Here is a 461,373-nt window from a genome sequence, read left to right on the forward strand (position 1 = left end):
TCATTGTGTAGTTATAATTTTCAGACTGCAAAAGTAGTTTTTTTTGATTATATATTTAAAGGAATTCTTGTAACATTATATTAAAAAAATCTACTGATGAGTTAGTTACCTTTTATTAGGTTTTTGATTTAAATTTATTGAATTTTACTTTATCGAAAAAACGAACATATGCTACTTTATCTTAGGTTATTAAAAGAAAGTCTTAGCTTTGCTGTTAATGCTTTACGAAATAATAAATTACGGACTTTATTGTCATTGTTAGGCGTAACTATTGGTATTTTTTCGATAATTGCTGTACTTGCCGCTGTTGATTCACTCGATCGGAAAATTTCAAAAGATCTGAGCAGCTTAGATAAAAATACAATTTATTTAATGAAATATAACTTTGGCCCATCTGAAATTCCACAATGGAAAAGAGAGCAGTTTCCAAATGTAAAATATGATGAATATATTGCCCTGAAAAATTCCCTAAATAATACCGATCAGGTAGGTTATCAGTTATTCGTAAATCGTGAAACTTTAAAATATGATTCGAAAACTGTTGCCGATGTAAATATGATTCCCTCTTCTTTCGAAATGGTTGATATTGACGGATTGAGTTTTGACAAAGGAAGATTTTATACTGAATCCGAATCGAATTCTGGAACTCCCGTAATTGTTTTAGGTTATGATATTGCCAACGGACTTTTTGGAGAAAGCGATCCTATTGGAAAAAATATTCGTTTATACGGACAGCGTTTTACGGTTATCGGAGTAATGACAAAACAAGGGGCAGGGTTTTTCGGGGACAGTAATGATACCTCGGTTTATTTTCCGGCTAATTTCCTGCGTAGAATGTACGGCGACAGCGATTCGATGACACCAGTAATTGTTTTAAAACCGGTAAAAGGTGTAGATATGGATGCTTATAAAGCAGAAGTTGCCCAAAAACTAAGAGCAATTCGCGGAATGAAAGCAGGGGAGATGGATAACTTTTTTATAAATGTACTTTCAGGCTTTACAGATTTTATTGATGGAATTCTCGGTCAGATGAATGTGGTAGGATGGATCATCAGCGGGTTTTCTCTTTTGGTAGGAGGTTTCGGAATCGCCAATATTATGTTTGTATCAGTAAAAGAAAGAACCAATTTAATAGGGATTCAGAAATCGCTGGGGGCTAAAAACCGATTCATATTATTTCAGTTTTTATTCGAGGCCATAATTCTTTCTGTAATCGGTGGGATCATTGGTTTACTTATGGTTTGGGGAATTGCGTTTGTTCTAACAAAAGCGCTTGATTTTGAATTTGTCTTAAGCGTTGGAAATATAATTTTAGGAACAACCCTGGCTGCTCTTATTGGATTAATTTCTGGAATCTTGCCAGCTATTTCGGCGGCAAATTTAGATCCTGTTGAGGCTATTCGGACGGGAATGTAGTTTTTAAGGTTTCGTTTTAATTTGAATTAGTGGTTTTACAAATTTAACTTCCTCAGGGAATTTAATTTTTGTTTTATCCCATTTAATATCATCTGAAGAATAATAAGATTCATCATTTCTCTTATATTTCAAAACAGTATCTTCTTCTTGGGTTGTTCTTCTTACAATACAGAAATCACGATCTCTGATAAAACACTTCAAGGATTTACGTAAATCAAAGAATATCTTCGATGTCAATGTGTCAGATTGTGATGCGATAAAAGTTGCATTTCGAAAGTTATCTTTATAATTCAATTTTATAAATTCATAAAGGTTTTTATTTGAAATTTCAATTAAATCTTTTGGTTGTAAATTTATAAAATAAGGAATAATGTCTGCATTTGGTGTTCCGCATATAAATCCTATTCCTTTATTTTGAAAGTAGTATGCTGTAGAATCAGTGTTTATAATAAAGGTATTTGTTCCATAGACTAGCCAGCCGGGAATAGGAAGGTTTGGAGGAATGGTATCGTTGCCGGTGATTTTTCCCTTACTTTCCTTAGAAATTATATAATGAATATTTTCTTTTTGATTTTCTTTCTTGCTACAATTCGAAAGAAATATACAAATAACGAAACTAATAAAAATTTTAGCCATGAAGAATAAGATTTAAAATTAAATATATAAAAAAATCTCACCTGCAATGAAGCGGATGAGATTTTAATATTTTTAGAAGTTTTAAAAACTATTTTCTAATGTCATTGTTCTGAATCAAATCAATATATAAGTTGATCTTATCTTTCAATTCTTTTCTTGGTGTAATAAAGTCAAGGAAACCGTGCTCTAAAAGAAACTCAGCAGTTTGGAAACCTTCCGGCAAATCTTTTCCTGTGGTATCACGTACAACACGCGGGCCAGCAAAACCAATCAAAGCGCCAGGCTCAGAGATGTTGATGTCTCCCAGCATAGCATATGATGCAGTTGTTCCTCCTGTAGTTGGGTCTGTACATAAAGAAATGTATGGTAAACCGGCTTCGGCAAGCTGAGCCAATTTTACAGACGTTTTAGCCAATTGCATTAAGGAATAAGCCGCTTCCATCATACGGGCTCCACCAGACTTGGAAATCATTACAAAAGGTAATTTGTTTTTGATCGCGTGATCAATACCTCTTGCGATTTTTTCACCTACAACTGCTCCCATAGATCCACCAATAAAGGCAAAATCCATACAGCAGATTACAAGTTCTCTTCCTTTAGATTTTCCTACTCCAGTACGAACAGCGTCTTTAAGGTGCGTTTTTTCCATTACATCTTTCAGTCTCTCAGCGTATTTTTTTGTATCCACAAAATGCAGAGGATCTTTTGATGTCATGTTTTTATCTAACTCAACAAATTCGTTGTTGTCGAATAAAATTTCAAAATAGGTTGCGCTTCCAATTCGAACGTGAAAATCATCTTCAGGGCTTACGAACAGATTTCTCGCTAATTCGTCAGCATCAATAATTTTTCCGGTAGGGGATTTGTACCACAATCCTTTCGGAACGTCCATCTTGTCTTCTGTAGCAGTCGTAATCCCTTTTTCCTGTCTTTTAAACCAAGCCATATTGAATGTTTTATTTGTTTGAGGTTTCAGATTTCAAGTTGCGAAACCTGAAGCCTGAAACTTTAAACTTGAAACTTTTTTATTATAGTGTATTCACGTTATTCAAATCTGCAAAAGCTTGCTCCAATCTTGCGTTGAATGTTACTTCGCTTTCACGAACCCATCTTCTTGGGTCATAATATTTTTTGTTTGGAGCATCCGGACCTTCTGGGTTACCAATTTGAGATTTCAAATAGTCAAGGTTTTTAACCATATAATCACGGATTCCTTCAGTATATGCGAACTGTAAGTCAGTATCAATATTCATTTTGATCACTCCGTAGCTAATTCCTTCTCTGATTTCTTCAAGTGTAGAACCTGAACCTCCGTGGAAAACGAAATCAACTGGATTATGTCCTGTATTGAATTTCTTTTGAACGAAATCCTGAGAATTTTTTAAGATTTTTGGAGTTAATTTTACGTTTCCTGGTTTGTAAACACCGTGAACGTTTCCAAAAGCAGCAGCAATTGTAAACTTAGGACTTACTTTAGATAATTCTTCGTAAGCGTAAGCTACTTCTTCTGGCTGCGTATATAATTTAGAGCTATCAACGTCAGAGTTGTCAACACCATCTTCTTCACCACCTGTAATACCAAGCTCGATTTCTAATGTCATTCCCATTTTGCTCATTCTTGCCAAATATTCTTTACAGATCTCAATGTTTTCTTCGATTGGCTCCTCAGACAAATCGATCATGTGAGAACTGAATAATGGTTTTCCTGTTTCTGCAAAATGTTTTTCAGATGCATCTAACAAACCATCGATCCAAGGCAATAATTTTTTTGCACAGTGGTCAGTATGTAAAATTACAGTTGCACCGTAAGCTTCTGCTAAAGTATGAATGTGTTTTGCTCCTGCAATACCACCTGCGATTGCCGCTTTTTCACCTGCATTCGATAATCCTTTTCCAGCATTGAATTGTGCTCCTCCATTAGAGAACTGAATGATAACCGGAGCGTTTAGTTTTGCTGCAGTTTCAAGAACGCCATTAATTGTGCTTGATCCGGTTACGTTTACTGCCGGAAGTGCAAATCCTTTTTCTTTTGCATAATTAAAGATTTCCTGAACCTGATCTCCTGTAGCTACTCCTGGTTTAATATTGTGTGCCATTGTAATTTTTTTTAGTTGTTTTTAGGTTTTTAGGTTGCAAAAATAAGAATTAATTAGCATTAGAACGGATAATTTATCCCAAAATTTAAAACTGAATGCCCAAAATTGTATTCTCTGAACCAACGTTTGCCCGGTTCATCCGCCGGATTATAAGTCTTAAAGCCTAAATCTAAACGAATAACAAAAAAGCTCAAATCATATCGCAAACCAAATCCGCTTCCTAAAGCAATTTCTTCGAAATCGTTTAAGCCAGAGAATTTTGCCTTTTCATCAGTTACATTATCGAGTACATTCCAGATATTTCCGGCGTCAGCAAAGATTGCACCTTTAACATCTCCGAAGATTTTGAATCGAAATTCCCCACTTAGGGCGAGTTTCATATTGGCTTCATTAAAGTCATTTACTGCATTTGTACTTCCCGGGCCTAACGCATAAGGCTGCCAGGCTCGATTGTCATTTGATCCTCCGGAATAATAACTTCGTGAAAAAGGAATATAATCTGAGTTTCCAAAAGGAATTGCAATACCAAAAAAGCTTCGGACAGCCAGTACTTTTTCTTTGCCAAAATCCCAGTGTTTAATATAATCAAATTCGGTTTTAATATATTCTGAATATTCCAGATTGAATATTTCGTAATTGCCTCTTGAGTTTTTAGGAAGACTTGCTACGCCTGAAATGGCAGATAATAAAGTTCCTGCTGATTCTATTTTAGTTTTAAACTGATAAAAAGTATTATCTGCCAAATCTTTTTTGGTTGTTTTAGTAAATGTATAACTAGTGGCCAAAATAAAGTCATTTTCAGTCAGACGTACCCTTCTTTCTTCTATACCCTGAACGTCTTTGTATTTTGAATCCGATGCTGTCAATGCTGTTCTGTTGTTTATAACATCATTAGTAAAATCAGAGGCTCCTTTAGGTATAGTCAGGTTTTTATTGGCTTGTTCTTCTGGTGTATCTCCCCAGTTGTTGTTATTGACATTGTAATCTTTTCCAATACTATTCAATTCATCATAAGAAGAAGTATATACTTTAAAATAATTATCCGGATTCAGATTACGAACATATTGCGCATTAAGTAGATCTAGTTTTGCAGAATTGTATCTTTTTGGAGACCAAAGGTAAGACAGGCCGCCTGTGAAGTTTTCCTTGTCTAGTCCAATGTTTCTTTGTTTAGAAAAACCGGCGGAAATTGACGTGGACGGGATCATGCTTTTCGGAATAATTTTTTCTGTTCCAAAAGGCATTAAAATTCTTGGGAAATTAAGTTTCATGTCAACTCCATATTCCGAAACATTAAAGAAATTATTATTAGGATTGGCCATGTCTTTTGATGAGCCTATGTTTACACGAGCAGAAATTTCTAAGGTTTCAGCCCTGTTAAATACATTTCGAATTGTTTCTGAAACACTGGCTCCAATTCCAAAATCCTGAATATTGGAATGTGTTAAATCTAAGCTTGCGCCAAAGCTGTATTTTTTTCTTGGTGTCAGATAGACTTTTGCAATTAATGATTGTGCTGTCGAATCTCGTTTATCAACTTCATATTGTATTGATGGGTAATTGAAAATTTTCAGATTGTTTAAGTAACGGGAGGAAAGAGTAGTCCTGAAATCGGCATAAGTACCTCCCTTTGTAATAAAAATAGCATCTGTAATAGCGCGGGGTTTGTATTTTAATTTGTCATAACTATACAAATTAAAGTTGTTGTAAGTGGTGCTGTCCTTAATTTGGCTTTTTGCTCGTGCAGGAGAATAATCAGTATAAATATTTACGTCACTTATTTTATACAGCTTAAAAGGTTCTGTCCTGCTGGAATCTTTTTCCTGAATACTGTTGTCTTTGATGATTAAATTTATGTCTGCCTTATTTTTTTTGCCAATGGTATCAACATCAAAGGTGACATATGTAGGCTGGAAATAGTAGGCTCCGTGATTTCTAAAATAGGTAGTGATACGATTTTTTTCTTCTTCAAAATCACTGGTTTTGAATTGGTTGCCTGATTTTAAAAATGAAGGTTCCGGGTTTGTTTTATATAATGAATCCAAAGCTGGTGTGCTTATGTTTTGTCTAATAGAATCCAAAGTAAAAACATTTCCGCTTGTAATATTGTAGTTGATTTTTGCTTTTTTATAGCCTACCGTGTCAATGTTGTAATTCATGGCTACATTAAAATAGCCATTGTTAAAATAATAGGATTTTAAACGAACTAATGTTTTTTTGGTTTTTGAAGTATCAATAATAACAGGAGGCTCACCGGTTCTTTTTAAGAATTCATGAATTCCTTTGTATAAAAAAGACTGTCCAAGACGGTCTACTTGTTTAGCAGATAATATTTTAGATTGGCGCTCATATTTTCCGGGATTATTTTTAAATTTTGCCTGATAACTAGAATCAGGATTTAATTTTGCCAGATTATATAAATTTAAACGCAGACGAAATCCTAATAAGTTACTGTTTGGTTTCTGATACATCTGATCTGAAGCAGTTTCATCATTGGTAGATTTGCCGTTTACAATAATATCATTTTTTATAAGTAAATTTTTTCCGTCCGGAACTCGTTTCACTGCATTACAAGCACAAATAAGTATTGCTATTAGAATAAATGCTGTTATTTTTGTAAAAATCTTTTTCAAGTGTTTTTAAATATTTAATTCAAAAGTACATTATATTTTATGATTAGTAAAAACCAAATAAAACTTATAACAGGTTTACATCAAAAAAAGCAACGTTTTGCTAATCAATTATTCTTTGCTGAAGGAATAAAGGTAATTCAGGAATTATTACAGTCCAATTTTGAATTAGAGTATTTATTCACAACACAAAATGATTTTGAAACGGTTGGGACTTCAAAACGTATTCCTGTTACTGAACAGGAACTTAAAAAAATAAGTGCTTTATCAACTCCAAATACATGTTTGGCTGTATTCAAGATCCCTGCCGAAAATACAATAATCGACTCGGGCTTAATTTTAGCTTTAGATGATATTCGGGATCCGGGAAATTTAGGAACCATTTTAAGGCTTTGCGATTGGTTTGGAATTCAACAAATTATTTGCTCAAAAGAAACTGTCGATATCTACAATCCAAAGGTAGTGCAGGCCACAATGGGATCTATTGCCAGAGTAAATGTAAATTATGTCGATTTGAAATCTTTTATAACAAACGCAAAATTGCTTGTATTTGGAACTTTTATGAATGGCGAAAATATTTATCAATCAGTACTGCCTCAAAACGGAATCATTATTATGGGTAATGAAGCCAATGGTATTTCAGCAGAAATTGAAAAAACAGTAACAAGCCGACTCACAATTCCCAGATTTGGTAAACTACAAAAAACCGAAAGTTTAAATGTAGCCACCGCTACTGCTATTGTTCTTAGTGAGTTTAAACGAAATAGTTAGGCTTTTGTTTTAATGAAAAGTAAAATTTATTAAAATTGCTCTTGATTTCATCGAATCTATGTTGTCTGTCCATGGACTCGGCTGACCAGGATTATCACGAACTAATTCATCTGTTATTCCAAACATACCTCTGATGGAGGGAGAAAAAATAAAATATTCAGAAAAAATATCGATGCCAAAACCAATTTCATAAGCAGAACTCCATGATTTAGTTCTAAATGTGCCCTCAAAGTTGTCGTCTTTTGACTTTGAATTGCTGGATAAATTTAGAGTGGTAGAAAGCCCTCCTGTTAAATAAGGACGGATATTTCCTGTACGTAATGCCGAAAATTTTAATAGTAACGGAAAATGAATATAGGTACTGTTCACCTCTCTTAAATAATCACTTTCTGAATTTCCTACTCCCGAAAAATGCAAATCTCGTTTTGTGTAGTATAAACCCGGTTCAAAACGCAAATTTACATATTCCTGTAGTCTTAAATCTGCAACAACCCCAACATTAAATCCTGTTGTTTTCTTTACCTGGATATCTTCTGTGACTTCTTTATAATCAAATTTAAAATCAAAGCTGTTAAAGCCTAAATAATAACCAAAGTATAAACGTTGTTTCTGCCAGTTTTCCAGATTAATAATAGGATCTTTGCTAAACATACTTTTAGCAAATTGTGAATATCCCTGTGTGGATAATGTTAATAAAATTAAGACTACTGTTTTTTTCATACTATTTTTTTGAAGCAGAATATATCGTTGCAACTCCAAAAGTCTGAGGCATTGCCACAACTTCTATAAACCCAATTTTTCTTAAAATATTGTTTAGCGCTTCTCCATAAGGAAAAACAGCAGCAGATTCTGACAAATAACCATACGCTGAATTGTCTTTAGAAAATAATTTGCCTATAACTGGAAGTATGTTTTTAGTATAAAAACGATACCCTTGTCTATAAGGTGTTTTATCAGGAACTGAAGTTTCCAGAATTACAAATACACCATTTGGTTTTAAAACCCTTAAAATTTCAGCAAACCCTTTTTCTAAATTCTCAAAGTTTCGCACTCCAAAACTCACTGTGATAGCGTCAAAATAATTGTCTTCAAAAGGCATGTTTTCAGAATCACCTAATACTAATTCAATTCTGTTTGAAAGATTTTTTTCTTCTACTTTTTTTCTTCCAACTTCCAGCATTCCTGCAGAAATATCTAAACCAATAATTTTTTCGGCTTTGCTTTGTGCCATTAAAATTGCCAGGTCCCCGGTTCCGGTAGCAATATCAAGTATAACTTTTGGCTTTGAATCAGAAACTATTTTTAATACTTTTTTACGCCATTTTACATCTATTCCAAATGAAATCACACGATTTAAGTTATCGTAGTTTCCTGATATAGTGTCAAACATTTGTGCAACCTGTTCTTTTTTGCCTAAAGTTGAGTTTTTGTACGGAGTTATTTTTTCAGACATTTTTTTTATTTACGCAAATATAACATAAAGTATTTAACTGCAATTGTGTTTCTTAATTAGGATTGAATGTTTTTAGATATTAATTGTATTTTGTAAAATCACTAAAAGTGGGTATTGTAGGTAAAGTATTTATTGGTGAATTTAGCACTTGTAAAAATGTTAATATTTTTTCAATGATAAATAGAGATACAATGACCCAAATCAAGTGGGTGCTCCTTGCGCTTAGCATCTCATTTGTTCTTGTAAGCTGTTTTGAAAGTACTGTTTTTGAGAGCAGTATTATATTTAAAGTGCAAAATACGTTCTTAGGATTAAATTTGTTTTTGGAAATTTTAATTTTCTTTGCCTTTAGTACCTTCGTGGTATTTGGTATTAAGGGTTTTTTTGAGATGTACTCTCAAAAAATATCAAATGTTATTATATTCCTTTCAGGGGTATTTTTAATATTTGTAATTTTTATTTTATGTTATCAAATATTGTTTCAAGAGTAGGTCATTGCTCTAATCATTTGATTTAAAAAAAACATCCTCAATTTTTGAGGATGTTTTTTTTTATTTTTTAATGTATGTTTCGTAGGTATAATCATAAAGATGGGTTTCGTCTTTATAGTTGGCTTCGGATTCTACCAGTTGCCATTCCCTTTCATTGATTACAGGGAAAAAAGCATCAGCTTCAAAAGTGTGGTGAACACGTGTTATTTCAATTATATCAGCATATTGTAATCCAAGCGTATAAATTTCGCCTCCTCCTATAATGTATGAATCTTCATTTTCGGGGCACATCGCAATTGCTTTTTCAATGCTGTCAACCACTATGCAGCCTCCCGGGTTATAATTTTCTTGTCGGGATATAACAATATGTGTTCTGTTAGGCAGTGGTTTTGGAAAGCTTTCGAAAGTTTTTCTTCCCATTATAATATGGTGATTAGTAGTAAGCGATTTGAATCTTTTAAAATCGTTTGGGAGATGCCAGACTAATTTGTTTTTCTTTCCCAAGGCATTGTTTTCGGCAACAGCCGCTATCATTATAAGCATAGTGTGTTAAAGACTAAATTTTATTTTCAGGATTTTCATTGATAGAAGACTCTAATTGATTAATTCTCTTCTGCTGAAGCGCAACCAATCGGTCAATCTGCTCTCTTTCCCATTTTTTATTCATAAATCGATCTGTAATGTAGATTTTTATGAAGTGCAAAATAAAGATAAAAAACCATAAAGTAATGATCCATGTACACCAATTTTGTTCTGTTCCAATACTAAAACCAAAAAAACGATTAGCTACAAATAAAAATAAGCTTCCTAACAAAAAAAGAACAAAATGAAAATATAAAGCTTTTTTCTGTCTGATTCTTTTACGGGCATACTCATATTGTTCATGTACTTCTTTTTCCATAATTTATTCAAAATAAGATCATAAAGTTATAATTTATTTTGAAAAATCGCTATTTTGAATAAATAATATTTGATTCAAAATGGTCTTAAAATCCGAATTTATAAATTAAAAAGCCTAAAATTATCGATAGTGTAAAAAATATATTTCTGGTTGCTATAATCATAAATCATACAGGGTACGTATTGATTAATCAGATGAATTTGCGAACTTTGAAGGTATAAATCTAAAAATGAAACAGTTATGTCTTTAAAAAAGCAATTTATCAAAACAAAACCGGTGTGTAAGGTTACATTCTCTGTCGAAGCCAAAGATGCGAGCTCAGCAGCTGTAGTTGGAGATTTTAATAATTGGAATCCAGAAGAAGGAAGTTTGAGCAAGTTAAAAAACGGAACATTTAAAGCGACTTATGACTTAGTAAAAGATGCAATTTATGAGTTTAAGTATTTAATCGATGGAGTTTATGTAAACGATCCGGAAGCAGATTCTTATAAATGGAATGATTTTGCCGGAAGTGAAAACAGTGTTTTAGCTGTATAAAAAAATCCGCTTGAATTGAAGCGGATTTTTGTTCTTATACAGCAACACTACCTTTTATAGCAGGGTGTGGATCATAGTCAACAAGAGTGAAATCATTATAATCAAAATCAAAAATGTTTTTGATCTCTGGATTTAAAATCATTTTTGGTAATGGCTTTGGTTCGCGAGTCAATTGTAATTCTAATTGCTCGAAATGATTGTTATAAATGTGTGCATCACCAAATGTATGAATGAATTCACCGCATTCTAAATCACACACCTGAGCAATCATCATGGTCAATAATGCATAAGAAGCAATATTGAAAGGTACTCCTAAAAAGATATCAGCACTTCGCTGGTACAACTGACACGAAAGTTTTCCTTTTGTTTCTCCTTTTTCGGTATTAGGACTTGAAACATAAAATTGAAAAAAAGCATGGCAGGGAGGTAAAGCAGCTTTATTATCAGATACATTTTCTCCAAATGATTTCTTCGTATCCGGTAAAACGGAAGGGTTCCAGGCAGAAACCAGCATTCTGCGGCTATTCGGGTTTGTTTTTAATTCAGTTATTAATTCTGAGATTTGATCAATTTCTTCACTATTCCAATTGCGCCACTGATGTCCGTAAACGGGACCTAAATCGCCATTAGAATCAGCCCATTCATCCCATATTTTTACTCCGTTTTCCTGAAGGTATTTAATATTGGTATCACCCTTTAAAAACCAAAGTAATTCATAAATGATAGATTTAAGATGCAGTTTTTTAGTAGTAACCATTGGAAAACCTTCATTTAAATCAAAACGCATCTGGTATCCAAAAACACTTTTAGTACCTGTTCCGGTTCGGTCTCCTTTTTGATTGCCGTTTTCTAAAACGTGTTTTACTAAATCTAAGTATTGTTTCATTTTATAAAATCTAAATAATTAATTCTGAAATCTAAAGTCAAAAATCTATGAATTTTATCTTCTGGAGATTTCGTCTCTAATTTTAGCGGCTTTTTCATAATCTTCCTGAGAAACTGCCTGATCCAATAATTCATTCAACTCTTGTAAGCTGTGTTTGGCATAAACATCTCCGGACTGATTTGTTTCTTCTTCCTGACCAAACGTTTCAGGATTAGAAAGTACATCATCAATTTCCTGTGTGCCGGGATCGGTTTCTGCAGTACTTGATTTCAGGTAAATTCCGGCTTTATCTAAAATGTTTTTATAAGTAAATATTGGAGCGCTGAATCTTAACGCCAATGCAATAGCATCAGATGTTCTGGCATCAATAATTTCTTCGATTTTGTCTCTTTCGCATATCAAGCTTGAATAAAAAACACCGTCAACAAGTTTATGTATAATGACCTGTTTTACTACTATGTCAAATCTTTCGGCGAAATTTTTAAATAAATCATGCGTTAATGGGCGGGGAGGTTTAATCTCTTTTTCTAAGGCAATAGCAATTGATTGGGCTTCAAAAGCGCCAATAACAATTGGTAATTTTCTTTCGCCATCCACTTCGTTCAAAATTAAGGCATAAGCGCCATTTTGAGTTTGACTGTATGATATTCCCTTTATAGATAATTTTACTAGACTCATATATGTTTGTAAAAAAGGCACTTAGCGCCTCTATTTAATACTTTTTTTGACTGAAAAATAAAGGTGCAATTTTAATCAAAAAATATGGAACAAAAAAGCCACCTAAACAAAGATACGATTATCTTATTTTTAGGCAGCTATATTTTTACAGAGAATTTTTAAATTAAGAATGTTGCGCTTTGAAAGCTTTTAGTTTCTCAATTAATTGTGGTACGATTTTGAAAGCATCTCCTACGACACCATAATCTGCTACTTTAAAAAATGGGGCTTCAGGGTCGCTGTTAATGACTACTTTCACTTTAGATGAGTTGATACCGGCAATATGCTGAATAGCTCCTGAAATACCTATAGCAATATATAAGTTTGTGGCAACTGGTTTCCCTGTTTGTCCAACGTGTTCGCTGTGAGGTCTCCATCCTAAGTCAGAAACGGGTTTTGAACATGCCGTTGCAGCGCCCAATACGGCAGCTAAATCTTCTATCAATCCCCAGTTTTCAGGGCCTTTTAATCCGCGTCCTCCAGAAACTACAATATCTGCATCAGCTATTGATACTTTTCCGCTTACTTTTTCTACAGAATCTACTTTTACACCAAAATCATTATCTCCAATTGAAGGATTAAAATCTTCTTCGGTTGCAGATCCTGCACTTTCAAAAATGCCATAAGAGTTTTTTGCAAGACCCAGAACTTTTATATCTGTACTGATTTCTGTAATGTTGAAAGCTTTGTTTGAAAAAGCATTCCTTTTTACCTGAAATGGAGAAGTGCTAACCGGTAATCCCACTACATTTGAAGCAAATCCAGCTTCTAAGGCTACAGCTACCAATGGCGAAAGGTAAATACTATCTGTAGTTGAAGAAAGCAAAACTAATTTTGTCCCTTCTTTTTCAGCTGCTTGTTTAATAACATCAGCGTAAGCTTTTGCATTAAAACCAGCTAATTTATCATTGTTTACTTTTAAAACCTTGTCAACTCCGTATTTTGCTAATTCGCTAACATCACTTATGTTTACAGTCAAAGCTGTAACCGTAGTTCCTAATGATTCTGCTACTTTTTTAGCGTAAGAAGCTAATTCGAAAGCGACTTTTTTAAATTTTCCTTCTGCAGATTCTGCATATATTAATATTGACATGATATTTTTGTTTAAAGGTTATTAGTTTCAAGTTTCAGGTTTTAAACTGAACACTCAATACTAGATTACTTTCGCTTCGTTGTGTAATAAATTGATTAACTCATCTAAATTATCTGCAGGCACTAATTTTACTGCAGATTTAGGAGCTGGTTTTTCAAATTTTACAGCTTTTGTATTAACAGCTGCATCAACTGGCTCAAAAATGGTAAGCGCTTTTGTTCTTGCTGTCATAATTCCTCTCATGTTTGGAATACGTAAATCTTTTTCCTCGACAAGGCCTTTTTGACCTCCAATAATTAAAGGAAGAGTAGTACTTACTGTTTCTTTTCCTCCGTCAATTTCGCGAACAGCTTTTACATTGTTTCCGTCAACAGTAATAGCTGTACAGGAATTTAAAAAGTTATAACCTAAAATTCCGGAAATCATACCAGGAACCATTCCACCGTTATAATCCAAAGATTCTTTCCCTGCAATTACTAAGTCGTAACCGCCATTTTTAATTACTTCAGCCAATTGTTTAGCAACAAAAAAACCGTCTGTTGGGTTTGTATTTACACGAATTGCTTCATTCGCACCAATTGCCAAAGCCTTGCGTAAAGTTGGCTCTGTATCCGGACCACCAACATTTACAACCGTTACATTTGCTCCTTGTTGTTCCTGAAACCAGATAGCACGGGTTAAACCAAATTCATCATTAGGATTAATTACATATTGTACACCATTGGTATCAAATTCTGAATCACCATTGGAGAAGTTAATTTTTGAAGTAGTATCAGGCACATGGCTGATGCAAACCAATATTTTCATAAGTATATATTTTGAATTTATAATATGCTTTTACAAATTTAGAATTTAATTTGGAATAATTATACTATGCATGCATAATATTTTTTAAAACTATTACGATTTCGGAAATTGCTGGTTTTTGGGATACTTTTCTAAAAAAATAAAATCAAAATTTTATTGATAGTATAGGTTTTTAGAGAATTTTATTTTTTGAGGGTATGTAGAACGCTTAATGATAGTTAATTAATGTTCTTTCTCGAAATAACATAAAAAAAGATTTTTGAATGTTTTAGAATAAATCAGATAAAATGGGGTTTTATGAAATATTTTTTAATGATGAAAAGTGACACTATGTCTATTTTGTAAATATCACAATAAATTTTAAAAAGTTAAAAGTGAAAGAAGAAAGAGAAGTTGCTGTTATTTTAAAGTCAATTTATGCTTTTAAGTTATTTAAAATATTTATTTTTGCTCATCAGAAAAAAGAATATAACATACAACTATGAGAACAATACAATTTAGAGAGGCCATTTGCGAAGCGATGAGCGAAGAAATGCGTCGCGATGAATCCATATATTTAATGGGCGAAGAGGTTGCAGAATACAACGGAGCATACAAAGCTTCAAAAGGAATGCTTGCTGAGTTTGGCGAAAAAAGAGTAATCGATACTCCAATTGCTGAGCTTGGGTTTACAGGAATTGCTGTAGGTTCTGCAATGAACGGAAACCGACCAATTGTAGAATATATGACTTTCAACTTTTGTTTAGTTGGTATTGATCAGATTATAAACAACGCTGCTAAAATGCGTCAGATGACAGGAGGACAGTTTAATGTGCCTATCGTTTTCCGCGGACCAACTGCTTCTGCAGGTCAATTAGGAGCAACTCACTCCCAGGCTTTAGAAAACTGGTTTGCAAACACTCCGGGTCTTAAAGTTATTGTGCCTTCAACTCCTTATGATGCAAAAGGACTCTTGAAATCAGCAATTCGTGATAATGATCCTGTAATTTTTATGGAATCAGAGCAAATGTATGGTGACAAAGGAGAAGTGCCGGACGGAGAATATGTAATTCCAATTGGGGTTGCTGATGTTAAGCGTGAAGGTACTGATGTAACAATCGTTTCTTTCGGAAAAATCATCAAAGAAGCTTTTATCGCTGCTGATGAATTAGCAAAAGAAGGAATCTCTTGTGAAGTTATCGATTTAAGAACAGTTCGCCCTATGGATAATGAAGCAATCTTAAAATCTGTTAAAAAAACAAACCGTTTGGTAATTTTAGAAGAAGCTTGGCCATTCGCCAGTATTTCATCTGAAATCACATATATCGTACAAGAGCAGGCTTTTGATTTTCTTGATGCGCCAATTCAGCGTATTACAACTGCTGATGCTCCTGCACCTTATTCACCTGTTTTACTGAAAGACTGGTTGCCTAATGCAGGTGATGTAGTGAAAGCAGTAAAAAAAGTAATGTACAAATAATAATACATACATACTCATAAAAACTTCATCATTCATTGGTTAATTGATGAAGTTTTTTTTTGCCGGAATATGAAAAGAATAATTTTACTCAGCCTGTTTTTTGTATTTGCTTTAGCAAACCATGTTTTTGCGCAAACTAAAGTGAGTGGAATTGTTTTGGACAAATCCAATCAGCCTGTTCCGTTTGCAAATGTGGTTTTTAAGGGTTCAAATACGGGAATAGTTTCTAATGAAGACGGACGTTTTTATTTAGAATCACCAAATACGTATACCGCTTTGTTAGTGACTTCTGCAGGATTTTCAGATAAGGAAGTTCCTTTGGAAAAAGCAGTAAATTATAATTTTAAAATTGTCTTAAGCGAACCTGAGGCGCTTAATGAAGTTGTTATTTTTACCGGTAAAACTTCAAAAAAGAACAATCCGGCATTGGATATCTTGAGGAAGATTTGGGAAAGAAAACGTAAAAATGGTCTTTATCAATTCAATCAGTATCAAATGCAGAAGTACGAAAAAGTCGAGTTCGATATGAACACGATTGATAGTGCTTTCATGAAAAATAAACTTTTCAAAGGAATGGAGTTTGTTTTCAATCATGTCGATACTTCTGATGTTACAGGTAAAACGTATTTACCAATTTTTATCAACGAATCCGTATATGATGTTTACGGAGATAATAAATTAAAGAAAGTAAAAGAAAATTTATCCGGAAATAAAATGTCAGGATTCAATGGGAATCAGCAGATTTTGTCTTTTGTAAAAGATCTTTATTCGGATTATAATATCTACGACAATCACCTTAAGTTTTTTGATAAAAGTTTTACAAGCCCGCTTTCAAAAACGGGAATTGATGTTTATAATTATGTGTTGAAAGACAGTGCTTTTATTGACAAAAAATGGTGTTATAATATTGTTTTTTATCCAAGACGTAAAAACGAACTGACTTTTAAAGGAGATTTCTGGGTAAACGATTCGACTTTTGCCATCAAAAAAATTAATATGGGCGTTACCAAAAGCGCCAATATTAACTGGGTAAAAGATATTTATATCGAACAGGAATTTGAAGTAGAAAACGATTCGGTTTTCCTTTTAACCCGCGATTATATGATGTCGGATTTTGCTTTGAATAAGAAGGAAAAATCTAAAGGGGTTTATGGAAAACGAACGACTTTATATAGAAATCATAAATTCAATATTCAGAAACCGGAGAAATTTTATAAAGAAGAAGTTAATTTTATAGATAATGCTGTTTATGAACGACCGGATGAATTTTGGGAAGAAAATCGTTTTGAAAAACTAAATAAAGACGAGCAGGGAATATATAAAATGCTCGATACTTTGCAGACAGTCAAGAAATTTAAACAGCTTTATAGTTTAGTTTCTATTTTAGGAAGTGGTTATGTAGAATTCAAGAATTTCGATTATGGGCCTATTTTCTCTACTTTCGGTTATAATGAAGTCGAGGGTTTGAGGCTCAGGGTAGGAGGAAGAACTTATTTTGGACCTAATGATCCATGGCGAATCCAGGCTTATACAGCATACGGATTTGACGATAATAAATTCAAATACGGCGTTTCAGGAAAATGGATGCTGGATAAGAAAAACAGATTGATTATTTCTGGAGGAAACAGACGTGATATCGAACAAATCGGAGCTAGTTTAACCACAACAAATGATGTTTTAGGGCGAAGTTTTGCTTCTTCGGCGTTGTTTACAACAGGAAGCAACGGAAAACTGACCAATATTAATCTGAGTAACGTTTCTATTGAAATGGAAGCTAAGAAAAATTTTATAGTTTCTGCAGGTTTTTCATATCGCACGTTAGAATCAGCATCTCAAACTTTTAGTTTAGACTATTATAAAACTTTGCCATCTGTTTCAAATCCGGCTGGTGTAGTTGAAAGTAAGGTTACGCAATCTGAGGCTAATATTCAGTTTGAGTTTATGCCAAATCGTAAAACAATTGGTTATGGAGTTGAAAGGGATCTTGTTGACAGCCCGTTTAGCCATTTCTTCGTTAACTTCAGTTATGGTCTTAAGGGAGTACTCAATAGTGATTTTGCTTATGAAAAAGTGCAGTTGTTTTACAGACAGCCTATTATTATAGGACCGTTAGGAAGAACAAATATCACACTTGAAACAGGAAAAACTTTTGGTAAAATTCCGTTAGGATTAATGAGTGTAATTCCGGGGAACCAGACGTATTTTACGATTGAGAATACTTTTAGCAACCTGAATTTCTACGAATTTGTTACAGATCAATACACAACATTACAATGGAATCATGATTTTGGAGGAAGAATATTTGCCAGAATCCCATTTATGAGAAAACTGAACTGGAGAGAATTTATAGGAGTGAGAGCCGTTCATGGAACAATTTCTGATGAAAACAGAGCCATAAACGCTTCCGGTCTTCCGTATAATGCGCCCGAAAAAGTGTATTGGGAATACAATGCCGGAATTGGAAATATCTTCAAAGTTTTCAGAATTGATTTTTCATGGAGAGGAAATTATCTGAATATGCCCGATGCAGCTAAATTTGCAGTAAAAGGATCTTTTGGATTTTATTTCTAAGTATATAAGATGCAAAGCATCAAAGTTACAAAGTCGCAAAGGTTAGATTCTTTGCGACTTTTTTGTTGATTATTGTTTCACTCATTATGCTTTATTCACAATTTAAGTGATAAGGTAAAAATAAATCTGCTTCATCTGCAAAATCTGTGGGAAACAAAAACTTTGCGACTCCACATCTTTGCAAGATTATTTTTATTTACTTTTGAAAATACACTTAAAATCAAAATCATGCAGGAAGCAATTGATTTTCTTTCATCTAAAAATCCAATATTCCAGGAAATAATCGAAAAGTACGGATTACCATCAATCCCAAAACGGCCACAGGGATTTGACACTTTGGTATTGTTAATTTTGGAGCAACAGGTTTCAATAGATTCGACGAAAGCCACATTTTTAAAAATCAAATCTTTTACAACCTGCATTCCGGAAAACATGGCTGCTTTGAAGGATGAAGAGTTTAGAAACCTCGGAGTCAGCCGTCAGAAGACAAAATACATCAGGATTTTAGCAGAAGCAGTTTTAAATAAAAAACTGGATATAGAAAGTCTGGCTTCAAAATCAGCGAAACAAGTCCGGGAAGAACTCATTAAGTTAAAAGGTATTGGAAACTGGACCATCGATATCTATCTAATGTTTTGCCTTCAGGAACCAGATTTGATTCCGCTTGGCGATATTGCAGTCGTAAATACGATCAAAGAATTATTGAATATTCAAGATAAGAAAGAAATGCAAATTCATGCCGAACAATGGAGTCCGTATCGGTCTTATCCGACCTATTTGCTATGGCACTATTATTTAAATAAGCGAAATCGTAAGATTACATATTAACTAGCTGTTATATAAAAGGAAAGTATATTAAATAATGAATAAAGTATATAGATTAATGCATTTTTTTCATTGTAAAAAAGGATTCTTTGGGTTACTTTTGCAAGCGAATTATAGAAATAATAAAAAAAGAAAATGACCGCAGACAAACTAACAACTTTCGATGTTTTGATCGAAATACCAAGAGGAAGCAGAAATAAATATGAGTACGATTTTGAAATTAAAAGAATGCGTTTCGACAGAATGTTGTTCTCTTCAATGATGTACCCAGCAGATTACGGATTTATTCCGGAAACTTTAGCTCTTGACGGAGATCCTCTTGATGTATTGGTTTTGATAAACGAACCAACTTTCCCAGGATGTGTTATAGAAGTGAAGCCAATTGGGGTTTTCCACATGGCAGATGATAAAGGACCAGATGAAAAAATCATTTGCGTACCAGTTTCAGATCCGATCTGGAATTCATTAAATGACCTTTCAGATATCAACGGACACTTATTGAAAGAAATCGAGCATTTCTTCCAGGTTTATAAAGATCTTGAAAACAAAAAAGTGGATGTAGAAGGATGGGGAGATGTTAATGAAGCATTCGCAATTATCAAAGAATGTACAGACCGTTTTAATCAAATTGAAAACAAACCAGAAGGATTATTTAGTATTAAATAATTTCAGGCATCATATTTTGTAAAAAAAGCAATACTCCGTTAAGAGTATTGCTTTTTTGTTTAAATTCGTTTAGTTAGTTCGTTGACTATTAACCAAAACCAATAAAATATGAATGCATTTATGATTTACCTGCCTATTGCAATGGCAGTTTTAGGATTACTTTTCATGGGAATAAAAAGGAGTTGGGTTTTAAAACAAGATGCCGGCGACGGTAAGATGAAAGAAATCTCAGATTACATTTATGAAGGGGCGTTAGCCTTCTTAAAAGCCGAGTATAAACTATTGACCATCTTTGTAATTATTGCCAGCTTAGCTTTAGCAGGGATTACTTTTATTCCAGGTGTAAAAACACATTTATTAATCGTAGTAGCATTTATTTTTGGCGCATTATTTTCAGCTTATGCAGGTAATATAGGGATGAAAATAGCAACCAAGACAAACGTTAGAACCACTCAGGCAGCCAGAACCAGTTTACCTCAGGCTTTGAAAGTTTCTTTTGGTGGAGGAACCGTTATGGGACTTGGTGTTGCGGGTTTAGCTGTTTTAGGTTTGACGGCTTTCTTTATAATTTTCTTTAATTTGTTTTCAGACGGTGTTTGGAAAGATACTGAAACAATGACTGTTGTTTTAGAAACTTTAGCTGGATTTTCGCTTGGTGCAGAATCAATTGCACTGTTTGCCAGAGTAGGAGGCGGAATTTATACTAAAGCAGCTGATGTTGGAGCTGATTTAGTAGGTAAAGTTGAAGCGGGAATCCCGGAAGATGATCCTCGTAATCCGGCAACAATTGCGGATAACGTTGGAGATAATGTGGGAGACGTGGCTGGTATGGGAGCCGATTTATTTGGCTCGTATGTAGCAACAGTTTTAGCTGCCATGGTTCTTGGGAACTATGTGATAAAAGATATGGGTGGAAGTATCAATGATGCTTTTGGCGGAATTGGTCCAATTTTACTTCCAATGGCAATTGCCGGTTTCGGAATTTTATTCTCCATTATTGGAACTACAGTGGTAAAAATATCAGACGATAATGCCAAAGAAGCACAAGTGCAGAAAGCATTAAATATAGGAAACTGGATTTCGATTATTTTAACAGCAATAGCCTGTTTCTTTTTGGTGAAATATATGCTGCCTGAAGTAATGACAATGGAATTCTTTGGAGAAGGAGCACAACAGATTTCTTCAATGCGTGTTTTTTATGCTACATTAGTGGGATTAGTGGTTGGTGGAGCCATTTCATCAGTAACAGAATATTACACAGGGTTAGGAACAAAACCAGTATTAGCAATTGTTCAGAAATCTTCAACAGGTGCCGGAACAAACGTAATCGCTGGTTTAGCGACCGGAATGATTTCTACTTTTCCAACTGTATTATTGTTTGCTGTAGCGATTTGGATTTCTTACGCTTTAGCAGGATTTTACGGAGTGGCGCTGGCAGCTTCTGCAATGATGGCAACAACAGCGATGCAATTAGCGATTGATGCCTTTGGACCAATCTCAGACAACGCCGGAGGAATTGCCGAAATGAGCGAATTACCTAAAGAAGTTCGTACCAGAACTGATATTTTAGATTCAGTTGGAAATACAACTGCAGCAACCGGAAAAGGTTTTGCCATTGCTTCTGCAGCTTTAACTTCATTAGCCTTATTTGCAGCTTACGTAACTTTTACCGGAATTGACGGAATCAATATTTTTAAAGCACCCGTTTTAGCGATGCTTTTTGTCGGAGGAATGATTCCGGTTGTTTTCTCCGCTTTAGCAATGAATTCTGTCGGAAAAGCAGCAATGGATATGGTGTACGAAGTTCGTCGTCAGTTTAAGGAAATTCCAGGAATTATGGAAGGAACCGGAAAACCGGAATACGGAAAATGTGTGGAGATTTCAACTAAAGCCGCTTTACGCGAAATGATGCTGCCTGGAATTTTGACCATTGGTTTTCCGATTGCAATTGTTCTTTTAGGAAAATTAGTTTATGCTGATAACAATCAGTTAATTGCTGAAATGCTGGGAGGATATATGGCTGGAGTTACAGTTTCTGGAGTGCTTTGGGCCGTTTTTCAAAACAATGCCGGAGGTGCCTGGGACAATGCTAAAAAATCTTTTGAAGCCGGAGTGATGATCAATGGTGAAATGACTTATAAAGGTTCTGATGCCCATAAAGCAGCCGTAACCGGAGATACCGTTGGAGATCCCTTTAAGGACACTTCTGGACCGTCAATGAATATTTTGATTAAACTGACTTGTTTGATAGGATTGGTTATTGCGCCTATCTTGGGTAATGGTCATTCTTCTCAAACAAATATTCCGCATGGCGGATTGCCTCCTAAAGAAATAAAGTGTTGCATGAAGGCTGAAATGAATGCAGACGGAGTTTCGAAATGCGCAGATATGTCAGGAATGACCAAAGAAGAGTGTGTTAAAATGTGTAAAGAAAAAGGCTGTTCAGCAGAAGAAACAGCAAAATGCCTGGCTCATTTTGACACTGATAAAAACAGAGTGGAAGTGAATCTTTCGACCACAAACGGCGTTACGGTTGGGACAGTAACCAAAACCCAAAACGGAAAAACGACTACAGAAGTTTTTGAAGGAACAGAAGCTGAGGTAAAAGCTAAAGTTGACGCTGCGAAATAAATCTTTGTTAGTATCAAAAAATGCCTCTAATTTTTGGAGGCATTTTTTAGTTTAAAAAACTATATTTGCTAAAATAAATCAATCAATTTTGAAAAGATAAATAGATAATAACAACATATAAAAATTAGCGTTTAGCGAAAATTCCTGTTTACTGAAAGGTCGAAATTTCATAAATCCACAGGAGAGTTTAAGTTAACGTTCATGCCATAGGCGTGGGCGTTGCTTTACTTTGTGGATTAGGTATTCGACCACCTCAGTAGACAAGTAAATGCAATTAGCCTGCGCTTCTTTTTTGTTACTCCAACAAAAACATGAAATTATACGCTACGGTCGAAGCAGTTTTAAAAAATGAACCTAATTATGTTACAGATGATGGTGATTTAAAAAAATGGGTAATCATTAGCAAAGCACAAAATTGCGATACATAATTAATCTCTTTATTATTAGAAAATCCAGAAGTTAAAACTCATTTTTTTATTCCTATAAAAGATGTTTTGGTTTTTAATCAAGCCTTATTCATAGAATTTATGGAGCAAAAAAAATATTTGAACGATAGTTTTACGGCCTACAAAAACAAAATAGGATTAACGATTGATGGTAAATTCCTAACCCAACGAAAACAAATTCAAGCTATCGGAAACTTTCTGACTTACTATCGGCGAATTTATTGTGAAAGTAGACGATGTTGGTACTTTTATAGATGTGCGTTAAAATCTTAAAATAATTATTAATTCATTCCAAAAAAGCAAAATCCTGAAAAACAAAGTTCTTCAGGATTTTTTTAATTATATTTATTTTTTAAAGATTGCTTTTATATTGGTACTTTTATTAAGGAGTGAAACATTATAGATTATATTACTTTATAATAGTTATTAATTGTTGTCCGGTACTACTTTCCCATTTTAATTCTCCGTTTACCCATATTTTTTTGGCAATAATATTATTATTAGAAAGATCAAATTCTGTCTTTATTTCATCCATATCTTCAGATGACCATTCAACGTAAGTGGAAGAGATATTATTATGAATATTTTTAGTATTTAAATGAACCTTAATTCTATAGAAATTTGAGTTACCGACAACAGGCGGGACTATTTCATAACCCTTTGAAGCATCCAGTTCAGAATTGTCTACTTTAACCTTTATACCATCCTCATTAGCGTAAAATATTTTAATTTGATTAATATCTATATAATCAAAGTCTGGGTCTAACAAATCCTCGCCATTTATGTTCTCAATCTTGAAATACATGGTTGCTTCAATTATTTTACAACAATCCTTCTCATCATTATTGCATGAGAAAAATACACCTATCATCAAAATTGCTAGTAACGTTTTAATAATCATCATTATTGTTATTATTTATTATTTTCTAATATTGTAAACCATTCCTGCTTTATAGGTAAATGTATCACTTCCAACTTGCCAACTCGCCGAATACCAACCATTATACATACCGCTCCAGCCCCAATTCATATGATATGTCCAAGCATTATGAAACACTGTAATATATCCATGCAAACCTGCCGATACTCGTACTGGAACGCTATACTGACGGATGCCATCACATATCCAGGCATGTCCGTTCTCATATACATTAAAAATAAGCCATTTAGTTGCTTTTTCCCCCCCTCTTAATATTACAGGATATCCCGCATTTAACTCGCTTTTTGTTGTCGCAATACTAAAATCCATATAATCTGCAGCACTATAACCAAATGTTGATTTTAATGCATTTGGCACTGAACTAGTTTCAGCAGAAGATCCACTACAACCCCAATCCATTCCTACAGAATTTCCTGCATCGAGCATCAACCTTGCAGTCTCATTAGAACCACTTCCATCATACATTTGAGTCCAATTGTAATTGGAAGGATATTGATAATATTTCATTATTTGGGACATTGCAGTTGCTACACAACCAGTAGGTGTCCTACCATTAGAGTAGTTTGAACAACCATTATTAGGTGCTAAGTCATTGTAACCAACTCCTTGTCCCCAACTTGTACTAAGCAATGGTCCATATTGAAATGTAAGAGACCCAGTACCACTTTCATTAACCGATTGAGGTTTATTCGTTGAATTCATATTAGAACTGATATAATTTTCTATGTTCTTAATATTCCATTCATCCTCTGGAACTAAAATTAATTTATCATTTAAGGAATTCTTCCGTATTTCCTTAATATATTTATCTTGCGATTCCAACTATTCTATTAATAAACTTGGATATGAATCTGCACTAGTATCAAAATGATCTTCATTCGAAAAAGCTAAAACTGGCATAGCCCGATTATCACCTGACATTATCAGAAATCCTCCACCGTTGTAGTTTATAATATAATATGATGGTTTATTTACATTTGAACCAATAGGCTTTATTTCGCTGATGCTTTTTTTTAGACCTCCTTTAGAAAATATTTTATTGTTGTTCTTAAATATGGCAGTAGCAATATTTTGAACTTCATTCGGATCAATAAAATTTGCGTCTTGTCCAACTTCAAGATTTTCTTCTAAATATCCCGATGCTTTATCTTCATAATCCTTTTCGGTGCAAGATGTAAGTAGACCAAAAAATATAAACAAATAATAGATACTCTTTTTTATCATGTCTTTTTTTTCATACAAAATTAAGATTTTTTTCTAATTGTTATATGTTTTTTATAAGTATTTTATTTATAAATGCAATTAATTAATATACCGATTACATAATTAAAAATACTTAACGTAGTAAGAACTCTTACTTAAATATTATTTAATGATACCATTTTTAATAAGAAAAGATAATTTTGAGATTTAGAAAAATTAGATTTTGTATATAAATAGGATAGTTAATAAAAGCAAAATTCCTGAATAAAACAGCTAGTGTTGAAATGGTGAATTTTAGAATGAGTTTGACAGTTGTGAACAAACCTTTTTTTAGAAAAAATCTTTAGAATCTGTTTTAGATATTTAATTTTAATAAAAAAATGCCTCAATTACCAGAAAATGTAATCGAGGCATTTTCTATTTAAAACCTATTTTTAATCTACTAATTCAAAACTAGATTTTAGTTTAATATCTGCTGATGAGGTACCAATCATAACTTCAAAATCTCCCGGTTCGGCAACCCATTCTAATTTATTGTTGTAAAAAGAAAGTTTTTCTTTGTCAATTATAAACTCAATAGTTTTTGATTCTCCTGCGTTTAATTTTACTTTTTGGAAATCTCTCAATTCTAAAACCGGTCTCACCACAGAACCAAATTTATCCTGCAAATAAAGCTGAACTACTTCTTCTCCAGTCACCTTTCCGACATTGGATAATTGAAATGATACTTTTATGTTTTCGCTGCTTTTTATTTTTGCTGAAGATAATTTCAAACCTGAATAATCAAATTTTGTGTAACTAAGCCCATATCCAAAAGGGAATTTAGGGGAATTTTTCAAGTCGATATAGGACGAAACATAGCCGGTTGCTTCATCGTTTGGCGCAGGTCTTCCTGTACTGAAATGATTGTAATAAATCGGGATTTGTCCAATTTCTCTAGGGAAAGTCATTGGCAATTTTCCCGACGGATTGTAATCGCCAAACAATACATCGGCGATTGCATTTCCCGCCTCTGTGCCCAGCCACCAGGTATATACAATAGCAGGAGCATTATCTGCAGTCCAGTTAAAAATAAGAGGTCTTCCTGCATTTACTAAAACAACCACAGGTTTTCCTGTGGCCATAATAGCTTTTACAAGATCTTCCTGCACACCGGGTAAATGAATATTGCTTCGGCTTTTGGCTTCTCCACTCATATCGTGTCTTTCGCCAATACTTAAAATTACTACGTCGGCTTGTTTTGCTGTTGCAACCGCTTCTGCAAAACCATCTTTATTGTCTCCCTCTGCCTCACAGCCTTTGGAATAAAGCAATTTGGTGTTTTTACCTACTTTATTCTGCAGTCCATCCCATTGCGAAACAACCCATTTATCATAATTAACTTCCGGTAAATCAACAGCCCAGAATCCCATGTTAGCTTTGTATTCTTTGACCATTGGACCGATAAAAGCGATGGTTTTGAGGGTTTTTGAAAGTGGTAAAGTTTCGTTTTCATTTTTCAGCAAAACAATACTTTTTTTAGCCATTTCAAGTGCTGCTTTTCTGTTTTCGGGATTGTTTAATTCTTTTTCTGCTCTTTTTGCATCTGAATATCGGTAAGGGTTATCAAATAATCCTAATTCGAATTTTTTACGCAGGATTCTCTTTACAGCATCGTCAATTAAATCAACAGAAACTTTTCCTTCTTTAATTAATTCGGCCAAATTATACCGATAAGCATTGCTTTCCATATCCATATCGCTTCCGGCTGTAATAGCTGAAAAAGAAGCAGATTTCAAATCTTTTGAATATCCATGGGCAACCATTTCGCCGATAGATCCCCAGTCTGAAACCACAAATCCCTGAAAGTTCCATTTTCCTTTTAAAATATCTCTTTGCAAATGCGCATTTCCGGTGGCCGGAATTCCGTTTACATCATTAAACGAATTCATAAAAGTAGCTGCACCCGCATCCAAAGCGGCTTTAAAAGGAGGCAGGTAGGTTTCCCATAACATCCTTTCACTCATATCAACGGAGTTGTAATCTCTTCCGCCAATAGCTGCACCATACGCTGCAAAATGCTTTACACAGGCCATAACCGAATTCAGATCGCCTAATTTAGTGCCCTGAAAACCTTTTACTCTGGCATACGCAATTTTAGATCCCAAATAAGTGTCTTCGCCGGCACCTTCCATTACACGTCCCCAACGAGGATCACGGGCAATATCGACCATTGGGGCAAAGGTCCAGTGGATACCACTTGCCGCAGCTTCTGTTGCCGCAACTCTTGCTGCTAATTCAATAGCTGCTAAATCCCAGCTTGCCGCTTCTGCCAGCGGAATTGGAAACGTGGTTTTGTATCCGTGAATAACATCCTGACCAAATAACAACGGAATTTTAAGACGTGATTGCATTGCCAGCTCCTGATATTGTCTGGTATATTTTGTCCCGATAATATTTAGCATCGAACCAATTAAACCTTGCTTAATTTCGTTTTGCTTGTTTGGATTAATTGTAATGGGACCAGTTGCCTGATTATCTCCTGTGTACTGATTAAGCTGACCTATTTTTTCTTCCAGTGTCATTTTTTTCAATAAATCATTTATCTTTTGATCTATTGTCTGTTGCTGGGCCATCGCAAAAATGGAAATCATCAACAGGGTCATTGTTGTTATTTTTTTCATGAAATACTTTGTTTTATTCTTTGTACTGTCTTCTATATAATTGTTTTTTTAGGTTTTAAGATTAATTATTAGTTCTAAATTTTATTATGATGAAGGAAGTAGCAGTTTTTAATTCACTTCAATATAAACAGGCAAATGGTCCGAAGGATATTTTAAATCTTTTGAATCACTTAAAACAGCATGTTTCTGAATTGTTAATCTGCTATTTTTAGAAATAAATATGTAATCTATTAGTAATGTAACAGGTTCATTATGCTTAAAACCATTAAATGTTCCCGAAGGTCCAAAAGGTTTTTCTTTTGAAACGTCTTGGGTATCATCCATTTCTTTTTTTACTTCTGCAATCTGATCTGTATTGGGTTCTGAATTAAAATCACCCATCAAAAATGCCGGATAATTTTTAGAATTGATCTCTTTCATTTTAGAAAGAATCAGCTGCACTCCTTTCACTCTGGCTTCATTGCCCACATGATCCAGATGTGTATTAAAAACCCAAAATGATTTCTTTGTTTTTAAATCTTTGAAGAGTGCATAGGTGCATATCCTGTTGCAGGCGGCATCCCAGCCTTTTGAGACAACATTTGGGGTTTCTGAAAGCCAAAATGTATTCATCTGTTCTACTTTAAAGCGTTCTTTTTTATAATAAATAGTGCAGGCTTCACCCGTTTCATTCTCTTCTCTCCCTATTCCAAACTTACTATATTCCGGCAATGCAGAAGCAATATCAACAACCTGACCGGGGGTAGCTTCCTGAACTCCTAAAATGTCGGGACTGTAAAACCGGATTTGAGAAGTAAAATAATCTTTTCGGTTTGGCCATGCATTTTCTCCGTCTGAAGCAACGTCCAAACGGATATTATAACTCATCATTTTTAAATTCTGAGCATAGAATGAAGAGCTTGCAAAAAGAAGCATTAATAACAGAATAACAATGTGTATCTTTTTCATATTAAAAATTTTTATTCTCCAAAGCTACCATTTTAAGCTCTGCTGAAAAAAATCCATCTTTTAAAAAAACGTTAATCATAATCTTAAAGCTTGTTTGAATCTTGAGCAGTCAGATTTTAGAATTGGGATTAGCCATAATAATTGGAATGTTGTTTCATTGTCTTTTTTATATGGCAAATGGCATAAGGACTAAATAAATTATCAATAAACTAAAGTCTGTATTGCGTGTGCAGGTATTTTTACTACTGTTTTTTCAGTTGCCACAATTAAGTTATACGTGATTTCATTATTGGTATGATTCATTATGATAGTGGCCATTTTTCCATCTTTATTTAAGAATGAGGTACTGGACAAATGACTTCTGCTTACTGATGTACTTACTCTAACAGCATTTGGGCGAATAAACTTAGAAAAATGACCAATATAATAATAAGATGGCGTATAAATTAATTCACCAGTTGTGGTATCAGCATGAATAGGGGCGAAGCAAAAATTACCAACATGGTTTGGTCCGCCAAACTGATCTAATAGAATATTCCAATCGGTCCAGGCAACGGTTCCGTTATTGAAATCATTAATCATAGAAGTTCCATATCTTTCTGCATTTGGCCAAAACTGATATTTTGCAGGATCAAATCTTTCGACACACCCCTCGGTAAATATTAATTTTTTATCCGGATAGGCTTCATGAACCCTCGCTACATTTTCAAACATCGGCTGAGCTCCGGTCCAGGTTTCATACCAGTGAAAACCTATTCCCCAGACATATTTTGAAGCTTCGGGATCTGAAAAAATTACGTTTGCTCTTTGTACCATTAAATCGCGGTTATGGTCCCAGGCAATAATTTTTACATTTCCTAAACCTTCTTTTTTTAATGTTGGTCCTAGGAAATGTTTCAGGAAATCCCTCTCATCTTCAGCGGTATAGAGGCAGGATTCCCAGGTTTGGGTTGCCATAGGCTCATTTTGTACAGAAGTCGCCCAGATTGGAATACCTTCTTTTTCGTATGCTTTTATAAATTTGGCATACATATTAGCCCAGGGCTGATAAAATTCAGGCAATAATTTTCCGCCTTTAAGTACACTTTTATTACTTTTCATGAAAGCGTTAGGCGACCAAGGTGTTGCATAGACAGGGATTTTTCCTCCGGAAGCTTTTATGGCTTGTTTGATTAATGGTATTCTAAATTCTTTATCGTGGTCAATAGAAAAAGTTTTTAATTGGGTATCGCCTTCTTTGATATAAGAATAGCTTCCACTGCTAAAATCAGAACTTTGTATGGTTGTTCTTAGCAATGAATAGCCAATACCTTTTTGAGTATCGTAATAAGCATTTAGGAATTCAGCTTGTTTTTCTTTGGATAGTTTTGCAAATATTTCGGCACTTGCATCCGTAATAGCACCTCCAATTCCCATAAAGGTCTGGAATTTTTTGGAAGGTTCTACAAAAACTGAAATTTCAGTTTCAACAGGCTGTTGAGAAGGTGAGAATTTTAAATTATCTGTTGGGGTTAACCTTAATTTTGTATTATCAGCAGTGGTATACACTGTGATCGTTTTATTATTTGTTGTAAATTCTTCTGTCTGCTTTGGTTTTTTCTGTTGTGGATAAACAGAAAATGATAAACATAAACAAGTAATAATAAAGCCAATTTTTTTCATTGTATTATGTTTTAATAATTTAAGAATCAGGCATAAATGTTTTTGGATTCTTCAAAATGATTTAAAAAATAGCCCATATCAATAAAAAATATGGGCTATTCTAACAACCAAACTTAACTTACTTAACTTCAAATGATTCACGATTCAGTGAATACATTTTTATTGCAATATTTTATTCTCTCGAATATTATTAATTGCCTTTTTGCTTTTAGAACTTTTAACCGAAATAGAAGTGATCAGTGCTTTTTACAGCAATGAAATTTCTTATTAGCCGTTAGTTGCCCCAACCTGGATTAGGTGTCATTTTGCTATTGTTAAGAATTTCTGCAGAAGGAATTGGATATAAGTTATGTTTTTCAGCAAAATTACCATTCTTCTTAAATCCTTGGTTTTTAAGTACTGTTGCTGCATCACCCCAGCGAATTAAGTCAAGGAATCTGAATCCTTCAAACGCTAATTCTAATCTTCTTTCTGTTTTAATTGCATCAAGTGTAACAGTTTTAACAGGTAAGTCTACTCTGTCCCGAACTTTAGTAAAATAGCTTTGTGCAGTTGAAACATTTCCTGCTAAAAGATTCGCTTCTGCTGCCATTAAAAGAACATCTGCATACCTGATCAGTCTAATGTTTGTTCCGTAGTTTAATTCAGCAACACCCGGACTTGGAGCTGTTTCAGATTTTAATGTACCATATTTAAGTCTGAAATAGCCTTCCATTCCCCACACAGGGTCTGGTGCTGTCCAGTCTTCTGTCCAGTCTCCGCCATATTTTGTTCTAAGATCGGCAACTGACAATATTGAAGCATTTTTTCTAATAACATCACCTTCTGCATCAAATGCCTGAGCCATTTTAGCTGTTGGATAGTTAAAGCCCCAGCCTGGCAGAAGTCCTGAAGTTCCTGTAGTATAGTAATCTCCTCTAGGTCCCATTAACTGCCAGTTGATATTGTTTTCCATTGAACGGTTTCCTCCCCATTGAAAATTCCCCCAATCATACCCGGTGATATTATAACCAACTTCAAACAATGATTCTAAACCGTATTCAGATTCTTTTAAAAATAATTTGGAATAATCAGGAGCAAGGTCGTACTCAGTCGAAGTTATTACATCTTCAAATGCAGCAGCTGATTCAGGATATTTTTTTTGATATAAATAAGCTTTACCTTTTATCGCCTGTGCTGTCCCTTTTGACATTCTAAAACGCATTTCGGGAGAATATTCACTTTTTTTAGGCAGGTTTGGAATAGCTTCATCTAAATCTTTGTGTATTTGGGCATAGATTTGTTCAGGAGTCGATTTTTCAAGCGCAAACTCAGATGCACCCGGAAGTGCTAATCGTAATGGAACTCCTCCCCACATTGAAACTAATTCAAAATAAAAAAAGGCTCTTAAGGCTTTGGCTTCGGCTATCATCTGAACTTTGGCAGGTGTATCTCCTACGGCTATATTAATAACAGCATTAGCTCTCATAATACCAAAATACATGGTTTTAAAAGAATGTTCAATTGGTTTGTTTTCAGCTGTATATGAAAAGTCATCAAGTTGCTGGTAAGAGGGCTGGTCACCATCTGAACCTCCGCCTGCGTGTGTTTCGTCTGCCGGAAATGATTTTACAACATACATAGAATTCCAGTCAGTAGTATATGCCCATTGCAGCACATCATAACATGCAAATACGCCTTCCTGAAGTTCTTCTTCGGTTTTGAAATAATCATCAGCAGCCAAAACACCATAAACCGGCTTGTCTAAGAAATCGTCTGCACAGGAAACCAGCATAATAGCTAAGCCTGCAAATAATGATATTTTATATATTAATTTTTTCATCGTTATTAATTTTTTGTATTCGTCTTTGAATTAAAATGATACTGATAATCCTGTCATGATACGGCTTGCATTTGGATACAAACCTCTGTCAATACCTTGTGAGTTATTTGAAAAACTTCCTACTTCAGGGTCAATACCTTTGTATTTTGTAAATGTGAAGTAATCATCCAATGAAACATAAAGTCTTAGATTGCTCACTTTTATCTGGCTTAATAATTCTGATTTAAAATTATATCCGAATTGGATTTGTTTGATTTTTACATAAGAAGCATCCTGAACCATTAAATCACTTGTGTAAATGATTGGATCACTATAAGATGCTTTTGGAAAACTGTTAGTGCTCCCTTCTCCTGTCCATCTATCAGTGTAAAAGAATGACGGACGATTAGAAGCTGGGTTGTCAACTCTCGCTAATGCCAGGAAGTTTTCTCCTCCAAAGGCACCTTGTGCAAAAATCTTAAGATCAAATCCTTTGTATTCAAAATCTATAGTGGTTGAAACTATTACATCATGGTGAGGGTCACCAATGTATGTTTTATCCTGATCTGTGATATCACCGTCACCATTCGTATCAACAACTATAGGCGCACCCGGAGTTGGGTTCCATGTAGAGACATTTCCTAAAGCTGTTTTATAAGCGTCAATTTGCGCCTGATTCTGGAAAATACCATCTGTTTTATATCCTCTGAAAAACCAAACTGGTTTTCCTAATTCGAAAGAAGTTACAGTTCCTAATACTGGCAGGTTTGCTCCGTCAACTCTTGTAAGCAATGGGTTTAAATATGTAACTTCGTTTTTAATTGTAGTCAGGTTTAAGTTGATTCCATAGTTGAATTTACGTCCGGATTCTCTCCATCCTGCTTCAATTTCAAATCCTTTGTTGGTTACATCACCTGCATTAGCATATGGAGCTGCATAACCAGTTGATAAAGGTGGAGATGAAGGAGTTAACAAGTCTTTTGTAACCTTTTTATAATAGTCAAAACCAAATGTTAATCTATTATTAAAAGCTCGTACATCAAATCCTAAATCGGTTTGTTCCGTAGTTTCCCAGGTAATGTCTTCGTTAGGTAATGCTTTAAGTTCACCTACAGTATGATAATTGCCTAATGCATCCGGATATTTTAAACCATCTTTGGTAATGAATGCCTGCCATTGGCCTGCAGCAATATTAGATGTAGAACCATTTTGACCCCATGATGCTCTTAATTTTAAATGATTCACAGTTTCAGTTGCCCAAAATGATTCATTAGAGATGATCCAGCCCGCAGATACTGCAGGGAAATATCCGGCACGTTTGTCCGGCGCAAAAAGCGAAGAGTTATCATTTCTTAAAGAAGCCTGAAATAAATATTTATTATCGAATGAATACGTAAGACGTCCAAAGTAAGAATTCATGGATGATGGTGTTATATTACCGGATATAGTTCCCGTTACAGGAGTTTCACCAACAGGTGCCCATTGATCACCTTCCTTAATCATTCCAGATGCCCGTGTATTCAAATAGCGATATTCAGTGTCCTGAGCAGACATACCTATCATGGCAGAGAATTCATGCTTACCGATTGTTTTGGTGTAAGTTGCAAAGTTTTCAAATAACCATGTTTTAAAAATTCCCTGATTATAAGTTTTAGAGTTTGTAGTGTTTTCTTTAGTAGAATTCCACCATGCTTTTTGAGACCAGTCATCATAATTGTTGAATGCCTGCTCAATTCCGTAACGTGTTGTAAAAACAAATCCTTCAAAAGGCTTGATATTGGCATATACATTACCAATAATTTTGGTTTCCTGGCTTAAGCCATGATCAATTGCAATTTGTCCAATTGGATTTGCTATTTCTCCATCAATATATTCTGAGATACCATAATATTCTCCATTTTTATTCTTGATCAGTACTTTTCCTGACGCCAATGCATCCTGAACGTGTTGTGGCAACGCTGTTCCGTTTGGATAAAATACTGGTGTCAAAGGATCCATTAACATGGCGTGATTCATGATACCGTTGAAACTGTCATCCTCAGTAAAAGCTTTACGTTTGTTTACTGAAAGGGAGAAATTTTCTCCAACTTCTAAATATTTGCTGACTTTGTGATTGGAGTTAGCTCTAACAGTTGTACGTTTAAAATTGGTTTTATCTCCGCCAAAAATCCCATCCTGAGTAAAAAAGTTGCCTGAAATTAAAAAGGTAGAAACTTCATTTCCTCCTGCAAGCTGAAGTGTATGATGCTGCATTGGTGCTGCATCTTCAGCTGCTTCATCAAGCCAGTCTGTTCCTTTTTTGCCTTCCCAGTCTGCTACATTTGGCCTGTTACCCGGAGGTTTTGTTTCGTCAATCCATTTAACGTACTGATCAGCATTCATCATTTCTAATTTTGTTCTCAAAGACTGAAAACCAAATTGATTGCTGTAAGTAACTTTCATAGACCCCGCTTTACCTTTTTTAGTTGTAATCATTACAACTCCATTACCTCCGTCAGCTCCATAAATAGCAGCAGATGCAGCATCTTTTAATATTTCTATTTTTTCGATATCATTAGAGTCTAAGAAATCGATATTACCGGTTCGCATTCCGTCAACCACATAAATAGGGTCTGAGTTACCATTTGATCCTGCTCCACGGATACGAACTTTAGCTCCAGCTCCCGGAGCACCAGATTGTGCCATAACAGTTACTCCCGCAGCTTGCCCTTGTAATACCTGTGTTGATAAACCAACTGATAAAGTGGCAATTTGCTCTGCTTTTATTGAAGAAATAGCACCTGTAACAACACTTTTCTTTTGTGTTCCGTATCCTACCACTACAACTTCATTTAAGTTTTGTGATTCAGGTTTTAATCGGACTTCGATTTTAGTTCTTCCATTTACAACCTCTTCTATTGTATTATATCCCACAAAAGATATTGTCAATGTTCCATTAGAGGGAGCATTAATTTGAAACTTTCCATCAAAATCAGATGCAGTTGCTTTGTTAGTACCTTTAATTAAAATTGTTGCTCCCGGGACGGGCATTCCACTTTCATCGTTAACTATTCCATTTACCGTGATATCCTGAGCGACTGCGATAACTGAAAACAATAAAGACGAAAAACAAAAAAGAAGTAATTTTGTTAATTTCATTTTTCTAAAAATTTTGGTTAATTAATTAGTAATTTGATGCAATGATAAAGCTAAAATCCCAAATTTTTATAATTATTTATTATTACAAAAACACATCAAACTATAAAATTATACTTTACAAAAACACATCATTTTAATTTTAAATAATTGATTTTTAAATATTTAAAAAAGTAATTGAATTGTTATAGTAATGTTAATTATCATAAAAAAACACTACATTTATCAAAAATGAAATAAACCATTAGTATAAAGTTTTTATTGTAATTGCGTATTTAGCATAAATGTAAAAATTACAATTAAATGCATTAATTATAAAAAAAGAGGTCAGAAAATATGAAATCGATAAGTTTTTTTTTGAGTATATTTTTATTTCTTCTTGCTTTCAGCAGTTTTAGTCAGGTAAAAAATATTGGAACTCCTAATCTTAAAAATTATAAACGAACAGAATATAAAGGTGGAACTCAAAACTGGAGTATCGATCAGGATAAAAATGGTAATATGTATTTCGCAAACAATAGCGGATTGATTCAATTTGATGGTTCTACGTGGCGTACATATTCTTTACCAAATAATACTGCAATAAGAAGCTTAAAGATTGATGGATCGGGGAAAATTTTTGTTGGGGGAAATAATGAATTTGGCTATTTTAAAGCAGGGGATAAGGGAGATTTGAAATATTACTCACTTTCAAAGCTAATTAGTCCCAAAGATGCAAAGGATATAAATTTAATCTGGAGAATTCATATTTTTAAAGGAGAAGTAATTTTCCAATCTTTTACTAAAGCACTTTTTTACAAAAACAACAGAATTAAGGTTCTAAATGCACCAAGAAAGTTTCAGTTTTCTTTTGTAATAAAGAATCGTCTTTACTTTCAGGATAAGGAATTGGGAATTTTAGAATATAAAAATCAAAAATTATATTCTTTAAAAGGCACAAAGGTTCTAAATGATAAAGAGATTTGGGCTATGTTTCCGTTGCCTGACAACAAGATTCTTTTGGCTACTCTCGAAAAAGGTCTTTTTGTTTATGATTTTAACAGCATAACAGAATGGAATACGGAAGCAAATAGTTTTATAAAAAAGAATACTTCGCTTGGCGGAGCAATTATAAAAAATAAATTTATCGTTCTAAATTCTGTTTTAAATGGTGTAATAATTTGCGATTTGAAAGGAAATATAATTCAGCATCTTAATCGCCAAAAGGGACTTCAAAACAATACGATACTCACTTCATTTGTTGATAGTAAAAATAATCTTTGGCTGGGGCTTGATAACGGAATAACCTTTATTAATGAAAATTCACCTTTCACGTATTTTGATTATAGTTATAATATAGGTACAGTTTACGCATCTGTATTGCATCAGAATAAATTGTATGTGGCAACCAATCAGGGATTATTTTATCATCCCTGGAATACTTCATTTAGTGATGAACCTTTCACCAGGGTCGAGGGAACAATAGCTCAGGCATGGAATATTCAGGTTATAAATAATGTTTTAGTATGTTCCAGCAATAGCGGTGCTTTAGTTATAGAAAATAATAAGGTGTCAAAAATACTGGATACCAGAGGATATTTTGGTTTGAAACAGATACCCAGACATACTGAATATGCCATCGGAGAGCATTATAATGGTTTTTCAATTTTTAAAATTGGATCAGACAGCGCTGAGTTTATAAATCAGGTTCAAGGCTTTGATGAAACGACCAGTACTTTCGAAGTCGAATTGGACAATGATTATGTATGGTTCAGGAAAAGTCCCTACTTATATCAGATGGAACTTTCTGATGATCTCAAAAAATTTGAATCAATAAAAAAACATACCCGGATATCTGTAGTAAACAAAGGAATTGAAAGTCTGCAATTAATTAATAATAAAATTTATTTTCAGACAAAAAATCATTTTTACAGATTTTCAAAAGATCAGGATGATTTTTTTGAAGACAGAAAAATGAGCAGTCTTTTTAAAGATATCCCGCTAATCAATACCTTAATTCAGGATTCTAAAGGAAATTTATGGTATTCATTCAATCAGTCTCTTGGTGTATTAGAAAAATCAGACAATGAAAAATACATCAGAAAAGAAGCGCCATTTTCTAATTTAACCGGGAATCTGGTCAACAGCTATATATCAATAAACAGAATAGACTCCAAAAATATTTTTATTGGATTAACGGATGGATTAACACACTATGACGCTACAATTCCGAATACATTTATAACCAAACCAACTGCTTTCATAGAAAGTTTTTCTTTTCCAGGAGATACTATTATAACGGGGAATCTAAAAACAATTGACAAACTGTTTAATTTGTCATACACTGACAATCGTGTCAAGTTTACATTTTCTTCGCCTGTTTTTGAAAACCAGGAAAATGTTGCTTATTCCTACAAATTAGAACCTTTTGAGGATACCTGGCGAAGCTGGTCTCCTGTTGCGATTAAAGAATATACGAATTTAAGGGAAGGTAATTATACAATGAAATTAAGAGCCAGAAACAGTTTTGGTGTAGTTTCAGATATTGATCAGGTCAAATTTACGATTTCACCTCCATGGTACAGGCATTTTTTAGCTTACATTTCCTATTTGCTTTTAATTTTTGTTGGTATATATGTGATCTCGGATAGAATTAAACTAAAGATCAGAAAAAATAAATACTATGAAACCATTGAGCAAAGACGTTTATACCTGGAAAAGGAATCTAAAATAAGACAGGAGCAGCATGAGCTCGAAAAAGAAATTGAGAAATTAAAAAATGACAAACTTCAAATTAAGATTCTGGCAAAAGACAAAGAGCTGGTAAATAACTCTTTACAGGTCGTAAAGAAAAATAAAACCCTGAATAGCATAATAAGCAAACTAAAAGATATTGATACAAACATTTTAGATGATGCCACGAAATCTGAATTTAATAAGCTCCATAAAAGCATTGTAAAAGAAGTAAATACGGATAAAAGCTGGAAAGATTTAGAAAAGCATATTAAGAATGTACATTTTGATTTCCTAAAAAGATTAAAAGAAAAATACCCAACAATTTCGCCCAGAGAATTAGACTTATCAACTTATCTGCTCATGAATATGTCCACTAAAGAAATAGCCGAAATCATGAATATATCCAATGGAGGAGTCGAATTGGCCAGATACCGGTTAAGAAAAAAACTTGGGTTAAATAAGAAAGAAAATCTTATTGGGTTTTTAATGAGTATATAGTGTTAGAAATCTTGCCTTCTGCGTTTTTATAAGTAAGTAGAATATTCCAACATCCAAAATGAATTTGATTTTGGATGTTTTTTTATGACTACATATTTAGGATATGTGGTAATTTATTTGTGAAGTAAAATATTTACAAAAATATCGACAGAACATTTGTGAAATTGGTTATAAAGTTTATTTTTGAAAAAAAATTCTTACTTAATATATCAGCGAATAATTTATGGGACATTTTTCAGAACAGGTACATATCAGCATAGGGAGTTTTACCCAAAATGTAGTTTATCATAATTTAGAACTGTCACAAAAGATGGCCGATCACCATCATTTTTCTTTTGTATGGCAATACACAGGCAAGGCGATCATAAACCCGGCAGATCAGGCAAAGGCATTGCGAACCTATCTTGGCGATGAAGTTATCTTTACCTTTAAAAGCCTTACCGGAATCAGGTTGATGAGCAAAGGAATCATTACAGAGCTTTCATCAATAGACCTTCACGGTAGTGCCGAAGGATTGCATGTCAAAGGCATCAGCCACACTATTGTGCTGGACGATATGAAAAAGTCAAGAACCTACCAGCAAAGAGGCATGAATGATATCGTGCTGGATATTTTAGCAGAAGGTCCGGGAGAATTCTATGAAAGGGATGCTATAAAATCGACTTACCTTCAGGAATTCAAATACCTGGCCCAGTATAATGAGACCAATTTTGATTTCTTGAAACGATTGGCAAGCCGATACGGACAATGGTTCTATTTTGACGGAATGCGGATGCAGTTCGGACAAACCAAAACCAGTAAAATAAAACTCATCAACGGGTCTTCGTTGCATGGTTTTAAAATCCAGACCAATATGGCTTCCCATAAAATTTCTTTGGGAGGGTATGATTATAATAATGCATCTAACATTCGTAATGCCTCAGCAAGAACATCTTCGGGAAGCAAAGACAGCTTCTCTGCTGTAGTTGGACATAATCAGGGAACCGTTGCCCAAAACGATTTGAATCATGGAGCTTACACCACCAATGCCCAAAGCAGCGAAGAAATCCAGGAAATGGTCAGACTGCAGACCGCAGGCAGCGACGCCAATAGTGTTTATTACAGCGGAATATCTTATTTTCCGTTAGGACTTGGACAGGTTTTCAGCATCATAAACCAGACTGTAGAACACGAACTGATTGTGACAGAAGTAACACACCTCTCGCAAGTTCATGGAAACTATACCTGTAATTTCAAAGCTATTCCGGCAGATGTTGCAGCTCCACATTACACAGACGTACATGTATTTGCGAAAGCCGAAACTCAGCCAGCAAAAGTAAAAGACAACAACGACCCGGAAGGATTAGGACGTGTAAAAGTACAATTCAACTGGGCAGGCGGAAACAATTCAAGCGAGTGGCTCCGAATGATACAGCCACACTCAGGTTCAGGAAAAGGTTTTTACTTTATTCCCGAAATTGATGAAGAAGTTTTGGTAGGTTTTGAAGGTGACAATGCACAGAATCCCTATATTTTGGGAACACAATATAATGGAAGCGCTACAAGCGGTTATGCAGACGGGCAGAATAATGTAAAAGCGATCCATACACGTTCCGGGACAAAAATAGTTCTAAACGATGCTGAGGGAAGTATTTTGATTGAAGATCCGAGTGGAAACAGCTATTTGATGGATGGAAAAGGAAATATTAAGGTGAGTGCACCGAACAGAATCTCATTTAACTGTACAGATATGGATATTAATGTTTCTAATAATTTATCAACTTCTGTGGGAGTTAATAAAACGGAAAGCGTTGGGGTTGATGCTATAGAAAGTGTTGGAGGTATAAAAACAGAAATTGTTACAGGAAATAAAAATAGTACCATAACAGGAAACTTTATAGAAAGAGTAGAGGGTAATTTAGAATCTCATACAGTCAAAGAACTTATATTTAATGGCGATAAAGATGTAATGATCTCTTCTGTAGAGGAATTTACAAAGCATTCACAAAAGCAGATTATTCACAATAGTTCCGAACCTAGTAATTTTTATTAATATGAAGGAAAGAAATGTAGGCGGTACATCACAAATCACTTCTGATGGGAAAATTACTTTTTATTCTAACGGAAATATTACTACCAATGGAAAAAAAATAAAAACAGTTGGCGATCAGGATGGCGTTAAATTAGATGTAAACCCAGAAAAATTAAAAATAGAGGACACAGCTGATGATGCTGTAAATGTATATATTGGAATGTTTTTTGACGGTACGGGGAATAACCGATACAACTCCGAAAAAACATATTATTCTCAAATCAATTCCAGTGATAAGTTTTATAAAGCAGACACTATTCCTTCCAATTTTAAATTTGTAAAAACGGTTAAGGATAAAAACAATAAAGAAGTTGAAGTAAAAGTAAAAGTAAAAGTGTCAGATAGGGACAGCTACTGGAACCCTTATTCTAATATTGCAAAACTTTTTGATTTGTATAAGCAGGTTACTAAAGAAGCTAAAAGTAATACATTAGGAAAACATTATATCTTAAAACAATATGTAGAAGGTATAGGGACAAAAAAGGATGAAGAAGATGATGTTTTAGGTTCTGCTTTAGGTCGTTCTAGCTGGGGAATACTCGGTCGTGTAGAACAAGGTATAGGAGATGTGGTAAAAGAACAGTTTAGTGTAATTCCGAAAACAAAAAAAATTAATAAAATAGTTTTTGATGTTTTTGGTTTTAGCAGGGGTGCAGCAGCTGCCAGACATTTCTGCAATGAAGTAAAGAAAAAGGAAGTGTATGAAAATGAAATGGTCAATGATCCCTATGATAAGTATCCAATCCCTTCTGGAAAAATAATCTTAAGAAACCATGCGGGCGGTTTGCTGGGACAGAAACTAAAAGATTCAGGATATAAACCAACAGGAAAAACATTCGATATAGAGATTAGGTTTTTAGGCGTATTTGATACAGTGGTAGGAGATATGGTCATCAGGGACAATTTAGGGTATAAACTTTCATTAATTCCAGGAATTGGTATCGTAACAAGTGTAGGACAGGCAATGTTGCAAACTATAAAAACGAGTTTGGTTGGTTTGGGTATAAAAAAAGTATTTCATATTGTAGCACAAAATGAGTGGAGAGAAAATTTTGCACTCACTCCTACAGATGCAGGTTATACGTTGTATATGCTGGGTGCTCATTCTGATATTGGGGGCGGTTATGCAAATCTCGATAAATATAAAGCAGTGGTGGATTATTTTGATGTTCCTGTTAATGATACTGCTATCTTAAAAGAAAAACAAAAAGTAAAGGAGTTTTATACAAGCCGCTATTTTTCCAAGGATAAAGAAGAAATTAACATCGTCAACACCTACGATCATTATCAGGAAGTAACAGCAGAACCGCTGCTATATGATGGATTTCCGGTAATAGAAAGCCATGAGGTACAAAGACCCGGCGATTACGTATCTCCAAAAGAATGGATGTATGATCCGACCAAAAAACATATGCTGAGTGAAAGAAAAATATCAGACCATTACATGATAACCGATGAAAGGGTGATTTCGAATAAGTACAGTTTGGTACCTATGTATGTAATGCTTCAGAAAGCAATTGATAATGGCGTTCCGTTTTATGAAGATTATAAACAAGCAGAAAGTGATGGTAAAACGATACCTAAGACTTTTGAACATGAAATTCCAGAAAATGATACAATATTGAAAGATTATTTAAAAAGGATGTTAGAAATAGCAAAAAAACAAGCTAATGAAACTTATAATCTACCTTTAGAAATGTACAGCCATATATGTAATAAATATGTGCATTTATCAGCTCATTATGGTGGTCTGGATGCACTGTATTCTAAAACCGGAGACCATTATATATTAGGTAATTACGGTTTTATAAACCACCCAGTTAAGTATTCAAAAGATGAAAACGGAAATATCACTTACATAAGAAAACTATATGCGAATCGTTAAAGTTATTTTAATTTTTTTAGTTTTATTAATAAGCTGCCAGTCGCCAAAAGACAAAGCAAAGGACGAAGAAAAGTTTAGCTGGAATGCAGGAATTTCTGCACCTAAATATTATCCTGCAGCACCTTCTGTTGAATTTTCATACCAAGGTAAAGGAGTTGCGGGCGCCTCAACAGGAGCAGGAGATGGTTGGGGTACAACAAGTGGGGGGTTTACAGGAGGAGATGTTTTTAAACCAGTTCCGGATAGTGTTTTTGTAAGTTGGAAATGTGGTGTTGATCATTTTTTCTATAAAGGAGGATTTAAATTGCCCAGAAAAAAAATTTTAGCCTTGTTCAATAAAGGAACTAAGGATCCCTATACAGGCCGACATGAAGAGTATTCTACTATTGTAGCAGGTACTGCGCCAGGAGGTAATGTTACAATCTGGATGAAATCTGGATCTAAAATCACGGAAATTGCTAAGTTTAAAGCTGAAAATAAAGGGATTTATAATGAAGGAAGTAAGGAGCAAAAGAAAATTATGGATGAAATTTATAAATCAAGGGAATTTATTAATTCAGAGACAAATGTATTTCGATATTTTCATGGTGTGCCATATAAAATTTGGGAAACAGGTGAAAGAGAGTATAATTATGATATTGGATTTAGTTCAGAAGATGATTTAATAAAGCCTGAAATCACAACTTTTTATGCTAAAGATGGATCTTGGTATCAAGCAGGTGGTACATCAAATTTTGAAAATATTGATTGGAATATTTTCAAATATAAAGAAAATAACAATTTAGTAAAAAAACAAAAATTGCCCATTCAAATTCTTGCAGAGTGGGAAAAAGATTCGGTTTATTATTCTACAAATATTGTCTTTCCTCAAGAATTTGAAAAAATATTTGTAAAATCTTATGTTTTAAATGATACAAAAGAGTATTTTGATAGAATTGTTATAGGAGTAAAAAGAGGTGGTAGTTATGGAATGATTTGGATTGAAGGAAAAGGAAGAAGAAAAAGTATAATGAATTTCAAAGTTTTTAAAGCTAAAATGAATGAAATGGGAACTTATATTGGAGGAGGGTATTCTCTTCCCAAAGGTTTTGTATTTCCTAAATGGGAAAAAGGCAAAGAACCATTAAATAAGCCAGATGTTGATTATTGGCAAGAGTAATAAAGAAATATATGCGAATCGTTAATGTTGTTTTTTTACTATCAGGTCTATTAATAAGTTGCCAATCTCCGAAAGAAAAAGCAAGAGATGAAGAAAAATTTAGCTGGGATGCAGGGATTTCTGCACCAAAGAATTATCCATCTGCCCCTTTTGTAGAGTATTTTTACCAGAGAAAAAGTATTGCAGGAGCCTCTACTGGAGTTGGCAGTGATCAAGGTTGGGGAATAACAATGGGCGGTTTTACTGGAGGAGATGTTTTTAAACCGGTTCCTGATAGCGTTTTTGTAAAATGGAGATGTGCTTTTGATTTAATAGAATATGAAGGGGGGGTATATTGCCTAGAGAAAAAATGTTGGCATTGTTCAACAAAGGTACAAAGGATCCCTATACTGGTCAAAATGAAGGCTATTCCACTGTAGTTGCAGGTACAGCACCAGGGGGTAACATTACAATCTGGATGAAATCAGGTCCTATCATTACTGAAATTCTCAAGTTTAAAGCAAAGAAAATAGGGCAAGAAGGTAGATATGACCCTCATACTGTAACATTATGGTTATCTACAGGTCAGGAAGCAAAAGATATTTTAAAGTATATTAATTTTCATGGCGTTCCATATAAAGTTTGGGAAATAGGTGAAAAAGAATATAACTATGATATAGTTTTTAGTAATGAGGATGAATTTATTAAATATGATAGAAGAATAACTGGATATTCGAAAGATGGATCTCTTATTTCTAGTAATTCTGACAAAACTAGTTTTGCTACATTAGAATGGGATAAAAAATTTGATGCTCGTGATAATAGTAAAAAATATAAAAATAAGCTTCCAGTTCATATTTTTGTTCAAAGAAGTACGAAAGACAACAAACAATGGTGCGATGCAGAAATTGTTTTGCCTAACAATTTTGAAACACTTTTTAATAAAGCTTATATAGATACAAAAACAAGTAAAAGAGAATATTACAATCGAATTATAATTGGATTAGATAAAGAAGATAAAGATTTACCGTATTTAATGGGGCATATCTGGATTTCCGGACAAAATAGGCTAAAAGAAATTATGCGTTTTCGAGCTGTTAAATTCGATACAATAAGCAGAAAGTTTTTAGTTTCAAAATATTCTATACCAAAAGACTTTATCTTCCCAAAATGGGAGAAAGGCAAAGAACCATTAAATAAGCCAGATGTTGATTATTGGCAAGAGCAGTAGAAATTAAACAGAAATGCCTCCGAAATCTCAGAGGCATTTTTGTATCATTTTTTAAATATTCCTAAAACAATCCATTCAGTTCGGCATCAATCCTGTTGATGATGTTTCCTAAATCTTCAGGATTATCGACAAAATTAATATTGTCCACATCAATAATCAGTAATTTGCCTTTAGAATACGTCTGAATCCAGGCTTCATATCTTTCGTTCAGGCGGCTCAGATAATCAATTGAAATAGAGTTTTCGTATTCGCGTCCGCGTTTGTGGATTTGCCCAACTAAATTCGGAATAGAACTTCTTAAATAAATTAGTAAATCAGGTGGTTTTACCAATAACTCCATTAATTCAAATAAAGAAGTATAATTTTCAAAATCACGGGTAGTCATTAAACCCATCGAATATAGATTGGGAGCAAAAATATGAGCATCTTCATAAATTGTTCTGTCCTGAACGATTTTTTTTCCGCTTTCCCGAATTTGCTGCACCTGGCGAAAACGGCTGTTTAAGAAATAAATCTGCAAATTAAAAGACCAGCGTTCCATCTGATGGTAAAAATCATCCAGATATGGATTATCAACAACATCTTCATAATGGGGCTCCCATTTAAAATGTTTGGCCAGTAATTTAGTCAAAGTTGTTTTTCCTGCGCCTATATTTCCTGCTATTGCTATGTGCATTACGGTATTACGATTTTATAATTGGTAATTTCTTTAGGTGTAAAAATAGATAAAATTTGGTCTTTGCAATAGAATTTATGTAATGATTTTTGCGGTAATTCAATTTCATACACACTTTCAGATCCATCCTTATGAATGTCTTTAAAATACAGTAAATTAGCTTTGCTGAAAATGTATTGTTTTGGGCTTAAAATCAGTATTTTGTCAAAGTCAGAAACTTTTCCTAAAGCAGTTGTCTTACCGAAAATATCACATAAAAACCAATTGTTTTTTTCATCAATCCAGTAGAAAGTATTAAAATCGGTCTGATAAAATTTTATATTTTCTGTTAATGGTGTTGAAACGGTTTTGTACTCGTTTTTTAAATAATCAAAAAGACCAATTTGTTGGTTTAGGGTATTGTAGATCCATAACTGATTTTGTGTTGACATACCCGTAGCAGTTGCTACAATAGGAATGTTATTTTGAGAAAAATTAATCTCCGAAATTTTATTTAATTGGTTGTCAAGCAAAACCACACTGTTGAAATCTTCATAAAACAATACAATTTTAAGAGGATTCAGAATATCTGCTTTTGTGATTTTTCCCAATGAAATATTCTTATATTCAAAAATTTCGTTTCCTTTTATTTTTCTGAAAACATTATTTTTTATCTCATAAGAATATCCAAAAGAGTCATAACCTAAAAAATCATCAGCATCAGTAGTAAAATTGGAAACCGGAGTTGGGATTTTCTTTAAACTCTGACCCAAAACAACCGAAAAAGAACAGGAGAAAAAAAGTAAAAATAAAATTATGCCTGGTGTTTTGCTCATTTGAATTGCATTTCTAAAGAGCCAAATTACAAAAAACTACATCAAAATGCTTTTTTAATTGTATTTGATTTTAAACTTTCAGGTATTCTAATGGTCTAATTAATAAGCTGTTTTGTCTATAGGCTGGCTCAATTGATATATTTAACTTTCGGTATTTTAAAATTAATAATACATTTGAATGTAAGTTTTATCGGATTTACTTAAAATTTAAAAAAGAAACAATGAAAAAATTACCATATTATTTGCTTTTAGTACTTGCCTTCAGTCAGGTACAGGCGCAGAAAGATTTTCAGGGAATGGCTGTTTATGAGTCAAAAACACAGACGCCTAAATTTGATGGAATGCGTGCAGGAAACCGTGATATTACGCCTGAAATGCAAAAAAGCATTGAAGAAAGAATGAAGCAGATGTTGGAAAAAACATTTGTGCTAAACTTCAATAAATCAGCATCTATTTACAAGGAAGAAGAAAAATTAGAAACTCCCGGACAACAAGGTGGTGGAATGAGAATGATGATGAGCTCTATGATGGGCGGGGGCGGCACTTTTTATAAAGATGTTAAAAGTAAAACCTATACCGTCGATAAAGAATTCATGGGTAAAGAATTTTTGGTAAAAGATTCATTGCCAAAGTTAAACTGGAAATTAGAACAGGAAACCAAACAAATTGGTGGGTATAATTGTTACAAGGCAACTGCTGTAAAAGAAGCGAGTCAAACTGATTTTAGAAATTTCAGGCCTAAAAATAATGATGATAAAAAAGACGATGCAAAAAAATCATCCGGTGATACGAAAACCAATTTTGAGGACAGTTTTGAAATCCCAAAGGAAATAATTGTAACAGCCTGGTATACGCCTGAAATCCCAATTAATCAGGGTCCGGAAAATTATTGGGGATTACCGGGTTTGATTTTAGAAATTAATGATGGCAAAACCACTATTTTGTGTTCAAAAATTGTTTTGAATTCCAAAGAAAAAGTAGAAATCAAGGCACCAGCCAAAGGAAAAGAAATTTCGCAGAAAGAATATGACGAAACAGTTGTAAAAAAGATGAAAGAGTTTAGGGAAATGAATCGTGGCCGTGCAGGAGGTCCTCCAATGATGGGGAGATAAATAACTAATAAATTTCAATTAAAAAAAACAAATTCCAATTTCTTATAATGAACAAAATACTTTGTTTCGTAGCTTTTTTATTTGCATCTGTTTCTTTTTCTCAAAGTATCCGCTTTGATGGATTTATTCAGGATGAACAGAAAAATCCCCTGGAAATGGCCAATATAATGGCCATAAATAATGGTACAAAAGCAATGGATTCGTACGGAATTACCAATGATAAAGGGAAATTTCAGCTCACGTTAAAACCAAATACGGCTTACACGATAAAAGTAAGTTATTTGGGAATGAAATCTAAAGAAATAGCGGTTGCAACCAAATCTGAAAATATTTCTCAGAGCATTGTTCTGGATGGTGCCGGAATCGAATTAGAAGGCGTTGAGATTGTTCGTGAAATGCCGGTTTCAATAAAAGGAGATACCATTGTGTATAATGCCGATTCTTTTAAATCCGGAACAGAAAGGAAACTCGAGGATGTTCTTAAAAAATTACCAGGTGTTGAGGTAAATGCAGATGGAGAAATAGAAGTAGAAGGGAAAAAGGTCAGCAAATTAATGGTCGAAGGAAAAGACTTTTTTGATGGTGATACCAAATTAGGAGTCAAAAATATTCCGGCTGATGCCATTGATAAAATTCAGGTTTTACGAAATTACAATGAAATTAGTGCCTTAAAAGGTCTTGAAAATGATCAGGACAACGTAGCAATGAACATTAAGCTGAAAGAAGGTAAAAAGAACTTCTGGTTTGGCGATATAACAGCCGGAACCGGTGTTGGAGAGCTTGACAGCCGTTACGTTATCAATCCGAAATTATTTTATTACAGTCCAAAATACAGTATAAATTTAATTACGAATTTTAATAACATTGGAGAGTTGCCAATGACAGCACAGGATTATTTTAAATTCACAGGCGGATTTAAAAATATGATGAAAAAAGGCGGAAGCAATTTTAATATTTCTTCGAATGACGTAGGAATTTCACTTTTAAGAAATAATCGGGCAAAGGAAATCGAAACGAAATTCGGTGCGACAAACTTTGCTTATTCAGTTAATAAAGCATGGAATATTAGCGGTTTCGGAATTCTTTCGACTTCAAAAACCGATTTAGAAACGAAATCTCAAACCACAATTTTAGCTTCAGGAGATCAGCAAAAAAGAGACGAAGAAACACATCAAAAGAATAATCTGGGACTTTTTAAATTAAGCTCGACTTATAAACCTAATGATAAATTTCAATTTGATTATGATATTTTAACCAAACTGACCAAACAGGAAGAAAATGCCGATTTGCTTCGTGAGCAGGTCGTGAATAACATCACAGGTTCAGAAACTATTTTTACGGCTAAAAAACAAGATCCGACTTCCATAAATCAAAACCTGAGCTTGTATTACACACAAAGCGACAAAAATATTTTTGCTTTTGAAATGCAGCATTTATATCAGGATGAAAATCCTTTTTATAATGCCAATCTACGTACACAGCCTTTTAATTTGTTAGGTTATACTCCAGGTCAGCAAAGAAATGATTTAAATCAGGATCGTTTTGTAAAAACCAATAAAGTGGATGCCAAACTGGATTACTATTACATGGTAACACCTAAAAGCAATATCAATATAACATTAGGAAATACATATTCGTACCAAAATTTCAACTCTCATATTTTTCAGATTCTGGATAACGGAGATAAAAATGACCTCAACGGTTCGACTAATAATAATGATGTAAACTATAATTTTAATGATACTTTTTTAGGATTTCATTATAAGATTCTGGCGGGTAAATTTACGTTGACACCCGGTGTGAGCCTGCATTCGTATACAATGACAAACACACAATCAGGTACAGATTATTCGCAGAACTTCACAAAAGTATTGCCGGATTTCTTTGCTCTGTATCAAATCAAAAAATCAGAAACCCTGACTTATAATTTCTCTTTGACCAATGATTTTACCGATATCAATCAGTTAGCAGAAGGTTATGTTCTGTCAGATTACAGCAGTTTGTTCCGTGGAGTTCGTTCCCTTGAAAATGCGACTTCGCAAGTACATTCGCTTCGTTACTTCAAATATAATATGTTCAATTTTGAGAACATTTTTGCTAATGCAACTTATACCAGAAAAGTAGATGCTATTAAAACCGAAGCAAAATTTATCGGAATCAATCAGGAGTCAAACCCATATAATTCCAATTTGGCCGACGAAACTCTTTCCGGAATGGGAAATTATGGCCGTTCATTTTTAAAAAATTACAAAGCTTCAGCAACTGCAAGTCTTAATTGGTCAAAATTCAATAATAGACAAAATGGGGAGCCGGCTACAACAGAGAGCTTTACTCAAAGCTATACCGTAAAAGCTTCTACGAATTATAAAAATCTGCCCAATATTGAGTTTGGTTATAATATGCTGATCAACAAATATAGCGGCTCGACTTTTTATACCGATAAACCGTTTGCAAAATTAGACTATTATTTTCTGGATAGTTTTTCTTTCGTTTCTGAGTATGAATTCTATCATTACTACAACGGAAACAAATCAGTCAATAACGAATATGATTTTTTAAGCGCCAGTTTAATTTATCAGAAGAAAAACAGCAAATGGGAATATAAAATTGCAGCTACCAACTTGTTAAACACCAAATATCTCAATGATGACAACTTTTCGCAGTTCTCAACAAGAGTTTCTCAATACACAGTCCAGCCGAGATACATTATTTTTTCTATGAAATATAATTTGTAGTTGTATTAGAAGCTAATCCTGCTGTCCACTATATCTTTTCCTCGCTGGCAGCAGCGAGAAAAAGGATGCCGTTCCCATCAGGGCTAGAAACCGTCTCGCAAGAAAATTTAGAATCGTTAGAATTAATGGTTCCTAAAATATTGATTTTAAACGAAATGAGTTTAATTTTTAAATGACTAATTTTGGAATTCTAAATGAATAAATATGAAATATAAATTAATTTTATTTTTAATTGGTTCCTGCAGTGTGATGTTTTCACAAGCAGTTAAAAAGCCTTTGGTTTCAGCTATTACAGACCAAGATCTCAGAAATGATATGTACCAAATGGCGGGCGATCATTTCAATGGTCGTGAAGCAGGAACTTTAGATGAACTTAAAGTATCGATGTGGCTGGCCAATAAAGCCAAAGAAGCCGGAATGGCTCCCGCGGGTGATGACGGAACGTATTTTCAGTTTTTCGATTTATACAGGCATCAGGTTACAGCAAATACAAAGTTTAAAATTGGTCAGAAATCTTATAAATTATGGAGTGAGGTTTTAGTAGCAGAAACTACAAATATAAAAGTTGATGCACCATTAGTGTATTTAGGAGCGGCAACAAAACAAGAAATTGAAAAAACAGATATAAAAGGAAAAGCTGTTGTTATTTTAGCTTCCAAAGAAGGAATTTCAGATGAAATTTCTCTTTTTGACAGACGTTACCCGGGTTTGGTGAAGCAAAAATATTACGATTTATTACTTTCAAAAGGGGCAGCAGCACTAATATTTGTAGCTGATGAATTAGGAGAACAAAGCTGGTCACAAGTCGAACCACAGATGACAAGAGGCGTTTACGGAATTGAAGGTTTCAGGGATAAAATACCGGTGCCGCCAAGAATGCCTGCGTTTTGGGTTCATAATGATCAGTTAGAATATTTAAAAACGACTAAAGATTTATTATCTGCAGAAGTGGTTTCTGAAACGTATAAATATCCATCTGTAAATGTGGTTGGAAAAATTGAAGGAACAGATGCAAAGCTTAAAAAGGAGTATGTGCTTTTTAGCGGTCATCAGGATCATGACGGTGTACGTCAAAAGTACGGTCAGGATTCCATTTACAATGGCGCCGATGATAATGCAAGTACCTGTGTGGCGATGCTGGCCATTGCAAGAGCCTATAAAAAACAACCGGGGAAAAGAACAGCTTTGTTTGTTTTTCATGGTTCTGAAGAAAGAGGTTTGTTAGGTTCGAGCTGGTACGCGTCTCATCCAACCGTTCCTGAAAAAGATATTATTGCTGTTTTAAATGGTGATATGATTGGAAGAAATAATGTAAATCAGGCAGCGTTATTGGGCTCAAGTTCACCTCATGAAAATTCATCCGATTTGGTAGCAATTGCAAAAAAAGCGAATGATGAAGGCCCAAAATTTGAACTTGACAAACTTTGGGACAGACCAGAACACCCCGAGTATTTTTATTTCCGTTCCGATCATCTGCCTTATGCGAGAAAAGGAATTCCAGCTGTGTTCTTTACAAGTGTTTTACATAGCCAATATCATACACCGATGGATGAATCAGAAAATATTGATTACGTAAAATTGCATAAAATGACCGAGTGGATATATCGCACAGGATGGATTTTATCTAACGATCAAGGCCGTCCGAAAACGCTTCCGAATGTAAAATTAGAGAGATAAACTCCCACTTAATAAAACGAAAAGCCCGATTTCAAAAGTAGAAATCGGGCTTTTTTATGTCGAATTATCTTAAGTTGTCTGGCAATCTAAGTAAGTCTAATAATCTAAATTATAATCCAAAAGCAGTTTTTACTTTGTCTACAAAATCAAGTTTTTCCCATGTAAACAATTCAACAGTAACTGTCTTTTCATTTCCTCCTGGAGCAGAGAAAGTTTTAGTAACCGTTTCTGGTTTACGTCCCATGTGTCCATAAGCAGCAGTTTCGCTGTAAATTGGGTTTCTTAATTTTAATCTTTGTTCGATAAAGTAAGGACGCATGTCAAATAACTCTTGTACTTTCTTAGCAATTTCACCATTAGTTAAATTTACTTTAGAAGTTCCGTAAGTTTCAATGAAAATTCCCATTGGTTCAGCAACTCCAATAGCATAAGAAACCTGAACTAAAATTTCGTCAGCAACACCCGCAGCAACTAAGTTTTTAGCGATATGACGTGTTGCATAAGCAGCACTTCTATCTACTTTACTTGGATCTTTTCCAGAGAAAGCACCCCCACCGTGAGCACCTTTTCCACCGTAGGTATCAACGATAATTTTTCTTCCTGTTAAACCAGTATCTCCGTGAGGTCCTCCAATAACGAATTTTCCTGTTGGATTAATATGGTAGTTGATTTTATCGTTGAATAAATGAGCGTGCTCTGGGTTTTTAGCGATAATTCTTGGAATCAGGATTTCGATTACATCTTTTTTGATTTTAGCAAGCATAGTCGCTTCTTCGTCAAAATCGTCATGTTGTGTCGAGATTACAATTGCATCAATGCGAGTTGGTTTGTTATCGTCGCTGTATTCTAAAGTTACCTGAGATTTAGCATCAGGACGTAAATAAGTGATTTCCTTATTTTCACGTCTCAAAATAGCTAATTCCTGTAATAATTTATGAGATAAATCTAGTGCCAATGGCATGTAGTTTTCGGTTTCGTTTGTAGCGTAACCAAACATCATTCCCTGATCTCCTGCACCTTGCTCTTCTGGTTTAGCTCTGTCAACACCTTGGTTGATGTCTGCAGACTGCTCATGAATTGCTGAAAGAATTCCACAAGAATTCGCCTCAAACATATATTCACTTTTAGTATATCCAATTTTACGGATTACTTCACGCGCGATTTGCTGTACATCAAGATACGTATTCGATTTTACTTCTCCGGCCAAAATTACTTGACCAGTTGTAACTAAAGTTTCACATGCAACTTTTGAGTCAGCATCAAATGCTAAGAAGTTATCAATTAATGCATCCGAAATTTGATCTGCAACTTTGTCTGGATGCCCTTCACTAACAGATTCTGACGTAAATAAATAAGCCATAATAATGTATTAAATTAAAATTAAGCGAGGAAAATAATTGCTGAAAATGTCTAAAGAAGAGTTTCTGCTTTAGCATTTTTTACTACCGAAATCTGTCTTTCAGTATTCATAACGAACCATTTCATTATGAAGAGGTTGCAATCAGTTCAAATTTTTCCTCTGTATTCGCGTGCAAAAGTACAAAACCATTTTGATTTGCAAATTAAAGTTCAACTTTTTTTATTTTTTTAGAGATAAATTTAACACTAGTATATTAAATTGATAGGGTAATTGAAATTAATTTGCTTTTTGTTTGGCGGTTTGAAAAAAAGTTCTCAAATTTGCAGTACAAAGAATAAGAGAAATGAATTTAATTACTAAAAAAATGTGTTGCATGATGTCGGAAACTTCCGCGGGGTACACTATTGTTTAGAATTAAAAAACTAAAAATAACAATAAGACCTCTGCGATTTGTAGAGGTTTTTTTTTGAGTTTAACTAGAAATAAAATATAAAATAAAAATGAATAATACAGTAGTAAATAAAATGATGATGTGTTGTATGATGCCAATGTGTATCCCGATTTACTGTTGCCGAAAGTGAAAGATAAAATCTTTGTTATAGTTCCTAACTATAAGCCCTTTTGGTAGCCATCCGAAAGGGCTTTTTTTATTTCATTAATTAAAATTAAAAATCATGAAAATTATATATAGAATCTTAAGATCAATTAAACCCAAAAATATTCCTAGGATAGTTCAAAATCAAAAATCAAATTTCAGTTTGCAAAAAGGCAAGTTGTATTCTAATGAAGCAAATTCACTTCTAGCACATATGTATTCTGCAGAAAATGAAAATCTTTTTATTTAAGGATTCTTAAAAATCAATTACAATAAATAATAATAAAAAATAGTATTAATACTTAAAAACTAAGAAATCATGAGCACACAAAAATTCGCAACAAACGCACTACACGCAGGACATGACGTTACTAAAAACGCTGGAACAAGAGCTGTACCAATTTACCAGTCATCATCGTATGTTTTTAATAATTCGGACCATGCTGCCAATTTATTTGGTTTAGTTGAAGCCGGATTTATTTACACAAGATTAAACAATCCAACTAACGATGTCTTAGAAAAGCGACTAGCTTTACTCGAAGGCGGAATCGGAGCAGTCGTGACAGCTTCAGGAGCAGCTGCAATTTCTACAACTTTATTAACTCTTCTAAAATCCGGAGACCATATTGTAGCTTCAAATAGTTTATACGGAGGTACGTATAATCTTTTAAAAGTTAATTTGCCTCGTTTAGGAATTACAACCACTTTTGTAGATCCTTCAAAAGCAGAAAACTTTACCAAAGCAGCAAAAGAAAATACAAGGGCATTTTTTGTTGAATCACTCGGAAATCCAAAATTAGATGTATTGGACCTAAAAGCAATTTCTGCAGAAGCCAAAAACTTCAAAGTCCCTTTTATTGTAGATAATACAGTTGCCACTCCATATTTACTTAATCCAATTGAACATGGAGCAAACATTGTAATTCATTCCCTGACTAAATATCTTTCAGGTAACGGAACTTCATTGGGTGGTGTTATTATCGACGCCGGAACTTTTGACTGGTCTAACGGAAAATTTCCTGAATTTACAGAACCTTCACTCGGATATCACGGATTGGTTTATCACGAAGCGCTGGGAAATGCAGCCTTTATCGCAAAAGCAAGAATTGAAGGATTACGCGACTTCGGATCAGCTTTGAGTCCGTTTAATGCTTTTCAAATTCTTCAGGGACTGGAAACTTTGCCAATCCGAATTAAAAAACACAGCGAAAATGCGTTGGCTTTAGCGGAATGGTTAGAAAAACAAGATCAGGTGGTCTGGGTAAATTATCCGGGATTAAAATCAAGTAAATATTATGATTTAGCGCAGGAATATTTACCAGAAGGCCAGAGCGGCATCATTACTTTTGGTTTACAGGGAGGTTACGAAGCAGCCAAACAAGTAGTTGATGAAACAAAGTTATTCTCGCTTTTGGCAAACATTGGTGACACGAAATCACTTATTATTCATCCGGCTAGTACTACTCATCAGCAACTAACAGATGAAGAACAGCTGGAAACAGGAGTTTCAAAAGATCTGATCCGCCTTTCAGTAGGTATTGAAGATATAGAAGATTTAATTGGGGATTTGAAAACCGTTTTTGCAAGTGTTGCCAAATCGAATAATTCAGTCTTTAATAAAAATTAAAGTTTTTTTGTTTTTTGTTTGAAAAATTACCTCTGGTATTCATTTACCAAAGGTGATTTTTTTTTGAATTACATTTTTAAACATAATTTAGAAAGGTATTCATGTAAAATGTTCTTTGAAAGACTGATTTATGGAGAAAGCTAATGAGTCAATGCGGTAATTTGTAAGTTTTAACGTGGATTTCAAACGATGTAATTTTTGTAAGATGTTTTTAATGTTAAAAAATTGTTTTTTTATTGAATTTGTGCGTAAATATTTGGTAAATAAAAAAAACTTTCGCATATTTGTTAAACCCAAAAACTACTGAAGATATGTTTAATTCCTATAAAATGTTTTGTGCCATTTCGAAAGAAACCGTTGGGGTGTCTATTGCTTAAAAATTGTAAGAACAATATCAAATATAGCAAAGCCTCCCGAAATATTTTGAGAGGCTTTTTTAATTATACGACAAAATGCTAGAATTTTTTAAAATAACAAATAAATCACAGATGAATAAGTCCCTTAAGATGAACAAGATGTTCAATGTCGCAGCTATTCGCGTATGCGTCTGTTGATTCCAAAAGTATTGTAAGTTAAAATAACTTGACCCTTTTGGCATCTGAAACCAAAAGGGTCTTTTGTTTTAAGGACTTAATAAAAGACAAGAAAATAATTCAATATAAATAAACAAACTAAACACTAATATCATGAGCACTTTGAACTACTTGGCAAAAAAGATTTCTACATTGAAAAACATAAGGACTAAAAAAAATAACCCGCCGCCAAAAAATGAATTGATACATCCAAGATTTGGAGTTACTGAAAACAATACTAAAACTGAAAAGAAAAATCCGGACTCTTTATTGTTTTTAATGTATTCTAAAGAAAATGAAACGCTTTTCATCTAAAATAAAACGTATTTCAAATAGGTAATACCTGCTTAATTTTACTGGGCATTTTTGTTCGGTAATTTTTTGCGTAAAATAGTTTTTGTTTGTAATATATTGAATAAGCGAAAGAATCTGTTGAGATAAATTTGTTTGTTTAAGAAATTAGTAGTTAATTTGCACCGTTAAGTTCAGAAACGTATTGAAATGTTATAAAGAAAGGACGAGGGATTAGACCCGATGAATCCTTAGCAACCCTTCGGTAAAGCGAAGAAGGTGCTGCATTCTACCACGCCCAACGTGGAAAGATAACAATAAGAGTTTTTCTAGTTTCGTTCTAGACTTTCTTTCTAATATTTCCATATACAAATCAAAAAATAAAAGATTTGAAATTGGAAAGTATACCAAACCCTATCATATTAAAAGATTTCACTACTGAAAGTGGTGCTTTATATAATTCATTACCCTTAAGTTTTGCACTTTTTGGTTTGCCATTACACAGTGCTCCCGTTGTTCTGGTCAATCATGCCTTAACAGGAAATGCGCAGGTTACTGGGGAAAATGGCTGGTGGAATGATTTAATTGGAGAAGGAAAAACAATCGACACGACTAAATATTCCGTTTTAGCATTTAATGTTCCGGGTAACGGGAGCGATTCTTTCAGTATTGAAAATTATCAGGATTTTACAGCAAGGGATGTTGCCCGAATTTTTTTGAAAGGAGTTGAAGCTTTACAAATTGAACAGCTTTATGCTATTATCGGAGGGTCAGTTGGTGGCGGAATTGCCTGGGAAATGCTGGCATTGGCTCCGAACATCACCAAAAAATTAATTCCGATTGCAACCGATTGGAAATCCACCGACTGGATGATTGCCAACTGTTTTTTACAGGAACAAATCCTGAACAATTCGTCAAAACCAATTGAAGATGCCCGAATTCATGCGATGTTGTGTTATCGTTCTCCAGAATCATTCAAAGAAAAATTTCAGCGAACGATTAATCAGGATCTTTTGATTTTTAATATTGAAAGCTGGCTGGCACATCATGGCAAAAAGTTGCAGCAACGTTATCAGCTTTCCTCTTATAAACTGATGAACCAATTGCTGAAAACCATAGATATTACAAGGAATAGTGAAGATTTTGAAACGTTGCTTTGTAAAACAACAGCAGCTATTCACATTATTGCAATCGATTCGGATTTGTTTTTTACACCAAAAGAAAATCTGGAAACCTATAATGAATTAAAAAAGTTCAAGGAAAATGTTTTTTACAGCGAAATAAATTCGGTGCACGGCCATGACGCTTTTTTAATCGAGTACAAACAATTAGATAATTTACTTGCTGCTATTTTTTAGCAGAAATAATAAAAAGATACAATGAAAATATTAAAATTTGGAGGTAAATCATTATCCAACGGAGAAGGACTTAACAAGGTTGTCTCAATCATTGAAGAAAAAGTAAACCAGGGAGAAAAAATTGCTGTAGTAGTTTCTGCAAGAGGAAACGCTACAGATGAATTAGAATATATTTTAAAAATTGCCGCTAAAAACGGTGACTACAAACGATTATTAGAAAATTTTAAAACCTACCAAATTTCAGATTATCCTCAGGTTGATTTGTCTGAGGAGTTTACTATTTTGGATAAACTTTATGAAGGGGTAAGTCTGATTGGTGATTATAGTAACAAAATCAAAGATCAGATTTTGTCTAAAGGCGAATTGCTTTCGGCTAAATTATTAACGGCTATTTTGATTGAAAAAGGTATTCCGGCGAATTTTACCGATTCAAGGGATTTGCTTAAAACAGATTCTAAATTTGGTGATGCGCAGCCTTTGGAACAGCTTTCCAAAAAAAATGTGGTTAATTATTTTAAAGAACACGATAAAAAGGTTAATATCATAACTGGTTTTATTGGTTCGAATAATAATAATGACACTACGACTTTAGGAAGAAACGGCAGTAATTACACGGCTTCCCTAATTGCTAATTATTTGAATGCAGAAGAATTACAAAACTTTACGCATGTTGACGGAATTTATACCGCAAATCCGGATTTGGTTGAAGATGCTAAAAAAATCGAATTTTTATCATTCAATGAAGCGAATGAATTAGCGAATTTTGGAGCTACAATTCTACATGCCAAAACGATTATTCCTTTGTTGGAAAAAAATATTCCGCTTCGAATCCTAAACACATTCAATCATGAAAATCGCGGCACTTTAATCACTTCTGATTCTACTAAAGAAGGAATCAAGACACTTTCGGTTCTTGAAAACGTTTCCCTTTTAAATCTTGAAGGTCGCGGACTGCTTGGAAAAGCAGGAGTTGATGCCCGAATTTTTAAAGTAATGGGCGATCACAATATCAGTGTAAGTATCATTTCGCAAGGATCTTCAGAAAGAGGAATCGGATTGGTTGTAGCCACTGATAAAGCGACAACAGCAATGGTTGAACTGGAGAAAGAATTCGAAAATGACTTTTATTCGAAAGATGTAAACCAGATTACAGTAACAGATAATGTTTCAGTTATTTCCATCATTGGCCAGGATTTGAGTACTTTTCATAAACCATATACAGCATTAATCAAGAATAAAATTGTTCCGATATTGTTTAACAACACCGTTACGGGTAAAAACGTGAGTTTGGTGGTTAAAAAATCAGAACTGAATAAAGCGTTAAACGTAATTCACGGAGAGATTTTCGGGGTTTCAAAGAAAATTAATATCGCTGTTTTTGGTCACGGATTAGTAGGCGGGACTTTGATCAACCAAATTTTAGAATCGGCTGATGCCATTGAAAAACGTAAAGGGATTAAACTGAATGTTTTTGCTATAGCAAATTCTAAAAAACTGGTTTTAGATAAAAATGGTGTTACTTCTGACTGGAAAAATGAAATCCACAACAAAGGGCTTGATTACACCATTCAGGATATTATTGATTACGCAGATAAATACCATTTAGAAAACTTAATTGCGATTGACAACACGGCAAGTGCTTCATTTGTAGAAAATTATATCAAGCTTGCAGAGAGCAGTTTCGATTTAATTTCTTCTAACAAAGTGGCTAATACACTGAGTTATGGTTTTTATAAAGAATTAAGAAAAGTTCTGGCTGAAAATCAAAAGAATTACTTATACGAAACCAATGTTGGTGCAGGTTTACCCTTAATTGATACGATAAAATTACTGCATCTTTCTGGTGAGAATATCACTAAGATAAAAGGTGTTTTCTCTGGTACATTGAGCTATTTATTTAATAATTTCTCTGCAAAAGAGGCTCCGTTTAGTGAAATCCTGCAGGAAGCTATTGATAGCGGATATACAGAACCGGATCCGCGTGAGGATTTATGTGGAAATGATGTGGGAAGAAAATTATTGATTCTGGCAAGAGAATTAGATTTGCAGAATGAATTCGAAGAAATATCTATTCAGAATTTAATTCCGGAACATTTACGTGAAGGAAATGTTTCAGATTTCTTAACGAAACTGAAAGAATTTGACCCGATTTACGACAAAATAAAAGCCGACCAAAAACCAAATCACGTTTTAAGATATATTGGTGAATTGTCCGGAGATTTGCAGAATGACAAAGGAAATCTTGAAGTGAAATTGGTTTCAGTTCCCTCAGATACAGCCCTTGGAGGATTAAAAGGCTCTGATTCTTTCTTCGAAATCTATACAGAATCTTACGGAGACCGACCAATTGTAATTCAGGGAGCCGGAGCAGGTTCGGCAGTAACGGCAAGAGGGGTTTTCGGTGATATTTTGAGATTGTCGGATAAAGGGTAATTGATTTTAGATTGCAGATTTTAGAATTGCTAAGCCTAGTTTGTCATTTCGACAAAGGAGAAATCACACAAGAAATTCCGCAAAGAAATTTGTTGATCTTTGTCGATTCACATGTGTGATTTCTCGTTCCTCGAAATGACAAGATTGAGAATAAAAAACAAAAAACAACAACACAATGAAAATAACATTAGACAGAGTAAACGAAAACTTCCATTTTCAATTAAAAAATGAACGTGGACATATAGTAAATGTAGATGCCAGACCAGAATTTGGAGGTAATGATATGGGACCAAGCCCAATGGAATTGGTTTTGATGGGTGTAGCGGGCTGCAGTGGAATCGACATGATCTCAATCCTTAAGAAACAACGTCAGGAAATCACTTCTTTTAAAGCTGAGGTTGAAGGAGAGCGTGTTCAGGTTGGAGAAGCCAAGCCATTTAAAGATATTTATGTAGTTTTTTCTTTGGAAGGAAACATAAAAGAAGACAAAGCAGCAAAAGCAGCACAATTATCTTTCGAAAAATACTGCTCGGTTTCTAAAACAGTTGAGCCTACAGCAACCATTCATTACAAAGTAATTTTGAACGGGGTGGAATTGGAAAAATAAAATAATTAGAAAATTAGTCAATTAGAGAATGAGATAATTTCTTAGACTGATTATTAAAAAATAAAAATTCGCATCATATTTCTTAGTGAATCTCTGAGTTTTTTTGCGAGTCTTTGTGCAATTAAAAAAAACGAATTAGTGCCAATTTGTGCAATTCGTGTTAAATAAAAAAACAAAATGAACGAACAAGAATTTGGTTTTGAAACTCAAGCCATCAGAACACATTTAGAGAAATCGCAATTTCAGGAGCACTCAACTCCTTTATATTTATCTTCAAGTTTTGTCTTTGAAGATGCAGAGGATATGAGAGCATCTTTCACTGAAGAAAAAGTACGTAATATCTACTCACGTTTCAGTAATCCAAACACAACAGAGTTTGTAGATAAGGTTTGTGCTATGGAAGGGGCTGAGGCAGGGTATGCTTTTGCAACTGGTATGGCAGCAATTTATTCGACTTTTGCGGCTTTGTTGGATTCAGGAGATCATATTGTTTCTGCAGGGAGTGTTTTTGGCTCAACTCACGCGTTGTTTATGACTTATTTTCCAAAATGGAATATTGAAACCACTTATTTTGATATCAACAAACCAGAAACCGTAGAAGCTTGTATCAAGCCAAATACTAAAATTTTATACGCTGAAACACCTACAAATCCAGGTGTTGATGTAATTGATTTAGAATTATTAGGACAAATAGCGAAGAAACACAATTTGATTTTGATAATTGACAACTGTTTTGCTACGCCATATATTCAACAGCCAATTAAATACGGAGCACATATAGTAGTTCATTCTGCTACAAAATTAATGGATGGGCAAGGACGTGTTTTAGGAGGTGTTGCGGTTGGTAATGCAGAGTTAATTCGTAAAATATATTTGTTTTCAAGAAATACAGGACCGGCAATGTCGCCATTTAATGCGTGGGTTTTGTCAAAAAGTTTAGAAACTTTGGCTGTTCGTGTTGACAGACATTGTGAAAATGCTTTAAAAGTTGCTGAATTTTTAGAAAGTCACCCAAATGTGAACAGCGTGAAATATCCGTTTTTAAAATCACACCCAAAATATGAAATTGCCAAAAAACAAATGCTTTTAGGAGGTAATATTATTGCATTTGAAATCAAAGGCGGAATCGAAGCTGGGCGTAAATTTTTGGATAAAATTAAATTGTGCTCACTTTCAGCAAATATTGGTGATGTAAAAACGATTGTAACACATCCGGCGTCAACTACACACAGTAAATTGTCTGTAGAAGAAAAGTTGGCTGTTGGAATCACGGAAGGTTTAGTACGTGTTTCTGTAGGTTTGGAAACTGTAAAAGACGTAATTGCTGATTTAGAACAGGCCCTTTCCTGATTTTTGAATTCCTTAGGTTATTATTTCAATGATATAAATGACGATTTTAACGGTGATTTTTACTATTAAATCGTCATTTGATTTTAGTGTTTGTTATTACAAAAAGTATATTTTTGTTTTTTATACGAAGTTTATACTAACAAATAACAAACAACTAACTCATGAGTAACTCTACTTATATTCTTGATGACAAATTATTAGCTTCTAGCGGAAGCCGTTTTCTAAACTATATTTTAGATATTGTTGTCATCATTGCTTTAATCTTTGCTTTATCTTTTATTTTTGCTGTCCTGGCAAGTCTTTTGGATTTAAATGAATTCTTATTGTGGATGGGGAATTTGAGTGATTGGGAAGGGCAATTGATTTTTGTGGTAATTTCTATTTTTTATTATTCACTTACTGAAGGTCTTTTTGGAAGATCTTTGGGTAAATTAATTACAGGAACTGTTGTTGTCGATGAAAATGGAGTAAAACCTTCGTTCGGAGTTATTCTGAAAAGAACATTATGCAGGTTTATTCCTTTTGACGTTTTTTCCTTTTTAGGAAGCCGAGGCTGGCATGACTCAATTTCTGAAACCTATGTTGTAAATAAAAAAGATTTAGAAAATGAAGTAAAGTTATTTCATGAATTTAATTTAATCGGAAACAAAGAAGTAATTTGATAGGTATTGTAGTATTTAACATTTTACCTTCTATTTTTTTCCATTTAAAAAGCTTATTTTTGATGCATAAAAAAGTGGGCTGCTTATTTAGCTAAGCGAGTAATAAAAATTATAAGCAGTTTACAATCTAAATCTTAAAAATGCTTTCAAAGAAAACAAAATACGGAATTAAAGCTTTGACATATTTGGCAAGACGCGAAAATAATGAACCCGTTCAAATTGCTGAGATAGCCAAAAACGAACATATTTCAATTAAATTTCTGGAAAGTATTTTGTTGCTGTTAAGAAACTCTGGTTTTTTGGGTGCCAAAAAAGGAAAAGGCGGCGGTTATTATCTGATTAAAGAACCAAAAGACATCAGCATGGCAAAAGTGTATCGTATTCTGGAAGGTCCAATAGCACTGTTGCCTTGTGCCAGTCATAATTTTTATGAAAAATGTGATGACTGCGATGATGAGACTACTTGCGCTGCAAGACGTCTGATGACTGAAGTTCGTGATAATACACTCAAAATACTGGAAAGTAATTCTTTGGCAGATATTGCATTTTAATATTACAGAATTAATAATAAAAATGACCATTTCTAAAAATTTCAGAAATGGTCATTTTTTATATATAATGTTTTAATCTAAAAAATCAATTTATATCCCGCTAAAAAAAGCATGACTGCAATTGCGTTTCTAAGAAATTGATCCGGAACTTTTCCACTTAGCATACTTCCTATAAAAATTCCTGGCAGCGAACCTAATAATAACTGTCCTAACAATATTAAATCCAGATTACCCATTGAGGCATGTCCAATTCCGGCAACTAATGTTAATGGAACTGCATGCGCAATTTCAGTTCCTACTAATCGAGGTGTTGGCAATAAAGGATAAAGAAAAAATAATGTAACGGTTCCCAATGCACCGGCACCAATAGAGGTCAAAGTTACTGTCGCACCTAGTAAAACGCCAATTCCGATAGTCAGCATATTTTGAGTGGTGCTTTCGCTGTGAAATTTATCGCCGGCATGTTTTTGAGAAAACTTTAATATCCTTTGTTTAAATATAATAGCTACCGATGTAAAAAGTAACGCCCAGCCTAAACTTTTTTTAATAACCTGATTCACAGTTTCAATATCAGTTTTAATATTATTTAGAATCCATAAAGTCAGTAAGGCTGCCGGAACACTTCCTAAGGTTAGCCAGCCTGTAATCGACCAGTTTATATTACTTTTTTTATTGTGCACAAATACCCCCCCCATTTTGGTAAAAGCAGCATAAAGTAAATCGGTACCTACAGCTTTTGTAGGGGGAATACCAAAATATAATAAAATTGGTGTCATTAAAGAGCCACCTCCAACGCCTGTCAGGCCTACTACAAAGCCAACAACTAAACCTGCAATAACTAAACCTATTTGAAAATCCATAAATAAAAGTTTGGCGCAAAAATAGAAACAATTTTATAATTATCCTATGGAAATGGTAGGCTTTAAAAGTATATCTTTGAAACTTTAAATAATTTTGAGTATATGTGTCTTAAAAACAATGATATATGATTTTAGATTTGTTGAATTTATTTATTAGCCTATTAAAATATCCTTAAAATTTGATTTTAAGAAGTTTAGAAGTGTAAAAAGTTAAAGAATTGTTTTGATATTTAGAAATAAGTAGTAATTTTGCTTTTCAATCTACTAACCCGATAGGATAATGGATTTTAGCAAGGAAACCCTGTAATTATGGAGAAAGAATTAAAAATTAATACTGTTGATGTTAAGTTTTATGCATCGATAAAAGAAAAATTATGGATAGGGATACCTGTTGTTTTATTAATAGGTTTGTTAAGTACACTGATTTATAATCATCATGCTGAGTTTTCATGGGAAGGATTTATTGGAGGATTTAATCAGGAGTTTTTAGTTTTTTTTGCTATTGGTGTATTTGCACAATTGGTAGACGGTACTTTAGGAATGGGTTATGGCGCGACTTCAACTTCATTTTTATTGGCTTACGGTGTTCCGCCTGTAATTAGCAGTACAGGAGTTCACGTAGCTGAAATGTTTACGACAGGAGCATCTGCAATATCACATCATAAATTTGGAAATATCAATAAAAAACTGGTAAAAAACTTATTGATACCAGGTGTTTTAGGTTCCGTAACAGGAGCATATTTGTTGTCTGATGTTATTGATGGTGATTTTATAAAGCCGTTTATTGCTGTTTATATGATTGTTCTGGCATTGATAATCATTAGAAAAGCATCAAGAAAAAGTATCGTTAAAAAGAAAACTAAAAAATTAGGAATTCTGGCTACTTTTGGAGGTTTTATGGATTCTGTAGGAGGTGGCGGATGGGGACCAATTGTTACTTCAACTTTATTAGGAAGAGGCAGGAACCCCCGTTATACTATTGGTTCTGTAAATGCAGCAGAATTTGCGGTTTCATTTGCAAGCGGAATTACATTTATGCTTTTCGGAGGAATTGCAGGATGGCAAATTATTATAGGATTGATTTTAGGAGGTGTTATAGCTGCTCCATTGGCTGCTTATTTGGTTAACAAAATCAAAAGAAAACCAATGATGATTGCAGTAGGGATATTAATTATTTTATTGAGTTTAAAAACATTATCTAAATTATTGTAATAGATTTTTAGAAAGGGAAAGAGAATTATGAGTGCGACAATTATACAATCACTATTAGATAAAACGAAAGATTTTTCAATTGAAGAGACTTTTACTTTTCTGGCTGAAGAATATCCGGGAAAAGTAATTTTCTCTACATCTTTTGGTCAGGAAGATCAGGTAATTACGGATTTCATTGCAAAGAGTAATACTGATATTACAGTGTTTACTTTAGATACAGGAAGACTGTTTCAGGAAACTTACGATGTTTTTCATAAAACATTAAAAAAATACAAAAGACCAATTGAAGTGTTTTTTCCAGAAGCAGCATCTGTTGAAAATTTACTTAAAACAAAAGGACCAAACAGCTTTTACGATTCGGTTGAAAACAGAAAAGAATGCTGTTTTATCCGAAAAGTGGTTCCGTTGCGAAAAGCTTTGGCAGGAAATGCAGTATGGATTACAGGTTTGCGAGCAGAACAATCCGAGAACCGACAAGAGTTGAGTCTGTTTGAATATGATGGAGGTTTTGACATTATTAAATTCAATCCGTTATTAAAATGGTCTTTGCAGGAAGTTGAAGATTATTTACAGGAAAACAATGTCCCTCAAAATGCATTACATAAAAAAGGCTTTGTAAGTATCGGTTGTGCACCTTGTACGAGAGCTATTTTTCCTGGAGAAGATATCAGGGCTGGAAGATGGTATTGGGAATCAAGTCACAAAGAATGTGGTTTGCACGGTATTAAAAAGGAGTAGAGAGCTAAGAAGCGAGAGAATAGAATAAAATAAAAGTGGAAAGTATTAGATCTGGTTTAAGAAATTTGAAACCTAAAACTTGAAGCAACATAAAATATCAAATAAAATATCAAAAATGAGTTCAGTATTAAAAACAAATGCTTTAGAAAGTGAAGCGATATACATCTTTAGAGAAGTTGTTTCTCAGTTTGACAAACCGGTTTTACTTTTCTCAGGCGGAAAAGATTCTATTACATTAGTGCGTTTGGCGCAAAAAGCATTTTTCCCAGCTAAGATTCCGTTTCCTCTATTGCACGTTGATACGGGACACAATTTTCCTGAAACAATTGCTTTCAGAGATAAATTGGTTGAAGAATTAGGTTTGGAATTAATCGTTCGTAACGTACAGGACGCTATTGATGAAGGAAAAGTTGTTGAAGAAACCGGAAAATATTCAAGCCGTAACAGCTTGCAGACTACAACACTTTTAGATGCAATCGAAGAATTCAAATTTGATGCTTGTATCGGTGGTGCACGTCGCGATGAGGAAAAAGCAAGAGCAAAAGAGCGTATTTTTTCAGTTCGTGATGATTTCGGTCAGTGGGATGAGAAAAACCAGCGTCCGGAGTTATTTGATATTTTAAATGGTAAAATCGAAAATGGACAAAACGTTCGTGTTTTCCCAATTTCAAACTGGACAGAATTAGACGTTTGGAGTTATATTGAAAAAGAACATATTGAAATTCCGTCAATCTACTTTTCACATAAAAGAAAAGTCTTTTTAAGAGATGGTTTAATCTGGTCACATTCTCCTTTTGTTTATCAGGAAGAAGACGAGCAAATCGAAGAAAGAATCGTTCGTTTCAGAACTGTTGGAGATATGAGTTGTACTGCAGCTGTTGAATCTTATGCAGCAACTATTGCAGAAGTAGTAGGTGAGATCAGAGAGTCTACTATTTCAGAAAGAGGAGCCAGAATCGATGATAAACGTTCTGAAGCCGCAATGGAGAAAAGAAAACAACAAGGATATTTTTAATTGACAATTATCAATTATTAATTAAAAAGTAAAATTCACAAAACATACAGATTATAAGTTTCGAAAGAAAACCTGAAACTTTAAACCTGAAACAAAATAATACAGAATGGACGTTTTAAAAATAGCAACAGCAGGAAGTGTAGATGACGGAAAAAGTACTTTGATCGGAAGATTATTGTATGATACAAAATCATTGACTACAGATAAAATAGAAGCAATCGAAAAAAGCAGCAAACAAAAAGGATACGATTATCTTGATTTTTCTTTGGCAACTGACGGATTAGTAGCAGAAAGAGAACAGGGAATTACGATAGATGTAGCTCATATTTATTTTTCGACTGCAAAGAAAAGTTACATTATTGCCGATACTCCAGGACACGTAGAATATACCAGAAACATGGTTACAGGAGCTTCAACTTCTCAGGTTTCTATTATTTTGATTGATGCCAGAAAAGGGGTAATTGAGCAAACGTACCGTCACTTTTTCATCAATAATTTATTGAGAGTAAAAGAGGTAATTGTGGCGATTAACAAAATGGATTTAGTTGATTATTCAGAAGAAGTTTTCAATAAAATCAAAGCTGATTTTCAGGCATTAAATGCAAAAAGTACTTTCAAAGAACAAAACGTAAGTTATATTCCGTTAAGTGCTTTGACAGGAGATAATGTTGTGGATAAATTAGATGGAATGCCTTGGTATCAGGGACAAACTATTTTAGAGCATTTAGAAGGATTGCACTCTTCAGATGTATTTGAAAGCGGAAAAGCACGTTTTCCGGTTCAGACGGTTATTCGTCCTAAAACAGAAGAATACCATGATTTTAGAGGATATGCAGGTAAATTATATGGGAACTCTATTAAAGTTGGAGATGCCGTTACAGTTTTGCCTTCTTTAACGGAATCAAAAGTTACAAACATTCACTTTTTCGATAAACAATTTGATGAGGCTGTTGCAGGTTCTTCAATTACAATTGAATTAGAAAATGATATCAATGTAACAAGAGGCGATATGATCGTAAAATCATCAGAGCTTCCAAAAATTGAAAAAGATATTGAAACGACTATTTGCTGGATGGACAGTAAAAAATTGGTTCCGGGAACTAAATATTTTGTACAGCACAATACAAACAGAGTTTTGGCAAAAATTGAGAGTGTTAAAAACACCATTGCAACTGATTATTCAGGAACAACTCCGGCTTCACAATTAGCAATCAATGAAATAGGAGAAGTAAATATCAAACTAAGCAAGCCTTTGTATTTTGATTCTTATAATGAAAACAAGTCAAACGGAGCTTTTATTTTAATTGATGCCGTAACCAACACAACAGCAGGAGTAGGATTTATAAAATAGTTGATAGTTGATGGTTTTAGTTGATAGTTTTCTGCCAACAACCAACCATAAACAACCAACCATAAACTATAACTAAAAGAAATGGAAAGTTTTAGAACAGAAATAGAAAATCCGATAGTTCAGAAAGAGATTATCGAATTAGAAAAAAAGATTCACTTATTCCGTGGAGGAAAAATTGATGATGAGCGTTTTCGTAGTCTTCGTTTAGCACGTGGTATTTACGGTCAGCGTCAGGAAGGCGTTCAGATGATTCGTATCAAATTGCCTTATGGAAAAGTGACCAGCGAGCAATTGAGAAGAATTACCGAAGTATCAGACAAATATTCTACAGGACGTCTCCACATTACGACGCGTCAGGATATTCAGATTCACTACGTAAGTCTGGACAGAACGCCTGAACTTTGGTCAGAATTGGCTAAAGATGATATCACTTTGCGTGAAGCTTGTGGTAATACGGTTAGAAATATTACAGGAAGTGAATTAGCAGGTGTAGATGTCAACGAGCCGTTTGATGTGACTCCTTATGCACACGGAATGTTTCAATACTTATTAAGAAATCCAATTTGTCAGGAAATGGGGCGTAAATTCAAAATTTCGTTCTCATCTTCTGATGAAGATACTGCTTTGAGTTACTTGCACGATTTAGGATTTATTCCAAAAATTAAAGACGGACAAAAAGGATTTAAAGTGGTTTTTGGAGGAGGTTTAGGATCTCAGCCAGCACATGCCGAATTACTTTCGGAGTTTATTCCGGTTAATCAAATCATTCCAACGGCAGAAGGAATTATCAGGATTTTCGACAGATACGGTGAACGTGCCAAAAGAATGAAAGCACGTATGAAATTCTTAATCAAAGAAATCGGAAAAGATGTTTTCCTTGATTTGGTTGAAAAAGAGAAAAAAGCAATTGCTTTTGAAACGTACGAAATTGATACAACCGCTTTTGACGGACCAATTCCGGAACCTTTGTTAGCAGTTCCGCAAGTTACAATTGAGGACACAGCAGCTTATGAAGCATGGAAAGCATCCAATGTAATTGCTCAAAAGCAAGCAGGTTATTATGCAATTGGAATTAAAGTTTTATTAGGTGATTTTTACACTGATAAGGCCAGATTATTAGCTGATTTAATTAAAAATTATGGAGCTAATGAATTGCGTTTTTCATTGCGTCAAAACATTGTAATCCGTCACATCAAAGAAGAAAATTTACCTTTCTTCTACCAGGAATTAGCCAAATTAGATATGGTAGCTTTAGGTTACAATACGATTGGGGATATAACTGCGTGTCCGGGTACCGACACTTGTAATTTGGGGATTGCAAGCAGTACCGGAATTGCAGATGAATTAGAAAAAGTAATCAAAGCAGAATATCCACAATATAGCAACAACAGCGAAATTGAAATCAAAATTTCAGGTTGTATGAATGCCTGCGGACAGCACAATATGTCAGCAATTGGTTTTCAGGGAATGTCTATCAACTCAGGGAAATTAGTAGCTCCGGCGTTACAGGTTTTATTAGGTGGAGGAAGATTAGGAAACGGTGAAGGACGTTTTGCTGATAAGGTAATCAAAATTCCAAGCCGTAGAGGACCGGATGCATTGCGTACTATTTTAAATGATTTTGATGCTAATGGTAACGGTGACAAATTCCTTAATTATTATGACGCAAAAGGAGAGAAATATTTCTACGAAATCTTGAAACCTTTCGCTGATGTAACCAATTTAACAGAAGCTGATTTCATTGACTGGGGTAACGCAGATAATTATGTAAAAGCGGTTGGAGTTGGAGAATGTGCAGGTGTTGTAATTGATTTGGTTGCTACCTTATTATTAGAAGCAAAAGACAAATTGACTTTCGCACAGGAATCTTTTGACGAAGGAAAATGGGCTGATGCAATCTATCATACGTATGCGGGATTCGTAAATGGTGCAAAAGCGTTGTTGCTTTCTGAAAATGAAAAAACAAACAACCATGCGGGAATCGTTGATTTATTTGACACTGTTTTTGTGGAAAGCACTAAAATTGTATTGCCGACAACATTCAAAGAACTGGTTTATCAAATCAATAAAAATGAACCAACTGAAGCATTTGCAAAACAATATATTGAAGAAGGAATTGCATTTTTTGCGATTATAGAAAAATACAGAGCTCAGGAATTAGCCAATGCATAATAGTATAAAGCCAAAAGTAACTTTAGTCGGTGCAGGTCCCGGCGATCCGGAATTGCTTACACTGAAAGGTGTTAGGGCACTGGCTGAAGCGAATGTGGTTTTGTACGATGCTTTAGCTAATGATGAAATTTTAAGTCATGCTCCTAAAAATGCCATCAGAATTTTTGTTGGAAAAAAAATAGGAAACCATGCTTACACGCAGGATCAGATCAATCAGCTGATTGTGGATAATGCGTTGACGTATGGAAATGTAGTTCGGTTAAAAGGCGGAGATCCGTTTATTTTTGGAAGAGGAAGCGAAGAAATTGAATTTGCAGAAAGTTTCGGAATTGAGACGGTTATAGTTCCCGGAATTTCATCTGTAGTGGCTGTTCCGGCAAGTCAGGGAATATCCATTACAAAAAGAGGTGTTTCAGAAAGCTTTTGGGCAATTACAGGAACAACTTCCGATAGGAAATTATCAGCTGATGTTGCTTTGGCAGCACAGTCCTCTGCAACAGTTGTAATCGTGATGGGAATGCATAAACTGTCTCAGATTGTAGAATTGTTTCAAAAAGAAAACAAAGGAAATCTGCCAGTTGCTATCATCCAAAACGGAACCACAGCAGAAGAAAAAATGGGTGTAGGTACAGTGAATTCAATTGTTGAAATTGTAAAGCAGCAAAATTTAAGTTCGCCGGCCGTTATAGTTCTTGGAGAAGTTGTAAAAGAAAGTCACAAGCTAAAAGGATTTTACGAAGAATTCCTGTCAAAAGAAATCGCTCAATAAAGTTCCGTAGGAACGAAACATGTTGTAACGTCGGGTTTTAACCCGATGAAATAACGAACAAAATTAAGGACGTTGGATTTTATCCAATTGATAAAATAAAAATTGTAACGTCAGATTTTAGTATTTTCGGCGAAACAAAAAATTAAAATGGAACAAAACGAATTATATCCAATATTTTTAAAACTTCACAATCTGAATGTGCTGATTGTGGGTGGAGGAAATGTCGGCTTAGAAAAACTTTCTTTTTTACTGAAATCAAGTCCGAATGCAAACGTTGAGGTAGTGGCTCCCAACTTCCATGTGGAAATAAAAGTTTTAGCTGAAAACCATCCTTCAGTTAAATTGACGGAAGCGAAGTTCAAAAAGAAAATGCTCAAAAAGCGTCACATGGTTATTGCCTGTACCGATGATTTAGAAGTGAATAAAAGAGTGTACGATTTGGCCAGAAAGCGTTATCTGATTTGTAACATTGCCGATACGCCAAATTTATGTGATTATTATCTCGGCGGAATCGTAACAAAAGGAAATGTAAAAATTGCCATTTCGACCAACGGAAAGTCACCAACAACAGCCAAAAGGCTAAGGGAGTTTTTTGAAGAAGTAATTCCGGAGGACATCAACAAGATGGTTGAAAATCTCAATGAATATAGAAAAACACTGAAAGGTGATTTTGAAGATAAAGTGAAGAAGATGAATGAAATAACAGCTTCTTTGAAAAATAAAGAATAGCAGACAAGTTCCGGAGGAACGGATCATATTGTAGCGTCGCGTTTTAACCCGATGTAAAAGAATGAACGAAATTACGGCTTCGTTAAAAAATAAAGAGTAAAAATTTCACAAAGAAATGAATGATAAAAATCATTGAAATTAGAATAAATTATTCGTTCCTTTGTATTATTAAGAATGATTATAAACAACACCATAATGATTAAAACAGATATACTTATAATTGGAGCAGGACCAACAGGTTTATTTGCCGTTTTTGAGGCAGGATTATTAAAATTAAAATGCCATATTTTAGATGCTTTGCCTCAGCCTGGAGGGCAGCTTTCAGAGTTGTATCCAAAAAAGCCTATTTATGATATTCCTGGTTTTCCGGAAGTTTTGGCAGGTGATTTAGTAGATGGCTTAATGGAGCAGATTAAGCAGTTTGAACCAGGTTTCACTTTAGGTGAGCGTGCAGAAACTATCGAAAAACAAGAAGACGGAAGTTTTATCGTAACGTCAAACAAAGGAAAAAAATTCCACGCACCGGTTATCGCAATTGCGGGAGGTTTGGGAAGTTTCGAACCAAGAAAACCTCTTATTGAAGATATCGAGTTTTATGAAGATAAAGGTGTAAAATACTTCATCAAAAATCCGGAGAAATTCAGGGATAAAAGAGTGGTTATTGCAGGAGGAGGAGATTCAGCATTAGACTGGTCAATTTTCTTGGCAAACGTAGCTTCAGAAGTAACTTTGATTCATCGTAGAAACGAATTTAGAGGCGCTTTAGATTCTGTAGAAAAAGTACAGGAATTAAAATCTGCTGGAAAAATCAAATTAATTACACCTGCAGAGGTGGTTGGAATTCACGGTGCTGAGCATGTAGAAGCTTTGGATATCGAAGAAAACGGAGCACACCGTAAAATCGAAACCGATTATTTTATTCCACTTTTTGGATTGACTCCAAAATTAGGTCCAATTGCTGACTGGGGATTAGAAATCGAAAAAAATGCAATCAAGGTAAACAATGCATTAGATTACCAGACCAACATTCCTGGAATCTTCGCTATTGGAGACGTAAATACATACCCTGGAAAATTAAAATTAATCCTTTGTGGGTTCCACGAAGCGACTTTAATGTGCCAGGCAGCATACCAGATCATCAATCCGGGTAAAAAATACGTTTTAAAATACACCACAGTTTCAGGTGTAGATGGTTTTGACGGAACCCGTAAAGAAGCGCCAAAAGCAGTTGTAAAAGCAATAGTTTAATCAGTTGATGCTGAAGTTCTAATGAAATAAAGCGTTAAGGTTTTAATATCAAAAGCTCAAACTTTTCTAGTTTGGGCTTTTTTGTTGATGTTAATTTAAACTTAGTCTGTAAGAAGAGGGTTAAATTTGCAGTATTAATTTTTTTTCAGATAAGAAATTTTGATTTTAGTATTTTGAATTACCAATATAAAATATTAACTTTAAGAAAGTATTAAACAAATTATCTATTATGAACAATGACGAACAACTACTAGAAGAAAATTCCAAAGTCGGCAGTGAAATGAAAATGACAGATAATGAATTAACAGATCATCAGGAAGTCATGGATACATTTCTAAAATGGGACAGAAGTTTTTAAACAAATCACATTTTGATTTGTTAATAAGCCTGTCTTTAGGCTTATTAGAGAGGAATTTAGAATAAAAAAAGCTCAAACTATAGTAGTTCGGGCTTTTTTTATTCCGGAAAATTTAAGCTTAGAACCTCAGAACTTTAGCGTTTTAGAATCTTAAAAAAAACTTGCAAGTAGAAAGGCTATTTTGTACCTTTGCGCCGTTCCTAATTTTATTGAAAGTTATCACGAAAGGCGGAGGGAAAGACCCAATGAAACCTTAGCAACCCTTTGCCATAAAGAAGGTGCTACATTCTACTTAATACAACAAAATGTATTCAAGATAGATAACGCAAAATACAGTACGTATTTCTCAAAAACTTTTCCTGACAACTTACAATATTCTGAAACAGATTCAGTATTTCGAGCGAATCATTGGCGCATTTTTGCAGTCATAATTCCCGCTGTATGCTATATCTTTTATTCTGAACCCCAGAATAAAAGGATATCGCAACCATCGGGGCTAATGAGCCGGCAATTGTGAACTTTTGGAATTAATAATGAATTAAAAACTTAGCATCTTAGGGCCTTAGAATCTTAACAGCTAAAACAAAATAAATATGTCGATTACAATTCAGGAAGCAATCAAAAAAAATATCCTAATCCTTGATGGGGCAATGGGAACCATGTTACAGCGCTACAACTTTTCAGAAGAAGATTTTCGTGGCGAGCGTTTCAAAGATTTTCCACATCCTTTAAAAGGAAACAACGATTTATTATCCCTGACGCAGCCACAGGCCATTCGTGATGTTCATGCTGCGTATTACGAAGCAGGTGCAGATATCGTAGAAACCAATACATTTTCCGGCACCACAATCGGTATGGCCGATTATTTCATGGAAGATCTGGTTTACGAATTAAACTACGAATCGGCTAAATTGGCGAGGCAAGTTGCGGATGAATTCACAGCTAAAAATCCAGAAAAGCCACGTTTTGTAGCAGGTTCAATCGGACCAACAAACCGTACGGCAAGTATGTCACCAGATGTAAACGATCCGGGTTACAGAGCGGTAACTTTCGACGATTTACGAATTGCTTACAAACAGCAAGTAGAGGCTTTAATAGACGGTGGTTGTGATTTACTTTTAGTAGAAACGATTTTTGATACGCTAAATGCAAAAGCAGCACTTTTTGCAATTGAAGAAGTAAAAGAAGAACGCAATATCGATATTCCAATAATGGTTTCAGGAACCATTACCGATGCTTCAGGAAGAACACTTTCCGGACAAACAGTTGAAGCTTTCCTAATTTCTGTTTCGCATATTCCGTTGTTAAGCGTTGGTTTCAATTGCGCTTTAGGAGCTGATTTGTTGAAACCGTATTTAAAAACGTTAGCACACAACACAAGTTTTAATGTTTCGGCGCATCCAAATGCAGGATTGCCAAACGCTTTCGGACAATATGATGAAACACCGGAGCAGACTCAGGCATTCATCAAAGAATATTTAGAGGATAATTTAATCAATATCATCGGCGGTTGTTGCGGAACAACGCCAGATCATATCCGTTTAATGGCTGAGGTAGCGAAGGATTATAAGCCTAGAGTGGCGCCAAGTTTTGAATAATCTTCTTAATATGAAGAATATTTTGATTCTATTTTATTTAATGTTAATGAGTTGTAATTATACAACAAATACAGTTTTTCAGAAAAGTATTAAATGTGAAGATTGTTTAGTTACAAAAGAAGAAACGGCAGTTGGAATTGCTGAGCCAATTTTGTTTGAATCATACGGAAAAGATCAAATAGAAGATCAAAGACCTTATACCGTAACAATAGAAAATGATTCTATTTGGGACATTAAAGGGACTTTTAATAGTATTGGTTTTGGAGGCGTGTTTGATATTAAAATCTCTGCAAAAAATGGTAAAGTTTTATATATGATGCATGGTAAGTAGAATGGTAATTAAAATTCTCATTGCTAGCGCGAGCGTCACGCTCGTGCCCGCAAAGATTAAAGATTTAAAAATTTATAATTGCAACGTGCACGAGCGTGACGCTCGCGCTAGCAAAAGAAAAATACAGTTAAAAACCTCGGAAAAACGAAAATTTTTTAATGAAACCGAGTCTGCGTGAGGGATAGCAGTGAAAAGCCCACAGACCAATGCAGTGATAACGGAATTGGTCGAGGACTTGCAACGGATAGCCCGGCCCTTGGGACACGTCCAAAATAGTAATATAAATACCTACAAGATTTTGAAAACCTTGCAGGAAAAGAAATAAAGAAGAATAAAACTTAGAACCTAAGCCTCTCAGAAGCTTAGCAACTTTAAAGAAAATGACTGAAAAAAGAAGAAACCTTATATTGTCAGGATTAGAACCTTTGATTATTACGCCAGAAAGCGTTTTTGTAAACGTTGGGGAGCGTACGAATGTAACGGGTTCAAGAAAATTCCTTCGATTAATCAAGGAAGAGAAGTATGACGAGGCACTTGATATAGCAAGACAGCAGGTAGAAGGAGGAGCGCAGATCATCGATATCAATATGGATGAAGGAATGTTGGACGGTGTAACTGCTATGACCAAATTCCTAAACTTAATTGCTGCAGAACCAGATATTTCGAGAGTACCGATTATGATCGACAGTTCGAAGTGGGAAATTATCGAAGCCGGTCTGAAAGTGGTTCAGGGAAAAAGTGTTGTCAACTCGATTTCGTTAAAAGAAGGAGAAGAAGCTTTTATTCATCACGCCAAATTAATCAAGCGTTACGGAGCTGCAGCTATCGTGATGGCTTTTGACGAAGTAGGTCAGGCTGATAATTACGATCGAAGAGTAGAGATTTGTCAGCGTTCGTATGATATTTTGGTAAACAAAGTAGGTTTCCCTCCACAGGATATTATTTTCGATTTGAACATTTTCCCCGTGGCAACAGGAATGGAAGAACACCGCCTGAATGCATTGGACTTTTTTAGAGGAACAAAATGGGTTCGCGAGAACTTGCCACATGCACATATTAGTGGTGGTGTAAGTAACGTTTCGTTCTCTTTTAGAGGAAATGACGTTGTTCGTGAAGCGATGCATTCGGTGTTTTTATACCACGCTATTAAAGAAGGAATGACAATGGGAATCGTGAATCCTGAAATGTTGACGATTTACGATGATATTCCGAAAGACTTATTAGAACACGTTGAAGACGTAATTCTGGACAGACGCGATGATGCTACAGAACGACTTTTAGATTTTGCGGAAAACGTAAAAGGCGAAGTAAAAAGCGACGAAAAAACGATTCAGGAATGGCGTTTAGGTTCGGTTCAGGATCGTATTACACATTCATTGGTAAAAGGAATTGATGCTTTTATTGAAGAAGATGTGGAAGAAGCACGTTTGGCAGCCACAAAACCAATCGAAGTTATCGAAATCAATTTGATGACAGGAATGAATGTGGTTGGAGATTTATTCGGAAGCGGAAAAATGTTCCTGCCTCAGGTAGTTAAATCGGCACGTGTAATGAAAAAAGCGGTTGCTTATTTATTGCCTTTTATTGAAGCCAGTAAACAAGCCGGCGACAAACAAGGAAACGGAAAAATCCTGATGGCGACTGTAAAAGGCGACGTTCACGATATTGGTAAAAACATCGTTTCGGTGGTTCTGGCCTGTAACAATTACGAGATTGTAGATTTGGGTGTAATGGTGCCTCCCGAAAAAATCATTGCAGCGGCAATTGAACATGAAGTTGACATTATCGGACTAAGCGGACTGATCACGCCTTCGCTTGACGAAATGGTGTATCTGGCCAAAGAATTAGACAAGCAAAATATTAAAATCCCGATTATGATTGGCGGGGCAACGACTTCGCGCGCGCATACCGCCGTGAAAATTGCACCTCAGTACAGAGAAACGGTTATTCACGTAAATGATGCTTCGAGAGCTGTTACGGTTGCAGGAAATCTGTTAGATCATAACCGAAAAATATATGCAGCAGATATTCGTGCAGAATACGATGCTTTTAGAGAAACATTCTTAAATCGTTCAAGAGATAAAAATTTCTTAACGATTGAAGAAGCCCGTAAAAATAAATTACAATTAGATTGGTCTGAATATACTCCAGTTAAACCAAAAGTAATTGGAGCACAAATCATCGAAGTTGAATTGGATGTTTTGGTTCCGTATATTGACTGGACGCCATTCTTCCAAACTTGGGAATTGCATGGAAAATATCCGGCAATTCTAACGGATGAAGTTGTGGGCGAACAGGCAACTTCTGTCTTTGCAGATGCTCAGGCAATGCTGAAAGTGATTTTAGCTGAGAAAAAACTGAAAGCTAAAGGTATTTACGGAATTTTCCCTTGCAATCAGGTTGACGATGACGATATCGAATTGCGCGATGAAAACGGAAAAGTGTTAGAGAAATTTTTGACTTTACGTGTACAGGGACAAAAAACAAAAGGCGCACCAAATATTGCTCTGGCTGATTTTATTCTGCCAAAAGAAAGTGGAATAGATGATTATATGGGTGCTTTCTGTGTAACAACTGGTTTTGGAGTTGACGAATGGGCTGCCGAATACGAAAAGAACCTTGATGATTATAATTCGATTATGGTAAAAGCACTTGCAGATCGTTTTGCTGAGGCTTTCGCCGAATATCTTCACGAGCGAGTGCGTAAAGATTTCTGGGGTTATGATTCAGATGAGTCTTTAACTAATGAAGAATTGATTAAAGAAAGTTATAAAGGAATTCGTCCAGCGCCGGGTTATCCTGCTTGTCCGGATCACTTAGAGAAACCAACGATCTGGAAACTTTTAGATGTTGAAAAACAAATTGGAGTAAAACTGACAGAAAGTATGGCGATGTGGCCAGCTTCGTCAGTTTCAGGTTATTATTTCGGAAATCCAAAAAGTAAATATTTCGGACTCGGAAAAATAAAAGAAGATCAGGTGACAGATTACGCAAAACGCCGAAATGTACCGTTGGATTACGCAATGAAATGGTTAAACCCTAATATAGCAGATTAATTTGGTTGATGGTTTTTGGTTGATAGTTGATAGACTGACTATCAAAGCCAACAACTTTTAACGAACTTGAGTTGTGATGATTTTTGGTTGATTGTTGATAGATGACTATTATAGCAAACAACTATCAACCGACAACTAACAACTAAAACAAAAAATGGAATACAGTAAATTGGAGGTTTGGCTTGAAGCTCGGAAATTAGTTAATTTATTATATGATTCTTCTAAATTGTTTCCAAAAGAAGAGTTATTTGGATTAACCAATCAAATGCGAAGAGCTGCAATTTCAATTCCTTCAAATATAGCTGAAGGTTGAGGAAGACAAACATCAAAAGATACTATACATTTTCTCCATATTTCAAGAGGATCACTTTATGAATTAGAAACGCAATATTATCTTGCATTTGATCAAAAATATATTGATGATAATAATTTTAATGTTGCTCTAAAACAAATTGAAACGTGTAAAAAGCTATTAAACGGATTTATTAATTACTATAAAAAAATAATTTAGTTATTGATTGTTAATTATTGTGATGATTAGTTACAGCAAAGAACGAAACTAAAACCATCAACCATCAACCAAAAACTATCAACTAATAAATAATGAAAGTAACAGAACATATAGAAAACGCCAAAGGAAAAACATTATTCTCATTTGAAATCATTCCGCCTCAAAAGGGGAAAAGCATTCAGGAATTATACGATAATATTGATCCGTTGATGGAGTTTAACCCGCCGTTTATTGATGTAACGACTTCTCGCGAAGAGTACATTTATATTGACAAAGGCAACGGACTTCTAGATAAAAAACTAACTCGTATGCGTCCAGGAACGCTTGGAATATGCGCTTCTATAAAACATAAATATAATGTAGATACCGTTCCACATTTACTATGTGGTGGGTTCACACAAGAAGAAACAGAATACATGCTTGTTGATTGTCATTATCTGGGAATTAACAATGTAATGGCACTTCGTGGCGACGCGATGAAACATGAGCAGTCTTTCGTTCCTAAAGATGGCGGTAATCATTATGCTGTTGATTTGGTTAGACAAATAAATGATCTGAATTGTGGTAAATATCTTCATGAAGTGATGGACATAGACAACAGAGCCGATTTTTGTATTGGTGTTGCCGGTTATCCGGAGAAACATCTGGAGTCGCCTTCTTTACAGTCAGATTTACGAAGATTAAAGGAAAAAGTAGATGCCGGGGCAGATTATGTGGTAACGCAAATGTTTTTCGACAATGCTAAATATTTTGCCTTCGTAGAGAAAGCGAGGGAAATGGGAATTACAGTACCTATTATCCCAGGAATTAAGCCAATTGCTGTTCAAAAACACATGCAGATCCTGCCTCAGATTTTCCGCATCGATTTACCGGAAGATTTGATTCGCGAAGTAGATAAATGCAAAAACAACGCTGAAATCAAACAAGTCGGAGTCGAGTGGGCGATTCAGCAGTCAAAAGAACTGAAAGAAGCCGGAGTTCCGTTTTTACATTATTATTCAATGGGTAAATCTGAGAATATCAGACAGATCGCGAGTCAGGTTTTTTAGCTTACGTCCACTATTATCGAGTATTTTTGTCATTTCGACGAAGGAGAAATCACTGAGGGAGAGCAACGCACTGTTGTCGAGTTACTAATGTGATTTCTCCCAAAAGGTCGAAATGACAAACAAGTCGCAAAAATTGGAATTTGGAATTTTTGGAATTTAAAATTTACGTTTATGAAAAATGAAGAATTACAAGAAATTGCATCCCAGTTAAAACATCCAACAGGAGAAAAAGGAATCGAAATGGCAAACATGATGCATGAAACCAACATCAACATGACGCGCCATTCAGTTCAGAATCTCAATATTTCATCAGGAAATAGTATCCTTGAATTAGGACACGGAAATGCAGGCCACGCAGCATTTATTTTCGAACAGGCACAAAACCTGAAATATTACGGACTGGAAATGTCTGATTTAATGTTTCAGGAAGCACGCCGGATCAACCGAAATTTTGTTTCTCAAAAACAAGCTTTCTTTTCAATTTATGATGGAAATATTATTCCGTTTGAAGCAGCATCTTTCGATAAAATATTCACCGTGAATACCATTTATTTTTGGCAGGATCCTCAACAACTGCTTTTAGAAATCTACAGGGTTTTAAAACCAAATGGGAATTTCTGTCTGACATTTGCAGAGGAAAGTTTTATGAAAACGCTTCCTTTTACGCAATTTGAATTTGAACTTTACAGTACAGAAAAAGCATTACAACTAATTGAAAAAACAGATTTTAGAGTTGTTTATACTGAAAGCCATACCGAAAAAGTAAAAAGCAAAACAGGAGAGCTTGTTGACCGGGCTTTTACAACAATTGTTTTAGAGAAGTAATTTTTATCAGCTTCAATAATGGTAATAATTCATTCTGTTTTAGTACCGTTTTAATACGTCAAACTTTTTAAAATTTATATAGTGAATTCAGTACTTCAACACGATTTAAATAATTTTGAAAATATTTTAGAAAAAACAAAAAAGCAGGGAATCGACTTTTTGAATAATCTTGAAAATATTCCAACTTCTAACAAAAATTCAATTGATTATTCCAGAGAATTAAACGAATTAGGTTTAGGTTCGCTGGCAGCTTTAGAAGAATTTAATGCAAGACTGGCACCTTTAATGGTTGCTTCTTCCGGACCACGTTACTGGGGTTTTGTCACAGGAGGTTCAACCCCGGCATCTATTGTTGGTGACTGGCTGACTTCAATTTACGATCAGAACACACAAGCTGTAAAAGCGCAGGGAGGTGTTTCTGCACTGATCGAATTTGAAACGATTAATCTGCTTTTGCAATTATTAGGGCTTCCAAAATCATTTTTAGGAGGATTTGTGACCGGTGCAACAATGTCGAATTTTACCTGTTTGGGGGTTGCGAGACAATGGTTTGGAAAACAATTCGGTAAGGATTTTGCCAAAAACGGAATTTCAGAAATCATACATGTTTTTTCCGCTACACCTCATTCTTCTTCGATAAAAGCATTATCAATGTTAGGAATTGGAAGCCAGAATTATACCGCGATTCAAACCATTGAAGGAAATCGAGAAGCAATTGATATCGTTGATTTAGAACAAAATATTAAAAATTTAAATGGAAAACCCTTTATTCTCATTTCAAGTGCCGGAACAGTTAATACGGCTGATTATGATGATTTTGAAGCTATTTCAAAACTAAAAGAAAAATACAATTTCTGGTGGCATATTGATGCTGCTTTTGGAGGTTTTGCCGCCGTTTCAGAGAAATACAAACATTATGTTCAAGGTTGGGAAAATGCAGACAGTATTACAATTGATTGTCATAAATGGTTGAATGTGCCTTATGAAAGCGCCTTTTATTTGATAAAAGAGCAGCACACAGCCTTGCAAATTGAAACTTTTCAGAATTCAAATGCGCCCTACTTAGGAAATCCATTAGAAAATTTTAATTACTTTAATGTAGTACCTGAAAACTCAAGACGTTTAAGAGCGCTGCCGGTTTGGTTTTCTTTAGTTGCATACGGAAGAGAAGGTTTTTGTGATATTATCGAAAAAAGCACTTCATTGGCACTTCATTTTGGAAATGCTCTTATTGAAGACGGCAGTTTTGAACTTCTTGCTCCAATTCGATTAAACAATGTTTGCTTCACTTTAAAAGGAGGTGAAAATCAAGATAAAGTGAGTGATTTTTTAACAAAATTAAATGATACGGGAATAGTTTTTATGACGCCGACTGTCTATCAAAACAAAAAAGGAATCCGAGCTTCATTTGTAAATTGGCGAACAACTGAAAATGATATTAAAATTGTAATAGAGCAAATGAAAGAAACGCTAAATGCCTTATATTTATAAATCAATTTTAAATAATTGGAATGAAATCAAATATTAAATTTTGCCTTTATTTATTTGTTTTGGTTTTTTGTAATAAGGGATTTTCACAACAAAATGGGACTACAATTCACCTGTGGAAAGATGGCGCTCCCGGTTTTGAAAATCTTAAAAATGAACCTGAGCAGGCACAGGACTGGTGGGTCAGAAATATTCATAACCCATCCATAACAGCTTATTTTCCTGAGAAGCCAAATGGATTGGCAGTACTTATTTGTCCCGGAGGCGGGCATGAAAAGCTGGTTTTTAATTCGGAAGGAAAAGATGCTGCTGCGTTTTTAAACAGTATAGGAATTACAGCTTTTGTCCTGAAATACCGTTTAGCCAGAACAAAAGATTCTCCATATAAATTAGAAACCCACATTAAGCAGGACGCCGAAAGAGCGATGAGACTCATAAGAAGCAAGGCAGCAGAATATAAAATTGATGTCAACCGAATTGGTGCGATGGGATTTTCTGCTGGCGGGGAAGTGGTTGCGCTGATTGCCTATAATTCTAATAATGTTGTGAAAAACACTTCAGATGCAATAGATAAATTAGACGCACAACCCAATTTTCAAATATTAGTGTATCCCGGACCATTGTTTATTCCGAAAGAAATTAAGACCGATGCGCCACCCGCTTTTTTAGTGGCGGCAAATGATGATTCCTGTTGTTCAGGACCAATAGTGGAATTGCTCAACGGATACCGAAAAGCGAATGTTCCGGTAGAAATGCATTTATACTCTAAAGGCGGACATGCTTTTAATATGGGCAAAAGATCCAAAACAAACTCACTCAAAACCTGGTCACAGCGACTAGCAGATTGGTTTGAGGATAATAATTATTTTTTGAAATAAGGATTTTGAATTTTATTTGGAAGTTACAGTCAATTATCATCAGTTATAGAATAAAACAATTAACCCGGAATTACTCCAGGCTAATTTTTTAGATACATTTTAGTATTTGGTTGGGATATTAAAATTTAAAATGAGTACCCAAGTGTCAAGAGCCAATTTGATGGTGCTCCGGGGAACAACCGAATATAGTCATAACCGCCAACCCAATACGTTTTATTGGTTATATTGTTGGCATTCAACTGTATTTTAAACTTATTAATATTATAATACAAAGCAGCATTAAATAATGTGTAGCCTGGAATTGTTTGTGTTATGGTCTGACTTAAATTTCGGGTTGTTACAAAGTTAGATCCCATTGCGATTCCAAAATCTTTAAGTACACCATTGGTAAAATTGTAACGCGTCCAGATATTGCCCTGCTGAACGGGTGTGTTAGGCTTTTGTCTTCCAATTTCGGTTGCTTCCGGACTTTCTGTTATATACGCTTCATTATAAGAATAGGCTGCCGAGATGCTCCAGTTTCTTGTTATACTTCCGTTTACATCAATCTCAATACCTTTAGATTCTTCTTCTCCAATAGCCCGCATTAAATCCGGATTTGTAGTATCATTCGCCGGATACAAGGTGTTTTTCTGCTGAATTTTAAATAAAGCTACAGTTACGAAAAGCCTTTCCTTAAACCAGGAAGATTTTCCTCCAAATTCAACCATATTACTTTCTAAAGGATCAAAAGGACCTCCTGCATTTGGATTTGATAGCGAAGAAGCTAATTGCGGATTATATCCTTTAACATAAGTCCCATAAAGATTAATGTTTGGATTAAGTGTATAGGTCAAACCAAAACGCGGTAAAAAAGAATGCTGTTTTACTTTTTTCTCTGAATCTTTTTTATAATTCTCTTTATCGGTATACTCATCGTAACGAACTCCGATTAATGCCTGAAAAGCTCCAAATTTTACATGATCCTGAAAATATACCCCATACAAAGAGTAATAAGTAGGATCATAGGCGCGAACGGTATAAAAATATTTGCTCATGTCTTTTAATTGCTGAGATCCTGATGGATTTGTTAAGTCAAAATGTGCTACGTTTGGTACAGGATTTCCTTTAGAGTCTAATAAATAAGCACTTTTGTTATTAGGATTATATGTTGCGATAAATCCTGTGTTGGCAGCATTTCTGTATCCGGAAGCCTGCAGTTGAGAACCTCCCGGAGGAACATTTTCCTGTGCATAATCGTAACCGGCAATCAGATTATGATCGAAAATTCCGGTTTTAGCCTGATACTTTAAAAAAGCAGAAAGGTTATCGATATAACGTTTACGCTTACGTTGAAAAACCTGCATTTCAATTGCTGTTGAAATTGTGCTTCCATCACCTGCAGAGGCATATTTATTAGCACCTCGGTGTTCAAGCAGATCTTCGTTATAACCTGTGCGTATGTAGGAAGCTGAAAAAGATAAACGATCTGTAAATTGATGGTTTAGTGAAGTTGTTACGATGTAGGTTTCCTCATTTAAATAATCGTTTGTCGAATTCAAAGAGTTGGAAATCTTTGTCGAATACAAATTATCTTCATAGGTAGACTGACCACGATCAAGAATACTTTTTGATGACGTATAAATCAAATCAAAATTGACGCTTGTTTTATCATTAGGCAAAAAAGACAAAGATGGGGCTAACACGATATTTTTATCAAATTGTAAATCTCTAAAGGAATTAGCATTCTCATACCCAAGATTCAGACGGTATAAAAGAGACTTGTCTTCAGTAAGCGGACCAGTAAAATCGGCAAGGGCTCTTAACGTATTAAAACTACCTGTAGAGAAACTAACGCTGTTGGCCGCCTGATCTAAAGGTTTCTTTGTGACACGGTTTATAACTCCTCCCGGAGAAGCATTTCCAAATAAAGCTGAAGACGGACCTTTTAAAACTTCAACACGTTCTAAGTAATTGGCAAGCGGCTGTTTCCAAAAACCTGTTGAGGTTCGCATTCCGTTTAATAATTGTGTATTACTTCCTCCATTGATACGAAATCCTCTAATCGAAATATCATCGTAAAAAGTAAACTGGCTTACCCCGCTGAAATTTTTCACAATCTCGCCTACGCGAATGGTACCCTGATCTGCAATTAACTCTTTTGTAGCATAAGAAACTGCCTGAGGTAAATCTTTTAAGGCAATTTCAGTTTTGGCTCCAATAAAAGATTTGGTGTTTTTATAAGATTTCTCTTTTCGTCCTGTAATTTCCACTGCCTGCAATGTATTAATGTTTTTCTGTAATAATATAGAAACTTCTGCATTTTCATTTTCATGCAGCTCGATTGTTTTTTCTAAAGCAGAAAATCCCATTGCCGAAAAATAAACAGTATAAAATCCAGGGGATAGATTAGTAATTTCAAAATTACCTTTATCATCAGAAATGGCATTTTTTTTAGGACTTTTAATCGATATAGAAGCATAGGAAACAACTTCATTATTTTCGGAAATTATCTTTCCTGTAATTTTTGCATTTTGTGCCTGACTAATACCAAAAAAGGTAAGCAGCACTATTAAATAAGTAAACTTCATGGTGGTTATTTAAATTTTAGGCTGCAAAAATATAATAATTTAGACTAAATAAAAATAAAAAACAAATGATTTTTGAAATGTTGTTCTCCTAAGTTTAAATATTATTTTTATTAACAAAAACACGAGTGGCCTTGTAAAGACACTTTTGTTTTTAATTGACAGCGTTGCAAAAGTTGCCTCTTTCCTGTTAATTTAAGCTGGTACTAGTTACAAGCTAGTACTGGAAAGATGGGTAAAAGATAGCCAACTCCACTGAGGCTGTCCGAAAAGTAAGGACAGCCTCTTTTTATGTGTTAAATATTCAGATACCTATTGGAAACAATTTTCATATAAACGATTCTCAGAAAGGTAGCTCGACTTTTCGGACACTCTCTACTTACTTTTGTAAACTGAATAGAGCGTTTGTAACGCGGTTTTTTTAACAGATTTACGTTAAAGAAATTTTTACATAGCTCTTAAGTTCTAATATCCTTTTATCAAATATATTGATTTCAAGAATAGTATAAAAAAAACAGGAGTAACCTTGTTTCAAGACACTCCTGTTTTTAGTTAACCGCGTTGCAAACGCTACTTTTTTCTATTAATTTAAGTAGGTACTCGTTGAAAACGAGCACCAGAAACCGTTGGGTAAACGAGTGCCAGTTGGAATATATAAACCGAATACTTTAATAAAATGGTATATTAACTCTTTTACTTTTTTCCAGGATAATTTGTTCTGCCTAAATTTCCAATTATTTGCTCACTAAAATAGGCTTCCTTTTCAGGAGTCCAATTTATTTCTTTGTTTAATTTATCAAGATCTTTTTTATTTAAAGCTGGATTCCATTCTATAATAAGATTAACAGGGATTTCTCCTTTATTTAATTTATTTTTTATTTGAAAACCATCGTATATAAGAAAAGCGGTGCTACTAACTTTTGTAATGTTATTATCATCACCTGAATAAACAACAAACTTTATTGGTATATTAAAATCGTCAATTAAGACCTTAAATTTTTTACCAATATAGTATTCCTTTCTATCTATAATTTTGGTTTGCACGTATGCTAAAGTATCTCCATTAAAATCATTTAATGTTAGCTTTGAGATATTTTTATCATATTTTATCTCTTTGTTTTTTGTCTCTTTTTTACATGTACATGCTGTTAAGATTATTGCACATAAAATTAGTGTTATTTTTTTCATTTTTTTATATAAATTAATTTTTATAAGCAATCTACTCAACTGGTGCTCGTTTACAACGAGCGCCTACTTACTTTTGTAAACTAAATAGAGCGTTTGTAACGCGGTTTTTTTAACAGATTTACGTTAAAGAAATTTTTACATAGCTCTTAAGTTCTAATATCCTTTTATCAAATATATTGATTTCAAGAATAGTATAAAAAAAACAGGAGTGACCTTGTTTAAAGACACTCCTTTTTTAGTTAACCGCGTTGCAAACGCTACGTTTTGTATTTTCTAATTTAAGTAGGTACTCGTCACAGACGAGAACCAGTTGGATTTGTTTAATACAAAAAAGTTACACCTTTTTAAAGATGTAACTTTTCTTAAAAAAATTATTATTTCATTTCCTCAAACAGTAAACCTGTCAAACCATTGTCATGATAGATATGATAAAATTCGTCTTCCCTGTCTTTTGTATTGGCAAAACAGAATATATCAATATTAACAGTTTCGGGAATTTTAAAAATAGTAGATTCGTTAATTATTCTTTCTTTATGAAAAGCATATTCAAGTATTCGTCCTTTTGTACCATCTCCGTAATAATCCCAAACTGTATTTTCGTAGTCAAGCCCGTTCATGCATTCCAGAATATTCAAGATATATAGTTCAGGACCACGCTCAATCTGAATAGGGATAATCTCACCACTCATTTCAAAAACAGAACGGCAAAGTTCCAAGGTTTTTTGATCAAAAACTAAACAGCTACTATCTAAAAGATAAAAATTTTTAGGTTTTGTTTTGGGATTATGCACATAAAATAAAATGTCTTCCCAAATGTCTTTTTTTTGCTCACAATTAAAATTAAATCTATTTAAATCTATTTAAATCTATTTTTGAATGGTCAGTAGGTGTAATTAATTGGATATTATTACTATCGTGTCTCGCTTTAAATAATCTCATAGTTTTTTAATAAGGGAATGAATGTTCCGTTTAATAATTCGTCTGCAATTTTTTTTAATTCTGTTCTTACTTGCCCTGGAGGCTCCTTCGATTATATAACGTGCACCTACTTTTAAAGAAGTAATGACGTAAAAAATAACCAATACTTAATTTCAATCATTATAAAAAAAACTGTCCAAGTTTTATCTTGAACAGTAAAATAAAATTCAGTTAAATAATTAGAATATTTTATATTAGAAATTATTTCATCTCTTCAAACAGTAAACCTGTCAAACCATTGTCATGATAGATATGGTAAAATTCATCTTCTCTATCCTTAGTATCTGCAAAACAAAAAATATCAGTTTTGGCTGTCTCAGGAATTTTGAAAATAGTAGATTCATTGATAACTCTTTCTTTATGGAAAGCATATTGAAGTATTCTTCCTTTAGTGCCATCACTATAATAATCCCAAACTGTATTTTCATAATCTAATCCGTTCATACATTCTAAAATATTCAGGATATAGAGTTCAGGACCACGTTCGATTTGGATAGGGATAATCTCACCACTCATTTCAAAAACTGTGCGACAAAGTTCCAAGGTTTTTTCATCGAAAACTAAACAGCCTCCGGAAGTACTGTAGAAGTTTTTAGGTTTTGTTTTAGGATTATGTATATAGAATAAAATATCTTCCCATGTGTTTTTTTTTGGTTCACAGTCAAATCTAAATCTTTCAAGAGATATTTTTGAATGGTCAACAGGTTGCACGAGTTGGATGTTATTACTGTCTTTTTGTACTTTAAATAATTTCATAATTCTTTAATAAGGAAATGTCCCGTTTAATAATTCATCTGCAATTTTTTGTAATTCTTCTCTAACTTTTCCTGGTTGTGCAGCTTCCAGTCTTTCGAATACTTTTTCATAATAAAGGTTAGTATGTACATTAGCATGTGGTACTGCTTCATCAATAGCATATTTAGAACTGGATGGCAAAAATACCCCATTTGCCGCTTCATTAATGTCAATACCTTCTCTTTGTAATATTGCTCTGGCACTTGCAGCGTTAACGTTACTTGCTCCACCTGCCGTGATATGATGCGCATGACTATTAATAGGCCTGTTTTTTCCAAATGAAATTAAGTTTTCGCCCAACGTTGTTCCTGATGGCACTCTTCCAAGTTTTTGAGCACTTAGTTTCCAGACTGCCTCGGTTTCTGCTGCTATTCTGGCGGCTAATGCCGCAACCTCATCAGCTCCTTTGGCTATTGGTACTGCAACACCATCTACGATTTTTATAACCAGTCTACTTCCCGTTGCCGCTTGTCCACCAATAGGGATGATAGCTAATGCGCTTATTGAGGCGTTCAATAAATCTCCTCTAACAAGGTAAATTCCTCCGTTTACCAAATCGGGAATTTCGCCTATTACTGGTATAAGCCCAATAACATCTAATCCCGTTTGAAATAAATTAAGGGCTGCAGTAGATTTTAACTTAAATTCACTCCAGCCGGGGTTTTCTAGTCTTAACCTCTCTAGTTCGTAATAATAATATTGTATAATTCGGGGAATAATAATTGCAGCTGCGGTTACTGAGATATCAGCATTTCCTGCTATCAATGCCAAAGCAATATTATTTATAAAAGCATCTTCTTTATTGACTGAAGCAGTATAAGCTTTTAGTATTTTTAAACCAACTACAGGGTTTAACTGAACAAATTTATAAAACTCAAAATGATACTTTTCATCAGCAGCTGACATAAGATAAGCTAAATCCCGGACTTCTTTAATTGGAACACGAAGAGCGATTTTGCCATTAATTCCATACAGTATGCAAATATCTGCGTAACCACTACCATAGCCTTCGCTTCCACAAAAATCAATTATATAACCATAGTGCCCTGGCCTATGATATTCTACATATGCAGACCCACCACGAAGAGGAGGCAAGTAATTTACACCGACACCTATATAATTGTTGTTTTCATCACAATACCAACATCCAGGGGTTACTATCGGTGCAGGTACTGGAGTAGTTATAGGCGTTTGTACGTCAATAGGATCATCATCATCAGTACACAGCAAACAATAATTACCTGTATTGCTAATTAAGTGACTGTATTGCAGGTAAATATCAGGAGTATTGTCTACGTCTGTATAGCTATTTGTAATAGGAAGTTCGGGTAAAAAAACGGTATCATTAACGATAGGATTACCGTAGGAATCTTCATTATAATCCTGACCATAACTTTGGTGCCCAATGAGCATGTATAAGAACGTAAGGACCAATATAATATATTTATTTTTCATATTTCTTATTTTTTGATTAGAATAGAAGTCTTTACCTCGTTTCCGTAATTAATACGCAGTATATAATTACCTGATGGTGCGTTAAGAACTATTTGTTTAATTTGCGGTCCTTTTTCTAAATTATTCCATTGTGTGGTATAGAGCAAACGACCTGTCAAACTGTGAATGCTGGCAGTGACATCTGCATTTTTAGCCAAATTAAAGCCCAATTCAAAACTGTTGGTAAATGGGTTTGGATACACAACAACTTTAGAGACTATTTCCAATTCTTCAGTAGTGTTTTTGGCTTGTTTTCTCTCTAAAATGAGGAAAATAGGTTTTTCGTTCTCCTTTTCTTTTACATTATATAAATTCAGATTGCCCACCAAAAAAAGTGATTCCGGGGTTTCAAGAAGCTGCAATTTGGCTTCTTTAAATTCATACGTCGTCGGAATATTTTTGTGAAAATGATCAATACGATCAATCTTAGAATCCTGAAAAGTAATAGCGTTTTCCTGAATTAATGCGGTAAAAGAAGTGTTATCCCCGTCTTCTTCTTTCCATTCTCCAGAAATTTTATTACCTGTTTGTTTTAAATCTATTTGTAGTGATGTTTTACTAATGATATTTTGACCACTCCAGTCATATCGTAATAATTGTCCAGTATAATTCCCTGATATGTTTGTCTCAATTGGTGTTTGTTTTACTTTTTTAAAGCTTTCAGGAACCTCAGATTCAGTAATAGTAATTACTTCCGAAATAGGTATAGAAATAGTTTTTGACTTGCTTGGATTGATGTTTTCAGCCTCTGGATTAGCAAGTTCAATATCTGCAGGTTTAAAGCCTCTTGCTGCAGATTTGTTAAGCCAGTATGTAGCCTTATCAGAGTCTATACTTGTCCCATAACCGTTTCGATAACATAGTCCGAGCATATACATAGCAGCTGGATTATTTTTTTGCGATCCTAACTCAAATTGCTTAATAGCTTTGTCATAATCTTGTGTACAACCTAATCCTTTGTAGTACATATAGCCTAATGAATAATTACAACCAGAATTTCCTTTTTCTGCTCCTTCTTTAAAAATGTTCAAAGCCTGAAGATAGTCCTGAGGAACATTCTCCCCTTTCATTAAAATTGTTCCCAATTTTTGCCAGGCGTAGTCATATCCTGATGTTGCAGCTTTCTTAAAACAGTCTATAGCTTTAGTAATATCTCCTTTAACACTGACTCCTTCTTTGTACAGAAGACCTAAGTTGAACCAGGCTTGAGCATAGCCTGCCTCGGCAGCTTTTTCAAGCCAGAGAATACCTTTTTCTTCGTTGGCAACTAATGTAATGCCTTTAATATAAATTAATCCCAGGGCATTCATAGCTTCTGGGTTGCCCTTCTCAGCAAGAAGGTTGTAGCTTTTTAAAGCCTCCTCAGGATTATAATAAGGACTACCTTTCTGCAGTTGTAAGTTAGCAGTTAAAAGGATCTTTTTTTCGGCGGGAATTTGCTGCGCATGGCACAAAGAATTCCCTAGCAGCAATAGTATTATTGCTGCTCTCTGGATGGTTTTACTCATTTTTATTATGTATTGGGTTGATTAATTACAAACAGGGAGTGTTTACTTATAAAAAATGCAATTTGGTATTAACAGCACTGGCTGAAATAAAAACTACCATGCCAATGCATTTTTGGCATTTTCACTTTTAGCTTTGCTTCTTTTGATGTTATCCATTTGCACTAGTAATTCAGGTTTTTTTTGTTCGGCATCACGTACCAGAAAACGGGTTTCAGAAGTTTTCCAGCTCTTGTTTTTTTCTAATGCAATTAATAAATTCAGGTGATAAATTGTAAGTTCAGGCATTACTTTTTGTTTGTCTGCATTTTTAGTCAGTCCTTCTGATTCTAATGCTACCCAGCTTTGATTTGCTTTGTTAAACGCTTCGTTTTTATGTTTCAAAGAGAACCATTTAGCAAATTGTTCAGGGGTTATAATTTTGGTTATATTGTCCAATTCTGAAGGTAATGGTTTGGAAGCCGCAAAATTTCCATTTAAATCATTTTCCTTATTCTCAATTATAATGTTTTCAAATGCCAGATACTTTAAAAGCAGGAGGTCTATTTGTTCCTGGCTGAGGTTGAGTTCTTTTTCAAATTTAACCACAGATGCGTATTTGTTATTGGCATGTTTTTGGTCAGAAAGGATTTTGGAACGGATTAGCAATGGGGGTTCCATCATTGTTGCTTTCAGGCTCAGGAAATCCTGCTTCTTTTTTTCATATAGTTCTGCTTTTTTATCCAGAAAGGCATTTTTAGCAAAATGAAAATTAAGGAGTTGCTGATATTCTTCTTTTTCTTTTCCCGGAGTATTTATTTTTAAGCTTAAAATTATCTCCCAATCTGCTTTAGCTTCAGAAATCGACAGGTCTTTGTAGGTGAATTTTATTAGTTCTGAATACTGTTTTTGATCTAAAATTTTTGATAGCTTAAGATTATAAAACTGAATTGTTTCTTTTGTTGATTTTTGAGAAGTAGTGCTGAGAGAATCCTTAATTTGACGGATTTTACTTAGCTGACCCATTTGTAATTTTAGATTTGGAGCTACTATTAAAGCCGCCAAAAAACGATTGTCCTTATCCATTTCATATGCATACTGTTCCATCTCTTCGACAGACAATAAGCTTTTTAAAAAGGTCTCGTCAATACTGTAATAACTTTTCAGCTGATTTGAAGGTGTTCCAGAAGCCAAAGCCAAATTAACGATGCTGTCTGTCTTCATGAAATTTTGTGCAATTTTAATTTGCTTTTCTTCGCTCAGATTGAATTTAGAGACCACGTCATCTATTTTATAAACAATATGGGCAGGATAGCGTTTGCTAACGTTTAGGCTAACCTGTGACTGGCCGAAAGCAGGCAGGAATAGCAGGCTTAAGAGTAGTTTTCTCATGAATGTTTTCATTTTTAATTATTTAAAATTGATATTGTAATTGATATTGTAATTGATATTGTAATTGATATTGTAATTGATATTGTAATTGATATTGTAATTGATATTTTTTAAAACCAAAAGCGTTCTCCATTCTCTTGTATAATAAAAGGACGTTCCAGTCCTCTGGAATCACTGGCGAGAAAGAGAAACAAAGCATTTTTAGGAGCTTTTTCAAATTTCATTTCGGTTATAGGGCTGGTTATTGTTTGTTTTCCCAGTGTTTTCCAGCTGTTGTCCCAATACATGAGCTGGTAGGTAATCCCCAATTTAAATTTCAGGCATTTTTCTTTTTCTGCTATTACAACCTCGCTGGTTTGTGTAAGGTCAGGCTGCAGTACCTTTGTGGTAGTATTGCCTATAACAACCGGAGCACCCGCAGGTGTTAATTTGCCGTTGTTATAATATTGAGGGATAATGACTGTTTGTTTACACAGTTTTGTAAAAACAGTTGCATTTTTATCTGTTTTTCCCCACCAGAAAGGTCTCCATGCCAATCCATTGAAAGTGGTTGCGTATACAATTTTAGGTTGGGTTGCTGTCGGATACAAAGGACATTTTACAGTAGTGGTTTCCCAGAAATCATTGGTTACATCAATGTAATTTTGCTGTTGCAGGAAGCCTTTTGGGATATTGTTTATATCTTCGAAACTGGCTAATGTTTCCGGATTTTTAGAATAAGTCAGGCGTATTACTTTAGCAGGTTCCCTTGCCAGATTCTGGCGAAAATCTTTTGTTCCGTAATCACAATTAAGCATTTGTTTGTTTTCATCAAAAAATGTATTGGTATAGTGGCCTTCTGTTGCTGTTGCCCAAAACGGAATCATATTGACAGCTGCTGCGATGCCTTGTGAGCGCATGGTAAACACATTCATACTGGCAATATCGGAGCAGGGACCCTGTTTACGGAAAAGTAATTGAAGGCTGCCGAGTCTTGGCAAAGGTTCGCTGCGTTTTTCTTTCCAGTTGTTAACAAACCAACTGTCCTGATCATCTTTGACGTACGGTAAGGCAGCTTGAAAACCTTTTCCATTGATTTGATCATTTATCCAATTAAATTTGTCAGCATAAGTACTGCGCCAGTCTTGCACTGGTTCAACGCTTACTCTGTATGGCAATATGTACTCGCAAAAATCATCAAATGAAGTTGTTTTTATAGATGATGTACGCCATGAAGCAAAAGCCTTCTCTAAATTCTGAATGAGGTAATCGCCTTTGATGGTTTCCATATCTTTGTAAATAACAGGTTTGGTTTTTAGTCCCGGGTTCTGCTGCTTAATAGTTTCGAAAGCTGCTTTTGCCTGTTCAAGGTCAGGATAGTCCAGTTCATGATAGGCTATTTTTTTATTGGCAGCATCTTCCCAGTAATAATCAGCAGAAGAATGGATATCCATATTGGCAATCAAAAACTGCATGGCTTTTATCTTTAGGGAATCTCCGGTTTTGCTACAATACAGCAATGCTTTTTCAAGTTCGGGTCTGTTGATTCCGGCTTTTTTCAGGTTCGTTTCTACAGCTGTAGGATATTGTGCCTGGGTGAAAAAAGGGATCAGAAAGAATACCGTTTTTAGGATATGGGCATACCATAAAGCCATACTGTGGTATTTATCTGTTTCTCCGGATTTTAGATTATGCATAATATTAAATTTGGATTTTGTAGTTTTTTCAGTTTTCTGTGTGGTTGAGTTGATAATTTTGCTTTTCCACATTCTGTAGTAAAATCAGACATATTTTTTTGTATTGATTTACTTTTTCAGAAGGTATTTTGGGTTGGAGCTGAATGATCTCATGGGCTAAAGCAATTGCTTTATCAGTTTCCTTGTTTTTTAAATAGGCTTTTAGGAGTCTCATTCGATATGAGAATTTTATGGGGTACAAGGCAGTAAGTATTTCGTATTGCTGAACGGCCTGTGGATATTGCTTTAATTTTTCATGGCAAATACCGGTTCCCAGATAAATATCCGGCAGCGAGCTTAATGCCTGTGCTTTTTGAAAACAGTTTAAAGCTTTTCGATATGACTGTTTCTCAAAATAAATAGCACCATAGTTTTTCCAATAATTAGGATCTTTTTTTAGCCATTTTTCTAAATAAGGCATGGTTTTTAAAGCTCTTTCGTTTTGACCAGTTTCCTTCAATATTCTGGATTTTTTATTTTGCATGTCTGCCTGGGCCATTCCAAAAATGAGATACGAGAGATAAAAACTGATGATAAGAATTCCGATTATTGAAAGGTTAGAAAATGTCTTGCTTTTTTCAATGACAGAAAGAATCCTGAAAAATTGCGATCTGTCCAGAGCGCTGCAAATAATTGCGGAATATAGTATACACAAACACATTACAGGCACAATCTGCATGGTCGAATTGACCATTGACATTACTGTAAATGATGCTATTCCGGCAAAGGCTAAATTGAAAATACGGTTGCTCTGCAAATCAATTTCAGGATTCAGATCATTTAGATTTGTATTATTTTTTTGTTTTATGCTAAAAAACAGTGAACCAAAAAACAGGGAAATTATTACCAGACCAATGCTTCCCCCTTCAACAGCATTTTGAAGTATTTCATTATGAGGCATGATAACAGGTCCTGCATTAGATAGTTCTTCAGTAGTTGCTTTTCCTTTTTGAATGTAGCTCGCCTGATATAAATTGTATTCTTTCTCAAAATAACCGTAGCCATAACCCGTTAATGGTTTTTCTGCTGCCATCATTGCCGCTATTTTCCATATTAATTTTCGCCCATCGGCAGAATCTTTCTTTGCATTATACAATCGGGAACTCAAAGCAAAACCTATCATCAAGGCAATAATAAATACGGCTTTTACTGTTGTGCTGTTTTTTTTGTTTTTTATCCAGTCTGTTAGTTTGTATTCTAAACTATAGAAAACAAGTACAGATAAAATAGTTCCAATAAAAGCTGTTCGACATTTAAGAAGCAACATTGCAGTAAGTATTGATAAAAAACCTGCTACGATTAATTTTCTGTATCTGGTTTGAAACAAATGCAGAAAAACCGGTACTGTAAGTGCTAAAAATATAGCCGTAACATTTGGGTTATTCCAGCTGCCTGTAACAGTAAAAAATTTGTTTTCGCTTTTAGATAAACCAAAGAACTGCAAAATACAAATCAAAGATTCTATTGTAGCAATTCCGGCGACTCCTGCTAAAAATGGCCTGAATTTGAAGCCACGACTTTTAAAAATAGCCATTGCCCTGATAAGTAAAAAATAAAGTGAAATGCTGTAAATAGTAAAAACCAATGTCGCCCGATGCATTAGATAATTGCTTAAGACATACAGGCACCATACGCCAAATAAAATTACAGGGAGGTTCGATTTAAATTCTTTGCTATGGGGTAACAGAAAAAACGAGATAACTGTAAAGAGAAAAACAGTTATGCAAAACCCGTAATAAGTAGCAGCTGTTGTAGTATAAAAAGCAATCGCTGTTTAAAAGCGTTACAATAATAATGGTAACAAGTAACAGAATCTTTAACAGATTGCTGAAATAGTAGTTTAATTTCAATTTTTTTAACTTTATAAATGATGGGGGTGTAAAAATATAGTTAAAAAAATTAACAGGTAATACCTGAATTTGGTGATATTTTTGTTTTTAATTAGTTATGTTAATACTTAAACTATTATGTCACGAATTTTTATTGTTTATTAAAATAATGTATAAGTGAAGCAGATATTATTACTGATTTTTATAATATAAATTCCTACTGAAATTTGGTACTATAAAAAAGAGGAAACCATACATCTGTACAGTTTCCTCTTTTTGGATTATATTCAAAAACTTATTTAGTAATTTCCCTAAAAACAGCTTCCAGATTTTTGTTTTTCTGATTCAATTGTAAAGTTTTTAATCCGTTATCGTGTGCAAAATCGAAAACAGCCGGGCGCATGTCTTTATCAGCCAGAAAGGTTAATTCCCACAAACAATCATGTATGTTAGCGTATGATTTTAAATGCGGGATTGCAGCAATTAACTGTTCTTCAATTTTATAATCAAATTCAACTTCGATTACCTGCTCTTTGTCTGCAGAAATTAAATTGTCCAGTTTTTTATCTGCTACAATTTTTCCTTTGTCAATAATGATCACGCGGTCACAAATTGCTTCTACTTCCTGCATGATGTGAGTTGACAGAAATACGGTTTTGTCCTTGCCTACATTTTTGATGACATTTCGAATTTCAATCAATTGATTCGGATCTAAACCTGTAGTGGGTTCGTCCAGAATCAACACATCAGGATTGTGTAATAGGGCATTAGCAAGTCCTACACGCTGGCGGTATCCTTTTGATAATTGACTGATTTTTTTATGGCTCTCCGGTGATAGTCCTGTGAGTTGAATCACTTCTTCGATTCTGGATTTACTCACTTTATAGACATCGGCATTAAAAGCCAAATATTCACGAACATATAAATCTAAATATAGAGGATTATGTTCTGGTAAATAGCCAATAGAACGCTGAACCTCTTTTGTGTTTGCCAAAACATCCTGGCCATTTACTAAAGCTGAGCCATCATCTGCAAGTAAATAAGTGGTCAAAATCTTCATTAAAGTAGATTTTCCGGCACCATTTGGACCAAGAAATCCAACTATTTCCCCTTTTTGAATCGAGAATGAAATAGCATCTAATGCTTTTTGAGTTCCGTAACTTTTTGATATGTTGTTTACTTCTATCGACATGACTTTTTATTTACTGCAAAAATAAACAGAAATAGTATCGGTTGCTAAATTTTGTTCTGTATTGAACTTAATTAAATTGAAAATTTCAAAGGTTGTCCTTAAAAGAGCAGATAAAATAATGGAAACGAAAGCCTGTGATTTAGCCCCGATAGGAACGGCATCCTTTTTCTGGCTCCTTTAGCCGGGAAAAGATATAGTGAATAGCGGGACAGGTTTTGTAGTAATGAAGATGTCTCTGCTTCAAAAAAATGCCAACAAAGTGAAGCCGGAACGAATCATAACTACAAGAGTCCGACTTCAGCTGTTGATAATAAAAAACAAGAAATTATTTAAAAGGCATTATAAACTTACAGGATATTCGATTGCGGCTCTCATTTCCTGAGCGGCAGAGACTATTTCGATTAAGGCTTTTTTGGTTTCATCCCGATGGCGTGTTTTCAAACCGCAATCCGGATTACCCCATAACTAATCTACGGGAATTACCGCTGAAGCTTTCTCTAGCAATTTCACCATTTCTTCGCTTTTTAAAAGAACACGCAAAAAATGTGGGAAGTAATTTTGTAAAACATATTGTAGCGCTTCCTGAAATTATAGAATGTTATAATATTGCCAGTGATTATGATTTTATGCTGAAGATTATGGTACAGGATATGGCTAGTTATCAGTGTTTTGTCATGAATAAATTGTCGACGATAGAAAATATCGGAAATACGAGTAGGATTTTTGTAATGGGCGAAATCAAACATAGCACGGCATTAGAATTTTAATCATAATAAGTCCTAAAATAAAATGTATTTTTGAAGTTTAGATCAGCAATCTAAAATCATTAATCTACAATCTGAAATCATAATGAACTGGGAACAACTTTTATCTCTTAAAAAACAAGGTGACACAAATAAAAGATTACGTATAGAACAAGATGATACGCGCTTAGGTTTTGAGGTCGATTATGACCGAATCATCTTTTCGTCTGCATTTCGGTCTCTGCAGGATAAAACACAGGTAATTCCGCTTTCTAAAACAGATTTTGTGCATACTCGTTTAACGCATAGTCTCGAAGTTTCGGTTGTTGGACGTTCGCTTGGACGTTTGGTGGGTAAGAAAATCATCGAAAAATATCCTTATTTAAAAGAAGTTCACGGTTATCATATGAATGATTTTGGTGCGATTGTGGCAGCCGCTTCGTTGGCCCATGATATTGGGAATCCGCCATTTGGACATTCTGGTGAAAAAGCTATTGGAGAATATTTCTCAAGTGGAAAAGGATTAAAATATAAGGATAAACTTACTGCAAAACAGTGGCAGGACCTGATTGATTTTGAGGGAAATGCCAATGGATTTTCAGTGCTTACGGCGAGCCGTCCCGGAATAGAAGGAGGACTAAGAATTTCGTATGCTACTTTAGGCGCTTTTATGAAATATCCAAAAGAAAGCCTTCCAAAAAAACCGACTAATAATATTGCCGATAAAAAATACGGTTTCTTTCAGGCGGATAAGTTATTCTTTCAGGAAGTTGCGGAAGATATGGGTTTGATTTCGAACAAAGAAGAGGGAGATATTGGTTTTGAAAGACATCCTTTAGCCTATCTGGTTGAAGCGGCAGACGATATCTGTTATACCATAATCGATTTTGAAGACGGCATAAATTTAGGTTTGGTTTCTGAAGATTATGCTTTAGAATACCTCATCAAACTGGTAAAGGATAATATTGGCGTTGATAAATACAATTTATTAGAAACTAAAGAAGACCGAATCAGTTATCTTCGTGCTTTGGCAATTGGAGCTTTGATTAATGATGCTGTAGAAGTTTTTATTGAAAACGAAGAAGCAATTCTGGCCGGAAATTTCCCTTTTGCCTTAACAGATAAAAGCAAATATAAGGCACAGATGAATGATATTATCAAACTAAGTATCGATAAAATCTACCAAAGCCGTGAAGTAATTGAAAAAGAAATTGTCGGTTATCAAATAATCCAGACTTTGCTGGATAAATTTATCACCGCTTTTAATAACAAATATGAAGGAACTGCTTCAAATTACGATAAATTAATCCTGAAGATGCTTCCTGAAAAACATCATTTGGAAAAAGGTAATTTGTATGAGCGTCTGCTTCATATTTGTCATTACGTTTCCCTTTTAACGGATGGAAATGCGTTAGAATTATATGAAATGATTAATGGCAGAAAAAAAAGTTAATCCAATTAAAAAGCATATACAAGGCCAACACCCAGAACTTGTCTTAATTGCATTCTTGGTCCATCATCAATTTGTGATTTTGAACCTGATACAGGATCAACAACATCTTTTTTAGTTTTAATATCGTCATCATAAACGAGATGAACGCCGATATTGGCTTTTACATAAGCATTAACCACAAGGTCTAAACGTGTATCATAATCGATATCGACATTTCCAAAGCGGTTTAAATAATCAGTATATAAAGTCAGTCTGTTTTCGTAAAAAACATTTTTGTAAATCTCGCTTTTCATGTAGCCTGTAAATAAGATACCGAACTCAGCTTTTACTTTCTGGCCTTCTTCAATTAAAATTTGGTTATTAGGGTCAAGAGGGTCGGTAGCATAAACCGCTTTTTTAACACCAAAAGCTCCCTGATCTGCTAAATCCTGATCTAATACTAAAGTGGTTTTTAACGTGATTGGAGAGAAATAAAAGGTCCTGTTCTTTTTCTTGTCTGAATTTTCTGCTCCGGCCCCCAGAAAGATATAAGCGGGAGCAAAAGGTTTAGAGATTGCTACATCCCTGTTTGGATATCGGTAACCGTTGGTAAACTGAGTATTGAAATTGAATTTTGCAGAATAAAACCAATTAGAGAGAGTATCTTTTCTAAAACCATAAGTGGAGTTAAACTGGATAGCATCATCTGTTTTTCTTAGTTCGGTACCATCTTGTTTATTCATTCCGTATTTCACTATGAGTTCATTAAACCATTTATGATTGTCTTTAGTGTAGGTTCTGGTAAATTCGCCTTTAAACAATCCTGAAATCGAACTGGTTCCCCCTGCACTCCAGTTAACAAAGGCAATTTCTGAAATATCAAAACCAAGTTTGTTTTTTTTAGCCCAGTTAGAAGGAGGTGGGGCTATCTGCCCAGGATCTAATGTCGTTCTGATAATTTGAGAAAAACTGTTTGTTGTAAATAAAATAATGAATAAAAAAAGGGTAGAGCGGAGTAATTTCATTAGGTTTAACTTTTGATTTCTTTTCGGCTGTGCAAAATACTTATTTTATAATTTTTTAAAAAGATTTACAAGACTTTTAACGTCAATTTTGCAAAAATGTTGTTGCTCAATTACTGTGCCATGTTCAATAAAAATATCCGGAATACCCAAAATTTCTATTTTTTTCACAAAATTATTTGCTGTTGCATATTCTAAAACCCCATTTCCAAAACCACCAATTTTTGTTCCGTCTTCAATGGTAATGATACAATCAAAAGAGGTTAATATTTTGTCTAGCAAATCATTGTCCAGAGGTTTTACAAATGGGAAATCGTAATGGGCAATGGTTTCAGGATCATCTAATTCTTTTAAAGCATTGATTACATTATTTCCAATAGCACCGGTAGATAAAACAGCTGTTTTTGTTCCGGCTTTTAAACAATTTGCTTTTCCAATCGGGACAGTATTGTAATGTCCGAAGTTTTCTGTTGCCCAATTTGGCAAAACACCACGACCACGCGGATATCGTATTGCTATTGGATGATTTAATCCCAGTTGTGCAGTATATAGAATATTTTGCAGGGCAATTTCATTGATTGGTGCATAAATAATCATATTTGGGATTGCTCTCAAATATGCAATATCAAAAACACCATGATGCGTTGCGCCGTCTTCGCCAACCAGACCTGCCCTGTCTAAACAAAAAATAACGGGTAAATTTTGTAAAGCTACATCATGAATCAGCTGATCATAAGCACGTTGTAAAAAAGTAGAATAAATATTGCAGTACACAATCATCCCCTGAGTCACCATTCCGGCGGCCAATGTAACGGCATGCTGTTCTGCAATTCCAACGTCAAAAGCCCGATCCGGAATTTCATCCATCATGAATTTTAAAGAACTTCCAGATGGCATTGCAGGGGTAATTCCGATGATTTTTTCGTTCTTTTTGGCTAAATCTAAAATTGTTAAGCCAAAGACATCCTGATATTTTGGAGGAAGATTTTCTTCAGACTTTAAATGAATTTCTCCGGTAGAAGCATCAAATTTTCCCGGCGCATGATATTTTACCTGATTTTCTTCCGCCTGCTGCAGGCCTTTTCCTTTTGTAGTAACAATGTGAAGGAACTTTGGGCCTTTTATCTTTTTTAAGCGATTTAATTCTTTGATTAATAACGGAATATCATGTCCGTCAATTGGACCTGAATAATCAAAATTCAAAGATTTTATGATGTTATTCTGCTTCGGGTTTTTTCCGTTTTTAACTGCTGTCAGATACTTTTTTAAAGCACCTACGCTTGGATCGATTCCGATTGCATTATCGTTCAGAATAACCAGAATATTTGCATCCGTAACCCCGGCATGGTTTAAACCTTCAAATGCCATTCCGCTTGCAATTGAAGCATCGCCAATTATTGCAATGTGTTCTTTGTCAAAATCTCCTTTTAATTTAGAAGCAATCGCCATCCCAAGGACCGCAGAAATTGAAGTCGAGGAGTGTCCTACACCAAAAGCATCATAAATACTTTCGTCTCTTTTTGGAAATCCCGAAATGCCGCCAAGCTGTCTGTTGGTATGAAAATTTTCTCTTCTTTCCGTCAAAATTTTATGTCCGTAAGCCTGATGGCCAACATCCCAGACTAATAAATCATCAGGAGTGTTAAAGACGTAATGCAATGCAATTGTAAGTTCTACCACTCCTAAACTGGCGCCTAAATGTCCTTCTTTTACCGAAACCACCTCAATAATGAACTGACGTAATTCCTGGGCGACTTGTGCAAGCTGCTCTTCTTTTAAGAGGCGTAAATCGGCTGGATTGTAGATACCTGAAAGTAAATTGCTTTTCATTGTAAGGATAAAAAGCAAATTTACGGTTTTAAATTTAATTTTTTTGAATGAGTCTTATTTCAAAAAAAGAGGAACAGAATATTGCAGTCTGATTTTTTTTCCGTTGAGTTCCCCTGGTTTCCATTTAGGGCATAAGCTGAGAACTCTTATTATTTCTTTTTCAACAGGTTCTTCCATTGCCGGTGAACATTCAAGAAATGAAACTGTACCATTTTTTTCTACAGCAAAAGCGAGATTAATATTGATTTTCCAATAACTTGCACCTTCTGGTTTTTTATATTCTTTCATAAAAAAAATATGAAACTGTTCTATTCCACCGGGAAATTCAGCATTTATTTGAGATGGGGCTTCTACGGCAGGAGTAGTTTTACTAGTTACTTTTACAGAGCTGTTTTTGTCATTATTTGTTTTTTCAGACTGAATTTTTTTGTTTTCTTTATGTATTGCAGATTTTACAAGAATTTCTTTTACTAGTGGTGAAACGGAATGATTAGGATTGTTTTTGAAAGAAGGTTTTTTAGAAGGAATAATTTCTTCATTATTAATTTCAATGTTTTTTTTAGGAAGTTTCAGGTTATCTTCTTTTGATAGTTGAGAGGTGTCAGGAATCTGTTCAGATTTGTTGGTATTATAGTTTTTTTTATCTAAAACTTCAATTTCAACTTCGTTATTTTGTTTTTTGTTTTCTTTATCGGTACAGCTAAATAAAGTTGTTCCAATGAAAAAAATAAGAAACATTAAAAATATTTTATGATTGTATGCATGCATGTTACGTTCAGATATGGTTGTTTTGGACCTCATGTTTTACATTTGTAATCGTATTTATGAAATATAAAAAAAACTCTTGTTTTTAATATTTGTTTTCAGAATCGTCTCCGGTTTTAGTCACTTTGACGGAAGTGATTTTTGAAAATTTCCGTTTTCTTTTCTTAATATTAAGAGTGTCTAAATCAAATTTTATAAAAAAGTCATAATAAGTCCTGACTTTTCTGCCGTTTGTTTCACCTGGATACCATTTCACTGATTTTTGTAAAATTCTTATAGCTTCTTTTTGGGGAGCATCACCAGGGCTTTCAATAGTTTTTATTTCATTTAAAGTTCCATCCTTTTCAATTATAAAAGACATTTTAATTTTTCCGGTTGTTTTTTTTAAATCTTTAGGTATTTTATATCCATTCCTGAAAAGATCATAGAAAACTTCAATTCCTCCTGGATAGTCAGGAACAACTTCAATACCAACACCTCCATAGATAGTATTGTCTTCGTAAATATCATTTAAAGGAATTGCAGCTCCGCATTTTGTTTTTTCAAATGAAAACGTTTTTTCGGTTTTACTAAATGAATGCGTAGTTAATTTAGATTTCCGATTTTTTACTATTTCTTTTTTATGCTTTGAAGTAGAATCTATTTGAGTATTTTTTATACTTGTTGGATCTTCAACAACTTCTACTTTGTTAATTTTTTTCTTATTTCCATCTTTATCAGAGCAGCTAAACAAGGTTGTTCCCATCGCAATAAACAATGCCAGCAAAAATATTTTATGATAATACGTTTGAGAATATAATGTGCGATCCGGAATTTGAATAGTAACGGAATCTAATTGCGAATTTTTAAATCTGCCGCAAATACTTCCATTTTGATTTTGAATGAAATAATGCTGAATTTCAGCCGGAAGCATCACAGTAAAATCAACCACCGTTTTAGAACAGCTCATACAGAAACGGCCATTATCTTTTGGCGTCATCTTATCCCAGTTTTCCTGGCAGGGTTCCGGTATGGTGATTTTGTAATTTCTTTCCATGCTTGAATTTCAGGATTTAAAAGTAATAAAAATAAAGTGTAAAGTTCTATTTTTGCAATTATGATAAATCCCTTCACCGACGAATATTTTATGAAGAAAGCTTTGCAGGAAGCTGAAATGGCTTTTAATAAAGGCGAGATTCCTGTTGGAGCTGTTATTGTTGTGGCCGATAAAGTAATTGCAAGCAGTCATAATTTAACGGAATTGTTAAATGATGTTACAGCACATGCCGAAATGCAGTCGATAACCGCAGCAGCAAATTTTCTCGGAGGGAAATATTTAAAGGACTGTACGTTGTATGTTACACTGGAACCCTGTCAGATGTGTGCCGGTGCTTTGTACTGGAGCCAGATTTCTAAAATTGTTTTTGGTGCACGTGATGAACAACGGGGATTTATGAATATGGGAACAAAACTGCATCCTAAAACTACTGTTGTTTCAGGAATAATGGCGAATGAAGCTGCCGATTTAATGAAGCGTTTTTTTCTCGAAAGGAGGAAATAGTCTTTAAAAACCTGATCCTTAGCCCAGATGCAAGCGGCATCTCCCAATTTAGAAAAACAAGGTTTTATTAGCCGTAGTTTTTGTTAGCGGGAATATAGCGTACAGATGGAAACAGCTCCTCATTACTCATATAACACTTATAAACTTCAACAAAAGTTAAAAAAACATCTTACGGAAATTTCTTCTAAAAATATTTTACTTTTAACATAATTTAAATTACTTTTTACTGTTATGCAATTAATAGTAAATTCTGTTAATTTTATAGTTTTCTAACCCATTAACTCTAAATCAAGTGAAAAAAGGATTATTTCTAGTACTTTATGTTTTTTTTATTTTTCAATCCTGCGGAAGAAAATCAGCTGCAGATTTTAATTCCGATTTTTCACTATTTAAAGACTATATAGTCAGTTTTACCGGAGGAATTGTTTCTTCAGATTCTGATATTCGTGTGGTTTTGGCTTTTGATAAAAACGACTGGAAACCGAATCAGGAACTGGATGACGATTTGTTTGATATTTCACCAAGTGTTAGCGGGAAAGTGGTAGCGCTTTCTACAAGTACTTTAGCTTTTATTCCGGAGAAAAAACTAAAGCCGGGAACAGAATATCAGGTTACTTTAAATTTAGATAAGCTGACGGCAATTCCGAAAGAGAAAGAAGAGCAACTTTCAAAATTCAACTTTACAGTTAAGACTGTTAAACAGGATTTTACTATAAATACGGCTGATATCCAGTCCTATAGCAAAGAATATCAATACTTAAACTGTGTTTTAAAAACGGCTGACAATATTGATCTGGAAACGGCGAAAAAACTAGTTGAAGCTAAACAGAAAGGAAATGATCTTAAAATTAAATTTGATAGAAATCCGGCTTCTGGCAAAGAGTTTCATTTTATAATTGACAGTATCCAGCGTTATTCTGAAGCTACAAATCTGGAAATTATTTATGACGGGGATGATTTTGATATCGATCAAAAAGGACAAATCGATTTTCCGATTACCGGTATTAATGAGTTTAAAGTTATAAAGGTTGAAGTTCCTGATGGTAATAACCAGTCGGTTGTAATCAATTTTTCTGAACCTTTAGAAAAAGGACAGGATTTTGCAGGATTGGTTTCGATTCAAAATACTAATAATCTGAAGTTTTCTACTCAGGGAAATTTACTGAAAGTTTATTTTACGAATCAAAATGCCCCTAAAAAAGAGGAGGCAATTCCGGTGGTAGTTGAAGAACCGGTTTATGCTGCTGCTGATACTGCTGCCGTTGCAGTAGATTCAGCGTCAGTTGTAGTTGATTCAGCTGCCGCTGCTGTTGAAGAAGTAGAAGTTGTTGAAGAAGTTGCAGAGCCCGAACCCGAGCAAGTTATTACTGGGGAATTATTGTTAGAGGTTTTTCAGGGAATTGAAAGCCAGTACGGTAAAAAACTGGAAGCAAATTACTCAGAGAAAATTTCTTTTGATCAGATAAAACCAAATGTCCGCTTTATTAAAAACGGAACGATTCTGCCAAGTTCAAATAATTTAAAATTGAATTTTGAAGCTGTAAATCTTAGTGCGGTTGATGTAAAGGTTTATAAAATTTATAAAAATAATATTCTGCAGTTTCTTCAGTATAATGAATTAAACGGAGCTCAGAATCTCAAGAAGGTGGCACAACCGATCGCCAAAACAACACTAAACTTAAAAGAAAGTACGCTTGTAAATTTAACCAAATGGAATACGTACGCTTTAGACTTGTCTAAAATTATAAAACCGGAACCGGGTGCAATTTACAGAGTGGAATTTGAGTACAAAAGAAAATATTCGTTATACAAATGTAATAGTTCAGACGAAGATTCAAATCAGGAAGAGGAAGAAGAGGTTGATGAAAATGATGTAAACTACAGCGGTAACTCCTACGACGATTATTACTATGATGATTATGACTGGAGAGAAAGCCAGGATCCATGTTCTGGTTCGTATTATTATAATGCTAAAATTGCAACCAATATTCTCGCGACAGATTTAGGTGTAATTGCAAAGAGAGGCGAAAATAAATCGTATTTATTTGCAGTAAATAATATTGTAACAACAGAGCCGGTTTCGAATGCAAAAGTGGATTTGTATAATTTCCAACAGCAGAAAATTACTAGTGGAAGTACAGATAGTGATGGAATTGCATCTTTTCAACTCGATAAATTCGCTTATTTTGCTATAGTTACTTTAGGAGATCAATCGACTTATGTGAAGCTGGATGACGGACTTTCGTTGTCTGTCAGTAATTTTGATGTTGCCGGTGAGACTTTACAGAAAGGTTTAAAAGGTTTTATTTACGGAGAAAGAGGCGTTTGGCGTCCGGGTGATAATTTGTATTTGTCTTTTATTTTAAATGATGTTTCAAATAAACTTCCGAAATCACATCCAATTAAATTCAGACTGAATGATCCAAACGGAAAAACCGTTTATCAGACCGTTCAAAAAACAAATGAATTAAATCATTATGCGTTTATAGTTCCAACTAATTCAGAAGCACCAACAGGAAACTGGGAAGCTATGGTAAGCGTTGGAGGAGCAAAATTCTATAAGAGTATTAAGATTGAAACGATCAAGCCAAATCGTTTGAAAATCAAAAATACGTTTAGCAGAAAAACACTTTCTTCATCCTATCCAAATACAGATAATCTGGAAGTTACCTGGCTGCACGGAGCCATTGCGAAAAATTTGAATGTAGAAATGCAGGCAAAATTCTCTCAGCAAGCCACAACTTTCAAAGGATATGAAAAATATACTTTTGATGATTTAGCACGTCAGTTTAGTACAGAAGAAATCAATGTTTTCTCAGGAAAATTAAATGAAAGTGGAAAAGCATCAGTTAATATCCAGCCAAGATTACAAGGTCAGGCGCCTGGAATGCTTCGTGCATCCTTCATTACAAAAGTGTATGAAGAAGGAGGTGATTTTAGTACTGATGTAATGTCAACAACTTATTCGCCGTATAAAACCTATGTCGGAATTAAATCGCCGGAGCCTAATAAATATGGCATGCTGGAAACCAGAACCAATAATCGTTTTGAAGTGGTAACGGTTGATGAAAGCGGAAGACCAAAATCGGTTCGTAATCTTGAAGTGAGAATCTATAAAGTAGAATGGAGATGGTGGTGGGATTCTTCGAGTGATAATTTATCAAATTACAATTCGTCGAATGCTACAACATCCTATAAATCCACTATAATAAATACTGATTCCAGCGGAAAAGGAAGCTTCCAGTTTGCTTTATCAGATGAAGAATGGGGACGTTATTTAATTCGTGTGGAAGATCAGCAAGATGGTCATGCTACTTCGTTAACTGTAAATATAGACTGGCCAATCTGGTCTGGGAAAACGCGAAACAGAGATGCTTCTACGGCCAATATGCTGGTTTTTTCTACAGATAAAAAGAATTATGCTGTTGGAGAAAAAGCACAGATTTCTTTCCCTTCAAGTGAAGGCGGACGCGCTTTAATTTCAATCGAAAACGGATCAAGAGTCGTACAGACTATCTGGGCAGAAACTAAAAAAGGAGAAACTAAAGTTGAAGTTCCAATTACCGGAGAAATGGCACCAAATGTATATTTCAATATTACGTTGTTACAGCCTCACGCTTCGACGAAAAACGATTCGCCAATTCGTATGTATGGCATTGTGCCAATTGAAGTGGTAGATAAAAATACCATTTTGGCACCAACGATTAATATGCCGGACGTTTTAAGACCTGAACAGCCATTTACGGTTAAAGTAGGCGAAAAAACAGGTAAAGCAATGACCTATACCATTGCTGTTGTCGATGAAGGACTTTTAGATTTAACCCGTTTTAAAACGCCAAATGCCTGGGATAGTTTCTATGTTCGTGAAGCTTTAGGTGTAAAAACCTGGGACATTTATGATGATGTAATTGGAGCTTACGGCGGAAAAATAAACCAAATTTTCAGTATTGGTGGTGATCAGGATTTAGGCGGCGGAAAAGCGAAGAAAGCCAACCGTTTTAAACCAGTTGTATTGTACTACGGACCATTTAAATTAGGAAAAGGAGAAACCAAATCACATCAGTTAAAACTGCCGAAATACATTGGTTCTGTAAGAACAATGGTTGTGGCGGGAGATGCGAATACAAGTGCTTACGGAAGCGTAGAAAAAGCAACTCCTGTTAAGAGTCCGCTGATGGTATTAGCTTCACTGCCAAGAAAGATTTCACCATCAGAAAAAGTAACGCTTCCGGTAACGGTATTTGCAACTGAAAACAAAATTAAAAATGTTTCCGTTCAGGTAAAAACCAGTAACGGATTAAAAGTTGTTGGAAGCGCTGTTCAGAGACTGAACTTCAAACAGCCGGATGAAAAAATGGCTTATTTTAATCTGGTGGTAGGATCTGCAACCGGAATTGCAAAAGTTCAGGTAATCGCGACATCTGGAAGTGAGAAATCAGTTTACGATGTTGAAATAGATATGACAAATCCGAATCCGGTTACGAGTACTTTTACAGATGTTGTTTTAACACCAAACAGTACTAAGACAATTTCATGGAAAACTTTTGGAATCGCGGGAAGCAATAAAGCAAGATTAGAAGTTTCATCAATGCCATCTATGAACCTGAATGGAAGATTGCAATTTCTGATTCAGTATCCTCATGGTTGTGTAGAGCAGACCACTTCATCAGTTTTTCCACAATTGTATTTGGGAGATGTGGCTGATATCGATGCGAAACGTAAAGATCTGATTCAGAAAAATATTGCTGCAGGAATTGCCAGATTGGGTAATTTCCAATTATCAAACGGAGGTCTGCCGTATTGGCAAGGAAATGCTATTGCAGACGATTGGGGAACTTCTTACGCCGGACATTTCTTAATTGAAGCTGAGAAAAAGGGATATATACTGCCAATAAACTTCAAATCAAAATGGCTTTCATATCAGCAGCGTGAAGCAAAACAATGGCGTTTTGAACCGAAATACGGAAATGATTTAGCTCAGGCGTATCGTCTATATACTTTGGCTTTAGCCGGAAATGCCGATTTATCAGCAATGAACAGATTGAGAGAGACAAAAGGAATTTCGAATGAAAGTATGCTTCGTTTAGCAGCAGCTTATGTTTTGGCTGGACAAAAATCGGCTGGACAAAGTTTGTTTTTACGCACAAGTATCGACGGAAGTTCAGATGGTTATAGCTACTACTATTATGGATCAAGCGAAAGAAACAGAGCGATGGCGCTGGAAACAATGATTCTTTTAGGACAGAAGCAAAAAGCATTTACAACAGCAGCAAAACTGGCAAAAGAAATGTCGGCTAACCAATGGATGAGTACACAAACAACGGCTTATTGCTTGTATGCAATGTCGAAATTTGCGGTGAGCAACGGTCCAAAAGGAATCCATATTCAGTTTAGTAAAAACGGAAAAGGCGAAACAATAAATACAGGTAAATCGGTTGCTGATCGCAGTTTGTCTGTTGCTTCTGGTGCAAATAGTATTACGTTGAAAAACAACAAAGCGAATACAGTTTATGTTCGTGTATTGAATACCGGAATTCTGCCAATCGGAAAAGAAAATGCAGTTCAAAGCGATGTTACGGCTTCTATTGTTTTCAAAAACAGAAAAGGAAGCGTGATCAATGTTTCGAAAATTAATCAGGGAACTGAATTTGTTGCTGAGGTTACGATTAAAAACCAAAGGGGAGAAAGCGTTCAAAATGTAGCGTTATCACAAATTCTGCCTTCTGGATTCGAAATTGTAAATACCCGTTTCACCGATTATGGAGATGCCGTAAATAATATTGCAGATTATATTGATATCCGCGATGACAGAACTAATTTCTATTTCGGAATGAAAGCTCGAGAAACCAAAGTTTTCCGTATTCTGCTAAATGCATCATATTTAGGGAATTATTATCTGCCAGGTTTACAATGTGAAGCGATGTATGATAATACATTTTTGGCAAGAACAAAAGGATTTTGGGTTGAGGTTGTGAAATAAGATTATTGGGCACAGATTATAAAGATTAAAAGGATTTTAAAAATCTATGGCAAAAAATGTGATTAAAAAGTTTCCCGCAGATTTTGCAGATCAAGTAGATAAAATAAAATCTGCGGAATCTGCGGAATCTGCGAGAGAAAAACTTTGCGTCCCGATAGCTATCGGGATTGCGGTTTAAAAAGAAACAAGTATTGAAAAATAAATTAAAAGCGTTCTTTCAACGCATTATAAGCTGGATTAAAAAGAATAAGATAAAATCAGCACTAGCATTTCTGCTTTTGCTGATTTACTATTTTTCTATACCCCGAACTTTATTCAAAGAACCGTATTCAACCGTAATAGAGAGTCAAGAAGGAGAATTGCTCGGGGCTAAAATCGCCAGAGACGGGCAATGGCGTTTTCCTGCGCAGGATAGCGTTCCGGACAAATTCAAGAAATGCATTGTTTACTTTGAAGACGAATATTTCTATAAACATCCCGGTTTCAATCCCGGTGCAATGATCAATGCTTTTAAACAAAATAGAAAAGCAGGAAAAGTAGTTAGGGGGGGAAGTACGCTGACGCAACAAGTTATCAGGCTTTCGCGAAAAGGAAAAAACAGAACTTATTTCGAAAAAATAATAGAAATTATTTTTGCTACGAGATTAGAATTAGGCTATTCTAAAAACGAAATTCTAGAAATGTATGCGGCACATGCGCCATTTGGAGGAAATGTTGTGGGACTGGAAATGGCTTCATGGCGTTATTTTGGCGTTCAGTCCAATCAATTATCATGGGCAGAAAATGCGGTTTTGGCTGTTTTGCCAAATGCTCCAAGTTTGATTTATCCAGGGAAAAACCAAATAAAGCTATTAAATAAAAGAAACCGACTTTTATTAAAACTCCACCAAGAAGGCATAATCGACAAGCAGACGTACGAACTTTCTATTGAAGAACCATTGCCTCAAAAGCCCTATGATTTGCCACAAATTGCGCCACATTTATTGCAAAGAGTCGCTAAAAATGAAGAAGGAACGAGAGTCAAAACTACAATTGATTATGCTTTACAAAACAGGGTCAATCAAATTGCGCGATATTATTACAATGAATACAAACAGAATGAAGTTCACAATCTGGCGATTTTGGTAATTGATGTTCAGAGTAGAAATGTAATGAGTTATGTTGGAAATTCTCCGGCAGATGCAGATCATCAAAAAGATGTCGATATTATCGATGCGCCAAGAAGTACGGGAAGTATTCTGAAGCCACTTTTATACGGAGCTATGCTGGATGATGGCGAATTATTGCCCAATACTCTAATTGCCGATATTCCAACACAGATTTCGGGTTATACACCTCAAAACTTCAATCTCACTTTTGACGGAGCTGTTCCGGCGCATCGCGCATTGTCTCGTTCGCTAAATATTCCTGCGGTTTTAATGCTTCAGGATTTTGGGGTAAATAAATTTTATGAAGAACTGCAGAAGTTCAAATTAAAGAATATTAATAAAACACCAGATCATTACGGTTTATCGCTAATTTTGGGAGGAGCAGAAAGTAATTTGTGGGATTTGTGTAGAACATATGCGAATCTTTCTTCTACTGTTAATTATTTCAATAAAAATAACGGGCAATATCGAACAAATGAATTTACAGAGCTCAATTATAAAAATGATTTTAAGCCCGACTTTGGTTCACAAACGAATCAAAAGAATATTTTGGGAGCAGGATCAATCTGGCTGACTTACAATGCAATGGAAGAAGTTAACAGGCCAGAAGGGGACGAGGCTTGGAAGTTTTATGACAGTTCGCTTAAAATTGCCTGGAAAACCGGAACCAGTTTCGGAAATCGTGATGCATGGGCAATTGGAACTAATTCAAGATATGTAGTGGGAGTTTGGGTTGGAAATGCAACAGGAGAAGGAAGACCAACTTTGACTGGCGTTACAAGTTCAGCGCCAATTTTGTTTGATGTTTTTAATTTACTGCCAAGACAAAGATGGTTTGATACACCGTACAGTGATTTAGCAGAAGTGGAGGTATGCCGATTAAGTGGTTATCTGGCAAAAGATAATTGCCCGAAAATCAAACAATGGGTTTCTAAGAAAGGGAAATCGACCAAAGTTTGTCCGTATCATAAAACCGTTCATTTAGATAAAACAGAACAGTTTCAGGTAAACAGCAGCTGTGAAAGTATAGATAATGTCGTAACTAAAAACTGGTTCGTTCTGCCTCCGGTTATGGCCTGGTATTATAAAAGTCAGCACATTGAATATTTGCCTTTACCACCTTTTAAAGAAGGCTGCGAAGGAACTCAAACCACAACAATGGATTTTATTTATCCAAAAGCTAATAGCAAAATTTACCTCACTAAGGATTTCAACAGTAATGTACAGCCAGTAATTTTGAAAGTAGCGTATTCGGAAAGAGATAAAGAATTGTTTTGGTATGTCGATGATGTGTATAAAGCAACTACTAAAACATTTCATGAACTGCCCATTACACCAACATCAGGAATACATTATGTGACGGTTGTTGATGCTTCCGGAAATGAAATTAGAAGGAGAATTGAAATTGTGAGGGAATAAATTAAAATAATTATAAGTTTTCTGAAATTGCCTTTTTCGCTCTCGTTCAAGTCTAAAATCCAAAAGAGGCAATGATATCGTGAAAAATAATGGTTCGTATGAAAACGAATGTCTAGCCCAGATAGTAGCGGTATCCTTTTTCTTGCTTCTTTAGCAAGGAAAAGATACAAGCGGATAGCTGGAATTGCTTCTGAAACTATAAAACGAGAAAGCTTCTATTTCACTCAAAGACATAAAAAAACCGCCAGTCTCACGAAAGGCGGTTTTTGATTTTTATTCTGAAATAACATTTCCTTTTTTATCGTAGAAATGATATTCTAAGTACGTGTAAGCGTCACGAGGTATGATTTTCACCCATTTCTTATGTTCAAAAAACCATTTTGAACGTAATGATGGAAAACCTTTACTGAGGTATGCAGCCACAAATGGATGTACATTCAGCACAACATTTTTGTGGGTTTTTAGAAGTCGGTCTAAATCCAGTGCGATTTTATCAATGATTAAAATTGGCGCTTCAATTTCGCCATTTTCATTGTTTGGATCTTCTTCTCTGGTTTTAATGTTAACTTCTGGTCTTACGCGCTGTCTTGTAATCTGGACTAAACCAAATTTACTTGGCGGTAATATTTTATGTTTTGCTTTATCGTCGCTCATTTCTTCTCGCAAGAAGTCGAACAGGACTTTCCTGTTTTCAGGATTAGACATATCGATAAAATCAACAACTATGATTCCGCCCATATCCCGCAGACGTAATTGTCTGGCGATTTCTGCAGCTGCAATCATATTTACTTCCATGGCAGTGTCTTCCTGATTAGTTGCCTTATTCGAACGGTTTCCGCTGTTCACGTCTATAACGTGCAAAGCTTCAGTGTGTTCAATAATAAGATAAGCGCCTTTACTCATCGAAACTGTTCTTCCAAAAGAAGTCTTGATTTGTCTCTCTATATTGTATTTCTCAAAAATTGGAGTGTCGTTTGATTGATAAAACTTCACAATTGATTGTTTTGAAGGTGCAATTTCCTGCAGATAATCCTTCGTTTGATGATACAACTCTTCATCATCTATCTGAATACCGCTAAAGGTATCATTGAAAACATCCCTCAATATTGAAGAAGCCCTGTTAAGCTCTCCTAATACTTTGGATGGATGATGAGCAGTTGGTAATTTTTTACACATTGCAGTCCATCTGCCAAGCAGGTTCTGCAAATCTTTTTCTAATTCGGCTGTATTTTTGCCTTCGGCTACTGTACGAACAATAACACCAAATCCTTTAGGTTTGATCGATAGAACAAGTTTTTTTAAGCGGTCCTTTTCTTTTTTGTCTTCTATTTTTTGCGAAATAGAAACACGATCAGAAAACGGAACCAGAACAATAAATCTTCCTGCCAGAGAAAGCTCAGCGCTTATTCTTGGGCCTTTGGTCGATATAGGTTCTTTTACAACTTGAACTAAGACAGATTGATTGGCACTTAAAATATCAGTAATGATGCCATCTTTGTCAATCTCTTTTTCAAACTGAAAGGTTTTTAGGGAGAAATCTTTTAATTTACCTGCGCTTACAAGTTTTATGAATTTCAGCTGGGAAGCTAAGTTTGGACCCAAATCGTGATAATGTAAAAAGGCATCTTTTTCGAAGCCAACATTTACAAAAGCAGCATTAAGTCCGGCAACTGGTTTTCGTATTTTGGCAATAAAAATATCACCAACCTGAAAGTTGCTTGTTTCTTGTTCCTTGTGTAATTCAATTAGTTTTCCATCTTTTAATAAGGCAAAATCTACGGCTTCAGAACTAGATCTAATGATCAATTCTTTATTCACTCTGTAAATTTTTATCCGTGAATTGGTTGTTAGTTATTTGTTGATAGTTGATGGTAAAAAACCAAAAACCAAAAACCAAAAACCATCAACTTCTACAAGGATGGATTAAACAATATTTTTAACAGGTATTAACCCGGAGGGAAAATTTTAATCTCCAAATTTTAAATTCCAAATTCCAATTGAAATCTATATTGATTTCTTAATTTTTGAATTTTGGATTTTATTTTTTGGAATTTTTGAAATTTCCCAAATTTCAATGAACGTTTAAAAAGAAAAAAGTAGTTTAAAACTACTTTTTCTTTTTGTGACGGTTAGCTCTCGCTCTTTTTTTTCTTTTGTGAGTAGCTACCTTATGTCTCTTTCTTTTTTTACCACTTGGCATATCGTATCGATTTTATGATTAATTAATAGTGTTATTTTGCTTCGTTGTTTGTTTTTACTCCCTCTACAAAAACTTTTGCAGGTTTAAAAGCAGGAATATTGTGTGCAGGAATTTTGATTGTGGTATTTTTAGAGATGTTTCTTCCTGTTTTCTCAGCTCTGGTCTTTACGATGAAACTTCCGAAACCTCTTAGGTAAACGTTGTCACCAGTTTCTAATGAAGTCTTAACTTCTTCCATAAAAGTTTCAACTGTTGCCTGAACGTCTCCTTTTTCAAGACCTAGTTTCTCTGAAATCTTCGCTACGATATCTGCTTTCGTCATTTTCTTTCCTGTTTTTATTTTATAAATGATGTACTATTTTTTTGAGGATGCAAATATAGGAATTAAAAAAATAATTAATCAAGCTAATTCGTTAAATTTTAATTACATAAAGATTTACTTTTGTTTTCTAAGTATTTTAAAATGAATTTTCATAACACACTGATAAATTGGTATTTACAAAACAAACGCGATTTGCCTTGGCGTAATACGGTAAATCCGTATCATATTTGGCTCTCAGAAATTATGCTCCAGCAGACAAGAGTGGCGCAGGGAATGCCATATTTTTTTTCGTTTACAAAGGAATTTCCTACTGTTTTTGATTTAGCTAATGCTGATGAAGAAAAAGTTCTAAAACTCTGGCAGGGATTAGGATATTATTCACGCGCCAGAAATCTGCACAAAACCGCTCAATACATAGCCAATGATCTAAAAGGGGTCTTTCCGGCTACTTATAATGATTTATTAAAGTTAAAAGGAGTAGGTGAATATACAGCTGCTGCAATTGCGTCCTTTTCTTATAATGAGGCTGTCCCGGTTGTTGATGGTAATGTATTTAGGGTTCTTTCACGCTATTTTGATATCGAATCTGATATAGCACTGCCTGTAACTAAAAAAGAATTTACTTTACTTGCCCGGGAACTGATGCCAAAAGAAAATCCAGCCATTTTTAATCAGGCAATAATGGAATTTGGTGCTTTGCAATGCGTGCCTAAAAGTCCAAATTGTTCTGTATGTGTTTTTAATGACAGTTGTCTGGCCCTGCAAAAGAAAAAGGTTGACACTCTGCCTGTAAAATCTAAAAAACTAAAAATCACAAACCGTTTCTTTAATTATCTGGTATTAGAAGATGTTTTGGGGAATACTTTAATTCAAAAGCGTACTACAAAAGGAATTTGGCACAACCTATATGAATTTCCTTTACTGGAAACGAATGAAATTGTCGATTTTGATTTTGTTTCAAGAATAATTAAAGAAGAGATTTTATCTTCTTATACAATTACCGTGGTAGAAGAATGTTCACATGCGACGGTGATTCATAAACTTTCACACCAGCATTTACATATACAGTTCTGGAAAGTAAAAATCAGTGATATTTTATCTAATGGTTTGAATTGTAATGAATTAAAAGAGTTTCCTTTTCCGATTGTGATTTATAATTTTATTGAAAAGGAAGAAATTTGTCGTTAAAAAAAAGTATCTTTGATTCACACAAATGCTATACCATGAACGGAACATTAAACAAGGTAATGTTGATAGGCTATTTAGGCGACGATGTTAAAATGCATTATTTTGACGGAGGTAATTGCATCGGACGCTTTCAGCTGGCAACAAACGAAGTGTATATCAATAAAACTACCAATGAAAAAATTACCTCGACAGAGTGGCATAACTTAGTTGTACGCAATAAAGCTGCTGAAATCTGTGAAAAATATTTGTCCAAAGGAGACAAGATATATGTTGAAGGCCGTATAAAATCAAGGCAATGGCAGGCTGAAGACGGAACTACAAAATATACCAATGAAATTCAGGTAACCGAATTTACCTTTTTGACAACTAAAAAAGAAACAGAGCACAAACACCATCAGGCTTCTGAATCGCCAAAAAACACTAACTTTGAAAATCCTAATGAAGGCTTGCCGGTCAACGATTTGCCTTTTTGATTGTTTAACTAATCTTTTTTAATTTGGACCCGGAGCCCAGTTTATTTTTTGTATACACAGAGACCAATCTAATTGTTGGTTTTGTCGGAATATTTATTTTACTTTTTTTATCAGCAATTGTTTCTGGTGCTGAAGTTGCCTTTTTTTCCTTGTCTCAAAAAGAAATCGAAGATGTACTGCAGGAAAATAACCCGAAGGGAAAAATAATTTCCAATCTTTTGGATAGACCCAAAAAACTCTTAGCTACATTATTGGTTGCGAATAATTTTTTGAATATTGGGGTCGTTGTCCTTTTTTCTTTTATCGGCAGAAATATTTTTAAGGATGTCGTTTCTGATTCATTAAAATTTCTTTTAGAGGTTATTTTGGTTACTTTCCTGATTTTGTTGTTCGGAGAGATTTTGCCAAAGGTTTATGCGAGCCGTAATAATATAAAATTTGCCAAACGTGTCGTTTACCCAATTGCATTTTTAGATAAATTACTTTCTCCTGTAAGTTTGCCAATGCGTGCCGTTACGCTATATTTGCACAATAAATTAGGAAAACAAAAAACAAATTTCTCAGTAGATCAGCTTTCGCAGGCATTAGAGCTTACCGATTCGGAAGGGACATCAAGTGAAGAACAGAAAATTCTGGAAGGAATTGTTTCTTTTGGAAATACAGATACCAAACAGGTAATGAGTCCCAGGATTGATATTTTTGCACTGGAAATATCAGAAACGTTTGCGGAAATTTATCCCAAAATAATTGAAACTGGTTTTTCAAGAATTCCGGTTTATCGTGACAATATTGACCAGATTGAGGGCGTTTTGTTTGTTAAGGATTTACTGCCTCATATTGATAAGACCGAATTTGACTGGACCACCTTAATCAGAGAAGCCTTTTTTGTTCCTGAGAATAAAAAATTAGATAATCTGCTTAAAGATTTCCAGAGCCTTAAAAGTCATTTGGCGATTGTGGTTGATGAATACGGAGGAACCTCAGGTTTAGTTTCTTTAGAGGATGTAATTGAGGAAATAGTTGGCGATATCAGTGACGAATTTGATGATGAGCATTTAAATTTCTCCCAAATTGACGAAAATAATTTTCTTTTTGAAGGAAAGATTAATCTAAAGGATTTTTACAGAATTATTGATGTTGATGAAGACCTTTTTGAATCACGTAAAGGAGAGGCAGAAACATTAGCAGGATTTATTCTTGAAATTCTGGGCAATTTCCCTAAAAAGAATCAAAAAATAGCGTTTGAAAACTGTGTATTTACTATAGAGACTGTTGATAATAAACGCATAAAACAAATAAAAGTAACAATAGAATAAGATGTTGAAAAAAACAATTTGGATAGCAGTAATTTTACTGAGCCTCACTGTTATAAGCTGTAAAGATGATGTTTTGCCAAAGCCGGCTGCTTTTTTGCGTCTGGATTATCCGATGGCTAAATATGTAAACTTTGAAAACACATGTCCTTTTTCGTTTGAAATGAATGAGGATGCTGTAATTAAGGGTGAAAAAGAATGTGGATTTGCGATTACATATCCAAAAATGAAAGCAACTATTTACCTGACCTATAAACCAGTAAATAACAATATCGATAAACTGCTTAGAGATGCTCAGAAACTTACCTACGAACATGTTATCAAAGCAGATGATATATTAGAACAACCTTATTTAAATCCTCAGAAAAAAGTTTACGGCATGTTCTATCAGGTAAACGGAAATGCGGCAACGAACTCACAGTTTTATGCAACGGACAGTACAAAGCATTTCATCACTGGATCGGTTTATTTTTACAGTAAACCCAATTTCGATTCCGTAATGCCCGCAGCAAGTTATATCAAAAATGATATGCAGAGGCTTATGGAGACTTTGAAGTGGAAGTAAATAAAAAACAAACAAAAGGCGTTCCGATTGAGAGCGCCTTTTGTTTGTTTAAAATATCTGATATAATTTAGGATTCTGAAAAAGCTTCTTTTATGAATTGCTGAAGTCCTGTCTCTTCAAGTATTTCAATTGAGAATTCTCCAAAACGTTTCGGAAGCCAAATAATTCTGACTCCGCTGGGAGAATTTAGGCTTTCTTTTGATAAAGGATTTCCGTTTTCGTCTTCTGGTTGAACGCCTGAAGCTATTAATTCATCAAAAACAGCTTCAATGTCAGGAGTCGAATAGCAATGACGATATATTGTTCCTTCACCTTTGGTATCGAGCAGATTTTTTAAATTTCCCTTAAAAGGCTCTACAAGCATAAAATGTTCCTGGCCAATTTTTACAACAGCGTATTTGACATGAAGTTTATCTCTTTCCCAGGTGAACTTTTTTGAAATTTCAGCACCAAGTATTTTTGTGTAATAATTACAGGCTGATTCAAGGTCATTAACTAAAATATCGATATGACTAAATTTAAGGTTCATTTTTTATGTATATGTTATGGCAAATCGATTTTGTTTTTTACTGCAATTTCGAAGATTATAGGCAAATTATAAGAGGGAATATAATTTTTAAAATAATCAGAAAAAAAGACAGTAGTAAACCTGAGTTTATTACTGTCTAAAAATTATTTTTTTTATCAGAATTAGATAGTCGTGCCTTAGTTACGATTTCATATTCGAAACTTTATATGTTTTTCCATCTCCTGTTTCCTGGACAACCTTTGTCAAAGATTCAGGATTTTGAATGGTTTTATCGAAAGTTACAGTTGCAGTTTTTTTATCAAAATCAACAGAAGCTTTTTCTACCCCGTCAAGATTAGCTAATTCTTCTTCGATAGTTTTAGCGCATCCAACCGCACAGGTCATCCCGTCGATTGTAAAACTGGCAGTCTGTACATTTTCTGCAGAGATTGGTTTATGTTCTTTTGGAGCTTCAGTTTTTTCGCCTTTTGCAACTGCTAAACTTTTGTCTTCCTCTTTTTTGCAGCTTACCAATACCAGGCCTGCAATGGCTAATGATGTTATTATTTTTGTAAATTTCATTATATATAATTTTAGTTGTCAATATGTTTGTTGCAAAATTAATAAAAAAGCAAAGGTCAGTTCCTAAAATTATTACAAATTTGCATTAAAATATGATTTTATGGGTGCAAAACAATTAAAGTGGTTTTATTTATTACTGCTTTCGCTAATTTGGGGAAGTTCATTTATTCTGATAAAAAGAGGATTGGTTGGATTAACGGCAATTCAGGTAGGCTCACTCCGAATTATTTTTGCTGGTTTGTTTTTGCTTATAGTCGGATTTTCAAGTTTAAAGAAAATATCAGTTCGTCAGTGGAAATTTGTTGCTCTGACTTCTTTCTTTGGAACTTTTATTCCGGCTTTCTTTTTTGCAATCGCAGAAACTCAGGTGGATAGCTCGATTGTGGCTATTTTGAATTCGCTGACACCTTTAAATACATTGGTTTTAGGAATTATATTTTTTGGAATTCAGTTTCAGAAACGTCAGGTTTTAGGCGTTTTTATTGGATTAGTTGGATGTTTGTTATTGGTTTTGAACGGTGCTTCAGGTCATACAGGGCAAAATTATTATTATCTGATTTTAGTTGTAATTGCAACGCTGTGTTATGCTATTAACGTTAATCTGATCAAGAAATATCTATCTGATTTGAATTCGCTGAGTATTACCACAGGAAATTTTGCGGTTTTATTTATACCTGCTTTAATAATTTTAAGTACTACAGATTTTGCACAAAAAATCCATATTGAAACAACGCAATATTCTGTTCTGTTTGTAATGATTTTGGGGATTTTAGGAACCGGAATAGCAAATGTTTTGTTCTTTAAATTAATACAAATGTCCTCGCCGGTATTTGCAACTTCTGTAACCTATTTGATTCCGATAGTGGCTTTCTTTTGGGGATTGCTGGATAATGAGATGCTGACGCCAATTCAGTTTTTTGGTGCTTTTGTGATTTTAATTGGGGTTTATTTGTCGGCGAAAAAATAAAAGGTTGGAAAGATTTGAATATTAGTTTGTCGAAATGACACAAACTAAAAACAGAAAGGCTGTCGTAACTGACAGCCTTTCGTTTTTAACAATGTTAGATTTTAAAGAAAATCTTTTTCAGTAACCCCTTCATTGATTTTGACATCAGACATTTTAATATCTAATTCAAAACCTGCATTTTGTATTAAGTTAAAAGGAACTTTTACACCTTTTACTTCTTTATAATCATTAAAATAGGTTGTTTGTGTAGTCGATTGCCCGCTTTGTTCTTTTACTTTAGTTTCGGCTACTTTTAACCCTGATTTTACATCGTAAAAGTATATTGTTTTGCCGTCTTTTATAGAATAAGCATCATTGCCGTTTATTTGTTCAATTCCGCTTACGGTTAAATCTGTTCTTTTGCTTAACTGCAATTCTTCAAAGGGGGCTGCATTCGCTTTCATTTCAGCTAAATCTGCACCTTCTAAATTTTTGCGTTGTCCTTGCTGCTCTAAATAAGCGCCTTTTTCGTTTACAACCTGTTTCATCAAAGCCATACTTCCCATAGAAAGAGAAACCATCATTTTTCCTTTCGAATCTAATTTTGAAACAAAAGTCAATGGAGCTGGTGCCTGCGGAATTGTTGTAGTTCCGTTCATGAATAATGTTTTTACTACAGAAACGGCTTTTTCTCCTCCGATTGCTTTAATATAATTGTCAAAAATGCTTTTTGCAGTAATTCCTGCCGGAGCTTCTTTTTTGGTAGCTGGCTTTTCAACAGGGGTTCCGTATTTGTCATAATAAGAAATCGGAATCTGTAGTTTTTCCAGACCAGGAAGTACTTCAGATCCTTTTCCCACAATTACAATTCGCATATTGTCGATTTGAAAATATTTATTCGATACCCGATTAATATCATCAATTGTAACGTTGTTAATGGTCTGAATGTATTTTTCGTAGAAATCAGCCGGAAGCTTTTCGGTTTCAATATTAAGAGCATAACGCGCAACAGTCTGAGGTTTTTCAACCTGCATCACAAACCTTCCGATGTAACCTGCTTTTACATTTTTTAATACATCTTCAGAAACTTTCTCAGTTCGGATTCTTTTAATTTCTTTGATAAATTGTACAACAGCACTATCTGTAACCGCATTTCGAACAGCAGACGAAGCTTTGAATTTGGTTACGTATTTCCCGCTTCCAATATTCGAACTTGCTCCGTATGTCCAGGCGTGCTGTTCGCGTAAATTCATATTAAGGTAACTATTGAAATCACCTCCTAAAATTTGATTTGCAATTACAGCAGGAAAAAAATCAGGATCGCTCATTTTTAGATTTACTGTATTGACTAAAGAAATCTCAGATTGAACCGCATTTGGAACATCTACAAAAGCTATCTGAAGTTTAGAAACATTTTCCGGATTTGGATATGTGTTTTTTGGAGCAGTTTGTTTTTTCCACCCTCCAAAAAGCTTTTCTACAGCTGCTTTTGTTTCTTTAAATTTAATGTCACCAACTATAACTAAATAAGCATTTTCAGGGACGAAATAAGTGTTATAATTAGCTTTAACATCATCAAGAGTAACATTTTTAAGTGTTTCTTCTGAAACGAATTCTCCCGAAGGATGGTTTTTTCCAAAAGTTAAAACATCTACAATACGGTTGGCTATGGCAGGAACGCTTTTTTCATCAGCTTTAAGCCCTTCCAGCATTTTTGCTTTTTCTTTATCAAATTCATCCTGAGTGAAATTTGGCTGTAAAGCACCTTCTGCCAAAAGTTCTAAGACACGTCCTGAGTATTTTGAAAGAGCACTTGCAGAAGCTCCCTGTGATGAAAAATTGATGTTTGCTCCGTAAAAGTCAATTTCTTCGTTAAACGCTTCTTTGGTTGTTTTTTTGGTTCCGTTTCCAATTAAACTGCTGGTCAATTCATCAACACCTTTTTTATTTCCTTCGGTAAAAGGGGCATTGTCCAGTGTAAGATTAAAACTTACCCTTGGTAATTTATGATTTTCAACGACCAAAACTTTCATGCCGTTTGCCAAAACAAAAGTTTGCGGTTTTTTGATGTTAACTACTGGTGCGTTTCCTGGTTTGGGTTGTGGACGATCTTGTGCTTGCATAATTCCGGTAAGGAATAAAAGGATTAAAACTGTATGTATTTTTTTCATGATTCGGGGCTTAGTTTTGAACTTTTTTTGAAGGAACATAATCTAAAATTAAACGCTGATTAGGGTTTAAATACTTTTTAGCGATTTCCCTGATTTCTTCTCTGGTAATAGAGTGGTAGATATCGATTTCGGTATTAATAAGGTTTACGTCTCCGTAAAGCAAATAATAAGAAGCCAGATTTTCTGCAATTCCTTCAACACTTGCATTGGCATTGACGAAATTATTATCAAATTTATTTTGTAATTTTTGATAGTCTTTCTCAGAAATCAAATCCGTTTGGATTTTTACGATTTCTTCGTCCATTTCTTTTAAGATGTCAGCTGTAGTATATTTACCCATTGGCAAACCATATAATATATACATTCCGTAATCTTCCTGACTAAAACCAACAGCACCAATTTGAAGTGCCATTTTTTTGTCATCCACTATTTTTTTGTATAGTTTAGAGCTTTTTCCGTCACTTAAATAGGAAGAAATTAAATCTAAAACCCTTGCGTCCCTTGTTTTCATTGATGGGGTTCTGTATGAAGCAACTACCATCGGAATCTGAATATTTGGATCTTCATAAGATGCTTTTATGGTTTGTGTAATCGGTTCTTCATTATAAGTTTGTTTTTTTAAAACTTCCCCTTTTGGAATTGGTCCAAAATACTTCTGAATCCATTCTTTGGTTTTGGTTTTGTCGAAATCTCCCGCAACAACCAAAACCGCATTGTTTGGGGTGTAGAATTTTTTGTTGAAAGCCTGAAATTCTTCAAGAGTGGCAGCGTCAAGATCTTGCATCGAGCCAATAGTCGTCCAGCGGTATGGATGATTTTTGAACATGTATTTTTTAACCTCAGGTAAAATATTTCCGTAAGGCTGATTGTCGTAACGCATTCTTTTTTCTTCTTTTACAACTTCATTTTGAGTGTCAACGCCAATTTTATTAATAATTGGGTGCATCAAACGTTCAGATTCCATCCATAACCCTAATTCTAAACTATTTGATGGAAAAACTTCATAATAATAGGTTCTGTCATCAGAGGTGTTGGCATTGTTTACACCTCCATTTGCGGTAACGATTTTCATCCATTCACCGCGTTTTATATTTTGGGTTCCTTCAAATAATAGATGTTCAAAGAAATGTGCAAAACCCGTTCGGTCAGGTCGTTCGTCTTTTGAACCTACATGATACATTACAGAAGTAACAACCACAGGGGCAGAGGGATCGTTGTGCAGAATAACATGCATACCATTGTCTAAATTGTATTCTTCGAAAGCTACTTTTTGGGCATGAGCTACTCCGCCAAGCATTATTGCAGCACTTAACATCATTATTGATTTTTTCATAAAGATTAATAATTTATTTTACCTATTAATAAGTGTAGGTATTCAAGAGTTGGTTTATGTTACATCAAAAATAAGTTTTTTTAGCCATCATTTAAGAATAGGTCTTTATTTAGGTGTATTTTAACAATCTTCTACTTTTGAATCTATCTGAAGATATAGTACAAAGTCCTGAAAAGCAGACTTGAAAGTCTTAAAAATATTTTTGAAATAAGGGATTGCATAGTAAATTTTTAATTGTATATTTGCAACCTTAAAAATCAATAAATCAATTTGGTATGTATGCAATCGTAGAGATAGCAGGGCAACAATTTAAAGTAAGCAAAGACTTAAAGGTTTATGTTCACCGTTTGGCTAATGAAGAAGGTTCAAAAGTTTCTTTTGACAAAGTTCTTTTATTAGATGATAACGGAAGCGTAACTTTAGGCGCCCCAGCTATAGAAGGTGCTTCAGTAGAAGCTAAAGTGTTACAACACTTAAAAGGTGATAAAGTTATCGTTTTCAAAAAGAAAAGAAGAAAAGGATACAAAAAGAGAAATGGTCACAGACAATATCTTACACAAATTGTAATTGAAGGTATTACTGCAGCAGGCGGAACTAAAAAAGCAGCAGCTAAAAAAGCAGTTGTAGCAGAAGAAGCTCCGGCTACTGAAGTTGAAGCAGCTCCAAAAGCAAAAAAAGCAGCAGCTCCAAAAGCAAAAAAAGAAGCTAAAGAAGAATAATAACAATATTTAAACTCATACGTCATGGCTCACAAGAAAGGTGTCGGTAGTTCGAAGAATGGTAGAGAATCAGAATCAAAACGTCTAGGCGTTAAGATTTTTGGTGGACAGGCTGCTATTGCTGGGAACATCATCGTTAGACAAAGAGGTTCAAAACACAATCCAGGTGAAAACGTTTACATCAGTAAAGATCACACACTACACGCAAGAGTAGCTGGTGTTGTTAAGTTCCAAAAGAAAAAAGATAACAAATCTTATGTATCTATCCTTCCATTCGAAGCATAATCATTAGATAAATTATTATAGAAAACCCGGTCTTAAAAGATCGGGTTTTTTGTTTAGTATAAAAAAAGCAAAGTTTATTTTGACCATGTTAAGTGATATAAGTTCATTTAATAATTACGCTCCCATTTTCTTTTATGTTTGTCATTTATAACAAACATTATAATCAATCATTATTTGTAAAAGAAAAAACCTTTGTCTCAGTTTTACACTTTGACAAAGGCTGTTTGATGATTGGAATTTAGAATTTACAAAATTGAATTTTGATATTGCTATTGAATTTTGATATTATTATTACTCAGTATCCTGAGTTTCTTCCAGGTCTTCAGTATGTCGGCCAACTTTTACTTTTGGGTTATTCTGTGTTCCTGTAACAGTCAATGGAATTCCAAATATGCCTAACGGAGGCAGTCCTAAACGCATTTTTAAATTCAGTTTCCCGTCCAGGCTTGTTGTGCCTTCAATTCTTGGTCTGAATCCGGCAAATTTAAATTTAAAACGTTCAACAGTCATGATGTTGTTTTTGATTGTGCTTTTTATATCAACTCTGGAAACATCAGGATTTTTTATGGCTTCAGAACTTGTTTTGTTGCTTACTGCATTAAACATTTTCAATCCTCTTATTTTTACATCTTTTACAGAAAGTGTTCCTCCGCCTGCTAAAGACGAATAAACAGGCTCCATATTTCCGTTTAAGCGACCTTTTAGTTTATAATCTAAAGAAACAATTCCCTGCGCTTTTTCAGCAGCACTGGCCATTTTTCTGAACACTTCAATTTCATTATACGCCCTTTTAATATCAAAGTCTGACGCAGTAATGGCATAATCAAAATTTGCTTTTTGAGGAGTGACAGATTCATAACTACCATTCATGCTGACATTGCAGCCAATTAAATTAAATCCTGTATTTCGCATGTTGAGTTTGCCATTTTTCATGCTTAAGTTTCCTCTTGCATTTTGAAGGTTAAGCTTGTCAAAATATACTTTTTGTGCATTTGTCATCAACTGCAGGTTTAGATTCGACGGAATTATGATAACTCCGGTCTGATGCGTTGTCTCTGGTTTTGTTTCCGTTTGATGAGCAGGTTTTTTTGCTTCAGCTGTGTTGGTTTTCGTAGTCGTCATAAATTCATCTACGTTAATATATCGCGCAGAAACTGTAAAAGAACCTTTTAGAATTCCGGTTTTAGTGATGGCATAATTAAAAACATTTTGCAGGTAGCCATTCATTTTAAAATCAGATTGTCCGTAAGCAGCCAAAAAGTTATTGAAGGACATTTTGTCCTGATTGATTTTAAATATTCCTTCTTTAATGATGAATTTTTTAGGAAGATATTCTGATGCAATTCCGATGTTTCGTAATTCAAGCGTTCCCTTATTGTTAAGTTTGCTGTAATTTCCTTTTGTAGCATCACTTTGTTTTCCTTTTAAAGCCAGATCAGCTTTTATAAATCCATCCAAATCAAGACCTTTTGTAGAAAAGACTTTGTATATTTTATTAACATCAAGCTCTCCTTTAGCTCTTATATCATAATGTAAATCATCAAAATTGTTCAGGTCTGCTGATACAAAAACAGGTTTTCCTTCAAAAGTAAACTGAGCAGGTTTTAGTTTCACTTTTAAATCATCAAAAGTACCTTTTTGATTGTCAATTGTAGTTTTTACAACAATATTTGTAATTGGATTTGGGTAATATTTGGTTTTGACATATCCATTATTTAAATCAATAAAACCTTTTGTAGTTGGAAAAAGTCTGTTTTTTTGATCAAATTTACCATTGGTTTTAATGTCTCCGGTCAATGTGCCTTTTAGGGTAATTCCTGGAATTCCTAAAGCGTGGCTTAATTTGTCAAGATCAATTTTGGCTTTAAAATCACCATTGATATCAGGTGTGTTTGCTCCTTTTATATAAAATTTTGATTTTAGATAATCTTTATTAATATTTAAAGATAAATTTTTGGCATCAACAATTAAAAGGTCTGGATTTAATGAAGGAACTGTTGTTTTAACTTCCAGATTTAAATTTGAAACCGGAAAAGCACTTTTATCATAATTTACAAATCCGTTATCGATTTTTACATCTAAATTTAAATCCGGGGCAATGTTTTGGGAAGCGATATAATTTCCTTTCAGGGTAAAAAGCAAATTGGTTTTTCCTTTTAATTCGGTTTTAGAAAGCCAGGTAATATATTTTGGTGGAAATGCAGTGAAAATATCATACAAATCGCTATTGTCAGATTTAATAACAAAGTCCATATTGTAACCATCTTTCAAAAAGTCAAATTTCCCTTTGAAATCAACCAAAAGCTGATTGATTTTTAAGTTATTTTGCTGTAAATAAAAAGACAAAGAGTTTACATTTACTTTCGTAATCAAATCAGCATCTATCTTTTTGTTCATCAGATAGGGTTCATCTTCATAAACAATATTTAGTTTTTCAATTTTGGCTTTTGAGTATAAGTCGAAAACAGCCTTGTTTAAATCCCCTTTTCCCAGATAGTTAAATCCCAAAGCGTCAAAATGCACTTTGGTTGACTGGTCATCGTAAATGATTTTGCTGTTCAATATTTCAATTCTCTCCAGCTTTAAAGCAGTATCTGAACTGTCTTTTGATTTTTCCTGTTGTGAAGAAGATTTATAAACGTTGTAATTTGCCTCTCCTTTTGGATTCACTTTTATATTAATAAAGGAATCCGATAAATAAATCTGATCGATTTTTACTTCTTTGCTAAATAGCAGACTAGCGACATTAATTCCAAAAGATACTTCTTTAGCTGTAATGAATTTTTCATTTGTGTAAGGAGCAGAGCCATTCAGATGCAAATCATTTAAAGTCAAAGTTAACGAAGGAAAATGATGAAAAAAAGAAAGTGAAACATCAGAATAATTCAGTTCTGCGCTCAGTTTTTCATTTGCAGTCTTTTTAATCTGTTCCTTGATTTTATCGGCAAAAACAATAGGTGTCAAAAAAAGTAATCCCAAAACAACCACAAACGTTATTCCGGAATATTTGGCAATTTTTAATAAGATAGATTTAGTTTTGTTTTTTGACATAAATAATATTAGAAGTTGTTTATACAATGATTAAAGCGATGATTATCCGTGAACAGTTTCGCTTTTTCCATAATTGGTAATAATGGAAGCTTCATACTCAATCCATGCTGCCCATCGTTTATCTACATCTACATTATCAGCATATTTTCTGGCAAACCCTAAAAAGGTGGTGTAATGCCCTGCCTCCGAAATCATCAAATCGCGGTAAAATTTGGCCAATTCCTGGTCTTTTATATTTTCAGAAAGCACTTTAAAACGTTCGCAGCTTCTGGCTTCTATCATTGCTGAAAATAATAAGCGATCGCAAAGAGCATCTTTACGGCTGCCATCTTTTTTCATGAATTTAAAAAGCTCATTTACATAATGATCCTTTCTCTCACGCCCCAGAGTCAGGCCTCTTTTCTTGATTAAATTGTGAACCATTTGCAGGTGTTCCAGTTCTTCTCTGGCAATAACAAGCATTTCGGTTACCAATTCCTCTAATTCAGAGTTATACGTAACTAAGCTTATCGCGTTTGAAGCTGCTTTTTGCTCACACCATGCATGATCCGTTAAAATTTCTTCGATATTAGATTCAACGATATTTACCCAACGAGGATCTGTGGCTAATTTTAATCCTAACATAATTACTGCAGATTTATATTTTGCAAAATTAGTTCTTTTTTATCAGCTTAAATCAGGAAACATCATGTAAATACGCTTAAAAATGCATTATTTTGTAGTTCAAAGAATTAAAATGAATCCAACAAAAAAACTTTTAATCATTGGCTTTGTATGGCCTGAACCAAATTCTTCTGCTGCTGGCGGAAGAATGATGCAGCTAATTTCAATTTTTGGTGAAAATGGATTCAAAATTACTTTTGCAAGTGCTGCACAGGACAGTGATTTTATGGTTGATTTGTCTGAATTTGATGTTGAAAGAAAATCAATTGAGCTGAATAATTCGAGTTTTGATAATTTCATAATAGAACTTGATCCGGATGTTGTTTTATTTGATCGTTTCATGATTGAAGAACAATTTGGATGGCGTGTTGCAGAAAATTGCCCAAAAGCCCTTCGGCTATTAGATACAGAAGATTTACATTGCTTAAGAACAGCAAGGCAAAAAGCTTTTAAGGAAAACCGGACTTTTGAGTTGACGGATTTACTTTCTGAGGAAGTAGCTAAACGAGAAATTGCCAGTATTTTAAGATGTGACTTGAGTTATATAATTTCTGAATTTGAAATGAAGGTTTTAAAAGATGTTTTTAAAATCGATTCAGGTTTATTGCAATATTTACCTTTTTTAGTTGAAGAAATGTCAGCAGAAGATTTGCAACAATTGCCTTCTTTTGAAGAACGGCAGCATTTTGTTTTCATCGGAAATTTTCTGCATGAACCCAATTGGAATACGGTTCAATATTTAAAAGAAGCTATTTGGCCTTTAATTAAAAAAGATTGGCCAGAAGCTGTCCTGGAAATCTATGGAGCTTATCCTTCGCAAAAAGTATTACAATTGCATCAGCCTAAAAACGGGTTTTTTATCATGGGAAGAGCAGAAGATGCAAATGAAATTATAAAAAAATCAAGAGTTCTCCTGGCACCAATACGTTTTGGAGCAGGTTTAAAAGGCAAATTATTAGAAGCGATGCAATGCGGAACGCCAAGTGTTACCACAAGTATAGGTTCTGAAGCTATGCATGAAAATTTGCCTTGGGATGGTTTTATTGAAGATAATCCAGATGAGTTTGCTAAAAAAGCAATTTCACTTTATCAGGATGAAAATCTTTGGAAGCAATCTCAAAAAAACGGAATTGCAATTATAAACGAATGTTATTCAAAAAATAAATATTCGGAAAAATTAATAAACAGAGTCAATTCATTATTGAATAATTCTGAAACTCATCGTCTTCATAATTTTATGGGAAGCCTCCTGCAGTATCATACACTAAAAAGCACAAAATATATGGCAAAATGGATAGAGGCAAAGAATAAGAATCTTTAATTTTTTTGTTGATTCGAATCGTTTGGTTTGTAGGTTTTAATTAAGGTTTAATTAGTTCGTTATTAATTATTTGTGTTTTTTATAAAGAAGGATTGCACAGGATAGTTTATGAGATAAATAGTAATAATTTACTTGCTTATTAACTATCAAACCAAAAAAGTATTATGAAAAAACAAATTTTTAAGGGATTTTTTATAGTCTCAGTGTTATTCGTTGGTCTGAACTTATTTGTAGGCTGTGAAAGCGAAAGTTTAGAAACAAACAAACAAGTTGCAGTACAAAATGAAAATGGGACTAAACCTTCGACAGCAAAAGGCGGTAATCTTTCAGGTGAAGTAACCGGTTCAACAGGAGCTTATATTGCTAAAGTAAACGGTGTAGCCAAATACACAGGTTCTGATTATGTGGCTGCTATACAGGCTGCGATTAACAATCTTACTTCTGGGAGAGATACAAAAGAGTGGGTAACTATTCGGGTTTCAGGAGCTTCCGGTTCAACTGGTGGATCTCTGAAATATGTAAATATGGCCAGTTATACCGGTTTAGATTTTGCAAACAATACTTTCAATGCGAATAGCGGCGATGCTTTGGTTATTCCAGTTTGGGCCGACAGAAAAACGAATATTGAAGTAAAAAATCTCAAGGTTACAGGGAAACCACGATATGGGATTTGGTTCAAAGGATGTACGGTTATGAATATTAGTAATATTACCATGAACATAGGTGTGCCTCAGGCTGATTTAGGATTGGGAATCAGGGTCGATAACAGTACAGCCGCAACCAGCAATCTGACAATTAGTGGTACTATTAATATTACTGGCGGAGATAATTCTATTGAAACTTATGGTGTTGACGGGTTTTCTATTGGAAACGTAACTTCCAGCAATAATGCGGCTTGCGGAGTATTACTCAATCAATCCAAAAATGGAACAGTGGGTACGGTTACAGGAACGAATAACAGTACAACGGGTTCAGTTACAGGTTATGCGACTTTTCGCTGTGCCAATAATAACGGACCAAATGTAGTTTGTTCTAAAGTATATTCCCGAGGCAGTGGACGCGGATTCTTTAGCGTTACGGGCAGCAACGGTTGTACAGTAAATACTGTAGATATTGCCAATACAGCTATTCAGGGTATTTTGTTGCAAAATGCGAGTAATACAAAAGTGCTGGGAGGCACCGTAACTAACGGACATCCTAATGTTCAGCATCAAAATGCAACTAATTGCAGTACTAAAGTAAATGGACAAACCTATACTGCTGCAAACGGTATCTGGTAATTTATTGTAATATAGAAACCAAAAGCGATGTGATTTTTTCCATCGCTTTTATTATAACTTTTTCTATGAATGAATTAATAAGCCGATTAGTTTTTTTTGTATTTGTGTTATGCCTTACCGGATGTAATGATTCGTCTAAAGAAAGCATTGTAGATTTTGAAAGAACTATTTCGGAGCAAAACAATGTTTTTATAATTCCTGAGAAGATAAAAGATAATGTACTTCGTCAATTTCGATCAGTTGAAATAATAAAAAAAGAAGAATATTCTAAGCTGTTTTGGGATTTTTATGATTCCGGGACAATTCCAAATGAATGTTTTACGGATATAAACAATGATCAGCTTCTTGATTATGCATTATTAGTCAAGGATGAAAACAAATTGAAGTTGGTAATTATCTTGTCTGCTGATAAGGATTATTCCTATTGGATTTCGCCTTTTTCAATTGAAAATATAACTGCTGAGGGAGTGAATTTTTGTATATCAATAAAACCTGCAGGAAGGACAGATGTTGTGAAAAAAGTACCTGAATCATTGGTTATAAAGAAAAATGGGTTTCTTCTGCGGAATTTAGAACAAGATCATTTCGTGTTTTATGAAGAAAATGGACATATAAAGAATTTTAAAATGCTTTAGAATAATTGAATATGAAAAAACTTAGATCTATTTATAATTATACAGCTCTTTTTATTTTCTTATGTTTTGCATTTTCCTGTAAAAATGCAGAAACAGTCGAAGACATAGACGGGAACATATACCATACAATCAAAATCGGAAAGCAAACCTGGATGGTAGAAAATCTAAAGGTTACCCGGTTTAATAATGGAGATTCGATTAAAAAAATCACAAGTAACAAAGATTGGAAAAAGAAAGAACAAGCAGGTTATTCTTTCTATAATAATGATACTGTTTTTATAAAAGAGTATGGATTTTTATACAATTACAATTGTTTACAGGATAGCCGTCGTATTGCACCACAAGGCTGGAGGATTCCCGCAGAAGAAGATTTGAGAGAATTAGAATCATTTATAAATTCTAATGCAATAGGGCTTTTTTTGAAAGAGAAAGGTAACTCACATTGGCTGCCATCTAATACGGTTGGCAACAATGCGACAGGTTTTACTGCTTTACCGGGAGGATACAGAGACGAAGAAGGTTCTTTTTATATGCTGAAATCGAACGGATATTATTGGACTACAACTGGAAGTTTTGAATTCTATCATTGGAGCTCCAGAATGTTTCAGGCTTTCGCCGATGTAAGAAGAGATAATGTTTTTAAGAAATATGGTTTTTCGGTTAAATGTATTAAAAAGGAATAGTTGTATAGGACGTTCGCTTGCAGCATCATACACTAAAAAGCACAAAATATATGGCAAAATGGATAGAGGCTAAAAATAAAAATTAGGCGTCCATTTTTCCAAAACCAACTGTCTCACGATACATTTGAGGTGAAACATCGGCATTGGTTTTAAAGAAACGGCTGAAGTAATGCTCGTCATCATAGCCCAATTCGTATGCAATTTCTTTGACGGTTTTACTGGTCAGGTATAATTCTCTTTTAGCTTCAATAATAATTCTTTCCGAAATTAAATCGGTTAACGTTTTATTGAAATAATTCTTGGATAGTTTTGCGAGGGCTTTGGGAGAAATATTCAACAAGTCAGCATAATTTCCTGCAGAATGTTTGGTTTTGAAATTCAATTCAATCGCATCTTTTAAGTTTTGAAGAATAACAGGCTCTTTTGCATCTGGAACCGAATTCATTTCTTCCAATTGTTCTGTCTTTAATCTTGATGCTGTGATCAAGAATATTTTCAAATACGAAATCAGTAGTTCGTATTGCGCCAATTCAGCATTTTGAATCTCGGCTTTCATTTGGTCGATAACCATATTAAAAGTCAATTCAGCTTGCTCCGTAACTTTTACATAAGGCGGCTGATAAATGTTATTAAATAGAACACCATTGCATGAAACTTCTTTTTGATGCATATGGATACAATAAAAATCAGGATGAAAGTGAATCGCGATTCCTTCAATTGGCTCGCTTACACAAAGCATAAAAGGCTGATAAGGAGAAAAGGCGAGGAGTGAGTTTTCTTCAAAATGATGTTCTGCAAAATCGGCTTTGACTTTCCCTTTTCCTTTGGTTACCCAAATTAAGGAGTAATAATTATTGCGCTGTAAATGATCAAAATGAATGTTATCTTCAAATGGAAGAATTTTAAAGGCCAAATTTCCGGTTTTCGGATTTATTAAAGTGTAAACATTTTGAGAAATCATAAAGGGCGGTTTTAAAAATATAAAGATAGCCATGAAAATAATTCAGAACTATCTTTATAAATTGATTTTTGTTATTCTGAAATTAAATTGCAGGAAAGTCAATTTCAGTATTTGCGACATTGTTGAAATAATTTGTCAGCACATTCAAAGCGACGTGAGCAATAGTTTCAGCGATTTCAGCATCTGCAACTCCTGCATTTTTAGCTTTGTTTACATCTTCATCATTTACTAAGCCATTTTTGCTGATTAAAGTTTTGGCCAATTGTAAAATAGCTTCTGTTTTAGCATCAGCAGAGTTTCCTGTTCTTGCTGCTTTTAAAACTTCCGGATCTGCTTTAATTAATTTTTCTCCAATAAAAGTGTGAGCTGCTAAACAGTAATCACAAGAGTTGCTTTCTGAAACGGCCAAGGCGATTAGTTCTCCTGTTTTCGCGCTTAATTTTCCGTGGCTCAAAGCACCGCTTAGGTTTAAATATCCTTCAAGAACTGCAGGGGAATTTCCCATTGTTCTCATCATGTTCGGAACAACGCCTAGTTTTGCCTGTACAGCGTTGAACAAATCTTTAGTTTTTCCTGTTACTTCTTCCGGGTTTAATGCTGTTAATCGTGTCATTTTATTTAATTTTTAATTGTTATTATTTGTTGTTGTCTTTTGACATTACAAAGGTGCGACGATTACAGATTTTAGAACATGGAGGATTGACGCTATGTGATGGACAATTTTTCCTGCATGTTTTTTTAGAAGCTAATCCAGCTTTTCGCTTCAAGTCCTCACACAAAAAACTATTTTTCTAAGCCATAAAACGAGCTTCCGTTGGTCGCTGTTTTCTGGCAAGAAAAATTAATTTTTTGTGTTCCGGGCTTTCCACTTCAATCTGGGCTAGGGAACTCGTTTTCATAACATGGTTTTAGTTTATTTTGTCATTTTCGGTTAAGTTTTTCGTCTAGTTTGTCATCCTGACGAAGGAAGGATCTCCGCAATTAGCTCTACAAAGATTGCCGATTCTGATTGCGGAATTTCTTGCGGAGATTCCTCTTTCCTCGGAATGACAAATATTACGCATAAAAAAAGCTGTCTAAAAAGACAGCCTTTTTTGAAAATTATGTTTTAAGAAAAAACTATTTCAAAATCCCTTCAATAGCCTGAATTGTAGTAGCATGATAACCCGATTTTGCTTTCCCAAAAACCTCTTTCGCCCAAACTTTTCCTTCAGGAGTTTTAACCATTTCTTTGTAAAGCATCATTACAGATCCGGTTCTGCTTATTCCGATTAAGAATTGCTCAATTGCAGGATAAGCTGGTTTATATTGGTGAATTAATGCCTGAACAAACCATTGACGTTTGATAATGAAATTTCCGCCTTTTGTAAAGTTGAATTCTTTATCAATAGCTTCCATTTCTGCAACTGTAATATCCGCTGGAAGATGATCTATAAAATGCTGTTTTTCTGCAGTTGTCGTAATTTTTTTATTTAATCCTGCAATGCCAGTTTCTCTCCAGCTTTTTTGAATCGCGTCAATTGCATCAAAATCAGGAGAACTTACAGGAAGTACGTTTGATGGAATTCCCGGTTTGTAAATCCAGTCTTCTAATTTAATTTTATCAGCTAAAGCTTTATCGCCTTTGATAAGATTTTCATTGATGTATTTTACAAAATCTTCTGTTGTAATAGATTTGAAAGCGTGAGAATCAAAGTAATTTTTAATAAACGGATCGAATTTTTCTCTTCCAACAGCATTTTCAATCACTCTTAAAAAAGCATATCCTTTTACATAAGGAATCATACTGATTCCGTCGTCTGGATTTCTGCCAGTCAAACTAACTTTTAATCTTGTATCTGGATTTGTATCGCCATATTCAGCTACGTTATCCGTTAATTCTTTGTTGGTGATAACGTTTTGCATTTCAAATTCTTTCTTTCCAAAAATGGCTTCTCCAATTCTGTGTTCTACATAAGTGGTGAAGCCTTCGTTTAACCAAATATCATCCCATGTAGCGTTTGTAACTAAGTTGCCGCTCCAGCTATGACCTAATTCGTGTGCTAAAAGACTAGTTAAAGAACGATCTCCTGCAATTACACCTGGAGTTAAGAAAGTTAAGTTCGGGTTTTCCATTCCGCCATAAGGAAAACTTGGAGGTAAAACCAATACATCATAACGTCCCCATCTGTAAGGTCCGTACAATTTTTCTGCAGCATTTACCATGTTTCCAAGCTCTGCAAATTCCCAAGCCGATTTTTTCAACATTGAAGGTTCTGCATAAACTCCAGTTCTTTTGTCAATTGCCTGAAATTCTATATCTCCAACTGCAATTGCCATTAAATAAGATGGAATCGCTTTATCTTGTTTGAAAGTATAAACGCCAGTATCGTTTTTCTTTTGCGGATTTACGGCGCTCATTACTGCCAGTAAATCTTTAGGAACCGTAACTTTTGCATTATAGGTAAAACGAACTCCCGGTGTATCCTGACACGGAATCCAGGTACGTGACCAGACACTTTCTCCTTGAGAGAATAAAAAAGGTTTCTTTTTATCTGCAGTTTGTTCCGGTGTAAGCCATTGTAATGCAATAGCATCTTTGGTTGTGCTGTAGTAAATGTTTACTTTAGTTGTGTTGGGTTCAATGGTAATATGAAGCGGTTTTCCGTGAAATTCGGTATCTTCTCCTAATTCGAATTTCGTTTCTTTCTCTTCTTCGCCTAAAGTAACTTTCGAAATATTTAAAGTGTTTTCATCGAAAATAATTTCGTTTCCTTTGCTAATATTGTCAATCAGCCAGGAAGCTTTTCCTGAGATAGTCTGGGTTTCAAAATCAACTTTAATATCAAGATCTAAATGTTTAACAACTGCAAGTTCTGGTTTAGAATAGCTGTGTTCATCGATAATAATTGCTTGTTTTTCGGTTTGCTCTTTTTTCTGGCAGGCAATGGCTGTCAGAAACAAAGTTAAATAGATTAGCTTTTTCATATGGTGAAGAATTGAATTTTGAAGATGAAAATTAAATAAAAAATCCCGTCCCGAAAAACTTCGGGACGGGATTTAATTATAAAATTCACAAAGAATTACGCCAGCATAGTAACCGGGCTTTCAATGTATTGTTTTAATGTTTGTAAGAACTGAGCTCCAGTTGCACCATCAATTGTTCTGTGGTCACAAGCTAATGATAGCATCATCGTGTTTCCAACTACAATCTGACCGTTTTTAACTACTGGTTTCTCAACGATTGCACCTACAGAAAGGATTGCAGAGTTTGGTTGATTAATGATTGAATTAAATTCAGTAATACCAAACATTCCAAGGTTAGAAACTGTAAAAGTACTTCCTTCCATTTCTTGTGGTCCAAGTTTTTTGTTTTTAGCCCTTCCTGCAAGGTCTCTTACAGCAGAACCAATTTGAGATAAACTCATAGCATCTGTAAATTTCAATACAGGAACTACTAATCCGTCTTCAACAGCAACAGCAACACCAATATTAACGTGGTGGTTGATGATAATTGCATCTTCTTTCCACTGAGAGTTGATTTTTGGATGTTTTTTCAAGGCTAAAGCACAAGCTTTAATTACCATGTCGTTGAAAGATACTTTTGTATCAGGAACAGTATTGATTGTTGCTCTAGCACCCATTGCTTCGTCCATGCTTACTTCGATCACTAAGTTGTAGTGAGGTGCTGTAAATAAAGATTCTGCCAAACGTTTTGCAATGATTTTACGCATTTGAGAATTTTTGATCTCTTCTGTGTAAACTTCTCCCGCAGGAACGAATACTTTTGGAGCAGCAGGAGCAGACGCTTCTTGTTTAGCAGCTGGCGCAGAAGTAGTAGCTTGCCCTTGTGCAGATGGAGTAAAGTTTTCGATATCGCTTTTTACGATACGTCCGTTTTCTCCGGAACCTTTAACCTGTGATAATTGGATTCCTTTGTCAGAAGCAATTTTCTTAGCCAATGGTGAAGCTAAAACTCTTCCATTTGAATTGTCAGCTACAGCTTCTGGTGCTTTTTCAGCAGCAGGGGCAGTTTTTGTTTCTTCGGCAGGAGCACTTGCAGGTGCAGCACCTCCGGCAGTATAGTTTTCAGCAATTCCGGAAATATCAGTTCCTGCAGGTCCGATGATCGCTAATAAGCTGTCAACAGGCGCAGTACTTCCTTCCTGAATTCCGATGTATAATAAAGTACCAGCATTGAAAGACTCAAACTCCATTGTTGCTTTGTCTGTTTCAATTTCTGCTAAAATATCGCCTTCAGCAACAGCATCACCTACTTTTTTCAACCAGGTTGCAACTGTTCCTTCAGTCATGGTATCGCTCAAACGTGGCATAGTTACCACTACAACACCTTTTGGTAATTCAGCTGCAGCTTTGGAAGGAGCAGCTTCTGTTTTTGCCTCAGCAGAAGGAGCATCCGCTTTTGGAGCTTCTGCAACAGGAGCGTCACCAGCAAGAAGAGCAGAAATATCTTCTCCTTCTTTACCAATGATAGCTAATAATGAATCAACCGGAGCAGTTTCTCCAGCCTGAATTCCAATATGTAAAAGAGTTCCTTCGTTAAAAGATTCGAACTCCATTGTTGCTTTGTCTGTTTCAATTTCAGCAAGGATATCTCCTTCGCTAATTTTATCGCCTACTTTTTTTAACCAAGTCGCTACCGTTCCTTCCGTCATAGTATCGCTCAAGCGAGGCATTGTTACTTTTATAGCCATAATATAATGTTATAGTTTATGAGGTGTAAATGGATAGTCTTCTTGTGCGTATACTACATCGTATAATTGTTGTAAGTCTGGGTATGGAGATTCTTCAGCAAATTTCTGACACTCTTCAACCAAGTCTTTAACTCTTTGGTCAATTATGTCGATTTCTTCTTGAGTAGCATATTTTTGATCCATAATTACATCAAGAACCTGAGTAATTGGGTCAATTTTTCTGTACTCTTCTACTTCTTCTTTAGAACGGTATAATTGAGCATCAGACATTGAATGTCCTCTGTAACGGTACGTTTTCATTTCAAGGAATGTTGGTCCGTCTCCACGACGCGCTCTTTCGATGGCTTCGTGCATTGCTTCAGCAACTTTTACAGGATTCATTCCATCAACAGGTCCGCAAGGCATTTCATAACCTAAACCTAATTTCCAGATGTCAGTGTGGTTTGCAGTTCTTTCTACAGAAGTTCCCATTGCGTAACCATTGTTTTCAACTATAAATACAACTGGTAATTTCCATAACATCGCCATGTTGAAAGCTTCGTGTAAAGAACCTTGTCTTGCAGCTCCGTCACCAAAATAAGTCATAGTTACACCGCCAGTTTCAAAATATTTATCAGCGAAAGCTAAACCAGCTCCTACCGGAATTTGTCCTCCAACGATTCCGTGACCTCCGTAAAAACGGTGTTCTTTTGAGAAAATATGCATAGAACCTCCCATACCTTTAGATGTTCCTGTTGCTTTTCCTAAAAGCTCGGCCATAACACGTCTTGGGTCAACTCCCATACCAATTGGCTGAACGTGATTTCTGTATGCAGTAATCATTTTGTCTTTAGTCAAATCCATAGCATGCAAAGCTCCTGCTAATACTGCTTCCTGACCATTGTAGAGGTGAAGAAATCCTCTGACTTTTTGTTGGATGTATAATGCTGCAAGTTTGTCTTCAAACTTTCTCCAAAGCAGCATGTCTTCATACCACTTTAAGTAAACCTCTTTTGTAACTTCTTTCATCTGAATTCTTTCTTTTGCTAAAGTTGTTTTTTTGTGTTATCAATATCACCTATAACGCAAAAATAGTTTCCTCCCACAAATTTGCGCCCGAAGGGTCGGGATGCAAAAATAAGACATTACATTTAAGAACTAAAATTTAAAAGCTGTTTTTTGGCTTTTTTTACAAGAACTTTTTATCAAACATGAAAGGAAGCAGGTTTTTGAGGGATGCGGATTGATAAATTACACCAATTTCTCCCATAAAATAGATTTCTATAGGGGTGTTTTGTTTAATTTCATATTCTGCAATCGATTGACGGCAAGAACCACAGGGCGGAATAGGAGCCTGGGTCTGATTCAGGTCTGATGCAGCTGTAATTGCCATTTTTAAAATTTTAGCTTCGGGATAAACACTTCCTGCATGAAAAATAGCGACGCGTTCTGCACATAATCCGGATGGATAGGCAGCATTTTCCTGATTTGATCCTAAAATAATTTTGCCGTTATCTAATAATAAAGCTGCACCAACTCTGAACTTAGAATATGGAGCATAGGCTTTCTTTCGGATTTCAGCAGCCTGACTCATTAAATCCTGAATGTCATTTGGTAATTCTTCTAAAGTATCGAAAACCAAAAATGAGGTTGTTATATTTATTTCTTTCATTTGTTTTTAAGGGAAAAAAAATCCAAATTCCTTTGTAGAATTTGGATTTGATATTGTTTTATTTCTAGTCTGATTAATACTCTTCGTATTTTTCCCCAAAATTAAAAGTTAATGAGAAACGAAGAGTATTTTCTAACGGATTTTTAACTTTTGATGCTGAGAATAAGTAGGAAACATCTACTTTAACAATGTTGTATTTAAAACCTGCTCCTAATGAGAAAAATTTTACTGCACCTTTCTCTGGGCTTTGGTGATAATATCCTGCACGCATCGAAAAAGAATCCTGATAAGTGTATTCTCCAGAAAGACTGTAAGTAATTTCTTTTAGCTCTTCGCTAAAGCCACCCGGTGCATCACCAAATGATTTAAAAATTCCAGGTACCCAGCCGATAGAGTTATATTTATTGTTAGCTTCCTGAACACCATTAGTTTCACCAGCATCGGTAGTATCTCCATCATTATTTAAATCAACTGGTACGGGTATTTGCGGTGTTGGAACAAGTAATTTCGTAAATTCAAGGCCAACGGCTACTTTATTATAATCATCTAATATAAAATCGAAACCTCCTCCTAATCTTAAATTGGCAGGAAGGAAGTTTGAGCCATTATCAGAATCACTTAAATCGTAATTGATTTTTGGCCCCAGATTCTGAAAATTAAAACCGGCTCTCCATCTTCCGTTGAAATCTCTGTAGGCAACTTCTTCAGACTGATAAAATCCGGCAACATCAAATGCAAATGATCTGGCCGCAGATAAACTTTGTCCTTCAGTTGTGATTCCTAAATTGGAGCTAATAAATCTCGCTCCTACTGCCATAGAGAACATTTCGCTTAATTTTAAGGAGTATGATCCGTCGATTGCATATTCAGAAGGTTTAACCGTATTTGGCTGATCTGTTTGATTCTGTCTTAACTCAATATCACCTATACTAAAATAACGCACGCTTCCGGCAAAAGCACTTCGTTCATTGATTTTGTTGTAATAAGTTACCTGGCTTAATGAAATGTCATTAACCAAATCAGTCAAATAAGGAGTGTAGCTGACAGAAAATCCTTGTTTGTCAATAGAAAATGCATATTTTGCAGGATTCCATTGTTGGGAAAATACATCTGCAGATGTAGCAACTCCCTGGTCACCAAGTCCGGCTGCTCTTGCGTCAGCTGCAACTTGTAAAAAAGGAACTCCTGTTGTAATTGGTCTTTCTTGTGCTTTGGCAAGTGATATGATAATAAAATAAAATAATAAAGAGGATATTTTTTTCATTTATTTTAAATAAGGTGTTAGTTTATGTTGTTGGTTTTGCAAATATATATTATAGAATAACAAGTTTTTCATACTTTTCTGCTTTTTTGTTTGTTAAACTAGATTTGACAGTAAGTTTGTAAATATAAACTCCTTTGCCTATTCTGTCTCCAAAATCATCTTTGCCGTCCCATGTGATTTCTCTTGATAAAAAACCTTCAGTGGTAATGATCTGATTTTTTGTCCAGACTACCTTTCCTGTTATTGTCATCACCTGTACCTGAACATCTAAAGGTTCATAAGGCTTGTTGTGGGAAAACCAAAACTGTGTGTAGGTAGAAAACGGGTTAGGATAATTAAGAACGTGAGTCAACGTAAGCGATTCATCGCCAATGACTATAAATTGTATTTCACTTGTTACCGGATTGTTGTAAACATCCCAAGCGGTAAAATTTATAGTGTGCATTCCTGCGCTTAAATTACGCAATGGGAAGCGCAAATTTCCATTAGTGTAATCATCTAATTTTGTTTGATAGTAGTCATTTAAAATATAAGGATTACTAACATCTCCATCTAAAATTGCTACTATATCATGACCGATTCCGCTTGCTGTATTAATTCCATTTTCGTCCTCAAGAAACGCTAAAAGAAAAGGGGAGTCATTTGTGATTCCTCCTGATACAAAAGTTTCATCGTTCATATATAACTTCACTTTTGGGCTAATATTGTCCTGAGGGGCATTTTCGTTAATTCCTCCAATTTTTATGAGGTCGTTATAGCCGGATTGGTTTTCTAAAACTTCATTCTTTTTTGAATAAAAACTGATTCTGCCGTTATTAACAGGTATTCGAATGTCTCTTGGAACTACAAAGCTAAATTCAAATTGGCCATTAGTCACAGAGGCGTTTCCTCTAAAAATAGTTTCACCTAGTGTTTTAAATTGTATTGGCGGACTGTTACCGTCATTATTTAATGTGGTATTTGTAACCAGTTTATCGAAAATAGCAGTTGAAAGCTGTCCGTTATAATTGTTTAACCGGTTGTTGTTTTCATCGGTGATTTCTCCTGATATTTTAATTTTAGCTAAAGATTTAAAGTCCTCAATTGTTCCTGAAACCGGTACGTCATTTACTTTTGTTAAGTTAATTCGGGGTTTGGGAATTGCAAGCATTATCGCTGGGTCACCTAAATAAAAAACAACATTACTGGATGAACTCGGGTTTTCATTTTTTGAAATCCGAAGTGCCTCTGCAATAGTTATGTATTGATTAGAACCGAAAGACAGCAGGTTTTTAGTTAGAACATCATTAAAATTTTCAGCATTATATTGTCCGATTGAACGTATAGTAGTTAGCATTGCTATAGCTCCTCCTTTTGGGTTCCAAAAAGTATATTCGCCGGCTGTAGGGTGGGTTGGGTCATCAAAACGCGAAAACTCGCAGGTTATGGTTATAAATAAGGGGTATTTATATTGATTGTTTAAGTTTTGGCCATCTGATTTTCCCCAAACTCTCTCACTGGATAAGCCATCTTCTCCTCCGTGACCTAAGTAATTAAAGACTAACGCGCCTTTTTCAAAGGCATCAAAAAGATCTGTTTTTGCTTTTGGGTATCTTGAGCCTCCTGCCGATGCCTCTTGCGTATAAGAATCCATAAGGATTTTTTCAACATTTAAGAATGGTTTTTCAGTGGCAATTTTATCAGCCAAAGTGTTTTGACGTGACTGCAGTGTAGTATCAGAAGCTTTGTCAGAATCGTCACTAATTAAAACGACATTGTTTCGCCAGTTTCCGTAAGATTTAATATTGTGATATTCTATCACTTTATTAACCATTTCTTCTGCCTGTGCATGGTCTGCAACTAGCATCCTGCCGGTTGCAATATCTATTCCTCCATAAAAAGAAGTTATGTTTCCTTCATTATCATCCATTAATCCGTAAAAATCATCAGATGCAAAACAAGATTCTCCAATTGTGTTACTATTTAAAGAATGATATATTGGTACAATATTGGTATTGTTGGAAATGCGATTTTTATAATCAAATGAAGCATCACCAAACAGGTTTACGTACTTTACCTTTTTATTAGATGAAGAAGCATTTTGGTATACATACCTGATGCAATTCCTGATTGCTGCTATGTCTTGTTTTCCTGAAGAGAACTCCTCATAGATATTTTCAAGGATGACAACTTTTACATTTAAACTTGAATAAGACCTGTGGAAGGTTGCCAGTTTTTCAGCTTGTGAAAGAAAAGACTTTGGAGTAATAATTAAATAATCAATATCCTGAAAATTATTTTGGGCATTTTTAAAAAGTGCCCCCTTTAAGTTTTGATTTGCAATTTTAGACTGGGTTTCTTTTAAAGGACTGTAGTAATCGGATGGGTCAACGGCAATATATTTTCGAATTTCACCTAGAGAAGCTTTGAAGCTTAAATTGTTTAAATTGGTGTTTTCAATTTTCGATACATTATATAGGTCTGTAATATCCCAAATTTGTGAAATGCCTGAAGCGTTCGAAATATTATAATTAACAATACCGGTTGTTGAGCCAGCCTGATCATATTGAAACTGGAATTGCTTGCTGTAGCCAGTTAGTTTTCTTTTTGCTGTTAAGTTAATATAATCAAGGTACCCTTTAGAACCTGGTACTCCGTTGTTGTTATAAATGAGTTTTATTTTTACGTTTTCAGATCCTGTAAAAGTAGTATTAGCAGGCAGGTTTCCTGTGTAAAATTTCTCATCAGAACTATTGTTAATTTGGCTAAAAAATAGGTTTCCAATATTTTGTCCGTTGCCAGAAACGTTAAATGAAGTGCTGGTGAATGCTGCAGCCGCTGCGACAATTTCTATTTTTATTGGTGAACCGGACTCAAAATTTGGAAAATTAAACTCAAACTCCTGTTCGTTTTTGATTTCAAAAGATTCTCCAAACCATTGACGTCCCGTATGTGCAATATTAATTAAGTCTACTTCATGAAACTGATGGTCGTCGAAGGTAGTTAATTCTAAAGTGCTGTTTCCGGAAGGCTGTATTATATTAGGAATCCTTTTTCCATCGCTTCCCTGTGCAGTAATATAATAATATGACCTGTTGGCGTATAAGTTAATATTGGTTTTGCTTTCTGAACTCCAATTGTTGATTCCCTCAGCGTAAAAAAGAATATAGTCTTCATTATTGAAAGTCCCGTCATTTTCACCAATGACCTCAATCGCATTTTCCGTTAAATCTTCAGGATAATAACTGTTGTTAGATAATGGAAGCATTCTTCCTCCGTTTCCGTAGATTTTTATTTTTCGCGGATCACTTTTGCTTACATCAAAACCCAGGCTTTGTAAAAAAGACCTTGAGATTTTATATACACCTGATTTTTCTACATAAAAGCGGTACCAGTCTCCGGAGGATAAAACCGAATTTGAAATAACATTTGATTTCAAAGTAGAAGTAGAGCTACTGTTTTTTGATGAATTGCTGTTTATTGAATAAGAAAATGATCTGATTCTTTTAAAACTGCTTCCTTCCGATACAATTGGAGACAAAGAGATAAAACCTTGTTTTTGATCTCTTGAAATGGTTATTTGAAGTGTTTCGTTAGGTTGTTTGGATATGTTTGCTAATGATAAATCGCCTAAATCATCAGCCGAAACAGTTTCATAAATAACATTCGTAATCTGAACTTCATTGCCGCTTGAATAATCCGAATATTTTGGACTAAACAATAATGTTATGGTTTTTTTTGTAATGTCAAATCGGAAATTATCACCTGTAAAGTAAGGTATATTTACTTTTAATTCACCAAAACTCATTTCTTTTTTATTTTGCCAATCTATCGTGAGGCTCCCATTTTTCTGGGAAAAAAGCAAAAAAGGTACAAGAAAAAGATATAAAAAAATGGCTTGTTTCATAGTGAAAGAAAACGAAATTAATTTAAAAATATTTTAATAAGTAAAAATATAGTATTTAATGTAATAGTAATAATAAAAAGTATATTTTTGCGTTTCGAAACTATAGGTTATTTTCTGGTAAAAAACAGCTAAATAAAATTATTAGAACAGATGTTGCTAATTAAATGTTAATTATTATATTGCAGCACCTAAATTTATCACCTAAGAATGAGTATGAAAGTAAACAAAATTGTAGCCTTGCAAGTAATGATGTCAATAGTATTGATGTTGGGCACGGCTAGTTGTAGCAAAAAATCAAGTTCTAGCCGCGGTTCAAGAGCAACAGGTTGGGATGTTGATAGTCAGAACGGAACAGCTGCTAGAAATGCAGGAAAAAAACAACAGGCAGGTCCTGGATTAGTTTTCGTTGAAGGAGGTACATTTACTATGGGTAAAGTACAGGATGATGTTATGCACGATTGGAATAACACACCAACTCAACAACACGTTCAGTCATTTTACATGGATGAAACGGAAGTTACGAATGGTATGTATTTAGAATACCTTGAATGGCTTAAAAAAGTTTTCCCACCTACAGAAGAAAGTTACAAAAACATCTACGCCGGTGCATCTCCTGATACTTTAGTTTGGAGAAATCGTTTAGGATACAACGAAACGATGACAAATAACTATTTAAGACATCCTGCCTATGCTGACTATCCTGTAGTTGGTGTTAATTGGATTCAGGCAGTTGAATTTAGCAAATGGAGAACAGACCGTGTTAACGAAGCTGTTTTAGAAAAAGAAAGATATATTAAAAGAGGTGCTAAAACACAAGATGTTAGTGCTGAAAGTTTGTTCAATACTGAAGCATATCTTGCATCCCCATCTACTTCTTATGGAGGTAGTGAAGAGATTGTTTTAAAGAAAAGCCCAAATGGCAGAAGACCTAAAAAAGGTAAAGATGGTACTGTAGAAGAGCAGAAAAATGTTTATGCACAGCGTTCTTCAGGTATTATTTTGCCTGAATACAGACTTCCAACAGAAGCTGAATGGGAATATGCAGCTGCAGCTGATGTTGGACAGAGAGAATACAACATCTATAAAGGTCAAAAGAAATACCCTTGGTCTGGAGATTATACTCGTTCTGCGAAACGTAAAAACAGAGGTGATCAATTGGCTAACTTTAAGCAAGGTAATGGTGATTATGGCGGAATTGCTGGATGGTCTGATGATGGTGCAGATATTACAAATAAGATAAAAAGCTATCCTGCTAATGATTTTGGATTATACGATATGGCAGGTAACGTAGCAGAATGGGTTGCTGACGTGTACAGACCAATAATCGATAACGAAGCAAATGATTTTAACTATTACAGAGGAAATCAATATGCTAAAAATAAAATTGGTAAAGACGGTAAATTAGAAATTATTACAAAAGATAATATCAAATATACCACTTTAAGTAATGGTAAATTAGTTGCTACAAATTTACCTGGAGAAATAGCTCAGGTTCCGGTTGATGAAAATGAAACGTATTTGAGACAGAATTTTAGCAAAAGTGATAACATAAATTATAGAGATGGAGATAAACAATCTTCAAGATACTATGATTTTGGAGACTCTGAATCAGCTGATGATGCTAAAAAAGAAACAATGTATAATTCTCCAGTACATAATGTTACAACAGATAGTTTAGGTAACATGGTAAGAAAATACGATAACTCAAGCAAAAGAACAACTTTAATAAACGATAATGCAAGAGTTTATAAAGGGGGTTCATGGAGAGACAGAGCTTACTGGTTAGATCCTGCACAAAGAAGATATTTTCCTCAGGATATGGCTACTGACTACATCGGTTTTAGATGTGCGATGTCTAGAGTAGGTGCTAAAACTGAAAGAAGAAAATCACCAAGGAATTAAATTTTAAAAATTCCAATAAAAAAAATCCAAATTCCAAAACTGACTTCAGTAAGGGATTTGGATTTTTTTATTGTTTTTTTTCTATTTTTATAATATAAATAAATGCTTATAAAATGAATATTAAAGAAATTCATAACTTATTTTTAAAATGTAAATCTCTTTCAATTGATACGCGCAAAATTGAAAAAGACTCGATGTTTTTTGCTATCAAGGGAGAAAATTTTGATGCTAATACTTTTGCTCAGGAAGCTTTAGAACGAGGGGCTTTATTTGTAATAATTGATAATCCGTCTTATTTAATTGACGAAAGAACAATTCTGGTAAAAAATAGTTTAGAAACATTACAGGAGTTGGCAAAATTTCACAGACAATATTTAAAAATTCCGATTGTTGCATTAACCGGGAGCAATGGTAAAACAACAACAAAAGAACTAATAAATGTTGTTTTGGCACAGAAATATAAAACTATGGCAACTGTTGGGAACTTAAATAACCATATTGGTGTTCCGTTAACATTATTGTCTTTTGGCAGAGAAACCGAAATTGGAATTGTAGAAATGGGTGCTAATCATAAAAAGGAAATTGAGTTTTTATGTTCAATAGCCCAGCCTGATTATGGCTATATTACAAATTTTGGTAAAGCGCATTTAGAAGGTTTTGGAGGTGTCGAAGGTGTAATTGAAGGAAAAAGCGAGATGTATAAATACTTGCTTGAAAACGATAAATTGGCCTTTGTTAATTTAGATGACGCTATTCAGATTGAAAAATCTAAAAAAATTAAATCTTTTACATTTGGATTAAATAATAGTCATGCTGATATTAATATTCTCTCAATAGAAGCAAATCCGTTTGTTTTGATTCATTATGATGATTTTTTTGTAAAATCTAATTTGATCGGTCTTTATAATGCCAACAATATTAATGCTGCCGTTGCTATTGGAAAACATTTCAAAGTTGAAAAAAATGATATTAAATCAGCAATTGAAAACTATACTCCAACCAATAATAGATCTCAGTTATTAAAAAAGGAATCATTTGAAATTATTCTGGATGCGTATAATGCTAACCCAAGCAGTATGGCTGTAGCAATAACTAATTTTTTACAATTAGATAATCCTGATAAAATAATGGTTTTAGGTGACATGTTTGAGCTTGGAAGTGAAAGCATGCAAGAGCATAAAATTATTGTTGATTCTTTAGCAAAGCAACAGAAATCTATTTGTTATTTGATTGGAAAATCGTTTTATGAAAATCGTATTTCTAAAGAAAATCTTCATTTTTTTGAAACCTTTGATAATTTTTCTGAATATTTAAAAATTAATAAACCCAAAGAATCAAGTATTATCCTGATTAAGGGATCACGTGGTATGGCATTAGAAAGAACTTTGGAATTTCTATAATATTTGGGCTTTTAATGATTCTATTAAGACCTTTAATTTGAATTTAAACTAGAATTATGGTCTTAATTGAAACATTTAGAAAATTAGCTTTATCTCTTCATGATGTTGCAGAAGAGCCTCATTTTGAAAAAAAATCTTTTCGTATAAACAAAAAAATAGTTGCGACTTTTGATGAAAAGAACAATACGGCTGTTTTAAAATTAAATGAAATTGATCAATCCGTTTTTGTGCATCAAGTGAAATTATTTTTTATCCAGTTCCGAATAAATGGGGAAAGCAAGGATGGACAATTGTAGAACTTTCAAAGGTAAGACCTGAAATGTTTGAAGGTGCTTTAATACGTTCGTATGAAAATGTCGCTTCAAAAAAGAAATAACAATCTATCTCACAATAGTTCTGAAAGTCAAATTTACTCTAGGTTTTTGTGTTGTTTTTGTTGGAGGAAGACGATGTAACCAATGCGTTTGAGTTTCATCTTTCATAACCAATAAACTTCCGTGTTCCAAAATCATAGAAACCGTTTCTTTTGTCTCTTTATGTTTGAAAGCAAATTTGCGTTCGGCACCAAAACTTACTGATCCAATTGCTCCATTTTTCTTCAAATCTTTTTCGGCATCGCTGTGCCACGCCATTCCTTCTTCGCCTGAATGATATAAATTCAGCAGGCAAGAATTAAAAGTTTCACCTGTTTTTTTTTCAATGATTTTCTTTAATTCTAAAAGTTCTGGCGTCCAGGGCAATGCTTTTTTGGTTGTATTCGAATATGTGTATTCAAATTCCTGATCGCCGTACCAGGCTACTTTTCGTTTGGTTAAAATTAATTTCCCAAAGATGATGGCTTTGTCATTTTTCCATTCGATTGTATTCAATAAAATATCACGGTAGAAATCGGCTTCTTGTCTGGAGAAGCATTTTCCATAATAATTCACCGTTCCTTCTTTTGGAAGCAGATTAGTGGTTTCGTTTATTTCAGGATTAAATAAGTCCATTTTTCCATTTTTGATATTCCAATTTCATACAATGTCCGCAAGGTCTGAAACCATTTTCTCTGGCTTCATTTTCAGATAAAAAGAAAACACGATTTTCACGTTTCATCCTTTTTCCGGAAGAGCATTTTAGAGTCCCGTAGATTTTTAGTTTTTGGTTGCCACCGAAGCAAATTTCGTCTTTTTTAATCTTATTCCGAAGATCGGAATCGGAAATTTTGTTGTGTTGAAGCATATTGTTGTGTGTTGTTTTCTGCCACGAATTCCACGAATTAAAATAATTCTATCCACATTAATTTTAGAAATAATTTGTGAATTCGTGGCGAAAAAAAATATTTACGATAAAGCATCATGAAAAATAATTCCAAGTGTGTATCGCTCCCCCGAATGAATTTCACTCACACCATGTTTAATATTCACACGATAATAGCCTTTTGTGCCTTTTACAGGCCTGAAATTGGTTGTGAAAACCAATATATCTCCTTTTTTAGGTTTTAAAACAATGGCTTTCGATTGTGCTCTTGGCGTTTGTTGCGTTAAAATAAATTCTCCTCCTGTAAATTCTTCATCAGGCTCATTTAAAAAAAGTACAATTTGAATTGGAAAATAAACATCTCCATACAAATCTTGATGCAAAGTATTGAATCCGCCTTTGCCATATTTTAAAATTAAAGCTGTTGCTTTCAGTTGGTTATTATCATGGCATTGTTTTAGTAACTCTGTGTGAGTTTTTGGAAAAACAGTATCTATATTCAAAGCTTTCATCCATGTATTGGCAATTGGGACCAGTTTTGGATAAATCGAAAAACGAAGATTCTGAATTAAATCAGGCAATGGATAATTGTAATATTTATATTCGCCCAGACCAAATCGATGACGTTCCATTACAACTGTTTTCCGATATAAATTTGGATTGTCATAATCGAATTTTAAATCTTCGCATTGTTCATTATTTAGGATATTAGGAATAATAGCAAAACCATTTTGGTGCATAGATTCGGTAATGTTTTCCCAATTTTGAGAAGCAATTTTTGATTGTATATTTTGCATGAGTAAGTTTTAAATATGTAAATTCACAATGATGATCAGTCATTGGAATTTGGAGTTTTATTTTTTTGAATTTTTAAAGATTTATCTGTGCGCCTTCCCAACCAATTATGGCTGTTTTTCGGGTATTTCCCCACATATAACCGCCAAATGTTCCAGAAGATTGAATAACGCGGTGACACGGAATCAAAAACGCAACTGGATTACTTCCAATTGCTGTACCAACGGCGCGAGATGCATTTGGTTTTTGAATTTGATGTGCAATAGAACCATACGTACAAAGTTGTCCCATTGGGATTTTAAGTAAAGCTTCCCAAACTTTCAATTGAAAATCTGTTCCTTTTAAATGCAGTTTGATTTCATGTAATTTACTCCAGTCATTTTGGAAAATAAATAAGGCATTTTGTTGTGCTAAATCAAGTTTTTTTGAAAATTGAGCATTCGGGAATTTGTCTTTCAACGCTATAAATCCGTTCGTTTCATCTTCGGCGAAAGCCATAAAACAAACACCTTTTTGAGTTGAAGCCACAATAATATTTCCAAACGGACTTTCGGCAAAACTGTAATTGATTTCCAGATTTTTTCCTCCGTTTTTATATTCTGCCGGAGTCATTCCTTCAATATTTACAAATAAATCATGAAGTCGGCTAGTTCCCGAAAGTCCAGTTTCATAAGCAGTTTCAGAAACAGTTGCCTGATTTTCTTTGAGTAACTTTTTGGCGTGTTCGATACTTGTATATTGTAAAAACTTTTTCGGACTTGTGCCTGCCCATTCACTAAAAAGCCGCTGAAAGTGAAACGGACTCAAATGTACTTTTTCCGCGACTTCATCCAGATTGGGCTGATCTTTAAAATTAGCTTTAATATAATCTATAGCTTCGGCGATACGATTATAATTGATGGTTTCCTGTGTGTTCATCTTCCTTCCATTTTATAATACAAATATCGATTGGTCTTAGAAGCTATAAAATCCGAAACTTGCTTTGTTTTTTAAACGTTAAGATTTGCAAAGTTCAAAAGTCTTTTCTGCTCGCAAACTCGCTAAGCCGCAAAGTTTTTCCACAATCTTGGCATCCTGACAAAGGAAGGATCTCTGCAAGTATCTCTAAAAAGATTTATAAAACTTAATTAACCTCCTGAACCAGGAATTTAATCAAATTACGCTTTAAACCGATTGTTATTTCAAATCATTTTTTGCGGTCGATATACTTATCAATTTATAACCATTTCCGGTTCTTAAAAATTCAAAATGATCTTGTTTGAAATCGGCTTTATTTTTTGGATTGATTATAACATCCATAGTAGGAAACATCCAGTCTTTTGATTCGTTGCAATTATTAAAATAAATTTCATATTCACTCGATTCAAAAATAAATTGATTTAATCCGTCAGTCGATACAAAATAATCGGTTTTTGGATTTTTTAGTTCTTGTAGTTTTAATTTTAAATAAGTAAAATTCTGATTGATAAACTTAGTTTTCGGTTCGCTGATCCAGCCATTAGGTTCTTTCCAATAGGTGATTTTATCAAAAGAATGTTTTTCTAAATTGGTTTTCGATAAATTAGAAAGCAAAGTGTTTTTCATCCAATATTTAAATTCTTTATCATAATTAATAAATGAATAATATTGTCCGTCAACCCCAAGAAAATTGTCTCTGGTTTCGTCCTTAGTGGGTTCTTTTGATTTTTTTAAAGAATAAAAATTCAAATCGTCATTGAATGAGAAATTTTCAATAAGGACTTTGTTGTTGATATCGATTAAAAATTCTTTTCCGCCTTTCCAGAAGAAATGTTCACCGTCTTGTTCTTTAACAGCATCTTTTAAAGCAATGATCATTCCATTCCTGACTTTGGTCAGATTGCTATAATCAGCAGGAATTACAATTTTTCCTTCGCCATCGAATACCCCCATTTTGTCGGTTTTGGGGTCTCTAAAACGGATAAAACCTTCATTTTCGCAATCTGGACTATTGTCAAATACATATAAACTGTCGCGACCAACTATTTTCCGGGTTTTGGTTAAATAATAACTTTTCCAGCCGTTGTTAAATTCCTCGGTAACAGCAATTATGTTTTCAAATTTACGGGCAGTTGTAAAACCTGTAAATTTTGGTTCTATTTTGATTAATCCATTTTTGTCTTTAAAACCAATAAGGGTTGTGTCTTTATTTGGAAATGAAGTCCAGATGTCATTGTTTTGAGCAAATGCAAAACAATGTATAAATGCAAATAAGTATAGCAAATGACAATTTTTCATAAAAGGATATTTATAATAAATATATAAAAACGTTTTTGAAAACTAAATATTCTAATCAGATTCAAAAACAAAACCCGACAGGTTTTTAAAACCTGTCGGGTTATAAATGTTTAAGAACCGTATTTTTTAAGTCTTGCGTCTTTTAAAGCTATTTCATATTCATTTAATGCTTTGGTACTTAATTCAACTTTGGTTTTGGCTTTATTTAATTTTTCTTCTGTTTTTACAATTTTGGCCCTTATTTTTTCTATGTTTTTTTGAAGATCAGGATCATTTCTTTTTACCTGTAAATTTTCAAGCTGCTTTAAATTTTCACGTTTTGCTTTTAAGTCCAATTCTATTTCCCATTCTTTTTGTCCAAGTTTTATTAAATTTTCTTCTTCTTGTTTAATTCTTTTTTTTGCTCTTTCTACGTTGCCTTTGGTAAGACGTTTTGTAGGCTCCATTTTTGAAAGTTTAGGTTCCATCCATGGATAAAGTGTATGTTGCAATTCAGGTTCATTAGAATTTTGTGCAATTGTAAAAAGAGGTAGTATGATGATTAATAATAAAGTCAGACGTGCTTTCATAATTTAGTTTTGGTTTTCAAAAATATACTTATATTTTGAAATAGGGACACATCAAAAAGAAAAACCCTCACATTTCTGTAAGGGTTCTGTCTTAATTTTTAGTACTAAAAACGTAATACTAATATCTGTAGTATTCTGGTTTAAATGGTCCCTGAACTTCAACACCAATATAAGCAGCCTGATCTTCACGTAAAGTTTCCAATTCAACGCCTAATTTAGCTAAGTGCAAAGCAGCCACTTTTTCATCTAAATGTTTTGGCAACATATAAACTTCGTTTTTGTAAGCAGCACTGTTGTTCCATAATTCGATTTGAGCTAAAGTCTGGTTGGTGAATGAGTTACTCATTACAAAACTTGGGTGACCTGTAGCACAACCAAGGTTTACTAAACGACCTTCTGCCAAGATAATGATATCTTTTCCGTTGATAGTATATTTGTCAACCTGAGGTTTGATTTCGATTTTAGACGCACCGTGGTTTTTGTTTAACCAGGCCATGTCGATTTCGTTATCAAAGTGTCCGATGTTACAAACAACAGTTTTGTCTTTCATTTTTTCGAAGTGGCTTCCCACAACGATATCTTTGTTTCCTGTAGTTGTAATAATGATATCCGCATTAGCAATTACAGTATCTAATTTTTTAACTTCATAACCGTCCATTGCAGCTTGTAAAGCACAAATTGGATCGATTTCAGTAACTGTCACGATAGAACCTGCACCTCTAAAAGAAGCAGCAGTTCCTTTTCCTACGTCACCGTATCCGCAAACAATAACTCTTTTTCCAGCCAACATTAAGTCAGTTGCACGACGAATAGCATCTACAGCAGATTCTTTACATCCGTATTTGTTGTCAAATTTAGATTTAGTAACAGAATCGTTAATGTTGATTGCAGGCATTGGTAAAGTTCCGGCTTTTACTCTTTCGTAAAGTCTGTGAACACCAGTTGTAGTTTCTTCAGAAAGACCTTTGATTCCAGGAACCAATTCCGGGAAACGATCGATAACCATGTTTGTTAAATCTCCACCATCATCAAGGATCATGTTCAATGGTTTTCTGTCTTCACCAAAAAATAAAGTCTGCTCAATACACCAGTCAAATTCTTCTTCGTTAAGACCTTTCCAAGCATAAACAGAAATTCCGGCAGCAGCAATTGCAGCAGCAGCCTGATCCTGAGTAGAGAAAATGTTACAAGAAGACCAGGTAACTTCTGCACCAAGAGCGATTAAAGTTTCGATTAATACAGCAGTCTGAATCGTCATGTGAAGACATCCAGCGATACGAGCTCCTTTAAGGGGCTGCTCATCTTTATATTCAGCACGAAGTGCCATTAAACCTGGCATTTCAGCTTCAGCTAGTTCAATTTCTTTTCTTCCCCAGGCAGCCAGAGAAATGTCTTTTACTTTGAAAGCCACATATGGCGTAGTTGTAGTACTCATTTATAGTATATTTGTATATGTATAATTTTTTGCAAATTTACATAATAGCTTTTGAATTTTGCTACTTTCTATCAGATTTATGAAATGTTTAATTTATTAATCTTTAGAATGTTAGAAATAATGGCTTTTAGAAGCTAATCCTGCTGTCCACTGTATCTTTTGCGGCGAACCCCGCCACAAAAGGATGCCGCTCCCATCAGGGCTAGAAACCAACAACGTTAAATTACAAATTCAGTTTTCAGACAAAGTGAATAATTAATAATTTACCATTCATAAATTTAGAATTAAAAGAAATGCCTTTATTTAAGACCATACAATGCAATGAAAATACCCGAATTTTGATTTGGGAAATCACCGAATCTTTTGATGAATTGTACAGCAGGGTAACCTTAAAAGAAAAAACGCAAAAAAGACTGGACGGAATGAAATCTCAAATGCATCAGCGTGCATTTCTCAGCGTGCGAATGCTGATTCAGGAGATGGGTTTTACAGATAAAGATCTGCATTATGACGAATTCGGAAAACCGTATTTCGATTGTCATAATCATATATCCATCACACATTCTTATCATTTTGCTGCGATAATAATCAGCCACGAAACCGTTGGAATCGACATGGAGTTACAGCGTGAAAAAATTCAGAGAATCGCAGATAAATTTACTGATTACGAATGCGATTATTTAAATCCTGATCTTACAGAAGAATACGTAAAGAAATTAACGGTAATCTGGGGAGCCAAAGAAGCCATTTTTAAAATCAGAAACGAAAAAGGAATCAGTTTTAAAGATCATATTTTAGTTGAGGATTTTTCTTTAGACGAACCCCAAACCAGTGCAAGTCTGCATTTTGATGACTTAATAAAAGATTTTGATGTGCATTACAAGGAAATTCAATCCGATAATTTTGAAGGGAATTTTACTTTGGTCTATGCTTTTGAAAAGTAAAATTCAAAATTTTCAAATTCAAAATTCCAATTTTCCACAATCTTGTCATTTCGACGGAGGAGAAATCACACAAGAAACTCCGCAAAGAAATCAGCTAATTTGTGTCGGTCAACTTGCCATTTCTCCCTTCGGTCGAAATGACAAACTAATATATATTATTTAAACTTCACTTTCTTTTTGGCGATGTTGAAACATGCTCATGTATAGAAAAGTACTCATTTTTCTGGCACGTCTTTTTAAAGTGTCGGCATTTTCGCCTTCAAAGTGCTCATCAATGGTCTGAAACCAATGATTCAGCCAGATTCCGAATTCATTTGAAGTAATTTTACCATCAAAATGTGCATCAACTTCATTGTGGACCGTCAGCGGATTCCCGTTGTATTTTTTTACGCCAAATAAATTCATCTCCCAAAAATCAGTCAGTTTTTCCAGATGCGCATCCCAGTCTTTTATAATAGCATTAAAATAAAAGCCGATTTCCTGATCGGCTCTTATTTTATCGTAAAACTGATGGACTAAAAATGATATATCAGCTCTGTTCTCTATTTGTTTTCTCACAGAAAAATAGTGTTTAAAAGAATAAATACTATACTTAAAATTGAACTCAGAATTAAAAGATTAAAAACCACCTTGTGTTTCATCTGTGCCAAAATTGAAGTATTTACAAAGATACAGGCTAATACAATTATTGCCAACTGTATCATTTGACCAATTGATGTTCCGTTAGCCAAAACATACATTGCGGCAGCGCCTCCTAAACAGCTTTGACCAATTACAGCCATTGCAGCTGATCCCATGTAATTTTTATTGAAAATGTCGAATGTTGTTTGATATAGTGTCATGATATTCAGATTTTTATAGGACAAAGATACATCCACTATACCACTGCGTTTTATGATTTAAATCATAAAACAGGAACTATTTTATCTGTATACTTTTCGGTTTATAATCTTCAGTTCGCGTTTTTTTTCCAGCGTTTTTATGGCTCTGATTACAGTTTCTACACGCAGACCGGTCAAATCTCCAATTTGTTGTCTGGTAAAATTAATAAGATAACCATTGTTGTCTTTTTTAAAATTAAAATAGGCAATTCCGTGATCGATTAATTTCAAAACCCGATGTTCAGGCTCCTGAGTCGAGATTTCAGCAGCCATAACAGATTTGTAATAAAGACGCTGTGCCAGGTTTTGAATTATTTGAATGCTGATTTTTGGGTTTTCTTCCAGCAGTTTCATGAAGTTTGCTTTTAGAAGAAGAATAATTTCACTGTTTTCAACTGCAATAGCATTAGCAGGATATTTTTGATTCAGAAATAGCGGCGGTTCGCCAAAAGATTGTCCCTTATAAAATATTCCCTGAATAAACTCTCGTCCGTCGTCATTATAATTGCTCATTTTTACTTCTCCTGAAATAATCTGGAAGTAGTTTGAAGGAAAAATCCCTTCTTCAAAAATAATCTCATTTTTATTGAAAGATTTCTTTACAGCACCATATTTTTCTAATAATTCAAGGGCAATCATAGTGTTTGTTTCTTTGGTTGTTGAGATCAGTTGTACAAATATAATGCATTCAAAGTAGTTCTTATACATGAAAACTTTTACTTTTACAGCCGTTATGCAGCAAAAAACATTAAATATACACCAGGAAATTTTAGACGCTAAAAGTAAAGGTCAGAAACTGCTTGCTATACTTTTGGACCCGGATAAAATTGCGTTGGAAAATCTGGACAGCTTAATCCAAAAAATGAATCAGTCTCCTGCAACCCATATTTTTGTAGGAGGAAGTATTGTTCGGGCAATTATTTTAGAAGAATTAATTACGCAGTTAAAACAAAAAACAAACTTACCCGTTGTTATATTTCCGGGTGATCCTTCGCAGATTTCACCTCAGGCAGATGCTATTTTGTTTCTTTCATTATTATCTGGACGAAATCCGGATTATTTGATCGAATATCAGGTTCAGGCAGCGCCAATTCTTAAAAAAACAAATCTGGAAGTGATTTCGACAGGTTATATTTTAATCGAAAGCGGTAATGAAACTGCTGTTGCACGTGTCAGTAAAACACAGCCGCTCAGCCGTCAGGATTTTGATTTGGTTTTAGCAACTGCACAGGCAGGAGAAATGCTGGGAAATAAATTAATGTATTTAGAAGCCGGAAGTGGTGCTAAAAATCCAGTACCTCTAAAAATGATTGAGCTGATTGCGCAGAATATTCAAATCCCAATAATTGTTGGAGGAGGAATTACAGATTTGCAGGGAATTAAAAAAGCCTATGAAGCCGGGGCCGATTTAGTAGTAATTGGGACTGCTTTTGAGAATGACAGTCATTTTTTTGAGCCAAAACAAATCAAAGAACAACACAATGATTGATTTTTTTTTAGATAGCTATAAAAATACTCCTCTTTGGCACATCGCTTTAGAGTTTTTAGTATTTGTGTGTGGGATACTAAGCGTCTGGTTTGCAAAAAAAGAAAATATCTGGGTCTATCCAACAGGTTTAGTGGCAACTGTAATTTCAGTATATCTTTTATACGTGGCAGGTTATATAGGAGATATGATTATCAATGGTTATTTTTCGGTCATGAGTATTTACGGCTGGTATATTTGGGCAAAAGGAGGGACAACTGAAGATAATTTACCTATTACAAGGACAAATTTAAATGAAAAAATAACAGGAATTTTATTGTTTATTGTTACCTTTTTTGTAGTTTTCGGTATTTATAAATATTTCGATTATACGATCAATCCGGATAATTATGTTGATATGATTTCATCAGGGATATTTTTTGCGGGAATGTGGTATATGGCAAGGAAAAAAATAGAAAACTGGACACTCTGGATCATAGGTGATATTATTGTTGTACCGCTTTATGCGTATCGCGGTTTAGGAATGTTGTCACTTCAGTATTTAATTTTTACAATTTTGGCAATTTCAGCTTATATAGAATGGAGAAAAATCTTAGACAGCAAAAAACAAACATTATAAAAATTGCCTTATTCGGACCTGAAAGTACAGGTAAGACAACATTGGCAAAACAGCTTGCAGAATACTACGAAACCGAGTGGGTTCAGGAGTTTGCACGCGATTATCTGCAGCAAAAATGGGAAGAAGAGAAACAGGTATGTACTGAGGCAGACATGATGCCGATTGCTTATGGGCAAGTTGCATTAGAAAATGAAAAACTGGACAACGCAAAAGAATATTTGTTTTGTGATACTAATTTAATGGTGACCAAAGTTTTTTCTGAAGTATATTATGGTTTTTGTAACCCAAATTTAAATGAAGCAGCTTTAGCCCATGAATATGATTTGTTTTTCCTGACTGATATTGATGTCCCATGGGAAAAAGATGATATCCGTGATAATCCAAATAAAAGGGAAACTGTTTTCTCTGTTTTTAAACAAGCTTTAATAGATAGCAATAAACCATTTATTACAATTTCAGGCGATAAGGAAAGCCGTTTGGAAAAAGCTACTGCTATTGTTGATAACCTCACTATTGCTAAAAGAAAAGGTTTTACGTCAGCAGATTTTGTAGAAATCTATAATCACGGAATTCCTTTCGAGAATATACTGGAACAGCTTAAAATCTTTAAAAAAGGAATTTCTAAATGTAACTTAATAAGTCCGGCAACTGTTAATAACGGAATTTTAAGTTTAACAACTCATGATTTCGAAGAAAAAGCTGCCTTTTTTGATGCGAACAAAGGATGTTTTAAAATATGTAAATTTATTCCGGCGTCTGGTGCAGCCACAAGAATGTTTAAATTTTTAATTGCTTTTTTAAATAATTATGATATTGAAAAAGAGACAATCAATTCTTATATTAATAGGAATAAAGACAATGATTTGTCGATTTTTATTGTAGGGATGGATCAATTTCCTTTTTTTAAAGCGGTATATGAAAAACTGAAAGAAATATATCCTGACTTTGATAGTTTAGAAAGGGATTATAAAAATTATTACTTTATAAAAGTATTGCTATCTCCGGAATACTTTGATTTTGCTAATAAACCAAAAGCAGTTTTGCCTTTTCATAAATATAAAACTCATATTGCAACTCCAATAGAAGAACATCTGAACGAATGTGTACACTATGCTGAGACAAATAAAACTTCGAATTTGCATTTCACAGTTTCAGAAGTACATCAGCAATTGTTTGAAAAAGCAATTGAAGAAGTCAAAGAAAAAGTCGAATCAGAAACGGGGACACAAATCAATATTAGTTTCTCCTATCAAAATAAGCAAACAGATTCTATCGCAGTCGATATTAAAGATAATGTTTTCAGGAGCCAGAAAGGATCTTTTATTTTCAGGCCCGGAGGACACGGAGCATTGATTCAAAATTTGAATGATATTGATGCCGACATTATTTTTATAAAGAATATTGATAATGTAATTCAAAATAATATTAAGAAAACTACTTTATACAAAAAAGGATTGGCGGGAATTTTAATAGAAGCACAGCGAAAAGTTTTCGGTTATTTGAATGCCATAGAAAAGGGTGAAATTAAAGAAGAGGATGTCGAGGAAATAGTAAAGTTTTTAATGCAAAAGCTTAATATAGAAATGGCGCGCGATTTCAATAAATTTACTTTTGAAAACAAAATCAATAAAATAAAAGAATTGCTCGACAGACCAATCCGCGTTTGTGGAATGGTTAAAAATGAAGGCGAAGCAGGAGGTGGGCCTTTCTGGATTCGAAACGAAAAAGGGGAAATTTCACTGCAGATTGTAGAAAGCTCGCAGGTCGATTTAACCAGTAAAAAACAAAAGTCAATTTTAGAAAGTTCGACACATTTTAATCCGGTTGATTTGGTTTGTGGAACCAAAAACTATAAGGGAGAATCCTTTAATCTGGAAGAATTTGTAGATCATAATACTGGATTTATTGTTGAGAAAAGCGCTGAAGGTAAAATTGTTAAAAATTATGAATTACCGGGATTATGGAATGGTGGAATGTCAAACTGGCTAACCGTTTTTGTCGCAGTGCCATTAATAACATTTAATCCGGTAAAAACCGTAAATGATTTATTAAAACCGGCACATCAGCCTCACAAATAATGGATATTGAAAAAATTATATCAGAATTAAGTTTTAAAGCAGTAAGAAGCAGTGGTGCAGGAGGGCAAAACGTAAATAAAGTGTCCTCAAAAGTGGTGCTGGCTTTCGATTTAAATGCTTCTCAGGCTTTATCCGATGAAGAAAAAACACTCTTAAGAGAAAATATACCGACGAGATTAACTTCTGAAAATATTCTGATTTTAAATTGTGATGAAGACAGAAGCCAGCTTAAAAATAAAGATATTGTTATAAAGCGGTTTTTGGAACTTATTAAAAAGGGATTATATGTTCCGAAAATTAGAAAAGCTACAAAAGTTCCGAAATCGGTAATAAAGAAAAGAATTAAGGATAAAAAGAGTATTTCTGAAATAAAGCAATCGAGGAGGAAACCTAATTTGGATTAGAGTTTTTAGGTATATTTTTTAGCAAAAAAAGTGTTAGCTTAGAAAAATCTAAAAGCAAAAAAAAGATTCGATATGAGAAAAATAATAATGTTATTTATTTTAGTATTTACATCTTGCCAAAATAAAAATGGATATGACGGAAAAAGTTTTATTGGATTTGAAGAAGATATATATTTTGATTCCCCAACGCGAACATTTCAGACAATATTAACTTTTGAAGATGATAGTGTATTAGTCGTAAAAAATTTAATTTCCATAATTAACAAAGATACTTTGAATTTTAAAAAAGAAGTATCTAGTTATCAATATAAAGGAGTTGTTAAAAAAGAAAAATCCAATCTGGAATTTGTTGCATATGCATATAATTGTAAAGGTTGTGAGGTTATCTACGCAGTAGATAAAAAAGGAAATAGGAAAAAGTTTTTGGACAAAAAAGTTTATAAAGGTTTTGTCACTAAGAATGGTTTAAATTTAAACGGAATTAATTTCAAACCAGAATAAATATTGATTTTTCTCTTGTCATTTGATTTTTGACTTTTTAACATTACCTTTGCACTGTCTCAAAGGGGTGCTCTAAATAACGAGCTGAGATCATACCCAAAGAACCTGAGCGAGTAATGTTGCTAAGGGAAAAACGACAATTATTTAGTAAAGCTATATTTTGTTGGGAAACACATTTATTAATTTAACAAAAGAATAATTCCCCCTTTTATTCGTAATTCTTTACGGATGAAAACTCTTTTTTCATGCACGGAGGTGCTAGGTTACAAAGGTTCTGAAATGAGCCAAAAGTCTGTTTTTTTTACTCTTTCTTTTATTTTTTTTACGCTATTCTCTTTTTCACAGCAACAGGATTCAACCAAAGTAAATCAGTTAGATAATGTATTGGTTTCTGCTGTACGTGTTACAACAAAAACACCCGTAAGTTTTAGTAATCTGGACAAAAAAGACATTAAGACCAGAAATTTAGGTCAGGATATTCCAATACTAATGAATTATCTGCCATCAGTCGTAACTACTTCTGATGCCGGAAACGGAATGGGGTACACTGGAATCCGTGTGCGTGGAAGTGATGCGACAAGGGTAAACATCACCATAAACGGAATTCCGTATAATGATGCTGAAAGTCAGGGAACATTCTGGGTAAATATGCCCGATTTTGCTTCTTCAGTAGAAAGTCTGCAATTGCAGCGTGGTGTTGGAACATCAACCAATGGTTCAGGAGCTTTCGGCGCGAGTTTAAATATGCTGACTGATAATTATGCAACAAAAGCAAATGGAGAAATCTCAAATTCCTTTGGTAGTTTCAATTCGCATAAACATACCGTGAAATTCAGTACAGGTTTGTTAAATGATCATTTTGAATTGGCAGGACGTCTATCTACAATTAAATCTGATGGGTATGTTGATAGGGCCAGTTCTGATTTGAAATCCTATTTTTTACAGGGAACGTATGTGGGGAAAACAACTTTGATTAAAGCATTGGTCTTTGGAGGAACAGAAAAAACATATCAGTCCTGGAACGGAATTGATGCTGAGACTTTACATAAGAACCGAAGATATAATTCTGCAGGAGCATACAAAGATGAGGCCGGTAATGATCGTTTTTATGATAATGAAACAGATAATTACAATCAGGATCATTATCAACTGCATTGGAGCGAATCGTTTACAGATAAGTGGAGTACTAATTTAGCGTTTCATTACACGAAAGGAAAAGGCTACTACGAAAATTATAAGGAAGATGCCACTATGGGCGATTATGGTTTAATACCAGTCGGAACCGTAACAACTACAGATTTAGTACGTCAAAAATGGCTTGATAATGATTTCTATGGGGCAACATTTTCATTAAAATATAAAGATGAAAAACTGGATGTTATTTTAGGAGAAGGCTGGAATAAATATGAAGGGAGCCACTTCGGAAAAGTAATCTGGGCAAGATATGCATCACAATCAGAGTTGGGAGATCACTATTACGATGATTTTTCGACAAAAGTTGACGGAAATATTTTTTTAAAAGCCAATTATCAATTATTTGAAAAGTTGAGTTTATACGGTGACTTTCAATACAGAACAGTTCAATATAAAGCCAATAGCTGGGAAACAGGCCTGGTAGATGATAATTTTAGTTTCCTTAACCCAAAAGCGGGTTTAAATTTTGAAATCAATCAAAAAAATACGCTGTATTTCTCCTATGCCAGAGCCAATCGTGAGCCCAACAGAACCGATTATGAAGGGGGAAATGTAAAACCTGAAAAATTAAATGATTATGAGTTAGGCTGGAGATTTAATTCAGAGAACTTTCAGTTGAATACCAATTTATATTTTATGGGTTACAAGGACCAGTTGGTCTTGACGGGCGAATTGAATGATGTTGGTTCGCCAATCCGTACTAACAGCGGAGATAGTTATAGGGCAGGTATTGAGATAGATGCAACGGTTAAACTTTCAGATAAATGGTTTTTACAGCCTAATATTACTTTGAGCCAAAACAAAAACAAAGATTTTTATTTTAAAAGGGATGGTGTTTTAGAAAATCTGGGTGAAACCAATATTGCCTTTTCTCCTGACATTATAGCATCGAATCGTTTGACATTTATGCCGGTTAAAAATTTGCAGCTGTCTTTACTTTCAAAATATGTAGGCGAACAATATATGGGAAATATTGATTCAGATCTTTCGAAACTGGACAGCTATTTTGTAAATGATTTTAATGCATCGTTTGAATTCAAAACCAATAAAGTTTTCAAATCGATAATGATCTCGGCTTTAGTCAATAATATTTTTAATTTAAAGTACGAAAGCAATGGATTTTTCTACACTTTTGACGATGATTATTCTAACCCACCAGCTGTTAAGACTATTGAAGGTGTGGGCTATTATCCTCAGGCAGGAACTAATTTCTTAATCGGACTGACATTGAAATTCTAAAACGAAATCAAAAACAAAAGCCTGAATTAATAACTTTCAGGCTTTTGTTTTAATTATATACTCGAATTGTTGACCCATTTACTTCGGTACGATATTGCTTCATAGGATATTCCTTATCTCCTAGTCCAGTAAAAAGGCTGTAGGTGCTTTTATCACAGGAACATACAGCATTTATTCCGTCAAGGCTCATAGCTGCACAGGAGTTTGCAGGCTGATTTGGGCAGGCAGCATCAAAAGCAGTGTACATTCCTTCACCAACTTTCATAACAATAACTCCCTGTGCCCCTTCATTGGGAATTAATATCGGATTGCTTATGTAAAGTAGTTTATTGTATAACGGTAAACTCGTATTAAGCGATAAACTAACGCGGTAATTTGCGATATTTGGATTTTTATTACTGTTGCTACTATCACTGCATGAAAAAAGAACAGAAATAAAGACGGCTATAAACAAGATCTTTTTCATTGTTTTAAAAGGGGATTTATTGAAACAAAAATAATTTATTTGCTTTTGAATTCTATATGATTAACATATAATTATGTACTATAAAAAATAATACTATATTTGTAATAAGAAAAATCCCGTCGCGATGGGATTTTTTGTATTTATATAAACGATGAAGTTATGAGTAAAGTATCTTATTATACCGCAGACGGGTTAAAAAAATTAAAAGATGAACTGGAGCATTTAAAAAGTGTAATGCGTCCAAAGGCATCTCAGGATATAGCAGAAGCAAGAGATAAAGGTGATTTGTCTGAAAACGCCGAATATGATGCTGCAAAAGAAGCGCAGGGTTTATTAGAAATGAGAATTGCCAAACTTGAAGAAGTTTACGCAAATGCAAGATTAATTGATGAATCTCAATTGGATGTTTCTAAAGTTTTGGTTCTTTCGAACGTGAAAATCAAAAACCAAAGCAACGGAATGGAAATGAAATATACACTTGTTGCTGAAAGTGAAGCAGATTTAAAAACCGGAAAAATTTCGGTAACTTCTCCTATTGGAAAAGGATTGTTAGGAAAATCAGTTGGCGAAGTAGCAGAAATAACAGTGCCAAACGGTGTTTTGAAATTTGAAATCCTTGAAATTTCAAGAGACTAAATCATTGTGATAAACGAAGTAATTTCACTATCAAGAAAAAAATAAACAATGGCATCAATATTTACCAAAATAGTAAACGGAGAAATTCCGGCATACAAAATTGCAGAAGACGATAATTTTTTAGCCTTTTTAGATGTAAATCCAAATGCTAAAGGACACACACTTTGTATTCCGAAGCAGGAAATAGATAAAATTTTTGATATTGAAGATGAGATGTATTTAGGTCTGATGAAATTTTCTAAAAAGATTGCAATTGCTTTAGAAAAAACCGTTCCCTGCAAAAGAGTCGGTATGGCAGTTGTTGGATTAGAAGTTCCTCACGCTCACGTACATCTGATCCCGTTAAACGAAATGGATGAAATGCGCTTTATCAACAAAGTATCGCTTACTAAAGATGAGTTTGAGGCTTTAGCGAAAAGTATCCAGGCGAATCTCTAATACAGCAGGTAATAAAAAATTAGAGAAGTGCAGTAAATTAGTTTTACTGCACTTTTTTATTTAGTGAAATTTGAAATGTAGTTCCTTTACCAATTTCAGAGTGCAAAACCTTGATTTTTCCGCTGTGATACTCTTCAACAATTCTTTTGGTTAAAGAAAGGCCAAGCCCCCAGCCGCGTTTTTTAGTCGTAAAACCAGGTTCAAAAATAGTTTTAAATTGGTTTTTCGAAATTCCGGTCCCGGAATCTTTTATGTTTATTTTTACATGATGATTGTCCTGTTCAATTTGGAGGTCTAAAGTGCCTTTTCCTTTCATGGCGTCGATAGCATTTTTAACCAGGTTTTCAATAGTCCAGCTATGAAGCGTTGGATTGATCAGTGCAAAAATAGGTTTGTCCGGAATTTGATAAGAAAAGGTTACCTGTTTCGAAAAACGCAATTGTAAATACTCAAAAGTACTTAAGGTTTCTGCAACCACATCATGATTTTCCAGAACGGGAACTGAACCAATTTTAGAGAATCGGTCGGTGATTGTCTGCAGACGTTCTACATCTTTTTCAATTTCAGATGTAATGGTCTGATCGATTTCTTCCGTTTTTAATATTTCGACCCAGCCTATTAAAGAAGAAAGAGGGGTTCCAATTTGATGGGCCGTTTCCTTAGCCATACCAGCCCAAAGTTTATTTTGTGTAGCTATTTTAGTGCTTTTGTAGAAATTGTAAATTAAGGCTGCAAATAGAAAAATAATCAGTAACAGAGCAATGGGGTAATATTTAAGTTTGTTTAGTAATGCCGAATTTCCGTAATACAGCTGTTGGTGTTTCCCGGGCGCATATTCAAAAACAATAGGTTCATTTTCATTTTTTAATTTTTTCAAAAGTTCTTTAAATTTCGTTTTGTCGTTAAGAATTTCCTCAGGGACATTTTTAGAATTAATTACTTTATCGTACATCACTAAAATTACCGGAACAGAAGAATTACTATTTGTTATTTCCAGAGGTAAATCAAGATCGGTATATTCGTCAGCATTGATGATTGTTTTTTGTGCATTCGCAAGAATATTCATTTTTAACCGTTCTTCATTTTTGAATATTTGAAAAAAAGTATAAGTATTCCAGAGTATCAGTGAAATGATTGAAAAGGAAATAAAAATGATGGTCCAACGGGTTGTATTTCTGCTTTCAGAAAAATGCATAGAGTGATTTTTTTGAGTATAAATATAACGAAATAAACACATTTTATATTTTGTGAGTCTTTAAAGATTTTTGTTTTTAAGCAGGAAACTATTTCCTTGACTTAAACCATTTCTATACTTTTGTATATACTGAAAACAGATCGGCTAAAAAGAAAATATGATGACCATTAACCCAAAAGAGATACCGACAGCAAAGTTACAAGGCTATCTTCAAAGCGCTGTAGGACCAAGACCAATTGCTTTGGCGAGTACAATTAGTGCAAAAGGTATTCCCAATTTGTCACCTTTTAGTTTCTTTAATGTGTTTAGTGCGAATCCTCCAATTTTAGTTTTTTCACCTTCAAGACGCGTGCGGGACAATACTATTAAGCACACTTTGATAAATGCTGAAGCAACACGTGAAGTTGTGATTAATGTGGTCAATTATGATTTGGTTCAGCAGACTTCTTTGGCAAGTACTGAATATGCCGACGGTGTGAACGAATTTATAAAAGCCGGTTTGACACAGATTCCTTCGGATATAGTAAAACCTTATCGTGTTAAAGAATCTCCCGTACAATTTGAATGTAAAGTTACTCAGATTATTCCTTTAGGAACAGAAGGCGGAGCGGGAAACCTGATTCTTTGTGAAGTGCTAAAAATTCATATCCACGAATCTGTTTTAGATGAAAACGGGGCAATTGATCAGCATAAAATTGACTTGGTTTCAAGATTAGGAAATAACTGGTATTCAAGGTCGAATCAGGGACTTTTTGAAGTAGAAAAACCATTGACAACATTAGGGGTTGGAGTAGATGCAATTCCAAATTTTATTAAAGAAAGCCCTGTTTTTAACGGGAATGATTTTGGAAAATTAGGCAACATAGAAGCCTTGCCCACAACAGAAGAAGTTAGTATATTTGTGAAAGAAAATTTTTCGGTAAAAGGGGTTTTGAGCTCTGATGACCAGGAAAAAATTCATTTAGAGGCCAAAAAATACCTCGATAAGGGTGATGTTTTATCAGCATGGAAAGTACTTTTGGCAAAGAAATAAAGAAAAGATACAATAATTAATATAGACAGAAGATGGAAGTTACAGGAAAAGTAAAAGTGGTTAACCCAGAGCAGCAAGTTAGTGCCTCATTCAAAAAAAGAGAATTAGTTGTTACTACTGATGAGCAGTACCCACAGCATATTTTAATCGAATTTACACAAGATAAATGTGATTTATTAAGCAGCTACAAACAAGGTGAGGCTGTAAAAGTTTCTATCAATTTAAGAGGAAGAGAATGGGTTAATCCACAGGGAGAAACCAGATATTTCAATAGTATTCAGGGATGGAGAATCGAAAGATTAGCTCCTGAAGGGCCGGTGCAAACGCCAGCTATGCCGACTGCAGAAACTTTTGCTCCGGCAACAAATTTAAACGAAGACGAACCGGACGATTTGCCATTCTAAAAGTTTAAAATCCAAAATTTTAAAATTCCAAATTCCAAAATTCATAACGTATTGGGATTTGGAATTTTGTTTTTTGAAAGTAATTTTACAACGGAGAATTCCAAAAGATACAAACGGGAAGATTGTGTTTAGTTGGAATTTGGAGTTTAATTTTTGGAATTTTTATAGATGTATTATTTATTCAAAGATTTATTTTTTCCGCCGGTCACAGAAGCTGATGAAGAAGGCGTTTTGGCAATAGGAGGAGATTTGAGTTCAGAACGTTTGCAATTGGCTTACAAAAGCGGAATTTTCCCATGGTTTAATGAAGGTGAACCAATTCTGTGGTGGTCTCCTGATCCAAGAATGGTTTTGTTTTTAAATGAATTGATTGTTACCAAAAGTATGCGGAATATTTTGAACCGAAATCAATTTAGAATAACTTTTAATCAGAACTTTGCAGCCGTAATTTCCAATTGCCAAAAGATAAAACGTGATGGTCAAAACGGCACGTGGATTTCAAACGAAATGATTGATGCCTATTGCAAATTAAACGAGGAAGGATTTGCAAAGTCGGTTGAGGTATGGCAGGATGATATTTTAGTTGGTGGCTTATACGGAATTGATTTAGGACATGTTTTTTGTGGTGAAAGTATGTTTTCTAAAGTTTCAAATGCTTCCAAAGTTGCTTTTATAGCTTTGGTAAATTATTTAAAAGAAGAAAATTATAAACTATTAGATTGTCAGGTTTATAATCCGCATTTGGAGAGTTTAGGCTGCCGAGAAATTGACCGTGATGACTTTATGTCTATTTTAAAAAGTGAATAAAATGAGTGCTGTTTACATTGTAAAAGAAATTTATATTTATCCGATAAAAAGCCTGGCTGGAATTAGCTGCCAACAGGCTTTTGCTGAAGAAATGGGTTTTGAAAACGACCGCAGATGGATGTTGCTCGATTCAGATAACCAACACATCACACAGCGGGAATATCCAGAAATGAGCCAGTTTTATCCTAAGATTTCAGAAGGCAAAATTTCGGTTACTTTTCAGGATCAAAAACATGAATTTTTAATCAGTGAGCACTTAAATGATCCGATTTATACCAAAGTATGGGATGATAAAAGTTTTGTTTTCGAAGTAAATAAAGCGACTTCAAAATGGTTTAGCGATCATTTAGGGTTTGAATGCAGATTGGTAAAAATCATTAAGACCGGAGATCGCAAGCACGAAAGTTCAAAATCTAAGGAAACGTATAATGTCAGTCTCGCAGATGGATACCCATACTTACTAATTGGAACAAAAAGTCTTGATTCTTTGAATGAAAAGCTAAAGGAAAAAATTACTGTAAAAAGATTTCGTCCCAATATTGTTGTAAGCACTCAGAACGCTCATGAGGAAGATGATTTTGAGCATTTTAAGATTGGTGAAGTTCATTTTAAAAATGTAAAACCCTGTGGAAGATGTATTATGGTTAACAATGATCCGCAAAATGGGATTGTGAAAAAAGAACCTCTAAAAACATTGAGTAAGTACAGGAATTTCAACAATTCTGTTTTATTCGGAACCAATATTGTGGGTTTGAATCCGGGAATAATTCAGGTTGGTGATGAAGTTGTTTTTTAGAAATTCAATTTCGTAAAATTATAATTCAAAGTATTAAAAAGCACTAATTCATTTTTTAATGTTGGTAATTCCAGAATTAATTTTAGTGTTTCGTGCGCCATCATTGTACCGATAATTCCTGGTAAACTTCCCAGGACTCCATTTACACTACAATTCGGGACATACTTTGGGTCAGGCATTTCAGGAAATAAATCACGCAGGTTTTTACTTCCTTTATGATTAAAAACAGCTACTTGTCCTTCGAATTTTAAAATACTGCCATATACCAGAGGTTTGTTTAAATAAACACAGGTATCGTTTACCAGATAGCGGGTTGTAAAATTATCCGAACCATCCACAACAATATCATATTGCTGGATTATTTTTGATGCATTTTCAATTGTTAATTTTTCAGAAATGGCTTCAGCCTGAATTAAAGGGTTTAGTTTCGAAACCATATTTTGAGCTACAATAGCTTTCTGCTGACCAATTTCGTTTTCAGTATATAAAATCTGCCGGTGAAGATTATGAATTTCGATAGTATCAAAATCAATTATTCCAATAAAACCTACGCCAGCGGTGGCAATATATTGTAAAACAGGACAGCCTAAACCTCCGGCTCCAATAACCAGAACCCTTGCCTTTTTAAGTTTTTCCTGGCCATCGTCACCAATTTCAGGTAAGATGGTTTGTCTGCTGTAACGTAAAAATTCTTTTATAATGCTCATCTTATTTTAGTCTTAGAGTTGAAAAGTAAAAGGTATAAAGTCTTTGAATATGGTAAAAGTTAGATTTTAAGATAAAGTTTTGAACTTTATGACTTTAGGCTTTCAGGCTTTCGGCTATATGCTTTATCCCAGTCTTTCAAAACGGGTTCATAGCCAGCTTTTTTTATAACTTGTTTAATTTCTTCTGCAGATCTTTCATCACTGATTTCAAATTGTTCCAACGATTGCGGATCAACGATATAACCACCCGGATTAGTTTTAGAACCCGCACTCATACTTGTAACGCCAATCGGAATAATATTGTTTCTGAATTTTTCGTTTTCACGTGTTGAAATGGAGATTTCCAGATCTTCATTCCACAAACGGTAAGCACAGATTAACTGAGTCAGATCTTTATCGTCCATAATAAAATTGGGCTCGATAATGCCTTCAGCCGGACGTAATCTCGGAAAAGAAACGGAGTATTTCGTTTGCCAGTATTTCTTCTGTAGATAATCCAAATGCAGGGCATTAAAGAAGCTGTCTGTTCGCCAGTCTTCCAAACCTAATAAAACGCCCAAACCTATTTTATGAATTCCGGCAGTTCCAATTCGGTCCGGAGTTTCCAGCCTAAAATCAAAGTTTGATTTTTTGCCTTTAGTATGGTATTTTTTATATACTTCCTGATGGTACGTTTCCTGATAAACCAAAACTGAATATACACCTGCTTCGTGCAAACGTTGATATTCTTCAGTTGAAAGTGGCTGAACTTCAATAGAAATAATCGAAAATTGTTCTCGAATCAAATCAATTGCATTCAGAAAATAATTAATATTTACGGTGTAATTAGCCTCGCCGGTAACCAATAAAACGTGATCGAAACCAGTTTTTTTTAGTGCTTCAGCTTCCAATTTTATTTCTGAATCAGAAAGTGTTTTTCGTTTGATTTTATTATCCAGACTGAATCCACAATACGTACAGATGTTTTGGCATTCATTGCTCAGGTAAAGTGGAGCATACATTTGAATAGTTTTACCGAAACGTTTTTTGGTGATTTCATGGCATTTTTGTGCCATTTCTTCCAGATAATTTTGAGCTGCTGGGGAAATCAAAGCCAAAAAATCATCGAGGCTTCGTTTAGTTTTGGACAAAGAATACTCAACATCTTTTGATGTGGTCTGATATATTTTGGTTTGAATGGAATCCCAGTCGTATTGCTCAAAAATGGATTTGAATGTTTTCATTTGTTTTTTGTTTCCCGCAGATTTTGCAGATCTTGCAGATTATATTTTATTCACTACACGGTGAATATTTTCTAAGATATTGTTACAATTAAAATTAACCAATATGCCCAATTTCTTGTTTGTTAATTTTAAATATGTATTTACTTGTTTAAAGTGAATAGGTTTTATTTCTTCTACAGATTTTAATTCTATTATTACTTTATCTTCAACAACTAAGTCCAATCGAAAAGTGATGTCTAAATATGTATCATCATAATGAACAGGAATCTCAATTTGTTTCATTACATTCAAGCCATCTTTTTTTAATTGATAATGAAGAGCACTCTCATAAACTGATTCTAATAAGCCAGGTCCCATAGTATTGTAAACATTGAAAATTGCGCCTCTTATTTTATACGAAATTTCATTTTCTAACATTGTCTATATATTTTAAAAGTAAAAATAATGAAATTTCTTACTTTTAAATGTGTTCATAGAATTAATCCCCTTAATCTGCAAAATCTGCGGGAGAAAAAACTATTCGTATAAGAAAGAAGTCAAAGGACTAGAAGCGCTAGCATAATTCTGTTGAGTTCCAACCTTGGCCTCAAACGCTTTTCTTCCTGCGATTACGGCTTCTTTAAAAGCTTCAGCCATTAATTTTGGATTTCCGGCAACAGCAATTGCCGTATTGACTAAAACCGCATCAGCACCTATTTCCATTGCTTTTGCTGCATCAGAGGGAGCTCCTATTCCGGCATCGACAATTACAGGAACATTGCTTTGTTCGATGATAATTTCTAAAAAATCAATTGTTTTTAAACCCTTGTTACTTCCAATTGGAGACCCTAAAGGCATTACAGCAGCAGTTCCGGCATTTTCCAGATGTTTGCATAAAACAGGATCAGCGTGAATGTATGGAAGTACAATAAAACCAAGTTTCGAAAGTTCTTCGGTAGCTTTTAAAGTTTCAATTGGATCCGGCATAAGATATTTTGGGTCCGGATGAATCTCAAGTTTAATCCAGTTCGTCTCTAAAGCTTCACGGGCTAATTGAGATGCAAAAACAGCTTCTTTAGCATTTCTGGCACCTGATGTATTAGGCAATAAATTGATGTTAGGATGATTTAGATGTGATAAAATCGCATCCGTATCTGTTTCGAGGTCTATTCGTTTTAATGCAACAGTAACCAATTCACTTTCTGAGGCTAAAATAGCTTCTTCCATTTGCAGGTTAGAACCAAATTTTCCTGTTCCCAGAAATAAGCGGGAGTTGAAAGTTTTATTTCCAATATTAAATAATGACTTCTGCATATAATTTGTCGTTAAGTTGTTGAACCAGTTTTTCTTTTTGAAGGCTTTTTGTAATCATTCCGGAAACCGCAATGCCATGAACGCCTGTTTTTATCAGGCTTTCTATATTTTCTAAAGTGATTCCACCTATAGCGTAAACTGGAATTGAAATGTTTTCTATTTTCATTTTACTAAGAATTGAAGCATAACCTTCAGTTCCTAAAATTGGACTTAGTTTTTCTTTTGTTTCAGTAAATTGAAAAGGGCCTAATCCAATATAATCACAGCTATTTTTCGTCTGTAGAAGAATGTCTTCAAAAGTATTTGCGGTTGCACCAATAATTTTTTTCTCTCCCAAAATAGCTCTTGCTCCCGGAATGCTCATATCGGTTAAGCCTAAATGAACACCATCTGCAGCAATTTTCTGAGCGAGTAAAACATCATCATTTACGATGAAAGTTGCCTGATATTCTTCGCATAATTTTTTTACAGCTTCGGCAAGAATTATTCTGTTTTCAAAAGTTTGATTTTTAAACCGCATTTGTATCCAATTACATCCGGCATCAAGAGCCTGATGAATATTGTGCAATTGCTTTTCTGCAGTTTCACCTTGTGAGATATATTGTAATTTGTTAAACATAATGATGTCCAATTAATGTTGATGTAGAGTTTAAATACTTTTCGATATATATTTTAGCTTCTAAGCAAGCGGTTTTTAAGTCATAACCCAAAGCTAAATTTGCAGTAATTGCAGAGGATAACACACAGCCTGATCCATGTTTTGGACGAAAATTAATTTTTGTAGGCAAGAGTTCTATAATATTACTTTTTAGAAATAAATAATCAGTGCCTAAAGCAGTATGATTATGACCGCCTTTCAATAAAATAGCAGTTGGAAGTTCATTTTTGACCCAAAGTTTTTCAGCAATAAAATTGGGGTAAAGCTGCATTATTTCTTCATAGTTAGGTGTTATCAAATCAATTTTTGATAATGTTTGTTGTAAATCTGATTGGTTTTCGATGGCTAAAAACTCAAATCCTGTAGAGGATTTCAATACTGTATCCCAAACAATAAGAGTATTTGGGCTTAATTTCTTAATTAACGAAACCACTTCATTCAGATAAAAAAATGAAGGAACAATACCAATTTTAACCGATTTTACTGGATAATTTTTGAATAGTTTTTTTATGGAACGCAATACAAAATCAAGTGATGTCCATTCTATTTCGTAGAATTTACAATCGGTTTGAATTGTATTTGCAGTGCTGATAGCCAATCCCTGCACCTGATGCTGCTCAAAAGTTTTAGTATCGGCTAAAATTCCGGCACCTCCTGAAGGGTCTAAACCCGCTATGCTGAGAGCGAAAGGACGATTTTTTGACATAATTTAAAATTTTTAATTGCATCTTGACTATTCCAGATGGTACCTAAAAGAGCAACATCATCAAAGCCGTTTTGAAGTATTTTTTCAATATTGTCTGAATAAATTCCACCTAAAGCGACCATTTTTGTATTGAAATTTTTTCTTTGTTTTATATCTTCAAAAAGATTGGTTTTTGGATTGTAATTTTCTTTCGAAATGCTGGGAAATACCGGACTCAAAAAAGCATATTCAAAAATGTTTTCCAAAGCATTGAAATCCTGAATCGAATGTGTTGATGTTGATAAAGCAAAATCAGATAACCCAGTAAAATTCATTTTTTTTCTTTCTGTTTCTGAAAAATGAATTCTGTTGATTCCAAAGTCAGCTGCTATTTCATGATGGTTATGCAAAACCAGATTTTTTCGATGTTTATGATTTATCTGATGGATAAATTTTGCTGTTTCTACTTCTGAAAAACCCAGTTTCCGAATATGAAGTAAGGACAATCCTTCTTCAAATAAGGAATCAATAATACTGATTTCATTAGCAATTGCAGAAGGATTTGTAATTACGATCATAATAGAAAATATTAAGTATTAAGATGGAAGTATTAAGATATAGACTGTAAAAAATCTTAATACTCAATACTCTCATCTTAATACTTCATTAAACATAAATCTCTTTTCCCTGTTCAATAAACTCTTCTGATTTCTCCTGCATTCCCTTTTCAGCAGCAGCCACATCCCGAATTTCCTGAGATATTTTCATGGAGCAGAATTTTGGTCCGCACATCGAGCAGAAATGAGCCACTTTTGCACCATCAGCCGGAAGGGTTTCATCATGAAATTCTCTTGCTGTATCTGGATCCAAAGCCAGATTGAACTGGTCTTCCCAACGGAATTCGAAACGGGCTTTACTCAAAGCATTGTCACGATATTGCGCTCCGGGATGCCCTTTTGCCAAATCGGCTGCGTGTGCAGAAATTTTATAAGTGATCACTCCGTCTTTTACATCTTTTTTATTGGGTAAACCAAGATGTTCTTTCGGTGTTACATAACACAACATCGCACAGCCGTACCAGCCAATCATGGCAGCACCAATTGCTGAGGTAATATGGTCATAACCTGGCGCAATATCAGTAGTTAATGGCCCTAAAGTATAAAATGGAGCTTCATGGCAATGTTCCAATTGTTTATCCATGTTTTCTTTGATCATGTGCATCGGAACGTGTCCCGGACCTTCAATAAATACCTGAACATCATGTTTCCAGGCAATTTTGGTCAGTTCTCCTAATGTTTCCAGTTCGGCAAACTGTGCAGCGTCGTTCGCGTCTGCAATGGAACCCGGACGCAATCCGTCACCAAGAGAAAAAGCGACATCGTATTGTTTCATGATTTCGCAGATTTCTTCAAAATGGGTGTACAAGAAGTTTTCTTTATGATGAAATAAACACCATTTTGCCATAATAGAACCGCCACGGGAAACAATTCCGGTAACACGATTGGCTGTTAAATGAATGTAACGAAGTAAAACTCCGGCGTGAATCGTAAAGTATGAAACCCCTTGTTCTGCCTGTTCAATTAAAGTATCACGGAAAATTTCCCAAGTTAAATCTTCGGCAATTCCTTTTACTTTTTCTAATGCCTGATAAATCGGAACTGTACCAATTGGTACGGGGGAATTACGGATAATCCATTCCCTTGTTTCGTGAATATTTTTTCCGGTAGACAAATCCATAATGGTATCAGCTCCCCAGCGGCAAGCCCAGACTGCTTTTTCAACTTCTTCTTCGATGCTTGAAGTCACGGCACTGTTTCCGATATTGGCATTGATTTTTACCAAAAAGTTACGACCAACGATCATCGGTTCACTTTCCGGGTGATTGATGTTATTTGGAATAATAGCTCTTCCGCAGGCGACTTCAGAGCGGACAAATTCTGGCGTTATTTTGCTTTTTGGAGTGTTTGCGCCAAAACTATGCCCGCTGTGCTGACACTGCATCGCTTTAGTTTGTTCGTTTAAAAGTTCGATGCGTTGGTTTTCACGAATGGCAATATATTCCATTTCAGGCGTGATGATTCCTTGTTTGGCATAATACAATTGCGTTACGTTTGCGCCTTTTTTCGCTCGTTTTGGCTGATGTAAATATTCAAAACGAAGGTGGTTTAAACTTTCGTCTTTCAATCTTGTTTGTCCGTAATTTGAGGTGATTTCGCTGAGGATTTCAACATCATTTCGGTCTAAAATCCATTGTTCTCTTAAACGTGGCAAACCTTTTCTAATGTTGATTTCGATATTTGGATCAGTGTAAGCTCCTGAGGTGTCATAAACAGTTACGGGTGGATTTTTTTCGATTCCGCCATTTGAAAGTTTGGTGTCGCTTAACTGAATTTCGCGCATGGCCACTTTAATGGGATGGATTTCACCCTCTATATATACTTTTTTGGAATTTGGAAACGGGGTTCTTGATATTTGTTCTTCGTTTGTCATTGCTGATTGAGATTAAGTTGTATTGTTGTTATAAAAATTAAATTTCTTGTAACCCAGTTCCTGCCAGGGATAGCAGTGGAAAGCCCGTAAAGGAGAAAACCGTAGGAAACAAGGAATAAAAAAGCGACCAGCGGAAGCTTTGTTATGACTATGTTTTTGTGGTTGGCGACTGCGGACTTGAAACGGATAGCCCGTTTGTGCAGCCAGATTATCCTCCTTGTGTGGCAGAAATAATTAAAATTTCGTCTGTTTCGGATACTAAATGCTGGCTCCAGTTTATTTTTGGAACAACGGTATTGTTGATGGCAACAGCGATTCCGTTTTGTTTGTTTGGAATTTCGAGATCGAGCAATGACTGAACGCTAAGCGAATCGGCATTGAATTGTTTGATTTGTTGGTTGATTTTTAGTTCCATTCCTTTTTGATTTAGTTACTGTAGAGATGCACAGTAGTGCGTCTAAACCTTAGGAATGGCTACACTTACGCACAAAAATGCGGAAGAAGTCATCTTACTTTTCCCTACGCTAGTATGAACTAGATCAGGTTCAGAGGGTAAAATCTCAGCCTGCGCGATGCAGACACCCCTAAAGTGTGAAGCAAATATAGATAATTTTTTGTTTAAAGTTTTAGATTTCAAGTTAAGTTTTTTGCAGTTTTTATACGATCAGCATAGCAACTTGAAACCTGAAACCTGAAACAAAAGAACTTTTTATTTAGTTCTCGTCCAGCAATCTTCGGCGTGATCATTGACCATTCCGGTGGCCTGCATGTGTGCGTAAACTACGGTTGAGCCTACAAATTTAAATCCTCTTTTTTTTAAATCTTTACTAATTTCGTCTGAAAGCGGAGTCGTGGCGGGAACGTCTTTTGAAGTTTTTGGATGGTTTATAATTGGTTTTCCATTGGTGAATTTCCAGATATAATCTGAAAAACTTCCAAATTCTTCCTGGATTTTAATGAAGGCCTTTGCATTTGAAACGGCTGCTTTGATCTTGAGCTTGTTGCGGATGATTCCGGTATTTTGCATCAATTCTTCGATTTTATCTTCAGAATAACGGGCTACTTTTTTATAATCAAAATGATCAAAAGCATTTCTGAAATTCTCTCTTTTGTTTAATATCGTAATCCAGCTTAATCCGGCCTGAAAAGTTTCAAGAATTAAAAATTCGAATAGTGTAGGGTCATCATAAACCGGAACACCCCATTCTTCGTCATGGTATTTTTTATATAAATCGCTGGAAGTACACCAGCTGCAGCGAATTAGTTCCAAAATTTTTATTTTAAAGGTATAAAAAAACCTCAAACTTATTAGTTTGAGGTTTTTAAAAATTATTTTTTTGAAAATTATTTTTTTACATATACATACACATAAGTATAAGATTGACCACCTTCTGTGTAAGTTTCTTTCAATTTAATTTTATTACTTGATACTTCAATTTCATAAGAGTCTCCTTGAGTATCTCCAGTAAATTTAACTGTTAATGTATTTCCGTTTTTTGTCCATGTCCCATTGTCAGTTTCAGCTTCACACTTTCCATCGTTAGAATAATAAGTTGTTTCTTTTACCTTACCATCGTTTGTGAATTCATATGTATCTTTACCACAAGATCCATTCTCAGCGTCTACTAATATCTCCTTACCACCGACAATTGCTCCTTCTTGACTAAGTTCCCACTTTCCTTCAACAGAAGCTGAAGCACCGTCATTGTCGTCATCACTACTACAAGATGCTACTGATAAGCCTAATGTCAATACTGACAAAAAAAGAATTGTAATTTTTTTCATTTTGTTTGATTTTATTTGTTAAATTAAGATGGCAAAATTAGATGTTTTTAAAAGAAAAGCAAGTCTTAACAAGTTTTTATTGTGTTTTATTTTGTTAAATTTCATAAAACACTGATTGTTAGGTTCTTTATTTGCCAATTTGCCAGCTGTATCCTTTTACACCCGGAATATAAGCTGAACTGCCCACTATCACCAGATTATTGTAGATTCTTTTTTCGTATTTTATTCCGATTGCAGTTCCGGAAGTATATAACTTATTGGCTTTGAAAATAATTTTCATAATGCCGTCTTCGAATTTTGCATCGGAAACTTTTTCCAGAAGCCATGTCGATTTCCATTTCACAGCTATTTCGTCATCAGCGGTTTTTGTAATGCTTTTAACTATTTTGACAGCTTCTTTTGGAATCTCGAAATTATCAATTAGTTCTTTTTGGGTAAAAGTTTCTCCGATTTCGCTATTCGACAATATTTTTTTTAAATTATCAAATGTCATTAAACTCTTGTTTGGTTCCTTTCTGTTGACTTCGATGTTCTCTGTATCAGTGTATAAGTTTGGTATTACGGATTTGTCTTCGGAATCTTTGCCTTGTGAAAGAATATTTTTTTTATGGGAATTGTAATTTTTAATGAAATAGTTTATATCCGGCTTTTCTAAAGAACTTGTTTTGGTCTTTTTTTCAGGAGCAGGATTTAATTTATTTACAGAAACAATCACTTCTTTTTTAGGCTGTTTATTTGCGTCATTGCCACAGCTTAAAAAAAAATAAGATAGTGAGATTAGTATGATTATCCCTGTATTTTTCATACGGTGAAGATAATCCTAATCGACTAAAGATGTGTGCTCATTTAAATATTTTTTGATCAAATAATGACCCAAATAAATTAAAGGTGTTAAAATAATTGCAATAGAAAGTTTAAAGGTATAGCCTATTAACGCAGATGAAAGGAAAGTATCAAAATCTATTTTTCCGGGCAGCCAAAAAGCGATTCCGAGTACAATAAAAGAATCAAATAATTGTGAAATTATGGTTGAGCCTGTTGTTCTGAGCCATATTTTTTTGTCGCCGGTACGATTTTTAAAGAACCAAAAGACACTAACATCAATAAGCTGAGATACCATAAAAGCGATAATACTTCCAACGATAATCCACATACTTTGTCCAAAAACTGCCTGAAACTGTTCATCATTAACCGGACTAATTCCTTTTGCTGCCGGAATTGCTATTGCCATAAACAATATCAAAAATGCATACGCTATTAAACAAGCTGTAATAAATGATAATTTTTTTACACCTTTTTCTCCAAAATATTCATTGATTAAATCTGTAGTAAGAAATACAATTGGCCAGGGTAAAATCCCGATACTCATCACAAATGGGCCAACCTGAATCAGTTTTCCACCAATCAATTCGGCTACTACAGCATTGGTAATGAATATTCCCGCCAGAATAACATAAACGAGGTCTTTTTTAGTTTGAAACATACTTTAGGTTTTGATGCAACCAAATTTACTTCTTTATTTTTATAAACTGCTTTTTTAGGATAGCTGTAATATAGATTTAAAGAAAAAGTTCCATTTTTATTTACTAAAAATGGAACTTAATCATGTTCAATTTAGGGATTGTGCTATAATGATAGCAAGGTCTAAATTCTTTCTAATTGTATGTTATTTGGCAATTGACCTAGATGCTGTATTTTGATACTAGCCAGTTTTTGGGCATTATCAATGCATTCCATAGGCTCTTTTTCTTTTAGTTTACTGTATAAAAAGCCGGTCCAAAATGCATCTCCAGCTCCCGTAGTGTCTTTTACGTTGACCACTAGATTGGCTTTTTTTTGAATGACCCCTAGTTTTGGATCAAATAAAATTACTCCGTCTTTTCCTTTTGTTAAACAAATCGTTGAGGCTCCTAACTGATGAAAATAATCAAAAATATAGTCGTCACTTTTGGTTTCATCGAATAATCTGAAACAATCATCATCACTCAGCTTAACTATTGGGTTTGTAGATAAATATTCTGCAATTACAGCTTTGGCTTCTTTTCTGTCGGGCCATATTTTTTCAGAAAAATTAAGGTCAATACTCGTTTGTAAACCCAATTGTTGTGCTTTTTTAGCTTTTTCTAAGATGGTTTTACGTGCCGGGTTTTTACTCAATGCAAAACAAGTTGTATGAAAAATTTTAGCGCTCTGAAGTAATTCGTCTGTAATTTGAGTGTTCTGTATGTGATAATCGGCTTTTCTGTACGGAATGAACTCGGGTGTTTCGCTGGATTTCGATACAAATATTACAGATGAAGGCTCGTCTTCGGTTTGTTGAATATAAGAAGTAATAACCTTGTTTTTGTTTAATTCTTTTATCATGAAGTCGCCTAAACCGTCTTTGCCGCAAGTTGCCACTAAAGCTGTTTTAAGTCCTATTTTTGCTCCGTTTATAGCCACATTTGTTGGTGAACCACCTAAAAAACGATGGTAATTTTCTATTTTAGAAATGGGCATATTGATTTCATTGCCAATAAAGTCAATGAGTAATTCCCCGATGCATATAATGTCGATTGTCTTTTTCATTTTAAATCAGTAATTTAAAATTGGCAGTAATTCCCTGGTGTAACAAAATAGTTGCTGCTGCACTCCAGGTACAAAACGGGACTCCGTTTGGCATTTCTGTTTCGGTATTAAAGTTTTCGTAGAAACTAAAATCCTCTTTTTGATTGGCGTTATTTATCGCTTCTAAAAGGGCTTTGGCTTCTTTATTTTGATTTTGAGTCAGTAAGGCCAATCCATAAAAACCATTTACCATTGGCCAGCTTCCGCCATTGTGAAACTCGTTTGGATAATTTCTAAATTCGTATTTGAAATTGTTTTTCAATAAGTGCCAGTCAGTATCCGTTTCCTTAATTGGCGGCCAAAAAGCAGGGATTAATTGTAGTGGTTTTTGATTTCTGATTTCTTCTGCGTGTTCAATTATTTTCTTTCTAAAGTCTTTCGAACCAATATTTAGCAGTATCGCTAATGAATTTGCAAAAGCATCAAATTGCGTTTTGTACCCGGCAGGTGAAAAGGAACAGGGCATGAAATCGTCAAATTGCATCTCGTTGTAGGTTCTTTCATGGTATTTTTCACCATCTGAATTGGGAGTAAAATTAATCTCTATTTGCTCAGTGATGTTTGTAATTTTAGAGGCAATAGTATCATTTTTTACAAAATGATGGTAGCTTTTTAATGCCCAGACACGCAACAATTGATCGTATAAAACATAACCGTCTGTAATGTATTCATCGGCCCAGTTTCCTGATAAAGGAACATACATCAGGTGTTTGTTATTGAATTCCCAAGCTTCCATTAAGGTCAGACATTTTTCAATATTTAATTGGTGTTTTTCTACGAATGAAGCGTCATTTTTATAAAAAGCATATTGGCAAATTCCAATAATAAACCAGGTTAAAGCATCAACTCTCCCGGCTAATCCGCCGTAACTCACTTCGGTCTCAGTTCCGTTTGTCATAACGTTAGAAGGTATGGTACCAATAGGATGCTGGTTTTTAGCTAAAGTTTCTAATGTTTTTTTAAAAGTGTCGATCAAATCGTCCTGTCCTGATGCTAAAGCTGCGAGTCCGCATATTACACCATCACGCGCCCAAACCCTTTTGTAGTTTGAGATGTTTTGCGCACTTGCTAAAAAACCTTCGGCAGAGGATGATTTTTGGAGCAATGCAATTGCTTTTATATAATTGATATCAATATCCATAAGACTACAATGTTGTTTTTTTTACTTTGATTAATAAGGTACTCATGGAACCGAGTAGTAATAAGATTCCGGCAAATGTTATGGCCAGGCGCGGGTCGTTATTTAAAAAGTTTTTCAGGATGAATCCAAAAGATACATTTTGAAGAATCATTGGAATTACAATCATCATGTTAATGATTCCCATATAAACTCCGTAGCGTTCTTTTGGGACAGTGGAAACCACCATGAGATATGGAATTCCCATCATGCTCGCCCAGGCAATCCCGTAACCAATTATTACTGCAAAGAACAGGTACTGATTTTGAATGACCGGAAAGAATAAAAAAGAAACAGCACCAAAAAGAAGACAAAAAAAATGCACCATTTTAGGACTGTGCTTTTTCGCCAGTTTTGCCAGATAAAAAGCTACCGAAAAGGTAACTATGAATCCAAATGCGCCAATCAATCCCATCCATTCTACCGCTTTTTCATAACCTGTTTTATCAAAGGGGGTGGTATTCCAAACAGATAAAGCGATACTTTTGGAATTGTTTTGCCAAAAACACATTAAAGCATACCATTGAAATAGATACACCAGAAAGAGCTGCCACATTACTTTTGGCATTTCTAATACAGCATGATAAATATCCACAAATGGAGAAAAAACATTCAACGGCTCTGATTTCATCTTTTCGATCTCTGCTGCTGTTGGCGGAATCTCTTTTGTTTTCTTCATGCTCCACCAAATTGATGTTACCGAAAGTATGGCTCCAAGAAAGAAAGAGGCATAAATCCAATTGGGCAATTGTCCTGTGTAGCCAATAAAAACGATAGGAAAGAGAAACAATGAAATGTAGGATAAGAATTGCCCAAACCCGGTAAAAAAACTTTGTGCCTGAAAACCGATGGGTTGCTGATCTTCACTAAGTGTATCGGCAATAAAAGCGCGATACGGTTCCATTGCGGTATTGTTTCCAACATCTAAAATCCAAAGTAAACCAGCTGCCATCCATAGAGAACTGCTAAAAGGAAAAAGAAATAAGGCAATGCTGCAAATAATGGCTCCAATGAAAAAATACGGTTTTCTGCGTCCCCATCTTGGATGCCAGGTTTTGTCGCTCATGGCTCCAATTATAGGTTGAATCAATAGTCCTGTTAGTGGCCCGGCTAAGTTTAATATCGGAATTTGATCCGGACTGGCGTGCAGAAAATCATAAATAGGATTTACGGCGCTTTGTTGTAACCCAAAACTATATTGGATGCCAAAAAAGCCAACATTCATATTGATAATTTGCCAGAAACTTAGTTTGGGTTTGGAGAATGCCATAATTGCGTTTTTTTAAATTTTAAAATCAATTCCTGTACTATAAAAATACAGGAATTGGTAACCAACTCACATTTATGAACTAACTGTAATTAAAATTTATAAGATAAAGCCATCGAAAGTGATCTTCCGGTCATTGATCTGGCTCTGACAAAATTTACGGTGTTTTCTGTGATGCTTCCTTCTTCGGCTTCTGTAATTGCCAAGGTGTTAAAAAGGTTGTTTCCAGAAACATTAACAGATAATCCTTTGGCAATGCCTACTTCAACAAATCCATTTACAATTACAAACCCATTCATTACTAATTGATTCGAATCTTGAGCATACGCCTTTGTCTGACCAATGAAGCTCAAACCAAGTGTATTTTTATTATTCATGAATTTATAAGCAGGTAAAAAACTGTACATTAATTTAGGTTGTCTTCTGGGTTGATTACCATTGTTGTCTCCAGAAGTGATTTCGGCTTTTGTATAAGTTAAGGAACCTCTTAAATCTAAATTATCGGTAAGATTATAAGCAGTTTCTAACTCTAAACCTATAGATTTGTAATTGTTTTTAATGATACTGTTTGAAGTAGCTTCAAATCCGCCCTGTTCATCTGTTTTAGAGTGAAACGCTGTAGCATATAGGTATCCCTTGTCGAATTTTTGTTTGAATCCAATTTCTGCCTGAGTTAAAAAGTCTAAAGCATTGATTTTATTTCCGTCTAAATAATCTAATCCGCTAAATAAAATTCTATCGGCCTTGGCAGAAGCACCTCTGCTTATTCTTGCAAATACAGACTGTCTGCTTGCTAAAAGCAGGTTTGCCCCTAAAGTATAAGAATAATAATCGTAATCATAGTTTACAGCTGTTGGATTAGCATTGTCAATTGCAAATACATTTTGTTCCGGTGCAGAAATTTCACCATCATTATTAATATCATAAGTAGTAGAGACACCTCCTGCAAATGAACCTGTTACTTTTCCTTTGTCATAACGTAAACCTCCTTCAAATGATAAGTTATCTGTTGCATCTACTGAGATATTTAGGTATGGAGCAGAAACATTGTACTGGGTGTCATAATTTCTCGCTAAATTTCCCCAGGCTGGTGTTCCGTACGCATACAATCCATTTTCAGATAAAGCATTTCCGCCAGCATCATTAACATTAATTAAACGGGGGTTATCATCTGAGACTTCCTGAAGATAGGAATTCCACAACCATGACATAGATACATTTTGCATAGATTTAAAAAGACCGGCCGTAATGCCTATTTTGTCGAATTTTTTCGTCAAACGAAGATCGTTCATGAAGTTACCCATATTGTTTAATTGCGTGTCAAACATGTGGATTCTTGCCACTAAACCATTTGGGTTATTAAAAGCAGCTCCGTTATCTGCGTAGCTTAAAGTTGATCCGGCTCCAAAAGAGTTTGCAATTGTTGAAGCAGTTGCTAATTCAGCAGGAAACGGCGAGATAAAACCACCTGAATTAGATGAAAATCTAATATTATCGGTAATTTTCCAATTGTTTTCTAAATTAAAGGAAGCATTTGCTCCAATTGATTTTGAGACAGGATGCATTCCGTTGGACACAGCTTCTCTGCGCACATTTCCGTCAGGTCCCAATCCAACACTATGCGTCAGATAAATAGATTGCAAAGCACCAGTTGTAGCATCATAACCATCTACGCTTTTCCAATTTGGATTTGCATTTGTACCTGAAACAGCTACAGGCATTGGCATGTAAGCTGCAGCTCTGTCATTTAAGAATTTTGCATAAACAGTAATCGAACCATTTTCGAATTCTTTTGTAATGTTGAATTTAAATTGTCCACCATTATTGCTGTTAAATCCTGTTTTTCTAACCCCTTCGCCAGTTCTGTAAAAACCACCTACGTGAAAATACAATCCATCACCGATTTTTGATCCATAATCCAAATCAGTTCTGAAATTTCCGTAGTCCAATCCAAATGATGTGCTGATGTTACCTCCTTCAGTTTTACCGGTTTTACTGATAAAGTTGATAATTCCACCCGGTGAATTAGATGATAAAGTCGATGCTGATCCACCACGAATGGCTTCAATTTTAGCGATGTTTCCGTCAAATCTTGTAAAAATATCTGCTGTTGCAAATGCAATATCGCCAAATAATAATACAGGAAGTCCGTCTTCTTGAAGTTGCAGATATTTAGAGCCACCAGAAGAAATTGGTACACCACGCACAGAAATATTCGAATTTCCTTCACCTCCTGAAGATTCTGAACGAATACCAGGAATGGTTCTGAAGATTTCAGCAGTCGATCTTGGTGCTGATTGTGTAACCTGCTCAGTTCCCAGAGTAGTGATTGAAACGCTGGATTTGATTTTGGTTTTAGGGTTTACCACTCCGGTAACGACTACATCGTCTAAAACATTTGCATCTTCAACTAATGAAATGTTTTGAATAGTATTGCCATTTATCGGAATGTTCATTTCAGTTGTTTTGTATCCGATATAAGTAGCAATAATAGTTACTGTTTCGTTTCTTAGATTTGTAAAAGTATATTTTCCATCAAAGTCTGTAGCGGTTGCTTTGTCAGAATTTTTTATTGTAATATTTACTCCTGGAATTCCTGCTCCAGTTGCATCAGTAACAGTTCCTGATAAAGTTGAATTTTGAGAAAAACTGATGTTAAATAGTAATAATGCTATAATTATCCCTATTTTTTTAAATAATGAATTATTTGTTTTCATAGTGGTTATTTACTTAGTTAATAATTTATTTAGTTATTTTTTATCAAATGTATATATTGTCGTGTAAATTAAATTCTTTTTTTGTACGAAAACGTTTTCGATTTTTCCGAAAACGTTTTCGATTATAATCAGTTTTTTTTATGATATTTGTTTAATGAGAGAAACTACTTTAAAAGAAATAGCTTCCGCTTTAGGTATATCTATTACCACTGTTTCGAAAGCATTGAAAAATTATCCGGATGTTAGTGATAAAACTAAGAAAGCTGTTATTGCTTTGGCTCAGCAGCTCGATTATACACCCAATAGTTTTGCCGTGAATTTGAGGACTAAAGAATCAAAAACAATTGGTCTTATTATTCCAGAAGTAGTGCATCATTTTTTTTCAGGTGTTGTAAATGGTATTATTGCCGAAGCAGAGAAAAATGGGTATTTGGTCATCATCCTTCAGTCTAATGAATCTTTAGAGTTAGAAAAAAAGCAAATAGCACTTTTGATTAATAAAAGAGTGGATGGAATTATCATGTCACTTTCTAATGAATCAAATGATGATGTTCATATTAAGGATATCCTTAAAAAAGAAATTCCATTTGTGCAGTTTGATAAAATCTCTAAGTTAATTCCAAGCTCCAAAGTTGTCATCAATGATCAAAAAGCGGCCATGGAAGCCGTTCAGCATTTAATTGATATGGGATGCAGGAAAATAGCTCATATCCGGGGGCTTGAAAATCCACAAAATGCTATTGATCGTTTTTTGGGATACAAAAAAGCACTGGAAAAAAACGGAATTCCTTTTGATTCTAAGCTGGTATATTCTTGTAAAGCAATCACCTTTGAGCAGGGAGTAGAATTTGCAAAGCAAATTTTGGAGGAAGATAAAGGTATTGATGGGATTTTTGTAATTACAGACCTTGTAGCGGTTGGGGTTTTGGCACATTTTAATGAAAAAGGAATCCAAGTACCCAATCAGATTGCTGTTATAGGTTTTAGTAATTGGTTAGTTTCTCAGGTAATTACACCCAAGTTGAGTACGGTCAATCAGCCAAGTTATGATATGGGCGTAGCAGCATTTAATTTATTGCTGGAAGAAATCCTTTGCCGTAAGGAAGGAAATGTGTTTAAACCTAAAATAATTGAATTAGAAACAGAGGTGATTGTTCGCGAGTCTACTTTGAAAAAAAGCAAATAAGAACGATTTTCAATTTAAAGCGCTTTTATATAACACTGCAAATATAACCTTTTTGATTTTAAGGTATTTTAGGGTTGAATAATAGATTATATTTAAGCTTTTTTCATATAATTTTACCAAATGATGAATTAAATTTAAAATTCATCATAAGGATGCCGATGTTAAATTTTCATTACGTTAAGTGATTTTTGGTTATTTTTGAAACAATAAGTTTTGTTTCTTAAATTACAAATTAAAATAATGAAAAAATTAATAGCAGTTTTTATCATGAGTACAGCCTCTTTTGCAGCTACTGCACAAAACAATTCGGACAATCCGTTATTACAGCCTTGGAAAGAACCTTACGGGGGAGTTCCTGCTTTTGATTCATATCAAGTTTCAGATTTTAAACCTGCAATTCAGTTTGCAATTCAGGAAAAACTAAATGAAATTGATGTAATTGCGAATAATCCAAAAGCGCCAACGTTTGATAATACAATTGCAGCTTTGGAACGTTCTGGTAAAACTATAGATCGAATTTCTGCCGTTTACGGAATTTACAGGTCAAACTTAAGTAGTCCTGAATTTAATGTTATTGACAGAGAAATGTCGCCTAAATTTTCTGAATTTAGTGATAAAATCAATCAGAATAAAAAACTTTTTACAAGAATTGAAACCTTATATAATTCTAAGGAAAGTAAAAAATTAACCAGCGAACAGCAGCGTTTGATTTGGTTGTATTATACAAATTTTGTTCGTCAGGGAGCAAAGTTAAATGAAGCGGATAAAGAGAAAGTAGCTGCTGTAAATAAAGAATTAGCGTCTCTTTTTACTCTTTTCAGTCAAAATTTATTGGCCGAAGAGCAGAATCAATATGTAGAATTAAAAACAGAAAATGACTTTGATGGTCTGCCTGAAGAGGTAAAAAAAGCTGCTATTGCTGAGGCTAAAGAAAGAAAGCTGAATGTTATGGGATGTATTGCTAATACACGTTCTTCCATTGAGCCGTTTTTGACTTTTTCGACACGCAGGGATTTAAGGGAAAAAGCATTTGATATTTTTGTAAAACGAGGAGATAATGGAAATGCAAATGATAATAATGCGACTTTAGTTTCTATTTTAGAATTACGAACTAAAAAAGCGAAATTACTTGGTTATCCAACTTTTGCTCATTGGAGTTTGTCAAACAAAATGGCAAAAGATCCGCAAAAAACTTTAGACTTAATGCTTTCTGTTTGGGAACCTGCAGTTGAAAAAGTACACGAGGATGTAGCAGAAATGCAAAAAATCGTAGATGGAGAAGGGGGTAAGTTTAAAATCCAGCCATGGGATTATCGTTATTATGCTGAAAAAGTTAGAAAAGTTAAGTATGATTTAGATCAAAACGAAGTCAAACCATACTTACAATTAGAAAAATTGAGAGAAGGAATGTTTTGGGTGGCAGGAGAATTATTTAATTTGAATTTCAAGCAGGTTACCAATGTGCCGGTTTATCATCCTGATGTCCGTGTTTGGGAAGTAAGTAATAAATTAACGGGTAAAGCAGTTGGGTTATGGTATTTTGATCCCTATGCACGTGCAGGGAAACGTTCAGGAGCCTGGATGAATGCTTATCGTAACCAGCAGAGATTAGATGGAGAGGTTCTGACAATCGTGTCTAATAATTGTAACTTCGTAAAAGGTGCTCCAAATGAAGCTATTTTAATCTCATGGGACGATGCTTCGACTTTATTTCATGAGTTTGGACATGCGCTTCACGGATTATGTTCAAATGTTACCTATCCAAGTTTGGCAGGAACTTCTGTAGCTCGTGATTATGTTGAATTTCCATCTCAATTGTTAGAGCATTGGTTAGCAACTCCAGAAGTATTAAATAAATTTGCGCTGCATTATAAAACGGGAGAGCCATTGCCTAAATCTTTGGTGGACAGAATTGAAAGAGCAGCAAATTTTGGAGAAGGATTTTCAACAGTGGAAACTATTTCAAGTTCATTGGTTGATATGAAACTGCATTTGGCTACAGAAAAAATCGATCCGAAGAAATTTGAGAAGGAAACTTTAGATGCGCTTCATATGCCTTCAGAAATTGTAATGCGTCACCGAATTCCACAGTTTGGGCATATCTTTTCAGGCGATGGTTATTCAGCAGGATATTACAGTTATTTATGGGCTGACGTTATTAATGCAGATGCCTGGGAAGCTTTTACAGAAGGAAAAGGGCCTTATGATAAAGCAGTGGCAAAACGTCTGTATGAAACTGTTTTCAGTGTTGGAAATACAATTGATCAGGAGAAAGCGTATGAAAATTTTAGAGGCAGAGCCCCAAAGTCTGACGCTTTAATGCGTGCCAGAAATTTTCCGGTTGCCGGAACTAAAAAATAAATGACCAGATAGACGTGTAATCGATGCGTTATATTCATAAAAGACAAAAGCCCGAATAACTAAATATTCGGGCTTTTTGTATTGAAAAAATAATATATTAACCTAAAGTAACTCTTTTGAAACCAGTGATTTCAACGTTGAATCCTTTAACGTAATCACCAACTTTTTTACTGTCATCTTTGATGAAGTTTTGATCTAATAAAGCTTTTTCCTGATCTAAAGTAGTGTTGTCAGAGATAAAACGTTGTACTTTTCCTGGAAGAATTTTATCCCAGATTTGCTCTGGTTTACCTTCAGCTTTTAATTCAGCTTTAGCATCTTCTTCAGCTTGTTTGATAACTTCAGGAGTTAATTGAGAGTAAGAGATGTATTTAGGAACATTTTTTAAAGTTTTTCCTAAACGTGCAGCTTCTTCGTTATCTTTTTCGATTACAGCAATACGGGCAGCAAGTTCAGATTCAACGAAAGCAGGATCAAAATCTTTGTAAGATAATGTGTCAGCTCCCATAGAAGCAACTTGCATAGAAACATCTTTTGTTAAAGTTTCAGCATTAGCAATTGGAGCAGAAATAGCTGTTAAAGCAGCAATTTTGTTTACGTGAACATAAGATCCAACGAAAGCACCTTCTAAAATTTCAAAACCACCGATTTCGATTTTCTCACCGATAACTCCAGTTTGCTCAATTAATTTTTCAGCAACAGTAATTCCGTTGAAATCAGAAGCTAAAAATTCTTCTTTAGAAGAGAAGTTGATAGCTCTTTCCACTAAATCTTTAGCTAAAGTTACGAAAGCCTCATTTTTACCTACGAAGTCAGTTTCACAGTTTAAAGTAAGGATAGCTCCTTTAGTGTTGTCAGCATTGATAAAAGAAACAGCAGCTCCTTCAGAAGACTCACGGTCAGAACGGTTAGCAGCAACTTTTTGTCCTTTTTCTCTAAGGATTTGTATTGCTTTATCGAAATCTCCTTCAGCTTCAACTAAAGCTTTTTTACAGTCCATCATTCCGGCACCTGTAGATTGTCTTAATTTATTTACGTCTGCAGCAGTAATTGTTGCCATAATATTTTGAATTTTAATGTTAAAAGTAAAAATTCCATATTCTAAATCCCAAAGTCCAATTTTATTAAATTATCAACATAACGTTTTTAATTTTTTATTTGGAATCTGGAATTTAAAATTTGGAATTTAAAATTTGATTTATTCTTCAGTTGCAGGAGCAGCTTCAGCTTCAACAGCAGGAGCAGCTTCTTCTTCAGCAGCAGCAACTTCAGTTTCTTTTTCTGCACCTCTGTCAGATAGACCTTCGATTACAGCAGTAGTTACTAAAGATAAAATTTTGTCAATTGATTTAGAAGCATCATCATTTGCAGGAATCACGTAATCAACCTCTCTTGGGTCAGAATTCGTATCAACCATTGCGAAAACTGGAATGTTTAATTTTTGAGCTTCTTTTATTGCGATGTGTTCGGCTTTGATATCTACTACGAACAATGCTGCAGGTAGTCTGGACATATCAGCAATTGAACCTAAGTTTTTCTCTAATTTAGCACGTAGACGATCAACTTGCAAACGCTCTTTTTTAGATAGAGTGTTGAAAGTACCATCTTTCTTCATTTTATCGATAGAAGACATTTTTTTAACTGCCTTTCTGATAGTTACGAAGTTAGTTAGCATTCCACCTGGCCATCTTTCAGTAATGTAAGGCATGTTTGCAGCTTTTGCTTTTTCAGCAACGATGTCTTTTGCTTGTTTTTTGGTAGCTACGAATAAGATTTTTCTACCTGATGCAGCGATTTTTTTCAAAGCTTCATTAGCTTCTTCAATTTTAGCTGCAGTTTTATATAGATTGATAATGTGAATACCATTACGCTCCATATAAATGTAAGGAGCCATGTTTGGATCCCATTTTCTAGTCATGTGTCCGAAGTGAACACCTGCTTCTAGTAATTCTTTTACTTCTATTTTGTTTGCCATTTTTGTACTAGTTTACGTTCTGTTGATTAGCAATGTATAAATGGCGGTTTCCCAGGCTTTATACATTTAGATGCTAAACTATATCCTACCTCGGTAGGAGAGCAACAATAACTGTGTTTTTTAATTTCAATAAATAATTGATAATGTCTTGTACCATCTGAACAAGACAGGTAATATTAACGTTTAGAGAACTGGAATCTCTTACGAGCTTTCTTCTGACCGAATTTCTTACGTTCAACCATTCTTGGGTCTCTTGTTAATAAACCTTCTGGTTTAAGGATTCCTCTGTTTTCAGCGTTAACTTCGCACATTACGCGTGCTAATGCCATTCTTACAGCTTCTGCCTGACCAGTTGTACCACCTCCGTAAACGTTTACTTTTACGTCAAAGTTACCAGCGTTTTCTGTCATAGAAAGCGGTTGTAATACTTTGTATTGTAAAGTTGCAGTTGGAAAGTAAGTTGCGAATTCTTTTTTGTTTACAGTGATGTTTCCAGTTCCTTCAGAAACATAAACACGTGCAACAGCGGTTTTTCTTCTACCGATTTTGTGAATAACTCCCATTACTTAAGATCATTTAGGTTAACAGTTCTAGGTTTTTGAGCTCCGTGAGTGTGCTCAGATCCTACAACAACATTTAGATTTCTGAAAAGTTCTGCTCCTAATTTGTTTTTAGGTAACATACCTTTTACCGCTTTTTCTACTAATAATGCAGGATTTTTTGCTTGCAATACTTTAGCAGTTAAAGTTCTTTGTCCTCCTGGGTAACCTGTATGACGCATGTAAATTTTGTCATTCATTTTTGTACCTGTAAGGTTAATTTTTTCTGAGTTGATAACAATTACGTTATCTCCACAGTCAACGTGCGGTGTGTAACTTGGCTTGTACTTACCTCTTAAGATCATCGCAACCTTTGAAGCAAGACGTCCTAAGTTATGACCTTCAGCGTCAACAACAATCCACTCTTTAGTTATAGTGGTTTTGTTTGCTGAAACTGTTTTGTAGCTTAATGCGTCCATAATATTATTTTAATTAAACATTCCATCCCCAATAAAGGGGATGCAAAAGTACAATTAATTATTTTAAAACCAAATACCTTAAAAGAATATTTTAAATACTGAAAATCAGGCTGTCAGTTAGGGAATTAAATCCCTGAAAATTTAGTTTACATTATTATGGAAGGAAAACTAAAGATATTTTACAGGATTTTTATAAAATTATAGTCTGATATGGTTTTGTTTTGAAATGAATCCGCCAGTTTAAATACTGGCATGCGTTTTTTTGTTTTATTTTAGGTAATTCTGTTATATTTGTATCAATTACATAAAAAATTCAATTGGATGAAAGCTAAAGCAACTCTAAAACAAATTGCGAAAGAACTTGGTGTGTCTGTTTCTACTGTGTCTAAGGCATTAAATGATAGTCCTGAAATTAGTGAACAAACCAAGGTGAAGATAAAGGAGTATGCAAAACTCAAAAATTATAAGCCAAATGTTATAGGCCTGAATTTAAAGAATAGAAAAACCAAAACAATTGGTGTAATTATACCTAATATATTAAATTCTTTTTTTGCAAAAGTTTTTAGTGGAATTGAGAAAGTAGCCGATAAAAAAGGGTACAATGTAATTACTTGTATCTCGAATGAGTCTTTAGAAAAAGAAATTCATACACTCGAAATGCTGAGTAATGGAACTATAGATGGTTTTATTCTTTCGGTTTCGCAGGAGGCTCAAAAACTAGAAGACTATGCTCATTTTACAGAAATTATAAATGATGGAACTCCAATTGTAATGTTTGACAGAATTGCTTATGGAGTTGAATGTGATAAAGTTGTTGTTGATGATTTTGATTCGGCTTTGAATTCAATCCAGCATTTAATAAATTTAGGATGTAAAAATATCGCCCTGATTTCTTCGGTAGATAATTTGAGTGTAGGAAAACTTAGAGCTGATGGATATTTGAAAGCATTAAAGGATAATAATATTCCTGTAAATGAAAAAATAATTCTTCGTACCAATTCAGAAGAAGATATGAAAAGTAAAATCGAAGCGATTTTTGATCATGAAATTGATGGGATTTTTGCTTTAGATGAAAATGATTCAGTTGCAGCTTTAAGGGTAAGTCTGAAAAAAGGATTTAAGGTACCTGAAGATATTTCTATTATAGGTTTTGCTGATGGGATTTTAGCATCAAGACGTTTGTCTCCAAGTTTAACGACTGTAAGTCAGCACGGAATTGAAATAGGTGAGGTTGCTGCTAAACGATTAATTTCAAGGCTGGAGGAAGAAGAAGGTGAAACTTCTGATTATGAAACGATTGTTATTAAAACGAAACTAAAAGAAAGAGAGTCAACCAAAAAATCGAAATAAAAAAGAAAATCCATTTTAGTTTTAAAGTGGATTTTCTTTTTTTTTATCTGTTTCTTAAGTTTTATAAAAGATTTTGGGTGTGGTTTGTCAGTTCTTGGTTAATACTGTCATTGAAGAGTGGTTAAGACCTGTTCTGTCGTGAGTATATATTCCAAAATATCAGTTTAATGTTGTTTGAAGAATTAATAATTCCTTTCTATATAAATTAATGTCATTACAATTGAGTTGAATAATTTTTATGTTAAATTGGAGATAAGTAATATTATTAGAGCAATCTAATTATTTGATTTATAAAAAAAACACTATATTTGCACCGTTATTTATTAAAATCTAAATAATGAGGGGACTAATTGTCCCCTCTTTTTATAAAATTATGACATTTAAAGAAAAAGTAAACGCATTAATTACTGAGGCTCTTTTGGAAAGACCTTCAATCTTTTTGATTGATTTGAGTATTTCTGATTCTTTTAAAATTAGTGTGGGTTTAGATGGGGATAATGGAGTAGCGCTTCAGGACTGTATTGATATTAGTCGTGCAATTGAGAATAATCTGGATCGTGAAGAACAGGATTTCTCTCTTGAAGTAGCTTCTGTTGGAGTAGGTTCGCCGCTGAAATTTACAAGACAATACAAGAAAAATATTGGTAGAACATTGATTGTTACTACAAATAGTGAAAAAATTGAAGCAGAATTGGTAGAAGCTAATGATGTTTTTATAATTTTGTCTTGGGAAGCAAGAGAACCGAAGAAAGTAGGAAAAGGAAAGGAAACAGTTCAAAAAACGCAACAAATACCTTATACAGAAATTAAAGAGGCAATTGTTACAGTAACATTTTAATTTAAAGAATTCGCATGGAAAATTTAGCATTAATCGATTCATTCTCAGAGTTTAAAGATAATAAACTTATTGATCGTGTAACGCTTATGGCAATTTTAGAGGACGTGTTTAGAAATGCATTGAAGAAAAAATACGGTTCAGATGATAACTTCGACATTATTATAAATCCTGATAAAGGAGATATGGAGATATGGAGAAGAAGAGTAATTGTTGCTGATGAGGATCTTGATTTTGAAAATGAAGAAATTACGCTTACTGAAGCAAGAAAAATTGAAGCGGATTTTGAAATTGGAGAAGAGGTTTCTGAGGAGGTAAAATTGATTGATTTGGGAAGAAGAGCTATCTTAGCGCTTCGCCAGAACTTGATTTCTAAAATACACGAACACGATAATACTAATCTTTATAAACAATTTAAAGATATTATTGGTGATATTTATACTGCTGAAGTACATCACGTAAGACCAAGAGTTGTAATTTTGGTAGATGATGAAGGAAATGAAATTGTGCTTCCAAAAGAGAAACAAATTCCATCTGACTTTTTTCGAAAAGGAGATAATGTTAGGGGAATTATTGAAAGCGTTGAATTAAAAGGAAATAAACCTCAGATCATCATGTCAAGAACTTCTGAGAAGTTTTTAGAAAAATTATTTGAACAGGAAATTCCTGAAGTATTCGATGGTTTAATTACAGTTAAAAATGTAGTCCGTATTCCTGGTGAAAAAGCAAAAGTAGCTGTGGATTCATACGATGACAGAATCGATCCTGTTGGAGCTTGTGTTGGTATGAAAGGGTCTCGTATTCATGGAATTGTTCGTGAATTAGGGAATGAAAATATCGACGTAATCAATTATACAAATAATATTCAATTGTTTATTACAAGAGCCTTAAGTCCTGCCAAGGTTTCATCAGTTAAAATTGATGAGGAAAATAAAAGAGCTGAAGTTTTCTTGAAATTAGAAGAAGTTTCTAAAGCAATTGGTAGAGGAGGTCATAATATTAAATTAGCAGGCCAGTTAACAGGTTATGAATTAGATGTAATTAGAGAAGGTGATGTAGCCGGTGCGATTGCAGATGATGACGATGTTGAATTATCAGAGTTTTCAGATGAAATTGAAGACTGGGTAATTGAAGAGTTTGCTAAAATAGGTCTGGATACAGCAAAAAGTATCCTGAGTCAGGAAGTAGAAGATTTAGTAAGAAGAACCGATTTAGAAGAGGAAACTATTCTGGATGTTATGAAAATACTAAAAGAAGAGTTTGATAACTAGTTGTATCTGCTCTAACAACACAACGAAAAAGGTAATAATAAAAAGGTTATATGTCTGAAGAGAGAGTAATAAGAATAAACAAGGTTTTAAGGGAATTAAATATTTCGTTAGAAAGAGCTGTTGATTATCTAAAAGATAAGGGGATTGCTATTGATGCAAATCCGAACGCTAAAATTTCTGACAGTGAATTTAATATCCTTCAAAGACAATTTGCGGGCGATAAGGGGAATAAGGAAGCTTCCAAAGAAGTAGGGGAAGAGAAAAGAAAGGAAAAAGAAGCATTGCGTGTTGAGCGCGAAAAGGAAATCGAAGATAAACGCAGACTAGACGAAGAACGTCAAAAACAACAGGAGATTATAAAAGCAAAGGCTGTTTTAACAGGACCTGTTCAAGTGGGTAAGATTGATTTAAACCCTAAAAAGACAGTTGTTGCTGCTCCTTCAGAAGAACCGGCTAAAGCTGAGGAGTCAAAAGTTGTTGCTCAGAAGGAAGTTGAAAAACCAATTCAAAAAGAAGATGGTAAGACTGATGCTCTGGCAGCTCCAGACAAATTAGATTCTATTATTACTGAGAAAAAAGAAATAAAAGCTGAAACTTCTAAAACAGCAAAAGATCCAGTTGTTTCAACTGATCCTGAAACTGCAGAAGAAACGATCACTACACAATATCAAAAATTATCGGGAACGACTCTTACAGGTCAGACAATTGATTTATCTCAATTTAATAAACCTAAGAAAAAGAAAGAGGATCCAAAGATAACGCCGAATAAACCGGGTACTCCGGGTGCAAACAATAACGCTAATAAAAATAAGCGTAAAAGAATTGCTCCTAAACCAGGTGCTCCTGGGGTGCAAAAAACAGGTACAGGTAATGTTTCGGGAACACCAAATCCTAATAAAATTACGCCAAACACAGGAGGGGGTGGTTTTAATGCTAATAGAAGCGCAAGACCTGGTTTTGTAAAAGGGAACCGTCCGGCTATAGTTGCTAAAGTTGAGCCTACTGAGGAGGAAGTAAAAAACCAAATTAGAGAAACTCTTGAAAAGCTACAAGGCAAAGGCGGAAAATCAAAAGCTGCTAAATACAGAAGAGATAAAAGAGATACGCATCGTCAGAAATCTGATGAGGAGCAAAGAGCGCTTGACGAAGGAAGTAAGACTATTAAAGTGACTGAGTTTGTTACTGTAGGTGAAATTGCAATCATGATGGATGTGCCAATTACTAAAGTTATCGGAACTTGTATGTCGCTTGGTATCATGGTTACCATGAACCAACGTCTAGATGCGGAAACTTTAACTATCGTAGCTGACGAGTTTGGTTATGAAGTTGAGTTTATCACAGTTGATATCGAAGAAGCGATCGAGGTAGTTGAAGATAAGGAAGAAGATTTAGTGGTTAGAGCGCCGATTGTTACTGTAATGGGGCACGTTGACCACGGTAAAACATCTTTACTGGATTATATCCGTAAAGAAAATGTTATCGCTGGGGAGTCCGGAGGTATTACGCAGCACATTGGAGCTTATGGGGTAACTCTTGATAATGGTCAGAAAATTGCATTTTTAGATACTCCTGGTCACGAGGCGTTTACTGCGATGCGTGCACGTGGAGCTCAGGTTACCGATATCGCAATTATTGTGGTAGCTGCCGATGATGATATCATGCCGCAAACAAAAGAGGCAATCTCTCATGCACAAGCTGCGGGAGTTCCAATTATATTCGCTATCAACAAAATTGATAAACCGAACGCAAATGTTGAGAAAATCAAAGAACGTTTGGCTGGTATGAATTTACTTGTTGAAGACTGGGGTGGAAAAATTCAATCACATGATATTTCTGCTAAAGTAGGAACAGGAGTAAAGGAATTGCTGGAAAAAGTATTGTTAGAAGCTGAAATCCTTGATTTAAAAGCTAATCCAAATAAGGCTGCTCAGGGAACTGTTGTGGAGGCTTTTCTGGATAAAGGAAAAGGATATGTTTCTACAATATTAGTGCAACAGGGAACTCTTAAAATTGGAGATTACATGTTGGCAGGTAAACATCATGGTAAAATTAAAGCCATGCATGATGAACGTGGGCATAATGTAAAAGAAGCTGGTCCGTCGACTCCGGTATCTGTTTTAGGTCTTGATGGAGCTGCTACAGCTGGAGATAAATTCAATGTGTTTGAAGACGAAAAAGAAGCAAAACAAATTGCATCTAAACGTTCTCAGTTAATGAGAGAGCAATCAGTGCGTACACAAAGACATATTACGCTTGATGAAATCGGACGTCGTATTGCTCTTGGTCAGTTTAAAGAATTAAATGTTATCCTTAAAGGTGACGTTGATGGATCTGTTGAGGCATTATCTGACTCATTCTCTAAACTTTCTACAGAAGAAGTCCAGATTAATATTATACACAAAGGGGTTGGGGCAATTACGGAAACGGATGTTAACTTAGCTTCTGCTTCAGATGCTATTATTATCGGATTTAATGTTCGACCTGCTGGAAATGCAAGACAACTTGCAGATAAAGAAGAAATAGATATCCGTTATTATTCTATTATTTATGCCGCTATCGATGACTTGAAAGATGCTATGGAAGGAATGTTAGCTCCTGAAATGAAAGAAGAGATTCTTGGTACAGCAGAAATTCGTGAGATTTTCAAAATTTCTAAAGTAGGTTCTATTGCTGGTTGTATGGTAACTGACGGCAAAATTTTAAGATCGTCTAAAATTAGGGTTATCAGAGAAGGTGTCGTGGTGCATACAGGAGAACTTGTAGCATTGAAACGTTTCAAAGATGATGTTAAAGAAGTTACAAAAGGATATGATTGCGGTATTCAGATTAAAGGTTTTAATGATATCGAAGAAAGAGATGTTATTGAAGCATATCACGAGGTTGCAATTAAAAAGAAATTGAAATAATATTTAAAATCAAAAAAGTCCCGATTTAATCGGGACTTTTTTGATTTTAAAATGACTGTAAAATTTAAAGTGGTGTGTGTTTGGTTGTTTTGATATTTTAATGCTTAAAACTGCTTAAAATTGATCAAAACAAGAGTCTTTTTTAATCTTGTAGATTTTTTAAAGATAAAAACAAATAATAATTGACTTTGTATTGGGTTTGCTTAAAATTTATTTGCTTGGTTTAATAAGGAATACGCTTTTATATTTCTTTCTAATTTCTTCCAAATTTCGTTCTGCTTCAATTCTTGTTTTAAAATTTCCAACGACTACTTTATAGTTTGGAGTATTAAAAATTATAGTTCCGTCAATGTTGTTAAATTCCCTTTTGAAATTAGATAAAGTCTTTTTTGCTTCGTCACTTTTGCCACTGAAAACTTGAATTTTGTAAGTGTCATTGGTACTAATTGACGTGTTAATTTTACGCTTATCATTCAGTAATTGTTCAAATTTAGGATCTTGATTCAAAGTAATGTTTTGGTCCTGAGCATTAATATTGTGTGTTAAAGCGAGCATAGGGAATAGTAATAAAATCTTTTTTGATGGAGTTAAAATTCTCATAATGTGATGGTTTTTATACAAAAATAATGTTTAAAATTTATATGTGGAATGTTTGTGCTATTTAGAATTGATATAAATTGATATTTAAGACTATTTTAAGGTTTTGAGAATAGTACTTAAATTGTATTTTTGTGCAGGTTTTAAAAAAGCGGTATTAGATTTAACTGATTAATTACAGAAAAAATCATACCAAAAAATTAGTAGATAATTTTATACTATATGAAAAAGGTGGGTAACCATAATTCGATCTCAAGAAAATTGATGCTTAGCTTGTCGCTATCGCTGATTTTCTCCCTAACTTCATTTGCTCAAGATCCTGCTGCAGCTCCTGCGGCGACTGAAGATGCTGCTGCTCCGGCTGCGGCATCTGGAGGTGATCCGGTAAAAGGGAAAGAACTTTTTAATGCAAATTGCGCTGCATGTCACAAATTAGATGCTAAATCAACTGGTCCTGCTTTACGTGGGGTTGCTGCTAAGCATGATATGGCTTGGATTTACAAGTGGGTGCATAACAGTTCTGACATGATTAAGTCAGGTGATCCTGTTGCAGTTAAACTTTTTGAAGAGAATAATAAGTCAGTAATGACTTCTTTTCCTCAATTGTCTGAAGGAGATATTGATAATATTATCGCATATACTTCTGAACCTAAAGTTGAGTCTGCTCCTCCTGGAGGTGGTGCTGCAACTCCTCCTGGTACAGTTGTTGAAGGTGGTGGAATTTCCAACAATATTATTTTAGGAGCTCTTGCTCTTGTAATGGCTATTTTAGTTGTGATGTTGTTTATGGTGAACAAGGTTTTAACTAAAGTCGCAAATAAAAATGGTATTGAGGTTGCTCCTAAAGAAGCAAGGCTTCCAATCTGGAAAGCTTTCGCTAGAAACCAATTCTTGGTTTTAGTAACTGCAATTTTCTTGCTTTTGGCTAGTGGTTATTTTGTTTACGGTTACTTAATGCAGGTAGGTGTAGATCAGAATTATGAGCCAATTCAGCCAATTCACTATTCTCATAAAATTCACGCTGGTGATAACGAGATTAATTGTAAATATTGTCACTCTGCTGCTCGTGTAAGTAAAAATGCTGGTATTCCTTCGTTAAATGTTTGTATGAACTGTCATAAAAACATTTCGGAGGTTGCTGAAACAACGGCTACTGCTGAGTACAGCAAAGCATTCTACGATGCTCAGATTCAAAAATTATATGATGCTGTTGGTTGGGATAAAGCTAAACAAGCTTATACTGGAAAAACACAGCCTGTTAAATGGGTTCGTATCCATAACTTGCCTGACTTTGTTTACTTCAATCACTCTCAACACGTTTCTGTTGCAGGTATTGAATGTCAAACTTGTCACGGACCAGTACAGGAATTTGAAATCATGAAGCAATACTCTAAATTAACAATGGGATGGTGTATTGATTGCCATAGAAAAACTGATGTTAAGATGGAGGGTAATGCTTATTATGACAAAATTCATGCTGAGCTTTCTAAAAAATACGGTGTAGAGAAATTAACTGCAGCGCAAATGGGAGGTTTAGAGTGTGGTAAATGCCACTATTAATCGATTTATTAAGATTTTAATATATATATACAATGTCATCAAACAAAAAATACTGGAAAAGTGTTGAGGAGCTAGAAAATAGCTCTATTGTTGAGGCGCTTAGAAATAACGAGTTTGTTGAAGAGATTCCTACTGATGAGTTTTTGGGTAACGCTGATGCTTTATCTACATCTGGAACTTCACGTCGTGACTTTTTAAAGTACGTAGGGTTTAGTACTGCAGCTGTTACATTAGCTGCCTGCGAAGGTCCTGTTCACAAGTCTATCCCTTATGTATTACAACCGGAACAAATCATTCCTGGTGTTGCAGATTATTATGCAACTACCGTTTTTGATGGTTTTGATTTTGCTAATCTTTTGGTTAAAACTCGTGAGGGTCGTCCAATTAAAATTGAAAACAATACAATTGCTGGTGCTAAATTTGCAGCTAACGCAAGAATTCATGCTTCTATTTTAGGATTATATGATAGTACGCGTTTAAAAGAGCCTAAAGTAGATGGTAAAGATTCTACCTGGTCAGCAGTTGATTTAAAAATTAAATCAAGTTTAGCAGATGCTAAAGCAAAAGGTGGACAAGTAGTATTGTTGACTAATACTTTAGCAAGTCCTTCCACAGAGAAATTAATTGCTGAGTTTATTGCAAAAAATCCAAACGCTAAGCACGTTGTATATGATGCAGTTTCATCATCTGAAGCTTTAGATGCTTTTGAAGCTGTTTATGGTCAAAGAGCTTTAGTTGATTACGATTTTTCAAAAGCTTCATTAATCGTATCTGTTGGTGCTGATTTCTTAGGAGACTGGCAAGGTGGTGCATATGATACAGGATATGCACAAGGACGTATTCCTCAAAATGGAAAAATGTCTCGTCACTTCCAGTTTGAATCAAATATGACATTATCTGGAGCTGCTGCTGATAAGCGAGTTCCAATGACTGTAGCTGCTCAAAAGCAAGCTTTAGTTCAAATTTATAATATTGTTGCAGGTGCTTCTGTTCCTGTTTCTTTAGATGAGAAATTTAAAGTAGAAGTAGTTAAAGCTGCTCAGCAACTTAAAGCTGCTGGTTCAAAAGGAGTTTTAGTATCTGGAATTGAAGATAAAAATGCTCAATTATTAGTTTTAGCTATTAATCAGGTATTAGCTAGTGAAGCTTTTACTACTGCTGGAGCAAGACAAATTAGAAAAGGTTCTAACGCAGCTGTTGCACAGTTAATTAAAGATTTGAATGCTGGAAGTATTCATACTTTAATTATGAGTGGAGTTAATCCTGTTTATACTTTAGCTGATTCAGCTGCTTTTGTATCTGGATTGAAAAAAGTTAAAACGTCTGTTTCTTTTTCGTTAAAAGAAGATGAAACTGCATCAATTGTTTCAATTGCTGCGCCAACTCCTCACTATTTAGAGTCTTGGGGCGATCTTGAGTTAACAAGTGGAACTTACAGCTTAACTCAGCCTACTATCCGTCCAATCTTTAATACAAAACAATTTCAAGATGTTTTATTGTCTGTAAATGGTACTCCTGGTACTTTTTATGACTATTTAAAAGTAAATTCTGGAGCTTATACTGCAGGTGCTTCTTGGAATAAAGTATTACATGATGGGGTAGCAATAGTTGGGGCTACAACATTATCAGGAGGTGCTATTGATGCTGCTTCTGCTGCAAATGCTGTTGCAAAATCTAAAGCTGCTGGTGATTTTGAATTAGTACTATATACTAAAACAGGATTAGGGGATGGACAACATGCTAACAATCCTTGGTTACAAGAGTTTCCTGATCCAATTACAAGAGTTTCTTGGGATAACTACGTTACAGTTTCTAATGCTGATGCTAAAAAACTTGGTTTGTCAAACGAAATTGTTGCAAACGGAGGTTTAAATGGTAGTTATGCTACTATTACTGTTGATGGGATTAAATTAGAAAATGTTCCAGTAATCGTCCAGCCAGGACAAGCAGTTGGGACTGTAGGTCTAGCTCTTGGGTACGGACGTAAAGCAGCTCTAAAAGAAGAAATGCAAGTAGGTTTAAATGCTTACGCTTTATATAAAAGTTTCAATAATGTTCAATCAGTTTCTATCGCTAAAGCTGGAGGAGTACATGAGTTTGCTTGTGTTCAAGGCCAGAAAACTTTAATGGGTAGAGGTGATATTATTAAAGAAACTACTTTAGAAATATTCAATACTAAAGATGCTGAGCATTGGAATGAAAAGCCAATGGTATCTTTAGATCACCAGGAAGTAGAGGCTACAACTGTAGATCTTTGGGAATCATTTGATCGTACAACTGGGCATCACTTCAATCTTTCAATCGACTTAAATGCTTGTACTGGATGTGGAGCTTGCGTTATCGCTTGTCACGCAGAAAACAACGTTCCTGTTGTAGGTAAAGCAGAGGTAAGAAGAAGCCGTGATATGCACTGGTTACGTATCGATAGATATTATTCTTCTGAAAGTACTTTTGAAGGTGACAACGAAAGAAAAGAAGGAATTGCTGGTTTATCTAGTTCATTATCTACATTTAATGAAATGGAAAAAGCAGGAGATAATCCTCAAGTTGCTTTCCAGCCTGTAATGTGTCAACACTGTAACCACGCACCTTGTGAAACAGTTTGTCCGGTTGCAGCAACTTCTCACGGACGTGAAGGTCAAAACCATATGGCTTACAACAGATGTGTTGGTACTCGTTACTGTGCAAACAACTGTCCATATAAAGTACGTCGTTTTAACTGGTTCTTATACAACAAAAACACTGAGTTCGATTATCATATGAACGATGATTTAGGCCGTATGGTATTAAATCCTGACGTTAACGTACGTTCTCGTGGTGTTATGGAAAAATGTTCTATGTGTATTCAAATGACACAAGCTACTAAATTAAAAGCTAAAAACGAAGGCCGTCCGGTTAGAGATGGAGAATTCCAAACAGCTTGTTCTAGTGCTTGTTCTTCTGGAGCGATGATATTTGGTGATGTAAATGATAAAGAAAGTAAAGTTGCTAAATTAGCTGCTGACGAAAGATCATACCACTTATTAGAGCATGTAGGTACAAAACCTAATGTGGTTTACCATGTTAAAGTTAGAAATACTTAGTAAATTATTAATTAAGAAACAATATAAAGGATTATGTCGTCTCACTACGAAGCACCCATTAGAAAACCTTTAGTTATAGGTGATAAATCATATCACGATGTAACTGTAGATGTGGCAGCACCTGTTGAAGGTCCTGCAAATAAGCAATGGTGGATTGTATTTTCAATCGCATTAATAGCCTTCCTTTGGGGGTTGGGTTGTATAATTTACACCGTATCTACCGGTATCGGAACATGGGGATTAAATAAAACAGTTGGTTGGGCCTGGGATATCACTAACTTCGTTTGGTGGGTAGGTATTGGTCACGCTGGAACATTAATTTCTGCAGTATTATTACTTTTCCGTCAACGTTGGAGAATGGCTATTAACCGTTCTGCAGAAGCAATGACTATCTTCTCAGTAGTTCAAGCAGGTTTATTCCCAATTATTCACATGGGACGTCCATGGTTAGCATACTGGGTATTGCCTATTCCAAACCAATTTGGATCTTTATGGGTAAATTTTAACTCACCTTTACTTTGGGACGTATTTGCGATTTCAACGTATCTTTCAGTATCATTAGTTTTCTGGTGGACTGGTTTGTTACCTGACTTTGCAATGCTTCGTGATAGAGCTATTACTCCATTTAACAAAAGAGTTTATTCTATCTTAAGTTTTGGATGGAGCGGTAGAGCAAAAGACTGGCAACGTTTTGAGGAAGTATCTTTGGTATTAGCTGGTTTAGCTACTCCTCTTGTACTTTCTGTACACACAATTGTATCTATGGACTTTGCTACTTCTGTAATTCCGGGATGGCATACAACAATTTTCCCTCCATACTTCGTTGCTGGAGCTGTTTTCTCGGGATTTGCAATGGTAAATACGTTGCTAATCGTTATGAGAAAAGTTTCTAGTCTTGAAGCATACATCACATTACAGCATATTGAGTTAATGAACATCATTATCATGATTACTGGTTCTATCGTAGGTGTGGCTTATATTACTGAGTTATTTGTGGCTTGGTATTCAGGTGTGGAATACGAGCAATATGCATTCTTAAACAGAGCTACCGGACCTTACTGGTGGGCATATTGGGCGATGATGACTTGTAACGTTTTCTCTCCTCAGTTTATGTGGTTCAAAAAACTAAGAACAAGTATAATGTTTTCATTTGTAATTTCGATTGTAGTAAATATCGGAATGTGGTTTGAAAGATTTGTAATTATTGTTACTTCTCTGCATAGGGATTACCTTCCATCTTCCTGGACAATGTTTTCGCCAACATTTGTTGATATTGGAATTTTCATTGGAACAATTGGTTTCTTCTTCGTATTGTTTTTATTATATTCAAGAACTTTCCCTGTAATTGCTCAGGCAGAGGTTAAGACAATTTTGAAAGGAACAGGAGATAATTACATTAGAGAAAGAGCAAATAGTAAAGATTCACATCATGAGTAATAAAGTAATATACGCCATTTATAATGACGATGATATTTTGATGGACGCAGTAAAGAAAACCAGAGCTGCACACCATCATATAGAAGAAGTTTTTACTCCATTCCCAGTTCACGGATTGGATAAAGCTATGGGGTTAGCACCAACAAGATTAGCAATTTGTGCGTTCCTTTATGGATGTGTTGGAATTTCTGTTGCAACAACAATGATGAGTTATATCATGATTCATGACTGGCCACAAGATATTGGTGGTAAACCAAGTTTTAGTTTCATACAAAATATGCCATCTTTCGTGCCAATTATGTTTGAAATGACTGTATTTTTTGCAGCTCACTTAATGGTTATTACTTTTTACATGAGAAGTAGATTATGGCCATTTAAACAAGCAGAGAATCCTGATGTAAGAACAACAGATGACCATTTCTTAATGGAAGTGGCTGTAAACGATAATGAAGCTGAATTAGTTTCTTTCTTTGAAGGTACAGGAGCTGTTGAAGTTAAAGTAATTGAAAAGAATTAATTGTAGCTATGAAAAGGATATATAAAATAACACTTTTAGTTGGTATAACTATTTTAGTTTCATCTTGCCACAATAATTCGGCACCAAACTATCAGTATTTCCCAAATATGTATGAGTCTGTAGCATATGAGACTTATGGAGAGTCAAAAGTATTTAAGGGAGGAAAAGAAGGACAGCTTCCTGTAGAAGGAACTATTAACAGAGGTTTTGAACCTTATGAGTACGAAAATTCAACGGCAGGGTATGAATTGGCTAAAGCTAATTTAAAATCACCTTTGACGGAAGAAGAAAAAAGTTCTGAAAAAGGAAAACAGCTTTTCGAGATTTATTGTATCAGCTGCCATGGCGCAACTGGAAATGGTAAAGGTAAATTGGTTGAAAGAGAAAAATTTCTTGGGGTACCTAGCTATAAAGACAGAGAAATTACTGAAGGTAGTATTTTTCACGTTGAAACTTATGGTTTAAATGCAATGGGTTCACATGCAAATCAATTAAGTGCCCATGAACGTTGGTTAGTTGCTGACTATGTTCTAAAACTAAAAAGCCAATTATAATTGTTGAACAAACTGATCGTAATAGATATGTACACATTTTCAAGTAAATTAAAAACTTTTTCTATCATTCTAATGGCCGTTGGTATATTAGGGATTGGATATGGTTTTTTAAACGCTCCTAAAAATATTGAAGAGGTAGAAACTCTTCTTAAAAAAGAAGCATCAGAGCACGGTGGTGGGCATCATGAAGCTGCTCAAGCACATCATGAAGAAAAAACACAAGAAGCTACTCACCATGCAGAGGCTGAAGAAACACATCCACAGGTTGTTGTAAATAAAGATTCTATTGTTGCAAATGCAGATACAGTTCACGAAGAAAAAACTGAAGTAGTTCACGAAACTGCGGTTGCTAATCATGAAGTAAAAGCAGACAAGCACGAAGAAGTTTCTCATGAACAAGATCATAAAGCGCATGCTGAACATGTTTTACACCAATTGCAAAACAAACCTTGGTCAGCTTTGTATGTTGCTTGTATTTTCTTCTTATTGCTTACTATGGGAGTTTTAGCATTTTATGCTATTCAACAAGTAGCTCAGGCTGGTTGGTCTCCTGTTTTATTTAGAGTTATGCAGGGTATTACAGCTTATTTACCGGCTGGTTCTATTATTTTCTTTATTATTTTGGTTCTTTGTGGTTTACACTTTAATCATATATTTGTTTGGTTAGGTGAAGCTGTTACTGATCCTAAAAGCCCTAATTATGACGCTATCATTGCTGGAAAATCTGGTTATTTAAATTTTCCTTTTTGGATCATCAGAGCATTTATCTTTTTGTTAGGCTGGAACTTATATCGTATTTATTCTAGAAAAAACTGTCTGGCTCAGGATGAAGCTAATGATGATTTATATTACAAAAAGAATTTTAAATTATCTGCTGGTTTCTTAGTATTCTTTATAGTTTCTGAGTCTATTATGTCTTGGGACTGGATAATGTCTTTTGATCCTCACTGGTTTAGTACATTATTTGGATGGTATGTATTTGCTTCTTTCTTTGTAAGCGGTATTACAACTATTGCATTAGTTACAGTTTATTTAAAATCTAAAGGATATTTAGAGTATGTAAATACAAGCCATATTCATGATTTAGCTAAATTTATGTTTGGTATTAGTGTATTCTGGACGTATTTATGGTTCTCTCAATTTATGTTGATTTGGTACGCAAATATTCCTGAAGAGGTAACTTATTTCGTAACAAGAATTCAATTGTATAACCTGCCTTTCTTTGGTGCTGTAGTTATGAATTTTGTTTTCCCGTTATTGATATTAATCAATACAGATTTCAAACGTCTTAACTGGGTTATTGTAATGGCTGGAATTGTGATCTTGTTAGGACACTATGTTGACTTCTTTAATATGATTATGCCTGGAACAGTTGGTGACAGATGGTTTATTGGAGTTTCTGAAATTGCATCTATTCTTTTCTTCTTAGGTTTATTTATTTTCGTAGTGTTTACTGCTTTGAGTAAATCTCCTCTGTTAGCAAAAAGAAATCCTTTCATAGAAGAAAGTAAACATTTTCATTATTAATATTTAAAGAAGTAAACAGATGACAAGTTTGTTGGTAATTATAGTTTTAGTTTTATTAGCAGTTGCATTATGGCAATTGACCAAGATTTTCGATCTTACTCAGGTTGGGGCTTCTTCGGACGATTCTCAGGTAGCGTCTGATAATGATAACAATGTTCAGGGATATATCATGTTTGGCTTTTTGGCTTTCATTTATATCTTCACAATTTACGGTCTACTAAAATGGGGTAATTTGGCACTTCATACACCTGCTTCTGAGCATGGTCTTTTGGTAGATAATTTAATGAATATTACTTGGGTGTTAATTTTTACTGTTCAGGTTATTACTCAGGGTTTATTATATTGGTTTTCTTTTAAATATAAAGGGAATAAAGATAAAAAAGCTTTGTTTTTTGCTGATAGTAATAAATTGGAAGCAATTTGGAGTATAATTCCTTCTGTTGTTTTGGCAATCTTAATACTTTACGGATTGTATGCATGGAATAATATCATGTTTGTTGACAAAGACGAAGATGTAGTAGAAATTGAATTATATGCTCAGCAATTTAAATGGACTGCCAGATATGCAGGGCAGGATAATGTTTTAGGTAAGGCAAATGTTCGTTTAATTGAAGGTATCAATACTTTGGGTGTTGATATGTCTGATCCTAATTCTCAGGATGATATTGTAGTAACTGAATTACATATTCCAAAAGGGAAAAAAGTTCATTTTAAAATGCGTTCTCAGGATGTTTTACACTCTGCTTATTTTCCACACTTTAGAGCACAAATGAACTGTGTTCCGGGAATGGTTACTGAATTTGCTTTTATTCCAACTTATACTACTGCTGAATATAGAGAGCTGCCTTTTATGATTGAGAAAGTAGCTAATATCAATAAACTTAGAAATGAAAAAAGTGCTGAATTAGTAGCAAAAGGAGGTACAGCTTTAGACCCATATACATTTGATTACTTATTGTTGTGTAATAAAATTTGTGGAGCTTCTCACTACAATATGCAAATGAAAGTTGTTGTGGATTCTCCTGAAGATTATAAAAAATGGTTAAGTGAAAAAACAACTTTAGCTCAGGATATTAAAGCTGCAGCTGCGGCTGAAAAGCCAGTTGAAGGAGATGAACCTACTACAGATACAACTACAAAGGTAAAAGATACTGTAAAGGCAGTTATTGATACTGTTAAAGCAGCTGTAGCAAAAGTTGCGGTTAAATAATATTATTAAGAAAATTTAAAGTACAATTATATGTCAGCAGAAGCGCACGGTCACGATCACGGACACGATCACGAGCACGAACATCATCATAAAGACACATTCATTACTAAATATATTTTTAGTATTGATCACAAAATGATTGCTAAACAATACTTGATTACAGGTATTATTATGGGAATTATTGGTATTGTAATGTCTTTACTTTTCAGAATGCAATTAGCTTGGCCTGAAGAGTCTTTTAAAATATTTAATGTTTTATTAGGAGATAAATTCGCACCTGATGGTGTAATGGCTAATGATATTTATTTGGCCTTAGTCACGATTCATGGTACCATCATGGTATTCTTCGTATTGACGGCGGGTTTGAGTGGAACTTTCAGTAATTTACTTATTCCACTTCAAATTGGTGCAAGAGATATGGCTTCAGGATTTATGAATATGATTTCATACTGGCTCTTTTTCTTATCTGCTGTAGTAATGTTGTGTTCTTTATTTGTTGAAGCTGGACCAGCTTCTGCAGGTTGGACAATCTATCCTCCATTAAGTGCTTTGCCACAAGCAATTCCTGGATCTGGTACGGGTATGACTTTATGGTTAGTTTCAATGGCGATATTTATTGCATCTTCATTGATGGGATCTTTAAATTATATTGTAACTGTAATTAACTTAAGAACAAAAGGAATGTCTATGACCAGACTTCCTCTTACTATCTGGACATTTTTTGTAACTGCTATTATTGGAGTTATTTCATTCCCGGTATTATTATCTGCGGCTTTATTATTGATTTTTGATAGAAGTTTTGGTACTTCATTCTTTTTATCTGATATCTATATCGCTGGTGAAGTTTTACATTACCAAGGAGGTTCTCCAGTTTTGTTTGAACACTTATTCTGGTTCTTAGGTCACCCTGAAGTTTATATTGTAATCTTACCAGCAATGGGTCTTGTATCTGAAATTATGGCTACGAATTCACGTAAACCAATCTTTGGATACAGAGCGATGATTATGTCTGTTCTTGCAATCGCATTCTTGTCAACTATTGTTTGGGGGCACCATATGTTCCTTTCAGGTATGAATCCTTTCTTAGGATCTGTATTTACATTTACAACATTATTGATTGCAATTCCATCTGCTGTAAAAGCATTTAACTGGATAACAACTTTATGGAAAGGTAACTTACAATTCAATCCTGCAATGTTATTCTCTATTGGAATGGTTTCTACTTTCATCACAGGAGGTTTAACCGGAATCATTTTAGGGGATAGTACTTTAGATATTAACGTTCATGATACTTATTTTGTAATTGCTCACTTTCACTTAGTAATGGGTATCTCTGCACTTTACGGAATGTTTGCTGGTATTTACCACTGGTTCCCTAAAATGTACGGAAGAATGTTAAACAAAAACTTAGGTTATATCCATTTCTGGGTAACTGCAGTTTGTGCTTATGGAGTTTTCTTTCCAATGCACTTTATTGGATTGGCTGGTCTTCCAAGACGTTATTATACAAATACAAACTTCCCATTATTTGATGATTTACAAAATGTAAATGTTTTGATTACAACATTTGCTCTTGTAGGAGGTGCGTTCCAATTAGTATTCTTATACAATTTCTTTAGTAGTATTTTTTATGGTAAGAAAGCGGTTCAGAATCCATGGAAATCTACAACATTAGAATGGACAACTCCGGTTGAACATATTCACGGTAACTGGCCAGGTGAAATTCCTCATGTATATCGTTGGCCGTATGATTACAGTAACCCAAATCATGATGTAGATTTTGTTCCTCAAAATGTACCAATGAAAGAAGGTGAAGAAGTTTTACACCACTAAAAATATTTCAAAAGACCATCAGAAATGATGGTCTTTTTGTTTTTATAAAAATTTTATCTCTGAACTTTTACTGTTTTACAAACTGATTACTTTGTCTATCTTTGTAAAATGAATGAGAATCTAGATCCTACCACAAAAGGATACAACCCAGAAGAGTTAGATCTTGAAAAAAGATTGCGTCCGCTGTCATTTGATGATTTTGCCGGACAAGACCAGGTTTTAGAAAATTTAAAGGTTTTTGTCGCAGCTGCTAATCAGCGCGGAGAAGCACTTGATCATGCACTTTTTCATGGGCCTCCCGGACTAGGAAAAACTACTTTAGCTAATATTTTAGCGAACGAACTTGAAGTCGGAATCAAAATTACTTCTGGTCCTGTTTTGGATAAGCCAGGTGATTTAGCAGGTCTGTTGACAAATCTAGATGAAAGAGATGTATTATTCATTGATGAAATTCATCGTTTGAGTCCTATTGTTGAAGAATATTTATATTCTGCTATGGAGGACTTTAAGATTGATATCATGATTGAATCCGGTCCTAATGCCAGAACGGTTCAAATTAATTTAAATCCTTTTACCTTAATAGGGGCTACTACGCGTTCAGGATTATTGACTGCTCCTATGCGTGCCCGTTTTGGAATATCTTCCCGTCTTCAATATTATACGACCGAACTTTTAACTACAATTGTAGAAAGAAGTGCTTCTATTTTGAAAATGCCTATCGATCTTGAAGCAGCAATAGAAATTGCAGGCCGCAGCCGTGGTACACCTCGTATTGCAAACGCATTATTGCGCCGTGTACGTGATTTTGCGCAGATAAAGGGGAATGGTATTATTGATTTAGAGATATCAAGATATGCTCTTAAAGCACTAAATGTTGATGCGCATGGGCTTGATGAAATGGATAATAAAATTTTATTAACGATTATCAATAAATTTAAAGGAGGCCCTGTTGGTCTTTCTACTCTGGCAACAGCAGTCTCTGAAAGCAGTGAGACAATTGAAGAGGTTTACGAGCCATTTTTGATTCAGGAAGGTTTCATTATGCGTACTCCCCGTGGTCGTGAAGTTACAGATAAAGCCTACAAACACTTAGGAAAAATAAACACGAATATTCAAGGAGGATTATTTTAATTTACTATCCAATGTCCCTAAGTAAAATATATAATTATCCAAATAAGCTTTCAATTTTAAGATTTTTTCTGGATGCTGAAGGGATACGTAAAAATCCTATTCCGTTTCATAATAGGTACTTTAATGTTTTAGGGGATTCATTTTCTATTAGAATTGGAAAATCCAAATATATCATTTTGTCCAGGGACAATGATGTTGCCGAATATATTTTGCAGAAAAATCACAAGAACTATCATAAATCAAAGTTTCAGTCTGTATATCTTTCGAAATATTTAGGTAAAGGACTTTTAACAGTTGATGGTGAATTTTGGCTAAAACAAAGAAGACTTATTCAGCCAGCTTTTCATAAGCAAAAAATGAATGAGCTGGTTGAAAACATGGAAAAGATAATTGCTTCAGAACTAAATGATATAGTGGCAGAAAAACCTATTGATCTTTTTCCTATTATGAGTGAACTGGCCTTTAATGTGGTGGCTAAATCATTATTTCAGCTTTCTACCTCTGATGAAAAATTAAATCGTATAAAATTTATTATCGAAGAAGTTCAGAATTTCTTAATCAAAGAAATTAGACTTCCACATAAAGCGTGGTGGTTTTCAATTAGTGGTCAGGTAAAAAAACATCTTGAGTTGGCTTATGAAAATAATAAAATTATTAGGGAAATTGTAGAGGAAAGGATTGCTTCAAAAAAAGAAATTAATGATTTGCTGAATATGCTTCTTGAAACACGTTATGAGGATAGTGGTGAAGGAATGTCTGTAGAACAATTAATAGATGAGATAAAAATTCTTTTTATTGCCGGGCATGAAACAACCGCTAATGCTTTAACTTTTACCTTACATCTTTTAGGAAATAATCCTGATGTACAGGAGAAGATATTCGACGAAATCTTCAAAATTGAATCGGAGACTGATAATGTAGTGGAGCAGCTGCAAAGAATGACTTATACAAATGCAGTTTTAAATGAGTCAATGCGATTGTATCCGCCTGCCTGGATTACAGACAGGGAAAATGTCGATGATGATACTCTGGGAGATTTTAATATTAAAAAAGGAACCCTGATTGGTGTTTCTTTTTATGAACTGCATCGTAATCCTAAATATTGGGAAAACCCTAATGCGTTTATTCCTGAACGTTTTCTTGGTGAACAAAAAAAGAAATCGCTGCAATATTTTTATCCTTTTGGAGCCGGGCCAAGAATGTGTATTGGGGCAGGATTTGCTATTTATGAAATGTGTCTTACACTTTCTTATATTGTAAAAAGATACTTGATTAAATCAACTAAAAATGAAATACGGTTTAATCCGTTAATCACTTTAAAACCAGTTGGAGCTGAAGTAACATTCTCTAAAAGATGACCATTAATGCTAAAGGGACATATTCGAAATTTATTAAATCTGAAGCAAAACGACTTGGTTTCATTTCATGTGGGATATCCAAAGCAGGATTTCTTGAACAAGAAGCTCCACGTTTGGAAAAATGGTTAAAAAATAATTATAATGGGCAAATGGCCTATATGGAAAATCATTTTGATAAACGTTTAGATCCAACATTATTGGTTGATGATGCCAAAAGTGTAATTTCGCTTTTACTAAATTATTACCCTGCAGAGGTTCAGAATAATGAAAGTTTCAAAATCTCAAAATATGCTTATGGGCAGGACTATCATTTTGTAATTAAAGAAAAACTCAAAGAATTTCTTCATTCAATCCAGGAAAATATAGGTGATGTTTCGGGACGTGCTTTTGTAGATTCGGCTCCTGTTTTAGATAAGGCCTGGGCAGCAAAAAGCGGTTTGGGATGGATTGGTAAAAACAGCAATTTATTAACTCAGAAAGTAGGTTCGTTTTATTTTATTGCTGAACTTATTCTGGACTTAGATCTAGAATACGATCATACGGTAACGGATCATTGTGGTTCATGTACAGCCTGTATTGATGCCTGCCCAACACAGGCAATAGTCGCTCCTTATGTAGTAGACGGAAGCAAATGCATCTCTTATTATACCATTGAACTTAAAGAAAATATTCCATACGAAATGAAAGGCAAATTTGATGAATGGATGTTTGGCTGCGATACCTGTCAGGATGTTTGTCCCTGGAATCGTTTTTCTAAGCCTCATGCTGAACCTTTATTTAATCCTAATCCTGAGTTGCTTTCTTTTTCCAAAAAAGACTGGATTGAAATAACGGAGGAAACTTTTCGCTCAGTTTTTAAAAATTCCCCTATTAAGAGAACTAAATTCGATGGTCTGAAGAGAAACATTAAGTTTTTGGAGTAGTAGTTGAAAAAAATAAAAACTTTACAGTAAGGTCTTTCTGGGTTAAGGAAAGACTTTTTGCTTTAATTTAATATTGAAACGTTGCATTTTTCACAAAAAAAAGGTTGTGAACGATTCTTTTCTTTCGGAGAATATTTCTAAATAGTTAAATGTCTTATAATGATTTAAAAATGAATTTGTTAGATGTTAAAAAACATAGTGGCTTATCTTTTTATGTTTAATTTTTTTTAACTTTATAATCCTAAAATTTTTCAGATATGACTGTAAATCAAATACTAAACGCGAAAGGAAAAAATGTTTATTCCGTACGTTCAACAACAACTGTTTATGATGCATTGAAAGTAATGGGTGAAAAAAATATAGGGGCTATTCTGATTATCGATGGTTCTGAGTTAAAAGGAATATTGTCTGAAAGGGATTATGCACGAAAAATTGTTTTAAAGGATAAATCATCAAAAGAAACTTTAGTTGATGAAATCATGGAAAGCACTGTTTTTACAGTTAAACTTTCGGATAATTTAGAAAATTGTATGGAACTTATGAGTACAAAAAGAATACGACACCTTCCGGTTTTAGAAAATGAAATTGTTGTAGGTATAATTTCGATTAGTGATGTTGTAAAAGCTATTATCGAATTGCAGAAGGATACGATAAATCATCTTAACTCTTATATTTCTCAATAAGAATTTAAATAATAAAAATTTATAAATAGTCCGAAATGTATCGGGCTATTTTTTTATCCAAAATTTAAACATTTTTAGTAAAAGTATGCTCAAAAACAAACAGTTTTATTTCAAGTCTTATATCTTTGTGAGAATATAATTAAATTGAAAACGAATGAATAAAGAGACAAAAAGAAGAGAAGCATTAGTATATCATGCAGAACCAACTCCAGGGAAAATTCAGGTAGTTCCAACTAAAAAATATGCAACTCAGAGAGACTTGTCTCTGGCTTATTCGCCTGGAGTTGCAGAACCATGTTTAGAAATCGCAGCAAATCCTGAAGATGTTTATAAATACACAGCAAAAGGAAATTTAGTAGCTGTAATTTCAAACGGGACAGCCGTTTTAGGTTTGGGAGATATAGGTCCTGAAGCAGGAAAACCGGTAATGGAAGGAAAAGGTTTGCTTTTTAAAATTTTCTCTGATATTGATGTTTTCGATATTGAAATCGGAACAAAAGATGTTGAAGAGTTTATTCAGACTGTAAAGAATATTGCCCCAACTTTTGGAGGAATTAATCTAGAAGATATAAAAGCCCCTGAATCTTTCGAAATAGAAAGAAGACTGATCGAGGAGTTAGATATTCCGGTAATGCATGACGATCAGCATGGAACCGCTATTATTTCTTCTGCTGCCTTAATTAATGCACTTGAACTCGCAGGAAAAAAAGCTGAAGATATAAAAGTTGTAGTTTCAGGAGCCGGATCTGCTGCTATAGCCTGTACGGATTTATATGTTTTGCTTGGTGTAAAAGTTGAGAATGTTTTAATGTTCAACAGTAAAGGACTTTTAACAAAAGATAATCCTTCGCTTTCAGAGTTGCAGTTGAAATATGCTGTGGATGGTGCTAAAATTGATTTAGCAGAAGCTGTAAAAGATGCAGACGTTTTCATAGGATTATCTTCAGGAAATATTTTATCGGCTGAGATGTTATTGTCAATGGCCGAAAGTCCAATTGTTTTTGCGATGGCAAATCCAAATCCTGAAATTGATTATAATTTAGCTGTCGAAACCCGCAAGGATGTAATTATGGCTACGGGCCGTTCAGATTTTCCTAATCAGGTAAATAATGTTTTAGGTTTTCCTTATATCTTTAGAGGAGCTTTGGATGTTAGGGCAACGAAAATTAATGAAGCTATGAAAATGGCAGCCGTAAAAGCACTGGCTTCATTAGCGAAACAATCTGTACCAGAACAGGTTAATGTGGCTTACGGTGCAACAAAATTAGGTTTTGGCCGTGAATATATTATTCCGAAGCCATTTGACCCAAGATTGATTGCAGTAGTTGCGCCCGCTGTTGCAAAAGCAGCTATAGAATCAGGCGTTGCCAAAAATCCGATTACAGACTGGGCAGCTTATGAAGAAAAGCTTTTGGAACGTTTGGGCAATGATAATAAGATGGTTCGTTTGATTACAAACCGTGCAAAAATGGATCCGAAACGAGTGGTTTTTGCTGAGGCAGAACATTTGAATGTGTTAAAAGCAGCTCAGATTGTTTACGAAGAAGGTATTGGTTTTCCAATTCTATTAGGGAATAAAGAAATTATTTTAGAACTTAAAAAGGAATTAGGTTTTGATGCCGATGTTGAAATAATCGATCCTAAGACAAATGAAGAAGAAGAAAGGCGCAACAGATTTGCAAATTCATATTGGGAGACAAGAGAAAGGAGAGGGGTTTCTTTGCTGGATGCTCAGAGATTTATGCGCGAAAGAAATTATTTTGCAGCAATGTTGGTTAACGAAGGTGAAGCAGACGGTTTGGTTACAGGATATTCAAGAAGTTATCCAAGTGTTGTAAAACCAATGATGCAGTTAATTGAAAAAGCACAAGGTGCATCTCTTGTTGCTACTACAAATATGATGCTTACAGCACGTGGTCCAATGTTTTTGGCTGATACAGCAATAAACATTAATCCATCTGCGGATGATTTGGTTAATATTGCGATTATGACTGCTAAAACGGCTAAAATGTTTGGTATAGAGCCTGTTATTGCAATGGTCTCTTATTCAAATTTTGGATCATCGATTCATGAAAATGCTTCAAAAGTAAGGGAAGCTGTTGCATATTTGCATAAAAATCATCCGGATATGATTGTTGATGGCGAAATTCAGGCCGACTTTGCTTTGAATCCGGAAATGCTTAAGGAGAAATTTCCTTTCTCTAAATTAGCAGGAAAAAAAGTCAATACCTTGGTTTTTCCTAATCTGGAATCAGCAAACATTACATATAAAATGCTAAAAGAGCTGTATAAGGTAAATTCTATCGGACCAATCATGATGGGAATGGGAAAACCGGTTCATATTTTTCAACTAGGTGCAAGTGTTGAAGAGATGGTAAATATGGCAGCAATTGCAGTTATTGATGCTCAGGGAAAAGAATTGAAGAAAATCAAACTAGGGAAATAACAGGGTTTATACGGTTGTTAATGTTGTCTTAAATTTAGTATATTTGACCCCACAAATAATATTATGATAGCACATTTGCAGGGTAAATTGGTGGAGAAAAATCCAACAGAGGTAATTATTGATTGTGCAGGGGTTGGATATCAGGTTAATATCTCGCTGCATACTTTTTCATTACTTCCAAATACTGATTTTATAAAATTATATACGCATCTTCTAATCAAAGAAGATGCGCATACTTTATATGGTTTTGTAGAAAAGTCTGAAAGAGAAATATTTAGAATGCTTATATCTGTTTCCGGAATTGGGGCTAATATTGCCAGGACGATGCTTTCATCTATAGATCCGAAGCAAATTATCAATGCAATTGCTTCAGGAGATGTTGGTGTTATTCAGTCTATTAAGGGCATTGGTAATAAAACGGCTCAAAGAGTCATATTGGATTTGAAAGAAAAAGTCTTAAAATTATATGATTTGGATGAAGTTTCTGTTGTTCAAAACAATACAAACCGAGATGAAGCGTTATCTGCTTTAGAAGTTTTAGGTTTTGTTAGAAAGGCATCTGAAAAAGTTGTTGAGAAAATTGTAAAAGAAGATCCGGACGCTACTGTAGAAACCATTATCAAAAAAGCTTTAAAAGCTTTATAAATTACTATTAAGACACTTGAATTGTATGCGTAAAATTTTACTTTTTTTACTGGTTTTATTTTGTGGCAATGCTTTGCATGCACAGGTAAATCCAACAATTCAGGATACTACTAAAACAGGATTTTCTGTTGGAAAACTAGAATTAGAAAATCCCCCAAGCGTACTTTCCGGGTACAAATACGATCCTGCCACAGACCGTTATATTTATACGAGTTCTGTTGATGGTTTTTCTATTGATTATCCACTGGTTTTAACCCCAAAACAATACGAAGATTTACTGCTTAAGGAATCCAGAAGAAATTATTTCAGGCAAAAAATGATCGCTGTTGACGGGAAAAAAGCAGGTAGTGAAAACGCAAAAAAAGATTTATTGCCAAGATATTATATTAATTCGAGCCTTTTTGAATCTATTTTTGGAAGTAATACAATTGATGTAAAGCCCACAGGATCAGTTGAAATGGACTTGGGATTACGATATAGCAAACAGGATAATCCTTCATTTTCGCCAAGAAACAGATCAAGTCTTACTTTTGATTTTGACCAAAGAATAAGTATGAGCTTAATGGGGAAGGTAGGTACCAGATTAGAAGTAAATGCTAATTATGATACCCAATCTACATTTGCTTTTCAAAATCTTTTCAAACTTGCTTATACTCCAACAGAGGATGATATTATTCAGAAAGTAGAAGTAGGTAACGTGAGTATGCCTTTAAACAGTACTTTAATTCGTGGGGCACAGAGTTTATTTGGTGTTAAGACACAGCTTCAATTTGGAAAAACAACTGTTACAGGAGTTTTCTCTGAGCAGAAATCGCAAACAAAAAGTATAGTTGCTGAAGGTGGCGGAACAATTCAGAACTTTGATTTATACGCACTGGATTACGACAATGACAGGCACTTCTTCTTATCACAATATTTTAGAAATAAATACGATGCTTCACTTAGAAATTACCCTTTTATTGACAGTCGTGTGCAAATTACCAGACTGGAAGTTTGGGTGACAAACAAACAAAATCGTGTAAGTACAACAAGTAATAATTTGCGAAACATTATTGCACTTCAGGATTTGGGAGAAGCACAGCTTACAGGATTGCCTGATTCTGAAGTCGTTGTTATAAATCCTTCAACGGGTTTTTTTAATACTAATAAGCCTGTTGATTCACCTACAGATAATGAAAACAATAAATATGATCCGGCTGCAATTGGTCAGCCTGGATCATATTTAAATTCAAACATTAGAGAAATTGTTACTGCAAAAAATGGTTTTAATAATGCCGACCCTAACAGAAGTGAAGGAAGGGATTATTCAGTCCTTGAAAATGCCAGAAAATTAACCCCAAACGAATATACTTTTAATCCTCAGTTAGGTTATATTTCATTACAGCAGCGTTTGGCGAATGATGAGATTTTAGCAGTAGCCTATGAATATACTGTTGGAGGAGTAGTATATCAGGTAGGGGAGTTTGGTAGCGATGGAGTTGATGGTACAGTAGTGACAGGAAGTTCTCAAAATAACAATCAGGCCGTTATCACACAAAGTCTCATTTTGAAAATGCTGAAAAGCAGTTTAACGAATGTTAATAATCCTGTCTGGAACCTGATGATGAAAAACATCTATCAGATACCCGGGGCTTATCAGATAAAACAAGACGATTTTAGATTTAATATCCTTTATACTGATCCGTCACCAATCAATTATATTTCACCGGTTGATACTGCAAATCCTTTTCCTTCTAATCCAACCGCAGGTAATGAAGTAAAAGATACACCATTATTGAAAGTTTTCAATCTGGATAGATTAAATTACAATAATGATCCGCAGGCAGGTGGAGATGGTTTCTTTGATTATCTGCAAGGCATTACTTTTGATGCGCAAAACGGACGAATTATTTTTACTACCAAAGAACCATTTGGAAAGTTATTATTTGATAAATTAAACACAGGTGCTGCTGGAGAAAATTATAATGATCCTTCTACTTATAATCCGAACCAGAGGAAATATGTGTTTAGGAATATGTATCGGACTACACAGTCTGGGGCTTTACAGGACAGTGATAAAAATAAGTTTTTATTAAGAGGAAAATATAAATCATCCGGAAGTGATGGAATTCCAATTGGCGCCTTTAATGTTCCGCAAGGTTCTGTGGTAGTTACTGCCGGTGGAAGAGTTTTGGTTGAAGGGATTGATTATAGCGTCGATTATCAGTTGGGAAGAGTGCAGATTCTGGATGCGTCTTTGCAGGCTTCAAATACACCAATAGAAGTTTCCTTAGAGAATAATTCTGTTTTTGGTCAACAGACAAGAAGGTTTATGGGATTCAATGTTGAGCATAAAATTTCAGATAAATTTCTTATTGGTGGAACCTATTTGAAGATGACAGAAAGACCATTTACTCAAAAATCGAGTTATGGGCAGGAATCTGTAAATAATACAATTTTCGGATTTAATGGAAATTATTCTACAGAAATTCCATTTTTCACCAGATTAGTAAATAAACTGCCAAATATTGATACAGATGTGCCTTCAACCCTTTCGATAAGAGGAGAAGTTGCTTTTTTAAAACCGGATGCCCCAAAAGCAAGTGATTTTGAGGGAGAAGCTACTATATATGTAGATGATTTTGAGGGGTCACAATCTACTGTGGATATGCGATCTGCTTACGCCTGGAGCCTTGCCTCTACGCCATTTATTAATTCTGATACAGATACTACTTTTGGTGCAGACTCCAATACTCTTAGTTATGGGCATAAAAGAGCTAAACTCGCATGGTATTCTATAGATCCTATTTTTTACACACAAAAACCATCCGGAATATCAAATGACGATTTGTCTTTAAATACTACAAGGAGAATTTACAGCAAAGAATTATATCCAAACACAGATATTGCGCAAGGTCAATTACAGGTAATTAATACGCTTGATTTGAGTTATTATCCTTCAGAAAGAGGACCTTATAATAACAATCCAACTTTTGGTTCAGATCCTGTAAATGGTAATTTTGGAGGGATTATGCGTTCTTTAAATTCAACCAATTTTGAACAAAGCAATGTCGAGTATATTCAATTTTGGATACTCGATCCTTATGTAGGAAATGCATCAGCACAGCCTTCTAATGTCGGAAAAATATATTTTAATTTAGGAGAAGTATCAGAAGATATTTTAAAAGACGGAAGAAAACAATATGAAAACGGACTTGGACCGGATCAGTTAGTAGTTAAGCCAATTTGGGGAGATGTTCCGGCTTCGCAATCCTTAATTTATGCTTTTGATAATAATACCGGAAACAGAACCAATCAGGACGTAGGTTTAGATGGTCTTCCTAATGGAAGGGAAGGTGCCATTTATACTAATTATGCTGCAGAATCAGATCCAGCAGCTGACGATTACACCTATTTCTTAAACACAACCGGAGGTGTTCAGGATCGATATAAAAAGTATAATGGCGTTGAAGGAAACTCTCCTGTAGATATAAATGATGCAAATCGAGGATCAACAACTTTGCCTGATGTCGAAGATATTAATCGTGACAATACTATGAATACAATCAATGCATATTATGAATATAGTATTGATGTTAAACCTGGTATGGCTATTGGGCAAAATTATATTACTGATATTAAAGTGGTAAATAATGTTGAATTACCTAATGGAGGCAGTACGACAGCAAGATGGATCCAGTTTAAAATACCGGTTGCACAACCTCAAAATACTATTGGAAATATCTCTGATTTCAGGTCTATACGGTTTATGAGAATGTTTATGACGGGCTTTAATGATCAGGTTACAGTACGTTTTGGAGCATTAGATTTAGTCAGAGGAGAGTGGAGGAGATATGAAGGAACTATGGATAAAGCTGATACCGATCCAACTAATGACGGAACTGATTTTGATGTACAGGCAGTAAATATTCAGGAAAACAGTACGAAATGCCCCGTAAATTATGTTATGCCGCCAAATGTTCAAAGAGAACAATTGTACAATAATAATACGGTTATCAATCAAAATGAACAATCATTAGCATTACGTGTTTCTGGTAACGGATTAGAAGCGCAGGATTCAAGAGCTGCATTTAAAAATGTCAGTATTGATATGCGTCAGTATAAAAAACTGAAAATGTTTCTTCATGCTGAATCTCTCGAGGGTGAAGCAAGTGTTGCAGACAATGAAATGGTAGCCTTTATTCGATTTGGAAATGATTTTACAGAAAACTTCTATCAGGTAGAAATTCCGTTAAAAGTAACTGTCACTGGAGGTGGCTGTAGTATAAATCCTGACTTGGTTTGGCCACAAGCAAATGAAATGAACCTGGCACTTGATTTACTCACCAGGATGAAAATTAAAGGGATGAGTGTCAATATTAATTCTCCTAAGCGTGATATAAACGGGATTTATTATCCAGATGAAGATGGAGATATCAATGGTGATGTAAATTCAAGAGATGGGGACAGTAGGTTGAGATTAGGTATTAAAGGAAATCCTAATTTTGGTTTGGTCCGAAATTTAATGGTGGGGATCAAAAATGGTAATACCGTTGATAAAAGAATAAAAGGGGAAGTGTGGTTCAATGAGCTTCGTTTGTCTGATATGGAAAACAAAGGTGGTATGGCGGCCATATTGAACGTGGATACGAATATGGCCGATTTTGCTACAGTTTCAGCAACCGGTCGTAAAAGCACAATTGGTTTTGGATCTATTGAAGAAGGTGCAAATGAAAGAGACCGTGAAGATATCCAGCAATATAATATTGTTACGAATTTGAATTTAGGAAAATTACTTCCTCCAAAATGGGGTATAAACCTTCCGTTTAATTATGCAATTGGAGAAGAAGTGATTACGCCTGAATATGATCCCTTTAATCAAGATATTAGGTTGAAACAATTGCTTGATGAAACCACAGATCAGGCTCAAAAAGATAATATTAAAAACAGGGCTATAGATTATACCAAACGCAAAAGTATAAATTTTATAGGTGTTAGAAAGGACAGGGCACCTGAACAAAAGTCACATGTTTATGATGTTGAGAATTTTACTTTCTCTCAATCTTACAATCAGGTTGAACGTCATGATTATGAAATCGAGGATTATGAGGATGAACAGTCAAATTCATCTGTAAATTATGCTTATACATTTCAGCCAAAAGAAATAACTCCTTTCAAGCAGACCAAATTCATGAAAAAAAGTGAATATTGGAAACTGTTAAGCGATTTCAATTTTAATTATTTACCATCTAATATTTCTTTTAATAGTAATATTATCAGACAAAGTAATCGCCAGCAATTCAGACAGGTTGAAGATGTCCAGGGAATTGGCCTTGATGCGCTTTACAGAAGAAATTTTGCACATAATTATCAATATGGATTCGGTTTCAATCTGACTAAATCTTTAAAATTAAATTATACGGCATCCTCAAATAACATTGTTAAAAACTTTCTGAATGATGACAATACTCCGAAAGAAGATTTTAGCATTTGGGATGATTATTTTGATCTTGGAACACCAAATCAGCATACACAACAGCTGGTTTTAAATTATGATATTCCAATTAACAAAGTGCCTGTCCTTAGTTTTATAAAAGCCAATTATTCTTACACTGCAGATTACAACTGGCAGCGTTCTTCAACTGCGTTATCACAATACGAAGAAGAAAATCCAGATGGGTCTTTTACAACATATGATTTAGGTAATACGATTCAGAATGCGAATTCAAATACTTTAAGTACCACTTTTAATATGACTACTTTGTATAAGTATTTAGGTTTGACGACACCCGGATCTAAAAAAGCAGCAAAAACAAAACCTGCAGGACCACCAAAACCAGGGGAAAAAGTAGTGAATACCAATAAAGCACAGACAACGAGAAGTCCGTTTTATGATGGTTTAATTGGGGTTTTGACCAGCGTTAAAAATATTCAGATAAATTATACAGAAAACAGCGGAACAGTCTTGCCAGGTTACACTCCCGGGATAGGGTTTTTAGGGACCTCTAAACCAACGTTAGGATTTATTTTTGGTAGTCAGGATGATATACGATATGAATCGGCTAAAAATGGCTGGCTGACAACTTATGATAATTTCAATCAAAATTATACTCAGGTTAATAACAAGCTTTTGAAGGCAACAGCAAATATTGATTTGTTTCCGGATTTTAAAATAGACTTGACGATGGACAGGTCTTATTCTGAAAATTCTTCAGAGCAGTATAGTGTTGTCAATGGTGAATATACGCCTTTGTCTCCTTATACTTATGGAATGTTTTCTATTTCCACGGTATTAATTAAAACCGCGTTTTCTGCAAGTGATGAAAATGTATCAGCAGCTTTTGATGATTTTAGGGAAAACCGTCTTATAATAGCAAATCGTTTGGCTGAAGAACATTATGGAGCAGGAAATGTTCCGAGATATGGAGATGCTGCTAACCCTATTCCAGCTCCGCCAACTGATCTTAATAATGATCCTGAAAAAAGCAAAAGAGATATTTATACAGCAAATGCAGGATACCCAATTGGATTCGGAAAAAGCAATCAGGCTGTTTTATTACCAGCCTTTTTAGCCGCTTATTCAGGTAGTGATGCCTCTAAGACCTCTACAGGGATTTTTAGAAATTTTCCTATTCCGAACTGGAGTATAAAATACAATGGATTGATGCGTTATAAATATTTTAAAGACAGGTTTAAACGTTTTTCTTTACAGCATAATTACAGAGCTTCTTATACGATTAATCAGTTTAGATCGAATTTTGATTATGATAAAGCCATAGCAAATCCAGATAATATAGAAAATCCTATGCAGGATCCAAATACTTCTAATTTTTACAACAAAACTATTATGTCAAATGTCAATTTGGTAGAACAGTTTAGTCCTTTAATTCGTGTTGATTTCGAATTGAAAGGATCATTGAGGGTGCTTACAGAAGTAAAGAAAGACAGAGCTTTATCTATGAGTTTTGATAATAATTTATTGACAGAAGTTAAAGGTCTTGAATATGTGGTAGGTTTAGGATATCGTTTCAAAGATGTAATTTTTTCATCAACTCTGGCGGATAATCCAACAGGAATTATAAAAAGCGATATTAATATCAAGGCAGATTTTTCATATAGAAACAACCAGACTCTGGTTCGTTATTTAGATTATGATAATAATCAATTGGCAGCCGGACAAAATATCTGGTCATTAAAACTTACTGCAGATTATGCCTTCAGCAAGAACCTTACGGCTATTTTCTATTACGATCATTCGTTTTCGAAAGCAGTTATTTCCACATCATTTCCACTAACAAACATTCGTTCAGGATTTACACTTCGATATAATTTTGGAAATTAATTTTGTTATTATAAACTAATTTTAATTAGAAGATTGTTACATTTGTTGCTTTAAAATTAAATATCAATTTCAAACATAATAATATGAGCATACCGGCAAATTTAAAGTACACAAAAGATCACGAATGGGTTAGCATCGATGGGGATGTTGCAACAGTAGGAATCACTCATTTTGCTCAAAAAGAGTTAGGGGATATCGTGTATGTTGAAGTAGAAACTTTGGATCAGACACTTGAAAAAGACGAAGTTTTCGGAACTGTAGAAGCCGTAAAAACGGTATCAGATTTATTCTTGCCTTTATCGGGAGAAATCATTGCTTTTAATGAAGATTTGGAAAGCGCTCCTGAAGCAGTAAATTCTGATCCTTATGGAGCCGGATGGATGATTAAAGTAAAAATTGCTAACGCTTCAGAAATAGATTCATTATTATCAGATGAAGCATACAAACAACTTATAGGTGCCTAAACAACTGCTTTTATTGTGGGCAATAATTTGCACAGGGATAATTACCTATCTTTGCCTGACAGACTCAAGTAATATTCCTGCAGTCAGTTTTCCCAGCATTGATAAAATAGTACATTTCTGTTTTCATTTTGGCTTTACAATTTCATGGATTTTGTTTTTCAAAAAAGAATTAAAAGGAAAGACTACGGATGATTTTAAAGCCTACTTAATATCCTTTATATTTTCAGTTTTTTTTGGAATAACTATCGAAATATTACAAGGTATTTTTACCAAAACCAGAGCAGCAGATGTTGCGGATATCTTAGGTAATGCCATTGGAGCTACAGCTGCAGTTTTTACGGCAATAGCTTTTAAAAAGCAAATTGACAAAATATAATAATTCCCACTTCGGTGGGTTTTTTATTTTCTAAATTTTAAATGTATTTTTGCGCTATCTCAGAATCTTAATGATATGAATATCAGGCAATATTTAGACTCCACTTACTTGAAGACTGCTTCACAGGCTGGTATTTCAGAAATAGAAAACGATATTGTGGTTCAACATGCAATCACTGAAGCTATTAATGAAGAGTTTAAAGTCATTATGATTCGGCCGGAATATGTAGCTTTGGCCAAAGAAATGATTTTAGAGGCTAATTCAAATTTGAGTGTAGGTACTGTTATTGATTTTCCGGAAGGCAAATCAGATTTGGAAACAAAGATCAAAGAAGCGAATCAGGCAATAGCAAATGGTGCAGATGATCTTGATTTTGTTTGTAATTATGAAGCCTTCAAAAACGGTGACACAGACCTAATAAAACAAGAGATTTTAATAGCAACACAAATAGGACTGGCCAACAATAAAACTGTAAAATGGATTATTGAAACAGCAGCCTTGAACGAAAAACAAATCATTCAGTTTTCATCCCTTATAAAAAACGTTGTTATTTCGAATTTTAATGAAGAGGATTATGCTTCAGTTTTTGTTAAATCATCAACCGGATTTTATAAAACAGAGGACGGTTCTCCAAATGGCGCAAATATCCCGGAAATTATTATGATGTTAGAAAATGCATCGCCATTGTCGATAAAAGCTTCGGGAGGTGTTAAGACTTACAAAGAGGCAATGGAAATGATTGAATTAGGAGTTAAACGAATCGGCACTTCATCTGCAAAAGCAATTGCAAACGGAGAAAATACCCCAAATGAATATTAATGAAAATCAAAAATATTTTGAATAAAAGTTTTTTAACGTTCTGTCTGACGTTATTATGCATGTCTGTTTTTTCTCAGGAAACAATCAAATCTTCTGTTAAGCCAGGTTTTTCTGCTGAACGTTTCCCTGTTTTTCCAAATTGTGAAAATTTAGAGTCTAAAAATCTGGAAAACTGCTTTTATAAAGAAGTTTATGATTTTGTATATAACAATTTTGAAGTTCCGGAAAATTTGAAACAGTCAAATTATAAAGGTGAAGTTAAAGTGCTGTTTGAAGTAGATGCAAATGGAGTCTTTAAAGTAATTTATGTGAATGCGACAAATGACGATCTTGCGAAAGAAGCCAAACGTGTTTTTGATATATTTCCAAATATAAAGCCTTCAACTTATAATGGTACTGCAACTTATTCTAAATACACCATTTCAATTGATGTGCCCTTAAAAAGCTCAGAGCAGATTGCTGCCGAGAATCTTGCTGCCGCAGAAATTTTAAAACCAATAGAAAAACCAATGACTGAACTGGATAGTATTGTGTATAAAAAATACAATAATCCTGAATTCGAAAGTCATTTGAATATTCCTTTTTCACACAGTTATTATGCACAGTTTGATGCAGCTATGAATCAGGTGGGGAGTAACAACCATACGGCATCCAAACCTTACACTTATGCAGAAGTTTCAAAATATTATAATTTAAAAGCAGTAAACGAGTCGCTTCAAAAAAAGACTTCTACCTGGTTAGGAAGAAAATGGTGGAATGAAAATATGGTTCAGATTCAGGGAGAAGATTACTGGTTGTCTTTAAATCCAATTGTTGATCTGCAAATGGGTAAAGCTTCAGATCTGGATGCGTCCTATACTTATGTAAACACACGTGCAATCAATTTTAGAGGAGGTTTAGGAAAACAAATCAACTTCACCACCACAATTTTTGAAAGTCAGGGAAGATTTGCAGGATATTTTAATGATTATGCTAATTCTTTAAAGCCTTCAGGAGGAAATCCTGCGATTATTCCAGGTATGGGAATTGCAAAACAATTTAAAACCGATTCGTATGATTTTCCATTAGCGGAAGCAAATATTTCGTATTCGCCAAGTAAATTTTTCGATTTTCATTTAGGCTATGGAAGAAATTTTATCGGAGACGGATATCGTTCATTATTGGAAAGCGATGGAGCGAGTCCTTATCCTTACTTTAAAATTAATACGACTTTTTGGAAAATAAAATACACCAATACCTATATGTGGCTAAAAGATGTTCGTCCTGAGGCTACAGTTGACAAAACGTATGCATCAAAATACATGGCAAATCATTATCTGAGCTGGAATGTTTCAAATAAACTGAATTTAGGTTTCTTTGAATCGGTAGTGTGGACAGATACCAATAAAAGAGGTTTTGATGTAAATTTTGTTAATCCGATTATATTTTATCGTTCTGTTGAGTTTGCATCATCTTCTAAAAGCGGTAATGCACTTTTGGGAATTACATCTAAATACAAATGGAATAATAATGTCAATTTGTATGGGCAGTTATTGATTGATGAGTTTTCATTTGGAGATATAAAAGCAGCAGATAACAGCTGGAAGAATAAAATTGGGTATCAGTTAGGTGCTAAATATTTTAACGCCTTTAAAATTAAGGATCTGCTTCTTCAGTTAGAATATAATCATGTTCGCCCTTACGTATATTCTCATAGCGCTGTAATTACTAATTATGCACACAATAATCAAAGTCTTGGTCATCAATGGGGCGGTAATTTTGAAGAACTCGTTGCGATTGGCCGTTATCATAAAGGACGTCTTTTTGCTGATGCGAAATTTACTGTGGGAAAAAGAGGTTTTGATTTTGATACCGCAGAAGATTCTTTTAACTATGGAGGTAATATTTATAAAAGTTATGAAGAAAAACGACCTTATGACAATGGCGTAAAGATAGGTCAGGGTAATAAAACCAATATTTTTATTGCCGATATTCAGGGAGGATATCTCATAAATCCAATGACGAATCTGAAACTTTTTGGAAGTTTTATCTATAGAAATTTCGACCCAATGCAGAATACAGCAACTACTTTTAAACAAAGTACGACCTGGTTTACAATAGGACTGCGTTCTGATCTTTTCAACTGGTATTTTGATTATTAATATTAATAAGACTTTTCGATATAATTGTGTTAAAGATTGGCAAGTCCTTATTTTGCAAAGGTTTTTATTTGAAAATTCTAATTTTATAGTTCAGAATTCTATAATCTAATTTGTACATTTGCACCACTCAAAAAAATAGACAAATAATTACAGGTTGAACGCTACTAAAAATACAATTTCACTTAAATCGATATTTCTGGATTTCAAAGAGATTACGAAAGCTGGTTTAGCTATCAGTGTTTTGTTTTCTTCAATTGCAGGATATTTATTAGGTGTAAATAATGAAAATCCTTTTCAATGGAGTGTTTTAGCTGTTTTAATGGTTGGAGGCTACTGTATGGTTGGTGCTTCTAATGCTTTTAATCAGGTAATCGAAAAAGATATTGATTCTTTAATGGATCGTACCAAAAACCGTCCGGTTCCTTCAGGGCGAATGTCCCCAAAAGTGGCTTTGCTGGTAGCAAGTTTACTAACGATTACAGGAATTGTTTTGTTATATACGATCAATGCAAAGTCTGCAATGTTTGCAGCAGTCTCAATATTTTTATATACGAGTGTTTATACGCCTTTAAAAACGGTAACCTCATTGTCTGTTTTTGTTGGGGCTTTTCCCGGGGCAATTCCATTTATGTTAGGATGGGTTGCGGCAACAGGTGAATTCGGGATAGAGGCAGGTACTTTGTTTTTGATTCAGTTTTTCTGGCAATTCCCTCATTTTTGGGCTATTGGATGGTTTTTGTATGAAGATTATGAAAAGGCGGGTATTTTTATGCTTCCAACAGGGAAAAAAGACAAAGGAACCGCTTTGCAGGTTATTTTATATACGATTTGGCTGATAATTGCGTCGCTATTACCAATGTTAGGATATACAGGACAATTATTTCTTACGCGAACTGCTGCAATCGTAGTTTTTTTATTAGGACTTTGGATGTTGTTTTATGCTGTGCGTTTGTATCAGTTAAGAACTGCAAAATCGGCCAGAACATTAATGCTGGTAAGTGTTTCGTATATTTCGTTACTGCAAATAGTGTTTATAGTAGATAAATTTTTAAGATAGTTATGGAAATGACAATGAAAATAAGTGAAGAACAAGTAAGAAAATCAAAATCGGCAAAACTGATTTTGTTATTCGCAATGGTAAGCATGACTATGATGTTTGCCGGACTTACCAGTGCATTTGTAGTAAGTAAATCAAGGGCAGACTGGTTGAAGAATTTTGAACTGCCATCTGCGTTTTATTATAGTACAGCTGTAATTATTGGTTGTAGTATAGCTTTTCATTTGGCAAAAAAAGCCATTCAAAAAGATAACAGAAGCGCTACTACAGGGTTTCTTTTTGCTACATTATTATTAGGCATTGCATTTGTGGTTTTGCAGTTTGAAGGTTTTGGCCAGATTGTAAAAAGCGGATATTATTTTACCGGTAAAGGGAGTTCTATAACGACTACTTTTCTTTATGTGGTCACTGTTACACATTTATTGCACCTTGCAGGGGGATTAATTTCTCTTTTAATTGTAATTTATAATCATTTTAAACAAAAATACAATTCAACTCAAACTCTTGGTATAGAACTAGGTGCGATGTATTGGCACTTTCTGGACTTATTGTGGGTTTATTTATTTTTATTTTTATATTTCTTTAAATAAGAAAAAAACGTAAATTTGGGAACTTTTTAACGAATATCTTTTATGGAAGCGACAGTTACTACTGCAAATAACGACGAAAAAACTTGGGGAGGCGGAGAGCATATCCAGCCATTAGGAGCAAGTTATGGTAAAATGATGATGTGGTTTTTTATCGTATCAGATGCCTTGACATTCTCTGGATTTCTTGCTGCTTATGGTTTTTCTAGGTTTAAATTTATTGAAACATGGCCATTGGCTGACGAAGTGTTTACTCACTTTCCATTTATGCATGGTGTTTCGGCTCCAATGTATTATGTGGCCTTAATGACTTTTATTTTGATTTTCTCATCTGTAACAATGGTTTTGGCGGTTGACGCAGGTCATCAGTTGAAAAAGACAAAAGTTGCAGTTTATATGTTCCTTACTATTATTGGAGGTTTTATTTTCGTAGGTTCTCAGGCATGGGAGTGGAAAAACTTCATAAAAGGTGAATATGGAGCAATTGAAACAGCAGGTGGAAGTTTGTTGCAGTTTGTTGATGCAAATGGTGAAAGAGTTGCTCTTGAAAAATTTGCTGTAAAGTTGCCAGAACAAAGAGAAGCTTTAACAAGAAGCCATTCGACCTGGTTTATGGAGGATGCTGAAACGCAGCCGACCTTTACAGTTGCTGAAGTGCAGGCAGGTTTTAAAGCGCATCCAGAGTTGTTAATAAGAACAGAACAGCTTACGGATAAAAAGAAAAAAACAATTTTGACAAGGGCAGAATCTGAGTCTCGTTTAAGTACTGCAAAATATGTTGTAGAAGGTGCAAACTTAACAAGAAATGAATACGGAAGCAAGTTATTTGCTGATTTCTTCTTCTTTATCACAGGATTCCACGGATTCCACGTATTTTCCGGGGTTATCATTAATATCATTATATTCTTTAATGTATTATTAGGTACTTACGAAAAGAGAAGAAGCTACGAAATGGTAGAGAAAGTTGGTTTATACTGGCACTTTGTAGATTTAGTTTGGGTATTTGTATTTACAGTTTTCTACTTAGTTTAATTTTAGATTTTAATTATTATGTCACACGAGCACGTATCAAATACAAAAAGAATCTGGTCTGTTTTCTTTTTACTTTCAGCAGTAACTATTGTAGAGGTTATTTTAGGTATCTACAAACCGGGCGTTTTAGAATTTAATCATTTTGTAGGTTTGAACTTGTTGAACTGGATTTTTTATATCCTGACGATTTTCAAAGCATATTTTATTGTATGGGCATTTATGCACATGGAAGGTGAAAAAAGCAGTCTTAGATGGTCTGTTGTATCGCCTGTTATTTTCCTTGTTCTGTATTTATTGTTCATTCTCTTAACTGAAGGACATTATATTTATGGGGTTTTTAAAGATTCTACTATTAAATGGAATTTTTAACATGATATTAATTCGAAAAGAAGCTCCGTTTAACGGAGCTTTTTTTATTTTTGTACTCAATAATTTCCGCACTTACAATGAAAAAAAATATAGTTCTCTTTGTGCTTTTTGTTTTGCCAATTGTCGCCTATTTGTTTTTTGCCTCCGGCGTAAATAGTTTTACAACACTTCCTGTAATTACACCAAAGATTAGTGATTTTGGCAATTGGAAATCTTTAAATGGCAAAAAAATTTCACTTGATAAAAAGATAACGATTTTAGGTTTTGCAGGTTCCGATATTTTAAGTAATCGTGGTAATTATTTTAACTTAAACGAAAAAATTTACAAGCGTTATAACGGATTTGAAGATCTTCAGTTTGTAGTTTTATGCCCGCTTGGAACTGAAAAGCAAGCTCAGAAAATTGTAGATGCTTTATCTCCTTTTACAGATGTGAAAAATTGGAACTTTGTTTTTGCATCAAACGAAGATATTCAGAAGTTTTATGATCAGTTGCATTTAAAAGCGAAGCTGGACGAAAATCTGGGTACTCCTAATGTTTTTATCGTTGATAAAGAAAGAAATTTAAGGGGGAGAAAAGATGATAAAGAGTATAAAGAAGGCTATAATGCCTTTCATCCTTCTGAACTGAGCAACGAGATGCTGGACGACTTTAAAATTATTCTTTATGAATACCGCGCAGCTCTCAAAAAGAATCATAATGCTACTAAACAACTCTAAATTTCAATCATAATGTTTAAAAATAAATCATATATCGGAATTTCGTTTATCATTTTAATCTTCGGAATTTATGCTGTGCCTAAAATTGTTGACAGAATCAAAAATGGTGATGTTGTTAAAGGAAATCGGTTAGACAACGTAGGTGAAAAAAGTTCTGGTGGAGACGCAAAATTACTGACGATAGGAAAGGCTCCAAAATTTGAGCTAATTAATCAGGATAATGTTAAGGTTTCAAATGAAACTTACAAAGGAAAAGTTTATGTTTTAGAATTTTTCTTTACAACCTGTCCATCTATTTGTCCAAAGATGAATGTGAGTATGTTAGAGATTGAAAAGACTTTTTTTGGAAATCCTAATTTTGGAATTGTTTCTATTACTATTGATCCAGCTCATGACACGCCGCAGGTATTAAAAGAGCATAGAAAATTGCTAGGTGTGAAATCTTCTACATGGAATTTTCTAACAGGAGATAAAAAAGCAATCATGGATTTGTCAAACAAAGGGTTTAATCTTTATGCAGGTGAAAATGCAAAAGTGAACGGAGGATTTGAGCATTCAGGATTATTTGCCTTAATTGATAAAGAAGGAAACATCCGTTGCAGAAAAGATGACTTTGGGAATCCAATTTTATATTATGACGGATTAGATAAAAAAGGAGTAAGAGACATTCAACAGGATATTAAAATATTATTAGAAGAATAAAATGGAAGATCATTCATTAGAAAAAAAATACAATAAATTTATCATTGCAGTTTCAATCGTAATTCCGGTTGTGGTAGCCATTTTATTTGGTGTAAAACTTAAAGATTTTGGATATAATGTAGAACCACTTTCGTTTTTGCCTCCAATATATGCAGCTATAAATGGTATTACGGCTGTTGTTTTGGTTTTGGCTGTTATTGCAATTAAAAAAGGGAATCAGAAAACCCATGAGCGTTTAATGACAACAGCAATCGGATTATCTGTAGCATTTTTAGTAATGTATGTAGCCTATCACATGACGGCTGATTCAACAAAATTTGGAGGAGAAGGAGTTATTAAATTAATCTATTTCTTTATTTTGATCACTCACATATTATTGTCGATTGCTATTATTCCTTTGGTTTTGATCACTTATGTTAGAGCTTTTGCAAAACGATTTGATAAGCATAGAAAAATTGCTAAAATTACGTTTCCGCTTTGGTTATATGTTGCTGTTACAGGTGTAATAGTTTATTTAATGATTTCTCCTTATTATGTACACTAATAAAAAAATAAAAAGTTTTAAAATTCCAAATTCCAAACTTCGAGCGATTCTCTTTGTAATTTGTTTCTTCTTTATTGGAATTTCTACGAATGCTCAATGTGCGATGTGTCGAGCTGCTCTTTCAGGTGAATCCAATATAAAAAAGGCAGAAGCTGTTAATGACGGAATTGTTTATCTAATGGTAATTCCTTATTTACTGGTTGCTATAATTGGAGTTTTGATTTACAGAATGTATCAATCAAAGAAAGGTAAAGTTTAATTTATATTATCTTCGGTTTCATCACAATAGTCATTATAGTAATAAACTATTTCAGGAATGTTATTTTTGGTAAACTTTCCTTTATTAATCTTTTGAATTATTTTTTCGCAATCTGAAAAATATATTTTTGAACGGAATTTAAAACTAAAAGAAATATCGGTCGCTAACTCTTCATTTTTTCTTTTTACATAATAGGTTTCTTTTAAACCTTCAGTTAAAAAACTGTTCATTAAGCCATTTTGAGATGTAAATCCATTATTTCTGTAGACTGATTTTGAAAACCTGTATAAAGTTAGTCTCCCTTCTTCCATAACTTCCATTATTTTAGGATTTGTATTTTTCTCAAATTTGACGTATTCGTATTTTTCAGAATAACCATATCCCGAAAAAAGTAATCCTTTAGTTATATCAAAACTCCATTTACTTGGTTTGTCCTTTTGTTGGACCTTAAAATAAATAGCGTTATTTCTAATTTCTCCATAACCTTTTACGGAACTACTGTCATTAAAGAGTATGGTGGCTTCTCTGTAATCCTGGCTAACTGTAAAGTTGAAAAAAAATAAAAATAAAAGTTGGATTATTAATTTCATTTGAAGAATAATAGATAGGTTTGTTTTTTGCTTTTAACTTTATTTCAATCCGTTAACAGAAACATTTACTGTTCCGTTTATTTTGATAAAAGCAATAATAGCCTGATTCGTTAATTGAATTTTATCAAACTGAATGTCTTCCATTTTTCCATTAATAAAAACACCAGGCATTGGGGAATAATTTTTGAGATAAGCGGCCATGGTTTTTTTACCTTCTTCTAAATTAGACTGTATGGAATATCGGCAGTTTTCTTCCATTTTTTTTAGGATATAACCCTGAGCAAGCCAGTTTGCAGTTCTCATCAATTTGCTTTTGGTATCTAAAACATAGTCAAGTTTATCAAAATAAATTTCTTTGGTCTGAGGTTTATATTGAGGAAATCCGTTTAAATATATGGTTCCGTTGACAGATCCTATAACATCCAGTGCAATTACCATTTTTGCATCTTTGTGCCAAATTTCAACATTTTTCACAGTTACCTTTTTGCTTCCTGAACCGAATTCCTGTCCTGCAAAATTTTTAGTCATGATTTTTGAGGCATCGACATAACTTGATATAGCAGCAATATTGGTCGTAATTTGATTTGGAATTTTAGCAACTGGTTTCAAAACAATCTTTGAAGCATTAAATTTAGATTCGGGTTGTTTGCCAATAACAGTTTCCATATTACATTTTATTCCCATATCCAGTAAAAATGAATCGTTTTTAAGTTTCGCATTGGTAGAGTATATTTCTACCGGCGCAATTCTGAGCCAGCTCTCATAAGTTTCATTCATTTGAAAGGGAGTGCAGATTTTTTCTAAAGCAGATAAAACATTTGGTTTAAAATCCATTGATTTTTCAATTGCATCATCTATGCTCTTTTCAATTTTGGATTTGAACATTGAAATTGCCGGATTTGCTAAATAAGTGATGGGCATGTTTTTTCCAAAAACAGTCATCGTTGGACTTTCACTCCAGTCAAGGGATTTGAACTCCGTTTTTGTATTGAGTTTCCAGTTTGTCAAAGTGACCTCGCTTGATAAAGTAATGATGCCGTTTAAATTGAATTCACGTGTGTCATAAAGTTCAACGCCCATTTTTTTAGTGCCAATTCTGTATTTGATATTTGCTTTTAAGGGTAAAATAGTTTTTATCTTTTTATCTGCATTTGCAGGATCATTTTGAATTTTGATTGGCGCCTGTTTCCAGATTTTTATTTCGATATCATCATCCTCAATGTCATTATCTTCGTAAATTAATCCGTTTAAAAGAGCATTGGTTTGATTTTCTATGTCTTTTAATTTTACCGTGATTGGTAAATTAATAAAAGACGGATTACTGTCATAAATCAAAGGACTTGCATCATCTGGTTCAGGTTTTAAAGTGGCTAGCTTTTGAGAAGTCGAACAGCTGATGAATAATGTTAAGATTATGAAAAGAACTGAAGAAAAAAGAAATTTCATTTGAAGGTTTTTTTAATGAAGCAAAATTAAGAAAACAATTATATTCTTTGAAAAAAGTGTAACAATTAGTCAATAATGTAGTCTTATTCTAAAAGTCATACGAAATTTATTAACTTTTTCTTACCATAAAATACGTAATTAAAATGTTATTATTGTCTTAAAATTCAGCGGTATTATGATTGAAATCAAAGATTTACATAAGTCCTATAAAATGGGGAGTTCAGAATTGCATGTGCTAAAAGGAATAAATTTTAATATAGAAGAAGGCGAGCTGGTTGCCATAATGGGATCTTCGGGTTCCGGAAAATCGACCCTTCTGAATATTTTAGGGATTCTGGATGAAGCAGATTCTGGCAGTTATATCCTGGATAAAACTCCTATAAAAAAACTTAATGAAACAATTGCTTCCAGATATCGAAACAAATTTTTAGGATTTGTTTTTCAGTCTTTCAATTTAATAAATTATAAAACCGCACTGGATAATGTTGCAATGCCCTTGTATTATCAGGGTGTTAAGAGAAAAGAACGTTATGATATTGCGATGAAATATTTGGAGAAAGTTGGTCTGGGGTCGCATTCACATCATTTGCCAAATGAACTTTCAGGAGGGCAAAAACAACGTGTTGCAATTGCAAGGGCTCTGGCGTCAAACCCAAAAGTTTTACTGGCAGATGAGCCTACTGGTGCTTTAGATACAAAAACTTCTTATGAGGTTATGGAACTTATTCAGGGGATTAATGATGAGGGAAAAACCATTTTGATTGTTACCCACGAACCTGATATTGCTGCAATGTGCAAAAGAAATGTAGTCCTGAAAGACGGATTAATCATTGATGACAAGAAAGTAGAACAAGTTAGAGCTTCAGCGTATGTTTAATATTGAGCGTTGGCAGGAAATATTTGAAGCAATCTCCAAAAACAAGTTAAGAACTTTTTTGACAGGAGTTTCTGTTGCTTCGGGAATTTTTATTTTGGTGATTTTACTGGGTGCGGGAAAGGGACTTCAGAACGGAATTGAAAAGCAGTTCGAGAATGATGCCAAAGGGATAATTGAAGTTTGGTCCGAAACAACAACCAAACAATATAAAGGACTTAACCCAGGAAGGCAAATTCAGTTAAGAAATAGTGATTATGATCTTCCGGTTAAAAAGTTTGGTGATGAGATTGATAAAAAATCTTCTGTACGCAATACCTGGGGAGGGATTGTAAGTTATGGAAAAGAGTCGGGGAACTACCAATTTAGAGGAATTAGTCCGGATTATTTGTCTCTTGAAAATGCGACTATTATTAATGGACGGTTCATTAATAATAGCGATATGATAAATAATGAGAAAGTAGTAGCTATAGGTTTGAAGGTAAAGCAGGACCTGTTTAAAGAAGAAGATCCGATAGGGAAAGAGATTTTAGTCAATAATATTAATTTTAAAGTAATAGGGGTTTTTACAGATCCTTCAGGAGAACGCGAAGAATCAAGGGTTTATATGCCCATGTCTACCAATCAGCGGGCTTTTGGTGCAGGAGATAAAATAAACGGTATGCAGTTTGTTTTAAATAAAAAAATGAATTATGATGAAGCTTTAGCACAATCAAAAAAATTTACAGAAGAAGTAAAGGCACTATTAAAAAGCAAAAATGTCGTTGCACCTGATGATGATAGTGGAATACGTGCTTATAATTCGGTAGAAGAAGCTAAACAATTTTATGATTTAAATCTTTTTATCAGACTGTTTTTTTGGTGGGTGGGTATTTGTACCATCATCGCCGGAGTAGTTGGAGTAAGTAACATTATGCTTATTGTTGTAAAAGAAAGAACAAAAGAGATTGGAATTAGAAAAGCGCTGGGAGCATCACCGTTTTCTATTATTTCTATGATTCTTCATGAGTCTATTTTTATAACTACTATAGCAGGTTTTACAGGTTTATTGGCAAGTCTTTTATTATTAGAATTTGTTGGGCCAATGGTTCAGAGTGAATATTTCAGAAATCCTGAAGTAGATTTTGGAGTGGCTTTAACAACGCTAGTTTTGCTTGTATTTGCAGGAGCGATGGCTGGTTTTTTTCCAGCATACAGAGCCGCTAAAATAAAACCTATTGTAGCACTTAGAGACGAATAAATATGTTTAGTAAAGATAATTGGGATGAGATTTTACAGGCTTTAACCGCCAACGTTTTCAGAACGGTTCTAACTGCATTTGGGGTGTTTTGGGGCATATTTATTTTAGTAATATTACTTGCTGCAGGGAACGGACTTGAAAATGGTGTAAAAAAAGGGTTTGACGGAATAGCGACAAATACCATGTTTATGTGGAGCCAGACAACATCAAAAGCCTACAAAGGCTTGCCAAAGGTGCGTCGTTATGATTTTAGAAACAGTGACGTTGCTTCTTTAAGAGAGGCTTTTCCGGATTTATTATATGTTTCCCCACGAAATCAATTAGGTGATTTTAACGGAACAAATAATGTGGTTAGGGGAACAAAAACTTCGGCATTTACCATTTATGGGGATTATCCCGAACTGATTAAGCAACAGCCAATGGATATCATAAAAGGACGTTTTATCAATCAGCAGGATATTCTTGAAAGAAGAAAAATAGCAGTGATTGGAAAAGGTGTTATTGCGGAGCTTTATGGAAAAGAAGAAGAAGCTGTTGGCACTTATGTGAAAATTAACGGAATAAATTTTATGGTTGTTGGGGTTTATAAATCGAAACAGCAGGGAGGGAATGCAGAGCAGGAGCAAAAAAACATTTTTATTCCTTTTACTACTTTTCAGCAGTCTTTTAATTATGGGGATAAAGTAGGCTGGATGGCACTTACTGCAAAAGATGAAACCTCTATTACAGATTTAAAGCCAAAGATTTTGAACAAAATAAAAGCACTTCATTCTATAAATCCTAAAGATGATCGTGCCGTAGGAAACTTCGATTTGTACGAACAATTTAACAAGGTACAAAGTCTTTTTACTATTTTAAAAATCATTGCCTATTTTGTAGGGACTTTGGTTTTGATTTCAGGCGTAATTGGTATATCCAATATTATGCTTATTGTGGTAAAAGAAAGAACTAAAGAAATTGGAATTCGAAGGGCGTTAGGAGCAACTCCAGCAGCTATAAGAGGACAAATTTTGTCAGAATCAATATTTTTAACCATCATTTCAGGTATGCTAGGAATTGCTGTAGCAACAGGGCTTATTGCACTTTTGAATATGTTTTTAGATTCAATGCCTCCAAACAGCAATACCATGTTTGCAAATCCTAGTGTAGATTTAAGGGTAGTATTTGTAGCCTTATTAATTCTTGTGGGTTCAGGATTACTCGCAGGATTTATACCGGCGCAGACCGCAATCAATGTAAAACCGGTAGATGCTTTACGAACAGAATAAATTATCAATCAAAATATAATCGAATTAACAACTAACAAAATGAAAAAAGGAGTAACCGTAACCATTTTAATTTTTATTGCTATAGTTTTCTTTGGCGCACTTTATTATCTGTATGCTAAAAATCAGGAGTCGCCAGTTGTTTTTAAAACTGAAAAAGCTGAAATTAAAACGATTGTAAAAAATACGATTGCAACAGGAAATATCCAGCCAGATGAAGAGGTTCTGATCAAACCTAATATTTCAGGTATTATTGAATCTGTTTACATTAAGGCGGGTGAAAAAATCAAAGCCGGGGATATGATTGCAAAAATCAGGGTTGTTGCTAATGTTTCTAATGTAAGCAGTACTCAAAATCAGGTTCAGACCGCTAAAATTGCATTAGACAATCAGGAGAAAATCTATCAGAGACAAAAAACATTATTTGATAAAGATGTAATTTCTGCAAATGATTTTGATGCAGCCCAGCTAGCTTATAAACAGGCAAAACAAAATTATCTGTCAGCAAAACAAAGTCTGGATATCGTAAAAACAGGAACTACATCTTCATTAGGAAGCTATGCTAATACACTGATTCGTTCTACTGTAAACGGAATGGTTTTAGACGTGCCTGTAAAAGTTGGGAATCAGGTTATTGAAAGTAATAATTTTAATGAAGGAACTACAATAGCAAGCGTGGCAGATGTTGGAAGAATGATTTTCGTTGGAAAAATTGATGAATCAGAAGTAGGTAAAATAAAAGAAAAAATGCCTATTGAAATTACAATTGGAGCAATTGAAAACAAAAAATTCACGGCTGTTTTAACCTATATAGCTCCTAAGGGAGTAGTTGAAAACGGAGCTATCCAGTTTGAGATCAAAGCTTCTTTAGAAAACAATGATGCCACTTTTATCAGAGCTGGCTTAAGTGCAAATGCTTCTATTATTTTAGAGAAAGCAGACAAAGTTTTGGCTATTAAAGAATCATTGGTTCAGTTTGACAAAAAAACTCAAAAACCTTATGTTGAAATCGAAACAGCACCTCAAAAGTTCCAAAGAAAAGATGTAGTTCTGGGTGTAAGTGACGGGATTTATGTTCAGATTAAAAGCGGTGTTAAGGCATCTGATAAAATTAAAATATGGAATCAGGGACTCATCAATGAGGGAGAAGGCGAAAAAAAATAATTTGATTATTTAAAGCGATTTTTGGACTTATAAAACGTTAAATTTGCATGGTATCTGCTGTGCTTTCATTTCAAAATATATGAAAATAAATAAATGTAATAGTTTTGTTTTTGCTCTCCTGTTTGGATTAGCATTATCTACACAGGCTCAAACAAAACAATGGACACTGGAAGAATGTGTACGTTATGCGCTGGATAATAATATCACAATCAAACTATCTGAATTAGATGTTAAGAATTCTGTCATAGATAAAAGAGGAGCTCTAGGAAATTATCTGCCTGCTGTAAATGCAAATGCTTCACATTCATGGAATATTGGATTAAATCAAAATATTACAACAGGATTGCTTGAAAATCAAACTACACAATATTCATCAATTGGGGCGAGTGTTGGTGTTGATATTTACAAGGGTTTACAAAATCAGAATACTTATAGAAGAGCTAAACTTTCTATAGTTGCTTCAAAATATCAATTGTTAAAGATGCAAGAAGATATTTCATTAAATGTCGCCAATGCATTTTTAGAAATTCTTTTCAATAAGGAAAATTTAAAAGTAAAAAAGGAACAGCTCGCTATTGATGAAAAACGATTTAAGCGTTCAGAAGAAATGGTAAATGCGGGTACAATTCCTCGTGGAGATTTATTCGATTTAAAAGCTACTGTGGCAACAGATCAACAAGCTATTATTGTAGCTGAGAATAGTTTGTTAATTTCTAAATTAAGTTTGGCTCAGTTATTACAACTTAAAGAATTTGCTGATTTTGATGTTATCGATAATACAAATGTACAGGATGAAAATAACATCATGGCTCAAAATCCAACTGATATTTATAATAAGGCAAAGGAAACAAGAACAGAATTAAAGCTTGCACAAACTAATCTGGAAATTGCGCAAAAAAATGTATCCATTGCCAAAGGAGCTTATCAGCCAACTTTGAGTGCTTTTTATAACTTTAATACCAGAGCAAGTTATTCAGAAATTATTACAGGATCTACTTTAAATACGGCAAATCCAACCAACCAAATAGGCTTTGTTGAAGGAACTAATCAGTCTGTGTTACAGAATAATTACTCCCCTGTTTTAGGAAATGCGGCGCCTATTCTGGATCAGTTTGATAATAATAAAGGACAGTCTTTTGGAGTTCAGTTATCTATTCCGATTTTCAACGGATTCTCTGCAAGAAATAATGTAGAGCGTAACAAAGTAAGCCTGGAAAAATCTAAAATTGATCTTGAACAAAAAAGTTTAGATTTGCAGCGTAATGTTTATACGGCTTTTACGGATGCAAAAGGAGCGTTAAATGCTTATGAATCAGCAACGATAACTTTAGAAGCAAGACAACAGTCTTATAATTATGCAAAAGAAAAGTATGATGTTGGCTTGATGAACTCTTTCGATTTTACTCAGGCACAAACCTTGTTAACGAACGCACAATCAGATGTAATTAGAGCAAAATACGATTACATGTTTAAAATAAAGATACTTGAATTCTACTTCGGAATTCCAATTGTCCCAATTATCAAAAACTAATTATCATGTCAAAAAAAACAATTTATTTCTTAATTGGCGGTGCAATAATTATAATTGCTGCTTTAATAGGACTTTCGAAATCGGGAGTGATAGGAAATAAGGACGAAGGAAAAGAAGTAGAGATATCAAAAGTAGTAGCTTCCACAATTATTGAAACCGTTTCGGCTACAGGTAAAATTCAACCAGAAATAGAAGTCAAGATTTCCCCGGAAGTTTCGGGCGAAATTATTTTATTAAATGTAAAAGAGGGGCAGGTTGTTAAAAAGGGAGATTTATTAGTGAAAATAAATCCGGATTTATATACTTCAAGTTACAATCGTTCAGTTTCAAATTTATCAGGTACCAAGGCGGGATTAACGCAGTCCGAAGCTAGTTTCAAAGAAGCAAAAGCGAACTATGAACGTAATAAAACTTTGTATGACAAAGGTGTTATTTCAAAGTCTGACTGGGATAAAGCTATCGCTTCTTTTGAAGTTGCAAAAGCTACAAGACAAAGTTCTTACTATAATGTTCAGAGTGCTTCTGCATCGGTAAATGAAGCAAAAGATAATTTAGGACGTACTACAATATATTCTCCTGCAGACGGAACCATTTCTGTACTAAATGTAGAATTAGGGGAACGTGTTTTAGGAACACAGCAAATGGCAGGAACTGAACTTTTAAGAGTGGCCAACCTTAATAATATGGAGGTTGAAGTTGATGTTAATGAGAATGATATTGTGAAAATAAAAATTGGAGATGAAGCGAATGTTGAAGTGGATGCCTACTTAAAAAAGAAATTTAAAGGTGTTGTAACCAGTATTTCTAATTCGGCTAGTACGACTTTAACATCAGATCAGGTAACTAATTTTAAGGTTAAGGTTAGAATTTTAAAAGAATCTTATCAGGATTTGCTTGAAGGAAAACCAGCTTCATATTCTCCATTTAGACCAGGTATGACTGCAACTGTTGATATTATCACTACAACAAAAACAAATGTTTTGGCAGTGCCTATTAGTTCTGTTGTTGTAAAATCGGATACAACTGCTGTTAAAGATTTTAAAGTTGAGGATCCGAATGAGAAAAAAACAGTGCCAAAAAGTGATAAAAAATTTGAATGTGTTTTTGTAAAAGTGGGTGATAAAGCAAAAATCAGAATTATCAAAACCGGTATTCAGGACGACACAAATATCGAAGTAATGTCTGGATTAAAACCTGGAGATGTTGTTATTACCGGACCTTATACAACTGTTTCCAAAGAGTTAAATTCCGGTGATAAAGTCAAGGTTAAAAAGACTGAAATCCCGAAGAAATAAATCGATACAATTAACTTTAAATAAAAAATTTTGTCTTTTATTCTTAATATCGAAACCGCTACCAAAAATTGTTCGGTAGCAATTGCTAAAGATGGCGAAACAATTATTTGCAAAGAAATTGCAGAAGAAGGTTATTCGCATGCCGAAAAGCTACATGTTTTTATTGAAGAAATAATAGCTGAATCAGGGATTTCTGTTCATGATTTAGTCGCAGTTGCTGTAAGCCAGGGACCAGGTTCTTATACCGGACTTAGGATTGGGGTATCAGCAGCAAAGGGATTGTGTTTTGCTTTAAATATTCCGTTGATTGCAGTAGATACTTTACAAACCTTGGCATCTCAGGCTAAAATTTCTGAAGGAAAAATAATTCCAATGCTGGACGCGCGGAGAATGGAAGTTTACAGTGCAATTTTTAGTGCTGAATTAAAAACTGAAAGAGCAATTCTTGCAGAAGTTATTGACGAAAATTCATTTAAAGATTTTACAGAAAAGCTGTATTTTGTTGGTGACTGTACAGAAAAATGCAAGACAGTATTAACTAAAGAGAATTTTGTGTTTTTAGAAGATATCAAATATCCTTCAGCTGCCGCAATGAGTAAAATTAGTTACGATAAATATCAAAAAAGCGACACTGTAGATGTCGCTTACTTTGAACCTTATTATTTGAAAGATTTTATGGTTGCTGCACCAAAAAAGCAATAAATGTTTTATTTCTGTACGGTATATGGCTGAATGGCAATACCTGCTTCATCTAATGCTATTTTGCAATTCTCTAAAGTTTCAGAAAAAACGGCTCCATAATTTTCATTTTTTGCCCAGGGACGAACAGCAAAATCAATAGAACTTGCCGATAAATTTTTTACAAATACTTCAGGTGCAGGAGATTTGAGGACCTTAGGATTCTTAATTAAAACATCTAGTAATATGTCTTTAGCTTTTTTGATATCTGAATCATAAGAAACAGAAAAGGTCAAATCAGCTTTTCGCTCACCCTGCATTGAATAATTGATTATATTTCCATTAGATAAAGCCCCATTTGGTACAAAAACCGTTTGGTTATTACCCGTAACTAATTTTGTAACAAAAATTTGAATTTCGACTACGGTTGCAATCACTCCTTGTGCCTCAATTGTGTCTCCTACTTTAAAAGGCTTAAAAACAATAATTAGCATTCCGCCCGCAAAATTTGAAAGTGAACCCTGTAGTGATAAGCCAACCGCAAGTCCCATGGCTCCTAAAATGGCTACAAATGATGAAGTTTCAATTCCGAGTTTTGAAATAAAGGTTACAAATAACAATATTCTTAATGCCCAAAGCAAAATATCAGCAAGAAACTTAGTTAATGTAGGGTCTAAATGTCTTTTGACCATTATTTTTCTAATAATTCTGTTTATCAGTCTTATAGCATATAAGCCTACAAATAAAATTAGAAATGCCGAGATCAACTTCGGTGAATAATCAATTAAGATGTCAATAAATTTCGTTGCGTAACTTGAAAGCTGGTTGGGGTTTACATCCATATTTTAGATAAAAAAACCTTCTAAAAGAGAAGGTATATTAATTGTGCAAATATAAAAATTTGCTGTGAAAAAAAGTCTTATCATTACAAGATATAACTTTTATCATTCGGTTTCTGTTATTGGCTTTTCGCTAATATCTACAACGGTATCATAAACAATTGGCTGCTTATCATCACTTTCTATACTTTCTTTTACAGCATCAACGATGTCGTTTATAGAGTCAGCGGCTTTTTCTGCATATTCACTTAGAATTTCTTTGGCATGATTAGTAAACTCAGCAGCATCTTCCAGTATTGGTTCAGAAACTTCTTTGAGTTTATTTAAAGTTTCTTCAACTAAGTTTTCTGTTTTTTCAATGTATGCTTTTTCGCCAGTATGTTGATCCGGGTTTTCTATTTGAGTTGACGTTTCCTCATTTTTGCTAAATAAATTTTTTAAAAACGATGATAATCCCATGTTACAAAGTTGATTAAGTTACAATACAATATTAAGTATTTTGAATTTAGTATGGTGTTATATTTTAGTAAAATCTTCAATGAAGTGTGATTAGGAATAAAAAAAAACGCCTTGATTAGGCGTTTTTATGGGTAATTCAATTGATTTGTTTTTTATGCGTTTAGCGCTTCAACAGTGATCTGCTCATCATTTAGCATGCTTTTCAGCATGTTTTCTATACCACTTTTTAAAGTAAATGTAGAAGACGGACAGCCGCTGCATGCTCCCTGTAAAATAACTTTTACAACTTTGTTGTCTTCATTATAAGAATCAAAAGCAATGTTTCCTCCATCTGCAGCAACCGCTGGTTTTACATATTCTTCCAGTATGTTAATGATTTGTTGGGAAGTAACATCTAATTTGTCAAAAGCTTCATCTTTGGTTACATCATTTTTTGTAGCAGTTTCAATTAAACTTTCATCTAAAACGGTTCCTCCGTTTTCAATAAATTGTTTGATGAAAGTTCTAAGTTCAAGTGTAATTTCTTCCCAGTTATTGATTTCGTATTTGGTTACCGAAATGTAATTTTCATCAATAAAAACTTCTTTTACATAAGGAAATTTGAATAATTCCTGGGCCAACGGAGAAGAAGCTGTCTGGTCAATGTTTTTGTATTCAACAGCATTTCGGGTTAGCATTCTGCTTACCACAAATTTTAATGCAGCAGGATTTGGAGTTGTTTCCCCGTAAACTGTAATTGGCTGTTTTTTAGGTTTATTTTCGTCTATATTTACAATAGTACCGCCTTTATTTACAAAAGCTTCAATCTGCTCGGCTACTGCATCCTGGACATCTTCCCATTCTACGATACTGAATCTTTCAACAGCAATAAAATTCCCTGAAATATAAACAGTCTTCACAAACGGAAGATAAAATAACTGCTGGGCTAATGGTGAAGATTGTGCTTCATCAATGTTTTTAAATTCAAAATTTTGATTTTGTGTGATGAAATCATCAAATTCAAACTTTATAATGGTAGGATTTTGAGTTTCTTTTATAGTGATTTTTGCCATGTCTTTATATTTTTTGTAAATTTAATAAAGTTATCTTCTACTAATAGCTATATTTGGTTTTTTAATAAAACAATTAAGATTCTTTTTGTAATCAATCTTGTTAAAATTTAAAATGCGGCTAATAAGTTTATTTTGCATGGAATTGAAAATCAGAATCTTATTTGTTTTCATAATTACTTCATTCTATTCTTATTCACAAGAAGGGATTCCGGTATATTCTGATTATTTATCAGATAATTATTATTTAATTCATCCTTCTATGGCCGGTGCTGCAAATTGTGCAAAAATAAGGCTTACGGCCAGAAAGCAGTGGTTTGGTCAGGATGATGCGCCCTCTTTACAAACGTTAAGTTTTAATGGAAGAATTGGAGAAAGATCCGGTGCGGGGATTATTGTTTTTAACGATAAAAATGGATATCATTCACAAAAAGGAGTAAAGCTTACTTATGCACATCATATTATGTTTTCAAGAAGTGAGCTGGATTTGAATCAGCTTTCTTTTGGGATCAGTGGAGGTTTGATTCAGAGTCAGCTTGATGAAACTTCATTTGGAGGAACTTTTGACCCAATTGTTTTTGGATCAATACAAAACAATTCTTATTTTAATGTTGATGTAGGGGCATCTTATAATTTTTTGGATTTTTATGCCCATTTAACTGTTCAGGGACTTATTGAAACCAGAAGGCAATTGTATACAGATTATGAAAGTGATAATTTAAGAAAATTTCTTTTGAGCGCGGGATATGTTTTTGGAAAAAGTGAAAATATCACGTGGGAGCCTTCTATTTTATTTCAATATTTTGATCAGACAAAAGAAAAATCTATCGACCTTAATTTAAAAGCGTATAAAAATATGGACTTTGGGAGTATATGGGCTGCACTGTCTTACAGAAGAAGTTTTGATGGAGCGAGATACAGCGGAGGAAGCGGATCAGGTGACCAAAAATTACAATATATAACTCCTATTATTGGTCTTAATTATAAAAAATTCATGTTTGCTTATACCTATTCAAACGTAACGGGTGATGTGAAATTTGATACAGGAGGATATCACCAGATAACTCTTGGTATTAACTTATTTTGTAAAAGAGAACGCTACGATTGTAAATGTCCAGCGGTTAATTAAATTTAGATATCATGTTGATAAAAGCTGTAAACGGAAAATCTCCTGTAATTCCTGATGATTGTTATATTGCCGAAAATGCTACTATTGTTGGCGATGTAACTTTTGGTGATTCCTGTAGTGTTTGGTTTAATGCTGTTATTCGGGGAGACGTAAATTTTATTAAAATTGGGAATAAAGTAAATATTCAGGACGGGGCGATTATACATTGTACGTATCAAAAGCATCCCACAATTATTGGCAATAATGTTTCAATTGGACACAATGCTATTGTACATGGCTGTACTATTCAGGATAATGTTTTGATTGGAATGGGAGCTATTGTAATGGACAATTGCGTGGTAGAAAGTAATTCGATTATTGCAGCCGGAGCGGTTTTAACACAAAATACAGTTGTAGCCTCAGGAAGTATTTATGCTGGTGTCCCTGCCAAAAAAGTGAAAGATATTGATCAGTCAAATTTCGCGGGTGAAATTGAGCGCATCTCTAATAATTATGTGATGTATTCGGGCTGGTTTAAAGAATAATTTCAAAATATAAAAAGCAATATTTTAAGTTCTAATGAAATTCGAACAATATTGGAATTTGGAATTTTTTGTTTGTAAATTTTAAAAAAGTTATAAATTGATTCTTTCGAAAAAGGCATTTTTATAGCTTTCGCTAATCGGAATTCGTTTATCACTAATCAAAACCTTATTTTTTTGTATTGATTTTACATGTTTGATGTTGATAATATAAGACCTGTGTATTCTCGAAAATCCTTTGCTGAAAAGCAAATTTTCTAATTTTATCAGACTAATCAGAGTGAGTGTGAATTTATTGTCTGTTGTATAAATTTTCACATAATCTTTTAAACCTTCGATAAATAAAATATCAGCGAAATTCATTTTAACATTTTCATATTCAGCTCTTACAAACATAAAATCCTGTTCTAATTCAGGAATTGTAGTGTTTTCAGAAATAGCCTGAACGGTTGGAGGATTTAAAACTTGCTGTGCCCGGACTACAGCTTTCAGGAATCGGTGAAACGGAATTGGTTTTACTAAATAATCTACTGCACCAAGATTAAAACCTTCAACAGCATAATCAGAATAAGCTGTTGTGAAAATAATTAAAGGCTTTTTTTCGATAGTATTTAAGAATTCAATACCTGAAAAATGAGGCATCTGAATATCAAGGAAAATTAAATCTACATTGTTTTGATTAATAAAAGACACTGCATCAATAGCATTATTAAAAGTGCTTATTAATTCTAATGAATCTACTTTGCTAACAAAATCTTTTAGCAAATCTACTGCTAAAGGTTCATCATCTATAATTACACATTTCATCTTTTTAGATTTAAATTTTAATAAATTAATCGGGTAAAAGTAGCTTTAAACAAACGACTTACATTTTAAAATTTAGTTAAATATTCAGTAAGCTTATTTCGTTTATTGTTGATTTATTGAATGTCAGTTTGTATTTTATCTAATTTTAAATTCAGATGTACACGATAATATTGGCTGTCTTGTTTTATTGTCAACTCATGTGCATTAGGATATAGCAAATCCAGCCTGTTTTGAATATTTGCTAAACCAATACCTGAATTTTCAGGGTCTTTTTCATAATTCTCAATTGTATTTTCTGTCCAAAAATCGAGATCATTTTCAATAATGATAATCTTGATTTTTACATGAGCAGCTCCTTTATAATCAGTACCGTATTTAAAGGCATTTTCAATAAATGAAATTAACAATAAAGGCTCGATGAATTTATTTTTAGGATCTCCGTGAATATTTATAACTATGTCTTCAATATTGTTGAGCCTTAACTTTTGTAATTCAATATAATTCTGAATATAATTGATTTCTTTTTCTAAAGCCACCGTTTTATTATCTGTTTCATACAGCATATACCGCATTAATTCTGATAATGTTACGATGGCATCAGGAACCAAATCAGATTTTTTATGAGCCAAAGAATAGATGCTGTTGAGAGAATTAAATAAAAAATGTGGATTAGTCTGTTTTCGTAAATAATTTAATTCAGTATTAGTCCTGTGTGTTTCGGCAATTAATTTGTTTTGTTGGTTTTGATAAAATTCCGTTAAGGTCCTAATGATGGTACTAATGGTCGTAATTAAAAGATAGAAAAATGAAGGTCCAATTTTAAAAAAAAGTGGCTGTTTATGCAGACGGAATTTCATTCTGCCTTCTTTCAAAAACATCTTTGCTTCCTCAGGCATCATTTTAGGAGGCATCATATTTTGCATACGTAAATGATTGAATTCAGGAATAAAATAATTAATCCTGATAACCATAAAAAGTAAAATCAGTGCCAGGACAAAAATAAAATACAGCCAATATTTTTTTTCCAGAAGCAATATGGGTACCAGATAAAAATAGTTGAGATAAAATAAAATAATTCCGGTTCCCCATTGTACATAGAAATCATTATTAATTCTAAAAGGACTTTCGTAAAACTGAATCAATGATGTCAATATAAAGAATGTCCATATAGTAATATGGAATAAAACTTTATTTGAATTTGTATTTTTAAGGGTACCGATATTCATTTACATTTTTATTTTTAATAAAATTAAATCATTTTTGGTTACCGATGGCGATCTGTTTTGATTGAGTTTTTTTACTACTAATCCGGCGACTTTTAAGGCGTCATCTTCTGAGCGAAAACTTTTAGTTTCACTGATAACCGGAATAATGGTTTGCTTGATTATAATTTTATCTTGATACGAAATTGTATATCCCCAGCCCGAGGCAGTTTTTATAGATTCAGCATGTAGTGTTTTCTTTTGTGTACAAGCTGTCAACTGCAGGAAAAATACAATAAAAAGCAAATTCTTCCAGAAGAATCTCCGGAAGAATTTTAAATTTTTGGGATTAATTATCATCATCATTTTGTGCTTCAAGTGGCTTAAATTCCCAGGCATCATCGAAGTACGTTGAACCAATTCGTCCTAACATTAAAAAACCTCTGTTGTTAATGGCAAAACCTACGGCATCAGTTCTGGCTGCTCCTTCAAGAGCTGTTCTCTCTATCCAAAGATCAGTTGTTGGGTTATATTCCCATACGGTTTTAATACCTTCACCTCCAACCACATAACCTAATCCATTTAGGCTGAAACTAGATGCGTTTGAACGGGTTATCGCATAGTCATCATTCCAGCTGTAATCATCATCATCGTCCTGATCAATGTCTCGCAGCCTTGTCCAAACTTCAGTTTCAGGATTAAATTCCCAAAAATCTGCCTGATTTACACTGTTATTTACGCCAGTTCCCAAGTAAGCTTTATCGTTTATAATAAACACTGTAGCATTTCGTCTTTTATTTCCACTAAATCCACTAACAAGTGTCCATGTATTGTCAGTGTCGTTATACTGATAGAAATCTTTTAGATAATTTCCGTCATACCCAGTTCCGAAATACGCTTTTCCGCCTACCTGAAAACCAACGGCTCCATAACGTGCTGTTCCTCCAAAATCGGCTTTTGCTTCCCAGCTATTGCTCACAGGATCGTATTGGTAAAAGTCTTTCAGCTTATTAGTTCCATCATATCCAAGACCAATATAGCCTTTACCATTAAGTTCAAAAGCAGATGCAGAACTTCTTCCTATCCCAACAAAATCAGCTTTTTGCTCCCAATAATCACCATTTGAGTTGTAAGCCCATAAATCTTTTAAATATTCGTCTCCTGTGTAGCCTGTCGTAACATAAGCATAATCCCCAATTACAAAACTGGCAGCACTAGATCTGGCAGGTCCGTCAAAAGCAGATTTTTTAATCCAGTTCCCTATTAATTCATCATCTTCATCATCGTTGCTGCAGCCTGTAAAAAAAAGGCCTGATAATAAAGTTGCAAATAATATCCCTTTTTTAAAATTATTCATAGTTTGAAATTTATTTATTGTTTGTATTTGATCCCAATGCTTAAAATGTAACCATCGCCACTGTTAAAATCATATAGTTTATGATTGTTTTCGTCTACTAAATCGTATTGTTTGTTAAAATCGTAACCTGCTTTAAAATTTACAAACCAGTTTTTATCCATATTCCTTTCATACTCAAAAGCTGTTGTAATTTGAGAAGTGCTGATTTTGGTTCCATTACTATATGATTCAAGAGACTTATCCAGATGGTAAAAGTTCCCGTTGAAGTTATTGCTTACACTAAATTTGTTTCGCTCATTGTTGGAATAAGATATTGCCGAATCTGGAAAACCTATTAAAATATTGGTTTGATTTATTTTTCCGTAAAAAGACAGCGTCGGAATAAATTTAGGAGTACCAAAAATTGTTGATCTTTCGACACCAATATTTAATCCTATTTTTGAAGTCAGCTGCTGCTTCAATTGGAAGCTCCCTAAAAGGCTTACATCAGAAATGCCTAAATTTTGTTGAAAATTGATTGTTGGTTTAACTGAAAAATTCAATTTCGTAACCTCAGAAATTTTATGTGATATTTCGAATTTGTTTTGAATCTGATTAAACTGATTCAGGTTCTCAAAATCATAATAAGCTTGTGCGTCGTATTTTATTTTCAGATTTGTGTACTCTAATTTATTTGTAATCTCATTTTTATCATCTATTTTTTTATAAATAGCGATACCGGTATTCGTTTCATTAAAATTTATTTTTTCTGTTGGCTCCGTCTTTAAATTAAAATCAACAATAAGCTTTTCCTGCGCTTTCATATTAAGGAAGCTAATCCAAAACAGCACCAAGACCAAATCCTTTTTTTTCATTATTTAATTAATTGATTCAAAAGTAGGAGGGAGTCTGTTTTAAAAAAAAGAATATATATGTATGGGGCATTTTGGTAGACCAAATGGCAATTTTTTGGGCTTAAAGAGTTATTTGTCTGCCAGTGTATTTTGTAGATGTTTTTGGGCTTTCTATAGTATAAAAATGAAGGCTTGTATATGTTATAGTGTTGCCCAGAAATGTGCCTTTTATATTTGTTCAAAAATTCGGATTATGTATAAGTTTATATTGATGTTGTTTTTTGGATTTGCTGTGGTTTCATGTGGTACAGATACAGATGCTGGCGAATTTGTTGTTGGCTCTGATTATCTGTCGGTAAACAACAAAGTGATTTTAATTGATACGGTTACAGTTGAAATGTCTACCATCAATTTCGATTCCCTTATTACTTCTAATAAGAGTAGGATTTTGATAGGGAATTATGACGACCCTTTATTTGGTAAAGTAAAATCAAGCAGTTATTTTCAACTGGCATCAGATTCATATTCTTTAATTAGTACCAGTGATACAGAATCAGCAAATTATGTTTTTGATTCTATTTCGATGATTTTAAAATATGATAATTACTATTATGGAGATACAACCAGGGTACAGACTTTCAATATCCATAGACTCATTCAAAAGGTCAAACCTAATACTGATGATGATTCATTTTATAATAATTCCGCTTTGAATTACAGCTCAGAAAGTTTGGGGACCATTTCGTATAAACCCAGGCCAATAGAAAAAGATTCTATAAATGTAAAAATGGATGCTGCATTTGGAGAAGCACTTTTTTTAAAACTTAAGAAAAGAGAAATTACGGACTTCGATAGTTTTGCTGAATATCTGAAAGGACTTGTAATTATTCCTCAAACCGCTAATTCTTCAAGTATAATTGGTTTTAATCTGACAAGTAAAGTACGATTGTATTATTCAAAATATCTTGGTGACGACATAGACTCTTATGTAAAAGATTTTACTATAGTAGATGCTGCCAAACAGTTTAATGCTATCTCTTTAGATAAGACAGGAACTTTGATTCAAAATTTACCTGCCTCAAATAGCAGATTGTCAAGTTTGTTAACCAATAATCAGGGATATATTCAGTCTGGAACAGGACTTGCCTGCAGAGTAGATTTTCCAAATATAAGACAGCTCAAATATATTGCTGATAAAGGTGCAATTGTTGATGCCGAATTGATTTTAAAACCTGTCAATAACACATATTCCAAAGGATTTCCCTTATCGGATTCTCTACAGGTATATGTTGCAGATAAATTAAACAGGATTAGTGGCGTATTAAACGATGCATCCGGTGCCTCATTATATGCTAAACTAAACAAACAAAGTGATGAATTTAATGAAAATGTGGGTTATTCATTATCTGTAGGTAATTTTCTTCAGAAAGAAATGCTAAAACAATCAGACTCTAAATCTTCATTAGTTTTTGCTCTGCCTAATATTAATAAAGCTGTTAACAGAATTGTTTTGGGTGACCAGAAGCATCAGAATAATAAAATTCAATTGAAAATTTACTACCTCTCTTATTAAATGAAAAATAGAATAATCTTTTTAAGTTGCTTCATTTTGATGTATGCAACTTCTTTTTCGCAAAGTATTTCCAGTTCTCCTTATTCATTGTACGGTTTAGGAAGTTTGTATGATGCAGATTATGGTGCAATTCCGTCTATTGGTTCCTCAGGGATTGCATTGCCATCAGATGCTTTTATTAATAACTTAAATCCGGCTTCATTAGGTTATTTGCCACTCAATCATTTTATGTTTGAAATAGGAGGAAAGGCAATTGGAACCACTTTTAAGAGCAGTTCTAAAACTGAGAACCGCAACAATTTTCAGTTTTCACATATTGCTTTTGCTTTTGCAGTAAATAAAAAATCTGCTTTTAGTATTAGTCTGCGACCTTATTCGAGCGCATCATTCAAAATATCAGAATTTAAATTGCCTGTAGAAAACAGTTCAGAGTATTACATTTTAAACGCAGAAGGATCCGGGGGATTAAATAATTTTGATATTTCATACGGATATCGCATCAGTAAAAAATTATCAGCCGGGTTTACAGGAAATGTTCTTTTCGGAAATACTACAGATGAAAGAAGTTATACGATTTCAAACTCAGTAACGTCGGTTAATAAAAAAACTGATTATAGCGGTGTACGTGCAACTTTAGGAGTTCAGTATAAAATTGATTCAACTCTTACCATTGCTTCTACTTTTAAGGCACCTTCCAAAATCAAAGCATCAAAGGTACAGTCTTTAGGAACTATTAACAGTTCGGGTGAAAGTACCATAGAATCAGATGCGGTATCAGATACAGATGATTTTTATATGCCTTTGGAAATAGGTTTTGGAGTCAGTAAACGTTTCAGGAATAATCTTAATATGACCCTTGATTATGAAAAAAGCTTATGGAGTGATACCAATCAATCAGAGTTATATGGTGATTTTGTAAATCAGGACCGCTTTGCTTTAGGTTTTACTTATCGAAGAAATAAAAATTTACGAAGCTATTGGGATGGGGTTCAGTATGGGGCAGGAGTAAATTTTGATACTGGTTATCTGGAGGTTGATGGAAAGAGAGTTAATAATGCTGCAATTTCTATTGGAGTTTCTTTACCCGTAGACAACACTTTTTCTGCTCTTCATATTTCTTACTCTTACGGTCAGAAAGGCAAAATTGGAGATGGTCTGATAAAGGAAAACTACCATAAACTATCACTTAATTTATCATTGGACGGAATATGGTTCGTCAAGCGAAAAATTGAATAACAAACTAAAAATCTTTTTCGATGACGTTGTATTTATGATCTAAAATTGATTTAAGAACAGCAGGATTTGAATTGACATAAAAGATAGGTTCGCTTGGTTCCGCATCTGAAAAACCTACTTTTTCACGCAGTACGTTTTTGGTTTGTCTGGCCACTGCTTCTCCGGAATCTATGATTTGAATATGTTCTGGCAGTATTTTTTTAATCTGCGGAATCAAATACGGATAATGGCTGCAGCCCAAAACCAGATAATCAATATTAGCCTCAATCATAGGCTGTAAATAAGATTCTAATAACAAAGTCATTTCCGGTGAATTCAGATTGCCTTCTTCAATAAGCTGAACCAGTCCGTAACCTACCTGTTCGATGATTTTTGTATCATGAAACATCTCGGCAGTCTTATTAAATAACTCACTATTCAGGGTGCCTTTAGTAGCTAATATGCCTATTACCTGGGTTTTTGAATTATGTGCAGCTGGTTTTATTGCCGGTTCGATTCCTATAAACGGAATGTCATAATCTGCACGAAGTTCCTGTATTGCATTTGTAGTAGCAGTATTACAGGCAACTACAATTAATTTGCAGTTGTTTTCAATTAAAAAGTCGACATTTTTTTTACTTAAAGCAACAATTTCTTCTTTAGTTTTTTGACCATAAGGAGCATTTTTACTATCTGCTAAATAAATTGTTTTTTCATTTGGAAGTAATTTGTGAATGGCACTCCATATTGAAGTCCCTCCAATTCCGGAATCAAAAACACCTATAGGATTGTTGTTTGTCATAAAACAGAAATATATTTTTTTGAGAATCTAAATTCGTACTTTTTATTGGAAATTAAGTTAAATAAATTAGAAATTTATTCCAAAGGAAATCTCTTTTTGTAAAACAAAGATTAAAACATTTCTTATATTAGATAGTAGATTAATCTTGGTTTTTTACACAAGTATTAGTAAAAACAATGTATTGAAAAATCAATTATTGAAAACAAAAAATGGCTCAATTTAAATTGAGCCATTTTTGTAATAAGAAATTTGTTTCTTAGAATCCTAAATCTTTTTTCACATCAGCAGTAATGTTTGGTCCATCAGCTAATAAAAGAGTTGAACCGTCTAGTACGTATTGGAAACCTTTAGCTTTTCCAATTTTTTGGATAGAAGCTTTTACTTTTTCCATTAAAGGTTTTACTAAATCAGTTTCTTTTTGCTGCAGCTCTTTTTGAGCATTATCTCTGTAGTCCCCAATTCTTTTTTGCATATCCTGAACTTCTTTAGCACGCTCAGTATTTACTGCTTCGGTTGCTGTTGTAGATTCAGCGTCATACTTTTTGATTTTTGTTTGATATTCCTCAATCATTTTTTTGTATTCCGCATCATATGTTCCGCTTAATTTTTGTAATTGAGTTTGGGCATCAAGCATAGCAGGCATCTTCGACATAATCTCGCTAACATCAACATGAGCTGTTTTAGCCTGCGCATTCATTGTATTGTTTGCAGTCAAAATAAGCACTGCAGCAATTACTAAAGTTTTGATTTGTTTCATCATTTTAAAATATTAATTAATTATTGGTCGTATTTGATTTTTCTGTTTCGGCTTCCTTAGCTTTTTTAGCCGCTTCTCTTTCTTCTAAAATTTTCTTCTTTTTTTCTTCTAACTCTTTTTTACGCTGTTCATAAAGTTTTTGTCTTTCTTCGGCTTTATTAACAGTAGGTTCAGTTGTTATTGGAGTTGCCGAAGGTGGAACTGTTGTCTCTGTTTTTGTAGCTTCCGCTGGTTTTGCAGTTTCAGAAACCGTGCCATTTTTTTTGGCTGCTTTTTCAGTGGCTATAGCATTCCTTTTATCTTCGTATTCTTTTCGTTTCGCTTCCTGTTCTAATTTTCTATCGGCAACTAATTTTTCTCTTGCTGCCTTTCTTGCATCCAATGCTTTTTGCCTGTCTGCCATAGCCGGATTTTCGTCAATCTCGTTTTCAATATTTTCCTTGGCCTCTTGTTCTTTTAATTGCTTTTTATTGAGTTGCTGTCTCTTTTCTGTTCTGTTTAGGATACGAATAACCTGATCACTTATGTCAAATCTTTTAGCCGAAAAAAGCATGGTCAAATCAGATGATTTATCAAAAATAAAATCATAGTTTTTGGCTTCTGCTATATCTTGTACAGCAGTAAAAACCTGATCTTGTATCGGTTTTGCCAAAGCTGCTTTTTGATGCATCAAATTCCCATCAACTCCAAATTGTTTCTGCTGGTATTCCAACATCTCATTTTCAAGGAACTTAATTTCTGTTTCTCTTTCCTCAATAAGCTCTTTTGTAAGCAGAGCCTTTTCAGTTTTAAGGTTGTCCTTTAATTTATTTATTTCTAACTTTTTGGTTTCGATTTCCTGCTTCCATTTAGTAGCTTTTAAATCTAACTGAGATTTGGCCTCTTTGTAATCAGAAACATTTTCTAAAATATATTCCATGTCGATGTAGCCAATTCTGGTCGACCTTGTTTGTGCCTCACTTGTATTTGCTACAATCAAGGCTAAAAATATAAATAAAAATTGTTTTCTCATACATTAACTTTATTTCAGATTTTTAACCAAATATATCTTTTAAAATTGCTGTCCAATAATAAAGTGTATTTCCTGACCATGTGCTTTCGTTTCGCCTCGCTGAGGATCAAATCCATAACCAAAATCAATACCTAATAATCCAAATGCAGGCATGAATACACGTAAACCAAAACCAGCAGAACGATACAAATCGAAAGGGTTATAATTTTTAAACCCGTCATAAGATGCACCCGCTTCTAAAAACGTAAGAGCATAAATAGATGCTGATGGTTTCAGTGTAATAGGATAACGCAATTCCATAGAAAATTTATTATAAATTGTTGCTCCAACCTGCTGCCCTACACTATTTACAGGTGTCAAAGAGTTATTTTCATATCCTCTTAATCCAATGGTTTCTCTTCCGTCCATAGAATAGTTCGCCATACCATCTCCACCTAAATAAAAACGTTCAAAAGGAACGATCCCTCTTGCCTGATTGTAAGCACCCATGAAACCAAATTCGGTTAATGTTCTTAAAACTAATTTTCCATATATTTTATTATACCAGTCTGCTCTAAATTTGATTTTATAGTATTCTAACCAATTGTATTTTTCCTGATCTACTTTTGCCGGATCAGCAGCAGCTTCCTGAGGAGTACTTACTTTGTTTCCAGATGAATCAAGATAGTCACCCTTTTCAATCATTTGTCCATTTGCATCTGGTACTGTTGAATCAGCACTTGCTCTTAATTTATATTCTTCTTTTTCACCTAAGGTTGCATAATCTACATTATTAAATAAAGAATAAGGAGGTGTTACTTTTGCCGAAACACTGAACTCAGAACCGTAAGTTGGGAATATAGGATTCAACCCTTTATTACTTCTCGTAAGACCAATTGTATAGGCTAAATTTCTTGAAGTTCCATTACCAAAAGTAAAAAGACCCGTAAAATAATTATTCAAATCATAATGCTGGTAACTTACAGACTGAGATAACACGAAATAATCATCCGGAACAGTTAATCTTTTAGCAAGTCCAACTTGTACTGTAAAAATATTGAAGCTTTGACTTTTATCTACATTACGTCCATAACTATAATTGAACTGCTTACTGTAAGATATAGAGGAACTAAATTGTACCGGTTTTTTACCTCCAAACCAAGGCTCAGAGAATGACACGCTATACGTTTGGAAATAGGTACTTCCTTGTAAACGAAGGGATACTTTTTGACCATCACCCATAGGTAGTGGCTTATAAGCTTCTTTTTTAAACATATTTCGTGCCGAAAAGTTATTAAAAGATAAACCTAAAGTTCCTATGAAGCCTCCGCCGCCATATCCACCTTGTAATTCTACCTGGCTGGAACCTTTTTCAACTAAATTGTATTCGATATCTACTGTTCCGGCTGCAGCATCTACGTTTTTAAATTTAGGATCAATCGCTTCAGGATCGAAAAAACCTAATTGCCCTATCTCACGAATAGTTCTCACCAATAATTCTTTGCTATATTTTTCACCCGGTTTAGTCCTTAATTCACGATAGATAACATGATCATTGGTTTTGTCGTTTCCTACTACCGATATTTTATTAAAATAAGCAATTGGACCTTCAGTTATTCTGATTTCAAAGTCAATCGTATCATTTACGGTTCTTGTTTCTACGGCATTAATATTAGAAAATAGATAACCGTTATTCTGATAAAGGTTTGTAATATCTTCCCCGTCAGGTTTAGTTTTGTCAGCAATACGTTTTTCAAGCATTACACCATTATAAGTTTCTCCCTTTTTTATTCCTAAATAACGATTTAACTGTTGATCTGAATAAACCGTATTCCCTAAAAATTTAATATTTCCAAAGTAATATTTGTTTCCTTCTTCCAGATTAATTTTGATAGCAAGCATGTTTTTTTGCTTATTATAAGTGACAGAATCATATATAATACGGGCATCACGATAACCTTTTTCTTTATAAGCCGCAATAACTTTTTCTAAGTCAGTTTTGTACTTTTCAGGAATAAATTTTGAAGCTTTCAGGACACGCAATACGTTTTTTTGCTTGGTGTCTTTCATAGCTCTTCTCAATTGGGTGTCAGTTAGTTGTTTGTTCCCTATAAAGTCAATGCTGCTTATTTTTACTTTATCACCCTTATCTACACGAACCAGCATGTTTACATTATTTCCTGCAGTAGTATCTGGAGTGGTTGTAATGGTAACTTTGGTGTTGTAAAAGCCTTCTTTTTTGTATTTGTTTTCGATGTAGTTTTTTGTTGTAGTGATTAGATTTTCGTTTACGATCTTGCTTTTCGTCAGGTTGTTATCTTTTATTAACCCTTCAACTTTACTTTTCTTAATGCCAACAAATTTTACTTCGTTTAATTTAGGAAGTTCTACTATATTTAAGTCTAAATAAATGCTGTCATTTTCAACTTTATTTACATAAAAAGCAATTTCATCAAAAAGCCCAAGCTTTCCTAATTTCTTAATTGCCCCGCTAATTTCTTCGCCCGGAACAGTAATTTCCTGACCTTTTTGTAAGCCTGAAAATGTTACAACAGTTTGTTCATTGAAGCTTATTTTACCAACAACAGAAACTTTTGCAAGAATGTATTTTTTTCCCTGATCAAAAGGAATTCTTTCTTGTGCTTTGATTTGAGAAAAACTACCCAAAAGAAGTAGGGTAAGTATTATTTGTATTCTATTTTGCAACACTAAAATATTATTTAATTTGTTCACTGGTTTTTCCAAATCTACGTTCTCTTTTTTGATAACTAATGATAGCCTCATATAAATTTTGTTCTTTAAAGTCAGGCCAGAGCACATCAGTAAAATATAATTCTGAATAGGCTATTTGCCAGAGCAGGAAATTACTTATTCTGTGTTCTCCACTTGTTCGTATTAATAAATCTACGTCAGGTAAATTTTGCGTGTAAAGATGCTCATTTATAATTGAATCGTCAATACTGTCTAATGAAATTATATTATTTTTAACTTTATCACTGATGAGCCTGACAGCGTTCACCAATTCTTCTCTGGATCCGTAACTTAAGGCCAGTGTCAGCGTTAAATGAGTGTTGTTTTTTGTTTTTTCGATAACATCCAACAACTCTTTTTGAGCCGATTTTGGCAGCCTGTCAAGATTTCCAATTGCATTCAGTCTTATGTTGTTTTCCTGTAAAGTCACAAGTTCTTTTCTTAATGAATTTATAAGAATTTTCATTAATGCCTGAACCTCTAATTTTGGACGATTCCAGTTTTCTGTAGAAAAAGCATATAACGTTAAGTACTCAATGCCAAGTTTAGCACAAATTTTAATGGTTTCTTTAACTGATTTGGTGCCATTTTCATGTCCAAAAGCACGAAGAAAGCCCTGTTGTTTTGCCCAACGCCCATTCCCGTCCATAATAATGGCAAGATGTTTAGGTAAATTTGTCTTATCTATAGATTCTAATAAATTCATTTTATTCTGCACAATAGCAAGGTTTTTGTCCAAAGGTATATGTTAAGGTTACTCCGGTAAAAACATACCAATCGTTGTTATTTAAATTCCCAAAACGATTATTCGCAAATGAATCATCTTTAGGGTTGCTTCCATCTATATTATCTGTAAAGGTATATCTTGCCCCTATTTCCGCAGCTAAGACAAAATCACGACTAATATTTGATTTTATTCCTAATATTATAGGTATGGCAAATGAATTTGCTCCTTTGTCTTTTTTTGTCACTCCGTTTACTATATGTAATTCATCATATCGAAAATAACTTAAACCGGAAAATATATAGGGAGTTATTTTTAGATCTTCATCATGCAAATTAAAATCAAAGAAGTTAAATTCTAAACCGGCAGAAAGTTCTCTTACGTTATTTTTAAAACTAAATCCTCTTTTATATCTTGATGGTTCTTCTGATTGTCGGTCATTTCCTGTGATTCTGGATTGTGTGTATGAAAAACGATAAGAATGGCGTGGACTTTTATTCCATTTATACAAAATACCAATAGCAGGCTTTTCAGGAGCAATATATGTAGTGCTCCCAACATCTCCTATAAAGTTACTTCCGCCAAGAAAAACACCAATCTCGTTTATTTGAGCATTAAGTGTGATAAAGGGAAAAAAACATAACAATAAATTAAAAATTTTCTTCATTTAATTCAAAATTGCGTGCAAATATAATAATTATCGATACGAATCAACGTTCCTTTAGATAAATGTGTCTTTTTTTAAATTTACCGTATGATTTTGAAACATTTAATGAAGATTCGATATATGCAAAACGAGAAAGAGTATAAATATCGTATAGTTTAATCTGTAAAAAAAATTAATTCCTTTTATCTTCTCCCCAAAGCAATTTTTTTCTAAGTGTTTTTAAGAAAGTTTCGCCTGGAATTTCAACCATTTTAATTTTAAAATCTGTTTTTTTTATAGTTAAGACCGATTCATTTTTAATAGAAGCAATTCGTGAATCAAGCGATACTAAATATTGGTCTTCTCTTCCGGATACACGAAGTTTTATTTCAGTATCGTCAGGTATAACCAATGGTCTGGCGTTTAAGTTATGAGGAGCAATAGGGGTAACTACCAAACTTTTTACATCCGGAGTCAATATTGGTCCGCCACAGCTTAATGAATATCCTGTAGAGCCTGTTGGGGTCGAAAGAATAAGCCCGTCAGCCCAATATGAGTTCAGGTATTCATTATTCAAATAAGTTTCAACAGTAATCATCGACGTTGTATCTTTTCTGCTAACAGTAACTTCGTTCATTGCAAAATTTAAATCGTCTTCGATAGCATCATTTTTTGGTTCACAGGTCAGGCTCAGCAATGTTCTTTCAGAAATGGTGTAGTTTTTATCAATTACAAACTGTAAAAAACCATCAATGCCTTCTTTTGGGACAGTTGCCAGAAAACCTAATCTCCCGGCATTGATTCCTAAAATGGGTACACCTGAATTACGAACTAAACTGGCAGCTCTTAAAATAGTTCCGTCGCCTCCAATACTTAGCAACATTTCAAAACTATTGTCAAGTTTTGTTTTTCCTGAGAAAGTTTTATATTCTTTTTTAATTAATTGTTTCTCGTAAAGCATTTTCAGAAAGTTTTCTTCAATGACCATTTCGACATTATTGTTGTTGAAAAATACAAAAATATCTTTGATAATGGGTTCGGTACTGTTTTGGTAATACTGTCCGTAAATGGCTACTTTCATTTTATTAAGTTAGATAATGAGAAAATTTGATAATGTGCCAATGTGAAATCATCTTATTGACTCATTTTCTAATTGCCCTATTATAATTATATATTAAGGTATTTGTCTAAATAATCAGAACGTTCTTTTAGGCTGTTAATGTAAGTGTCTTCCTGATGCTCTGAGATAATGTCATAATTGTATCTTCTGAAGGTTTGGATGATTTCATTCATTGGTCCAACACCAATTTTTACTGTAATATTAACATTTTCTAAATCGGCTTCAGATATAAAACAGCCCAGAATTTTACCATTATTGCTCTCTACGATTTGTGCTACCTGTGCCATAGAATAATCTAAAAGTCCTTTTTGAACGATAATAATACCGCCCTGTTCTTTTAAAAATGGAGTTTCCTGAAAAAATTTCATTATATCTTCCATTTCATAATATCCAATATAGGAATTGTTTTCGTCAAGAACCGGAATTACATTCGTATGGTTTTTAGCAAAAATTTCCAGAACGTCGAGCCAAATCATTGATTTTCTGGCAAAAAAACGTTCTAATGTGTATTTGTAATCAATTATTTTTTTATTAGTATCAAATGTTTCAATATCATCAGAAGCAATGCTTCCAATGAAAATTTCGTTTTCCACAACAGGAAAATGAGAAAAACTTAAATCAGCAAAAAAGTCCTGAACAGATGCTATCGTTTCCTGACTGTTGATTGCTCTAAAATCGTTGGTGATATAGTTAGTGATTTCTGTCATAAGTAGTTTGAAGATATTTGATGCAAAATAATCAAAAAATAGCAAAAAATGCTACGTTTTACTTTGTATTTTTGCCTTTACAAATATAATGCTACAGAATTAATAATCTATTTTTATGACGAAATTAAGTGTAAATATCAATAAAATAGCAACTTTACGTAATGCCCGTGGAGGAAATGTTCCTGATTTATTAAAAGTAGCCGCCGATATTGAAAAATTTGGAGGCCAAGGGATTACAATTCACCCGCGTCCGGATGAACGCCATATCCGTTATCAGGATGCCCGCGATTTAAAAGCGATTGTTACTACCGAATATAATATTGAAGGAAATCCTCAGCATAATTTTATTGATTTGGTTTTAGAATGTAAACCTGATCAGGTTACACTGGTTCCGGATGCAATTGGTGCAATTACTTCTTCTGCAGGTTGGGATACTATAAATAATCAGTCTTATTTGGCTGAGGTTATTCAGGAATTTCAAAGAAACGGAATCAGGACTTCAATTTTTGTTGATCCCGTTTTAGAAATGATCGAAGGGGCAAAAAAAACAGGGACTGACAGAATTGAATTATATACCGAATCTTTTGCCCACCAATACGATTTAGGAAATAAAAAAGGAATCGATCCTTACGTTAAAGCTGCAGAATTGGCAAATGAATTAGGTTTGGGAATCAACGCAGGACATGATTTGAGTCTGGATAACATTCAGTTTTTCAAACAAAATATTCCGGGATTATTAGAAGTTTCTATTGGTCACGCTTTAATTTCAGAAGCGCTTTATCTTGGTTTGGATAACGTAGTGAATATGTATTTAAATAAGTTGAAATAATTCTTCCGAATAAAAAATAATATAAATATGCTTTACTCAAAAATAGAAGGCAATGGAAAACCATTCGTCATCATGCACGGATTTCTTGGAATGTCTGATAACTGGAAAACCCTTGCGGGACAATATGTAGAAGCAGGATTTCAGGTTCATATTTTAGATTTGCGAAATCACGGACGTAGTTTTCATTCGGATGAATGGAGTTATGAAGCCATGGTTCAGGATGTTTTTGAATACTGTCAGGCAAATGATTTAGATAAAATCGATTTGCTTGGGCATTCGATGGGCGGAAAGGTAGCAATGCTCTTCGCTGCAACACATCCCGAAATTGTAGAAAAATTAATTGTAGCAGATATAGGCCCGAAATTCTATAAACAGCATCATCAGGATATTTTGGCTGGTTTGAATGCAGTCGATTTTTCAGTGAAACCAAGCCGTGCGGATGTTGAGGAAATTGTATCGCAATATGTGCCTGATTTTGGAACGCGCCAGTTTCTATTAAAAAATTTATATTGGAAAGAGCCGGGACAATTAGCTTTTAGATTCAATCTGGAAGTTTTTAATAATAATCTGGATGCTATCGGAAAACCTTTGACAGAAGGTTTGACTTTTGACAAACCTACATTATTTATACGTGGCGGAAATTCAAATTATATTTTGGATTCGGATGTCGATGCAATAAAACAGCATTTTCCGGATTTAAAATTAGAAACTATTCCAAATGCAGGACACTGGCTTCATGCTGAAAATCCGAAAATGTTTTTTGATCTCACAACTGCTTTTTTGAAATCGTAATTAAAAAAAATAGTACTTTTAACTGAAATTTAAATCAGAAAACCATGAATTTATTACTTAGACTTCTTGTTACCGCTGCTTTGGTTTTGTTGTTGTCGAATCTTTTGTCCGGTGTGCATGTTGCCAGCTTTGGTACAGCCGTAATTGTTGCAGTAGTTTTAGGATTGTTAAACCTGTTTATCAAACCTATTTTAGTAGTGCTGACCTTGCCGGTTACAGTTATTACGCTGGGCTTGTTTTTACTGGTTATTAATGCCATTATTATTTTATTGTGTACAAAAATCGTTGGTGGTTTTGCAGTCGATTCGTTTTTGACGGCATTAATTTTTAGTGTGATTTTGTCTATACTACAATCGATCACCTATAAAATAGTAGGAGACGATAAAAAATAAAATACGAAGTTGTTCTGAAGCACTTCAAATACAATAGATTAAAAACTTGGCTGGGTTGCAAAAATTTTATAATTTTGCAACCCAATTTTATTATGTAAATTAAAGAAGAAGATGGATATCAAAAGAGTAGCAAAAGACGCTGTGAATGAAACAATTGTAATGAATGTTGTTCACATGGATTATAAAGGGCAGATAGCAAAAAGAATTAACGAAAAAATGCCTTTAGCACAAGTAAAAGGTTTTAGAAAAGGGCAAGTACCTAAAGATCTTGTTGAAAAACAATACGGAAAAGCTATTAAGCAGGAAGAAGTTAAAAAAGTTGTTGATTTGGCTTTAGAGCGTTATATTCAATCTGAAAGGTTAAACCTTTTAGGTACTCCTATTGCTAAAGTAAACGAAAACTTTGACTGGGATGCTGAAGAACTAACTTTTGAATACGAAATTGGTTTAGTGCCAAACTTCGAAATTGATCTTGAAGCTAAAAATGATATCGTAAAATATGTAGTTACTGCGGACGATAAATTAATTGACGGACAAGTGGAGCGTATCCAAAAACAATTCGGAAAAGCAAATCCGGTTGAAAAAGTTACGGCTGATTCTGATGTTACCGGAACTTTTGCAAACGCAGAAAACGGAATCGAAAACAAAACAACTTTTTCATTGTCAGTTTTCAAAGATAAAAAGACAGCTGATTTATTTATCGGTAAAGAAGTGGGTGATGTAGTTACTGTAAACACAAAAGGTTTATTCGAAGACGATCACCAGTTAATGGATTACTTAAAAGTGCCTCACGATAATGTACACGATTTAGCAGTTGATGTAGCTTTTACAATCGAAGCAATCAATGTATCTGAGCCTGCTGAATTAAATCAGGAATTGTTTGATAAACTTTTTGGTGAAGGAAAAGTAGCTTCATTAGAAGATTTGAAAGCTAAAATTAAAGAAGATGCTGAAGCACAATTCGCACAGCAGGCTGACCAAAAATTATTATTGGATGTTCAGGATTTCTTAATCGAAAATACAAAATTCGATTTACCAGCTGAATTCCTTAAAAAATGGTTGCAGACTGTAGGAGAGAAAAAACTCTCTGCTGAAGAAGCTGAAGTAGAATACGCAAGATCTGAAAAAGGTTTACGTTTTCAATTGATCGAAGGAAAAGCAATGGCTCAAAGCAATATCCAAATTACATTTGAAGATTTGAAAGCTTTTACATCAAACGCAATCAGACAGCAAATGGCTCAGTTTGGACAAACTAATCCAACTAACGAAGAAGTAGAAGGAATTGTGGCAAGAGTTCTATCTAACCAGGAAGAAGTAAAAAGACTTTCTGAGCAGGTTGTAGCGGCTAAATTGTTAGATTTGTTCAAAGAAAAAGCAAATCCAACAACAAAAGAAGTAACTTATGATGAATTTATTGCTGCGTCTTACGGAGAATAATTTCTAAAAAATTAAGCATATAAAAGGAGCGTCACGGATATTTTTCCCTGACGCTCTTCTGTTTTTTTATTTCAGTTAAAGAAAATATTTTTTTGATGTGGGTTTCAATTTATTTTTTATTACTTTTCAGAAGCTAATCCAGCTATCCGTTACAAGTTTTTTCATTGCTGCCTTTTTTGTAAGGCAAAAAAAGAGCTTCCGCTGGTCGCTTTTTTTTACCAACAAAAAATAGTTGCCATTTCAAAAAGCTTTTCACTGCTATCTGGGCTAAATAAGACAAATTGACACATAAGTAATAAAGGTACAACCTTTGATGGAAGGAATAATATATAGGTATAACATAAACTTAGAACACTTAAAATATGAACTACGGTAAAGAATTCAAAAAATTTGCTACAAAGCACCAGGGAGTAAACGCCATGTACTATGACAAAATCGTAGCGGCAATGAACCCAACCAATATGACTCCATATATTATTGAAGAACGTCAGTTGAATGTTTCTCAATTGGATGTTTTCTCAAGATTAATGATGGACAGAATTATCTTTTTAGGAACAGGTATCGATGATCAGATCGCTAATATTGTTCAGGCACAGTTACTTTTCTTAGAAAGTGCCGATGCATCAAAAGACATTCAGATTTATCTAAATTCTCCTGGAGGAAGTGTTTATGCAGGATTAGGAATTTATGACACCATGCAATACATCAAACCAGACGTGGCAACAATTTGTACAGGAATGGCAGCTTCTATGGGGGCAGTTTTATTATGTGCAGGAGCAGCAGGAAAACGTTCGGCTCTGCCACATTCAAGAGTAATGATTCACCAGCCATCCGGAGGAGCTCAGGGAGTTGCTACAGATATGGAAATCAACTTACGCGAAATGCTGAAATTAAAAGAAGAATTGTATAACATCATTTCGCAGCATTCAGGACAATCTTTTGAAAGAGTTCATAAAGACAGTGAGCGCGATTACTGGATGAAAGCTGACGAAGCAAAAGAATACGGAATGATTGATGAAGTATTAAGAAGAGGATAATTTTAAAGTTAAATTTTAGTTTAGGTTTCAGGTTTAAAGTTACAGCTGTTAACTTGAAACCTGAAACTTTAAACTTTAAAAGAAGAATAAAGGTTAATAGGTTGCTAAGTTTTTGAGGTTTAAATATTAAAATCTCAGAAACTTAGTATCTTTGCAGCTTAGTAACTTAAATAAAGAATGGCAAAAGTAGTATTAGAATGTTCGTTTTGTGGAAGAAAAAAGCCAGAAACTAATTTATTAATCGCCGGAATCAATGCGCACATTTGTGATAAATGTATTGAGCAGGCACACGGAATTGTATTAGAAGAATTAAAATCCAGCGGAAGTTCAAAACTGGTTGGTGACTTAATCTTAAAGAAACCAAAAGAAATCAGGGCTTTCCTTGATCAATATGTTATTGGACAGGATCAGACAAAGAAAGTAATGTCGGTTGCGGTTTACAATCACTACAAGCGTTTAATGCAACAGCAGTTAGACGATGAAGTAGAGATTGAAAAAAGCAACATCATTATGGTCGGGCAGACCGGAACCGGAAAAACATTGGTAGCAAAAACGATTGCAAAAATGTTAGACGTTCCTTTGGCTATTGTTGATGCAACAGTATTGACAGAAGCCGGTTATGTTGGTGAAGACGTTGAAAGTATTTTGACTCGCCTTTTACAAGCTGCTGATTATGATGTAACCAAAGCAGAAAGAGGAATTGTTTTTATTGATGAAATTGATAAAATCGCCCGTAAGAGTGATAATCCATCCATAACACGTGACGTTTCAGGCGAAGGAGTGCAGCAGGCTTTATTGAAATTATTAGAAGGAACAGTTGTAAACGTGCCACCAAAAGGAGGACGTAAACATCCGGACCAGAAATTTGTTGAGGTAAATACACAAAACATTCTTTTCATTGCCGGAGGTGCTTTTGATGGCGTTGAACGTATTATTTCTAAACGTTTAAACCGTCAGGCAGTTGGATATTCTACTTCTAAAAATGCAGATAATATCGATAAAGACAATTTGTTGCAATATATTATTCCTAAAGATATTAAAGATTTTGGTTTGATTCCTGAAATTATTGGTCGTTTGCCAGTTTTGACACATATGGATCCGTTAGACAGGGAAACGTTGCGTGCCATTTTGACTCAGCCTAAAAATGCACTGGTAAAACAATATCAAAAGCTGTTTTTAATGGATGAAGTGGAATTCAGTATTACCGATGAAGCTTTAGATTTTATTGTAGACAAAGCTTTAGAATACAAATTAGGTGCCCGTGGATTACGCTCGTTATGCGAAGCAATTTTAACAGACGCTATGTACGAATTGCCAAGTTCTGATGATAAAGTTTTATCAATTGATAAAGATTATGCAGAGCATACACTAAGTAAAAATTTATTGAAGCGTATGGAAATTGCTTCGTAATTTTTCAAATAATATTTTTCAAAAACCTGTTCAAATGAGCAGGTTTTTTTATGTCAACATTTTGAGTAATACTTTTCTTTCTTTATTTTAAAAGAATATATTTGATGTTTTAATTTTGTACTATAAAGTATGATAACAGAAGTTTTAAAAAATTTAGCATATTTATATTATCCTAAAAATATATGTCCATGGACTCAAAAGGAATTGTATTTAGAAACTGTAGAGTATAAAAGACTGAAATCATTAATAGAATATTTTGATTCTGATGACAATCAGAAAATTCGAAATAACATTAGGAGAGAATTTGATAAGGATTCTGTTTTAAAGAATTTTGAGGATTTTTCGAGATTGGATTGTCAAGATCGGTGTTACAACTTTTTTTTAAACGTCTTTGAGGGAGGAGAAATGTATATGATTAATTTATATATGAGTTTTCTGATTCCTTATTATGCAATTCATGTTTCAATTCTTAAAGGCCGAATGATTTTTTCACAATCTAAAATTGACGAAATGGAAAGAGAAAATTTAGATACTAGAAAACTTAAAGATTTAGTTTTAGAGATAGAAAATATAGTGGAAAAGAAACTGCTATATTCAAAATTTCCCGAAGAGTTATTAAATCATAAATTTGAGGATATTAGTTTTCAGGATTCATATTTAGGCGAATTTAAGATGTTTAATGCTTTTTTTAATAATCAATCTGTTCCGAAAGATGAAAATAAGGAGTAAGAATTTTGTAATCTTTTCGATGGTTTTTATGGTTCTTATTTTTTCTTGCAACAAAAAAAATAAAGAAGTAAATATTTCAAAAAATCAATCTGAAAGGGCAATTATTGGAGAAGAAAAACCTCCTGCAGAAATTGATTACAGCAATTATTACAAAAAAGCTCAACAATATTGTAAAAACAATAATCTGAATCAAAATCAATTTATGTTGATTGATTTAGGTGTACATTCAGGTTTAAAAAGATTTTTTGTGTATGATTTTAAGAATAAAAAAAAATCAAAATCATATATAGTAAGTCATGGTTGTGGCGCCAATGAATGGGGCAGAACGAATTCAAAACTCGATGCGCCAATTAGCAATGAATTTGATTCGCATTGTTCGTCGCTGGGCAAATATGTAATTTTAGATCGCGGTGTGAGTCAATGGGGAATCAAAGTCAATTATATTTTAAAGGGAAAAGATAAATCGAACTCGAATGCCGCAAGCCGTGCCATAGTTTTGCATTCCTGGGAAGCGATTCCGACTGATGAAGTTTATCCCGAAGGAACACCGGAAGGCTGGGGATGTCCGGCAGTTTCAAACGAAAGTATGAGAGAAATTGATGAACTTTTGAAAACAAATAAGAAGGTTTTGATGTGGATTATTAAGTCATAATTGTCTTCTTATTATGAAAACAAAATTTCCGGTTTAGCCCTGATCGAAGCGGCATCCTCTGGCTGCGGGGTTCGCAGGCAGAGATATAGCGGAGAGCAGGACTATTGGTGATGAAAAAACTAATTTTCTGCTCCTGAAAAAAATTACTGAACCCTAAATTTCTCCCGATATTCAATAGGCTTCATACCGACCATTTTATAAAATACTTTTCTAAACGCTTTTGGATCGTTGTAACCCGTTTTTTCGATAATTTCTGAAATCGAAAGCTGGGTCTGTTCCAGATATTTCTTTGAACTTTCCACTCTTATGTTTTGCAGATATTCGATAGGTGGAATTCCTGTCACTTGTTTGAAACGACGTGTCATATTGCGGGCACTTGTCGGAATATCTTTGGTGATTTCTTCGAGTTTTTCGATACTGTGATACTGACTTTCGATTTTTTGCTGGAGCATGGCAACCAAAGCATCATTGTGCAAATGATTAGGTCTGAAAGTACTGAAATAGCTTTGTTTGTATCGGTTTAAATCGATCGAGAAAATTTTGGCAATTTGAACAGCAATTTCGTTTCCACAATATTTTTGTACTAAAAGAATCAGTAAATGAAAAGTTGAGGTTGATCCGCCGCTGGTGTACAGACTTCCGTCTGCAGTCAGGGTTTCCTCGGGTTTTAACTTCACTAGCGGAAAAGCTTTGGTAAATGCACTGCAGGCATCAACGTGGGTAGTGGCCAGTTTTTCGTTGAGCAATCCGGAAGCAGCAAACAAAAATGCCCCAGTGCAAAAGCTTGCCAGTTCAGCACCTTCCTGATGGTGTTTTTGCAGCCACGGAATAAATTTTCGATTCCTGGTAATCATTTCACTCATGTTATCGGTGGTAAAAGCTGGAATCAGAATGAGTTCTAAATTTTTATCAGAATCCTCAATTGAATTCACTTCATAACCAAATAATTTTTTCTCATTGATTTGCTCAGTCGATTGAAACACCATAATCTCAAAAGGTTTTTCAATTTCCTTATGTAATTTATTCGCTGTTTCAAAAACTTCTAAAATTGCCGCTACGCTTAGTAATTTGTAGTCATGCCCCAAAATTAAACCTACTTTCCTGCTCATAATTTTAGTTTTATCGATAATACGAAGATATACATTTTGTCTTAAATGACCCTAAAGTTGACTTTTATTGTAGCCAAAAACTGATTTTGATAATTTAAATTTGTTTATATCTAATTTGAAATTTTATAAAGATGATCACAAAAATTTTTCTGAATCTTCCTGTAAAAGATTTAAATCGTTCCATTGAATTCTTTACACAGCTTGGTTTTTCATTTAATCCACAATTTACTAATGAAAAAGGCACTTGTTTAATCATTGCCGAAAACATAAATGTGATGCTTTTAGCTGAAGAGTTTTATAAAACATTTACCAATAAACAAGTTTGTGATGCCAATACGACCAGCGAAGTGATTATTGCAATATCTGTTGAAACTCGTGAAAAGGTTAATGAAATAATTGAAAATGTGGTTAAGGTCGGAGGTGCAGAATACATGGATACAAAAGATTACGGCTGGATGTATCAGAAGATGTTTCTGGATCCTGACGGACATCATTGGGAGGTTTTCTTTATGGATGAAAGTCAGATTCCAACAGGAAATTAATTTGTGAATTAAATAATTAAATATGATAACTGTACAAACTATTGTTAATGCTCCAATCGATAAAGTTTGGGAATTCTGGACGACACCAAAAAATATTAGGAAATGGAATAACCCCACGGATGACTGGCATACGCCATATGTAGAAAATGATGTGAAAGTAGGTGGTGAATTTAAATATACAATGGCGAGGAAAGATGAAAGTATCTGCTTTGATTATGAAGGAATTTACACTAAATTGGATAAATTTTCAGTTATTGAATATAAGCTGGTAGATAACAGGACAGGAAGTGTTCGTTTTGAAATTCAGTATGATAAGGTTAAAATCACAGAAATATTTGAACCCAATTCCGAAAATCCTGAAAATGAGCAAAAGGAATTTTGTCAGCGGGTGATTGATAATTTTAAAAAATATACTGAAGCAAACTAATGAAAGGAGAAACAATTAATAACAGCGAAGTAACCGATTTTCTGGACAAACTAAATCATCCGCTCACAAAGGAAATCGATGCATTGCGGGTTTATATTTTGTCATCCAATCAAAATCTTACTGAAAATATTAAGTGGAACGCTCCTAATTATTGTTTTGAAAATGAAGACAGAATTACAATGAAAGTTTTGCCAGTAACTGCAAAAGTCCAGCTGATTTTTCACAGGGGAGCAAAAAAGAAAGAGCAGCCAAAAGAAAAAATAATTTCCAATAAAAGTAAAATGCTGGTCTGGAAAGAAAATGACAGAGCTATCATAACATTTACTGGTTTGCAAGAAATTGAAACAGGAAAAATAGAACTACAAACCATTATAAACGAATGGTTAAATGCAGAGAAATAATAAACAAAAAATAATATGATTACGATCAAAACTACAGTAAATGCATCAATAAGTACAGTTTGGGAATTTTGGAATACACCTGAACACATTACCAAATGGAGTTTCGCGTCTCCGGACTGGCACACACCTTATGCAGAATCCGATTTAAGAGAAGGAGGAAAATTTAAATCGACCATGGCTGCAAAAGACGGCAGTATGAGTTTTGATTTTGAAGGTGAGTTTACGCTTGTAAAACCAAACGAAGCTTTGCAATATGTCATAGCAGACGGAAGAAAAGTTGAAATCACTTTTACCGAAACACAAAACGGAGTAGAAATAATTGAAAGTTTTGATCCTGAAACACAAAATCCGGAAGAAATGCAGCGTGGAGGCTGGCAGGCAATTCTGGATAATTTTAAAAATTATGTAGAAACAAATTAGTTTTTTAGAGGTTCAAAGTAACAAAAACACAAAGTCTGAAATTCTAAAATAATTTAGTATTTGTGAGAGAATAAACCCCCAACTTAAATTAGCTTATATCACTTATATGGTTTAAAAAAGTTTAACAAATAAAATATCAAAAATGACAAAACAAATTTGGTTGAATCTTCCTGTAAAGGATGTAGCAAAAGCAAAAGAATTTTTCTGGAAAATAGGTTTTTCGTTCAATGAACAGCATGATACCCCAACTTCGACTTGTATGCTGGTAGGAGAAGGGCATTTTGTGGTAATGCTTTTTGAAGAATCCATTTTTGCAGGTTTTTCACAAAACGGTATTACAGATACTAATTCGGGTTCTGAGGTTTTGATTTCGATTGATGCTGAGAACAAGGATGAAGTTGATGAACTGGCTCAAAAAGTGAAAGATGCCGGAGGAACTGTTTTTTCGGAGCCGGCGGAAAGTCAGGGCTGGATGTACGGTTTTGGTTTTGCAGATTTGGATGGCCATCGTTGGAATGTCTTATTTATGGATTTTAGTAAATTATCATGATTATGGAAACATTAGAATTTAAAATCAGAATCAAAGCTACACCGGAAAAAATCTGGTCAGTTTTATGGGATGATGAAACCTATAGAAAATGGACAGCCCCTTTTTGTGAAGGCTCCTATGCCGTAAGTGACTGGAATGAAGGCGATAAAATACACTTCATGGCTCCAAACGGAGAAGGAATGAACAGTATTATAGAAAAGAAAGTCCCAAATGAATACATGGCTTTTAAGCACATAGGCGAAATCAAGGATTTTGAAGAATTACCTGTAGATAAAGATGCTGAGAATGGGAGTGGTTATATGGAAACGTATCGTTTAATTCCCGACGACGAGTTTACAGATCTGGTTTCGCAGGTTGATGTAATCGAAAAACACATGGACTATTTTAAAGAAGCCTTTCCAAAAAGTTTAGAAGCGATTAAGGAGCTTTCGGAAGAATAAAATTCAATATCAATTTCAAAAATCAATTTCAATAACAATAAAGAATATTAATAAAAAATAAAAAAATATCATGGCAACATCGGTAAACCCTTATTTAATGTTTAATGGAAAGTGTGAGGAAGCATTTCTATTTTATAAATCTGTTTTTGGAGGTGAATTTCCGTATATCGGAAAATATAAAGATGCTCCGGCAGAAGATGGTGGAGAAGCACTTTCGGAAGAACAATCGAATCATATTATGCACGTTTCACTTCCAATTGGAAACACCATTTTAATGGGAAGTGATAGTCATCCCAAATATGGAGATGTAGGTTTTGGAGATAATTTTTCAATTTCTATTAATACTGAAAGTACAGAAGAAGCAGATAGGATTTTTAACGGACTTTCGGCTGGAGGTCATGTTGGAATGCCAATGAACAAGACGTTTTGGGGAGCTTATTTTGGAATGTTTAAAGATAAATTCGGTATCAACTGGATGGTGAATTTTGATGAAAACCAGCCAATTGAATAAGTGAAAAAGTTAGGTTATTATAATACCTGAACATAATTGTTAAATAACCTGAAAAAGCACATTGATTTGTGCTTTTTCGTTATAAAAAAACAAACAATATACTTTTATATCAACAATAGATTGCCGATTTTTGTCGCTTCTTAAATCAACAAGGATAAAATGGCAAAAGAAGATAAGGAAATTATTTTATTAAAAGTTTCAGGACACGACAAACCGGGTGTTACCGCAGGTTTAACCACAGTATTAGCAGCTTATGATGCTGTTATTTTAGACATAGGTCAGGCTGATATTCACGATACATTATCTTTAGGAATTTTATTCGAAATCGAAGCCGGATCCAGTTCAGGACCTGTTTTAAAAGACCTTTTGTTTAAAGCTTACGAACTCGAAGTAAAGGTTAAATTTATTCCGATTTCTGTTGAAGATTATGAAACCTGGGTAAAATCGCAATCCAATCAGCGTTACATTATCAATATTTTAGGAGAAAAATTAACGGCTGTACAACTGGCTGCCGTGACCAAAATAATGACAGACCAGAATCTGAACATTAATTCTATTATCAGATTAACTGGAAGGACTTCTGTTGTTGAAAAAGAAGAATATCCACGTTCCTGCATCCAGTTATCTGTTACCGGAGAAATTGTAAACAAGATTGAAATGACAGCCAATTTTATGGCTATTTCCAGAACGCTTGATGTTGATATTTCGTTCCAGGAAGACAATATTTACAGACGAAACAGACGTTTGGTTTGCTTCGATATGGATTCAACTTTAATCCAGACAGAAGTTATCGATGAACTGGCAGAATTAAATGGAGTAGGAGAACAGGTAAGAGCCATTACTGAATCTGCCATGAACGGCGAGATTGATTTCAACGAAAGTTTCAAAAAACGTATGGCTTTGCTGGAAGGTCTGAGCGAAGACGTTTTGCAAAAAGTAGCCGAAAACCTGCCTATCACAAAAGGAGCACACCGCTTGATGAAAGCGTTGAAATACTACGGTTATAAAACAGCTATTTTATCCGGAGGATTTACCTATTTTGGAGAATATCTTCAAAAAGAGCTGGGAATCGATTATGTTCATGCTAATCAGCTGGAAATTAAAGACGGAAAATTAACCGGTAAATATATAGGCGATATCGTAGATGGTTTAAAGAAAGCAGAATATCTGACCGCCATCGCAGAGAAAGAAGGGATTCACATCAACCAGACCATTGCCGTTGGTGACGGGGCAAACGATTTACCAATGATCAACCTTGCCGGTCTCGGAATCGCTTTCCACGCCAAACCAAAAGTAAAAGAAAGCGCTTCAAACTCTATCTCAAGTTTAGGACTTGACGGAGTTTTATACTTGTTAGGCTATCACGACAGATATATTGATATGATGTAATCAATTCAGGTCTATTCTAGCCATTTTTGTCATTCCGAAGAATGAGGAATCTCCGCAAGTAACTCGACAATCAAAATAAAAAAACCTTAGTTCGTATTGAATTAAGGTTTTTTTATGGGCATGCCCCGCAGAAAAAGCGGGTCGGGCTATTCGTTGCAATCTTTTTGTTTTTAAAGAAAAAACAAAAAGGATTTTCACTGCTATCCCTCATGTTCCATAAGTCTTTGAGAAAAATTGTCAGAACAATTGCTGATGATTTGGCAAGTTTTCAATTCTTCAACGTTCGTCTGAATTTTTATTTCGCAATTTTTATGTTTATCAAAATATCTATACTCGTCAATTACTTTGTCTTTTACTATATAAGATTTGCTCCAAACTGCAGTTCCAGTCATCCGTGAGGTTTTTCCAGTGGTCAATTTTTTTGTTATTAAATGAAAGTAAAGTCCATTATGGGCAGTTAATTCCCCAATGAGAGTTTGTTCGGTTTCGTTTTCGATTAAAGTAAATGTTGCAGGACCAAACTTGTAATTTCGATCTGACGGTTTCATTATTTGGGGTTTGGGCTTCTCGCATCGAACGAAAAGTAAAATTGCAAATAAAAATGTAATACAAATTCTCATAGGATAATGTTAATTTCGTTTGCAGCTAACTTAGAAATTTGTGGTAAACTTTAATCTACATCCCCTTCAACTGCTCCAAATAATCCCTCTGATTCGAAAGCCTCGGAATCTTATGCTGCCCGCCTAATTTATCACGTTCCTTCAGCCAGTCATAAAATAAATTTTCTCTTGCAACATTAATCACCAAAGGATTTAACGTCATATTGTTGTAGCGTTTCGCTTCGTAATCAGAGTTTAAAGTCTGTAAAGTTTCATCCAGAACTTTTTGGAAGAGACCAACATCAGCCGGTTTTTGTTTGAATTCGATCATCCATTCGTGGGCGCCTTTTTCTTTGTCCTGCATAAAAATTGGGGCAACAGTGTAATCAATGACTTCGGTTTTGGTGATTTCGCAGGCTTTGGCAATCGCCTGATCCGTATTTTCGACCATCAGTTCTTCACCAAAAACATTGATATGATGTTTGGTTCTTCCTGTAACCCTTATTCTGTATGGATTTAAAGAAGTAAAACGAACCGTATCGCCAATCAAATAACGCCATAATCCGGAATTGGTGGTAATAACGATAGCGTAGTTTTTATTCAGTTCGACATCGGCCAAACGGATTACTTTTTGATCCGGCGTTCCGTAAGTGTCCATCGGAATAAATTCGTAGAAAATGCCGTAATCCAGCATTAGCAATAGATCACTGGAATTGTTCAGATCCTGAATGGCAAAAAAGCCTTCGGAGGCGTTGTATATTTCGTAGTATTTAAAATCCTTGCTCGGCAGGATTTTCTTGTATTGTTCTTTATAAGGAGAAAAACTTACCCCACCGTGAAAATACACTTCAAGATTCGGCCAAAGCTCCAATAAGTTTCCTTTTCCAGTGTTTTCTAAAACCCTGTTCATCAGAACCAGCATCCACGACGGAACTCCGGCAAAACTGGTTACATTTTCATTTTTGGTTTCATTGATGATAGCTGTAATTTTACTTTCCCATTCGGTCATTAGCGAAGTCTTGCTGCTTGGTGTACTGCTGAATTCGGCCCAAATAGGCATATTTTCAATCAATATTGCTGATAAATCGCCAAAAAAAGTATTGTTGTTTTCGTAAATCTGGGAACTTCCTCCTAAGCGAAGACTCTTTCCTACAAACAGCTGTGAATCTTCGTTGTTATTCAGATACATACAAAGTAGATCCTTACTTCCTTTGTAGTGACAGTCTTCAAGGGCTTCACTGCTTACCGGAATAAATTTACTTTTAGCATTGGTAGTTCCGCTCGATTTGGCAAACCATTTTATAGGACTTTCCCAAAAAACACCCTGTTCTCCCTGTCGTGTACGCTCAATTAGAGGCTGTAATTCTTCGTAACCAGAAACCGGAACTCTTTCAGCAAAGGTTTTATAAGAGCTTATTGAAGCAAAATCATATTGTTTTCCAATAATCGTATTTTCTGAAGCGGTCAATAAATTATGCAGCAGCTCTTCCTGAACCTCATTTGGATATTTTAAAAAAAGTTCAATTTGATGTATTCTTTGTTTGAGAACCCAGGATGCAAAAGAATTTATTATGGATAGAGGCATGAAGAATGTATTTAGATTTTAGATTTTAAGTTACTAATATTTACTATAAATGCAAATACCGGAAATTTAAAATTTGAATATCGGCAGACAAAAATGTAACTTTGTTGCTATTCAAAAATAGTGTTTTTTTGCAAAAAACAATTTATTTAGGAATAAAGATTCGACACAAAAAGAATGAAATTTAACTGTTAAATTATTTATTCTGAAAAGTAATTTATCTCTAAAATCAGCAATAAAAATCTTATGACCTACGAAGGAGTACTTACAAAAATGCAAACCGAATTCGGTGCCCCAATTCAATATTATCTGGTTTTCGAAGATAGTTTTTTAAACATGAATCAGTTATTGAATAAGGAAATCGAAATTAATTTTGCAGGTTACCAGTGTTTGAATTGCTGTAAAAAGAAAAAAATATTCCGTCAGGGATTTTGTTATGATTGTTTTTATTCAAGTCCAGCAGTGGGTGACTGGATTATGAGACCAGAACTCAGCACGGCACATTTAGGAATCGCAGACCGTGATTTAGAATATGAACAAAAAGTTCAATTGCAGCCTCATGTGGTTTATCTGGCTGTAGCAAGCGAAATAAAAGTGGGCGTCACCCGTAAAACACAAATACCGACCAGATGGATAGATCAGGGGGCAAGTCAGGCAATTGCTATAGTTGAGGTTCCGAATCGATATCTGGCAGGAATTACAGAGGTTGCTTTAAAAAATCATTATACTGACAAAACAAATTGGAGAAAAATGCTCCAAAATCCAACAGAGACTTTCGACTTAATTGCTGAGAAAGTTAAAGTCCAAAATCTGATTCCGAATGAAGCTAAGGAATACTTTTACAGCCAAAAAGAAGATGTGTACAATTTGCATTATCCGGTTTTACATTATCCGGCAAAAGTTGCAAGTTTAAATTTGGACAAAACACCTTCTTTTCAGGGAAAATTAATGGGTATAAAGGGACAATACTTAATTTTTGAAAATGGTACTGTTTTTAATATCCGCGGTTCCGAAGGTTATTTGGTTACAATAAACGTCTAGCATACTACCTCATTCGTCTATTCTTATTAACGGCTTGTATAATAATTAGTTGAACAATTAATTACAGTTGTATTTTTGACTTTAGGGTAGGTCATGTGAATTTTGATAAATTTTGTTACAATTTTATAATAATTTGATATTGATCGATTTATATTTTTAAAAGCTTTGGTGAATTAATTTTGTAAAGATTACAATGAAGCTTTTTTTTTAATAATGCAAATCAAAATAAATTAATTATAAAATGGGAATTTTAGGTAAAATAAATGTTTTGAGACGTGCATTAATGCGAACTCTGACAAAGAATATTGGAAAATCAAATGCAGAACAAAGCATCACTCTGGTCAACAAAAACGAAATTAAAAGAATTTTAATTTGCAGACCCAATGCCAGATTAGGAAATCTTTTACTGATTACACCTTTTGTTCAGGAATTAGAGGAAATGTTTCCAAATTGTAAAATTGATTTGTTTGTAAAAGGTTTTTTGGCTCCGATTATTTTTGAGAATTATGATTGTGTAGACAGGATAATAAAATTGCCTAAAAAGCCTTTCAGTAATCTTTTTCAATATTTTAAAGTCTGGGTTTCTTTGAAAAAGTATAAATACGATATTGCTATAAATGTAGATCAGGGTTCTTCCTCTGGGCGTCTTGGAGTCAAATTCTCTAATTCTAAATTTAAGTTTTTTGGTGATTTGCCTTTTTCGGCTAATTTATATCATGGTGATTATACCCACATTGCTAAATACCCTATTTATCATTTACGGGATTATTTAACCAAATTAGGATTTGAGAAAAGAGAAGATCCTATTGCACCTTTAGATCTTAAATTAACGCCTGTTGAAATTGTTGAAGGAAAGAAAAAATTGAATACTCTGGTGAAGAATTATAAAAAAACGATCTGCATATTTACTTACGCTACAGGTCCAAAATGCTTATCAGAAGCCTGGTGGGAAAATTTTTATACCAGTTTAAAATCCGAATATAAAAATTGTAATATTATCGAAATCCTCCCAATAGAAAACGTTTCTCAGATTGGTTTTAAAGTGCCAACATTTTATAGTAAAGATATTCGCGAAATTGGATCTGTAATTTCAAATGCTGATTTGTTCATAGGGGCTGACAGCGGAATCATGCATCTTTCGAGCGCTGTCCATACTCCGACAGTAGGGCTTTTTTCAGTTTCAAACTTAAAGAAATATGAACCTTATGACAATAATAGTTTTGGAATAGATGTAAATAGCTTTTCTGAAAAAGAATATTTTAAAATTTTCAGCACTATTTTAGACAATGGAAAATCAGGAATCTATTCTAAAGCAATTTAAAAGATAAAAAAAAGGTCAATCTAATCTGATTGACCTTTCCTTTCTCTAGTTGATTATTTTTTCTTTTTAAACAAACCATTCAATAAATCACTGGCTTTAGCTTTAACTTCTTCATTCGTCTTTGCCTTATTTTCAGCATCGGTTTTTGTAGTGTCTTTTGACTTACTGTTCTTATTGAGTAAATCGTTAAGTGCAGCAGCACCTTTTTGGGTTAATTTTTCTTTTTGTTGGCTTACCACCTGACTGGTAAGATTATTAACCGCTGTTTTAGTATCAATAGCCACTTTTGGGTTTGAAAAATTACCCGTTATCAAACCTGAAATTGGAATATTTTCCAGTTTTGCGGCATCAGCAGGCGATAATTTAGAAAGAAAAGCATTTGCCTCCTTACCTAAATATTTGGCAGGAACATCTAATTTTAAATTATAATTCATGGTTTGGTCAAAACCGTGAGTTCCGTCAACAGTAACTTTAATATCCTGATATTTAATATCAAATGGTTTTACTTTTACTTTACCGTCTTCAAAAGATAAAGCCATTTTCAGGTCATTCAAATTCAGTTTATTGACATCAATAAAATTTACTTTCGAACTCAAAGAATTCAATAAAGTCGAATTTTTGGCATTTACAGTTGTTGAAAGTAGTTGTCCTAATAAATCACCAGAAATGGAAGCTAAGTTTGGAGTCAGTTCCTTCGCATCTAAATTTCCGTTTAATTTAATTGTCGAATTCAGCTTACCATTAATAATTCCTGCAATTGGCGCAATTTTTTTCATCATATCCAGCTGCGTAAAAGTCTGAGCAATATCAACCTGATTAAAACCTAAATTCATGTCAAAGGTTGGTACTTTAGTTTTTGTAGAAACAGCACCGCTTAAGCCAATTGTGCCACCAAAAATAGAAGTTTTGAAATTTTCTAAAGTGGCTTTTTCATCTTTAATGATTAATTTTCCTGAAACCGCAGTCAGTTTTAAATTATCATATAAAACAGTATTTGCTTTTGCATTTAAAGTACAATTTAAAAACGCAGGAATTTTCATTGCGTCTGCAGGTTTTGCAGCCGTTTTTGTTTCAGTTTTTGCTTCACCACCTGCAGTTGTAGCTTTTGCAGGTTCTCCGGAAGTCATAAAATCATCAACAGCTAATTGGTTTGAACTCATATTGAAGTTTCCTTTCAGTTCTTGTTTCTTAAACATAAAACCATAGAAGTTTTCCAAAATCCCATTAATAGCAATATCACTTCTTCCGGTAGTGGCATTAAACTGTTTTAAATTGATTTTACTTGGGTTGAACTCCACCATTGCTGTGCTTATGTTCATCGATTTGTTATTCTCATCTGTATATTTAAATCCGGACAGACTCATTGTTCCGGCATTTTTGATGTTTTGATACTGGCTTTTTTCTACGGATGCCATATCAAAGTTCGTCGTTACATCCGCTTTTAAAATACCTGCCAAAGGTTTGTCCAGTTTAATTGGATATGCTTTTGAAAGATTTGCCAGATTGATCGTTCCTTTTAAAGCCGCATCAACAATAGGATTTACGGTTACGTTTTTTACATTCGCTTTTGCGCTGAAAATATCCTGGTCAATTCTAAACGAAAGTTTGTCCAGATTTACATAAGTGTCATTTAGGATACCGGTTTCATTGATGATTTTGGTATCAATTACGATATTCTGAACTGATTTTGGTAAGTTAGGATATTGGAATGAAGCATTGTTTGATGCAATCGCAATATTGAATTTTGGAACCGTTGTGTCAGTCAGTTCTCCTTTTGCAAAACCAACAACGGTAAAATCCCCGGTTGTTTTAACGCCATCAAGACTTGCAGCATAAGCTGAAGGAATTAATCCCAGGAAATTGGTAAACGATGATGTTGGGGTTTTGAATTTCAAATCATAAATCTGTGCTTTTTCAGCCATTTGAATAAAACCGTCAAATTCTAAAGGTAACTGATTGATTAAAGCTTTGTTTTCTTTAAAAGTGTATTTGCTTTGCTCTAAATCAATTCCTAAAACAGCATCCAGAGTCAGTTTTACATTTTTAAGATAATTCATTTTATCCATGTCCAAAGAAACGTTGGCTGTAGATTTTGTAGTCAGATCAAGTTTTGAATTGGTAAAATCTCCTGTCCCTTCATGATTCAGGCTGTCGATTACCATTTTTATTTTTGAGCCCTGATCGATATATCTGAAAGTGAAATTTTCAATTTTATAATTCTGTATTTTTAAAGAAAGAGGATCGCTTTTGCCATCTGATTTGGTTTCTTTTTCGTCTTTCAAAGCAATATCAAAATTTCCAACTCCATCTTTGTTGAAAATAATATTAATTAAACCATTTTGAGAACTGATTCCCTCAATGTTTAACGGTTCTTCTTTTCCTTTAAAAAGTTCTTTAATGCTCATTTTTAAATCCAGCTCCCCTAGTGAAACCAAAGTATCTCCTTCAAAAGGGGCTTTGTTGATGATCAATAGCTTTTCAATCGAAACACTGGCGTTTGGAAAGTTTTTAAACAAACTTAAATCTGCGTCAGCAAAACTTACTTTTGCATCGACGCTTTTGTTGATGGCTTCAGCAATTTTAGCTTTAATCTGATCTTTGAAAAGATACGGAACAGCAAATAGTGCAGCAACCAGAACTACAAGTACAATTCCTGTGATTTTTAAAATTTTCTTTAACATAACTATTTAATATTTGGGGTTTGAATAGACAAAAATGATAAATGATTGTAGCAAAAATAGCTTTTTATAGCGGAGCTTTTTTGTAATTTTTTGATAAATTCAATAAAAAAATCCGTTTGAGTTTATTATTTCAAACGGATTTAATTTAATTTTTATTGTCATTTCTGAATAAATGAAACTATTTTGGAAGTCAGGGTTTCAGAAATCGGGAGTGTTTCATTATTATAACTTTCAAAATTGGCCTGCTGGTCGCCTTCAATAACTTTCAGGATATGATTCATTTTGTCAATGATTAGCAATTCAGAATTTGGATTGGCTTTGGATAAATTTTCAGCATCCTGCACGGTTACCTGCAGATCTTTGTTTCCCTGCAGAATTAAAACCGGGATCGAAAGTTTCTTTATTTCGGTCTGCGGATTGTATTTGAACCACGAAATTAAGTAAGGCTGGATAGCGGGTCTGAAAAGCGAATTAAGCATTGGGTCGACATTCTTTACTATTTTGCCGTTTTTCAGGCTGTCGATAATAGGGAAAGTCATATCTTCAATCTGCTTCATTCCTTTGGAAGAAATTTGTGTCTTTAAAATTTTATCGGCTGCATCACCTGCCCCGGCAATTGAGATAAATTTGTCTGCTTTTGTCCCGGCAATCATTCCAATTAATGATCCTTCACTATGACCAATTACAATTATTTTAGAAAAACGTTTGTCTTGTTTTAGTAAATTAATCCAGCTTTTTGCATCTTCAGTATAATTTTCAAAAACCAGACCTGCTTCTGAAGGTGCCGCAGCTTTGCTTTCAGCAATTCCTCTTTTATCATAACGTAATGATGCAATTCCGTTTTTTGCTAAAACTTCGGCTAGCATTTTTAATGAATTGTTTTTCATCATAGGATTGTTTCCGTTTCTGTCTGTTGGTCCTGAACCGGCAATTATTAAGGCGACCGGGCATTTTTTGGATACATCCGGAACAGTCAGGGTGCCGTACAACTGATCAATATTTATTTTTAAGACAATCGGAGATTCCTTAAATGTGATTTCTTTTTTATCCTGTGCACTAACAAAACTTAGAATAAAAACGGTAAGAAGAAGAATTATTTTATTCATTTGCTTAAATTATTTGATGTTGATGCTGTAAGGCATTATGGCCTGGGCGCCTTTTAATTTTTGAAGTCTTTTGATGTGCTCAATAAGTAAATAATTCTCTTCGCCAATTTCTTCTTTTATGAAAGTTTCTTTAGACTGAGCAAATGGAAGACCTGAAAGGAGATCATTTAAATTCTTCTCATATTCAGGATAATTTTGCGTACTGTAGGATTTTATTTTGGCAATTTTGGCAGCTTCTGCAATAGCATCATTTAGACCGCCAATTTTATCCACTAAACCAATTTTTAAAGCTTCAGAACCTGACCACACCCTTCCCTGTGCAATTGCATCTACTTGTGCAAAAGTCATTTTTCGGCCTTCAGCAACGTGCGTTACGAAAGTATTGTAAATGTTCTCAACACTTTCTAATGTAAAGGCTTTGAAATTTTCATCCACAGGTACAAACGGGCTGTAATTAGCCGAATTTTCATGTGTTTTTACCTGCTCGGTATTGATTCCTAATTTGTTTGCCAACGGACTGAAATTCGGTAAAACTCCAAAAACGCCAATTGAACCTGTGATTGTATTTTTTTCAGCAAAAATTTTATTCGCATTGCAGGCAATGTAATAACCACCCGATGCAGCATAATTACCCATAGAAACCACTACAGGTTTTACTTTTTTTGTAATCTCAATTTCTCTCCAGATCAAATCAGATGTCAGCGCACTTCCGCCTGGGCTGTCAACTCTTAAAACAATAGCTTTTACATCTTCATTTTCTCTTGCTTCCTTTAATGAACGGCGCATCGACCCTTCACCAATTTGATTGACATCACCTTCACCGCTTCCAATTTCGCCCTGAGCGTATATAATTGCAATCTCATCGGTTGCAGTATTGGTCAAAGCTGTAGTGATGTAATTTTGTGTGTAATCTGAAATTGATATTTTGTTATACTCCTCATCGCCGGTTACTTTTAAAGCTTTTTTAATGGCATTATGATACACGTCTTCATAGGCTACAATGTCAACCAAATGTTGGGCTTTTGCCATTTCAGGGGTCCTTGCTAATAATCCGTTTGCAATTTCGTTTAATTTAGAAACAGGGATATTGCGGCTTTTTGAAATATCAGTTACAACAGTTGACCAAATCGAATTTAAAAGAGCGGTAATCTGCTCTCTGTTGGCATCGCTCATTTTGTTTTCAAGGAACGGCTCAACAGCGCTTTTGTATTTACCATGGCGAATGACTTCCATATGGATACCTGTTTTTTCCTGAAAATCCTTAAAGAACATTACTTCAGAAGAAAGTCCTTTAAAGTCAAGGTCACCAACAGGATTCAAATAAACGGTATTGGCCACGGAGTTCAGATAGTATTCTTTTTGAGAATACGTATTAGCATAAGCCCAGACAAATTTCCCTGATTTTTTGAAACTTTCCAGCGCATCTCTCAAAGCTTTATATTGCGCCAGTCCTAAGGAAGATTCATCGTTTAGTATCGAGATTCCTTTAATTTTATCATCGGTTTTTGCCGCTTCAATAGCATTGACTACATCTGTTAAACCAATTTTTCCATCTTTTGAGAATTGCGTTACCCAGGGGTCTGTAAATTTTCCGGTGTAGTCATTATTGATTCCCTTTAAATCTAATTCAATAACCGAATCAGCCTTTACTGTTACGCTGTCGTCACCTCCAAAAATAGTTCCGATAAGTATTACTCCAAAAAAGAATAACATGATAAAAACAAAAATACCAATTACAGTGGCAACTACATTTCCTAAGAATTTCATAAATATATTTTTTTAATAAGTAGCTAAAACAGACGTTTCGTTACATATTTTTTTTACAAACAAATCGAATTCACTTTTGAACCCGTCACACAAATATATTGCTAATTCTAAAATAGTTTTAGTTAATTTGCATTAATTATGAAATCACAGCACCAGGTCGTTTTATCTATAGGCAGCAATCAGGGAAACCGGTTGGAGAATATCCAAAGTTGTATTAATTTGATACATCAGGACATTGGGGCTGTAATTCAGGTTTCAAAATTATATGAAACACCTGCGTGGGGGTTTGAAAGTGATGCTTTTTATAATTGTGCATTGCTTTTGCACAGTAATTCTTCAGCACAAAAGATACTCAGTCAGGTGCTGAAAGTAGAAAAACAGTTAGGCCGCATACGTACTGATCAGCAGGGGTATCAATCCCGGATTATTGATATTGATCTGATTGTTTTTGATGATCAGATAATTGAAACAGAAAAGTTACAGATTCCGCATCCGCTGATGCAAAACCGGAAGTTTGTTTTATTGCCGATGCAGGATTTGGAATTGAACTGGAGACACCCGGTTCTTCAAAAAACAGTTTCTGAATTAGTTGTCATTACACCAGATGATAGCGTTTGTACAGTCGTTCAGGACTTAAAAAATCCATTGGAAGAAATTCCGCTGGAAAAGTTTAATTATATCGCTTTTGAGGGAAATATTGGCGCAGGAAAAACCACTTTGGTGCAAAAAATCGCTGAAGATTTTAATGCAAAAACCGTTTTGGAACGATTTGCAGATAATCCGTTTTTACCGAAATTTTATAAAGACCAGAACCGATATGCTTTTCCGTTGGAAATGTCTTTTCTGGCGGATCGTTATCAGCAATTGTCTGATGATTTGGCGCAGTTTGATTTATTTAAAGATTTTGTAATTGCCGATTATCATATTTTTAAGTCGCTGATTTTTGCAAAGATTACACTTGCTGAAGATGAATATCGCCTGTACCGAAACTTGTTTGATATCATTTATAAAGAAATGCCAAAGCCGGATTTGTACGTTTATTTGTATCAGAATACAGCCAGATTGCTTCAAAACATTAAAAAACGTGGTCGAAGTTATGAACAAAATATTTCAGCTGAATATTTGGATAAAATCAATAACGGCTATTTAGAATATATTAAATCCCAAACCGATCTGAATGTTTTGATCATTGATGTTTCAGATCATGATTTTGTAAAGAAACATGAAGATTATCTTTTTATATTGAATGAAATTCAGAAAGTAATTAAATAATTAGAAAATTGGTCAATCAGATTATCTGCAAATATTTAAATAAAGCTAATTTTTTTAAATAAATCCCAAACAACGATTCCTGCACTTACGGCTATATTTAAAGAATGTTTTGTGCCTAATTGCGGAATTTCAATGCATCCATCGCAAATTGCTACAGCTTCCTGGGCAACTCCATATACTTCATTTCCGAAAACTAAAGCATATTTCTGTTTTTTCTCTACTTTAAAATCCTGAAGAAAAATAGCACTTTCTACTTGTTCAATAGCAAGAGTTAATATTTTTTCTTTTTTTAGGTTTTCAATCACTTCCAAAACATTTTCATGATGTTCCCATGCAACAGTTTCAGTAGCGCCAAGAGCTGTTTTGTGAATTTCTTTATTTGGAGGTGTAGCTGTAATGCCGCACAAAATTATTTTCTCTACCAGAAAGGCATCAGCGGTTCTAAATACTGATCCGATGTTGTGTAAACTCCGAATATCGTCTAACACTAAAATCAGGGGTGTTTTCTCTGATTTTTTAAAATCATCAATCGATTTTCTGTCTAGTTCACTATTTTCAAGTTTTCTCATTGAGTTCAATTATGGTCATAAAAAAAGCTTCCAAAGATAAGGAAGCTTTTTCGATTATTTTATTGTTTTCAGATTAGCTTTTTACAGGATCTGGTAAAACTGTACCTTTAATAGTTAAAGTTTTTGTTGGCTGCCCTTCAGCATTAGAAGTAACAGTTACAGTTTTTGTAAAAGCACCAACTCTGTCAGTAGCATATTTTACACCAATTACACCTTTAGCTCCCGGAGCAATTGGTTCTTTTGGTGTAGTAGGTACTGTACACCCACAAGATCCCTGAGTATTAGTAATAATCAATGGTTTTGTTCCGTTGTTTACAAATACAAATTGACGGTTACCATCAGCATTGTGAGCGATAGTTCCGTAATCAATAGTTTCGTTTTCAAAAACCATTCCGGCTCCCTGGACTTTAGCAGTTTTTGCTGTAGCAGCCTTTTTAGTAGTTTGAGCATTAGAAGCTGTAATACCAGCTACAGCTAACATAGCGAATAAAATTATTTTTTTCATCTTTAAAGTGTCTTTGTTTTTAATGATGAAACAAATCTATGTAAAAATCTGATATCTGTGCTTAAAAATTTCTTAAAATATTTTAATTTTTGAAGCCTTCTATATTCCTTCAAAAAATCATAAATTCGCTGTCTTAATTTTCCATTTAAAATACAAATAATTTGGCAGCGAAAGAGAAAGTGGTTAAAGAGACACCTTTGATGAAACAGTACAATGAAATCAAGAGAAAATATCCTGATGCATGTCTGCTTTTCAGAGTAGGGGATTTTTATGAAACGTTTGGTGAAGACGCTATCAGGGCATCTAAAATACTCGGAATAACATTAACAAAAAGAGGTGCTGGTTCTGATACTGAAACTGCTCTGGCGGGTTTTCCGCATCACTCTATTAATACGTATCTGCCTAAATTAGTAAAAGCCGGACTTCGTGTTGCGATCTGTGATCAGCTTGAAGATCCTAAAATGACAAAAACAATCGTGAAACGCGGGGTTACAGAATTGGTAACGCCGGGAGTTTCTTTGAACGATGAGGTTTTACAGTCTAAAACAAATAACTTTCTGGCATCTGTTTATTTTGCCAATAAAAATATCGGGGTTTCATTTTTGGATGTTTCAACAGGCGAGTTTTTAACCGCTCAGGGAAATGCCGAATATATTGATAAATTACTGCAGAATTTTAATCCAAGTGAAGTCCTTGTTCCTAAAACCTGTAAAACCGAATTTAAGGATGCTTTTGGGGATGATTTTCACAGTTTTTATCTGGAAGACTGGATTTATAAGGAAGATTATGCCCTAGAGACGCTGACAAAACATTTTCAGACCGTTTCTTTAAAAGGTTTTGGGGTTGAAGAATTAAAAGAAGGAATTATTGCTTCCGGAGCGATTTTATATTATTTGTCGGAAACGCAGCATAATCGCGTACAGCATATCACGGCGATTCAGCGTATTGCTGAAGATGCTTACGTTTGGATGGATCGTTTTACCATCAGAAATTTAGAATTGTATCACAGTTATAATCCAAACGCAGTAACACTTTTGGATGTGATAGACCGCACGCTTTCACCAATGGGGGGGCGACTCTTGAAACGCTGGCTGGCACTTCCGTTAAAAGATGCCAATAAAATAAAAGGTCGTCATGATGTGGTTGCATATTTGAAATCAAATCCTGAAATTCTCTATAATATTCAATATCAAATCAAACAAATTTCAGATCTGGAACGTTTGATTTCTAAAATCGCTGCCGGAAAAGTTTCGCCTCGCGAAATTGTCTATTTAAGAGAATCCCTTGATGCTATTATTCCAATTAAAACTCTGGCACTCGAAAGTCCACAGGAAGCTGTAAAGGTTATTGGGGATAGTCTGCATGCCTGTGATTTGCTGAGGGAAAAAATCAAAGTCACTTTAAATCAGGATGCGCCTGTTGCGATTGCAAAAGGAAATGCAATTGCAAAAGGGATTAGTGAAGAATTAGACGAGCTGCGTGCTATTTCAACTTCCGGAAAAGAATTTTTAGAAGGTATTGAAAGAAGAGAGTCGGAGAGAACCGGAATCTCCTCTTTGAAAATTTCTTTTAATAATGTTTTTGGTTATTATATTGAAGTGCGAAATACACATAAAGATAAAGTGCCTGAAGAATGGATTCGTAAACAGACTTTGGTAAATGCCGAACGCTATATTACAGAAGAACTAAAGGAATACGAAACAAAAATTTTAGGTGCTGAAGAAAGAATTCATAAAATTGAAACTGACCTTTTTGAACATTTGGTAGCCTGGATTGCAACTTACATTAAACCCGTTCAAATGAATGCTTTTCTGATAGCGCAATTGGATTGTTTATGTTCTTTTACTCAGCTGGCCGTAGAAAATAACTATGTATGTCCTGAAATTGATGAGACGTTCGAATTGGATATCAAAAACGGAAGACATCCAGTTATCGAGAAACAATTGCCAGTTGGTACTCCTTATATTGCGAATGATGTTTATCTGGATAGGGATGTACAGCAGGTTATTATGATTACAGGTCCAAATATGTCCGGTAAATCGGCCATTTTGAGGCAAACGGCGCTAATTGTGCTTCTGGCTCAAATGGGGAGTTTTGTGCCTGCAGACAGCGTGAGAATGGGAATTGTAGATAAAATTTTTACCAGAGTTGGAGCTTCGGATAATATTTCAATGGGTGAATCTACTTTTATGGTAGAGATGAATGAAACTGCTTCGATCCTGAACAATATCTCAGACAGAAGTTTGGTTTTATTGGATGAAATCGGGCGCGGAACGAGTACTTATGACGGAATTTCGATTGCCTGGGCTATTGCCGAATTTTTACACGAGCACCCGGGCAGGGCTAAGACATTGTTTGCTACGCATTATCATGAGTTAAATGAAATGACAGAATCGCTGCCAAGGATTCAGAATTACAATGTTGCAGTGAAAGAATTAAAAGATACGGTTCTTTTTATTCGTAAACTCGTAAAAGGAGGTAGCGCACATAGTTTTGGTATTCATGTAGCAAAAATGGCCGGGATGCCGCAACTGGTTATTTCGAAGGCACAAAAACTTCTGAAAAAACTGGAGAAAAACCACTCCAGCGATGCCTTAAACGGAATCAAATCTGCAAATGATGAAATGCAGATGAGTTTCTTTAATCTGGATGATCCTTTATTGGAAGAGATAAAAGAAGAGATTATGAGTCTTGATATAAATGCGATTACTCCGGTTGAAGCATTAATGAAGCTGAATGAGATTAAGCGAATGCTGGTTAAGAAATAATTTCAGATTTAAAGTTTAGGTTATCAGAAAGTTATAAAATAAGTGTGATTTTTTTTGAAAAAAGGCTTGTTTAATTGAATAAATGTCCTAAATTTGCACTCGCAATACAGAACAAGTGTTGCTGTTCTTAATAAAATTTGAAACGCGAAAATAGCTCAGTTGGTAGAGCGCGACCTTGCCAAGGTCGAGGTCGCGGGTTCGAGCCCCGTTTTTCGCTCAAAACCATACAATGACCGGATGGTGTTATGTTTAATTAATTTTTCTAAAAAATTAGCTAAAAAACATTAAAAAAGTATTGCTCGGATGGTGAAATTGGTAGACACGCTGGACTTAAAATCCAGTGAACAGCAATGTTCGTGCGGGTTCAAGTCCCGCTCTGAGTACTAAAGCCTCTTCTTTTGAAGGGGCTTTTTTTATGCTGCAAACTTGCAGGTAATAAATTTACGAAGTAAATTTATGTAAGAGAGTTTTAAAATCTGAAATCAATAATCTAAATTTTATAAATGGGTGCTTTTGTAATTAGCAGGCGGTTTAATGATGAATATAAATTTGTGTTTACTTCCAGAAAAGGAAAGGTGATATTTACAAGTTTGAGTTATGAGTTAAAGTTTGAATGTGAAGAGGATATTGAGAAGTTCAAACTAAATACTGAGCAGGCTAAGTTTTTAAAATTTAAGGGCTCTGGAGGTAAGTATTTCTTTAAATTGATGTTAGGGGATGTTCATTTTGCAACAAGCCGAAAATACACCACAGAATTGCTTTTGCAGAAAGGGATAAAAGAGATTGTTTTGTATGCTTCAAAAGCAGAGATTTTAGATTTTTCTTCGAATGAATCTATTTTTGAAGACGAGGTAGTAATGGAGGTTATGGAAGAGGAATAAAAAAAGCGTTTGTTAAACAAACGCTTTTTTTATATCAAATATTTAGGATTTGATCAAAAAAAAACCATCTCTTGGATGGTTTTAAAATTTTTAGAACTTAGTTCTAATTATTTTTTTACTTCTTTAGCAGCTTCTTCAACTTTTGCAGCAGCAGAATCAACAGTTGCAGCAGCAGAATCAACAGTTGCAGCAGCAGAATCAACTACAGCAGCAGCAGAATCAACAGCTACAGCTGAAGAATCAGTAGCAGTAGCATCAGCAGCAGCGTCAGCTTTTTTACAAGATACAACAGTTAAAACAGCAACAACAGCTAAACTTAAAAATACTTTTTTCATCTTACTTTATTATAAAAGGTTAATTATTAATTCGAGGCAAAGATATAAATTTTTTAATACGTAAAATATTTTTTTATTTTTTTTTTAAAATATTTTCCTTTGTCACTCGATGGTTTTATTTATCAAATAATATGCCACAAGTGTTGTTTTTTGATTATTTGTTGAATTTTTTGTAAATTTTGTTTTTTAATGAAGATTATGAAACCTTTTCTGCGTTTTGGATGTTAGTCATTGCAATTTGTTTGGTATTTGCTAATTATTTTTTATTGTTTAAAATCATCTGTAATGCTTTTAAATAGTATAATCGAACAGTAAATTTACTCTAAATGTTAGGAGATGGTATTTATAATTGTACTTGTTGCTCCTTTATTGTTCTGTATGTAGGATCTGCAAATTTTACCTTTTTCGCTTAGGAAATTTTGATCAGAAAGTAAACCGTCAAAGATTTGTTTTAATTCTTCTTTATCTGAAACAACCATACATCCGCCAAGGTTCACCAATTCAATAGCTTCAGCAAATTTCGAATAATTGGGTCCAATAACAATTGGAATTCCAAATGTTGCCGGTTCTAAGATATTGTGGATACCAGGATTTCCAAAACCGCCACCCACATAAGCGATAGTTCCATAGCTGTAAATTTTAGTTAATAAACCAACTGTGTCAATTATGAAAACATTGTAATCAGCTAAATTTTTGTTTTCCTTTTCAGAAAATAAAACGGTTTGTTTTGTAATGGCTTTTTTTAGATTTTCAATTTGTTCTGCTTTTATATTGTGAGGGGCTATGATGAATTTTACACTTGTAGCTGCCTTGTTGATATATTCAATTAATATTGTCTCATCTTTTGCCCAGGAACTTCCAATAATTATTGTTGGCTGATTGTTTTTGAATGCCTCAACAAATTCAAGTGAATTGTCTCTTTCTAAAATAGCATTTACCCTGTCAAATCGGGTGTCACCTGAAACAATTACGTTTTGAAACCCAATCGTCTCAATTTTTACTTTAGAATTTTCGTTCTGAACGAAAAAGTAAGTAAAAGTTTCCAGCGCTTTTCTGTAAAACCCGCCATACCATTTAAAGAACATTTGATTGTCTCTAAAGATTCCTGAAATCAGATAAGTAGGTGTTTTTAATTTTTTTAGTTCGTTTAAGTAATTAAGCCAGAATTCGTACTTTATAAAGAATGCGAATTCTGGATGAACTAATTTTAAAAACTGTTTTGCGTTACTCTTTGTGTCCAGAGGAAGGTATATGGTTATATCAGCGACATTATTGTTTTTTCGGACTTCATAACCTGAAGGTGAAAAAAAGGTAACAATGATTTTATGTGCCGGATATTTCTCTTTGATTTTTTCAATAACAGGAAGGCCTTGCTCGTATTCACCTAATGAAGCCGAATGAAACCAGATTGTTTTGTCTTCAGGATTTATTTTTTCTTTTAAAAGTGCAAAAACATTTTTTCGGCCATCAACAAACAGTTTCATTTTAGGGCTGAAAAGTGCTGCTATTTTAAGGAAAAAGCCAGTAATTATAATGATTAAATTGTATAGAAAAAGCATCTGTTTAATTTTGGTGCTAAAATACGTTTCTTTCAACTATTTTCATTGTTTGAAGGTATAAATAACTATTTTTGCGGTTCGTTTTAAAGATTTTGGTGTAAATCCGAATCTTCAGATTTAAATAAGAAGATAAATGAAAAAAATTCAAATGGTTGACTTGAAAGGTCAATACGAAAAGATAAAATCTACTGTTGATGCTTCGATTCAGGAAGTTTTAGATACGAATACTTATATAAATGGCCCTTTGGTTCATCAGTTTCAGAAAAATCTTGAAGATTACTTAGGGGTAAAACATGTTATTCCCTGTGCCAATGGAACCGATGCTTTGCAAATTGCGATGATGGGACTCGATCTAAAACCAGGCGACGAAGTAATTACTGCCGATTTTACATTTGCAGCGACTGTTGAGGTTATTGCGTTACTGCAATTGACTCCGGTTTTGGTGGATGTTGATTTGCATAATATGAATATTGATATTGATGCTGTTAAAAAAGCCATCACACCAAAAACAAAAGCAATTGTTCCGGTTCATTTATTCGGACGTGCCGCTAATATGGATGCGATTATGGAAATTGCGGCAGAACATAATTTGTATGTGATTGAAGATAATGCACAGGCAATAGGGGCTGATTATATTTCGAAATCAGGCGCAAAAAGCAAAGTAGGAGCTATTGGTCATGTTGCAGCAACATCATTTTTTCCGTCTAAAAACTTAGGCTGCTACGGAGACGGAGGAGCAATTTTTACAAATGACGATAAATTAGCGCACATTATCCGTGGAATTGTAAATCACGGAATGTACGAACGCTACCATCATGATGTCGTGGGGGTTAATTCACGTTTGGATAGTATTCAGGCGGGGGTTTTAAATGCAAAACTGCCTCTTTTGGATGAATACAATGCGGCACGACGTTTAGCAGCAAGTAAATATAATGCAGCGTTTGCCGGAAATGAGAAGATTGTTGCACCTGAATTTGATGCAAACGAAAATAATCACGTTTTTCATCAATATGTGTTAAGAATTTTAAATGCAGACCGAAATGCACTGATGCAGCATTTGTTGGACAAAGGGATTCCATGCGCAATCTATTATCCGATTCCATTACATTCTCAGAAAGCTTATGCTGATTCACGTTATAAAGAAGAACAATTTCCAGTAACGAATCAATTGGTAAAAGAGGTAATCGCATTACCAATGCACACTGAACTTGATGATGAGCAAATTAAATTTATTACGGATTCTGTTTTAGAATTTCTGGCTAAATAATTTTAATTTTTTAAAATAAGTGAAACCCAAATCGGCTTTTTAGATGATTTGGGTTTTTTGCTTTTAATCTACTTTCTTAAATACCAAAAGTTTTCCTGAAGGGCTGGAAAGTGAAAGCCGGTTGTTTTTAATCGAATAACTGGTAGTACTTTGGAGTGCTTTAATAAACTTGTCTTCTTTGTTGTTTTTTTCCGGACACGCCATTAAAGTTGAAACGATGTTGTTGAATCTGAGTAAGTCTTTTTCAAAAAACAAACTTCCGCTAATTGAGTTACAACCGCTAAATCCAATAAATCTGTTTTCTTCTGCATAAATCTCAAGTCGGGGTAATTCTTTTTGAAAATCTGCTGCAAAAACTTTATTTCCTTTTAACTCTTCTAAAACCCAAATGTCATGTAGGCGATAATCCGTAATGTATTTTCCACATCCTTCTATTTTTTGAAACGTGGTTTCTGTACTATTCTTGATTTCAATAGAAACTTTATAAGGAGAAATTATAGCAGACATAGAATTCTGACATTCAATTTGCTGTATAGAAACTATAATACTTGATTCTCCATTGCTGGCTTTGTATGTTTTAATATTAGCATCCATAGTTTTTATTGGCTTAACCGATGAAAAACTTAGGTTTTCTTTTCCCTGTATTAATGACGTGAATAAAATTTTTTCTCTGCCAATTTTTAATTCCCAAAAAGGTTCGTTACCGTTTGTTTTAAAATAATTTGTAAAATCTTCTTCTAATGAGTTTGCATAAGCGGTATCTGAATTTGAATCTTTAGGGAGTGCGGATTTACAGCTATATAAGAAACAGAATGCGATAAATATATTGAAGTACTTTTTCATAAGACGTGATTTAGATTCATAAAGGTTTTGCTAAACTATGCTAAGTACTAAATATTTGTATGACGGCATATACTCAAATTTAATAAAAATGATATAGATAAACATTTATTAAATGTTTATAAGCTGATAAATCCGTTTACTTATGTGATGTACGGTAAACTACGTATTTAGAAAAATTCTATTTAATAAAAAAATACGTAAATAAGTATTTATATATAAGTATTTATACTTATATTTGCGTAGTAATACTTAATTAAAGAAATCATGATTAAAGTAATAGTAGTTGGAAACGGGATGGTAGGTTATAAATTCTGTGAAAAATTTATAGCAAAATCGGGACAGGAGAATTATCAGATTACCGTATTTGGGGAAGAGCCAAGACGTGCTTATGATCGTGTTCACTTAAGTGAATACTTTGGAGGTAAGACGGCTGATGATTTGTCGTTGTCAACAAGTGAATGGTACGCAGATAATAATATTACTTTAAATACTTCTGAATTAGTTACTGATATTAACAGAGAAGAAAAAACAATTCATACGCATTTAGAAAAAACGCATAAGTACGACTACTTAGTCCTTGCAACCGGATCGTCAGCTTTTGTTCCTCCAATTGACGGAGTAGAAAAAGAAGGTGTTTTTGTATACCGTACCATTGAGGATCTTGATGCAATTATGTCGTATGCTAAAAAAATAAAACAAAAAGGTGCTACTGAAGCTGCTGTTTTAGGGGGAGGTTTGTTAGGTCTGGAAGCTGCAAAAGCGGTTCGTGATTTAGGACTGAATCCTCATGTTGTGGAATTTGCTCCGCGTTTGATGCCAAGACAATTGGACAAAGGTGCCAGTGATATGCTGCAGTCAAAAATTGAAGAACTAAATATTGGAATTCATCTTAATAAAGCTACTCAGTATATTGATGGAAAAGAACGCATAACGGGAATGATGTTTGCCGATGATGAGTTGTTAAAAGTGGATATGTTGGTTATTTCTGCCGGAATCAAACCGCGTGATGAGCTGGCAAGAGTTTCGGGACTTGAAGTTGGTTTGCGTGGCGGAGTTGTGGTAAACAATCAAATGCAGACATCAGATCCTTCTATTTTTGCTATCGGAGAGGTGGCGCTTTATAATCAAAATATTTATGGTCTTGTTGCTCCTGGTTATGAAATGGCCGATGTTGCTGCAGAACAAATCTTAAATGGTTCTGGTTCTAAAACCATGAGAGAAACCATCGATATGTCGACACAATTGAAATTAATTGGTGTTGAAGTGGCGAGTTTTGGTGATCCTTTTATTGAAAATGATGAGGTAACCGCTATTATTTATGAAAATAAATTATCAGGAATTTATAAAAGAATCAATGTAACTAAAGATTCTAAAACCTTATTAGGCGGAATTTTAGTGGGTGATTCAAGTGATTATAATTCGCTTTTCCAGATTTATAACAATGCAATGGCGCTGCCTAAAAACCCTGAAGATTTGATTTTAGGATCAAGAGATGGTTCTGAAAGCTCAGCCGTAGGTGCAATGGATTTACCTGATACTGCTGTAATTTGTTCTTGTGAAAATGTAACTAAAGGCGCCATCTGCTGTTCTATTTTAGATGAAACCTGTTCCAGTTTTTCAGATGTTGTAAAACTGACCAAAGCGACTTCAGGTTGTGGAGGATGTAAGCCAATGGTTTCTGATTTGGTAAAAGCAGCTCAGAAATCTATGGGTAAAGAAGTAAAAGATGTGATCTGCGAACACTTCAACTATACACGTCAGGAGTTGTTTGATTTAGTTAAAATAAATAAATACAATAATTTTTATGATGTAATCGATCATCACGGAAAAGGTGATGGGTGTGAGGTTTGTAAGCCTGTAATTGCTTCGATTTTCTCAAGTATTTACAACGATACGGCAAATAAACACGTTACGACTCAGGATACAAACGACAGATTTTTGGCTAACATTCAAAGAAACGGAACTTATTCTGTGGTGCCAAGAGTTGCCGGAGGAGAAATTACGGCTGAGAAATTAATCGTAATTGGAGAGGTTGCTAAACAATTTGATTTGTATACCAAAATTACTGGAGCACAGCGTGTCGATTTATTTGGGGCACATTTAGATGATCTTCCTAAAATATGGAAAGTATTAATCGACAATGGTTTTGAAAGTGGCCACGCTTATGGAAAATCATTAAGAGCTGTAAAAAGCTGTGTCGGAAACGCATGGTGTCGTTACGGAATGGACGATAGTGCCGGTTTTGCCATCGAATTAGAAAACAGATACAAAGGAATTCGTTCTCCGCATAAATTAAAAGGAGGTGTATCTGCTTGTATTCGTGAATGTGCCGAGGCCCGTGGAAAAGATTTTGGTTTAATTGCTGTAGAAGGTGGCTGGAACCTGTATATTGCCGGAAACGGTGGAGCCAATCCAAAACATGCAGTTTTACTGGCTGAGCAAATTGACAAAGAAACAGTTATTAAATATATGGACCGCTTTTTAATGTACTATATCCGTACTGCCGGTCCGCTAATCAGAACATCAACCTGGCTGGAGAAACTGGACGGAGGTTTGGATTACTTAAAAGAAGTAATTATCGAAGACAGTTTAGGTATATGCGAAACTTTAGAAGCTGAAATGCAGACTTTGGTGAATACATTTGAATGTGAGTGGAAACAGGTTCTTGAAAAACCAAGATTGCTGAAACGCTTCAGTCACTTTGTAAACTCAGATGAAAAAGATGATAATATTGCTTTTGTTCCTTTAAGAGATCAAAAAATGCCAAAAGCATGGTCATAATATTTAACGCATAGAAACATAGATTTTATAAACTCAAAAAGACATTTATTATACAAATAGCTATTATCAGAAACCACTTTCTTTTGAGTTCTTTTCCAATAATTAAAATCTATGTTTCTGTGTGTTTAAAAAAGTTTAAAAAACAGAATTAACGATTGCTGTCCTCTTACCCTCTTTTTTACTGCACCATCAAACTCTCTTGATTGTAAAGGGAGGGATAAGAACACAGACTATAAATACAACCAAAATGGAAGAAATTTTAAACCAATACGAAACTGTGCATCCAAGTGATGCCAAAATATGGTTCAAAGCCGGCAATGTGAGCGATTTTCCAACTAACCGTGGCGGTTGCATCAAATACAAAAACAAACAAATTGCCGTTTTTAATTTTGCACGCCGAAATGAATGGTATGCTTGTCAAAACGCTTGTCCGCATAAAATGGAAATGGTATTGTCAAGAGGGATGACTGGATCTGCTGATGATATTCCTAAAATTGCCTGTCCAATGCATAAAAAAACGTTTTCATTAGTTGATGGTTCCAACCTGAATGGCGATGATTTAAAAATTGCAACCTATCCGGTTAAAATTGTTGAAGACGAAGTATTCGTTGGCTTTTTAGATTAATTATGTATATTTGAAAATATATTTTCAATAAAAATGAATACACCTTTTCAGAAAGCAAGTGAGTGGATTGATGCCGAAAATGCCCAGGACCCAAATATAGAAGTTGATCACAATACTGAATATCCAAAAGAGCTTTTATACTCAAACAGGATGTACGAAAAACTGATGCAGTTTTGTCCTGAAGCTTCAGAAGAGGTTCAGATTGCTTCAAAAGCGCAGCACATCTGCCGATGGAAAGTTGCCCGCGAATCCTATCCAATGGATCGTGTAGGGTATTTGAGATGGAGAGAAGACCTGAAAAAATTTCATGCCAAAACTACTGCTGAAATTCTCGAAAGAGCGGGATATGAGCAAACTTTTATTGATCGTGTTTCCTTTTTAATTGAAAAAAAATTACTTAAAAAAGATGCTGAAACCCAATTGCTGGAAGATGTAATTTGTCTGGTATTCTTAGATTATTACTTAGAGCCGTTTGTTGAAAAGCATGATGATGAAAAACTAAAAAATATCATCAAAAAAACCTGGGATAAAATGTCTGAAAGAGGACATCAGGAAGCCTTAAAAATCAACTACTCCGAAGAGAACTTAAAATTGATAAAAGCATCTTTGGGATTATAATCTGATTTTATAAAATGAGCGGAAGCAAATTCCATTTCCGCTATAACAAACAGAAGCTTCGAATGAAAAAAGGCAGTCAGGAAGTAGCGGAAAAAATTACTTTCAAAAATCTACGACGTTTGTATTTTTTTGCACTCTGGACTATTGCTATAACCATTATTTTAAGTCAGCTTTTAATTCAGTACAACTTAAAACAGCAGCTCAGCGATTCTAAAATCATCAATATTTCAGGAAAGCAAAGAATGCTGAGCCAGCGGATTACCAAAGAAATTTTAATTTTAAATTTTGTTTCGGATACTTCTCCAAAGAAAGAAATTGCACATGTACGAAATGTTTTAGCACTTTGGAAAACCAATCAGAGTGCATTAGAAAATGGCAGTGACAGCCTTGCTTTTCCGAAAGAAAAAAGTGAAGCCCTTTCTAAGTTATATGCAGAAATAAAACCGAGCTTCAATACTATAGTAGAGTCGGTGAATCTGTTTCTTTTAAATCTGGAACAAAAAAAGAACAGCTACGATAATCAAAAACTGGTACAGGAAATTCTAAAAAACGAAGGAATCTTTCTTTCGAAAATGAATGAAATTGTAACCCAATACGATAAAGAAGCACATGAAAAAGTAACAGAACAGCGCAAAACGGAATATTGGATTTTCGGATTTACATTGCTGGTCCTGATTCTGGAATTCTTTTTTATCTTTAAGCCTACCAACAAAAAAATTGAAAAACTTATAGCTAAACTTTTATCTTCTGAAAAGAAGGCCTTAAAGCTTGCTTATGATACTGAAATCATCAGCGAGATAAAGGAAAACTCTGTAAAAGAGCTGAAATCGCTGAATTATGCGATGGAAAACACCCTTCTTTATTGCCGTATTGCACCCGACGGCTCTATCATTCACGTAGGTGAAAAATTTGCCAAACTTTTAAATTATACCAAATTTTCTTCGAATAAAACTTTTTCACAGGTTTTAACGACTGATGAAAAAGAACAGCGCAATATCGACCGTATTATTTTTGAAAAACAAAGAAGCGGCTGGCAGGGCGAAATCAAAATTCACAGCCGGGAAGATCAGACGATTTGGCTGGATTTATCCATGGTTCCGGTAATGATTAAAAAGGACGAACTAGAACTTTTAATTGTCTGTTTTAATATTACCGAACGTAAAAAAGCACAACGGGAAGTTGAACGGCTAAACATTGAAAACAGTACAGAAAAAATCAATCAGCAAAAGATTATTTCGAGTAAAATTGTAGAAAATCAGGAAAACGAACAAAACCGTATTGCCAAAGAAATTCATGACGGGATAGGGCAGATGCTGACCGGATTAAAATTTAGCCTGGAGAGTATTAACCTGGATGATAAAGAGAAATCTGCTCAGAAAATTGAATATCTGAAGAAACTTTCACTCGATATTATAAAAGGTGTCCGAACTGCAACTTTTAATTTGATGCCACCCGAATTAAGTGACCACGGAATCGTTTCTTCAATCGCAAAACTCACGCAGGAACTTTCCAAGTTGACAGGAAAAGAAATTCTTTTTTACAATAAAACCGACTTTGACCAGCGCTTAGATTCTTTGATTGAAATAAATATTTACCGCCTGACTCAGGAAGCGATCAATAATGCGATAAAATATGCAGAATCAACACACATTATTGTCCAGCTTTCCCACAGTGAAACTTTATTAAGCATTATCATTGACGATAACGGAAAAGGCTTTGACAAGACAGCGGTTGAAAAAAAGCGAAACAGTGAATCCGGAATGGGATTATTGTTTATGAACGAGAGAATTCAGTATATCAACGGGCGTGTATTTATAAATTCGATTCCGGGAGAAGGAACCAGGATTACGTTTAATATTCCGATTTCTAAATTATAAAATTAGATAATTTGGAAATTTAGAAATGTGTCAATTAGACAATTTAATTCAGAATAAACTTTTATAAAAAATGAAGTTTGTATTCTTAGTTTAATTCTTAGCAAACTTTGCGGTTAAAATTAAATCCGCTAATCTTCAAAATCTGTCTTAGAATAAAATCCATTTTATTTATCTTTACTTTTTAAAATTAATATCAATGGAATCCAAAGGCTGCCTTCTAAAATATTCTATTATTGCAGGATTTTTGGTGTCACTTATTTTTCCGGTATTAATTTTTTCGAAAAGCCTTTTTATCGATTTATGTATTCAGATATGTGATTTCGGCTTATTTTGGAATCCAATCTTTTCGGGAATTCTTTTTCCTTTATTTATAGCTTTTCTTTTCTGGCATTCAGCAAATAAACTGAGCTTTTCATTAAATCAAATCTCCTATTTTAAAGCTTGCTCCCAATTTTCTTTTGGGATTAGTTCAAAACTTATTATAGCTCTTTTTACACTTTATATAATTGGACAATTCGTTAATGGATTATCAGTTGTATTAAAATCACAGATTCCATATATTGTTGCATTTTCGTTACTAATGATTCTTTTTTTATCATTTATATTAATGATGCTGACTTTTTTAAGCAGCTTAGTAATTGTGAAAATCAGCCAAAACTCCCAACCTTTAAACGAAACAAAATGAAAATACTACTCCTAGGTTCAGGCGAATTAGGCAAAGAATTTACTATTGCCGCACAACGAATCGGACAAACCATAATCGCAGTTGACAGTTACGAAAATGCCCCGGCAATGCAGGTTGCTCATGACTTTGAAGTCATCAACATGCTTGACGGCGAAGCCTTGGACCAAATTGTAGCCAAACACAATCCAGACTTTATAGTACCCGAAATAGAAGCCATTCGCACCGAACGCTTTTACGATTATGAAAAACAAGGCATTACAGTTGTTCCTTCAGCGAAAGCGGCAAACTTTACTATGAACCGTAAAGCCATTCGTGATTTAGCAGCAAAAGAATTAGGTTTAAAAACTGCCAGATATCAATATGCAACATCTGCAGAAGAATTGCAAAAAGCCGTTGCAGAAGTTGGAATTCCTTGTGTGGTAAAACCATTAATGTCTTCATCAGGAAAAGGCCAATCGACAATTAAAACTCAGGAAGATATTTTAAAAGCCTGGGAATACGCTGTTGCAGGTTCTCGTGGCGATGTCATTGAAGTTATTGTAGAAGCTTTTGTAGATTTCAATTCTGAAATCACACTTTTAACCATTACTCAAAATAATAATCCAACGCTGTTTTGTGCTCCAATCGGACACCGACAGGAAAGAGGCGATTATCAGGAAAGCTGGCAGCCTGCTTTGGTTTCAGAAAAGGATTTGTACGAAGCGCAGGATATGGCCGAAAAGATTACCGAAGCGCTTGGTGGTGCCGGACTTTTTGGTGTTGAATTTTTCCTGACTAACGAAGGCGTTTATTTCTCTGAACTTTCACCGCGTCCGCACGATACCGGAATGGTAACTTTAGCAGGAACGCAGAATTTCAACGAATTCGAATTGCATTTACGTGCCATTTTAAGCCTTCCTATCTTCGAAATTACATTGGAAAAAGCCGGAGCAAGTGCCGTGATTTTGGCTTCAGAAAATTCTGCGAGTCCAACATTTACCGGAATCGAAAAAGTAGCCGCATTACCTAAAACGGATTTCAGGATTTTTGGGAAACCAACTTCAAGACCTTACCGAAGAATGGGAGTGGTTTTAAGTCATGATTCGCTTTCGACTCCAATCAATGAAGTAACAGAACGCGCCAAAGAGACGGCGAAATTAATAACTGTAAATTCTTAATTATGAAAAATATTTTATTAGCAACTTTCCTTTTCATTGGAATTGCTGTTCAGGCACAAAGCAAAAAGAAATTTGATAAACCAACCATCGTAGAAGCTTCCTGCGGAGAATGCCAATTTGGAATGAAAGGTAAAAGCTGTGATTTAGCCGTTCGCATTGACGGCAAAAGCTATTTTGTAGACGGAACAACCATTCATGATCACGGAGATGCTCACGCTGAAAAAGGCTTTTGCAATGCCATTAGCAAAGCTTTAGTTACCGGAGAAATCGTGAACAATAGATTCAAAGCAACTTCATTTAAACTAATAGAGGAAAAAAAATAATGACATTGATTCTTGAAAATATTGACAAACATGTTTCGCTGACTCCGGAAGAACAGGCACTTTTTCTGTCCAAATTAGAAACGAACACTTACAAAGCCAAAACAATTTTATTAAACGCAGGCGAGGTCTGCAAACATTCGTATTTTGTCAATTCGGGAATTTTAAGAAGTTTCAATATCAACGATAATATTGTAGAACACGTTCTTTCTTTCGCCTGCGAAGGCTGGTGGATGAGCGATATGTACAGTTATTTTTCGCAAAAGCCCGGACAGCTTTTTATTGAAGTTCTGGAGGAATCCGAGGTTGTTTCGTTATCCAAAGAAAATCAGGAACAATTGTATCTTGAAATTCCGAAGCTGGAACGTTATTTCAGGATTTTAATTGAAAACTCATTAGTTGCTAATCAGCAAAGATTAATGGATAACCTGAGTTTACCTGCTGAAGAACGTTTTGAAAAATTTTGTACCAAATACGGTACTCTGGTTCATAAAGTGCCACAAAAACAAATCGCTTCTTTTATTGGTGTTACGCCGGAATTTTTTAGTAAAATGAAAGCAAGGCTTTTGAAGAAGTAAGCTTTATGTTATTGATAAAATTGATTTCAGGGATTTAAAATTAATTACAAATAGAAGCAATTTTTAATAATTCATTCCAGGGTTGTTTATTGATTTTTATATACAAAAAAAGACTTCTTAAATATGAAGAAGTCTTTTTTAGTTAAACCCGTTTTATGTTATTTTTTTATCAATTTGATGGTTTCAACCTGATTGTTATCATGAGTTATTTTCAATAAATAAATTCCATTAGGAGAGCTATTTAAATTCAAATTGGTATTTCCTGTATTAATATTTTCCGATTTAATGATTTTTCCATTCAAATCATATACTATAATAGCGGCACGTGTATCAGTATTTAAAGAAAATACGCCACTTGACGGGTTAGGATAGACCGCTGTTTTTGATGAAAATTCAAAATGATCGTTATTTAAATTAGTCGAACAGGTATTTCCTGTTGTCACAATACTGGTTGCAGTCCAGTTTGAGACAGTTCCCGTAAGTGCAAAGCCATCCAATGTTCCTGTATAAGCATTGCTGCTGGAATCTACTAATGTATTTACAGTTGAATTATTGGTATTATCAAGACCTTGATTAAATTGGTAATAAGCTAATAAACCTGTTTGTCCTGGACCTAATTCGCAATTCTTATTATTTTGGATTTCAGTTTGAGTCAAAGCTTTGTTCCAAATACGAACTTCATCCATTTGTCCCTTAAAAATTTCTCCATAGCCATTATATCCTAATATCATGGGTGCCACGCTTGCTGGCAAAGTATAATTGGCCTGAGTAGGTGTGCTACCAACATTTACTCCATCAACATATAGCGTTACAGAAGTGCCATCAAACACCATCGCTACATGTTGCCATGTGTCTGGAATAACTGTTCCTCCTGTAACTACGTAACTACCAAAACCAATGAAACAATTAAATTCACCATTAGCGGTACGTAAATCGAATTGAGTTGAAGATCCGTTACCATGATTGGAAACAATAGTTTCTATTTTTGAATCCCTGGTTGTTTTGATCCATGCCTCAACGGTTAATTTGTTGGTATTACTCAATACTGTAGAAATATCGGTGTCGCAGTTTACTTTGTCATCTATTCCATCAAAATCCAATGCCGATGCATTAAGGTTTACCTGAACAGCTGTTCTTAAGCTTTCGCACCCTGAAACCGTTTGAGAAACATAATAAGTGCCGCCCGTTATTGGAGTTGAATTTGCCAAAGGTGTTCCTCCTGTAGGATCTGCATACCATTTTAAGTCGGTCCCTGTTGCTGTAAGGTTGGCAATAGTAGCATTTTTACTAAATGTTTGGGTACTAATTGCTGTTGGTGCCGAAGTTGTATTTATCGTTACGACAACCGCTCTTTTTGGACTTTCGCAGCTACCAATAGTTTGCGAAACATAATAAGTTGTTCCTGATGTCAATGCAGTTGTGACATCCAATTCGTTTACTGATGCCAAGGAAGAATACCATTTTATATTGGTTCCTGTAGCCGTTAAATCAGCAACTGTAGCTGCCGTACAAAAAACTTGCGGACTTGTAACCGATAATTGTTCCGGACTCATTGTTCCTGTAACAACACCACCTGGCGAAACCCAGTTCGAGTTAGATCCGCTTAAGGCAAATCCGTTTAATGTACCGGTATTATTATTTCCACTAGCATCTGTCAGGGTAGTAATTGCGGTATTATCTGCAGCGTCAACACCTTGATTGCATTTGTAATAAGCTACCAATCCTACTTGGTCTGCAGAAAGTTCGCCGTTCATATTGTTTTGAATTTCACATTCAGGCAAAACTCTGTTCCAGATACGTACTTCGTCTAATTTACCTCCAAGTAAATTTGCAGTATCAAATGTACCAAGTCGTACAGCGCTTCCGCCAGTAAAAGGAGCTACAGAGGTATTGCTTGCTACTAAAACACCATTTTTATACATTTTCATTGTGGTGGTTGCCGCATCATAAGTCAAAGCAACGTGATACCATGTATTGGCTGCAATTGGAGTCGGGTCCTGCACTGCATTCCAGATTCCATTGTGTCCCGCCGACAATCTGTTTCCATAATTTGCAGAGGGATATAGTGCGTGTTGCCCATCTGAGCCACCCGAAATAAGATTGTTTTGGAGACTTAAATTTGACACATAAAACCAGGCTTCTTTTGTATATGTTGCAGGCATTATATCCCCCAGTTCCACATAATCATCGAAACCATCAAAAGACAATGCACTTGCTGAAACCTGTCCTCTCGAAAAATTTGTAGCCAGGACAATGGCAAACAAAAGTATTTGATTTCTTAATAGAGTAATTTTTCTCATAGTTTTTCTTTAAAATGTTAGATTACAAAATTGCGGTAAATTCAAACGAATTTATACAAGGGGTAACCCTTGATTAATTACTCCGGATCTGAAATTCATTTGAAATAGATACATTTGTCGAAAATATATCTGAAAATGAATAAACCATTTGCATGTATTCTGTTACTTGTAATAATAATGCTATTTGTAAACTGTAGGGAAAAGAAAGAAAATGCAGTTATTTTTGTAAAAGAAGAACCAGTTAAGGAAGATGCTGTTAAAGCATGGCTGCATAAAGCAGAAAACTACAAAAAGAGTGATAAATATCTAATGGTTTTTTATAACTATTACGATCAAAAAATAAAAGCAAAGAAATATCTGAATGCAGCAGAGATTTTAGATATCGCTTGTGTATATCTTGCAGATTCTTATGATTTTAATGATCGCTTTTTAGCAAAAGTAAAAGAATTTGATTCCAAATACAGGGAAAAAGTCCCTGCATTAAAAACAACTTTTGTAGATGCTTATCTGGCTAATTATTATTTCGATAAGTATAATTTAAAAAAGGCATGTCAGTACTTTAAAAAGATTACTACATTAGAACCTTACGATTATAACAGCTGTTATAATATTGCCAGAGCTTACTATGACTTGTCTTATATTTATTATATTATGGGGAAGCAAAATTTAAGCCTCCTTGCCAATCAGAAATCTTTCGAATATTTTACTAAAATAAATAACCCTAAAGGACTGGCTTTTGTTTATTCTAATTATGCCAATATCTATACGGCTATTGGTGATAAAAAAAGGGCGATTGAAAACGCAGACAAAGCCATTCAAGCCTATAAAAAAATTGACAATACTTATAATGTGTATATCGGTTTGATTAATAAAATTTCGATATATGAATATTTAAAAGATGAACGCGAAAGACCCCTGATAGATTCGGTTTATCAGGCTTTTACAGAAAGCAAAGACGAAAGTAAAATTTTAAAAATAAAGTTGTTTGATTTTAAGATTGAAAATTTAATTCATGAGAACAAATTATCAGAAGCAAAAAAAATAATTGATGATTTAAAACCAATTGTAGAAGATATAGATTCTGATGATCTGACACAGGAATATAAATTAACATCTGCATTGTATGAGATAAAAAAGAATCCTAATTATTCCAATTTTGAAGATTTCAAAAAAGCATTGCCCACTTTAATAAGCAACCAGCAATACGAAAAAGTAAATATGGTTTATGGGCTATTACAAAAAAATGCCATTCAAAATAAAGATTATAAAGATGCATTAAATTATGAATCCAAAAAGAAAATTATTGCGGATAGTATTGGAAATATAATTACCCGAATAAAGACAGTTGAGCTTGAAAAAAAATACCAAACTGAAAAAAAAGTCCAGCAACTAAAAATTAAAGAACAGACTATCACTAATAAAAACACAACGATTGCACTTTTAGGTGCCACTCTTATTGGGATACTTTTTATAAGTTTTGCTTTCAACCTAATACAAAAACAAAAAAAGTTACGTCTTGAAAAACAAAACGCACAATTATACACCAAGCAACTCCTGGAAAAAACAGAAGAAGAACGCAAACGTATTGCAAGCGATTTACATGACAGTGTAAGTCATGAATTATTGAGTTTAAAAAACTCCCTTGAGCAAAAAGCAGAAATTACCAATCAAAAAATTGATGCCATTATCAATGATATTCGTAGTATCAGCAGAAATTTACACCCTGTAATGTTTGATAAAATAGGATTAAAAGAAAGTATCAATCAAATGGTAGAAAGGGCAGAATCTGTTAATGATTTCATGGTTACGGCCGAGATTGATTATCACAGTGTTTTATCTTCTTCCGATGAATTACAAATTTACCGTATTGTGCAGGAAGCCCTTTCCAATATCATAAAATATGCTGATGCAATTGCTGCTAAAATTTCTATAACTGAAAACGAAAACAGTATTATCATTGAAATTAAAGACAATGGAAAAGGATTTAATGTAGAAGAAACTTTAAACAGTAAATCTTCCTTTGGCCTGCATAATATTATAGAACGAAGCAGAGCTATTGGCGGACACGCTAATATCACATCGAATACAAACGGCACAATAATTACCATAGAAATAAAGAAGGCCTAATGAGAATATTAATTGCAGACGACCATCCTTTTACCCTCTCGGGGACAAAAAGTTTTGTAGAATCTTATGGTTATGTTGTTGAGGATACGTGTTCGAATGGTATTTCGGCATTAAACCTGATTAAACTCCATTTACCGGATATTGCTATTCTAGACATCAATATGCCGGGTTTGGATGGTCTTGATGTAGCCAAAGCAATACAGGAAAGTAAACTGAAAACCAAAATCATTTTGCTAACCATGCATAAAGAAATGACCATATATAAAAAAGCAAAAGAATACGGAATTTATGGCTATATATTGAAGGAACATGCGCAAACCGAATTACAAAAATGCCTTAAGGAAGTAAAAAAAGGAAATGAATATATGAGCATTTCCTTAAAAAACGACCTGATAACAGATATTCCTAATGATGATAATGAACTGGCCAATCTTACCTTATCCGAAAGAAAAATCATTGAACTGATCACGCAGCAAAAAACTACAAAACAAATTGCCGAGTTGTTATTTTTATCTGAAAAAACAGTTGAAGGCCACCGAAGCAAAATAATCGATAAATTAGGTTTGCCTAAAGAAAAAAATGCATTACTGATTTGGGCCATACAGAATAGTAAAAAGTAGAAAAATTAATTTTATATTTTCTTTGTTTCAGATTGCAACAACAACTTCTGAAAATAAAACTTCTAATCTAGCCCTGATAGCAGCGGCATCCTGTTGTTGCGGGGTTCGCAACAACAGATACAGCGGATAGCAGGACTGAAGGTCTTGTGAAAACTAAAATTACTGCTCCTGAAACCATTACAATTTAACTTAAAAACACTTCTTAATCTACATTAAGTACGTTTTGCTTCCTACCATCGTAAATTTGTATTATAAAAATAACAAATACACAAAATCATGGAAAATATAGTATTGCACAAAGCAGAAACAAGAGGAAATGCAAATCACGGATGGTTGAACGCTTATCATAGCTTTAGTTTTGCAAGCTGGTACAATCCGGAAAGAATTCAGTTTGGAGCTCTTCGCGTTTTGAACGATGACACGATTGCAGGCGGAATGGGTTTTGGTACACATCCTCACGATAATATGGAAATCATTACCATTCCGTTAGAAGGTGATTTGGCGCACAAAGACAGCATGGGAAACACTGAAGTAATCAAAAACGGAGACATTCAGGTAATGAGTGCCGGAACCGGAATTCAGCATAGTGAGTTTAACCCGAATGCAGACCAGCAGACAAAATTATTGCAAATCTGGCTGTTTCCAAACAAAAGAAACGTTACGCCGCGCTATCAGCAAATCACTTTAAATGTGGCTGACAGGCACAATAAACTGGCACAGGTTTTATCTCCAAATGCTGATGACGACGGTGTTTGGATTCATCAGGATGCCTGGTTCAATATGGGTAATTTTGATGCGGGAACTGCAACCGAATATAAAATCAAAAAAGAAGGGAATGGAGTGTATGCTTTCATCTTAAAAGGAAATGTTACCATTAATGGTCAGGAATTAAATACCCGTGATGCTGTTGGAATTTCAGGAACTGACACTTTGAGCATTAAAGCAGATACTGATGCAGAATTTTTATTGATGGATATTCCGATGAATTATTAATTTAAAATTAAACACATAGATGCATAGGTTTTTCTCCTTTTGAAAGAGATATAAAAGAGAAACATATTTCTCAACACATAGCTATGTGTTTTTAGAATAAGTGCAACGCCTTTTTTCATTTACAAAAACTATGATTCTATGTGTTGAAATAATTACACATTACAAAACGACAGACAAGTTCTCAATAACTTCTTTGTCGTTTTTTTTAGATTAAAATTTATAATTTAAATGGAAGGTAAGTCTCCCGCAGATTTTGCAGATTAAGCTGATTTTTTTGATCTGCAGAATCTGCAAAATCTGCGGGAAAAATAAATATTTGGACTTAATTTCATGAAAGACATTACGATTTTTATTTCTTAATCTAGGTTAAGTGCTTTACGCTTACTGTCGCCGTAACTTTGTCTTATCAAAATGAAAAATTAATTATTTAAAAAATAAAATTATGGCAACTACAAAATGGTCAATTGACCCAACTCACTCAGAAATTGGTTTTAAAGTTAAACACATGATGTTTACAAATATTTCAGGAAAATTTGGAACTTACGATGCAACAATCACTACAGATGGTGATAACTTCGAAAATGCTGAAATTGAATTTTCTGGCGATATCGCTTCAATCGATACTGCGAATGCTGATAGAGATAGCCATTTAAAAAGTGCTGACTTTTTTGATGCTGAAAATCATCCAAAACTGACTTTCAAAGCTTCTTCTTTCAAAAAAATTAATGACGGAAAGTATGAAATCACAGGAGATTTAAACATCAGAGGTGTTGCAAAAACAGTAACTTTTCCGGTAGAATTTAGCGGAATCCTGACTGATCCATGGGGAAATACAAAAGTTGGTTTGAGCATAGAAGGAAAAATCAACCGTAAAGACTGGGGGCTAAACTGGAACTCTGCTCTTGAAACCGGTGGTGTTTTGGTTGGCGAAGAAGTAAAACTGAATATTGAATTGCAATTTGCTAAACAGGCTTAATTATTATTTATTCTTTTGATTGTTTGTTTTTTATTAATTGATCAACAGAATATTTATACATTAAAAATCCTTCTTAAACTTTTGTCTAAGAAGGATTTTATTATTTTATACTTAATTGAATAAAATTAAGCGTTTGCCGTAGCAGCTTCTTTATCAATTTTATTAATTAAACCGGCTAATACTTTTCCTGGGCCAACTTCAGTGAATAAAGTAGCGCCGTCTGCAATCATTTGTTGTACTGATTGTGTCCATTTTACCGGAGCAGTCAATTGGATGATTAAGTTCTTTTTGATTTCGCTTGCATCAGAAACTGCATTTGCCGTTACGTTTTGGTACACCGGACAAATTGGAGTAGAGAAGGAAGTCGCTTCGATAGCAGCCGCTAATTCTTCTCTTGCAGGTTCCATCATTGGTGAGTGAAATGCTCCACCGACAGGTAAAATTAAGGCTCTTTTTGCTCCTGCTGCTTTCATTGCTTCGCATGCTTTTTCAACAGCTGTTGTTTCTCCTGAAATTACTAATTGTCCAGGACAGTTGTAATTTGCAGCAACCACAACCCCGTCGATGGAAGCGCAAACTTCTTCGACAATATTATCTGCCAATCCTAAAACGGCAGCCATTGTAGAGGGTGTGATTTCACAAGCTTTTTGCATCGCTAAAGCGCGTTGTGAAACTAATTTTAATCCGTCTTCAAAAGATAAAGTTCCGTTGGCAACCAAAGCTGAAAATTCTCCTAAAGAATGTCCTGCTACCATTTCCGGTTTAAAATCTTCTCCTAACGTTTTGGCTAAAATAACCGAATGTAAAAAAACGGCAGGCTGTGTTACTTTAGTTTCTTTTAGTTCTTCGGCAGTGCCTTCAAACATGATATCTGTAATTCTGAAACCTAAAATTTCATTCGCTTTTTCGAATAATTCTTTGGCTAAAGCCGATGTTTCATATAAGTCTTTACCCATTCCTGTGAATTGAGCACCCTGACCCGGAAATACGTATGCTTTCATTTGTCTAATTTGTTTTTTATTTTTTTGGAATTGAAATTAGCTTCAATTGAAAGGCAAAAATAGCATTTTTTTAGCTCGTATAATCCTTAAACATGTAAATCCATGCTAATCTTGAGAATCGGAGATTGAATGATGTAAATAAGATAATGACAACAGCAATAATCGGGATGATTCTTAAATCGAATGTGTTTTCAAAGAAAAACTGAGCAATACAATATGTCGCAATTCCCTGAGCTACTGTTAATCCGTAATTTACATACATGGCACCAAAGAAAAAACCCGGTTCTTTCTGGAACTTATAGTGACAATGGCTGCAACTCTCATTCATTTTTGGAAAGCCAAAATTCAGGAAAATATTTTTGTCTTTAAAAACTTTTCCTTTATGACAATGTGGACATTCGTTTTTTAAAATATGGATTAATGTATTTGACATGACTTTGTTGTTTTTATTTATACAAAGGTAAATCAGATTCTATTGAAACCTTTTTTATATCTTCGCTACTTATAGCACAATAAAGACATTTTTATGAAAAAGTATCCGGTTTATAGTGTGGAAAATTTTAGCTGTAATGATATTCATCGTGAATTTTATGTGAATACTTTTAAGGAGCATTTAAAAAGCCATAGTTTTATAGAAGAACCGCATCGGCATGATTCGTATTTGATGGTGTTTTTTACGAATGGTTCCGGAATACATGAAATTGATTTTGACCGTTTTGAAATTAAAAAGGGAAGTTTGTTTGTCCTTCAGCCCGGACAAATGCACCATTGGAGTTTGTCTGATGATATTGAGGGTTTTGTGATTATATTTTCGCAGGAACTTTATAATTTATATTTCGGGCAGAAAAAAATCAACGATTACAATTTTTATCATTCGATTCACAATCGACCCGAAATGCTTTTCGAAACTGCAGAACTACCTAAAATTTTGCCTTATTTTAATCTTTTGATTGAAGAAAACAGCCGGCAGAGAAATCTCCAACTGGATAAAATGCTGAATTTACTGGATTGTATTCATATCGAAATTTCGCGAAAATATGGGGAAACGTATTCACACAAAACGCATTCTTATAATATTAAAATAAGTGCTTTCGAAAAGCTTTTGGAAGAATATTTTAAAGAAGAGAAATCTCCCTCTTTTTATGCGGACAAACTTAATATCACGCTGAAACACCTCAATCGGATTTGTAATGAAATATTGCAAAAAACGGCTACTGATGTGATTATGGATAGGGTAATTTTGGAAATCAAACGAATGCTGACAGATAAACAATTAGCGGTTAATGAAATCGCTTCAGCTGTTGGGTATGATGATTACTCTTATTTTTCAAGGGTTTTCAAAAAACAAACCGGAATTTCTCCAACGGCTTTTCGGGAATTGAAAAATTAAATTTTCAAACCATATAAGTAATGTAAGTTCATTGAAGCTCTGAGACTAATTCATTCAAAAGCAAAACTTACATTTCTTATATCACTTATATGGTTTAGAATCTATGCAGTAACCGTTTCTAAAATTTTGAAATTGCTTTTTGGTGCTTCGCATAAAGAGCAGCAATAGGTTTCGGCTAAATCTGTGAATAAAATGCCTTTTGGAATATTCTGGCCGGCATCGCCATATTCAGGATTATAGAGAGAAAGACATTCCTGACATTGGTAAATATCCATTTTAGGTTTTTCTTTTTTCTGATTGTTTTCAACTGTTTCGGGAACTAAATTTCCTAATTCCTCAAAGTATTTTCGGCTTAATTCTATCAAAATGGTTGGCAGTTCCAACTTGTCAATATCCTGTGAATGCACAATATATTCTCGTGTATTAGGATCAAAATTCTTCGCATACAAAACATTGTAAGTATCACGAATCTTGATTGATTCCAAATCTTTGGGTAAATCATTTTTCTCCACTACAATAGAAGTAAAATAATGCCCATCGCGATTGTATTCAGAGATTCCGAAATTTAATCCGTAGGTACTGATGTCAAACTGATCAAGCGTACGAACCAAAAATGTTTTCAGGTTCAGCGCCCATTCCATTGCAACAGGCAAATGCCAGTTTAGTTCCAGAAGTGAATGGCGTACATTGATTCCTTTTTTGCCTAAAAACTTCTCCCATTCCAGTTTTCGGTCTTTCGGGATTCCTTTGACGATAAATGATTTCCATGGCGTGATACAGATTTTCCCAATTTTGCAATCGAAACATAAATCACACATTTCTTTTAGGAACTCCAAATCGTAAAGATTGTTTCTCCAATACAAGCCAAGCCAATATTGGTCAATCCCCATTCGATTCATTCCTTCATAATACGGAAAAGGATAAAATGGAACATTCAGCGGTTTGTCAATTGTTCTGTTGTTGGTATCCAAAGCTTCGGTAACCAAACTAAAAATCAGGTCAATTCCGCAGGATTCTTCAGTGGTAACGATGCGCTCAATTTCATAGTAAAATGTCGCAATATCCCAGCTGTAAATCAATACCGGATAGACTTCCATACGCTGCCACTTCGGCAAACGAATATAGAGATACCAGTAATCTTCATGCTCGGAAGCAATAAAATTAAGATGTCCTGTAAACAATGGAACCAGTTGCTGCTTAGGGTCGTTGATGTTTACCTTGAGTTTAGGCTGATCTTTAAATTGTTCTAAAATATATAAAAACTTATTTCCGGTAAGCCAGTTGGTATTCCTGAAAATATCGGTAGAAACATAAGAGGAAACGATATTGTTACCGCTTTTTTCATCCGGAAAAACAAAATGATGTTTCCCCATTTTTTCTTTCTCCAAAGCTTTAAAACCTTTTGGAAAAATAATATCCTGTCTTGAACCAAATGAAATCGAATCCAAACCCTGATCCATTGCCATATTGACAACTTCTCTAAGTTCTCCCGGCGAAATAACGCCTCCTTTTACTATTAATCTCGTTAATTCCATGTCTTTAATTTTGTTTGCTTCGCCAATTCGGCTTCCAGCCTCGAGTCAAGTTTCAAGTTTTTTTAGTTTCAAGTTTTATGTGCAGTTCCAGAAACCTGAAACTTTAAACCTGAAACTTTAAACCTGAAACCTGAAACAAAAGAAACTAAAATACTATACTTTACACTTTGCTAAAATCTCTTTAACCTCTGTTTTACAGCTTCCACAGCCTAATCCTGCTCCGGTGTTTTTACATAAATCGGTAAAATTATTTACACCGCTTTTAATGGTTTCTTCGATGTTTCCGGCACCAACCTGACTGCAGGAACATACTAATTTTCCGAGAACAGGCTTGGCATTTGAACTTCCTCTAAGCAATAAATTTCGTTTTTCAGACAATTCTATTTTGCTCTCAATCATGGTTTTGAATTCGGCAAATTCGTTTTTGTCCCCCATTAAAATAGCGCCTACCAATAAATCATTCTTAACGATACATTTTTTGTAATAACGCTGTTTCAGATCAGAGAAAACAATTTCTTCGTATGAATCGTCGTTTTCCGGAATTTCTACTTCTCCAATACTACATAAGCTAATATCTTCCAGTTTCAGGATGTTCATTAAAATCGAGCCTTTGTAATAACTGCTGATGTCTCCCGCTAAAAAGTTAGCCAGAATATCTGCCTGCTCTTCTGCTGCTGATGTGATTCCGAATAGTCTGTTATTAAATTCGGCAATTTCTCCAATGGCATAAATATCAGGGTTTGAGGATTGTAAATACTGGTTTACTTTTACCCCCCGACCACATGCAATACCGGTTTCCCTTGCAATTTCAATGTTAGGAATCGTTCCAATCGTATATACAATAGCATTTGCGGTAAGGATTCGTCCACTTTTTAAAGCGATTTCAAGCTCGTTTTCGTTATCGGTTTCAAAAACAGTACTTACCTCGTTATCAAAATAAATCTGGATATCACGAAGTTGTACTTCCTCGGCCAGTAATTTGCTCGAAATTCGGTCCAGCTGGCGTTCCATCAATCTGGAAGCCCTTTGTATGATAGTTGTTTTTACTTTTTTATGTTTTAAAGCCGCTGCTAATTCTAATCCTAATAAACCTCCGCCAACGATCACTACATGCTGTTCTTCCGGAGGTAAATTGGTATTGTCAAGGTGTGCTTTTAAACGATCGGCATCCTCTTTTCGTCTCACAGTAAAGCGTCCCGGCAAATGTAATTGTGCATTTTCAGGTACAAAAGGACGGCTTCCGGTAGCCAGAATCAATGAATCATAAGAATGTCTGTCTCCGTTACTGTCGATAATTGTTTTTTCTGCAGCATTTATTTTACCAACGGCAACACCGGCATTCATGGTAATTTTCAATTTGTTTAATGCTTCTCCATCTTTTACCTTTAATAATTGCTGCCACGTAAATTCGCCTGTCATATATTCAGGAAGCAATACACGATTGTAAAACGGATTTATTTCATTTGAAAAAACAATAATTTCATCAGTAGAATTGAATTCTCGATAATTTTGAATGAAACGGAAAGCAGCTGCTCCCGCCCCCACAATTGCAATTTTCTGAAACGGTTTTACGTATTTCGCAATAGAAACCGTGGTGTATTTAAAATCCGGTTCTTTTGAAATTGGATCAACAAGTGTAATGGTTAAATTATTAGTCCGGTTCAAATCATTTTCAAGTTGTTTTCCCCAGTGCATTGGCAGAAAAACTACTTTTTCCCTGATCGAATCGGTAACTTTTGCTTTTACGCGAACCTCTCCGTTTTTGCTGCTTACGACAACAATATCCCCATCTTTAATATCCGATTTAAAAGCATCAATCGGGTTAATTTCAAGAACAGGACTTGGTGTATGCGTCATTAAACGTGATACTTTTCCGGTTTTAGTCATCGTATGCCATTGGTCACGAACCCTGCCTGTGGTAAGGATAAAAGGAAATTGAGGTGTTGGCTGCTCTGAAGTATTTTCAATAGCTACGGGTAAATTAAAAATGGCTTTTTGAGAAGGCGTATAGAATTTTTTATCCGTAAAAAGACGAGGTGTTCCCGGATGTCCGTAATCAGGAACCGGCCATTGAAAAGTCCCTTCGTTTTTTAATCGGTTATAATTTAAGAATGAAATATCAATATTGGTGTTTTTGGTCAGTGCGCAATGCTCTTTGTAGATTTCTTCGGCATTATTAAAATTGAAGCCGTTGAAATTCATTTTTTTAGCAAAGCGAATTAAAATTTCAATATCCGGAAGTGCTTCTCCGGGAGGATTGATTCCTTTTGGTAAATACGCAATTCTGCGTTCAGAATTGGTCATTGTGCCTTCTTTTTCAAGCCATCCTGCTGCAGGCAATAATAAATCGGCATATTTAGCGGTATCCGCATTATGTGAAATATCCTGAACGACAACAAATTTAGCATTTTGTAATGCTTTTTCGATACGACGGGAATCAGGTAAGCTTACTAACGGATTGGTACAGATAATCCAAACGGCTTTCATTTTGCCTGATTCCAGTGCTTCGAACATTTCGGTTGCGGTTAAACCCGGTTTTTCTGAAATTGCATCGACTCCCCAAAAATCTGCTACTTCTTTTCGGTGTTCCGGATTAGCAAGATCTTTATGAGCAGCCAGTAAACTTGCCATTCCACCAACTTCACGACCTCCCATTGCATTAGGCTGACCTGTTAGTGAAAAAGGCCCTGAACCCGGCTTGCCTATCTGACCTGTTAAAAGCGAAAGGTTAAGTAAAGCGGTGTTTTTATCTACTCCAACGGCACTCTGGTTTAATCCCATTGCCCATAGTGAGATAAAACCTTTTGCTTTTCCAATGGTATCCGCAGCCAGTTTAATATCGTTAACTGAAATTCCGCATAATTTTGAGGCTTTTTCCAGTGAAGTTCCTAAAACTAAATCTTTATATTGTTTGAAATTTTCAGCATGGTTTTTTACAAAATCGTGATCTACATATCCTTTTTCGATGATGCGTTTGGCCATCGCATGATATAAAATAATATCAGAGCCCGGAATAATCTGCAAATGTAAATCGGCGAAAGCAGCTGTATCGGTTCTCCTTGGATCGATTACAATAATTTTTACTTTCGGATTATTTTCTTTGTGTTTTTCCAGTCTTCTAAATAAAATAGGATGACACCAGGCAGGATTTGCGCCTGTGATTAAAAAAGTATCAGCCAGCTCAATATCATCGTATGCAATTGGAACTGAGTCTTCACCAAATGTTTTTTTATACCCAACTACGGCAGAACTCATACAAAGTCTGGAATTGGTATCTATATTATTGGTCTTTAAAAAACCTTTTACTAACTTGTTTACTAAATAATATTCTTCAGTTAAACATTGTCCCGAAATATAAAAACCAACGCTATCGGGTCCGTGTTTTTTTATAATTGAAGAAAAAACTGCTGCAGCACGATCAATCGCAGTATCCCAGCTTACACGCTCCAAAGGATACGATTTGCTTCCGCGCATTTGCGGATACAAAATCCTGTCTGAAGTATCATTTACAACATAATGCAAGTTTCTTCCTTTAGAACATAACATTCCTTTATTTACCGGATGATCTTTGTCTCCTTCAACCATTACACCACTTTTCGGATCATTTGTAACGATGATTCCGCAGCCAACGCCACAATAGGAACAGGTAGTTTTGATTTTTGTGTTTTGCATCCTGGTTATTTTAAATACTACAATTGTTGTCTTTGATAAGTCTTCAGATAAAGCACTTATATAAAGTTATACAAAAATAAGTATTTTTACGTATAAATACTTATTTTGTGAATTTATTTTTTTATTTTTGAATCAAAATAAATAATGAACAGAATCGTACTGCAAAACAGTAACTAGTGAATAGTCATTAGTAATTAGTCTGAAGGCACAGATTTAGCAAGTTAAACTAATCACTATGGACTTAAGGAAACAATAAAAAACTATCCCATGAAAGAAGAAATGGCCATTTGTGATACCTGTGCAAACGAGAACTGTTTTATAAAAAAGCACCTGCATCTGGAGCAGATGAAGGAGTATATCTCAAAAAAACACAGTTTTGTCTGCAAAAAATCGCATCAGTTTATTATTGAAGGTGCTCCTCTTCAGGGACTTTATTTTATCTGTAAAGGTAAAGTAAAAACAGTAAAAACCGGGATTAACGGTCGTGAGCAGATTGTTCGGCTAACTAAAAACGGCGATACCATCGGATTTCGTGGTTTTGGAACCAGTAAACGATATCTTATTGGTGCTTATGCCCTGGAAGATACAGTTTTATGTAATTTCAGTAATGAAACTATGATGGATATCCTTAAAAATGTTCCGGAGTTTACGTATGCCCTGATGTTGTTTTATGCAGATGAATTAAACAAAAGTGAGAATAACATTCGAAAAATCGCCCACATGAATGTACGTGAACGTGTAATTGATTTGCTGTTGTACATTCACAAAAAATTTGGCCAGAATAATAATGGTTTGATTGAAATTGAATTATCCCGTAAGGAAATCGCCGACTTTGCCGGAACTACAGAGGAACAAGCTATACGCATACTTTCAAGCCTAAAAAAAGAAATCCTTATCAAAACTGTCGGTAAAAGAATCGGTCTATTATCTCCTTCTAAACTGCAATCCGAAATAATGGAACATAAGTATTTTTAAAAGAATACAGATTTCTGTTATTATTCATCATTTCTTCTTTATCACAAGCATATTTAAGCATTTCGGGTAAACACTTAGAAACAATTCTAAGTATATTTTTAAGTTATTTGGCTTTATAGGCTAAAAAAAACATGTCTCCAGATCTTTATTTTCATTTTCTCCAAACTATATTTTCTTTAAAATGCCATTCTTATCTCCAATGTAAGTAAATGCAATCCCTTATTTCACCTACATTGATTTGAAATTTATGCGATAACGCAGTAAATAAATTGACTTTAAAACGTTTTTTTTAGCTAAAAAAAGATGTTTCTATATGGTAAAAACATAATACTTAAGTATTAATACGTATGTAAGTTTGCTTCATACTAATCAAAAACAAATTATTATGTTTCAATTAACCAACTTTAAACCAATCACGCAGATTTCAAAAAAAGAGCGTTTTTTTAATAGAAAATTTTCAAAATCTATTTTATTAGCATTTGTCATTACATGCTTTTCTCAATATGAAGCTCAGGCACAGTTTACACTTACGGGTCAGGTAAGACCTCGTGTAGAAGTACGTGCAGGACAAGGGACTTTACAACAAGATGGCGACAAAGCAGCTATTTTTACAAGCCAAAGAACAAGATTATCTGCCGGATATTCAGGATATCGTTTTAAAATTTTTACCAGTTTACAAGATGTTCGCGTTTGGGGGCAGGATGCTTCATCAATCAACAGAACAACTACTGAGGCCAATAACGGAATTCTACTTCACGAGGCCTGGGCTGAAATTTCTTTAGTAGATACACTAAGTACTATTCAGAATTTATCTGTAAAAGCAGGGCGTCAGGAAATTTCTTATGATGATCAAAAAGTATTAGGAGGTTTGGATTGGTTACAGCAGGCGAGACGACACGATGCAATCATCCTGAAATATGCCAACAAAGGCTGGATTGCAGATATAGGGGCTGCCTTCAACCAAAATAAAGAATTAAATACCGGAACAATTTACAACGGAACAAACCCGGCTTATGGAGCAGGTACAAACGGAATCGGAACTATGTATAAATCATTTCAGTATGCTTACATCGGTAAAAAATTCTTTTTTGGTGATTTGTCTTTTCTCTTTTTTAAAGATGATTTTAATAAATACACCAACGTCACAGCAGGAACACCTCCTGTGACTACTAAAGTAAATAGCGAAGGCGTGTGGAGCAGAAACACGACCGGAGTTTACTATAACGTAAATGCAACCCGAAAATTAAATTTCATGGGAAGCTACTACTACCAAGGGGGGCATGATAAAGACGGAAGATCTTTAAATGCTAATTTATTTTCTATTACTTCAACGTATCAGATTGGAAGAAAATTATTTGTAGGTCCCGGAGTTGATTACTTATCCGGTGATGATGGTTCTAAAGCCGTTACTGCTGATTCTAAAAATAACCGCTTTGACCCATTGTACGGAACGCCGCATAAATTCTGGGGAAGCATGGATTACTTTTATGCTGCTAATGGATTCGGAAAGCAGGGCTTGCTGAATTACTTCTTTAAAATAAAATACAATGCCAAAGACAATCTGACTTTAGCTTTAGATGTACACGGATTTGAATCGGCAAATACATTATCTAATGGCGCAGGAGGAGAATTAGACTCTTATCTGGGAACCGAATTAGACTTAACAGTAAAATACAATTTAACCAAAATGATCAATATTGAAGGCGGGTATTCTATTATGAAAGCTACCAATTCAATGGCTTCTGCAGCAGTTAAAAATGTTGCCAATGCCGATTTGAATCCACAATTTGCTTATGTAATGCTAAACATCAAACCAAATTTTTTAGCCAAAAAATAAATTCTAAATAACTTTTAAATCTATTTAAAATGAAAAAAATAAACACACTCACAAAAACTATATTGACTTTGCTAGTAGTCGTATCAGCTTCTTTTTCGGAGATAACAGCACAAAATGACCCGGTAAAACTAGGATTTATTCCGCTGACAGATTGTTCGCCGATTGTAATGGCAAAAGAATTGGGATTATTTAAAAAATACGGTGTTGAAGTCGTAGTAACGAAAGAATCATCATGGGCAAATGTTCGTGATAAAATTTTAACCGGAGAATTAGACGGAGCGCACTGTCTGTATTCAATGCCATTTTCGGTTTACACAGGGGTAGGAGGAAAAGCAGGTTCTGAAATGAAGATCGCGATGATGCTAAATGTAAATGGTCAGGCGATTTCACTTTCAAAAGATTTTTGCGGAAAAGTAGGCTTCAAGCAAATGAATAAAGTTGCACCGGTTGTGGCAGCAAAACTAAAAGCCGAAAAAGAAGTGACTTTTGCGATGACTTTCCCCGGAGGGACACACGATTTATGGTTGCGTAACTGGATGGCAATTGCGGGGATCAATCAAAAGACATCAAAAATTATTACTATTCCGCCTCCGCAAATGGTGGCCAATATGAAGGTAGGCAACATGGATGGTTTTTGTGTGGGAGAGCCATGGGGCGGAGTTGCCGTAAAGCAGGGAATTGGTTTTACACAGGTGGCCTCTCAGGACATTTGGAAAGACCATCCTGAAAAAGCTTTGGTTGTCAACAAAGAATTCAGCGAAAAACGCAGAACTGATCTTGTAAAAGTGATGAAAGCTGTTTTAGAAGCCTGCATCTGGTTAGATAATCCTGCTAACCGTAAAAAAGCAGCCGGAATTATCGGGAAAGCACCTTATGTAAATGCTCCTGCAGATGTTATCGAAAACCGATTAATGGGTAATTACGATTTAGGATGTAATCAGGGAACGCAGGTTTATGCTAAAGATTATATGCTTTTTTACAAAGGCGGAATGGTAAATTATCCTCGTAAATCATATGCTATTTGGGCAATGGCACAATTTGTACGATTCGGTTATTTGAAAGAAGCTCCTAATTATAAAGCGATTGCAGATAAATTAATATTACAGGATTTATATGAAGAAGTAGCTAAAAGCATGAAAGTAAAAGTGCCAAATGATGATATGAAGCCATTCTCTTTAACTATGGACAAAACTGTTTTTGACCCTTCAAACCCAGCAGGATATTTAAAAGTAGTAAAAAAATAAAGTGCTTACTAAGCTTATTTGAGCCACAGATTTTATGATCGTAAAGATTATTCTTTACACCTACTTGAAGCTCTTTAATCCTTGAGGATCATATTAATCTGTGGCAAAAAAAATCAATTTTCAAAAAATAATTTCAACTTAAACTATAAAGTCATGTCAGATAAAGATACATTAACACTAAGTGATATTAGCGGTCAGGCTGAGGTTCTGACGGCTGAAAACATCAATGATTCAGTAAAAAACGAGAAGTTAAATTTACTCATCAGCCAATTGGCAGTGAAATTAAAATCGACAGCATTAGCAGGAATTGGAATCCTGTTTTTTATAGGCTTCTGGACTTTGTTAAGCATTTATACCAAAGATGCGCTTCCGGGACCTTTGGCTACTTTTACTGTTTTGAAAGAAATGCTGAGCGATCCGTTTTACGATTACGGTCCGAATGACAAAGGAATCGGATTACAGTTATTCAATTCCATAAAAACTGTTTTGTCCGGATTTTTATTAGGCTCTTTAATAGCGATTCCGATTGGGATTTTGATGGGAGCAAGCGCCATCTGCAAACAAATTTTCTATCCGATTGTACAGCTTTTAAAACCGGTTTCGCCTTTAGCCTGGTTCCCAATCGGACTGGTGGTTTTTAAAGATACCGGACTGGCGACTATTTTTATCGTTTTCATCACATCGTTGTGGTCTACTTTAATCAATACTTCTTTCGGGATAGCTTCAATTCCACAGGATCACAAAAACGTGGCAAAAGCTTTTGGCTTTTCAAAAATGCGTTATTTAACCAAAATTTTAATTCCGTACAGCCTGCCTCACATCATTACAGGGTTGCGTTTGAGTATCAGTGTTGCCTGGCTGGTAATTGTTGCAGGGGAAATGCTTTCTGGAGGAGCAGGAATTGGATTTTTTGTCTGGGACAGTTGGAATGCCCTTAGCCTGGAAAAAGTAATTTCTGCTATTATCATCATCGGAATCGTAGGACTTCTGTTTGATAAATTATTCACTTTCATTGAAACTAAAGTGGCTTATAAAGCTTAAAATAAGTGACAAAGGTTAAAAGAAACAAAGTTGCAAAGGTTCTAACTTGAAACCTGAAACCTGAAACTTTTCAAAAATTTAAAACTAAAACATCATGAGCTACTTAGAAATAAAAAATTTAGAAATATCATTCCCAACCCCAAAAGGAAAATATATAGCCGTTCGGGATATTAATTTATCAATTCAAAAAGGAGAAATTATCTCTATCATTGGACATTCGGGCTGTGGGAAATCAACGATTATGAATGCGATTGGCGGAATGCTGACCCCAACCGGAGGATCTGTTGAACTGGCCAATCAAAAAATAAAAGGCCCGGGACCGGATCGTGGTATTGTTTTTCAAAACTACTCACTTCTGCCATGGCTGACTGTAGAAGAAAATATTTTTCAGGCAGTTGATTCTGTAATGAGTGTTTCTAAAAAAGAAAAACATGAAATCGTGATTCAGAACCTAAAGATGGTGAATTTATTTGAACACAAGGACAAATTGCCGGGACAGCTTTCGGGTGGAATGAAACAGCGTGTTGCCATTGCAAGGGCATTTGCTATTAATCCTGGCGTTTTGCTTCTCGATGAACCGTTTGGTGCTTTGGATGCTTTGACGAAAGGCTCTATGCAACTGGAAGTTTTAAAATTATGGAATCTGAACAACCGTGAAAAAACAATCGTGATGATTACCCATGATATCGAAGAAGCTCTGTTTTTATCTGATAGAATCGTAGTTTTGAATAATGGTCCGGCTTCAACAATCCGCGAAATTGTTGAAGTGAACCTGCCAAGACCAAGAAACAAAATTGAAATTGTAAAAATGCCTGAATACATCGCCTTAAGAGACCGATTGTTACATTTATTGACCGATAAATTCTCTATTGAAGATATGGGGATGAAATATCAGAATTAATTTTTAAGTTTAGTTATTTGTATTGTAGAGACGTACAGCAGTGCGTCTCTGTTTGTATGTATTGTTTATAAATTGGTGTACCAATTCAAAATATAATCTGCCACTTCTTCCCAGCCTTTTTCGCCACATATAAAATGGCTTTTTTCATCAAAAATCTTTACATCCACCGTACTGTGAGGATCTTTGTATTTACCAGCAATCTTTTTAGTCAAATCAGGCGGAAATATATTGTCTTTTCCCCCTCCGATAAACAAAATTGGCTGATGAGGTTTTTTAAAATCTACATTTGCAAAAGATTTCAGGAGCGCTTCCCTTCCAATTTTCCTGCTTTCCGGTACAGCTATTAATTCATAGGCTTTATTTTGTTCTGATTTTTGAAGTGTATTGAAAAATGCCCTATTATACCAATCTCTGTTTCCTAAATAATACTTTCTTCTGGAAAAGAAATTTACTGCAGGCCATACCATTTTTATAGTTGAAAATGGGGGAATAACATTTTTTGGAGGTGCTCCGTTGATACTTACCGCGGCATCTGCTTTGCCCAGGTCAAGCAGTTTTTGTACTACCAGACCCGCCATCGAATGTCCGATAACAAGTGGTTTTTCCGGCAATCTGTCAATAAATCTTGCCATTTTGTTTACGACATCAACAAAACCTGTTTCAACAAGTTCAGGATGAAGAGTTTTTCTAAGTCTGTAGGGATCTCCCTCATGACCTGAGATGGGCGGTGCATAAACATTGAACCCCTTTTGCTGAAAATAAGTTTCCCATTCAGACCAGCTGTTATTATTCACGAACATACCGTGTAACAATACGATCGTTTTTGATTTTGCCATTATATGATTTGTTTAAGTTTGATACTTTTTAATTCAAATATGGTTAATGCAAAATGAGAAACATCCTTCATAATTCTTCGGGGAATGTTGGTGATAGATAGTATTATTTTTACGAAAGTACAAATTAAAAAATTATGATTTATATTTGAAATCACTGTTTTTTAACCAATTAATATTTTTTATTAACATTTTTATTACAGGCGCTGATTGAGATATCTGGAAGCGTGTTTCTGACAAATTTATTTTGTTTTATAAATTATTTTTTCCCTACAAAACGAATCACAGAACCTTTTCCATTATGAAACAAGCCTTCGTTCAGTTCGATTTCTTTTTCCACTAATTCAATAATTTCGTAATCAGGAAAGTCAGTTTTGATTTCTTCGATTGAAAACAAAGACTCAACATCTTTAGGACCTCCAACTTTATCATTCTTAGCCAGATATTCAAGATGTTTTTTACTGAATGCTTCAAAAATGATTATTCCGCCCTTGCGTAAATATTTATCAAGTTGTTTATGAGTGGCCGATTTTATTTCTGCCGGAAAGTGTGCATATATCAGCGCAATCGCATCAAATTCTTCCGTCTGATAATTAAGGGATTCTAATTCTCCTACCTGATAACGAATCGTAACATTATTGGTCTCAGCCAGTTTTAATGCTTTGTTTTTTCCTTCGGTACTAATGTCAAAAGCATCAACAATCCACCCTGATCGGGCTGCAAAAACGGCATTTCGACCTTCTCCTTCAGCAGGGAAAAGTATGGTTCCGGAGTTTAATTTTTCAAGCTGTTCTTTTAGGTAATTGTTAGGTTCTTCGCCATAAGCAAATTCTTCGTTACTGTAGCGATCGTCCCATCTTTGGGTCCAAGGGCTTGTCATTTTATTAGTTTATTTTTAAAATTTAATTTCAAACTCAAAATATATAAACCTTCATAAAAAAGAGCTTCTGAAATCAATCAAAAGCTCTTTTTTTATGTGTTATTTATATTTAGGTATGGTTTTAATCTTAACCAATAAATTTTGTTGTACCGTTATGTATGTCAATTTCTGCAAAATTGTGTTTTCCCATAACGATAAGCAGTTTGTTTGCATTATAGCCAACATATCGAATTTCGGGATTTCCATTTTTAGGTTTTCCACAAACAGAAATTACATTTGTCTGCCATTTAAGCTTACTTCTTTTATAAGCAGATATCGTTTGCAGATCATTTTCAACATAATAAACAATGTTGTTTTTTTTAATTCCTCTTTTTTGTGTTTTGGAAAAATTAATTTCTGAATTTTTTGAAATTAAAGCGTCATTAAATTTTTCAGCAATACCTGTTTGAGTTACAAAAAAGGTTAACATGGATAATTTTAAAAATGGTATCATTTGGATAGAATTTGGGGTTCATAATCGCTTCAAATATAACTAATTATAGTATATAATTGTGTTTTTGAAAGAAAAAAAATACCTGATTTAGAAATTATGAAAAAGGTAAAAATATGTAAGTTAATTTCGAAGAAAGATTTATTTTATTAGGAAAAAATATCATATTCTCTATTTTTTGTTTTTTACAAATAAAAAATAGAAGTCTGTAATATTTCTTTGATGGAATATTCGCTGTAAATCAATACCATTCATCAATTAATTGGTAAAACCCCATTAATGTCCAGCATGCAAAACATACTGTAAATGCCAATATATTTAACAATAAAATCTTGTGATTGCGATAGTGAATTTATATGTATTTTTTTGGCAAAAACAAATACTATAACGTAGTTAAAACTGCTAAGGCAGTTTTTTTTAAAATTACGTATTTATACGCATGTAATCTATAGTAAAGAATATTCAGCTGCTTTATTAGATAATTCCATTAAGTTTTTAACCTTTAGTTTTTTCATTAAATTAAAACGGTGTACTTCAGCAGTACGTTTACTGATATCTAATGCTTCAGCAATTTCTTTATTTCCTTTTCCTGATAATAAGAGAGTCAAAATTTCTTTTTCTCTTTTGGTGATCATCATTTCTTCACCCAAATTTTGTTTTGGTTCTGCTGAAAGTGAAGAATTAGTTAACTGGCCAATTAAAATAGAAGAGATATCTCCGCTGAAATATTTGCCGCCATTGGCTACTGTATGCAATGCTTTCATGAATTCATCTTTGCTGGAACCTTTCAGCAAATAACCGTCAGCACCAGCTTTTATAGATTTTAATACATATTCCTCAGATTCATGCATCGAAAGCATAATAATTTTTACAGTGTTATTATCGTTTCTAAGTTTTTCTACTACTTCAATACCGGTTAAGTTGGGCATACGGATATCTACTATAAGTAAATCGGGTTTGCTGGCAGTAACAACTTCAAGCGCATCGGCACCATCAATTGCCTCCCCAACAACTTCTATGTTTGCTTCATTTTCAAGTAAAGATTTGATTCCGTCTCTTACAAAAACATGGTCGTCTGCTAGTACAACCCGAATAATATCCCCCATATTCTACTTAATTTTGATTCTAAATTTTTACGTATATTCATCTAAAACGAACTGCTAAGATACGTAATTTTTAAATTAAGAAATTAGTTAATTGAAAAATGATGTGTATAAAAAAACCGATACTTAAAGCATCGGTTTGTATTTTAGTGAAAATGATCTTCTTCAATCTCAAATTCCGCATCTTTTTCCCAGATTTCCATTTCGCAGGGCTTGCAATTGAATTTTAGTTTGTATTCTAATTCGCCCTGTTTTAATACTAATGGTTCTTTAACTTTGGTACCTACAATGTCCTTTTGGTGTATCGGACATTTTTTTAATTCGTATTTAATGCAATATTTTGTGGTCATTACACGAGATTTTCCTGGGTCCCATTGTAATTCGAATGCTTTTTCGATTTCGGTAACACCGTGGCGTTCGTAAAATTTACGAGCTGTTTTGTTGGAAACGTTGTACATAAAATCCAGTTTCGTTTCCGGATAAGGATGCGACGTTTTCACCAATTGATGTTCTTCACGTTTGTAATTTGCCAAACGAATTTCTGATAATTGTTCGAAAACATTTCTTCGCATTTCGTTGATTTTCGAAATAGGAAGGAACCAGTTTTGAGAAAACACAACATCAATTTCATCGGCGCTGTAAGGTGTGAAACCTGTTTTTGCCAATTGCACTTTGAAGTTTTCTGCAATTGATTCACCGTTTTTTGTTTGTTCTTTTGGATGCTCTAATTTTACGGTGCTTACGTTTCCGTCTTCATCGGTTGCGATTAATTCGAAACCATTTTCGTTTTCGGTAAGCAGTAAAGTTGTTCCGATTTTACGGATGGCGCTGTCTTCTCTTTCAACAATTTTGATAAAAGCAGTATCGTTGTTGCGATAAATGAAAGTTCCGTCTTTGATTTCTTTTAAAACGTTTGGATACACTTTTCCGTTTTCGGCTTTGTTTACATAAATTCCGTCTGCTTCATTGTTTTCGTTGATGAAGCAAAGTCCGTCACCGTTGTTTAGTAATTCGCCGTTTTCGATTTCGTAAGCACCTCCGATAGTTCGGATTAGTTTACCAATATACTGTCCTTTTGATTTTGGACTTTCCCAGGAACCAATACTAGCGTGTCTTTCGTTTACGAAATAATCAGTATAACCACGGTTGAAAGTTCTGTTTAAAGAGGAGTCGAAAGTATACGTACATTTTCCGGAAGAAGCTTTAGTGTATTTGTCGCTTCCTTCTAAATAACTGTCTAATTTCTGACGTAAATAGGATACGTTGTTTTTAACATAAGCCACATCTTTAAGACGGCCTTCAATTTTAAAAGAAACAATTCCGGCTTCAATTAAATTCGGAATCTGATCTGAAACGTCTAAATCTTTTATAGAAAGCAAGTGACTGTTTTTGATTAAAGTCTCTCCGTTTCCGTCAATTAAGTTATACGGTAAACGACAATTTTGGGCGCAGGAACCACGATTGGCGCTGCGTTCCCCGTTTGCCACACTCATGTAACAGTTTCCGCTAAATGACACACATAATGCTCCGGTTACGAAGAATTCCAGTTCAACATCAGCATGATCGTATATTTCTTTAATTTGATGCAAATTCAGTTCACGTGCTAAAACCACACGTTTGATTCCCGCATCTTTAAGGAATTTTATTTTGTCTTTGTCACGATTATTGGCCTGAGTACTGGCGTGAAGTACAATAGGAGGCAAGTCCATTTCCATAATCGCCATATCCTGAATAATCAGGGCATCAACACCAATGTCGTATAATTCCCAAATCATTGAACGACACGTTTCAAGTTCGTTGTCGTACAAAATGGTGTTCATTACCACAAAAACCTGAGCGTAAAATAAGTGTGCATATTTTACCAATGCCGCAACATCTTCAATAGAGTTGTTGGCATTAGATCGGGCTCCGAATTGTGGCGCTCCAATATATACTGCATCTGCACCGCTGTTAATAGCTGCCATTCCGCCAATTAAATCCCTGGCCGGAGCTAATATTTCTATTTTCTTCTTCATTTCTAAAACTTTAGCTTTTGTGGTATTCACGAAAAAAAGTGTGCAAAGGTCTTATAAAATATTTGAGATTGCTAATGCTGAAGCGATTTTTTTGAAATTGTTAACTTGAATGAGATGATAATGTGTGAAATTATGTTTACTGGTGTAACTTATTATATTCGTTTCTTTCTTCATTAGAGAAATAAAATTTAAATCCTGTTTGTTTTAATTCTATATCAAAATCTCTTTTTATTAAAAAATCATCTTCTAGTGCAATAACCACAAAAAGTTCGAGACAAAATAATAGTATTGCAATCGATTGTATAACCCATAAAAAAGGTTTTTGAAATTTGATTTCAATAATGTATCTGTTTACGAAATATAATGTACCTAATACAGCTATAAAATAAATTATCAAGTCAAAAATTAACTCCACTACGAAAAATTGCTCCGTTATAGAAGTATAAAATACCGGAGATTTATAAATTAATGGAAATCCGTACATAACTCCATCCGCACCATCGATAACATCAACAATCCACCATTTTGTAAAAAGTATAAAACAGATAAATGTTAGTGGTAAAGCTAAAGATAAAAGTCTTTTTTTGCTCCTCATTTTTATTTTTTGAATTAATCTAAAGGAAAACTGTATCCGAAAGCAAATACTCCAGTTGATTGTTTTGCAGCTGGATGAAAGTAACCAGAAATTCCAATTTCAAAACTATGATTTCTACCTACGGCTAATCCTATGCCAAATGGAATGTGTAATAAAAAATCACTTTTGTTGAAATTAACATTTGGTGTAAACGTTTCAAATTTACCAGCCGAAGCTCCAATACCACTTTCAATAAATGGCGCAACCCATGGTATTGGTGCACAAAGACGAATTTTTCCTCCCATTAAAAAAGCATTAGTTGTTACTTTATACTGAGGTTGATTTTGAACGTTTTGATCTTGATCAACAGATTCAAAAATAGCACCAGCGTAGGGTCTTATACTAAACCATGATTTAATTCCTATAATATATTCACCCTGCAGATAAAGTCCGCCGCCCATAACATCTACTTCATCCTGACTTCCATAGTCTTCGTTATAATAAGAACTGCTTGCTCCATAACCTATAGAAGCTTTTATGGATTTACCTGTTGTCTGTGCTTTTATCTGATTTGAAAATAATGTTATGAAAATAATAAAAATAAAACTGCGTAAAGTTGATTTCATAAAGATTTTGTTTTGAAATAATGGCGCGAAAGTAAGATTATTTTTAATTTTAGCAAATAAAAAACCGCCCAATCCGAAGACCAGGCGGTTCTCAAAAAAAAGCATGAATCGATCGATCGATTAATTGGCTTTCATTTTAATTAATGACAAAGTATTTTGAATACTGTTCAATTGTTTTGAAACGATGTTAACCTGATTGTATTCAAGATGGTTTTCTTCCAGTGCTTTTTTGTATTTTTCGATAGCAGCTTCTTCTCCGGTAACGCAGGCATTGATAATTGCTTCTGTATCTCCGCCTGTAAAAGAAGATTTAATGTCAATCCAGGTTCTGTGAAGTGCTCCTAATGGTCCTCCGCCAGAAGTGTCTGTTGATTTTCCAAGTTTGTTGATTTCATCTTGCAATTCAACAATAAATAAGGCTCTTTCACGTGCGAATTCAAGAAATTCAGTTTTCATTGCAGCATTTTCTACATGCTCGGCTGCGTTGGTATAACCTAGTTTTCCGTCTTCAAGAATTGAAATTAATCCTTCTAAAGTTTTAACTGCTTCTTTTGTAGTTTCATCTGTATGTATCATGATGTTGATTTTTTAAAAATTATATATTACAAAGATTAAAACTTATAACGTATTCTTTTTTACAGGATTAAATAAGTTATTTATAGAATTGTGGAATGGGAATTTTGAAACTATGCATTAGTTTTTTCAGAATACAGAAAAATGCTTTGTGGGAAATATTGGAATTTCTTAATATACCGTAAGGAATAGAAGTCAAAAGCCGGAGCCGGACGAAGGAAAGTGAGAACTTGTAACGTATTATAGCCCGTCTGGAGGGGATACGCCCATAAAAAAAACAGCTCAAAGTATAAAGTGATGAAACTTTAAACCTTAAGCCGTTTTAATAAAAAAGATTATACTGTTATGCAGTCAAAGCTTCTTTGATTCTGCGTAATGCTTCTGTTAAAATATCGTTGCTTGTTGCATAAGAGAAACGGATACAGTTTGGATTTCCGAAAGCGTCTCCTGTTACAGTTGCTACGTTTGCTTCTGCTAAAAGGTACATAGAAACATCGTTTGCATCTTTAATTTCGTGCCCTTTTAATGTTTTTCCGAAGAAAGAAGAAACGTCTGGGAATACGTAGAACGCTCCTTCCGGAACGTTGATTTTTACACCCGGAATTTCTTTTAATAAACCAACCACTAAATCCCTACGTCCGTGGAAAGCCTGAACCATTTCGTTTAATACACTTGGATCAGCATCTACAGCTGTAATTGTAGCTCTTTGTGCAACAGAATTTGCACCAGAAGTTACTTGTCCCTGAATTTTTGTACATGCTTTTGCGATAAACTCCGGAGCTCCGATGTAACCAATTCTGTATCCTGTCATGGCGAATGCTTTTGCAACTCCGTTTACAGTAATTGTTTTTTCTAACATTCCCGGGATAGAACCGATACTGCAGAACGTTCCTGAGAAATTGATGTGTTCATAGATTTCGTCCGCAACTACGTAAATATTTGGGTGTTTTTCTAACACTTTAGCTAAAGCTGTTAATTCTTCTCTGCTGTAAACAGATCCTGAAGGATTACATGGAGAAGAGAACCACATCATTTTTGTTTTTGGTGTGATGGCAGCTTCTAATTGCTCAGGAGTGATTTTGAAATCTGTTTCTACTGAAGTTGGAACTTCAACAGGAACTCCGCCTGAAAGTTTTACGATTTCGAAATAAGAAACCCAGTATGGTGCTGGTAAAATTACCTCGTCACCATCGTTTAACATTACTTGTGCAATGTTGTATAATGATTGTTTTGCTCCTGTAGAAACTACAATCTGAGATGGTTTGTATTCTAAACCATTGTCTCTTTTGAATTTTCTGCAGATAGCTTCTTTTAAATCCTGGTATCCGTCAACAGGAGAATATGTACTGTAATTGTCGTCGATTGCTTTTTTTGCAGCTTCTTTGATGAAGTCAGGCGTATTGAAATCAGGCTCACCTAAACTTAAACTGATAATGTCTTTTCCTTGTGCTTTTAGCTCACGGGCTAATGCAGCCATCGCTAAAGTCTGCGAAGTAGCTAAATTGTTAATTCTGTCTGAAAGAATATGGTTCATTATAAAAAATTTAATTGCTCTTAATTGCTGTTTTTTAAGAGAGGTTATTAATAGATTTTAGTGTTGTTATGCAAACTCAGGTTTTGCTCCGAGATCTTTTAAATGCTTGTAATGAGCCCAGATTGCGCCTCTCATGGTCTTGAATTCATAATAAGGCAAATTGCATTCTTTGGCTGTTTGTTTTACGATTTCAGCAATTTTTCCGTAGTGGATATGGCTGATATTTGGAAAAATATGATGCTCGATCTGATGATTTAATCCGCCGGTAAACCAGTTTACGATTTTGTTTTTTGGAGCAAAGTTAGCTGTAGTGTACAATTGGTGAATTGCCCAGGTATTTTCAATTTCCCCTTCTTCATTTGGAACTGGATTTGAAGTTTCCTCAACAACGTGTGCCAATTGAAAAACGATACTCAAAATTAATCCGGCAGTATAATGCATCACAAAAAAACCAACTACTACTTTCCACCATGTTACACCTAAAACCATTGGTAAAACCATCCAGATCATTGCGTAGATAATTTTTGTAATGACCAAAACGGTCCATAGTTTGGTTGGACTTTGTGGAGCTCCGTATGATAATTTTCTTTTTATATAATCTTTCATTTGCTTAAAATCGGTTGTTAAAGCCCAATTAAAAGTCAGTAATCCGTATAAAAAGAAAGAATAATAATGTTGGAATTTATGAAAACGACGCCATTCTGCATTTTGCGTAAAGCGAATAATTCTGCCGGCATCCAAATCTTCATCATGACCGTGAATATTGGTATAAGTATGGTGCAGTACATTATGCTGAACCTGCCAGTTATGAACATTTCCGGCCAGAATATAAATGCTTCCGCCCATGATTTTATTGATCCATGATTTAGAAGAATAAGAGCCGTGATTTCCATCATGCATTACATTCATTCCAATTCCTGCCATAGCGATTCCCATGACAATGTTTAATAATAGTTGAGCCCAGAAAGGCATATCAATTGCCAGAATTAAAAAATAAGGCGTAAGAAAAACAGAAAAAAGAATAATCGCCTTTAAGTGTAACTTCCAGTTTCCGGTTTTTTGGATATTGTTTTCCTTGAAGTAATTGTTTACCCGTGAGTTAAGTGTTCTGAAAAACTTAAGATTATCCTGCTTTGAAAATGTTGGTGCGGTATTATTCATATTAATTTTAAATAGTTGTCAAAGGTAATTATTATAAATTTTCAATTTGCAAAATTGAGTTAAATATTTCAATCGTAAAGTAGTACTTTTGTTAAAAAATTACAACAATGGATGAGATTCTGAAATATTTTCCTGATTTGACAGACATTCAAATCGAACAATTTCAAAAATTAGACTTTTTATATCACGACTGGAACGAAAAAATTAATGTTATCTCAAGAAAAGACATTGATTCATTATATATAAAACACATCCTGCATTCTCTTGGAATTGCAAAAATCATGAAATTCGAACCCGGAGCAACTGTTTTGGATGTTGGAACCGGAGGTGGTTTTCCAGGAATTCCGCTGGCAATTCTTTTTCCTGAAACCCGTTTTTATTTAATTGATGTGATTGCCAAAAAAATAAGGGTAGTACAGGGTGTTGTAGATGCCTTGGAATTAAAAAATGTAAAAGCAGAACAAAAACGTGCCGAACTTGTAAAAGGTGATTTCGATTTCATAGTAAGCCGGGCCGTAACCAATATGCCGGATTTCGTGTCATGGATTCATGATAAGATCAAAAAACAGCACAAGCATACCTTAAAAAACGGGATCTTGTATTTAAAAGGCGGGGATTTAACTGAGGAATTAAAAGACTTTCCGAAAGCTACTTTACATGACTTATCTACAATTTTTGAAGATGAATTTTTTGAAACCAAAAAAGTGGTTCATTTGCCATTGAAATTTCAGCCTTAATTTATTTCTATGATAATTATAAAGCCGATAACATTTATAAAAGTGTTGTCGGCTTTTTTATGCCTTGAAAGCAATCATAACTGAATGATAATTTGTAACTGAACCAATTTGCTTACCTTTGAAAACGCTTAAATAAAGTTATAATGAATAGAAGGAAGTTCTTTAAAAATGGCTCATTGTTTACGATAGGAGCCGCAGTTATCAATCCGTTTGAGGGTGCTGCAAATGTTTTAGATTTAGAGTCTGCTAATAAAAACAAAAAGGCAAAAAATATCATTTTACTAGTTAGTGACGGAATGAGTACTGGTACGCTTAATATGACCGATTTGTTTCTGAACAGAAAAAATGGCAAGGGTTCTAACTGGATACAATTATATAAAGACAACAGGGTTTCCAGAGCTTTAATGGATACTGCTTCAGCAAGTTCCATAGTAACTGATTCTTCTGCCGCGAGTTCTTCATGGGGTGGAGGTTTTCGTGTCAATAATGGTGTTTTGAACGTGAGTCCACAAGGAGAACCACATTTACCAATCTGGCAAAAATTTAAAAAAGCAGGGAAAATGGCGGGTTGTGTGACTACAGTTCCTATTACACATGCAACTCCGGCTGGTTTTTGCGTCAACAGCAAAAGCAGAAATGCCCAGGAAGATATTGCTGAACAATATTTAGAGCTTGGTTTTGATATCATGATGGGAGGCGGAGCGAATTATTTCAGTCCGGAATTGAGAAAGGACAAAAAAGATATGTATGCTGCTTATACAGCAAAAGGATATCAGGTTGTAAAAACAAAATCTGAAATGGAGGCTGCATCAAATTCTAAACCCGTTCTGGGTGTGTTTGCAGATGACGGACTTCCGTATTATGTGGACAGAAACAGTGATGAAAAATTAAAAAACACTATTCCGAGTCTGGCTGAAATGTCTCAAAAAGCAATCGACAGAATGAAGTATCATAAAAATGGTTTTGTTCTGCAGATTGAAAGTGGAAAGGTCGATTGGGCAGCACATGGAAATGATATTGCAGGTTTAATTCACGACCAGATTGAATTTGATGAAGCCGTAAAGGTGGCGATAGAATTTGCTGAAAAAGACAAAGAAACATTGGTAATCATTACAACAGATCACGGAAATGCAAATCCCGGCATTATTTACGGAAAAAATGCCAATGATAATTTTGACAGCATCCAAAAATATACACAGACCAACGAATGGATCCTGAATGAGATAAAACCGCAATCTTCCGTTGCGCAGGTAAAAGAAATTATTGAAAAAGCAAATGGACATTCTGTTTCAGATGAAGATGCCAAATATGTATTAGGCTACTACGACGGATTGCACAAAGAAGATGGATTGTACAATTATAAAAAGCTGCCTTATAAAGCTTTCGCAGAAATGCAGGGAAAAATAAATTCAGTAGGCTGGATCAGCATGGACCACTCGGGAGATTATGTTGAACTGGCGATGTTAGGTCCGGGAAGCGAACTTTTGAAGCCATTCGTAAAAAATACCGATTTGCATTATTTAATGCTTCAGGCTGCAGAAGTGGAGAATAAGTTTTAAGATTTACATAAACTAAAAACAAGCAAAAGCCGAATCTTCATGAAAAGATTCGGCTTTTTATTTAGACAAAGTTTCTAAACTTGAAACTTTAAACCTGAAACAAATAATTAACCTAAAAACGGATATCTGTAATCCTCCGGAGTTACAAAAGTTTCTTTAATAGTTCTTGGAGAAGCCCAACGCAATAAGTTCAAAGCAGAACCTGCTTTATCATTAGTTCCTGAAGCTCTTGCGCCACCAAATGGCTGCATTCCAACAACGGCTCCGGTTGGTTTGTCGTTGATATAGAAGTTACCTGCTGAGTTTTGTAATTTAGTTGTAGCAACTTCAATCGCATAACGATCCTGACTGAAAACAGCACCGGTCAAAGCATACTCAGAAGTAGTATCCACTAGTTCTAAAGTCTCTTCCCATTTGGCATCTTCATAAATGTAAAGTGTTACAACAGGGCCGAACAATTCGGTTTCCATCGTAGTGTATTTTGGATTTGTAGTTACAATAACCGTTGGCTCTACAAAGTATCCAACTGATTTATCATAATTTCCACCCACAATAATTTCAGCATCCGTATCTTTTTTAGCCTGATCGATATAACTCGCTAATTTGTCAAAAGAACCTTCGTGGATAACCGCTGTAATAAAGTTACCGAAATCTTCCGGAGAACCCATTTTCATTGATTTTACATCAGTAATCAATTGTTCTTTAACAGCTGGCCATAAACTTTGAGGAATATAAACTCTTGAAGCTGCAGAGCATTTTTGTCCCTGGAATTCAAATGCACCACGAGTGATACCCGTAACCACTTGTTTTACGTTAGCACTTGGGTGTGCAATGATAAAATCTTTACCACCAGTTTCCCCAACGATTCTTGGATAGGTTTTATAGTTGTGGATATTGGCACCAATTTTTGCCCAGATATCTTTAAATACATGAGTTGATCCTGTAAAGTGAATTCCGGCGAAATCGCGGCTTGCCAAAACAGTGTCGGTAATCATTAAAGCATCTCCAAAAACTACGTTGATTACGCCGTCCGGAACTCCTGCTTCTTTGAAAACATCAAGAATGATTTTTGTTGAGAATACCTGACTATCGCTTGGTTTCCAAACCACAACATTACCCATCATTGCAGCACTTGCCGGAAGATTGGCAGCAATAGCTGTAAAGTTAAACGGAGTTATCGCGTAAACAAAACCTTCAAGAGGTCGGTACTCTAAACGGTTCCATGTAGTAGAATCCGATTTTGGCTGATCTCCGTAAATTTGAGTCATGAATTCTACGTTGTAACGTAAAAAGTCAATCAATTCACAAGAAGCATCAATTTCTGCCTGATGAATATTTTTTGATTGCCCAATCATAGTAGCAGCGTTAATACGTGCCCTGTATGGACCTGCTATTAATTCAGCCGCTTTTAAGAAAATAGCGGCACGTTGTTCCCATGCCATATTGGCCCATGCTTTTCTTGATTCAAGAGCATTAGCAATCGCTTTTTCTATATGTTGTTTTTCAGCCAGATGATATTTTCCAACAACATGCTGGTGATCATGAGGTGCTGTTATATTTTTTGTGTTTCCGGTTCTGATTTCTTCGCTTCCAATATGTAAAGGAACATCAATCTGAGAATTCCACATTGTAGTGTAAGCTGCCTGAACAGCGGCTCTTTCCGGTGAGTTGGGTGCGTATCCTTTTACCGGCTCATTTACCGCCTTAGGTACATTAAAAAATCCTTTTAACATGGGATAAAATATTTTAAAATTACGAATTGTTTAATTTTAGGCAAAAGTACAAAGGTTATTTTGATTATATCACAATACAATATTAAAATGTTGTAATTTAATAAACTAATGATGTCAGGCTGTAAAACATATGTTTGTATAAAAGTTTAAATTTGAGGTACTTCAATTTATAGGACTATGAAAATTCCACTTCTGGCTTTTAACGATAAAGGAATTTACTGCCAGCAGGCCGATGTGTATCTTGATCCCTGGCGGCCGGTAAAGAATGCTATTATTACACACGGTCATGCTGATCACTCTCGTTGGGGAAATCAAAATTATATTACGCATCATACCAATGTGCCGATTATTCGGCATCGTTTGGGCGAAATAAATGTTACCGGAAAAGATTGGGGAGAAACGTTTGTCATTAACAATGTAAAATTCTCATTACATCCCGCCGGACATATTATTGGAAGCTCACAAATTCGAGTAGAACACAAAGGAGAAGTCTGGGTTTTTACCGGAGATTATAAAACGGAAGACGATGGAATTTCAACGCCTTACGAAGTCGTAAAATGCCATACTTTTATCACGGAATGCACTTTTGGTTTGCCGGCCTTTAATTGGACTCCACAAGCAGAAGTAATTACGGATATCAATAATTGGTGGGCAGAGAATAAGGCCGAAGGAAAAACATCAATTCTTTTTGGCTATTCTCTAGGGAAAGCACAAAGGCTTTTAAAATATTTAGACACTGACATTGGTAAAATCTACACGCACGGAGCGATTGAAAACATGACAAATGTCTTGCGTCCTATAGTTGATTTTCCGGCAACAACCTTAGTGACCAGGGAAACCAAAAAAGAAGATTTATTGGGAAATATTGTTCTCGCTCCGCCAAGTGCCCACGGAAGTATCTGGATCAGAAAAATGGCACCTTTTGTAACAGGTGCAGCAAGCGGCTGGATGGCTTTTCGCGGAGCCAGACGAAGACGTGCTATTGATAAAGGTTTTGTATTAAGCGATCATTGCGACTGGTATTCGCTTTTAGATAGCATCAAATCTACAGGAGCAGAAAAAGTAATCTGTACGCACGGTTATACTGATATTTTCTCTAAATATTTAAGGGAATTAGGTTACGACGCCAGAACTGAAAAAACACAATATGAAGGAGAATCGGCAGAAATGGAAAAAGATGAAAAGGAAGTTGTATTGGATCAAAATGAAACTTCGATTAGTACTGAAAATAAGGAATTGTAGATGAAAAATTTCGCCCAACTCATAAAGACACTGGACAGTTCGAATAAAACGAATGTAAAAGTCGATGCACTGACGACGTATTTTAAAAATGCATCGCCGGAAGATAAAGTATGGACGATTGCGATTTTGTCACATCGTCGTCCGCCAAGACCAGTGAATACAACTTTATTACGTATTTGGGCGAATGAACTGGCGAATATTCCCTTATGGCTTTTTGAGGAAAGTTATCATATAGTAGGTGATTTAGCCGAAACAATTGCATTGATTATTCCGACTACCAAAGAACATTCGGATAAAAGTTTAACTGAATACCTTCAGGAGATTATTGCCTTGAGAAAGAAATCAGATATTGAGAAAAAAGAATATTTACACGAGAACTGGCTGGCTTTAAATTATTACGAACGCTTTGTTTTTACTAAATTAATTACCGGAAGTTTGCGTATCGGCGTAAGCCAGAAATTAATGACCAGAGCCTTGTCAAAAGCAGAAGATGTCGATGAAGATGCTTTGGCGTATAAGTTAATGGGAAATTGGGATCCCAATACCATTACATTTCAGGAATTAATTCTGGATGAAAAAAGCAATGATTATCTGTCAAAACCGTATCCGTTTTATCTGGCGTATCCAATAGAAGGGGAAGTTGATGCTCTTGGAAATCCTGAAGACTGGTCAATTGAACATAAATGGGACGGTATCCGTTCGCAGACTATTATCCGTGAAAATGAAATGTATATCTGGTCAAGAGGCGAGGAGCTGGTTACTGATAAATATCCGGAGTTTAAATCTTTTGTCGGTATTATTCCAAACGGAACTGTAATTGACGCTGAAATTTTAGCTTTTACAGAAGGAGAAATCGGAACCTTTAATGATCTGCAAACCCGAATCGGAAGAAAAACCATTTCCGCCAGTTTACTTGAAAAAGTGCCTGTGATTTTAAAAGCATACGATATTTTAGAATGGGAAGGTCAGGATATTCGAAATTTACCTTATTCAGAAAGAAGATTATTACTGGAACAATTATACGATTCCATAAAAGATAAAACACCTCATTTTCAGTTGTCAGAAAGGGTTTTGCTCCATTCCTGGGAAGAGGTAACAACTGAGAGAATGCGTGCCCGTGAAATGAAAAGTGAGGGACTAATGCTAAAAAGAAACAATTCGCCTTATCTGGTAGGAAGAAAAAAAGGCGACTGGTGGAAATGGAAAATAGAACCCTTGGTAATTGATGCAGTTCTGACTTATGCAATGCGCGGACACGGAAGAAGATCTAATTTATTTACAGATTATACTTTCGCACTTTGGCAGAACAACGACAAGGGCGAAAAAGAACTGGTCACATTTGCAAAAGCCTATTCCGGTTTAACCGATGCTGAGTTCAGAAAAGTGGATGATTTTATAAAGAAAAACACACTGGAACGATTTGGTCCGGTTAGAAGCGTAACGCCACAATTGGTTTTTGAAATTGGCTTTGAAGGGATTGCACTTTCCAAAAGACATAAAAGCGGAGTAGCTACCAGATTTCCACGTATTCTGAGATGGCGGCACGATAAAAAAATTGAAGAAGCTAATTCAATTGAAGATTTAAAAAGTATGATTTCATAAAAAAGGCTCAAAAGGATAAAATAACAAAGTTTCAAAGTAAAACTTTAGAAAACAGTTGAACTTTGTCCCTTTGTCCCTTTGCAACTTTGAACCTGTATAAAAAAATGAACAGAGACGAACTATACGCAATTGCAGAAAACTGGTTTCACGTTCAGGGATGGAAAGCTTTTCCTTTTCAGACCCAAACGTGGACAGCTTTTTTACAGGGAAAAAATGGTTTATTAAACGCTCCAACCGGAAGCGGAAAAACCTATGCCTTGTGGTTTCCAATAGTTCTCGATTATATGAAGAAAAATCCGGATTATAAAACCAAACATAAACCCGGATTAAAAGCCATCTGGATTACGCCTCTACGGGCACTTTCTGTAGAAATCAAACAGGCTGCGGACAGAATTGTTCAGGATTTAGATACACAAATGACAGTTGGGATTCGCTCAGGAGATACAACACAAAGCGAAAGAACAAAGCAAAGTAAAAAAATGCCCGATTTGCTCGTTACCACTCCGGAAAGTTTACAATTGCTTTTAGCCTCCAAAGAATTCGCGAAAACTTTTGCCAATTGTTCAGCGATTGTGGTGGATGAATGGCACGAATTACTAGGTACAAAACGCGGTGTTCAAATGGAGCTGGCTTTATCCCGATTGAAAACGGTTGCTCCTAAAATGCGTATTTGGGGAATTTCAGCCACAATAGGCAATTTGGAATTGGCGCAGCAGGTATTATTGGGTGTAGATTCTGAAGCGTATAATAATTCGGTTTTGATTAAAGCCCACATCAATAAAAAAATAAAAGTGCTTTCGATACTGCCGGAAAAAATGGACAGTTATCCGTGGCGTGGTCACATGGGATTACATTTAATCGATGAGGTGGCAAAAATAGTCCGGAAAAGCAAAACCACTTTAATTTTCACAAACGTTCGTTCCGCCTGCGAAATGTGGTTTCAGGCAATCTTAGAAAAATATCCTGAATTTGCAGGGGATATGGCAATGCATCACGGAAGCATCAGCAGGGAAACCCGTTTATGGGTTGAAAATGCAATCAGAAATGAAGAATTAAAAGTAGTAGTTTGTACCTCGAGTCTGGATTTAGGAGTTGATTTTGCTCCTGTTGAAACCATTATTCAGGTGGGCGGACCAAAAGGTGTTGCGCGTTTTCTACAAAGAGCAGGAAGAAGCGGACATCAGCCTGGGAAAGAAAGTGTAATTTATTTTCTTGCCACTCACGCAATCGAATTGATTGAAGCTTCGGCACTGAAAAAAGCGGTTGCCAAAACGATTGTAGAAGACCGTATTCCGTATCTGAACAGTTGGGATGTTTTGGTGCAATACCTGAATACATTGGCGGTTTCAGACGGTTTTTTTCCGGATATTATTTTTGAGGAAGTCAGACAAACTTTCTGTTATCAAAATATAACCAAAGAAAACTGGAACTGGATTCTCAACTTTATTACCAACGGAAGTCAGAGCCTTCAGGCGTATGATGAGTTCAAAAAAGTAGAAATTGAAGAAGACGGAAAATTTAAAATCAATAGCCGGTTAATTGCCATGCATCACAGAATGCAAATTGGAACCATAGTTGGCGATGCATCGCTTAATGTTAAATTTTTAAGCGGAGGTTATATCGGAAATATTGAAGAATGGTTTGCCTCAAAACTCCAGCCAGGTGATGTTTTTACCTTTGCAGGAAAAAGATTAGAGCTATTTCGTGTAAAAAATATGCAGGTTTTGGTTCGAAAGGCTGATCCCAAAAAAGAATCCCGAACAGTGAGCTGGATGGGAGGGCGTATGGCATTATCTGTTCAGATGAGTGAGTTGCTTCGGGAAGAATTGTATGCTGCAAATAGCGAAAATCTGACTCCCGAATTAAAAGCTTTGCAGCCTATTTTTGCAAGACAGCGAAAAGAAAGTATTGTTCCGGATGCGGATGAATTCCTTATAGAAACTTTTAAAACCAGAGAAGGGTATCATGCCGTCTTTTATCTTTTTGAAGGTCGGTTTGTGCATGAAGCTTTAGCCAGTATTTTGTCTTACCGGATTAGTTTATTGTCTCCAATTACTTTTTCTTTAGCTTATAACGATTACGGGTTTGAATTGCTTTCGGATCAGGAAATTGATATGCAGTCGGTTTTTGATAACAATTTGTTTTCTACTGAATATGTGCATCATGATTTGCAAAAAAGCCTTAATTTGACAGAAATGGCCCGAAGAAAATTCAGGGATATTGCGGTAATTGCTGGTTTGGTTTTTACAGGAATGCCCGGTAAACCAGTTAAAACAAAACATTTGCAGAGTGGGTCACAATTGTTGTTTGAAGTTTTCAGGGATTATGAGCCGGATAATTTATTGCTTCAGCAGGCGTATTCAGAAACGTTTGAACATCAACTGGAAGAAGGGCGTTTGATTCAGGCTCTGGAAAGAGTAAATAAACAAACGATAGTATGGAAACAATGCAAAAAGCCAACACCTTTTAGTTTTCCTATTATTACAGATCGACTGAGAGAAAAGTTATCCAGTGAAACATTAGCGGAAAGAATTAAAAAAATGACAGCAAGTTACATGAAATAATGAACATGAAGATTACAATTAACAATCAAAATTTTGTTTTGCATCCGTGTGGCGCGGCTTTCTGGGAAGAAAAAAAAATACTCTTAATATCGGATTTGCATTTAGGCAAAGTATCACATTTCAGAAAACACGGAATGGCGATTCCGGAGAAAGCGGTGCAGGAGAATTTTAACCGGTTAAACAATATTCTGGAATTATTTGATGCCGAAACTATAATTTTTCTTGGCGATTTATTTCACAGCAAAATGAATAACGAATGGAATTTATTTTCAGACTGGACCAAAACAATTACTCAAAAAATCATTTTAGTGGAAGGCAATCACGACATTATTTCGAAAAAAAATTATACGGATTTAAATATCGAAATTTATTCAGAACTCATAATTGATCATTTTCTTTTGACGCATCATCCAACAGACAGAGAAAATTTATTCAATTTTTGCGGACATATTCATCCCGGAATAAAACTAACAGGTTTAGGAAAACAATTTTTGCGTTTGCCTTGCTTTTTCAGAAAACCGAATCAATTAATTTTTCCTTCTTTTGGAGAATTTACAGGAAATTTTTATTTAGTTCCTGATGAAAATGATAGGGTATACGCCCTTGCAAAGGGAGAAGTAATAGAAATAAAAAACAGGGTTTAATTTAAAGCAAATGGAGCACACATTCTGAATGTAGGAACTATCACTTTAAATATTTTTGTTGTAGTAAAATTAATCATATTAAAATGACCTTTCATTGCACCATAAGGAGATGATAACAAACAACCGGAACTGTAAGTATGATTTTCACCTGGTTTTAAAACTGGTTTTTTTCCTATAACGCCTTCTCCATCAACAACTTCAAGGTCGTTAAGAGAATCGAAAATTTCCCAGTGACGTGAGGTTAACTGTACTGAATCTTTACTATGATTTTCTATGGTAACAACATAGCTAAAGGCAAAATGAATCTTGTAGTTCTTGAAGTAAGTACCTTCAAAACTAGTCAAAACAGATATTTTTATGCCTCTTGTTATTTGAGAAACCATAACTAACGTAGTATATATGTGTGTGTTATATGTGCAAACTTACAAAAAAAAATGATTGGATTGAAATCCTTTTTTAGAATGTTTAGTTAATAATATTCAATGAATTAGCATTACCCTTGCCGATAACTCTTTCGTAGCGGTCCGTACTTTCACGGTAATAAACCAAAATAGTGTATTCGTTTTCAGTCTGGTAAAAATTTCCGTCAACGGCATTCTCAAAATCAATTACACCTTTTTTGTCAGCAACCCTGTACTGAAAATTGGTAAAACCCTGCTTGATCATTACTGCTTTTTCATAAATCCCTTTGTCAGCATTATAATCCATTTTGTATTCTGGAGATAAGCTATAATTATTGAACATACCTGTAATATAAATGTCTTTATTTAATCGAAATGCCGGAGCAGACAATGAAAAGTATACCCAGGCATAATCGGCTTCAATTTCCTGATTAGAACCATTGATGTTTTTGACGACAAAATTTCCGTTTATATCCTGATAAACGGTATAAATTTGATTGGCTCTTGCCGGACTTGTATATAAAAACGAACTGTAAATATCACTGGTTGAACTCACTTTTGCAACATTATTATTGGCCGCTCTTATATCCTTGTTTTCAAAATATAAAAATTCATTTCCGCCCCAGAACTGTGTTTCCGCGTCATATTTATAAACCAATTGATTGCTAATTGTATATTGTGGGCGAATATTTTTTATACTAGTGTTAAAATCTCCGTTTTGCAGTAAAAGTACTTTTACGTTTTGTAAAGGTGTCTGAAAAACAATATCATTTGAGGAAATCGAAAAATCAATATTCTGCTTTTCATTAATATTGGCTAAGTTTCGGCTACGTTTTATCTGAGCAGCTACTGTACAGTGGTTTTCATATAAAATAAATTTTCTGGAGAAAACAACTTCCCTGTCTTCGTTAAGGATTTTCAGCATATAATTTCCTGAAATTTTCAACTGTGTAGCAAATTGATTAGGAAAACTAAGGCGGTAATGTGAATAAATCTGAAGCGTATTAAAAGAGTTGGTATAATCCATAATTCTTTGATTGTCAAAACCAAGAATGTAATCTGTTTTTGGGATTTCAGAAGGTTTCCAGTTGTAATCGCAATGTACAATTTCAAAATAATAATTGGCTTCGTTACCAAATAAATCATCAAACTGAAATTGAAATGTAGAGCCTAATTCGAATATCGGAACCACATTACTGCCGTTCTGTACAAAAGAAACAGTTTTGATATTGTAAGGAGGATCTATTTCTTTTTCCTGAGCTTTCGCTAAAGTAAAAATAAAAAGAAAAACAAAGCTTATATATAAAAATTTCGGCATCTTATATAGATTGTAAGATTGTAAATATAACAATTTTATATAATGAAAAATATGCCCTTGTATTGGATTTAACTATTAGGAGCCTAAAATATAAGCTAGATTGCCTTCAAGTTCATCATTAATGTAGCTTTCTTCTAAAAGAGAATCAGCCAACAGTTTTTTGTTTTCCTGAAGGGTAATAATTTTTTCTTCGACTGTGTTTTTCGAAATAAAACGAATCACATTGACTTTATTTAACTGGCCAATTCGATGTGCCCGCGCAACTCCTTGCTTTTCTGCAAAAGGATTCCACCATGGATCTAAAAATAAAACATAAGAAGCTTTAGTAATATTCAATCCGACACCTCCGGCTTTTAGCGAAATAAAGAACAATAATCGATTTTCATTTTCCTGGAACAATTTAACTTGCTGTTCTCTTCTGTTTGCTGGGGTTTCTCCTGTAATTTCACAAAACTCTATTTTATTTTGTTTGCACCAGTCGGTATAGAAATTCAGGTTCGTAACAAACGAACTGAAAATAATGGCTTTTTGTTTTGCTTTGACTAAATTTTCAAGATAATTCGTCACAGCAATAAATTTTCCGGAGTCAATTTCTGAATCGGCATCAACCATTTTAGGATGGTTGCTCAATTGTCGCAATTTCATCAAAGTGTTAATGATGCTGATCTTATCCGGACTTGAACCGTCGGTTTTAAGCAGGAAATTACGCGCTTTAGATTTTTCTTTTTCGTATAATTTTTCCTGTTCCGGATCCATATCGCAGTAATAAATCTGCTCGGTTAATTCTGGCAGATCTTTTAAAACCTGTTCTTTCGTTCGTCGCAAAATATAAGGCTGGATGAGGTTTTTTAATTCGGTTAAAACTTCTTCATTCTGTTTTTTCTCAATCGGAATTTTAAAATTTTCTGCGAAAAAATTATAAGTTCCCAGAATATCCGGATTTATGAACTGCATCTGCGACCATAAATCGTCAAGCGAGTTTTCGATCGGTGTACCGCTCAGCGCTATTTTATGACTTGTACTGATTTTATTGATGGCTTTAAAAATCTTGGAATTTTTGTTTTTGATGTATTGACTTTCATCCAAAATCAGATAACGAAAATCGTATTTTTCTAAAATGGAAATATCACGATGAACGATGCTGTAACTTGTAAAAATTAAATCGGTAGCATCTAATCTGCTTACTAAAAATTTTCGGTCATTCCCCACATATTGCATTTTAGAAAAGTGTGGTGTAAACTTTCCGGCCTCATTAAACCAGTTAAAAACTAATGAAGAAGGAAGAACAATCAAAGCTTTAAGCGGTTCTCTTTCGACAGTTGTTTCATTTGCGAACAAATCAAAATTGGTAGTTTTGGTTGTAAAGCCTAATTGTTCCTGAACGGAAACCAAAACGGCTAAAGTCTGAAGCGTTTTCCCAAGTCCCATATCATCGGCGAGACAAGCTCCAAGATTAGAATTGAAATGACCTAAAAGCCATTTTACTCCATCAATTTGATAGGGTCTCAAAGTTGCTTTTAGCAAATCTGAAGATGTAAATTCAGCCTTATGAATCTGGTCCAAATCATTGTCGATTTCTGAAATTCCGTCTAAAGCTGTAAAATTACTTTTGCGTAAAAGCAGTTCTCCATTTTCTGTTTTGGCCAGTTTTGCCAAAGAGCCATATTTACTGAACCATTCTAACGGAATTAAAAAATAGTTTCCATCAGGCAGCATAAAAAGCCTTTCCTTGCTTTTTATATTCGGAATTATTTCGTTGAAATTGATTTTATAATTGCCAATCGTAATTATAATTTTGATATCAAACCAATCGGCTTTTGTTTCTTTTGCAATCGAAACCGTGTTGCTTTCTGTAATAATTTCTTTGCTTTCGAGTTTTAGGTTTTGAATCGTAAAACCTAAACTTTCAAGTTTTTCTTTGTTGTCAATAATCAATTGAATATTGATATAAGGGTCATTCGATTCTGTTTCAAGTCCAAACAGTTCGTTTTTGACTTTAACTAAACCAATTTCAAGTAATTTTTTCGTGTATAAAATTTCTACGGCACTCCTTTTAAATTGAATTATTTTAGGTTCATTAGCAATACTGAAATCCACAAAAGAATGTGTTTTTTTGCTTTTGCCGGCATCAAAAACATAGCCGTTGTAATCGAAATAAAGATTGAGGTAATAACAGTTTTTAAAGAAATCATAAACAGGCTGAATTGTACTGGAAATGATCTGATCGCGAACCTCCATTTCAAAACCTGTTGCTTCAATATCGATTTTTTTGGCTATTTCGGGTATAAATCCTTTAAAATAATCATCCACTAATTTGGATGGAATTTCGATTGATTTTTTCTTTAAAAATGGGGTAATTTTTTTAGCATTCAGTTCTTTTAATTGTCCTAATTTTTTATCAATAACCAACCATGCCGGCTCATCCAAAAGAATGGTAACACTAGTATTCATCGGTAAAAAAGTAGTTTTGTTTTCTTTTAAAGAAAGGGTATAAGTAATACCTTCGGAATGTTTGTTAAATTGAATATGAGGTTCAAAATCAAGAGGTTCGATAGCAATTCTTGATCGATAAAAGTCTTTTTCAGGTCCCAGATTCAAAGATAGTGGGAATTGTTCTTTCACAATTAAATCGTAAAAAGAACTTAAATTGAAATTTAAATACTGACGGATTGCAAACTCAATTTTAGAATCTTTTTGCAGATCAGCAATTGTTTTTGCCGATTTGATTTTGGCTCCAAACTTCCTGAAAATAAATTCTGGTTTTAAGGATTCACAGGCTGTCAGGATTTTTTTGGTATTGGAATCTAAATTGTCAAAATCAATTCCGAAACTTTCAATGATTTCTTTAGTTGCCTTTTTGTCAAGGTATTTTATTTCACTCGAATTCTCAACAATATAAGCTGTTGGGATATACGTATTCAGATTTTTTTCAAAACTGATGTCAAAACAAAACTGAAATAATTTAGTAGGTTCCAAGTTTTAGGGATTTGGTTTAGGCTTGTAATTTGGGAGTTAGCATAAAAAAAGCGTTTTCAAATTATTTCTATTTTGAAAACGCTTTTTAAAAGAACTTATAACTTATAGGGTAAAAAATTAATTTTCCTGTTTAAAGCAAAGCGGAATAATTTCGCCTTTTGCCAGACAGTATTTTTCGACCAATTCGGGTGCAATTTTATTAGTGTAATCTTCTTCGATAACAATAAAACCGATGCTTCTCAATTTATCAAAATAATCGCGACCATATACACGAACGTGATCGTATTGTCCGAAGATTTTTGCACGTTCCTTTTGATCTGTAATAGAATCATCTGCAAAAGTAACTTCGCGGGATAAATCCTGTGGAATTTGCAAAACTGCCATTCCGCCTGGTTTTAAAACCCGGAATAATTCCTGCATTGCTTTGGTATCGTCCGGAATATGTTCTAAAACATGATTACACAAAATAACATCATATTCATTGTCCTTAAAAGGCAAATTACAAATGTCTGCTTTTACATCTGCCAAAGGAGAAAGTAAGTCGGTTGTAGTGTAATCAAGGTTTTTCTGCTTGCGGAATCTTTTGTAAAAAGCCTGTTCCGGAGCAAAATGCAATACTTTTTTAGGAGCTGTAAAAAAATCGGTCTGATCGTTTAAATACAGCCAAAGTAAACGGTGTCTCTCTAGCGAAAGTGTGCTTGGCGAAAGCACATTATTACGCTGTTTTCCGTATCCGTAAGGCAAAAATGACTTAAAGCTTTTTCCGTCAATAGGATCGGTAAATTTGCTTCCTCTTAATGATAAAGCTAAAATAGGGCGTGCCACATAACTCAAACGAATTAATAGGGGGCGGGGTATTGTATTAAGTACTAATTTAAAAAGTTTTTTCATGAGTGTTGTTTCGCAGAGTTACACAAAGGAGGCGCGGAGGTTCACAGAGTGTTTATAAATCTTTTGATATTATTTTTTAAAATTTTTGAATCAAAGTTAATAAGTAATCCTAACAGATAATTTCCTAGTTTTAAATAAGTCAATATTTGTGCAAAATGAAGATCTGTAAATGCTTCGACAGTTTTTAATTCAATGACAATCATGTTTTCGATTAATAAATCAATTCGATATCCATGATCAAGTTTTATGTCTTTATAAATAATTGCTAAAACTTTTTGTCTTTCAATAGCCAAGCCAGCATTTACTATTTCGTAATACAAACATTCCTGAAAGCTGATTCTAATAATCCAAGGCCTAATTGTTTGTGAACTTCAATTGCAAGACCAATAATCTTATATGTAATTGCATCTAATCTATTACGAGATTCGTTGTTTTCTTCAAACATTTAGGGTTTGTAAATAAATAATTTTGTGAATCTTGGTGTTTATCTTTGCGAATCTCTGTGAAATAACTCTTATAAAACCAATGGCACTCTTCTAAATTCATCTTCTTCAGTACTTTCAATTCCTAAAGCTTTGTAGATATAATAGAAAGTCGATAAAATTTCTGGTTTTCCGTCGATTAAAGCAACGTCGTGTTCGAAATGTGCGCTTGGTTTTCCGTCAGCAGTCAGGATTGTCCAGCCGTCTTTTAGTTGTTTGATGTTTTTTGTTCCCATGTTGATCATTGGTTCAATGGCAACCACCATTCCTTCAACAAAAAGTTTTCCACGGCCTTTTTTACCATAGTTTGGCATTTCAGGAGCTTCGTGCATTTTCTGGCCTAATCCGTGTCCAACTAATTCACGTACTACTCCGTATCCGTGAGACTCCGTATATTTTTGAATAGCATTTCCAACATCTTCTATGCGGTTTCCGGCTTTAAATTCCCTGATTCCTACGTACAGAGATTCTTTGGTTACCTGCAACAGTTTTTTGGTTTCCGGAGCAACCTCTCCAATTTCAAAACTATAGGCATGGTCTCCATGATATCCGTTTTTGAAAGCGCCGCAATCCACAGAGATAACATCACCATTCTGCAAAGGCGTATTATTCGGGATTCCATGTACTACCTGAGCATTCGGACTCATACAAAGTGAATTCGGGAAATCGTACAAGCCAAGAAAACTTGGAACTGCGCCATGATCACGAATGAATTCCTCGGCTAATTTGTCAAGATATAATGTAGTAACTCCTTCTTTGATTTCAGAAGCAATCATTCCTAATGTTTTCGATACGATCAAGGCACTTTCGCGCATTAATTCTATTTCCTCACGGGTTTTTTGGATAATCATATTTTTCAGATTTTCAGTTCGCAAAAGTACAATTTTAATCTTATTTTTTTAAGGTTGATTTTGAAATTAATTAGTGTTAAAATTTCCAATAAATTATTTGAAAATCAATCCAGCTATTGAATTCTAACATTTTTTTAAAAGAACATTTCAGAAAAAAGGCATAAATTAGTAATAAAACCTTGTTCATCATGAAAACCATTGTAGATCAGGATATTGATAAAGTACGAGCTCTTCGAAAAATGAAGCGAAACGCTTTGGCACTTTTGGGTGTAGCTGTTCTGTTATTTATAATTGCCATTTATTTTAAAATTCCGATGCTGCAGGCTTTCAGTGAAGCGGCGATGGTAGGTGGCATTGCCGACTGGTTTGCAGTTGTGGCTTTATTTCGTCATCCCATGGGAATTCCCATTTGGCATACAGCAATTATCCCGACCAAAAAAAATGAGATTGGTGAGAATCTCGGCAATTTTGTTTCTGAAGAATTTCTGAACCGTGAAAAGCTGGAAATGAAGTTAGACGAATTTAATTTTGCCACTAAAGCTTCTGACTGGCTTTCGCAGGAAGAAAATGCCAATAAAGTTGCAGATGCTATAGCGTTAAATCTTATTCCGGGTGTTTTAAAAACAATAAAAGATGAAGATATAAAGCGATTTATTCAGGTTCAGTTTAAAGAAAAACTCGAAGCAATCAATTTCGGAGATTGGGTGGCATTGGCATTGGAACCGCTGCAAAAGGGGAATGTAAAAGACCAATTATTGACCAATCTTCTTGAAGTGATGAGTGGTGAACTAAGTGATAATAAAGATTTGATTAGAAAGAAAGTAAAACAATCTACACCTTTTTTAAGTTTTGGCCTTGCTGATAAAAGCATTTCGGAAGGTATCTTTAATGGGTTGCAGGAGTTTCTTGATGAAGCCAAAAATCCCGACAGTGCTGTAAGAATAAAAATTGATGAATATATTTCTGATTTCCTTCATAAAGTAAAAAACTCAGAAGAAACCCGAATTAAAATCAACAATCTGATTGTTGATTTTGCCGGGAAGAAAGAAGTTCAGGATTACATCAATGGAATCTGGGATGAAATAAAATTATCCATTACAAATGATCTGGAGAAAGGAGAGAAGTCTTCAATCAGAGAAAATATTACGGGTCTGATTCAGAAGTTTGGAAACGGACTCAAAGAAGATGCGATAATGGTAGACAAAATCAATAATTTTATTAAAAACGATTTGCTTTCTGTTCTTCTGAATAATAAAAAGGTGATAGGAGATTTAATTTCTTCAACTGTAAAAAGCTGGGATGGTAAAGAGGTTTCAGAAAAATTAGAGCTCGAAATCGGAAAAGACCTTCAGTACATCCGTATCAACGGAACTTTAGTAGGCGGATTTATCGGTCTTATAATTTATGGCGTAGAATGGATTTACCATTATTTTGTAATGTAAATAAAAGCGAAGAGAGACAAATTTTAGAACTTGTCTCTCTTCTATTAAATAAAATAAGTGGTTTTCTATAGTAATGAATGACAAGTCATTGCTTCAGGCTGTGGAACGCCCATTAATTCTAAAATAGTAGGCGCAATATCCCCTAAAACACCATTTTGAATATTTTTTAATTCTTTGTCAACCAGAATAATCGGCACTGGGTTTGTTGTGTGTGCTGTATTTGGGCTTCCATCAGGATTAATCATTGTTTCGCAGTTACCGTGATCAGCAATTACAATGGTTGTATAATTGTTTGCAAGAGCAGCTTCAATTACTTGTTTTGCGCAGGCATCAACAGCCTCACAAGCTTTAATAGCGGCTTCCATGATTCCGGTGTGTCCAACCATATCGCCGTTCGCAAAGTTTAAACAAACAAAATCTACTTCGCCTTTGTTTAATTCAGGAACAAGGGCATCAGTTAATTCATAAGCACTCATTTCTGGCTGTAAATCGTAAGTGGCAACTTTTGGGGAGTTTCTTAAAATACGTGATTCTCCTTCAAATGGCACTTCTCTTCCTCCTGAAAAGAAAAAGGTTACGTGTGGATATTTCTCCGTTTCGGCGATACGAATTTGTTTTTTGCCGGCTTTTTCTAAAACTTCACCAAGCGTTTCAGTAATGTTATCTTTATTGTAAACAACTTTTACGTTTAAATATGTTTCATCGTAGTTGGTAAGCGTTACAAAATATAAGTTTAATTTGTGCATGTTTTGCTCGTGGAAGTCCTGCTGAGAAAGTGCTTCAGTAAGTTCACGGCCTCTGTCGGTTCTGAAATTGAAGAATATTACGACATCACCTTCCACAATTGTAGCTAATGGTTTTTCGTTTTCATCAACCATTACGATTGGTTCAATAAATTCATCAGTAATATCTTTTGAATAGCTTTCAAGAATACTTGCAACAGCATTTCTTGACGGAGTTCCTACTGCATTTACAACCAGATCATAAGCCAGTTTTACACGCTCCCAGCGTTTGTCACGATCCATTGCATAATAACGACCCACAATTGAGGCGATTTTTACAGGAGTATCTTTAATATGGTTTTCTAAATCCTGAATGTATTTAGCTCCTGATTTTGGATCAACATCACGTCCGTCTGTAAAGGCGTGAACAAATACATTTTCTAAACCATATTCCTGAGAAGCATCAATAAGTCCGCGTAAATGTGAGGTATGAGAGTGAACACCTCCATCAGATACTAATCCTAAAAAGTGTACTTTTTTATTGTTTTCTTTAGCATAAGTAAAAGCATCGACCAAAACTTGTTCTTTTGCAAGTGTCTGATGTGCTACTGCTAAATTTATTTTAGCCAGATCCTGGTAAACAATTCTTCCGGCACCTAGATTCATGTGGCCTACTTCGCTATTTCCCATTTGGCCTTCCGGTAAACCTACGTTTAATCCGTCGGTACGAAGCTGAGCGCTAGGGTAATGTTGATAAAGGCTGTTTATGAAAGGAACATTTGCATTGTCTATTGCAGATACTTTAGGGTCAGGAGATTTTCCCCAACCATCTAAAATCATAAGTATTACTTTTTTGTTCATTGGTTTTTAGTTTTTGGCAAAGATAAACCATTTATAAAACACGCAAGTAGTGATTGCTACAATTATGCTTTATAAAATGAACATGATAAAAAAATAATAATTTAATTGAAGAAGCCTTTGTTTTTTAAAATTAATGCATAACCCAATTTGGTTTTAAACTATATAATGTACAATTAAATTATGTCAAAGTTGTTTTTAAAGCTCTTCATTGATTTAAAATGCGTTTGAAAACCTTTTTCTGTAGATTGTTACTTGACACAATTGAAAGATATTTTAAAAGCAAGGTAAATTCCTGCAAAAAACAATCAAATGTTTAAGTTTCCTTAACTTCTATTGCGATTAATTGTTAAATTTTGAATAAATATCACCTAATTTAGTGATATAGTGTTACATAATTATAAATAAGTTTTACATTTGCCCTACCTCAAGTTATGTATAACCTAAACGAAATCAATGATTTATAAGATTTATCCCGCAATTCTGTTTTTGTTTTTGTCATTTGGTACAGATTCTAAAAATACTGCTGAGACTAAAACTGTAACAGCAATGAGTATCGCAAAAGTTGAAAAACGTTCTGTAATTGATACTAAAATTGAGAATATTTATAACACATTAAATACAAATAGTTTTGTTCTTCCTGAACTAAAAACATTTACTGAAGCCTTAAAAGGGTTTTACTTATTGAAAGAAAAAGGAGTTATCCAAAAAGATATCTTGACTTTAATTGATTTTAGTTTGTCATCAAATCTAAAACGCCTTTGGGTAATCGATTTGTCCTCTAATACAATTTTGTTCCAGTCTCTTGTGGCTCACGGAATGAATACCGGAGAAGAGTTTGCTTCTGCATTTTCAAATGTAAATTCTTCATTTAAAAGCAGTCTCGGCTTTTATGCTACGGGTGAAATTTATCAGGGTAAACATGGTGCTTCATTGCGATTAGATGGTTTAGAAAGAGGTATAAATGATCAGGCCCGTAAAAGAGGTGTTGTAATGCATGGTGCCGATTATGTTTCTGAATCTTTTATCAGAGCCCATAAAAGACTAGGCAGAAGCCAGGGTTGCCCTGCTGTTCCTGTTGAATTGACAGACGATATTATTCAGACCATAAAAGGGAAGTCATGCCTGTATATCTATCACCCGTCAAGAAGTTTTATGATGGAACAAGAGCTAATTTCTTAATTTGGAATATAAGTCTTCATCAAGATCATAGACATCGTATCTAAAAATTAACTGGTCTTTTTCGGTCCAGGCAGTCCAGTACCATTGGTATAATTTGTATTTCTTGGTAATTCTAATGCTAGTTGTCTTTTTACGTGCAATAATAGTGTCTATTTTTTCTTTAGACCAGTTTTTAGAATCATCTAAAATATGCTGTGCTAATTCTAAAGGGTTTTCAACACGCACACAGCCAGAACTTAAGGAACGGTTGCTTCTTTCAAAGTAATTTCTGTGATTGGTGTCGTGCAAATACACGCTATAATTATTAGGAAACATAATTTTTATTAACCCAAGGGAGTTGTAATAACCCGGTTTTTGGATATATCGATAGCTTCTGGGTTTGTTGATGTTCCAGTTTGCAGGGTCGACTTCGTGTCCGGCTCTGTCATAAATCGTGATATTCTTGTTTTTTAAATAATTTCGATTGCGCTTCATTGCAGGAACCACATCTTCTTTTAAAATGGTGGGAGGGACTGTCCAGGTTGGGTTAAAAACAATACTTTTAAGAGTAGAAGTTAAAACCGGAGTTTTTCTTTTGCTAGTTCCGACAACTACATTTCTCACCGCTGTAGTATCATTATTTTCTACAACATGCAATTTAAAATCAGGAATGTTTACTATAAAGTAATTTTCTGCTAATTCGTTTGGGTACCATCTCCAACGCTCCAGATTCGCAATAATTTGATGCTTTCTTTTTTCTTTAGAAAAATTTAGGTGATGGATAGTACTCGCTCCAATGACACCATCGGCAACTAAACCATGTCTGGCTTGGAATTTTTTTACCGCTTCAAATGTTTTGTTGTCATAGATTCTTGTCAAACTGTCGTTTTCTGACATGTCATTCCAGTAAAGAAGTCTCTTTTTAATGTTTATTAAAGCAATATTAGTATCATTTGGTTTTATTTTTTCTGCTGATTCAATCAATTTTACATTATCAGAAGGAAAAGCATTGACAAGTTTCAAGGCTTTTAGTAATTGTTTATAAGTTTCAGTTTTCGGCTGAATGTTTTCAACTAAACTATCTAAAGTATTACGGTTGAAACTTTTTACTAAAACAGCATTGATGTCTAAATCCTTGTCTTCAAGTGCCCAGTCACGATATAAATACTTAGGATTTAATTTTCCTTCATATAAATGGGTCACATATTTTTCAAAATTATGTGTAAGCAACAGATCATATTCAGCGAGCTGTTTATTATTTAATTTGTCAATTTGTTTTTCATACACATCCATCTTTTTTACCCGATAATCATTTGGATTCAGGCCTAATTCATCTGATTTTTTCAGTTGTGACAAGATGTAGGTTCTTTTTTTAAGATTTCCCCAAATCGTTTTGTTAGCAGATGAAAGATAAAATTGTTTTAATGTTTCGCTTTTATACGAATTTATAAGTGCAGTATCAATGTCAACTGTCCTTGCATCTGTAATTACAATGGCAGGCAAGGCTTTTTTTATTTTAGGGGTATTTTTTTGTTCTTTTTTACAGCTTACAACAACAAACAATAATAATAGAAAGTAAAATTTATTCATTTTATATTTTTTTGTACATTAAATAATGTTCTCCAACACCTGGGATCTCAAAAGAATTTCCCTTGACTTCGTATCCCATTTTTTTATAGAAACCAACAGCAGCCACTCTGGCATTAAACCATATTAAATGGAATCCGTTTGAAATACAGTATGCTTCACAATGTTTAACAAGAGCTTCTCCATGACCTTTTTTCTGATGTGCTTCTGCAATAGCCATGCCGCGAATCTGTGCTTGTAAATTTTCTGCAAATATAGGATTGGTTTTAAGGAATAACGAAATTATTCCTGTTAAATCTGAATTATCAAATAATCCGAAGTGATGTGTTGTTTGTAAATCATCGCCGTCAAAAATGCAGGTTTCGATGGGTTTTCCTTTTCTGAGGACAGGATGTCGTAAAATAAAAGTTTCCTGAGAGGATATTTCTTTAATTAATGTCATGTTTGGAATAAAAAAACAAAGCTATAACATTTTAATTTTAAATAGATTACTAAAAATAGTGATTTTTAATTTATTTTTTTTCAAAAAAAGCTTGTTTTAAAGCTTACTTATTTTTTATATTTGCACCACAGTAATGCGAAAGTAGCTCAGTTGGTAGAGCTCCAGCCTTCCAAGCTGGTTGTCGCGAGTTCGAGCCTCGTCTTTCGCTCTAATCGAAACTTAGGTTTAGATTTTAAATTTAAATAATTTAGTTTTTTATTTTTTTAAATAATTTAATTATTTATATTTGCACCCTGTTAATGCGAAAGTAGCTCAGTTGGTAGAGCTCCAGCCTTCCAAGCTGGTTGTCGCGAGTTCGAGCCTCGTCTTTCGCTCTTCAAAATCCTCAAACAATTTGTTTGAGGATTTTTTGTTTTATATCCTATTTTAAACCACTCAGGTCACTTTCAGGTCCTAATTCTGCCGGAAGCTGATTTTGCCTAAATAATCTGGCTGATAAATTTCCTTTCAGAGTAATTTTTTCTCCTTTTACTTTAAGCCAGCTTCCTTCTCTCAGTCCTAAAACCGGAATTGTATTAAATGCATGATATTCTTGGATGCGTTCTTCCCTCGTTTCTCCCATATGGGTAGAATTATCTTCAGGGTCTAAATAATGCGGATTCAGGTTAAAAGAAATCAAACCTAAAGTTTGAAAACTTGGAGGGTAAACGATAGGCATATCATTGGTTGTCTGCATCGAAAGTCCGCAAATATTACTTCCGGCACTCGTTCCCAGATATGGTGTTCCGTTTTTCACTGTTTCAGAAAGAAGCTGCATGATATTGTTTTTGTATAATTGCGTAACCAATAAAAAGGTGTTTCCTCCGCCAGTAAATATTCCTTCGGCATTTTTTATAGCTGTTTCGGGATTTTCAAATTCATGAATCCCTTTTACTGAAATAGTAATGGTTTGAAATACTGCAGCCACTTTTTGTGTGTATTCTTCATGAGAAATTCCTCCTGGGCGAGCATAAGGTATGAATAAAATAGTTTTACAGTTTGCAAAATGCGATTGCAGGGTAGGTAATAAATATTCTAAATAACTGCTTCCGTGTAAAGTAGAAGTGCTGGCAATAATAACATTTTTCATAAAATTCTAAATGATTTTAGGTTTAAAGATATTAAAAATGAAAGTTGCCACTGTTAAAAAGCTGATTTTAATTAACATATTTTTATAAAGCCGTTAATAGTAATTTGGAACATATTAGGATATTTTTACATTTTTAAGAATAATTCTAAATTTTTTATTTTGATTGGCAAGATTATTTGTTTTTTAGTATTGTTTTTGTTTCAGAATGGCTGGTCTCAGCATGGCGAGCGTACTATTTTAAAAGGAAGAATTATTTCATATACAAATGATCTGGAAGGTGTCTATGTTATTAATACGCAGACTGAGGCAATGGTAAATACTACTCCTGATGGATATTTTTCTATAATGGCTAAAAGTGGTGATACGCTTGTTTTTTCATCGATTCAGTTTAAAGAAAACAGAGTTTTATTAACACCGGAGAATTTTTCAGATCTTGATTTTACAGTGAAATTAAATCTTCTGATGCATCAGTTGCAGGAAGTGATCATTAAGCGATACGATAACATCAATGCCGTGGCTCTGGGAATTGTTCCTTCCGGGCAAAAAAGTTATACAGAAGCTGAAAGGAAATTGCATACAGCCACAGCTTTAAATCCTACTGCAAATACCGAAAATATGATGGCCGGAGGCTCTATTTCTGCGGATCCGATCTTCAATTTTTTTTCAGGACGTACTGCAATGTTGAAAAAAGAAGTGGCTGTTGAGAAAAAAGAATTTTTCATGAAACTTTTAGAAAAAATGTTCACGGTGGATCATTTTGTAGACAGGTTAAAAATTCCTCTTGAATATGTAAAAGGTTTTGAATATTATGCTGTTGAAAATGAAAATTTTACAAAAATTTTGGATTCGAAAAATAGAACTTCGACTGAGTTTTTACTGGGAGAATTAGCAGTTAAATATAAAGAAATAATTGCCGGTGAAGCTAAATAATATACTATATATCATTGTAATTTTTATTGTTCAGATTTCTTTTGGGCAAACTTCTGGTGCTAAAGAAATCCAGGGTCAGATTCTTAAGCAGTCTACTCCTGTTGATGGTGTAAACATTATTAATAATAATACACAGGTTACGGCGGTTTCAGATGTAAACGGATTGTTTTCTATTGTGGCAAAAGAAGGAGATGTTTTAGTTTTTTCTTCAGTAAATTTAGAACCGTTAAAACGTCGGATTGGTGCTGAAGATTTACAAGAAAAGCTACTTCGGATAAAAATGGCAGCAAAAGAAATTGAGTTAAAAGAAGTGATTGTAAATGAGAATGCTAATATTACAGCAGAAAACCTCGGAATTATTCCGCATGGGCAAAAAAAATATACTCCGGCTGAAAGAAAAATTTATACCGCAACATCAACCTCAGTGGATAAAATACTAAATTCTATTTCAGGAAGAACTGCCATGCTGAAAAAAGAGGCTAAAATTGAGAAGAAAGAGGTTCTTTTTAGAAAATTAGAATATCTCTTTGAGGAAAATTATTATACAGATCGACTTAAAATTCCGTTAGAACATATTAAAGGATTTCAGCTTTATTGCGTGGAAAGTCCTGAATTTGCTGTATCTTTGAATACTAAGAACAAAACAATGAGTATGTTTTTAATAACAGGTCTTGCTCAGGAATATCTAAAAATCATAGAAAATGAAAAATAAATTAGGAATATTTGTAGTCTGTTTATTTTGTCAATTTATAACAGGTCAGACGAATTCAAGAAAACCTTTACATGGTCAGGTAATTAACAGTTCTATCCCCATCGAAACAGGTAATGTGATGAATATAAATGCGAATAAAAGAACATTTATAGGGCCACAAGGATTGTTTGATATTATGGCAAGACCTAAAGATACCTTGTTGTTCACAGGCATGTCTTTTCAGTCTAAAAAAATAGTGCTTACAGAAAAAGACTGTGCAGAAGTACTTTTTTCAGTGCCTTTGGATTTAGTAAATGTTGAATTAAAAGAAGTTTTGGTTCATAAAGAATTAAAAGTAAAATCCCTGCAGGGCGGTTCTCAGGGCATTGTCGATACGCAGTTTGAAGATGATAGCCAGTCAACCCCTGAAAATAAAGCAATGTATTCTGATCAGACAATTAAATACGGAACTGACTTTGTGAGAATTTTTAAAGATTTGAAAAAGCTGCTTAGTAAAGATAAAGAGGTTCAAGAGGAAGTTATAACTGATATAGCTTTTGTTGCATATGCGAAAGATAATTTTACTAAGGATTTTTATACCAAAACATTAGGTTTGAAAGAAGATGAGATTGATTTGTTTTTAATGTACTGCTCTAATGACTCTGAATCTAAAAGGCATTTAAAAGAAGATCAAAAATTTGAATTAATGGATTTTATGATCAATAAAAACAAAGACTTCAAAAAAGCTGAGGTAAATAAGAAATGAAAAAGAATGCCATTTATTTCTTAATCGGAATACTATTTTTATCGCTGTCTTCTTTTGTATTTCATAAATTCTACATGGGCATTTTTCAGGTGAATTATGTAGCTGAAAAAAAAATGGTCCAGATTACGTCAAGGATATTTGTGGATGACCTGAATAACGGAATCGAAAAAAAGTACCATAAAAAAACATTTATTGGAACTGAAAAAGAAACCCAGGCAGATCTTGATTTGCTAAAAAGATACCTCTCAGAAAATTTCAGTATTAAAATAAACGGTCAGCCAAAAACCATTGTTTTTTTGTCTAAAGAGCTGGAAGCAGATGATGTCTTAGTTTGCTATTCGAAAATTACGGGAGTTGAAAAACTCAAGACATTAGAAATTACAAACACTATTTTAACAGACTGGAATGCTGAACAGCAAAATATTACACATATTTCAGCATTTGCGACCAAAAGAAGTGTTCTTTTTACAGAATCTTCAAGGAAAGAAGTGTTAAAGTATTAATGAACTTAGTAAGATTGTTGTTTTAATTGCTATTTTCACGGCTTCAAAAAATTCCAAAAATATTTATGAAATGAGCATCATTCAGAAGTGGGTTTCAATTGCCAATCATGATATGCGAATTACATATGGACCAATAAAAATAATAAATTCTGCACATGAAAAGACTTTCATTACTATTGCTTTTTCCTGCTATGCTATTTGCTCAGGAAAAAAATACGACTGTTGCTCCAAAACAACAGGGAAAGTATGATACGAACAAATTTAGCCAAATGTATGATTTGATGGCTACACCCAATATGTTCCGCACGGCATCTGGTGCCCCAGGTCCTGCTTATTATCAACAACAGGCAGATTACAAGATTGATATCGAATTAGACGATAAAAATTCAAAATTAAGCGGATCTGAAACGATTACGTATTCTAATAATTCACCAGACAGTCTGGAATATTTATGGATCCAGCTGGATCAGAATCAGGCTAAAGCGAATACGCAGTCAACTTTGGCAGAAGGAGAAAAAATTAATCAGGTATTTCCATTAGGAAGTTTTTCTGATAAGTATCTGAAGAAAAACCTGGAACGCGGTTTTAATATTGAATATGTGAAGGATTCGAAAGGAAATCCTATGTCCTATACAATCAACGAAACCATGATGCGAATCGACCTGGATAAACCTTTAAAACCAGGGGAAAAGATTTCGTTTGCTATAAAATGGTGGTACAACATTAATAATTATCAAAAAGAAGGAGGACGTTCTGGTTACGAATTCTTTGAGAAAGACGGCAATAAATTATATGTGATCGCTCAATTCTATCCAAGAATGGCAGTTTACAATGATGTTGAAGGATGGCAGAATATGCAGTTTTGGGGAAGCGGAGAATTCGCATTGCCATTTGGAAATTTTGATGTGAATATTACAGTTCCTGCAGATCACGTAATTAATGCTACCGGAGAACTGACAAACAGGTCAGAAGTATTTACGGCAGAACAGGTAAAACGTTATGAACAGGCTCAAAAGTCATTTGATAAACCGGTTGTAATTGTTACTCAGGCTGAAGCCGAAGCAGCTGAAAAAGGATTTTCTGAAAAGAAAAAAACATGGAAATTCAGTGCGAAAAACGTAAGGGATTTTGGAATTGCTTCTTCAAGAAAATTCATTTACGATGCAATGGCGGTAAAAATTGGAAACAGAACAGTAATGGCTGAATCAGTTTATCCAAAAGAGGCAAATCCGCTTTGGGGAGAAACTTCCACAATGACTGTGGCACATACTTTAAAAAGTTATTCTTCGCATACGTTTGATTACCCGTACCCAAAAGCAGTTTCGGTTTCAGCTGAAGATCAGGGTATGGAATATCCAATGATTTGCTGGAATTTTGGTCGTCCTGACGAAAATGGTAAAACAAGCAGGGAAGTTAAAAACGGAATGATTGGTGTAATAATTCACGAAGTAGGACACACTTTCTTCCCAATGATTGTAAACTCAGATGAGCGTCAATGGACCTGGATGGATGAAGGCTTAAATTCGTTTCTGGAATATTTAGCAGAACAAGAACTGGATTCAAAATTCCCTTCAAGACGTGGACCGGCCAGAAATATTGTTCCGTACATGAGTGGGGACCAGAAATTTTTGGAGCCAATCATGTCAAACTCTGAAACCATTCATCAATTCGGAAATAACGCTTACGGAAAACCGGCTACAGGACTTAATATCCTGAGAGAAGTTGTGATGGGGAGAGAATTGTTTGATTATGGTTTTAAAACCTATGCCAACAGATGGAAGTTCAAACATCCAACGCCTGAAGATTTCTTCAGAACAATGGAAGATGCATCTGCAGTAGATTTAGACTGGTTTTGGAGAGGATGGTTTTATTCAACAGATTTTGTAGATATTGGGATTAAAGATGTAAAACAATATTATGTTTCTGATACCCCAACTGCAGATATAAAAGAGGTCAAAGTTAGAAAAGGACGCTTCGGTTATGAAAAAGGACCTTTTGTTTATTTGGTTTCTGGTGATAATGCTGAAGTAGATGTCTCAAAGAAAAAAGCTTTAAAAGTAGAAGATTTTAAGCCTTTGGCTGATTATGTAAATGAGACTTTTACAGCAGAGGAAAAAGCAAACATCAAATCACCTAAATATTTCTACGAAGTAGAATTCAATAAACCGGGCGGAATGATTATGCCTATTCTGGTTGAAATCACCTATGAAGACGGTTCAAAAAGCAATTATCAGTATCCGGCACAAATCTGGCGAAAAGGAAATGAGTCAGCCAAGAAAGTATACGCAACTGAAAAACGAATTAAGAGCATTCAGATAGATCCAAAATTACTAACGGCAGACATAGATGTAACTAACAATTCATGGCCAAAAGTAGAGGAAAAATCAAAGTTTGACTAAATATAAAATTAAGAAGGCTCTGTAAAGAGTCTTTTTTTTTAAGTAAATTTTAAAACACGTGCCTGCAAAATTTAATATCTTTGTGACACAAAAAAATAAAAGTTATGTTTGGTATAGGAGGAGGAGAATTAGTTTTTATAATGTTTATAGTGCTAATGCTTTTTGGTTCAGACAAAGTGCCTGAAATTGCCCGTACAATGGGTAAAGCCATGGCGCAGTTAAAAAATGCAACGAACGATATTAAAAACGAGATTCAAAAAGGGGCCGAGGAAAATGGTCTTGATACTAAATCCCTGACCGGTATAACAGGCGATATCAACGCTCATATCAATGATGCGAAAGCTAATTTGCTGGGCGATTCCGGAAGCTTTCTGGGAGATACTGCGACAGAAATTAATAAAGTAAAAGAAGATATCGACTCCATCTCAGGACCTATAAAACGCCAAATGTAATATGCTTGAAAAAATACAGGAAATAGATACCAGGTTACTTGTGTATCTTAACAGTTTAGGTTCAGAAGCATTCGATCCACTTTGGCTGATTATTACCAAACAAGTATATTGGACGCCTTTTTTTCTCTTTTTATTTTTTCTTATTTATAAAAAAATAGGCATTAAGCAAACTTTGTATGTCTTGCTTTTTATAGCTGCTTTAATTGCTTTTACAGATCAGACAACGAATCTTTTCAAAAATACTTTTCAACGTTTACGTCCTTGTAACAATCCTGAAATCAATACCATCATCAGGATAGTACAATCCCGTAGTTCATACAGTTTTTTCTCTGGACACGCTGCTAATACTATGGCTGTGGCTACCTTTTTATTTTTGGTTTTAAAACGCCATTTCAAATACCTTGGATTTTTGTTTTTATGGCCGTTAATCTTTGCTTATAGCCGTATTTATTTAGGTTTGCATTATCCGGGAGATATTCTTACCGGATATTTCTTTGGAGCCCTTTTCGGATTTTTGATGTTCAAGCTATATCAAAATTTAAAGCCAAAATATTTTCCGGGATAATTTTCAGGAGCTTTTTCCGGCTCTACGCTATATCTTTTGCGCCGAACCCCGGCACAAAAGGATGTCGCTTCCATCCGGGCTAGTGCAGTTGTTTTCAAAAGACGTTAATGCTGTAAAACCATTTTCTCGCTCCATTGCAATCCTTCAGGAAGTTCCTGTTTACTGAATTCGATATGAATAACCCTTCTTCGTTCGTTGTTGGTAGTTTTGTTTGAAGCATGAAACAATAAAGGTTTCATGATCATAATACCGCCTTTTTGAACTTCGCAGTTGGTTTCTTTTTCTTTTCCGAAATCAAGTTTCTCAATTCTTAGAATTCCTTTAGAATGGGAATTATTAATCACTTTCAAAGCACCATTATCTTTCGTGGTCTTATCAATATGAATCCTGATGGTAAAATTATTTTCCAGAATTGCAGCAGGAGGCTGAACCGCAAATTGGTTTTGTTTTACAGTCCAGTTTTCAAAATTCTCAACCTCAATTTTTTTATTGACAGAAATAGTCAGATCCTGATGATACGCCACAAACCAATTCGACTTTTCAGGTTTGTCAAAATAAATGGATTTGGTTATAAAATAGTCTTCCCCAAAATTAGTTTTTATAATATCCCGTAATTTCTGGTTGAATATAAGAGGTAAAGTTTCAGGTACTTGTTTGTGAAATTGTCTTATTGCAAACAAATCCTGAGATTTTCTGAAAGTACCGTTTTCAGGATTATTTTCAGTTGTGTCTTCAATTAAAGATATTAATTTTTGAATCTCATCTTCGTTATAGACATTATCAATAATTGCAAAACCTTCAGTATCTAACTGACTTAAATTCTTCATTTTTAAATTTTGTAGTAAGACTATTAAAAAACTTAGAAGCTTAGCATCTCAGCATCTTAGTAGCTGCAGTTTATAAAACCCTGCTCACTGTCAATCCATCGCGAATTGGCAATAAAACAGTTTCTACTCTTGGATCATTTTTCAAAAGTAAATTGTATTCTAAAAGTATTTTGGTACTTACATCATTTGGGTGAACCGGTTCCAAGACTTTCCCGCTCCATAAAACATTATCTGACAAAATGATTCCACCTTTATTCATTTTCGGAACAATCATTTCCCAGTAATTAATATAATTTTCTTTGTCAGCATCAATAAAAACCAAATCAAATTTTACATCCAGCGTCGGAATAATAGCAACGGCTTCACCTAAATGCTGAAAAATTTGCGCTCCCCATGGCGATGCATCAAAATATTTACGCTGAAAATCAACAAGCTCTTCTTTGATATCAATCGTGTGAAGCTGTCCGTTTTCCTGTATTCCTTCACACAAACACAAAGCGGCATAGCCGGTATAAGTCCCGATTTCCAAAATATTTATTGGCCGGATCAATTTAGAGAGCATACTTAAAACACGCCCCTGAAAATGCCCGCTTAACATTCTTGGCAAGAGGATTTTCTGGTAGGTTTCTTTATTGAGTTTTGCTAATAATTCCGGTTCGTTTTCAGAATGCTGTTCAATATAATCTTCTAAGTCTTGTGAAATAAAATGCATCTTGTAGTATATTCAGATTTTGTTGTAAAAATACAAAATATAGGCTCACCATCGGGCATAAAAAAACCATCCGAAAATGGATGGCTTATATTTGAAATTTTGATGAAATTATTTTTTCAGGGCTTCATTTACATCTTTTGCAGTTTTCACTGTTCCGTCTTTTGCTGCTTTTGCTGCAGCTTCTACTTTTTCAGCCCCTTTTTTAGTAGCATCTTTTACATCTTCAATCGTCTCTTTTGTTTTTTCTTTTGCCTCTTCGGTAGCTGCTTTCGCTTTTTCTGCAGCGTTTTCTGCTTTCACAACAGCACTGTCTTTTACTTCTTCAATATCTGTTGTCAATGAATCTACTTTGTTTCCAAGTGTTAATTCATCTTCAGGTTTATTTGCTTTTTTGTCTTCACAAGACTGAACACCGAATGACAATAAAGCGATAACTGCTAAACTTAAAATTTGTTTTTTCATGATTAATTAATTTTTTAAAATTGATAAAATATAAAGGTTATAAAGCTGATAAAATAAAAGTACAAATTTTTAAATTAAGCGCTCTTTGTAAGATTATTTTCCGTTTGAGTGCAAGACAATTCTTGTGCCAAAATTTATTTTTTTTTTGGAATGATGCTGAAATTTTTTCAGAAAAAAAATTGATGAATTGGATTCAGTTTTTAAAGTGCAGAAAATCAGAACGGAGCCGAAGCTCTTTTGAATAAAAAGCTTTCGACTCCGTTCAATTGAAAGTAGTAGATTAAGTTTTACTTAAGATCAAAGGTTATTTAATTACTAAAATATTTTCACTTTGGGTGTAATCATTTAAAGTAATATTAAAAAGAATAGTCAGGTCTTTTCCGGTTCTTACCACTCCAAGGGCTGCTGTTGGAGGAGATATTCCAAAATCAGCAAAAGTGATCTGGTTAGACCCTCTTAAAACAAAGTTTCCATTAACGCCTGTTATGCTAACCTGCGTTTTTAACTCTTTACTGACACCAGAAATCGTATATACCCCGGTTAGGTTCCATACAGTTTCATTTACTTTATCAGCAGATTTTAAAACATATTTAATGTTTTTGTATGTTTTTGTATCTAAAGCTTCGTAAGCCACATCGTCCATGCTAGATTTTCCGCTTTTAAGGCTTTCTGCAGGCAAGATAACTGTCAGGCTGTTTATGTCAGTCAGTTTAGAATCTTTAACTGTTAAATTAGCTGTGCCAGTTCCGTCTGTTGATTTCATTACCCAATCGTGAATAGTAGAAGTTCCGGCAACTTCAAATTTAGATTTTGTACTAACTGTATAATTTTTTTGAGCATTGGTGTAAAAAGTAATTCCTAAACAGATAACTGTTAAAAAAATAGATTTGAGAGTTTTCATTTTTTATCGATTTATTCGTTAATCATTTAATTAAGAACTGATTTTTTCTGATGCCTGATGAAATCCTGTATCAAAAATTATCCCCTTAATTCTTATTCAAATGTATTGTGAATACACAGCAGATTAAATGATAAAAATCATAGCCAGAATTGTTTTAAAGAACGATATAATATGACCTCGGAATGTTTATAAATCAAATCAGGATGACAAAACCATTTGTGTTTTGCATTTAAATGCTTGTGCGTATTGTGATTATAATATTAGAATTTCTTTTGCGTTTTTAGAATACTTATGTGGTTAGAGAAGTGAGATTGTCCTAAAATAACCTTAAAAAATGGAGCTTTTAAGGAAGAATGACTTTAAAAAACATCAAAAAACAACAAAAGTGATTAAATTTGCACCATGCAAATCGAGAAAAAAGACATAAGAGCCTTATCAAAAGATCAGTTACGGGAGTTTTTTGTAGCAAATAATGACAAGGCGTTTCGTGGAAATCAGGTTTACGAATGGTTGTGGAGTAAAGGTGCACATAGCTTTGATGACATGACCAATGTGGCAAAACCTACCAGGGCGATGCTTGAAAATAACTTTGTAATCAATCATATTAAGGTTGATACCATGCAGCGCAGCAGTGACGGAACTGTAAAGAATGCTGTTCGGCTACATGACGGCCTTGTAGTCGAATCGGTTTTAATTCCTACTGAAACCAGAACAACAGCATGTGTATCCAGTCAGGTAGGATGCAGTCTGGATTGTAATTTTTGTGCCACTGCCCGATTAAAGCGTATGCGAAATCTGGAACCGGGTGAAATTTACGATCAGGTACTGGCAATTGATAAAGAAAGCCGTTTGTATCATAATCATCCACTTTCGAATATCGTTTTCATGGGTATGGGAGAGCCTTTGATGAATTATAACAATGTCATCAAAGCAATCGACATGATTACTTCTCCGGAAGGTTTAGGAATGTCGCCAAAAAGGATCATGGTTTCCACTTCCGGAATTCCTAAAATGATCAAAAAAATGGCCGACGATGATGTTAAATTCAAATTAGCAGTTTCCCTTCACTCTGCAATTGATGAAGTTCGTGCGCGAATTATGCCTTTCAGTCAAAATTTTCCATTAAAAGATTTGCGCGAAGCCTTAGAATACTGGTACAGGAAAACCAAAAGCAAAATCTCGTATGAATATGTAGTCTGGAAAGGAATCAATGACGACAAAGCCTCAGTAGATGCTTTGGTTAAGTTTTGTAAATATGTTCCCTGCAAAGTAAATTTAATAGAATACAATCCAATTGATGATGGCGAGTTTCAGCAGGCTTCAGAAGAATCTATTATGGCGTATATAAAAGCATTGGAAAATATTGGAGTAGTAGTAAAAGTACGCCGAAGCCGCGGAAAAGATATTGATGCTGCCTGTGGACAATTAGCGAATAAAGAAGCATAGATAAGATAATAATCCTAAAAATAAAAAAGCATTAAAGACAAGATTTGTACTTGTTTTTAATGCTTTTCTTTTGGGCAAAAAAGGTTGTTTTTTTATCTATTTATGAAATTACACCGTCTTTGATGATATTTATAGGAGTATGAGATTGCTGTTTGAATAATCAGCAATGAGATTTACGGCATTTTTCTAATAGAAAATGTGTCTTTAAACGAAATGGTTGTATTTGTGTATGTTCTGCAGTATAAATTTTGTATCCATAATAAATAATTTAAGTTCCTTTTAATAATAGGCTTCAAATTAGGGATTAGAATCAGATGTTTTTTGGTGATCTTTTAGAATTAGCACATAAAAAAATGTTATACTAACCTAAATAAAGAACGTTTTTTTATTTAAAATAGTATATTTGAAAGCGAAATGAATATTACTTCTCAAATAAAACAGCCTATTTTTAGCGAAATGGAACTTTTCGAAAAAAAGTTCCATGAATCCATGACTTCAAAGGTTGCATTGTTAAATCGTATTACCTATTATATTGTAAACCGAAAAGGAAAGCAAATGCGTCCAATGTTTGTTTTTCTCACTGCAAAAATGGTTTCAGGAGGTACTGTAAATGAGAGAACGTATCGTGGAGCTTCTGTAATTGAGCTGATTCATACCGCAACTTTAGTACACGACGATGTGGTTGATGACAGTAATCGTCGACGCGGATTTTTCTCTATCAACGCACTCTGGAAAAATAAAATTGCGGTTTTGGTAGGTGACTATTTACTTTCAAAAGGACTGTTGTTATCGATTGATAATGGTGATTTTGATCTTTTGAAAATTATTTCTGTCGCTGTCCGCGAAATGAGCGAAGGTGAATTGCTTCAAATCGAAAAAGCACGCCGACTCGATATTACAGAAGAGGTTTACTACGAAATTATCCGAAAAAAAACGGCTACTCTTATAGCTGCCTGTTGTGCGCTTGGTGCCAGATCAGTAATCGAAGAGGATGATATACAGGTCGAAAATATGCGTAAATTCGGAGAGCTTATCGGAATGGCTTTTCAAATCAAAGACGATTTATTTGATTACAGCGAAGAAGCTATTGGAAAACCAACCGGAATCGATATTAAAGAGCAAAAAATGACTTTGCCTTTAATTCATGTTTTAAATACCTGCTCCCCGCAGGAAAAAAAGTGGCTGATCAACTCCATTAAAAACCACAACAAAGACAAAAAACGCGTAAAAGAAGTGATTGCCTTTGTAAAAAACAACAATGGTCTGGCTTACGCCGAAAATAAAATGATCCAGTTTCAGCAGGAAGCACTTTCTCTTTTAGAAAATTACCCGGATTCTGAATTTAAAGATGCACTTACCTTGATGGTGAATTACGTTATTGAAAGAAAGAAATAGTTTCCTTAATTAAATAATTAGAAAATTTCTCAATTAGATAATTAATTTTATTTCGTTGTAAATCAGTGTGTAATGTTTTAATTGTTGGAATTTGGAATTTATTTTTTGAATTTTTTTCTACTACATGCAACCATTTTAAAACTTATCTCGTCTATGCTAATAGAAGTCTGTTAGTAAAACAAAATCTGAACGCTTATTAATGAAAATTATTCAGTTACATCAAGAAGAAGCTAAAATCATAAAGCTGGCTGTCGAAAACAACCGACAGGCACAGCAACAGATTTATAGTAAGTTTTCTTCGAAAATGCTAAGCGTGTGCCGTCAATATATAAAAGACATTCAGCTGGCAGAAGATGTAATGATAACCGCTTTCATGAAAGTATTTACGAATCTGAAAAATTTTGAGCATAAAGGAAGTTTTGAAGGCTGGATCCGCCGCATTATGGTTAACGAATGCATTTCATATCTAAGAGTTCAGAAAAAAGTAAAATTTGCCGAAGATGAATTTTTTACTGAGGAGAGTTTTAATGAAATCGACAGTCAGTTTACAGTAGAACAGATTCAGTTTTTAATTGATGCTTTGCCCGACGGCTATAGAATGGTTTTCAATTTATATGCGATTGAAGGCTACAAGCACAATGAAATTGCAAAGATGTTAGGAATTAATGAAGGAACATCAAAATCGCAATTATCGCACGCAAGGAAAATGCTGCAAACACAAATTACTATTTTAAAAAAACAAGAAAATGGAACCGAATAATTTTGAAAAGGATTTCCGTAATAAACTCAAACAGCGCAAAATTGAACCGAGTGAAAAAGGATGGGATCGATTAGATGCGATGCTGAGTATTGCTGAAGAAAAAAAACAGCCTAAAAAGAAAAATAAATGGCTGTATATAGCAGCGAGTGTTGCAGGCTTTTTATTTGTTGGTACGTTCTTTTTTAATAACCAGAAAAATCCAGTCGAGAATTTAAAAAATCCTGTTGTAATTGAGGAAAGTACAAAGAAAGATACCGTAACAAAACCGGTTTTAAAAGTAACAAATACAGTTAAAACAGAAGTGGCAATTTCACAAAAAGAATCAATTCAAAATTCAAATAAAAAACAACATAAACTTAATCCAGAAACTAATACAAACCTTAAAAATGAGAACAATCAAATAGCGGAGTCTTCAGTCATCATCAAAAACAATCACGAAAAACAATCCATAAACAATCAGGTTTCAGTTGTTGAAAATTCAAAAAAAGAAACTGTAGATCAATTATTAAACTCAGCTGAAAAAACAATTGTTGCAGAGAATTCATCGAAGAAAAAATCAAAAGTAAAAATCAATGCAGATGATTTATTAAATCAGGTAGATGACGAACTGGAACTTTCGTTTAGAGAGAGGGTAATCACAGCAGTCAATAAAAATTACCAAACGGTAAAAGTAGCTGTAGCAAATAGAAATCAACAGGAATAAAAACAGCTTTTTTTGATTTTATTAAATAGCAAATGCAGCGTTAACATATTAATAATTAGAATAAAAAATCATCAATCATCAATCAAATTTTAAAAAAAAAATCAATCATGAAAAATTTTACCATTTACCTCGTTATTTTAGTTTTTTTATTTGTCAGTAAAGTGCTTGGACAAGAAACTTTTGAATCCAGAGCTAAAAAAATTGCTAATAAAATTGAAAAAATAACTAAGGAAGAAAAAGAGACTTTAAAAGTAGAAGTTGAAGCTGTAAATGTACAGTTGTCAGAAGGAAAAATTACGAGAGAACAAGCCGATAAGCGAAAAAAGGAACTTGCGGAAGCCAGAGCCGTAATTATTGAAGAAAAAGTAAGTCTTGCTCAAAATGAACTGAATGATTTGGTTCAGCAGAAAGTAGACGGAAAAATCAAAGAGGATTCGATCAAAAAACACAGATTAGTTATTCATTGGAATGATAAAGACTGGAGTCAGAAGCATAAGTCGGATAAAGATTCTATTCGTGGTGAAAAAAGAACCACTTCACAATTCGTATTTGCTTTAGGATTAAACAATACAATGATAGATGGAGATCTTCAGGATTCAAAATATAAATTTACAGGCTCTCATTTTTATGAGTGGGGTTTGACTTACAATAGCAGATTACTGAAAAATAACAACTTATTGCATGCGAAATACGGACTTTCTGTAATGTATAATAATATTAGGCCAGCAGATAATCGTAGCTTTGTTGTAGATGGTGACCAGACAGATTTAGTGACAAATCCAATACACTTAAAAGAATCTCGTTTTAGAAATGTGTATTTAGTAGCACCAGTTCATTTAGAATTTGACTTTTCGAAAGAAGGGCAGAATGGTGACAAAAAGTATTTTAGAACACACAAAGGATTTAGAATGGGATTTGGAGGTTATGCAGGAATAAATGTAAAATCGAAACAGATTTTAAAGTTTGAAGATAACGACTATAAAACAACACAAAAAACAAAAGGCGATTTTAATGTCAATAATTTCATTTACGGACTGAGTACTTACATAGGTTATAAAGAAACAAGTTTGTATTTAAAATATGATCTGAATCCTCTTTTTCAGGATAATCTAATAAAAGAAAACAATATTTCTTTAGGAATTAGATTTGATTTGAATTAAGAATAAGTTTTGAATTTAGTTAATTGAAAGTACTTCGAATGAGGTACTTTTTTTTATTTTAAACCATCAAATTTCAAGATTGATTTGTGTATTTTTACAGGCTTTAAAAATTTAAAAAATAGTTCACGTTTTGATATCACAAAGTACAATTGATGCTGTTTTCGAAACTGCTCGCGTAGAGGAGGTTATTGGCGATTTTGTCAATTTAAAGCGTGCAGGAAGTAATTTCAAAGGATTGAGCCCTTTCTCAGATGAACGCTCTCCTTCATTCATGGTTTCGCCAGCAAAAGGGATCTGGAAGGATTTTAGTTCAGGCAAAGGCGGTAATTCTGTTGCTTTTTTGATGGAGCACTCTCATTTTACGTATCCCGAAGCCATTCGCTATCTAGCCAGAAAATACAATATTGAAATTGAGGAAACAGAACAATCTGAAGCAGAAAAAGCCATAACGGATGTTCGCGAAAGTATGTATCTGGTTTCTGAATTCGCAGCAAAATATTTTCATGATACGCTTTTAAATTCTGAAGAAGGAAAAGCAATAGGTTTGTCTTACTTCAAAGAAAGGGGTTTTACCAATGAAACCATCAAAAAGTTTAATTTAGGATATTCGCCTGAAACCTGGGATGCTTTAACCAAAGAAGCATTAGGAAAAGGTTATAAATTAGAATTTTTAGAAAGTACCGGTTTAACTATTGCCAGAGAAGATCGGCCTTTTGACCGTTTTAAAGGGCGTGTAATGTTCCCTATTCAAAGCATGTCGGGGCGTGTTTTAGGTTTTGGAGGGCGTATTTTAACGAATGATAAAAAAGCGGCAAAGTATTTAAACTCGCCGGAAAGCGATATTTACCATAAGAGTAAAGTACTTTACGGAATTTTTCAGGCCAAACAGTCAATTGCCAAACAAAATAATTGTTATCTGGTTGAAGGTTATACAGATGTGATTCAGTTTAACCAGGCAGGAATAGAGAATGTAGTTGCTTCTTCAGGAACTGCCTTAACTCCGGATCAGATTCGTTTAGTCAATCGTCTGACACGAAATATTACTGTACTTTTTGATGGCGACGCTGCAGGGCTTCGCGCTTCGATCCGTGGAATCGATTTGATACTCGAAGAAGGTATGAATGTAAGGGTTTGTGCTTTTCCAGACGGCGAAGATCCGGATAGTTTTGCCCGAAAAAATTCTTATGAAGACCTGGTTGCTTATTTAGAAAATAATAGCAAAGATTTTATACAGTTCAAAGCTTCAATTTTGATGAACGAAGCCAAGAATGATCCGATAAAAAAAGCAGATTTGATTCGGGACATGGTAACAAGTATTTCTAAAATACCAGACCGTATTCAGCGTGAGGTATATATTCAGGAATGTGCCCGAATAATGGATATTTCTGAGCAGGTTTTGGTTAGTACTTTGGCGCAGCTGATTCAAAAAGATATTACAGAGGCTAATAAAAAACAAAAACAGGAACAAAAACCTTTTCAGGTTTATAAAAATCAAAACCCAAATACGGGATATTCCGGCGGAGATCCGGAAGATCCAAGAAATGGTCCGCCAGAGGATTATTATCCAGGAGAGTCAGGATATCCTGCACAGCAACAAGCTGATAAGGTTGATGTTTTATACCGTTTAGAACGAAAGGTAATTGAAATTCTATTGCTTTATGGCGATAAAACAGAAGAATTTGAAGATGTACTTCTGAAAAATAATGAAGAGGGAGAGGTTGTAATGGTTACAGAAAAGAAGGAATACAAAGTTTTTCAACGGATTTATTTGAGTCTGCAAGAAGATGAAGTTGAGCTTTCTAATACTTTATTCCGTGATATTTTTAAAGATTTAATTGATTTTTATCTTCAAAATGAGAAATTTAGCCTGGAACAATATTTAATGCGTTTGCAGCCGGAATTCGCTCAGGAAGTTACAGATATTTTAATGGAAGATGAAAGGTTAACGCTGCACAATTGGGAAGGACAGAATATTTTCACTAAAGCCAAACACGAAACGATAGCGCAATACGTTACAGAAACAGTGATGTCTATGCGCTGGTTTTTAGTTGGGAAAATAATTGAAGAATTAAAAAGCTCTATAAAACCTGATAGTTCAGATAATACAGAGCTTTTGTCAATGGTAATGGATTACTCAGGTTTAGTTAATTCGTTTTCAAAAAAACTGGGAAGGGTAATGTCCAGATATCATTAAATAATTTCTAAAGTTTTAGCTTTATTAACTAAGTCAACTAAATTAGTTACATTCAATTTAGTCAATAGTCTTAGTTTGTAAGTACTAATTGTTTTTTCGTTCAGGTTTAAAATTTTAGAAATTTCATTGTTTTTCTTACCGTCACTTAAGTAACGTAAAACTTCGATTTCACGGTTAGAAAGTTTTCTGTACAAACGTTCACTTTTGCTTTGTTTTGCAATAAGCGCCATGTTTTTACGTACAGTCTCATTAATAATAACTTTTCCTTCGTGTACCTTAATAATTGAAACACCTAATGTTTCAAGTTTTTCTGTTTTGTGCACGTACCCGGAAACACCCGCTTTGATTGCGTTAGGAGCATACATTTGCTCAGCCAGATCACTGAAAATAACAATTTTCGTTTTTGGGAAATTTTTTAGGATTGACTTTACTTCAAAGATGCTTGAAAGACCTTCTAATTCCAGATCGAGAATTAGGATGTCAATCTCCTTCGTTTGAAGAATGTCTCTTACCATTGAAAAATTACCTACATTGGCGACAATTGAAATTTGGTCATGGTCTTTAAAATACGACTTAACGCCAAAGTGAGTCACAGGGTGGTTGTCTGCTAGACATACTTTAATCATAATTTTACCTTTTTAGAATTGTTCATTGTTTTTGGAGCTGTAAAATTAATAAATAAATTCTGTAGTTTATAACAGGCAAATGTTAAAAATATTATTTTAACGTTTTTGGTATCTCACAAACTGGTATTGCTTCCATTTTATGTTTGTTGCTGGTGTTTAAACGTTTATAAATTTCAAATACAATTTTTTCACGTCCACTGAACTCAGCTCCTGTATTTCCTGCTTCTTCGGCAAGCATGGCCCATTCGAGTTCATCATAACTGGCTCCTAACTGATCTTCATCAGTTCTGTTATCACCAAACAACCCATCTGTAGGTGCAGCTGTTAAAATTGAATTTGGAATTCTTAAAAATTCACCTAAAGCATATACATCTGATTTCATTAAATCTGCAATCGGACTCAAATCGACTCCTCCGTCTCCATATTTTGTATAAAAGCCAACACCAAAATCTTCTACTTTGTTTCCTGTTCCGGCAACTAAGAGTCCGTGGATCCCTGCCAGGTAATATAAAGAAGTCATACGTAAACGGGCGCGTGTATTCGCAAGAGAGAGATTTAGTTTTGCTTCATCGTCAGATTTTGGAACTGCTGTTTTAAATGCTTCAAATGTAGCTGTTAAATCAGTAGTGGTACTGGAGACATTTGGAAAACGCTTCTTTAATTGTTCAATATGTTCTCTTCCTCTTGAAACCTGGCTTTCTGCCTGATGAATAGGCATTTCAACACATAAAACCTTTAAGCCGGTCTGGGCACATAAAGTAGAGGTAACAGCAGAGTCAACTCCGCCGGAAATTCCAATTACAAAACCATTAACTTTTGCGTTATTAGCATAAGTTTTCAGCCACTCTACAATGTGGGTATTTACTTTTTCTGTTTGAATAGTGCTTTTTTTAGCCATAATAATTCAGGTTTTAAAATGTAGGGATGTATATTTGCACAAATATTTTTAAGTATATTTTTACTTAAGATAAGTAACACAAATCTAATTAAAATAAAATGAAAATATATCGCTTTGTAGTGGTTCTGTCATTGTTTTTTTTGTCGTGTGATCAAAAAAATAAAGTAGAAAAAGCTGTAGAAGAAATTCCGGTTGATATTAAGGTAGAACGTTTTGATAAAGTTTTTTTTGAAAGTAAACCTGAAGATTTACCAAAAGTAAAAAAGCAGTTTCCTTTCTTTTTTCCTCCCGGGAACGATGATAATGTTTGGTTGAGTAAAATGCAGGAACCAATCTGGAGGGAGGTTTATACAGAAGTTCAAAAAAAATACTCAAATTTTGAACCTGTTCGCCAGGAGTTCAATGCGCTTTTTCAACATTTGAAGTATTATTTTCCAAAAACCAAAACACCTAAAATTATTACAGTAATAGGAGAGATGGACTATAATGCTAAAGCTATTTATGCAGATAGTCTGGTTATTGTTGCTTTAGAATTGTATTTGGGTAAGGATCATAAATTTTATCAGTTTCCAAACTATCTGAAGCAAAACTTTGAAGAAAAGCAAATTATGCCGGATGTAGTTTCGAGTTTTACTTACAGAAATATCCCACCATATGAAGATAAAAATCTGGTTTCCCAAATGATTTTTGAAGGCAAGCAGTTGTATGCGAAGGATTTACTTTTGCCTGATTATACTGATGCTGAAAAAATAGGTTATACCCCAGAACAGATAAAATGGTGCGAAGAAAATGAGGCCTACATGTGGCGCTACTTTATAGAAAAAGAAATGTTGTACAGTGTAGATCCTAAGCTTACAACACGCTTTATTGCTCCGGCTCCTTTTTCTAAATTTTATCTCGAAATTGATAACGAATCCCCAGGAAGAGTGGGTGCCTGGATTGGCTGGCAAATAGTTCGTTCGTATATGAAAAATAATACTGTAACTTTGCCTGAATTATTAAAAATAAATGCAAAAGAAATTTTCGAGAACTCAAAATACAAACCTAAGAAATAATGTCAGATACAATAAAATCAGAAATTAAATTCAATATAGAATTAGATGAAAACCGTGTGCCGGAAAAATTATATTGGACCGCTAACGATGGAGGTGTAGAGGGTGAAGAAGCAAAAGCAATTATGCTTTCTATCTGGGACAGCAAAGCCAAAGAAAGCATGCGAATTGACTTATGGACGAAAGATATGCCGGTAGATGAAATGAAAATTTTCTTTCATCAGACATTAGTTGCCATGTCAGATACTTTTAAGCGAGCTACAAACGACGAAAAAATGGCGGACACAATGAAAGATTTCTGTGATTATTTTGCAGAAAAATTAGAACTAACCAGATAGGCAGTCAAATTTCAGGAGAAAAAAAACCTCAAATCATATTGTAAGTCATGATTTGAGATTTTTTTTCTCCTGGTAGGTTGGTAGGCGATTTACAGGTTTGATAGAAATCTTTTTAATGTCATTTATGATTTTCCTGTAACATCCCATTATCACTACTGAGGTCGGATAGTTTGTAATACTAAGTTCTTCTTCTAAACATCCTCCCGACGCTCGTGAATAAATTATTTCGCCTCGGTTAAGATCGTATACTTCTAAAATAACTTCTGCGTAAGTCATTTGTTTTTTATAGTAAAAATGATTTTGAAATTCAAAATTACTAAAGTCGTTTTTCGCATTTTTACATTTAATATTGACATAGTAATCGGCATCAGCTGCTTTTTTGAGATCTAAAATTGCTGCTTTATCTAATTTCAATGGTACTTGTTTTGTAGCAAAGTATTTTCGTTCGTCCATTGAATATTTCACTCTTCTTCCTAAATATTTAGAAAAATCGGCCATTACAGCACGTGTTAGTTTTGTTTTAGTATTTTGATCGACTTCTATATCTCCAATAAGCCAGGTACCTTTAGAAAAATCCAGTGTATTGACCTTGTCTGTACTGTGTAAAAAGTAGTGAGTGACATTGCAGGAAGATAAAAATAACAGAAGTAAATAATAAAGGGTTTTCTTCATAAAAGAATCAAGTTAATTTGGGTCAAATATAATTTAAAAAAGATAATGCTTTACGGTTGAGTTTAAAATAAAAAAATCAGATCCAAATAATTGCAATAAATAAAAAATCTCAAACCCTATAATTAATCGGAATTTGAGATTTTATATTTAGCCATCTTCTTTTTTAAAATTTAAAACCCGGAGTTGTTTTTAAAAACTTCCTGATTTACTTCGTCAATATAAGAAAGCAGTTCCTCTTTTCCAATTGATTCTGTAGAGGATGTTACAAAATACTGTGGCATTTCCGCCCAGTTGTTTGCGAACATTTGTTTTTTGTATGCGGCAATATGAGAGTCAATTTTCACTTTACTGATTTTATCGGCTTTTGTAAAAATAATACAAAATGGAATCTCGCTTTCACCCATGTAAGACATAAATTCAATGTCAATATTCTGAGCCTCGTGACGTATGTCGATTAATACAAAAGCACAAACTAATTGTTCTCTGGTTTCAAAATAATCGGTTATGAATTGTTGAAAAACAGATTTTGTTTTTTTTGAAACTTTAGCGTATCCGTACCCTGGCAAATCGACCAAAAACCAATTATTGTTAATTTTGAAATGATTTATTAGCTGCGTTTTTCCAGGCCGTCCAGAAGTCTTTGCCAGATTTTTATGATTGGTAAGCATGTTAATCAAAGATGACTTGCCTACGTTCGATCTCCCTATAAATGCATATTCAGGTAAAAATTCCTGAGGACATTTTCCAACTTCGGAATTGCTGACGATGAATTCGGCACTATTGATTTTCATGATTTTTATTTTAGCTTTTTAGGAATAAAAAGTTTATTAGATGCTATAAATTCTTTTTAGTGAGCCATTCTTCCAGAATTTCATTAAATTCCTGAGGATGCTCCATCATTGCTGCATGTCCGCATTTGTCTATCCAGTATAAGGATGAATTTGGCAATAATTTATCAAATTCTTCAGCAACATTTGGAGGTGTAACAGTATCGTTTTTACCCCAGATGATACAGGTTTCAACTGTCATTTTTGGTAAATCTTTTGCCATATTATGACGAATCGCACTCTTTGCAATTGTTAATGTCTTTATTAATTTAATGCGGTCATTTGCGGTTGCATATACTTCATCAATAAGTTCAGGAGTTGCAATTTTTGGATCGTAAAATACATCTTCTGCTTTCTTTTTAATGTATTCATAGTCGCCCCTTCTTGGGTAACTGTCTCCCATGGCGCTTTCATAAAGTCCTGAGCTTCCTGTTATTACGAGTCCTGCTACTTTTTCAGGGTATAATTTTGTGTGGTAAAGGGCTATATGTCCTCCTAATGAATTTCCTAGCAAAATGACCTTTTCAAACCCCTTAAAAGTGATAAAATCCTTAACGTATTTAGCAAAGCTTTTTACATTGGTTTTTAAAATGCTTTGGGTATATATTGGCAAATCAGGAATTACAACTTTGTATCCTTTCGATGGGAAATATTGTGCTACACCATCAAAGTTACTAAGTCCTCCCATTAATCCGTGTAAAATTACGATAGGGGTTCCTTCTCCAGCTTCAAAATAGCTGTATTTACCTTCTTTTTTGTAGTGTTTATCCATTTAATTTAATGCCAATTTCAATTTCGACAAATATAGGGTTTAATAAATTAAAATGAATTTTTGCTGCTGTTTTTTAACTACATAATTTTTGTCGAATTTATAAAGGTCTTAAATATCAGTTTTCTTAATGGTTTTTAAGAACATTGTGCAATGTTAAGAAATTAGGATAAAAAACATTTTTTTAAGAAAAACGCCTCTTATTTTTTTGAATTAATTAGAGATATTATTAATTCGATAATAATTGCTTAAGGTATTGATAATCTATTAATTAAGCTGATTAGGGAAGAAGTGGGTAAACTTATTAACAAAGTGGGGTATTGTGGTAAAATGTGGTAAAATTTTTTATATTTTTGCTGTATAACATGTTAATGAGTTTTTTTGAACACAATTGTAGGCACATATGAGTGTAAAGTCGATGCTAAAGGGAGGTTAATGATACCTGCACCTTTAAAAAAGCAATTGGCTTCCTCTCTTCAGGATGGTTTTGTCCTGAAGCGCTCCGTTTTTCAGCAGTGTTTAGAATTATATCCAATGGATGAGTGGAACTTGATGATGCAAAAAATTAATAAACTGAATCGTTTTGTAAAAAAAAACAATGATTTTATCCGAAGATTTACTGCCGGAGTTAAAATAGTAGAGATTGATGCATTGGGCAGATTGTTGGTTCCAAAAGATTTGGTTTCTTTTTCAAGTATTTCAAAAGATGTAGTTTTTTCATCAGCAGTTAATATTGTAGAGATTTGGGATAAGGATTTATATGAAAAATCAATAAGCGGCGAAGATATGGATTTTGCAGATTTAGCCGAAGAAGTAATGGGAAATATTAATGACGACGACAATGGAATATCATAATCCGGTTTTGCTTCATCCAACGGTTGATGGTTTAAATATTAAGCCTGACGGAATATATGTAGATGTTACGTTTGGCGGCGGCGGTCATTCAAAAGAAATTTTAAGAAGATTAGGCCCGAACGGAAAATTGTTTGCTTTTGATCAGGATGAAGACGCATTGGCAAATGCCTTGCCGGACGAAAGGTTTACCTTAATTAATGAGAATTTCAGATTTATAAAAAGATTTCTTCGTTTTCACGGAGTAAGAAGCGTAGATGGAATTTTGGCAGATTTGGGCGTTTCGTCGCATCAGTTTGATGTTCCTGAAAGAGGTTTTTCAACACGTTTTGATGCAGGACTCGATATGCGAATGAGTCAGAAAAATGATTTAAATGCTTACAGAGTTGTAAATGAATATGATGATGCAAATTTGAGAAGAGTATTTCTTGATTATGGAGAGTTGAAAAATGCTCCTGCCTTGTCAAGAACTATTATTGAGGCGAGAGAGCATAGTCCAATTAGAACGACTGACGAATTAAAAGATGTTCTGGCGAAATATTTGCCTGAAAGACTTCGGAATAAAATATTAGCTCAGATTTATCAGGCTATACGCATTGAAGTAAATCAGGAAATGGACGTTTTGAAAGAATTTATTGAGCAGTCGCTTGAAATATTGAAACCAGGAGGAAGGTTTTCTGTAATCTCGTATCATTCATTAGAAGACAGGCTTGTAAAAAGATTTATTAAAAACGGAATGTTTGAAGGAGAGCCGGAACGCGATTTTTACGGTAATTTTTCAGTTCCATTTAAAACCATTGGAAAATTAATTGTTCCTGATGAGGCCGAAATTAAACAGAATAACAGGGCAAGAAGTGCAAAATTAAGAATAGCAGAAAAGATATAATATAATAGGTAGAATGAAAAGTGGTGTGTTTAACATATTAAAAGCAAGGTTTCTGATACATGATGATGCTGTAAAAAACTGGCGATTCATTGTTTTTATCATTCTGCTTGCCATAATAATGATAGCAAATACACAACGATATGAACAAAAAGTATTTGAAATTGCAAAACTAAGTAATGAAGTTAAAGAATTAAGATCTGAATTTGTAGATCGGCGTTCAGAATTGATGAAGTTAAAAATGGAGTCAACAATATCGAATAAAATGCTTGAAAAGCAAATTTATCCATCTACTGTTCCTCCTGTAAAAATAGAAGTTAAAAGAGAAGAAGAAAAAAGTTTCTTTCAAAGAATATGGCAGTAGAAGATAAACATATATCCTACAGAATTTACCTTGTAGCAGTTTTCATCTTTTTGATGGCAATTGCTATTGTTGTTAAATTGACCAATATTCAGTGGGTTGAGGGGGATTATTACAGAAAATTGGCAAAACAGCGTACAGTAAGGAATTTTGTAATTCCGGCGAATAAAGGAAATATTTATTCAGCAGATGGAAGTTTACTGGCTACATCAATACCTAATTACGAAATACGGTTTGATTCAAGAGCACCCAAAGAAGAAAATTTCGAGAAATATATTAAACCTCTTTCAGATTCTTTGTCTTCTATTTTTGGAAGACCGAGCGGTTATTATCAGAATGAATTAAGAAAAGCAAGGACAAATAAAAATCGTTATTATTTAATTGCCAGAAACCTTAGTTATACTGAATATGTGAGGATTAAAGGTTTTCCATTGTTTAATTTGGGGGCTTTTAAAGGAGGGATAATTGTTGAGCAGGAAACTGTCAGAAAGCACCCGATTGGTAAAATTGCAGAAAGAACAATAGGTTATGACAGAATTGATCCGGCTACTGGTGTTGAAGTAGGAAAAGGAATTGAATGGGCATTCAAAAGTTATCTGAACGGCAAAGACGGTAAGATTTTGAAGCAGAAAATTGCTAAAGGGCAGTGGAAACCAATTAGGGATGTGAACGAGGTTGATCCAATTGATGGTTACGATGTGATTTCGACCATTGATGTTTTTATTCAGGATATTGCACATCATGCACTTTTGAAGCAATTAGAAGATTACGAGGCTGATCACGGTTGCGTAGTAGTTATGGAAACCCAAACCGGACATGTAAAAGCTATTTCTAATTTAGGAAGATCGGAAGACGGATCTTATTATGAAACTACTAATTATGCAGTAGCAGAATCTCATGAGCCGGGATCGACTTTTAAATTGGTTGATTTAATGGCTATTTTAGAAGATAAAGTGGCAGATACAAGTACGGTTTATGATAGTCATGGGGGAGTGGTGAAATATTACGGGCGTAGCGTTCGTGATTCGCACACAGGCGGATACGGAAAAATTTCATTAGCACGCGGATTTGAACTTTCTTCAAATACAGTGATGGTTCAGGCAGTTTATGATAATTACAAAAGCAATCCGTCAAAGTTTGTAAATCATATTAAAAATTTTGGTTTGGATAAAACTTTGGGACTGCATTTTAAAGGAGAAGGAAGACCTATTATTCCACATCCGGGAGATAAAAGCTGGTCAGGGATTTCGCTACCGTGGATGGCTTTTGGATATGAAGTTTCGGTTACACCAATGCAGACATTGGCTTTTTATAATTCTGTTGCCAATAATGGTATTATGGTAAGGCCACAATTTGTATCGGAAATTAAAGAATGGAATAAAACGATTAAAAAGTTTGATGTAGAAGTAATAAATCCAAGAGTGTGTTCGCCAGAGACCATTAAAAAACTAAAAGCAGTTTTACTTAATGTGGTTAAAAAAGGAACAGGTTCTAAGTTGTATTCAAAAGATTTTTCGATGGCTGGAAAAACTGGAACGGCACAGATGAATTATGGAGGAAAAGAAGGCAAGTCAGCATTGTATTACGCATCTTCTTTTGTTGGATATTTTCCGGCAGATCATCCTAAGTATTCCTGTATTGTAGTGGTTCATAAGCCTAATACATCTAAAAATAATTATTACGGAGCAGATGTTGCAGGGCCGGTTTTTAAAAGAATTGCCCAAAAAATATTTACAGATGCGCCCTCAACAAATAAAATTAAGTATTTAGACTCTAAAATTGCAAAACAGGAATACAGTTATGACAAGTTTAATGTCGAATCTAATAAAAAATCAAAACTGATTCCGAATTTAAAAGGTATGCCGGGTATGGATGCGGTTGCTCTGCTTGAAAATTTAGGCTTAAAGGTAAGAGTAAACGGAGTGGGAAAAGTAAAGAATCAATCGATTCAGGCTGGTCAGAATATTAATAAAAACACAATTATAGTATTAGAATTATCGTGAAAATACTAAAAGACATATTATATAAAGTAGCTATTGAATCTGTAACAGGTTCAACAGACATAGCTATTCATAAAATAGATTTTGATTCAAGAAAAATTGAAGAAAATGACGTTTTTATAGCTATCCGCGGAACACTTTCTGATGGTCACGATTATATTGAAAAAGCAATTCAGTTAGGGGCGACAGCAATTATATGTGATACATTGCCGGGAAATATTGAAAAAGGAGTTACATACATACAGGTAAAAGATACCAATACGGCTCTTGCTTTTATGGCGGCTAATTATTTTGATAATCCTTCCGGAAAATTAAAACTGGTTGGAGTAACCGGTACCAATGGAAAAACAACCATTGCGTCTTTGTTATTTCAGTTGTTTCAAAAAGCAGGCTTTAAAGTTGGTCTGTTATCAACAGTTAAAATCATGGTTGATGAAACAGAATATAAGGCAACGCATACAACTCCGGATTCAATTACAATTAATCATTATCTAAATGAAATGATTGAAGCTGGCGTAACGCACTGCTTTATGGAAGTGAGTTCTCATGGAATTCATCAAAAAAGAACAGAGGCATTGGATTTTGTTGGTGGAATTTTTACAAATCTTTCACACGATCATTTAGATTATCATCCAACATTTGCTGAATACAGAGACGTAAAAAAATCGTTTTTTGATTCATTGCCTAAAACAGCTTTCGCTTTATCAAATATTGATGATAAAAACGGAACTGTTATGCTTCAGAATACCGTGGCAAGAAAACTTACATATGCTTTAAAAACGTATGCAGATTTTAAAGCACAGATTTTAGAAAGCCAGTTGTCAGGATTATTATTGAAAATAAATGATAATGAAGTTTGGGTAAAGTTAATAGGTACTTTTAATGCCTATAATATATTGGCTATTTATGGAACTGCGATTGAATTGGGTCTGGATAGCTTAGAAGCGTTACGTTTGTTGTCTGATTTAGAGAGTGTTTCAGGTCGTTTTCAATATATTGTTTCAGCAGGTAATGTGACAGCAATTGTTGATTATGCCCATACACCTGATGCTTTGGAAAACGTTTTAAAAACAATTGATGATATCCGGACTAAAAATGAACAACTGATTACAGTTGTAGGCTGTGGCGGAAACAGAGACAAGGCAAAAAGACCTATTATGGCAAAAATTGCTTCAGATTTAAGTGATAAGGCAATTTTAACATCAGATAATCCAAGAAACGAAAATCCTGAGGTGATTTTAGATGAAATGGAACAAGGTGTAGAAGCTCATAATTACAAAAAGATATTGAGAATTACGGATAGAAAACAAGCCATAAAAACAGCTTGTCAATTGGCTCAGCCAAATGATATTATCCTAATTGCAGGGAAAGGACATGAAACCTATCAGGAAATAAATGGTGTACGTCATCATTTTGACGATATGGAAACAGTAAAAGAAATTTTAGAACAGCTAAATAAATAACAAAATTGAAATTCAAATCCCGTAGCCTCGGGACAAAACCCAATATAACGTTGGAATTTGGGATTTAAAATGAAATTTAATTTGAATTGGAATTTAAAAAATAGAAAATATGCTATACTATTTATTTGAATATTTTGACAAAACACTTGATGTGCCTGGAACAGGGGTTTTTCAGTACATTACTTTCAGATCGGCTTTGGCATTTATGCTTTCACTGCTTTTGTCAACTATTTATGGTAAAAGAGTGATCAATTTTTTACGCCGCCAGCAGGTTGGGGAAACAGTGCGTGAATTGGGTCTTGCAGGTCAAAACGAAAAAGCAGGTACACCTACAATGGGAGGTTTGATTATTATTTTCGCAACCTTGATTCCGGTTTTGCTGTTTGCTCGTCTGCATAACATTTATATTGTATTGCTTATTGTAACTACGTTATGGATGGGAACTATTGGTTTTGTTGACGATTATATCAAAATATTCAAAAAAGATAAGCAAGGGTTAAAAGGAATTTTTAAAGTTATTGGTCAGGTTGGTCTTGGTATTATTGTAGGAGCGGTTTTATATTTTAATCCTGCTGTTACAGTAAGAACAGATACAGGAAAGACAGATGTTTTTAGAACAGCATCAAATACAACCGTTGTACTTCCTGCGCCTGTTGAAGAAAAATCTACAGCAACAACAATACCTTTCGTGAAAAACAACGAATTTGATTATGCTGAAGTTTTATCGTTTATGGGAGATGGATACGAAAAATGGGCTTGGTTAGTGTTTATTCCGGTTGTAATTTTCATCATTACAGCAGTTTCAAACGGAGCCAATTTAACAGATGGAATTGATGGCCTCGCTGCCGGAACCTCTGCAATTTCTGTACTCGCCCTCGGAATATTTACATTCGTTTCAGGAAATATCATTTTTTCCAATTATCTGAATATAATGTATATACCTAATTCAGGAGAAATGACCGTTTTTATATCTGCGTTTGTTGGGGCTTTAATTGGTTTTCTCTGGTACAATTCATTTCCTGCGTCAGTATTTATGGGAGATACAGGAAGTTTAACAATTGGAGGGATTATTGCAGTTTTAGCCATTGCGGTTCGTAAAGAAATATTAATTGTTTTATTCTGCGGAATTTTCCTTGCCGAAAGTGCTTCAGTAATTATACAGGTAACTTATTTTAAATACACCAAAAAGCGTTTCGGAGAAGGCCGAAGAATATTCCTGATGTCACCGCTGCATCATCATTATCAGAAAAAAGGATACCACGAAAGTAAAATCGTAACCCGTTTCTGGATTGTTGCTGTAATGTTAGCCATATTATCAATCGTTACTTTAAAATTAAGATAGATGAGATTGGTTGTTTTAGGAGGAGGAGAAAGTGGTGTTGGAACTGCGATCCTCGGTAAGAAAAAAGGATACGAGGTTTTTGTATCTGATTTTGGAAAGATTAAAGAGAGTTATAAAGAAGTTCTTATCATTAATAAAATTGCATGGGAAGAGGAACAGCATACTGAAGATTTAATTCTGAATGCAGACGTGGTGATGAAAAGCCCGGGAATTCCGGATAAATCCCCGATAGTAAAAAAGCTTATTGCTGCAGGGGTTAAGGTGATTTCTGAAATTGAGTTTGCGAAACCTTTTACTGAAGCTCTCACTATTGGAATTACCGGTAGCAATGGTAAAACAACAACAACAATGCTCACCCATCATTTATTAAAATCGGCAGGTTTGAATGTAGGTTTAGGAGGAAATATCGGGAAGAGTTTCGCCTGGCAGGTTGCCGAAAATAAATTTGATGCATACGTTCTTGAATTAAGCAGTTTTCAGTTAGACGGAATAATAGATTACAGACCTGATATCGCCATCATAACCAATATTAGTCCGGATCATTTAGACAGGTATGAATATAAATATGAGAATTATATCAATTCAAAGTTCCGGATAACAATGAACCAGACTGAAACTGATTATCTGATTTACGATGCAGATGATGAAGCAAGTACAGAATGGTTAAAGAATAATAAAACAAAAGCAAAATTAATTCCTTTTTCATTGACTAAATCATTCGATGAAGGGGCTTCTATAAATAACAACAAAATGGAAATAAAGATTAACCAGGAAGAGTTTACAATGGAAACAGAATACATTGCGTTAGAAGGAAAACATAATATGAAAAATGCAATGGCAGCAAGCTCTGTAGCAAAATTGATGCAAATTAGAAATGCAACAATTCGCGAAAGTTTATCAAATTTTCAAGGTGTTGAACATCGTTTAGAAAAAGTATTAAAAATCCAGAATGTACAGTACATCAATGATTCTAAAGCAACAAATGTAAACGCCACTTTTTTTGCCTTAGACAGTATGAATGTTCCAACTGTTTGGATTGTAGGAGGTGTTGATAAAGGCAATGACTACAATGAATTGATGTCATTAGTACGCGAAAAAGTAAAAGCAATTATCTGCCTGGGAATCGATAATCGTAAAATTATAGAATCTTTTGGAAATGTTGTGGACATAATGGTGGAAGTAAATAATATGAATGATGCTGTGAAAACGGCACAAAGATTAACAGAAAAAGGTGATGCTGTTTTATTATCTCCGGCTTGTGCTAGTTTCGACTTATTTGAAAACTACGAAGACAGAGGGAAACAATTTAAGCAAGCGGTACATAACTTGTAATATAGTTTAAAGTTTAAAGTTTCTCGTTATGTGGAAACTTGAAATCTAAAACAAGAAAACCTGAAACAAAAGAATTATGAAAGAGCTGGTAAACAAATTAAAAGGAGACAGGGTAATATGGTCATTCGTGGCTTTATTAGCACTGTTTTCGTTTATGCCTGTTTTTAGTGCAAGTAGTAATCTGGCTTATATCGGGCACGGTACAGGAAATACACTGGGTTATTTGATTAAACATTTGGCTCATATTTGTATTGGATTTTTAATTATTTACTGGGTGCATAAAGTGCCATATCATTATTTCAGGGCTATATCAAAAATAGCGTTGCCTGTTGTTTGGTTTTTACTCGTTTATACATTGTTAAAGGGAACAGTAATCGCGGGAGCTAATGCAAGTCGTTGGATTCAGGTTCCTTTTATTGGAATCACATTTCAAACGTCAACTTTAGCATCTATCGTTCTTTTTATTTTTGTAGCACGTTATTTATCTAAAACTAAAGAAGAAAATGAACCTTTTCAGGTTTCATTAGTACAGCTTTGGATTCCGGTCTTTATTACCCTGGCACTTATTTTACCAGCAAACTTCTCTACAACAGCGTTGATTTTTTGTATGGTAATAATGCTAACTTTTATTGGTAAATATCCATTAAAATATATTGGTTTTATTATTGGTTCTGGTATTGCAATGCTGATGTTTTTTTTATTAGTAGCAAAAGCATTCCCGGATTCAAGATTTTTTAGCAGAGTTGGAACTTGGGGAAGCCGTATTGAAAACTTCACCACAGACAAACCTGACGAAGATGATTATCAGATTGAAAAGGCAAAAATAGCTATTGCATCAGGAAGATTAGGTGGTTTGGGGCCAGGTAAAAGTGTGCAGAAAAACTTTTTGCCACAATCATCTTCTGATTTTATTTATGCAATTGTAGTAGAAGAATATGGATTGGTAGGAGGAGTTTCTATCCTGCTTTTATATTTATTATTGCTGTTTAGATTTGTAATTGCATCACATAAAGCAAATACACTTTTTGGGAAATTGGTTGTAGTTGGACTCGGTTTTCCAATGATATTTCAGGCAATGATTAATATGGCTGTTGCAGTTGAATTATTGCCGGTAACAGGACAAACCCTTCCACTTATAAGTAGCGGAGGTAGTTCAATCTGGATGACTTGTTTTTCTTTGGGAATCATTATTAGTGTAACTAAGAAAGAAGAAGAAATCGCTGAAGAGAAAGAAGAGAAAGAAAGAAGAAAAGAAGCGCTTCAAAGGTTAATTGATAAAGAATTGGCAGAAGAAGATTTGGCTGCTAATGAAATATATGAAGAAGAAGAAATGTATTCAATTCTGGATAATTCTAAAAATCCGATGAATGCAGTATTGAACAAATAAAATTAGAAAAGAATAGTTTAAGAACTATAACTTTTAAAAATATGACAAAGTATAGATTCATACTAAGTGGTGGTGGAACAGGAGGACATATTTATCCTGCAATTGCGATTGCAAACGAATTAAAATTACAATTTCCTGATGCTGAATTTCTTTTTGTAGGTGCCAAAGATAAAATGGAGATGCAAAAAGTCCCTCAGTCAGGATACGAGATAAAAGGGCTTTGGATTGCTGGTTTACAGCGAAAACTGACTTTGCAAAATCTGATCTTTCCATTAAAGTTAGCATCAAGTTTGTTAGAGTCAAAAAGAATTATCAGGCAATTTAAACCCAATGTAGTTATTGGTACAGGTGGTTTTGCAAGCGGACCTTTATTGCAGGCAGCAGGCTCGGCCGGAATACCTACAGTAATTCAGGAACAAAATTCATTTCCCGGGATAACAAATAAGCTGCTGAGCAAAAAAGCAAATGCAATTTGTGTAGCTTATGAGAATTTAGAACGTTTTTTTCCAAAAGAAAAAATTGTTTTAACAGGAAATCCGGTTCGTCAGGATTTGATTGATATTGATACAAAACGTAATGATGCTATTGCTTTTTATGGTTTAGATCCGAATAAAAAAACGCTGTTGGTTTTAGGTGGAAGTTTAGGTGCCAGGAGAGTTAATCAGCTAATCGAAAAAGAACTGGATAATTTTCTTTCGCAAAATGTACAGGTAATTTGGCAATGCGGAAAATTATATTTTGAGGATTATAAAAAATACAATCAGCAGGATGTAAAAGTAGTCGATTTCATTGAAAGAATGGATTTTGTTTATGCTGCTGCAGATGTGATTATTTCCCGGGCAGGGGCATCATCAGTTTCAGAATTATGTATTGTTGGAAAGCCGGTTATTTTTATACCGTCGCCAAATGTAGCAGAAGATCATCAGACCAAAAATGCTCAGGCAATAGTAGATGCAAAAGGCGCAATCTTATTAAGGGAATCAGAATTAGACAGTCAGTTTAGTATTGTTTTTGAAGCACTTTTAAAGGATGAGGGAAAACAAAATCAATTAAGCGATAATATTAAAAAACTCGCCAGACCAAATGCTACAAAAGTAATTGTAGATGAAATTAGAAAGTTGTTATAATATAACTTTTTAGCTTAATTATAGAACAAAATAAAAAAATCATAACGTTATTTTTAAGCGTTTTGAGTTGTTAAATAATAAAAAATATAAAGGCTTAATTACTAGTTTTTTATAAACGTAAAATAGCTCAAAATAAAAATCAAATGAATTTAAATCAAATACAAAACGTTTATTTTATTGGTATCGGAGGAATCGGAATGAGTGCCCTGGCCCGTTATTTTAAATATATCGGGAAAAAAGTTTCGGGTTATGATAAAACTCCCTCAATGCTTACAAATGAATTGATTGAAAGTGGTATTGATATTCATTTTGAAGATAATATTAGTTTGATTCCATCTGATTATTATGTAGAAAATACGCTGGTGATTTTTACACCGGCAGTTCCTATGACGCATTCAGAGTGGAATTACTTTATTGAAAGACAGTATCAGGTTAAAAAACGTGCAGAAGTTTTAGGTATTATTACTAAAGGAACGTTTAGTTTTGCAGTGGCAGGAACACACGGAAAAACGACTACTTCTAGTATCTTGGGTCATATTTTGTATGAAAGTGGGGCAGATGTTACGGCATTTGTTGGCGGAATTGTTGAGAATTATAATTCAAATCTAATTGGAAACGGAAAAACAGTAACAGTTGTCGAAGCAGATGAATTTGACAGATCGTTTTTACATTTACACCCCAATATTGCTTGCATAACATCGATGGATGCAGATCATTTGGATATTTACGGGACCAGTGATGCTATAGAAGCTTCTTTTGTAGAATTTGCCTCCAAAGTTGAAGATAAAAATAATCTCTTTATTACTAAAGAATTGCCTTTGGATGGAGTTCAGTGTGCGATTAATGAGGAAGCTGTTTACAAGGCCTTTAATGTTAGGATAGAAGATGGAAGTTACGTTTTTGATGTGCAAACACCATCAGAAATTATAAAGGATTTGCGTTTTGGACTGCCAGGGAAGCATAATTTGATGAATGCATTGATGGCTATCGCAATGTCAAAAACTTTTGGAACATCAACAGATGCAATTGTAAAAGCGCTGGCTTCTTTTAACGGAATCAGAAGACGTTTTTCATATCAGATCAAATCTGAAAATTTAGTTTATATAGATGATTATGCGCATCATCCAACAGAGATAAATGCTGTAAATCAAGCGGTTAGGGAGCTGTATCCAGATCGAAAAGTGCTGGCGGTTTTTCAGCCGCATTTATTCAGCAGGACGAAAGATTTTGTTGATGGATTTGCAGAAAGTTTGTCGCAGTTTGACGAAGTCTTTTTAATGGATATATATCCGGCAAGAGAGCTTCCGATGGAAGGGGTTACCTCTGAATGGCTGTTGGCTAAGATGACTAATTCGAATAAAAAAATTGTTGCAAAAGAAGATTTATTAGCCGAAATTAAATCGAATGATGCGTCGGTAATTGTAACAATCGGAGCTGGTGATATTGGAGAGATGGTACCATCAATTAAAGCAATTTTAAATGAAAATATTTAATTGGACAAATATAAGATTAGTATTCATTTTAGGGCTTGTTGTCTTTCTGTATTCGTTTGCCCAACACCGAAACGGAGACAGAAAATTGAAGAAATCTGAGGTTATTTTTGTAGGAGAGAACAAGCTTTTTGTGAAGCCTGAAACGGTTAATAAATTGTTGATAGAAAATAAAAGAGACGCTTCCAGTATCCGAAAAGATGAGTTAGATTTGAATAAAATAGAGAAAAGCATCGATACACAAGAGATGGTTGAGAAATCAGATGTTTTTGTAAGTATTGATGGAGTGCTTAAAGCGCGGGTAAAACAGAGAACACCAATAGCAAGAATTTATGATGGTGGAAGCTCTTTCTATATTGACTATGAAGGAAATAAAATGCCTTTGTCAGACAATTTTACGGCGCGTGTTCCTCTTGTTTCGGGAACAATAAATAAAAAAAATAACGAAGATTTAGCTGCCCTATTTCGCACAATTTATGACGATGCGTTTTTGAAAAAAAACATCATTGCAATAGAAATTATGCCTAATGGTAGCTTAAAAATGTTTAATAGAAATTATAATTACTTCATTGATTTTGGAAGAACAATGAATGTGGATCAAAAATTCAGGAATTATAAAGCTTTTTTTCAAAAGGCTGTTTTAGATAGTTCGTTATCTAAATACAATAAAATTGATCTGAGGTTTACGGAACAAGTAGTTTGCACAAAATAATAGAAAATGGAAAAAGATAACATTGCAGTAGGTCTAGATATTGGAACAACCAAGATAGTTGCCATGATAGGCAAGAAAAATGAATATGGCAAATTAGAAATCCTGGGCATTGGTAAATCCAAAAGTCTGGGTGTTGCAAGAGGCGTTGTAAATAACATCACCCAAACTATTCAATCGATTCAGCAAGCTATTCTTGAAGCCGAAACTAATTCAGGTTACAAAATTAAAGATGTGGTTGTGGGCATTGCAGGACAGCACATCAGAAGTATTCAGCATACCGATTACATAAGCCGAAATAATCCGGAAGAAGTTATTGGCGAAAAAGATATTCAGCTTTTGATTGACCAGGTAAATAAACTGGCTATGTTGCCTGGAGAGGAAATTATTCATGTTTTGCCGCAGGAATTTAAAATCGATGGACAATCTGAAATAAAGGAACCAATAGGAATGTACGGCGGAAGACTGGAATCTAGTTTTCACGTTGTAGTGGGGCAGGCATCATCAATCCGAAATGTTGGCAGATGTATTCAAAGCTCAGGAATTGAATTATCAGGATTAACATTAGAACCGTTAGCTTCTGCTGATGCTGTTTTAAGCCAGGAAGAAAAAGAAGCTGGTGTTGCGCTTATCGATATCGGTGGGGGAACAACAGATTTAGCTATTTTTAAAGATGGAATCATTCGTCATACTGCTGTAATTCCTTTTGGAGGGAATGTAATTACAGAAGATATCAAGGAGGGATGTTCTATTATTGAAAAGCAGGCTGAGCTTTTAAAAATAAAATTCGGATCTGCCTGGCCGGGAGAAAATAAAGATAACGAAATTGTTTCTATTCCGGGATTAAGAGGAAGAGAACCAAAAGAGATTTCACTTAAAAATCTATCCAAAATTATTCACGCTCGTGTGGTAGAAATAATTGAACAGGTTTTCTCTGAAATTAAAGCTTATGGACATGAAGATCCACGTAAAAAATTAATCGCCGGAATTGTTCTTACTGGTGGCGGTGCGCAGTTAAAACACATTAAGCAATTAGTAGAATATATCACAGGTATGGATACCAGAATTGGATATCCAAACGAGCATTTAGCTGGTAACTCCAGCGAGGAAATTTCAAGTCCATTGTTTGCAACTGCAGTTGGGTTGGTAATGAACAGTATTGAAAATAGTACACAAAGTGCTGTCAGAATGGAAGTTGTAAATGAGCAGCCAAAAGTGGTTTACAGAAATGTTCCTCCAGTGACGCAACAGCGATACGAAGTTGAAGAAAACTACGTTGAAAGAATGGAAACGGTTGAACAATCAAGAGAAGTTAGAAGTAATGTTGCTGTTGAGGAATCTACAGAAACTAAAATAAGAAAATCGTTTTTTGACAGATATGTCGATAAAATCAAAGATTTTTTAGATAACGCAGAATAAAAAGAATAAGAGAAAAGGAATTACTATTGGCCCCAAGTCAAGAGTAAAAAATGTATTAAATAAGAATTTCAAAACCAAAAAGATGATGAGCAACTCAGAATTTGGAAGCATTTCATTTGATTTACCAAAAAACCAATCAAATGTCATCAAAGTAATAGGTGTAGGAGGGGGCGGAAGTAACGCAATTAATCACATGTTCCAGCAAGGAATAAAAGGTGTAGATTTTATCGTTTGTAATACTGATTCGCAAGCATTACAAAATAGTTCTGTTCCAAACAAAATTCAATTAGGGGTGAATTTGACAGAAGGTCTTGGAGCAGGAGCTAATCCTGATGTAGGGCAACAGTCTGCTATTGAAAGTATCGCTGATATCGAAAAAATGCTGGATCGTAATACCAAAATGGTATTTATTACCGCTGGTATGGGCGGCGGAACTGGTACAGGGGCTGCTCCGGTAATTGCGCAATTGGCAAAAGAGAGAGAAATTTTAACAGTTGGTATTGTAACAATTCCTTTTCAGTTTGAAGGGAAAGTGCGTCAGGAACAAGCACTTTTAGGAATCGAAAAGCTGCGTAAACAAGTAGACTCGTTAATTGTAATCAATAATAATAAATTAAGGGAAGTATACGGAAATCTTGGTTTTAAAGCCGGATTCTCGAAAGCTGATGAAGTATTGGCAACGGCCTCAAGAGGTATTGCAGAAGTAATTACGCATCACTATACTCAAAATATCGATTTACGTGATGCTAAAACTGTTTTGTCAAATAGTGGAACAGCTATCATGGGATCTTCTGTAGCTACTGGCGAAAACAGGGCTAAAGAAGCTATTGTTTCAGCATTGGATTCTCCATTATTAAATGACAACAAAATCACAGGAGCCAAAAACGTATTGTTGCTTATCGTTTCTGGATCAGACGAAATTACGCTGGATGAAATTGGAGAAATCAATGATCATATTCAGGCAGAAGCAGGTTATAATGCCAATATTATCATGGGAGTTGGTGAAGACGAATCTCTGGGTGAAGCTATTGCTGTAACTATTATCGCAACTGGTTTTGATGTTGAACAACAAAACGAGATTGTAAATACTGAGCCTAAAAAAATCATTCATACATTAGAAGATGAGCAAAGAAGTGTTCATAATCTAACAAACAGACCGCTTGCTTCTTTTGATTTAAATGCTGAAACACCTATTGCAAAACCAGAAGAGAAAGTTGTTTTTGATTTGATGGAAGATACAAATGCTCCGGTAATACCTACTCCAACAACTCCAGTTGCTGTTGCTCCAACTATGAATCAGGAAGAGTTAGTGGTAATGTCAGAGTTTATAAAAAATCTTGATGTAACTTTTGAAATTGTTTCGCCAATTACAGATATAGATTTTACAATTTCAACCCCGGAGGTAAAGACTTTTCAGGAAACACAAGCCCCGCAAAGAATTTTCGAGAAGCAGGAACAAACTACATTTTCATTTGATTTGCCTCTTTTCAGAGCTGAACCAGAAGTAAAGAAAGAGCCAGTTGTAGAGGATAATAAAATTTTATTCGAACTGACAAATGAAACCCGTAACATAAAAGTTAATGAACCAGTTTCTTTTGTGCCGGTTACAGAACTTTCCGAAAATGGGATTATAAAGTATTCCTTAGAAGAATATATGGAGGTGGAGAACGATTTAATCGCATCAAAACCGGTTGAAAAAGTGATAGAAGATGTAATTCCTGAAGAATTAAATATCACATTGAAACCAAAAACTGAATTTGCAAGCGAACCTGACTTTTCAGCAGTTTCAAATGTTTCTCCAATGGAATTGACAATTGAGGAAACGTTGCGTCTAAGAGCTGAGGAGAGAAGAAGAAAACTAAAGGAATTCAATTATAAATTTCATAACAATGTTTCCAGAATTGATGAACTTGAAAAAGAACCGGCATATAAAAGATTAGGAATCGATTTGTCGAATTCTCAATCAAATAATACCAATTCAAGAATTTCAGTTGGTACAGACAGTAATAATGATTTGCAGTTGCGTTCAAATAATTCGTTTTTGCACGACAACGTAGATTAGTTTTAAAAATCTAAATATTTGGATAGCCCGAAAATTGGATTTAATTTTCGGGTTATTTTTTTTATCTTCGCACAGAATTTAAAATTTGACTTTTTTAAATAGACATTCAGACGTCTGTTATTTTCACAAACAAAGTCAAAATAATCCAATTAATATAGCAATGATAAGCAGCTTGCTTATTTAAATAAAATATAAGATGAGTTTACAAGCACAAATCATGGATGAGATTAAAACCGCCATGAAAGCAAAAGATACGGTAGCTTTAGAAGCTTTAAGGGCAGTTAAGTCGGAATTATTATTGGCCTCAACATCATCAGGGTCTAAAGAAGAATTAACTGAGGATGAAGAGATAAAACTACTTCAGCGATTGGTAAAAACGCGTAAAGAAAGTGCCAGGATTTTTACTGAACAAAACCGTCCTGATTTAGCTGAACCTGAATTGGCTCAGGTTGCCGTAATTGAGAAGTTTTTGCCTGCTCAGTTAAGTGAAGAAGAAGTGGAAGCTGTGATAGCAAAAATTATTGCCGAAACAGGAGCTTCAGGAATTGCTTCAATGGGTAAAGTAATGGGATTAGCATCTGCTCAACTAGGTGGAACTGCTGAAGGCAAAACCATTTCTACGATTGTTAAAAAATTACTTTCGTAATAATAAAAATTATAAATATCTCAGATTCTTAATTTCAATCTCTAAAATGGATTTTGAATTTGATTATTTAATATTGATCGCGTAGTTCAACTGGATAGAATATCAGATTTCGGCTCTGAGGGTTGGGGGTTCGAACCCCTCCGCGATCACTTTGAAAGGACAAAGGAGAGAAATTTTTCTTCTTTGTCTTTTTTTTAGGAGCTGTTTCCAGCCATCCGCTATATCTTTCCCTGCCTAAAGAAGTCAGGCAAAGGATGCCACTTCTGTCTGGGCTACTGTGTTGGATCTTGATAAAGTATTATTCCTCAAAAACTTTCTCTGTATCAACCGGATTATTTTCCTGATATATTTTTTTCCCAATTATACCTTTGTCACCCAATGCACGTCCTTTAATTAGCCATGCAATACCAAAAGCAAAAAGAGAAAGAGATTCAAAAATCAAAGTTGAATAGGTATAAAGTTTCAGAATTTCTGAAACCGGTACCATAATTACAAATGCAATAATCGAATAACCACAGAATCTGTAAATGTTATTTTCGTTTAAAATACTTTTAGGACTTCGGGTTTCATTATGTTGCCCAACGGTAAAAACGTTGATAGCCAATAAAGCCATTATTAGGAATAATATAGCAGCACAACCATAATGAAGCCAGCCAAGATATTTTTCTTGGTATGGAATTAAAGTGTAAATTTTATTAGCAAAATCATTTGGGTTTGTCGGAAATAATGCCACACCCGCAGCCATAATTCCGGCAATATTAGTTAGTAAGTTATCGTTTTTCCAGATGGATGCATTTCCAGAGCCTCTGTAACAAATTAAAAATAATCCAACAGCAAATAAAGTTCCTGTAAAAATTTCTCTAAGATTTGTATAATAATAATGGCTTATTGAAGGCTGAAGTTGAGTTTTGAAAAAAGGAAAAAATGATAAGCTAATTAGAAATATCGGAAGACTTATTCCTAAATATCCAATAGTGCGTCTGATTCTTCTATAAGTAAAAAGATGATATTTTTCAACTTTAACACCGTCCTGATCAATTTTCATAATGCGGAATCATTAGGAAGTGATAAACTTTAAGAATTTTGTTTTCTTGTAAACAAATTTTCCACAACCCAGGCCGGGCCAATTAGTAAAAACTGAAGGTCTTTTAAGAAAGAAGGTTTTTTTCCTTCAATATTATGTCCGTAAAATTGACCAATCCAGGCAATTATAAAAACGCCAATTGAAAATATCCACAAAGGAACGAATTGTGAGACGTAATGATTTACAATCAGGCAAATAGCTGAAAAAACGGCAATTTTTAAAGCCATAGCAACAGACAGCCGAATATAGAAAACCAGTACAAAAAGTAATACTGCTACAGCCCAGTTTTCGATTATTGGCGTTTTGAGTCGTAAAGTATTAGCAATTAAATTGCTTGGGATACTCATGAGTAAACCTACGATAGAAAAGTAGATGGCCGGTACACACACATAATGTATGGCTTTATTTTTGGGATTCTGATGACTAACAGCGTATTCTTCAAACCATTGTTCTAATGTTTTCATTTTTTGAGGTTTAGGAATTCTATCAAATCTATTAAATATTTTTGAGTTAGCCACAAATTTTGTACTGATTCTATTTTTTCAAATTTGTGAATATCTATTTTGTAAAAAAGTGAGTTTTATTTCTGCTAAAATCTATCTTTGGCATCCTTAAAAAAATAAATATGAGTGCAATTTGGTATGAATGCAAGGTAAAATATAGAAAAACTGATGATATTGGATCGCAAAAGGTCACAACAGAACCTTATTTAGTGGATGCAATATCTTATACGGAAGCTGAAAGCAGAATCAATGAAGAAATGAAAGCTTATGTGAGCGAAGAATTTAAAATCACAAACATAAAAGTCGCAAATTATGCAGAAATTCATCCGTTCGAAAATGCAGACCGTTGGTTTAAATCAAAAGTTTCTTTAATAGCTTTTGATGAAGAGAGCGGAAAAGAACGCAAAACCAACATGTATATACTGGTACAGGCTAATGATGTAAAAGAAGCTTATGATAATACTGTTGCGGTTATGAAAAATACTATGGGAGATTATACTATTCCCGCAATTTCAGAGTCACCAATTATGGATGTTTTCCCTTATTTCAGTGGAGAAGAGGAAGATTTAGAACTATTAGAAAGATTCAATACGCTCAAGGCCTCAAAACCCGAATTAGTAGCTGCGGGAGAATCACAAGAAGATTATTTTGAAACTGAGAATGAATAAATCATGATAATTAAAAAAGGAAGAAAACAAAGCAGTTTTCTTCCTTTTTTAATTAGTAAGCACAGATTAGAATATTTTGCTGACCAGTTAAAATGACCTCAATAGCCAGATTGTATCCATTTTTGTAAAATCAGAAAAAAGATAGCAACGATAAGAAATACAATCCAAATTCCAAGTAGCATTTTTTTGGTCATTTTTAATTTTTTCTTTAATTGAGATTATTTTATAATTCAGTTTTATCATTTATTTTAACTGTTTTCGCGTTTATTTTAGCTTAAAAGCACATTAAAAAATAAGTATTATTGGTTAAAACAGTTTTTTATGTAAAATTTTATATTTTTTTAACTGTTCAATATTACAAAATTAAATCGATTAAGTGTAAAATAAATCGGTAAAAAACGTATTATTTCTTATTTGACAATATAAAGAATGCTTTGGTGTCTATAATTTGATTTCTGTAGTCTATTTTTATAATATCATTAATTTATTTGAAAAGGGGAAATAATAATGATTAATGTGTAAATTACTTACAGGGAGATGAGGATTTACTTTTGGTTATAATTAAAAGCATTGTCCCATAATTCGTCAATTTTGATAAGTGCATCTTCAAGGGCAATGACTTTCCACTTACCATTAGTTTCAATTCCAAGTCCAATGTTTTTTAATTTTAGTAAGGCTTCTTTTGTGTTAAAATCAAGATTCGTATTTAATTTATTTTTAAACCAGGTCTCTATTTGATCATCAATTTCTTTGGCGGTTAACGGATTTTTACTTCTGTGTAAAAAAGAATATGCCAAAATAGTTTCTTTGAGTACTTCTTCTTCGGATGAATTTAAAAGTGAATAAAATGCACCGCTATTATTTCCAATATTTTTAAAATACAGGCTGTCAGAAAGCATTTTAGAGTACCTGATTTTCTTATTCACAAAATTATTATATTGGCGAAAACAATATGCAGATAAAATTCCCAATGCAATTAATCCCTGATTTAGAGAGGTTTTACTATTTAATAAATCAATAGCTTCTCCTGTTCTGTAAGCTTCGTACATATTAATCAAGGCAGGGATCACTTTTGCACTTAGTAATGAAATTCCACCAAATATTCCAGGCACCCAAAGTAAAAGTTTGTCTGTAGTAGACATTTTTGGAATGGCATTTGGGAAAATCGTTTCAAGATCATTTTTAGGAACGCGCTTAAAAATTTTCAGAACAATTGATCCGGGATCAACAGGCATTTTTCCCAGCTTTACTTTTTTTGTAGTAAGATAATCAGCATCGTTATAATTTAGGTAAATCATGACGCGCTCATAGTATTCGATCTCAATTTCTTTTTTCCAGAAAATATATTTTTTTACTTTTTCTTTGATTTTATGTTGCCCGCGAACATAAAGTTCATAGTCTTTGAAGGCATTAAGATCTATTGAAAGTTTTAAGCCAATTAAATCAGATTCCTTAAATGCTTTATCTAAGGTTTCTTGCCCGACACGCCTGTAGTTGCCGTTTTTTAAAACTTTTAGAAGTGTCTCCTTAAAAATTAAATAGTTGCTTTTTCCAATATATATTTCACGTTCTTTCTCACTTAAATCAGGATCGAATAAGCCATAGTTTTGTTTTAGGTTCCGATTAAGGTTAAAAGTTTCATAATGATAATAGTGTTCGATGATGTCGAATAACTTTTTAAAATCTTCTACTTTTTTCTGATCTTCTGCAAAAGCAGCTATTTGTTGATCGAGTAAAAATTCCTTATTGAAAGGAATGTAATTTTCTCGTCTCATAAGAGTATTGGGCTTTAATTTTTTCAGGGTATTTTAAACACAAAAATACCACCCTAAATTTGATTTTTGAGTGGTATTTGTATAAAGTTTATTTTATGATTTTAATATTCTAAAACGTCCCGGATACTTATCCCATAAGCTTTTTTTATTGCCGTAATAGTCCATAAAATCTTCACAGACGAAAACGGCATGTGCATTTGACCACGCCACAACTCCGCAAAATTCACCTCCTGTAAGACGTTTTAGTTCCTGAACCTGCTTGCCTTTTTGAAATCCTAAATATTTATAAATAGTTGGAGTGTGTATTTCACCCGCTTCTAAATCTTCGAGAGCCTTATCAAAAGTCTTTTCTTTATCTAAAATTTGCTTGTATTTTGCCATTACCGCATAAGCCAATACCGCATAATCGGTTATTTTTTTACTGTCTTCATTCGGTTTAATAAATACAAATCCGGCAGAAAATTCGGCTTTATTTAATTCATCTGTTTTTAATTGAAACGTGGCATTATTTTTTAAAGTTATTTGATATAAATTATCATTTAATTTTTCAGTAATGAAAAGATTGTCCAATCCATAAATATTTAGTGAAGCTTTGATAAGAGCAATTGAAGAGCAGTTGGGACGTTCTCCCTGCTTGAAACTTTCAAATATTTTATCAGAACTGAGTTGAGCGTGAGAATTTGAACAGAAAAATATTAAAAATAAAAATGTCGAAATAATAGATCGCATTAGGATTAGGTATTATAATTTGTTTTTTAAAAAGATTGGAAAATGTGGCTTTGCAAAGCTATAAAAATCAGCTCACAATTGATGCTTTTAATAATTAATTTTCAGTACCACAGTTATTGCGAAATATTGCATAATGATTTAACAGGATTCTGTATACAGGGCAGAAAGATAGATCGTTACGGTATTTTTTCTGTTTAGGTAGGATTGCAAATAGCTATAGCGAATTCTGGATTTGTTAATAGAAGCCAATGCAAAAGAGGTCGTTGCCGGAGAGTAATCTATTACAATAGTTAAGTATGATAATGGAATAAGAGAGTCTATTCACATTATTTTTTATTATTGATTAAGAAGTAATTTAGATAAGAGTTAAATAAAAAATGAGATTCAAATCTTTTTACAGATTCAAATCTCACTAATTATTCCAAAAAAAGTTCTTCATTTACAATTCCTTGCGGATTAACTAAAAATGATGGTTAAAATTATTCTTTGCAAGGATATAACTATTTTTGATTCTGGCTATACGTATAAATACCTGTTTTTTGTTTAGAATGTATATTTTTTAAATTTATTTATGATTAATCTTCCCATTTTTTAGTATCGCTTTTATTGATTCCCCAACGTATTCCTAAAAGTGAAACTAGGTCTTTTGATGAATCTGAAGTGAAATTTTTACCAAATCCTCCTGTTATATAATAATTTGCGTTGATTTTGTATTGTATTAATCCCACAGACCGATAATCTTTGCCATTTCCATTTCTTCTTATATACTCATAGCCAAATGAAAAAGAATTGATATCAATTTGTATTTTACTTCCATAATCAAAATATTCAAACTGATCTGAAAAGTTTTTAGTGTCTTCATTATAAACAGAACTATCTTTTATATATCTGATAAAGCCATAAATATTAAGATAAGATTTATCAATTTTAGGAGACCAGGTTACAGTACTCCACACTCCAGTTCTGTCTTTTTGATTGCTATTGTGATTATTACCATCATATAAAGTGCTATATGCCGCAGCGAGATCAAGAGTCAATAGAGGTCTTTTTAAAAGCTCTGCAAAATCGCTTGCTTCAACAGTTGGCAATGATTCCAGTATTTTAGCATACTGTTCATTATATTCTATAAGGTTAGTGACTTTATTTAGATTAGGGAAATCTCTTGCCATAATCAGGTCAGCTTTAGTAATCATTTCGTCCGTAGTGTTTCTAATAGCTTCGTAAGCTTTTTGCATATCTTCTTTCTTTTTGCGAAAAAGTGTAAATACATTTACGCTAAATCCTGCTCCTATATTAGTAGTGCTGTCAGTTCGATGGACTACTGCTGAAATATTAGGCCTTAAAAGTTTATCACTTGTAAATTGTTTAAAATCATCCACAGTTTTACCAATTCCATAATATTCAAGACCATTTAGTTTTCCTTTATTTAAGCTGAAATCAAAAGATAAATTCGATAGATTTTCAGTGTTTATATTAAAATCTTTGTAGTCAGGATTTGAAGTAACGATTGCTGCTGAATTATCCAGTAATGCTAAAGCTGTTGAATTAAGAATTTGCACTTCTTTTAAATCAACAGAATTTGCAGAATTTTGCGCCACGCTAATCTGTATCAGCAGTAAAAATAAGTAAGTAGTTAATTTTTTCATATCAAATCAATTAGTGCGACAAAATAAATCAGTTCTTTACTTTTAATATCTACCGGTCCTAAATCATAAGTTGAAAATTCCTCACTTGTACCATTGCAATCCTGTATTTTATAATTAAAAATTAATTTTTTTGCGTTTGCAATAATCTGTACTTTTGATGAAGCATTTAATGATTTATAACTAATATAAGTTTCAAAATAGAGTAGTCCTTTGTTGTGTGTAAATGATTGGGTTAGAGGAATTGAAGCATCCGTTAAATGCATTGGAGTAACAAACATCGGCTTTTGAACATTCACTCCATTTTGAAGATCTAAAAAAACTCTTGTGTACAATGGGATAAACCCCAGATTGTTTGATAGTTCAAAACTAAGTTTAATTTCGTCACAATTGGATGTGTTGTAAACTTTACTCATAATTAATTATTTTTAAGTTGCTATTTAGTCTTAACATTTATCTGGTAATATTACTACATTTTAAGAAAAATAACATGAGTATTTATACTGCATTTTATTACAAAAAGTCACGATTATTATAGTTTAAGTAATCAGGTTTGCTATAGATATGGAAATTACATAATCAGTTTAAATAAACTTTGCAAAATATATTGAAGAGCTTATGATTAAATTTGAGTAAAATTTTCAAACCTTAATTAAAATATAAACAGAACAATTTATTTATATATGAAAACTACAGAAACATCGAAACTTCAGAATTTCATTAGAATATTCCTCGGATTATTTATGATAACAGCCGCAATAGGTCATTTTACTTTTCAAAGAGATGATTTTCAGGCACAGGTTCCCAATTGGATTCCTCTTGATAAAGATTTGGTGGTAATACTTTCTGGGTTAGTAGAGATACTATTAGGCTTGGCGATGCTGTTTTTAACGAAGTATAAAGCTAAGGTCGGAATTGCACTTGCCTTATTTTACATTTTAATTTTCCCTGGAAATATTGCACAATATGTAAACGGCACTCCTGCTTTTGGTCTTGATACTGATCAGGCTCGCTTGATCCGGTTATTTTTTCAGCCTGTTTTGATTTTTTTAGCGTTATGGTCTACCGGAGCCTTATTCGGGAATAAAAAGGTATAATTAAAGTTTTAAGTTGAATAATTATAATTTTTAGATTTAAAAAGACCAGTTCTCTTAAGGCATTATTTTCTACATTTGTGCCTTATGAAAAAAGCTTTCCAATTCTTCGATTTTACCCAAAAGGTTAATTATAAAAATGAAATTTTAGCTGGTTTAACGGTTGCTATGACGATGATTCCAGAATCGTTGTCATTTGCTATTTTGGCAGGATTTCCACCTTTGGTAGGTTTGTATGCAGCTTTTATAGCTGGTTTGGTTACGGCAATTTTTGGCGGAAGACCCGGAATGATTTCGGGTGGGGCCGGAGCAACCGTAATCGTTTTGATTGCTCTTATGAAATCGCACGGAATAGAATATGTTTTTGCTGCCGTTGCTCTTGGAGGGGTAGTACAGATTTGTATTGGGCTTTTTAAACTCGGAAAATTTATCAGGCTGGTTCCGCAGCCTGTTATGTTTGGTTTTGTAAACGGATTGGCAGTTGTAATTTTCATGTCGCAATTGGAGCAGTTTAAAACAATGGTTAATGGTCAGGTCTCATGGCTTCAGGGAACTCCTTTGTATATAATGCTTGGTTTAGTTGCTTTGACAATCGCAATTGTTCTTATTTTTCCGAAGATTACTAAAACAGTTCCGGCATCTTTGGTTGCTATCATGGTAGTTTTCGCATTGGTAATTGTTTTTAATATTGAAACTAAGACTGTAGCAGATATTGCTTCGGTTGAGGGCGGATTTCCTCCATTTCATATTCCGAATATTCCATTTTCTTTTGAGACTTTAAAAGTTATATTTCCATATTCAGTAATTGTGGCGGCAGTAGGTTTAACTGAAGGTTTGCTGACACTGAATTTGGTGGATGAAATTACCGGAACAAGAGGAAACAGTAATCGCGAATGTATTGCTCAGGGAAGTTCAAATATTCTTAATGGTTTTTTCTACGGAATGGGAGGCTGTCCAATGATTGCACAGACTTTGGTAAATCTTGGCGCAGGTTCAAGAGCAAGACTTTCAGGAATTATTGGTGCTTTAACGATTTTAATAATCATACTTTTTGGTGCGCCTGTAATCGGGAAATTACCAATGGCGGCCTTAGTTGGCGTAATGATGATGGTGGCAATTACTACTTTTGAATGGGCAAGTTTCAAGATTATCAATAAAATGCCAAAACACGATATTTTCGTTGGAATTTTAGTAGCATTAATAACTATTGTATTGCATAATCTGGCTTTGGCTGTATTGATTGGTGTGATTATTTCGGCTTTGGTTTTTGCATGGGAAAGCGCTAAAAGAATTCGTGCCAAACATTTTATAGATGAAAACGGAATCAAAAATTACGAAATTTATGGACCTTTATTTTTTGGTTCAACAGCAGCTTTTCTGGAGAAATTCGATATTTTGAACGATCCGGATCATATTATTATAGATTTTAAAGAAAGCCGAGTTTCAGATATGTCAGCAATTGAAGCTTTAAATAATCTGACTAAAAAATACAATCAGCTAAATAAAGTTGTCGAATTAAAGCATTTAAGCGAAGATTGTCGTCAATTGCTGAAAAATGCGGATGCGGTTATTAATGTAAATATAGTTGAAGATCCCACTTATAAAGTGGTTTCTTGATAATTATAGAATGGGGTAATTTGCCAATTAAATAATTCAACAACCCGATAAGTTGCCACATTTTATAATTGTCACATTTTCAAATGATCTAATTGTATAAAGATTGATTTTTGTAACTTTGCAAAATGAAGTTGACAGAAACCTTAGAAGATTTTTACACAATCAAAGTAAACGGAATGCCCGAGAATCTTAAAAAAGAAATCGGACATTTTAATGTTTTTAAATTAGATGACTTTGTTGGAAGTATCTGCAAACCATTTCCATATACTAGAAAAGACTTTTATAAAATAAGTTTGATTATTGGAAAGAACAAAGTTCACTATGCTGATAAAGTAGTTGAAATTGAAGATCAGGCTTTGTTTTTTGCCAATCCGCAGATTCCCTATAATTGGGAACAGATTGATGAAAATCAAACTGGATTCTTCTGCATTTTTACCGATGCTTTTTTTAGCCAATACGGAAATTTAAAAGAATATCCATTATTCCAGCCAGGTGGAAATCCGATTGTTCCCATTTCAATGGAATTAGCCGAATCTCTAAAATTGGTTTACTTAAGAATGTTTGATGAAATCAATTCTGATTACGCTTTTAAATATGATATGCTTCGAAATCTGGTTTTCGAAATTATTCACCTTGCGCTTAAAACACAAACGGTAACTACTTCATTGTATAGTAAATCAAATGCGACAATTCGTATTTCTTCCTTGTTTTTAGAATTGTTAGAACGCCAGTTTCCGATAGAATCGATCACACAGCAGATTAATTTCCGCGCACCTTCAGAATATGCGAGTCAGTTAAATGTACATGTTAATCATCTCAATAAAGCTTTAAAAGAAACTACAGGAAAAACGACTTCGCAGATTATTTCCGAAAGAATTGTTCAGGAAGCGATGATTCTTTTAAAACAAACCAATTGGAATATTAATGAAATTGCCTGGTGTTTAGGATTCGAAGAATTGTCTCATTTTATCAATTTCTTCAAAAAAAATGTTCAGGTTTCGCCTAAAAATTATCGTTTAGCTGAAATTGTTTGATTTTTGCAACTTCTTACTTGATTGCTTTAATTTTTGAGAAGCACTTCGCTAATACCTTTGTCCTGTAATTATAAACGTAAAATTTAAAATCATGGGAAATAATGAAGTTTGGTTTGTCACAGGTGCTTCAAAAGGACTTGGATTAGAATTAGTTAAAAAGCTTTTAGCAGAAGGTTTTAAAGTAGCCGCAACTTCAAGAAGTGAATCTTCATTAATAAAAGAATTAGGGAATACATCTGAAAATTTCCTTCCTCTTGAAATGGATTTAGTAGATGAAAAAAGCGTGAAAAATGCTATAGACAAAACCGTAAATCATTTTAAAACAATTGATGTATTGGTAAATAATGCTGGTTACGGATTGTTAGGAGCTTTAGAAGAATTAACCGATGCTGAGGCCAGAAAAAATTACGAAGTAAATGTTTTCGGGTTATTAAACGTAATCAGACACACAGCACCAATTCTTCGTGCCAATCAATCAGGACATATTTTTAATATTTCTTCAATTGGAGGATATTACGGAGAATTTCCGGGGTGGGGAATTTACTGTTCTACAAAGTTTGCAGTTGCTGGTTTAACAGAATCTTTAGCAGCAGAAATAAAACCGTTTGGGGTTCATGCTACAATCGTTTATCCAGGTTATTTTAGAACCGATTTCTTAAAAGACAGTTCTTTATTACTGCCAGAAAACCCAATTGAGGAATATAAAGAAGTTAGACAATCTGAAAACGTACACAAAGAAGGAATCAACGGAAATCAGCCGGGAGATCCTGTAAAATTAGCGGAAGCTTTAATTAAAGTTAGTCAAGATGAAAATCCACCATTGCATTTATTTTTAGGTGAAGATGCTTTTAATATGGCAAACCAAAAAATAGTAAGTGTTCAGGGTGAATTAAGCCAATGGAAAACAGTTTCAGTTTCAACAGGATTTTAAATTATCATGATGGTGAAATTATAATATAAGTTTGAAGTAAAAAAAGACGCCAGATAGAAATTTCTATCTGGCGTTTTAACTCATAAAGAAGGTAAGAATAATTACATCATTCCCGGCATTCCGCCTCCCATTGGCATTCCGCCTCCGGCATTTTCTTCTTTAATATCAATTAATGCGCACTCTGTAGTTAAGATCATTCCAGAAACAGATGCAGCATTTTCTAATGCAACACGAGTTACTTTCTTAGGATCGATAATTCCGGCAGCTAACATATCTACATATTCGTCAGTTTTTGCGTTGTATCCAAAATCACCAGAACCTTCAGAAACTTTAGCTACAACAACAGAGCCTTCAAGACCTGCGTTTTCAACGATAGTTCTTAATGGAGATTCAACTGCGCGGGAAACGATTTGGATTCCTGTTGCTTCATCAGCGTTGTCAGCTTTTAATTCAGCCAAAGCAGCTTTAGCTCTTAATAATGCAACACCACCTCCGGCAACGATTCCTTCTTCAACAGCTGCACGAGTTGCGTGTAATGCATCATCAACTCTGTCTTTTTTCTCTTTCATTTCAACTTCAGAAGCTGCACCAACATAAAGAACTGCAACACCTCCGGCTAATTTAGCCAAACGCTCCTGTAATTTTTCTTTATCGTAATCAGATGTAGTCGTTTCCATCTGACCTTTAATTTGGTTCACGCGATTTTTGATAATATCAGCTTCACCTGCACCGCTTACAATTGTAGTATTGTCTTTATCGATAGAAACCTTTTTTGCAGTTCCTAACATTTCGATAGTTGTGTTTTCTAAAGTATAACCTCTTTCTTCAGAAATTACAGTTCCGCCAGTTAAGATTGCGATATCTTCTAACATTGCTTTTCTTCTGTCTCCAAAGCCTGGAGCTTTAACAGCAGCAATTTTAAGAGCTCCTCTTAATTTGTTTACTACTAAAGTAGAAAGCGCTTCGCCATCAACATCTTCAGCAATAATCAATAATGGTTTTCCTGATTGAGCAACTGGTTCTAAAACAGGTAGTAATTCTTTTAAAGAAGATACTTTTTTGTCGTATAATAAGATGTATGGAGAGTCTAATTCAACTTCCATTTTTTCCGGGTTTGTAACAAAGTAAGGAGAAAGATATCCTCTGTCAAACTGCATTCCTTCAACAACATCAACAAAAGTATCAGTTCCTTTAGCTTCTTCAACAGTAATAACACCTTCTTTTCCAACTTTAGCGAAAGCTGTAGCGATTAATTCACCAATAACTTCATCATTGTTTGCAGAGATAGCAGCAATTTGTTTGATTTTATCAGAATCACTTCCAACCACTTTAGCTTGTTTTGCTAAGTCAGCTACGATAGATTCGACAGCTTTATCTATACCACGTTTCAAATCCATTGGGTTTGCACCAGCAGCAACGTTTTTCAAACCTTCTTTTACGATAGCCTGAGCTAAAACAGTAGCAGTTGTCGTTCCGTCACCAGCTAAATCATTAGTTTTAGAAGCCACTTCTTTCACCATTTGTGCCCCCATGTTTTCTAGTGGGTCTTTTAATTCAATTTCTTTAGCAACAGAAACACCGTCTTTAGTAACATTTGGGCCACCAAATGATTTTCCGATAATTACGTTACGACCTTTTGGTCCCAGAGTCACTTTTACAGCGTTTGCTAATGCATCAACACCGCGTTTTAAACCGTCACGTGCTTCAATATCAAATTTTATATCTTTTGCCATTTTAATTTTTTGTTTAAAGTTTTAATTTGTTTAAAGTTACTTTAGTCTTAATTTTTAATACCGAGTACTTAATCTTATTTTTTTAGATGATTGCTAAAATATCATCCTCACGCATCATCAAATAATCAGTTCCTTCCAGTTTTAATTCTGTTCCGGCATATTTACCATAAAGAACAGTGTCACCAACTTTAACGGTCATAGTGTGATCTTTAGATCCGTTTCCAACTGCAACTACAGTTCCTTTTTGTGGTTTTTCTTTCGCAGTATCCGGAATAAAGATTCCTGATGCAGTTTTAGTTTCTGCAGCTACTGGCTCGATAAGTACGCGATCTGAAAGCGGTTTAATGTTTAAGGCCATGATTTTATATTATTATAGTTATACGTTTTTTAATGTTCAATAAGCTTTCAGAAATTGTGCCATGCTCATAAAACTGACATTTTTTCCTAAAAAAAATGCCAGCTTTGACAGGCTGGCATTTTATCTTTATTTTGTAAATTATTATTTAGCTGCAGGAGTTGCAGGAGCTGGAGTTCCCTGAGCCGGAGCAGCTGGTGTAGTTGCAGCAGGCGCTTCTGTTTTTTCAATAATTTTAGAATCAGTATCACTAAGTGATCCTGTAAAACTTAAACTTGAAAGCAAAATTAAAGCAATCAAAATAGTCGCTAATGTCCAGGTGCTTTTGTCTAAAAAGTCTGTTGTTTTTTGTACTCCACCTAACATTTGAGTTCCGCTAATTGTAGATGATAATCCTCCACCTTTAGGATTTTGGACCATAATTACTATAATCAATAGAAAACAAACTATTGTGATTAAAACTAAAAAAATTGAAAATGTGCTCATTACTTAATTATTGTTATTGTTATTTTGTTGTAAAATCTTTATGTCTGATATGCGGTCTGCAAAGAAAGTAATTTTTTCCGGATATTTCAAAATTAATATTTCATATGCTTGTATTGCTTTTGTGTATTTTTTTTGCTCCAAATATACTCTCGCTAAGGTTTCTGTCATTAAATAAGAATTATCTTCTTTATTTGAGTCAAGTTGTACCGCAGGATTTATTGCTGTTTGTTTTATAGGTGAAATTTTCGGATTTGTTTCGATGAACTTATCGATTATTTCTGCTTTTTTCTTTTTTTCTTCGTCAATCATTTCGTTTTCGACTATGTTTTCAACGTTTGTTTCTGTCTTTGCAGCTTCTATCGGACCTTCATTTGTCCTGTCAATTGGTTCTGGTCTTGCTAATTGCAGCCATTCCTGGAAAGAATGTTTTTCATTAACTGAAAAATCCAATGGTTTTCCTATTTCCAGATTTTCCTCGGCCGTTTTTACTGTTTCAGATACTTCAGTTTCTTTTGGTTCTTCAGCAGGAACTTCTTCAAAAATAACTGTTGTAGCTTCTTGTAATGAATTATATATTGACTCTTCAATGGGTTCAACTCTTACTTCAGGAAGTTCTTCTGAAATTTCCTCCTCTACAATTTCCTCAAAAAAAGTTCTTATTCCTTCCTTTTTAACTGTTATAGGTTCAATAACTGGTGTTTCTTCAATAGTTGGAGATACTTCTTTAAAAGACTCTAATGTTGACTGCTCAATCATGGAATCAATTGGATTGTCTTCAATTTTTACAGCCTCTTCAAAAGTAGTGTCTGTTATTTCTTTAAAAGAATCTAAAATGGCTTGCTCAGAAACGGGTTCAATTGATTTTTGTTCTATTTCTTCAGGTTCCGAATCTACGTTTGTGACTTCTTCAAAAGAATCTAAAATTGATTGTTCAGAAACCGGTTCAATTGTTTTTTCTTCAACTTTTACAGGTGATTCAAATGTTGTTATAGCTGTAGCTTCCTTAATAGAATCTAATATAGACTTTTCAACAGGATCGATGCGAAGTTCTGCCAGTTTCTTTTTTTCTTCTGCTAATACAATTTCACTGTCAAAAACAGTTATGTTTAAAAGATCTCTAAGTTTACGATCGTAATATTCTCCCTGTATGGAAGTGAAAGTCTCAGAAGTAATGAAGTCAAACAGAACCGAACGGTCTGCTGTATGCGCAGCTGTAACTTTTAAAGCATAATTATACTTAAAGCTGTTTTGATTATAAAGTCCTTTTAATCGCAATGCGCGGGCGCTTTGAAAATAGGGAAATTCAATTAAAACACTTCCTAATGCTTCTGTCTGCTTTTCTGTTATAGCATCAGGTTTGTTGATTAGGTAAGTATAATTTGTTACGTTCATTATTGATTATTTTAATTTTTAATTGGTGAGTTGATTTAAACGATTAAAGATTTTTTTACCATTTTGCCAATGACTCATTAAAAATGTCTTGCGTAATTCTTTCAAATATATCTTTTAGAGCTTCATTTAAAACGGCTCCTACAAGCTGCGACTGGGCAGGATAATCATGATAAAACTCAAATGTTTTTTCAAAATCATCTGTTTCTTTCTTTTTATTTGAAAAACGAACATTTACACGAATTGTTAAGCGGTTTTGAGAAGCCTGCTGGTCTGCTGTTGCTGTCATTGGGGTAATCCTGTAATCTATGATTTCTCCCTCATAAAGCAAATCCCCATTCACATTAACCAGATTTAAATTGGTTTGATTCATGATCAAATCCTGTAAAGCCAATGTAAACTGTCTGTCGATTCCAGGTTCAATCAAATCAGCATTATTCTGAAAAAAATTTACCTGAAATGTTTTTCCATCGATCTGTCCGGTACCTGTGAAATTATATATCGAGCAGCTGCTAAAAGTTGTAGCGATTAACAGGATTAAAATATATTTTAAGTTTTTCATTTTTTGTTTAAGAGTTGTTTTACCAGTTCGCTGACGTCCGGCTCAAAGATATTCATTTTCGTTTAAAAATATTTTACGTCTCTGAGGTTATTATAAATCGAATTGTTTAATTTTTCGATACAAAGTTCTTTCAGAAATGCCTAATTCATCTGCAGCGGCTTTGCGTTTTCCTTTATTTTTCTCTAATGACTTTTTAATCATTTCGATTTCTTTTTGCTCCAAACGTAAAATTTCTTCTTCTTCAATCGTTTCAGCGTCTAAATAATTATTGTGATTTTGTATGTGATAACTATCTTCATGTGTTGCCGGTGCCATTACAGCAGTTCTTGGTTCTTCTTCAAAATCAATTTCGCTATCGTTCTGCTGATTGCCATATATTTTTTGAATCAAATTTGGATTAATATCCTGAACTTTTGAAGAGCCGTTTTTCATGAGTTCCAAAGTGAGCTTTTTCAAATCATTCAGGTCGCTTTTCATATCAAAAAGCACCTTATATAATATGTCTCTTTCAGTACTGAAGTCACTTTCTTTTTTGCTGTCATTTATTACAGAAGGCAGGTTGCTTCCTTCAGCAGGAAGATAAGATTGTAAAGTTGCAAGATTAATATCACGATTGGTTTCTAAAACAGAAATCTGTTCTGCTACATTTCGAAGCTGACGAATATTTCCGCTCCATCTGAATTTTTGTAAAAGCTGTATAGCGCTATCATCCAGTCGCAAAGGCGGCATTTTGTATTTATGGGCAAAATCGGCTACAAACTTTCTGAATAATAAATGGATGTCTTCATTTCTTTCGCGTAAAGGCGGTAACGTAATGTCGACTGTACTGAGACGATAATACAAATCCTCACGGAATTTTCCTTTTTCAATTGCATTAAAAAGGTTGACATTTGTTGCCGCAACGATACGAACATTGGTTTTTTGAACCTGAGACGAACCTACTTTTATAAATTCACCATTTTCTAAAACACGTAACAGTCTTACCTGAGTGGTTAATGGAAGTTCTCCAACTTCATCGAGAAAAATTGTTCCGCCATCAGCCACTTCAAAATAACCTTCACGAGTGCTTGTTGCACCTGTAAAAGCACCTTTTTCGTGTCCAAAAAGTTCACTGTCAATTGTTCCTTCAGGGATTGCACCGCAGTTTACGGCAATATATTTACCATGCTTTCTGTGCGAAAGCGAATGGATTATTCTTGGAATGTTTTCTTTACCAACACCACTTTCCCCAGTCACCATAACCGAAATATCAGTTGGAGCAACCTGAATGGCTTTTTCGATAGCACGATTTAATTTCGGATCGTTACCAATAATCTCAAATCGTTGTTTTATTGCCTGAACTGTTTCCATATGTTTTGTTTCAAGTTTTTGATTGTTTCAGGTTTCAAGTTTTGCTTTTACCTCAAACTTGGCTTGTATGTTTTGTTTGCCACGAATTAAAATGAGTAACACAGGTTTTTAATCTGGACAAATAGTATTTAAAAATTAAATTAACCACAAATTACACAAATTAGCGCAAATTTTTTTTATGAATTTATTAATCGTTTATGTGTTAATGATTTATTTTGAAAGTTTGCAATTATTCCAACAGGAGTATCAGCTAGTTTCATATAATTTAAAACCTGTGCAAGATGATCATTACATACTTCTTTTACAGATTTCACTTCTAATATGATGTCATCATAAACTAGGAAATCGGCATAAAATCTGTGAGGCAAAATAACTCCTTTATATTCAATTGCAAATTCCTTCTCTCGTTGATAAGGAATTCTATGATTTTGGAATTCAACTTCTAATGCGTCTTTATATACAATTTCAAGTAAGCCTGGACCTAGTAATCTATGCACTTCCATACAGATGCCTATTATTTGGTAGTTTTCCTCTTTTTTATAATAATATTCAGTTGTATCAGTCATGCAAAATTAATTTGTGGAAATTTGCGAAATTTGCGGTTAAAAAAATCAATTCATAGAACTCAATCCAACAGCTTCACCTTTTAAAGTTCCACTAGTACAGCTTGTGATTTTTACATTTACGAAATCTCCAATTTTATAATCCTCTTTCGGGAACACAACCGTAATACTCTGAGAGTTTCTTCCAGAAAACTCAGCTGCCGATTTTTTAGAAACTTTTTCAACTAAAACTTCAACTGTTTTACCCACAAATTCCTCGCTCCTAAACCACGCGTGTTTTTGCTGTAAATCCACAATTTCCTGCAATCTTCTGGCTTTGGTTTCTTCCTCAACATCATCTTTCATTTTTCTTCCGGCCAGAGTTCCAGGACGTTCAGAATACGAATACATATAACCGAAGTTATATTTTACATATTCCATTAAACTCAAAGTATCCTGGTGGTCTTCTTCGGTTTCTGTTGGGAACCCGGCAATCATATCTTGCGAAATCGAAGCATCTGGAACAATTGCTCTGATTTTATCAATCAAAGCCATATATTCTTCACGGGAATGCAGACGATTCATTTCTTTTAAAATTCTATTGCTTCCAGATTGAACTGGCAAGTGAATGTGTTTGCAGATATTTGGATATTTCGCCATAACGTGCAAGATGCTCTCATGCATATCCTGCGGATTTGAAGTTGAAAAACGAATACGCATTTTAGGAAAACCAACAGCAACCATTTCCAGCAATTGATCAAAATCTACAGCTGTTGCTTTTTGCATCTCAGAAGCGTTTACAAAATCCTTTTTCAAACCGCCGCCGTACCAAAGGTAACTGTCAACGTTTTGTCCAAGAAGTGTGATTTCTTTAAAACCTTTGTTCCATAAATCCTGAATTTCGGCCATGATACTTTGCGGTTCACGGCTACGCTCACGTCCGCGAGTAAAAGGTACTACGCAAAACGTACACATATTATCGCAACCACGAGTGATTGAAACCAATGCTGTGATTCCGTTACTCATCAAACGAACAGGCGAAATATCTCCGTACGTTTCTTCTTTTGATAAAATTACATTAATTGCATCGCGTCCTTCTTCAACTTCAGCCAATAAATTTGGAAGATCTTTATAAGCATCAGGACCTACAACAAGATCTACTATTTTTTCTTCTTCCAAAAACTGACTTTTCAGACGTTCTGCCATACAGCCCAAAACACCAACTTTCATTTTCGGGTTTGTGCGCTTTACAGCGTTGTATTTTTCAAGACGTTTACGAATCGTTTGTTCTGCCTTGTCTCGAATTGAGCAAGTGTTTACCAAAACCAAATCGGCTTCTTCTAAAACCGAGGTTGTATTATAACCGCCGTCAGATAAAATGGAAGCTACCACTTCACTGTCCGAAAAATTCATCGCACAGCCGTAACTTTCTATAAAGAGCTTTTTAGTATTTTCAGGTTTGTTTTCCAGAACAAGACTTTCGCCCTGTTTGCTTTCTTCAATAATCTTTTCCATTGTAAAATTTCAAAGTGCAAAGATAGCGTAAATACGGTTAATATGACAAGATGTCAGATAAAGAATTAACAATGTTTTCAGAATTATGAATAATCTACATTTATAACTTTTGAAGGAGCTTATTCCAGTTTTCTTTTTTAATCCTCATAAAAAAAGTTATTTTCTGTACCACGAAAGGAGCTTCCGCTGCTCGCTGTTTTTCTGGCAATAAAATTAATTTTTTACTCAGGGCTTTTCACTTCAAATGAAATTCACTGAACTCAAATTGAAATAAAAGTATAGTGAAGTAATCCGGGCTATACTATCCGGTTAACTGAATGCATTTTTCGGTTATAAACTTTTAAAAACTATACCTATATATATAATCTATCGGTTTACAGATAAATCTGCAATTTTTAGAAACATAATATCAAAATACTTCAAAAATGAATTATCAGGGTTGATATTTAAAAAAAACATCTACTTTTGTTGCAGAAAAAAAGAGAAATGGCAAAGAATTTAGTAATAGTGGAGTCACCTGCAAAGGCAAAAACGATCGAGAAATTTCTCGGGAGCGATTTTCAGGTGGAGTCAAGTTATGGTCACATAGCCGACTTACCATCAAAGGAAATAGGGGTAGATGTTGAGAATGGTTTTAAACCTAAATATGAGGTTTCCCCTGATAAAAAAGCCTTGGTAACGAAACTAAAATCACTTTCTAAGAATGCCGAAACGGTTTGGTTAGCAAGCGATGAGGACCGCGAGGGAGAGGCTATTTCATGGCACTTAGCGGAAGAATTAAAGCTGGATACAAAAAAGACCAAAAGAATTGTTTTTCATGAGATTACAAAATCTGCGATTCTTAAAGCAATTGACAATCCAAGAGAAATTGATTATAATTTAGTTAATGCACAACAAGCGAGAAGAGTCTTAGACCGTTTGGTAGGGTATGAATTGTCTCCGGTTTTATGGAGAAAAATCAAAGGCGGACTTTCTGCTGGTCGTGTACAATCGGTTTCTGTACGTTTGATTGTAGAAAGAGAACGCGAAATCCAGAATTTTAATGCTGTTGCAACGTATTCAATTGTTGCAGAATTTGTAAATGAAGGCGGAAAAGCTTTTAAGGCAAAACTTCCAAAAAACTTTAATACAAAAAAAGAAGCTGAAGATTTTTTAAATCAAAATATCGGTTCTAAATATAAGGTAGCAGATTTAGAAACTAAACCTACCAAAAAATCTCCAACAGCACCTTTTACAACTTCTACTTTGCAACAGGAGGCTGCAAGAAAATTATACTTGCCAGTTGGAATAACTATGCAGTTAGCACAGCGTTTATACGAAGCAGGACTTATTACTTATATGAGAACGGATTCGGTAAATCTTTCTAAAGAAGCGATGGATGCTGCTGAAGCTGAAATCATAAAATCGTATGGGAAGGAATTTTCTAAACCGAGAACTTTCGCCAACAAAAATAAAGGGGCTCAGGAAGCGCACGAAGCAATTCGTCCTACTGATATGTCTCTTCATTCCGTGAATATTGATCGTGACCAGGCTCGTTTATACGATCTGATCTGGAAAAGAACTTTGGCTTCGCAGATGAGTGATGCGCAGCTTGAAAGGACCAATGTGAAAATCGAAGCTGATAATCACAGTGAAATTTTTACAGCTTCAGGAGAAGTATTGCTTTTTGAAGGTTTCCTTAAAGTTTATTTAGAAGGTCATGATGACGATGAAGAAGAACAAGAGGGAATGCTTCCGGCTTTAAAAGTAAACGAGAAATTAGCAAATAACTATATTACGGCTACAGAACGATATTCAAGACCGCCCGCACGTTACACTGAGGCTTCATTAGTTAAAAAATTAGAGGAACTTGGAATTGGACGTCCATCGACATACGCGCCAACTATTTCAACAATTATCAATAGAAATTATGTTGAAAAAGGCACTCTTGAAGGCGTTGAGCGTAATTATACACAGCTTACTTTGCAAAATAGTAAAGTAGGTGAGAAGTTGCTGAAAGAAAATACTGGTTCAGATAAAGGAAAATTAGTTCCAACAGATATAGGAACTATTGTTACGGACTTCTTAGTTAAGAATTTCGGAAACATTCTTGATTATAATTTTACAGCCAAAGTAGAGCAGGATTTTGATGAAATTGCTGAAGGAAATATTGACTGGGCAAGTATGATGCAGGAGTTCTATGATAAATTTCACCCAAATGTGAAGGATGTTGAGGCAAATGCGGAAAGAGAAAGTGGTGAAAGGATTCTGGGTAAAGATGCAGATGGAAGGCAGGTATCTGTTCGTTTAGGGAAATTTGGCCCTATGGCGCAGATTGGGGAAGCTGATGATGAAGATAAGAAGTTTGCCAGTTTAATGGCGGATCAGAATATTGGAAATATTACATTAGAAGAAGCTTTGAATTTATTTTTACTGCCTAAAAATTTAGGCGAATATAAAGGAGAAGAAGTCGAAGTAAGTAACGGGCGTTATGGACCTTATGTGCGTCATGGTAGTGTTTTTATTTCTCTCCCAAGAGGAGAGGATCCGCTTGCTGTTACAAAGGAAAGAGCAAAGGAACTAATTGACGAAAAAGCTCTTGCTGATGCACCAATTGCAGTTTACAAAGGTGAAGCAGTTCAAAAGGGTGTGGGGCGTTTTGGCCCGTTTATAAAGTGGAATGGTCTTTTTGTGAATGTGAGCAAAAAATACAATTTTGATAATTTATCTCAGGCTGATGTTGAAGAGCTAATCGAAGATAAATTGCAAAAAAATATTGATAAGGTTCTTCATAATTGGGAAGAAGAAGGAATTGTAGTTGAAAAAGCACGTTGGGGACGCTCGGTTATTTTAAAAGGCAAAATCAAAATTGAGTTGAGTAAAGATGTTGATGCCACAAAATTAACACTGGCTCAGGTTCAGGAGATGATTGCTGCAAAAACGCCGGCAAAGAAAACAACTGCAAAAAAGGCAACAACTGCTAAAAAAGCACCAGCAAAAAAAACAGCTGCTAAAAAGAAATAAGAAATGGAATTTGATTTTCTGGAACCAGTTAGCGAAGGAGTTATAAAATTTATTAGTTCTCTGTCTTCTCAAGAATTGGGAAGTAAAATTGTTTTCCATACTCAGGATCAGTTTCCTGATATAGATAAAATAAACATTGCTATTATCGGTGTTTTAGAAGATCGTAGAAATATAGATATTGTTAATGAAGTAAACCTGACCGCTGTTCGTAAAAAACTTTATGGTATGTTTCCCGGTAATTGGGATGCTTCAATTGCTGATTTAGGGGATATTTTGGCTGGAGAGTCAGTTGAGGATACTTATTTTGCGCTTAAAAAAGTAATCTCATCATTAATTAAAAATAAAGTAATTCCTATAGTTATAGGAGGTTCACAAGATTTGACCTATGCTTTGTATCGTGCTTATGATGATCTGGAGCAAATGGTGAATATGGTTTCTGTAGATAACAGATTTGATTTTGGTAAAGAAAATGAAATAGTTTCGTCTAATTCGTATTTGACAAAAATCATAATTGATGAGCCTAATAATCTATTTAACTATTGTAATATTGGTTATCAAACTTATTATAATTCTCAGGAAGAAATTGATTTGATTGAAAAACTGTTTTTCGACGCTTATCGCTTAGGCGAAATTTCAAACAATATAGCTTTGGCAGAACCTGTTTTCAGGGATGCTGATTTAGTTAGTATTGATTTAAATTCTGTAAAATCTTCGGATTCAGGAAATACAATATCTTTTGAGCCGAACGGTTTTAATGGAAAAGAGATTTGCTCTTTAGCACGTTATGCAGGAATTAGTGATAAAGTTTCATCATTTGGAATCTTTAATCACAATAGTAGTATACCTGAGTCAGCTTTAATTGCGCAAATAATTTGGTATTTTGTTGAAGGTTATCATTATCGTTCAAAGGAATATCCTTTCGGAAGCAGGACAAATTATTTAAAGTATATAGTGCCGCTTGAAGATGAAGAATTAATTTTTTACAAAAGCGACAAAACTGATCGTTGGTGGATTGAGATTCCATTTCTGTCAAATGGAAATAATAAATTGAAAAGAAATACGTTATTGCCTTGTTCTTACGATGAATATTTATGTGCTTGTAATCAGGAATTGCCTGAAAGATGGTGGAAAGCGCAACGAAAAAATGCTTTGTAAATGATATATTTTAGTTGAAAATGTTAATTTTTAATTTTTATAAAGATTTATTTTATTTTGAAATACAGCAATAAAAACATTAATCATAAAAAATGGCATTTTACGACTATTATTTTTAACTCTTTCTTGATAAAATATTTTTTTTTTATTTTTTTTAACATTAATTTTGACCGCTGAAATAAATATAGATATAGTATTGTTTATTTAAAAAATAATAAATACGTTTACGACTTATAATAATGAATAGAAATCCCAAATTTATATGAAGAAGTTTATTGCATTTGCGACAATGTTAACACTAGTAATTGGCTGTGGTAAATCCGGTGATAAAGGCGAATTAGTTGGTGTGCAAGGAGGAAAATGGCATCCTGAAAAGCCTTATGGAATGACTTTGATTCCAGGCGGATCTTTTATCATGGGTAAATCCGATGGTGATTTAGCAGCGGTAGAAGATGCACCTACTAAAACTGTAACAGTTCGTTCTTTTTATATGGATGAAACAGAAATTACAAATTCTGAATATCGTCAGTTTGTAGAGTGGGTAAAAGACTCAACAATGAGGGTTCGTTTGGCTATTTTGGCTGATGAAACCGGACAAAAATCAGCTGGAGGAACAGGTAAAAAAGCGGGTAGTATTGCCGATTATGCATTTAATGATTCTGAACCTGAGAAAATGACTGCATATGATAAATATATGTATGATAATTATTACAGTGTAGGAACAAAAGATGATCCTTATGCTGGAAGAAAATTAAACAAAAAAGTTAAATTAATTAAAGATACAAAAGCTTATCCAGACGAATATTATGCTGAGGTAATGGATTCAATGTATTTGCCAATTGAAGAATCTTATAATGGGTTGAGAACAATTGATGTAAATAAATTAAAATTCCGTTATTCATGGATGGATATTCAGGCTGCTGCTAAAGCTAAAGTTGGTAAAAGAAAAGACTTCGTGAAAACAGAAGAAGTGCCGATTTATCCTGATACCGCTGTTTGGATTAAAGATTTCGCTTATTCTTATAATGAGCCAATGCATAATGATTATTTTTGGCATAAAGCATACGGAGACTATCCTGTAGTAGGGGTAACCTGGAAACAAGCTAAGGCTTTCTGTGCATGGAGAACTTTAAATAAAAATAGTTATATAAAATCAAAGAAAAAAGGGCGTGACTTAGTTAATGCTTTCAGATTGCCAACTGAAGCTGAATGGGAGTATGCTGCAAGGGGAGGTCTGGAATCTGCAACATATCCTTGGGGTGGTCCATACACAAGAAGTGACAGAGGGTGTTTTATGGCAAACTTTAAACCTAGCAGAGGAGATTATGCAGCAGATGAAGCTTTGTATACTGTAGAGGCAAAATCTTATGAAATGAATGGATATGGATTGTATAATATGGCAGGAAACGTTTCAGAATGGACTGATTCGGCTTATAATCCAAATGCGTATGAATATGTTTCAACCATGAATCCAAACGTGATTGATGGAAATAATCAAAGAAAAGTTGTTCGTGGTGGTTCATGGAAAGATGTGGCTTACTTTTTACAAGTAGGAACACGTGATCATGAATATGCGGATTCTGCAAGAAGTTATATTGGGTTCAGAACCGTACAGGATTATATGGGTACTCAGGCTACAGGAAGTAAAAAATAAATTAAATTCAATTCAATAACCAAATCTAAATCTAAATTAAAACCTAAAAAAGTATTATTATGGCATTATTAAGTAAAAAAGCAATGAATTTCGCTTATGGTATGGGAGCGGCAGTAGTAATTATTGGAGCTTTATTCAAAATTACTCACTTCGAAATTGGACCTTTAACAGGTACCTTAATGCTTTCAGTCGGATTAGTTACAGAAGCGTTAATTTTTGCACTATCAGCTTTTGAACCTGTAGAAGATGAACTAGACTGGACTCTTGTGTATCCTGAATTAGCAAATGGTCAGCCAAAAAAGAAAGCTGATAAAGTTGAGGCTCCATCTGACGCTCAGGGATTATTATCTCAAAAATTAGATGTAATGCTTAAAGAGGCTAAAATCGACGGAGAGTTAATGTCAAGCTTAGGAAACAGTATTAAAAATTTCGAATCAGCTGCTAAAGGAATTGCTCCAACTGTAGATTCTATCGCATCTACTAAAAAATACAGCGAAGAATTGTCAATGGCTGCTGCTCAAATGGAGTCATTAAACAGCTTATATAAAGTTCAGTTAGAAAGTGCAGCAAGAAATGCTGACGCTAATAAAGAAATCGCTGAAAATGCATCTAAATTGAAAGAGCAAATGCAATCTATGACTGCTAATATTGCTTCTTTAAACAATGTTTATGGTGGTATGCTTTCTGCAATGAGTAACAAAGGATAATTAGTTTTTAACTATATATTAAATTTATTAATAAAAACTAATTAGAAAAAAATGGCAGGAGGAAAATTAACCCCTAGACAGAAGATGATTAACCTGATGTATCTGGTTTTCATCGCAATGTTAGCAATGAATATGTCCAAAGAAGTATTGTCTGCTTTTGGATTAATGAATGAAAAATTTGAAAGTGCAAATACATCGTCTGAGCAAACGAATGCAGGACTATTGTCTTCACTTGATCAAAAAGCTGCTGAAGCAAAAGGAGAATTTGCCGCTGCTGCAGTTACAGCTCATAAAGTTGAATCAGCTTCAAAAGAATTTTATGCATACATCGGTGGATTAAAAGGCGATGTTTTGAAAGGTTTTGAAACTGATAAAGAGACTGGGAAATTGCCTTATGAGGCAATGGACAAAGGAGATAATATCGACAACTGGTTTACAGGTGAAGGATATACTGCAAAAGGAAATGAAATCATTTCTAAAATCGAGAAATACAAGGCTGACATGAAAGTCGCTTTATCTGATAAAAAGTATGCAGCTATAGTTGCAGAAATTGAAAAGAAATTTGATGTTTCTGATGTTAAAAATAAAGAAGGCTTGAAAGATAAGTACTTGGCTTATCACTTTAAAGGTTTTCCAGCCGTAGCTTCGTTAGCTAAACTTTCAGCTTGGCAAAATGATGTTCAAAAAGCTGAATCAGATGTTTATAGTGCTGCATTAGGAAAAGCTGCAGTTGCTGCTGCTTCTTACAGCAACTATCAGGCAATTGTAGTTTTAGATAAGAATGCATATTTCCAAGGTGAAAAAGTAACCGGTAAAGTAGTTTTAGGTCGTTATGATGAAAATACTAAGCCAACTTCATTCCAAGGACCTGGTCAAATCGTTAATGGTCAAGCTGTTATCTCATTAACCGCAGGTGGTGTAGGAGAGCAAGACATTAATGGTCAATTTACATTCTTGGAAGATGGTAAAAATATTCCGCTTAAATTTTCAGGAAAATATGTTGTAGTTCCAAGACCAAATTCTGCTACAATTTCTGCCGATAAAATGAATGTTGTTTATAGAGGTGTTGTTAATCCAATCTCTGTTTCTTTTGCTGGTGTTGATGCTAATAAAATTGTTGCAAGTGCACCAGGATTAAATTCTGCAGGTAAACCAGGTAAATACAATATGAGCCCAGGTTCAGGTACAGAGGCTACTATTTCTGTTACAGGTACATTACCAAACGGAGATAAAGTTACAGACAAGAAAACATTCAGAATTAAAGGTATTCCTGGTCCAACAGGTACAATTAGAGGTGAGATGGGTGTTGTTAAAGGACCTAAATCTAACTTAGAAATTGCTACAATAGGTGCTAAATTGCTTGATTTCGATTTTGAAGTTGGTTTAGATGTAGTTGGATTCAATTTAAAAATTGCTGGTCAGCCTACAGTTGTAGTGAATGGTAACAAAATGAATGCACAATGTAAATCAGTTCTTGCTAAAGCAGGCAGAGGAGATCAGGTTACTATTTCTGAAATTAAAACTAAACTTGTTGGAGCTGGAAGTTATTTATTGCCAAGAACCGCTCCGGTAATTTACGAAATACAATAATAAAGTAGGTAAAACTACGTTCAATATCTTATAATGATATCATGATGAAAGTAAGAAATTTTTTAATAGCTATTGTTTCTATCGCCGGAAGTTATACTTCTACTGCGCAATCTAACTTGCTTAATGCGAAGACACCTGCACAAATTGGACTTAAAACTCCTGCACAGCTTATCTCAGATAATGACAAGCCTTTGGCTTATGGTTATGTAGATGATAGAGATGTATTAATGGGGAAAACTACCTGGGAAATTATTGATTTAAATGAGAAGATCAACTTTCCCTTATATTTTCCGGTAGATACAGCTAATATTGGTTCTGATAGACGTTCGCTTTATGATGTTTTGACGAAAGCTATGAAAAATGGCAAAATAACTGAGGTATATGCTGATAGTTATTTCAATACTAAAAAATCTTTGAAAGACATCGAAGGATCATTGTCACGTATTGATACAACAGATGCAGGTAGGGAACTTATTAACCAATATCCAGATGATTACAAATCTCGTGTTGTTAAGAAAAAGGTTGTTACTGGTACCGGTAAGAAGAAAGTAGTTACTTATGTAGATGAAGTTGTTGGTCCTACAAGAACAGTTCCTTCAGAATATATTTTAAAACAAGATCTAACTGCTGCAGATGTTTCTCAGTATAAAATTAAAGGATATTGGTATTTTGACAAACGTCAAAGTGAGTTGAAATATCGTTTACTTGGAATTTGTCCGGTAACTCCTGATGTTTATACTATGAACAGCGATGAAAAGGATTATATTGAGTTATTCTGGATTTTTTATCCAAATTCAAGAGAAGTTTTGCATGAAGCAAAAGCTTTTAACGATAATAACTCAGCTCTTCCTATTTCATTTGATCAAATCTTAAATTCTAGACGTTTTAATGCTGTTGTGTATAAAGAAGAAAATATGTATGGAGATCGTGAGATTAAAGAATACATGAAAGACAATGCACAAAACCAATTGTTAGAGTCTGAAAGAGTAAAAGAAAAGATTCGTAATTTCGAACAAGATATGTGGAATTACTAAGTTCCAAAATCACATTATAACAAAAACTCTTACTACTTTTGTAGTAAGAGTTTTTTATTTACCATTAATACATGTTTGACTATTTAATCATCGGATCTGGATTGGCCGGAATTTCTTTTTCTGAAATTGCACTTAAAAACAATAAGACAATTTTAGTTATTGATAATACATCTCAGAATTCTTCTGAAGTTGCAGGCGGCTTATATAATCCGGTAATTTTGAAACGATTTAGTGAGGTTTGGGACGCTAAAAGACAATTGGCTTTAATGAATGATTTCTATAGTCAGATGGAAGATAAACTGAAGGAGAAATTTAATTTTAAAATGCCTGTTTTAAGAAAGTTTTTCTCAATAGAAGAACAGAACAATTGGTTTGCTGCTTCAGACAAAATAAATCTGGAACCATTTTTATCTACTAAATTAATCTCTAAAAAGTTTAACGGTATAGATTCTCCTTATGGCTATGGAGAAGTTTTGCATACCGGATATGTAAATACATCATTGTTGGTAGAAAAGTACAAGCAATTTTTGATTGCAAATAATTTATTGCTTCAAGAAACTTTTGACAGTAGTCTTGTTGAGTTTTTAGACGTAGGAATTCAATATAAAAATATACAGGCTAAACATGTTATTTTTGCGGAAGGTTATGGATTACATAAAAATCCATTCTTTAATTATCTTCCACTAGATGGGACAAAAGGGGAATTATTCATAATAAAAGCTCCGGATCTAAACCTTGATGTTATCGTAAACACAAGTGTTTTTATTCTGCCATTAGGAGGAAATCTTTTCAAAGTTGGTGCTACTTACAATTGGCATGACAAGACAGCGGGACCAACAGAAGAAGGAAAAAAAGAACTTTTAGAACGCATTAAAGAAATTATTACATGTGATTTTGAAATCGTAAAACATTTTGGCGGTATTCGGCCAACAGTTGCTGATAGAAGGCCTCTTATAGGAACTCATGAGTTACATAAATCCCTTCATATTTTAAATGGATTAGGCACCCGGGGAGTAATGCTTGGTCCTTCATTAGCGCTACTATTGTTTAATCATATCGAAAAAGGAAATCCGATTGATCCTCAGGCAGATATTAAACGTTTCCATAAAAGATATTTAAAGTCTACTATTTTTCGCCGGCCTTAGGATTATAAGAAACAAACATATTAATGTATAAATTTCTGGCTAGCCTTAAAACAAAGGGAAATAAAACGATTAAGGTAATAACAATTGCTAAAAATGACTGCTCAATTGTGGCACCGAAAAACACAAACGAAACTATAAATGCAGCTATCCCTACAGCAACATTTAATCCGTAACTCACATACATTGCGCCGTAAAAAAACGACGGTTCAAGTTGATACTTTAACCCACAATGGCTACAGTTTTCATTCATTTTGAGAGTGTTAGTCAAATGAAGCGGATTTTTATCCACATACATGCTCTCTTTTTGACATTTAGGACAACTCCCTGTTAAAATACTATTTAGTTTGGATCCTTTTTTAAACATTTTTTAGGTTTTAATTTTTTAAAAACGACATATGAATATATCCGTTTTTTAATTTTATTTGGTATTAGTAATAATGTATGTAAAGATAGAAATATTGATTTTACTTGGCATATTTATTTGTATTTAACTCTTCTGAATTGTTTTGTATATGATATTTCTGTTACAGAAATGGTTGTGATAACATACAATCAACCTTTTAAATTAGTAGGATATTTTTTTATTTTGTTGATAAATATTTAGCTTTTAACAGATGGCTATATTTTTAATGATTTGCTTTTTTGTATTATTGTATAGTATAAAATTATAATTAGATATTGTAATGGCTATAAATTTACAGAAAGGTCAAAAAATTGATATTGGGCTATCGAAGATTACTATTGGGTTAGGATGGGACCCAAATGAGGGTACGGGGCATGATTTTGATTTAGATGCTTCTGCTATCATGATAAATGCAAATAGAAAACTTTTGGGAGAAAATTATTTTGTTTTTTACAATAACCTTTCTTCTCCTGATGGTGCATTAGAACATACAGGTGATGATCCAACAGGTGGAAATAGTGACGGTGATGATGATGAAGCGATAAAAGTAGATCTTACTAAAATTGACAATGATGTAGAGGAAATTCTTTTTGTAGTTACAATTGAAGATTTTGAAAGAAGAAAACAAAATTTTGGACAAGTTAGAAATTCATATATCAGAATTGTTGATGATGGTAACGGTCAGGAAATTGCCAAATATGAATTAGATGAAGATTTTTCTATAGAAACAGGTGTAGAGTTTGGAAGGTTGTACAAACGAAATAATAACTGGAGATTTGAAGCGTCAGGTATTGGTTACAGAGCAGACTTAAGCTTTTTTCTTGAGAAGTATTATTCCGGGGAAATAATCAAATAAAATAAGCTTTCAGGAGAGATTTACTCAAAGGAATTAATTGCCTCTAAAATACATACAATTGAAAATAAATTATGATAATTACAGTCACCTTTCTTTTGATCTGTGGCTTACATTAATAAAATCGAATCCAGAATTCAAGCAAAAAAGAAATCTGTTGTTCAGGGATTTTTTCGAAATTGAACAACCTATTGAAAAAGTAAATGAAGTAGTACGATATTATGATGTTCTTTGCAATAATATTAACGAAAACACAGGATTAAATATAGAAACATACGAAATATATTATTTAATTTTAGGAGCTTTTAATGTAGATCTTAGTAAATATGGAACTGATAAGCTATCTCAGTTTTATAATCATACTGAGGAATTGTTTTTAGAATATAAACCGGTTTTAATTTTTACTAATATTCAAAAAATGTTTGATGATGTTACTAATGAAGGCAAAACAATCAGTGTTTTGAGTAATACAGGTTTCATTAAAGGTTTTACATTACGAAAACTATTGAAATATTACGATTTGCTGGATTATTTTAAGTTCCAGATTTATTCTGACGAAGTTGGATTTTCTAAGCCTAATACTGAGATTTATCAATTAGTGTTTGATGAAATTAATAAATATAAAAAAATAGAGAAAAAAGATGTTTTACATATTGGCGACAATAGTGTTGCCGATTACAGCGGAGCTTTGAAATTTGGTTTTAACGCTCATCTCTTAAAAATATAAAAGTGAATAAAAGTTACAGTTTACACAAAATAACAGAAAAAGACAACTGCTCTTTTAAGGAAGCAGAATACAGTCGGTTTAAATTTGGAGATAAATTCTATGCAGAGAAATTTGCAGAAGAACTCTTTGATGGATTTGTTGCGGAATTTAAAGATATAATCTTGTCTGAAAAAGATATTGTAATCCTGCCGAGTCCTTATTTATCAATTCCAACGGCTTCTAATTTTTTATGCTACTATTTTAAAAAAGAGCTTAATAGCTTCTTGTTTAAAAATGGTAAAAAGGCTTGCATTGAGTCTAAAATTTACAGAAATCAAACTTATGTAACAGATTATGGAAATCTGGATTTTGAACAGCGTGTTAAATTAATTTCGAATGATACCTATTACATAGACCGTAATTTTATTGAAGGTAAGTTTTGCATCTTTGTTGATGATATCAAAATAACCGGAAGTCATGAACATACTGTAAATAAGATCCTGGATCAATATGATGTTAAGGGAGATTTCGTATTTGTTTATTTTGCAGAATTAATAAACAAAGAGATTCATCCGAAAATAGAAAATCATTACAATTATTTTGCTGTAAAAAATGTAGAAGATATTGTTTCTATAGTAAATAGCGAAGATTTTCAATACAATACGCGAATCGTAAAATTTATTTTAAGCCTTGATGATAAACAATTTGCGTTTTTGATATCTAATATTTCAAGAAAGAAAAGCAACGAATTATTTCATCTTGCTATAAGTAATAATTACCATCAGATTTTAGAATATAAAAAGAATATTAACGTAATAAAAATAGATTAAACTATGGCTATAAATTTGCAGAAAGGACAAAGAGAAAATATAAATGCACCAAAATTTACTATTGGTTTAGGATGGGATACTAACAACAGCAATACAGGTTCGAGTTTTGATCTTGACGCCTCTGTTTTTATTCTGGGAGATAATGGTAAAATATTATCTGATTCCCATTTTATATTTTATAACAATTTGAAATCTCCGGATGAGTCTGTTATTCACACAGGAGATAACTTAACAGGAGATGGAGATGGAGATGATGAGCAAGTAAAAATTGATCTGACTAAAATTAATCCTTCTGTGAAAGAAATTTGTGTTGTAGTTACCATTCATGATGCCGTAAACAGAAAACAAAATTTTGGACAGGTTAGAAATTCATTCATTAGAATTGTAGACGACAGCAATAATTCTGAAATGGTAAAATACGAATTAGAAGAAGATTTCTCTATAGAAACTGCTGTTGAATTCGGTAGAATTTACAATAAAGACGGTCAATGGAAATTTGAAGCAATGGGCGTTGGAATGAAAGGCGGATTAGAAGATTACTTAAATAAATATAACTAAAATATGGCAATTAATTTAGAAAAAGGACAACGTATAAATCTTGAAAAAAGTAACGGTACAAAATTACAAAACATTTGTGTTGGCGTAAATTGGGGTGCAATTGAAAAAAAGGGATTCTTTGGAACAAAAAAAGAAGCCGTAGATTTAGATGCAAGCTGTGCGGTTTATGATGATAAAAAAAATCATATTGATTCAGTAAACTTTAGAAAATTAATTTCGAATGATCGCGCTATTAAACACAGTGGAGATGATTTAACAGGAGATTTAAACGGAGATGATGGATTAGACAATGAAGTTATCACTTTAGATTTTACTCAATTAACTCCTGCTGCAAATCACGTTGCATTTTTTATAAACAGTTTTAGAGGTCAGGATTTTAAAGATATTCCATTTGCTTCTATTCGTATTTATGAAGGAACCCCAACAAAAGTAACTCAGGAATTTGCACGTTTTGATATTGCAAATGATGCTACTTTTGCCGGAAATGTTTCTATGGTTTTAGGTGTTTTCTATAAGAGAAATGACGAATGGAAATTTAGCGCAGTTGGAGTACCTACAAACGATAAAAAACTAGAGCAGACAATCGTTACAATTCAACAGAATCATTTATAGTCATGTCAGAAAATCAATTGATTACTCAGGAAAATAATGCATTGATTGACAAAGATGGAAATGTAAATTTAGCTTCGATTACCGAAGCTGATGTAAACAATTACAAATCTATTTCTAATCAGTTAAACGAGAATGATGCCAATTCAATTCTGAATTATGGTGCCGAAATTCAAAACTCTATTGCAAAACAGAGTGATACTTTCTTAACGAATGTAAGAACTTATAACTCAGGAGAAGTAGGAACTTTAATCAACGATCTGCTTACAGAATTGAATTATGTAGATGTTGATCAGTTAGATCAAGGTCCATTTAAGAGATTTATTTCTAAAATTCCATTACTAAATAAGTTAATTACTGATGTAAAAAAATTATTCCAGGAATATGACCGAATTACTGTAAATATTGAAAAAATCAGTAATAAAGTTAAAGCCGGAATGATTAATTCTGTGAAAGATAACAGTGCGCTTCAGACTATGTTTGACGGGAATGTGAATCTGATCAAAGAAATGGAAAAACACATTATTGCAGGACAGATTCGTTTTAAAGAATTAAACGAAGAACTTGCTGTAATGGAAGGAAACAGTGCACAATATCAGGATTATCAGATTTCTGATAAAAGAACTTTCATTAATCGTTTAGACAAACGTCTTGCTGATATGAAAATTGTACGTTTTATTATGCTGCAGTCTTTAGCGCAGATTAGAGTTGTTCAGAACAATAATACTTCTATTGCAGAAAAAGCACAGTCTATTTTGACTACTACGATGCCGGTTTGGAAAAACCAGCTTACATTGGCAGTTGCTTTACAAAGGCAAAAACAGAATATTGAAGTTCAAAGAAGAGTTTCTGAAACAACCAATACGATTTTGCAGAAAAACGCAGAAATGCTGAAACAAAACAGTATTGAAGTTGCGAGAGAAAACGAAAATACCATTGTTTCTCTTGAAACCTTGAAAATGACAACAAAATCTTTGATCGATACTTTGACAGAAGTAAAACAAATACACGAGCAGGGTACAAAAACAAGAAGACAGCTTGATGCCGGTTTACAAAGTCTGGAACAAGAACTGAAAAAAGGCGTTGTAAGCTAGAAATTTACACAAATTGAATATTGGAAATTAGATAAATGCAGGAGGAAGAAGAAGAAAGATATCTTCAAATAATAAAAGACAGTAACAGAAAACTTGTGGTTTTAGAATTGTTATCCAATTTCTTTAACCACAAGGATCTTGTCGGAATTTTGGTAAGGACAAAAATCATTCATACTCTTTTTGAAAAGAACCGAATATTAGATATTAATAAATTAGAGCTCTTTCATATTCAGTTTACAAGCAGTCTTATTGATCTGTTTCAAAAAATCAAAAAATCAAAAGAACAGCAGTATGTTTTAATCAGCGATGAAATATATATTAATGAAGATATTTTATCAAAATTAAAACTGGAAATAGGAGAAAGTAAGTTTGCCAGACAAATGCAGCTGCATGCTCAAAATATGTCCAGAAAGATAGAAGAACTCTATCAGCTGTTTGTTTCTGAAAAAGATGTTTTTTTTAATTGGAATGATATAATCACTTTTTCTCAAAGTATTCAGGCCGAATATTACAGGGAAATTACAATTGAACAGTACGAAAAACTGTCGCAGCTGAATAAAAGTGTGTATGAAAATCCATATGCGAGATTTGAAAAAAAACTTCTTGGGCGTTTGAATATCCTGAATTTCAAAATTAAGTTTTCCTGCGGACTGGTTTGTAATAATGAAATAATTGAGGTTTATGAGTTTAGGGATTCTAACGATAAATTTGTTTTTGTAGCCAATGAAAAATCATTTTATTTTTTGAACGAAGAAGTTGCAAAAGATATTGATATTTCGAAAAACGGATCCGCAAAAGAAGAAATTATAAGAGGTCTGAAAAATAAAAATGCAGAATTGAAGCGCGAACTAAGTGTCATAAAAACAACGCTGCCCGAAAATGTTTTAGAAGTATTAAAGGAATATCATGAAAAAATTTCATCGGTAGATTTTCTGGAAGAACTCCAAAATGTTGATGAACAAACCAATATTTTAAAAACAATGTTGAATATAAATATTAATTAAAGATATAAAATGGCAATTAACTTAGAAAAAGGACAAAGACAAAGTATTGATGCACCAAAGTTTACGGTAGGTCTTGGATGGGATAGTAATTCAAGTAACACGGGTTCAAGTTTTGATGTGGATGCTTCAGTATTTTTAGTTGGTGCAAACGGAAAAATTCCGAATGACAACCATTTTGTTTATTATAATAATTTAAAATCACCTGATGGGGCAGTAGTTCATACAGGAGATAATTTAACCGGAGATGGTGATGGAGATGATGAAAAAATCCAGATAGATTTATCGGTAATCTCTCCAGATGTTCAGGAAATTTCTTTTGTCGTAACGATTCATCAGGCAGATACAAAAAGACAGAATTTTGGGCAGATCAGAAATTCATTCATCAGAATTCTGGATCAGACAAATACTGAATTGGTTAAGTATGAATTGGATGAAGATTTTTCTATTGAAACTGCAGTAGAATTTGGAAGAATTTATAAAAGAAACAATGAGTGGAAATTTGAAGCAGTTGGTATAGGAATGAAAGGTGGTTTACAAGATTATTTGAATAAATATAACTAATTTAAAACCAATTAAAAAGTATGGCAATTAACTTAACCAAAGGACAAAAAATTGATTTGCGAAAATCAAGCGGTGAAACCTTAACCAATTTTTGCGTTGGTGTAAACTGGGGTGCAATTGAAACAAAAGGTTTTTTAGGATTATCAAAAAATGTAACAGAAGTAGACTTAGATTTAAGCTGTGTACTTATTGATGACCAAAACAAACTTTGTGACCACTTATATTCTCCATTGTACAGAGCCGAAGTTTTACAGCAATTTGGTCTGCCAAAAGGTAAATTGATAACTGTTGACAATGCTCTAAAGCATACCGGAGATGATCTTGCCGGGGATACCGGTGGAGACGATGGTTTGGATAATGAAATTATTACCGTAGACCTTTCTAAAGTTGATGCCAAAGTAAGCCAGATATTTTTCTTTTTAAACAATGCAGGAAAAGAAGATTTCTCTCAAATCCCGTATGCAAAAATCAGAATGTATGAAGGTACTCCAACAAGAGTAACTTCAGAATTTGCTTCTTACAATGTTTCGGCTGAAGCGCAGTATGTAAACAAACGTTCTATTATTATGGGTAAATTATACAAACGTAATGGAGAATGGAAGTTCAGTGCAATTGGAGATCCTACAGATGATACTTTCTTAGGGCAGACTATTCACAAAATTGTAGAATCCTACCTATAATATACATTTACATTATTACCGTTTTAAATTTTTGTAATTCTATTATCAATCATTTTTGCAAGGTTATATGAGAAGACTACCCGTATATTTTTTATTAGACACGTCTGGTTCCATGTACGGCGAACCTATTCAGGCACTTAATAACGCTTTGAGCGGCATGATCAATACATTACGCTCAGATGCACAAGCCTTAGATTCGCTGTGGATCAGTATTATAACTTTTGACAGAGAAGTAAAAGAAATTGTGCCTTTGACAGAATTGGTTCATTTTCAACTTCCAGAAATAACCTGTCCACAAAGTGGTCCAACCAATACTGGCGCAGGATTAGAATTTGTACTTCAAAAAGTTAAAACTGAAGTAATAAAAAGTTCTCCAACCCAAAAAGGAGACTGGAAACCTTTACTTTTTGTATTTACTGACGGAAAACCTTCGGATATTCAGTTATATAGAGAAAAAATTACAGAAATAAAAGCACAGGATTTTGCTGCTGTCGTAGGCTGTGCTGCCGGTCATATGGCAAACGACAGCATTCTTAAAGAACTTACAGATAATGTAGTACATCTGGATTCTGCTGATAGTTCTACATTGAAGCAATTTTTTAAATGGGTTTCTGAAACAATTGAGCAAGGAAACAAAAGCCAGGGAACAGGAGAAAACGTAACACTGCCTCCGCCGCCGAGCGAAATTACCGTTGTGATTTAATCTAAAAAAACAACGTAATCTCATAAAAACCTTTTTGTTATTATTTCTAAGCTCTTTAAAACTCCTTTAAAATGAGAAGACTACCTATATATTTTTTAATTGATATTTCAGAATCAATGGTTGGCGAACCTATCCAGCAAGTTGAAGAAGGTTTAGCGACAATTATTCAGGCATTAAAAACAGATCCGCATGCATTAGAGACTGTTTATGTGTCGATTATAGTTTTTGCAGGCCAGCCCAAAACATTGGTTCCGTTACAAGAAATAGTTAGTTTTTATCCTCCGAAGTTTCCAATCGGGAGCGGTACATCTTTGAGTAAAGGTTTAGGACATTTGATGTTCGAATTAAGAAGTAATATTGTAAAAACGACTTATGAAGTAAAAGGAGATTGGAAACCAATTGTATTTTTATTTACAGACGGCGTTCCGACAGACGATACAAAAGCAGCAATCAATGAATGGAAAACAAATTGGCAGCGAACTGCAAACCTAATTGCAGTGTCTTTTGGAGACGAAACAGATAATCAATTACTTGGAGAGCTGACAGAAAACGTACTTCATTTTAAAAATACAAATGCACAGTCTTATAAAGAGTTTTTTAGATGGGTTACAGATTCTATAAAAACCAGCAGTATTAGTGTAGAAAATAATGCATCTGGTTTTGAATTGGCAAAATTAGACGGCGAAACACTTTCTAAAATAGATTTGACCAAAGCAGAGCCAATCAAACAATATGTTGATGACAATTTTGTGGTATTAAACGGAAAATGTCAAAATACAAAAAGGCCTTATTTAATGAAGTACCGTAAAACACTTGCACCGTCAATTTATGCAGGTATTGAATTGGCTTCAAAAAATTATAAAATGGTTGGAGCGTATCAGGTTGATAATTCTTATTTTGAATTGGCCGATAGCACAACATTTAACACTAAAGTTAATACCGAAGAACTGATTGGAAATCCGACTTGTCCGTGCTGTGGTAATCAAATTGCATTTGCTGTTTGTATTTGCGAAAAAATACATTGTATTGGAGACGAACAAATTAGTACTTGTCCATGGTGTAATAATCAAGGTTCTTACGGATATGGAGAAGGCGGTTTTGATGTTAATAGAACGCAAGGATAATAGTTAAGGATAATATTTATGGAAGAGACCAAAAGATATCTTTATTCCTTTTTATCTCAAAATAAAATAGACATTCCAGAAAGTAAACAGCAGCTTTTTGAGGATTTTATTCATAATGAATCAAACATTAATGCTGTAAAAATAATTAAAGAAAAACAGCAGATGATTATGAGCAATTGGATGTTGAAAAATCGAATTGATGATATTATAAATCAGTCTGTTTTTTTGCCAAACGGAACTGTCAATAAAGTTTATGAAGCAAAAATTGATTTTGACCAATTACAATGGCATGATGTTGTTTTTTATGAAATTAAAAACTTAGAAGATACCGGACTTTCTTTTGATAATGATAAAAAAATCATTCACGGAACTCCCAAAATAAATGGTGATTTTAAAATAAAATTCCATTTTAAAGTAAAGATAAGCGAAGAGGATGAAGAATCGGTTTTAAACGAAAAAAACATCACCCTTATCATCAATCCAGATCCAAAATCATTGTGGAAAAATATTGAAAGCGATCAAAATGCACCTTTCAATAAAAAAGATATTGATACAATTTCGGATAGATTTTTAGATAAAAAAATTGTTGCCGTTTCTAAAAGAGGCAGAAGCCACGCCAATGCTGGTTCTTTTAGAGAAGACGATTTTGCGTTAAGAAATTTTTCGAACGGATGGAGTATTTTAGCGGTTTCTGACGGAGCTGGTTCTGCTTCTTTATCCAGAAAAGGATCAAAATTAGCTTGTGAAACTGTTGTTCAATATTTTGAAGAAAATTTAGATCGAGAAAATCTAAGCGAATTAGACCAGATATTTTTCAATTATAAAAATAAAATAGACGAAGAATCAATAAATAAAATAGATCATTTTGTTTATGAAAGCTTATCAAAAGCGGCTCATTTCGTCAATCAAAAAATAGAAGAGTTTGCCAAAAATATTGACGAAGAAATAAATAAATTTCACTCGACATTAATTTTTGCGTTGGTAAAAAAATATGAATTTGGTTATGCTGTTTTGACCTTTGGAGTCGGCGACTGTCCGATTGTTTTAGTGAATAAAAATTGTACAGAAATAACTTTGATGAATGTTATAGATGTTGGAGAATTTGGAGGAGGAACACGATTTATTACAATGCCGGAAATTTTTCAAAACGAAAATTATCCATCACGTTTCGGTTTTAAATTAGTTGATGATTTTTCATATTTGATGTTAATGACAGACGGAATTTACGATCCGAAATTTGTTGTAGAAGCGAATCTTGAAAAAATTGAAAAATGGCAAGAGTTTCTCTCCGATTTAAATGGAAATAATGAAGACAATGCCAAAGTTGATTTTAAAAATGATTCAGATATTGAAGCGCAGCTTTCTACTTGGATGGATTTCTGGAGTCCTGGAAATCATGATGACAGGACTTTGGTTATAATTTATTAATAATGAATATAGTTACAGTACAATCCATAAACGATACCAGCAAGTCTTATCAATTTGAAGATAATGGCGAACCGATGCGCGGCGGTGTAAAAGACGTTTATTTTAGTCCAGACAAAAGATACGTTGTTGCTATTTTTAGAGAACAGCTGGATGATAACCAAAAAGAAAGACTGCAGCGAATAACCAATAAATATTTTGATCAGATTCAAAAAGGAGAAGCCAGCGATTATTATATAAATGATATCTTCAGATGGCCGACAGATGTTATCACTTATAAAGGCTTAACTGGAGTTATTGTACCGCTTTATAAACCTAAATTTTTCTTTAGAAAAGGATATCAAACCAGCGATTTAATTCAAGGAAAAGAAAAACACGGATTATGGTTTTCGAGTTCAAAATTTAGAAATCCGCATTATCCTTTGCGTATTGCAAATTCAGAATTAGGAGACTGGCTGAGTTATTTTCAGATTTGTGTAAACCTTACGCGCGGCGTTAAAAAAATGCACGCAATGGGTCTATCACATTCCGATTTGTCACATAATAATGTTTTAGTAGATCCAATCGAAAAATCGGCGTGTATAATTGATATTGACGGTTTGGTTGTTCCCGGATTATTTCCTGCCGAAGTAATCGGAACACCTGGTTTTATAGCGCCAGAAGTACTTGCCACAAAACATTTACATAAAACAGATCCTGAAAGAAAACTGCCAAACAGATTAACCGATCTGCATTCGCTTCCTATTCTGATTTATATGTTTTTATTGCACAGACATCCTTTAAAAGGAGGAAAGGTTCATGATCTTGATACCGAAAAAGATGATTTGTTGTCAATGGGAGAAAAGGCAATTTTTATAGAACACCCGACAGATGCGACTAACAGACCAAAAATCAATCAGGTTTCAAAATGGGATTTACCTTGGGCAGATATCAGCAAATTACCGTATACCATTACAGGGCCGTATTTAAAAGCATTATTTGATAAAGTTTTCATAGACGGACTTCACGATCCGAAGCAGAGACCAACTGCAGAAGAGTGGGAAACAGCGCTTTTGAAAACGACAGATTTAATGCAGAAATGCCATAATACCTATTGCGAGCAAAAATGGTATGTTTTTGATAATACAAACAGACCAAAATGCCCTTTTTGCAGTACGGCTCATGAAGGAACATTACCCGTTTTAGACCTGTATTATCAGTTTCAGGAAACAACCTGGAAGCCCGAGAATCACAGATTGATGGTTTATAATGATCAATATTTGTTTCAATGGCATGTTAATCGTAATATTGCCAGAAATGAGAAATTAACCCTGCTGCAAAAAGTGCCAGTAGGTTATTTTACGTTCTTTAAGGACAAATGGGTAATGGTAAATCAAAAACTCACATCTTTAAAAGATTTAACAGAAAACAAAGAAATTCCGATAGGAACAATGGTCGAACTTACACACGGGAAAAAAATATTGCTTTCGAATGAAGAAGGAGGAAGAGTAATCGTAGTAACAATGGCTAATACATAACTTTAAAAATTAACTTAATTAATATCTAAAAAATGAATCAACACCCAATTTTTTCGGAACATCCCGGTTTAATTGTCGTTTTCGCGATCGCAGTAGTCATTATGCTTTTACTGGATTTAGGAATCTTCAACAAAAAAAGCCACGTCGTAACCAATAAAGAAGCGATCACGTGGTCATTAGTATGGATCAGTTTAGCCATGATTTTTAGTGGTTTGGTATATCACTATGCCGGAGCAGCGAAGTTCTATGAGTTTCAATCAGCTTATTGGATAGAAAAAGCGCTTTCTGTTGATAACCTTTTCGTATTCATATTAGTATTTAAGTTTTTTGATGTTGCAAATAATAACAAGCATAAAGTCTTATTTTGGGGAATTATTGGAGCATTAGTTCTAAGAGCGATTTTCATTTTCTCTGGAGCATTCTTAATCGAATTAACGTATCTAAACAAACTTTTAAGCCTTGCAGGAATAGAAGGATTTAAGTATGATATTAATCTAATTATGACTGCTTTTGGTTTATTCTTGGTGTATGCAGGAATCAAATCATGGTCTTCTGGAGATGATGACGACGATGAAGATTATAACAACACAAGAGGAGCAAGATTGATTAGAAAGTTTTTTAGCGTAAGTGATAAATACGACGGCGATAAATTCTTTACATTCGAAAACGGAAAAAAATTAGCAACGCCGCTTTTAGTAGTTGTGGCAGTAATCGAGTTTACCGATTTATTGTTTGCAGTAGATTCTATCCCGGCCATTTTTGCCATTTCAAACGATCCGTTTATTCTTTATACTTCTAACATCTTCGCAATTTTAGGACTTAGAGCATTGTTTTTCTTACTAGATAACTTCATTCACTTATTCAGTAAATTACAATACGGATTGGCCATTATCTTATCTTTCATTGGTATCAAGATGATCATTTCTCCATTCTACCACATCGATTCAATCTATTCTTTATTGGTAATCGGAGGCGTATTGATTATTTCAGTAGTAGCATCTATTATGTTCCCTGAACCAAAAGAAGCTTAATTCAAAAAATAACGCAAACAAATTCCCGCGTTTATATAAACGGATTGATTTTAGTATCAATCCGTTTTTTTGTGTTTAAGAAATACAAAAGCGATTGGTTTTGAGGAGCGAAACTTCAATTAAAAGTTATACTTTTGCACTTTCAAAATCGTAATTCAAAAAAGCACATTCAAAAAGCTTTTTCAGACGGTAATTTAATAAACAACAATGGTTTCGTAAACCATTCTATTTTACAGCAATCAAGTTATGCTTAACATACACAATCTTTCCGTTTCTTTTGGAGGAACATATTTATTTGAAGAAGTTACTTTTCGTTTAGGAGCCGGTGACCGCGTAGGTCTTGTGGGTAAAAACGGAGCAGGTAAATCTACAATGTTAAAAATGTTGGCAGGAGATTTTAAACCAGATTCTGGAGTAATTTCTCAGGAGAAAGATATCAGAATGGGATTTCTTCGTCAGGATATTGATTTTGAGCAGGGAAGAACCGTTTTGGAAGAAGCATATGAGGCATTTACAGAAATCAAAGTTGTAGAAAAAAAATTAGAACAAATCAATCATCAATTGGTTACCAGAACCGATTATGAAAGTGAAGAATACGGACAGATCATAGAAGATCTTTCTGATTACACACACCGTTTTGAACTTCTTGGTGGTTATAACTATGTTGGAGATACAGAAAAAATTCTTCTTGGTTTAGGTTTTAAAAGAGAAGTTTTTAACAACCAAACTGAAACTTTTTCTGGAGGATGGAGAATGCGTATCGAATTGGCGAAACTTTTATTACAGTCAAATGATGTATTGCTTCTGGATGAGCCAACCAACCACTTAGATATCGAAAGTATTATTTGGTTAGAAAACTTCCTTCGCAATTATCCTGGTGTTGTTGTAATCGTTTCGCACGATAAAATGTTTTTGGATAATGTTACCAACCGAACTATCGAAATTTCTTTAGGAAAAGCATACGATTTCAATAAACCTTATTCTCAATATTTAGAATTGCGTCATGAAATTCGCGAAAAGCAATTGGCGACTCAAAAAAATCAGCAGAAAAAGATTGAAGAAACAGAAAAATTAATCGAGAAATTCCGTGCCAAAGCATCAAAAGCTTCAATGGCGCAGTCGTTGATTAAAAAATTAGATAAAGTAGAAAGAATCGAAGTTGACGAAGACGACAATTCTGTAATGAATATCTCTTTCCCAGTTTCTAAAGAGCCGGGAAAAGTAGTAATCGAAGCAGAACATGTTACAAAAGCTTACGGCGACAAAACGATTCTTAAAGACATCAGTTTATTAGTAGAAAGAGGAAGTAAAATTGCCTTTGTCGGCCAAAACGGACAAGGAAAATCGACTTTCATTAAAGCATTGGTAAACGAATTTGAATACCAGGGAAATATCAAATTGGGTCATAATGTACAATTAGGATATTTTGCTCAAAATCAAGCCGAATATTTAGACGGAGAAATAACATTACTTCAAACAATGGAAGATGCAGCAACCGACACCAATCGTATGAAAGTACGTGATATGTTAGGGTCATTTTTATTTCGTGGAGACGATGTAGAGAAAAAAGTAAAAGTACTTTCTGGAGGTGAGCGTAACCGTCTGGCACTTTGTAAATTATTGTTACAGCCAATCAACGTATTGCTGATGGATGAGCCGACGAACCACTTAGACATTAAATCTAAAAACGTTCTGAAAGCCGCACTTCAAAAATTCGGAGGAACGTTATTACTGGTTTCTCACGACAGGGATTTTCTTCAGGGAATGTCGAATATCGTTTACGAATTCAAAGACCAGAAGATCAAAGAATATTTGGGCGATATCAACTTTTTCTTAGAACAGCGCAATCTTGAAAACATGCGCGAAGTAGAGAAAAAAGATGTTGTAAAAACAGCAGCTCCAACAAAGGAAAATGCTAAAGTTTCGTACGAAGACCAGAAAAAAGGAAAAGCGCTTCAAAATAGATTAAGTAAAATTGAAAGTCAAATCAAGCAATTGGAAAAAGACATTCAGCACGATGATAAAATGCTGGCTTCAAATTATGATAAACATATCGAAGATGCTTCATTTTTCACAGCATATAACAAAAAGAAAGCAGATTTAGATCAATTGCTTCTGGATTGGGAAATCGTTCAGGAAGAGATTGATAATTTCAATGCTTAGTTTTTTTGTTTCAAGTTTCAGGTTTCACGTTTCAACAAGAACCTGAAACCTGAAACCTACTTAATAATCCCAATAGATTTAGAATGCATAATCGCTTCACTGCTCTCTTTAAAATAACAGGCAGCAACGTCAAGCGATTCCAAATTTTTCATAATTTTTTTGACTTCCGATTTTTGGGTTTTACCAGTTTGCCTGATATAAACCGCAATTACGGTAACCGGAAATATTTTGCATATTTGCTCGTACAGAAATGGATCGTGTTGCGAATCGTCTCCCAATAACACATATTTAAGATTCGGATAGAATTCCAAAACATGTTTTATTTTGTCGAATTTATGATTGTGGTCACCGCGTCCGCTCATGAAAAAATCAGTAATGCCCCTTTTGATGTTTTTCAGTAAAATAACAGCTCTGGGCAACTTATGGATTTTGGTGAATTTTACAATAAACCGATACAAATTCCACTCACTGCTTGAGATGTAAAAGAACGCATTCTGTTCATCCTTATTATTTCTTCCCGCTGAACTCAAAGCCTGATAATGTGGGACAACACCTTTAAAAACTTTTCGGTCATTTACATTTTTAAATAACAAGATGTATATTTTCTTAAAGATGTTTTTTGTGTGCGAAATTAAAAAAGTATCGTCGATATCAGATATAATTCCCAGGTTCCCTTCGTGCGGTCTTATAAAACTGCCTCTGGAAACAATGATTTCGGATTTATATCTAATACTAACTTCATATTCCATCCATCCAAAATGAAATTCCTTTTCAAGCGGAATGCAAAACTTAAAATAGCCATCATCTAAAGTTTTAGTATGGATTTCTTTTTCTCCAAATTTCAGGTAAATGTCAAAATTTCGAATCGTTTTTATTCTGAACTGATTGATAATCGAACGTGCATTTTTGAAGTTTTTCTTCTGAAAATCATAGTTGTACGTTCGTTTAAACACATGTCCCATTACAATTAATTCCTGCTCATTGGCATAACCTCGATATAATTGTAAAATTGGTTTCATTAATTGTGTATATTTATGTAACTGTAATTTAATTATTTTAATTGGTTTTTAAATAGAAAATTTTGAAAAAGAATATCATATTCGTTGTAAATCCCATTTCCGGAGACTTGGATAAATCTGATTTGATTGAGTCAGTGCAGGAGTTTGCAGACATAAATAACGTTGATTTGGTGGTGTACGAAACCACCGGAAAAAATGATGTTAAAAAAATAAAAGACCTATACAATAAGTACAATCCGGAACGAATTGTCGTAGCCGGAGGTGATGGTACAATTAAAATGGTAGCCGAAGCGATGGAAGAGCACGATGTTATCATTGGTATTTTACCTGCCGGTTCTGCAAATGGGCTATCCGTTGATTTAAACCTGCCATCAACAATCGAAGAAAACCTAAAAATTGCTTTTTTAAATCATTATATCGAAATGGATATGATTTGTATCAATGGTAAAAAAAGTATTCATTTAAGCGATTTAGGTCTCAATGCCGATCTGGTTAAAAATTATGAAGAAAGTGACGTTCGCGGATTTTGGGGATACGCTTTGCAGGCATTTACAACCCTAACAGAATCCAATGAACCTTTTGTTGCGACAATTACCGCAAACAAAGAAACAGTTGAACATACAGCAAGAATGATTGTTATTGCCAATTCTCAAAAATATGGAACAGGCGTAACCATTAATCCAAATGGTGCCATGAACGATGGTAAATTCGAATTGGTAATTCTGAAAAACCTGGATTTATTGTTAATCGGAAAAATTATTACCGGCAATATGCCAATTGATACAGAAGATGTTGTTATTATTTCTACAGATAAAGCGACAATTCAAACCGATTATCCGGTGAGTTTTCAGATTGACGGTGAATATTGCGGTGCACAGAAGTTGTTGGAAATCCATATTCTGCACAAGCAAATGAAAATTGCGATTCCTTAAAATTATTTAAACGGATTGCGTTCCTGCCAGTCGGTTTTGGGTTCCAGATAATTAAAAAATCGCGCAATATTATGATTGATTAAAGCATTGCTGTGGGTGATCAAACCATACATTTTTACAGGTTTGGCACCTACAGAACTTTTAATCTCAAGAGCAGTTCTGGCGAAAACAATAGTTTTAAAACCTTTTTTAATGGAATACCCGATCATATCGTAAAGCATGTTCAGATACAACATTTTTTCGCGTTGCACACTTTCATCATAACCTAAAAAATAGGTATCCATTACATTTCCGTTTTTTATCAATGTATTGAAACCAATTAATTTTTCGTTTAAAAAATAACCATAAAGGAGAAAGTCATCTTCCATGATTTCTTTAAAAAAGCTAAAATGATTCCTGGCGAGAAAAAAGGTATTGAAAGGGGCATTTTTTGCCACATGAAAGTAGAGTTCGTAAATAACATCTTCATATTTTCGAATGTCAGATAAGGACATTTTTTGCTTTACGATTCCTTCAGCTTTTTTTCTGGCGCGTTTGTACTGGTCCCGGTATTTTTTGGATAAAGCATCAATATAATCCTGTTCTGATTTCCAGTTTTTATTGATTTCAAAAACCATGTTAGGCTGGGTGGAGAATGTATAATTATTTTTGAATTCGGCCTGCAGTGGTTCAATTTCTTTGGCAGTAAAATCTTTTATACTGGTAATATGAACTTTTTTTCCACTTGCTTTTAAATCTTTTTTAAGCTGAGTGATGGCTTTATGAAGTGTTTTTATTGCTTTAGACTCTTTTATAGTTTGAGCAAAGGCAAAAGCATTTTGTCCGGTGAGCATGTTGTTGCCCACAAACAATACATGCGAAGCGAAATTTTTAAGGGCAAAATTCCGAACAGAAGTTTTTAAACATTTATCACGTTCTCCAAAGGATTCCAGTTTTTCTGCAAATAAAAATTGGGTCAGGACGATTCCGATAAGCTTCTCTTCTTCAAAGATTCCGATGAAATGGCAAGTCATATTTACTGGACAGGAATTTTCCAGTACTTCGAGATATTCGCGTGACAAAAAAATGTTTTCTGAAGCCAGCAAGTTCCATTCTAAAGGTAGCAGGGACGTGCTTTTATATATTTGGAAAGAATAGTTTGTATTCAAGAGTGTGAGCTAATTTCTTCAAAATTAGATAATATTTGCAATAACTAGTTTGCTTTAAGTTATTATTAAGAAAAATCCGTTTGATTTCAGTTTCAAACGGATTTAATTTATGTTTTTGTTATGCATATGCACAGACAATTCCACCTATAATAGTAAGCGTAAGCATCCAGTACCCGGCGTGGATAAAGATATATTTCCATGATTTCCTTTCAAATAAACCATTGATTCCAATAACCGGGAAAGCAAAAAACAGACCCGCCATAAAACCATGAAGAGCACCATGTTTAAAAGTGCGGTAAGCTGTCCCATAATCTGCCATAAAAGCATGAAAAGATGGTTTGGCACTTGCTATCATAGGAGGTCCGCCAATCATTCCTAAAGCCCCGGACTGATGGATTGTAAAAGACATTAAAGCCATTGAAATCATTACAGAGAAAATATAAGTAAATCCAAATATTTTGAGCATATTGCCTTTTCTGAGATCTTCTTGAGTAAAATTATTTTCTCTCATCCAGATGGTTCCAAATACTTTTGGATTGTACCAGATAAAACCGGTTACAAGTGTAACAACAGCAGCAGCCAGAAATGTAATAAAGTTAATTTCCATAAAATAAGGTTTTTATAATTAGTTGATCAAATTTAATTAAAAATTCAGCGTGAAGGATATTTTATTTTTTGAGTATTAAACGTATTATTTTACTTATTAACACTTTATCGACATAGCTTGTGCTGAAGTTTTAAATCACATAATTTTGCAGCAAACATTGATGCCCCAAATCTATTTTTACTGGATGTACATGAAGAAAAAGATATTACCAATATTACCGTTAATTAATCGTGCTTATGAATGAATTTTACTCGTGAAAAAAGTTGATTAATCTATTTAGTTAATTGTGAAAAAACCGTAATTCGTTACGGTTTTTTTATGCTAAAAAAAGTATAATTTAATATAGGAACAGTAGCATTTTGCTTTTTTTTTATAACTTTAAATGTTGAATTAAAAAGCAATTTAAGCTAACTGTAAAATAAATTCTAACCTTTAATAATATAAGTCATGGTAATACATTATCAGGGAAAACAACATGGAAAAAGTACTAAATTCACTATTAGGATAATTGGTAATAACCTTTCAAAAAGCAGTTCAAACTACCAGATTGATTTGTTGGTAGGAGATAATCAATTGCCATTGTTTACTTCTGAAATTCATCAGAGTTTGTCTAATTGCTTGAGAGAGATTTATTTGTTCAGAAAACACAACGGAATTACTTTTGAAGAATCGTCTGAAAAAATTGAAACATTATTGGTTCCTTACGATAAGGTTTTGTACGATTATAATAAGTTTGCCTTGTTTAGAGCTTAATTTATTTAGAAATTAAAAAAGAAAGGGGCTGTCTCAAAAGTCGAGACAGCCCCTTTTTTAGTATGTATAAAGAGATAGATTAGATATTATTCAAATACATAATCGTACAATATGTTTTTATCTAAACTAATATCTTTTTTAAGAGGTGTCATAATAAAAATGTATCCTTCATTTTCAATCTTATAGAATAACACATTTGCATTCAGACTTTTTAATCCATAGTATTCTATTTTGCTATATATTACTTTTGCGTTTTCACTATTGATTTTTATAGCATACTTATTAAAATTAATGCTAAAACTCTTGACAGAGTCATTATCTATTTGATTTTGTATTGCACTGTCACAGAAAAAATCAATTGTGTTGACCCTGTAATTGTTTTCAAATACGCCAGGGCTTACATTAGTTTCATATAAACCTTCATTAACAATATTAAAATAACCGGTTGTTGGATAATTAGCGGATAGATGATTATTAAATTTACAGTTATTCGAAACATTTTTAAATTTAATCAACAGTAAAGAATATTTGGATTCAATTTCAAATTGTGAAATTACAGAATCTTTTCCTGCTGTATAGCTTCCAATACTAACATACTTCTTTTTAAAAAACGATAAATTTTTTATTTCTATGCTTTTATGCGGAACAAAATTTATTCCGTTCTCACTAATAGTCATCATATGCTTTTTGCAGCTCACAAAAAGGATTAATAATAGTATAATATAGAAAAATTTCATAGTTATTATAATGTGTGAGTTTAATATTCTAAATTAATAGGCAAGAATAGGAAGTATCATTGATTCTCCTACTGATTCTTCCATAATAATAGGTGTTGTTTCAGGTTGAACAAACATAACAATAATTTTAGTTAATAATATAAGTGTATGTCCACCAGGTCTAAAAGCAGCATCAAAACCTGCACTTCTTCCATTTTTACCTCTAAAGTTGTAATGATAACCTATTCCATCTTTACCAAAACTGACTCCTTGTGAAACATGATCATCTGAAGGTCCCATAACTCTTAGCCTATAATCCTTTGGTCTGTAATTTAAATTATATCTTCCAAAATTAATTTGATAATTCCTTCCCTCATCTTTACCATTAAAAAAAGTATCATTTATATCAAACATCTTTTGATTACCAATTCTTAAAGACACATAAGTCTTTAACTTAAATTGATCACCTAAGTTGGAGTTCCATTGTCCCTTTTTACCTGTTTGATGGGTTGATGTATAAGACACATATTGACTCAAATCTACATAACTACTCAAATTAGGTGGTGGCACGTCTCCTCGTCCAAAACCGAAAAACTTACCTATATCTCTCCCAAGGGACTCTATATTACGTCCTACAAAATTAGCTGCATCCTGAACATTTCTGCCTACAAATCTGCCAGCCTCTCCTGCATTTCTTCTAAACCATTCTGCGTTTTCACCATCTTTAAAGAAATTGGCGATAGACTTAAAAGCACCTCCACCAATTTGGTCTTAGTTTCATCCCAGCAATTAACACAATCCTTATCATTCTATATTTATTCCCACTAGGATCACTATACAGCAGCGGAGTTATTGTAAAAGAAATACTTTGTGTTCACGAGCAAGATGCTCGCCAGGTGGAGTTTGTGCAGTCGGATTACTTAATACTGTTTATTAAACTGTCTGCTATTTTTTTGTTTTTTGTAATGCCAAATCCTTTTTCATAGTGTTTTGCTAGAAACACTTTGCAATCAACATCGTTTAGTTCACTTCCTCTTTTTAAAAAGGATAAAGCGTAATCAGCTTCTTGCTTACGCAAATTAACAATTAACGAATCTTTATATATTCCATTATTATTTAATTTTATTAAATTTTGATATAATTCTAAAAAAGCATCAGGATTATTATACTTATTTGCCATAATAAATGTATAAGGTAGTAATGTATAAATACTGTCTTGATTATTTCGATAATATAGCATTAATTGTAAGTATGCATCTTTATTCCCGGTGCGTATGATTTCATTTTGATAATTTGATATTTCGTTTTTTGATAAATTTCCATTATCTTTTACGCAACTAACAAGACTTAGGAATAATAAGAAAAGATTTTTTTTCATTATTTTGTACCTTTAAATTTATTAATTAATTTATTGTTATAATAAACATTCCATGTGCCATACTCTACTCCTAATTCCCAACTTCCAATGAATCCAAGGAAGCTTTCAGCATAATATTTATTGCTTGCTCCAATCACAGTTAGTCCTTCAAAAGCATCAGACATTTTTTGCGCAAAACCGTTAGCTCTTCCTGCATTACATGCCTTTAAAACTAAAGTTAATTTTCCACCATATAATCTAAAATTTCTCCATTCCGGACTTGCTTTCTTGAGAGCAAGATCTAATCCGTTGGCTGTGCTTATAGCTCCATTATTTGCCAAAATATAATCTTCAGTAGCGTGTGCATATACAATGACAACACCTTTAATCTTTGTGTTATCCTTATTAGCATAATGATATAGTGGACCGCCTTGATCCTTGGGATACCAATTTATAGGTTTACCCTTATTGCTATTCTTTAATGAAATTTGAGCGCCAGAGGGTTGTTTAGAAAATATATTATTTATTCCCGAAAAGCTAGCTGTATTTAGATTAATATAACTACTCAAATTTGGTGGTGGCCCGTCTCCGCCACCAAACCATTTAGAAATACTTTTTCCCCAGTTTTTTAAATTTAAATTTTTATCTCCCCATTCTGAGACTCCCCATTTTCTAAAACTTATATTTTCATTCGCCCAGTCTTTAATTCCCCAGCTATCCCAATTATTTACTATCGTAGAAAATACGCCACCTATGATACCTTGTTGAGTATCACTTGGACCATTACCATTATTCTCCTGAATTTTAGGAGGATTGTTATTTGGACAAAAATCACAATTTGCAAAATTCCCGCTAGGATCCGTATACAACAACGGATTATTTAAAACATACCCATACTGGTTGTAATTCTGGGTATTGGCAGGATCCTGTATATAATTGTCAACCTGTAAGAACCTGTGAATTAAAGGATCATACAACCTGGCGTTCATATTAATCAGTCCAACACTTTGCAGATGCTCATGACCAGTATAGCCTCTGTCCAGAACAGTTAATCCGTTAAGAGTATTACCCGCTCCGTCCTGTACTTTTATAAGGTCGCCCCAGGCATCAAATAATCTTTTTTCTACAACCGTACCGGCATCATTGGTGATGGCCAAAATGGTTCCCTGATAATCACGGTGTAAATATAAATAATTTGCAGGGTTTATACCATCACTTTTTACGGCAATAGGAGCAGTGTAGCCATCACCTCCAATATAGGTTACAAATTCTATAGCACCAGTGGTGATGTTTTGTTTAACTTCCATACTGCCGTCAGCAGCATAATGTTTACGTAATGGTCTTAATTCTTTGTCTTCCAAACCGCCGTAATACATGGTACTACGCTGGTTGTCGTCATTGTAAGTAAAACTAATTTTCTCAATTCCAGTTTCCTCAATCTGGATAGGGCTTTTAAAGGCGTTATACGTAATATTCAATTTGCGTTCAGTTGTAGGGGCATTGCTGGTTTTACGGATTTGCACATCATCAAACCAGACATTGCCTTGTGCATTATTGTCTAAACGTAAGCGTATTCTTTTTACACCGGCGGGTACCAGAAAGGTTTTGGTTATTTGGGTCCATGCACCGGTAACATTGCTGACTACGTTATCATGTGTAATAGTATTGAGCCCGTCCTCCATAAACAAAAACAGCTGTGTCTCTGGACCGTCACTATACACCCACGCCGAATACGTATACTCTGTTGGAACCGCATTATCAATTGCAATCCATTTATCTGAAAAAACGTACTGTTCGGTAGTAGTGGTATTGGATAATTTTAAAGTGTTTTTTCCTTCTCCATGTGGCGTTTTGGTATCGTCATAACTAAAAAAGTTGGTATTAGGATGTTTTTCTGTTCCCCATCCGGTTCGGCTTTCCATACTGTCATGATAGATGCCTTCTCTGTTGGCATAATAGCCTGTCGCTTCCGGGTTTAGTGTGATGGCTGTATTCTGGTATTTTTTGTTCGGATCATAATCGTAAGTGCCCAGATTATTGCTAGTTATTTTTCCTGAAGCATCATAAGTTTGAGTTTCCTGAACGCCGTATTTGTTCGTAAATTCTTTTAATCGGCCCAGTTCGTCATAGTCAAAATCCTCTGTATAATTGCCAAATGCGCTATTAATACGCTGGTCCAGATTGTCTGTATTTTTATCAAATTTAGTGGTAAGCGTGAGGATATTGCCTATTGGTTGTGTGGTTTTATCATGCTGTATTTTAGATAAATAACCGTCTGTATCATAAGTGTTGGTCATTTTAATGCCATTTCCTGTGATGCTCTCAAGTAGCTGTCCCTTAGCGCTAACGGTATTGACCTGCCATAATACTTTGTTGTTTATATCAAGAATCTGATACAAAGCACCATTTTTATAAACGTTTTTAGTAACGACAGTACTGCTTTTTCCACCGGCCTCGGCAGTTTTTGTTTCGGTAATAACCCTTCCCAAGCCATCATAATCAAGATCTCGGGTAAATTTATAAGAACCGGTTTTTTGTTCTGTAATAGAGGTTGGACGTTTAAATGTAGGATCGTAAATGATAGAAGTCAAAATATCATTTGCCCCGGAAGGCTCATTTAAATCTTTGTAACTTATAGTCAACGGTAATTTTGTACCATCATAGGTATATGTGGTTTCACTGTTGGTATCCGCTCCTGTCACTGTTTTTTTAGTGGGTCTTCCGCTTGGATCACGGGTAATGGTCGTTTTTACATTGCCATTTTGGGAGGTTTCTTCTTCAAGTTCTCCCCAGTCATTGTGTTTATATTTGAATGTACCTGCCGAAGGGTCAATTAGGGCTGTTTTTTGACCCCAGCCATCCTGCTCCATATCAATACTAATGCCATTGTAACGGGTTTGTTTTAAATTCCCGTTGGCGAAGTAGGAATAATTGATTGTCCCGCCCAGTGTTTCGTCAGTAGAAATTACATTACCCACTGCGTTTTTAGTGATGGTTTTGGTTTTTAAGCCATCGGTAACAGTAGAGACAAGTCCTGGTGGATAATTGGCAGTTGTTGTTCTTTGATTAAACAGTTTTGTTTCTGTTGGCCTGCCGTACATATCAAACTTGGTTTCATTCCATTGGGTAGGAGTGGATCCAAAGTAGGGTTCACTGGTTTTATAAATGCGATCATAGATATCATATAAATAGGATACATAAGAAAAAACGCCATTGATATCTTTTACTCCGGATTTTGTTTTTCGTCCAAGATCGTCAAATATTTGTACGGAAGCGCTGCCATCTGTTGCATTTGTTGTAACTGTGGTTGTTGATCTGATTTGAGGATTAAAGGATTGGGTATAAGATGTCGTGATTGTTAAGTTTAACTGATCGTCTTTTACGGTTAAAGGTTTAAACCACGAATCATAGGTATAAGAGGTGGAAAATCCGTTGGTATCCGTCTCTTTTTTTAGTAACCCGTTATTGATATCATATTCAAAAGTAGAAAACAACAAATCATTATCCGTTATTTTGGTTACAAAGCGTCCGGATGCATCATATTCGTATTGGGTAGTTCTGGGCTGTAAAGGAAGTGGTGCCGTAAGGGTCTTTTTGATAACATTTCCAAAGGAATCATAATCATTATGCTCCTTTATGGTAGCTGTTCCTGTTCCGCTTTTATCAATGTCCGAAAGTAACTGGTTAGAATTGTAAGTATAAACTTCAGTACTGCTCATATCAGGAGCACCGGTAACGCTGACGCTCTGAGTTTTTTGAGAAAGCCTTCCTAATATATAAAGCGGACTTGTAATCGGCTCCTGATAATCTATCGTGGTGGTAGAATTCTGGGTATCTGCTGATCCCTGAGTAACACTGGTAATGCTTTTGATATTATTATAAGAATCAAAAGTATTAGTAGTAATAACACTTGTGTTATCTAAACCATTATATTGTATAATACCTGTGTTTTGTAATTTAAAAACTTTATTTTCCTGCAATGCATTCTCCGCGGTTGAGGGTGTATAGGATAAATTGGTTTTAGAAGTAAAGCTAGATGGTGAAAAATTACTATAGGGATAAGTTAAATATGGCACTACATAACTTTCAGTTGTTGCACCTCTCAATTTTACATCTTTAACGATAACAGAGCTCATAATGCTGCTGCTGTCATCATGCCAGTTAGTTTCCATAATAGATCGGAACCCCATAAAACCTAAGCCTTCCAGATGAGTTACAGGGCCATAATAACCATATAGTTTCTTTTTAGAAACAGTCCCGCTCTTTTTTTCTAATTTGGTGACAATATGAGAATTCGGTGAAGTTACTAAATCAAAATAAGGATAACTTTCGGTTGCTTTACTAGATTTATAAATAGAATAATAATCATTTTCATAAATTTCATCTAATGGCTGATATGTGATAAATTCCTGTACACCATTGCCGGTTGTAATTGTGCTTAATAATTCTTTTGAAGTATCTTTTGTAGAACTAAAAAAATGTAATTTATTTTTATTTATAAACGCAATTTCAAATCGTGGAAGTTGTTGCTCGCTGGAGGGCAAATAAATAGGCAACGCATAGATGTCAATGTTCGGTTGTTCTGAACTAATTGCAGTTTTTGTAATATAGGTATTGGGTGCAATTTCCGTATAGGTGCTGACTTGAATAGTTCCACTAAGGGGAAAAGTTTTTCTTGTGTTTTTTACTATTGTTAAATCACTTTTTCCATCATTATCATAATCAGTTGCAAAATAATTGTAGCTGTTATTGGAGTTATTAGCTGTAAATGGTGCATAATTAGATAAGTTTTCTATGGTATAACCATTCCCTTTTTCATCTGCAATTCCTTTTGATGGAAATCGATACCACCAGTTAGCAGTACCTGGACTTGGTATGATAAAATCAGATTTTCCGTCTCCATTAAAATCTCCTATTACAATTTTTACGTCCAGTCTAATAGCTGAATTAATGGTTTCGGATATTTTAATCAGACTATTATTTTCATTCAGGGTATATACTTTCAGTACTCCGGTCTCGAATATGAAAATATCCGATTTTCCATCCCCATTAAAATCCGCAACATAACATTGAGATTGTGCAGTAATGGGTAGTGTGCCTGATTCATTTGCATAATTTGAAACGAGTCTTCTGTCTAAATTGACAAAATACGATTTTCCACCATTATATGTACCTGTAGTTTTGGTACCAAAACTACAATTTCTTGTATAATAAGTAAATGTTTTTTCTACAATTACAACATCAGTTATTCCATCTCCATTAAAATCCCCGTTCATATAAAGTTTGGGAATATCTTCTGTCATTGTACCGGTACTGTTGCAATCAGTAAATGAATGCGAAAATGTAGGAAAAACATATGACTTAGAACCTTGAGGATAAATAAGTGTGGAACCGGTAGTAGCATAGGTATCAAAAGTTGTTGCCATTACCAGTTTCTTTACAACTGTCCAGCCCTTACTGTACCAGTATTTGTTATTTTGCGTTAAAAAAGAAACCGGGAAAATTTCATCAAAACCGTATTCCTCTAGTATTGGCTGTCCAAAGTTTGGATATGTCTGGGCACTCGTATTAGGGCTAATACCTGTAAAAAGCCAATATTTCTTTTTAGCATCAGATCCTGTAGTAGGATATAAAATAAAATCCATAGCCCCGTCCCCGTCAAAATCACCGGATACTGTAGAAGCATTTATTGAAGAAACATTATTGACATCTATAGTATTTGGATACGGAATATAATTTATGGTACTTTCAGTAGTATTATATTGGAAAACAGTGGGATTATAACTTTTGGATTTATCACCGTTTTTTTCTGTAACCTTACTTAATTGATCATAATTTTGTGTAGTTTGAGTGTATTCAAGCAAATAACTTCGAAAACCTATATTGTTACTTATAGATTGGATTTCTTTTAAGAGGTATTCCTGATCGTATTTTGCTAATCCTATGTAGGCACTTTCTTTACGGGATCTATTTTGATAAACAAACTTGATTTCATTAATAGGAGTTGAAGATGTAAGAGTCCCGTATTTAATAGAACTGATATTTTGCCAGCCATTAAAACCAGACGGAAAGTATTCATATTTAATATTAACACCTTGGGCATTTTCCCAAGAGCTAATAGTCCACTCCAGATGTGAGCCTGTGCCATTTTGATATCCGTAATACGCTTTTGATCCGTCAGGATATTCTACCAGAAAATAAATAGGCCCTGAGTTGGGATAGCTTGGATTCGTATACGAGGTTATTTTTACATTAGAGAAATTTTCAGTTTCATATTGGGTATTATTCGCTCCGTAAATCCCGCTTGTACCTTTTTTTACAAGTAAACGCTGACCGTCCAAGGCAAAACGATCATCAAAACGATCTACAGCCTTTATTTTGCCATCATGGAATTTAGTTTTAGGAATTCGGGTAATCTTAGATATTCCGGAGATTTCCCATCCATAACCTGCAAGGCCGTGACCTCCCTGACTATTGTAGGATAAACTAATTTGCGGTTCTACTCCGTTAATTCCTGGAGGTACTGCAATCGGAATATTATAAGAGGCTCCACCTGTTAAGGTTACAGACAGGTCTCCCGCTGTAACACCTGTTTCTTGAGAGGAACCTGTAGGGTTGGTCTGAGCGGATAAAAAAAAGGTAAAACTTAGAAATAAAATCGAAAAGTAAAATTGCTTCATGCTGCTATTTTTTAATAATTTTTATTGTTTTTTGTTCCCCGTTTTTATAGGTCAGCGAAACAATATAAACGCCGTCCGGATAACTTTGAAAAGGAATATTTTGAGAATTGATATTTCCGTTGGTATTGTATTTTTTTAACACCTGACCAGAAATTCCAACTATTTGTATGGAAATAACAGAGTTGTCATTAGTAAGTTCCCATTTTAGGTATAACTCTTCTTTTACTGGGTTCGGATAATAAGAAATAACATCTTCAGATGAAAATTTAATTAAGTCTTCGTCTGTTATTGCTTCAATTTCTTTCGCCGGTTTTGCTGTCTGGCAGTTTAGGCAAAGAGATCTGACAATTTGATTTCCTGTCAGGGAGTCATAACTAAAGGTGATTTTATTCTGGGCATTAGAACAAAAAAAAGTTCCAAACCATAAAATGGCTAATATGTTTTTCATTATTTATGATGTTTATTCGTATTCTAAAAATGTTAAAAAGTGCAAATGAAGGGTAAATAAATTCACAGTACAATACCTGTAGTTATTTTTAATAAAAATCTACCTAATTGTAGTTTTTTATCTATAAAATAGCCTTTTTTGCTGTTTAAAAATAAAATATTCGAAAAATTTTCTTATAAAATGGATTTAATAATTAATTTCCTTAACTATAAATAGCTATTTTAAATAAGTTTTTTCTTTATTTAGTATGCAAAAAAGAGGTGATTTATATTGATTTAATGTTTAAAATCATTTTTTGTGTAATAAAATATGATTTTTTTAAATCTTAATTGATATAGTAAATTTATAAATTGGCGTGATTTTCTTTCCATATAAAAAGCCCCCGAAGTGAATCTCACTTTTTGAGGGCATTGAAATAAATAACATTTTTTGCTATGGTTTTAGCCGGTAATTTATACAATTTGTTTTTCTTTCCTGAAATTCCTCCATCCAAAACCAATCAACAGTAAATTGAATAATACCAAAGGTAAAAATGTTGTTGTTAAATTTATTTTAGAAGTATCTTCAAAAGTTTCGACTTTAAATTTAGACCAGTTTTCTTTGGCTACTGGGGCATTATCAAAGATTTTAGGGTAAAAATACAGCCTCATTTTTTCATGGAATTCTTTTGTCTTTTCCATAAACAAAAGCTGGTTTTCCAAATCTGATTTTGCAATTGCATTTAGTTGGATTTGGGTGTGCAACGTGGGAATAAATTGTGCCATCGTCTGGCTCGTCTGATTACGCTGTTTTAATTTGATCTGTAATTCCTGAGACTGTTTGGCCGATTCGTCATCACCCATTTGCTGCATCGCATAATACCATAGCCAGCTGAATTCGGTATCTGGTAAAGTATAACTTTTGAACTGCGGATAATGACTGTAGAATTTATCCATCGTCGTTTTTTTATCCATATCCCATTTTTCGTGGTAGGCATTTCGTTGTTTCAGTGTCAGTTCTAATGCTTCGGGAACCGGGTATTTGTTTACAATATAAGTGTTAATGGTTGCCGGAAGAATAATA

399 protein-coding genes, 5 tRNA genes, 3 pseudogenes and 3 riboswitches (2 of these 410 cut by a window edge) are annotated in these 461,373 nt (G+C 34.2%); of the genes and pseudogenes, 229 read left to right on the top strand and 178 right to left on the bottom strand.

Annotated elements, in window-relative coordinates; genetic code table 11:
- Positions 1-4, bottom strand: the 5' portion of a protein-coding gene (gene purH / locus OZP09_RS14820) for a bifunctional phosphoribosylaminoimidazolecarboxamide formyltransferase/IMP cyclohydrolase (protein WP_269234507.1). It extends 1,523 nt beyond the left edge of the window; the window shows 4 of its 1,527 coding nt (coding positions 1-4); it begins with the start codon at positions 2-4; its stop codon lies beyond the left edge, outside the window.
- Between the two features lie 164 nt (positions 5-168).
- On the opposite strand from purH, the gene OZP09_RS14825 reads away from it, so the two are divergent.
- Positions 169-1,416: an ABC transporter permease gene (locus tag OZP09_RS14825; protein WP_269234508.1), complete on the top strand. Its 1,248-nt coding sequence runs from the start codon at positions 169-171 to the stop codon at positions 1,414-1,416.
- 3 nt (positions 1,417-1,419) lie between these two features.
- Here the strand turns inward: OZP09_RS14825 and OZP09_RS14830 are convergent, their stop codons facing one another.
- The 4 genes from OZP09_RS14830 to tamL form a co-directional block, all read right to left on the bottom strand.
- Positions 1,420-2,052 carry a hypothetical protein gene (locus OZP09_RS14830; RefSeq protein WP_269234509.1) on the bottom strand — a complete coding sequence of 211 codons (633 nt, stop codon included), beginning with the start codon at positions 2,050-2,052 and terminating at the stop codon, positions 1,420-1,422.
- Positions 2,053-2,140: 88 nt separating this feature from the next.
- Positions 2,141-2,998 carry an acetyl-CoA carboxylase, carboxyltransferase subunit beta gene (gene accD, locus OZP09_RS14835; RefSeq protein ID WP_163392113.1) on the bottom strand — a complete coding sequence of 286 codons (858 nt, stop codon included), beginning with the start codon at positions 2,996-2,998 and terminating at the stop codon, positions 2,141-2,143.
- 82 nt (positions 2,999-3,080) lie between these two features.
- Positions 3,081-4,148 (bottom strand): class II fructose-bisphosphate aldolase, encoded by a 1,068-nt coding sequence (gene fbaA, locus OZP09_RS14840; protein ID WP_207297995.1) that lies wholly within the window; start codon positions 4,146-4,148, stop codon positions 3,081-3,083.
- A gap of 59 nt (positions 4,149-4,207) precedes the next feature.
- Positions 4,208-6,781, bottom strand: coding sequence for a translocation and assembly module lipoprotein TamL (gene tamL / locus OZP09_RS14845; protein WP_281309591.1), 2,574 nt, complete (start codon positions 6,779-6,781; stop codon positions 4,208-4,210).
- A 39-nt stretch (positions 6,782-6,820) separates the two neighbouring features.
- Here tamL and OZP09_RS14850 point away from each other — a divergent pair, with 39 nt between their 5' ends.
- Positions 6,821-7,549, top strand: coding sequence for a TrmH family RNA methyltransferase (locus OZP09_RS14850; RefSeq protein ID WP_269234512.1), 729 nt, complete (start codon positions 6,821-6,823; stop codon positions 7,547-7,549).
- A gap of 9 nt (positions 7,550-7,558) precedes the next feature.
- On the opposite strand, the gene porT is transcribed toward OZP09_RS14850, so the two are convergent.
- The 4 genes from porT to OZP09_RS14870 all read right to left on the bottom strand — a co-directional run bounded on the left by porT (position 7,559) and on the right by OZP09_RS14870 (position 10,394).
- A complete protein-coding gene (porT, locus tag OZP09_RS14855) occupies positions 7,559-8,269 on the bottom strand; it encodes a type IX secretion/gliding motility protein PorT/SprT (RefSeq protein WP_269234514.1) in 711 nt (236 codons plus the stop codon).
- 1 nt (position 8,270) lies between these two features.
- Positions 8,271-9,002, bottom strand: coding sequence for a bifunctional demethylmenaquinone methyltransferase/2-methoxy-6-polyprenyl-1,4-benzoquinol methylase UbiE (ubiE, locus tag OZP09_RS14860; protein WP_223679263.1), 732 nt, complete (start codon positions 9,000-9,002; stop codon positions 8,271-8,273).
- 551 nt (positions 9,003-9,553) lie between these two features.
- Complete coding sequence (locus OZP09_RS14865) at positions 9,554-10,036, bottom strand: dihydrofolate reductase (protein ID WP_269234515.1); 483 nt, start codon at positions 10,034-10,036, stop codon at positions 9,554-9,556.
- Between the two features lie 13 nt (positions 10,037-10,049).
- Complete coding sequence (locus OZP09_RS14870) at positions 10,050-10,394, bottom strand: 2TM domain-containing protein (protein ID WP_269234516.1); 345 nt, start codon at positions 10,392-10,394, stop codon at positions 10,050-10,052.
- A 240-nt stretch (positions 10,395-10,634) separates the two neighbouring features.
- On the opposite strand from OZP09_RS14870, the gene OZP09_RS14875 reads away from it, so the two are divergent.
- Positions 10,635-10,931 carry an isoamylase early set domain-containing protein gene (locus OZP09_RS14875; RefSeq protein WP_269234517.1) on the top strand — a complete coding sequence of 99 codons (297 nt, stop codon included), beginning with the start codon at positions 10,635-10,637 and terminating at the stop codon, positions 10,929-10,931.
- Between the two features lie 34 nt (positions 10,932-10,965).
- Here the strand turns inward: OZP09_RS14875 and OZP09_RS14880 are convergent, their stop codons facing one another.
- The 4 genes from OZP09_RS14880 to OZP09_RS14895 form a co-directional block, all read right to left on the bottom strand.
- A complete protein-coding gene (locus tag OZP09_RS14880) occupies positions 10,966-11,817 on the bottom strand; it encodes a thymidylate synthase (RefSeq protein ID WP_269234519.1) in 852 nt (283 codons plus the stop codon).
- Between the two features lie 54 nt (positions 11,818-11,871).
- Positions 11,872-12,495, bottom strand: a complete 624-nt coding sequence (locus OZP09_RS14885; RefSeq protein ID WP_269234520.1) for a bifunctional nuclease family protein — start codon at positions 12,493-12,495, stop codon at positions 11,872-11,874.
- Between the two features lie 163 nt (positions 12,496-12,658).
- Positions 12,659-13,627, bottom strand: a complete 969-nt coding sequence (locus OZP09_RS14890; RefSeq protein WP_269234522.1) for an electron transfer flavoprotein subunit alpha/FixB family protein — start codon at positions 13,625-13,627, stop codon at positions 12,659-12,661.
- Between the two features lie 60 nt (positions 13,628-13,687).
- Positions 13,688-14,434, bottom strand: coding sequence for an electron transfer flavoprotein subunit beta/FixA family protein (locus tag OZP09_RS14895; RefSeq protein WP_269234523.1), 747 nt, complete (start codon positions 14,432-14,434; stop codon positions 13,688-13,690).
- A 481-nt stretch (positions 14,435-14,915) separates the two neighbouring features.
- Between OZP09_RS14895 and OZP09_RS14900 the strand changes: the two genes are divergently transcribed.
- The 6 genes from OZP09_RS14900 to OZP09_RS22680 all read left to right on the top strand — a co-directional run bounded on the left by OZP09_RS14900 (position 14,916) and on the right by OZP09_RS22680 (position 23,305).
- The gene (locus OZP09_RS14900) at positions 14,916-15,893 is read left to right on the top strand and encodes a pyruvate dehydrogenase complex E1 component subunit beta (protein ID WP_025571585.1); all 978 of its coding nucleotides are present in this window, start codon (positions 14,916-14,918) and stop codon (positions 15,891-15,893) included.
- 69 nt (positions 15,894-15,962) lie between these two features.
- Entirely contained in the window at positions 15,963-18,464 is a 2,502-nt protein-coding gene (locus OZP09_RS14905) for a DUF5686 and carboxypeptidase-like regulatory domain-containing protein (protein WP_269234525.1), read from the top strand.
- Positions 18,465-18,692: 228 nt separating this feature from the next.
- Positions 18,693-19,292, top strand: coding sequence for a DNA-3-methyladenine glycosylase family protein (locus OZP09_RS14910; protein ID WP_269234526.1), 600 nt, complete (start codon positions 18,693-18,695; stop codon positions 19,290-19,292).
- Between the two features lie 132 nt (positions 19,293-19,424).
- Positions 19,425-19,955 (top strand): inorganic diphosphatase, encoded by a 531-nt coding sequence (locus tag OZP09_RS14915; RefSeq protein WP_078227119.1) that lies wholly within the window; start codon positions 19,425-19,427, stop codon positions 19,953-19,955.
- Positions 19,956-20,063: 108 nt separating this feature from the next.
- Positions 20,064-22,586 (top strand): sodium-translocating pyrophosphatase, encoded by a 2,523-nt coding sequence (locus OZP09_RS14920; RefSeq protein WP_269234527.1) that lies wholly within the window; start codon positions 20,064-20,066, stop codon positions 22,584-22,586.
- Between the two features lie 431 nt (positions 22,587-23,017).
- Positions 23,018-23,305 (top strand): site-specific DNA-methyltransferase, encoded by a 288-nt coding sequence (locus OZP09_RS22680; protein WP_432419454.1) that lies wholly within the window; start codon positions 23,018-23,020, stop codon positions 23,303-23,305.
- A 136-nt stretch (positions 23,306-23,441) separates the two neighbouring features.
- Here OZP09_RS22680 and OZP09_RS14925 read toward each other — a convergent pair whose 3' ends face one another.
- The 8 genes from OZP09_RS14925 to OZP09_RS14960 all read right to left on the bottom strand — a co-directional run bounded on the left by OZP09_RS14925 (position 23,442) and on the right by OZP09_RS14960 (position 35,387).
- Positions 23,442-23,936: a hypothetical protein gene (locus tag OZP09_RS14925; RefSeq protein WP_281309592.1), complete on the bottom strand. Its 495-nt coding sequence runs from the start codon at positions 23,934-23,936 to the stop codon at positions 23,442-23,444.
- Between the two features lie 15 nt (positions 23,937-23,951).
- Entirely contained in the window at positions 23,952-24,674 is a 723-nt protein-coding gene (locus tag OZP09_RS14930) for a C10 family peptidase (RefSeq protein ID WP_281310765.1), read from the bottom strand.
- A 120-nt stretch (positions 24,675-24,794) separates the two neighbouring features.
- Positions 24,795-25,214 (bottom strand): Spi family protease inhibitor, encoded by a 420-nt coding sequence (locus OZP09_RS14935; protein ID WP_281309593.1) that lies wholly within the window; start codon positions 25,212-25,214, stop codon positions 24,795-24,797.
- A gap of 395 nt (positions 25,215-25,609) precedes the next feature.
- Entirely contained in the window at positions 25,610-27,838 is a 2,229-nt protein-coding gene (locus tag OZP09_RS14940) for a glycoside hydrolase family 3 N-terminal domain-containing protein (protein ID WP_269234532.1), read from the bottom strand.
- A gap of 108 nt (positions 27,839-27,946) precedes the next feature.
- A complete protein-coding gene (locus OZP09_RS14945) occupies positions 27,947-28,786 on the bottom strand; it encodes an endonuclease/exonuclease/phosphatase family protein (RefSeq protein ID WP_269234533.1) in 840 nt (279 codons plus the stop codon).
- A gap of 201 nt (positions 28,787-28,987) precedes the next feature.
- On the bottom strand, positions 28,988-30,448 hold the full coding sequence (locus tag OZP09_RS14950; protein ID WP_269234534.1) for a glycoside hydrolase family 30 protein: 1,461 nt from the start codon (positions 30,446-30,448) through the stop codon (positions 28,988-28,990).
- Positions 30,449-30,722: 274 nt separating this feature from the next.
- Positions 30,723-32,270, bottom strand: a complete 1,548-nt coding sequence (locus OZP09_RS14955; RefSeq protein ID WP_269234535.1) for a RagB/SusD family nutrient uptake outer membrane protein — start codon at positions 32,268-32,270, stop codon at positions 30,723-30,725.
- A 30-nt stretch (positions 32,271-32,300) separates the two neighbouring features.
- The gene (locus OZP09_RS14960) at positions 32,301-35,387 is read right to left on the bottom strand and encodes a SusC/RagA family TonB-linked outer membrane protein (RefSeq protein ID WP_281309594.1); all 3,087 of its coding nucleotides are present in this window, start codon (positions 35,385-35,387) and stop codon (positions 32,301-32,303) included.
- Between the two features lie 354 nt (positions 35,388-35,741).
- On the opposite strand from OZP09_RS14960, the gene OZP09_RS14965 reads away from it, so the two are divergent.
- The 6 genes from OZP09_RS14965 to OZP09_RS14990 all read left to right on the top strand — a co-directional run bounded on the left by OZP09_RS14965 (position 35,742) and on the right by OZP09_RS14990 (position 44,922).
- Entirely contained in the window at positions 35,742-38,597 is a 2,856-nt protein-coding gene (locus tag OZP09_RS14965; protein ID WP_269234536.1) for a triple tyrosine motif-containing protein, read from the top strand.
- A 223-nt stretch (positions 38,598-38,820) separates the two neighbouring features.
- Positions 38,821-40,629 carry a type VI secretion system Vgr family protein gene (locus OZP09_RS14970; RefSeq protein WP_281309595.1) on the top strand — a complete coding sequence of 603 codons (1,809 nt, stop codon included), beginning with the start codon at positions 38,821-38,823 and terminating at the stop codon, positions 40,627-40,629.
- 1 nt (position 40,630) lies between these two features.
- On the top strand, positions 40,631-42,553 hold the full coding sequence (locus OZP09_RS14975) for a T6SS phospholipase effector Tle1-like catalytic domain-containing protein (RefSeq protein ID WP_281309596.1): 1,923 nt from the start codon (positions 40,631-40,633) through the stop codon (positions 42,551-42,553).
- On the top strand, positions 42,540-43,712 hold the full coding sequence (locus tag OZP09_RS14980) for a DUF2931 family protein (protein ID WP_269234540.1): 1,173 nt from the start codon (positions 42,540-42,542) through the stop codon (positions 43,710-43,712). Before OZP09_RS14975 ends, OZP09_RS14980 begins: the two co-directional genes overlap by 14 nt.
- Positions 43,700-44,131 carry a DUF2931 family protein gene (locus OZP09_RS14985; protein ID WP_281309597.1) on the top strand — a complete coding sequence of 144 codons (432 nt, stop codon included), beginning with the start codon at positions 43,700-43,702 and terminating at the stop codon, positions 44,129-44,131. The genes OZP09_RS14980 and OZP09_RS14985 overlap by 13 nt, the downstream gene beginning before the upstream one ends.
- Complete coding sequence (locus tag OZP09_RS14990) at positions 44,071-44,922, top strand: hypothetical protein (protein ID WP_281309598.1); 852 nt, start codon at positions 44,071-44,073, stop codon at positions 44,920-44,922. Before OZP09_RS14985 ends, OZP09_RS14990 begins: the two co-directional genes overlap by 61 nt.
- A 61-nt stretch (positions 44,923-44,983) precedes the next feature.
- On the opposite strand, the gene OZP09_RS14995 is transcribed toward OZP09_RS14990, so the two are convergent.
- Both OZP09_RS14995 and OZP09_RS15000 read right to left on the bottom strand, forming a co-directional pair.
- The gene (locus OZP09_RS14995) at positions 44,984-45,598 is read right to left on the bottom strand and encodes a deoxynucleoside kinase (protein WP_223679311.1); all 615 of its coding nucleotides are present in this window, start codon (positions 45,596-45,598) and stop codon (positions 44,984-44,986) included.
- Positions 45,598-46,413, bottom strand: a complete 816-nt coding sequence (locus OZP09_RS15000; protein WP_269234542.1) for a hypothetical protein — start codon at positions 46,411-46,413, stop codon at positions 45,598-45,600. Before OZP09_RS15000 ends, OZP09_RS14995 begins: the two co-directional genes overlap by 1 nt.
- A 221-nt stretch (positions 46,414-46,634) precedes the next feature.
- Between OZP09_RS15000 and OZP09_RS15005 the strand changes: the two genes are divergently transcribed.
- From OZP09_RS15005 to OZP09_RS15015, 3 genes are all read left to right on the top strand, one after another.
- Entirely contained in the window at positions 46,635-47,525 is an 891-nt protein-coding gene (locus tag OZP09_RS15005; RefSeq protein ID WP_269234543.1) for a GLPGLI family protein, read from the top strand.
- A gap of 47 nt (positions 47,526-47,572) precedes the next feature.
- The gene (locus tag OZP09_RS15010; RefSeq protein ID WP_269234544.1) at positions 47,573-50,260 is read left to right on the top strand and encodes a carboxypeptidase-like regulatory domain-containing protein; all 2,688 of its coding nucleotides are present in this window, start codon (positions 47,573-47,575) and stop codon (positions 50,258-50,260) included.
- Positions 50,261-50,464: 204 nt separating this feature from the next.
- The gene (locus OZP09_RS15015; RefSeq protein ID WP_281309599.1) at positions 50,465-51,937 is read left to right on the top strand and encodes a M28 family metallopeptidase; all 1,473 of its coding nucleotides are present in this window, start codon (positions 50,465-50,467) and stop codon (positions 51,935-51,937) included.
- 109 nt (positions 51,938-52,046) lie between these two features.
- Here the strand turns inward: OZP09_RS15015 and metK are convergent, their stop codons facing one another.
- Positions 52,047-53,297 carry a methionine adenosyltransferase gene (metK, locus tag OZP09_RS15020; protein ID WP_269234545.1) on the bottom strand — a complete coding sequence of 417 codons (1,251 nt, stop codon included), beginning with the start codon at positions 53,295-53,297 and terminating at the stop codon, positions 52,047-52,049.
- Between the two features lie 914 nt (positions 53,298-54,211).
- Between metK and OZP09_RS15025 the strand changes: the two genes are divergently transcribed.
- From OZP09_RS15025 to OZP09_RS15060, 8 genes are all read left to right on the top strand, one after another.
- Entirely contained in the window at positions 54,212-55,519 is a 1,308-nt protein-coding gene (locus OZP09_RS15025) for an O-acetylhomoserine aminocarboxypropyltransferase/cysteine synthase family protein (protein WP_269234547.1), read from the top strand.
- Between the two features lie 686 nt (positions 55,520-56,205).
- Positions 56,206-56,406 (top strand): hypothetical protein, encoded by a 201-nt coding sequence (locus OZP09_RS15030; RefSeq protein ID WP_223679329.1) that lies wholly within the window; start codon positions 56,206-56,208, stop codon positions 56,404-56,406.
- A 186-nt stretch (positions 56,407-56,592) separates the two neighbouring features.
- Positions 56,593-56,700, top strand: a riboswitch (SAM riboswitch).
- 77 nt (positions 56,701-56,777) lie between these two features.
- Positions 56,778-57,740: an alpha/beta fold hydrolase gene (locus tag OZP09_RS15035; protein ID WP_281309600.1), complete on the top strand. Its 963-nt coding sequence runs from the start codon at positions 56,778-56,780 to the stop codon at positions 57,738-57,740.
- Between the two features lie 21 nt (positions 57,741-57,761).
- Positions 57,762-60,173, top strand: coding sequence for a bifunctional aspartate kinase/homoserine dehydrogenase I (gene thrA, locus OZP09_RS15040; RefSeq protein WP_281309601.1), 2,412 nt, complete (start codon positions 57,762-57,764; stop codon positions 60,171-60,173).
- A 175-nt stretch (positions 60,174-60,348) separates the two neighbouring features.
- Positions 60,349-60,780 (top strand): OsmC family protein, encoded by a 432-nt coding sequence (locus tag OZP09_RS15045; protein WP_269234549.1) that lies wholly within the window; start codon positions 60,349-60,351, stop codon positions 60,778-60,780.
- Between the two features lie 177 nt (positions 60,781-60,957).
- Positions 60,958-62,130 carry a trans-sulfuration enzyme family protein gene (locus OZP09_RS15050; RefSeq protein ID WP_269234550.1) on the top strand — a complete coding sequence of 391 codons (1,173 nt, stop codon included), beginning with the start codon at positions 60,958-60,960 and terminating at the stop codon, positions 62,128-62,130.
- Between the two features lie 161 nt (positions 62,131-62,291).
- A complete protein-coding gene (locus OZP09_RS15055; protein ID WP_269234551.1) occupies positions 62,292-62,792 on the top strand; it encodes an RDD family protein in 501 nt (166 codons plus the stop codon).
- Between the two features lie 140 nt (positions 62,793-62,932).
- On the top strand, positions 62,933-63,343 hold the full coding sequence (locus OZP09_RS15060) for an RrF2 family transcriptional regulator (RefSeq protein ID WP_110305759.1): 411 nt from the start codon (positions 62,933-62,935) through the stop codon (positions 63,341-63,343).
- A gap of 77 nt (positions 63,344-63,420) precedes the next feature.
- Here the strand turns inward: OZP09_RS15060 and OZP09_RS15065 are convergent, their stop codons facing one another.
- Positions 63,421-64,203, bottom strand: a complete 783-nt coding sequence (locus OZP09_RS15065) for a sulfite exporter TauE/SafE family protein (RefSeq protein ID WP_281309602.1) — start codon at positions 64,201-64,203, stop codon at positions 63,421-63,423.
- Between the two features lie 309 nt (positions 64,204-64,512).
- Between OZP09_RS15065 and OZP09_RS15070 the strand changes: the two genes are divergently transcribed.
- The 17 genes and pseudogenes from OZP09_RS15070 (at position 64,513) to OZP09_RS15150 (ending at position 83,531) form a co-directional block, all read left to right on the top strand.
- The gene (locus tag OZP09_RS15070) at positions 64,513-65,415 is read left to right on the top strand and encodes a sulfite exporter TauE/SafE family protein (RefSeq protein WP_281309603.1); all 903 of its coding nucleotides are present in this window, start codon (positions 64,513-64,515) and stop codon (positions 65,413-65,415) included.
- A 27-nt stretch (positions 65,416-65,442) separates the two neighbouring features.
- The gene (locus tag OZP09_RS15075; RefSeq protein WP_269234556.1) at positions 65,443-66,153 is read left to right on the top strand and encodes a phosphoadenylyl-sulfate reductase; all 711 of its coding nucleotides are present in this window, start codon (positions 65,443-65,445) and stop codon (positions 66,151-66,153) included.
- A gap of 115 nt (positions 66,154-66,268) precedes the next feature.
- Positions 66,269-67,168: a sulfate adenylyltransferase subunit CysD gene (gene cysD, locus OZP09_RS15080; protein WP_078227138.1), complete on the top strand. Its 900-nt coding sequence runs from the start codon at positions 66,269-66,271 to the stop codon at positions 67,166-67,168.
- A gap of 106 nt (positions 67,169-67,274) precedes the next feature.
- Entirely contained in the window at positions 67,275-68,519 is a 1,245-nt protein-coding gene (locus OZP09_RS15085; protein WP_281309604.1) for a sulfate adenylyltransferase subunit 1, read from the top strand.
- Between the two features lie 81 nt (positions 68,520-68,600).
- On the top strand, positions 68,601-70,691 hold the full coding sequence (locus OZP09_RS15090; protein ID WP_269234557.1) for a nitrite/sulfite reductase: 2,091 nt from the start codon (positions 68,601-68,603) through the stop codon (positions 70,689-70,691).
- Positions 70,684-71,460, top strand: coding sequence for a uroporphyrinogen-III C-methyltransferase (gene cobA / locus OZP09_RS15095; protein WP_281309605.1), 777 nt, complete (start codon positions 70,684-70,686; stop codon positions 71,458-71,460). Before OZP09_RS15090 ends, cobA begins: the two co-directional genes overlap by 8 nt.
- 147 nt (positions 71,461-71,607) lie before the next feature.
- Positions 71,608-72,189 (top strand): precorrin-2 dehydrogenase/sirohydrochlorin ferrochelatase family protein, encoded by a 582-nt coding sequence (locus OZP09_RS15100; protein WP_269234558.1) that lies wholly within the window; start codon positions 71,608-71,610, stop codon positions 72,187-72,189.
- A gap of 195 nt (positions 72,190-72,384) precedes the next feature.
- Positions 72,385-73,437 (top strand): NAD(P)/FAD-dependent oxidoreductase, encoded by a 1,053-nt coding sequence (locus OZP09_RS15105; protein ID WP_223679355.1) that lies wholly within the window; start codon positions 72,385-72,387, stop codon positions 73,435-73,437.
- 229 nt (positions 73,438-73,666) lie between these two features.
- Complete coding sequence (locus OZP09_RS15110) at positions 73,667-73,795, top strand: hypothetical protein (RefSeq protein WP_262494090.1); 129 nt, start codon at positions 73,667-73,669, stop codon at positions 73,793-73,795.
- 213 nt (positions 73,796-74,008) lie between these two features.
- A riboswitch (SAM riboswitch) is annotated at positions 74,009-74,122 on the top strand.
- A gap of 266 nt (positions 74,123-74,388) precedes the next feature.
- Complete coding sequence (locus tag OZP09_RS15115) at positions 74,389-75,393, top strand: homocysteine S-methyltransferase family protein (RefSeq protein WP_269234560.1); 1,005 nt, start codon at positions 74,389-74,391, stop codon at positions 75,391-75,393.
- Positions 75,394-75,439: 46 nt separating this feature from the next.
- On the top strand, positions 75,440-75,724 hold the full coding sequence (locus OZP09_RS15120; protein WP_269234561.1) for an NTF2 fold immunity protein: 285 nt from the start codon (positions 75,440-75,442) through the stop codon (positions 75,722-75,724).
- A 380-nt stretch (positions 75,725-76,104) separates the two neighbouring features.
- Positions 76,105-78,780: a methionine synthase gene (gene metH, locus OZP09_RS15125; protein WP_281309606.1), complete on the top strand. Its 2,676-nt coding sequence runs from the start codon at positions 76,105-76,107 to the stop codon at positions 78,778-78,780.
- A 154-nt stretch (positions 78,781-78,934) separates the two neighbouring features.
- Positions 78,935-79,291 (top strand): annotated as a pseudogene (locus OZP09_RS15130) (four helix bundle protein).
- Between the two features lie 92 nt (positions 79,292-79,383).
- Positions 79,384-80,340, top strand: coding sequence for a methylenetetrahydrofolate reductase [NAD(P)H] (gene metF / locus OZP09_RS15135; protein WP_269234562.1), 957 nt, complete (start codon positions 79,384-79,386; stop codon positions 80,338-80,340).
- A gap of 171 nt (positions 80,341-80,511) precedes the next feature.
- Positions 80,512-81,165, top strand: coding sequence for a class I SAM-dependent methyltransferase (locus OZP09_RS15140; RefSeq protein WP_269234564.1), 654 nt, complete (start codon positions 80,512-80,514; stop codon positions 81,163-81,165).
- Positions 81,166-81,246: 81 nt separating this feature from the next.
- Positions 81,247-82,656 (top strand): pyridoxal phosphate-dependent decarboxylase family protein, encoded by a 1,410-nt coding sequence (locus tag OZP09_RS15145; RefSeq protein WP_281309607.1) that lies wholly within the window; start codon positions 81,247-81,249, stop codon positions 82,654-82,656.
- 20 nt (positions 82,657-82,676) lie between these two features.
- Positions 82,677-83,531, top strand: a complete 855-nt coding sequence (locus OZP09_RS15150) for an alpha/beta hydrolase (RefSeq protein ID WP_281309608.1) — start codon at positions 82,677-82,679, stop codon at positions 83,529-83,531.
- A 125-nt stretch (positions 83,532-83,656) separates the two neighbouring features.
- Here OZP09_RS15150 and OZP09_RS15155 read toward each other — a convergent pair whose 3' ends face one another.
- The 11 genes and pseudogenes from OZP09_RS15155 to OZP09_RS15205 form a co-directional block, all read right to left on the bottom strand.
- The gene (locus OZP09_RS15155; RefSeq protein WP_269234567.1) at positions 83,657-86,101 is read right to left on the bottom strand and encodes a TonB-dependent receptor; all 2,445 of its coding nucleotides are present in this window, start codon (positions 86,099-86,101) and stop codon (positions 83,657-83,659) included.
- A 690-nt stretch (positions 86,102-86,791) separates the two neighbouring features.
- Positions 86,792-87,286, bottom strand: coding sequence for a hypothetical protein (locus OZP09_RS15160; RefSeq protein WP_269234568.1), 495 nt, complete (start codon positions 87,284-87,286; stop codon positions 86,792-86,794).
- A gap of 374 nt (positions 87,287-87,660) precedes the next feature.
- Entirely contained in the window at positions 87,661-88,002 is a 342-nt protein-coding gene (locus OZP09_RS15165) for a hypothetical protein (RefSeq protein WP_269234569.1), read from the bottom strand.
- Positions 88,003-88,465: 463 nt separating this feature from the next.
- On the bottom strand, positions 88,466-89,020 hold the full coding sequence (locus tag OZP09_RS15170; protein WP_281309609.1) for a hypothetical protein: 555 nt from the start codon (positions 89,018-89,020) through the stop codon (positions 88,466-88,468).
- Positions 89,021-89,026: 6 nt separating this feature from the next.
- A complete protein-coding gene (locus OZP09_RS15175; protein ID WP_281309610.1) occupies positions 89,027-90,472 on the bottom strand; it encodes an AHH domain-containing protein in 1,446 nt (481 codons plus the stop codon).
- Positions 90,473-90,519: 47 nt separating this feature from the next.
- Positions 90,520-92,061: a T9SS type A sorting domain-containing protein gene (locus tag OZP09_RS15180; protein ID WP_281309611.1), complete on the bottom strand. Its 1,542-nt coding sequence runs from the start codon at positions 92,059-92,061 to the stop codon at positions 90,520-90,522.
- A 93-nt stretch (positions 92,062-92,154) separates the two neighbouring features.
- A complete protein-coding gene (locus OZP09_RS15185; RefSeq protein ID WP_281309612.1) occupies positions 92,155-93,429 on the bottom strand; it encodes a hypothetical protein in 1,275 nt (424 codons plus the stop codon).
- A 110-nt stretch (positions 93,430-93,539) separates the two neighbouring features.
- On the bottom strand, positions 93,540-95,105 hold the full coding sequence (locus OZP09_RS15190; RefSeq protein ID WP_281309613.1) for a hypothetical protein: 1,566 nt from the start codon (positions 95,103-95,105) through the stop codon (positions 93,540-93,542).
- A 28-nt stretch (positions 95,106-95,133) separates the two neighbouring features.
- Entirely contained in the window at positions 95,134-96,678 is a 1,545-nt protein-coding gene (locus OZP09_RS15195) for an O-antigen ligase family protein (protein ID WP_281309614.1), read from the bottom strand.
- Between the two features lie 590 nt (positions 96,679-97,268).
- Positions 97,269-98,165, bottom strand: coding sequence for a gliding motility-associated ABC transporter ATP-binding subunit GldA (gene gldA / locus OZP09_RS15200; RefSeq protein WP_269234582.1), 897 nt, complete (start codon positions 98,163-98,165; stop codon positions 97,269-97,271).
- Between the two features lie 339 nt (positions 98,166-98,504).
- Positions 98,505-98,687: pseudogene (locus tag OZP09_RS15205) on the bottom strand (hypothetical protein); the annotation flags it as partial.
- Between the two features lie 23 nt (positions 98,688-98,710).
- On the opposite strand from OZP09_RS15205, the gene OZP09_RS15210 reads away from it, so the two are divergent.
- Positions 98,711-98,932: an Lrp/AsnC ligand binding domain-containing protein gene (locus OZP09_RS15210; protein WP_269234584.1), complete on the top strand. Its 222-nt coding sequence runs from the start codon at positions 98,711-98,713 to the stop codon at positions 98,930-98,932.
- An 82-nt stretch (positions 98,933-99,014) separates the two neighbouring features.
- A complete protein-coding gene (locus tag OZP09_RS15215) occupies positions 99,015-100,361 on the top strand; it encodes a deoxyguanosinetriphosphate triphosphohydrolase (protein WP_281309615.1) in 1,347 nt (448 codons plus the stop codon).
- Positions 100,362-100,366: 5 nt separating this feature from the next.
- On the opposite strand, the gene OZP09_RS15220 is transcribed toward OZP09_RS15215, so the two are convergent.
- From OZP09_RS15220 to OZP09_RS15235, 4 genes are all read right to left on the bottom strand, one after another.
- Complete coding sequence (locus OZP09_RS15220; protein ID WP_269234588.1) at positions 100,367-101,365, bottom strand: DUF3078 domain-containing protein; 999 nt, start codon at positions 101,363-101,365, stop codon at positions 100,367-100,369.
- Positions 101,366-101,410: 45 nt separating this feature from the next.
- Entirely contained in the window at positions 101,411-103,192 is a 1,782-nt protein-coding gene (locus OZP09_RS15225; protein ID WP_269234589.1) for a 1-deoxy-D-xylulose-5-phosphate synthase, read from the bottom strand.
- A gap of 54 nt (positions 103,193-103,246) precedes the next feature.
- Complete coding sequence (locus tag OZP09_RS15230) at positions 103,247-103,930, bottom strand: hypothetical protein (protein ID WP_269234591.1); 684 nt, start codon at positions 103,928-103,930, stop codon at positions 103,247-103,249.
- 112 nt (positions 103,931-104,042) lie between these two features.
- Entirely contained in the window at positions 104,043-104,993 is a 951-nt protein-coding gene (locus OZP09_RS15235; RefSeq protein ID WP_269234592.1) for an energy transducer TonB, read from the bottom strand.
- A 60-nt stretch (positions 104,994-105,053) separates the two neighbouring features.
- Here OZP09_RS15235 and OZP09_RS15240 point away from each other — a divergent pair, with 60 nt between their 5' ends.
- From OZP09_RS15240 to pbpC, 3 genes are all read left to right on the top strand, one after another.
- Positions 105,054-105,497, top strand: coding sequence for a nucleoside deaminase (locus tag OZP09_RS15240; RefSeq protein ID WP_281309616.1), 444 nt, complete (start codon positions 105,054-105,056; stop codon positions 105,495-105,497).
- A gap of 292 nt (positions 105,498-105,789) precedes the next feature.
- Complete coding sequence (locus OZP09_RS15245; protein ID WP_281309617.1) at positions 105,790-111,477, top strand: alpha-2-macroglobulin family protein; 5,688 nt, start codon at positions 105,790-105,792, stop codon at positions 111,475-111,477.
- A 191-nt stretch (positions 111,478-111,668) separates the two neighbouring features.
- The gene (gene pbpC / locus OZP09_RS15250; RefSeq protein WP_281309618.1) at positions 111,669-114,044 is read left to right on the top strand and encodes a penicillin-binding protein 1C; all 2,376 of its coding nucleotides are present in this window, start codon (positions 111,669-111,671) and stop codon (positions 114,042-114,044) included.
- Between the two features lie 273 nt (positions 114,045-114,317).
- On the opposite strand, the gene OZP09_RS15255 is transcribed toward pbpC, so the two are convergent.
- Both OZP09_RS15255 and OZP09_RS15260 read right to left on the bottom strand, forming a co-directional pair.
- The gene (locus OZP09_RS15255) at positions 114,318-115,862 is read right to left on the bottom strand and encodes a ribonuclease E/G (RefSeq protein ID WP_269234594.1); all 1,545 of its coding nucleotides are present in this window, start codon (positions 115,860-115,862) and stop codon (positions 114,318-114,320) included.
- A gap of 413 nt (positions 115,863-116,275) precedes the next feature.
- Positions 116,276-116,584, bottom strand: coding sequence for an HU family DNA-binding protein (locus tag OZP09_RS15260; RefSeq protein ID WP_269237889.1), 309 nt, complete (start codon positions 116,582-116,584; stop codon positions 116,276-116,278).
- 123 nt (positions 116,585-116,707) lie between these two features.
- On the opposite strand from OZP09_RS15260, the gene mutY reads away from it, so the two are divergent.
- Genes mutY through gldD form a run of 4 tightly spaced genes read left to right on the top strand, consistent with a single transcriptional unit; the run spans position 116,708 to position 120,105 of the window.
- Positions 116,708-117,754 (top strand): A/G-specific adenine glycosylase, encoded by a 1,047-nt coding sequence (gene mutY / locus OZP09_RS15265; RefSeq protein ID WP_281309619.1) that lies wholly within the window; start codon positions 116,708-116,710, stop codon positions 117,752-117,754.
- A 35-nt stretch (positions 117,755-117,789) separates the two neighbouring features.
- Positions 117,790-118,227 carry a single-stranded DNA-binding protein gene (locus OZP09_RS15270; RefSeq protein WP_025539175.1) on the top strand — a complete coding sequence of 146 codons (438 nt, stop codon included), beginning with the start codon at positions 117,790-117,792 and terminating at the stop codon, positions 118,225-118,227.
- Between the two features lie 23 nt (positions 118,228-118,250).
- Entirely contained in the window at positions 118,251-119,543 is a 1,293-nt protein-coding gene (locus OZP09_RS15275) for a gliding motility-associated protein GldE (protein ID WP_269234595.1), read from the top strand.
- A 1-nt stretch (position 119,544) separates the two neighbouring features.
- Positions 119,545-120,105 carry a gliding motility lipoprotein GldD gene (gene gldD, locus OZP09_RS15280; protein WP_269234596.1) on the top strand — a complete coding sequence of 187 codons (561 nt, stop codon included), beginning with the start codon at positions 119,545-119,547 and terminating at the stop codon, positions 120,103-120,105.
- 67 nt (positions 120,106-120,172) lie between these two features.
- On the opposite strand, the gene OZP09_RS15285 is transcribed toward gldD, so the two are convergent.
- Together OZP09_RS15285 and OZP09_RS15290 are read right to left on the bottom strand one after the other, a co-directional pair.
- Positions 120,173-120,634: a VOC family protein gene (locus OZP09_RS15285; RefSeq protein ID WP_269234597.1), complete on the bottom strand. Its 462-nt coding sequence runs from the start codon at positions 120,632-120,634 to the stop codon at positions 120,173-120,175.
- A 180-nt stretch (positions 120,635-120,814) separates the two neighbouring features.
- A complete protein-coding gene (locus OZP09_RS15290) occupies positions 120,815-121,195 on the bottom strand; it encodes a heavy-metal-associated domain-containing protein (RefSeq protein ID WP_269234598.1) in 381 nt (126 codons plus the stop codon).
- 100 nt (positions 121,196-121,295) lie between these two features.
- Here OZP09_RS15290 and OZP09_RS15295 point away from each other — a divergent pair, with 100 nt between their 5' ends.
- Positions 121,296-122,162 (top strand): DMT family transporter, encoded by an 867-nt coding sequence (locus OZP09_RS15295; RefSeq protein WP_269234599.1) that lies wholly within the window; start codon positions 121,296-121,298, stop codon positions 122,160-122,162.
- A gap of 101 nt (positions 122,163-122,263) precedes the next feature.
- Here the strand turns inward: OZP09_RS15295 and OZP09_RS15300 are convergent, their stop codons facing one another.
- Positions 122,264-124,312, bottom strand: coding sequence for an insulinase family protein (locus tag OZP09_RS15300; RefSeq protein ID WP_269234600.1), 2,049 nt, complete (start codon positions 124,310-124,312; stop codon positions 122,264-122,266).
- 10 nt (positions 124,313-124,322) lie between these two features.
- Entirely contained in the window at positions 124,323-125,645 is a 1,323-nt protein-coding gene (locus OZP09_RS15305; protein WP_269234601.1) for a M16 family metallopeptidase, read from the bottom strand.
- A 275-nt stretch (positions 125,646-125,920) separates the two neighbouring features.
- Between OZP09_RS15305 and rplU the strand changes: the two genes are divergently transcribed.
- Together rplU and rpmA are read left to right on the top strand one after the other, a co-directional pair.
- Positions 125,921-126,364: a 50S ribosomal protein L21 gene (rplU, locus tag OZP09_RS15310; RefSeq protein ID WP_269234602.1), complete on the top strand. Its 444-nt coding sequence runs from the start codon at positions 125,921-125,923 to the stop codon at positions 126,362-126,364.
- Between the two features lie 24 nt (positions 126,365-126,388).
- Entirely contained in the window at positions 126,389-126,649 is a 261-nt protein-coding gene (gene rpmA, locus OZP09_RS15315; RefSeq protein WP_017497241.1) for a 50S ribosomal protein L27, read from the top strand.
- 291 nt (positions 126,650-126,940) lie between these two features.
- On the opposite strand, the gene OZP09_RS15320 is transcribed toward rpmA, so the two are convergent.
- Positions 126,941-129,700: an AsmA family protein gene (locus tag OZP09_RS15320; protein ID WP_281309620.1), complete on the bottom strand. Its 2,760-nt coding sequence runs from the start codon at positions 129,698-129,700 to the stop codon at positions 126,941-126,943.
- Between the two features lie 42 nt (positions 129,701-129,742).
- On the bottom strand, positions 129,743-130,324 hold the full coding sequence (locus OZP09_RS15325; protein WP_269234604.1) for a MiaE family protein: 582 nt from the start codon (positions 130,322-130,324) through the stop codon (positions 129,743-129,745).
- Positions 130,325-130,436: 112 nt separating this feature from the next.
- On the opposite strand from OZP09_RS15325, the gene OZP09_RS15330 reads away from it, so the two are divergent.
- From OZP09_RS15330 to OZP09_RS15345, 4 genes are all read left to right on the top strand, one after another.
- Complete coding sequence (locus OZP09_RS15330) at positions 130,437-131,684, top strand: glycosyltransferase (protein ID WP_269234605.1); 1,248 nt, start codon at positions 130,437-130,439, stop codon at positions 131,682-131,684.
- A gap of 164 nt (positions 131,685-131,848) precedes the next feature.
- The gene (locus tag OZP09_RS15335; RefSeq protein ID WP_269234606.1) at positions 131,849-132,964 is read left to right on the top strand and encodes a hypothetical protein; all 1,116 of its coding nucleotides are present in this window, start codon (positions 131,849-131,851) and stop codon (positions 132,962-132,964) included.
- A gap of 65 nt (positions 132,965-133,029) precedes the next feature.
- Positions 133,030-133,599, top strand: coding sequence for a hypothetical protein (locus OZP09_RS15340; protein WP_281309621.1), 570 nt, complete (start codon positions 133,030-133,032; stop codon positions 133,597-133,599).
- Between the two features lie 11 nt (positions 133,600-133,610).
- Positions 133,611-134,282, top strand: a complete 672-nt coding sequence (locus OZP09_RS15345; RefSeq protein WP_269234608.1) for a fibrobacter succinogenes major paralogous domain-containing protein — start codon at positions 133,611-133,613, stop codon at positions 134,280-134,282.
- 82 nt (positions 134,283-134,364) lie between these two features.
- Here the strand turns inward: OZP09_RS15345 and OZP09_RS15350 are convergent, their stop codons facing one another.
- From OZP09_RS15350 to porU, 8 genes are all read right to left on the bottom strand, one after another.
- The gene (locus OZP09_RS15350; RefSeq protein ID WP_269234609.1) at positions 134,365-135,243 is read right to left on the bottom strand and encodes a helix-turn-helix domain-containing protein; all 879 of its coding nucleotides are present in this window, start codon (positions 135,241-135,243) and stop codon (positions 134,365-134,367) included.
- Positions 135,244-135,325: 82 nt separating this feature from the next.
- The gene (locus OZP09_RS15355; RefSeq protein WP_269234610.1) at positions 135,326-135,856 is read right to left on the bottom strand and encodes a carboxymuconolactone decarboxylase family protein; all 531 of its coding nucleotides are present in this window, start codon (positions 135,854-135,856) and stop codon (positions 135,326-135,328) included.
- A 506-nt stretch (positions 135,857-136,362) separates the two neighbouring features.
- Positions 136,363-138,210, bottom strand: a complete 1,848-nt coding sequence (locus OZP09_RS15360) for a hydrolase/aminopeptidase (protein WP_269234611.1) — start codon at positions 138,208-138,210, stop codon at positions 136,363-136,365.
- 95 nt (positions 138,211-138,305) lie between these two features.
- Complete coding sequence (locus tag OZP09_RS15365) at positions 138,306-139,937, bottom strand: dihydrolipoamide acetyltransferase family protein (RefSeq protein WP_269234612.1); 1,632 nt, start codon at positions 139,935-139,937, stop codon at positions 138,306-138,308.
- A 9-nt stretch (positions 139,938-139,946) separates the two neighbouring features.
- A complete protein-coding gene (gene pdhA, locus OZP09_RS15370; RefSeq protein WP_269234613.1) occupies positions 139,947-140,945 on the bottom strand; it encodes a pyruvate dehydrogenase (acetyl-transferring) E1 component subunit alpha in 999 nt (332 codons plus the stop codon).
- 160 nt (positions 140,946-141,105) lie between these two features.
- Positions 141,106-141,588, bottom strand: a complete 483-nt coding sequence (gene cdd, locus OZP09_RS15375) for a cytidine deaminase (RefSeq protein ID WP_269234614.1) — start codon at positions 141,586-141,588, stop codon at positions 141,106-141,108.
- A gap of 73 nt (positions 141,589-141,661) precedes the next feature.
- Positions 141,662-142,852, bottom strand: coding sequence for a type IX secretion system outer membrane channel protein PorV (gene porV / locus OZP09_RS15380; protein WP_269234615.1), 1,191 nt, complete (start codon positions 142,850-142,852; stop codon positions 141,662-141,664).
- 49 nt (positions 142,853-142,901) lie between these two features.
- Positions 142,902-146,738, bottom strand: a complete 3,837-nt coding sequence (gene porU / locus OZP09_RS15385; RefSeq protein ID WP_269234616.1) for a type IX secretion system sortase PorU — start codon at positions 146,736-146,738, stop codon at positions 142,902-142,904.
- A gap of 213 nt (positions 146,739-146,951) precedes the next feature.
- Here porU and gldJ point away from each other — a divergent pair, with 213 nt between their 5' ends.
- The 3 genes from gldJ to OZP09_RS15400 all read left to right on the top strand — a co-directional run bounded on the left by gldJ (position 146,952) and on the right by OZP09_RS15400 (position 150,336).
- Positions 146,952-148,640 (top strand): gliding motility lipoprotein GldJ, encoded by a 1,689-nt coding sequence (gldJ, locus tag OZP09_RS15390; RefSeq protein ID WP_281309622.1) that lies wholly within the window; start codon positions 146,952-146,954, stop codon positions 148,638-148,640.
- A gap of 113 nt (positions 148,641-148,753) precedes the next feature.
- On the top strand, positions 148,754-150,040 hold the full coding sequence (locus OZP09_RS15395; protein ID WP_269234617.1) for a UDP-N-acetylmuramoyl-tripeptide--D-alanyl-D-alanine ligase: 1,287 nt from the start codon (positions 148,754-148,756) through the stop codon (positions 150,038-150,040).
- 56 nt (positions 150,041-150,096) lie between these two features.
- Entirely contained in the window at positions 150,097-150,336 is a 240-nt protein-coding gene (locus OZP09_RS15400; RefSeq protein WP_269234618.1) for a hypothetical protein, read from the top strand.
- 84 nt (positions 150,337-150,420) lie between these two features.
- On the opposite strand, the gene OZP09_RS15405 is transcribed toward OZP09_RS15400, so the two are convergent.
- From OZP09_RS15405 to ahcY, 7 genes are all read right to left on the bottom strand, one after another.
- Entirely contained in the window at positions 150,421-151,029 is a 609-nt protein-coding gene (locus OZP09_RS15405) for an alpha-ketoglutarate-dependent dioxygenase AlkB family protein (RefSeq protein WP_269234619.1), read from the bottom strand.
- On the bottom strand, positions 151,016-151,261 hold the full coding sequence (locus tag OZP09_RS15410) for an Ada metal-binding domain-containing protein (RefSeq protein WP_269234620.1): 246 nt from the start codon (positions 151,259-151,261) through the stop codon (positions 151,016-151,018). Before OZP09_RS15410 ends, OZP09_RS15405 begins: the two co-directional genes overlap by 14 nt.
- 101 nt (positions 151,262-151,362) lie before the next feature.
- Positions 151,363-152,076, bottom strand: coding sequence for a 2OG-Fe(II) oxygenase (locus OZP09_RS15415; protein WP_281309623.1), 714 nt, complete (start codon positions 152,074-152,076; stop codon positions 151,363-151,365).
- A gap of 73 nt (positions 152,077-152,149) precedes the next feature.
- On the bottom strand, positions 152,150-152,992 hold the full coding sequence (locus OZP09_RS15420) for a bifunctional helix-turn-helix domain-containing protein/methylated-DNA--[protein]-cysteine S-methyltransferase (protein WP_269234621.1): 843 nt from the start codon (positions 152,990-152,992) through the stop codon (positions 152,150-152,152).
- Positions 152,993-153,250: 258 nt separating this feature from the next.
- On the bottom strand, positions 153,251-154,330 hold the full coding sequence (locus OZP09_RS15425; protein ID WP_269234622.1) for a WG repeat-containing protein: 1,080 nt from the start codon (positions 154,328-154,330) through the stop codon (positions 153,251-153,253).
- 110 nt (positions 154,331-154,440) lie between these two features.
- Positions 154,441-154,899 carry a hypothetical protein gene (locus OZP09_RS15430; protein WP_281309624.1) on the bottom strand — a complete coding sequence of 153 codons (459 nt, stop codon included), beginning with the start codon at positions 154,897-154,899 and terminating at the stop codon, positions 154,441-154,443.
- Between the two features lie 118 nt (positions 154,900-155,017).
- On the bottom strand, positions 155,018-156,334 hold the full coding sequence (gene ahcY, locus OZP09_RS15435) for an adenosylhomocysteinase (protein ID WP_269234625.1): 1,317 nt from the start codon (positions 156,332-156,334) through the stop codon (positions 155,018-155,020).
- A 293-nt stretch (positions 156,335-156,627) separates the two neighbouring features.
- Here ahcY and OZP09_RS15440 point away from each other — a divergent pair, with 293 nt between their 5' ends.
- The gene (locus OZP09_RS15440; RefSeq protein WP_269234626.1) at positions 156,628-157,278 is read left to right on the top strand and encodes a 4'-phosphopantetheinyl transferase family protein; all 651 of its coding nucleotides are present in this window, start codon (positions 156,628-156,630) and stop codon (positions 157,276-157,278) included.
- Between the two features lie 159 nt (positions 157,279-157,437).
- Here the strand turns inward: OZP09_RS15440 and OZP09_RS15445 are convergent, their stop codons facing one another.
- The 3 genes from OZP09_RS15445 to OZP09_RS15455 form a co-directional block, all read right to left on the bottom strand.
- Positions 157,438-157,836, bottom strand: a complete 399-nt coding sequence (locus OZP09_RS15445; protein WP_269234627.1) for a group III truncated hemoglobin — start codon at positions 157,834-157,836, stop codon at positions 157,438-157,440.
- A complete protein-coding gene (locus OZP09_RS15450; protein ID WP_269234628.1) occupies positions 157,833-158,120 on the bottom strand; it encodes a hypothetical protein in 288 nt (95 codons plus the stop codon). The genes OZP09_RS15445 and OZP09_RS15450 overlap by 4 nt, the downstream gene beginning before the upstream one ends.
- Positions 158,121-158,201: 81 nt before the next feature.
- On the bottom strand, positions 158,202-158,798 hold the full coding sequence (locus OZP09_RS15455) for a Crp/Fnr family transcriptional regulator (protein ID WP_281310766.1): 597 nt from the start codon (positions 158,796-158,798) through the stop codon (positions 158,202-158,204).
- A gap of 94 nt (positions 158,799-158,892) precedes the next feature.
- Here OZP09_RS15455 and OZP09_RS15460 point away from each other — a divergent pair, with 94 nt between their 5' ends.
- The 6 genes from OZP09_RS15460 to OZP09_RS15485 all read left to right on the top strand — a co-directional run bounded on the left by OZP09_RS15460 (position 158,893) and on the right by OZP09_RS15485 (position 165,680).
- Positions 158,893-159,648 carry a phosphoglycerol geranylgeranyltransferase gene (locus OZP09_RS15460; RefSeq protein WP_269237890.1) on the top strand — a complete coding sequence of 252 codons (756 nt, stop codon included), beginning with the start codon at positions 158,893-158,895 and terminating at the stop codon, positions 159,646-159,648.
- A complete protein-coding gene (gene pnuC / locus OZP09_RS15465) occupies positions 159,641-160,264 on the top strand; it encodes a nicotinamide riboside transporter PnuC (RefSeq protein ID WP_281309625.1) in 624 nt (207 codons plus the stop codon). The genes OZP09_RS15460 and pnuC overlap by 8 nt, the downstream gene beginning before the upstream one ends.
- Positions 160,225-162,342 carry a DUF4301 family protein gene (locus tag OZP09_RS15470; protein ID WP_281309626.1) on the top strand — a complete coding sequence of 706 codons (2,118 nt, stop codon included), beginning with the start codon at positions 160,225-160,227 and terminating at the stop codon, positions 162,340-162,342. The genes pnuC and OZP09_RS15470 overlap by 40 nt, the downstream gene beginning before the upstream one ends.
- Positions 162,342-162,746 carry an alternative ribosome rescue aminoacyl-tRNA hydrolase ArfB gene (gene arfB / locus OZP09_RS15475; RefSeq protein ID WP_269234630.1) on the top strand — a complete coding sequence of 135 codons (405 nt, stop codon included), beginning with the start codon at positions 162,342-162,344 and terminating at the stop codon, positions 162,744-162,746. Before OZP09_RS15470 ends, arfB begins: the two co-directional genes overlap by 1 nt.
- Positions 162,747-162,818: 72 nt before the next feature.
- Positions 162,819-163,247 (top strand): hypothetical protein, encoded by a 429-nt coding sequence (locus OZP09_RS15480; protein WP_269234631.1) that lies wholly within the window; start codon positions 162,819-162,821, stop codon positions 163,245-163,247.
- A 279-nt stretch (positions 163,248-163,526) separates the two neighbouring features.
- The gene (locus tag OZP09_RS15485; RefSeq protein WP_432419436.1) at positions 163,527-165,680 is read left to right on the top strand and encodes a TonB-dependent receptor; all 2,154 of its coding nucleotides are present in this window, start codon (positions 163,527-163,529) and stop codon (positions 165,678-165,680) included.
- A gap of 49 nt (positions 165,681-165,729) precedes the next feature.
- On the opposite strand, the gene OZP09_RS15490 is transcribed toward OZP09_RS15485, so the two are convergent.
- Positions 165,730-166,146 (bottom strand): Rieske (2Fe-2S) protein, encoded by a 417-nt coding sequence (locus OZP09_RS15490; protein WP_269234633.1) that lies wholly within the window; start codon positions 166,144-166,146, stop codon positions 165,730-165,732.
- A gap of 159 nt (positions 166,147-166,305) precedes the next feature.
- Between OZP09_RS15490 and greA the strand changes: the two genes are divergently transcribed.
- Entirely contained in the window at positions 166,306-166,782 is a 477-nt protein-coding gene (gene greA / locus OZP09_RS15495) for a transcription elongation factor GreA (RefSeq protein ID WP_269234634.1), read from the top strand.
- 48 nt (positions 166,783-166,830) lie between these two features.
- The gene (locus OZP09_RS15500; protein ID WP_269234635.1) at positions 166,831-167,220 is read left to right on the top strand and encodes an HIT family protein; all 390 of its coding nucleotides are present in this window, start codon (positions 166,831-166,833) and stop codon (positions 167,218-167,220) included.
- A 43-nt stretch (positions 167,221-167,263) separates the two neighbouring features.
- Here OZP09_RS15500 and OZP09_RS15505 read toward each other — a convergent pair whose 3' ends face one another.
- Positions 167,264-168,415, bottom strand: a complete 1,152-nt coding sequence (locus OZP09_RS15505) for a sensor histidine kinase (protein ID WP_281309628.1) — start codon at positions 168,413-168,415, stop codon at positions 167,264-167,266.
- A gap of 157 nt (positions 168,416-168,572) precedes the next feature.
- Here OZP09_RS15505 and OZP09_RS15510 point away from each other — a divergent pair, with 157 nt between their 5' ends.
- The 4 genes from OZP09_RS15510 to OZP09_RS15525 all read left to right on the top strand — a co-directional run bounded on the left by OZP09_RS15510 (position 168,573) and on the right by OZP09_RS15525 (position 171,455).
- Positions 168,573-169,448, top strand: a complete 876-nt coding sequence (locus OZP09_RS15510; RefSeq protein WP_269234636.1) for a flavin reductase family protein — start codon at positions 168,573-168,575, stop codon at positions 169,446-169,448.
- 32 nt (positions 169,449-169,480) lie between these two features.
- Positions 169,481-169,852: a DUF3127 domain-containing protein gene (locus OZP09_RS15515; RefSeq protein WP_025572569.1), complete on the top strand. Its 372-nt coding sequence runs from the start codon at positions 169,481-169,483 to the stop codon at positions 169,850-169,852.
- 168 nt (positions 169,853-170,020) lie between these two features.
- Entirely contained in the window at positions 170,021-170,659 is a 639-nt protein-coding gene (aat, locus tag OZP09_RS15520; protein WP_269234637.1) for a leucyl/phenylalanyl-tRNA--protein transferase, read from the top strand.
- A 1-nt stretch (position 170,660) separates the two neighbouring features.
- Positions 170,661-171,455: an MOSC domain-containing protein gene (locus OZP09_RS15525; protein WP_281309629.1), complete on the top strand. Its 795-nt coding sequence runs from the start codon at positions 170,661-170,663 to the stop codon at positions 171,453-171,455.
- Here the strand turns inward: OZP09_RS15525 and OZP09_RS15530 are convergent.
- The 17 genes from OZP09_RS15530 to OZP09_RS15610 form a co-directional block, all read right to left on the bottom strand.
- Positions 171,452-172,162, bottom strand: coding sequence for a HesA/MoeB/ThiF family protein (locus OZP09_RS15530; protein WP_269234639.1), 711 nt, complete (start codon positions 172,160-172,162; stop codon positions 171,452-171,454). The two genes, OZP09_RS15525 and OZP09_RS15530, sit on opposite strands and share 4 nt — an antisense overlap.
- Positions 172,163-172,248: 86 nt before the next feature.
- The gene (gene thiH / locus OZP09_RS15535) at positions 172,249-173,385 is read right to left on the bottom strand and encodes a 2-iminoacetate synthase ThiH (RefSeq protein ID WP_269234640.1); all 1,137 of its coding nucleotides are present in this window, start codon (positions 173,383-173,385) and stop codon (positions 172,249-172,251) included.
- Positions 173,386-173,424: 39 nt separating this feature from the next.
- On the bottom strand, positions 173,425-173,802 hold the full coding sequence (locus OZP09_RS15540) for a GxxExxY protein (protein ID WP_269234641.1): 378 nt from the start codon (positions 173,800-173,802) through the stop codon (positions 173,425-173,427).
- Positions 173,803-173,901: 99 nt separating this feature from the next.
- Complete coding sequence (locus tag OZP09_RS15545) at positions 173,902-174,678, bottom strand: thiazole synthase (RefSeq protein ID WP_269234642.1); 777 nt, start codon at positions 174,676-174,678, stop codon at positions 173,902-173,904.
- Positions 174,659-175,297 carry a thiamine phosphate synthase gene (locus OZP09_RS15550; protein WP_269234643.1) on the bottom strand — a complete coding sequence of 213 codons (639 nt, stop codon included), beginning with the start codon at positions 175,295-175,297 and terminating at the stop codon, positions 174,659-174,661. The genes OZP09_RS15545 and OZP09_RS15550 overlap by 20 nt, the downstream gene beginning before the upstream one ends.
- A complete protein-coding gene (locus OZP09_RS15555; protein ID WP_269234644.1) occupies positions 175,290-176,042 on the bottom strand; it encodes a hydroxymethylpyrimidine/phosphomethylpyrimidine kinase in 753 nt (250 codons plus the stop codon). The genes OZP09_RS15550 and OZP09_RS15555 overlap by 8 nt, the downstream gene beginning before the upstream one ends.
- On the bottom strand, positions 176,009-176,599 hold the full coding sequence (locus OZP09_RS15560; RefSeq protein WP_281309630.1) for a thiamine phosphate synthase: 591 nt from the start codon (positions 176,597-176,599) through the stop codon (positions 176,009-176,011). Before OZP09_RS15560 ends, OZP09_RS15555 begins: the two co-directional genes overlap by 34 nt.
- 88 nt (positions 176,600-176,687) lie before the next feature.
- On the bottom strand, positions 176,688-178,511 hold the full coding sequence (gene thiC / locus OZP09_RS15565) for a phosphomethylpyrimidine synthase ThiC (RefSeq protein ID WP_269234647.1): 1,824 nt from the start codon (positions 178,509-178,511) through the stop codon (positions 176,688-176,690).
- A 208-nt stretch (positions 178,512-178,719) separates the two neighbouring features.
- On the bottom strand, positions 178,720-178,926 hold the full coding sequence (thiS, locus tag OZP09_RS15570; protein ID WP_269234648.1) for a sulfur carrier protein ThiS: 207 nt from the start codon (positions 178,924-178,926) through the stop codon (positions 178,720-178,722).
- An 84-nt stretch (positions 178,927-179,010) separates the two neighbouring features.
- Positions 179,011-179,107, bottom strand: a riboswitch (TPP riboswitch).
- Positions 179,108-179,220: 113 nt separating this feature from the next.
- Positions 179,221-179,781, bottom strand: a complete 561-nt coding sequence (locus OZP09_RS15575) for a DNA-3-methyladenine glycosylase I (RefSeq protein WP_269234649.1) — start codon at positions 179,779-179,781, stop codon at positions 179,221-179,223.
- Between the two features lie 74 nt (positions 179,782-179,855).
- Entirely contained in the window at positions 179,856-180,296 is a 441-nt protein-coding gene (locus tag OZP09_RS15580; RefSeq protein WP_269234650.1) for a lipocalin-like domain-containing protein, read from the bottom strand.
- A gap of 127 nt (positions 180,297-180,423) precedes the next feature.
- On the bottom strand, positions 180,424-181,101 hold the full coding sequence (locus OZP09_RS15585) for a hypothetical protein (protein ID WP_281309631.1): 678 nt from the start codon (positions 181,099-181,101) through the stop codon (positions 180,424-180,426).
- 15 nt (positions 181,102-181,116) lie between these two features.
- On the bottom strand, positions 181,117-181,779 hold the full coding sequence (locus tag OZP09_RS15590) for a queuosine precursor transporter (RefSeq protein WP_269234652.1): 663 nt from the start codon (positions 181,777-181,779) through the stop codon (positions 181,117-181,119).
- 161 nt (positions 181,780-181,940) lie between these two features.
- Positions 181,941-182,864: a carbohydrate kinase family protein gene (locus OZP09_RS15595; RefSeq protein WP_269234653.1), complete on the bottom strand. Its 924-nt coding sequence runs from the start codon at positions 182,862-182,864 to the stop codon at positions 181,941-181,943.
- A 1-nt stretch (position 182,865) separates the two neighbouring features.
- Positions 182,866-184,044, bottom strand: a complete 1,179-nt coding sequence (locus OZP09_RS15600) for a glycoside hydrolase 100 family protein (protein ID WP_281309632.1) — start codon at positions 184,042-184,044, stop codon at positions 182,866-182,868.
- Positions 184,045-184,048: 4 nt separating this feature from the next.
- Complete coding sequence (locus OZP09_RS15605) at positions 184,049-185,350, bottom strand: MFS transporter (RefSeq protein ID WP_281309633.1); 1,302 nt, start codon at positions 185,348-185,350, stop codon at positions 184,049-184,051.
- A gap of 89 nt (positions 185,351-185,439) precedes the next feature.
- The gene (locus OZP09_RS15610; RefSeq protein ID WP_269234655.1) at positions 185,440-188,064 is read right to left on the bottom strand and encodes a TonB-dependent receptor domain-containing protein; all 2,625 of its coding nucleotides are present in this window, start codon (positions 188,062-188,064) and stop codon (positions 185,440-185,442) included.
- 154 nt (positions 188,065-188,218) lie between these two features.
- Here OZP09_RS15610 and OZP09_RS15615 point away from each other — a divergent pair, with 154 nt between their 5' ends.
- The gene (locus OZP09_RS15615) at positions 188,219-189,250 is read left to right on the top strand and encodes a LacI family DNA-binding transcriptional regulator (RefSeq protein WP_281309634.1); all 1,032 of its coding nucleotides are present in this window, start codon (positions 188,219-188,221) and stop codon (positions 189,248-189,250) included.
- 240 nt (positions 189,251-189,490) lie between these two features.
- Positions 189,491-191,611 carry a M3 family metallopeptidase gene (locus OZP09_RS15620; RefSeq protein ID WP_281309635.1) on the top strand — a complete coding sequence of 707 codons (2,121 nt, stop codon included), beginning with the start codon at positions 189,491-189,493 and terminating at the stop codon, positions 191,609-191,611.
- Positions 191,612-191,708: 97 nt separating this feature from the next.
- Here OZP09_RS15620 and tsf read toward each other — a convergent pair whose 3' ends face one another.
- The 4 genes from tsf to rplM all read right to left on the bottom strand — a co-directional run bounded on the left by tsf (position 191,709) and on the right by rplM (position 194,604).
- Positions 191,709-192,671, bottom strand: coding sequence for a translation elongation factor Ts (gene tsf, locus OZP09_RS15625; protein WP_269234656.1), 963 nt, complete (start codon positions 192,669-192,671; stop codon positions 191,709-191,711).
- A gap of 138 nt (positions 192,672-192,809) precedes the next feature.
- Positions 192,810-193,586 (bottom strand): 30S ribosomal protein S2, encoded by a 777-nt coding sequence (rpsB, locus tag OZP09_RS15630; RefSeq protein ID WP_269234657.1) that lies wholly within the window; start codon positions 193,584-193,586, stop codon positions 192,810-192,812.
- Between the two features lie 176 nt (positions 193,587-193,762).
- Positions 193,763-194,149, bottom strand: a complete 387-nt coding sequence (gene rpsI, locus OZP09_RS15635; RefSeq protein ID WP_035645327.1) for a 30S ribosomal protein S9 — start codon at positions 194,147-194,149, stop codon at positions 193,763-193,765.
- Positions 194,149-194,604, bottom strand: a complete 456-nt coding sequence (gene rplM / locus OZP09_RS15640; RefSeq protein WP_269234658.1) for a 50S ribosomal protein L13 — start codon at positions 194,602-194,604, stop codon at positions 194,149-194,151. Before rplM ends, rpsI begins: the two co-directional genes overlap by 1 nt.
- Before the next feature lie 321 nt (positions 194,605-194,925).
- Between rplM and OZP09_RS15645 the strand changes: the two genes are divergently transcribed.
- From OZP09_RS15645 to infB, 4 genes are all read left to right on the top strand, one after another.
- Positions 194,926-195,954, top strand: a complete 1,029-nt coding sequence (locus OZP09_RS15645; protein WP_269234659.1) for a LacI family DNA-binding transcriptional regulator — start codon at positions 194,926-194,928, stop codon at positions 195,952-195,954.
- A 373-nt stretch (positions 195,955-196,327) separates the two neighbouring features.
- Positions 196,328-196,792 carry a ribosome assembly cofactor RimP gene (gene rimP, locus OZP09_RS15650; RefSeq protein WP_269234660.1) on the top strand — a complete coding sequence of 155 codons (465 nt, stop codon included), beginning with the start codon at positions 196,328-196,330 and terminating at the stop codon, positions 196,790-196,792.
- A gap of 14 nt (positions 196,793-196,806) precedes the next feature.
- Positions 196,807-198,060: a transcription termination factor NusA gene (gene nusA / locus OZP09_RS15655; protein ID WP_269234661.1), complete on the top strand. Its 1,254-nt coding sequence runs from the start codon at positions 196,807-196,809 to the stop codon at positions 198,058-198,060.
- Between the two features lie 50 nt (positions 198,061-198,110).
- Positions 198,111-200,966 carry a translation initiation factor IF-2 gene (gene infB / locus OZP09_RS15660; RefSeq protein ID WP_281309636.1) on the top strand — a complete coding sequence of 952 codons (2,856 nt, stop codon included), beginning with the start codon at positions 198,111-198,113 and terminating at the stop codon, positions 200,964-200,966.
- A 210-nt stretch (positions 200,967-201,176) separates the two neighbouring features.
- Here infB and OZP09_RS15665 read toward each other — a convergent pair whose 3' ends face one another.
- A complete protein-coding gene (locus OZP09_RS15665; RefSeq protein ID WP_269234662.1) occupies positions 201,177-201,566 on the bottom strand; it encodes an SPOR domain-containing protein in 390 nt (129 codons plus the stop codon).
- 219 nt (positions 201,567-201,785) lie between these two features.
- Between OZP09_RS15665 and OZP09_RS15670 the strand changes: the two genes are divergently transcribed.
- The 27 genes from OZP09_RS15670 (at position 201,786) to OZP09_RS15800 (ending at position 236,860) form a co-directional block, all read left to right on the top strand.
- Complete coding sequence (locus OZP09_RS15670; protein ID WP_269234663.1) at positions 201,786-203,123, top strand: c-type cytochrome; 1,338 nt, start codon at positions 201,786-201,788, stop codon at positions 203,121-203,123.
- 32 nt (positions 203,124-203,155) lie between these two features.
- A complete protein-coding gene (locus tag OZP09_RS15675; RefSeq protein WP_269234664.1) occupies positions 203,156-206,206 on the top strand; it encodes a TAT-variant-translocated molybdopterin oxidoreductase in 3,051 nt (1,016 codons plus the stop codon).
- Between the two features lie 33 nt (positions 206,207-206,239).
- Positions 206,240-207,643 carry an NrfD/PsrC family molybdoenzyme membrane anchor subunit gene (gene nrfD / locus OZP09_RS15680; protein WP_281309637.1) on the top strand — a complete coding sequence of 468 codons (1,404 nt, stop codon included), beginning with the start codon at positions 206,240-206,242 and terminating at the stop codon, positions 207,641-207,643.
- Complete coding sequence (locus OZP09_RS15685) at positions 207,636-208,160, top strand: DUF3341 domain-containing protein (RefSeq protein WP_025572651.1); 525 nt, start codon at positions 207,636-207,638, stop codon at positions 208,158-208,160. Before nrfD ends, OZP09_RS15685 begins: the two co-directional genes overlap by 8 nt.
- Positions 208,161-208,168: 8 nt before the next feature.
- The gene (locus tag OZP09_RS15690; protein ID WP_025572649.1) at positions 208,169-208,714 is read left to right on the top strand and encodes a c-type cytochrome; all 546 of its coding nucleotides are present in this window, start codon (positions 208,169-208,171) and stop codon (positions 208,712-208,714) included.
- 27 nt (positions 208,715-208,741) lie between these two features.
- Entirely contained in the window at positions 208,742-210,241 is a 1,500-nt protein-coding gene (locus tag OZP09_RS15695) for a cation-translocating P-type ATPase (protein ID WP_269234665.1), read from the top strand.
- Positions 210,242-210,260: 19 nt separating this feature from the next.
- On the top strand, positions 210,261-211,451 hold the full coding sequence (locus tag OZP09_RS15700) for a cytochrome c oxidase subunit II (protein ID WP_269234666.1): 1,191 nt from the start codon (positions 210,261-210,263) through the stop codon (positions 211,449-211,451).
- Positions 211,452-211,481: 30 nt separating this feature from the next.
- Positions 211,482-213,284, top strand: a complete 1,803-nt coding sequence (locus OZP09_RS15705) for a cytochrome c oxidase subunit I (RefSeq protein WP_223679593.1) — start codon at positions 211,482-211,484, stop codon at positions 213,282-213,284.
- A gap of 108 nt (positions 213,285-213,392) precedes the next feature.
- A complete protein-coding gene (gene ruvB, locus OZP09_RS15710) occupies positions 213,393-214,415 on the top strand; it encodes a Holliday junction branch migration DNA helicase RuvB (protein ID WP_223679602.1) in 1,023 nt (340 codons plus the stop codon).
- 11 nt (positions 214,416-214,426) lie between these two features.
- Positions 214,427-215,773 (top strand): cytochrome P450, encoded by a 1,347-nt coding sequence (locus OZP09_RS15715; protein ID WP_281309638.1) that lies wholly within the window; start codon positions 214,427-214,429, stop codon positions 215,771-215,773.
- Positions 215,770-216,696 (top strand): tRNA epoxyqueuosine(34) reductase QueG, encoded by a 927-nt coding sequence (gene queG, locus OZP09_RS15720; RefSeq protein ID WP_269234668.1) that lies wholly within the window; start codon positions 215,770-215,772, stop codon positions 216,694-216,696. The genes OZP09_RS15715 and queG overlap by 4 nt, the downstream gene beginning before the upstream one ends.
- 257 nt (positions 216,697-216,953) lie before the next feature.
- Positions 216,954-217,379, top strand: a complete 426-nt coding sequence (locus OZP09_RS15725; RefSeq protein WP_269234669.1) for a CBS domain-containing protein — start codon at positions 216,954-216,956, stop codon at positions 217,377-217,379.
- Between the two features lie 154 nt (positions 217,380-217,533).
- Entirely contained in the window at positions 217,534-219,825 is a 2,292-nt protein-coding gene (locus tag OZP09_RS15730) for an NADP-dependent malic enzyme (protein ID WP_269234670.1), read from the top strand.
- 63 nt (positions 219,826-219,888) lie between these two features.
- Positions 219,889-220,470, top strand: a complete 582-nt coding sequence (gene ruvA, locus OZP09_RS15735) for a Holliday junction branch migration protein RuvA (protein ID WP_269234671.1) — start codon at positions 219,889-219,891, stop codon at positions 220,468-220,470.
- Positions 220,471-220,495: 25 nt separating this feature from the next.
- Positions 220,496-227,791 carry a T9SS outer membrane translocon Sov/SprA gene (gene sov / locus OZP09_RS15740; RefSeq protein ID WP_281309639.1) on the top strand — a complete coding sequence of 2,432 codons (7,296 nt, stop codon included), beginning with the start codon at positions 220,496-220,498 and terminating at the stop codon, positions 227,789-227,791.
- Between the two features lie 83 nt (positions 227,792-227,874).
- Positions 227,875-228,255: a glycine cleavage system protein GcvH gene (gene gcvH, locus OZP09_RS15745; RefSeq protein WP_269234672.1), complete on the top strand. Its 381-nt coding sequence runs from the start codon at positions 227,875-227,877 to the stop codon at positions 228,253-228,255.
- Positions 228,248-228,631, top strand: coding sequence for a VanZ family protein (locus OZP09_RS15750; RefSeq protein ID WP_223679620.1), 384 nt, complete (start codon positions 228,248-228,250; stop codon positions 228,629-228,631). The genes gcvH and OZP09_RS15750 overlap by 8 nt, the downstream gene beginning before the upstream one ends.
- Positions 228,632-228,706: 75 nt before the next feature.
- A complete protein-coding gene (gene deoC, locus OZP09_RS15755; protein ID WP_269234673.1) occupies positions 228,707-229,450 on the top strand; it encodes a deoxyribose-phosphate aldolase in 744 nt (247 codons plus the stop codon).
- Positions 229,450-231,591 (top strand): gliding motility protein RemB, encoded by a 2,142-nt coding sequence (locus OZP09_RS15760; RefSeq protein ID WP_269234674.1) that lies wholly within the window; start codon positions 229,450-229,452, stop codon positions 231,589-231,591. Before deoC ends, OZP09_RS15760 begins: the two co-directional genes overlap by 1 nt.
- A 154-nt stretch (positions 231,592-231,745) precedes the next feature.
- Positions 231,746-232,648 (top strand): heme o synthase, encoded by a 903-nt coding sequence (gene cyoE / locus OZP09_RS15765; protein ID WP_281309640.1) that lies wholly within the window; start codon positions 231,746-231,748, stop codon positions 232,646-232,648.
- 2 nt (positions 232,649-232,650) lie between these two features.
- Complete coding sequence (locus OZP09_RS15770; RefSeq protein WP_269234676.1) at positions 232,651-233,238, top strand: cytochrome c oxidase subunit 3; 588 nt, start codon at positions 232,651-232,653, stop codon at positions 233,236-233,238.
- 42 nt (positions 233,239-233,280) lie between these two features.
- Complete coding sequence (locus tag OZP09_RS15775) at positions 233,281-234,267, top strand: cytochrome c oxidase subunit 3 (protein WP_269234677.1); 987 nt, start codon at positions 233,281-233,283, stop codon at positions 234,265-234,267.
- An 18-nt stretch (positions 234,268-234,285) separates the two neighbouring features.
- Complete coding sequence (locus tag OZP09_RS15780) at positions 234,286-234,636, top strand: cytochrome C oxidase subunit IV family protein (RefSeq protein WP_269234678.1); 351 nt, start codon at positions 234,286-234,288, stop codon at positions 234,634-234,636.
- Between the two features lie 77 nt (positions 234,637-234,713).
- The gene (locus OZP09_RS15785) at positions 234,714-235,355 is read left to right on the top strand and encodes a hypothetical protein (protein WP_269234679.1); all 642 of its coding nucleotides are present in this window, start codon (positions 234,714-234,716) and stop codon (positions 235,353-235,355) included.
- A 12-nt stretch (positions 235,356-235,367) separates the two neighbouring features.
- Positions 235,368-236,057 carry an SCO family protein gene (locus OZP09_RS15790; RefSeq protein ID WP_269234680.1) on the top strand — a complete coding sequence of 230 codons (690 nt, stop codon included), beginning with the start codon at positions 235,368-235,370 and terminating at the stop codon, positions 236,055-236,057.
- Between the two features lies 1 nt (position 236,058).
- Entirely contained in the window at positions 236,059-236,601 is a 543-nt protein-coding gene (locus OZP09_RS15795; RefSeq protein WP_281309641.1) for a DUF420 domain-containing protein, read from the top strand.
- Positions 236,591-236,860, top strand: coding sequence for a hypothetical protein (locus tag OZP09_RS15800; protein ID WP_269234682.1), 270 nt, complete (start codon positions 236,591-236,593; stop codon positions 236,858-236,860). The genes OZP09_RS15795 and OZP09_RS15800 overlap by 11 nt, the downstream gene beginning before the upstream one ends.
- Here the strand turns inward: OZP09_RS15800 and OZP09_RS15805 are convergent.
- Positions 236,857-237,450: a hypothetical protein gene (locus OZP09_RS15805; RefSeq protein ID WP_281309642.1), complete on the bottom strand. Its 594-nt coding sequence runs from the start codon at positions 237,448-237,450 to the stop codon at positions 236,857-236,859. The genes OZP09_RS15800 and OZP09_RS15805 overlap by 4 nt on opposite strands.
- Before the next feature lie 39 nt (positions 237,451-237,489).
- Positions 237,490-238,896 (bottom strand): DUF4403 family protein, encoded by a 1,407-nt coding sequence (locus OZP09_RS15810; RefSeq protein WP_269234684.1) that lies wholly within the window; start codon positions 238,894-238,896, stop codon positions 237,490-237,492.
- Between the two features lie 175 nt (positions 238,897-239,071).
- Between OZP09_RS15810 and OZP09_RS15815 the strand changes: the two genes are divergently transcribed.
- The 7 genes from OZP09_RS15815 to tsaB all read left to right on the top strand — a co-directional run bounded on the left by OZP09_RS15815 (position 239,072) and on the right by tsaB (position 246,967).
- Positions 239,072-239,773 carry an ABC transporter ATP-binding protein gene (locus tag OZP09_RS15815; protein WP_243236237.1) on the top strand — a complete coding sequence of 234 codons (702 nt, stop codon included), beginning with the start codon at positions 239,072-239,074 and terminating at the stop codon, positions 239,771-239,773.
- Positions 239,766-241,010: an ABC transporter permease gene (locus OZP09_RS15820; RefSeq protein WP_281309643.1), complete on the top strand. Its 1,245-nt coding sequence runs from the start codon at positions 239,766-239,768 to the stop codon at positions 241,008-241,010. Before OZP09_RS15815 ends, OZP09_RS15820 begins: the two co-directional genes overlap by 8 nt.
- Positions 241,011-241,012: 2 nt before the next feature.
- Positions 241,013-242,278 (top strand): ABC transporter permease, encoded by a 1,266-nt coding sequence (locus tag OZP09_RS15825; protein WP_269234685.1) that lies wholly within the window; start codon positions 241,013-241,015, stop codon positions 242,276-242,278.
- Between the two features lie 39 nt (positions 242,279-242,317).
- On the top strand, positions 242,318-243,439 hold the full coding sequence (locus OZP09_RS15830) for an efflux RND transporter periplasmic adaptor subunit (RefSeq protein ID WP_281309644.1): 1,122 nt from the start codon (positions 242,318-242,320) through the stop codon (positions 243,437-243,439).
- Between the two features lie 79 nt (positions 243,440-243,518).
- On the top strand, positions 243,519-244,970 hold the full coding sequence (locus OZP09_RS15835) for a TolC family protein (protein ID WP_269234687.1): 1,452 nt from the start codon (positions 243,519-243,521) through the stop codon (positions 244,968-244,970).
- A 5-nt stretch (positions 244,971-244,975) separates the two neighbouring features.
- Complete coding sequence (locus OZP09_RS15840) at positions 244,976-246,265, top strand: efflux RND transporter periplasmic adaptor subunit (RefSeq protein ID WP_281309645.1); 1,290 nt, start codon at positions 244,976-244,978, stop codon at positions 246,263-246,265.
- Between the two features lie 30 nt (positions 246,266-246,295).
- Complete coding sequence (gene tsaB / locus OZP09_RS15845) at positions 246,296-246,967, top strand: tRNA (adenosine(37)-N6)-threonylcarbamoyltransferase complex dimerization subunit type 1 TsaB (RefSeq protein WP_269234689.1); 672 nt, start codon at positions 246,296-246,298, stop codon at positions 246,965-246,967.
- 5 nt (positions 246,968-246,972) lie between these two features.
- On the opposite strand, the gene OZP09_RS15850 is transcribed toward tsaB, so the two are convergent.
- From OZP09_RS15850 to OZP09_RS15860, 3 genes are all read right to left on the bottom strand, one after another.
- A complete protein-coding gene (locus OZP09_RS15850; RefSeq protein ID WP_269234690.1) occupies positions 246,973-247,785 on the bottom strand; it encodes a mechanosensitive ion channel family protein in 813 nt (270 codons plus the stop codon).
- A gap of 102 nt (positions 247,786-247,887) precedes the next feature.
- On the bottom strand, positions 247,888-248,241 hold the full coding sequence (locus OZP09_RS15855) for a YtxH domain-containing protein (RefSeq protein ID WP_269234691.1): 354 nt from the start codon (positions 248,239-248,241) through the stop codon (positions 247,888-247,890).
- Between the two features lie 152 nt (positions 248,242-248,393).
- Positions 248,394-249,293, bottom strand: coding sequence for a NifU family protein (locus OZP09_RS15860; RefSeq protein ID WP_269234692.1), 900 nt, complete (start codon positions 249,291-249,293; stop codon positions 248,394-248,396).
- Positions 249,294-249,429: 136 nt separating this feature from the next.
- Here OZP09_RS15860 and OZP09_RS15865 point away from each other — a divergent pair, with 136 nt between their 5' ends.
- Positions 249,430-250,419 carry a PorP/SprF family type IX secretion system membrane protein gene (locus tag OZP09_RS15865; RefSeq protein WP_269237892.1) on the top strand — a complete coding sequence of 330 codons (990 nt, stop codon included), beginning with the start codon at positions 249,430-249,432 and terminating at the stop codon, positions 250,417-250,419.
- Positions 250,420-250,430: 11 nt separating this feature from the next.
- Positions 250,431-250,943 carry a gamma carbonic anhydrase family protein gene (locus tag OZP09_RS15870; protein ID WP_269234693.1) on the top strand — a complete coding sequence of 171 codons (513 nt, stop codon included), beginning with the start codon at positions 250,431-250,433 and terminating at the stop codon, positions 250,941-250,943.
- Positions 250,944-251,033: 90 nt separating this feature from the next.
- On the opposite strand, the gene OZP09_RS15875 is transcribed toward OZP09_RS15870, so the two are convergent.
- The 5 genes from OZP09_RS15875 to OZP09_RS15895 form a co-directional block, all read right to left on the bottom strand.
- Positions 251,034-251,747, bottom strand: coding sequence for a LytR/AlgR family response regulator transcription factor (locus OZP09_RS15875; protein WP_223679676.1), 714 nt, complete (start codon positions 251,745-251,747; stop codon positions 251,034-251,036).
- A gap of 113 nt (positions 251,748-251,860) precedes the next feature.
- A complete protein-coding gene (locus OZP09_RS15880) occupies positions 251,861-252,973 on the bottom strand; it encodes a sensor histidine kinase (RefSeq protein WP_281309646.1) in 1,113 nt (370 codons plus the stop codon).
- Positions 252,974-253,315, bottom strand: coding sequence for a DUF4907 domain-containing protein (locus tag OZP09_RS15885; protein ID WP_281309647.1), 342 nt, complete (start codon positions 253,313-253,315; stop codon positions 252,974-252,976). It lies immediately after the preceding gene.
- Entirely contained in the window at positions 253,299-254,306 is a 1,008-nt protein-coding gene (locus tag OZP09_RS15890; RefSeq protein WP_281309648.1) for a Kelch repeat-containing protein, read from the bottom strand. The genes OZP09_RS15885 and OZP09_RS15890 overlap by 17 nt, the downstream gene beginning before the upstream one ends.
- Before the next feature lie 14 nt (positions 254,307-254,320).
- On the bottom strand, positions 254,321-255,160 hold the full coding sequence (locus tag OZP09_RS15895) for a DUF6268 family outer membrane beta-barrel protein (protein ID WP_281309649.1): 840 nt from the start codon (positions 255,158-255,160) through the stop codon (positions 254,321-254,323).
- Between the two features lie 232 nt (positions 255,161-255,392).
- On the opposite strand from OZP09_RS15895, the gene OZP09_RS15900 reads away from it, so the two are divergent.
- Together OZP09_RS15900 and bamG are read left to right on the top strand one after the other, a co-directional pair.
- On the top strand, positions 255,393-256,712 hold the full coding sequence (locus OZP09_RS15900) for a DUF4270 family protein (RefSeq protein WP_269234697.1): 1,320 nt from the start codon (positions 255,393-255,395) through the stop codon (positions 256,710-256,712).
- Positions 256,713-257,948: a BamG family beta-barrel-assembly machinery protein gene (gene bamG / locus OZP09_RS15905; protein ID WP_281309650.1), complete on the top strand. Its 1,236-nt coding sequence runs from the start codon at positions 256,713-256,715 to the stop codon at positions 257,946-257,948. It begins immediately after the preceding gene.
- Between the two features lie 4 nt (positions 257,949-257,952).
- Here the strand turns inward: bamG and murI are convergent, their stop codons facing one another.
- The 8 genes from murI to OZP09_RS15945 form a co-directional block, all read right to left on the bottom strand.
- Complete coding sequence (gene murI / locus OZP09_RS15910) at positions 257,953-258,729, bottom strand: glutamate racemase (protein WP_269234700.1); 777 nt, start codon at positions 258,727-258,729, stop codon at positions 257,953-257,955.
- 256 nt (positions 258,730-258,985) lie between these two features.
- Positions 258,986-259,489, bottom strand: coding sequence for an OmpH/Skp family outer membrane protein (locus OZP09_RS15915; protein WP_223683104.1), 504 nt, complete (start codon positions 259,487-259,489; stop codon positions 258,986-258,988).
- A gap of 13 nt (positions 259,490-259,502) precedes the next feature.
- A complete protein-coding gene (locus OZP09_RS15920; protein ID WP_269234701.1) occupies positions 259,503-260,498 on the bottom strand; it encodes an OmpH/Skp family outer membrane protein in 996 nt (331 codons plus the stop codon).
- A gap of 39 nt (positions 260,499-260,537) precedes the next feature.
- Positions 260,538-263,261: a BamA/OMP85 family outer membrane protein gene (locus tag OZP09_RS15925; RefSeq protein ID WP_269234702.1), complete on the bottom strand. Its 2,724-nt coding sequence runs from the start codon at positions 263,259-263,261 to the stop codon at positions 260,538-260,540.
- Positions 263,194-263,934: an undecaprenyl pyrophosphate synthase gene (gene uppS, locus OZP09_RS15930; RefSeq protein WP_269234703.1), complete on the bottom strand. Its 741-nt coding sequence runs from the start codon at positions 263,932-263,934 to the stop codon at positions 263,194-263,196. Before uppS ends, OZP09_RS15925 begins: the two co-directional genes overlap by 68 nt.
- Position 263,935: 1 nt before the next feature.
- Entirely contained in the window at positions 263,936-264,619 is a 684-nt protein-coding gene (porG, locus tag OZP09_RS15935) for a type IX secretion system protein PorG (RefSeq protein ID WP_269234704.1), read from the bottom strand.
- Positions 264,620-264,791: 172 nt separating this feature from the next.
- Positions 264,792-265,679 (bottom strand): NAD kinase, encoded by an 888-nt coding sequence (locus tag OZP09_RS15940; RefSeq protein WP_269234705.1) that lies wholly within the window; start codon positions 265,677-265,679, stop codon positions 264,792-264,794.
- An 86-nt stretch (positions 265,680-265,765) separates the two neighbouring features.
- Complete coding sequence (locus OZP09_RS15945) at positions 265,766-266,425, bottom strand: CBS domain-containing protein (protein WP_269234706.1); 660 nt, start codon at positions 266,423-266,425, stop codon at positions 265,766-265,768.
- A gap of 115 nt (positions 266,426-266,540) precedes the next feature.
- Here OZP09_RS15945 and OZP09_RS15950 point away from each other — a divergent pair, with 115 nt between their 5' ends.
- The 8 genes from OZP09_RS15950 to OZP09_RS15985 all read left to right on the top strand — a co-directional run bounded on the left by OZP09_RS15950 (position 266,541) and on the right by OZP09_RS15985 (position 273,703).
- On the top strand, positions 266,541-267,254 hold the full coding sequence (locus OZP09_RS15950; protein ID WP_281309651.1) for a pyridoxine 5'-phosphate synthase: 714 nt from the start codon (positions 266,541-266,543) through the stop codon (positions 267,252-267,254).
- A gap of 27 nt (positions 267,255-267,281) precedes the next feature.
- Positions 267,282-268,046, top strand: coding sequence for an alpha/beta fold hydrolase (locus tag OZP09_RS15955; RefSeq protein WP_269234707.1), 765 nt, complete (start codon positions 267,282-267,284; stop codon positions 268,044-268,046).
- Positions 268,047-268,090: 44 nt separating this feature from the next.
- Positions 268,091-268,438 (top strand): phage holin family protein, encoded by a 348-nt coding sequence (locus tag OZP09_RS15960; protein WP_269234708.1) that lies wholly within the window; start codon positions 268,091-268,093, stop codon positions 268,436-268,438.
- 111 nt (positions 268,439-268,549) lie between these two features.
- Positions 268,550-269,875, top strand: coding sequence for a trigger factor (locus OZP09_RS15965; protein ID WP_269234709.1), 1,326 nt, complete (start codon positions 268,550-268,552; stop codon positions 269,873-269,875).
- Positions 269,876-270,237: 362 nt separating this feature from the next.
- Positions 270,238-270,912, top strand: a complete 675-nt coding sequence (clpP, locus tag OZP09_RS15970; protein ID WP_223683114.1) for an ATP-dependent Clp endopeptidase proteolytic subunit ClpP — start codon at positions 270,238-270,240, stop codon at positions 270,910-270,912.
- A 177-nt stretch (positions 270,913-271,089) separates the two neighbouring features.
- The gene (clpX, locus tag OZP09_RS15975; protein WP_078227300.1) at positions 271,090-272,322 is read left to right on the top strand and encodes an ATP-dependent Clp protease ATP-binding subunit ClpX; all 1,233 of its coding nucleotides are present in this window, start codon (positions 271,090-271,092) and stop codon (positions 272,320-272,322) included.
- A 129-nt stretch (positions 272,323-272,451) separates the two neighbouring features.
- Positions 272,452-273,051, top strand: coding sequence for a hypothetical protein (locus OZP09_RS15980; RefSeq protein ID WP_281309652.1), 600 nt, complete (start codon positions 272,452-272,454; stop codon positions 273,049-273,051).
- Entirely contained in the window at positions 273,035-273,703 is a 669-nt protein-coding gene (locus OZP09_RS15985; RefSeq protein ID WP_281309653.1) for a murein L,D-transpeptidase catalytic domain-containing protein, read from the top strand. The genes OZP09_RS15980 and OZP09_RS15985 overlap by 17 nt, the downstream gene beginning before the upstream one ends.
- Before the next feature lie 143 nt (positions 273,704-273,846).
- On the opposite strand, the gene OZP09_RS15990 is transcribed toward OZP09_RS15985, so the two are convergent.
- Positions 273,847-274,812, bottom strand: a complete 966-nt coding sequence (locus OZP09_RS15990; RefSeq protein ID WP_269234711.1) for a GlxA family transcriptional regulator — start codon at positions 274,810-274,812, stop codon at positions 273,847-273,849.
- A 131-nt stretch (positions 274,813-274,943) separates the two neighbouring features.
- Here OZP09_RS15990 and OZP09_RS15995 point away from each other — a divergent pair, with 131 nt between their 5' ends.
- The 8 genes from OZP09_RS15995 (at position 274,944) to serB (ending at position 279,492) form a co-directional block, all read left to right on the top strand.
- Complete coding sequence (locus OZP09_RS15995; protein ID WP_269234712.1) at positions 274,944-275,354, top strand: VOC family protein; 411 nt, start codon at positions 274,944-274,946, stop codon at positions 275,352-275,354.
- 22 nt (positions 275,355-275,376) lie between these two features.
- Positions 275,377-275,781 (top strand): SRPBCC domain-containing protein, encoded by a 405-nt coding sequence (locus tag OZP09_RS16000; RefSeq protein WP_269234713.1) that lies wholly within the window; start codon positions 275,377-275,379, stop codon positions 275,779-275,781.
- Positions 275,781-276,182 (top strand): DUF1801 domain-containing protein, encoded by a 402-nt coding sequence (locus OZP09_RS16005; protein ID WP_269234714.1) that lies wholly within the window; start codon positions 275,781-275,783, stop codon positions 276,180-276,182. The genes OZP09_RS16000 and OZP09_RS16005 overlap by 1 nt, the downstream gene beginning before the upstream one ends.
- Positions 276,183-276,197: 15 nt before the next feature.
- Entirely contained in the window at positions 276,198-276,602 is a 405-nt protein-coding gene (locus OZP09_RS16010; protein ID WP_269234715.1) for an SRPBCC family protein, read from the top strand.
- A gap of 142 nt (positions 276,603-276,744) precedes the next feature.
- Positions 276,745-277,152, top strand: a complete 408-nt coding sequence (locus tag OZP09_RS16015; RefSeq protein ID WP_269234716.1) for a VOC family protein — start codon at positions 276,745-276,747, stop codon at positions 277,150-277,152.
- A gap of 2 nt (positions 277,153-277,154) precedes the next feature.
- Positions 277,155-277,592 carry an SRPBCC family protein gene (locus OZP09_RS16020; RefSeq protein ID WP_269234717.1) on the top strand — a complete coding sequence of 146 codons (438 nt, stop codon included), beginning with the start codon at positions 277,155-277,157 and terminating at the stop codon, positions 277,590-277,592.
- Positions 277,593-277,662: 70 nt separating this feature from the next.
- Complete coding sequence (locus tag OZP09_RS16025) at positions 277,663-278,103, top strand: VOC family protein (protein WP_269234718.1); 441 nt, start codon at positions 277,663-277,665, stop codon at positions 278,101-278,103.
- Between the two features lie 159 nt (positions 278,104-278,262).
- Positions 278,263-279,492, top strand: coding sequence for a phosphoserine phosphatase SerB (gene serB / locus OZP09_RS16030; protein ID WP_269234719.1), 1,230 nt, complete (start codon positions 278,263-278,265; stop codon positions 279,490-279,492).
- A 200-nt stretch (positions 279,493-279,692) separates the two neighbouring features.
- Here the strand turns inward: serB and OZP09_RS16035 are convergent, their stop codons facing one another.
- A complete protein-coding gene (locus OZP09_RS16035; protein ID WP_269234720.1) occupies positions 279,693-280,040 on the bottom strand; it encodes a hypothetical protein in 348 nt (115 codons plus the stop codon).
- Between the two features lie 127 nt (positions 280,041-280,167).
- The gene (locus OZP09_RS16040; RefSeq protein WP_269234721.1) at positions 280,168-281,676 is read right to left on the bottom strand and encodes a GH3 auxin-responsive promoter family protein; all 1,509 of its coding nucleotides are present in this window, start codon (positions 281,674-281,676) and stop codon (positions 280,168-280,170) included.
- A gap of 243 nt (positions 281,677-281,919) precedes the next feature.
- Between OZP09_RS16040 and OZP09_RS16045 the strand changes: the two genes are divergently transcribed.
- Positions 281,920-282,714: a DUF2797 domain-containing protein gene (locus tag OZP09_RS16045; RefSeq protein ID WP_269234722.1), complete on the top strand. Its 795-nt coding sequence runs from the start codon at positions 281,920-281,922 to the stop codon at positions 282,712-282,714.
- Between the two features lie 241 nt (positions 282,715-282,955).
- The gene (locus OZP09_RS16050) at positions 282,956-284,035 is read left to right on the top strand and encodes a glycosyltransferase family 9 protein (protein ID WP_269234723.1); all 1,080 of its coding nucleotides are present in this window, start codon (positions 282,956-282,958) and stop codon (positions 284,033-284,035) included.
- 53 nt (positions 284,036-284,088) lie between these two features.
- On the opposite strand, the gene OZP09_RS16055 is transcribed toward OZP09_RS16050, so the two are convergent.
- The 3 genes from OZP09_RS16055 to sppA form a co-directional block, all read right to left on the bottom strand.
- Positions 284,089-286,716, bottom strand: a complete 2,628-nt coding sequence (locus tag OZP09_RS16055) for an AsmA-like C-terminal region-containing protein (protein ID WP_281309654.1) — start codon at positions 286,714-286,716, stop codon at positions 284,089-284,091.
- 158 nt (positions 286,717-286,874) lie between these two features.
- Complete coding sequence (locus OZP09_RS16060) at positions 286,875-287,822, bottom strand: alpha/beta hydrolase family protein (RefSeq protein ID WP_281309655.1); 948 nt, start codon at positions 287,820-287,822, stop codon at positions 286,875-286,877.
- A 9-nt stretch (positions 287,823-287,831) separates the two neighbouring features.
- A complete protein-coding gene (gene sppA, locus OZP09_RS16065; protein WP_269234726.1) occupies positions 287,832-289,589 on the bottom strand; it encodes a signal peptide peptidase SppA in 1,758 nt (585 codons plus the stop codon).
- A 138-nt stretch (positions 289,590-289,727) separates the two neighbouring features.
- Between sppA and folK the strand changes: the two genes are divergently transcribed.
- Positions 289,728-290,861 carry a 2-amino-4-hydroxy-6-hydroxymethyldihydropteridine diphosphokinase gene (gene folK / locus OZP09_RS16070; RefSeq protein WP_269234727.1) on the top strand — a complete coding sequence of 378 codons (1,134 nt, stop codon included), beginning with the start codon at positions 289,728-289,730 and terminating at the stop codon, positions 290,859-290,861.
- Positions 290,862-290,896: 35 nt separating this feature from the next.
- On the opposite strand, the gene OZP09_RS16075 is transcribed toward folK, so the two are convergent.
- Positions 290,897-291,430: an RNA methyltransferase gene (locus OZP09_RS16075; RefSeq protein WP_269234728.1), complete on the bottom strand. Its 534-nt coding sequence runs from the start codon at positions 291,428-291,430 to the stop codon at positions 290,897-290,899.
- 73 nt (positions 291,431-291,503) lie between these two features.
- A complete protein-coding gene (locus OZP09_RS16080) occupies positions 291,504-291,935 on the bottom strand; it encodes a DUF1573 domain-containing protein (protein WP_269234729.1) in 432 nt (143 codons plus the stop codon).
- 161 nt (positions 291,936-292,096) lie between these two features.
- On the opposite strand from OZP09_RS16080, the gene mutS reads away from it, so the two are divergent.
- The 4 genes from mutS to OZP09_RS16100 all read left to right on the top strand — a co-directional run bounded on the left by mutS (position 292,097) and on the right by OZP09_RS16100 (position 295,584).
- Positions 292,097-294,703, top strand: a complete 2,607-nt coding sequence (gene mutS / locus OZP09_RS16085) for a DNA mismatch repair protein MutS (RefSeq protein ID WP_281309656.1) — start codon at positions 292,097-292,099, stop codon at positions 294,701-294,703.
- A gap of 144 nt (positions 294,704-294,847) precedes the next feature.
- Positions 294,848-294,920 (top strand) — tRNA-Gly (locus OZP09_RS16090).
- An 80-nt stretch (positions 294,921-295,000) separates the two neighbouring features.
- Positions 295,001-295,086 (top strand) — tRNA-Leu (locus OZP09_RS16095).
- A gap of 120 nt (positions 295,087-295,206) precedes the next feature.
- On the top strand, positions 295,207-295,584 hold the full coding sequence (locus OZP09_RS16100; RefSeq protein ID WP_269234730.1) for a DUF1508 domain-containing protein: 378 nt from the start codon (positions 295,207-295,209) through the stop codon (positions 295,582-295,584).
- A 107-nt stretch (positions 295,585-295,691) separates the two neighbouring features.
- Here OZP09_RS16100 and OZP09_RS16105 read toward each other — a convergent pair whose 3' ends face one another.
- Complete coding sequence (locus OZP09_RS16105) at positions 295,692-295,919, bottom strand: PG1828 family lipoprotein (protein WP_223683134.1); 228 nt, start codon at positions 295,917-295,919, stop codon at positions 295,692-295,694.
- A gap of 329 nt (positions 295,920-296,248) precedes the next feature.
- Complete coding sequence (locus OZP09_RS16110; protein WP_269234731.1) at positions 296,249-297,478, bottom strand: 3-deoxy-D-manno-octulosonic acid transferase; 1,230 nt, start codon at positions 297,476-297,478, stop codon at positions 296,249-296,251.
- Positions 297,479-297,611: 133 nt separating this feature from the next.
- Between OZP09_RS16110 and OZP09_RS16115 the strand changes: the two genes are divergently transcribed.
- Entirely contained in the window at positions 297,612-298,745 is a 1,134-nt protein-coding gene (locus OZP09_RS16115) for a DegT/DnrJ/EryC1/StrS family aminotransferase (protein WP_281309657.1), read from the top strand.
- 63 nt (positions 298,746-298,808) lie between these two features.
- Here the strand turns inward: OZP09_RS16115 and OZP09_RS16120 are convergent, their stop codons facing one another.
- Positions 298,809-299,588, bottom strand: coding sequence for an META domain-containing protein (locus tag OZP09_RS16120; RefSeq protein WP_269234733.1), 780 nt, complete (start codon positions 299,586-299,588; stop codon positions 298,809-298,811).
- A gap of 264 nt (positions 299,589-299,852) precedes the next feature.
- On the opposite strand from OZP09_RS16120, the gene nirB reads away from it, so the two are divergent.
- From nirB to OZP09_RS16155, 7 genes are all read left to right on the top strand, one after another.
- Entirely contained in the window at positions 299,853-302,369 is a 2,517-nt protein-coding gene (nirB, locus tag OZP09_RS16125; RefSeq protein ID WP_269234734.1) for a nitrite reductase large subunit NirB, read from the top strand.
- A gap of 247 nt (positions 302,370-302,616) precedes the next feature.
- A complete protein-coding gene (gene nirD, locus OZP09_RS16130; RefSeq protein ID WP_269234735.1) occupies positions 302,617-302,994 on the top strand; it encodes a nitrite reductase small subunit NirD in 378 nt (125 codons plus the stop codon).
- A gap of 33 nt (positions 302,995-303,027) precedes the next feature.
- Positions 303,028-303,612 (top strand): DUF4202 domain-containing protein, encoded by a 585-nt coding sequence (locus tag OZP09_RS16135; RefSeq protein WP_269234736.1) that lies wholly within the window; start codon positions 303,028-303,030, stop codon positions 303,610-303,612.
- A gap of 62 nt (positions 303,613-303,674) precedes the next feature.
- Positions 303,675-305,489 carry a sensor histidine kinase gene (locus OZP09_RS16140; RefSeq protein WP_281309658.1) on the top strand — a complete coding sequence of 605 codons (1,815 nt, stop codon included), beginning with the start codon at positions 303,675-303,677 and terminating at the stop codon, positions 305,487-305,489.
- A gap of 681 nt (positions 305,490-306,170) precedes the next feature.
- Entirely contained in the window at positions 306,171-307,331 is a 1,161-nt protein-coding gene (gene purT, locus OZP09_RS16145) for a formate-dependent phosphoribosylglycinamide formyltransferase (RefSeq protein ID WP_432419437.1), read from the top strand.
- Between the two features lie 2 nt (positions 307,332-307,333).
- Positions 307,334-307,654, top strand: coding sequence for a DUF6370 family protein (locus OZP09_RS16150; protein WP_223683143.1), 321 nt, complete (start codon positions 307,334-307,336; stop codon positions 307,652-307,654).
- A complete protein-coding gene (locus OZP09_RS16155; RefSeq protein WP_269234739.1) occupies positions 307,654-308,229 on the top strand; it encodes a Crp/Fnr family transcriptional regulator in 576 nt (191 codons plus the stop codon). Before OZP09_RS16150 ends, OZP09_RS16155 begins: the two co-directional genes overlap by 1 nt.
- Positions 308,230-308,387: 158 nt before the next feature.
- On the opposite strand, the gene OZP09_RS16160 is transcribed toward OZP09_RS16155, so the two are convergent.
- Complete coding sequence (locus tag OZP09_RS16160) at positions 308,388-310,529, bottom strand: LamG-like jellyroll fold domain-containing protein (protein ID WP_269234740.1); 2,142 nt, start codon at positions 310,527-310,529, stop codon at positions 308,388-308,390.
- A gap of 135 nt (positions 310,530-310,664) precedes the next feature.
- Between OZP09_RS16160 and OZP09_RS16165 the strand changes: the two genes are divergently transcribed.
- The 4 genes from OZP09_RS16165 (at position 310,665) to OZP09_RS16180 (ending at position 315,245) form a co-directional block, all read left to right on the top strand.
- Positions 310,665-312,656, top strand: coding sequence for a tetratricopeptide repeat-containing sensor histidine kinase (locus tag OZP09_RS16165; protein ID WP_281309659.1), 1,992 nt, complete (start codon positions 310,665-310,667; stop codon positions 312,654-312,656).
- Positions 312,656-313,276: a response regulator gene (locus OZP09_RS16170; protein ID WP_269234742.1), complete on the top strand. Its 621-nt coding sequence runs from the start codon at positions 312,656-312,658 to the stop codon at positions 313,274-313,276. The genes OZP09_RS16165 and OZP09_RS16170 overlap by 1 nt, the downstream gene beginning before the upstream one ends.
- 276 nt (positions 313,277-313,552) lie before the next feature.
- Positions 313,553-314,269 carry a pirin family protein gene (locus OZP09_RS16175; RefSeq protein ID WP_269234743.1) on the top strand — a complete coding sequence of 239 codons (717 nt, stop codon included), beginning with the start codon at positions 313,553-313,555 and terminating at the stop codon, positions 314,267-314,269.
- 442 nt (positions 314,270-314,711) lie between these two features.
- The gene (locus tag OZP09_RS16180; RefSeq protein WP_269234744.1) at positions 314,712-315,245 is read left to right on the top strand and encodes a YceI family protein; all 534 of its coding nucleotides are present in this window, start codon (positions 314,712-314,714) and stop codon (positions 315,243-315,245) included.
- Positions 315,246-315,370: 125 nt separating this feature from the next.
- Here the strand turns inward: OZP09_RS16180 and fabD are convergent, their stop codons facing one another.
- Positions 315,371-316,246 carry an ACP S-malonyltransferase gene (gene fabD / locus OZP09_RS16185; RefSeq protein ID WP_269234745.1) on the bottom strand — a complete coding sequence of 292 codons (876 nt, stop codon included), beginning with the start codon at positions 316,244-316,246 and terminating at the stop codon, positions 315,371-315,373.
- Positions 316,247-316,316: 70 nt separating this feature from the next.
- On the bottom strand, positions 316,317-316,679 hold the full coding sequence (locus tag OZP09_RS16190) for a DUF983 domain-containing protein (protein ID WP_281309660.1): 363 nt from the start codon (positions 316,677-316,679) through the stop codon (positions 316,317-316,319).
- Positions 316,680-316,772: 93 nt separating this feature from the next.
- Here OZP09_RS16190 and OZP09_RS16195 point away from each other — a divergent pair, with 93 nt between their 5' ends.
- Positions 316,773-317,636: a helix-turn-helix domain-containing protein gene (locus tag OZP09_RS16195; protein WP_269234747.1), complete on the top strand. Its 864-nt coding sequence runs from the start codon at positions 316,773-316,775 to the stop codon at positions 317,634-317,636.
- 101 nt (positions 317,637-317,737) lie between these two features.
- On the opposite strand, the gene OZP09_RS16200 is transcribed toward OZP09_RS16195, so the two are convergent.
- Together OZP09_RS16200 and OZP09_RS16205 are read right to left on the bottom strand one after the other, a co-directional pair.
- On the bottom strand, positions 317,738-319,171 hold the full coding sequence (locus OZP09_RS16200; RefSeq protein WP_269234748.1) for a rubredoxin: 1,434 nt from the start codon (positions 319,169-319,171) through the stop codon (positions 317,738-317,740).
- Between the two features lie 153 nt (positions 319,172-319,324).
- Positions 319,325-322,843, bottom strand: coding sequence for a nitrate reductase (locus tag OZP09_RS16205; protein ID WP_281309661.1), 3,519 nt, complete (start codon positions 322,841-322,843; stop codon positions 319,325-319,327).
- 267 nt (positions 322,844-323,110) lie between these two features.
- Here OZP09_RS16205 and OZP09_RS16210 point away from each other — a divergent pair, with 267 nt between their 5' ends.
- From OZP09_RS16210 to OZP09_RS16230, 5 genes are all read left to right on the top strand, one after another.
- Complete coding sequence (locus tag OZP09_RS16210; RefSeq protein WP_269234749.1) at positions 323,111-323,818, top strand: Crp/Fnr family transcriptional regulator; 708 nt, start codon at positions 323,111-323,113, stop codon at positions 323,816-323,818.
- Between the two features lie 385 nt (positions 323,819-324,203).
- Complete coding sequence (locus tag OZP09_RS16215; RefSeq protein ID WP_269234750.1) at positions 324,204-325,655, top strand: alginate export family protein; 1,452 nt, start codon at positions 324,204-324,206, stop codon at positions 325,653-325,655.
- A gap of 29 nt (positions 325,656-325,684) precedes the next feature.
- Positions 325,685-326,899 carry a CmpA/NrtA family ABC transporter substrate-binding protein gene (locus tag OZP09_RS16220; protein ID WP_281309662.1) on the top strand — a complete coding sequence of 405 codons (1,215 nt, stop codon included), beginning with the start codon at positions 325,685-325,687 and terminating at the stop codon, positions 326,897-326,899.
- 153 nt (positions 326,900-327,052) lie between these two features.
- Entirely contained in the window at positions 327,053-327,940 is an 888-nt protein-coding gene (gene ntrB, locus OZP09_RS16225) for a nitrate ABC transporter permease (RefSeq protein ID WP_269234751.1), read from the top strand.
- Positions 327,941-328,034: 94 nt separating this feature from the next.
- Complete coding sequence (locus OZP09_RS16230) at positions 328,035-328,841, top strand: ABC transporter ATP-binding protein (protein WP_278008690.1); 807 nt, start codon at positions 328,035-328,037, stop codon at positions 328,839-328,841.
- A gap of 65 nt (positions 328,842-328,906) precedes the next feature.
- Here OZP09_RS16230 and OZP09_RS16235 read toward each other — a convergent pair whose 3' ends face one another.
- From OZP09_RS16235 to OZP09_RS16280, 10 genes are all read right to left on the bottom strand, one after another.
- Complete coding sequence (locus OZP09_RS16235; protein WP_269234752.1) at positions 328,907-329,677, bottom strand: alpha/beta hydrolase; 771 nt, start codon at positions 329,675-329,677, stop codon at positions 328,907-328,909.
- A gap of 256 nt (positions 329,678-329,933) precedes the next feature.
- Positions 329,934-330,554 (bottom strand): class I SAM-dependent methyltransferase, encoded by a 621-nt coding sequence (locus tag OZP09_RS16240; RefSeq protein ID WP_269234753.1) that lies wholly within the window; start codon positions 330,552-330,554, stop codon positions 329,934-329,936.
- 127 nt (positions 330,555-330,681) lie between these two features.
- A complete protein-coding gene (locus tag OZP09_RS16245) occupies positions 330,682-331,047 on the bottom strand; it encodes a hypothetical protein (protein WP_269234754.1) in 366 nt (121 codons plus the stop codon).
- Positions 331,048-331,490: 443 nt separating this feature from the next.
- Complete coding sequence (locus tag OZP09_RS16250) at positions 331,491-332,150, bottom strand: response regulator transcription factor (RefSeq protein WP_269234755.1); 660 nt, start codon at positions 332,148-332,150, stop codon at positions 331,491-331,493.
- A 143-nt stretch (positions 332,151-332,293) separates the two neighbouring features.
- Positions 332,294-334,162 (bottom strand): peptidase U32 family protein, encoded by a 1,869-nt coding sequence (locus OZP09_RS16255; RefSeq protein ID WP_269234756.1) that lies wholly within the window; start codon positions 334,160-334,162, stop codon positions 332,294-332,296.
- 136 nt (positions 334,163-334,298) lie between these two features.
- Positions 334,299-334,757, bottom strand: coding sequence for a hypothetical protein (locus OZP09_RS16260; RefSeq protein ID WP_269234757.1), 459 nt, complete (start codon positions 334,755-334,757; stop codon positions 334,299-334,301).
- Positions 334,758-334,771: 14 nt separating this feature from the next.
- Positions 334,772-335,362 carry a hypothetical protein gene (locus OZP09_RS16265; protein ID WP_269234758.1) on the bottom strand — a complete coding sequence of 197 codons (591 nt, stop codon included), beginning with the start codon at positions 335,360-335,362 and terminating at the stop codon, positions 334,772-334,774.
- Positions 335,363-335,482: 120 nt separating this feature from the next.
- Positions 335,483-335,938, bottom strand: coding sequence for a ferritin-like domain-containing protein (locus OZP09_RS16270; protein WP_269234759.1), 456 nt, complete (start codon positions 335,936-335,938; stop codon positions 335,483-335,485).
- Positions 335,939-336,278: 340 nt separating this feature from the next.
- Positions 336,279-337,469: a pyridoxal phosphate-dependent aminotransferase gene (locus tag OZP09_RS16275; RefSeq protein WP_163392636.1), complete on the bottom strand. Its 1,191-nt coding sequence runs from the start codon at positions 337,467-337,469 to the stop codon at positions 336,279-336,281.
- A 66-nt stretch (positions 337,470-337,535) separates the two neighbouring features.
- Positions 337,536-338,630, bottom strand: a complete 1,095-nt coding sequence (locus OZP09_RS16280) for a fatty acid desaturase family protein (RefSeq protein ID WP_269234760.1) — start codon at positions 338,628-338,630, stop codon at positions 337,536-337,538.
- 107 nt (positions 338,631-338,737) lie between these two features.
- On the opposite strand from OZP09_RS16280, the gene rsmG reads away from it, so the two are divergent.
- Positions 338,738-339,367 (top strand): 16S rRNA (guanine(527)-N(7))-methyltransferase RsmG, encoded by a 630-nt coding sequence (gene rsmG / locus OZP09_RS16285; RefSeq protein ID WP_269234761.1) that lies wholly within the window; start codon positions 338,738-338,740, stop codon positions 339,365-339,367.
- 143 nt (positions 339,368-339,510) lie between these two features.
- Positions 339,511-340,926 (top strand): alkaline phosphatase, encoded by a 1,416-nt coding sequence (locus OZP09_RS16290; protein WP_269234762.1) that lies wholly within the window; start codon positions 339,511-339,513, stop codon positions 340,924-340,926.
- 107 nt (positions 340,927-341,033) lie between these two features.
- Here OZP09_RS16290 and pruA read toward each other — a convergent pair whose 3' ends face one another.
- A complete protein-coding gene (pruA, locus tag OZP09_RS16295; protein WP_281309663.1) occupies positions 341,034-342,659 on the bottom strand; it encodes an L-glutamate gamma-semialdehyde dehydrogenase in 1,626 nt (541 codons plus the stop codon).
- 177 nt (positions 342,660-342,836) lie between these two features.
- Between pruA and OZP09_RS16300 the strand changes: the two genes are divergently transcribed.
- The 4 genes from OZP09_RS16300 (at position 342,837) to pdeM (ending at position 348,711) form a co-directional block, all read left to right on the top strand.
- Positions 342,837-343,901 (top strand): ligase-associated DNA damage response exonuclease, encoded by a 1,065-nt coding sequence (locus tag OZP09_RS16300; protein ID WP_269234764.1) that lies wholly within the window; start codon positions 342,837-342,839, stop codon positions 343,899-343,901.
- On the top strand, positions 343,902-345,503 hold the full coding sequence (locus tag OZP09_RS16305; RefSeq protein WP_281309664.1) for an ATP-dependent DNA ligase: 1,602 nt from the start codon (positions 343,902-343,904) through the stop codon (positions 345,501-345,503). It begins immediately after the preceding gene.
- Between the two features lie 104 nt (positions 345,504-345,607).
- Complete coding sequence (locus OZP09_RS16310) at positions 345,608-348,067, top strand: ligase-associated DNA damage response DEXH box helicase (protein ID WP_269234765.1); 2,460 nt, start codon at positions 345,608-345,610, stop codon at positions 348,065-348,067.
- A 5-nt stretch (positions 348,068-348,072) separates the two neighbouring features.
- Positions 348,073-348,711, top strand: coding sequence for a ligase-associated DNA damage response endonuclease PdeM (pdeM, locus tag OZP09_RS16315; RefSeq protein WP_349293602.1), 639 nt, complete (start codon positions 348,073-348,075; stop codon positions 348,709-348,711).
- Here the strand turns inward: pdeM and apaG are convergent.
- The 6 genes and pseudogenes from apaG to map all read right to left on the bottom strand — a co-directional run bounded on the left by apaG (position 348,708) and on the right by map (position 355,630).
- The gene (gene apaG, locus OZP09_RS16320; protein ID WP_110348906.1) at positions 348,708-349,094 is read right to left on the bottom strand and encodes a Co2+/Mg2+ efflux protein ApaG; all 387 of its coding nucleotides are present in this window, start codon (positions 349,092-349,094) and stop codon (positions 348,708-348,710) included. The genes pdeM and apaG overlap by 4 nt on opposite strands.
- A gap of 82 nt (positions 349,095-349,176) precedes the next feature.
- Positions 349,177-350,430, bottom strand: a complete 1,254-nt coding sequence (locus tag OZP09_RS16325; RefSeq protein WP_269234766.1) for a type IX secretion system plug protein — start codon at positions 350,428-350,430, stop codon at positions 349,177-349,179.
- Positions 350,431-350,505: 75 nt separating this feature from the next.
- The gene (locus OZP09_RS16330; RefSeq protein ID WP_269234767.1) at positions 350,506-353,406 is read right to left on the bottom strand and encodes a DEAD/DEAH box helicase; all 2,901 of its coding nucleotides are present in this window, start codon (positions 353,404-353,406) and stop codon (positions 350,506-350,508) included.
- A gap of 117 nt (positions 353,407-353,523) precedes the next feature.
- Positions 353,524-354,297 carry a class I SAM-dependent methyltransferase gene (locus OZP09_RS16335; protein WP_269234768.1) on the bottom strand — a complete coding sequence of 258 codons (774 nt, stop codon included), beginning with the start codon at positions 354,295-354,297 and terminating at the stop codon, positions 353,524-353,526.
- A gap of 41 nt (positions 354,298-354,338) precedes the next feature.
- Positions 354,339-354,742: pseudogene (locus tag OZP09_RS22685) on the bottom strand (GxxExxY protein).
- A gap of 69 nt (positions 354,743-354,811) precedes the next feature.
- Positions 354,812-355,630 carry a type I methionyl aminopeptidase gene (map, locus tag OZP09_RS16345; RefSeq protein ID WP_269234769.1) on the bottom strand — a complete coding sequence of 273 codons (819 nt, stop codon included), beginning with the start codon at positions 355,628-355,630 and terminating at the stop codon, positions 354,812-354,814.
- 188 nt (positions 355,631-355,818) lie between these two features.
- Here map and OZP09_RS16350 point away from each other — a divergent pair, with 188 nt between their 5' ends.
- Positions 355,819-357,072, top strand: coding sequence for a DUF445 domain-containing protein (locus OZP09_RS16350; RefSeq protein WP_281309666.1), 1,254 nt, complete (start codon positions 355,819-355,821; stop codon positions 357,070-357,072).
- 65 nt (positions 357,073-357,137) lie between these two features.
- On the opposite strand, the gene gpmI is transcribed toward OZP09_RS16350, so the two are convergent.
- Positions 357,138-358,655 carry a 2,3-bisphosphoglycerate-independent phosphoglycerate mutase gene (gpmI, locus tag OZP09_RS16355; protein WP_269234771.1) on the bottom strand — a complete coding sequence of 506 codons (1,518 nt, stop codon included), beginning with the start codon at positions 358,653-358,655 and terminating at the stop codon, positions 357,138-357,140.
- A gap of 453 nt (positions 358,656-359,108) precedes the next feature.
- On the opposite strand from gpmI, the gene OZP09_RS16360 reads away from it, so the two are divergent.
- Positions 359,109-359,834 (top strand): murein L,D-transpeptidase catalytic domain family protein, encoded by a 726-nt coding sequence (locus OZP09_RS16360; RefSeq protein ID WP_269234772.1) that lies wholly within the window; start codon positions 359,109-359,111, stop codon positions 359,832-359,834.
- Here OZP09_RS16360 and OZP09_RS16365 read toward each other — a convergent pair.
- The gene (locus OZP09_RS16365; protein WP_269234773.1) at positions 359,823-361,403 is read right to left on the bottom strand and encodes a L,D-transpeptidase family protein; all 1,581 of its coding nucleotides are present in this window, start codon (positions 361,401-361,403) and stop codon (positions 359,823-359,825) included. The two genes, OZP09_RS16360 and OZP09_RS16365, sit on opposite strands and share 12 nt — an antisense overlap.
- Before the next feature lies 1 nt (position 361,404).
- On the bottom strand, positions 361,405-361,842 hold the full coding sequence (locus tag OZP09_RS16370; protein WP_269234774.1) for a GNAT family N-acetyltransferase: 438 nt from the start codon (positions 361,840-361,842) through the stop codon (positions 361,405-361,407).
- A gap of 135 nt (positions 361,843-361,977) precedes the next feature.
- Between OZP09_RS16370 and OZP09_RS16375 the strand changes: the two genes are divergently transcribed.
- Together OZP09_RS16375 and OZP09_RS16380 are read left to right on the top strand one after the other, a co-directional pair.
- Positions 361,978-362,050 (top strand) — tRNA-Gly (locus tag OZP09_RS16375).
- Between the two features lie 93 nt (positions 362,051-362,143).
- Positions 362,144-362,216, top strand: a tRNA-Gly gene (locus tag OZP09_RS16380).
- A gap of 47 nt (positions 362,217-362,263) precedes the next feature.
- Here OZP09_RS16380 and pepE read toward each other — a convergent pair.
- Entirely contained in the window at positions 362,264-362,971 is a 708-nt protein-coding gene (gene pepE / locus OZP09_RS16385; protein ID WP_269234775.1) for a dipeptidase PepE, read from the bottom strand.
- 159 nt (positions 362,972-363,130) lie between these two features.
- Here pepE and OZP09_RS16390 point away from each other — a divergent pair, with 159 nt between their 5' ends.
- The 7 genes from OZP09_RS16390 to OZP09_RS16420 all read left to right on the top strand — a co-directional run bounded on the left by OZP09_RS16390 (position 363,131) and on the right by OZP09_RS16420 (position 369,277).
- Complete coding sequence (locus OZP09_RS16390; protein WP_269234776.1) at positions 363,131-363,901, top strand: hypothetical protein; 771 nt, start codon at positions 363,131-363,133, stop codon at positions 363,899-363,901.
- On the top strand, positions 363,888-364,613 hold the full coding sequence (locus OZP09_RS16395; protein WP_281309667.1) for a carboxypeptidase-like regulatory domain-containing protein: 726 nt from the start codon (positions 363,888-363,890) through the stop codon (positions 364,611-364,613). The genes OZP09_RS16390 and OZP09_RS16395 overlap by 14 nt, the downstream gene beginning before the upstream one ends.
- On the top strand, positions 364,603-365,358 hold the full coding sequence (gene bamP / locus OZP09_RS16400; RefSeq protein ID WP_269234779.1) for a BamP family beta-barrel-assembly machinery protein: 756 nt from the start codon (positions 364,603-364,605) through the stop codon (positions 365,356-365,358). The genes OZP09_RS16395 and bamP overlap by 11 nt, the downstream gene beginning before the upstream one ends.
- Positions 365,355-365,861: a DUF6702 family protein gene (locus OZP09_RS16405; RefSeq protein ID WP_281309668.1), complete on the top strand. Its 507-nt coding sequence runs from the start codon at positions 365,355-365,357 to the stop codon at positions 365,859-365,861. Before bamP ends, OZP09_RS16405 begins: the two co-directional genes overlap by 4 nt.
- A gap of 155 nt (positions 365,862-366,016) precedes the next feature.
- Complete coding sequence (locus OZP09_RS16410; RefSeq protein ID WP_269234780.1) at positions 366,017-368,260, top strand: M1 family metallopeptidase; 2,244 nt, start codon at positions 366,017-366,019, stop codon at positions 368,258-368,260.
- 104 nt (positions 368,261-368,364) lie between these two features.
- A complete protein-coding gene (locus tag OZP09_RS16415) occupies positions 368,365-368,712 on the top strand; it encodes a Sec-independent protein translocase subunit TatA/TatB (protein ID WP_025572873.1) in 348 nt (115 codons plus the stop codon).
- Between the two features lies 1 nt (position 368,713).
- Entirely contained in the window at positions 368,714-369,277 is a 564-nt protein-coding gene (locus OZP09_RS16420; protein ID WP_269234781.1) for a phosphatase PAP2 family protein, read from the top strand.
- A gap of 104 nt (positions 369,278-369,381) precedes the next feature.
- Here the strand turns inward: OZP09_RS16420 and OZP09_RS16425 are convergent, their stop codons facing one another.
- The 4 genes from OZP09_RS16425 to OZP09_RS16440 all read right to left on the bottom strand — a co-directional run bounded on the left by OZP09_RS16425 (position 369,382) and on the right by OZP09_RS16440 (position 372,179).
- Entirely contained in the window at positions 369,382-370,104 is a 723-nt protein-coding gene (locus OZP09_RS16425; RefSeq protein WP_269234782.1) for a phytanoyl-CoA dioxygenase family protein, read from the bottom strand.
- A 70-nt stretch (positions 370,105-370,174) separates the two neighbouring features.
- The gene (locus OZP09_RS16430; protein WP_269234783.1) at positions 370,175-370,816 is read right to left on the bottom strand and encodes an O-methyltransferase; all 642 of its coding nucleotides are present in this window, start codon (positions 370,814-370,816) and stop codon (positions 370,175-370,177) included.
- A gap of 108 nt (positions 370,817-370,924) precedes the next feature.
- On the bottom strand, positions 370,925-371,278 hold the full coding sequence (locus OZP09_RS16435; protein WP_269234784.1) for a hypothetical protein: 354 nt from the start codon (positions 371,276-371,278) through the stop codon (positions 370,925-370,927).
- A 304-nt stretch (positions 371,279-371,582) separates the two neighbouring features.
- A complete protein-coding gene (locus tag OZP09_RS16440; protein WP_269234785.1) occupies positions 371,583-372,179 on the bottom strand; it encodes a YceI family protein in 597 nt (198 codons plus the stop codon).
- Positions 372,180-372,581: 402 nt separating this feature from the next.
- Between OZP09_RS16440 and rlmN the strand changes: the two genes are divergently transcribed.
- The 6 genes from rlmN to dnaG all read left to right on the top strand — a co-directional run bounded on the left by rlmN (position 372,582) and on the right by dnaG (position 379,837).
- Positions 372,582-373,625, top strand: coding sequence for a dual-specificity RNA methyltransferase RlmN (rlmN, locus tag OZP09_RS16445; RefSeq protein WP_269234786.1), 1,044 nt, complete (start codon positions 372,582-372,584; stop codon positions 373,623-373,625).
- Between the two features lie 414 nt (positions 373,626-374,039).
- Positions 374,040-375,020 (top strand): polyprenyl synthetase family protein, encoded by a 981-nt coding sequence (locus OZP09_RS16450; protein WP_269234787.1) that lies wholly within the window; start codon positions 374,040-374,042, stop codon positions 375,018-375,020.
- Positions 375,021-375,219: 199 nt separating this feature from the next.
- Positions 375,220-375,780: an RNA polymerase sigma factor gene (locus OZP09_RS16455; protein WP_269234788.1), complete on the top strand. Its 561-nt coding sequence runs from the start codon at positions 375,220-375,222 to the stop codon at positions 375,778-375,780.
- Positions 375,767-376,483: a hypothetical protein gene (locus tag OZP09_RS16460; protein WP_281309669.1), complete on the top strand. Its 717-nt coding sequence runs from the start codon at positions 375,767-375,769 to the stop codon at positions 376,481-376,483. Before OZP09_RS16455 ends, OZP09_RS16460 begins: the two co-directional genes overlap by 14 nt.
- A 107-nt stretch (positions 376,484-376,590) precedes the next feature.
- Positions 376,591-377,643: a F0F1 ATP synthase subunit B family protein gene (locus tag OZP09_RS16465; protein ID WP_269234791.1), complete on the top strand. Its 1,053-nt coding sequence runs from the start codon at positions 376,591-376,593 to the stop codon at positions 377,641-377,643.
- A gap of 130 nt (positions 377,644-377,773) precedes the next feature.
- Complete coding sequence (gene dnaG / locus OZP09_RS16470; protein WP_269234792.1) at positions 377,774-379,837, top strand: DNA primase; 2,064 nt, start codon at positions 377,774-377,776, stop codon at positions 379,835-379,837.
- On the opposite strand, the gene OZP09_RS16475 is transcribed toward dnaG, so the two are convergent.
- Together OZP09_RS16475 and nadE are read right to left on the bottom strand one after the other, a co-directional pair.
- On the bottom strand, positions 379,834-380,463 hold the full coding sequence (locus OZP09_RS16475; RefSeq protein WP_007810686.1) for a response regulator transcription factor: 630 nt from the start codon (positions 380,461-380,463) through the stop codon (positions 379,834-379,836). The genes dnaG and OZP09_RS16475 overlap by 4 nt on opposite strands.
- Before the next feature lie 91 nt (positions 380,464-380,554).
- Entirely contained in the window at positions 380,555-381,361 is an 807-nt protein-coding gene (nadE, locus tag OZP09_RS16480) for an NAD(+) synthase (protein WP_269234793.1), read from the bottom strand.
- Between the two features lie 98 nt (positions 381,362-381,459).
- Between nadE and gldB the strand changes: the two genes are divergently transcribed.
- Both gldB and gldC read left to right on the top strand, forming a co-directional pair.
- A complete protein-coding gene (gene gldB, locus OZP09_RS16485; protein ID WP_281309670.1) occupies positions 381,460-382,416 on the top strand; it encodes a gliding motility lipoprotein GldB in 957 nt (318 codons plus the stop codon).
- Positions 382,416-382,751, top strand: a complete 336-nt coding sequence (gene gldC, locus OZP09_RS16490) for a gliding motility protein GldC (RefSeq protein WP_269234794.1) — start codon at positions 382,416-382,418, stop codon at positions 382,749-382,751. Before gldB ends, gldC begins: the two co-directional genes overlap by 1 nt.
- 45 nt (positions 382,752-382,796) lie before the next feature.
- Here the strand turns inward: gldC and OZP09_RS16495 are convergent, their stop codons facing one another.
- The 3 genes from OZP09_RS16495 to OZP09_RS16505 form a co-directional block, all read right to left on the bottom strand.
- Positions 382,797-383,423, bottom strand: coding sequence for a hypothetical protein (locus OZP09_RS16495; RefSeq protein WP_281309671.1), 627 nt, complete (start codon positions 383,421-383,423; stop codon positions 382,797-382,799).
- Positions 383,424-383,593: 170 nt separating this feature from the next.
- Complete coding sequence (gene yihA, locus OZP09_RS16500) at positions 383,594-384,214, bottom strand: ribosome biogenesis GTP-binding protein YihA/YsxC (protein ID WP_281309672.1); 621 nt, start codon at positions 384,212-384,214, stop codon at positions 383,594-383,596.
- A 43-nt stretch (positions 384,215-384,257) separates the two neighbouring features.
- On the bottom strand, positions 384,258-385,022 hold the full coding sequence (locus OZP09_RS16505; protein WP_223678930.1) for an alpha/beta fold hydrolase: 765 nt from the start codon (positions 385,020-385,022) through the stop codon (positions 384,258-384,260).
- A gap of 378 nt (positions 385,023-385,400) precedes the next feature.
- On the opposite strand from OZP09_RS16505, the gene mraZ reads away from it, so the two are divergent.
- The 15 genes from mraZ (at position 385,401) to OZP09_RS16580 (ending at position 402,241) form a co-directional block, all read left to right on the top strand.
- Entirely contained in the window at positions 385,401-385,874 is a 474-nt protein-coding gene (gene mraZ, locus OZP09_RS16510; protein ID WP_281309673.1) for a division/cell wall cluster transcriptional repressor MraZ, read from the top strand.
- A complete protein-coding gene (gene rsmH / locus OZP09_RS16515) occupies positions 385,849-386,757 on the top strand; it encodes a 16S rRNA (cytosine(1402)-N(4))-methyltransferase RsmH (protein WP_269234798.1) in 909 nt (302 codons plus the stop codon). Before mraZ ends, rsmH begins: the two co-directional genes overlap by 26 nt.
- A 13-nt stretch (positions 386,758-386,770) precedes the next feature.
- A complete protein-coding gene (locus tag OZP09_RS16520; protein ID WP_269234799.1) occupies positions 386,771-387,118 on the top strand; it encodes an FtsL-like putative cell division protein in 348 nt (115 codons plus the stop codon).
- A complete protein-coding gene (locus tag OZP09_RS16525; RefSeq protein WP_269234800.1) occupies positions 387,109-389,118 on the top strand; it encodes a penicillin-binding protein in 2,010 nt (669 codons plus the stop codon). The genes OZP09_RS16520 and OZP09_RS16525 overlap by 10 nt, the downstream gene beginning before the upstream one ends.
- Positions 389,115-390,578, top strand: a complete 1,464-nt coding sequence (locus OZP09_RS16530) for a UDP-N-acetylmuramoyl-L-alanyl-D-glutamate--2,6-diaminopimelate ligase (protein WP_281309674.1) — start codon at positions 389,115-389,117, stop codon at positions 390,576-390,578. The genes OZP09_RS16525 and OZP09_RS16530 overlap by 4 nt, the downstream gene beginning before the upstream one ends.
- A 109-nt stretch (positions 390,579-390,687) precedes the next feature.
- Positions 390,688-391,920 carry a phospho-N-acetylmuramoyl-pentapeptide-transferase gene (gene mraY / locus OZP09_RS16535; RefSeq protein WP_281309675.1) on the top strand — a complete coding sequence of 411 codons (1,233 nt, stop codon included), beginning with the start codon at positions 390,688-390,690 and terminating at the stop codon, positions 391,918-391,920.
- On the top strand, positions 391,921-393,252 hold the full coding sequence (murD, locus tag OZP09_RS16540; RefSeq protein WP_281309676.1) for a UDP-N-acetylmuramoyl-L-alanine--D-glutamate ligase: 1,332 nt from the start codon (positions 391,921-391,923) through the stop codon (positions 393,250-393,252).
- A gap of 76 nt (positions 393,253-393,328) precedes the next feature.
- On the top strand, positions 393,329-394,639 hold the full coding sequence (locus OZP09_RS16545; protein WP_223678907.1) for an FtsW/RodA/SpoVE family cell cycle protein: 1,311 nt from the start codon (positions 393,329-393,331) through the stop codon (positions 394,637-394,639).
- A gap of 41 nt (positions 394,640-394,680) precedes the next feature.
- Entirely contained in the window at positions 394,681-395,766 is a 1,086-nt protein-coding gene (gene murG / locus OZP09_RS16550; RefSeq protein ID WP_281309677.1) for an undecaprenyldiphospho-muramoylpentapeptide beta-N-acetylglucosaminyltransferase, read from the top strand.
- Between the two features lie 143 nt (positions 395,767-395,909).
- The gene (gene murC, locus OZP09_RS16555; protein ID WP_269234802.1) at positions 395,910-397,259 is read left to right on the top strand and encodes a UDP-N-acetylmuramate--L-alanine ligase; all 1,350 of its coding nucleotides are present in this window, start codon (positions 395,910-395,912) and stop codon (positions 397,257-397,259) included.
- The gene (locus OZP09_RS16560) at positions 397,246-397,968 is read left to right on the top strand and encodes a cell division protein FtsQ/DivIB (RefSeq protein WP_281309678.1); all 723 of its coding nucleotides are present in this window, start codon (positions 397,246-397,248) and stop codon (positions 397,966-397,968) included. The genes murC and OZP09_RS16560 overlap by 14 nt, the downstream gene beginning before the upstream one ends.
- A gap of 6 nt (positions 397,969-397,974) precedes the next feature.
- Positions 397,975-399,384 (top strand): cell division protein FtsA, encoded by a 1,410-nt coding sequence (gene ftsA / locus OZP09_RS16565; RefSeq protein ID WP_281309679.1) that lies wholly within the window; start codon positions 397,975-397,977, stop codon positions 399,382-399,384.
- An 82-nt stretch (positions 399,385-399,466) separates the two neighbouring features.
- Positions 399,467-401,446: a cell division protein FtsZ gene (ftsZ, locus tag OZP09_RS16570; RefSeq protein WP_281309680.1), complete on the top strand. Its 1,980-nt coding sequence runs from the start codon at positions 399,467-399,469 to the stop codon at positions 401,444-401,446.
- A gap of 196 nt (positions 401,447-401,642) precedes the next feature.
- Complete coding sequence (locus tag OZP09_RS16575; protein ID WP_163392751.1) at positions 401,643-402,092, top strand: GatB/YqeY domain-containing protein; 450 nt, start codon at positions 401,643-401,645, stop codon at positions 402,090-402,092.
- Positions 402,093-402,167: 75 nt separating this feature from the next.
- Positions 402,168-402,241, top strand: a tRNA-Arg gene (locus tag OZP09_RS16580).
- A gap of 149 nt (positions 402,242-402,390) precedes the next feature.
- Here the strand turns inward: OZP09_RS16580 and OZP09_RS16585 are convergent.
- The gene (locus tag OZP09_RS16585; protein ID WP_269234805.1) at positions 402,391-403,137 is read right to left on the bottom strand and encodes a hypothetical protein; all 747 of its coding nucleotides are present in this window, start codon (positions 403,135-403,137) and stop codon (positions 402,391-402,393) included.
- A gap of 29 nt (positions 403,138-403,166) precedes the next feature.
- Positions 403,167-403,640: an Mpo1 family 2-hydroxy fatty acid dioxygenase gene (locus OZP09_RS16590; RefSeq protein WP_281309681.1), complete on the bottom strand. Its 474-nt coding sequence runs from the start codon at positions 403,638-403,640 to the stop codon at positions 403,167-403,169.
- Positions 403,641-403,801: 161 nt separating this feature from the next.
- Between OZP09_RS16590 and OZP09_RS16595 the strand changes: the two genes are divergently transcribed.
- Positions 403,802-404,347 carry a DUF4494 domain-containing protein gene (locus OZP09_RS16595; protein WP_269234807.1) on the top strand — a complete coding sequence of 182 codons (546 nt, stop codon included), beginning with the start codon at positions 403,802-403,804 and terminating at the stop codon, positions 404,345-404,347.
- 545 nt (positions 404,348-404,892) lie between these two features.
- On the opposite strand, the gene OZP09_RS16600 is transcribed toward OZP09_RS16595, so the two are convergent.
- The 4 genes from OZP09_RS16600 to OZP09_RS16615 form a co-directional block, all read right to left on the bottom strand.
- Complete coding sequence (locus OZP09_RS16600) at positions 404,893-406,122, bottom strand: TMEM143 family protein (protein WP_269234808.1); 1,230 nt, start codon at positions 406,120-406,122, stop codon at positions 404,893-404,895.
- A 93-nt stretch (positions 406,123-406,215) separates the two neighbouring features.
- On the bottom strand, positions 406,216-406,851 hold the full coding sequence (locus OZP09_RS16605) for a hypothetical protein (RefSeq protein ID WP_281309682.1): 636 nt from the start codon (positions 406,849-406,851) through the stop codon (positions 406,216-406,218).
- 575 nt (positions 406,852-407,426) lie between these two features.
- Entirely contained in the window at positions 407,427-408,497 is a 1,071-nt protein-coding gene (locus OZP09_RS16610) for a hypothetical protein (RefSeq protein WP_269234810.1), read from the bottom strand.
- Complete coding sequence (locus OZP09_RS16615; RefSeq protein ID WP_269234811.1) at positions 408,494-408,910, bottom strand: hypothetical protein; 417 nt, start codon at positions 408,908-408,910, stop codon at positions 408,494-408,496. The genes OZP09_RS16610 and OZP09_RS16615 overlap by 4 nt, the downstream gene beginning before the upstream one ends.
- A 267-nt stretch (positions 408,911-409,177) precedes the next feature.
- Here OZP09_RS16615 and OZP09_RS16620 point away from each other — a divergent pair, with 267 nt between their 5' ends.
- The 4 genes from OZP09_RS16620 (at position 409,178) to OZP09_RS16635 (ending at position 413,170) form a co-directional block, all read left to right on the top strand.
- Positions 409,178-409,591: a DoxX family protein gene (locus OZP09_RS16620; protein WP_269234812.1), complete on the top strand. Its 414-nt coding sequence runs from the start codon at positions 409,178-409,180 to the stop codon at positions 409,589-409,591.
- A gap of 84 nt (positions 409,592-409,675) precedes the next feature.
- Positions 409,676-411,205, top strand: coding sequence for a SulP family inorganic anion transporter (locus tag OZP09_RS16625; RefSeq protein ID WP_269234813.1), 1,530 nt, complete (start codon positions 409,676-409,678; stop codon positions 411,203-411,205).
- A 125-nt stretch (positions 411,206-411,330) separates the two neighbouring features.
- Positions 411,331-412,239, top strand: coding sequence for a helix-turn-helix domain-containing protein (locus OZP09_RS16630; RefSeq protein ID WP_269234814.1), 909 nt, complete (start codon positions 411,331-411,333; stop codon positions 412,237-412,239).
- Between the two features lie 91 nt (positions 412,240-412,330).
- Complete coding sequence (locus tag OZP09_RS16635; protein ID WP_281309683.1) at positions 412,331-413,170, top strand: SDR family NAD(P)-dependent oxidoreductase; 840 nt, start codon at positions 412,331-412,333, stop codon at positions 413,168-413,170.
- A 101-nt stretch (positions 413,171-413,271) separates the two neighbouring features.
- Here the strand turns inward: OZP09_RS16635 and groL are convergent, their stop codons facing one another.
- The 8 genes from groL to miaB all read right to left on the bottom strand — a co-directional run bounded on the left by groL (position 413,272) and on the right by miaB (position 421,102).
- Positions 413,272-414,903 carry a chaperonin GroEL gene (gene groL, locus OZP09_RS16640; protein ID WP_269234815.1) on the bottom strand — a complete coding sequence of 544 codons (1,632 nt, stop codon included), beginning with the start codon at positions 414,901-414,903 and terminating at the stop codon, positions 413,272-413,274.
- Positions 414,904-414,985: 82 nt separating this feature from the next.
- A complete protein-coding gene (locus OZP09_RS16645; RefSeq protein WP_223678869.1) occupies positions 414,986-415,261 on the bottom strand; it encodes a co-chaperone GroES in 276 nt (91 codons plus the stop codon).
- Between the two features lie 141 nt (positions 415,262-415,402).
- Complete coding sequence (gene secG, locus OZP09_RS16650) at positions 415,403-415,744, bottom strand: preprotein translocase subunit SecG (protein ID WP_269234816.1); 342 nt, start codon at positions 415,742-415,744, stop codon at positions 415,403-415,405.
- 3 nt (positions 415,745-415,747) lie between these two features.
- Complete coding sequence (locus OZP09_RS16655) at positions 415,748-417,136, bottom strand: tetratricopeptide repeat protein (protein WP_281309684.1); 1,389 nt, start codon at positions 417,134-417,136, stop codon at positions 415,748-415,750.
- 55 nt (positions 417,137-417,191) lie between these two features.
- Positions 417,192-417,695, bottom strand: a complete 504-nt coding sequence (locus OZP09_RS16660) for an LptE family protein (RefSeq protein ID WP_269234818.1) — start codon at positions 417,693-417,695, stop codon at positions 417,192-417,194.
- A 90-nt stretch (positions 417,696-417,785) separates the two neighbouring features.
- A complete protein-coding gene (locus OZP09_RS16665) occupies positions 417,786-419,045 on the bottom strand; it encodes a sigma-54 interaction domain-containing protein (protein WP_269234819.1) in 1,260 nt (419 codons plus the stop codon).
- Between the two features lie 176 nt (positions 419,046-419,221).
- Positions 419,222-419,611: a GxxExxY protein gene (locus OZP09_RS16670; RefSeq protein WP_269234820.1), complete on the bottom strand. Its 390-nt coding sequence runs from the start codon at positions 419,609-419,611 to the stop codon at positions 419,222-419,224.
- 45 nt (positions 419,612-419,656) lie between these two features.
- Positions 419,657-421,102 carry a tRNA (N6-isopentenyl adenosine(37)-C2)-methylthiotransferase MiaB gene (miaB, locus tag OZP09_RS16675; protein WP_269234821.1) on the bottom strand — a complete coding sequence of 482 codons (1,446 nt, stop codon included), beginning with the start codon at positions 421,100-421,102 and terminating at the stop codon, positions 419,657-419,659.
- 486 nt (positions 421,103-421,588) lie between these two features.
- Between miaB and topA the strand changes: the two genes are divergently transcribed.
- From topA to OZP09_RS16710, 7 genes are all read left to right on the top strand, one after another.
- On the top strand, positions 421,589-424,105 hold the full coding sequence (gene topA, locus OZP09_RS16680) for a type I DNA topoisomerase (RefSeq protein ID WP_269234822.1): 2,517 nt from the start codon (positions 421,589-421,591) through the stop codon (positions 424,103-424,105).
- Between the two features lie 3 nt (positions 424,106-424,108).
- The gene (locus OZP09_RS16685) at positions 424,109-425,260 is read left to right on the top strand and encodes a formimidoylglutamase (RefSeq protein WP_281309685.1); all 1,152 of its coding nucleotides are present in this window, start codon (positions 424,109-424,111) and stop codon (positions 425,258-425,260) included.
- A 262-nt stretch (positions 425,261-425,522) separates the two neighbouring features.
- Positions 425,523-426,914: a T9SS ring complex lipoprotein PorK/GldK gene (gene porK / locus OZP09_RS16690; protein ID WP_269234823.1), complete on the top strand. Its 1,392-nt coding sequence runs from the start codon at positions 425,523-425,525 to the stop codon at positions 426,912-426,914.
- A 59-nt stretch (positions 426,915-426,973) separates the two neighbouring features.
- On the top strand, positions 426,974-427,621 hold the full coding sequence (gene porL, locus OZP09_RS16695; RefSeq protein WP_223678844.1) for a type IX secretion system motor protein PorL/GldL: 648 nt from the start codon (positions 426,974-426,976) through the stop codon (positions 427,619-427,621).
- A 51-nt stretch (positions 427,622-427,672) separates the two neighbouring features.
- Positions 427,673-429,211 carry a type IX secretion system motor protein PorM/GldM gene (porM, locus tag OZP09_RS16700; RefSeq protein ID WP_269234824.1) on the top strand — a complete coding sequence of 513 codons (1,539 nt, stop codon included), beginning with the start codon at positions 427,673-427,675 and terminating at the stop codon, positions 429,209-429,211.
- A gap of 44 nt (positions 429,212-429,255) precedes the next feature.
- On the top strand, positions 429,256-430,245 hold the full coding sequence (porN, locus tag OZP09_RS16705) for a type IX secretion system ring subunit PorN/GldN (RefSeq protein WP_269237897.1): 990 nt from the start codon (positions 429,256-429,258) through the stop codon (positions 430,243-430,245).
- 71 nt (positions 430,246-430,316) lie between these two features.
- The gene (locus OZP09_RS16710) at positions 430,317-431,390 is read left to right on the top strand and encodes an NAD(P)/FAD-dependent oxidoreductase (protein WP_281309686.1); all 1,074 of its coding nucleotides are present in this window, start codon (positions 430,317-430,319) and stop codon (positions 431,388-431,390) included.
- Here the strand turns inward: OZP09_RS16710 and OZP09_RS16715 are convergent.
- Positions 431,371-431,754 carry a DUF983 domain-containing protein gene (locus OZP09_RS16715; RefSeq protein WP_269234825.1) on the bottom strand — a complete coding sequence of 128 codons (384 nt, stop codon included), beginning with the start codon at positions 431,752-431,754 and terminating at the stop codon, positions 431,371-431,373. The genes OZP09_RS16710 and OZP09_RS16715 overlap by 20 nt on opposite strands.
- Positions 431,755-432,073: 319 nt before the next feature.
- Here OZP09_RS16715 and OZP09_RS16720 point away from each other — a divergent pair, with 319 nt between their 5' ends.
- The 15 genes from OZP09_RS16720 (at position 432,074) to OZP09_RS16790 (ending at position 446,651) form a co-directional block, all read left to right on the top strand.
- Positions 432,074-432,649, top strand: coding sequence for a TerD family protein (locus tag OZP09_RS16720; RefSeq protein WP_281309687.1), 576 nt, complete (start codon positions 432,074-432,076; stop codon positions 432,647-432,649).
- 58 nt (positions 432,650-432,707) lie between these two features.
- On the top strand, positions 432,708-433,373 hold the full coding sequence (locus OZP09_RS16725; protein WP_281309688.1) for an HAD family hydrolase: 666 nt from the start codon (positions 432,708-432,710) through the stop codon (positions 433,371-433,373).
- Positions 433,374-433,375: 2 nt separating this feature from the next.
- The gene (locus tag OZP09_RS16730) at positions 433,376-434,182 is read left to right on the top strand and encodes a phosphoribosyltransferase family protein (RefSeq protein ID WP_269234827.1); all 807 of its coding nucleotides are present in this window, start codon (positions 433,376-433,378) and stop codon (positions 434,180-434,182) included.
- 3 nt (positions 434,183-434,185) lie between these two features.
- Complete coding sequence (locus tag OZP09_RS16735; protein WP_269234828.1) at positions 434,186-434,740, top strand: TerD family protein; 555 nt, start codon at positions 434,186-434,188, stop codon at positions 434,738-434,740.
- A gap of 3 nt (positions 434,741-434,743) precedes the next feature.
- Entirely contained in the window at positions 434,744-435,352 is a 609-nt protein-coding gene (locus OZP09_RS16740) for a TerD family protein (RefSeq protein ID WP_281309689.1), read from the top strand.
- A 2-nt stretch (positions 435,353-435,354) separates the two neighbouring features.
- The gene (locus OZP09_RS16745) at positions 435,355-436,443 is read left to right on the top strand and encodes a toxic anion resistance protein (RefSeq protein WP_269234829.1); all 1,089 of its coding nucleotides are present in this window, start codon (positions 435,355-435,357) and stop codon (positions 436,441-436,443) included.
- A 35-nt stretch (positions 436,444-436,478) separates the two neighbouring features.
- Positions 436,479-437,447: a hypothetical protein gene (locus tag OZP09_RS16750; protein ID WP_269234830.1), complete on the top strand. Its 969-nt coding sequence runs from the start codon at positions 436,479-436,481 to the stop codon at positions 437,445-437,447.
- 9 nt (positions 437,448-437,456) lie between these two features.
- On the top strand, positions 437,457-438,008 hold the full coding sequence (locus OZP09_RS16755; RefSeq protein WP_269234831.1) for a TerD family protein: 552 nt from the start codon (positions 437,457-437,459) through the stop codon (positions 438,006-438,008).
- A 20-nt stretch (positions 438,009-438,028) separates the two neighbouring features.
- Positions 438,029-438,688 carry a TerD family protein gene (locus OZP09_RS16760; RefSeq protein WP_269234832.1) on the top strand — a complete coding sequence of 220 codons (660 nt, stop codon included), beginning with the start codon at positions 438,029-438,031 and terminating at the stop codon, positions 438,686-438,688.
- Positions 438,689-438,755: 67 nt separating this feature from the next.
- A complete protein-coding gene (locus OZP09_RS16765; RefSeq protein WP_269234833.1) occupies positions 438,756-439,391 on the top strand; it encodes a vWA domain-containing protein in 636 nt (211 codons plus the stop codon).
- Between the two features lie 71 nt (positions 439,392-439,462).
- A complete protein-coding gene (locus tag OZP09_RS16770; RefSeq protein ID WP_269234834.1) occupies positions 439,463-440,515 on the top strand; it encodes a TerY-C metal binding domain-containing protein in 1,053 nt (350 codons plus the stop codon).
- An 18-nt stretch (positions 440,516-440,533) separates the two neighbouring features.
- Entirely contained in the window at positions 440,534-441,943 is a 1,410-nt protein-coding gene (locus tag OZP09_RS16775) for a PP2C family serine/threonine-protein phosphatase (protein ID WP_269234835.1), read from the top strand.
- A 2-nt stretch (positions 441,944-441,945) separates the two neighbouring features.
- Positions 441,946-443,457 carry a helix-hairpin-helix domain-containing protein gene (locus OZP09_RS16780; protein WP_269234836.1) on the top strand — a complete coding sequence of 504 codons (1,512 nt, stop codon included), beginning with the start codon at positions 441,946-441,948 and terminating at the stop codon, positions 443,455-443,457.
- Positions 443,458-443,489: 32 nt separating this feature from the next.
- Positions 443,490-444,488, top strand: a complete 999-nt coding sequence (locus OZP09_RS16785; RefSeq protein ID WP_269234837.1) for a TerC/Alx family metal homeostasis membrane protein — start codon at positions 443,490-443,492, stop codon at positions 444,486-444,488.
- A 246-nt stretch (positions 444,489-444,734) separates the two neighbouring features.
- On the top strand, positions 444,735-446,651 hold the full coding sequence (locus tag OZP09_RS16790) for an ABC-F family ATP-binding cassette domain-containing protein (RefSeq protein ID WP_281309690.1): 1,917 nt from the start codon (positions 444,735-444,737) through the stop codon (positions 446,649-446,651).
- A 56-nt stretch (positions 446,652-446,707) separates the two neighbouring features.
- Here OZP09_RS16790 and OZP09_RS16795 read toward each other — a convergent pair whose 3' ends face one another.
- Positions 446,708-447,670 carry an App1 family protein phosphatidate phosphatase gene (locus OZP09_RS16795; RefSeq protein WP_269234838.1) on the bottom strand — a complete coding sequence of 321 codons (963 nt, stop codon included), beginning with the start codon at positions 447,668-447,670 and terminating at the stop codon, positions 446,708-446,710.
- Positions 447,671-447,732: 62 nt separating this feature from the next.
- Here OZP09_RS16795 and OZP09_RS16800 point away from each other — a divergent pair, with 62 nt between their 5' ends.
- The gene (locus OZP09_RS16800; protein ID WP_269234839.1) at positions 447,733-448,602 is read left to right on the top strand and encodes a diacylglycerol/lipid kinase family protein; all 870 of its coding nucleotides are present in this window, start codon (positions 447,733-447,735) and stop codon (positions 448,600-448,602) included.
- A 2-nt stretch (positions 448,603-448,604) separates the two neighbouring features.
- On the opposite strand, the gene OZP09_RS16805 is transcribed toward OZP09_RS16800, so the two are convergent.
- A complete protein-coding gene (locus tag OZP09_RS16805; protein WP_269234840.1) occupies positions 448,605-449,750 on the bottom strand; it encodes a peptidogalycan biosysnthesis protein in 1,146 nt (381 codons plus the stop codon).
- A gap of 118 nt (positions 449,751-449,868) precedes the next feature.
- Positions 449,869-450,357, bottom strand: a complete 489-nt coding sequence (locus OZP09_RS16810; protein ID WP_223678789.1) for a DUF1761 domain-containing protein — start codon at positions 450,355-450,357, stop codon at positions 449,869-449,871.
- 447 nt (positions 450,358-450,804) lie between these two features.
- Between OZP09_RS16810 and OZP09_RS16815 the strand changes: the two genes are divergently transcribed.
- Entirely contained in the window at positions 450,805-451,110 is a 306-nt protein-coding gene (locus OZP09_RS16815) for a hypothetical protein (RefSeq protein WP_163392859.1), read from the top strand.
- Positions 451,111-451,196: 86 nt separating this feature from the next.
- Here the strand turns inward: OZP09_RS16815 and OZP09_RS16820 are convergent, their stop codons facing one another.
- The 6 genes from OZP09_RS16820 to OZP09_RS16845 all read right to left on the bottom strand — a co-directional run.
- Complete coding sequence (locus tag OZP09_RS16820) at positions 451,197-451,790, bottom strand: hypothetical protein (RefSeq protein ID WP_269234841.1); 594 nt, start codon at positions 451,788-451,790, stop codon at positions 451,197-451,199.
- A gap of 90 nt (positions 451,791-451,880) precedes the next feature.
- Complete coding sequence (locus tag OZP09_RS16825) at positions 451,881-452,381, bottom strand: hypothetical protein (protein WP_269234842.1); 501 nt, start codon at positions 452,379-452,381, stop codon at positions 451,881-451,883.
- 361 nt (positions 452,382-452,742) lie between these two features.
- Positions 452,743-453,204, bottom strand: a complete 462-nt coding sequence (locus tag OZP09_RS16830; RefSeq protein ID WP_281309691.1) for a hypothetical protein — start codon at positions 453,202-453,204, stop codon at positions 452,743-452,745.
- On the bottom strand, positions 453,204-459,863 hold the full coding sequence (locus OZP09_RS16835) for an RHS repeat-associated core domain-containing protein (protein WP_281309692.1): 6,660 nt from the start codon (positions 459,861-459,863) through the stop codon (positions 453,204-453,206). Before OZP09_RS16835 ends, OZP09_RS16830 begins: the two co-directional genes overlap by 1 nt.
- 4 nt (positions 459,864-459,867) lie before the next feature.
- Positions 459,868-460,311 (bottom strand): T9SS type A sorting domain-containing protein, encoded by a 444-nt coding sequence (locus tag OZP09_RS16840; RefSeq protein WP_278008783.1) that lies wholly within the window; start codon positions 460,309-460,311, stop codon positions 459,868-459,870.
- Positions 460,312-460,763: 452 nt separating this feature from the next.
- Positions 460,764-461,373, bottom strand: the 3' portion of a protein-coding gene (locus OZP09_RS16845) for a DUF3526 domain-containing protein (RefSeq protein WP_269234845.1). Its footprint extends 743 nt past the window's final position; 610 of the gene's 1,353 nt are visible here — the last part of the coding sequence; its start codon lies beyond the right edge, outside the window; it ends in the stop codon at positions 460,764-460,766.

This window comes from Flavobacterium flavigenum, from assembly GCF_027111255.2.
GTDB lineage: Bacteria > Bacteroidota > Bacteroidia > Flavobacteriales > Flavobacteriaceae > Flavobacterium > Flavobacterium flavigenum.

Excerpts from the sequence above, each read along its gene's own strand:
- OZP09_RS15900 (WP_269234697.1), top strand. The coding sequence starts at position 255,393 with ATGTATAAGTTTATATTGATGTTGTTTTTTGGATTTGCTGTGGTTTCA.
- OZP09_RS14885 (WP_269234520.1), bottom strand. The coding sequence starts at position 12,495 with ATGAGTCTAGTAAAATTATCTATAAAGGGAATATCATACAGTCAAACT.
- OZP09_RS15830 (WP_281309644.1), top strand. The coding sequence starts at position 242,318 with ATGAAAAAAGGAGTAACCGTAACCATTTTAATTTTTATTGCTATAGTT.
- OZP09_RS16110 (WP_269234731.1), bottom strand. The coding sequence starts at position 297,478 with ATGCTTTTTCTATACAATTTAATCATTATAATTACTGGCTTTTTCCTT.
- OZP09_RS15515 (WP_025572569.1), top strand. The coding sequence starts at position 169,481 with ATGGAAGTTACAGGAAAAGTAAAAGTGGTTAACCCAGAGCAGCAAGTT.
- OZP09_RS14995 (WP_223679311.1), bottom strand. The coding sequence starts at position 45,598 with ATGCACATAGCAATAGCAGGAAATATAGGCGCAGGAAAAACAACTTTG.
- tsf (WP_269234656.1), bottom strand. The coding sequence starts at position 192,671 with ATGGCAACAATTACTGCTGCAGACGTAAATAAATTAAGACAATCTACA.
- OZP09_RS14875 (WP_269234517.1), top strand. The coding sequence starts at position 10,635 with ATGTCTTTAAAAAAGCAATTTATCAAAACAAAACCGGTGTGTAAGGTT.
- rpmA (WP_017497241.1), top strand. The coding sequence starts at position 126,389 with ATGGCTCACAAGAAAGGTGTCGGTAGTTCGAAGAATGGTAGAGAATCA.
- OZP09_RS15490 (WP_269234633.1), bottom strand. The coding sequence starts at position 166,146 with ATGAAAAAGATCTTGTTTATAGCCGTCTTTATTTCTGTTCTTTTTTCA.
- OZP09_RS16200 (WP_269234748.1), bottom strand. The coding sequence starts at position 319,171 with ATGGAATTAACGAGATTAATAGTAAAAGGAGGCGTTATTTCGCCGGGA.
- OZP09_RS16005 (WP_269234714.1), top strand. The coding sequence starts at position 275,781 with ATGAAAGGAGAAACAATTAATAACAGCGAAGTAACCGATTTTCTGGAC.
- murC (WP_269234802.1), top strand. The coding sequence starts at position 395,910 with ATGAATTTAAATCAAATACAAAACGTTTATTTTATTGGTATCGGAGGA.
- rplM (WP_269234658.1), bottom strand. The coding sequence starts at position 194,604 with ATGGACGCATTAAGCTACAAAACAGTTTCAGCAAACAAAACCACTATA.
- OZP09_RS15430 (WP_281309624.1), bottom strand. The coding sequence starts at position 154,899 with ATGAAAGCACGTCTGACTTTATTATTAATCATCATACTACCTCTTTTT.
- OZP09_RS15955 (WP_269234707.1), top strand. The coding sequence starts at position 267,282 with ATGCTTTACTCAAAAATAGAAGGCAATGGAAAACCATTCGTCATCATG.
- OZP09_RS15170 (WP_281309609.1), bottom strand. The coding sequence starts at position 89,020 with ATGAAATTATTTAAAGTACAAAAAGACAGTAATAACATCCAACTCGTG.
- OZP09_RS16260 (WP_269234757.1), bottom strand. The coding sequence starts at position 334,757 with ATGAGGAGCAAAAAAAGACTTTTATCTTTAGCTTTACCACTAACATTT.
- OZP09_RS15365 (WP_269234612.1), bottom strand. The coding sequence starts at position 139,937 with ATGGCTATAAAAGTAACAATGCCTCGCTTGAGCGATACTATGACGGAA.
- OZP09_RS15460 (WP_269237890.1), top strand. The coding sequence starts at position 158,893 with ATGCAGCAAAAAACATTAAATATACACCAGGAAATTTTAGACGCTAAA.
- bamG (WP_281309650.1), top strand. The coding sequence starts at position 256,713 with ATGAAAAATAGAATAATCTTTTTAAGTTGCTTCATTTTGATGTATGCA.
- OZP09_RS16115 (WP_281309657.1), top strand. The coding sequence starts at position 297,612 with ATGAAAAAAATTCAAATGGTTGACTTGAAAGGTCAATACGAAAAGATA.
- gldJ (WP_281309622.1), top strand. The coding sequence starts at position 146,952 with ATGAAAGTAAACAAAATTGTAGCCTTGCAAGTAATGATGTCAATAGTA.
- OZP09_RS14915 (WP_078227119.1), top strand. The coding sequence starts at position 19,425 with ATGACCGCAGACAAACTAACAACTTTCGATGTTTTGATCGAAATACCA.
- uppS (WP_269234703.1), bottom strand. The coding sequence starts at position 263,934 with ATGAATTTATTAGAATCTATAGATAAGACAAATTTACCTAAACATCTT.
- gldD (WP_269234596.1), top strand. The coding sequence starts at position 119,545 with ATGTTGAAAAAAACAATTTGGATAGCAGTAATTTTACTGAGCCTCACT.
- OZP09_RS16020 (WP_269234717.1), top strand. The coding sequence starts at position 277,155 with ATGGAAACATTAGAATTTAAAATCAGAATCAAAGCTACACCGGAAAAA.
- OZP09_RS15230 (WP_269234591.1), bottom strand. The coding sequence starts at position 103,930 with ATGTTTCTTATTTTTTTCATTGGAACAACTTTATTTAGCTGTACCGAT.
- OZP09_RS16595 (WP_269234807.1), top strand. The coding sequence starts at position 403,802 with ATGAGTGCAATTTGGTATGAATGCAAGGTAAAATATAGAAAAACTGAT.
- OZP09_RS15485 (WP_432419436.1), top strand. The coding sequence starts at position 163,527 with ATGAGCCAAAAGTCTGTTTTTTTTACTCTTTCTTTTATTTTTTTTACG.
- nadE (WP_269234793.1), bottom strand. The coding sequence starts at position 381,361 with ATGGCTAAAAAAAGCACTATTCAAACAGAAAAAGTAAATACCCACATT.
- OZP09_RS15070 (WP_281309603.1), top strand. The coding sequence starts at position 64,513 with ATGGAGAAAGAATTAAAAATTAATACTGTTGATGTTAAGTTTTATGCA.
- OZP09_RS15425 (WP_269234622.1), bottom strand. The coding sequence starts at position 154,330 with ATGAAAAATTGTCATTTGCTATACTTATTTGCATTTATACATTGTTTT.
- OZP09_RS15325 (WP_269234604.1), bottom strand. The coding sequence starts at position 130,324 with ATGTTAGGATTAAAATTAGCCACAGATCCTCGTTGGGTAAATATCGTT.
- yihA (WP_281309672.1), bottom strand. The coding sequence starts at position 384,214 with ATGAAAATCAATAGTGCCGAATTCATCGTCAGCAATTCCGAAGTTGGA.
- OZP09_RS16790 (WP_281309690.1), top strand. The coding sequence starts at position 444,735 with ATGCTTAACATACACAATCTTTCCGTTTCTTTTGGAGGAACATATTTA.
- OZP09_RS16215 (WP_269234750.1), top strand. The coding sequence starts at position 324,204 with ATGTTTCAATTAACCAACTTTAAACCAATCACGCAGATTTCAAAAAAA.
- pnuC (WP_281309625.1), top strand. The coding sequence starts at position 159,641 with ATGATTGATTTTTTTTTAGATAGCTATAAAAATACTCCTCTTTGGCAC.
- OZP09_RS15880 (WP_281309646.1), bottom strand. The coding sequence starts at position 252,973 with ATGAATATCGGTACCCTTAAAAATACAAATTCAAATAAAGTTTTATTC.
- OZP09_RS15835 (WP_269234687.1), top strand. The coding sequence starts at position 243,519 with ATGAAAATAAATAAATGTAATAGTTTTGTTTTTGCTCTCCTGTTTGGA.
- OZP09_RS14930 (WP_281310765.1), bottom strand. The coding sequence starts at position 24,674 with ATGAATTCAACGAATAAACCTCAATCGGTTAATGAAAGTGGTACTGGG.
- OZP09_RS15620 (WP_281309635.1), top strand. The coding sequence starts at position 189,491 with ATGAAAAAATTAATAGCAGTTTTTATCATGAGTACAGCCTCTTTTGCA.
- OZP09_RS15855 (WP_269234691.1), bottom strand. The coding sequence starts at position 248,241 with ATGGGATTATCATCGTTTTTAAAAAATTTATTTAGCAAAAATGAGGAA.
- OZP09_RS15295 (WP_269234599.1), top strand. The coding sequence starts at position 121,296 with ATGGGTGCAAAACAATTAAAGTGGTTTTATTTATTACTGCTTTCGCTA.
- OZP09_RS14960 (WP_281309594.1), bottom strand. The coding sequence starts at position 35,387 with ATGAAATTAACAAAATTACTTCTTTTTTGTTTTTCGTCTTTATTGTTT.
- OZP09_RS15530 (WP_269234639.1), bottom strand. The coding sequence starts at position 172,162 with ATGAGCATTATAAAAGAATTTTTACGTTACAGCAGACAAACCATCTTA.
- OZP09_RS15290 (WP_269234598.1), bottom strand. The coding sequence starts at position 121,195 with ATGAAATTTACAAAAATAATAACATCATTAGCCATTGCAGGCCTGGTA.
- OZP09_RS15400 (WP_269234618.1), top strand. The coding sequence starts at position 150,097 with ATGGTCTTAATTGAAACATTTAGAAAATTAGCTTTATCTCTTCATGAT.
- rimP (WP_269234660.1), top strand. The coding sequence starts at position 196,328 with ATGACATTTAAAGAAAAAGTAAACGCATTAATTACTGAGGCTCTTTTG.
- OZP09_RS16735 (WP_269234828.1), top strand. The coding sequence starts at position 434,186 with ATGGCTATAAATTTGCAGAAAGGACAAAGAGAAAATATAAATGCACCA.
- OZP09_RS14940 (WP_269234532.1), bottom strand. The coding sequence starts at position 27,838 with ATGAAAAAAATAACAACAATGACCCTGTTGATGATTTCCATTTTTGCG.
- OZP09_RS14925 (WP_281309592.1), bottom strand. The coding sequence starts at position 23,936 with ATGATGATTATTAAAACGTTACTAGCAATTTTGATGATAGGTGTATTT.
- OZP09_RS15110 (WP_262494090.1), top strand. The coding sequence starts at position 73,667 with ATGAACAATGACGAACAACTACTAGAAGAAAATTCCAAAGTCGGCAGT.
- porU (WP_269234616.1), bottom strand. The coding sequence starts at position 146,738 with ATGAAACAAGCCATTTTTTTATATCTTTTTCTTGTACCTTTTTTGCTT.
- OZP09_RS15780 (WP_269234678.1), top strand. The coding sequence starts at position 234,286 with ATGTCACACGAGCACGTATCAAATACAAAAAGAATCTGGTCTGTTTTC.
- OZP09_RS15715 (WP_281309638.1), top strand. The coding sequence starts at position 214,427 with ATGTCCCTAAGTAAAATATATAATTATCCAAATAAGCTTTCAATTTTA.
- OZP09_RS15345 (WP_269234608.1), top strand. The coding sequence starts at position 133,611 with ATGAAAAAACTTAGATCTATTTATAATTATACAGCTCTTTTTATTTTC.
- arfB (WP_269234630.1), top strand. The coding sequence starts at position 162,342 with ATGGATATTGAAAAAATTATATCAGAATTAAGTTTTAAAGCAGTAAGA.
- OZP09_RS16120 (WP_269234733.1), bottom strand. The coding sequence starts at position 299,588 with ATGAAAAAGTACTTCAATATATTTATCGCATTCTGTTTCTTATATAGC.
- OZP09_RS15105 (WP_223679355.1), top strand. The coding sequence starts at position 72,385 with ATGATTAAAACAGATATACTTATAATTGGAGCAGGACCAACAGGTTTA.
- OZP09_RS15555 (WP_269234644.1), bottom strand. The coding sequence starts at position 176,042 with ATGTCAAAAAATCGTCCTTTCGCTCTCAGCATAGCGGGTTTAGACCCT.
- OZP09_RS16155 (WP_269234739.1), top strand. The coding sequence starts at position 307,654 with ATGACATTGATTCTTGAAAATATTGACAAACATGTTTCGCTGACTCCG.
- OZP09_RS16410 (WP_269234780.1), top strand. The coding sequence starts at position 366,017 with ATGAAAAGACTTTCATTACTATTGCTTTTTCCTGCTATGCTATTTGCT.
- OZP09_RS15775 (WP_269234677.1), top strand. The coding sequence starts at position 233,281 with ATGGAAGCGACAGTTACTACTGCAAATAACGACGAAAAAACTTGGGGA.
- OZP09_RS15525 (WP_281309629.1), top strand. The coding sequence starts at position 170,661 with ATGAGTGCTGTTTACATTGTAAAAGAAATTTATATTTATCCGATAAAA.
- OZP09_RS15865 (WP_269237892.1), top strand. The coding sequence starts at position 249,430 with ATGGAATTGAAAATCAGAATCTTATTTGTTTTCATAATTACTTCATTC.
- OZP09_RS15160 (WP_269234568.1), bottom strand. The coding sequence starts at position 87,286 with ATGAAAAAAATAACACTAATTTTATGTGCAATAATCTTAACAGCATGT.
- OZP09_RS15480 (WP_269234631.1), top strand. The coding sequence starts at position 162,819 with ATGAGAAAAATAATAATGTTATTTATTTTAGTATTTACATCTTGCCAA.
- OZP09_RS16560 (WP_281309678.1), top strand. The coding sequence starts at position 397,246 with ATGAAAATATTTAATTGGACAAATATAAGATTAGTATTCATTTTAGGG.
- sov (WP_281309639.1), top strand. The coding sequence starts at position 220,496 with ATGCGTAAAATTTTACTTTTTTTACTGGTTTTATTTTGTGGCAATGCT.
- cobA (WP_281309605.1), top strand. The coding sequence starts at position 70,684 with ATGCATAATAGTATAAAGCCAAAAGTAACTTTAGTCGGTGCAGGTCCC.
- murD (WP_281309676.1), top strand. The coding sequence starts at position 391,921 with ATGAGATTGGTTGTTTTAGGAGGAGGAGAAAGTGGTGTTGGAACTGCG.
- OZP09_RS16660 (WP_269234818.1), bottom strand. The coding sequence starts at position 417,695 with ATGAAAAACTTAAAATATATTTTAATCCTGTTAATCGCTACAACTTTT.
- OZP09_RS15455 (WP_281310766.1), bottom strand. The coding sequence starts at position 158,798 with ATGATTGCCCTTGAATTATTAGAAAAATATGGTGCTGTAAAGAAATCT.
- OZP09_RS16190 (WP_281309660.1), bottom strand. The coding sequence starts at position 316,679 with ATGTCAAATACATTAATCCATATTTTAAAAAACGAATGTCCACATTGT.
- OZP09_RS15950 (WP_281309651.1), top strand. The coding sequence starts at position 266,541 with ATGACGAAATTAAGTGTAAATATCAATAAAATAGCAACTTTACGTAAT.
- thrA (WP_281309601.1), top strand. The coding sequence starts at position 57,762 with ATGAAAATATTAAAATTTGGAGGTAAATCATTATCCAACGGAGAAGGA.
- OZP09_RS14890 (WP_269234522.1), bottom strand. The coding sequence starts at position 13,627 with ATGTCAATATTAATATATGCAGAATCTGCAGAAGGAAAATTTAAAAAA.
- OZP09_RS15085 (WP_281309604.1), top strand. The coding sequence starts at position 67,275 with ATGGACGTTTTAAAAATAGCAACAGCAGGAAGTGTAGATGACGGAAAA.
- OZP09_RS16325 (WP_269234766.1), bottom strand. The coding sequence starts at position 350,430 with ATGCCGAAATTTTTATATATAAGCTTTGTTTTTCTTTTTATTTTTACT.
- ftsA (WP_281309679.1), top strand. The coding sequence starts at position 397,975 with ATGGAAAAAGATAACATTGCAGTAGGTCTAGATATTGGAACAACCAAG.
- OZP09_RS15590 (WP_269234652.1), bottom strand. The coding sequence starts at position 181,779 with ATGTTTCAAACTAAAAAAGACCTCGTTTATGTTATTCTGGCGGGAATA.
- OZP09_RS16620 (WP_269234812.1), top strand. The coding sequence starts at position 409,178 with ATGAAAACTACAGAAACATCGAAACTTCAGAATTTCATTAGAATATTC.
- rplU (WP_269234602.1), top strand. The coding sequence starts at position 125,921 with ATGTATGCAATCGTAGAGATAGCAGGGCAACAATTTAAAGTAAGCAAA.
- map (WP_269234769.1), bottom strand. The coding sequence starts at position 355,630 with ATGATTATCCAAAAAACCCGTGAGGAAATAGAATTAATGCGCGAAAGT.
- OZP09_RS16645 (WP_223678869.1), bottom strand. The coding sequence starts at position 415,261 with ATGGCCTTAAACATTAAACCGCTTTCAGATCGCGTACTTATCGAGCCA.
- OZP09_RS15185 (WP_281309612.1), bottom strand. The coding sequence starts at position 93,429 with ATGAGAAAACTACTCTTAAGCCTGCTATTCCTGCCTGCTTTCGGCCAG.
- OZP09_RS15355 (WP_269234610.1), bottom strand. The coding sequence starts at position 135,856 with ATGACACGATTAACAGCATTAAACCCGGAAGAAGTAACAGGAAAAACT.
- OZP09_RS15190 (WP_281309613.1), bottom strand. The coding sequence starts at position 95,105 with ATGCATAATCTAAAATCCGGAGAAACAGATAAATACCACAGTATGGCT.
- OZP09_RS15645 (WP_269234659.1), top strand. The coding sequence starts at position 194,926 with ATGAAAGCTAAAGCAACTCTAAAACAAATTGCGAAAGAACTTGGTGTG.
- OZP09_RS15005 (WP_269234543.1), top strand. The coding sequence starts at position 46,635 with ATGAAAAAATTACCATATTATTTGCTTTTAGTACTTGCCTTCAGTCAG.
- OZP09_RS15960 (WP_269234708.1), top strand. The coding sequence starts at position 268,091 with ATGAATTTATTACTTAGACTTCTTGTTACCGCTGCTTTGGTTTTGTTG.
- OZP09_RS15685 (WP_025572651.1), top strand. The coding sequence starts at position 207,636 with ATGAGTAATAAAGTAATATACGCCATTTATAATGACGATGATATTTTG.
- ruvA (WP_269234671.1), top strand. The coding sequence starts at position 219,889 with ATGATAGCACATTTGCAGGGTAAATTGGTGGAGAAAAATCCAACAGAG.
- OZP09_RS14880 (WP_269234519.1), bottom strand. The coding sequence starts at position 11,817 with ATGAAACAATACTTAGATTTAGTAAAACACGTTTTAGAAAACGGCAAT.
- OZP09_RS16810 (WP_223678789.1), bottom strand. The coding sequence starts at position 450,357 with ATGGAAATTAACTTTATTACATTTCTGGCTGCTGCTGTTGTTACACTT.
- OZP09_RS15990 (WP_269234711.1), bottom strand. The coding sequence starts at position 274,812 with ATGAGCAGGAAAGTAGGTTTAATTTTGGGGCATGACTACAAATTACTA.
- OZP09_RS15820 (WP_281309643.1), top strand. The coding sequence starts at position 239,766 with ATGTTTAATATTGAGCGTTGGCAGGAAATATTTGAAGCAATCTCCAAA.
- OZP09_RS15690 (WP_025572649.1), top strand. The coding sequence starts at position 208,169 with ATGAAAAGGATATATAAAATAACACTTTTAGTTGGTATAACTATTTTA.
- OZP09_RS15665 (WP_269234662.1), bottom strand. The coding sequence starts at position 201,566 with ATGAGAATTTTAACTCCATCAAAAAAGATTTTATTACTATTCCCTATG.
- porV (WP_269234615.1), bottom strand. The coding sequence starts at position 142,852 with ATGAAAAAAATATCCTCTTTATTATTTTATTTTATTATCATATCACTT.
- OZP09_RS15580 (WP_269234650.1), bottom strand. The coding sequence starts at position 180,296 with ATGAAAAAAATTACAATTCTTTTTTTGTCAGTATTGACATTAGGCTTA.
- ahcY (WP_269234625.1), bottom strand. The coding sequence starts at position 156,334 with ATGAGTACTACAACTACGCCATATGTGGCTTTCAAAGTAAAAGACATT.
- OZP09_RS15675 (WP_269234664.1), top strand. The coding sequence starts at position 203,156 with ATGTCATCAAACAAAAAATACTGGAAAAGTGTTGAGGAGCTAGAAAAT.
- thiH (WP_269234640.1), bottom strand. The coding sequence starts at position 173,385 with ATGAAAACATTCAAATCCATTTTTGAGCAATACGACTGGGATTCCATT.
- OZP09_RS16465 (WP_269234791.1), top strand. The coding sequence starts at position 376,591 with ATGAAAAATTTTACCATTTACCTCGTTATTTTAGTTTTTTTATTTGTC.
- OZP09_RS16420 (WP_269234781.1), top strand. The coding sequence starts at position 368,714 with ATGCTTGAAAAAATACAGGAAATAGATACCAGGTTACTTGTGTATCTT.
- OZP09_RS15195 (WP_281309614.1), bottom strand. The coding sequence starts at position 96,678 with ATGGCTATTTTTAAAAGTCGTGGCTTCAAATTCAGGCCATTTTTAGCA.
- OZP09_RS15215 (WP_281309615.1), top strand. The coding sequence starts at position 99,015 with ATGAACTGGGAACAACTTTTATCTCTTAAAAAACAAGGTGACACAAAT.
- pruA (WP_281309663.1), bottom strand. The coding sequence starts at position 342,659 with ATGTTAAAAGGATTTTTTAATGTACCTAAGGCGGTAAATGAGCCGGTA.
- OZP09_RS16740 (WP_281309689.1), top strand. The coding sequence starts at position 434,744 with ATGGCAATTAATTTAGAAAAAGGACAACGTATAAATCTTGAAAAAAGT.
- OZP09_RS16235 (WP_269234752.1), bottom strand. The coding sequence starts at position 329,677 with ATGGCAAAATCAAAAACGATCGTATTGTTACACGGTATGTTCGTGAAT.
- OZP09_RS16050 (WP_269234723.1), top strand. The coding sequence starts at position 282,956 with ATGGGAATTTTAGGTAAAATAAATGTTTTGAGACGTGCATTAATGCGA.
- OZP09_RS16635 (WP_281309683.1), top strand. The coding sequence starts at position 412,331 with ATGGGAAATAATGAAGTTTGGTTTGTCACAGGTGCTTCAAAAGGACTT.
- OZP09_RS15815 (WP_243236237.1), top strand. The coding sequence starts at position 239,072 with ATGATTGAAATCAAAGATTTACATAAGTCCTATAAAATGGGGAGTTCA.
- ruvB (WP_223679602.1), top strand. The coding sequence starts at position 213,393 with ATGAATGAGAATCTAGATCCTACCACAAAAGGATACAACCCAGAAGAG.
- OZP09_RS16270 (WP_269234759.1), bottom strand. The coding sequence starts at position 335,938 with ATGATACATACAGATGAAACTACAAAAGAAGCAGTTAAAACTTTAGAA.
- nusA (WP_269234661.1), top strand. The coding sequence starts at position 196,807 with ATGGAAAATTTAGCATTAATCGATTCATTCTCAGAGTTTAAAGATAAT.
- clpX (WP_078227300.1), top strand. The coding sequence starts at position 271,090 with ATGGCAAAAGTAGTATTAGAATGTTCGTTTTGTGGAAGAAAAAAGCCA.
- OZP09_RS14830 (WP_269234509.1), bottom strand. The coding sequence starts at position 2,052 with ATGGCTAAAATTTTTATTAGTTTCGTTATTTGTATATTTCTTTCGAAT.
- OZP09_RS15405 (WP_269234619.1), bottom strand. The coding sequence starts at position 151,029 with ATGGACTTATTTAATCCTGAAATAAACGAAACCACTAATCTGCTTCCA.
- OZP09_RS16585 (WP_269234805.1), bottom strand. The coding sequence starts at position 403,137 with ATGAAAATTGATCAGGACGGTGTTAAAGTTGAAAAATATCATCTTTTT.
- OZP09_RS15840 (WP_281309645.1), top strand. The coding sequence starts at position 244,976 with ATGTCAAAAAAAACAATTTATTTCTTAATTGGCGGTGCAATAATTATA.
- OZP09_RS14910 (WP_269234526.1), top strand. The coding sequence starts at position 18,693 with ATGCAGGAAGCAATTGATTTTCTTTCATCTAAAAATCCAATATTCCAG.
- OZP09_RS15060 (WP_110305759.1), top strand. The coding sequence starts at position 62,933 with ATGCTTTCAAAGAAAACAAAATACGGAATTAAAGCTTTGACATATTTG.
- thiC (WP_269234647.1), bottom strand. The coding sequence starts at position 178,511 with ATGACAAACGAAGAACAAATATCAAGAACCCCGTTTCCAAATTCCAAA.
- OZP09_RS15000 (WP_269234542.1), bottom strand. The coding sequence starts at position 46,413 with ATGAGCAAAACACCAGGCATAATTTTATTTTTACTTTTTTTCTCCTGT.
- OZP09_RS15100 (WP_269234558.1), top strand. The coding sequence starts at position 71,608 with ATGGAACAAAACGAATTATATCCAATATTTTTAAAACTTCACAATCTG.
- OZP09_RS16105 (WP_223683134.1), bottom strand. The coding sequence starts at position 295,919 with ATGAAAAAAGTATTTTTAAGTTTAGCTGTTGTTGCTGTTTTAACTGTT.
- OZP09_RS15940 (WP_269234705.1), bottom strand. The coding sequence starts at position 265,679 with ATGAAAGTAGCCATTTACGGACAGTATTACCAAAACAGTACCGAACCC.
- OZP09_RS14970 (WP_281309595.1), top strand. The coding sequence starts at position 38,821 with ATGGGACATTTTTCAGAACAGGTACATATCAGCATAGGGAGTTTTACC.
- greA (WP_269234634.1), top strand. The coding sequence starts at position 166,306 with ATGAGTAAAGTATCTTATTATACCGCAGACGGGTTAAAAAAATTAAAA.
- OZP09_RS16670 (WP_269234820.1), bottom strand. The coding sequence starts at position 419,611 with ATGACTGATACAACTGAATATTATTATAAAAAAGAGGAAAACTACCAA.
- OZP09_RS16335 (WP_269234768.1), bottom strand. The coding sequence starts at position 354,297 with ATGAAAAAACTTTTTAAATTAGTACTTAATACAATACCCCGCCCCCTA.
- OZP09_RS15025 (WP_269234547.1), top strand. The coding sequence starts at position 54,212 with ATGAGCACACAAAAATTCGCAACAAACGCACTACACGCAGGACATGAC.
- OZP09_RS15505 (WP_281309628.1), bottom strand. The coding sequence starts at position 168,415 with ATGCATTTTTCTGAAAGCAGAAATACAACCCGTTGGACCATCATTTTT.
- OZP09_RS16370 (WP_269234774.1), bottom strand. The coding sequence starts at position 361,842 with ATGACATTAATTAAAGAAATATCCTCTCAGGAAACTTTTATTTTACGA.
- serB (WP_269234719.1), top strand. The coding sequence starts at position 278,263 with ATGGCAAAAGAAGATAAGGAAATTATTTTATTAAAAGTTTCAGGACAC.
- groL (WP_269234815.1), bottom strand. The coding sequence starts at position 414,903 with ATGGCAAAAGATATAAAATTTGATATTGAAGCACGTGACGGTTTAAAA.
- OZP09_RS15440 (WP_269234626.1), top strand. The coding sequence starts at position 156,628 with ATGCCTTTATTTAAGACCATACAATGCAATGAAAATACCCGAATTTTG.
- OZP09_RS14825 (WP_269234508.1), top strand. The coding sequence starts at position 169 with ATGCTACTTTATCTTAGGTTATTAAAAGAAAGTCTTAGCTTTGCTGTT.
- OZP09_RS16475 (WP_007810686.1), bottom strand. The coding sequence starts at position 380,463 with ATGATTAAAGTATGTCTAGCAGACAACCACCCTGTGACTCACTTTGGC.
- OZP09_RS16205 (WP_281309661.1), bottom strand. The coding sequence starts at position 322,843 with ATGCAAAACACAAAAATCAAAACTACCTGTTCCTATTGTGGCGTTGGC.
- accD (WP_163392113.1), bottom strand. The coding sequence starts at position 2,998 with ATGGCTTGGTTTAAAAGACAGGAAAAAGGGATTACGACTGCTACAGAA.
- OZP09_RS15075 (WP_269234556.1), top strand. The coding sequence starts at position 65,443 with ATGAGTGCGACAATTATACAATCACTATTAGATAAAACGAAAGATTTT.
- rsmH (WP_269234798.1), top strand. The coding sequence starts at position 385,849 with ATGACGACGACAATGGAATATCATAATCCGGTTTTGCTTCATCCAACG.
- OZP09_RS15725 (WP_269234669.1), top strand. The coding sequence starts at position 216,954 with ATGACTGTAAATCAAATACTAAACGCGAAAGGAAAAAATGTTTATTCC.
- OZP09_RS15150 (WP_281309608.1), top strand. The coding sequence starts at position 82,677 with ATGAAATCAAATATTAAATTTTGCCTTTATTTATTTGTTTTGGTTTTT.
- metH (WP_281309606.1), top strand. The coding sequence starts at position 76,105 with ATGACTGAAAAAAGAAGAAACCTTATATTGTCAGGATTAGAACCTTTG.
- OZP09_RS15120 (WP_269234561.1), top strand. The coding sequence starts at position 75,440 with ATGAGTTGTAATTATACAACAAATACAGTTTTTCAGAAAAGTATTAAA.
- OZP09_RS16025 (WP_269234718.1), top strand. The coding sequence starts at position 277,663 with ATGGCAACATCGGTAAACCCTTATTTAATGTTTAATGGAAAGTGTGAG.
- gpmI (WP_269234771.1), bottom strand. The coding sequence starts at position 358,655 with ATGAACAAAAAAGTAATACTTATGATTTTAGATGGTTGGGGAAAATCT.
- OZP09_RS15350 (WP_269234609.1), bottom strand. The coding sequence starts at position 135,243 with ATGATTTCTCAAAATGTTTACACTTTAATAAATCCGAAAACCGGAAAT.
- OZP09_RS15540 (WP_269234641.1), bottom strand. The coding sequence starts at position 173,802 with ATGTTAGAAAATGAAATTTCGTATAAAATAAGAGGCGCAATTTTCAAT.
- OZP09_RS14950 (WP_269234534.1), bottom strand. The coding sequence starts at position 30,448 with ATGAAAAAAATTGGCTTTATTATTACTTGTTTATGTTTATCATTTTCT.
- OZP09_RS14900 (WP_025571585.1), top strand. The coding sequence starts at position 14,916 with ATGAGAACAATACAATTTAGAGAGGCCATTTGCGAAGCGATGAGCGAA.
- OZP09_RS16505 (WP_223678930.1), bottom strand. The coding sequence starts at position 385,022 with ATGGATAAACACTACAAAAAAGAAGGTAAATACAGCTATTTTGAAGCT.
- OZP09_RS16525 (WP_269234800.1), top strand. The coding sequence starts at position 387,109 with ATGGCAGTAGAAGATAAACATATATCCTACAGAATTTACCTTGTAGCA.
- OZP09_RS16245 (WP_269234754.1), bottom strand. The coding sequence starts at position 331,047 with ATGATACCATTTTTAAAATTATCCATGTTAACCTTTTTTGTAACTCAA.
- OZP09_RS15605 (WP_281309633.1), bottom strand. The coding sequence starts at position 185,350 with ATGGCATTCTCCAAACCCAAACTAAGTTTCTGGCAAATTATCAATATG.
- OZP09_RS14945 (WP_269234533.1), bottom strand. The coding sequence starts at position 28,786 with ATGAAAAAGATACACATTGTTATTCTGTTATTAATGCTTCTTTTTGCA.
- pdhA (WP_269234613.1), bottom strand. The coding sequence starts at position 140,945 with ATGAAAGAAGTTACAAAAGAGGTTTACTTAAAGTGGTATGAAGACATG.
- OZP09_RS16195 (WP_269234747.1), top strand. The coding sequence starts at position 316,773 with ATGAAAAAGTATCCGGTTTATAGTGTGGAAAATTTTAGCTGTAATGAT.
- OZP09_RS15335 (WP_269234606.1), top strand. The coding sequence starts at position 131,849 with ATGAAAAAACAAATTTTTAAGGGATTTTTTATAGTCTCAGTGTTATTC.
- OZP09_RS16060 (WP_281309655.1), bottom strand. The coding sequence starts at position 287,822 with ATGAATAAAATAATTCTTCTTCTTACCGTTTTTATTCTAAGTTTTGTT.
- porN (WP_269237897.1), top strand. The coding sequence starts at position 429,256 with ATGAAAGTAAGAAATTTTTTAATAGCTATTGTTTCTATCGCCGGAAGT.
- OZP09_RS15270 (WP_025539175.1), top strand. The coding sequence starts at position 117,790 with ATGAACGGAACATTAAACAAGGTAATGTTGATAGGCTATTTAGGCGAC.
- OZP09_RS15600 (WP_281309632.1), bottom strand. The coding sequence starts at position 184,044 with ATGGATATTGATATCAATTATATAAAAGCAATTGCATTGCTCCAAAAA.
- miaB (WP_269234821.1), bottom strand. The coding sequence starts at position 421,102 with ATGGAAAAGATTATTGAAGAAAGCAAACAGGGCGAAAGTCTTGTTCTG.
- fbaA (WP_207297995.1), bottom strand. The coding sequence starts at position 4,148 with ATGGCACACAATATTAAACCAGGAGTAGCTACAGGAGATCAGGTTCAG.
- OZP09_RS16455 (WP_269234788.1), top strand. The coding sequence starts at position 375,220 with ATGAAAATTATTCAGTTACATCAAGAAGAAGCTAAAATCATAAAGCTG.
- OZP09_RS16055 (WP_281309654.1), bottom strand. The coding sequence starts at position 286,716 with ATGTTAAAGAAAATTTTAAAAATCACAGGAATTGTACTTGTAGTTCTG.
- infB (WP_281309636.1), top strand. The coding sequence starts at position 198,111 with ATGTCTGAAGAGAGAGTAATAAGAATAAACAAGGTTTTAAGGGAATTA.
- OZP09_RS15770 (WP_269234676.1), top strand. The coding sequence starts at position 232,651 with ATGGAAATGACAATGAAAATAAGTGAAGAACAAGTAAGAAAATCAAAA.
- porL (WP_223678844.1), top strand. The coding sequence starts at position 426,974 with ATGGCATTATTAAGTAAAAAAGCAATGAATTTCGCTTATGGTATGGGA.
- OZP09_RS16080 (WP_269234729.1), bottom strand. The coding sequence starts at position 291,935 with ATGAAAAAAATAATTTTATTCGCTATGTTAGCTGTAGCTGGTATTACA.
- OZP09_RS16010 (WP_269234715.1), top strand. The coding sequence starts at position 276,198 with ATGATTACGATCAAAACTACAGTAAATGCATCAATAAGTACAGTTTGG.
- OZP09_RS16045 (WP_269234722.1), top strand. The coding sequence starts at position 281,920 with ATGACCTACGAAGGAGTACTTACAAAAATGCAAACCGAATTCGGTGCC.
- OZP09_RS15550 (WP_269234643.1), bottom strand. The coding sequence starts at position 175,297 with ATGTTTAACAAATTACAATATATCTCACAAGGTGAAACTGCAGAAAAG.
- OZP09_RS15615 (WP_281309634.1), top strand. The coding sequence starts at position 188,219 with ATGAGAGAAACTACTTTAAAAGAAATAGCTTCCGCTTTAGGTATATCT.
- OZP09_RS16265 (WP_269234758.1), bottom strand. The coding sequence starts at position 335,362 with ATGAAATCAACTTTACGCAGTTTTATTTTTATTATTTTCATAACATTA.
- OZP09_RS16305 (WP_281309664.1), top strand. The coding sequence starts at position 343,902 with ATGAAAAATTTCGCCCAACTCATAAAGACACTGGACAGTTCGAATAAA.
- OZP09_RS16765 (WP_269234833.1), top strand. The coding sequence starts at position 438,756 with ATGAGAAGACTACCCGTATATTTTTTATTAGACACGTCTGGTTCCATG.
- OZP09_RS16300 (WP_269234764.1), top strand. The coding sequence starts at position 342,837 with ATGAAAATTCCACTTCTGGCTTTTAACGATAAAGGAATTTACTGCCAG.
- OZP09_RS15980 (WP_281309652.1), top strand. The coding sequence starts at position 272,452 with ATGATAACAGAAGTTTTAAAAAATTTAGCATATTTATATTATCCTAAA.
- OZP09_RS15235 (WP_269234592.1), bottom strand. The coding sequence starts at position 104,993 with ATGGAAAGAAATTACAAAATCACCATACCGGAACCCTGCCAGGAAAAC.
- OZP09_RS15420 (WP_269234621.1), bottom strand. The coding sequence starts at position 152,992 with ATGAACACACAGGAAACCATCAATTATAATCGTATCGCCGAAGCTATA.
- OZP09_RS15705 (WP_223679593.1), top strand. The coding sequence starts at position 211,482 with ATGTCAGCAGAAGCGCACGGTCACGATCACGGACACGATCACGAGCAC.
- OZP09_RS16425 (WP_269234782.1), bottom strand. The coding sequence starts at position 370,104 with ATGAAGAATTTAAGTCAGTTAGATACTGAAGGTTTTGCAATTATTGAT.
- OZP09_RS16710 (WP_281309686.1), top strand. The coding sequence starts at position 430,317 with ATGTTTGACTATTTAATCATCGGATCTGGATTGGCCGGAATTTCTTTT.
- OZP09_RS16075 (WP_269234728.1), bottom strand. The coding sequence starts at position 291,430 with ATGAGAAAACTTGAAAATAGTGAACTAGACAGAAAATCGATTGATGAT.
- nirD (WP_269234735.1), top strand. The coding sequence starts at position 302,617 with ATGGAAGAAATTTTAAACCAATACGAAACTGTGCATCCAAGTGATGCC.
- OZP09_RS15920 (WP_269234701.1), bottom strand. The coding sequence starts at position 260,498 with ATGAGAAAACAATTTTTATTTATATTTTTAGCCTTGATTGTAGCAAAT.
- OZP09_RS16450 (WP_269234787.1), top strand. The coding sequence starts at position 374,040 with ATGAATATTACTTCTCAAATAAAACAGCCTATTTTTAGCGAAATGGAA.
- OZP09_RS16350 (WP_281309666.1), top strand. The coding sequence starts at position 355,819 with ATGAAAACCATTGTAGATCAGGATATTGATAAAGTACGAGCTCTTCGA.
- OZP09_RS15850 (WP_269234690.1), bottom strand. The coding sequence starts at position 247,785 with ATGGATGTAAACCCCAACCAGCTTTCAAGTTACGCAACGAAATTTATT.
- OZP09_RS16495 (WP_281309671.1), bottom strand. The coding sequence starts at position 383,423 with ATGAAGAAAACCCTTTATTATTTACTTCTGTTATTTTTATCTTCCTGC.
- OZP09_RS16460 (WP_281309669.1), top strand. The coding sequence starts at position 375,767 with ATGGAACCGAATAATTTTGAAAAGGATTTCCGTAATAAACTCAAACAG.
- OZP09_RS15240 (WP_281309616.1), top strand. The coding sequence starts at position 105,054 with ATGATAAATCCCTTCACCGACGAATATTTTATGAAGAAAGCTTTGCAG.
- OZP09_RS14865 (WP_269234515.1), bottom strand. The coding sequence starts at position 10,036 with ATGCTTATAATGATAGCGGCTGTTGCCGAAAACAATGCCTTGGGAAAG.
- mutY (WP_281309619.1), top strand. The coding sequence starts at position 116,708 with ATGAATTTTCATAACACACTGATAAATTGGTATTTACAAAACAAACGC.
- OZP09_RS14955 (WP_269234535.1), bottom strand. The coding sequence starts at position 32,270 with ATGAAAAAATTAATATATAAAATATCATTATTTGCAGGCTTAGCTATT.
- OZP09_RS15330 (WP_269234605.1), top strand. The coding sequence starts at position 130,437 with ATGAATCCAACAAAAAAACTTTTAATCATTGGCTTTGTATGGCCTGAA.
- topA (WP_269234822.1), top strand. The coding sequence starts at position 421,589 with ATGGCAAAGAATTTAGTAATAGTGGAGTCACCTGCAAAGGCAAAAACG.
- OZP09_RS16820 (WP_269234841.1), bottom strand. The coding sequence starts at position 451,790 with ATGATGACTATTAGTGAGAACGGAATAAATTTTGTTCCGCATAAAAGC.
- OZP09_RS15395 (WP_269234617.1), top strand. The coding sequence starts at position 148,754 with ATGAATATTAAAGAAATTCATAACTTATTTTTAAAATGTAAATCTCTT.
- OZP09_RS15985 (WP_281309653.1), top strand. The coding sequence starts at position 273,035 with ATGAAAATAAGGAGTAAGAATTTTGTAATCTTTTCGATGGTTTTTATG.
- OZP09_RS15360 (WP_269234611.1), bottom strand. The coding sequence starts at position 138,210 with ATGAAAAAGCTAATCTATTTAACTTTGTTTCTGACAGCCATTGCCTGC.
- OZP09_RS16600 (WP_269234808.1), bottom strand. The coding sequence starts at position 406,122 with ATGAGACGAGAAAATTACATTCCTTTCAATAAGGAATTTTTACTCGAT.
- gldB (WP_281309670.1), top strand. The coding sequence starts at position 381,460 with ATGAAAATATATCGCTTTGTAGTGGTTCTGTCATTGTTTTTTTTGTCG.
- OZP09_RS14870 (WP_269234516.1), bottom strand. The coding sequence starts at position 10,394 with ATGGAAAAAGAAGTACATGAACAATATGAGTATGCCCGTAAAAGAATC.
- OZP09_RS15700 (WP_269234666.1), top strand. The coding sequence starts at position 210,261 with ATGACAAGTTTGTTGGTAATTATAGTTTTAGTTTTATTAGCAGTTGCA.
- OZP09_RS15055 (WP_269234551.1), top strand. The coding sequence starts at position 62,292 with ATGAGTAACTCTACTTATATTCTTGATGACAAATTATTAGCTTCTAGC.
- cdd (WP_269234614.1), bottom strand. The coding sequence starts at position 141,588 with ATGAAAGAAATAAATATAACAACCTCATTTTTGGTTTTCGATACTTTA.
- OZP09_RS16440 (WP_269234785.1), bottom strand. The coding sequence starts at position 372,179 with ATGAAAACTCTCAAATCTATTTTTTTAACAGTTATCTGTTTAGGAATT.
- OZP09_RS16415 (WP_025572873.1), top strand. The coding sequence starts at position 368,365 with ATGTTTGGTATAGGAGGAGGAGAATTAGTTTTTATAATGTTTATAGTG.
- OZP09_RS15090 (WP_269234557.1), top strand. The coding sequence starts at position 68,601 with ATGGAAAGTTTTAGAACAGAAATAGAAAATCCGATAGTTCAGAAAGAG.
- porM (WP_269234824.1), top strand. The coding sequence starts at position 427,673 with ATGGCAGGAGGAAAATTAACCCCTAGACAGAAGATGATTAACCTGATG.
- OZP09_RS16715 (WP_269234825.1), bottom strand. The coding sequence starts at position 431,754 with ATGTTTAAAAAAGGATCCAAACTAAATAGTATTTTAACAGGGAGTTGT.
- OZP09_RS15785 (WP_269234679.1), top strand. The coding sequence starts at position 234,714 with ATGAAAAAAAATATAGTTCTCTTTGTGCTTTTTGTTTTGCCAATTGTC.
- OZP09_RS14895 (WP_269234523.1), bottom strand. The coding sequence starts at position 14,434 with ATGAAAATATTGGTTTGCATCAGCCATGTGCCTGATACTACTTCAAAA.
- OZP09_RS16835 (WP_281309692.1), bottom strand. The coding sequence starts at position 459,863 with ATGAAGCAATTTTACTTTTCGATTTTATTTCTAAGTTTTACCTTTTTT.
- OZP09_RS15450 (WP_269234628.1), bottom strand. The coding sequence starts at position 158,120 with ATGACACTATATCAAACAACATTCGACATTTTCAATAAAAATTACATG.
- OZP09_RS15730 (WP_269234670.1), top strand. The coding sequence starts at position 217,534 with ATGAATAAAGAGACAAAAAGAAGAGAAGCATTAGTATATCATGCAGAA.
- OZP09_RS16615 (WP_269234811.1), bottom strand. The coding sequence starts at position 408,910 with ATGAGTAAAGTTTACAACACATCCAATTGTGACGAAATTAAACTTAGT.
- OZP09_RS15795 (WP_281309641.1), top strand. The coding sequence starts at position 236,059 with ATGGAAGATCATTCATTAGAAAAAAAATACAATAAATTTATCATTGCA.
- OZP09_RS15915 (WP_223683104.1), bottom strand. The coding sequence starts at position 259,489 with ATGATGAAACAAATCAAAACTTTAGTAATTGCTGCAGTGCTTATTTTG.
- OZP09_RS15115 (WP_269234560.1), top strand. The coding sequence starts at position 74,389 with ATGTCGATTACAATTCAGGAAGCAATCAAAAAAAATATCCTAATCCTT.
- OZP09_RS16605 (WP_281309682.1), bottom strand. The coding sequence starts at position 406,851 with ATGCGATCTATTATTTCGACATTTTTATTTTTAATATTTTTCTGTTCA.
- OZP09_RS15285 (WP_269234597.1), bottom strand. The coding sequence starts at position 120,634 with ATGAACCTTAAATTTAGTCATATCGATATTTTAGTTAATGACCTTGAA.
- OZP09_RS15010 (WP_269234544.1), top strand. The coding sequence starts at position 47,573 with ATGAACAAAATACTTTGTTTCGTAGCTTTTTTATTTGCATCTGTTTCT.
- OZP09_RS15890 (WP_281309648.1), bottom strand. The coding sequence starts at position 254,306 with ATGAATAATTTTAAAAAAGGGATATTATTTGCAACTTTATTATCAGGC.
- nrfD (WP_281309637.1), top strand. The coding sequence starts at position 206,240 with ATGTCGTCTCACTACGAAGCACCCATTAGAAAACCTTTAGTTATAGGT.
- bamP (WP_269234779.1), top strand. The coding sequence starts at position 364,603 with ATGAAAAATAAATTAGGAATATTTGTAGTCTGTTTATTTTGTCAATTT.
- OZP09_RS16100 (WP_269234730.1), top strand. The coding sequence starts at position 295,207 with ATGGGTGCTTTTGTAATTAGCAGGCGGTTTAATGATGAATATAAATTT.
- fabD (WP_269234745.1), bottom strand. The coding sequence starts at position 316,246 with ATGAAAGCATACGTATTTCCGGGTCAGGGTGCTCAATTCACAGGAATG.
- pepE (WP_269234775.1), bottom strand. The coding sequence starts at position 362,971 with ATGAAAAATGTTATTATTGCCAGCACTTCTACTTTACACGGAAGCAGT.
- OZP09_RS16290 (WP_269234762.1), top strand. The coding sequence starts at position 339,511 with ATGAATAGAAGGAAGTTCTTTAAAAATGGCTCATTGTTTACGATAGGA.
- OZP09_RS15030 (WP_223679329.1), top strand. The coding sequence starts at position 56,206 with ATGAGCACTTTGAACTACTTGGCAAAAAAGATTTCTACATTGAAAAAC.
- OZP09_RS15510 (WP_269234636.1), top strand. The coding sequence starts at position 168,573 with ATGATGACCATTAACCCAAAAGAGATACCGACAGCAAAGTTACAAGGC.
- OZP09_RS15175 (WP_281309610.1), bottom strand. The coding sequence starts at position 90,472 with ATGCTCATTGGGCACCAAAGTTATGGTCAGGATTATAATGAAGATTCC.
- OZP09_RS16255 (WP_269234756.1), bottom strand. The coding sequence starts at position 334,162 with ATGAAGAAGAAAATAGAAATATTAGCTCCGGCCAGGGATTTAATTGGC.
- OZP09_RS16655 (WP_281309684.1), bottom strand. The coding sequence starts at position 417,136 with ATGAACGTAACAAATTATACTTACCTAATCAACAAACCTGATGCTATA.
- porG (WP_269234704.1), bottom strand. The coding sequence starts at position 264,619 with ATGAAGAAAATTTTTAATTTATTGTTATGTTTTTTTCCCTTTATCACA.
- murI (WP_269234700.1), bottom strand. The coding sequence starts at position 258,729 with ATGACAAACAACAATCCTATAGGTGTTTTTGATTCCGGAATTGGAGGG.
- murG (WP_281309677.1), top strand. The coding sequence starts at position 394,681 with ATGACAAAGTATAGATTCATACTAAGTGGTGGTGGAACAGGAGGACAT.
- OZP09_RS14905 (WP_269234525.1), top strand. The coding sequence starts at position 15,963 with ATGAAAAGAATAATTTTACTCAGCCTGTTTTTTGTATTTGCTTTAGCA.
- OZP09_RS16250 (WP_269234755.1), bottom strand. The coding sequence starts at position 332,150 with ATGGGGGATATTATTCGGGTTGTACTAGCAGACGACCATGTTTTTGTA.
- clpP (WP_223683114.1), top strand. The coding sequence starts at position 270,238 with ATGAACTACGGTAAAGAATTCAAAAAATTTGCTACAAAGCACCAGGGA.
- OZP09_RS15545 (WP_269234642.1), bottom strand. The coding sequence starts at position 174,678 with ATGCAGAAGTCATTATTTAATATTGGAAATAAAACTTTCAACTCCCGC.
- porK (WP_269234823.1), top strand. The coding sequence starts at position 425,523 with ATGAAGAAGTTTATTGCATTTGCGACAATGTTAACACTAGTAATTGGC.
- metF (WP_269234562.1), top strand. The coding sequence starts at position 79,384 with ATGAAAGTAACAGAACATATAGAAAACGCCAAAGGAAAAACATTATTC.
- OZP09_RS16780 (WP_269234836.1), top strand. The coding sequence starts at position 441,946 with ATGAATATAGTTACAGTACAATCCATAAACGATACCAGCAAGTCTTAT.
- OZP09_RS15470 (WP_281309626.1), top strand. The coding sequence starts at position 160,225 with ATGGAGAAAAATCTTAGACAGCAAAAAACAAACATTATAAAAATTGCC.
- OZP09_RS15825 (WP_269234685.1), top strand. The coding sequence starts at position 241,013 with ATGTTTAGTAAAGATAATTGGGATGAGATTTTACAGGCTTTAACCGCC.
- OZP09_RS16000 (WP_269234713.1), top strand. The coding sequence starts at position 275,377 with ATGATAACTGTACAAACTATTGTTAATGCTCCAATCGATAAAGTTTGG.
- purT (WP_432419437.1), top strand. The coding sequence starts at position 306,171 with ATGAAAATACTACTCCTAGGTTCAGGCGAATTAGGCAAAGAATTTACT.
- ubiE (WP_223679263.1), bottom strand. The coding sequence starts at position 9,002 with ATGTCTGAAAAAATAACTCCGTACAAAAACTCAACTTTAGGCAAAAAA.
- OZP09_RS16210 (WP_269234749.1), top strand. The coding sequence starts at position 323,111 with ATGAAAGAAGAAATGGCCATTTGTGATACCTGTGCAAACGAGAACTGT.
- OZP09_RS15410 (WP_269234620.1), bottom strand. The coding sequence starts at position 151,261 with ATGCTTCAACACAACAAAATTTCCGATTCCGATCTTCGGAATAAGATT.
- OZP09_RS16760 (WP_269234832.1), top strand. The coding sequence starts at position 438,029 with ATGGCAATTAACTTAACCAAAGGACAAAAAATTGATTTGCGAAAATCA.
- OZP09_RS15320 (WP_281309620.1), bottom strand. The coding sequence starts at position 129,700 with ATGTCAAAAAACAAAACTAAATCTATCTTATTAAAAATTGCCAAATAT.
- OZP09_RS15065 (WP_281309602.1), bottom strand. The coding sequence starts at position 64,203 with ATGGATTTTCAAATAGGTTTAGTTATTGCAGGTTTAGTTGTTGGCTTT.
- OZP09_RS15695 (WP_269234665.1), top strand. The coding sequence starts at position 208,742 with ATGTACACATTTTCAAGTAAATTAAAAACTTTTTCTATCATTCTAATG.
- OZP09_RS16685 (WP_281309685.1), top strand. The coding sequence starts at position 424,109 with ATGGAATTTGATTTTCTGGAACCAGTTAGCGAAGGAGTTATAAAATTT.
- OZP09_RS16785 (WP_269234837.1), top strand. The coding sequence starts at position 443,490 with ATGAATCAACACCCAATTTTTTCGGAACATCCCGGTTTAATTGTCGTT.
- OZP09_RS16755 (WP_269234831.1), top strand. The coding sequence starts at position 437,457 with ATGGCAATTAACTTAGAAAAAGGACAAAGACAAAGTATTGATGCACCA.
- OZP09_RS15180 (WP_281309611.1), bottom strand. The coding sequence starts at position 92,061 with ATGAGTAAAACCATCCAGAGAGCAGCAATAATACTATTGCTGCTAGGG.
- OZP09_RS15875 (WP_223679676.1), bottom strand. The coding sequence starts at position 251,747 with ATGAAATGTGTAATTATAGATGATGAACCTTTAGCAGTAGATTTGCTA.
- OZP09_RS15340 (WP_281309621.1), top strand. The coding sequence starts at position 133,030 with ATGAATGAATTAATAAGCCGATTAGTTTTTTTTGTATTTGTGTTATGC.
- rpsB (WP_269234657.1), bottom strand. The coding sequence starts at position 193,586 with ATGGCAAACAAAATAGAAGTAAAAGAATTACTAGAAGCAGGTGTTCAC.
- OZP09_RS15015 (WP_281309599.1), top strand. The coding sequence starts at position 50,465 with ATGAAATATAAATTAATTTTATTTTTAATTGGTTCCTGCAGTGTGATG.
- OZP09_RS16625 (WP_269234813.1), top strand. The coding sequence starts at position 409,676 with ATGAAAAAAGCTTTCCAATTCTTCGATTTTACCCAAAAGGTTAATTAT.
- OZP09_RS15595 (WP_269234653.1), bottom strand. The coding sequence starts at position 182,864 with ATGAAAAAGACAATCGACATTATATGCATCGGGGAATTACTCATTGAC.
- OZP09_RS16180 (WP_269234744.1), top strand. The coding sequence starts at position 314,712 with ATGGCAACTACAAAATGGTCAATTGACCCAACTCACTCAGAAATTGGT.
- OZP09_RS16150 (WP_223683143.1), top strand. The coding sequence starts at position 307,334 with ATGAAAAATATTTTATTAGCAACTTTCCTTTTCATTGGAATTGCTGTT.
- OZP09_RS16170 (WP_269234742.1), top strand. The coding sequence starts at position 312,656 with ATGAGAATATTAATTGCAGACGACCATCCTTTTACCCTCTCGGGGACA.
- OZP09_RS16665 (WP_269234819.1), bottom strand. The coding sequence starts at position 419,045 with ATGGAAACAGTTCAGGCAATAAAACAACGATTTGAGATTATTGGTAAC.
- OZP09_RS16240 (WP_269234753.1), bottom strand. The coding sequence starts at position 330,554 with ATGACAAGCCCTTGGACCCAAAGATGGGACGATCGCTACAGTAACGAA.
- OZP09_RS15760 (WP_269234674.1), top strand. The coding sequence starts at position 229,450 with ATGAAAATCAAAAATATTTTGAATAAAAGTTTTTTAACGTTCTGTCTG.
- OZP09_RS16360 (WP_269234772.1), top strand. The coding sequence starts at position 359,109 with ATGATTTATAAGATTTATCCCGCAATTCTGTTTTTGTTTTTGTCATTT.
- OZP09_RS15585 (WP_281309631.1), bottom strand. The coding sequence starts at position 181,101 with ATGAAAAATACAGGGATAATCATACTAATCTCACTATCTTATTTTTTT.
- OZP09_RS15810 (WP_269234684.1), bottom strand. The coding sequence starts at position 238,896 with ATGAAATTTCTTTTTTCTTCAGTTCTTTTCATAATCTTAACATTATTC.
- nirB (WP_269234734.1), top strand. The coding sequence starts at position 299,853 with ATGATTAAAGTAATAGTAGTTGGAAACGGGATGGTAGGTTATAAATTC.
- OZP09_RS15045 (WP_269234549.1), top strand. The coding sequence starts at position 60,349 with ATGAAAATAACATTAGACAGAGTAAACGAAAACTTCCATTTTCAATTA.
- OZP09_RS16430 (WP_269234783.1), bottom strand. The coding sequence starts at position 370,816 with ATGCATTTTATTTCACAAGACTTAGAAGATTATATTGAACAGCATTCT.
- OZP09_RS15995 (WP_269234712.1), top strand. The coding sequence starts at position 274,944 with ATGATCACAAAAATTTTTCTGAATCTTCCTGTAAAAGATTTAAATCGT.
- OZP09_RS16220 (WP_281309662.1), top strand. The coding sequence starts at position 325,685 with ATGAAAAAAATAAACACACTCACAAAAACTATATTGACTTTGCTAGTA.
- OZP09_RS16135 (WP_269234736.1), top strand. The coding sequence starts at position 303,028 with ATGAATACACCTTTTCAGAAAGCAAGTGAGTGGATTGATGCCGAAAAT.
- OZP09_RS16365 (WP_269234773.1), bottom strand. The coding sequence starts at position 361,403 with ATGAATAAATTTTACTTTCTATTATTATTGTTTGTTGTTGTAAGCTGT.
- OZP09_RS15050 (WP_269234550.1), top strand. The coding sequence starts at position 60,958 with ATGAACGAACAAGAATTTGGTTTTGAAACTCAAGCCATCAGAACACAT.
- OZP09_RS16435 (WP_269234784.1), bottom strand. The coding sequence starts at position 371,278 with ATGAAAAAACAAATTTTAAGTTTAGCAGTTATCGCTTTATTGTCATTC.
- OZP09_RS16280 (WP_269234760.1), bottom strand. The coding sequence starts at position 338,630 with ATGAATAATACCGCACCAACATTTTCAAAGCAGGATAATCTTAAGTTT.
- ftsZ (WP_281309680.1), top strand. The coding sequence starts at position 399,467 with ATGATGAGCAACTCAGAATTTGGAAGCATTTCATTTGATTTACCAAAA.
- OZP09_RS15895 (WP_281309649.1), bottom strand. The coding sequence starts at position 255,160 with ATGAAAAAAAAGGATTTGGTCTTGGTGCTGTTTTGGATTAGCTTCCTT.
- OZP09_RS15300 (WP_269234600.1), bottom strand. The coding sequence starts at position 124,312 with ATGAAAAAAATACATACAGTTTTAATCCTTTTATTCCTTACCGGAATT.
- queG (WP_269234668.1), top strand. The coding sequence starts at position 215,770 with ATGACCATTAATGCTAAAGGGACATATTCGAAATTTATTAAATCTGAA.
- gcvH (WP_269234672.1), top strand. The coding sequence starts at position 227,875 with ATGAGCATACCGGCAAATTTAAAGTACACAAAAGATCACGAATGGGTT.
- OZP09_RS15925 (WP_269234702.1), bottom strand. The coding sequence starts at position 263,261 with ATGAGGCTATCATTAGTTATCAAAAAAGAGAACGTAGATTTGGAAAAA.
- OZP09_RS15140 (WP_269234564.1), top strand. The coding sequence starts at position 80,512 with ATGAAAAATGAAGAATTACAAGAAATTGCATCCCAGTTAAAACATCCA.
- OZP09_RS16520 (WP_269234799.1), top strand. The coding sequence starts at position 386,771 with ATGAAAAGTGGTGTGTTTAACATATTAAAAGCAAGGTTTCTGATACAT.
- rlmN (WP_269234786.1), top strand. The coding sequence starts at position 372,582 with ATGCAAATCGAGAAAAAAGACATAAGAGCCTTATCAAAAGATCAGTTA.
- gldC (WP_269234794.1), top strand. The coding sequence starts at position 382,416 with ATGTCAGATACAATAAAATCAGAAATTAAATTCAATATAGAATTAGAT.
- secG (WP_269234816.1), bottom strand. The coding sequence starts at position 415,744 with ATGAGCACATTTTCAATTTTTTTAGTTTTAATCACAATAGTTTGTTTT.
- OZP09_RS15860 (WP_269234692.1), bottom strand. The coding sequence starts at position 249,293 with ATGGCAAAAATCACTATAAAAGAAACTCAAAATCCTACCATTATAAAG.
- OZP09_RS15225 (WP_269234589.1), bottom strand. The coding sequence starts at position 103,192 with ATGAAAAGCAATTTACTTTCAGGTATCTACAATCCAGCCGATTTACGC.
- OZP09_RS15610 (WP_269234655.1), bottom strand. The coding sequence starts at position 188,064 with ATGAAAACAAATAATTCATTATTTAAAAAAATAGGGATAATTATAGCA.
- apaG (WP_110348906.1), bottom strand. The coding sequence starts at position 349,094 with ATGGTTTCTCAAATAACAAGAGGCATAAAAATATCTGTTTTGACTAGT.
- OZP09_RS16745 (WP_269234829.1), top strand. The coding sequence starts at position 435,355 with ATGTCAGAAAATCAATTGATTACTCAGGAAAATAATGCATTGATTGAC.
- OZP09_RS16815 (WP_163392859.1), top strand. The coding sequence starts at position 450,805 with ATGGTAATACATTATCAGGGAAAACAACATGGAAAAAGTACTAAATTC.
- OZP09_RS15415 (WP_281309623.1), bottom strand. The coding sequence starts at position 152,076 with ATGCAAAATATACAATCAAAAATTGCTTCTCAAAATTGGGAAAACATT.
- OZP09_RS14975 (WP_281309596.1), top strand. The coding sequence starts at position 40,631 with ATGAAGGAAAGAAATGTAGGCGGTACATCACAAATCACTTCTGATGGG.
- ntrB (WP_269234751.1), top strand. The coding sequence starts at position 327,053 with ATGTCAGATAAAGATACATTAACACTAAGTGATATTAGCGGTCAGGCT.
- OZP09_RS15870 (WP_269234693.1), top strand. The coding sequence starts at position 250,431 with ATGTTGATAAAAGCTGTAAACGGAAAATCTCCTGTAATTCCTGATGAT.
- OZP09_RS15500 (WP_269234635.1), top strand. The coding sequence starts at position 166,831 with ATGGCATCAATATTTACCAAAATAGTAAACGGAGAAATTCCGGCATAC.
- OZP09_RS15805 (WP_281309642.1), bottom strand. The coding sequence starts at position 237,450 with ATGAAATTAATAATCCAACTTTTATTTTTATTTTTTTTCAACTTTACA.
- cysD (WP_078227138.1), top strand. The coding sequence starts at position 66,269 with ATGAGTTCAGTATTAAAAACAAATGCTTTAGAAAGTGAAGCGATATAC.
- OZP09_RS16590 (WP_281309681.1), bottom strand. The coding sequence starts at position 403,640 with ATGAAAACATTAGAACAATGGTTTGAAGAATACGCTGTTAGTCATCAG.
- metK (WP_269234545.1), bottom strand. The coding sequence starts at position 53,297 with ATGGCTTATTTATTTACGTCAGAATCTGTTAGTGAAGGGCATCCAGAC.
- OZP09_RS16775 (WP_269234835.1), top strand. The coding sequence starts at position 440,534 with ATGGAAGAGACCAAAAGATATCTTTATTCCTTTTTATCTCAAAATAAA.
- rpsI (WP_035645327.1), bottom strand. The coding sequence starts at position 194,149 with ATGGGAGTTATTCACAAAATCGGTAGAAGAAAAACCGCTGTTGCACGT.
- OZP09_RS15790 (WP_269234680.1), top strand. The coding sequence starts at position 235,368 with ATGTTTAAAAATAAATCATATATCGGAATTTCGTTTATCATTTTAATC.
- OZP09_RS16795 (WP_269234838.1), bottom strand. The coding sequence starts at position 447,670 with ATGAAACCAATTTTACAATTATATCGAGGTTATGCCAATGAGCAGGAA.
- OZP09_RS16040 (WP_269234721.1), bottom strand. The coding sequence starts at position 281,676 with ATGCCTCTATCCATAATAAATTCTTTTGCATCCTGGGTTCTCAAACAA.
- OZP09_RS16830 (WP_281309691.1), bottom strand. The coding sequence starts at position 453,204 with ATGAAAAAAAATCTTTTCTTATTATTCCTAAGTCTTGTTAGTTGCGTA.
- mraY (WP_281309675.1), top strand. The coding sequence starts at position 390,688 with ATGCTATACTATTTATTTGAATATTTTGACAAAACACTTGATGTGCCT.
- OZP09_RS15305 (WP_269234601.1), bottom strand. The coding sequence starts at position 125,645 with ATGAAAAAATCAATAATGATGTTAAGTGCTGCAATAATGCTTGGCGGA.
- OZP09_RS15220 (WP_269234588.1), bottom strand. The coding sequence starts at position 101,365 with ATGAAATTACTCCGCTCTACCCTTTTTTTATTCATTATTTTATTTACA.
- OZP09_RS16160 (WP_269234740.1), bottom strand. The coding sequence starts at position 310,529 with ATGAGAAAAATTACTCTATTAAGAAATCAAATACTTTTGTTTGCCATT.
- pdeM (WP_349293602.1), top strand. The coding sequence starts at position 348,073 with ATGAAGATTACAATTAACAATCAAAATTTTGTTTTGCATCCGTGTGGC.
- OZP09_RS16770 (WP_269234834.1), top strand. The coding sequence starts at position 439,463 with ATGAGAAGACTACCTATATATTTTTTAATTGATATTTCAGAATCAATG.
- OZP09_RS15560 (WP_281309630.1), bottom strand. The coding sequence starts at position 176,599 with ATGATCGTAATTACAAATCCTTCTGCAATTGCTAATGAAATCAGTATT.
- OZP09_RS16575 (WP_163392751.1), top strand. The coding sequence starts at position 401,643 with ATGAGTTTACAAGCACAAATCATGGATGAGATTAAAACCGCCATGAAA.
- OZP09_RS15945 (WP_269234706.1), bottom strand. The coding sequence starts at position 266,425 with ATGACAGAAATCACTAACTATATCACCAACGATTTTAGAGCAATCAAC.
- OZP09_RS14920 (WP_269234527.1), top strand. The coding sequence starts at position 20,064 with ATGAATGCATTTATGATTTACCTGCCTATTGCAATGGCAGTTTTAGGA.
- OZP09_RS16405 (WP_281309668.1), top strand. The coding sequence starts at position 365,355 with ATGAAAAAGAATGCCATTTATTTCTTAATCGGAATACTATTTTTATCG.
- OZP09_RS16275 (WP_163392636.1), bottom strand. The coding sequence starts at position 337,469 with ATGAACCATATTCTTTCAGACAGAATTAACAATTTAGCTACTTCGCAG.
- rsmG (WP_269234761.1), top strand. The coding sequence starts at position 338,738 with ATGGATGAGATTCTGAAATATTTTCCTGATTTGACAGACATTCAAATC.
- OZP09_RS15965 (WP_269234709.1), top strand. The coding sequence starts at position 268,550 with ATGGATATCAAAAGAGTAGCAAAAGACGCTGTGAATGAAACAATTGTA.
- OZP09_RS16750 (WP_269234830.1), top strand. The coding sequence starts at position 436,479 with ATGCAGGAGGAAGAAGAAGAAAGATATCTTCAAATAATAAAAGACAGT.
- OZP09_RS16140 (WP_281309658.1), top strand. The coding sequence starts at position 303,675 with ATGAAAAAAGGCAGTCAGGAAGTAGCGGAAAAAATTACTTTCAAAAAT.
- OZP09_RS16035 (WP_269234720.1), bottom strand. The coding sequence starts at position 280,040 with ATGAAACCGTCAGATCGAAATTACAAGTTTGGTCCTGCAACATTTACT.
- thiS (WP_269234648.1), bottom strand. The coding sequence starts at position 178,926 with ATGGAACTAAAAATCAACCAACAAATCAAACAATTCAATGCCGATTCG.
- OZP09_RS15155 (WP_269234567.1), bottom strand. The coding sequence starts at position 86,101 with ATGAAGTTTACTTATTTAATAGTGCTGCTTACCTTTTTTGGTATTAGT.
- OZP09_RS16310 (WP_269234765.1), top strand. The coding sequence starts at position 345,608 with ATGAACAGAGACGAACTATACGCAATTGCAGAAAACTGGTTTCACGTT.
- OZP09_RS15670 (WP_269234663.1), top strand. The coding sequence starts at position 201,786 with ATGAAAAAGGTGGGTAACCATAATTCGATCTCAAGAAAATTGATGCTT.
- OZP09_RS16720 (WP_281309687.1), top strand. The coding sequence starts at position 432,074 with ATGGCTATAAATTTACAGAAAGGTCAAAAAATTGATATTGGGCTATCG.
- OZP09_RS16015 (WP_269234716.1), top strand. The coding sequence starts at position 276,745 with ATGACAAAACAAATTTGGTTGAATCTTCCTGTAAAGGATGTAGCAAAA.
- OZP09_RS14850 (WP_269234512.1), top strand. The coding sequence starts at position 6,821 with ATGATTAGTAAAAACCAAATAAAACTTATAACAGGTTTACATCAAAAA.
- OZP09_RS15885 (WP_281309647.1), bottom strand. The coding sequence starts at position 253,315 with ATGATGATGATAATTAATCCCAAAAATTTAAAATTCTTCCGGAGATTC.
- deoC (WP_269234673.1), top strand. The coding sequence starts at position 228,707 with ATGAATATCAGGCAATATTTAGACTCCACTTACTTGAAGACTGCTTCA.
- OZP09_RS16230 (WP_278008690.1), top strand. The coding sequence starts at position 328,035 with ATGAGCTACTTAGAAATAAAAAATTTAGAAATATCATTCCCAACCCCA.
- sppA (WP_269234726.1), bottom strand. The coding sequence starts at position 289,589 with ATGAAATTCTTAGGAAATGTAGTTGCCACTGTAATTGGTATTTTTGTT.
- gldA (WP_269234582.1), bottom strand. The coding sequence starts at position 98,165 with ATGTCGATAGAAGTAAACAACATATCAAAAAGTTACGGAACTCAAAAA.
- folK (WP_269234727.1), top strand. The coding sequence starts at position 289,728 with ATGAAATCACAGCACCAGGTCGTTTTATCTATAGGCAGCAATCAGGGA.
- OZP09_RS16840 (WP_278008783.1), bottom strand. The coding sequence starts at position 460,311 with ATGAAAAACATATTAGCCATTTTATGGTTTGGAACTTTTTTTTGTTCT.
- OZP09_RS16165 (WP_281309659.1), top strand. The coding sequence starts at position 310,665 with ATGAATAAACCATTTGCATGTATTCTGTTACTTGTAATAATAATGCTA.
- OZP09_RS16610 (WP_269234810.1), bottom strand. The coding sequence starts at position 408,497 with ATGAAAAAATTAACTACTTACTTATTTTTACTGCTGATACAGATTAGC.
- OZP09_RS16175 (WP_269234743.1), top strand. The coding sequence starts at position 313,553 with ATGGAAAATATAGTATTGCACAAAGCAGAAACAAGAGGAAATGCAAAT.
- OZP09_RS16545 (WP_223678907.1), top strand. The coding sequence starts at position 393,329 with ATGAAAGAGCTGGTAAACAAATTAAAAGGAGACAGGGTAATATGGTCA.
- OZP09_RS14980 (WP_269234540.1), top strand. The coding sequence starts at position 42,540 with ATGCGAATCGTTAAAGTTATTTTAATTTTTTTAGTTTTATTAATAAGC.
- OZP09_RS16630 (WP_269234814.1), top strand. The coding sequence starts at position 411,331 with ATGAAGTTGACAGAAACCTTAGAAGATTTTTACACAATCAAAGTAAAC.
- OZP09_RS15800 (WP_269234682.1), top strand. The coding sequence starts at position 236,591 with ATGTACACTAATAAAAAAATAAAAAGTTTTAAAATTCCAAATTCCAAA.
- aat (WP_269234637.1), top strand. The coding sequence starts at position 170,021 with ATGTATTATTTATTCAAAGATTTATTTTTTCCGCCGGTCACAGAAGCT.
- porT (WP_269234514.1), bottom strand. The coding sequence starts at position 8,269 with ATGAAAAAAACAGTAGTCTTAATTTTATTAACATTATCCACACAGGGA.